The sequence below is a fragment of the Paenibacillus graminis genome (assembly GCF_000758705.1).
Lineage (GTDB): Bacteria > Bacillota > Bacilli > Paenibacillales > Paenibacillaceae > Paenibacillus_AQ > Paenibacillus_AQ graminis.
The window spans coordinates 5,758,755-6,220,127 of record NZ_CP009287.1; the positions used below are offsets into that span (position 1 = coordinate 5,758,755).

The 461,373-nt window shown below is 50.7% G+C and carries 384 protein-coding genes, 18 tRNA genes, 2 rRNA genes, 6 pseudogenes, 2 riboswitches and 1 other annotated feature (2 of these 413 running past the window's edge); of the genes and pseudogenes, 120 read left to right on the forward strand and 290 right to left on the reverse strand.

All coding sequences use genetic code 11. The features are described 5' to 3' along the window. The 3 genes from clpP to PGRAT_RS24895 form a co-directional block, all read right to left on the reverse strand. Nucleotides 1–81, reverse strand: the beginning of a protein-coding gene (gene clpP / locus PGRAT_RS24885; RefSeq protein ID WP_025708435.1) for an ATP-dependent Clp endopeptidase proteolytic subunit ClpP. Its footprint begins 510 nt before the window's first position; only the first 81 of its 591 coding nucleotides appear in the window; it begins with the start codon at nucleotides 79–81; its stop codon lies beyond the left edge, outside the window. 290 nt (nucleotides 82–371) lie between these two features. Then, nucleotides 372–1,712 (reverse strand): trigger factor, encoded by a 1,341-nt coding sequence (gene tig / locus PGRAT_RS24890; protein ID WP_025708434.1) that lies wholly within the window; start codon nucleotides 1,710–1,712, stop codon nucleotides 372–374. Nucleotides 1,713–1,810: 98 nt separating this feature from the next. Then, nucleotides 1,811–2,773 carry a hypothetical protein gene (locus PGRAT_RS24895; protein ID WP_174469034.1) on the reverse strand — a complete coding sequence of 321 codons (963 nt, stop codon included), beginning with the start codon at nucleotides 2,771–2,773 and terminating at the stop codon, nucleotides 1,811–1,813. A 112-nt stretch (nucleotides 2,774–2,885) separates the two neighbouring features. On the opposite strand from PGRAT_RS24895, the gene PGRAT_RS24900 reads away from it, so the two are divergent. Both PGRAT_RS24900 and PGRAT_RS34710 read left to right on the forward strand, forming a co-directional pair. After that, a tRNA-Arg gene (locus PGRAT_RS24900) sits at nucleotides 2,886–2,959 on the forward strand. A gap of 305 nt (nucleotides 2,960–3,264) precedes the next feature. Then, nucleotides 3,265–3,393, forward strand: a complete 129-nt coding sequence (locus PGRAT_RS34710; protein WP_280515247.1) for a hypothetical protein — start codon at nucleotides 3,265–3,267, stop codon at nucleotides 3,391–3,393. A gap of 9 nt (nucleotides 3,394–3,402) precedes the next feature. Here the strand turns inward: PGRAT_RS34710 and pstA are convergent, their stop codons facing one another. The 5 genes from pstA to PGRAT_RS24925 form a co-directional block, all read right to left on the reverse strand. Continuing rightward, nucleotides 3,403–4,278, reverse strand: a complete 876-nt coding sequence (pstA, locus tag PGRAT_RS24905; RefSeq protein WP_025708982.1) for a phosphate ABC transporter permease PstA — start codon at nucleotides 4,276–4,278, stop codon at nucleotides 3,403–3,405. Continuing rightward, nucleotides 4,275–5,225: a phosphate ABC transporter permease subunit PstC gene (pstC, locus tag PGRAT_RS24910; protein WP_025708981.1), complete on the reverse strand. Its 951-nt coding sequence runs from the start codon at nucleotides 5,223–5,225 to the stop codon at nucleotides 4,275–4,277. The genes pstA and pstC overlap by 4 nt, the downstream gene beginning before the upstream one ends. 91 nt (nucleotides 5,226–5,316) lie before the next feature. Beyond that, the gene (locus PGRAT_RS24915; RefSeq protein WP_025708980.1) at nucleotides 5,317–6,180 is read right to left on the reverse strand and encodes a phosphate ABC transporter substrate-binding protein; all 864 of its coding nucleotides are present in this window, start codon (nucleotides 6,178–6,180) and stop codon (nucleotides 5,317–5,319) included. Nucleotides 6,181–6,231: 51 nt separating this feature from the next. Beyond that, entirely contained in the window at nucleotides 6,232–7,659 is a 1,428-nt protein-coding gene (locus PGRAT_RS24920; RefSeq protein ID WP_025708979.1) for a TolB family protein, read from the reverse strand. A gap of 223 nt (nucleotides 7,660–7,882) precedes the next feature. Continuing rightward, on the reverse strand, nucleotides 7,883–8,326 hold the full coding sequence (locus tag PGRAT_RS24925; RefSeq protein WP_025708978.1) for a hypothetical protein: 444 nt from the start codon (nucleotides 8,324–8,326) through the stop codon (nucleotides 7,883–7,885). A gap of 392 nt (nucleotides 8,327–8,718) precedes the next feature. On the opposite strand from PGRAT_RS24925, the gene PGRAT_RS24930 reads away from it, so the two are divergent. The 5 genes from PGRAT_RS24930 to PGRAT_RS24950 all read left to right on the forward strand — a co-directional run bounded on the left by PGRAT_RS24930 (nucleotide 8,719) and on the right by PGRAT_RS24950 (nucleotide 18,964). Beyond that, the gene (locus PGRAT_RS24930) at nucleotides 8,719–9,450 is read left to right on the forward strand and encodes an ABC transporter ATP-binding protein (RefSeq protein WP_025708977.1); all 732 of its coding nucleotides are present in this window, start codon (nucleotides 8,719–8,721) and stop codon (nucleotides 9,448–9,450) included. Beyond that, nucleotides 9,447–10,481 carry an ABC transporter permease gene (locus PGRAT_RS24935; RefSeq protein ID WP_025708976.1) on the forward strand — a complete coding sequence of 345 codons (1,035 nt, stop codon included), beginning with the start codon at nucleotides 9,447–9,449 and terminating at the stop codon, nucleotides 10,479–10,481. The genes PGRAT_RS24930 and PGRAT_RS24935 overlap by 4 nt, the downstream gene beginning before the upstream one ends. A 57-nt stretch (nucleotides 10,482–10,538) precedes the next feature. After that, nucleotides 10,539–11,234, forward strand: coding sequence for a TetR/AcrR family transcriptional regulator (locus PGRAT_RS24940; protein ID WP_025708975.1), 696 nt, complete (start codon nucleotides 10,539–10,541; stop codon nucleotides 11,232–11,234). A 189-nt stretch (nucleotides 11,235–11,423) separates the two neighbouring features. Next, nucleotides 11,424–15,449 carry a cadherin-like beta sandwich domain-containing protein gene (locus PGRAT_RS31865; protein WP_052415730.1) on the forward strand — a complete coding sequence of 1,342 codons (4,026 nt, stop codon included), beginning with the start codon at nucleotides 11,424–11,426 and terminating at the stop codon, nucleotides 15,447–15,449. 161 nt (nucleotides 15,450–15,610) lie between these two features. Next, complete coding sequence (locus PGRAT_RS24950) at nucleotides 15,611–18,964, forward strand: DEAD/DEAH box helicase (RefSeq protein WP_025705152.1); 3,354 nt, start codon at nucleotides 15,611–15,613, stop codon at nucleotides 18,962–18,964. A 621-nt stretch (nucleotides 18,965–19,585) separates the two neighbouring features. Here the strand turns inward: PGRAT_RS24950 and PGRAT_RS34810 are convergent. The 3 genes from PGRAT_RS34810 to PGRAT_RS24965 form a co-directional block, all read right to left on the reverse strand. Continuing rightward, a complete protein-coding gene (locus PGRAT_RS34810; RefSeq protein WP_042267362.1) occupies nucleotides 19,586–20,125 on the reverse strand; it encodes an exosporium glycoprotein BclB-related protein in 540 nt (179 codons plus the stop codon). Between the two features lie 4 nt (nucleotides 20,126–20,129). After that, nucleotides 20,130–20,537, reverse strand: coding sequence for a hypothetical protein (locus PGRAT_RS34815; protein WP_042267365.1), 408 nt, complete (start codon nucleotides 20,535–20,537; stop codon nucleotides 20,130–20,132). A gap of 381 nt (nucleotides 20,538–20,918) precedes the next feature. Then, a complete protein-coding gene (locus tag PGRAT_RS24965) occupies nucleotides 20,919–21,278 on the reverse strand; it encodes a hypothetical protein (protein WP_025705151.1) in 360 nt (119 codons plus the stop codon). Between the two features lie 200 nt (nucleotides 21,279–21,478). Between PGRAT_RS24965 and PGRAT_RS24970 the strand changes: the two genes are divergently transcribed. Then, nucleotides 21,479–21,787 (forward strand): hypothetical protein, encoded by a 309-nt coding sequence (locus PGRAT_RS24970; protein ID WP_025705150.1) that lies wholly within the window; start codon nucleotides 21,479–21,481, stop codon nucleotides 21,785–21,787. A gap of 195 nt (nucleotides 21,788–21,982) precedes the next feature. Here PGRAT_RS24970 and PGRAT_RS32670 read toward each other — a convergent pair whose 3' ends face one another. Then, nucleotides 21,983–23,485, reverse strand: coding sequence for a collagen-like protein (locus PGRAT_RS32670; protein ID WP_179945395.1), 1,503 nt, complete (start codon nucleotides 23,483–23,485; stop codon nucleotides 21,983–21,985). A 189-nt stretch (nucleotides 23,486–23,674) separates the two neighbouring features. Beyond that, nucleotides 23,675–23,894, forward strand: a binding site (T-box leader). 74 nt (nucleotides 23,895–23,968) lie between these two features. On the opposite strand from PGRAT_RS32670, the gene PGRAT_RS24980 reads away from it, so the two are divergent. After that, nucleotides 23,969–25,831 carry an arginine--tRNA ligase gene (locus PGRAT_RS24980; RefSeq protein ID WP_042267367.1) on the forward strand — a complete coding sequence of 621 codons (1,863 nt, stop codon included), beginning with the start codon at nucleotides 23,969–23,971 and terminating at the stop codon, nucleotides 25,829–25,831. Nucleotides 25,832–26,088: 257 nt separating this feature from the next. Here PGRAT_RS24980 and PGRAT_RS35000 read toward each other — a convergent pair whose 3' ends face one another. After that, a complete protein-coding gene (locus PGRAT_RS35000) occupies nucleotides 26,089–26,178 on the reverse strand; it encodes a putative holin-like toxin (RefSeq protein ID WP_420329519.1) in 90 nt (29 codons plus the stop codon). A gap of 389 nt (nucleotides 26,179–26,567) precedes the next feature. Between PGRAT_RS35000 and PGRAT_RS32675 the strand changes: the two are divergent. Then, nucleotides 26,568–26,978 (forward strand): annotated as a pseudogene (locus PGRAT_RS32675) (transposase); the annotation flags it as partial. A gap of 357 nt (nucleotides 26,979–27,335) precedes the next feature. After that, nucleotides 27,336–28,103, forward strand: coding sequence for a carbohydrate-binding protein (locus PGRAT_RS24990; protein WP_025705989.1), 768 nt, complete (start codon nucleotides 27,336–27,338; stop codon nucleotides 28,101–28,103). A 656-nt stretch (nucleotides 28,104–28,759) separates the two neighbouring features. Here the strand turns inward: PGRAT_RS24990 and PGRAT_RS24995 are convergent. Both PGRAT_RS24995 and PGRAT_RS25000 read right to left on the reverse strand, forming a co-directional pair. Beyond that, a tRNA-Arg gene (locus PGRAT_RS24995) sits at nucleotides 28,760–28,833 on the reverse strand. A 221-nt stretch (nucleotides 28,834–29,054) separates the two neighbouring features. After that, nucleotides 29,055–29,411, reverse strand: coding sequence for a hypothetical protein (locus tag PGRAT_RS25000; protein WP_025705988.1), 357 nt, complete (start codon nucleotides 29,409–29,411; stop codon nucleotides 29,055–29,057). Between the two features lie 143 nt (nucleotides 29,412–29,554). Here PGRAT_RS25000 and asnB point away from each other — a divergent pair, with 143 nt between their 5' ends. Then, a complete protein-coding gene (asnB, locus tag PGRAT_RS25005) occupies nucleotides 29,555–31,399 on the forward strand; it encodes an asparagine synthase (glutamine-hydrolyzing) (protein ID WP_025705987.1) in 1,845 nt (614 codons plus the stop codon). A gap of 98 nt (nucleotides 31,400–31,497) precedes the next feature. On the opposite strand, the gene PGRAT_RS25010 is transcribed toward asnB, so the two are convergent. Next, complete coding sequence (locus PGRAT_RS25010) at nucleotides 31,498–32,334, reverse strand: aldo/keto reductase (protein ID WP_025705986.1); 837 nt, start codon at nucleotides 32,332–32,334, stop codon at nucleotides 31,498–31,500. 233 nt (nucleotides 32,335–32,567) lie between these two features. Between PGRAT_RS25010 and PGRAT_RS25015 the strand changes: the two genes are divergently transcribed. The 5 genes from PGRAT_RS25015 to PGRAT_RS33515 all read left to right on the forward strand — a co-directional run bounded on the left by PGRAT_RS25015 (nucleotide 32,568) and on the right by PGRAT_RS33515 (nucleotide 35,929). Further along, nucleotides 32,568–33,116 (forward strand): RNA polymerase sigma factor, encoded by a 549-nt coding sequence (locus PGRAT_RS25015; RefSeq protein ID WP_025705985.1) that lies wholly within the window; start codon nucleotides 32,568–32,570, stop codon nucleotides 33,114–33,116. After that, nucleotides 33,106–33,372 (forward strand): hypothetical protein, encoded by a 267-nt coding sequence (locus tag PGRAT_RS25020; RefSeq protein WP_025705984.1) that lies wholly within the window; start codon nucleotides 33,106–33,108, stop codon nucleotides 33,370–33,372. The genes PGRAT_RS25015 and PGRAT_RS25020 overlap by 11 nt, the downstream gene beginning before the upstream one ends. Nucleotides 33,373–33,385: 13 nt before the next feature. Continuing rightward, nucleotides 33,386–34,105 (forward strand): ABC transporter ATP-binding protein, encoded by a 720-nt coding sequence (locus tag PGRAT_RS25025; RefSeq protein ID WP_025705983.1) that lies wholly within the window; start codon nucleotides 33,386–33,388, stop codon nucleotides 34,103–34,105. Next, on the forward strand, nucleotides 34,102–35,358 hold the full coding sequence (locus PGRAT_RS25030) for an ABC transporter permease (RefSeq protein WP_025705982.1): 1,257 nt from the start codon (nucleotides 34,102–34,104) through the stop codon (nucleotides 35,356–35,358). Before PGRAT_RS25025 ends, PGRAT_RS25030 begins: the two co-directional genes overlap by 4 nt. Nucleotides 35,359–35,632: 274 nt before the next feature. Continuing rightward, nucleotides 35,633–35,929 (forward strand): hypothetical protein, encoded by a 297-nt coding sequence (locus PGRAT_RS33515; protein WP_155990410.1) that lies wholly within the window; start codon nucleotides 35,633–35,635, stop codon nucleotides 35,927–35,929. Between the two features lie 217 nt (nucleotides 35,930–36,146). Here the strand turns inward: PGRAT_RS33515 and PGRAT_RS25040 are convergent, their stop codons facing one another. The 15 genes from PGRAT_RS25040 to PGRAT_RS25110 all read right to left on the reverse strand — a co-directional run bounded on the left by PGRAT_RS25040 (nucleotide 36,147) and on the right by PGRAT_RS25110 (nucleotide 54,039). Continuing rightward, complete coding sequence (locus PGRAT_RS25040; RefSeq protein ID WP_042267370.1) at nucleotides 36,147–36,602, reverse strand: cupin domain-containing protein; 456 nt, start codon at nucleotides 36,600–36,602, stop codon at nucleotides 36,147–36,149. Nucleotides 36,603–36,668: 66 nt separating this feature from the next. Continuing rightward, a complete protein-coding gene (locus tag PGRAT_RS25045; RefSeq protein WP_025708499.1) occupies nucleotides 36,669–37,604 on the reverse strand; it encodes an SPFH domain-containing protein in 936 nt (311 codons plus the stop codon). Beyond that, entirely contained in the window at nucleotides 37,604–38,038 is a 435-nt protein-coding gene (locus tag PGRAT_RS25050; protein WP_025708498.1) for an NfeD family protein, read from the reverse strand. The genes PGRAT_RS25045 and PGRAT_RS25050 overlap by 1 nt, the downstream gene beginning before the upstream one ends. A gap of 264 nt (nucleotides 38,039–38,302) precedes the next feature. Further along, nucleotides 38,303–39,235, reverse strand: a complete 933-nt coding sequence (locus PGRAT_RS25055) for an ROK family protein (RefSeq protein WP_025708497.1) — start codon at nucleotides 39,233–39,235, stop codon at nucleotides 38,303–38,305. 31 nt (nucleotides 39,236–39,266) lie between these two features. Next, nucleotides 39,267–40,094 (reverse strand): MurR/RpiR family transcriptional regulator, encoded by an 828-nt coding sequence (locus tag PGRAT_RS25060; protein WP_025708496.1) that lies wholly within the window; start codon nucleotides 40,092–40,094, stop codon nucleotides 39,267–39,269. Further along, nucleotides 40,072–40,782 carry an N-acetylmannosamine-6-phosphate 2-epimerase gene (locus PGRAT_RS25065; protein ID WP_425311855.1) on the reverse strand — a complete coding sequence of 237 codons (711 nt, stop codon included), beginning with the start codon at nucleotides 40,780–40,782 and terminating at the stop codon, nucleotides 40,072–40,074. Before PGRAT_RS25065 ends, PGRAT_RS25060 begins: the two co-directional genes overlap by 23 nt. A gap of 24 nt (nucleotides 40,783–40,806) precedes the next feature. After that, nucleotides 40,807–42,354, reverse strand: coding sequence for a DUF4127 family protein (locus PGRAT_RS25070; RefSeq protein WP_025707766.1), 1,548 nt, complete (start codon nucleotides 42,352–42,354; stop codon nucleotides 40,807–40,809). A 51-nt stretch (nucleotides 42,355–42,405) separates the two neighbouring features. After that, complete coding sequence (locus PGRAT_RS25075; RefSeq protein WP_025707765.1) at nucleotides 42,406–43,254, reverse strand: carbohydrate ABC transporter permease; 849 nt, start codon at nucleotides 43,252–43,254, stop codon at nucleotides 42,406–42,408. Continuing rightward, the gene (locus PGRAT_RS25080; protein ID WP_025707764.1) at nucleotides 43,251–44,132 is read right to left on the reverse strand and encodes a carbohydrate ABC transporter permease; all 882 of its coding nucleotides are present in this window, start codon (nucleotides 44,130–44,132) and stop codon (nucleotides 43,251–43,253) included. The genes PGRAT_RS25075 and PGRAT_RS25080 overlap by 4 nt, the downstream gene beginning before the upstream one ends. Next, nucleotides 44,129–45,460 carry an ABC transporter substrate-binding protein gene (locus PGRAT_RS25085; RefSeq protein ID WP_025707763.1) on the reverse strand — a complete coding sequence of 444 codons (1,332 nt, stop codon included), beginning with the start codon at nucleotides 45,458–45,460 and terminating at the stop codon, nucleotides 44,129–44,131. Before PGRAT_RS25085 ends, PGRAT_RS25080 begins: the two co-directional genes overlap by 4 nt. Before the next feature lie 259 nt (nucleotides 45,461–45,719). After that, nucleotides 45,720–48,095 (reverse strand): glycosyl hydrolase family 18 protein, encoded by a 2,376-nt coding sequence (locus PGRAT_RS25090; protein WP_081954768.1) that lies wholly within the window; start codon nucleotides 48,093–48,095, stop codon nucleotides 45,720–45,722. Between the two features lie 148 nt (nucleotides 48,096–48,243). Then, nucleotides 48,244–50,148, reverse strand: a complete 1,905-nt coding sequence (locus PGRAT_RS25095) for a glycosyl hydrolase family 18 protein (protein ID WP_025704340.1) — start codon at nucleotides 50,146–50,148, stop codon at nucleotides 48,244–48,246. Between the two features lie 742 nt (nucleotides 50,149–50,890). Then, on the reverse strand, nucleotides 50,891–51,535 hold the full coding sequence (locus PGRAT_RS25100; RefSeq protein ID WP_025704339.1) for an XTP/dITP diphosphatase: 645 nt from the start codon (nucleotides 51,533–51,535) through the stop codon (nucleotides 50,891–50,893). A 1-nt stretch (nucleotide 51,536) separates the two neighbouring features. Next, entirely contained in the window at nucleotides 51,537–52,295 is a 759-nt protein-coding gene (gene rph, locus PGRAT_RS25105) for a ribonuclease PH (RefSeq protein ID WP_025704338.1), read from the reverse strand. A gap of 619 nt (nucleotides 52,296–52,914) precedes the next feature. Then, complete coding sequence (locus tag PGRAT_RS25110) at nucleotides 52,915–54,039, reverse strand: GerMN domain-containing protein (RefSeq protein ID WP_025704337.1); 1,125 nt, start codon at nucleotides 54,037–54,039, stop codon at nucleotides 52,915–52,917. Nucleotides 54,040–54,214: 175 nt separating this feature from the next. On the opposite strand from PGRAT_RS25110, the gene PGRAT_RS25115 reads away from it, so the two are divergent. From PGRAT_RS25115 to PGRAT_RS33520, 3 genes are all read left to right on the forward strand, one after another. Further along, nucleotides 54,215–54,820: a phosphatidylglycerophosphatase A family protein gene (locus tag PGRAT_RS25115; protein WP_025704336.1), complete on the forward strand. Its 606-nt coding sequence runs from the start codon at nucleotides 54,215–54,217 to the stop codon at nucleotides 54,818–54,820. Nucleotides 54,821–54,988: 168 nt separating this feature from the next. Further along, entirely contained in the window at nucleotides 54,989–55,894 is a 906-nt protein-coding gene (locus PGRAT_RS32680; RefSeq protein ID WP_025704335.1) for a hypothetical protein, read from the forward strand. A 13-nt stretch (nucleotides 55,895–55,907) separates the two neighbouring features. After that, a complete protein-coding gene (locus PGRAT_RS33520) occupies nucleotides 55,908–56,903 on the forward strand; it encodes a hypothetical protein (protein WP_156124078.1) in 996 nt (331 codons plus the stop codon). Between the two features lie 784 nt (nucleotides 56,904–57,687). Here PGRAT_RS33520 and PGRAT_RS25130 read toward each other — a convergent pair. The 16 genes from PGRAT_RS25130 to nifB form a co-directional block, all read right to left on the reverse strand. Further along, entirely contained in the window at nucleotides 57,688–58,683 is a 996-nt protein-coding gene (locus tag PGRAT_RS25130) for an MBL fold metallo-hydrolase (protein ID WP_042267377.1), read from the reverse strand. A gap of 42 nt (nucleotides 58,684–58,725) precedes the next feature. Further along, on the reverse strand, nucleotides 58,726–59,460 hold the full coding sequence (locus PGRAT_RS25135) for a class I SAM-dependent methyltransferase (protein WP_025706284.1): 735 nt from the start codon (nucleotides 59,458–59,460) through the stop codon (nucleotides 58,726–58,728). 484 nt (nucleotides 59,461–59,944) lie between these two features. Next, the gene (locus tag PGRAT_RS25140; RefSeq protein WP_025706285.1) at nucleotides 59,945–61,636 is read right to left on the reverse strand and encodes a glycoside hydrolase family 13 protein; all 1,692 of its coding nucleotides are present in this window, start codon (nucleotides 61,634–61,636) and stop codon (nucleotides 59,945–59,947) included. A 100-nt stretch (nucleotides 61,637–61,736) separates the two neighbouring features. Continuing rightward, nucleotides 61,737–62,195, reverse strand: coding sequence for a hypothetical protein (locus PGRAT_RS25145; protein ID WP_025706286.1), 459 nt, complete (start codon nucleotides 62,193–62,195; stop codon nucleotides 61,737–61,739). 185 nt (nucleotides 62,196–62,380) lie between these two features. Then, nucleotides 62,381–63,685 carry a BclA C-terminal domain-containing protein gene (locus PGRAT_RS25150; RefSeq protein ID WP_081954769.1) on the reverse strand — a complete coding sequence of 435 codons (1,305 nt, stop codon included), beginning with the start codon at nucleotides 63,683–63,685 and terminating at the stop codon, nucleotides 62,381–62,383. Nucleotides 63,686–64,086: 401 nt separating this feature from the next. Then, a complete protein-coding gene (locus PGRAT_RS25155; protein WP_025706179.1) occupies nucleotides 64,087–64,860 on the reverse strand; it encodes a Cof-type HAD-IIB family hydrolase in 774 nt (257 codons plus the stop codon). 235 nt (nucleotides 64,861–65,095) lie between these two features. Further along, nucleotides 65,096–66,238, reverse strand: coding sequence for a homocitrate synthase/isopropylmalate synthase family protein (locus PGRAT_RS25160; protein WP_025706180.1), 1,143 nt, complete (start codon nucleotides 66,236–66,238; stop codon nucleotides 65,096–65,098). Beyond that, complete coding sequence (locus tag PGRAT_RS25165) at nucleotides 66,235–66,987, reverse strand: HesA/MoeB/ThiF family protein (protein WP_025706181.1); 753 nt, start codon at nucleotides 66,985–66,987, stop codon at nucleotides 66,235–66,237. Before PGRAT_RS25165 ends, PGRAT_RS25160 begins: the two co-directional genes overlap by 4 nt. Before the next feature lie 38 nt (nucleotides 66,988–67,025). After that, a complete protein-coding gene (locus tag PGRAT_RS25170) occupies nucleotides 67,026–67,592 on the reverse strand; it encodes a DUF269 domain-containing protein (protein ID WP_025706182.1) in 567 nt (188 codons plus the stop codon). Continuing rightward, entirely contained in the window at nucleotides 67,576–67,986 is a 411-nt protein-coding gene (gene nifX, locus PGRAT_RS25175; RefSeq protein ID WP_042267379.1) for a nitrogen fixation protein NifX, read from the reverse strand. The genes PGRAT_RS25170 and nifX overlap by 17 nt, the downstream gene beginning before the upstream one ends. Further along, complete coding sequence (gene nifN, locus PGRAT_RS25180) at nucleotides 67,961–69,289, reverse strand: nitrogenase iron-molybdenum cofactor biosynthesis protein NifN (RefSeq protein ID WP_025703729.1); 1,329 nt, start codon at nucleotides 69,287–69,289, stop codon at nucleotides 67,961–67,963. Before nifN ends, nifX begins: the two co-directional genes overlap by 26 nt. Next, entirely contained in the window at nucleotides 69,279–70,790 is a 1,512-nt protein-coding gene (gene nifE / locus PGRAT_RS25185; RefSeq protein ID WP_238326738.1) for a nitrogenase iron-molybdenum cofactor biosynthesis protein NifE, read from the reverse strand. Before nifE ends, nifN begins: the two co-directional genes overlap by 11 nt. After that, a complete protein-coding gene (nifK, locus tag PGRAT_RS25190) occupies nucleotides 70,741–72,300 on the reverse strand; it encodes a nitrogenase molybdenum-iron protein subunit beta (RefSeq protein WP_025703731.1) in 1,560 nt (519 codons plus the stop codon). The genes nifE and nifK overlap by 50 nt, the downstream gene beginning before the upstream one ends. After that, nucleotides 72,297–73,754, reverse strand: a complete 1,458-nt coding sequence (nifD, locus tag PGRAT_RS25195; RefSeq protein ID WP_025703732.1) for a nitrogenase molybdenum-iron protein alpha chain — start codon at nucleotides 73,752–73,754, stop codon at nucleotides 72,297–72,299. The genes nifK and nifD overlap by 4 nt, the downstream gene beginning before the upstream one ends. Nucleotides 73,755–73,888: 134 nt before the next feature. Next, the gene (nifH, locus tag PGRAT_RS25200; protein WP_238326737.1) at nucleotides 73,889–74,758 is read right to left on the reverse strand and encodes a nitrogenase iron protein; all 870 of its coding nucleotides are present in this window, start codon (nucleotides 74,756–74,758) and stop codon (nucleotides 73,889–73,891) included. A 3-nt stretch (nucleotides 74,759–74,761) separates the two neighbouring features. Next, nucleotides 74,762–76,132 carry a nitrogenase cofactor biosynthesis protein NifB gene (nifB, locus tag PGRAT_RS25205; RefSeq protein ID WP_025703734.1) on the reverse strand — a complete coding sequence of 457 codons (1,371 nt, stop codon included), beginning with the start codon at nucleotides 76,130–76,132 and terminating at the stop codon, nucleotides 74,762–74,764. A gap of 577 nt (nucleotides 76,133–76,709) precedes the next feature. Here nifB and PGRAT_RS25210 point away from each other — a divergent pair. Further along, a complete protein-coding gene (locus tag PGRAT_RS25210; RefSeq protein ID WP_042267382.1) occupies nucleotides 76,710–77,537 on the forward strand; it encodes a TerC family protein in 828 nt (275 codons plus the stop codon). A 126-nt stretch (nucleotides 77,538–77,663) separates the two neighbouring features. On the opposite strand, the gene PGRAT_RS25215 is transcribed toward PGRAT_RS25210, so the two are convergent. The 10 genes from PGRAT_RS25215 to PGRAT_RS25260 form a co-directional block, all read right to left on the reverse strand. Further along, complete coding sequence (locus tag PGRAT_RS25215; RefSeq protein ID WP_081758935.1) at nucleotides 77,664–80,048, reverse strand: S-layer homology domain-containing protein; 2,385 nt, start codon at nucleotides 80,046–80,048, stop codon at nucleotides 77,664–77,666. A gap of 172 nt (nucleotides 80,049–80,220) precedes the next feature. Continuing rightward, a complete protein-coding gene (locus tag PGRAT_RS25220; protein WP_025707737.1) occupies nucleotides 80,221–81,561 on the reverse strand; it encodes a sensor histidine kinase in 1,341 nt (446 codons plus the stop codon). Next, nucleotides 81,554–82,285, reverse strand: coding sequence for a response regulator transcription factor (locus PGRAT_RS25225; protein ID WP_042267384.1), 732 nt, complete (start codon nucleotides 82,283–82,285; stop codon nucleotides 81,554–81,556). Before PGRAT_RS25225 ends, PGRAT_RS25220 begins: the two co-directional genes overlap by 8 nt. Before the next feature lie 48 nt (nucleotides 82,286–82,333). Continuing rightward, nucleotides 82,334–82,585: a hypothetical protein gene (locus PGRAT_RS25230; RefSeq protein ID WP_025707739.1), complete on the reverse strand. Its 252-nt coding sequence runs from the start codon at nucleotides 82,583–82,585 to the stop codon at nucleotides 82,334–82,336. 184 nt (nucleotides 82,586–82,769) lie between these two features. Beyond that, nucleotides 82,770–83,522, reverse strand: a complete 753-nt coding sequence (locus PGRAT_RS25235; protein WP_025707740.1) for an ABC transporter permease — start codon at nucleotides 83,520–83,522, stop codon at nucleotides 82,770–82,772. Further along, nucleotides 83,516–84,292 (reverse strand): ABC transporter ATP-binding protein, encoded by a 777-nt coding sequence (locus PGRAT_RS25240; protein ID WP_025707741.1) that lies wholly within the window; start codon nucleotides 84,290–84,292, stop codon nucleotides 83,516–83,518. The genes PGRAT_RS25235 and PGRAT_RS25240 overlap by 7 nt, the downstream gene beginning before the upstream one ends. Further along, nucleotides 84,273–85,286 (reverse strand): ABC transporter substrate-binding protein, encoded by a 1,014-nt coding sequence (locus tag PGRAT_RS25245; RefSeq protein ID WP_025707742.1) that lies wholly within the window; start codon nucleotides 85,284–85,286, stop codon nucleotides 84,273–84,275. Before PGRAT_RS25245 ends, PGRAT_RS25240 begins: the two co-directional genes overlap by 20 nt. 361 nt (nucleotides 85,287–85,647) lie before the next feature. Then, nucleotides 85,648–86,133, reverse strand: coding sequence for a nitroreductase family protein (locus PGRAT_RS33795; RefSeq protein WP_025707744.1), 486 nt, complete (start codon nucleotides 86,131–86,133; stop codon nucleotides 85,648–85,650). Between the two features lie 21 nt (nucleotides 86,134–86,154). After that, nucleotides 86,155–86,724, reverse strand: coding sequence for a nitroreductase family protein (locus tag PGRAT_RS33800; protein ID WP_025707745.1), 570 nt, complete (start codon nucleotides 86,722–86,724; stop codon nucleotides 86,155–86,157). 19 nt (nucleotides 86,725–86,743) lie between these two features. Further along, nucleotides 86,744–87,250, reverse strand: coding sequence for a MarR family transcriptional regulator (locus PGRAT_RS25260; protein WP_025707746.1), 507 nt, complete (start codon nucleotides 87,248–87,250; stop codon nucleotides 86,744–86,746). A 213-nt stretch (nucleotides 87,251–87,463) separates the two neighbouring features. On the opposite strand from PGRAT_RS25260, the gene PGRAT_RS25265 reads away from it, so the two are divergent. The 4 genes from PGRAT_RS25265 to PGRAT_RS25280 are packed head-to-tail and all read left to right on the forward strand — an operon-like array spanning nucleotide 87,464 to nucleotide 90,216. Continuing rightward, complete coding sequence (locus PGRAT_RS25265; RefSeq protein ID WP_020428594.1) at nucleotides 87,464–87,793, forward strand: PadR family transcriptional regulator; 330 nt, start codon at nucleotides 87,464–87,466, stop codon at nucleotides 87,791–87,793. Between the two features lie 14 nt (nucleotides 87,794–87,807). Beyond that, entirely contained in the window at nucleotides 87,808–88,671 is an 864-nt protein-coding gene (locus tag PGRAT_RS25270; protein WP_025707747.1) for a pentapeptide repeat-containing protein, read from the forward strand. Nucleotides 88,672–88,686: 15 nt separating this feature from the next. Next, nucleotides 88,687–89,448, forward strand: coding sequence for an ABC transporter ATP-binding protein (locus tag PGRAT_RS25275; protein WP_025707748.1), 762 nt, complete (start codon nucleotides 88,687–88,689; stop codon nucleotides 89,446–89,448). Further along, nucleotides 89,449–90,216: an ABC transporter permease gene (locus PGRAT_RS25280; RefSeq protein ID WP_025707749.1), complete on the forward strand. Its 768-nt coding sequence runs from the start codon at nucleotides 89,449–89,451 to the stop codon at nucleotides 90,214–90,216. Between the two features lie 85 nt (nucleotides 90,217–90,301). On the opposite strand, the gene PGRAT_RS25285 is transcribed toward PGRAT_RS25280, so the two are convergent. The 3 genes and pseudogenes from PGRAT_RS25285 to PGRAT_RS31290 form a co-directional block, all read right to left on the reverse strand. Beyond that, nucleotides 90,302–91,399 (reverse strand): Ger(x)C family spore germination protein, encoded by a 1,098-nt coding sequence (locus PGRAT_RS25285; RefSeq protein ID WP_025707750.1) that lies wholly within the window; start codon nucleotides 91,397–91,399, stop codon nucleotides 90,302–90,304. Further along, the gene (locus PGRAT_RS25290; RefSeq protein ID WP_025707751.1) at nucleotides 91,392–92,471 is read right to left on the reverse strand and encodes a GerAB/ArcD/ProY family transporter; all 1,080 of its coding nucleotides are present in this window, start codon (nucleotides 92,469–92,471) and stop codon (nucleotides 91,392–91,394) included. Before PGRAT_RS25290 ends, PGRAT_RS25285 begins: the two co-directional genes overlap by 8 nt. 14 nt (nucleotides 92,472–92,485) lie before the next feature. Then, nucleotides 92,486–93,893, reverse strand: a pseudogene (locus PGRAT_RS31290) (spore germination protein). A gap of 286 nt (nucleotides 93,894–94,179) precedes the next feature. Here PGRAT_RS31290 and PGRAT_RS25300 point away from each other — a divergent pair. Then, a complete protein-coding gene (locus tag PGRAT_RS25300; protein WP_025707752.1) occupies nucleotides 94,180–94,437 on the forward strand; it encodes a hypothetical protein in 258 nt (85 codons plus the stop codon). 322 nt (nucleotides 94,438–94,759) lie between these two features. After that, on the forward strand, nucleotides 94,760–94,945 hold the full coding sequence (locus PGRAT_RS25305; protein ID WP_025707753.1) for a hypothetical protein: 186 nt from the start codon (nucleotides 94,760–94,762) through the stop codon (nucleotides 94,943–94,945). Nucleotides 94,946–95,149: 204 nt separating this feature from the next. On the opposite strand, the gene PGRAT_RS25310 is transcribed toward PGRAT_RS25305, so the two are convergent. Then, on the reverse strand, nucleotides 95,150–95,374 hold the full coding sequence (locus PGRAT_RS25310; protein ID WP_019908812.1) for a helix-turn-helix domain-containing protein: 225 nt from the start codon (nucleotides 95,372–95,374) through the stop codon (nucleotides 95,150–95,152). A 404-nt stretch (nucleotides 95,375–95,778) separates the two neighbouring features. Here PGRAT_RS25310 and PGRAT_RS25315 point away from each other — a divergent pair, with 404 nt between their 5' ends. From PGRAT_RS25315 to nagA, 7 genes are all read left to right on the forward strand, one after another. Then, nucleotides 95,779–96,762, forward strand: a complete 984-nt coding sequence (locus tag PGRAT_RS25315) for a LacI family DNA-binding transcriptional regulator (RefSeq protein WP_025707754.1) — start codon at nucleotides 95,779–95,781, stop codon at nucleotides 96,760–96,762. 856 nt (nucleotides 96,763–97,618) lie between these two features. Next, nucleotides 97,619–98,512, forward strand: coding sequence for an iron uptake system protein EfeO (gene efeO, locus PGRAT_RS25320; protein ID WP_025707755.1), 894 nt, complete (start codon nucleotides 97,619–97,621; stop codon nucleotides 98,510–98,512). A 4-nt stretch (nucleotides 98,513–98,516) separates the two neighbouring features. Then, a complete protein-coding gene (efeB, locus tag PGRAT_RS25325; protein ID WP_025707756.1) occupies nucleotides 98,517–99,812 on the forward strand; it encodes an iron uptake transporter deferrochelatase/peroxidase subunit in 1,296 nt (431 codons plus the stop codon). A 224-nt stretch (nucleotides 99,813–100,036) separates the two neighbouring features. Further along, nucleotides 100,037–101,854, forward strand: coding sequence for an FTR1 family iron permease (locus tag PGRAT_RS25330; RefSeq protein WP_042268347.1), 1,818 nt, complete (start codon nucleotides 100,037–100,039; stop codon nucleotides 101,852–101,854). A 427-nt stretch (nucleotides 101,855–102,281) separates the two neighbouring features. Next, nucleotides 102,282–103,160, forward strand: coding sequence for a MurR/RpiR family transcriptional regulator (locus tag PGRAT_RS25335; RefSeq protein ID WP_025706613.1), 879 nt, complete (start codon nucleotides 102,282–102,284; stop codon nucleotides 103,158–103,160). Continuing rightward, nucleotides 103,160–103,888: a glucosamine-6-phosphate deaminase gene (gene nagB, locus PGRAT_RS25340; RefSeq protein ID WP_042268348.1), complete on the forward strand. Its 729-nt coding sequence runs from the start codon at nucleotides 103,160–103,162 to the stop codon at nucleotides 103,886–103,888. The genes PGRAT_RS25335 and nagB overlap by 1 nt, the downstream gene beginning before the upstream one ends. After that, nucleotides 103,876–105,078 (forward strand): N-acetylglucosamine-6-phosphate deacetylase, encoded by a 1,203-nt coding sequence (nagA, locus tag PGRAT_RS25345; protein WP_042267387.1) that lies wholly within the window; start codon nucleotides 103,876–103,878, stop codon nucleotides 105,076–105,078. Before nagB ends, nagA begins: the two co-directional genes overlap by 13 nt. Nucleotides 105,079–105,244: 166 nt before the next feature. Here the strand turns inward: nagA and PGRAT_RS25350 are convergent, their stop codons facing one another. Next, nucleotides 105,245–106,210 (reverse strand): YhcN/YlaJ family sporulation lipoprotein, encoded by a 966-nt coding sequence (locus tag PGRAT_RS25350; protein WP_162165096.1) that lies wholly within the window; start codon nucleotides 106,208–106,210, stop codon nucleotides 105,245–105,247. Between the two features lie 206 nt (nucleotides 106,211–106,416). Here PGRAT_RS25350 and PGRAT_RS25355 point away from each other — a divergent pair, with 206 nt between their 5' ends. Next, complete coding sequence (locus PGRAT_RS25355; RefSeq protein WP_036706120.1) at nucleotides 106,417–107,493, forward strand: glycosyltransferase family 4 protein; 1,077 nt, start codon at nucleotides 106,417–106,419, stop codon at nucleotides 107,491–107,493. Between the two features lie 70 nt (nucleotides 107,494–107,563). Here PGRAT_RS25355 and PGRAT_RS25360 read toward each other — a convergent pair whose 3' ends face one another. From PGRAT_RS25360 to wecB, 8 genes are read right to left on the reverse strand one after another with little or no spacing between them, the layout of a single operon-like run. Beyond that, nucleotides 107,564–108,601 (reverse strand): glycosyltransferase family 4 protein, encoded by a 1,038-nt coding sequence (locus tag PGRAT_RS25360; RefSeq protein ID WP_025707788.1) that lies wholly within the window; start codon nucleotides 108,599–108,601, stop codon nucleotides 107,564–107,566. Then, nucleotides 108,598–109,320 carry a glycosyltransferase family 2 protein gene (locus PGRAT_RS25365; RefSeq protein ID WP_025707789.1) on the reverse strand — a complete coding sequence of 241 codons (723 nt, stop codon included), beginning with the start codon at nucleotides 109,318–109,320 and terminating at the stop codon, nucleotides 108,598–108,600. The genes PGRAT_RS25360 and PGRAT_RS25365 overlap by 4 nt, the downstream gene beginning before the upstream one ends. A 24-nt stretch (nucleotides 109,321–109,344) precedes the next feature. Further along, a complete protein-coding gene (locus tag PGRAT_RS25370; protein ID WP_025707790.1) occupies nucleotides 109,345–109,923 on the reverse strand; it encodes a class I SAM-dependent methyltransferase in 579 nt (192 codons plus the stop codon). Between the two features lie 34 nt (nucleotides 109,924–109,957). Beyond that, nucleotides 109,958–110,674: a glycosyltransferase gene (locus tag PGRAT_RS25375; protein ID WP_025707791.1), complete on the reverse strand. Its 717-nt coding sequence runs from the start codon at nucleotides 110,672–110,674 to the stop codon at nucleotides 109,958–109,960. After that, the gene (locus PGRAT_RS25380) at nucleotides 110,671–111,672 is read right to left on the reverse strand and encodes an SDR family oxidoreductase (protein ID WP_036706122.1); all 1,002 of its coding nucleotides are present in this window, start codon (nucleotides 111,670–111,672) and stop codon (nucleotides 110,671–110,673) included. The genes PGRAT_RS25375 and PGRAT_RS25380 overlap by 4 nt, the downstream gene beginning before the upstream one ends. After that, a complete protein-coding gene (locus PGRAT_RS25385; protein WP_042267390.1) occupies nucleotides 111,669–112,508 on the reverse strand; it encodes a dTDP-4-dehydrorhamnose reductase family protein in 840 nt (279 codons plus the stop codon). The genes PGRAT_RS25380 and PGRAT_RS25385 overlap by 4 nt, the downstream gene beginning before the upstream one ends. After that, a complete protein-coding gene (locus tag PGRAT_RS25390; RefSeq protein ID WP_025703606.1) occupies nucleotides 112,505–113,491 on the reverse strand; it encodes a polysaccharide biosynthesis protein in 987 nt (328 codons plus the stop codon). The genes PGRAT_RS25385 and PGRAT_RS25390 overlap by 4 nt, the downstream gene beginning before the upstream one ends. After that, complete coding sequence (wecB, locus tag PGRAT_RS25395; RefSeq protein ID WP_025703607.1) at nucleotides 113,481–114,575, reverse strand: non-hydrolyzing UDP-N-acetylglucosamine 2-epimerase; 1,095 nt, start codon at nucleotides 114,573–114,575, stop codon at nucleotides 113,481–113,483. The genes PGRAT_RS25390 and wecB overlap by 11 nt, the downstream gene beginning before the upstream one ends. Nucleotides 114,576–114,877: 302 nt before the next feature. Here wecB and PGRAT_RS25400 point away from each other — a divergent pair, with 302 nt between their 5' ends. Next, a complete protein-coding gene (locus PGRAT_RS25400) occupies nucleotides 114,878–115,072 on the forward strand; it encodes a hypothetical protein (RefSeq protein WP_167337236.1) in 195 nt (64 codons plus the stop codon). A 340-nt stretch (nucleotides 115,073–115,412) separates the two neighbouring features. Here PGRAT_RS25400 and PGRAT_RS31295 read toward each other — a convergent pair whose 3' ends face one another. The 3 genes from PGRAT_RS31295 to PGRAT_RS25415 all read right to left on the reverse strand — a co-directional run bounded on the left by PGRAT_RS31295 (nucleotide 115,413) and on the right by PGRAT_RS25415 (nucleotide 119,566). After that, nucleotides 115,413–116,909, reverse strand: a complete 1,497-nt coding sequence (locus tag PGRAT_RS31295) for a glycosyltransferase (protein WP_052415732.1) — start codon at nucleotides 116,907–116,909, stop codon at nucleotides 115,413–115,415. A gap of 392 nt (nucleotides 116,910–117,301) precedes the next feature. Beyond that, nucleotides 117,302–118,435 (reverse strand): CgeB family protein, encoded by a 1,134-nt coding sequence (locus PGRAT_RS25410; protein ID WP_025703304.1) that lies wholly within the window; start codon nucleotides 118,433–118,435, stop codon nucleotides 117,302–117,304. Nucleotides 118,436–118,468: 33 nt separating this feature from the next. Beyond that, entirely contained in the window at nucleotides 118,469–119,566 is a 1,098-nt protein-coding gene (locus PGRAT_RS25415; protein WP_025703305.1) for a CgeB family protein, read from the reverse strand. Nucleotides 119,567–119,778: 212 nt separating this feature from the next. Here PGRAT_RS25415 and PGRAT_RS25420 point away from each other — a divergent pair, with 212 nt between their 5' ends. After that, nucleotides 119,779–120,561 (forward strand): AAA family ATPase, encoded by a 783-nt coding sequence (locus tag PGRAT_RS25420; RefSeq protein ID WP_025703306.1) that lies wholly within the window; start codon nucleotides 119,779–119,781, stop codon nucleotides 120,559–120,561. A gap of 41 nt (nucleotides 120,562–120,602) precedes the next feature. Here the strand turns inward: PGRAT_RS25420 and PGRAT_RS33525 are convergent, their stop codons facing one another. From PGRAT_RS33525 to PGRAT_RS25470, 11 genes are all read right to left on the reverse strand, one after another. After that, nucleotides 120,603–120,770 (reverse strand): hypothetical protein, encoded by a 168-nt coding sequence (locus PGRAT_RS33525; protein WP_155990293.1) that lies wholly within the window; start codon nucleotides 120,768–120,770, stop codon nucleotides 120,603–120,605. A 120-nt stretch (nucleotides 120,771–120,890) separates the two neighbouring features. After that, nucleotides 120,891–121,076: an aspartyl-phosphate phosphatase Spo0E family protein gene (locus PGRAT_RS25425; RefSeq protein WP_025703307.1), complete on the reverse strand. Its 186-nt coding sequence runs from the start codon at nucleotides 121,074–121,076 to the stop codon at nucleotides 120,891–120,893. Continuing rightward, nucleotides 121,066–122,511 carry a glycan biosynthesis hexose transferase WsfD gene (wsfD, locus tag PGRAT_RS25430; protein ID WP_025703308.1) on the reverse strand — a complete coding sequence of 482 codons (1,446 nt, stop codon included), beginning with the start codon at nucleotides 122,509–122,511 and terminating at the stop codon, nucleotides 121,066–121,068. The genes PGRAT_RS25425 and wsfD overlap by 11 nt, the downstream gene beginning before the upstream one ends. A 9-nt stretch (nucleotides 122,512–122,520) precedes the next feature. Beyond that, complete coding sequence (locus tag PGRAT_RS25435; protein ID WP_025703309.1) at nucleotides 122,521–124,419, reverse strand: LTA synthase family protein; 1,899 nt, start codon at nucleotides 124,417–124,419, stop codon at nucleotides 122,521–122,523. Nucleotides 124,420–124,743: 324 nt separating this feature from the next. Then, nucleotides 124,744–125,064 carry a hypothetical protein gene (locus PGRAT_RS25440; protein ID WP_025703310.1) on the reverse strand — a complete coding sequence of 107 codons (321 nt, stop codon included), beginning with the start codon at nucleotides 125,062–125,064 and terminating at the stop codon, nucleotides 124,744–124,746. Nucleotides 125,065–125,302: 238 nt separating this feature from the next. Next, nucleotides 125,303–126,640 carry a 5'-deoxyadenosine deaminase gene (locus tag PGRAT_RS25445; protein ID WP_025703311.1) on the reverse strand — a complete coding sequence of 446 codons (1,338 nt, stop codon included), beginning with the start codon at nucleotides 126,638–126,640 and terminating at the stop codon, nucleotides 125,303–125,305. A 63-nt stretch (nucleotides 126,641–126,703) separates the two neighbouring features. After that, a riboswitch (purine riboswitch) is annotated at nucleotides 126,704–126,802 on the reverse strand. Nucleotides 126,803–126,994: 192 nt separating this feature from the next. Further along, nucleotides 126,995–127,534, reverse strand: a complete 540-nt coding sequence (locus PGRAT_RS25450; protein ID WP_025703312.1) for a GNAT family N-acetyltransferase — start codon at nucleotides 127,532–127,534, stop codon at nucleotides 126,995–126,997. A 177-nt stretch (nucleotides 127,535–127,711) separates the two neighbouring features. Then, nucleotides 127,712–128,143, reverse strand: a complete 432-nt coding sequence (locus PGRAT_RS25455; protein ID WP_042267396.1) for a hypothetical protein — start codon at nucleotides 128,141–128,143, stop codon at nucleotides 127,712–127,714. Next, nucleotides 128,140–128,451, reverse strand: coding sequence for a hypothetical protein (locus tag PGRAT_RS25460; protein WP_025706966.1), 312 nt, complete (start codon nucleotides 128,449–128,451; stop codon nucleotides 128,140–128,142). The genes PGRAT_RS25455 and PGRAT_RS25460 overlap by 4 nt, the downstream gene beginning before the upstream one ends. Then, complete coding sequence (locus PGRAT_RS25465) at nucleotides 128,448–128,795, reverse strand: alpha-helical endospore appendage domain-containing protein (RefSeq protein ID WP_025706967.1); 348 nt, start codon at nucleotides 128,793–128,795, stop codon at nucleotides 128,448–128,450. The genes PGRAT_RS25460 and PGRAT_RS25465 overlap by 4 nt, the downstream gene beginning before the upstream one ends. Before the next feature lie 24 nt (nucleotides 128,796–128,819). Further along, nucleotides 128,820–129,113: a nucleoside-diphosphate sugar epimerase gene (locus PGRAT_RS25470; RefSeq protein ID WP_081758892.1), complete on the reverse strand. Its 294-nt coding sequence runs from the start codon at nucleotides 129,111–129,113 to the stop codon at nucleotides 128,820–128,822. 344 nt (nucleotides 129,114–129,457) lie between these two features. Here PGRAT_RS25470 and PGRAT_RS25475 point away from each other — a divergent pair, with 344 nt between their 5' ends. Then, a complete protein-coding gene (locus tag PGRAT_RS25475; RefSeq protein WP_025706969.1) occupies nucleotides 129,458–129,994 on the forward strand; it encodes a GNAT family N-acetyltransferase in 537 nt (178 codons plus the stop codon). A 714-nt stretch (nucleotides 129,995–130,708) separates the two neighbouring features. Here PGRAT_RS25475 and PGRAT_RS25485 read toward each other — a convergent pair. From PGRAT_RS25485 to PGRAT_RS31880, 5 genes are all read right to left on the reverse strand, one after another. Then, nucleotides 130,709–131,440, reverse strand: coding sequence for a sugar phosphate nucleotidyltransferase (locus PGRAT_RS25485; protein ID WP_025706972.1), 732 nt, complete (start codon nucleotides 131,438–131,440; stop codon nucleotides 130,709–130,711). Between the two features lie 46 nt (nucleotides 131,441–131,486). After that, nucleotides 131,487–132,224, reverse strand: coding sequence for a glycosyltransferase family 2 protein (locus PGRAT_RS25490; protein ID WP_025706973.1), 738 nt, complete (start codon nucleotides 132,222–132,224; stop codon nucleotides 131,487–131,489). Beyond that, a complete protein-coding gene (locus PGRAT_RS25495; RefSeq protein WP_244884038.1) occupies nucleotides 132,221–133,351 on the reverse strand; it encodes a glycosyltransferase family 2 protein in 1,131 nt (376 codons plus the stop codon). Before PGRAT_RS25495 ends, PGRAT_RS25490 begins: the two co-directional genes overlap by 4 nt. After that, a complete protein-coding gene (locus PGRAT_RS25505; RefSeq protein ID WP_036706262.1) occupies nucleotides 133,348–134,196 on the reverse strand; it encodes a glycosyltransferase family 2 protein in 849 nt (282 codons plus the stop codon). The genes PGRAT_RS25495 and PGRAT_RS25505 overlap by 4 nt, the downstream gene beginning before the upstream one ends. 200 nt (nucleotides 134,197–134,396) lie before the next feature. Continuing rightward, on the reverse strand, nucleotides 134,397–140,711 hold the full coding sequence (locus tag PGRAT_RS31880; RefSeq protein WP_052415733.1) for a WIAG-tail domain: 6,315 nt from the start codon (nucleotides 140,709–140,711) through the stop codon (nucleotides 134,397–134,399). Between the two features lie 250 nt (nucleotides 140,712–140,961). On the opposite strand from PGRAT_RS31880, the gene PGRAT_RS25515 reads away from it, so the two are divergent. Continuing rightward, the gene (locus tag PGRAT_RS25515; protein ID WP_042267404.1) at nucleotides 140,962–142,056 is read left to right on the forward strand and encodes a YheC/YheD family endospore coat-associated protein; all 1,095 of its coding nucleotides are present in this window, start codon (nucleotides 140,962–140,964) and stop codon (nucleotides 142,054–142,056) included. A gap of 87 nt (nucleotides 142,057–142,143) precedes the next feature. Next, on the forward strand, nucleotides 142,144–142,935 hold the full coding sequence (gene asd / locus PGRAT_RS25520; RefSeq protein ID WP_025707884.1) for an archaetidylserine decarboxylase: 792 nt from the start codon (nucleotides 142,144–142,146) through the stop codon (nucleotides 142,933–142,935). A 148-nt stretch (nucleotides 142,936–143,083) separates the two neighbouring features. Here the strand turns inward: asd and PGRAT_RS25525 are convergent, their stop codons facing one another. From PGRAT_RS25525 to PGRAT_RS32700, 5 genes are all read right to left on the reverse strand, one after another. Beyond that, nucleotides 143,084–143,599, reverse strand: a complete 516-nt coding sequence (locus tag PGRAT_RS25525; RefSeq protein ID WP_025707885.1) for a DUF2569 domain-containing protein — start codon at nucleotides 143,597–143,599, stop codon at nucleotides 143,084–143,086. Between the two features lie 244 nt (nucleotides 143,600–143,843). After that, nucleotides 143,844–144,593, reverse strand: coding sequence for a 2,3-diphosphoglycerate-dependent phosphoglycerate mutase (gene gpmA / locus PGRAT_RS25530; protein WP_025707886.1), 750 nt, complete (start codon nucleotides 144,591–144,593; stop codon nucleotides 143,844–143,846). A gap of 179 nt (nucleotides 144,594–144,772) precedes the next feature. Then, on the reverse strand, nucleotides 144,773–145,165 hold the full coding sequence (locus tag PGRAT_RS25535; protein ID WP_025707887.1) for a DUF488 domain-containing protein: 393 nt from the start codon (nucleotides 145,163–145,165) through the stop codon (nucleotides 144,773–144,775). A 613-nt stretch (nucleotides 145,166–145,778) separates the two neighbouring features. Further along, on the reverse strand, nucleotides 145,779–146,564 hold the full coding sequence (locus tag PGRAT_RS25540; protein ID WP_025707888.1) for a helix-turn-helix domain-containing protein: 786 nt from the start codon (nucleotides 146,562–146,564) through the stop codon (nucleotides 145,779–145,781). Between the two features lie 60 nt (nucleotides 146,565–146,624). Then, a complete protein-coding gene (locus PGRAT_RS32700; RefSeq protein WP_042267407.1) occupies nucleotides 146,625–148,412 on the reverse strand; it encodes an aminotransferase-like domain-containing protein in 1,788 nt (595 codons plus the stop codon). Between the two features lie 144 nt (nucleotides 148,413–148,556). On the opposite strand from PGRAT_RS32700, the gene PGRAT_RS25550 reads away from it, so the two are divergent. The 4 genes from PGRAT_RS25550 (at nucleotide 148,557) to PGRAT_RS34115 (ending at nucleotide 151,831) form a co-directional block, all read left to right on the forward strand. Beyond that, nucleotides 148,557–149,180, forward strand: a complete 624-nt coding sequence (locus tag PGRAT_RS25550) for a pyridoxamine 5'-phosphate oxidase family protein (protein ID WP_025704589.1) — start codon at nucleotides 148,557–148,559, stop codon at nucleotides 149,178–149,180. A gap of 252 nt (nucleotides 149,181–149,432) precedes the next feature. Next, nucleotides 149,433–149,771: a hypothetical protein gene (locus PGRAT_RS25555; RefSeq protein ID WP_042267410.1), complete on the forward strand. Its 339-nt coding sequence runs from the start codon at nucleotides 149,433–149,435 to the stop codon at nucleotides 149,769–149,771. A 493-nt stretch (nucleotides 149,772–150,264) separates the two neighbouring features. Further along, nucleotides 150,265–151,566, forward strand: a complete 1,302-nt coding sequence (locus PGRAT_RS25565; RefSeq protein WP_025704592.1) for an aminotransferase class I/II-fold pyridoxal phosphate-dependent enzyme — start codon at nucleotides 150,265–150,267, stop codon at nucleotides 151,564–151,566. Between the two features lie 154 nt (nucleotides 151,567–151,720). Next, nucleotides 151,721–151,831, forward strand: coding sequence for a hypothetical protein (locus PGRAT_RS34115; RefSeq protein ID WP_020429695.1), 111 nt, complete (start codon nucleotides 151,721–151,723; stop codon nucleotides 151,829–151,831). A gap of 190 nt (nucleotides 151,832–152,021) precedes the next feature. On the opposite strand, the gene PGRAT_RS25570 is transcribed toward PGRAT_RS34115, so the two are convergent. The 5 genes from PGRAT_RS25570 to PGRAT_RS25590 form a co-directional block, all read right to left on the reverse strand. Next, nucleotides 152,022–153,239, reverse strand: a complete 1,218-nt coding sequence (locus PGRAT_RS25570) for an ABC transporter permease (protein ID WP_025704593.1) — start codon at nucleotides 153,237–153,239, stop codon at nucleotides 152,022–152,024. A gap of 1 nt (nucleotide 153,240) precedes the next feature. After that, the gene (locus PGRAT_RS25575) at nucleotides 153,241–153,987 is read right to left on the reverse strand and encodes an ABC transporter ATP-binding protein (RefSeq protein ID WP_042267412.1); all 747 of its coding nucleotides are present in this window, start codon (nucleotides 153,985–153,987) and stop codon (nucleotides 153,241–153,243) included. Then, entirely contained in the window at nucleotides 153,984–155,471 is a 1,488-nt protein-coding gene (locus tag PGRAT_RS25580; RefSeq protein WP_042267413.1) for a DEAD/DEAH box helicase, read from the reverse strand. Before PGRAT_RS25580 ends, PGRAT_RS25575 begins: the two co-directional genes overlap by 4 nt. 129 nt (nucleotides 155,472–155,600) lie before the next feature. Next, on the reverse strand, nucleotides 155,601–156,377 hold the full coding sequence (locus PGRAT_RS25585) for an SDR family NAD(P)-dependent oxidoreductase (protein ID WP_025705378.1): 777 nt from the start codon (nucleotides 156,375–156,377) through the stop codon (nucleotides 155,601–155,603). A 28-nt stretch (nucleotides 156,378–156,405) separates the two neighbouring features. After that, nucleotides 156,406–156,861: a chemotaxis protein CheX gene (locus PGRAT_RS25590; RefSeq protein WP_020430411.1), complete on the reverse strand. Its 456-nt coding sequence runs from the start codon at nucleotides 156,859–156,861 to the stop codon at nucleotides 156,406–156,408. Between the two features lie 494 nt (nucleotides 156,862–157,355). Here PGRAT_RS25590 and PGRAT_RS25595 point away from each other — a divergent pair, with 494 nt between their 5' ends. Together PGRAT_RS25595 and PGRAT_RS25600 are read left to right on the forward strand one after the other, a co-directional pair. Then, nucleotides 157,356–158,258 (forward strand): LysR family transcriptional regulator, encoded by a 903-nt coding sequence (locus tag PGRAT_RS25595; protein ID WP_020430409.1) that lies wholly within the window; start codon nucleotides 157,356–157,358, stop codon nucleotides 158,256–158,258. Nucleotides 158,259–158,358: 100 nt separating this feature from the next. Further along, complete coding sequence (locus PGRAT_RS25600; RefSeq protein WP_025705379.1) at nucleotides 158,359–159,171, forward strand: histidinol-phosphatase; 813 nt, start codon at nucleotides 158,359–158,361, stop codon at nucleotides 159,169–159,171. 103 nt (nucleotides 159,172–159,274) lie between these two features. Here the strand turns inward: PGRAT_RS25600 and PGRAT_RS25605 are convergent, their stop codons facing one another. The 8 genes from PGRAT_RS25605 to PGRAT_RS25640 form a co-directional block, all read right to left on the reverse strand. After that, nucleotides 159,275–160,012: an NADPH-dependent oxidoreductase gene (locus PGRAT_RS25605; RefSeq protein ID WP_238326790.1), complete on the reverse strand. Its 738-nt coding sequence runs from the start codon at nucleotides 160,010–160,012 to the stop codon at nucleotides 159,275–159,277. A gap of 239 nt (nucleotides 160,013–160,251) precedes the next feature. Beyond that, nucleotides 160,252–160,794: a GNAT family N-acetyltransferase gene (locus PGRAT_RS31890; protein WP_025705381.1), complete on the reverse strand. Its 543-nt coding sequence runs from the start codon at nucleotides 160,792–160,794 to the stop codon at nucleotides 160,252–160,254. A 75-nt stretch (nucleotides 160,795–160,869) separates the two neighbouring features. Further along, entirely contained in the window at nucleotides 160,870–161,805 is a 936-nt protein-coding gene (locus PGRAT_RS25615) for a metallophosphoesterase (protein ID WP_042267416.1), read from the reverse strand. A 45-nt stretch (nucleotides 161,806–161,850) separates the two neighbouring features. After that, the gene (locus PGRAT_RS25620; protein WP_025705639.1) at nucleotides 161,851–162,591 is read right to left on the reverse strand and encodes a potassium channel family protein; all 741 of its coding nucleotides are present in this window, start codon (nucleotides 162,589–162,591) and stop codon (nucleotides 161,851–161,853) included. 41 nt (nucleotides 162,592–162,632) lie between these two features. Further along, on the reverse strand, nucleotides 162,633–163,421 hold the full coding sequence (locus PGRAT_RS25625) for a DUF3891 family protein (protein WP_025705640.1): 789 nt from the start codon (nucleotides 163,419–163,421) through the stop codon (nucleotides 162,633–162,635). A gap of 1,100 nt (nucleotides 163,422–164,521) precedes the next feature. Next, nucleotides 164,522–165,286: a succinate dehydrogenase iron-sulfur subunit gene (sdhB, locus tag PGRAT_RS25630; RefSeq protein WP_025705641.1), complete on the reverse strand. Its 765-nt coding sequence runs from the start codon at nucleotides 165,284–165,286 to the stop codon at nucleotides 164,522–164,524. A gap of 298 nt (nucleotides 165,287–165,584) precedes the next feature. Then, the gene (gene sdhA, locus PGRAT_RS25635) at nucleotides 165,585–167,327 is read right to left on the reverse strand and encodes a succinate dehydrogenase flavoprotein subunit (protein ID WP_025705642.1); all 1,743 of its coding nucleotides are present in this window, start codon (nucleotides 167,325–167,327) and stop codon (nucleotides 165,585–165,587) included. 87 nt (nucleotides 167,328–167,414) lie between these two features. Then, entirely contained in the window at nucleotides 167,415–168,080 is a 666-nt protein-coding gene (locus tag PGRAT_RS25640; RefSeq protein WP_025705643.1) for a succinate dehydrogenase cytochrome b558 subunit, read from the reverse strand. A gap of 407 nt (nucleotides 168,081–168,487) precedes the next feature. Between PGRAT_RS25640 and PGRAT_RS25645 the strand changes: the two genes are divergently transcribed. After that, nucleotides 168,488–169,387, forward strand: a complete 900-nt coding sequence (locus tag PGRAT_RS25645; RefSeq protein ID WP_025705644.1) for a LysR family transcriptional regulator — start codon at nucleotides 168,488–168,490, stop codon at nucleotides 169,385–169,387. Nucleotides 169,388–169,592: 205 nt separating this feature from the next. After that, nucleotides 169,593–170,120: a hypothetical protein gene (locus PGRAT_RS25650; protein ID WP_025705645.1), complete on the forward strand. Its 528-nt coding sequence runs from the start codon at nucleotides 169,593–169,595 to the stop codon at nucleotides 170,118–170,120. A gap of 66 nt (nucleotides 170,121–170,186) precedes the next feature. On the opposite strand, the gene PGRAT_RS25655 is transcribed toward PGRAT_RS25650, so the two are convergent. Continuing rightward, a complete protein-coding gene (locus PGRAT_RS25655; protein WP_025705646.1) occupies nucleotides 170,187–170,855 on the reverse strand; it encodes a potassium channel family protein in 669 nt (222 codons plus the stop codon). A gap of 15 nt (nucleotides 170,856–170,870) precedes the next feature. Continuing rightward, nucleotides 170,871–172,232, reverse strand: a complete 1,362-nt coding sequence (locus tag PGRAT_RS25660) for a TrkH family potassium uptake protein (protein ID WP_420329511.1) — start codon at nucleotides 172,230–172,232, stop codon at nucleotides 170,871–170,873. Between the two features lie 321 nt (nucleotides 172,233–172,553). Here PGRAT_RS25660 and PGRAT_RS25665 point away from each other — a divergent pair, with 321 nt between their 5' ends. Beyond that, nucleotides 172,554–174,248, forward strand: a complete 1,695-nt coding sequence (locus PGRAT_RS25665) for a CPBP family intramembrane glutamic endopeptidase (RefSeq protein WP_025705648.1) — start codon at nucleotides 172,554–172,556, stop codon at nucleotides 174,246–174,248. Nucleotides 174,249–174,546: 298 nt separating this feature from the next. Here the strand turns inward: PGRAT_RS25665 and PGRAT_RS33530 are convergent, their stop codons facing one another. From PGRAT_RS33530 to trxA, 3 genes are all read right to left on the reverse strand, one after another. Then, the gene (locus PGRAT_RS33530; protein ID WP_042267418.1) at nucleotides 174,547–174,867 is read right to left on the reverse strand and encodes a hypothetical protein; all 321 of its coding nucleotides are present in this window, start codon (nucleotides 174,865–174,867) and stop codon (nucleotides 174,547–174,549) included. A 193-nt stretch (nucleotides 174,868–175,060) separates the two neighbouring features. Next, nucleotides 175,061–177,124 carry an excinuclease ABC subunit UvrC gene (gene uvrC / locus PGRAT_RS25675; RefSeq protein WP_174469035.1) on the reverse strand — a complete coding sequence of 688 codons (2,064 nt, stop codon included), beginning with the start codon at nucleotides 177,122–177,124 and terminating at the stop codon, nucleotides 175,061–175,063. Nucleotides 177,125–177,345: 221 nt separating this feature from the next. Continuing rightward, complete coding sequence (trxA, locus tag PGRAT_RS25680) at nucleotides 177,346–177,663, reverse strand: thioredoxin (RefSeq protein ID WP_020430371.1); 318 nt, start codon at nucleotides 177,661–177,663, stop codon at nucleotides 177,346–177,348. Nucleotides 177,664–178,013: 350 nt separating this feature from the next. Between trxA and PGRAT_RS33535 the strand changes: the two genes are divergently transcribed. Next, on the forward strand, nucleotides 178,014–178,169 hold the full coding sequence (locus PGRAT_RS33535) for a YqzM family protein (RefSeq protein ID WP_143013460.1): 156 nt from the start codon (nucleotides 178,014–178,016) through the stop codon (nucleotides 178,167–178,169). Nucleotides 178,170–178,255: 86 nt separating this feature from the next. On the opposite strand, the gene dnaI is transcribed toward PGRAT_RS33535, so the two are convergent. The 3 genes from dnaI to PGRAT_RS25695 form a co-directional block, all read right to left on the reverse strand. Further along, the gene (gene dnaI / locus PGRAT_RS25685) at nucleotides 178,256–179,212 is read right to left on the reverse strand and encodes a primosomal protein DnaI (RefSeq protein WP_025707099.1); all 957 of its coding nucleotides are present in this window, start codon (nucleotides 179,210–179,212) and stop codon (nucleotides 178,256–178,258) included. 18 nt (nucleotides 179,213–179,230) lie between these two features. Continuing rightward, nucleotides 179,231–180,775 carry a replication initiation and membrane attachment family protein gene (locus PGRAT_RS25690; RefSeq protein WP_042267423.1) on the reverse strand — a complete coding sequence of 515 codons (1,545 nt, stop codon included), beginning with the start codon at nucleotides 180,773–180,775 and terminating at the stop codon, nucleotides 179,231–179,233. Between the two features lie 240 nt (nucleotides 180,776–181,015). Continuing rightward, nucleotides 181,016–181,312 (reverse strand): YuiB family protein, encoded by a 297-nt coding sequence (locus PGRAT_RS25695; RefSeq protein WP_025707684.1) that lies wholly within the window; start codon nucleotides 181,310–181,312, stop codon nucleotides 181,016–181,018. Nucleotides 181,313–181,535: 223 nt separating this feature from the next. On the opposite strand from PGRAT_RS25695, the gene hemQ reads away from it, so the two are divergent. Beyond that, complete coding sequence (gene hemQ, locus PGRAT_RS25700) at nucleotides 181,536–182,294, forward strand: hydrogen peroxide-dependent heme synthase (protein ID WP_025707685.1); 759 nt, start codon at nucleotides 181,536–181,538, stop codon at nucleotides 182,292–182,294. A 267-nt stretch (nucleotides 182,295–182,561) separates the two neighbouring features. Here hemQ and PGRAT_RS25705 read toward each other — a convergent pair whose 3' ends face one another. Together PGRAT_RS25705 and PGRAT_RS25710 are read right to left on the reverse strand one after the other, a co-directional pair. Then, nucleotides 182,562–182,837, reverse strand: a complete 276-nt coding sequence (locus tag PGRAT_RS25705; RefSeq protein ID WP_025707686.1) for a hypothetical protein — start codon at nucleotides 182,835–182,837, stop codon at nucleotides 182,562–182,564. A gap of 1 nt (nucleotide 182,838) precedes the next feature. Beyond that, nucleotides 182,839–184,032, reverse strand: a complete 1,194-nt coding sequence (locus tag PGRAT_RS25710; RefSeq protein WP_025707687.1) for an NAD(P)/FAD-dependent oxidoreductase — start codon at nucleotides 184,030–184,032, stop codon at nucleotides 182,839–182,841. A gap of 323 nt (nucleotides 184,033–184,355) precedes the next feature. On the opposite strand from PGRAT_RS25710, the gene PGRAT_RS25715 reads away from it, so the two are divergent. Beyond that, nucleotides 184,356–185,330, forward strand: a complete 975-nt coding sequence (locus tag PGRAT_RS25715) for an NAD(P)/FAD-dependent oxidoreductase (protein WP_036706100.1) — start codon at nucleotides 184,356–184,358, stop codon at nucleotides 185,328–185,330. A gap of 136 nt (nucleotides 185,331–185,466) precedes the next feature. On the opposite strand, the gene sda is transcribed toward PGRAT_RS25715, so the two are convergent. Both sda and PGRAT_RS25720 read right to left on the reverse strand, forming a co-directional pair. Next, nucleotides 185,467–185,610 (reverse strand): sporulation histidine kinase inhibitor Sda, encoded by a 144-nt coding sequence (gene sda / locus PGRAT_RS32710; protein WP_042217282.1) that lies wholly within the window; start codon nucleotides 185,608–185,610, stop codon nucleotides 185,467–185,469. A gap of 326 nt (nucleotides 185,611–185,936) precedes the next feature. Further along, complete coding sequence (locus PGRAT_RS25720) at nucleotides 185,937–186,599, reverse strand: YheC/YheD family protein (RefSeq protein WP_025707689.1); 663 nt, start codon at nucleotides 186,597–186,599, stop codon at nucleotides 185,937–185,939. 335 nt (nucleotides 186,600–186,934) lie between these two features. On the opposite strand from PGRAT_RS25720, the gene PGRAT_RS25725 reads away from it, so the two are divergent. Then, nucleotides 186,935–187,144: a hypothetical protein gene (locus tag PGRAT_RS25725; protein WP_025707690.1), complete on the forward strand. Its 210-nt coding sequence runs from the start codon at nucleotides 186,935–186,937 to the stop codon at nucleotides 187,142–187,144. A 154-nt stretch (nucleotides 187,145–187,298) separates the two neighbouring features. Here PGRAT_RS25725 and PGRAT_RS25730 read toward each other — a convergent pair whose 3' ends face one another. The 4 genes from PGRAT_RS25730 to PGRAT_RS25745 all read right to left on the reverse strand — a co-directional run bounded on the left by PGRAT_RS25730 (nucleotide 187,299) and on the right by PGRAT_RS25745 (nucleotide 190,582). Then, a complete protein-coding gene (locus PGRAT_RS25730; RefSeq protein ID WP_025707691.1) occupies nucleotides 187,299–188,639 on the reverse strand; it encodes an erythromycin esterase family protein in 1,341 nt (446 codons plus the stop codon). 196 nt (nucleotides 188,640–188,835) lie between these two features. Further along, the gene (locus PGRAT_RS25735) at nucleotides 188,836–189,390 is read right to left on the reverse strand and encodes a GNAT family N-acetyltransferase (RefSeq protein WP_025707692.1); all 555 of its coding nucleotides are present in this window, start codon (nucleotides 189,388–189,390) and stop codon (nucleotides 188,836–188,838) included. 69 nt (nucleotides 189,391–189,459) lie between these two features. Further along, nucleotides 189,460–189,954 (reverse strand): DUF6933 domain-containing protein, encoded by a 495-nt coding sequence (locus tag PGRAT_RS25740; protein ID WP_025707693.1) that lies wholly within the window; start codon nucleotides 189,952–189,954, stop codon nucleotides 189,460–189,462. Between the two features lie 268 nt (nucleotides 189,955–190,222). Beyond that, a complete protein-coding gene (locus PGRAT_RS25745; protein WP_025707694.1) occupies nucleotides 190,223–190,582 on the reverse strand; it encodes a HesB/IscA family protein in 360 nt (119 codons plus the stop codon). Between the two features lie 336 nt (nucleotides 190,583–190,918). On the opposite strand from PGRAT_RS25745, the gene mqnE reads away from it, so the two are divergent. Beyond that, the gene (gene mqnE / locus PGRAT_RS25750; RefSeq protein WP_025707695.1) at nucleotides 190,919–192,025 is read left to right on the forward strand and encodes an aminofutalosine synthase MqnE; all 1,107 of its coding nucleotides are present in this window, start codon (nucleotides 190,919–190,921) and stop codon (nucleotides 192,023–192,025) included. Between the two features lie 71 nt (nucleotides 192,026–192,096). Continuing rightward, nucleotides 192,097–193,158 (forward strand): NAD(P)/FAD-dependent oxidoreductase, encoded by a 1,062-nt coding sequence (locus tag PGRAT_RS25755; RefSeq protein WP_025707696.1) that lies wholly within the window; start codon nucleotides 192,097–192,099, stop codon nucleotides 193,156–193,158. Nucleotides 193,159–193,173: 15 nt separating this feature from the next. Here the strand turns inward: PGRAT_RS25755 and PGRAT_RS25760 are convergent, their stop codons facing one another. Next, complete coding sequence (locus tag PGRAT_RS25760; protein ID WP_020426352.1) at nucleotides 193,174–193,428, reverse strand: YuzB family protein; 255 nt, start codon at nucleotides 193,426–193,428, stop codon at nucleotides 193,174–193,176. Between the two features lie 81 nt (nucleotides 193,429–193,509). Here PGRAT_RS25760 and PGRAT_RS25765 point away from each other — a divergent pair, with 81 nt between their 5' ends. Next, complete coding sequence (locus PGRAT_RS25765; protein WP_025707697.1) at nucleotides 193,510–193,758, forward strand: NifU family protein; 249 nt, start codon at nucleotides 193,510–193,512, stop codon at nucleotides 193,756–193,758. 312 nt (nucleotides 193,759–194,070) lie between these two features. On the opposite strand, the gene PGRAT_RS25770 is transcribed toward PGRAT_RS25765, so the two are convergent. From PGRAT_RS25770 to PGRAT_RS25835, 14 genes are all read right to left on the reverse strand, one after another. Further along, nucleotides 194,071–194,949 carry a MetQ/NlpA family ABC transporter substrate-binding protein gene (locus tag PGRAT_RS25770; protein ID WP_025707698.1) on the reverse strand — a complete coding sequence of 293 codons (879 nt, stop codon included), beginning with the start codon at nucleotides 194,947–194,949 and terminating at the stop codon, nucleotides 194,071–194,073. A 60-nt stretch (nucleotides 194,950–195,009) separates the two neighbouring features. After that, the gene (locus PGRAT_RS25775; RefSeq protein ID WP_025707699.1) at nucleotides 195,010–195,678 is read right to left on the reverse strand and encodes a methionine ABC transporter permease; all 669 of its coding nucleotides are present in this window, start codon (nucleotides 195,676–195,678) and stop codon (nucleotides 195,010–195,012) included. Continuing rightward, nucleotides 195,678–196,694, reverse strand: a complete 1,017-nt coding sequence (locus tag PGRAT_RS25780) for a methionine ABC transporter ATP-binding protein (RefSeq protein WP_025707700.1) — start codon at nucleotides 196,692–196,694, stop codon at nucleotides 195,678–195,680. Before PGRAT_RS25780 ends, PGRAT_RS25775 begins: the two co-directional genes overlap by 1 nt. 99 nt (nucleotides 196,695–196,793) lie before the next feature. Continuing rightward, nucleotides 196,794–196,936: riboswitch (SAM riboswitch) on the reverse strand. 82 nt (nucleotides 196,937–197,018) lie between these two features. Beyond that, nucleotides 197,019–197,765 carry a Cthe_2314 family HEPN domain-containing protein gene (locus PGRAT_RS25785; protein WP_025707701.1) on the reverse strand — a complete coding sequence of 249 codons (747 nt, stop codon included), beginning with the start codon at nucleotides 197,763–197,765 and terminating at the stop codon, nucleotides 197,019–197,021. 12 nt (nucleotides 197,766–197,777) lie between these two features. Beyond that, nucleotides 197,778–199,547: a UbiD family decarboxylase gene (locus PGRAT_RS25790; RefSeq protein WP_042267428.1), complete on the reverse strand. Its 1,770-nt coding sequence runs from the start codon at nucleotides 199,545–199,547 to the stop codon at nucleotides 197,778–197,780. A gap of 54 nt (nucleotides 199,548–199,601) precedes the next feature. Then, the gene (locus PGRAT_RS25795; RefSeq protein WP_025707616.1) at nucleotides 199,602–200,528 is read right to left on the reverse strand and encodes a COX15/CtaA family protein; all 927 of its coding nucleotides are present in this window, start codon (nucleotides 200,526–200,528) and stop codon (nucleotides 199,602–199,604) included. Nucleotides 200,529–200,649: 121 nt separating this feature from the next. Beyond that, nucleotides 200,650–200,994: a thioredoxin family protein gene (locus PGRAT_RS25800; RefSeq protein ID WP_025707617.1), complete on the reverse strand. Its 345-nt coding sequence runs from the start codon at nucleotides 200,992–200,994 to the stop codon at nucleotides 200,650–200,652. A 117-nt stretch (nucleotides 200,995–201,111) separates the two neighbouring features. After that, entirely contained in the window at nucleotides 201,112–202,740 is a 1,629-nt protein-coding gene (locus tag PGRAT_RS25805; RefSeq protein WP_042267430.1) for a putative polysaccharide biosynthesis protein, read from the reverse strand. Between the two features lie 26 nt (nucleotides 202,741–202,766). Continuing rightward, the gene (locus PGRAT_RS25810; protein ID WP_025707619.1) at nucleotides 202,767–203,252 is read right to left on the reverse strand and encodes a DUF456 domain-containing protein; all 486 of its coding nucleotides are present in this window, start codon (nucleotides 203,250–203,252) and stop codon (nucleotides 202,767–202,769) included. An 84-nt stretch (nucleotides 203,253–203,336) separates the two neighbouring features. After that, nucleotides 203,337–204,113 carry a Cof-type HAD-IIB family hydrolase gene (locus PGRAT_RS25815; protein WP_025707620.1) on the reverse strand — a complete coding sequence of 259 codons (777 nt, stop codon included), beginning with the start codon at nucleotides 204,111–204,113 and terminating at the stop codon, nucleotides 203,337–203,339. 99 nt (nucleotides 204,114–204,212) lie between these two features. Beyond that, the gene (locus PGRAT_RS25820; RefSeq protein ID WP_025707621.1) at nucleotides 204,213–206,315 is read right to left on the reverse strand and encodes a peptidoglycan D,D-transpeptidase FtsI family protein; all 2,103 of its coding nucleotides are present in this window, start codon (nucleotides 206,313–206,315) and stop codon (nucleotides 204,213–204,215) included. 35 nt (nucleotides 206,316–206,350) lie between these two features. Further along, nucleotides 206,351–208,423, reverse strand: coding sequence for a peptidoglycan D,D-transpeptidase FtsI family protein (locus PGRAT_RS25825; protein WP_025707622.1), 2,073 nt, complete (start codon nucleotides 208,421–208,423; stop codon nucleotides 206,351–206,353). A 112-nt stretch (nucleotides 208,424–208,535) separates the two neighbouring features. Further along, on the reverse strand, nucleotides 208,536–209,681 hold the full coding sequence (locus PGRAT_RS25830; RefSeq protein ID WP_042267432.1) for a transglutaminase domain-containing protein: 1,146 nt from the start codon (nucleotides 209,679–209,681) through the stop codon (nucleotides 208,536–208,538). A gap of 60 nt (nucleotides 209,682–209,741) precedes the next feature. After that, the gene (locus PGRAT_RS25835) at nucleotides 209,742–210,179 is read right to left on the reverse strand and encodes a hypothetical protein (protein WP_025708408.1); all 438 of its coding nucleotides are present in this window, start codon (nucleotides 210,177–210,179) and stop codon (nucleotides 209,742–209,744) included. 365 nt (nucleotides 210,180–210,544) lie between these two features. Here PGRAT_RS25835 and PGRAT_RS25840 point away from each other — a divergent pair, with 365 nt between their 5' ends. The 3 genes from PGRAT_RS25840 to PGRAT_RS25845 all read left to right on the forward strand — a co-directional run bounded on the left by PGRAT_RS25840 (nucleotide 210,545) and on the right by PGRAT_RS25845 (nucleotide 212,492). Then, the gene (locus PGRAT_RS25840; protein WP_042267434.1) at nucleotides 210,545–211,711 is read left to right on the forward strand and encodes an MFS transporter; all 1,167 of its coding nucleotides are present in this window, start codon (nucleotides 210,545–210,547) and stop codon (nucleotides 211,709–211,711) included. A 113-nt stretch (nucleotides 211,712–211,824) separates the two neighbouring features. Continuing rightward, nucleotides 211,825–211,950, forward strand: a complete 126-nt coding sequence (locus tag PGRAT_RS35005; protein ID WP_420329530.1) for a YjcZ family sporulation protein — start codon at nucleotides 211,825–211,827, stop codon at nucleotides 211,948–211,950. A gap of 185 nt (nucleotides 211,951–212,135) precedes the next feature. Continuing rightward, nucleotides 212,136–212,492: a DNA primase gene (locus PGRAT_RS25845; RefSeq protein WP_025706834.1), complete on the forward strand. Its 357-nt coding sequence runs from the start codon at nucleotides 212,136–212,138 to the stop codon at nucleotides 212,490–212,492. A gap of 439 nt (nucleotides 212,493–212,931) precedes the next feature. On the opposite strand, the gene PGRAT_RS25850 is transcribed toward PGRAT_RS25845, so the two are convergent. Together PGRAT_RS25850 and cyoE are read right to left on the reverse strand one after the other, a co-directional pair. Further along, on the reverse strand, nucleotides 212,932–213,549 hold the full coding sequence (locus tag PGRAT_RS25850) for an SCO family protein (protein WP_036705822.1): 618 nt from the start codon (nucleotides 213,547–213,549) through the stop codon (nucleotides 212,932–212,934). Between the two features lie 15 nt (nucleotides 213,550–213,564). Further along, nucleotides 213,565–214,497: a heme o synthase gene (gene cyoE / locus PGRAT_RS25855; protein ID WP_042267436.1), complete on the reverse strand. Its 933-nt coding sequence runs from the start codon at nucleotides 214,495–214,497 to the stop codon at nucleotides 213,565–213,567. A gap of 259 nt (nucleotides 214,498–214,756) precedes the next feature. On the opposite strand from cyoE, the gene PGRAT_RS25860 reads away from it, so the two are divergent. Together PGRAT_RS25860 and PGRAT_RS25865 are read left to right on the forward strand one after the other, a co-directional pair. Further along, on the forward strand, nucleotides 214,757–215,761 hold the full coding sequence (locus PGRAT_RS25860) for a metal-dependent hydrolase (RefSeq protein WP_025707478.1): 1,005 nt from the start codon (nucleotides 214,757–214,759) through the stop codon (nucleotides 215,759–215,761). A 179-nt stretch (nucleotides 215,762–215,940) separates the two neighbouring features. After that, entirely contained in the window at nucleotides 215,941–216,135 is a 195-nt protein-coding gene (locus PGRAT_RS25865) for a DUF5325 family protein (protein ID WP_025707479.1), read from the forward strand. On the opposite strand, the gene trpS is transcribed toward PGRAT_RS25865, so the two are convergent. Further along, nucleotides 216,132–217,121, reverse strand: coding sequence for a tryptophan--tRNA ligase (gene trpS / locus PGRAT_RS25870; RefSeq protein WP_025707480.1), 990 nt, complete (start codon nucleotides 217,119–217,121; stop codon nucleotides 216,132–216,134). The two genes, PGRAT_RS25865 and trpS, sit on opposite strands and share 4 nt — an antisense overlap. Nucleotides 217,122–217,556: 435 nt before the next feature. On the opposite strand from trpS, the gene PGRAT_RS25875 reads away from it, so the two are divergent. Together PGRAT_RS25875 and PGRAT_RS25880 are read left to right on the forward strand one after the other, a co-directional pair. Beyond that, on the forward strand, nucleotides 217,557–218,531 hold the full coding sequence (locus PGRAT_RS25875; RefSeq protein ID WP_025707481.1) for an aldose 1-epimerase: 975 nt from the start codon (nucleotides 217,557–217,559) through the stop codon (nucleotides 218,529–218,531). Between the two features lie 101 nt (nucleotides 218,532–218,632). Further along, the gene (locus PGRAT_RS25880; protein ID WP_025707482.1) at nucleotides 218,633–218,869 is read left to right on the forward strand and encodes an alpha/beta-type small acid-soluble spore protein; all 237 of its coding nucleotides are present in this window, start codon (nucleotides 218,633–218,635) and stop codon (nucleotides 218,867–218,869) included. Nucleotides 218,870–218,989: 120 nt separating this feature from the next. Here the strand turns inward: PGRAT_RS25880 and PGRAT_RS25885 are convergent, their stop codons facing one another. Together PGRAT_RS25885 and PGRAT_RS25890 are read right to left on the reverse strand one after the other, a co-directional pair. Next, the gene (locus tag PGRAT_RS25885) at nucleotides 218,990–219,400 is read right to left on the reverse strand and encodes a hypothetical protein (RefSeq protein ID WP_025707483.1); all 411 of its coding nucleotides are present in this window, start codon (nucleotides 219,398–219,400) and stop codon (nucleotides 218,990–218,992) included. Nucleotides 219,401–219,777: 377 nt separating this feature from the next. After that, the gene (locus tag PGRAT_RS25890; RefSeq protein WP_025707484.1) at nucleotides 219,778–221,577 is read right to left on the reverse strand and encodes a M3 family oligoendopeptidase; all 1,800 of its coding nucleotides are present in this window, start codon (nucleotides 221,575–221,577) and stop codon (nucleotides 219,778–219,780) included. A 103-nt stretch (nucleotides 221,578–221,680) separates the two neighbouring features. Here PGRAT_RS25890 and PGRAT_RS25895 point away from each other — a divergent pair, with 103 nt between their 5' ends. Both PGRAT_RS25895 and PGRAT_RS25900 read left to right on the forward strand, forming a co-directional pair. Next, nucleotides 221,681–221,872, forward strand: a complete 192-nt coding sequence (locus tag PGRAT_RS25895; protein WP_025707485.1) for a YycC family protein — start codon at nucleotides 221,681–221,683, stop codon at nucleotides 221,870–221,872. Further along, nucleotides 221,869–222,099, forward strand: coding sequence for a hypothetical protein (locus tag PGRAT_RS25900; RefSeq protein ID WP_025707486.1), 231 nt, complete (start codon nucleotides 221,869–221,871; stop codon nucleotides 222,097–222,099). Before PGRAT_RS25895 ends, PGRAT_RS25900 begins: the two co-directional genes overlap by 4 nt. A gap of 82 nt (nucleotides 222,100–222,181) precedes the next feature. On the opposite strand, the gene PGRAT_RS25905 is transcribed toward PGRAT_RS25900, so the two are convergent. Beyond that, complete coding sequence (locus tag PGRAT_RS25905; RefSeq protein ID WP_042267440.1) at nucleotides 222,182–222,895, reverse strand: DUF2225 domain-containing protein; 714 nt, start codon at nucleotides 222,893–222,895, stop codon at nucleotides 222,182–222,184. Between the two features lie 21 nt (nucleotides 222,896–222,916). Continuing rightward, complete coding sequence (locus PGRAT_RS25910) at nucleotides 222,917–223,300, reverse strand: globin domain-containing protein (protein ID WP_025707015.1); 384 nt, start codon at nucleotides 223,298–223,300, stop codon at nucleotides 222,917–222,919. A gap of 404 nt (nucleotides 223,301–223,704) precedes the next feature. Between PGRAT_RS25910 and ylbJ the strand changes: the two genes are divergently transcribed. The 5 genes from ylbJ to PGRAT_RS33540 all read left to right on the forward strand — a co-directional run bounded on the left by ylbJ (nucleotide 223,705) and on the right by PGRAT_RS33540 (nucleotide 229,015). Continuing rightward, nucleotides 223,705–224,970 (forward strand): sporulation integral membrane protein YlbJ, encoded by a 1,266-nt coding sequence (gene ylbJ / locus PGRAT_RS25915; RefSeq protein ID WP_025707016.1) that lies wholly within the window; start codon nucleotides 223,705–223,707, stop codon nucleotides 224,968–224,970. Nucleotides 224,971–225,056: 86 nt separating this feature from the next. Next, nucleotides 225,057–225,860: an NAD kinase gene (locus tag PGRAT_RS25920; protein ID WP_025707017.1), complete on the forward strand. Its 804-nt coding sequence runs from the start codon at nucleotides 225,057–225,059 to the stop codon at nucleotides 225,858–225,860. A gap of 222 nt (nucleotides 225,861–226,082) precedes the next feature. Then, nucleotides 226,083–227,261, forward strand: coding sequence for a copper amine oxidase N-terminal domain-containing protein (locus PGRAT_RS31895; RefSeq protein WP_025707018.1), 1,179 nt, complete (start codon nucleotides 226,083–226,085; stop codon nucleotides 227,259–227,261). Nucleotides 227,262–227,298: 37 nt separating this feature from the next. Beyond that, entirely contained in the window at nucleotides 227,299–228,762 is a 1,464-nt protein-coding gene (locus PGRAT_RS25930) for a S41 family peptidase (RefSeq protein WP_025707019.1), read from the forward strand. Between the two features lie 37 nt (nucleotides 228,763–228,799). Then, the gene (locus tag PGRAT_RS33540) at nucleotides 228,800–229,015 is read left to right on the forward strand and encodes a hypothetical protein (RefSeq protein ID WP_156124080.1); all 216 of its coding nucleotides are present in this window, start codon (nucleotides 228,800–228,802) and stop codon (nucleotides 229,013–229,015) included. Here the strand turns inward: PGRAT_RS33540 and PGRAT_RS32715 are convergent. Together PGRAT_RS32715 and lipA are read right to left on the reverse strand one after the other, a co-directional pair. Beyond that, entirely contained in the window at nucleotides 229,012–229,608 is a 597-nt protein-coding gene (locus tag PGRAT_RS32715; protein ID WP_025707020.1) for a YutD family protein, read from the reverse strand. The genes PGRAT_RS33540 and PGRAT_RS32715 overlap by 4 nt on opposite strands. Nucleotides 229,609–229,878: 270 nt before the next feature. Next, nucleotides 229,879–230,784 (reverse strand): lipoyl synthase, encoded by a 906-nt coding sequence (gene lipA, locus PGRAT_RS25940; protein WP_036705898.1) that lies wholly within the window; start codon nucleotides 230,782–230,784, stop codon nucleotides 229,879–229,881. A gap of 232 nt (nucleotides 230,785–231,016) precedes the next feature. On the opposite strand from lipA, the gene PGRAT_RS25945 reads away from it, so the two are divergent. After that, nucleotides 231,017–232,081, forward strand: coding sequence for a M23 family metallopeptidase (locus PGRAT_RS25945; protein WP_025707022.1), 1,065 nt, complete (start codon nucleotides 231,017–231,019; stop codon nucleotides 232,079–232,081). A 78-nt stretch (nucleotides 232,082–232,159) separates the two neighbouring features. Here the strand turns inward: PGRAT_RS25945 and PGRAT_RS25950 are convergent, their stop codons facing one another. Beyond that, entirely contained in the window at nucleotides 232,160–233,857 is a 1,698-nt protein-coding gene (locus tag PGRAT_RS25950) for an alpha-glycosidase (RefSeq protein WP_025707023.1), read from the reverse strand. Between the two features lie 96 nt (nucleotides 233,858–233,953). On the opposite strand from PGRAT_RS25950, the gene PGRAT_RS25955 reads away from it, so the two are divergent. Beyond that, a complete protein-coding gene (locus PGRAT_RS25955; RefSeq protein ID WP_042267444.1) occupies nucleotides 233,954–234,973 on the forward strand; it encodes a LacI family DNA-binding transcriptional regulator in 1,020 nt (339 codons plus the stop codon). 141 nt (nucleotides 234,974–235,114) lie between these two features. Here the strand turns inward: PGRAT_RS25955 and PGRAT_RS25960 are convergent, their stop codons facing one another. After that, complete coding sequence (locus tag PGRAT_RS25960; protein WP_025707681.1) at nucleotides 235,115–235,792, reverse strand: alpha/beta hydrolase; 678 nt, start codon at nucleotides 235,790–235,792, stop codon at nucleotides 235,115–235,117. A 186-nt stretch (nucleotides 235,793–235,978) separates the two neighbouring features. Between PGRAT_RS25960 and PGRAT_RS25965 the strand changes: the two genes are divergently transcribed. Further along, nucleotides 235,979–236,401, forward strand: a complete 423-nt coding sequence (locus PGRAT_RS25965; protein WP_155990502.1) for a hypothetical protein — start codon at nucleotides 235,979–235,981, stop codon at nucleotides 236,399–236,401. 655 nt (nucleotides 236,402–237,056) lie between these two features. Here the strand turns inward: PGRAT_RS25965 and PGRAT_RS25970 are convergent. The 8 genes from PGRAT_RS25970 to PGRAT_RS26005 form a co-directional block, all read right to left on the reverse strand. After that, on the reverse strand, nucleotides 237,057–237,812 hold the full coding sequence (locus tag PGRAT_RS25970) for a glycosyltransferase (RefSeq protein ID WP_238326881.1): 756 nt from the start codon (nucleotides 237,810–237,812) through the stop codon (nucleotides 237,057–237,059). Beyond that, a complete protein-coding gene (locus PGRAT_RS25975) occupies nucleotides 237,809–239,125 on the reverse strand; it encodes a hypothetical protein (protein ID WP_042267448.1) in 1,317 nt (438 codons plus the stop codon). The genes PGRAT_RS25970 and PGRAT_RS25975 overlap by 4 nt, the downstream gene beginning before the upstream one ends. After that, nucleotides 239,122–240,618, reverse strand: a complete 1,497-nt coding sequence (locus tag PGRAT_RS25980; RefSeq protein WP_025708467.1) for a glycosyltransferase family protein — start codon at nucleotides 240,616–240,618, stop codon at nucleotides 239,122–239,124. Before PGRAT_RS25980 ends, PGRAT_RS25975 begins: the two co-directional genes overlap by 4 nt. A 183-nt stretch (nucleotides 240,619–240,801) precedes the next feature. Beyond that, nucleotides 240,802–242,016 carry a sporulation protein YunB gene (gene yunB / locus PGRAT_RS34530; RefSeq protein ID WP_025708468.1) on the reverse strand — a complete coding sequence of 405 codons (1,215 nt, stop codon included), beginning with the start codon at nucleotides 242,014–242,016 and terminating at the stop codon, nucleotides 240,802–240,804. A 182-nt stretch (nucleotides 242,017–242,198) separates the two neighbouring features. Then, nucleotides 242,199–242,810, reverse strand: a complete 612-nt coding sequence (locus PGRAT_RS25990; protein ID WP_025708469.1) for a TVP38/TMEM64 family protein — start codon at nucleotides 242,808–242,810, stop codon at nucleotides 242,199–242,201. 279 nt (nucleotides 242,811–243,089) lie between these two features. Continuing rightward, nucleotides 243,090–243,962 carry a glycine betaine ABC transporter substrate-binding protein gene (locus PGRAT_RS25995; protein ID WP_025708470.1) on the reverse strand — a complete coding sequence of 291 codons (873 nt, stop codon included), beginning with the start codon at nucleotides 243,960–243,962 and terminating at the stop codon, nucleotides 243,090–243,092. Between the two features lie 13 nt (nucleotides 243,963–243,975). Further along, nucleotides 243,976–244,809, reverse strand: coding sequence for an ABC transporter permease (locus PGRAT_RS26000; RefSeq protein ID WP_025708471.1), 834 nt, complete (start codon nucleotides 244,807–244,809; stop codon nucleotides 243,976–243,978). After that, nucleotides 244,806–246,005: a quaternary amine ABC transporter ATP-binding protein gene (locus PGRAT_RS26005; RefSeq protein WP_025708472.1), complete on the reverse strand. Its 1,200-nt coding sequence runs from the start codon at nucleotides 246,003–246,005 to the stop codon at nucleotides 244,806–244,808. Before PGRAT_RS26005 ends, PGRAT_RS26000 begins: the two co-directional genes overlap by 4 nt. A gap of 258 nt (nucleotides 246,006–246,263) precedes the next feature. On the opposite strand from PGRAT_RS26005, the gene PGRAT_RS26010 reads away from it, so the two are divergent. Then, a complete protein-coding gene (locus PGRAT_RS26010) occupies nucleotides 246,264–246,821 on the forward strand; it encodes a GbsR/MarR family transcriptional regulator (RefSeq protein ID WP_025708473.1) in 558 nt (185 codons plus the stop codon). 97 nt (nucleotides 246,822–246,918) lie between these two features. On the opposite strand, the gene PGRAT_RS31905 is transcribed toward PGRAT_RS26010, so the two are convergent. Beyond that, nucleotides 246,919–251,847 carry a carbohydrate binding domain-containing protein gene (locus PGRAT_RS31905; RefSeq protein ID WP_052415734.1) on the reverse strand — a complete coding sequence of 1,643 codons (4,929 nt, stop codon included), beginning with the start codon at nucleotides 251,845–251,847 and terminating at the stop codon, nucleotides 246,919–246,921. A gap of 242 nt (nucleotides 251,848–252,089) precedes the next feature. On the opposite strand from PGRAT_RS31905, the gene PGRAT_RS26020 reads away from it, so the two are divergent. Next, nucleotides 252,090–253,106 (forward strand): LacI family DNA-binding transcriptional regulator, encoded by a 1,017-nt coding sequence (locus PGRAT_RS26020; protein WP_025706442.1) that lies wholly within the window; start codon nucleotides 252,090–252,092, stop codon nucleotides 253,104–253,106. 65 nt (nucleotides 253,107–253,171) lie between these two features. On the opposite strand, the gene PGRAT_RS26025 is transcribed toward PGRAT_RS26020, so the two are convergent. The 9 genes and pseudogenes from PGRAT_RS26025 to ahlS all read right to left on the reverse strand — a co-directional run bounded on the left by PGRAT_RS26025 (nucleotide 253,172) and on the right by ahlS (nucleotide 262,389). Beyond that, nucleotides 253,172–253,372 (reverse strand): hypothetical protein, encoded by a 201-nt coding sequence (locus PGRAT_RS26025; RefSeq protein ID WP_025706441.1) that lies wholly within the window; start codon nucleotides 253,370–253,372, stop codon nucleotides 253,172–253,174. 166 nt (nucleotides 253,373–253,538) lie between these two features. Continuing rightward, a complete protein-coding gene (locus PGRAT_RS26030; RefSeq protein WP_081758868.1) occupies nucleotides 253,539–254,549 on the reverse strand; it encodes a ketoacyl-ACP synthase III in 1,011 nt (336 codons plus the stop codon). A gap of 1,187 nt (nucleotides 254,550–255,736) precedes the next feature. After that, nucleotides 255,737–256,408: a hypothetical protein gene (locus PGRAT_RS31910; protein WP_155990386.1), complete on the reverse strand. Its 672-nt coding sequence runs from the start codon at nucleotides 256,406–256,408 to the stop codon at nucleotides 255,737–255,739. Between the two features lie 1,179 nt (nucleotides 256,409–257,587). Next, nucleotides 257,588–258,196, reverse strand: a complete 609-nt coding sequence (locus tag PGRAT_RS26040; protein ID WP_025705560.1) for an RCC1 domain-containing protein — start codon at nucleotides 258,194–258,196, stop codon at nucleotides 257,588–257,590. Between the two features lie 50 nt (nucleotides 258,197–258,246). Then, nucleotides 258,247–258,603, reverse strand: a complete 357-nt coding sequence (locus PGRAT_RS34120) for a hypothetical protein (protein ID WP_081758815.1) — start codon at nucleotides 258,601–258,603, stop codon at nucleotides 258,247–258,249. A gap of 85 nt (nucleotides 258,604–258,688) precedes the next feature. Further along, the gene (locus tag PGRAT_RS26050; RefSeq protein WP_025705558.1) at nucleotides 258,689–259,336 is read right to left on the reverse strand and encodes a hypothetical protein; all 648 of its coding nucleotides are present in this window, start codon (nucleotides 259,334–259,336) and stop codon (nucleotides 258,689–258,691) included. Between the two features lie 332 nt (nucleotides 259,337–259,668). Continuing rightward, a complete protein-coding gene (locus tag PGRAT_RS26055) occupies nucleotides 259,669–259,857 on the reverse strand; it encodes a hypothetical protein (protein WP_025705557.1) in 189 nt (62 codons plus the stop codon). Between the two features lie 257 nt (nucleotides 259,858–260,114). Beyond that, nucleotides 260,115–261,009, reverse strand: a pseudogene (locus PGRAT_RS31300) (IS110 family transposase). A gap of 531 nt (nucleotides 261,010–261,540) precedes the next feature. Next, nucleotides 261,541–262,389: an AhlS family quorum-quenching N-acyl homoserine lactonase gene (ahlS, locus tag PGRAT_RS26065; RefSeq protein ID WP_025705555.1), complete on the reverse strand. Its 849-nt coding sequence runs from the start codon at nucleotides 262,387–262,389 to the stop codon at nucleotides 261,541–261,543. Nucleotides 262,390–262,620: 231 nt separating this feature from the next. Here ahlS and PGRAT_RS26070 point away from each other — a divergent pair, with 231 nt between their 5' ends. From PGRAT_RS26070 to PGRAT_RS26085, 5 genes and pseudogenes are all read left to right on the forward strand, one after another. Then, nucleotides 262,621–263,031: a winged helix-turn-helix transcriptional regulator gene (locus tag PGRAT_RS26070; protein ID WP_025705554.1), complete on the forward strand. Its 411-nt coding sequence runs from the start codon at nucleotides 262,621–262,623 to the stop codon at nucleotides 263,029–263,031. Nucleotides 263,032–263,591: 560 nt separating this feature from the next. Next, nucleotides 263,592–264,434 (forward strand): NmrA family NAD(P)-binding protein, encoded by an 843-nt coding sequence (locus PGRAT_RS26075; protein WP_025705553.1) that lies wholly within the window; start codon nucleotides 263,592–263,594, stop codon nucleotides 264,432–264,434. A gap of 48 nt (nucleotides 264,435–264,482) precedes the next feature. Beyond that, nucleotides 264,483–264,971 (forward strand): PadR family transcriptional regulator, encoded by a 489-nt coding sequence (locus PGRAT_RS26080; RefSeq protein ID WP_051424725.1) that lies wholly within the window; start codon nucleotides 264,483–264,485, stop codon nucleotides 264,969–264,971. Nucleotides 264,972–265,303: 332 nt separating this feature from the next. Beyond that, nucleotides 265,304–265,363: pseudogene (locus tag PGRAT_RS35010) on the forward strand (hypothetical protein); the annotation flags it as partial. Between the two features lie 19 nt (nucleotides 265,364–265,382). Then, nucleotides 265,383–265,808, forward strand: coding sequence for an IS5 family transposase (locus tag PGRAT_RS26085; protein WP_025705551.1), 426 nt, complete (start codon nucleotides 265,383–265,385; stop codon nucleotides 265,806–265,808). A 90-nt stretch (nucleotides 265,809–265,898) separates the two neighbouring features. On the opposite strand, the gene PGRAT_RS26090 is transcribed toward PGRAT_RS26085, so the two are convergent. After that, on the reverse strand, nucleotides 265,899–266,342 hold the full coding sequence (locus PGRAT_RS26090) for a hypothetical protein (RefSeq protein ID WP_025705550.1): 444 nt from the start codon (nucleotides 266,340–266,342) through the stop codon (nucleotides 265,899–265,901). Between the two features lie 354 nt (nucleotides 266,343–266,696). Here PGRAT_RS26090 and PGRAT_RS35015 point away from each other — a divergent pair. The 3 genes and pseudogenes from PGRAT_RS35015 to PGRAT_RS35020 form a co-directional block, all read left to right on the forward strand. Continuing rightward, nucleotides 266,697–266,901, forward strand: a pseudogene (locus PGRAT_RS35015) (YheC/YheD family protein); the annotation flags it as partial. Nucleotides 266,902–267,641: 740 nt separating this feature from the next. Next, complete coding sequence (locus PGRAT_RS31305) at nucleotides 267,642–268,319, forward strand: hypothetical protein (protein ID WP_238326930.1); 678 nt, start codon at nucleotides 267,642–267,644, stop codon at nucleotides 268,317–268,319. A 536-nt stretch (nucleotides 268,320–268,855) separates the two neighbouring features. Then, nucleotides 268,856–269,215 (forward strand): YheC/YheD family protein, encoded by a 360-nt coding sequence (locus PGRAT_RS35020; protein ID WP_052415735.1) that lies wholly within the window; start codon nucleotides 268,856–268,858, stop codon nucleotides 269,213–269,215. 921 nt (nucleotides 269,216–270,136) lie between these two features. Here the strand turns inward: PGRAT_RS35020 and PGRAT_RS34820 are convergent. Beyond that, nucleotides 270,137–270,301, reverse strand: coding sequence for an RCC1 domain-containing protein (locus tag PGRAT_RS34820; RefSeq protein ID WP_081758726.1), 165 nt, complete (start codon nucleotides 270,299–270,301; stop codon nucleotides 270,137–270,139). Here PGRAT_RS34820 and PGRAT_RS26110 point away from each other — a divergent pair. Beyond that, nucleotides 270,223–271,743 (forward strand): recombinase family protein, encoded by a 1,521-nt coding sequence (locus tag PGRAT_RS26110; protein ID WP_025704885.1) that lies wholly within the window; start codon nucleotides 270,223–270,225, stop codon nucleotides 271,741–271,743. The two genes, PGRAT_RS34820 and PGRAT_RS26110, sit on opposite strands and share 79 nt — an antisense overlap. Nucleotides 271,744–272,076: 333 nt before the next feature. Here PGRAT_RS26110 and PGRAT_RS26115 read toward each other — a convergent pair whose 3' ends face one another. From PGRAT_RS26115 to PGRAT_RS31925, 3 genes are read right to left on the reverse strand one after another with little or no spacing between them, the layout of a single operon-like run. After that, complete coding sequence (locus PGRAT_RS26115) at nucleotides 272,077–272,877, reverse strand: ABC transporter permease (RefSeq protein WP_025704886.1); 801 nt, start codon at nucleotides 272,875–272,877, stop codon at nucleotides 272,077–272,079. Next, entirely contained in the window at nucleotides 272,874–273,824 is a 951-nt protein-coding gene (locus PGRAT_RS26120) for an ABC transporter ATP-binding protein (RefSeq protein ID WP_025704887.1), read from the reverse strand. Before PGRAT_RS26120 ends, PGRAT_RS26115 begins: the two co-directional genes overlap by 4 nt. A gap of 19 nt (nucleotides 273,825–273,843) precedes the next feature. Continuing rightward, nucleotides 273,844–274,935, reverse strand: coding sequence for an ArsR/SmtB family transcription factor (locus tag PGRAT_RS31925; protein ID WP_051424711.1), 1,092 nt, complete (start codon nucleotides 274,933–274,935; stop codon nucleotides 273,844–273,846). 236 nt (nucleotides 274,936–275,171) lie between these two features. On the opposite strand from PGRAT_RS31925, the gene PGRAT_RS26130 reads away from it, so the two are divergent. Further along, nucleotides 275,172–276,245, forward strand: coding sequence for a glycosyltransferase (locus PGRAT_RS26130; protein WP_162165067.1), 1,074 nt, complete (start codon nucleotides 275,172–275,174; stop codon nucleotides 276,243–276,245). A 27-nt stretch (nucleotides 276,246–276,272) separates the two neighbouring features. On the opposite strand, the gene PGRAT_RS31930 is transcribed toward PGRAT_RS26130, so the two are convergent. The 12 genes from PGRAT_RS31930 to PGRAT_RS26190 form a co-directional block, all read right to left on the reverse strand. Continuing rightward, nucleotides 276,273–277,526 carry a macrolide family glycosyltransferase gene (locus PGRAT_RS31930; protein ID WP_025704891.1) on the reverse strand — a complete coding sequence of 418 codons (1,254 nt, stop codon included), beginning with the start codon at nucleotides 277,524–277,526 and terminating at the stop codon, nucleotides 276,273–276,275. A 46-nt stretch (nucleotides 277,527–277,572) separates the two neighbouring features. Further along, a complete protein-coding gene (locus PGRAT_RS31935) occupies nucleotides 277,573–278,829 on the reverse strand; it encodes a macrolide family glycosyltransferase (RefSeq protein WP_025704892.1) in 1,257 nt (418 codons plus the stop codon). 15 nt (nucleotides 278,830–278,844) lie between these two features. Continuing rightward, nucleotides 278,845–285,897 carry a non-ribosomal peptide synthetase gene (locus PGRAT_RS26145; RefSeq protein ID WP_025704893.1) on the reverse strand — a complete coding sequence of 2,351 codons (7,053 nt, stop codon included), beginning with the start codon at nucleotides 285,895–285,897 and terminating at the stop codon, nucleotides 278,845–278,847. A 38-nt stretch (nucleotides 285,898–285,935) separates the two neighbouring features. Then, nucleotides 285,936–297,971 carry a non-ribosomal peptide synthetase gene (locus PGRAT_RS26150; RefSeq protein ID WP_025704894.1) on the reverse strand — a complete coding sequence of 4,012 codons (12,036 nt, stop codon included), beginning with the start codon at nucleotides 297,969–297,971 and terminating at the stop codon, nucleotides 285,936–285,938. Between the two features lie 27 nt (nucleotides 297,972–297,998). Continuing rightward, the gene (locus PGRAT_RS26155; protein WP_025704895.1) at nucleotides 297,999–300,617 is read right to left on the reverse strand and encodes a non-ribosomal peptide synthetase; all 2,619 of its coding nucleotides are present in this window, start codon (nucleotides 300,615–300,617) and stop codon (nucleotides 297,999–298,001) included. Between the two features lie 533 nt (nucleotides 300,618–301,150). Next, entirely contained in the window at nucleotides 301,151–302,143 is a 993-nt protein-coding gene (locus tag PGRAT_RS26160) for a TolB family protein (protein ID WP_025704896.1), read from the reverse strand. Between the two features lie 149 nt (nucleotides 302,144–302,292). Next, nucleotides 302,293–302,697, reverse strand: a complete 405-nt coding sequence (locus tag PGRAT_RS26165; RefSeq protein ID WP_025704897.1) for a hypothetical protein — start codon at nucleotides 302,695–302,697, stop codon at nucleotides 302,293–302,295. A gap of 12 nt (nucleotides 302,698–302,709) precedes the next feature. Beyond that, the gene (locus tag PGRAT_RS26170; protein WP_025704898.1) at nucleotides 302,710–303,432 is read right to left on the reverse strand and encodes an AAA family ATPase; all 723 of its coding nucleotides are present in this window, start codon (nucleotides 303,430–303,432) and stop codon (nucleotides 302,710–302,712) included. A 173-nt stretch (nucleotides 303,433–303,605) separates the two neighbouring features. Next, nucleotides 303,606–305,435 carry an APC family permease gene (locus PGRAT_RS26175; protein WP_025704899.1) on the reverse strand — a complete coding sequence of 610 codons (1,830 nt, stop codon included), beginning with the start codon at nucleotides 305,433–305,435 and terminating at the stop codon, nucleotides 303,606–303,608. A gap of 147 nt (nucleotides 305,436–305,582) precedes the next feature. Then, entirely contained in the window at nucleotides 305,583–307,064 is a 1,482-nt protein-coding gene (locus PGRAT_RS26180; RefSeq protein ID WP_025704900.1) for an MDR family MFS transporter, read from the reverse strand. A gap of 138 nt (nucleotides 307,065–307,202) precedes the next feature. Continuing rightward, the gene (locus PGRAT_RS26185) at nucleotides 307,203–307,631 is read right to left on the reverse strand and encodes a MarR family winged helix-turn-helix transcriptional regulator (RefSeq protein ID WP_025704901.1); all 429 of its coding nucleotides are present in this window, start codon (nucleotides 307,629–307,631) and stop codon (nucleotides 307,203–307,205) included. Nucleotides 307,632–308,230: 599 nt separating this feature from the next. Beyond that, nucleotides 308,231–308,434 carry a sporulation protein Cse60 gene (locus tag PGRAT_RS26190; protein WP_025704902.1) on the reverse strand — a complete coding sequence of 68 codons (204 nt, stop codon included), beginning with the start codon at nucleotides 308,432–308,434 and terminating at the stop codon, nucleotides 308,231–308,233. A gap of 263 nt (nucleotides 308,435–308,697) precedes the next feature. Here PGRAT_RS26190 and PGRAT_RS26195 point away from each other — a divergent pair, with 263 nt between their 5' ends. From PGRAT_RS26195 to PGRAT_RS26205, 3 genes are read left to right on the forward strand one after another with little or no spacing between them, the layout of a single operon-like run. Then, entirely contained in the window at nucleotides 308,698–310,167 is a 1,470-nt protein-coding gene (locus tag PGRAT_RS26195) for an FG-GAP repeat domain-containing protein (protein WP_025704903.1), read from the forward strand. 15 nt (nucleotides 310,168–310,182) lie between these two features. Further along, on the forward strand, nucleotides 310,183–310,878 hold the full coding sequence (locus PGRAT_RS26200; protein WP_025704904.1) for a response regulator transcription factor: 696 nt from the start codon (nucleotides 310,183–310,185) through the stop codon (nucleotides 310,876–310,878). Continuing rightward, entirely contained in the window at nucleotides 310,872–312,269 is a 1,398-nt protein-coding gene (locus PGRAT_RS26205; protein WP_337588161.1) for a sensor histidine kinase, read from the forward strand. The genes PGRAT_RS26200 and PGRAT_RS26205 overlap by 7 nt, the downstream gene beginning before the upstream one ends. Before the next feature lie 127 nt (nucleotides 312,270–312,396). On the opposite strand, the gene PGRAT_RS26210 is transcribed toward PGRAT_RS26205, so the two are convergent. From PGRAT_RS26210 to PGRAT_RS34720, 12 genes are all read right to left on the reverse strand, one after another. Beyond that, nucleotides 312,397–314,454: an iron ABC transporter permease gene (locus PGRAT_RS26210; protein ID WP_042267452.1), complete on the reverse strand. Its 2,058-nt coding sequence runs from the start codon at nucleotides 314,452–314,454 to the stop codon at nucleotides 312,397–312,399. 8 nt (nucleotides 314,455–314,462) lie between these two features. After that, a complete protein-coding gene (locus PGRAT_RS26215) occupies nucleotides 314,463–315,500 on the reverse strand; it encodes an ABC transporter substrate-binding protein (RefSeq protein ID WP_025703987.1) in 1,038 nt (345 codons plus the stop codon). Nucleotides 315,501–315,726: 226 nt separating this feature from the next. Next, on the reverse strand, nucleotides 315,727–316,197 hold the full coding sequence (locus PGRAT_RS26220; RefSeq protein ID WP_025703988.1) for a C40 family peptidase: 471 nt from the start codon (nucleotides 316,195–316,197) through the stop codon (nucleotides 315,727–315,729). 657 nt (nucleotides 316,198–316,854) lie between these two features. After that, on the reverse strand, nucleotides 316,855–317,913 hold the full coding sequence (locus PGRAT_RS26230) for a DUF418 domain-containing protein (protein ID WP_155990313.1): 1,059 nt from the start codon (nucleotides 317,911–317,913) through the stop codon (nucleotides 316,855–316,857). Between the two features lie 126 nt (nucleotides 317,914–318,039). Continuing rightward, a complete protein-coding gene (locus PGRAT_RS26235) occupies nucleotides 318,040–320,802 on the reverse strand; it encodes a M14 family metallopeptidase (protein ID WP_025703991.1) in 2,763 nt (920 codons plus the stop codon). Beyond that, nucleotides 320,780–321,784 (reverse strand): LCP family protein, encoded by a 1,005-nt coding sequence (locus tag PGRAT_RS26240; protein WP_025703992.1) that lies wholly within the window; start codon nucleotides 321,782–321,784, stop codon nucleotides 320,780–320,782. Before PGRAT_RS26240 ends, PGRAT_RS26235 begins: the two co-directional genes overlap by 23 nt. A gap of 40 nt (nucleotides 321,785–321,824) precedes the next feature. Next, nucleotides 321,825–322,469 (reverse strand): SGNH/GDSL hydrolase family protein, encoded by a 645-nt coding sequence (locus tag PGRAT_RS26245; RefSeq protein ID WP_025703993.1) that lies wholly within the window; start codon nucleotides 322,467–322,469, stop codon nucleotides 321,825–321,827. A gap of 44 nt (nucleotides 322,470–322,513) precedes the next feature. Next, nucleotides 322,514–324,286, reverse strand: a complete 1,773-nt coding sequence (locus PGRAT_RS26250) for an acyltransferase family protein (RefSeq protein WP_025703994.1) — start codon at nucleotides 324,284–324,286, stop codon at nucleotides 322,514–322,516. 172 nt (nucleotides 324,287–324,458) lie between these two features. Further along, nucleotides 324,459–325,595: a hypothetical protein gene (locus PGRAT_RS26255; RefSeq protein ID WP_025703995.1), complete on the reverse strand. Its 1,137-nt coding sequence runs from the start codon at nucleotides 325,593–325,595 to the stop codon at nucleotides 324,459–324,461. A gap of 2 nt (nucleotides 325,596–325,597) precedes the next feature. Further along, complete coding sequence (locus PGRAT_RS26260; RefSeq protein ID WP_025703996.1) at nucleotides 325,598–327,055, reverse strand: sensor histidine kinase; 1,458 nt, start codon at nucleotides 327,053–327,055, stop codon at nucleotides 325,598–325,600. Then, nucleotides 327,045–327,755, reverse strand: coding sequence for a response regulator transcription factor (locus PGRAT_RS26265; protein ID WP_025703997.1), 711 nt, complete (start codon nucleotides 327,753–327,755; stop codon nucleotides 327,045–327,047). The genes PGRAT_RS26260 and PGRAT_RS26265 overlap by 11 nt, the downstream gene beginning before the upstream one ends. Nucleotides 327,756–328,094: 339 nt before the next feature. Next, nucleotides 328,095–328,691, reverse strand: a complete 597-nt coding sequence (locus PGRAT_RS34720; RefSeq protein ID WP_025703998.1) for a sugar O-acetyltransferase — start codon at nucleotides 328,689–328,691, stop codon at nucleotides 328,095–328,097. Between the two features lie 614 nt (nucleotides 328,692–329,305). On the opposite strand from PGRAT_RS34720, the gene PGRAT_RS26275 reads away from it, so the two are divergent. Further along, nucleotides 329,306–330,622, forward strand: coding sequence for an extracellular solute-binding protein (locus tag PGRAT_RS26275; protein WP_167337237.1), 1,317 nt, complete (start codon nucleotides 329,306–329,308; stop codon nucleotides 330,620–330,622). Nucleotides 330,623–330,693: 71 nt separating this feature from the next. Here PGRAT_RS26275 and PGRAT_RS26280 read toward each other — a convergent pair whose 3' ends face one another. The 10 genes from PGRAT_RS26280 to PGRAT_RS26325 all read right to left on the reverse strand — a co-directional run bounded on the left by PGRAT_RS26280 (nucleotide 330,694) and on the right by PGRAT_RS26325 (nucleotide 344,090). After that, nucleotides 330,694–332,298: a response regulator gene (locus PGRAT_RS26280; protein ID WP_025704000.1), complete on the reverse strand. Its 1,605-nt coding sequence runs from the start codon at nucleotides 332,296–332,298 to the stop codon at nucleotides 330,694–330,696. After that, the gene (locus tag PGRAT_RS31940; RefSeq protein ID WP_025704001.1) at nucleotides 332,291–334,081 is read right to left on the reverse strand and encodes a sensor histidine kinase; all 1,791 of its coding nucleotides are present in this window, start codon (nucleotides 334,079–334,081) and stop codon (nucleotides 332,291–332,293) included. The genes PGRAT_RS26280 and PGRAT_RS31940 overlap by 8 nt, the downstream gene beginning before the upstream one ends. A 198-nt stretch (nucleotides 334,082–334,279) precedes the next feature. After that, a complete protein-coding gene (locus PGRAT_RS26290) occupies nucleotides 334,280–335,221 on the reverse strand; it encodes an ABC transporter permease (RefSeq protein ID WP_244884040.1) in 942 nt (313 codons plus the stop codon). 2 nt (nucleotides 335,222–335,223) lie between these two features. After that, complete coding sequence (locus PGRAT_RS26295) at nucleotides 335,224–336,714, reverse strand: sugar ABC transporter ATP-binding protein (protein WP_025707119.1); 1,491 nt, start codon at nucleotides 336,712–336,714, stop codon at nucleotides 335,224–335,226. A gap of 35 nt (nucleotides 336,715–336,749) precedes the next feature. Then, nucleotides 336,750–337,712 carry an ABC transporter permease gene (locus PGRAT_RS26300; RefSeq protein WP_036705954.1) on the reverse strand — a complete coding sequence of 321 codons (963 nt, stop codon included), beginning with the start codon at nucleotides 337,710–337,712 and terminating at the stop codon, nucleotides 336,750–336,752. Nucleotides 337,713–337,791: 79 nt separating this feature from the next. Beyond that, the gene (locus PGRAT_RS26305; protein WP_042217512.1) at nucleotides 337,792–338,958 is read right to left on the reverse strand and encodes a M24 family metallopeptidase; all 1,167 of its coding nucleotides are present in this window, start codon (nucleotides 338,956–338,958) and stop codon (nucleotides 337,792–337,794) included. Between the two features lie 53 nt (nucleotides 338,959–339,011). Next, complete coding sequence (locus PGRAT_RS26310; RefSeq protein WP_162165103.1) at nucleotides 339,012–340,025, reverse strand: substrate-binding domain-containing protein; 1,014 nt, start codon at nucleotides 340,023–340,025, stop codon at nucleotides 339,012–339,014. 1,483 nt (nucleotides 340,026–341,508) lie between these two features. Beyond that, complete coding sequence (locus PGRAT_RS26315; protein WP_025708343.1) at nucleotides 341,509–342,246, reverse strand: IS3 family transposase; 738 nt, start codon at nucleotides 342,244–342,246, stop codon at nucleotides 341,509–341,511. A 327-nt stretch (nucleotides 342,247–342,573) separates the two neighbouring features. Then, nucleotides 342,574–343,371 carry a TrmH family RNA methyltransferase gene (locus tag PGRAT_RS26320; protein WP_042267457.1) on the reverse strand — a complete coding sequence of 266 codons (798 nt, stop codon included), beginning with the start codon at nucleotides 343,369–343,371 and terminating at the stop codon, nucleotides 342,574–342,576. Between the two features lie 29 nt (nucleotides 343,372–343,400). Next, nucleotides 343,401–344,090: a potassium channel family protein gene (locus PGRAT_RS26325; protein WP_326078276.1), complete on the reverse strand. Its 690-nt coding sequence runs from the start codon at nucleotides 344,088–344,090 to the stop codon at nucleotides 343,401–343,403. Nucleotides 344,091–344,248: 158 nt separating this feature from the next. Here PGRAT_RS26325 and PGRAT_RS26330 point away from each other — a divergent pair, with 158 nt between their 5' ends. Further along, nucleotides 344,249–344,485: a small acid-soluble spore protein SspI gene (locus tag PGRAT_RS26330; protein ID WP_025707383.1), complete on the forward strand. Its 237-nt coding sequence runs from the start codon at nucleotides 344,249–344,251 to the stop codon at nucleotides 344,483–344,485. Nucleotides 344,486–344,602: 117 nt separating this feature from the next. Here the strand turns inward: PGRAT_RS26330 and PGRAT_RS26335 are convergent, their stop codons facing one another. From PGRAT_RS26335 to PGRAT_RS26380, 11 genes are all read right to left on the reverse strand, one after another. Next, nucleotides 344,603–346,189 (reverse strand): peptide chain release factor 3, encoded by a 1,587-nt coding sequence (locus PGRAT_RS26335; protein WP_025707384.1) that lies wholly within the window; start codon nucleotides 346,187–346,189, stop codon nucleotides 344,603–344,605. Between the two features lie 363 nt (nucleotides 346,190–346,552). After that, nucleotides 346,553–346,690: a DUF6809 family protein gene (locus PGRAT_RS35025; protein WP_420329537.1), complete on the reverse strand. Its 138-nt coding sequence runs from the start codon at nucleotides 346,688–346,690 to the stop codon at nucleotides 346,553–346,555. Nucleotides 346,691–346,748: 58 nt separating this feature from the next. After that, on the reverse strand, nucleotides 346,749–348,299 hold the full coding sequence (gene zwf / locus PGRAT_RS26340; RefSeq protein WP_025707385.1) for a glucose-6-phosphate dehydrogenase: 1,551 nt from the start codon (nucleotides 348,297–348,299) through the stop codon (nucleotides 346,749–346,751). Between the two features lie 456 nt (nucleotides 348,300–348,755). Beyond that, nucleotides 348,756–349,589: a YwmB family TATA-box binding protein gene (locus PGRAT_RS26345; RefSeq protein WP_042267460.1), complete on the reverse strand. Its 834-nt coding sequence runs from the start codon at nucleotides 349,587–349,589 to the stop codon at nucleotides 348,756–348,758. Between the two features lie 75 nt (nucleotides 349,590–349,664). Next, nucleotides 349,665–350,321, reverse strand: coding sequence for a response regulator (locus PGRAT_RS26350; RefSeq protein WP_025703896.1), 657 nt, complete (start codon nucleotides 350,319–350,321; stop codon nucleotides 349,665–349,667). Nucleotides 350,322–350,341: 20 nt separating this feature from the next. Continuing rightward, the gene (locus tag PGRAT_RS26355; RefSeq protein ID WP_036703380.1) at nucleotides 350,342–351,376 is read right to left on the reverse strand and encodes a sensor histidine kinase; all 1,035 of its coding nucleotides are present in this window, start codon (nucleotides 351,374–351,376) and stop codon (nucleotides 350,342–350,344) included. Nucleotides 351,377–351,415: 39 nt separating this feature from the next. Next, a complete protein-coding gene (liaF, locus tag PGRAT_RS26360; RefSeq protein ID WP_025703897.1) occupies nucleotides 351,416–352,063 on the reverse strand; it encodes a cell wall-active antibiotics response protein LiaF in 648 nt (215 codons plus the stop codon). Nucleotides 352,064–352,519: 456 nt separating this feature from the next. Next, complete coding sequence (locus PGRAT_RS26365) at nucleotides 352,520–353,227, reverse strand: PspA/IM30 family protein (RefSeq protein WP_025703898.1); 708 nt, start codon at nucleotides 353,225–353,227, stop codon at nucleotides 352,520–352,522. 3 nt (nucleotides 353,228–353,230) lie between these two features. Next, nucleotides 353,231–353,716 (reverse strand): PspC domain-containing protein, encoded by a 486-nt coding sequence (locus tag PGRAT_RS26370; protein WP_025703899.1) that lies wholly within the window; start codon nucleotides 353,714–353,716, stop codon nucleotides 353,231–353,233. A 4-nt stretch (nucleotides 353,717–353,720) separates the two neighbouring features. Beyond that, nucleotides 353,721–354,398 carry a PspA/IM30 family protein gene (locus PGRAT_RS26375; RefSeq protein WP_025703900.1) on the reverse strand — a complete coding sequence of 226 codons (678 nt, stop codon included), beginning with the start codon at nucleotides 354,396–354,398 and terminating at the stop codon, nucleotides 353,721–353,723. 47 nt (nucleotides 354,399–354,445) lie between these two features. Next, the gene (locus tag PGRAT_RS26380; RefSeq protein WP_025703901.1) at nucleotides 354,446–354,748 is read right to left on the reverse strand and encodes a LiaF transmembrane domain-containing protein; all 303 of its coding nucleotides are present in this window, start codon (nucleotides 354,746–354,748) and stop codon (nucleotides 354,446–354,448) included. Between the two features lie 298 nt (nucleotides 354,749–355,046). On the opposite strand from PGRAT_RS26380, the gene PGRAT_RS26385 reads away from it, so the two are divergent. From PGRAT_RS26385 to PGRAT_RS26405, 7 genes are all read left to right on the forward strand, one after another. Next, on the forward strand, nucleotides 355,047–355,733 hold the full coding sequence (locus PGRAT_RS26385; RefSeq protein WP_025703902.1) for a response regulator transcription factor: 687 nt from the start codon (nucleotides 355,047–355,049) through the stop codon (nucleotides 355,731–355,733). Next, nucleotides 355,730–356,221 (forward strand): histidine kinase dimerization/phospho-acceptor domain-containing protein, encoded by a 492-nt coding sequence (locus PGRAT_RS34550; protein WP_051424686.1) that lies wholly within the window; start codon nucleotides 355,730–355,732, stop codon nucleotides 356,219–356,221. Before PGRAT_RS26385 ends, PGRAT_RS34550 begins: the two co-directional genes overlap by 4 nt. Nucleotides 356,222–356,298: 77 nt before the next feature. Continuing rightward, the gene (locus PGRAT_RS34555) at nucleotides 356,299–356,475 is read left to right on the forward strand and encodes a hypothetical protein (RefSeq protein ID WP_238326746.1); all 177 of its coding nucleotides are present in this window, start codon (nucleotides 356,299–356,301) and stop codon (nucleotides 356,473–356,475) included. After that, entirely contained in the window at nucleotides 356,442–356,666 is a 225-nt protein-coding gene (locus PGRAT_RS34560; protein ID WP_238326747.1) for a sensor histidine kinase, read from the forward strand. The genes PGRAT_RS34555 and PGRAT_RS34560 overlap by 34 nt, the downstream gene beginning before the upstream one ends. Nucleotides 356,667–356,757: 91 nt before the next feature. Then, nucleotides 356,758–357,459, forward strand: a complete 702-nt coding sequence (locus tag PGRAT_RS26395; RefSeq protein WP_025703903.1) for an ABC transporter ATP-binding protein — start codon at nucleotides 356,758–356,760, stop codon at nucleotides 357,457–357,459. Continuing rightward, on the forward strand, nucleotides 357,456–359,984 hold the full coding sequence (locus PGRAT_RS26400) for an ABC transporter permease (RefSeq protein ID WP_025703904.1): 2,529 nt from the start codon (nucleotides 357,456–357,458) through the stop codon (nucleotides 359,982–359,984). The genes PGRAT_RS26395 and PGRAT_RS26400 overlap by 4 nt, the downstream gene beginning before the upstream one ends. A gap of 148 nt (nucleotides 359,985–360,132) precedes the next feature. Beyond that, on the forward strand, nucleotides 360,133–362,328 hold the full coding sequence (locus PGRAT_RS26405; RefSeq protein ID WP_042267464.1) for an alpha-galactosidase: 2,196 nt from the start codon (nucleotides 360,133–360,135) through the stop codon (nucleotides 362,326–362,328). Between the two features lie 113 nt (nucleotides 362,329–362,441). Here the strand turns inward: PGRAT_RS26405 and PGRAT_RS31320 are convergent. The 4 genes and pseudogenes from PGRAT_RS31320 to PGRAT_RS26425 all read right to left on the reverse strand — a co-directional run bounded on the left by PGRAT_RS31320 (nucleotide 362,442) and on the right by PGRAT_RS26425 (nucleotide 366,251). Then, nucleotides 362,442–362,980, reverse strand: a pseudogene (locus tag PGRAT_RS31320) (NADPH-dependent FMN reductase). Between the two features lie 132 nt (nucleotides 362,981–363,112). Then, nucleotides 363,113–364,105 (reverse strand): drug/metabolite exporter YedA, encoded by a 993-nt coding sequence (yedA, locus tag PGRAT_RS26415; protein ID WP_042267466.1) that lies wholly within the window; start codon nucleotides 364,103–364,105, stop codon nucleotides 363,113–363,115. 278 nt (nucleotides 364,106–364,383) lie between these two features. Beyond that, a complete protein-coding gene (locus tag PGRAT_RS26420; RefSeq protein ID WP_025706351.1) occupies nucleotides 364,384–364,836 on the reverse strand; it encodes an Lrp/AsnC family transcriptional regulator in 453 nt (150 codons plus the stop codon). 848 nt (nucleotides 364,837–365,684) lie between these two features. Next, nucleotides 365,685–366,251 (reverse strand): GbsR/MarR family transcriptional regulator, encoded by a 567-nt coding sequence (locus tag PGRAT_RS26425; RefSeq protein WP_025706352.1) that lies wholly within the window; start codon nucleotides 366,249–366,251, stop codon nucleotides 365,685–365,687. Between the two features lie 220 nt (nucleotides 366,252–366,471). Between PGRAT_RS26425 and PGRAT_RS26430 the strand changes: the two genes are divergently transcribed. The 6 genes from PGRAT_RS26430 (at nucleotide 366,472) to PGRAT_RS26455 (ending at nucleotide 372,402) form a co-directional block, all read left to right on the forward strand. After that, nucleotides 366,472–367,353, forward strand: coding sequence for a carbohydrate ABC transporter permease (locus tag PGRAT_RS26430; RefSeq protein ID WP_025706353.1), 882 nt, complete (start codon nucleotides 366,472–366,474; stop codon nucleotides 367,351–367,353). A 32-nt stretch (nucleotides 367,354–367,385) separates the two neighbouring features. After that, entirely contained in the window at nucleotides 367,386–368,228 is an 843-nt protein-coding gene (locus tag PGRAT_RS26435; RefSeq protein WP_025706354.1) for a carbohydrate ABC transporter permease, read from the forward strand. A gap of 34 nt (nucleotides 368,229–368,262) precedes the next feature. Beyond that, a complete protein-coding gene (locus PGRAT_RS26440; protein WP_025706355.1) occupies nucleotides 368,263–369,609 on the forward strand; it encodes an ABC transporter substrate-binding protein in 1,347 nt (448 codons plus the stop codon). A gap of 214 nt (nucleotides 369,610–369,823) precedes the next feature. Then, entirely contained in the window at nucleotides 369,824–370,897 is a 1,074-nt protein-coding gene (locus tag PGRAT_RS31950; protein ID WP_052415736.1) for an HAD family hydrolase, read from the forward strand. Next, on the forward strand, nucleotides 370,894–371,235 hold the full coding sequence (locus PGRAT_RS26450; RefSeq protein ID WP_025706096.1) for a DMT family transporter: 342 nt from the start codon (nucleotides 370,894–370,896) through the stop codon (nucleotides 371,233–371,235). The genes PGRAT_RS31950 and PGRAT_RS26450 overlap by 4 nt, the downstream gene beginning before the upstream one ends. A 138-nt stretch (nucleotides 371,236–371,373) precedes the next feature. After that, the gene (locus tag PGRAT_RS26455) at nucleotides 371,374–372,402 is read left to right on the forward strand and encodes a metallophosphoesterase family protein (protein ID WP_025706097.1); all 1,029 of its coding nucleotides are present in this window, start codon (nucleotides 371,374–371,376) and stop codon (nucleotides 372,400–372,402) included. 94 nt (nucleotides 372,403–372,496) lie between these two features. Here the strand turns inward: PGRAT_RS26455 and PGRAT_RS26460 are convergent, their stop codons facing one another. The 7 genes from PGRAT_RS26460 to PGRAT_RS26485 all read right to left on the reverse strand — a co-directional run bounded on the left by PGRAT_RS26460 (nucleotide 372,497) and on the right by PGRAT_RS26485 (nucleotide 380,618). Beyond that, nucleotides 372,497–374,995, reverse strand: a complete 2,499-nt coding sequence (locus PGRAT_RS26460) for an ABC transporter permease (protein WP_025706098.1) — start codon at nucleotides 374,993–374,995, stop codon at nucleotides 372,497–372,499. Between the two features lie 44 nt (nucleotides 374,996–375,039). Beyond that, nucleotides 375,040–376,734 (reverse strand): ABC transporter ATP-binding protein, encoded by a 1,695-nt coding sequence (locus PGRAT_RS26465; protein WP_238326819.1) that lies wholly within the window; start codon nucleotides 376,732–376,734, stop codon nucleotides 375,040–375,042. Next, the gene (locus tag PGRAT_RS26470) at nucleotides 376,694–377,728 is read right to left on the reverse strand and encodes a S8 family serine peptidase (RefSeq protein ID WP_025706100.1); all 1,035 of its coding nucleotides are present in this window, start codon (nucleotides 377,726–377,728) and stop codon (nucleotides 376,694–376,696) included. Before PGRAT_RS26470 ends, PGRAT_RS26465 begins: the two co-directional genes overlap by 41 nt. Before the next feature lie 123 nt (nucleotides 377,729–377,851). Next, on the reverse strand, nucleotides 377,852–378,031 hold the full coding sequence (locus PGRAT_RS26475) for a hypothetical protein (RefSeq protein ID WP_025706102.1): 180 nt from the start codon (nucleotides 378,029–378,031) through the stop codon (nucleotides 377,852–377,854). 42 nt (nucleotides 378,032–378,073) lie between these two features. Continuing rightward, entirely contained in the window at nucleotides 378,074–378,253 is a 180-nt protein-coding gene (locus PGRAT_RS32740) for a hypothetical protein (protein ID WP_081758855.1), read from the reverse strand. 59 nt (nucleotides 378,254–378,312) lie between these two features. Continuing rightward, nucleotides 378,313–379,344: a radical SAM/SPASM domain-containing protein gene (locus PGRAT_RS26480; protein WP_025706103.1), complete on the reverse strand. Its 1,032-nt coding sequence runs from the start codon at nucleotides 379,342–379,344 to the stop codon at nucleotides 378,313–378,315. A gap of 29 nt (nucleotides 379,345–379,373) precedes the next feature. After that, entirely contained in the window at nucleotides 379,374–380,618 is a 1,245-nt protein-coding gene (locus PGRAT_RS26485) for a radical SAM/SPASM domain-containing protein (RefSeq protein WP_025706104.1), read from the reverse strand. Nucleotides 380,619–380,948: 330 nt separating this feature from the next. On the opposite strand from PGRAT_RS26485, the gene PGRAT_RS26490 reads away from it, so the two are divergent. The 4 genes from PGRAT_RS26490 (at nucleotide 380,949) to PGRAT_RS26505 (ending at nucleotide 385,996) form a co-directional block, all read left to right on the forward strand. Next, nucleotides 380,949–381,635: a response regulator transcription factor gene (locus tag PGRAT_RS26490; RefSeq protein ID WP_025706105.1), complete on the forward strand. Its 687-nt coding sequence runs from the start codon at nucleotides 380,949–380,951 to the stop codon at nucleotides 381,633–381,635. After that, on the forward strand, nucleotides 381,632–382,669 hold the full coding sequence (locus PGRAT_RS26495; protein WP_025706106.1) for a sensor histidine kinase: 1,038 nt from the start codon (nucleotides 381,632–381,634) through the stop codon (nucleotides 382,667–382,669). Before PGRAT_RS26490 ends, PGRAT_RS26495 begins: the two co-directional genes overlap by 4 nt. Before the next feature lie 97 nt (nucleotides 382,670–382,766). Further along, nucleotides 382,767–383,462: an ABC transporter ATP-binding protein gene (locus tag PGRAT_RS26500; RefSeq protein WP_025706107.1), complete on the forward strand. Its 696-nt coding sequence runs from the start codon at nucleotides 382,767–382,769 to the stop codon at nucleotides 383,460–383,462. After that, nucleotides 383,462–385,996 carry an ABC transporter permease gene (locus PGRAT_RS26505; protein WP_025706108.1) on the forward strand — a complete coding sequence of 845 codons (2,535 nt, stop codon included), beginning with the start codon at nucleotides 383,462–383,464 and terminating at the stop codon, nucleotides 385,994–385,996. The genes PGRAT_RS26500 and PGRAT_RS26505 overlap by 1 nt, the downstream gene beginning before the upstream one ends. Before the next feature lie 137 nt (nucleotides 385,997–386,133). Here PGRAT_RS26505 and PGRAT_RS26510 read toward each other — a convergent pair whose 3' ends face one another. From PGRAT_RS26510 to PGRAT_RS26550, 9 genes are all read right to left on the reverse strand, one after another. Continuing rightward, nucleotides 386,134–386,979 carry a MetQ/NlpA family ABC transporter substrate-binding protein gene (locus PGRAT_RS26510; RefSeq protein ID WP_025706109.1) on the reverse strand — a complete coding sequence of 282 codons (846 nt, stop codon included), beginning with the start codon at nucleotides 386,977–386,979 and terminating at the stop codon, nucleotides 386,134–386,136. Between the two features lie 69 nt (nucleotides 386,980–387,048). After that, a complete protein-coding gene (locus tag PGRAT_RS26515) occupies nucleotides 387,049–387,711 on the reverse strand; it encodes a methionine ABC transporter permease (protein WP_042267470.1) in 663 nt (220 codons plus the stop codon). Continuing rightward, nucleotides 387,704–388,465 (reverse strand): methionine ABC transporter ATP-binding protein, encoded by a 762-nt coding sequence (locus PGRAT_RS26520; RefSeq protein ID WP_025707794.1) that lies wholly within the window; start codon nucleotides 388,463–388,465, stop codon nucleotides 387,704–387,706. Before PGRAT_RS26520 ends, PGRAT_RS26515 begins: the two co-directional genes overlap by 8 nt. Nucleotides 388,466–389,449: 984 nt before the next feature. Beyond that, entirely contained in the window at nucleotides 389,450–390,862 is a 1,413-nt protein-coding gene (locus PGRAT_RS26525; RefSeq protein ID WP_042267472.1) for an ADP-ribosylglycohydrolase family protein, read from the reverse strand. Nucleotides 390,863–390,865: 3 nt separating this feature from the next. Further along, nucleotides 390,866–391,822, reverse strand: coding sequence for a nucleoside hydrolase (locus PGRAT_RS26530; protein ID WP_025708519.1), 957 nt, complete (start codon nucleotides 391,820–391,822; stop codon nucleotides 390,866–390,868). Nucleotides 391,823–392,202: 380 nt separating this feature from the next. Next, nucleotides 392,203–393,141 carry an ABC transporter permease gene (locus tag PGRAT_RS26535; RefSeq protein WP_025708520.1) on the reverse strand — a complete coding sequence of 313 codons (939 nt, stop codon included), beginning with the start codon at nucleotides 393,139–393,141 and terminating at the stop codon, nucleotides 392,203–392,205. Next, nucleotides 393,138–394,184, reverse strand: a complete 1,047-nt coding sequence (locus PGRAT_RS26540) for an ABC transporter permease (RefSeq protein ID WP_025708521.1) — start codon at nucleotides 394,182–394,184, stop codon at nucleotides 393,138–393,140. Before PGRAT_RS26540 ends, PGRAT_RS26535 begins: the two co-directional genes overlap by 4 nt. Beyond that, the gene (locus PGRAT_RS26545) at nucleotides 394,177–395,739 is read right to left on the reverse strand and encodes an ABC transporter ATP-binding protein (protein ID WP_025708522.1); all 1,563 of its coding nucleotides are present in this window, start codon (nucleotides 395,737–395,739) and stop codon (nucleotides 394,177–394,179) included. Before PGRAT_RS26545 ends, PGRAT_RS26540 begins: the two co-directional genes overlap by 8 nt. A 103-nt stretch (nucleotides 395,740–395,842) precedes the next feature. After that, nucleotides 395,843–396,979 (reverse strand): BMP family ABC transporter substrate-binding protein, encoded by a 1,137-nt coding sequence (locus tag PGRAT_RS26550; protein WP_025708523.1) that lies wholly within the window; start codon nucleotides 396,977–396,979, stop codon nucleotides 395,843–395,845. 327 nt (nucleotides 396,980–397,306) lie between these two features. Here PGRAT_RS26550 and PGRAT_RS26555 point away from each other — a divergent pair, with 327 nt between their 5' ends. The 4 genes from PGRAT_RS26555 to PGRAT_RS26570 all read left to right on the forward strand — a co-directional run bounded on the left by PGRAT_RS26555 (nucleotide 397,307) and on the right by PGRAT_RS26570 (nucleotide 402,629). Continuing rightward, on the forward strand, nucleotides 397,307–398,062 hold the full coding sequence (locus PGRAT_RS26555; protein ID WP_025708524.1) for an AraC family transcriptional regulator: 756 nt from the start codon (nucleotides 397,307–397,309) through the stop codon (nucleotides 398,060–398,062). A 173-nt stretch (nucleotides 398,063–398,235) separates the two neighbouring features. Beyond that, nucleotides 398,236–400,467, forward strand: coding sequence for a helix-turn-helix transcriptional regulator (locus PGRAT_RS26560; protein ID WP_025708525.1), 2,232 nt, complete (start codon nucleotides 398,236–398,238; stop codon nucleotides 400,465–400,467). 108 nt (nucleotides 400,468–400,575) lie between these two features. Beyond that, nucleotides 400,576–401,085 (forward strand): sigma-70 family RNA polymerase sigma factor, encoded by a 510-nt coding sequence (locus PGRAT_RS26565; RefSeq protein WP_081758997.1) that lies wholly within the window; start codon nucleotides 400,576–400,578, stop codon nucleotides 401,083–401,085. Between the two features lie 20 nt (nucleotides 401,086–401,105). Next, nucleotides 401,106–402,629 carry a DUF4179 domain-containing protein gene (locus PGRAT_RS26570; protein WP_025708527.1) on the forward strand — a complete coding sequence of 508 codons (1,524 nt, stop codon included), beginning with the start codon at nucleotides 401,106–401,108 and terminating at the stop codon, nucleotides 402,627–402,629. A gap of 399 nt (nucleotides 402,630–403,028) precedes the next feature. Here PGRAT_RS26570 and PGRAT_RS26575 read toward each other — a convergent pair whose 3' ends face one another. The 4 genes from PGRAT_RS26575 to PGRAT_RS26590 form a co-directional block, all read right to left on the reverse strand. Then, a complete protein-coding gene (locus PGRAT_RS26575; RefSeq protein WP_025703433.1) occupies nucleotides 403,029–404,633 on the reverse strand; it encodes an extracellular solute-binding protein in 1,605 nt (534 codons plus the stop codon). Between the two features lie 181 nt (nucleotides 404,634–404,814). Beyond that, nucleotides 404,815–405,708, reverse strand: a complete 894-nt coding sequence (locus PGRAT_RS26580; RefSeq protein WP_025703434.1) for a carbohydrate ABC transporter permease — start codon at nucleotides 405,706–405,708, stop codon at nucleotides 404,815–404,817. A 36-nt stretch (nucleotides 405,709–405,744) separates the two neighbouring features. Further along, a complete protein-coding gene (locus PGRAT_RS26585; protein ID WP_420329481.1) occupies nucleotides 405,745–406,611 on the reverse strand; it encodes an ABC transporter permease in 867 nt (288 codons plus the stop codon). A 450-nt stretch (nucleotides 406,612–407,061) separates the two neighbouring features. Then, nucleotides 407,062–407,448, reverse strand: a complete 387-nt coding sequence (locus PGRAT_RS26590; RefSeq protein ID WP_025703436.1) for a MerR family transcriptional regulator — start codon at nucleotides 407,446–407,448, stop codon at nucleotides 407,062–407,064. Nucleotides 407,449–407,610: 162 nt separating this feature from the next. Between PGRAT_RS26590 and PGRAT_RS26595 the strand changes: the two genes are divergently transcribed. The 3 genes from PGRAT_RS26595 to tsaA all read left to right on the forward strand — a co-directional run bounded on the left by PGRAT_RS26595 (nucleotide 407,611) and on the right by tsaA (nucleotide 410,048). Continuing rightward, nucleotides 407,611–408,531 carry an aldo/keto reductase gene (locus PGRAT_RS26595; protein WP_025703437.1) on the forward strand — a complete coding sequence of 307 codons (921 nt, stop codon included), beginning with the start codon at nucleotides 407,611–407,613 and terminating at the stop codon, nucleotides 408,529–408,531. Between the two features lie 125 nt (nucleotides 408,532–408,656). Continuing rightward, entirely contained in the window at nucleotides 408,657–409,472 is an 816-nt protein-coding gene (locus tag PGRAT_RS26600; RefSeq protein WP_025703438.1) for a MerR family transcriptional regulator, read from the forward strand. A 99-nt stretch (nucleotides 409,473–409,571) separates the two neighbouring features. Then, entirely contained in the window at nucleotides 409,572–410,048 is a 477-nt protein-coding gene (tsaA, locus tag PGRAT_RS26605) for a tRNA (N6-threonylcarbamoyladenosine(37)-N6)-methyltransferase TrmO (RefSeq protein ID WP_025703439.1), read from the forward strand. A gap of 175 nt (nucleotides 410,049–410,223) precedes the next feature. Here the strand turns inward: tsaA and PGRAT_RS26610 are convergent, their stop codons facing one another. From PGRAT_RS26610 to PGRAT_RS26640, 6 genes are all read right to left on the reverse strand, one after another. Beyond that, a complete protein-coding gene (locus PGRAT_RS26610; protein WP_036702954.1) occupies nucleotides 410,224–413,754 on the reverse strand; it encodes an alpha-amylase family glycosyl hydrolase in 3,531 nt (1,176 codons plus the stop codon). 586 nt (nucleotides 413,755–414,340) lie between these two features. Continuing rightward, nucleotides 414,341–415,504 carry an ABC transporter permease gene (locus PGRAT_RS26620; protein ID WP_025703442.1) on the reverse strand — a complete coding sequence of 388 codons (1,164 nt, stop codon included), beginning with the start codon at nucleotides 415,502–415,504 and terminating at the stop codon, nucleotides 414,341–414,343. Next, nucleotides 415,452–416,729, reverse strand: a complete 1,278-nt coding sequence (locus tag PGRAT_RS26625; RefSeq protein WP_025703443.1) for an ABC transporter permease — start codon at nucleotides 416,727–416,729, stop codon at nucleotides 415,452–415,454. The genes PGRAT_RS26620 and PGRAT_RS26625 overlap by 53 nt, the downstream gene beginning before the upstream one ends. A gap of 15 nt (nucleotides 416,730–416,744) precedes the next feature. Then, complete coding sequence (locus PGRAT_RS26630) at nucleotides 416,745–417,677, reverse strand: ABC transporter ATP-binding protein (protein ID WP_025703444.1); 933 nt, start codon at nucleotides 417,675–417,677, stop codon at nucleotides 416,745–416,747. 260 nt (nucleotides 417,678–417,937) lie between these two features. Next, nucleotides 417,938–418,582: a response regulator gene (locus tag PGRAT_RS26635; protein WP_025703445.1), complete on the reverse strand. Its 645-nt coding sequence runs from the start codon at nucleotides 418,580–418,582 to the stop codon at nucleotides 417,938–417,940. After that, entirely contained in the window at nucleotides 418,579–419,358 is a 780-nt protein-coding gene (locus PGRAT_RS26640) for a sensor histidine kinase (protein ID WP_238326730.1), read from the reverse strand. Before PGRAT_RS26640 ends, PGRAT_RS26635 begins: the two co-directional genes overlap by 4 nt. 676 nt (nucleotides 419,359–420,034) lie before the next feature. On the opposite strand from PGRAT_RS26640, the gene PGRAT_RS32745 reads away from it, so the two are divergent. Continuing rightward, on the forward strand, nucleotides 420,035–425,449 hold the full coding sequence (locus PGRAT_RS32745; RefSeq protein WP_025703447.1) for a CBM35 domain-containing protein: 5,415 nt from the start codon (nucleotides 420,035–420,037) through the stop codon (nucleotides 425,447–425,449). A gap of 488 nt (nucleotides 425,450–425,937) precedes the next feature. On the opposite strand, the gene PGRAT_RS26650 is transcribed toward PGRAT_RS32745, so the two are convergent. The 6 genes from PGRAT_RS26650 to PGRAT_RS26675 form a co-directional block, all read right to left on the reverse strand. After that, nucleotides 425,938–427,059, reverse strand: coding sequence for a DUF4432 family protein (locus PGRAT_RS26650; RefSeq protein WP_025703448.1), 1,122 nt, complete (start codon nucleotides 427,057–427,059; stop codon nucleotides 425,938–425,940). Continuing rightward, on the reverse strand, nucleotides 427,049–427,756 hold the full coding sequence (gene pgmB, locus PGRAT_RS26655; RefSeq protein WP_025703449.1) for a beta-phosphoglucomutase: 708 nt from the start codon (nucleotides 427,754–427,756) through the stop codon (nucleotides 427,049–427,051). The genes PGRAT_RS26650 and pgmB overlap by 11 nt, the downstream gene beginning before the upstream one ends. Beyond that, nucleotides 427,737–429,995 carry a glycoside hydrolase family 65 protein gene (locus PGRAT_RS26660; RefSeq protein ID WP_025703450.1) on the reverse strand — a complete coding sequence of 753 codons (2,259 nt, stop codon included), beginning with the start codon at nucleotides 429,993–429,995 and terminating at the stop codon, nucleotides 427,737–427,739. The genes pgmB and PGRAT_RS26660 overlap by 20 nt, the downstream gene beginning before the upstream one ends. 53 nt (nucleotides 429,996–430,048) lie before the next feature. After that, nucleotides 430,049–430,879: a carbohydrate ABC transporter permease gene (locus PGRAT_RS26665; protein ID WP_202903619.1), complete on the reverse strand. Its 831-nt coding sequence runs from the start codon at nucleotides 430,877–430,879 to the stop codon at nucleotides 430,049–430,051. Between the two features lie 14 nt (nucleotides 430,880–430,893). Beyond that, the gene (locus PGRAT_RS26670) at nucleotides 430,894–431,769 is read right to left on the reverse strand and encodes a carbohydrate ABC transporter permease (protein ID WP_025703452.1); all 876 of its coding nucleotides are present in this window, start codon (nucleotides 431,767–431,769) and stop codon (nucleotides 430,894–430,896) included. A gap of 91 nt (nucleotides 431,770–431,860) precedes the next feature. After that, complete coding sequence (locus PGRAT_RS26675) at nucleotides 431,861–433,222, reverse strand: ABC transporter substrate-binding protein (RefSeq protein ID WP_025703453.1); 1,362 nt, start codon at nucleotides 433,220–433,222, stop codon at nucleotides 431,861–431,863. Between the two features lie 332 nt (nucleotides 433,223–433,554). Here PGRAT_RS26675 and PGRAT_RS26680 point away from each other — a divergent pair, with 332 nt between their 5' ends. Both PGRAT_RS26680 and PGRAT_RS26685 read left to right on the forward strand, forming a co-directional pair. Next, nucleotides 433,555–435,381, forward strand: a complete 1,827-nt coding sequence (locus PGRAT_RS26680) for a sensor histidine kinase (RefSeq protein WP_025703454.1) — start codon at nucleotides 433,555–433,557, stop codon at nucleotides 435,379–435,381. Then, nucleotides 435,374–436,981: a response regulator gene (locus PGRAT_RS26685; protein WP_025703455.1), complete on the forward strand. Its 1,608-nt coding sequence runs from the start codon at nucleotides 435,374–435,376 to the stop codon at nucleotides 436,979–436,981. Before PGRAT_RS26680 ends, PGRAT_RS26685 begins: the two co-directional genes overlap by 8 nt. A 333-nt stretch (nucleotides 436,982–437,314) precedes the next feature. On the opposite strand, the gene PGRAT_RS26690 is transcribed toward PGRAT_RS26685, so the two are convergent. The 19 genes from PGRAT_RS26690 to PGRAT_RS33805 all read right to left on the reverse strand — a co-directional run bounded on the left by PGRAT_RS26690 (nucleotide 437,315) and on the right by PGRAT_RS33805 (nucleotide 445,242). Next, nucleotides 437,315–437,393: transfer RNA gene (locus tag PGRAT_RS26690), tRNA-Leu, on the reverse strand. Nucleotides 437,394–437,427: 34 nt separating this feature from the next. Then, nucleotides 437,428–437,501 (reverse strand) — tRNA-Cys (locus PGRAT_RS26695). A gap of 7 nt (nucleotides 437,502–437,508) precedes the next feature. Further along, nucleotides 437,509–437,583 (reverse strand) — tRNA-Gly (locus PGRAT_RS26700). Nucleotides 437,584–437,589: 6 nt separating this feature from the next. Continuing rightward, nucleotides 437,590–437,664: transfer RNA gene (locus tag PGRAT_RS26705), tRNA-Gln, on the reverse strand. A 19-nt stretch (nucleotides 437,665–437,683) separates the two neighbouring features. Continuing rightward, a tRNA-His gene (locus PGRAT_RS26710) sits at nucleotides 437,684–437,759 on the reverse strand. A 47-nt stretch (nucleotides 437,760–437,806) separates the two neighbouring features. Beyond that, a tRNA-His gene (locus PGRAT_RS26715) sits at nucleotides 437,807–437,882 on the reverse strand. 24 nt (nucleotides 437,883–437,906) lie between these two features. Further along, a tRNA-Trp gene (locus tag PGRAT_RS26720) sits at nucleotides 437,907–437,980 on the reverse strand. A gap of 5 nt (nucleotides 437,981–437,985) precedes the next feature. Next, a tRNA-Tyr gene (locus tag PGRAT_RS26725) sits at nucleotides 437,986–438,071 on the reverse strand. A gap of 4 nt (nucleotides 438,072–438,075) precedes the next feature. After that, nucleotides 438,076–438,151: transfer RNA gene (locus tag PGRAT_RS26730), tRNA-Thr, on the reverse strand. 20 nt (nucleotides 438,152–438,171) lie between these two features. Beyond that, nucleotides 438,172–438,247 (reverse strand) — tRNA-Phe (locus PGRAT_RS26735). A gap of 21 nt (nucleotides 438,248–438,268) precedes the next feature. Further along, nucleotides 438,269–438,346: transfer RNA gene (locus tag PGRAT_RS26740), tRNA-Asp, on the reverse strand. A 74-nt stretch (nucleotides 438,347–438,420) separates the two neighbouring features. Beyond that, a tRNA-Met gene (locus tag PGRAT_RS26745) sits at nucleotides 438,421–438,494 on the reverse strand. A 35-nt stretch (nucleotides 438,495–438,529) separates the two neighbouring features. Then, nucleotides 438,530–438,605 (reverse strand) — tRNA-Val (locus PGRAT_RS26750). A 55-nt stretch (nucleotides 438,606–438,660) separates the two neighbouring features. After that, a tRNA-Glu gene (locus PGRAT_RS26755) sits at nucleotides 438,661–438,735 on the reverse strand. Nucleotides 438,736–438,865: 130 nt separating this feature from the next. Beyond that, nucleotides 438,866–438,955: transfer RNA gene (locus PGRAT_RS26760), tRNA-Ser, on the reverse strand. A gap of 3 nt (nucleotides 438,956–438,958) precedes the next feature. Then, a tRNA-Asn gene (locus PGRAT_RS26765) sits at nucleotides 438,959–439,034 on the reverse strand. Between the two features lie 64 nt (nucleotides 439,035–439,098). Beyond that, nucleotides 439,099–442,025, reverse strand: a 23S ribosomal RNA gene (locus PGRAT_RS26770). Between the two features lie 324 nt (nucleotides 442,026–442,349). Then, nucleotides 442,350–443,908: ribosomal RNA gene (locus tag PGRAT_RS26775) — 16S ribosomal RNA — on the reverse strand. Together the 16S and 23S rRNA genes with 16 tRNA genes alongside form the textbook arrangement of a ribosomal RNA operon. A 458-nt stretch (nucleotides 443,909–444,366) precedes the next feature. Continuing rightward, nucleotides 444,367–445,242, reverse strand: a complete 876-nt coding sequence (locus PGRAT_RS33805) for a nucleotidyltransferase-like protein (RefSeq protein ID WP_025704527.1) — start codon at nucleotides 445,240–445,242, stop codon at nucleotides 444,367–444,369. Between the two features lie 128 nt (nucleotides 445,243–445,370). On the opposite strand from PGRAT_RS33805, the gene PGRAT_RS26785 reads away from it, so the two are divergent. Then, nucleotides 445,371–445,736, forward strand: a complete 366-nt coding sequence (locus PGRAT_RS26785; protein ID WP_025704528.1) for a DUF2614 family zinc ribbon-containing protein — start codon at nucleotides 445,371–445,373, stop codon at nucleotides 445,734–445,736. A 93-nt stretch (nucleotides 445,737–445,829) separates the two neighbouring features. Here PGRAT_RS26785 and PGRAT_RS26790 read toward each other — a convergent pair whose 3' ends face one another. The 18 genes from PGRAT_RS26790 to uptA form a co-directional block, all read right to left on the reverse strand. Then, entirely contained in the window at nucleotides 445,830–447,596 is a 1,767-nt protein-coding gene (locus PGRAT_RS26790) for a glycosyl hydrolase family 18 protein (RefSeq protein WP_081758670.1), read from the reverse strand. A 162-nt stretch (nucleotides 447,597–447,758) separates the two neighbouring features. Continuing rightward, nucleotides 447,759–448,190: a Fur family transcriptional regulator gene (locus PGRAT_RS26795; protein ID WP_025704530.1), complete on the reverse strand. Its 432-nt coding sequence runs from the start codon at nucleotides 448,188–448,190 to the stop codon at nucleotides 447,759–447,761. 125 nt (nucleotides 448,191–448,315) lie between these two features. Beyond that, a complete protein-coding gene (locus PGRAT_RS34565; protein ID WP_025704531.1) occupies nucleotides 448,316–450,241 on the reverse strand; it encodes a DUF4097 family beta strand repeat-containing protein in 1,926 nt (641 codons plus the stop codon). A 41-nt stretch (nucleotides 450,242–450,282) separates the two neighbouring features. Continuing rightward, nucleotides 450,283–450,753 (reverse strand): GNAT family N-acetyltransferase, encoded by a 471-nt coding sequence (locus PGRAT_RS26805; protein WP_036703958.1) that lies wholly within the window; start codon nucleotides 450,751–450,753, stop codon nucleotides 450,283–450,285. Nucleotides 450,754–450,850: 97 nt separating this feature from the next. Then, nucleotides 450,851–452,284, reverse strand: coding sequence for an Asp-tRNA(Asn)/Glu-tRNA(Gln) amidotransferase subunit GatB (gene gatB, locus PGRAT_RS26810; RefSeq protein ID WP_174469037.1), 1,434 nt, complete (start codon nucleotides 452,282–452,284; stop codon nucleotides 450,851–450,853). 100 nt (nucleotides 452,285–452,384) lie between these two features. Then, a complete protein-coding gene (gene gatA, locus PGRAT_RS26815) occupies nucleotides 452,385–453,842 on the reverse strand; it encodes an Asp-tRNA(Asn)/Glu-tRNA(Gln) amidotransferase subunit GatA (RefSeq protein WP_025704534.1) in 1,458 nt (485 codons plus the stop codon). A 21-nt stretch (nucleotides 453,843–453,863) separates the two neighbouring features. Next, complete coding sequence (gene gatC / locus PGRAT_RS26820) at nucleotides 453,864–454,151, reverse strand: Asp-tRNA(Asn)/Glu-tRNA(Gln) amidotransferase subunit GatC (protein WP_020426267.1); 288 nt, start codon at nucleotides 454,149–454,151, stop codon at nucleotides 453,864–453,866. Between the two features lie 600 nt (nucleotides 454,152–454,751). Beyond that, nucleotides 454,752–455,135: a hypothetical protein gene (locus tag PGRAT_RS26830; RefSeq protein WP_025704535.1), complete on the reverse strand. Its 384-nt coding sequence runs from the start codon at nucleotides 455,133–455,135 to the stop codon at nucleotides 454,752–454,754. 158 nt (nucleotides 455,136–455,293) lie between these two features. Continuing rightward, entirely contained in the window at nucleotides 455,294–456,064 is a 771-nt protein-coding gene (locus PGRAT_RS26835) for an ABC transporter permease subunit (protein WP_025704536.1), read from the reverse strand. Further along, nucleotides 456,061–456,972 carry an ABC transporter ATP-binding protein gene (locus PGRAT_RS26840; protein WP_025704537.1) on the reverse strand — a complete coding sequence of 304 codons (912 nt, stop codon included), beginning with the start codon at nucleotides 456,970–456,972 and terminating at the stop codon, nucleotides 456,061–456,063. Before PGRAT_RS26840 ends, PGRAT_RS26835 begins: the two co-directional genes overlap by 4 nt. Further along, the gene (locus PGRAT_RS26845) at nucleotides 456,972–457,163 is read right to left on the reverse strand and encodes a PLD nuclease N-terminal domain-containing protein (RefSeq protein WP_025704538.1); all 192 of its coding nucleotides are present in this window, start codon (nucleotides 457,161–457,163) and stop codon (nucleotides 456,972–456,974) included. Before PGRAT_RS26845 ends, PGRAT_RS26840 begins: the two co-directional genes overlap by 1 nt. 49 nt (nucleotides 457,164–457,212) lie before the next feature. Further along, nucleotides 457,213–457,434, reverse strand: coding sequence for a hypothetical protein (locus PGRAT_RS26850; RefSeq protein WP_025704539.1), 222 nt, complete (start codon nucleotides 457,432–457,434; stop codon nucleotides 457,213–457,215). Further along, on the reverse strand, nucleotides 457,431–457,760 hold the full coding sequence (locus PGRAT_RS26855; protein WP_155990337.1) for a YxlC family protein: 330 nt from the start codon (nucleotides 457,758–457,760) through the stop codon (nucleotides 457,431–457,433). Before PGRAT_RS26855 ends, PGRAT_RS26850 begins: the two co-directional genes overlap by 4 nt. Continuing rightward, nucleotides 457,741–458,280, reverse strand: a complete 540-nt coding sequence (gene sigY, locus PGRAT_RS26860; RefSeq protein ID WP_081758672.1) for an RNA polymerase sigma factor SigY — start codon at nucleotides 458,278–458,280, stop codon at nucleotides 457,741–457,743. Before sigY ends, PGRAT_RS26855 begins: the two co-directional genes overlap by 20 nt. A 58-nt stretch (nucleotides 458,281–458,338) precedes the next feature. Beyond that, nucleotides 458,339–458,515 (reverse strand): hypothetical protein, encoded by a 177-nt coding sequence (locus tag PGRAT_RS33545; RefSeq protein WP_155990338.1) that lies wholly within the window; start codon nucleotides 458,513–458,515, stop codon nucleotides 458,339–458,341. A 185-nt stretch (nucleotides 458,516–458,700) separates the two neighbouring features. After that, nucleotides 458,701–459,333: an MBL fold metallo-hydrolase gene (locus PGRAT_RS26865; RefSeq protein WP_025704542.1), complete on the reverse strand. Its 633-nt coding sequence runs from the start codon at nucleotides 459,331–459,333 to the stop codon at nucleotides 458,701–458,703. A 6-nt stretch (nucleotides 459,334–459,339) separates the two neighbouring features. Then, entirely contained in the window at nucleotides 459,340–459,906 is a 567-nt protein-coding gene (locus PGRAT_RS26870) for a thioredoxin family protein (protein ID WP_025704543.1), read from the reverse strand. Beyond that, entirely contained in the window at nucleotides 459,903–460,517 is a 615-nt protein-coding gene (uptA, locus tag PGRAT_RS26875) for an undecaprenyl phosphate transporter UptA (protein WP_025704544.1), read from the reverse strand. Before uptA ends, PGRAT_RS26870 begins: the two co-directional genes overlap by 4 nt. Nucleotides 460,518–460,814: 297 nt before the next feature. Between uptA and PGRAT_RS26880 the strand changes: the two genes are divergently transcribed. Both PGRAT_RS26880 and PGRAT_RS26885 read left to right on the forward strand, forming a co-directional pair. Then, the gene (locus PGRAT_RS26880) at nucleotides 460,815–461,147 is read left to right on the forward strand and encodes an autorepressor SdpR family transcription factor (protein WP_025704545.1); all 333 of its coding nucleotides are present in this window, start codon (nucleotides 460,815–460,817) and stop codon (nucleotides 461,145–461,147) included. A 1-nt stretch (nucleotide 461,148) separates the two neighbouring features. After that, nucleotides 461,149–461,373, forward strand: partial view of an SdpI family protein gene (locus PGRAT_RS26885; protein ID WP_025704546.1) — the beginning only. It continues 429 nt past the right edge of the window; 225 of the gene's 654 nt are visible here — the first part of the coding sequence; its start codon is at nucleotides 461,149–461,151; the stop codon falls past the right edge of the window.

Consider the following 461,373-nt stretch of genomic DNA (forward strand, 5'->3'; position numbering starts at 1 on the left):
ATCCTTGAGCAATCTGGAATAGATATCGTATGACCGTTCTCCCCGACTTGTTGATTCTACAACCATTGGTACCAGACTCATGCCACCAACCTCTTTTCTCTGTACAGATTAGTCTTTCCGTTTCAGAAATATTTTAACACGTTCAATGCGCGATGTCATTTTTTCACTTCTGCATCATATCGCATTATACATGTGCCTGCCATTATAGCGCAAATCCCATGATAATGCCAATCACTCCGGCTGTGACTATGTATCATAATATTTCTCCGTTGATAAAAAATAAGGCACGTAAAGAAATTACGTGCCTTATCTATGTTTATGGAGGCCGCCTTGCCCGGCCGTTCTAGATGGAGTCCAGCCTCCGAAAAGGATTATTCAGCGCTTGCTTCTTCTTGGGCAGCTTCTTCCGTTGCAGCTGGAGCTTCAACTTCTACACTGTTCTCCACGAGGAAATCAATGGTCTTGCGCAGCGAAATTTCATCGTTCAAGCTGCTCAGGGAACCGTTGGCTGCCAGAATACTGCGGATTTCTTCAGGAGAACGTTTGAAGGATTCAGCCATAGAAGCGAGTTCTGCAGTCACTTCATCTTCAGAAACCTCAATGTTCTCAGCCTTCGCAATAACTTCCAGAACCAGATTGTTGCGGACGCGTTTTTCAGCATCGCCCTTCATCTGAAGCTCCAGGTCTTCACGGGTCTGGCCGGAGAAGCTCAGGAACATATCCATGTTCATGCCCTGCTGGCGCAGACGGTTGTCGAAATCGCGAACCATGTTAGCTACTTCACTTGCGATCATGGCATCAGGAATTTCAACTTCGGCATTAGCTGCTGCTGCGTCAACTGCCGCAGTTTCACGAGCGCCTTTGAGTTCTTCCTGCTTGCGGGATTCGAGCTGTGCTTTTAGATCTGCTTTGTATTCTTCAAGCGTATCGAATTCACTTACATCCTTCGCGAATTCGTCGTCCAGCTCAGGAAGCTGCTTGCGTTTGATTTCGTGTACTTTTACTTTGAATACTGCCGCTTTACCGGCAAGGTTCTCAGCATGGTAAGCCTCTGGGAAAGTAACTTCAACATCCTTGAAGTCTCCAGTAGACATGCCAACTACTTGTTCTTCAAAGCCTGGAATGAAGGAATTGCTTCCCAGCTCCAGGGAGTGGCGTTCTGCCTGGCCGCCTTCGAATTGCACACCATCCACAGATCCGTCAAAGTCAATCACAGCGATGTCGCCGTTAGCAGCGGGCTCGTCTTCAACCACAACAAGCTCAGCATGACGCTCCTGAAGACGCTTCAATTCAGCGTTCAGCTCATCTTCCGAAACTTCAGCCTTCTGGACTGGAATTTCCAGGCCTTTGTACTGGCCCAGTGTCACTTCAGGCTTAACAGTAACCTTAGCTTTGAAGATGAACGGCTGGCCTTTGGCAAATTGTTCGATATCCACTTCAGGACGGTCTACAGGGAAGATGTCGGTTTCTTCAACCGCTTCACCGTAAGCTTCTGGAAGAAGAATGTCGATAGCATCCTGGTACAGGCTTTCCACACCGAAACGGGATTCAAAAATCGGCCGTGGCACTTTGCCTTTGCGGAAACCAGGCACATTGGCTTTCTTAACTACTTTATTAAAAGCTTTGTCGAGCGCTGCAGCTACGCGTTCTGCTTCTACTTCGACTTCAAGAACTCCAAGGTTCTTCTCTATTTTTTCCCAGGTTGCTTTCATATTATACTTTTCCCTCCAAAAATAGGTTACATGTTTTCTTTAAAAAGATTCACGCAATTCACGCACAGAATAACCATTATATTATATACAACATTACTTTATTTATCAAGTAGAGAACTCTTTACAAATCCTTTGAGAGAGCGGTAAGCCCCCTCAAATTGAAAGCGCATGCTGCCTGTGATTCCGTACATGGCCCGCGTTTCCTCTTCCTGCCGCTTTCCGCTCAGACTCTCGGACACCATCTGGTGCAGCGCGCCGGCCCAGATATCCAGCTGCGCATCCTCTCCCTCCAGAAGCTTGCGGTACTCCGCTGAGCCATAGACCGACATCATGAACTGCCCCCACAGCTCCTGGGCAAAATAATACAGCGTCGGCTCATGCACTTCCGCCTGTTCGGCCACCCGTTCCAGCACCTGGCCCACCTGCGGCGGAAACTCTTCATTCGTCAGCGGCACCGTTTCAATATCAACATATGCGACTTCCCCTCCGCGCATCAGCCCGATGGTACCCTGTGCTCCCCGGCGGCGGAGTGTCTGCAGCGTGCGGAACTGCAAAAGCGGATGAACCGCTGCCCCTGCCCGCTCCAGCCAGCCTACAAGCGCCTCGTCAACTTGTGCGCCTTCCAGGTAAGACAACTGCTCAAGCGCAAGTATCGTCGCCTCTGATAAAGGCTCGTTCATGACCTTCTTCAACAGCTTGTCGGGATAATCCGCATCCTCTTCAAGCTTCGATTTGGCCAGAATCCGGGCCATGTCTTCTTCCTTCAGGTCCTGCTCACTCCCGGAGGGTTCCCTGTCTCCCTCCCCGTCTCGGGATGCATAGGGGAAGGCAGCCTCCAGCCAATCCAGCAGCGACTGCCATTCCTGATAGTGCCGCTCGTCCTGGCCCTGGCATTGCAGCAAAAACCGCAGCAGTTCCATTGCTTCCCCGTAACGTTCACTCTCCAGCATTACCGTTAACTGGATCTGGTAATAATCCAGCGTCTTCGGAAACAGCACGATATTCTCTTTGGCGGGGGAATTCGAATGATTAATGAGGGCACCTCCTTTTCTCCGATCCATGATCAATTGTAGATTATAGCATATCCCGCTGCTGTTTCAAAAAAACAGGTTGAAAAAGTTATCTACATATGATAACATAATTTTTGCTTGCTTTTCAGTATGCTCCTCTTATGTCCCGGTAGCTCAGCTGGATAGAGCATGCGCCTTCTAAGCGCACGGTCGGGGGTTCGAATCCCTTCCGGGACGTCATCGAACAGCCTCCCTTCGGGAGGCTGTTCGTGCGTCCTGGGGATGAGAACCCTGTGCCGGGTTCGTTGGAGCATCCGCTTCGGGAGCATCCGCTTCGCAATCAGCCCCCTAGGGCTGTATCCCTTCCGGGACGTCATCGAACAGCCTCCCTTCGGGAGGCTGTTCGTGCGTCCTGGGGATGAGAACCCGGTGCCGGGTTCGTTGGAGCATCCGCTTCGGGAGCATCCGCTTCGCAATCAGCCCTCTAGGGCTGTATCCCTTCCGGGACGTCATCGAACAGCCTCCCTTCGGGGAGGCTGTTCGTGCGTCCGGGGGATGAGAATCCGGTGCCGGGTTCGTTGGAGCACGGTTCAGCTTATACAGCAGAAACGGGCGCCTTCCTTATGCAGGATGGCACCCGTTTGAACGAAAATAAAAAGAAGATAGAATAAAACATTCTCTCAGCGTCCCCGGCGGCGTCCGAGCCATAGCGGGAAGCGGAAAATGAAATTGATCAGCAGCACCACAAACACCAGCACAGCCGCAGACTTGTCGGCAATCTGCCGCGCATCCTCGACGATGGCCTCAGACTGCACATACCACAGATGTACTGCCAGCGTCTCGCCCGGCGAGAACAGATTGAAATCCCACATCTCGCCGGAGGTGCTGAGGCCCGCCGTCAGAATAATAACAGCCGACTCGCCGAAGGCTCGTCCGGCCACGAGACAGACACCGGTCACGATAGCCGGCATGGCTACCGGCAGCACTACCTTTCGGATGACATGGAACTTAGTCATCCCGAGCGCATAGCCGGCTTCACGGATCTCTCCGGGAACGGCGCGTACCGCTTCTTCCGTGACCCGGGCCAGCATCGGCAGATTGAGCAGCGCCAGACTGACTCCCCCGCCGAGAATGGTCAGTCCCACGTTGAAATATTCGGCGAAGATGGCGAGGCCAAGCAGACCGAATACAATGGAAGGAACCGAGGACAACGACTCTACGCAGATGCGCAGCGCGCCGGTAAACCGGTTGTCCGGTGCATATTCCGCCATATAAATTCCGGCACCGATACCGATTGGAATCGAAATCAGCAGCGAGATGAACAGAATATAGAAGGAGTTGAACAGCACCGGGCCAATGCCGCCTCCGGCATCAATTTCTTCCGGCTGCTTAATCAGGAAGTCCGGTCTCAGCGAAGGCAGGCCTTTGCTCAGAATGGTGAAGAGCAGCCAGAAAATCAGCAGCATCACCAAAGCACCCAGTGTATAGAAGGCGATGGTTGCTATCTTGTTGTTACGCTGTGAACGGGCCGTATGGCGGGTACGGGTGAAATTCATGCCGCATCCCTCCTGTTCCGGCCTAATATGCGGATAATGAGGATCAGCACAAACGAAATTAACAACAGCAGGAAGGCCATCATATGCAGCGCATAGTTCCAGGTGGAGTCAAATTCCACATTGGAGATTTGCATTACGATGTTGCTGGTCAGCACCGAAGACGGTGTGAAGAGTGTCTTGGCCAGCTGCGGTGTGTTGCCGATCACCATAACCACGGCCATCGTCTCACCGACGGCACGGGTCATGCCCAGAATGACTGCGGAGATAATGCCTCTGCTGGCCGCAGGCAGAACAACACGCATAATAACCTGCAGGCGGGTGGAGCCGAGGGCATAGGCTGCATCGCGGTATTTGCGCGGAACGGCAACAATGGCATCATCGCTGATCCGGCAAATGGTCGGCAGCACCATCAAGGCGAGCACAAGCGCAGCGGCAAGCAGGCCATCCCCCAGTCCCTCGCCGCTGACTCTGCGCAGAAAAGGCAATAACACGGTCAGCCCCAGATAACCGTAGACAATGGAAGGAATGCCGACCAGCAGATCGAGTACCGGACGGATAAAGCTCTTGATCCATGCCGGGGCGATCTCCGCACAAAGTACAGCCATTCCCACCGAGACAGGTACTGCGATGAGCAGTGTCAAGGCAGTCAGTGATAATGTATTTACAATAAAGGCAGCGGCGCCAAAGGCTTCCTCTTCCGGGCTCCAGTTGAAGGAGAAGAAGAAATCCAGCGGCGAGATGTTATTAAATAGAAGCAGCGCCGTTTTGCCGATGAATACAATGACAAGTCCAAGCACCAGACAAAGTGCAAGGATGCTGAACAGAAAATAATAACGAAACATAGTGTTGCTGAATAAGTGCCTGTTGTGGCGTTTGGCGCTTATGCCGCCTTCTGCAAGGCTGCTCTTCTGTGCCCGCGATGCCAGGTTCTGGACCGGTGCCCCCATACTTTCCCTCCTGTAAGCGGCCACCCCCGCATGATATCGGAGCTGGCCGCTGTTACCGTTCAATATGTTTATGACTCCCAGAGACTTACACTTAGCCCTTCATTGCAGCAATCGGAATGAATTTAAGCTTCTTCAAGGAACCATTCTGGAACTTTTTGCTCTGCACATAATCAATGAATTCCTTGGTTGCGCCAGTCGGCTGGCCTTTGGTCATGTAGTAGCCGTAAGCCCAAATCTTGTACGAACCGTTGATGACGTTATCTGTAGTTGCTGCCACACCGTTGAATTTTACAGCTTTGATGTCGCTGCCGCTTACATAGACAAGGTCAATGTAGCCGATCGCGTTAGGGGTTGTAGCAACGGCTGTTTTCATGTCACCGCTTGAGCCGGTTTCCTTGTAATTCTTCTCTTTCTTCACGATATCTCCGCCAGCCAGGGCCTTGGCCTGGTAGTTGACACGGGTACCGGAACCGAAGGCGCGGGTAACCACTACAATGTTGGCATCCGATCCGCCGACTTCTTTCCAGTTGGTGATTTTACCGGAGTAAATACCTTGCAGCTGCTCCGTGGTCAGGTTGTCTACACCTACATTTTTGTTGACGATGGTCGCAAAAGGAATAACGGCTACCTTGTTGGCCACCTGCCCGTCAAAGGCTTTGAAGCCGGGAACATCAATGCTGGCATCCCAGTCGCATGCGCCGATGTCGGCAATGCCCTTCTTCACGGCTTGCGGTCCGGTTACAGAGCCTTTACCGGAAGCCGCGATTTTGACTTTCGGGTGAAGCTTCTGGAATTCCTTGGCGGCCTGCAGGGTCAGCGGAAGCAGTGCAGTCGATCCGTTAACGGTAATTTTACCTTTTAGAGAGTCGGCTGCGGCCGCGATTCCGGCAAAAGATGCGGTTACCGCGATGACAGCGGTCAATGCTGAAACTGTTAATTTTTTGAAAACCTTCATGAATAATTTCTCCTCTCGGCGGTTGCGCCGTTATATTATGTGGGTGTTGCTTCAGTCGGTTGATTTGGAGAGCTGGAGGGCTTTGCCGTTCTGGATTGCAAGCACCTTGCCGTCGCTGATAACTGCGAGCTTGCTGCCGTCTTTCGATACCGCTGCTTCCGAAACATCTTCGGTGGTATGGAACAGCACGGTTTTGCCGCCGCTGCCGTCGATGGAATAGACAGATGTGCTGCCGTCGGCCGCGATACCCGAAACGATCAAGCCTGAGGCTACGCCAGCAGCCCATGTAGCTTCAACATCAAGTGCGATGTTGCTGATGGTGCCGTCAGTCCCGATGGATTTCAGCGTATTGGCTGCATTGCCGTCCGGATCAGCACTCAGGTACACCACGCTGCCATTTGCCAGAATTTCCGGATACAGCTTGTTGTCCAGGGCTGTGGTCAGGGCTGCAGGCTTCGCATCTTTGGTAACAAGATCCAGCTTATAGATCTGCTCTCCGGCTTTGCTGAAGTCTACGGTAAGCGAATCTTCGGTGCTGTCGGCATCATTTTTAGCCACGCCCGTTACATTCACAATGTAGACTGCACTTTTGGCATCGGAAGACAGGCGCAGTTCCGATTTGTTCTCTACTTTGTCTTCAAGCACAGCTTTGACGGCTCCGGTTTCTACAGAGATCTGAGCAATCTTCTCCTGCTTGTCCCCCTGGATGAAGTAGATCGTCTTGCCGTCCGCCGACCAGACCAGATCCGTTTTTACGCTGGTGTCTGTACCGAGGGAGGAGATGGCTCCACTGGCGAGATTGATCAGCTTGAGCTGGCCTGTCTCATCAGTGAACGCGCCCCATTTCTGATCGGCAGAAACCGCGAAATCCGATGCGCTGCTATTGGAAGAGAAAACTTCATAATCGCCAGGGTAAGCGTTGAATTTGATGAGCTGGGCGGTTTCGGAATCGCTTTTGTTCGCAATGATGCTTCCGTCTGCATTCCAATGAAGGGTATCGAACTGGCCTTCCGGACGGGCAAAGCTCAGAATGGTCTGGTCTTCAGCCTGGAGTTCCCCGCCAAGGGCAGTAACCAGCTTAGTCAGCTCTACGTAGGCCTTGCCCTTATAAATTACAGGAGCAACGGTGAATTGCTGAGCCGCACCATCCACTTGATATCCTTTCGCCCCTGTCTTAATGAGTACATTATGTAGTCCTTTGCTGTCGTTCAGTTCAAAACCGCTGCTGCTTATGATCAGCTTGGCTCCAAGCTCACCGGCCACCTGATTTAGCGAATACAGCTTGTACCCGCCGCTGTTAATGGTACTGAGTGCAACCGGCGTTCCGTTTACAGACCAGGTAGTGCTGCTTTCCTTGACTGCTGCGGTATTTACGGCAGCGGCATTAGCGCTGCTGCTTGTTGCCGCAATGCTTCCCGCTCCTCCTGCAACGAGAATTGCCGAGGCCAAAGCCGCGCTGAACCATTTACTGTTTCTCAATTAGACTCACCCTTTTCCTATAGGTAACTGCTAATGCTATTTTCATCTACAAGTATCAATTCTGTTCGAGAGGAATGTTAGGGAAATATTAACTGATGATGAATGGCGGGCAACCTGTAAATCCATATCATTAAAAAAGACCGCCCCTGAAATATCAGAGTCGGCCTAAAGGTAAAATGTAGATGAAGTGAGGACTAGAAATGTAGAAAACAGCGGCGGAATGTTAATTCTCAACCCATGTAACGATAATTTCAGCATTGTCCGGATTTGAATCCGAACGGGTGCCAATAATGGAATAGGAATAGGCGTTTGGAACTTTGCCGTTAATAATCATGTTATTCCTGTCCACAATCTGCGTCCCGCGTTTCAGGGCCTTGTCATTTACATACTTCTGATAGGCGCTGCCGAGTTCATCCATGCTCTCCGGCGTTTCATAGACCAGCATGGAGGATTTCTTTCCGTCCACCGCCTCTCCTTCCGTAAATGTAATTCCCGCACCGGCTGGAATCGGCAGATCCCCGGGAAGATATTGCGGCTTGTCCACGCTCTCTTCTGCCAAAGTGCGGAAATGCCCACCGCCCGCTTCACCTCCGGGATTGCCGCATGCACTAAGCCCAACGGCTGCCACAAGCACCAGCAGGGAGAGCGCAACCTTCTTGTCGGCCATTTTTCTAACTCCTCCTTCATGGTCTTTATTACGTCAGAACACTTACTTATACCCATAATTACCCTGCACTTCCACAGATTAAAACACAGTTTGCTAAAATTTTAAAAAAATCTTAATTCGGCTGAATGCGGCCGGATGGGGTGAATAAGCATGAATTAGATGTACAAAATCCCACTAAAACCTCCTGCAGCCTAGATTTAAGCGAATTAGTTTTACTTTTTTCCACTTAGCTTTAGTTCCTTAGGAACCTCATGGGGTACCCCCGAGCTTTCAAGTTCTTCAATTCAACTCAGATAGCAGTCATTACAGAAAAAGCGATTTACATCTGCAAGGAATTGATCTAATATAATGAGTGAGTACTCACTCATAAATATGGAATCGAGGAGATTGACATGAATCAGGGACATCCTGTGATTGCTGTAACCCATGTCCGCCGCGCATTTGGCACTAAGGAGGTATTGAAGGATATTTCGCTCCAGGTGGACCAGGCAGAGACTTTCGGCATTCTTGGCCCTTCCGGCTCGGGGAAAACTACGCTAGTAAAGCTGTTGACCGGCATTGATGAAGTGACCTCAGGCCAGGTAGAGGTGCTGGGTGTTCAAATGCCCAAGCTCTCCATGCTGCAGCAAATCGGCTATATGGCACAGTCGGATGCACTATACAGCGAGCTTAGCGCCAAAGAAAATCTCGAGTTTTTCGCGTCCCTGTATGGACTTAGAGGCGGAAACCGCACCCGGCGGATCGCTGATGTGATGGAGGTGGTAAACCTGCAGGAGCATCTGCGCAAGCGCGTGGACCAATATTCCGGCGGAATGAAGCGGCGTCTGTCGCTGGCCATCGCTCTCCTGCATGAACCTCCGCTGCTCATTCTTGACGAACCCACCGTTGGCATCGATCCGGTGCTGCGCAAGTCGATCTGGAAAGAGCTGCGGGCATTGAACGGCAAAGGGACCACCATCGTCCTCACTACCCACGTGATGGACGAAGCGGAGAAGTGCGACCGTCTGGCCATGATCCGGGACGGACAGCTGCTGGCAGTGGACACCCCTGCAGATCTGCTGCAGAACACCGGTGCAGCTTCGATGGAAGAGGCTTTTCTATATTATGGAGGTGCCCGGCGATGAGAGTACGCGCGATTACCCTGCGAATCCTGCAGCAATTCATACATGATAAAAGAACGATGGCGCTGATGTTCATTGCCCCGCTTCTTGTACTCAGCCTGATGAGTCTCGTGTTCAATGGAGATGCCTATGAGCCGAAGATCGGAGTCTCCGTCGGAGCCGTCCCCTTCACCCGTGCGCTTGAAGCGCAGAATGCTACTGTTATAGCTTACGAGTCCGAGGACCTGGGCAAAGCAGCCCTTCAGGAGAGTGATTTGGATGCGCTGATTACACTTAACGGAACGACTCCTGAAGTGATGCTTGAGGGCAGCAATCCGGCTGCCAACCGGGCGGTAATGCTGGCCTTGACTGCTGCAACCCGGAACCTGCAATCTGCTGCGGGAGAGGATCAGATCCAGCCAAAGTTCAGCTATCTATACGGTGCAGAGGATATGAAGACTATTGACCGCTTCGGACCGATTATGATCGGTGTGTTTGTCTTTTTCTTTGTTTTCCTGATTGCCGGTGTTTCCTTCTTGCGGGAGCGGACCACCGGAACCCTGGAGCGCCTGCTCTCCACCCCGCTGAAGCGCTGGGAGATTGTGCTCGGCTATGTCTGCGGCTTCGGAATATTCACCGTGTTTCAGGCGCTGCTGATTTCCTGGTTCTCCATTCAGGTGCTTGGGATTATGATGACCGGAAGCTTTGGCTATGTGCTGCTGATGACCCTGCTGCTCTCCATGTCGGCGCTGACTCTGGGCACGCTCCTCTCGGCGTATGCCGCCAATGAGCTGCAGATGATCCAGTTCATTCCGCTGATTATCGTGCCCCAGATTTTTTTGAGCGGGTTGTTCCCGATGGATACCCTTCCCTTGTGGCTGCAGCGTATCGGTCTGGCAACACCGATCTACTATGGCTCCGAAGCGCTGATGAATATTATGATCCGCGGCAAAGGCTGGAACGCCATCGCGCTGGATGTCTATGCGCTGATCGGCTTCTCTCTGCTGTTCATGCTGCTGAATGTGCTGGCCCTGCGCAAGCACCGTAAAATGTAAACATCAAGCTCCCTATGGTAGACTACATGGAAGGAAAAGATTTGGGAGGACAAGTCGATGGAGAAGAACAAAGCGGATGGGCAGCAGGGGCAAGAGGAATGGATCTCCGAACTGCTGGCCATCAGTGAAGAAGAAAAAATGACGCCCAAGCAGCTGGCCATTCTCCAGGCGGGAATTGAGGTTTTTTCCGAGAAGGGCTATGCTGCTGCCGCCACCAGTGAAATTGCCCAGAGGGCGGGAGTTGCCGAAGGTACGATATTCCGCTACTACAAAACCAAAAAGGATCTGCTGCTGTCGATTGTCAGCCCGGCGATGACCAAGATGATCGCACCTTTCGTGCTGCGCAATTTCGACGGGGTGCTGGATGTTCCTTTTGACAGCTATGAAGCGTTCATGCGGGCCTTTATGGTTAACCGTCTGGAATTCGCCCGCAAGAACTTCAAAATTCTGAGAATATTTGTACAGGAAATCCCCTTCCAGCCAGCGCTGCGGGAACAATTCATTGAAAATGTTATTAGCAAGGTGCTGGAGCGGGTAACGGGCATTATTGAGCATTTCAAAGCCAAGGGCGAGGTTATCGATGCGCCTACCCCTTCGATTATACGCTTCACCATTTCCTCCATAATCGGTTATCTGCTGGCGCGGCTGCTGCTGCTGCCGGACAAAGACTGGGACGATGAAACTGAAATTAACCTGACTCTAAACTTTATGCTGCATGGAATTGCTGGTCCGGCGCTGCGGCGGGAGGAATAAAGGGACAGCGGGAGTTTTGCATTTTCCTAAGGGAGAATGCGGGGCTGCCGCTGCTTTTATATTATGAAAGGAATAAGAATGGTGCCTGCACAGAAATTTTTGTAAAAAACCCAATCCTCTCAAAATCCCCTATGATATAATGATAAAAATCATAGCGGATTTCAATAATATACATACGGAGGGTTTTTAATGAAAATCATGAGACTGGCGGCAGCTTTATTTGCCACGGCCCTGCTGGTAGTTCTTCTGCCATGGATTGCCAGGGCGGATGTATCGAATTCAGATGCTGATCTGAATTCCTACTTTCAGGGAGCTGGGGTCCTTTCGCCTGCATTTTCCCGGGAAATTACAGAATACACAGTACATATGCGCAGTTCGGACCCCGGCTATTATACGGCAGCCACTCCGTCCAATGCTGACGCGGCTCTGGCCTATTCAATGAATGGAGGCCCCTGGATCTCCATCGGCCATTACACCTCGACCGGATATCTTCCAACCCAGCGCGGGAACAATACCTTCCAGTTCAAAGTGACCTCATCCGATAATTCCACAAGCAAAATCTATACCGTGCAGGTCTATTATCCGCATACGAATGATGCAAACCTTCGGGATTTGAGTGTAAGTTCGGGCAGTATTAGTCCTGATTTTAACCCTTCAACTACCGGATACACCCTAACTGTTCCTTATGCAACAAGCAGTCTGGAGGTAAACACATTAGCGGTTGACCCTGCAGCTTCCATCAGCATAAACGGAGTCAATGCCCTGAGCGGTGTTTCTTCTTCTGTGCCGCTTCATGTTGGAAGCAATATGGTATATGTCGAGGTCAAATCACAGGACACTTCTAACGCCAAGACCTATTCTCTTACGGTCACCCGTGCTTTGCCCTCAACCAATGCCAATTTAAGCGCCTTGTCTGTCCAAGGTCATAGCTTGACCCCTGCTTTCCAATCCGGTGTGACGGCTTACGCCTTACAGGATGCCGGTTATGACACCGGCACGATTGCTGTAATCCCCGCCGCTTCCGACCCCACAGCAGCAATAAGCATTCAAAACAGCCAAGGCGGCTACGATCCTATAACCAGCGGCTCTCTTAGCGCCCCCTTGGCGTTAAGCACGGGAGACAATACTATTGTAATTAAGGTAACCGCCCAGGACGGAATCACCGAGAAGCTCTACAGCCTGAGTGTGCACCGGAAAAGCAATAATGCGCTCCTGTCTCAGCTTGCTGTCCTGCCGGGCGGTCTGAAAGACGGTTTCACCAGCCATGTGTTCACCTATACACTGGAGGATATTACTACGGATAGTCTGACGGTAACACCAACACTGGCTGACACTAAGGGTCTGGTGCAGATCAGCGTTAATAACGGGAGTTATGCACCTGTATCTAATGGGCAAGGCGCCACTGTGCCGCTGACCGGCGGAACCCACACGATTCATGTAAAAGTATCCGCCGAAGACACAAGCTATATTAACGTATACAATCTTACGGTAAGAAGAGTAGTGGATAGCACTATAGCCCCCGTCTCGGGGAGCTTTGATAAATATGCCTCCAATACATCAGCAGGCCATTACCAGGATGTTGCAACCGTGCTTAGCCTGAACGGCAACCTGCTGAACGGCCTGAAGCTGGGGACGGCAGTCCTGGACAATGCCGCCTATACTCTCTCCGGCAGCACCTTGACTCTTCACAAAGAATACCTGTCCACTCTGGCGGCAGGAGAGCATGTATTTGAGCTGGTCATGGATGCGGGCAGCCATCCAATGTTCACGGTGGCGGTGAAGGACACGACACCGCCTGTCATGGCCGTGCCGGCCGCCGGAGATGCGGCGGTCACGCTGAAGTGGACCCCGGTCAGCGGCGCGGCCGGGTACAAGGTCTTCGCCAGCACGGTTCCGGGGACCTACGGAACCGCACTGGCGACCTTGGGCCCGGCTGCCAACAGCTATTCGGCAGCCGGGCTCACGAACGGGACGACGTATTACTTCGTCGTCAAGGCCGTAAACGGAGGCGGCGACAGCGCGGCCTCCGGCGAAGTCAGCGCCACCCCGCAGGCTCCTGCGCCGGGTGTGCCGGTTGTTCAAGCCGTGACCGCAGGCGATGGTCAGGTGCGCCTGGTATGGGATACGGTGAGCGGAGCCACCGGATATAACGTCTACACAAGCACAACCTCCGGCGAATACGGAGCCGCTGCCGGGACGGTTGCTGCTGCTGTGTACAGCTACGATGCTGTGGGCCTGACCAACGGGACGACCTATTATTTCGTCGTCAAGGCCGTGAACGGAGGCGGCAGCAGCGCGGCCTCTGCCGAAGTCAGCGCCACCCCGCAGGTCCCTGCACCCGGTGCACCGGTGCTGCAGGACGCTGTTCCCGGCAATGGAACAGTGAGCCTGAACTGGGAACCGGCAGCCGGTGCCTCGGGATATACCGTCTACCAAAGTACGGTGCCGGGAGACTACAATCAACCAGCCGGTACAGTTGCCGGATCGGTATATAGCTACAGCGCAATAGGCCTGACGAATGGAACCACGTACTATTTTGCCGTGAAGGCGGCTAATCCTGGCGGCGACAGCGCGTTGTCCAATGAAGTCAGCGGTACGCCGAGAACCGTTCCTGCCGCACCGGTTATTCTCAGCGCCACTGCGGGAGACGGTCAAGTGACCATTACCTTTGCGGCCCCTGCGGACAACGGCGGAAGTTCTGTTACCTCCTATGAGATTACAGCATCACCCGGAGGCAGTATTACCACGGGCTCTGCCAGTCCGGTTACAGTAACCGGGCTAGTGAACGGAACAGCCTATACTTTTACTGTAAAAGCCAAAAACGGAGCAGGTATCGGTCCCGCCTCCGGCCCTTCCAACGCGGTAATTCCGATGGCACCGGCCAGCGGAGATGGAAATCCGGCGGAATCCGCACCGCCAGTGACATCATGGGTCCCGGCGGTTCCAGCAAAAGAGGCCCCTGCCCCGGAAGTATTGACATATGTGAACGGCAAAATCGAAGATTTGAGCGTCTTATCAACGGTACGGACTGATAACAGACAGCACTCCATAGTCACACTGGATCAGGGCAAACTCGACCGGATATTGGCGGAACATCAACCCGGTGCCGAGATCTCGGTAGAATTCAATAACCGTCCGGAAGTGCAGACGGTCGAGCTTAACGGACTGCTGCTCCAACATTTACAGCAAAAGCAGACGACTATATCCGTTCATGCCGGCAAAGCCGCGTATAGCATTCCTTTGCAGTTAATCAGTTGGGATCGGATAGCCGGACTGCCCGGAGCAAATGCATCTGCAGCCGGTGTGCGCATTCAGATTGAAATTGCAGCTCCGGATGCAAGCCTGGCCAGCACCGCCCGCACCGCAGCGGCCAAAGGCAGCTTCACTTTCCTTGCCGAACCGCTCGATTTCTCGGTAAAGATCATTAACGGCAGCCAAACCTCCGGCCTGTCCGGCTTCAGCGCTTATGTGCAGCGGAGCTTCTCACTCCCAGCCGGAACTGATACAAGCCGTGCTACCGGTATTGTGATTGAACCCGACGGAACCGTGCGCCCTGTTCCCACCAGATTTGTGATGCAGGATGGTGGTTATGCTGCAATCATCAGCAGTCTTACCAATAGCACCTATGCTGTTGTCTCCCATCCTGTGGCGTTCAAGGATATGGCCGGACATTGGGCAAAAGCTGCCGTTAATGACCTGGGGACCAGGATGGTTGCAGGCGGAAGCGGGAACGGACTGTTCGCGCCCGACCGCGAGATCACCCGTGCCGAATTTGCAGCAATCCTGGTCCGTGGACTTGGCCTGCAGGCTGCTGGCGGCACTTCTCCATTCACGGATGTGAGCAGCTCTGACTGGTACAGCAGTGCAGTCCAAACCGCCTCCCGTTACCAGCTGGTCACCGGCTTTGAAGACGGCAGCTTCCGGCCCGGAGATTCCATTTCCCGGGAACAGGCGATGACCATGCTTGCACAGGCGATGCAGCTTACCGGACTGTCGGGGGAGAACACAGGCAGCAGCGCCGCTGAACTCCCGGGAGGCTTCACGGATGCAGACGAAGCTTCCGCCTGGGCGCTGGACAGCATTGCGGCCAGCCTGCAGGCAGGGATCATAACCGGCCGCAGCAGAACTCAGCTTGCCCCCCAGTCTCATGTGACAAGAGCCGAGGTGGCCGTCATGCTGCAAAGACTGCTGCAGAAATCCGGACTCATCCAATAAGAATTCTTCTTGCTCATCCCAATTACAGCCATTCTCCACCCGCAGGTATGCGGATTGGAAATGGCTTTTTAATTACGGCTTTGTAGGCGTACGCATGTTCTGCTAATATGGGAACTATACGAATTCAGGACTTAAGGAAATGTATAAGGAAGTGATCAGCGGTGAGTTTTTATGTGCCGGAACGGGTAATCCGGCTGCTGTGCGGCAAGGCTGCTTTTGAACGGGGCTCCGAGGTTTACGAAGCGGGAAAAGTCCGGCTGGCTGCGGTAGAAAATTATGAAGGATTGGAATATTCCAAATACAAGGCTACAGTCTACGGGCTGGAACCTTACGACATTACGCTTACCATAGACAGCGACGGGGATGTTAACGGGAAATGCTCCTGTCCGGCGTACCATCTCGGGGGACCGTTCTGTAAGCATATTGCCGCCGTTCTGGTGGCTATTCTTTACGAAGAAGACGGAGATGGGCCATTATCGCCACAAGAGACAACCGCTGGCCGAAACAAGCCTGAAGTCTTTACCGGAAAAACAGGCATGCTTTTCCCCCGCGATCTGCCGGACAGGAGCACGCCTGGCTCCGCTGACGGCCCAAGCGGCCGTCAGCTGGTAAGCAGCATGCTGGGGTTGTTCGGGAACCAGCGCCAACGCCCAAGCGGTGCAGGTGCTTATGTAGACATAAGAATGCCGCTGCAGGTGGAGATTATCTGCAAACCCTTTTCCTATAACTTCGGCAGCCGGCTGCTTGGAATTGAACTGAAGGTAGGCCTGAAACGCCTCTATATCGTCCAGAAAATAAGAGCGTTCCTGGAACGTGTCCACCGCGGGGAACCCTTTGAATTCTCCAGGCATTTTGTCTATGACCCTGCCCTTCACAGCTTCACGAAGGAAGACAATGCGGTGCTGCTGAAGCTGATTGAGATTCTTCTGAACGAACGGGTGTACCGCGACAATATCGGCCCCTACTCGTCGTATTCGGGAAGTATGGGCGGTGAGCGGCTGCTGGCTATTCCGCCTTTTTTCTGGGAGTCTCTTCTCCCTGCTCTCGCCGCATCCCCTTCTGTCTATTTACAGATTGGTGAAACGCTCACCCCAGGCATTCATATTGCTGACGAGCTGCTGCCGGTGAGTTTTCAGTTCGATCAGGCGGACAGTGACGGCTACCGCCTGGACATTCAGGGGCTGGCGCAGCTTACGGTCATGGAGGATTACGGGCTTGTGCTGTCTGAAGGCAAGCTGCTGAAGCTGCCGGCAGAAGAATGCAGACGTCTCTCTGAGCTGAAAAAGCTGCTGGCCGAATCCAGAACCAGCGGGATCGATATCACACCGGGGCAGATGGAGCCTTTTATGGATAAGGTAATGCCCGGCCTCAAAAAGCTGGGACAGGTTCATATCGCTGATTCAATCGCTGACCGGATTGTGCAGACGCAGCTGCAAGCCCGGCTCTATCTGGACCGGGTAAGGGACCGGCTGCTGGCCGGACTGGAATTCCAGTATGGGACTATTGTGATCAATCCGCTGGACGAGCAGGCGCGTGAACGCGGGCACGAAGTCATTCTGATGCGGGACGGGGAAGCCGAACGGCGGATTCTGGAGCTGATGGCGCATGAATCGTTTGCCAGAACGGAAAGCGGCTATATCATGACGGGCGAAGAAGGGGAATACGACTTCCTGTATCATACGATTCCATTGCTGGAGCCTTTGTTGCAGGTCTATGCGACCACTGCCGTCAAGGAAAGGCTGGTTACCGGCATGTATACTCCCAAAGCCAGCTTGACCTGGAATGAAAAAACCGACTGGCTTGATTTCAAATTTGCCATGGACGGCATCCCGGAGTCGGATATTGTGCTAGTGCTGAAGTCCTTGCAGGAAAAGCGCAAATACTACCGCCTGCCGGATGGAGCGCTGCTGCCGCTGGAAACCGCCGAGCTTCAGGAAATCATCGCTTTGATGAACGAGCTGGGCGTCCATGCTGTAGATATCAAAACCCCGGAATTCTCCCTGCCTTTGGCCCGGGGACTGCATTTGAATGCCGACGCTGTACAAGGGGGGACCGATGCTGTCAGCATTGGCCGTTCCTTCCGCCGCCTGCTGGCCAATATGCATAATCCGGAGAATCTGGATTTTCCCGTGCCGGAGACCCTCGTCCCCGTGCTGCGGGATTACCAGCAGTATGGCTTCCAGTGGATGAAAACCCTGGCCCATTACCGCTTCGGCGGCATCCTGGCCGATGATATGGGGCTGGGCAAAACGCTGCAAAGCATCACCTTTCTGCTCTCCGAGCTGGAGAATATCCGCCAGACCGGACAACCTGCGTTAATTGTTGCCCCCGCCTCCCTGCTCTACAATTGGCAGAATGAGCTCAAGCGCTTCGCTCCGCAGATCAAGGCGGCCATTGCCGACGGAAACCAGGCTGTGCGGAGCAAGACCGTGCGGAATGCCGCAGGCTGTGATGTCCTTATTACCTCTTATCCGCTGCTGCGCCGGGATGTGGAGCTGTATGTCAAGCGTTCTTTCCATACCCTCATTCTGGACGAAGCGCAGATGATCAAGAACCATGCCACCCAGACCGCGCAGGCGGTAAAAGCACTCCAGGCGCGCTACCGTTTTGCCCTTACCGGCACACCGGTGGAAAATGCGCTGGAAGACCTTTGGTCGATTTACGGCGTCGTCTTCCCCGGACTGTTTCCGGGCAAAAAAGCTTTCCATGACCTGCCCAGAGATACCGTGGCCAAACGGATCCGGCCGTTTCTGCTGCGCCGCCTGAAAAGCGATGTGCTTAAAGAGCTGCCGGATAAGATTGAGACTCTCCAGGCCTCTGAGCTGCTGCCGGAACAGAAAAAGCTGTATGTCGCCTATCTTGCGAGACTGCGGAAGGAAGCCCTCAAGCATCTGGACAGCGACGGATTCGGCAATGGACGAATTAAAGTGCTCGCCGGGCTTACCCGTCTGCGCCAGTTGTGCTGCCATCCTGCGCTTTTTGTGGACGGCTATGCCGGAGGCTCCGGCAAATTCGAGCAATTGCTGGAGATCATCGGGGAATGCCGCAGCTCCGGCAAACGGATGCTGATTTTCTCACAATTCACCGAGATGCTTGGCATGATTAGCCGCGAGCTGGGCATGCTGGCGGTTCCGCATTTCTATCTGGATGGACAGACTCCTTCCTCCAAACGGGTAGAGCTGTGCGGACGTTTCAATGAAGGGGAACGGGATCTGTTCCTGATCTCGCTCAAAGCCGGGGGAACGGGGCTGAATCTGACCGGAGCAGACACTGTTATCCTCTATGACCTATGGTGGAATCCAGCCGTTGAACAGCAAGCTGCCGACAGGGCACACCGGATTGGGCAAAAAAAGGTGGTTCAGGTGATCCGGCTCATTGCCCAAGGCACGGTAGAAGATAAGATGTACGAGCTGCAGCAGAAGAAAAAGAATCTGATTGATGAAGTCATAGAGCCGGGCCAGGAAGCCTTATCATCCTTAAGCGAACAGGATATCCGCGAAATTCTGATGATTTGACCCTGTGACTCATATACAAGAGGCAACAAAAGCCTATAAGCTTTTATGCATCGCCAATAGCCAATTTCAAACTACATGCTGCCACCACCTAAGCGGCTGTCACAGTCCTTCCCTGGACCGTGCAGCCGCTACAGGTGGTGATAAATTTCTAAGGCCCCGTGCCCGTTCTCGCAGGTGATACGCTCCTTCACCTTCCCCTCCCACCCCCACCCCCTACTCTGCTCGGTTGCATGCCCCAATTGGAAATAGTGGGAAAAAGTGAACTTAAATTCCCCAAATTGCCACTCCCCGCAAGTCTTAGGTGGAAAAAGGACAACTAATGGGACCGATTTGCCCTCATGTCTGCTAATTTGCCCAAATTAACTCTACTTTTTCCCACTACTCCCTCCCTATGGAGGATTTTTTATGAAATTAAGTATACTAATTCCACTATACTACCCAGCCGCTGCTCGCTCCTTCTTTTATTCCAAAGCCCGCCTGTAAGGAAGAATTCACAGGGTTTCAGCACGGTACATTGCTTTATTGCCCTATTGTAATCTAGAACAGCAAAACGAACAGGGAACTCGGGTCTAAGGCTGAAGAGTTCCCTGTTCTTTTCGATTGGTAAAAGTGAGAAGCCGATTAGGTAATGGAAAGGCCTCCACTGGCATACCCTGCAATGGTTGAAACTACATCAACCCCAGCCGTTACCGCCGCCGAGAAGACCAGAAGCAGTCTGTCCCCTGCAGCAATCGGAATATTCAATCCGGAAATCAAGCCGCTGCTGATTGAACCCAATGCCAAAACTCCTGTAAGTGCCGGAGCCAACGTTACAGAGGCACCTGGTACAGCGGTGAAAGTATTATTAGGTGTAGTTGAATGGAACAATTGAGCTGTGATAGTTACAGTTGAGCCAATCAAGCTAAGTGCAGCTGTTGTACTGAAATAAGCGGCTAATGACGTGATCGTCCCGGTACGTGGAGCAGAGAAGGCAAAATTGAGCAGAGTGCCTGGAGCCCCCGTAAGATCGATAACCTCTACTGCCACACTGATGCCTGTAGTACTGTTGCCAAAACCAACCACACTGGACGTATTCAAAAGTCCGCCAAGCACCGTAGTTAAAGAAATAGGCAGCCCCGATGCATACGGGATAATCGCTCCTGCGCCGGTTGCCCCCTTCACTCCGTCACCCCAGTCGCACCGGTTGCACCGGTGCGCCAGTGGCTCCGCTGCCGGAGATTTCACCGAGCAGTTCTGAAGAAACCAGACGGTGGGCTGTCACAAGCGCTCCTGTGCTATTTTTGCCCCAAAACGAAATCTGGATAGGGTCATTAGCCATGTCAGCTGTCGTAAAAGTAAATTCAAAGGCATCCAAATCGGCAAAATAGTTATTGGTTATCACTTGGTTCGGAGCCACATTGATAGACTCACTGACATACAGAGTTCTCAATCCGCCACTCATATAGAATCCTTGCAGTTGCACTGTTGAAACCAAAAGCTCATTGCGGTTATCAATTCTGACTGTGACCGTCTGCGTTGGTCTAACGCCGCCAACCAGATTGTTTTCTATGGGCCCTGTAGATAAAAAGCTCATCGCTCCAGCTTCTTTTTTCAGATTGAATAAAAAACACCATATATAGTTGAACTTGTAGTTGTGTTATTCCGGGATTGGCCCGTAACTTCTCTTAACCTATATAAGTTGAACTTAGTTTTACGTTGTGGGGGATAGACGTCACTGCGGGGAATGTTTGGACTTCCAGCCGCTGTTGTCGTAAGAATTTCTTGAATGGAACCGCCTTTAGCGGTTGACATCCGGTGACAGGGCATATCCTTACGAAGTCAGCTTTCCCGCGGAAAGCTCTCAGGCGGCGCATTCGCTCTGTAAGTATCCAAACTTTCCCTCCGCACTCCTGCCCTTTTTATGAATTTTTCAAGTTCAACTTATCTATAGCACTGCAATCCGCTTTTCATATTGTCAGGCATTCGGGTTAACGTTCTCTTGCTCCACCACCCGATGCGCATCCACCAGTTGACCCGATGATTGTTTGCCCCACACAGAGATTCCTACGGCTTCCGCGTCTGCAGAACCGGTTGTAAAGATAAATTCGAAGCCGTCCAAATCAGCAAAATAGTTCCTGGTCACTGCTTCATTCGGTCCGATATTAATCAATTCATTCACATACAGCATTCTTGTTGTGCCAAGCACATATCCCTGTATAGTCACGGCAACAGCATCCACAGTATTCCGGCAAACCGCTTTTACCGTTAACAGTTGTGTGGGTCTGACCCCAAGCACCGCATTGTTTTCTATGGGTCCCGTTGATAATATAGCCATCTTGTCCCATTCCTCCTTTTCTTCACCGATAGTTCCAATCTATCAAGCTCCGATTCTAGCTTGCGGCCCTTTGGCCGCACACTATACTAATATTCGAGCGCACCGTTAATGGTGTGGTCATAAGACAGGTTTCAATCACCAATATCAGCAGGAGCGCATAAAGTGTATTCATAGATTGTTTTACGGAAGAAGGGAGTTCCATGCCCCCTCCTGGTAAAGGAAAGAAAACCGGCGCAAGAAAAAAAACACCCAATTCTAATACACAGATCCCAAAAGGCCTGGAGTATACAGTAGCCGCTCTGTTGTTAACCGGCAAGCTGCGGGTTGATTCTGTCCAAATGTACAGAGATGCTTCCCTATTCATCAGTCTGGTTGGTAAATATAAATCTTTGAGCGATCTTAGTTCCAGCAGCAACGTGGATAAACTGGTCAGCTTTCTCGACGACAACAGCGACCTGACCTTGAACGAAATCATGACCGCCCTGAAGAAAAAAGCCGACAGTTCCTAAAAGCCCGAGAGAACAAATGAAAAGGGGGAGCGTTGACAGATGGACAGCTTTGACGGAGAGGATTTTGCCGGGGGAATTCTGCTCATAATCGTGATTGCCCTGCTGATTTACGGCTCAACGGATATTAAAAATCTGACTGGGGCACCAACCGCGGATTAATGGTTCCCCATGCAGATTTAACGCTGGACAGAGATACTAAGAGACAAGTGGTATCATTGGATCAGCTAGTTTATCTTTTGAATCAGGATGGAGGAATTGGCATTCGTCTGCGTTCCACCTGCCAAGTTCTGCAAGGTGATTGCCGCAGCACTTGAATGATTTCGTAGTGTAATAACATCTCCTGCCGCCGCAGTGATAATTACCATCCCCGGATTGGCCTGGGTACCCGCACCTGAGCCATATATCGCTCCAGCAATTGGCGAACCATTCTGGAACAATGAAAATTGATTGACCTCCACACCACTCGCATTGAACCAGACCTATCGTAATAATAGAGCTTCCGGGAGTATGAGTAATCGCACCGACAATTAATCCATTATGGCTATAAGTGACATCTGCCTCTAAAGGAACCGTCTGGGCCGCTAGATTATAAATGTATGCATACTCAGACAACCCTGCAGGACTTTCTCCCGTTGCTCCGGTTACTCCGGTTACTCCAGTCACTCCCGTCGACCCAGTTACTCCCGTCGACCCGGTTACCCCAGTCGCTCCTGTTACCCCAGTCGCTCCAGTCACTCCCGTCGACCCGGATACTCCCGTCGCTCCAGTTACTCCCGTCGACCCGGTTACCCCAGTTACTCCCGTCACGCCGGTTACTCCCGTCGACCCGGTTACCCCAGTTACTCCCGTCACGCCGGTTACTCCCGTCGACCCGGTTACCCCAGTTACTCCCGTCACGCCGGTTACCCCAGTCGCTCCGGTTACTCCCGTCGCTCCAGTCACTCCCGTCGCCCCGGTTACCCCCGTCGTTCCAGTCACTCCCGTCGCCCCTGTCGCTCCCGTCGACCCGGTTACTCCCGTCGCCCCGATTACCCCCGTCGCTCCAGTCACTCCCGTTGCTCCGATTACTCCTGTCGCCCCGGTTACTCCCGTCGCCCCGGTTACCCCCGTCGTTCCAGTCACTCCCGTTGCCCCGGTTACCCCCGTCGCCCCGGTTACTCCCGGCACGCCGGTTACTCCCGTCGCTCCAGTCACTCCCGTTGCCCCGGTTACTCCTGTCGCCCCGGTTACTCCCGGCACGCCGGTTACTCCCGTCGCTCCAGTCACTCCCGTTGCCCCGGTTACTCCTGTCGCCCCGGTTACTCCCGTCGCCCCCGTCACGCCTGTAACACCTATGTCCCCAGTTGTTGGCCCCAACAATTCAGCGGAAACCAGCCGATGGGCTGTGACCAGCTGACCTGTGTTGTTTTTTCCCCACACTGAGATCTGGATTGGTTCATTACCTTGGTCTGAAGTTATAAAAGTAAACTCGAGTGCATCCAGATTGGCAAAATACGTTCTCGTGACTACTTGATTAGGTGCCATATCCAGGGTTTCATCGACATATAGCGTCCGTGTTCCATCGAGATAGTAGCCCTGAATCATTACCGTAGAGGCCGTGTCATTGCTGCGGTTATCAATTTTGACCGTAAGCTGCTGAGTGGGCCTCAAACCGCCTGTCAAATTGTTTTCTATCGGGCCTGTAGATAAAAAACTCATATCTCCAATTCTCCCTTCCAAAATATTTAATCGTTTATTCAACATACTAATATTCAAGTGGGGAACCGGCCGTGTGGACAAAGCTCCTTTAATCCCATTCATTTAGAAAATGTATGTTTCAAAAAAATCGTTCCCAGCATATCCGCTATTGCTTTCTCCCCAAAATTCGCTATACTGATAAAAATCAATCTACATTCGATGAACGGGAAAGTAGTGACCTTGGACCCTAGTCACAGCGAGCCGGGAAAGTGTAAGCCGGTACAGATCCAGTCATGAAGCGCACCCGGGAGATGGACTTCTGAACTGGCAGTAGGAAGCCCCGGCTGAAGGCCGTTAACCTGTGAGGTGGCTGAACCTTGTGTTCGGCAACGAGAGTGGTACCGCGAGCGCATATGTCCTCGTCTCTTTTAGAGACGGGGTTTTTTGTGTTTTCCGGGACGCTTGGATTAGTGCTGTGCTGGATTTTTTAAGGAGGAGTTTATCATGTTTAGCCAATGGATCAGAAACCAGCTGGAACAAAGTGTAGATAATGTAGTCAACAGCCTCGGCGGAGCCTGTGCAGAACCCGCAGCGGTCTTACTAGAGCAGCCTCCGAATGCCGATTTCGGTGATTACTCCAGTAATATCGCGATGCAATTGGCCAAAACACTGCGCAAAGCCCCCATGGCCCTCGCCGGGCTGATCACCGCAGAGTTTCAGCGGATAGGAGCTGTAGGCGGGATTGTGCAGCGGATCGAAATTGCCAAGCCGGGGTTCATCAATCTGTATATCAATTGGCAGGAATGGGCTGGTCAGACCTTTGTACCGCCTCCAGGCAGCGGGGAAAAAGTCATCATCGAGCATACAAGTGTGAACCCTAACAAATCGCTTCACATCGGACATCTGAGAAACTCCTGCATCGGGGATGCGCTTGTGCGGATTTTGCGGAAAACAGGGTACAACGTTGAAGTCCACAATTATGTGGATGATCTCGGCAATCAGCTGGCGGATACGGTGGTCGGCCTGCTTCGTGTACCGCTGGCTGGGGAGCATGTCCGTTTCGGGGATTACTGCTGGGATATTTATGCCGCGGTTAACAGGGAATATGCGAAGCAGCCTGAGATGATCCATCAGCGGACAGAAATTCTCCATGAGCTGGAGGAGGGGTGCGGCAATACGGCCTGGCTCGGTCAACTGGCTGCTGAACGGATCGTTAGAGAGCATGTCGCGGAAATGAAAAGCTTCGGCATAGAGTACGATCTGCTGGTCTGGGAGAGCAATATTGTAAAAGAGGGGTTCTGGTCCTCTGCCTCCGCTCTGCTTCAAGAGACGGACATGTTTGTCCAGGAGACAGAGGGCAAGCTGGCAGGATGCTGGATTCTAAAACAACCGGCGGCGGAAGGGATGGAGAGCGGCTCTGAGGATCATCAGAAGGACAAGGTGCTGGTGCGTTCGAACGGGATTTTGACCTACACTGCCAAGGATATCGCCTACCATCTCTGGAAATTCGGGTTGCTGGACAAGGATTTCAACTACAGCGAATTCAACGCAGGCCTGTGGACCACCGGGTTAACCGGAGAACCGCTGTCCTTCGGCAAGGCCGACAAAGTCGTCAATGTTATCGATTACCGGCAGGAGTATCCGCAGGCCATGGTAAAGCAGGCATTGGAGGTCCTTGGTTTCACTGCGCAGGCAGAGAAGCTGCATCATGTCAGCTATGGTGTAGTTTCACTCAGTCCGGCTTCTGCCGCCGGGCTTGGCATTGATACCTCGGATGGCAAAAGCTCCTACGCTATGTCCGGCCGTCAGGGGATCGGCGTCAAGGTGGCGGATCTCGTCCAGCTTATGGAAGGCAGCATCGAAGCCACCCGCTCCGACAAAACCGGCCTCTCCAGCCGGCTCATCGCCGCCGCCGCAATCCGTTACTACCTGCTGCGCTTCAATCTGGGCACGGAGATCGTGTTCGACTTCAAGCAGGCCACAGAGATTTCCGGAAATACCGGGGTCTATCTGATGTATACCTACGCGCGTGCAGGCCGTGTGCTCAGCAAAGCGGAGGCCCCTGTCGGGCTAACAGCAGTCCCCCGGTTCCCGGCACAGCTGGACACCGCCGAGCTGGCTCTAATGAGACAGCTGAGCACCTGGGAGGATACCCTTTACACGGCGAGCCGGGAGCTGACACCAAATCTAATTTGCAGCTACGCTCATGCCCTGGCTTCGTTGTTCAATAACTTTTATTCCGCCTGTCCGATTCTCAAGGGAGAAGGGAGTTCTATCCGTTTCCGCCTCTGGCTCACCTCGCGTTTCCAGATCACCCTCGGTGAAGTCTTGGAAGTGCTCGGGCTGCCGAAGCCGGAGCGGATGTAGCTTGTTCTTATTACTTGTAAAGCGATACGGAAGCAGAGGCACAATCTGCTCTTGCGTGTAGAACTATTAATGCTTGCATAAATACTTTTATTTTTACTTTATTAAATAAAATGTGGTATATTTGAGTCAGAAAAGCCGTACAATGCATAAAGTGTCGTGCGACTAACACGACTCCCCTGCAATAGCCGCTTTTAAGGGCGGAGGCTCAGACAGGTACTACCCACAGAAATAGGCCGCAATCCTGGACAGAGGGCGGCCTATTTCTTTTTGTGGAAAGACAGGATTAATACAACCAGAGTCGCAAATGAAATCATTAGCGTCAATGCTTGGTATAATTCCACAGGCATCACCTCCCCTCCGGGAGATTAACCAGCCGCCCTTGCAAGCCTTCTATTGTTCAGTTATTTTATCATGGCGATGCCTATGCTCCAACGAACCCCTTCAGGGGCATCTCATCCTCCATACGCACAAACGGGGCTGTCCCAAAAACCTTGTAATGGCTGCTTGGGATAGCCCCTTGTTTTTAAGTAGGATCAACGTGAGCACTTGGGTGGTCGCTCCGCGAACGGACCGTTGTTCCAATCGCTGTGGTCTCCAGATTTTTTCCATTCCCCTTAGCGGTGAAAATCCGGAGACCAAGGCGAACGCTTCCGCTTTTCCACAATCGTTCCGTCCTCTCCGCTGCTTTTAAAGGAAAAAGTTTCTGTAATCCTTCTAAATCCACAAAAAAGAAATCGCCGCCGGACAAACGCTGCATTTCCGCAAAGAAAGCAAGGAAACGTTAGAGAGTGGATATGAAATCCGAAAACGTCATTACCGTAGCCAGAGCTGCGAGGGCTGCCCACTGAAGGAACGATGTACGAAAGCCGAAGGAAATCGAGAAGTGGTCATCAGTTTGGAACGACTGCGGTACCAGAGTCAGGCTCGGGAGATTCTACGGAGTGAAGAAGGTTACGCCTTGGCCGTGCGCCGGATGACGGAACCGGAAAGTGTATTTGGCCAACTGAAGAACAACCGGGGATTCCGGCGCTTCCTACTTCGAGGGACGGAGAAAGTGAAACTCGAGGTCGGTTGGCTTTCCCTTGCCCATAATCTATTAAAGCAAGCAGCCAATGACCAAAAACGCAAAGCAGCGATTCTCCAGTAACGGGAGATTCGCTGCTTTGCTCAATTTTTGTGGTTTTAAGAATGAAGAAAGCCATCACAGTCAAAGAAATCTACTTTTGGGACAGCCCCTTCTACATTTCTCCCATTTCCTCCGCTTCGCCCGCTGGTCATTAGGGATGAAGCTCTGTCCAGGAATAGCCTCCGTCCGCTGTGCTCCAGAGATATTCTTATGTTCAAAAGATTACACAAATGTGCAAACTCTTGCCGTCACGGGTTTTCCATGAAAACTAATCATATCCATTTAATCAAAAATTAACATAAAATATGTTTACTATTGGTATATTTTATGGTATATTTATCCTGAATTTCATACTAAAAAAAAAGGAGATGTCGTAAAATGTTCATCAAGATGAAGAGGAGTTTATCGATTTTGGTTTTGGCAGCTGTTTTTGTGCTAACGTTTGCACAATCTGTCTTTGCCAGTGACCAGCCTGTTCAACTGACTTCAGCCAATCTCTATGTTTACAAGTTTGGATACGTTGGATTCAGCGGCAATATCGAAGTAAGCAACCTGGGCAACCCAAAAACTGTAACTATTCACTATACTCCTGGAGACGGTCAGTGGTATGATACGAACGCCTCCTATCAAGGCCCAACGGACTCCACGCATGAAAAATGGAGTTTTATGGTTTCCACCGATAACATAAGCAATAATAATCCGCAGCTCACAAATGCCCAAACGATTCAATTTGCAATTAAGTATGAAGTCAATGGACAAACGTATTGGGACAATAACAACGGACAAAACTATTCCGTCAGCCGTTTTAATGAAAGTTCAACCATTCTTGGTAAACCGAACGTTTTTCGCGCTTACGATGATTTATATGAGAACACCTTCTCGGGAAGTGTATATGTCAAAAATTTAGTCTCCAGCAAAGAGGTTAAAATCAAATATACAACCGATAACTGGAATACAACCAAGGAAGGATACGCCAGCTACTCCATACCGGCGAACTCCGATGGCAGCGTAGAAATCTGGGGTTTCAGCTTTAATAATATTGACCCAAGTGTTACGCAAATTCAGTACGCTATCTCCTACACCGCAAATGGACAAACGTATTGGGATAATAATTACGGGAACAACTACACAGTAAACCGCCATTAATACAGAAATATATCCGTGAACGTAATACCCTTCCCCTTGTTTAAAACGGACCTTTGGGGCTGTCCCAAAAGCCATGAAATGGCTGCTTGGGACAGCCCCTTATTTGGGAGTAGGATCAACGTGAGCCCTTGGGTGGACGCTCCGCGAACGGACCGTTGTTCCAATCGCTGTTGTCCCCAGATTTTATTTATTCTCCTTAGCGGTGAAAATCCGTGGACAAAGGCGACCGTTCCCGCTTTTCCACAATCGTTCCGTCCTCTCCGCTGTTTAAGCGGAAAAAGTTTCTTCAAATCTTTCTAAAATCACAAAAAGAAACCGTCCTTTGGTAAAATGGAGTTACCACACAACCATAGAAGTCGGTTGGCTTTCGCTCGCCCATAATCTATTGAAGCAAGCTGCAATGGACCAAAAACAGAAAGCAGCGATTCTCCAGTAACGGGAGAATCGCTGCTCTGCTCACTTTTTGTGGTTTTAAGAATGAAGAGAACTGTCCCCCTTCATAGAAAATCTACTTTTGGGACAGCCCCTTCCGTGACGTCCCGGAAGGGCTGATTGCGAAGCGGGTCCTCCCGAAGCCCATGCTCCAACGAACCCTTCTTGGGCTTCTCATCCTCCGTACGCACAAACAGCCTTCCCGTAGGAAGGCTGTTCCGTGACGTCCCGGAAGGGATTCGAACCCCTGACCGTGCGCTTAGAAGGCGCATGCTCTATCCAGCTGAGCTACCGGGACACATGTGAAAATGGAAATCTTTTAAAGCATATGTATTAATGCAACGTTATTTATTATAACGTATTCGGCAAATTTTTCAAGGGGCTGCTCAAAAATTTGCCTGCCCGCTTCATTCCGGTATTTCTGCCCCCGGGGTGGAAATAGAGGAAGCCAGCCGCCTCTCTCCCTCCACATACCGTCGCCGGGGCAGATCCAGCGGCATGCCGCTTATTGCCTACTCGTTAGGGCAGCTTATGAAAATGCGCCTCCAGCTGTTTTTTCAAATCTCCAAAAATGAGCAGCTCCTGCTGGAACTTTGAACGTTCGTCCTCCGGAGTCATAATGGCGCTTCCCGTAAACGCGCTGACCGTCACATCCTGAAACGCATCATGCAAATTGTTGTCAAACCAGTCAGTTGCAGTATCGGCATCATTCGTCAGAATGCGCACAATTTCATAACCTTCCTCGCGCTGGTCCTCCACAATGTACACCAAAAGTGCAGAATCGCCCACAGCCCCGGGCAATACGCCAACTTCTGCACATGGTGCCCCGTCATATTCGGTCATTCTGCGGATTTTGGCGTCTTTAATGTAATACACTGGTCATCATCCCTCCTGGCAAATTTCCCTCTCCCTTAGTGTTCGGATAAGGACATACATTTTATGCCTTCCTTCGGCATATATCTGTATTACTTGGCAAAAAAGAAAGGACAACAATCGCACAAAAGAGAGGATGAAGCATCATGTGCGGAATAACCGGATTTATCCAGTGGCGCGGCGACCTCACACAGCACTCGCAACTGCTCGTAAAAATGACTGAAACCCTGGAGAACCGCGGACCGGATGCGGCTGGAACCTGGATCTCCGGCCCTTGCGCCTTCGGACACCGGAGACTTAGCGTCATCGATCCTGAGAACGGGGCACAGCCGATGATCGCCCGCCATGACGACAAGGTGTACGCAATTGTGTATAACGGTGAATTATATAATGCCCCTGAGCTCAAAATTGAACTCCAGCAGCGCGGGCATCATTTTCTCACGGAATGCGATACGGAGGTTCTGCTCCATGCCTATATCGAATGGGGACCGGATTGTACGGAAAAGCTGAACGGCATTTTTGCGTTTGCCGTCTGGGACAGTTTGCGCGATCAGGTGTTTTTGGCAAGGGACCGTCTTGGCGTGAAGCCGCTGTTCTACAGCCAGGTGGACGACGTATTTGTCTTTGGCTCTGAACCCAAAGCGCTGCTGCAGCATCCCAAGGTAAAGCCGAATGTGGGACCGGAAGGCCTGGCGGAAGTTTTCATCATCGGCCCGGCCCGTACACCGGGACATGGGGTATACAAAGATATATTCGAGCTTCGTCCAGGTCATGCCATGATTTATAGCCGGAATGGAATCCGCAAGTATGCTTACTGGGAACTAGAGAGCTATAATCACACCGACAACGTGGATGAAACGGCGGCCAAGGTCCGGGACCTGCTGCAGGATACACTGGAGCGCCAGCTGGTGTCGGATGTTCCGGTCTGCTCACTGCTCTCCGGGGGTTTGGATTCCAGTGCGCTGACCGCACTCGCTGTGGACTATTACAACCGTACCGGCCAAGGCCAAGTCGATACCTATTCCGTCGATTATGTCGATAATGACAAGCATTTCAAAAGCCATTCCTTCCAGCCCGGCGCAGACGGCCCCTGGATTAAGCGGATGGTCGATGAGCTCAAGACAAATCACCATTATGTGGCGTTCGATACTCCCGAGCTGGTAACGGCGCTGGATAACGCCCTCTACTCCCGCGACCTGCCGGGGATGACCGATGTGGATTCTTCGCTGTATTTATTTTGCCGGGAGATCAAAAAGAACGCAACTGTTGCTATTTCCGGCGAAGCGGCTGATGAGATTTTTGGCGGATATCCCTGGTTCCACCGTGAGGAAATGCTGACTTCCGGCACCTTCCCCTGGTCAGTCGCTCCCAAAATGCGCACAGAGTTGCTGTCCCCGGAAATCCGGGAATGGATTCGTCCGCTGGAGTATTTGGGGGACCGGTACAGCGATGCGGTGGCAGAGGTGCCGAAGCTTGACGGCGAGACCGGCAAACAGGCGCAAATGCGCGTGATGTCCTATCTGAACATTACCCGGTTCATGCCTACTCTGCTGGACCGCAAGGACCGGATGAGCATGGGTGTTGGCCTGGAGGTCCGCGTGCCTTACTGCGACCACCGGCTGGTGCAGTACGTATTCAACATTCCCTGGGAAATTAAAACCGTAGGCAACCGGGAAAAAGGCATCCTCCGTAAAGCGCTGGAAGGCATTCTCCCGGACGATGTGCTCTACCGCAAAAAAAGCCCGTATCCCAAAACGCATAACCCAGCCTACTTAAATGCAGTACGGGCACAGATGCTTAACATCCTGGATGATTCTTCATCGCCTATCCTTCCATTAATAGACGCCGCCAAAATCCGTGAGATCGCCGCATCCCCGGAATCCTCCAGCAACCTGCCCTGGTTCGGCCAGCTGATGTCCGGCCCGCAGCTGTTTGCTTATCTGAGCCAGGTTAATCTATGGCTGCGCAAATATAACGTTTCGATCGGGTAAAATAGCGGCTGAAAAAAGCTTAAGCCAAAGAGCAGGTCCCGCAGGGGAGACTTGTTCTTTGGCTTTCTGTAAACTGTCTAAGCCGTCCAGCAGCTATCTTAAAAGTCGAAATTATCCGGGTCCGGGCCGAAGCGGTGATTCTGATTCAGATCCTCCAGCACCTTGACGTCCTCATCGCTGAGCGTGAAATCGAAGAATCCGGCATTCTCCACAATACGTTCAGCATGCACGGATTTCGGAATCGTGATGACGCCCTGCTGCAGATCCCAACGGAGCACGATTTGCGCCGGGGTTTTGCCGTATTTACCAGCCATCTCCTGCAGCACCGGCAGATCCAGATTGCCCTGCATCAGAGGGCTCCAGGCTTCTACCTGAATGTCATGTGCCTTCGCATACTTCAGCAGCTCACGCTGGGTCAGCAGCGGGTGGAACTCGACCTGATCCACGGCTGGCACCACTCCGGTATCATCGATGATTTCCTGCAGATGATGCGGCTGGAAGTTGCTCACGCCAATGGACTTGACGAGCCCCTCCTTTTGCAGATGCACCAGTGCCTTCCAGGAATCGCGGTACTTGCCGGCCACAGGCCAATGGATCAGATACAGATCAAGAACATCGAGTCCAAGCTTCTTACGGCTGACCTCAAAAGCCTTCAGTGCCGATTCGTAGCCCTGGTCCCCATTCCACAGCTTAGTCGTAATGAACAATTCTTCCCGGGGCACACCGGATTCACGGATAGCTTGTCCGACACCCTCTTCATTCTTATATCCGGCAGCCGTATCAATACTGCGGTAGCCTGTCTCTAGTGCCGTCTTCACGGCATGGATCACTTCGTCGCCGTCCTTGGCCTGCCACACGCCAAGCCCCAGCCAAGGCATGGTTGCCCCATCATTTAACGTAGGTCCGCCTGAGAATGGTCCGTTCAATTGACTCATCGTTTCGCCTCCAAGCCATAAGTTAAATTCGTCACTCTTCCTTAACCGCAAAAGATGCTTAAGAAGCACATAACAATGCTTTTAATATAACAGAACATTGACAACTTACCAAAATTCTATAAAAGCGGGCATGAGCGGGTCTGTTAATCACAGTGCACCGGATTTTTTTGCTTTAAGGTGTAACTTATATCTTTATTTTTCGTGTAAGAAGGGCCTGAAGGAGGTGGAGAGGATTGTATGAAGACAATGAACTTATGGCTCGGGTGCAGGCCGGAGATAAAGGGGCGTACGAAAAACTTGTCCTGAAGCACAGACTTAAGGCTCTCGCATTTGCAAACAGTTTCGTGTGTGATCTATATGCCGCCGAGGATATTGTGCAGGAATGCTTCGTAAAAGTGTATATCCATAGAGCAACCTATCGGCCCAGCCATGCTTTTAATACGTATTTATTCACCATTATCCGCAACAGCTGCATTGATTACCTAAGGTCAAGACCAGCCTCGCGGTCATTTCCCCCAGAAGCAGTCCCTGAGCTCAGCGATCACACTACACCCGATGAAGTCCTGGCCAGCCGGGAGAACACCAAACTTATCTATGAGGTGCTGAACGATTTACAGATTGACTATAAAACAGCTTTGTATCTGTATGCTGTAGCTGATTTCAGCTATAAGGATATTGCCCGCATTATGAAAAAATCAGTACCCCAAATCAAAATTCTGCTCTACAGGGCACGCAAGAAATTCAAACTACAGTATAAGGAGCTGATCGTAAATGAAGAGTGAAGAGGATTTTTTGGCCGGTATGTGGACAAGCATTGAACTTCTGGAAGCAGAGCAGCAACAAAAGAATCTGGCCAGAGAACGGAATCGGAGATTGATGAAAAAAAATATCGTCATGTACACAACCATGCTTTTAACATTAGTGCTGATAATCCTCTGGGCCCCTTCAAACCTTGGATTTATAATGGGCATTTGCGGAGCCTATCTGCTGCTTGGTTACATCTTGGACGGCTTCTCGTTTAGAGCATTCATCAATTAAGGGAGGAACAACCTTGAAACCTGAAATTATCATAGACCATCTATCCAAAAATTTTGGAAAAAGAGAAGCATTGCGGAATATTTCTCTACATATACAGCCCGGCATGTTCGGACTTCTTGGCCGAAACGGCGCTGGAAAAACTACCTTGATGAGGGTACTTGCGACCCTGCTTCATAAATCAGGCGGATCGGTTACGGTATGCGGCATTCCCATCGAACAATCTAAGGAAGTCAGGAAGCTCATCGGATATTTGCCTCAGGATTTCTCCATCTATCCCGGTATGACTGTGTACGCAGCCATGGATTATCTGGGAATATTATCAGAGCTGCCCAAAGCGGCAAGGAAAGAGCGGATACCCGCTCTCTTAAAACGGGTCAACCTCGAAGATTGTCTGAACCTTAAGGTAAAGGCATTATCGGGAGGAATGAAACGCCGGCTTGGCATTGCACAGGCCATTCTGCATGATCCCCAAATCTTGATAGTGGATGAACCTACCGCCGGGCTTGACCCCGAAGAGCGAATACGGTTCCGCAATTTACTTTGTGAAATAGCAGAGAATAGAATCGTTATCCTGTCTACCCATATTGTAGAGGACATTGAAAAGACCTGTCAGAACATTGCTGTTCTGGACAAGGGCCAAATCATTTATCAGGGAGCGCTGCAGCATTTCATCGGAAATGAACGCGGCCTGGAGGAAGCTTATATGAAACAGATGGGAGAGTATCAACGATGAGGCTATTTCTCACAGAATGCGGACAAACGCTCAAAAGCATGCTCTACTTTGTGTTTATTGGCGTCATGCTCCTGTTCTACTTCACCCAGCTGAGTGATTTTGCAGGAAGCGATATCGCTGAAGTGCAGAACGCGTCCGGGTACAACATCCAAAATCCTCTAATGAAACCTCCGCCGGATGCTGACAATTACGGGTCTGTGGAAGCGGAAATTCCGGAACAGGTTATGCCTGCTGCTCTAAATCAATTGTTAAGCGAATATGCAAACAATGAATACACCACCTATCCTGCCGGCTTCTATAAGAATGTGAAGTTAAGCCAGAAGCAGCAGGAGAAAGTGGCTGCGATCGTAAAAGACATTACAGGACAACTTCCGGAAGCGCTGATGAATGAGCAGGGCAAGCTTCCCGTTCTGATCACTTACGAATCATTTACAGCCAAAATGGCAGAGCTCGATACCCTGCTGGGAGGTGGATCAAACTATGAAGAAGGCAGACTTAAGGAATATGGGAACCTCCCTGTTACTTACGAAGAAAAGCTGGCAGAATACCATGATTTCATTCAAGTTGACCAAGTGACTGGTGCCTACGCCCGGCTATTTTGTGATTATATGGGCATCGTGATCTCATTATTTTCTGTTTTTGTACCCGTGGCATTCCTAATCAGAGACCGAAAATCCGGAGTCAAGGAGCTGCTCTATTCCCGTAAATACAGTTCGGCAGGCTTTATTCTGGCGAGGTATTTTGCACTGGTAACGATGCTGCTGCTTCCCGTCCTGTTATTGTCGCTCCTCCCGCTGACCCAGCTGGCTCTGTATGGGAGCAAACACCATATCACAGTCGATTTATGGGCTTTTGCCAAATACATTTTGGCCTGGCTGCTCCCCACGCTGATGACAACCACAGCGGTTGCATTTGTACTGACTGCGCTGACCGACACGCCTATGGCCATAGCGGTACAACTATTCTGGAGTTATACGGATATACTCTCAGGCACCTCCTATATTTACGGCGGACACTACGGTACCCGGCTGGCTATCCGCCACAACACTTTGGGGAATTTGCAGGCCATGCAGGATGATTTACCCGCCCTCATATTGAACAGAAGCGCATATGTGCTATTTTCACTGCTTCTGGTAGGCGTGACCATTGTTCTGTATGAGCTTAAGAGAAGGGGGAAGCTGGATGTCTACGGCTATTTTCATCAAATATTCAGAAATCGCAAAAAACCAATTCAAGCTGACACTGTGGGCTAATTCTTTGCTGGCCTTGGCGCTTGCCCTGGGAACCCCCCTCCTGTTTGGCATACAGTATCTTGACAGCAGGGCCTCCAGCTTCATATTGGAACGTTTTCTCACGTTCACAGGAATTATTTTATGTACTCCCTTGTTTTTACCGGAACAAGACAATTCTGTAAAAGAATTAATCGGGTCTAAATACACTCCGTTTACAGGGGTAGTCCTGATTAGGCTTATGTTAGCTCTGACTGTCCTAATATGTCTCATAAGCAGCTTTATTGGAGTAATGCTGTTGAACCATTGCCAGTTCGCAGCCGGGCCGTTTATCCTTGGCACCTTTGCCACCGCCCTGTTTTTGGGCTCCCTCGGGTTCCTGGCCTATTCGTTGTCAGACAACCTGGTCGCGGGGTACATGCTGCCGGCAGTGTATTATATCCTGAATATGTTTTCGGGTGAGAAGCTGGGGAATTTCTACTTATTTTCGCTGTCCAAGGAGAGTATGAATGAGAAATATTGGCTTCTGGGCGGGGCTCTGGTCTTGTTTGCCGCCGGTACGGCCTACAGGGCCATTGTGAGACAAGTAAGATAGCTTAAGAGTAACATCATCTGGAACACTCTTGTGCTTAAGCATAGGGCTTTCATTGAAACCCGGTAATTAGTTGGAAGTTCTTCCATTACAAAAATCAGCTGGCTTTGTCAGCCTATGACCAAAAAACACAGAGCAGCGCTGCCCAGTAAACCGGAGTAGCGCTGCTCTGCTGTCTTCTTAGCGTTTTTTTATAAAACTTCTTCTGATCAGTGGCATCTTACTTCTCAATCAGCTTGAAATCATCAAAATGGAATTCCGGGGATACAATGCAGGAGACCAGCACGGGTTCCTCACCAAGCGGACGGGCGGCCTGCCATACCCCTGGGGGAATCACAACCTGCGGCTGCTGGCCAGCAGCCACATCCAGGCCGAGAATCACCTCGGTCACATTCTCCGGCTTGTCGCCGCTGCCCCCAAGGCTCAGGACAATCGGGCTGCCGGAATGCCACAGCCAGATTTCGGAAGAGAGCACCGTGTGCCACTCCGAGGCTTCATCTGCATGGAGCAAAAAATAAATGGAAGAGGCCGAGGCTCTTGGCCCGGAATAACTCTCCCCCAGCGTTTCCTGCGGAATTTCAAAGGGAGCGTTCCACAGCCGTTTGTACCAGCCGCCTTCCACGTGAGGCTGCAGCCCCAGCGCCTCTACCAGCGGGGAAATTTCTTTGTGCGTCACTTTCTTCTCTCCTTAAAGTTTTGCTTTTACTTTAACGGAATGTGCCGTAATTGTAAAATCCCCCGTTTACTTACTCTCCTTGCTGGCCTTAAATACCTCGGCAATGGCACCCAGCGTGCCCAGTGTTTCAACAGCGCTGGTAGGCAAGAATACCTTGTTGGCCGCGCCTTTGGAGATTTCGGTCAGCGCGTCGAAGGATTGGTATGCCAGCACTTTTTCATCCAGCCCGGCACTGCTGAGCAGTCCAATCCGCGATTTCTCGGCTTCCGCTACCGCCTGGATCGCTTTGGCCTGCCCAAGCGCTTCCAGCTCCTGAGCCTGCCGCAAGCCTTCGGCCTGCCGGATACGCGCTTCCTTATCCCCCTCCGCCTTCAGGATCTTGCTCTGCTTGTCACCTTCGGCTCGCAGGATCATATCCTGCTTGGCAGCTTCCGCCTCCAGCACAATGGCACGCTTGCTGCGTTCGGCCTTCATCTGCTTATCCATTGCTTCCTGGATATCAAGCGGCGGCTTGATATCAATAACCTCAACGCGCTCGATCCGCACGCCCCACTTCTCCGTCGCCTCGTCCAGCGCCAGACGGATATCCGAGGAGATTTTTTCGCGGCCGGACAAAGTTTCATCCAGCTCCAGCTTACCGATAATCTGCCGCATGGTAGCAGTGGAGATGTTGCGCACCCCGTATACATAATCGGAAATGCCGTAGGTTGCTTCTTCCGGTCCCACGACCTGATAAAAAATAATCGTATCAATCTGCACCTGCACATTATCCTTGGTAATCACGGTCTGCGGCGGCACATTCGCCTGCTGAATCCGCAAATCATGATACGTGCGCACCTGATCAATAATTGGAATAAGCACATTCAGACCCGGCTTGAGCAGCCGGTGGAATTTACCGAGACGCTCTACAACCCCTACCCGCTGCTGCGGTACGATCTTAACGGTCAGCGCTACAAATACGACAACAACAAAAATAATAATCCCAATAATAGCCCATTGCATCAGTACATATCCCCCCATCGTACTACTTCAATAATTGTGGAGCTTCTTCCGACCACTTTGACCACTTCATCCTTGCCCAGCGACTCGATTGAGGTCGCGCTCCAGGTATCGCCGCCTACCTTAACCTGGCCATACCGTCCGGGCTCAATCGGTTCTACGACCAAACCCTGCCTGCCGACAATGTCCGTTCCTGTATCCTGGAAGCCCCTAGAACTGCGGAATCTCGCTACCAGCGGCTTCGAGAAAACCGTCAGCCCCAGGGCAACCAGCGAGCCTGCCACAACCTGCAGCAATACCGCATCCGGCAGCAAAAGGGAAACCAGGCATGCCGCCAGAGCACCGATACTTAACCAGAGCAAATAAAACGTAAGCGTCATCATTTCAACGACAAACAGGACACCGGCTGCAATTAACCAAAATACCCAGACCACCATCGGTGAACCCACCACCTTCCGCTATATACTACTATAACGAAAAAAACGGCATGACGTTGCATAAGTTTTTTGGGAACTGGGACACAGGCAGGCACAGCCATTATATTTCAGCGGATGGAAGCCGCCGATAGTCATAGCCCTCAGAACGCTCTATGTCAAACTGCCGTCCGGCCCGGATTAAGCAGCGGATAATTTCTGGACGACAACGTAAGCGGATGATTCCGCAGGGGATGATCACATTACTTTGTCTTATGAATTCAAAAGTTATGCCGTGTCCTCCTTCTCTGATCCTGCGTGCAGTTGCCTGAAGCGTTCCAGCGCAAGCTTAGCCGCCCCAAAGCAACCGGCCCGGTTCCCGAGTTCAGCTGCGGCAAGGATATCCCATAGTGCTCCACCCTTCAGTTTATTCTTCAGCAGCGGCCACCATATTTCCCGTTCATGGATAATCCCTCCGCCAATGATGATGCGTGCCGGATCAAATGTGACGCCGATATTGCCCAGAACAACCGACAAATCTGCTGCAAAGCGTTCCAGAACCCGCAATGCGCCTGAATCTCCCATACGCGCATCGGCCATAAGCTCCGATCCGTGTTCGTAGGTTCGGCCTGTCAGCTCGAGCCCTAGCCGCAGCAGGGCGGAACCCGAGACATATTGCTCCACACAGCCCTGCTTGCCGCAATTGCAGGGGAGGCCGCCGGGAACCAGAACACTATGTCCGAATTCACCGCCGCTCCAGTGGAAACCGCGGCCAAGAGCACCGTGTATCATATAAGCCCCGCCTACTCCGGTGCCCAGTGTGAGCATGACGATATCCCGATGTCCGCGCCCGGCTCCCAGCCATGCTTCACCCAGCAGCGCGGCATTCGCATCATTGTCGGAGACAGCCTGGAGCCTAAAGGTATCGGCTGCCCACTTAGCCAGGTGAAGCCCCTGCCAGCCCTGCAGATTATCTGTGGCATACACCACCTGTCCGGTGTCCGTATTCACTCTTCCCGCAGAAGCTATGCCGATTTCCTGAACTAAGGGGCTGGCCTCCAGCAGCTCGCTGACCAGCGCTTCCAGCTTGCCCAATATTGCTTCCCTGCCCTGCCAGGCATCCGTATCGCGCCTTGCTTCTGCCCATACAGCTCCAGTTTCGTCAATGACCAGTCCTTTGACGGCCGTCCCCCCGATATCCACACCGATGACCTGCCTCATCCCTCTCCCTCCTTTACTTCCATCACATCCCTTAACAGATCCGGTCGATGACGGCCCTTGCCGTCAGTTCCTTCATGTTCTTCGTCTCATCCCCATGCCTCCGCTCCAGTCCTTTACAGATCAGTTCAATAATGAACAGCTGGGATATTTTCGCGCCCATGGACCCTCCTTCAAGAGGCGATTCCTTCCCGGCTGTCAAGAGAACGATATCTGCAATGGACGCTATAGGAGACTTGGCATAATTGGTCATGGCAATAACCCTTGCCCCGTTCTGCTTCGCTTTCATCAGCATATCATTTGTATCCAGTGTGCTTCCGGAGACACTGATGCCGAAGGCGACATCCCCTTTGCCCATGGTTACTGCCATCATCGATTGGATATGGCTGTCCGCGATAGCCTCAACCCGTCTTCCGATACGCAGGAAGCGGTTTTTGGCATCCAGTGCGGTAATGGCCGATGAGCCCACCCCAAAAAACTGGATGTAGCGCGCCGCATCCAGTTGATTAATGGACTCCTCCAGCTGCGCGCGGTCCAGCATACCGAGACTGGACTGGAGAATGTTGACCGCCGACTCGTAAAGATGTGCCGCATAATCCAAGTCCCCGCCATCCCATCCTGAAAAGGCTTGCTGCTTCGGCAGCCCTTGGGCAAGCATCAGCTTAAAATCCTGGTATCCCTTGAATCCGATTTTGCGGCAGAAGCGCATAACCGTAGTCTCTCCTGTACCGGCAAAGTCCGCGAGCTCCGTTACAGAAAGGTAGATCAGGTTATCCGGGTGCTCAAGGACACACTTGGCCACCTTCTGCTCCGATTTGGTCATGGAGGGATAATACGTATTAATCCGGTCCGTCATTTCCATGGTTAATTCCCTCCCTTCTCATTGCTGCCGCAAACCGCCCTGTAATCAACTGGGGTCTGGTTATGGCTGAACCCACCACTGCTGCATACGCCCCCAGATCCATGGCCTTCCGGACCTGGTCCGGCTCAGTCATTCTGCCTTCAGCGATAACAGGGATAGATAAGCGCTCAGCCGCTTTTTGCAGCAGCTCAAAGTTAGGACCCTCCTGCTGAAGGGAGTACGGTGTATAGCCCGAAAGTGTTGTCGAGACGCAGCTGACCCCCAGGGTTTCTGCATGGATGGCCTCATCCAAAATCGAAATATCGGCCATTGCAGCTATGCCGTTCCGGTTCAGAAAGGCGACCATTTGCTCCAGTGTGCAGTCCTCCGGTCTCTTTTGCCCAGTCGCATCAAACGCAATCATATCCGCTCCGGCTTCAAGCAGCTCTTCTATTTCTCTTAGTGTCGGGGTGATGTACACCGCCGAACCCGGATAATCCCTCTTCACAATGCCGATAACAGGCAGTGAAACAGCGTTTTTGATGGCGCGGACGTCCACCGAACCGTTAGCCCGGATGCCAACAGCGCCCCCTTCCTCAGCAGCGGCTGCCATACGTGCCATTATTTCGGCACCATACAGCGGTTCACCCGGAAGTGCCTGGCAGGATACGATCAGTCCATGCCGCAGCTTCTGCAATATCGTATTCAGGGTCCCCACCCTCTCTCCTGTAGTCTACTTTCCCTTCTGTTCTCCAGAAGGCTCAAAACGGACGGACAATCCCACCTCAAACATCCGGTTCCACGGCATGTAGCAGTCTGTAATCTCTACTTTTCCCTCCGGGCCGTCAATTCTAACCGCTAACTCCTGACGCAGCCGTTGTTCGACCATGACCGACACACTCCCGCGCTGCCCGTCGAGCAAATATTTGCCAAACCCCAGGTCTTGGACCGGACCGTTGCTAAGCTCGCCGCGGACAACCGAGCAGTAGCAGACATCTTCTGCATAACGGAGGCCGAGAAAATCCAAATGTTCCTGCGTACGTCCGTAATGCAGGTATACCATTGCCTGCGAAATGACCGTACCGAGCGTATTGGAGCTTGTATTCCAGGCGGCATATCCGGCCAGCTTAAACAACATATTCTTCTCCCGCAGCATTTTCACCAGCTTCCGGTCTCCTCCATTGGCGTATCCGACATCGGCTACGGCGACCGGCTTTCCCTTATAGTTCAAGATATAATCCCCGTATTCCACAATCTCCATCAGGTTCCGGTGCACATCATAGCCGAAATAGGAATCCTGCTGCGAAACCGCTTCTATCATTGTCTCCCCCGGCGTGTTGACCAGCAGTATGAGATCGGCTTCCCCGGCACTGGAGGCAATCAGGCCGCCCCCGGCTGTAATCTGGTACTTCAGCGTCTCATAGAAGAAACGGTCCTCGAACAGCGGGGTGACAAACGCCCCCTGCACCGATGACAGCCGCGGATAAATAAGCGGCACCGTTCCAGTGACCTTATTGATCATCCGTGCCAGCAGGGTGCAGCCCGCCTCGTCGGCACCAGGATACATATAAACTCTAAGCTCCAAGTCAAGCGCAGTAATCCGTGAACGTACCTTCTGCTGGTCTTTGGCCGTATGCCCAAAGGGGGCCGAGTCATCCTGCGGGAAGACCATGAACTCGATAATGCCTTCCTTCACCAGTTCCAGCACCAGCTTGTTCGCTTCGATATTGATGCTCCGCCGTCCCGTATAATCATCCAGTATTTCCTGCGGAAGGCGGTCTTCAATGCCTGCAAGCTCCTGAAGCTCCTCGTCCGTTGCGGCTCCCAGCTCCTTGCGGTGGCTGATGAAGCCTTTGCGGAAAATTTCCCGCCCCCAGTCGGCATAGTAATCCGGTTCCTCGTCCGAAAGCGAGTACTGCGGGCAGCGCATAATGAGCTGAAAGGCATAAATGACCAGCTTCGGGTGCCTGCGTTTGAGCGCACGCAGCTTATCCAGCCTTGCAGCAAGCTCCTCCAGCTTCAAGCTGTGCAATCTGGAAGGAATAATCCCTCCATACAGCAGCGTATCCAAAGCGGCCACGGCTCCATCCGCCTGACCGCAGGCTTCTTCGAACCACGTCCACAACCCCTCTGCATCCCCAGGGCGCTTTTTCAACCCCATCAGCTGTATCGGGGGACGAAGCACCTCAAATTCTGTACCCCTGGCTAGCAGAGGGGGGAACTCGTAATTGCAGGGCCGCTCATCCAGCGGCACAAAAGCGATTGTGTATGACCTTGACATATATACATACCATCCTTTCTGTCCTATTGTCCTGGATCGTAATAATCCCATCTAGCCTTTGATAGCGCCTGCGATTCCTTCCATATAATATCTCTGTGTAAACAGAAAAACGACAATAATGGGAGTAACCGAAACCATAGTTCCTGCGGCAATCCAGCCAAAGTTATACGAAAACTGGCCGTTCAGGTACGTGAGCGCTGCAGCCAGCGGATACTTTCCGGGGTCTTCGAGTACAACAATCGGCCACAGGAAGTTATTCCAGAACGCCATAACCTCAAGCAGCCCAATCACGGCAATCCCCGGCTTGACAAGCGGCAGGACTAACTGCCAGAAGATGCGAAGCTCTGAAGCGCCATCCATTTTTCCCGAATCACGGATATCGGACGGAACCCCCAGAAAGGTCTGGCGCATCAGAAAGATATTGAATACCGAGACGGCCGCGGGAAGCACTACGCCCAGAAATGAATTCCCCAGATGAAAGGCCTGGATGGTCAAATAATGCACAATCATCGCTGTCGAGGACGGAATAATCATAGTGGCTATCAATAGTGTGAAGACGATATTCCGGCCTTTGAAATGAAAAACAGCCAGCGGATATGCCGTCAGACTGGACAGTAGAATATTAAATACTACCCCAAGCGCTGTAATAATGACTGTGTTCGAGATATACCGCGGAAAGGACATGAACTGCCAGACCTGCACGTAGTTGTCAAAATCGATGAACGTCGGCAGGATGGCCGGCGGGCTTGAGAATACATTCCTTCCGGGCATCAGCGACACGCTGAGCAGCCAGAGAAAAGGTCCCATCATGAACAGGGCTAACAAAATTAACAGAATGTAGATGATGATATAGCGGACTCCTGTTTTCAGCTGTTTGGTTGATAAGCTGGTTGGGTTCAATATGAGTTCACCCCGCCTTTCCGGTTCAGCCGGAATACCAGAACGCTAAGCGCCCCTACAATAACACTGACTATCAGCCCGAGTGCCGACGCATATCCGAAGTTGAACTGTTCCAGCCCCTTTTGAAAAATGTACACGCTTGAAGTCAGGGTTGAGGTTCCCGGTCCGCCCTTTGTCAGAATGTACACCTCATCAAACACCCGGATCGCCCCCATAACCGAGATCAGCGTACAGAACAGGATATGGGGTCTAAGCAGTGGAATCGTCACATGAATCATAAGCTTCAGGAAGTTCGCCCCGTCCACTCTGGCCGCTTCATACAGATCTGAGGGAATGCCCTGAAGACCTGCCAAATACAGCATCATATAATAACCGAGGCCTTTCCACATGGTGATGAACATTAGAACATACAGGGCGGTGCTGCTGGTTGACAGCCACGATACCTGCCCGCTGATTATTCCCGCCTGCATAAGAAGATAATTAACCACCCCGTTATTGCCCAGCAGCCAGCTCCAAATCAAGGCTACCGCCACCATCGAAGTCACGACCGGAATGTAATAAGCGGTCCGGAACATCTTCACGCCCGGAATGCGGCTGTTTACGAGGATAGCCATAAGAATGGAAATCACCTGAATAACCGGTACAATCAGGACATAGACCAGCGAATTCCGTAACGAAATGATAAAATTATGATCCTGAAAGGCTCTGGAGAAATTCTCAAAGCCCACATAGTGCGTTTCTGTAACGACCGAGTAATCGGTTAATGAAAGCGGAATTCCGTAAATGACCGGCCAGAATGTAAAAGTGGCGAGAAACAAAAGACCCGGGATCATAAACGCCCAGGCGCTGAAAGACTCGGAACGAAACCAGCTCATCATTCCATACCCTGGCCTATGATTCTGTTCACTTCCTTCTCCATGGCATCCAGTGTCTGTTTGATGTCCGCCCCGTTTAGCAATATTTCCTGAAATCCGCGGGCAATGGCGGAGTTGATATCGGCTGCGCTTGGAACCCCGACCATATAATCGGTAGCTTTATCCAGGCTTTGCGAAGATACAACCTTCGCCTCGGCTTCAAGCGTGCCGTCGGATTCCGTGAAGAAAGGATCTTGGATCGACGCTTTAGAAGATGGCAGTGTGTTGGCAACCTTGGAGAAGGCAGTCTGATTATCCGCATTGGTCACGAACGCTGCGAATTCCACTGCCTGCTGCGGATTCTTGGATTTTTGCGGCACGACCAAGTCCATAGAATTAGAGAGGCGCAGGTTGGCTTTGCCTGTCGGAAGCTGAACCGCAATCGTATTTGCATACACATCGGGCGCCGAGGTCTTGATAAAATTGATAAAAGTTGGGCCTGACAGCTGGAAAGCTACCTGCTGGCCGGAGAAATACTGGATCTGCTTTTTGAAATCCGCATCCTCCTTCAGAACCACACCCTCTTTCATCAAGTCGCGCATTTGGGAGATCATCGCCTCAGCTTCCGGCGTATTGAAGGCCGCTGCCGTTTTGTCCTCATTCAGAATGGAGATTCCATCTATCGGAAACAGCTTGGATACGAGCTGCTGCGCGTAACCGGCCGCACCCGTTTTCCCGTGAATTTGACGGGCCCACTCGACCAGTTCTTCCCGGGTTTTCGGCGGATTGGCCGGATCTAGACCAGCCTTCTCCACGAGTTTTTTATTCATGAACAAGACTTCCGTACCTGTATACCATGGAAGAGAATAGGCTTTGCCGTCAAAAACGGTAGAGTTATAAATGCCTTCAAAGTAAGAATTTTTCTCTTCCTCCGTTAGATATTCCGCCAGATTCAGTAGAGCACCTTTGCTTCCCAATTGGCTGGCGAATTCTGTGTTGAGGTTTACTACATCGGGGCTTTTGCCGCTGGCAGTACTTGTCAGCAGCCTTTGTGAGATGGCATCATAGGGGTAGTCCTTCCATTTAACAGTTACACCAGGATGGCTTGCCTCGTACTTCGCAATCAGATCATTGAAATAATCATTAAAGGTAGGCTGCAGGGCAATCGTCCAAAATTCCAAGGTGACAGGCTCGGCCTGGGGGCTATCCGTCTGTCCAGCAGGTGCATCGGTGGCAGTTGCAGTGTTGGCCGGAGCAGCCGGATTTCCATTTCCTCCACATCCGGCAAGCAGCATAGACAACGCCATTACGACAAGCAGCGACAGAATAAAGAACGGTTTGTTTGTTCTCACACAAAGTCCCCCTTAATAGTGGTGTAAGACGAGAGTTCCCCCAATGTCAGGTTCTCTAACTTAATCCTCTCTTTCTTAGAAGTATGCAAGCTTTGTCATAAAAATGAAGAACTTTTCCTAAAATAAAATAAAAAAGAAATTTTTCTTTTTTTGAGGCAACAAAAAGCCTGCAGAGTAAAGGCGATGCCTTCCCTGCAAGCATTTGCCAAACAAACAGAATCTGTATATCATGATTCCAAAAAGTGTTGTTTGAGCGCTTTTAGTTCAGCTGCCAAAGGGCAGCCGTCGTGGCCGGTTCCCAACCTAGTAACGAGGTATGGGACTGCAGGCAGATGTACGTTTTGCCGCTGTAGCTTACTTTATCGCCTGCTGTATAGTCCACTCCCGCTGCCCAGTCAGTTAAGGAGGGCGTTGCCGTCGGGTTGACTGTAGCGGTCGGCACGGGTGTTGCCGTAGATGCTGGTGTTGCTGTCGGACTCACCGTAGCCGTCGGCCCCGGCGTGGTGTTGCCGCAGGTGCCGGTCACTTTCCAGGCCCCGGTGGTGCCGCTCAGATCCGGGCGTTCCCCCTGTGTCCACCACTGGGCTTCATACAGCACACCTCCATAGGAAGCCTTCTGGCCCTTGGTGTAGATAGTTATTGCGTTCCAGGCTGCCGCCGTACATTGCCCCGGTGTTGCCGTTGGCGTCGGGGTTGGAGTGACGGCCGGGGTCGCTGTCGGCTTCACGGTAGCCGTTGGGGTCGGTGTCACAGCGGGAGTTGGTGTTGGTGTCACGGCCGGTGTCGGCGTAGCCGATGGCTTTGCAGTGGCTGACGGTGTCGGGGTTGGGGTCACACCTCCATACAGCTTGTCGTATTCCATCTGCGACGAGCTTCCGTTCAGGGTAACCCGCTGAGGACCGCCGGAGAAATTCAGCTTCATCATGCCCTGCAGCTCAAGCTCCGCACCATTTGCTATGGCTTGCGATGCAGTTCCGGTAAGCCGGTAGCGGTTGAAGTCCCAGGCTGTCGAGATTTGCTCTACAGCTCCCGCCCCCCAGGCTGAGGTCAGCGCAGTTGTGGTCGGCAGATCAAATTCAAGCTTCCAGCCCCCGGGAATCTCCGCTCCTGTGTTGTTGGTTATTTTCAGCGAATAGGTGTAGTTCGGGTGATCGTAGGTGCCGCCGAAGGAAATGCTGAAATTTTTGGGTGAAGGCAATACTGGCTTGACGGGGCCGCCCGGCGGCGCAGCCGTTTTTAACTGTTCATAGGCATACTCGGTCAGCGAGCTGCCGTATGTGTACGTGCCGTCCGCCTGCTGGGAATAGTCTCCGGTCAGCTCCCAGAACATCATCCCGCCAAGGCCTTTTTCCTTAATGTAGTTCAGCTTGTAGCCCAGCGATTCCTTATCCTCATAAGTCAGGAACACCTTCTTGTCCGCGTTGTACAGATACGGTGTTTTGGTCACAGAGTCGAAGACCCGCTGATTGGCCGGATCTTTCAGCAGATTCAGGACATGCCAGATGGGATTGGCCCCGGAAGGCTGCTCCGGAGCAGGATCATTCCAGATGCCATAAATTCCGTCTGCTCCCCCGCCCGTAGCCGCGGCAGTGCCATAGAGGCCGGTGTTATTGATCCCGCCGCTGACATTTTTCCAGCCCCGTGAGTAGTAGGGAACCCCGATGACGATTTTTTCAGGCGGAAGTGTGCCGAGATAGTACCGGACTGCCCAGTCCGTATTCAGCACCGGCGTACCCAGTGCAGCCGTTTCCGTGTCGCGGGAATCCGGGTAGAGGGCGGAATGCGGCCCCACATATCCGTTCCAGGCACCGTGGAAATCATAGGTCATCAGATTCGCCCAATCCAAATAGGGATTCGCTTCACCAAGCTTCATTCCGCCGAGAATCCACGAAGAAGCAGTCGCAGCAATAGTCAGATCGTATTTCTGATTGTCCTGCGCACCCGCCAGATCCAGCTTTTCACGCAGCTTTTTCATCAGAAGCACATAGTTGTCATAATTGACCGCCCGTAGCGGTTCAGCCACGGAGAAGTCATTCGGGTTGCCGGAGAGGGGGGTACCGGACGGATATTCCCAATCAATATCTACCCCGTTGAACTGATACGTGCGCAGAAAATCCACCACACTGTCCGCAAAGGCCTCCCGTCCTGCCGCCGAATTCGCCATATTAAAAAAACCGCCTGAGCCGGACCAGCCGCCGACGGAAATCAGGGTACGCACATCCGGGTAGAGCCGTTTGTATTGGATCAGCTGATTAAAATGGCCTTTGAAAGGAACATCGGTAAGCTGGCCGGGATAATCTTTTTCAATCGCCGCTGTACGGTCCATGAAGTCAATTTTGTTCTGCGCATTCACTTTGGCAAAAGCATAGTTAATGTGCGTGATTTTGCCCCAAGGAATTTTACTCACCGTATAAAAGCCCTTATTCTCCTGATCCCCCCATTCAGGGAAATAGGCAACAATCTTCCGGGGATGGTCCGCAGCAGGCGGGGGTGCCTCGGGAGGAGCTCCGGCCGCAACAGCCACAAGCCCGCCACGGCTTCCCGACCATGGATAGAAGGGCAGAAGCAGGGTCAGACTCATCAATACCGCCAACAGAGAAGGTAACGTTACACGCCTTGACTCCAATCGTTTCATCTCGCATTCCTCCGCTTTCAGATCATGTCAATGCCATAAAATGCAGAAGCGGCGCTCCCTTGCGCAAATCCTGTACCGTCAAAAAAAAACCGGAAGGGAGGGTTGCTGCTGGAACGCCGTTGTTTAACTAGATGCCTGCACTAATGTTCTAGATCAGCTGCCATAGGGCCGGTGTTGTTGCCGGCTCCCAACCCTGCAGCGAGGTATGGGACTGCAGACAGATGTACGTGTTGCCGCTGTAGGTTACTTTCTCGCCTGCTGTATAAGCCACTCCTGCGGCCCAGGCAGATACGCCTGGCGTGGCCGTTGGGTTGACTGTAGCAGTTGGCACGGGTGTGGCTGTCTGTACAGGCGTTGGTGTTGGTTTCACCGTAGCCGTTGGCGCCGGTGTGGTGTTGCCGCAGGTTCCGATCACTTTCCAGGCTCCTGAGGAGCCGCTCAGGTCAGGGCGCTCTCCCTGCGTCCACCACTGGGCTTCATACAGCACACCTCCATAGGAGGCCTGCTGGCCCTTGGTATATATGGCCGTTGCATCCCAGGCCGCGCCCGTACATTGCCCCGGTGTTGCCGTTGGCGTTGTTGTCGGTTTCACTGTAGCTGTTGGGGTCGGAGTTGGTGTTGCCGTCGGCGTGGCTGTCGGTTTCACTGTGGCTGTTGGAGTCGGGGTTGCTGTCGGTGTCGGCGTTGGCACGACTCCGCTGCCCAGCTCGGTGTTCAGCTTGGTCTGCAGTGTTTTGTTACGGTCACCGCTGGTCTCCCAGAACATCGCTCCTGCGAGGCCTTTGGTTTTGATATAGCTGGCTTTATAGCCGATGGACTCCGCATCATCATAGCTGATGAACGTTTGTGTAGACGGATTATAGAGATATGGAACTTTAGAGGTGTTATTCCAATAGCGGGTATAGCCATTTTTGTTAATATAGTTGGCTTCGAGATCGTTGAAATCATAGTTTCCCTTTTCCCATGTGCCTGTGGACGAAATACCGGCTGACACCTGATATTGTCCGTTCCCTGTACCCGGCGCACCTCCCCATCCGCGTCCATAGAACGGCATCCCCAGCACGAGCTTATTCGCCGGGACTCCGTTTGCCAGGTAGCTTGTGACAGCCTTGTCGATATTGTAATTCGCCGGGTCGGTCAGACCTGATGCGGCTGCCGCCGGGTCATAGTAGAGCGGAGCATTGTGTCCGGTAGTCTTGTTCCAACTGCCGTTGAAGTCATAGGTCATGATGTTGATCCAGTCGACAACGGCAGATATGCTGCTAAGGTTGTTGTTCTGAACGTAGGCAGGGCTTGCACCGGAAGCAATGGTCAGCAGGTAGCTTTTACCGTCAGCGGTTCCGGCCGCATTCAGCTTTTCACGGATTTTCTGCAGCAGCAGCACGTAATTCTGCTTATCCTCCGGACGGTAGCTGTTGCCTGCCAGCCCCCCGCTAACCGGGTATTCCCAGTCCAGATCGACACCATCCATATGATATTTGCGGATAAAATCGACTGCGGAATTTGCGAAAACTTCACGGGTCGCAGCCGTAGCGGCAACATCCGAGAAACGGTTTGACCAGGTCCAGCCGCCGACGGATATCACCGTTTTGAGATTCGGGTTCTTTTCTTTCAGTTTCCAGAGCTGTTTCAGGTTGCCTTTAATCGGATCATCCCACTTGTCATCCCCGAAGCTTTTCTGCGCATCAATCCAGGGATCACCAAGTACAATTGTTCCGTTCGGGACACTGATCGTTTGGCCTTGCTCATTTTGGCAGGTCCAGGTGACCGGATTGGGTCCGGTCGGGTCGGGATTCCCGTGAATCCCGTTCCAGCATATATCGGCAAACGCGTAGTTGATCACATTCATTTTGCCGGGATCGATATCCGTTACGTTGAAGGCCCGTCCATAGGCAGCCCAGGAAGCATAATAACCGACGAGCTTGTAGCCCGCAGCCGCATTTGCAGTTCTAACACTGGAGCCTATCGTTGAAAAGAGTGCAATTACAAGAGCAACGGCCATGCCAAGCGCAAAGGTTTTACGAAATCTGCTGTTAGTCGACCTCATTTTCATTTACCTCCTCGGATCAATGCATAGCTTGCAGTCCTGCTTTACAGGCAAAGCTCCCCAAAGTCACCTCCCGGTTCGGATTCACCTTCATCCAGTGTCTCTATCATATTCACGAGATCAGGATGGTAGATTAAGCCACACAAAAAAGCGCACGAAAAATAATCATCTGTGTCCTTAATCTGGTATTGCTATTCATGGGCTGCAATCTCGGTAATGTTGTCCGGGCACCTGTTATGCCTGCAGAACGGTTGAGAGGGATGGTGTGCATGGAGTAGGAGGATTCATAACGCAAGAAGGATGAAGGCAATCTTATTGTCATATAAAGCACATAATTAAGCTAGGGAGAAATTTCCATAGTCAGGGGATAATATTATCTAATTTCCAGTTTCCCACCTCAAAAAAAAGGCTACGCCGTCCGTCATTGGGCAGCGTAGCCTTTTGGATTTTTAAGTTAGAGTTGCCTTGGGGGCAAGCCGGCGAGCCAAGTGGAAAAAGTGAACTTAAATCTTCTCCATCCCGCTTTCCGCAAGCGATAGGTGGAAAAAGGATATCTAATTCGGGCGTTTTTCACCTTTTCAGGTGCATTCGCTTAAACTAAGTTTACTTTTTCCCACTACTCCTTAAGCAGAAAGCTTTTGCGTCCATTTTAAGTATACTAATTCCACTTCACCTGCAGTTATACGCTGTCCTAGCCACTTGCCCTCAGGCTTAGACTCAGCAGCAACACCCGACTGACCTGCAGCTTTTACTGGCTCTGCTGATTCTGCTGCGCCGCAAGCTTCCCGGTTAAGAGCAAAAGCGCCTTGCCCCGGTGGCTGATCGCCTGCTTCTCTTCCAGCGTCAGCTCAGCCATGGTTTTTTCATACTCTGCCAGGTAAAAGAGGGGATCATAGCCGAAGCCGCCTGCCCCCGCCTGCTCGGAGGTAATCCAGCCTTCCACGGTTCCCTCAGCCGTCAGTTCTTTGCCTGTCACTGGATCGTACAAAGACAAAGCGCAGACGAAACGGGCCGTGCTAAGCAGCGGTTGCCCTGTGTCCTCACCCTGTTTCAGCTTCTCCAGCTCATTCAGCAGCTTCAGATTATTCTCCTCGTCGCCCGCACCCTCACCCGCATAACGGGCCGAGTAGACTCCCGGTTTTCCATCCAGGGCATCCACACAGAGTCCCGAGTCATCCGCAAGTACGGGCAAGCCGAGGGCGTCTCCCACCGCTTTTGACTTTTTCAGCGCATTCTCGGCAAAGGTCGTTCCATCCTCCGCCACATCAGGCAGTTCAGGATAATCGAACATGCTTTTTACGGTTAGGCCTAGCGGTGCAAAAGCATGCTGGAACTCGCGCACCTTGCCCTTATTCTTCGTCGCTACAATCAGAACACCGCCGCCGGTCTCCATGCTACACCTCTTGGCCAATCTGGCCTGCCGGAATTTTGAGCGCGATCTCTCCCAGCACTTTCTGCTGTTCAGCGATCAGCTCATAAATTCCTTTCTCGCCCAGGCCCAGCAGCTGGTCCAGCTCCTGGCGGGTGAATGGACGCTCTTCGCCGGTGCCCTGAACCTCAACAAAAGCCCCGCCGCCGGTCATCACCACATTCATATCGACTTTCGCCTTGGAATCCTCTTCATAGTTCAGATCGAGCAGTGTCTCATCGCCGACAACCCCCACGCTGATCGCTGCCAGATAATCTGTAATCGGAAACACGCTCAGCTTATGCTGCTGCGCAATTTTGTTAATCGCAAAGGCCATGGCTACAAAAGCGCCCGTAATCGAAGCCGTCCGGGTCCCGCCGTCTGCCTGGATGACATCACAGTCCAGCGTAATGCTGCGCTCGCCGAGAGCGTGCAGGTTCACTACGGAACGCAGTGCCCGGCCGATCAGCCGCTGTATCTCCATCGTCCGTCCGGTCAGCTTGCCGCGTGCCGCTTCCCGCTGGTTGCGCGTCTGTGTGGCCCGGGGAAGCATGGAGTACTCAGCCGTGACCCAGCCTTTACCCTGTCCCTTCAGGAACGGAGGAACCTTCTCGTCTACAGTTGCAGTACAAATGACCTTGGTGTCCCCCATTTCAATGATTACAGAACCTTCGGCGTATTTATTGGTTTGGGTGGTTATTGTCAGCGGTCTAAGCTGATCTGCATGGCGCCCGTTTGATCTCATCTTTTCTGCCTCCTACATCTTTAGCTCTAAGTTTGTGTGAATTCCGCCTGGCCTTATGCACGTATGTTCGCAAGATAATGAAGCCAGCTGCATCAACATCTCTCCCTCTTACATTCTACGCAGAAAGGGATGCCGTCCTCGAACAGCTCAGGACGGCATCACCAATGAATTCCATCTATAAGATTGGGAAGAGGTACGTTATCGCTCATATAAACTGAACTTGAGATTTTTCCGATTTTGAGATTAGCCGTGACTAGAGGGTAGGTTTGGACTTCCGGCCGCTGCCATCTGCAGATTTCTTGATTGTGTACCGCTGTTCGCGTTGGAAATCTGCAGACTGTCTATGCTTCCGATCCGAGCTTTCCTGCGGAATGCCTTCAGGCGGACGCTACCGCTCTGTAAGTATCCAAACTTCTCCTCCGCCGCTTTTCCCGTTATTCTTAATTTTTCAAGTTCAATCTATATAATGTCTTGTTCCCGCAGCACAGATACATGCAACGCTTACGGCAAACAGCCGGTTCAGGAGAGTTCTTTCTCCTTCAGGCAGCCGTTTCTTGTTAGCAAGCTTTATTCTACCAAAGAGCAGGCATAAAAGCATCTTTTGACCTTGCCTTGGATTCTACAGCGGGAGCACGTTCACATATTCCGGCGCCGAAACCGGCTGTCCGTAGTCTACATTATTGGTGCCGGTTACGGTCTTTTGCCCGTTCATCCGGATTTGCACCAGGGCATCGTCCGAGTTCTGTGCAACGGTAAGCACAACCGATTCCAGCATTTCCGCCGGTACGCCCTTGCCGTCAGCGAACATATCGTCATTGAGGGATACCGTGACCACTCCGTTCTGGCCCGCTTCCACGGAATCCAGCACCGTTTCCTGCGTCATCACCATCTCCAGCCCCTTCTCTGATTCCGGACCGGCGATCAGCTCATTCAGTGCCGCTTTCAGCGTATCCTGCCCTGCGGGTACAAAGCGGGTAACAGGTACATAATACTGATGAGTGCCGTCAGACGTTGCTGCGGAAAAATATACGGTAACCGCGCTTGAATTCATCAGCAGCGGGCCATGCTTCGGCAGGTTAATTCCTAGAGTGCGTGTTAAAGGGCGGTCCAGCGGTGTGCCCTGCAGCGGCATCTCCGAAAGCTTTTTGCCATCCACCCACAGCTGCACTCCCTGAATTCCGTCCTGGCCGGTCAGTGTCCACGTGATCGCTTCAAGGATTTTGCGCTCATCTGCAGGTTCGTAATCGTTAAACTTGGAGTTGAACTCAACCACAGCCAGCTTATCCTTGTCTACGGTGATGTTCTTCACCTCTGTTCCGGCAGGAAGCACACCCTTGAAGCCTTCCGGCAATGACGATGCATATGGCCCCTTGCTGACGAGCGCAGCAAGGGAATCCTTCAACATAGCGGTGTTATCGCCTTCCGGCAAGCTTAGGGATACCGGTGCGAGCAGGCCGTTGCCATCCTTCAGGAAGACGGTTGTCCGTTCCCCGGCTGCAGCCGCAGGCGCAGTATCCGTGCTCACCCCTGCCGCAAGACCGGCCTCATCCAGCGCTACAGGCCCAAGCACCCCTGTATCCAGCGTTCCCTCGCCGCTGACTTGCAGCATTTGCGCCTCTACCTCACTGGGGGGCGGGTCTACCGATGCCGACTCCGAGCCGAACAGGCCGCAGCCGGACAAGGTTAATGGAACAGCGAGCAGGCAAGCTGCGGACAGCCCGCGGATTGGTTTCATATGCTTCATGAATGATTACCCCTTTCAACGCTTGAGATCAGTTGTACTGCTATGTATACGAGCCCTCTGCTCAAAAAATAACAACAGCTTATCCTTAATTGCCGGTTTCTGGACAATTACGGCGCAGGCAGGGTACAATTTTCTAAACCAACCAAACTAAGACTCAATTACGGGGTGACTGATCATGGCCGATACTAATGCAAAAATACCTTACAGTCTAAACAGCAAAAAGGTCGCGGAAGCAACCAGATTCTGGCTGCATAAACGCGGAGTAACCTTGGAAGAAATCGCCGAGCTGGTGATGCTGCTGCAGAAGAAATACTATCCGAATCTGACCCTGGAAGAATGTGTGCATAACGTAGAGATGGTACTGAGCAAACGCGAGGTGCAGAATGCTGTGCTGACCGGCATCCAGCTGGACGTGCTGGCAGAAGAGGGCAAGCTGCTCTCCCCTCTCCAGGATATGATTGAAAACGATGAGAGTTTATACGGCGTGGATGAAATTCTGGCTTTTTCGATTGTGAACGTATACGGGAGCATCGGCTTCACCAACTATGGTTATGTGGACAAGCTGAAGCCTGGTGTGCTTGAGCGGCTGAACGACAAAAGCACCGGCCAAATCCATACCTTTTTGGACGATATTGTCGGGGCTGTAGCTGCGGCCGCCAGCTCCCGCATCGCACACCGGAAGCAGGCCGAGCGCGAACAGGAACTCGGTCAGCCGCATGCACCCGAGGATCTTGAGGCAGCCTCCGGGAAGACGGCAACGGACAAAGTACAACCCGAGTGAAGCCGGCAAGTTTCGCAGGATCGGTACATCTATTTCGGGCAGATCCGGACAGATCTCGACAGATTCCCTTTGACCGATCTGCCCCAAATAGGTTGCTTGTTCATGTACCCGAAGTTGTGGGAGCAAGAGCGCTTAGAATAATAGATTGGAAAGAAGGTGAGCACCAGGATGACTTATTCATTTGTAATCAGCCCGGTGTCAGTACAGGATTTTGAGAGCGAAGATGAGCTGATCGAGCGCTGCAAGGAATGGAATCTTTTATCCAGTACAGCTACCCGGGTCAAAACCTACCTCTACAAGCGGCAAGGGCTTACGCTGCCTTGTGAAATTGTAGGGTATGTTGATCCTCAGACCGTTGTGATCCAGTTCGGGAACAAACAGCAGCACTGCATTCATCCCGCTTATCTAAAAGAAATGCAAACTGCTGCCTTCGGCTCAAGAGCAGGCGCCGTTTCCGATGCAGTTAAGACGGAGGACTCCCAGACCTCTCCCGGAGAGATCATGGCGGAAGACAGGGATGGAGATGCCGTAGATGCAGCATCCGGAGCTGAAGGGGACGAAAACGCCCAGGCCGCAGCCGCGTTATCTGTTGACACTGGGGCAGACGCAGCAGAGACTGTTGTAGCTGGGGCGAAGGCTGAAAGGAGCGTGGCAGCTGGGACTAAGGCTGAAGAAACCGTGGTAGCTGGGATTGAGGCAGCAGTGGCCGGGGAAGTTGCAGCCGGTGAAACGCCAGAAGCTCCGAGGAAGCCGGCTAAATCCAAAAAGAAACCGGCCCTTGTCCTGCCGGATGAGAAGCTCCAGATGACAGCCACTGTCAAAGAGTTTACGACTGTCCCCAATCATTTCTCTGATAACGACGATGAGGTAATCATTTATGAGGGAGTAAGTGTGGAGGGGCAAGAGCTTACCCTTGAGGAAGTCTGGTCCAGCCATAGCGCCACGCTGAAAAAGCTGGAGCTGTCCGTTGGCGATATTCTCTCCTTCGAAGCAAAGGTCGTCGCCAAAAAGCTCACCCAGCATCCGGTCAAATACAAAATCAACAACCCGTCGAAGATCAAAAAGCTGGACTAGCCGTCTATATGCAGTGCAAACAGCCCCGGGGTTTCAACCAGCCCGGGGCTCTTCAACAACGGCATTTCTGCCGTTGTTGAGGAGCAAACCCGCCTGCGCGAGCTTCAGCAACGGCATTTCTGCCGTTGTTGAGGAGCAAATTCGCCATGGGAGCTTCAGCAACGGCACTTTTGCCGTTGTTAAGGAGCAAATTCGCCACGGGAGCTTCAACAACGGCACTTTTGCCGTTGTTGAGGAGCAAATTCGCCACGGGAGCTTCAACAACGGCACTTTTGCCGTTGTTTTGGAGCAAACCCGCCATGGGAGCTTCAGCAACGGCATTTCTGCCGTTGTTGAGGAGCAAATTCGCCACGGGAGCTTCAGCAACGGCATTTCTGCCGTTGTTGAGGAGCAAATTCGCCACGGGAGCTTCAGCAACGGCACTTTTGCCGTTGTTTTGGAGCAAACCCGCCATGGGAGCTTCAGCAACGGCATTTCTGCTGTTGTTGAGGAGCAAATTCGCCACGGGAGCTTCAGCAACGGCACTTTTGCCGTTGTTTTGGAGCAAACCCGCCATGGGAGCTTCAGCAACGGCATTTCTGCCGTTGTTGAGGAGCAAATTCGCCACTGGAGCTTCAGCAACGGCACTTTTGCCGTTGTTTTGGAGCAAACCCGCCATGGGAGCTTCAGCAACGGCATTTCTGCCGTTGTTGAGGAGCAAATTCGCCACGGGAGCTTCAGCAACGGCACTTTTGCCGTTGTTTTGGAGCAAACCCGCCATGGGAGCTTCAGCAACGGCATTTCTGCCGTTGTTGAGGAGCAAATTCGCCACGGGAGCTTCAACAACGGCACTTTTGCCGTTGTTGAGGAGCAAATTCGCCACGGGAGCTTCAACAACGGCACTTTTGCCGTTGTTGATATACACCGTCCCCACGAGCAGTGCAGCCGTCTTGGATTTCAGTCTAGCGTTACCTGGAGAACGACTCCCCATGAATCCTACGGCAACTCCAAGTGGAAAAAGGGACACTAATTTGCTTGCCCACCTCATTCTCCGCAGATGAAATGGAAAAAGGGGCACTAATTCAGCTCATTTCGCCATTGGACGAGGAATATGGCCACATTAAGTTTCCTTTTTCCATTTAATTCTCAGAATTGCTGAATTTCAGGAAAAATAAGCTCCTTTTTTCCAACTAGCGCTTGCGAAGAGACCGGTGAGCAAGCGCTAGTTGGTTAGTTGGAATGAAGAGATCAGACTGATCTCTCAACTTTATAGTTTACTAGATAAGAGCAAACTGGCCTTTGCCGCTTGAACAACGGTATTTTTGCCGTTGTTTCTGCACAAAACAGCCCTCGGGCTTTCAACAACAGTATTACGGCCGTTGTTGTCCAAAAAAGCCAGGCCGCGTATACACGGGTTCCCTCCCGATAAGCGGCCTGGCCCCTATACACGGGTTTCCTCCCTGTCTACGCGGCCTGGCCTCTATTCACGGGTTCCCTCCCGATAAGCGGCCTGGCCCCTATACACGGGTTCCCTCCCTGTCTACGCGGCCTAGCCTATTCACGGGTTCCCTCCCTGTCTACGCGGCCTAGCCTCTATTCACGGGTTTCCTCCCTGTATACGCGGCCTGGCCCCTATACACGGGTTCCCTCCCTGTCTACGCGGCCTAGCCTCTATTCACGGTTCCCTCCCCGTATACGCGGCCTAGCCTCTATTCACGGATTCCCTCCCTGTATACGCGGCCTGGCCTCTATTCACGGGTTCCCTCCCCGTATATACCCGGCCTCTATTCATCTGCTGCCGGGCGGGCAGCTGCTTACTTGACGGCCGCGAACATCGTCACTCCGCCGGGCTCCGGCCCGGTGACTTCCGCCCGCTCCCGGCGCACCAGCTCGGCCAGATGCGCCAGCGCCTCGCTCATAGCGAACCGCATCTGGTGCGCGCTGGACACGCGGCTGCGGAACAGCGCTTCGCATACCGCGAAGCCGCTGAGCGGGCCGCCCGCAAGCAGAGCGGCTGTCTGATCCAGCCGCTCTTCGTGATGGCGCAGCAGGCTGTCCGCCCGCTCCGTGAAGCCCGTGAACGGCTCCCGGTGTCCCGGGAACGCACGGGTCACCCGGAGGCTGCGCAGCTCGCGCAGCCCCTCCATGAAGGTGCGCAGCGGCTGTGGATCGCTGCCCGGCTGCAGGCTGACATTGGGCGAAATCTGCGGCAGCACAGCATCGCCGCAGAGAATCTGCCCGCTGCCGCCGTGGTAAAAGGATACATGCCCCGGCGCATGTCCGCCGGTTAGCAGCGGCTGCCATTTGCGGCTGCCCATGATGAACGGCTCCGCCGCGTTGATATAGGCCACCTCCGGCTGCGGAGTAACCTGGGGCAGGAAGCGCTCCAGATGCTCCCTGATCCCCTGCACCCAATCCTCCGGCATGCCGTAGCGGAGGAAGAACAGCGGCAGCGCTTCATTCAGAACCGCCTCCGCCCCCCAGGTCAGCCGGGCTTCGCCATGGGCCCGTTCCGACATCCAGACCTTGCCTCCGCTGCGGGACTGCAGCCAGCCGGCAAGGCCGTAATGGTCCGGATGATGATGCGTAACCACGATGTCACGAATGTTGCTCCAGGAACTGTGCAGCTCCTGAAGCACAACTTCCCACGCCGCTTCCGCCTCAGGCGTATGCGGCCCTGGGTCAACTACCGTAAGCTGTCCGTTCCGGTCAGGCAGAATATAGCTGTTCACCTGGCGCAGCGGCGGGTCCATCGGAACAGACACCTGAATGATGCCGCCTTCCCATGTAATCAGGTCTGCCTTTGACATAATACCGTCGCCCCCTCCCTTGAATCTTCTCCCCGATACCATTTAGGGACGCACGCCCATAAAGATCATCCGCCGCGAGACCTCGGCGTCATACTCATCCTCCTCATAGCTGCCGTGCACGGCCTCCAGTTGAAGACCTGCAGCGGCAATCATCTCGCGGAATTTCTCCAGCGGATACAGCTTGACCCGTTCATGATACTTCCGGGGGGCACCGCCTGACTTCGAGGTCAGGATGATATCCTTCTTAACATAGCCGTCCTCAATCCGCCGCGACTCATCAATCAGGTTGTCCCCGTCCTCACGGACTGAGTGCGGAACCAGGTGGCGGATTACATAGGCCGGATTCAAGAAATCAACAATGAATTTGCCGCCCGGCACCAGCATGCGGTGAATTTCCCGCAGTACCTTGACCTGCTCCTCATCCTCTTCAAAATATCCAAACGAAGTAAATAAATTTACCACAGCGGCAAAACCGCCTTCAAGCGGCAGCCTGCGCATATCCGAACGTATCCAGGTGACGGCTTCGGCCCCGGTCTGCGCCCGTGCTTCACGGAGCAGCGCTTCGGATAGATCCACACCCGTAACCTCATAGCCCGCTTCCGCAAGCGCCAGGGAATGGCGGCCCATACCGCAGCATAAATCCAGCACTTTAGCGCCTTGCGGCAGCTCCAGCCATCCAATCATTTTCTCCACCTCACGCCGTGCCCCGCCGAAATCCCTATGCCTGTATACAATTAAATAATCCTCGCCAAAGCTATCCTCATACCACTCGCCCATGTTCCTTCTCCTTCCGCAGCAGTGCCTGCACAAGCCTCTCTATGTATGTAACGCCTGTATCCAACCAGGCTCTCCCGATTTTCACGGCCATGCCCCTGCTATTTCTCTTACTGCCGGGTTTGAATATATCACCTAATGTAACGCAATTGTACCGCCTTTTATAGGTAAACTCAAAAAAGAGTCGTCATTTCGCCATACTTCCCGCGTCATGGCAACTCTTTAGCCGCTTCTATATAAGCTCTAAAACTTTAGCTTAACATTGGGTATAGTCGTCACTGCGGGGAATGATTGAATTACTAGCCACTGTTGTACCCGGGTTTCTTGAATAAACCGCTAATTGCGGTTGAAACCCGGTGACTGATTATGCTTCCAAATGCGAGCTTTCCTACGAAAAGCTTTCAGGCGACGCTTCCCCCTCCTACAGTTCCAACTTCCCCTCCGCACTTCCACCTTTTTATGTGTTTTTTATTTAAGTTCATCTTATCTAGCTCTGCCGCTGCAAATAGACTCTCGCTTCATAAGGCCGGAGCTTCAGACTCCATAAGTCTTCCACTTTATCCGGCGTGTAATTGGAAATCAGCAGCTCCAGCTTCTCCGGCTGAAAACCCTCCGGCAGCTCGAATACCGGCTCCCGCTCAAAAAAATTCAGGATTACCAGCAGCCGCTGTTCTTCCAGTGTGCGGGTGTACGCATAAATTTCCGGATGCTCTTCCAGCAGCAGGGTATAGTCGCCGTAGACAATGACCTGATGTTTTTTTCTCAGCTCAATCAGTTTCTTGTAGTAATGATAGATCGAATCCGGGTCTCTGACCGCGCTCGCTGCGTTGATCTCCCTGGAATTGGAGTTTACCCGAATCCAGGGCACACCTTCCGTAAATCCGCCGTTCTCTCCATCGTCCCACTGCATCGGTGTGCGGGCATTGTCCCGGCTTTTTTTGTGAATCGCGGCCATGATGTCGGCTTCGGGAACGCCATTCGTACGTTTTTCTTCATAATAATTCAGCGTCTCCACATCACGGTAATCATCAATCGACTCAAAACCCGCATTCGTCATCCCGAGCTCCTCACCCTGATAGATATAAGGGGTACCCTCCAGCATGTGAATGAAGGTTGCCAGCATTTTGGCCGAGGGGATGCGGTAATACAGATCGTTGCCGAACCGGGATACCGAGCGCGGCTGGTCATGGTTGCACAAATAGTTGGCATTCCAGCCTTTGCCATGAAGGACTGTCTGCCAATTGCTGATGATCTTCTTAAGATCCAGGAGGCTCCAGGGTACCGTGTCCCATTTACCTCCGCCGGGCGCCGCACAATCCAGATTCATATGCTCGAATTGAAAGGTCATATTCAGCTCGCGGCGTCCATCCCCGACATAATCCAGAGCCTGCTCCGGGCCCAGGCCCGAGGTTTCACCGACCGTCATGATATCGTAAAAGTAGAGCACTTGATCGTTCAGGTTGCGCAGCAGCGTGTGCACATGCTCCAGATTGGAGAACATATCATATGCCCGCACCGTTGCCGTTCCATGGGGATTCAAGGCGTCGGGATATCCGCCCTTCTTCACAATATGTGCGATTGCATCAAACCGGAAGCCGTCGACCCCTTTTTTCAGCCACCACTGCACCATTTCATGCAGCTTGTCGATCACGGCGGGGTTTTCCCAGTTCAGGTCCGGCTGGAATTTGGAATAGAGATGCAGATAATATTCATCCGTCTTGGGATCGAGCTCCCAGACTGAACCACTGAAATAGGATTCCCAGTTGTTCGGCGGACCGCCGTTTTTGCCTTTTCTCCAGATGTAATAATCCCGTTTGGGGTTATCCTTCGAGCTTCTGGATTCAATAAACCAGGGATGCTGATGGGAAGTATGGTTCAGCACCAGATCCATCATCAGCTTCATTCCGCGCGAGTGCAGCTCCCGCAGCAGCCGGTCAAAATCATCCATCGTCCCGAATTCCTTCATAATGTCGCAATAATCACTGATATCATAACCGTTGTCATGATTCGGAGATTTATAAATCGGACAGATCCAGATCACATCCACGCCCAGATCCTGCAAATAATCCAGTTTGGACATAATTCCGCGCAGATCTCCAATCCCGTCACCATTGCTATCCATAAAGCTGATCGGATAAATCTGGTATACGACACTTTCCTTCCACCATTTTGGGTTCACAAGGATTCCCTCCGCTTCTGCAATTCAGACATTTTAGTATATCTTAACCACACTGGAGGAAGAGAATAACAAATTTTGATAATTCATTGCTTCACAAGCGTTACTCCCCTGTGTCCTCCATGGATGAAAGAGCCTTGAGCGCCGCCGCCAGCCTGTCATGGATCTCATCGTCTGCCGGATGTATCCCATGGACATAGAACAGCAGCAGTGAACCCTCGTTTAATTGATTAAAAGGAATCAGGTCTGCCGTTGCCGTCCGCTTCCCAAATTCTACCCAGCCTTCCTCCCGGTCCTCCGCCGAAGCAAATTGGTACAGAATCACCTGCTTGCCATTCAGCGCAAAAACCTGGGGAGTGCGGCCGTTTAATTTCATCTCAAACACATTTTCCGCCTTAGGCTCACCCTTTTTCAAAGTCAATTCCTGTTCCGCAAAAACCGCAATGATCTTCTCCGCAGAGTGTAACTTCACTTCTCCCGTTGCCTTTTCCCCCGCCTGACTGCAGCCCGTGACCCACGCCCCAAAGCTCAAGCAAACGAATAATACAATCGTCCGAAGCATCGTAAGCCCTCCCTGGATGTGTTCTAATTTTTTACAGTTTCCATTTATCTAAACGAAGCCATGACCGGCAATGTTGCATATCGGCGTCACATACGCAACGTGGTTAGCATTTAAAACAAGGAAAAAGACGGGATCTCCTCTTATAGAAGAGCTCCCGTCCCGGCATGCATAGCTGCTCTCTGAGACTAGCTTAATTGCTTGATTACAATCGACGCATTGACGTTCGCCTGTGTCCCCCCGGCCAGCGTCTGCAGTGTGACAGCCGCAGCAGAGCTGTGGTTGCGCAGCGTCAGCACATCTCCCGATGACAAGGCCAAGATCGCCTGCCCGGTGTTTTGCTGAGTTCCTGCACCTGAGCCGTATACGGTACCCGGGACCAAGGCTCCATTGACGAACAATGCGAACTGGTTGGGTTCCACGCCGGATACCGAGAAATTAACCTCATAAATCCCCGCATTGGTGACTGAAATCGTCGTTGTGCCGGGAGCATGAGTAATTCCCGGAGTCAGCAGACCGTTTGTATCAAAAGACACGTCCGCTTCAATCGGCACCACCTGGGCGCCGAGGTTATACACATAACCGAAATTGGCAATTCCGCCAGCCGCTCCGGTTGCGCCCGTTGCTCCGGCAGGCCCTGCCGCTCCTGTTGCTCCAGCGGGTCCTGCTGCTCCGGCAGGTCCGGCAGGTCCGGCAGGTCCAGCCGCTCCTGTTGCTCCGGCAGGTCCTGCTGCTCCGGCGGGTCCAGCCGCTCCTGTTGCTCCGGCAGGTCCAGCCGCTCCTGTTGCTCCAGCGGGGCCCGCTGCACCCGTTGCTCCTGGTGCACCCGCTGGTCCTGCCGGACCTGTGGGTCCCGCGGGACCGCCAGCTCCGGCTGGCCCAGCCGGCCCGGCGGGTCCGGCAGGACCCACCAGTCCGCCGATTCCCGCCGGGCCTATGGCTCCGGCGGCTCCCAGCGCTCCAGCGGCTCCCAGTGCACCGGCAGCTCCCAGTGCACCCGTTGCCCCCGCTGCACCAAGCGCACCAACAGCTCCTGCGGCGCCGAGAAGCCCGGCGGCACCAATAGCACCCAAGCCGCCGGTTGCGCCACGCGCTCCTAACGCTCCAGCCACGCCTGCGGCGCCCAACGCTCCGGCGGCACCTACAGCCCCCAGAGCTCCAGCAGCACCCGTTGCACCTAAAGCTCCTGCTGCTCCGGCAGCACCCAAAGCTCCTGCTGCCCCGGCGGCTCCGGCGGCCCCCAGCGCTTCCACAGCACCGGCTGCACCAAGTGCTCCAGCAGCTCCCGCCGCACCCAATGCACCAAGTGGAATATTCACACGGACAATCTGCCTTTTGACGATGATTTCCTTGCAGCAGCACTTCTTGCCATCTTCATGTTTCCGTTTTACAGGCTTCCTTTTAGGCCGTTTCTTAGGCAACTTTGGCAAAGGACATTCAAGCAGCTCCTTTTCAGGATTGGGGCATTTTTTCTTATGCTCAAGACGTCTCATTTTCAGCACCTCCAATAGACTTGATGTATAGTACTCCATTTACCTATGGGGTGCATGGACATTCGTCTTGTAGGCTGCTACTTATTTTTTGAAAAACTGGATGTTCATACTGTCTGGACAAGCAGAAATCACCTGGGAATACAACAAACTGTTCACATGCCTGGACACATTCCCTCCACAGCGGGCATATACTATAGATTGGACAACCCGCCCAGCCCACTCAGGATTATTTGAGCATGCACCTTGGCCAGCACATTAAATCCAATCCCTCCAGTTCTGCTGCACAGAGCATAATAGATCTTCACCGCAGGCCAAAAAGGACCGATTCTGCTGCAAATTCGCAATAGAAGGGTCCCTTGCTTTCATTATGAATTTCTCTAAATCTTCTTCAATAGGCCTTTCTACAACAGCCCCACCATTCTCAGCCCTTCATAAATCCCGTTCTCGCTGACATGCTTGGTAACATATGACGCGGCTGCCTTCACTTCTTCCTCCGCATTACCCATCGCAACCCCATGACCGACAAAGCCCAGCATCTCCAGATCATTCAGGCCGTCACCAAACGCATATACATCTTCCTTCTGCACGCCAAGGATTGTCATCATCTGCTGAATGCCTCCTGCCTTCGAGCCATTCCCCGGCAGCACATCCATACACAGCGGGTGCCAGCGGATAAAATTCAGATGCGGATAGGTTTCTGCATACAGGTCCTGCTCTTTCTGCCGGCAAAAAATGAGCGCCTGGTAGATTTCATGCTGCAGAAAATACTCCGCATCATGTGTCGGAAATGCCAGCTTCAGCGAACCGATGCTAGTCTTGATATACTCATGCTCCGCAACATTTACTTTCATCCCTGCTGCATCAATATAGCCCACCGGATGATCATTTTTTTGGGCAAATAAGGTAAGTTCCTGCAATGAAGGAGTGTCCAGCGGGTTGCGGTAGATCACTTCTCCTTCATAAACAACATACTGCCCGTTGAGCGACACATACGAATGAATGTCCAGCTCTTTGCGCAAATCCTCGAACATGTACGCAGCTCTGCCCGTAGCAATTGCTACATTGTGGCCCCGTCTTTTCAGTTCGGCAATGGCTTCCTTCGTGGAAGCTGGAATTCGTTTTTCCTCGTCATAGAGCGTACCGTCAATATCAAAAAAGATTGTTTTTAGGGTCATAGCCTCTCCATTCTCCTTGTTCTCTCTGCTTATTATTCCTGCTCAAGATTGTAGATGCTTGTGGTATGCGATGCAAGCTGTCTTTTTCAGAAAATGGAGAAGTGCAGCATGATAACACAGCAAAAAAGCAAGCAGTACCTGCCTATCCTCCTTAAAGAAAGACAGCTGCTGCTTGCTTATCATTAAGACTTCAAATGTTCATGGTATCTTAGTCCCGGCAAGTTAAGCTTCATTCTTACACAGCATTCTGAGCCCGCTGCTGTTCTTCCATCAGCCACTGCACCAGCATATATTCGGGAACCGTGCCTTTGTGGGACCCGGCATATTCGCGGACCCGCACCAGAAGGCGCCCTGCGGTATCGGGTGTGATTGCCAGGCCCCACTGGTCCAGCACATGGGCCACACCGCCGGTACCGGAATGCTTGCCCAATACAAAACGGTGGCTCCGGCCTACTTCTGAGGGATCAAAGGTCTGATAGGTAGCCCTCTCCTTCATCAGTCCATCGACATGGATTCCCGACTCATGGGTAAAAGCCAGTTGTCCCACGATCGGCTTCGCATCGCCAACGCTGCGGCCGGAAGCGGCAATCACCTTGTCTGCCAAACCTTTGAGCAGATCGAATCTTACGCTGCTCTCCCCGCCGTACAGGTGGTGCCAGGCCATCGCTACTTCCTCCATGGCTGCGTTCCCGGTGCGTTCTCCAATCCCGGCAACCGTGGTGCTGGCCCAGGCAGCGCCTGCGGCAATGCCGCTCAGCGTATTCGCACAGGCCAGGCCGAAATCGTTATGGCAGTGCACCTCCAGCTCGACATCACCGGGAACTTCACCGAGCAGCGTACTTACACGCCCGGCAATCTGCCCCGGATGATGTGCCGACACTGTATCCGCATACCGGAACCTGCGGATGCCTTCCCTGTGCAGCGAATTCACCAGCTGGACCAGAAAACCCATGTCGGCCCTTGATGAATCCTCCATGCCCACCGACACCGTCATGCCCAGCGAAAGGGCATACTCCGCCGCACCCAGCAGTTTGTTCAGTCCTTCGCCCGTTGAGAGCCCCAGCTTGCCTTGCAGCTGAATCTCCGAGACAGGAATAGACACATGGCTCCAGTTGACTCCCGTTGCCCGCGCCTTGTCGATATCCCCCGGCAGCGAGCGGTTCCAGGTCATCAGCTTCATCGGGAGATTCAATTCGGCAATCGCCGCAATATCCTCCTGCTCCTGCGTACCCATGGCAGGAATCCCTACCTCTGCTTGCTCAACTCCGCATTCCGACAGCAACTTTGCGATTTCCAGCTTTTCCGCCCTCGTGAATGATACTCCAGCCGCCTGTTCGCCATCCCGCAGTGTCGTGTCACAAAGCTTGAGACTTTTCACGGTGTACCTCCTTCTCCGCAGCAAGCGCAATTCGGATTACGGGAAATATGGACGCTGTAACAGGCGAAGTCGAGTGAGCTGAAGCGATGCATTACGCCCGCATAAGTTGTCCCTACCCCTGTAATCCATTTTACGGCTTCCAGCGCAGCCAGACAACCCGCAATTCCGGAGGTGGCTCCCAGAACTGGAAATCCAAGCGGCTCCCACTGGGGTGTCACATCCGGGTACAGGCATTCCAGGCAGGGAGTTACACCGGGAATGACCGTCGTGAGGGAAATCTCAAAACCATACATCGCAGCTTCCACCATAGGCGTTCCGGTATCGACACACAGGCGGTTCAGAGCATACCTCTCCGGAAAGTCATAACGGGCGTCGATCACAATATCAGCGTCCTGCACCCAGGGTCTGGCAAGAGGAGATTCAATTCTGGCATTGTAGCCCTCAATCTCCACAAGCGGGTTCAGACGCTTCAACCGGGCAATCGCTGTACTCATGCGTTCCATCCCCAGATGATCCGTATCCATTAGAATTTGCCGGTTAAGATCCGGCGGGACAACGATCCCTTCATGGACCAGAATCAGCTTGCCGACACCGGCCGCAGCCAGATACAGCGCGGCTGTTCCTCCTAGCCCGCCAATTCCCGCAACCATCACCGTCGCTTCCTTCAACGCCCTTTGCCCCTCTTCTCCGAGCAGCTTAAGCTGCCGGGCATACCGTTCCAGCTCCAAATCTCCGGCAAGCTGCTCCATCCCTGTTCCCCCCTGTTACCGATCCTAAATTTGCAGCTTTATCCTTCAAGGCTGAACAAACCGTGGCCTGCCGTCAATTCCTTATACTTCTCCAAAAAAACCAGACCTTCCTCCACACACCCCACCCCATAACGGATGGTCTTCTCCTCCGAAGTGAACGGGAAAGGGGCACCGGCCCGCAGGGCCTTCAGCACCAGAATAACGCGCCCGGTATACAGCAGCCCCCGCCCAAAACCCTCCACATTAATCTCAGCAGTGCTCTGCACCATGGCTCCGCTCTTCTCTTCCATGACTCCGGCGATCGCCTGGAACAAAATCGGAACCTGCTGGCGGACCTTGGGAGATACGGCGCAGTTGAAGTCCGATTGATCCTTGTCCTCAGGGGATGCCAGAAACAGCTTGGCAATCTTCTCCTGCGGAGACAGCGAGGCATGCCGTCCGAAAAAGTCAGCCGTATCGAGCAGATGGCACAAACGGCGGACAAAGGCATCCGCCGTATCGGGGTCCAGCTCCTTTACAACCTTGCGGCGGCGGGGTTTCGCCGCCGCCCCCTCCCGGGAAAGCCCAGCCTGGACTGCTATCTTCCTGTTAGCCGACGATTCCATTGGCTTCCTCCCCTTCCCCAGTGCTTTCCTCTTCCGAACGCAGTACCTTGGCCAGCCACATTGGCGGCTTGCCCTGGAGCATATCAACCAGACGTTTCACCTGCTCGTCAATCGGGCTGCCGAACGGAACCTTAACCGGCATAATCTTGCGGCGTGTCACCCGCGCGGCAGCCGAGGCGCCGATTTGCATGATGAAGATCAGCGTGCAATCTTCTACCGCCTCCAGGCGGCTGTCAATTTTACCGGCTTCATCCTGATTCAGAAGAGCCGGCAGCTTGCGCAGTTCTAGCAGCTCACCGCCATTTTTGGTCACATTATATACGGCGAACATTGGACTTTGCCCGAAATGGGCATTGACCCGGCTTCCATCATCTGTGGCAAACGCTACCTTCACGGTGACCAGCCTCCCTCTGCATTAACAAATTCCCTGCTTTGTTACTCCACTCCATGGCGCCTCTGTATCCAACGGAGACAGACATATAAGCGCCCAGCTCATTCCATACCGGGAACCCGGCCGGCATAAATGCAGCATCAATCCGCTGCGCCCCGGCGATGCCGTGCGAATTGCTGATCCATAAATCAGCCCCTTTGCCCAGCACTTCGGCATCATCCAGATCCCCTACCCACACCCCGCACTCCATTCCTGCAATCAGCGGTGTTTCATAGGAGGCAATCAGCGCCTTCTGCTCCACCCCCAGCTCTTCAAGCCAGCCGGAGACCGAGAAGAGATGATCCGGCTCCAGTGCAGCGAGAGCAGACATCCCCGCAAACTGGAAGTGCGCGTCAAGCATGCTGTCGAGCAGATTCTCGCGCTGCCAGCAATAACGCATCGGCACCGGTTCTCCGCTGATCTGATGCAGAAAATGCAGCAGATCGTCAGAAGCCTTCAGCCCCATCGCGCGCGTAAATACCTTATAGGGGGTCCCCAGCGCATTATGAAGCCTTCTTGCCGGACGCTCCATGCTGCCGCCGATGGCGATCGTAAGCCCGGACTGCAGGCTCTGCAGCATGGAATCCAGCGGCACACCGCCACGGGTCAGCGGGGAGAACCCGGTCAGCAAATGTCCCGACAAGGAGGTCGAGATATCCGGCAGCGCAATCACCTCGAACCCGAAGGAAGAAATCATCTCCTTCAGCTCCATCACATCCGCAGGTGTCAAAAAAGATCCGGGCAGCAGCGTAATCTGCCGGGTATTCACACTTCTCGAACCCCGGTGGCCCACCTGCTGGATCATTTCATCGATCATCGATTCCACCGTTGCGCTGAAGCCCGATTCCAGCGAGCCCCGGAAATCCGGGAGCACCACGGAAAAGGCAAGCCCCCCGCGCAACTTCCGCTCCCGCTTATAGGACTTGAGCATGCTCTGGTAATCCACTCCGGCGACATCGGTCAATTCCGTTCCGATGATTCCTATGATATCGGGGCGGTGCTTGCTGAGCACCAGATTCATAGCCTCCTCCAGATTGCGGTTGGCATCGAAGATCACGTCCATCTCCTGGAGGGCGGAGGTCTGTACGGCAATGGGCTCGCGGAAGTGCCGGGTCAGGAGCGCCTTGGGAAAAGCGGAGCAGCCCTGCGAGCCGTGCATCAGGGGCATGGCGCGGTAGCAGCCCTGCAGTGCCAGCACGGCGCCGAGTGACTGGCCGATCTTGATCGGATTGACTGCAGCCGGTTTTTTTCTTCTGTTAACGGTCATAGGGAGGGACCTCCTTATCCCAGGGGGCCGGGCTGGCAGCCAGCTTCCAGATCGGATTGGCCAGCGAATAGGTGAGTTCCTTGGCCAGCCGCAGAAGCCCTTCATAGCCCGCGTACGCCTTATGCCGCTCCTGGTTGATATCAATGAACGGAATCTGTTCCTTCATCGCAACATACATATTGCGGCCGCCCGCAATCATCATATCCGCTTTGCGTTCCCGCACCGTCTTGAGGATGCGGCTGGCACCGCCCTCGGGAATATATTCGGTATCGTCACCTACACGGTCAGCGATCCGCCGGACATCATCCTCTGTGCTTTTGTTCGTTCCGACGCCCACCACCTGAACGCCCAGCTCCTTCAGAGCGGAAATGACCGACCAGCTTTTGACGCCGCCGGTATAGAGCACCGCTTTCTTTCCTTTCAGGATTTTGCGGTAAGGCCGCAAATCCTGGCTGAGCCGGGCTTCTTCACGCTCGGTTAGGCGGTCTACCCGGCGCTCCATATCACGGTCATTCATCAGATAGGCCATTTGCCGCAGCGAATAAGTCGTCTCCTTGGCCCCATAGAAAGAGCCTTCGAAATAAGGGATACCATATCTGGACTCCATTTCTCTGGCGAGTCCAAGCAAGGCCCGGCTGCAGACAACCATGTTCACCTTGGCGCGGTGCGCCCAGGTGATCTCCTTGTAGCGGGCATCTCCTGTTATCCGTGAGGTTACCGGAATACCCGCACTGTTCATCAGCTTCTCGATATCCCACATCTCGCCGGCAATATTGTATTCACCGATAAGGTTGATCCCCATAGACATATCAGGGGATGGCTCTCCAGTACCGATGACATACTGCAGCAGCGCATCGCCGGCCAGACGGTTGCCGAGATTTTTGCTCCCGACAAATCCGGGGCTGTTCACTGGGATGACCGGTATACCAAGCCGGTCTGCCGCCGCCTTGCAGACGGCATCCATGTCTTCACCGATCATGGCTGTCACACAGGTTGAATATACAAATATTGCCGGAGGCGCAAAGCGCTCGGCAATATAGTCAATACTGTCCTTCAGTTTCTTTTCTCCGCCAAAAATAATATCAGAATCGGTCAGATCCGTAGCAAAGCCGTATTGGGACAGGGAAGGCCCGCTGGACAGGGTTCCCCTGCTCTCCCAACTGTTCCCGGCACAAGCAATCGGACCATGGACAAGGTGCGCAGCGTCCATAATCGGCAGCAGTGTAATTTGGGCTCCGTCGAAGGAGCAGCCTCCAGCAGCCTCACCCGGTTTGGGCCGTGGGCAGGGCTTTACTTTCGGGGCCAGGCTCCCGCAAGCCTCGGAATCAAATTCGTCTTTTCGAACAGGGTCCATCGGCTCTTCATCTCCTTCGCTAAAGTTGCTTGCTTCACGCAAACCTCGCGCTGCTTCGGCGGCACACAATCCGGTCAACTGCTTGCTGCGGATATTTTTACCGTACCAAATCGTAGTTAAAGCCGGAGTTGTTGCGGTCAAGCTCATCAAGGATCGTATTCACTAGCAAGCTCAACAGGTTCAGCGTGCCCTGATAGCCGATAATCGGGTAACGGTGCATATGATGACGGTCCAGAATCGGGAAGCCTACGCGAACCAGGGGCACGCCCGCATCCTTGGCGGCAAATTTCAGATGCGAGCTGCCGATAGCCAGGTCAACCGGATCATTCATCAGCAGCGAACGCATATGCCAAAGGTCATTGCCAATGTACAGGGCAGCCTCGGAACCATAAGGACTGGAGGCCAGAAGCGCCTCTGCTTCGTCCTTGAATTTCACTTCATTGAAATCAACATCGCCATTGGAGCAGACGATATGAACCGGCTCCATACCAATCTCCAGGCAGAATCCGATGAGTCCGATCAACAGATCCGGATCGCCTACGAGTGCAACCCGTTTGCCGTGCAGATAAGGATGGCTGTCCGTCAGGGCATCCACTATGCGGCCTCGTTCCTCCATAAGGGAAGCCGGAATGGGAAGACCCGTCAATTCACTGATTGCATCCAGCAGCTTATCCGTGCCGGTAATCCCCAGCGGCGTTGACATTGCAGTGAGCTGCTGGTTCCAGGTGCTGCTGATGAAATCCTGTGTTTTCTTCAATGTGTATTTCTGCAGGGACAGTGTACCGAGAGCATTGGCTGCCAGAGGCACATCAGCGAGCTTTGTGCCGCCGTAGTAATATTCATACTCGCCTGTGGCCGGAGAGTCATAGTTGCCGCTGTGATCACCCAGGATCGTATATTTGGTATCGAAGGCATCGAGAATTTTGCGGAGTTCAGCAAAGTTGCCGGTATAAGGCTCAAACCCAAGCATGACATTCAGCTTCTCACCCGATTCCGCACCGCTGCCAGGGCTAGCCTTCATCCCGGAGCGTTCATACAGGTAGCTCAAAATGCCTTTCAGCATGGAATCATAACCTGTAATATGCGAACCGACAAAGCTTGGCGTGTTGCAGAAGGCTACCGGGAAATCTTCTGTAATGGCTCCCTTGATCCGGGCATTGCCGATAAAAGAGGACAGGTCATCGCCGATGACTTCGGCCATGCAGGTGGTACAGAGAGCAATCATCTCAGGCTTGTAAAGAGCGATGCTGTTCTCCAAGCCGTCGATCAGATTGTTCATCCCGCCGAATACCGCTGCGTCCTCGGTCATCGAAGAAGAGACGGCAGGCGTAGGCTCTTTGAAGTGGCGGCTGAGATGACTGCGGAAATAAGAGTTGCAGCCCTGTGAGCCATGAACGAAGGGCAGTGTTTTCTCGAAGCCAAGCGCAGCCATCACTGAACCCAGCGGCTGGCAGGCTTTATGAGGGTTGATGACCACAGCTTTGCGGTCAAAGTTTTTTTGCATATATTCTGCCGATTTGGAGTAGGCGAGTGCTTCCGCCGTATCCTGTTCGCTGCAGGGTGCTTCAAACTGCTTTTTGTTAGCCCGCTGCTGAACGTAGCGTTCTTCGGAGAATAGTGAGTTATAGTCTGGAATCTCCATTCTGTCCTTGCTCATACGCCCGCCCCCTCTTTCTGCGCTTTTTCCTTCTTGCGGATCAGATTCCATACCGGACTGTTAACGGTCATATCCATGTCCTTGGCGAAGATTTTGAACCCGTCAAACCCGTGATACGGACCGCTGTAGTCCCAGGAATGCATCTGGCGGAACGGTACACCCATCTTGTGGTACACATATTTTTCCTTGACGCCCGAGCCTACCAGATCGACATTTAATTTCTGAGCCAGTTCTTCCAGCTCATATGCAGTCGGGTCATCCATAATGATGGTTCCTTCCTTCATCATAGGAAAGGTCCTCTCATAGTCATCCTTATGGGCAAATTCATAACCGGAAGCTACAATATCCATGCCCAGATCCTCATAAGCACCGATCGTGTGGCGGGAACGCAAACCTCCGATCATCAGCAGCACCTTTTTATTTTCCAGACGCGGTTTGTATTTATTAATGATGGCATCCATTGCCGGTTTATGTTTCGCAATCATTTTCTCACAGTTCTCCTGGATCGTTGCATCGAACCGGGCTGCGATGGCACGCAGGCTCTCATAAGTCTTGGAAGGTCCGAAGAAATTGTATTCCATCCACGGTATGTCATAGGCCTTCTCCATATGATCCACCATGTAGTTCATGGAGCGGTGGCAGTGAATCAGATTCAGCTTGGCCTTATGGGCAATTTCCAGCTCGTTCAGGGTACCGTCGCCGGACCATTGGGCAATGACCCGAAGGCCCATTTCTTCCAGCAGAATACGGGAAGCCCATGCATCGCCGCCGATATTATAATCGCCGATAATATTGACATCGTAGGGGCCGGTTTCAGCCAGTTCAGCTTTGCCCAGCACGAAATCGCGGATGGCATCATTGGCAATGTGGTGGCCCAGCGACTGGCTGACGCCGCGGAATCCTTCGCAGCGTACAGGTACAATCGGCATATCCAGCTCTTTAGCCATTTTTTTGGATACCGCTTCAATGTCATCACCGATCAGGCCAACCGGACATTCGGATTGCACAGTGATCCCTTTGGCAAGAGGGAACATTTCCGTAATCTCGCGCATGATGACTTCCAGCTTCTTGTCACCGCCGAAAACGATGTCCGTTTCCTGGAAATCACTCGTAATCTGCATGGCTGTAAAATTGTCGATCCCCAGCGTGCCGTTGGCATAGTTGCGGCGTGTGCCCCAGCTGTATTGACCGCAGCCGATAGGACCGTGGCTGATATGAACCATGTCCTTAATCGGACCCCATACCACACCTTTGGAGCCTGCATAGGAGCAGCCGCGTGGCGTCATTACGCCGGGACGGGATTTTATATTAGACTTCAGGGCACAGGTGCCGCAGGATTGGGCTTCTTCAGTATTGATCTGAAAATGCTTTTCGCGGTCTTTTTTCGCTTTTTTGGGATATGCCTCCAGAACCTCTTCTACTAATTTCTTGTTCTCTTCGATATTCAGCCCCATTTATTGACCCTCCTTTTCGTGGTTCAGGACGCTTACGCCGCCTGCATGGCCGGTTAGCCACTGAAAGTTCATCCGGTGAAGGCCGTCTCTCCACTCCCGTTCACCGGATTATAGCTAACCGCGGTTATACCGTCTTATTGGCCGGAAGCCTTCAGCTTCTTGATCGCTGCTTCTTCATCTTCGATGATGCCGAATTCCATCAGCAGCTCTTCCAGCTCTTCCATGGAGATCGGAGTAGGGATAGTCAGCATTTTGTTGTTGAGGATTTTTTCAGCCAGGATTTCATATTCTTTGGCTTGTTGATGGGCAGGATTATATTGGGCGACCGTCATTCTGCGCAGCTCGGCATGTTGAACGATATTATCCCGGGGGACGAAGTGGATCATTTGCGTGTTCAGACGGCGGGCCAGCTCCATGATCAGCTCATCTTCACGGTCGGTGTTACGGCTGTTGCAGATCAGTCCGCCCAGTCTTACGCCGCCGCTGGTAGCATATTTCAGGATACCGCGTGCAATGTTGTTGGCTGCATACATGGCCATCATTTCTCCGGAACAGACAATATAAATCTCTTGTGCCTTGCCTTCACGGATAGGCATTGCGAACCCGCCGCATACAACGTCACCCAGTACGTCATAGGATACGAAGTCCAGATCCTGATAAGCCCCTTCCTGCTCCAGGAAGTTGATGGCAGTAATGATACCGCGCCCTGCACAGCCTACACCCGGTTCAGGCCCGCCGCACTCTACGTTGATGATGTCGCCAAAGCCGGTCTGAAGCACGTCTTCGAGTTCCAAATCCTCAACCGAGCCCAGTTCGGCTGCCAGCTCCAGTACCGAGTTCTGTGCTTTCGTGTTCAGAATCAGGCGTGTGGAGTCTGCCTTCGGGTCACAGCCAACGATCATAATTCTTTGTTTGAATTTGGTTGCGAGCTGGGCCAAAGTGTTCTGGGAAGTTGTGGATTTACCGATACCGCCTTTACCGTAGAAAGCTATTTGTCTCATCATTCATCATCCCTTCGAAATGTTTATATTTTCAAAATAAGAGCTGTACTTCACACTTTCGAGAATCGCTTCCTGTATTCCACCTTTGCGGACGAGTGGCAAGACTCCGATTTTGTTGAGGCTGGTACGGGGGCCCTCACCGATACCGGAGCAGAGAAGAATGCGGCAATCACTTAGAATGGATATAATTTCTTGCAGCGTGGCGGCTTTGTCGCCGTTGCAGTCTGCTTTGCCATGGCAGTAGGCCTGTATCTTGCGGACACCGAGCAGCTGAACCACCGCTCCATCGGTATCGTAAACCAGGAATTCCGTGGCATGCCCGAAATGCTGGTTGACCTTGTCGCCGCCTCTGGTAGCCACCGCGACCCTGATCTTCGGCGCATTCTCCTGAAGTAATCTCGCCCGCTTCGCTTGGACCCGCTCACGGATCTTCACATCCAGCTCGCCTTGGAACAATGCCCTGGCTTCCGCATTGATTGCCGGATCAGCCTCCATCGCTTCCAGCGGGAAGTCCTGATTGCGGTCCTGGCCCAGCAGCCCGATGGCGTCAGCCCGGCATTGCCGGCAATGGCGCATCACCTTCATGCCGCCCCGGCCCAGCAGCTCCTGCAGATTGTGCAGTTCCTTCGGTCGGGGCGCTTTGCGCCCGTCCTGCTCATACTGGCTGCCCGGCGCGATAATTAGCGGTGTTACATTGTGCAGTGTGGCCCCGAGCTCTTTTACTCTTTTGGACACTGCGGGTAAATGATGATCGTTGACCCCGGGAATCATAATCGAATTCACTTTGACGAGAATTCCCAGCTTCGCCAGCAGTTCAAGACCCGTCAGCTGGCGGCTGATCAGCAGCTCTGCGGCAGCTTTTCCTTCATAACGCACACCTTCGTCGAACACCCAGGGATAAATCGCTTGACCGACATCCGCGTCGATGGCGTTGATGGTGATAGTGACATGGCGGATGCCAAGCTCCACAATCTCATCGATATGCCGGTGCAGCGTCAACCCGTTGGTGCTGAGGCAAAGGGAGACATCAGGCACAACCTTTTTCACCCGGGCGAAGGTGTCGAACGTCTGCTCCGGATTTGCCAGCGGATCGCCTGGACCGGCGATGCCTACTACCGACAGCTGCATCAGTTGGGCGGCTACCCCTTTCACTTTGCGTTCGGCCTGTTCCGGGGTAAGCACCTCGCTGACCACACCAGGCCTGCTCTCATTCACGCAGTCGAACTTGCGGTTGCAGTAATGGCACTGGATGTTGCAGGCGGGAGCTACCGGGATGTGCATCCTGGCATAAAACCGATGGGCTTCCTCGCTGTAGCAAGGGTGGCGGCTGATCTCCTCCTCTGCTTCATTTGATATACACGGCGACGGCTGCATCATTTCCCACCTCCTAAAAGTAACCTGATTAATAGAGTTTATTTGCGCGGAACAATCAAATGAATGTCATATTTCCTAACAATAATTTGCTTGACCGCTTTAATTAGTCTCATCATATTTTCATTCCTGTACATCGTCAATTGCATTCCAGCTTAAAAAGCCCTTTATTTCCTTATGTTTGCAGTTTCGCCATATCGTACGTTAGATTATCTAACTTATAACTACCATGTTTCCGTTTCCATCCCAGTCATCTTCTATTGATATTTATTCTCACAGGCATTGACAACGGCTCTTAAGTCATATATGATACTTCTAAGTCAACCACGTAACCAATTAAATTTAATATATCCCGTAAAGGGGAGTAGCTGTTAGATAAAATCGTCAATACGAGAACGTGAGGATGTTCTCCGGTTTTATCGGCAATGAACTATTGTTAGCGAGACCTTTACCAATCAGGTTAGACCTTTATTCCAAAGGCTGATCTGCTTGGTAAAGGTCTTTTTTATATATATTTGGTAAAAATAATGGTACCGCAGGAATTTCATGGCGGTATTTACATCCAAATGAGGAGGAAGCAGCAATGGATTGGGGATTATTATTAGAATACGGATGGGTATTACTCGTTCTCGTAGCACTGGAAGGGTTGCTCGCCGCAGATAATGCACTGGTACTGGCAATCATGGTTAAACATCTTCCTGATGAGGAACGTAAAAAGGCATTGTTCTATGGTTTGGCCGGGGCGTTTGTGTTCCGTTTCGGTTCGCTTTTCGTCATCTCTTATCTGGTGGACATCTGGCAGGTACAAGCCATTGGCGCGATCTACCTTCTGTTCATCGCGGGGAATCACATCTTCCGGAAAGTGCTGTTTAAGAAGCCTGTTACTGAAGAGGCTGCGGAAAGCGGCACTGAGGAAGTTGTGCAAAAAAAGAAATCCAGCTTCTGGTTTACAGTTCTGAAGGTTGAAGTAGCGGATATTGCGTTTGCCGTTGACTCTATCCTTGCGGCTGTTGCGCTTGCCGTTGCGCTTCCGCCAAGCGGAATGGGCAAGATCGGCGGCCTTGACGGCGGCCAGTTCCTCGTTATCTTTGCCGGCGGCTTCATTGGACTGGTCATTATGCGGTTTGCAGCCTCCTTCTTCGTCAAGCTGCTCCACTCCCGTCCCGGCCTTGAGGTTGCCGCATTCTTCATCGTTGGCTGGGTCGGCGTTAAGCTGGCTGTCATCACCCTGGCTCATCCGTCACTGGGTGTCCTGTCCGAGGACTTCGCCCACAGCACCTGGTGGAAAGCTACCTTCTATGTCGTGCTTGTAATTATTGCAGCCACCGGCTGGTTCATGAGCAGCCATAAAATTGAAGAGAACGCCGGTGAAAACCCTGTCCGTGAAGTCGATAAGCAGCTGGGCAAATAAATAGCAGCTGTTCATAGCAAACACACAGAAGCCTGCTCCCCGCCTGATGGCGGGGGCAGGCTTTGCTATTTCTCACGATGCGGAGAAAGTGCTATGCATAACTTTTCGGGAACGCAGACCGCCTGGCTACATACGCTGCTGCTGGCCTATATTCTGGTCAACTTTGCCCTGCAGCTCTACCAGCTTCATCATCACAGTAGCAACATCGGCTTTGGTTACATTTTGCTGCGGATTGAATTTGCCGTTGTCTCCCTGCATAAGCCCCAGCTTCACAGCCAGCGCTACCGCACCTTTGTTTTTAATAGAGTCACTGTCACTAAAGCTGCTTACTGCCGTGTCATTTTCCAGGAAGGCAGAGATTTTACTGTATTGCAAAAAGGAGGCCAGCAGCACAGCAAGCTGTTCACGGCTAAGCTTATTGCCGGGCTGCAGCACAGTATCCTTGCTGATCCATTCGTGATTTGCGGCGAAGCTGACAGCCTTATAATATTCACTGTCCGGATTAACCCCGGCTACAGTCTTCTGTTCTGATCCATTCGTGTACCCTTGGTAGTTCGATGTGGATGCTGTGGCAATGAAGGTAAACCAGTCACCCACAGTGATTTCCTGATCCGGATTGACTTTGCCGTCAGCATTAGGGACAAGCACACCATACTTCACCAGCTCAGTTAATGCCTGCTCGGCTGGATGTCCTTTCAGGTCAACTGCCGCAGCGGTGCCCACATTCTGGCCGGAATAAGCGTACACTTTTACCCATTTCCCCGTAGCGGCATCCAGGACCTCGTTCTGATCTTGTTCGTTGACCGGCAGCGGGCTGTAGACCAGCTTAATCTGCGGTTCTACGTACATATAGTTGTTATATAACCCGCCTAGAAGGTTATATTGCAGCTTCATGGCATAGCGGTCTTTGTAGCTCTGCACTGCCTCGCTTTGGGATACAGCAGGGGTAGGCTGCTCCTTGACCGCTGATAAATCCGGGCTCACTGCAGAATAGCTTTCCAGCCTGCCGTAAATATCCATGGCCAGCGTTACTCCTGCATCACTTACCGGGATGCCGTTATAATAGCGCACAAATTGAAAACGGAAGCCCTTGCCGTCCGGAAGCACACTCCAGGTTCCACCATGCTCAGCCAGCTTAAGAACACTGCTGGCCTGATCATACAAACGGTTGACAAGTAATATGGCTTGCTGCTTAGCCTGGTCCTGGGTCAGCTTCTTCCCTCCGGCAGGTGCCGGCTGTGGCTTCACATCCTTGCTGCCTGCAAATTGCTCCAGCTGATACTGGTAGATTTGGCCGGTTACCGCATCCACCTCTGCATAAGAGCTGGCTGGAAATGAGGCCATGCGTGTGTTGCTGTTATCCCTCCAGGCCAGCCTCCAGACCTTTTGCTTCGTATTCGGATAGCCAGTGCCCAGCGTTTGATTGTCCGGCTTACGTTCTGCCGGAATGGCTACAATCTGCTGCACAAACTTGGCAGCTTCGGCAGCAGTAATCTCCTTGCCGGTACTGGCCGCCTGGAACCGTTCCTTAGTCTCCGGCACCGCCTCATCCTTCACCGGGAGGGCGGAAGCTTCACGGCCTTCGTTGTCTATATATTTACCAGTCTGGGCATCAACCGAGTACAATGTCTGTTCTTGTGGACGCCAGCCCAGTCCCCACCGCTCCACGACACCGTCCTTGTAAACCGGAATATAGTAGAGTTCTACGGCAAAGTTGTCCGTAAACTTCTTCTGCACTGACTCCAGAGAAACGGCAGGTTTGGCTGACGGGTACACCAGTCCAGGAGACGGCTTGTTGAACTGGAGGACGTTCCCGTTGCTGTCAACAGTGATCGAGAGTATGTCCGAAGCTGAAGGCAGGCCGTTCTTCAAGAGCTTGAAGTAGAAATTGTATTGTATCGATCCGAATAGGCTGCCCCCTGCAATATTCATGGCCTCGTTATCCGTCAGCTCAATGTCCCCAGGCCCCAGGGAAGGTGCTGCTTTGGCAATAAATTTCCGTGCTTGCTCCAGCGCCTCGGCACGCGTCAATTTGGGCGGATAATAGGAATCCTGCTGCAAAAATGGATACGAGATGTAAGTATTGACCAAATCCCCGGTAAGCGCGTCAATCCGGCTCGAAAACCCATAGCTTGTGCTGCCAACCTCGTAACTCCACGAAATATCCCAGATCATTTGATTGCCGCTGGGCGGCCAGGAATTGTCCCCACCCAGCCGCACACCGGATAAGGTTGCATCCTTCAGAACCGGAAACAGCTCTCGGGCCTTGGCTACGGCTTGATCCTCTGTGATTTTTGCCTTGGATGGGTCGGGGGCCACTGCGGCTTGTCCTCCGGCATCTATTACTGAAGGCACAGCAACAGCAGCAGAGGCAGACATTGAATCGGCCGCGGCCAGTCCGCCAGGCAGCAGCAGGGCGAGGGCCACAGTAGTAATCAGCACGGCCTTGGCCGTGTGATGAACGAATGGTGTACTATTATTGGAACTGTACTGTCTATCCAAAAAATTCATCCTCCTCAATATGATTCCAATATTCTCCTTAAGTATAAAGATGGATGCATATTTTTACCATATTTTATTTACGACAGGAAAATACAGCTGCATGCAAAAAAAGACCCCATCTGTCTAATCAGCAGAGAGGCCGGCGCTATGGCACAACGGATGAAACATCGGCAACAGAAATTTAATTAGGCAGATATACTTGGAATTCCGAGCCTGCCCCCAAATTGCTTGTAACTGTTATTTGTCCTCCATGGGCGTCGACAATGGCTTTTACGATCGCCAGGCCTATGCCTGCTCCTCCGGTTTTACGGCTGCGTGATTTCTCTCCACGGTAGAACCGTTCAAAAATAAAGGGCAATTCGTCCGCAGCAATTCCCGCCCCCGTATCGGCAATACTCACAGTAATCCCGCAAGGCTCTTCTATAAAACTGATTTCCACTTGCCCATCTTTGGTAAATTTCAGCGCGTTATTCAAAAGATTCACGAACACCTGGACCAGGCGCTCATAGTCCCCGCTGATCCAGTGCTCCTTGTACTCCTTCAGCGTCAAGACGACCTTCTCCAGCTCCGGTCTGCCGGCAACCGAATGAATGGAATCCCTGAGCACGTCACTCAGGCACAGCCGTTCATGGCGCAGCTGGATCATCGGGTTCTCCGCAGCATTCAGCTGCTCCAGATCACCGATAAGCTGCACCAGGCGCATAATTTGTGCATGGCAAATCTGAAGCCTGTCAGGCGTGGCTTCCCAGACTCCATCCTGAAATGCCTCAATATAGCTCTGCACTGTGGTCAGAGGTGTGCGCAATTCATGCGCTACATCTGCCGTAAGATTCTTTCTCAGCTTCTCCTGCTGCTGGAGGGTATCTGCGAGATAATTGAGGGCCTGGCCGACCTCATCGATTTCCGTTTGTGTTCTGGCCGGCAGCAGAACCCGTTCTGTCAAATCCCCTTCTCTCATCTTCATTGCTATTCCCTTGATGCGCGCGAGCGGCCGGCTGAGCCCCTTAGCCATATATCTGCTGTACAGATACGCTCCGCCCAGCACCAGCAGCAGCGCACCCCATGACAGCCTGTTGAACATCTGCAAAAAATCCCGGTTCTGCGCCTGCTCCGCTCCGCCATTCCCCCGGATTTCGAGTGTGCCGATATTCACGCCTTCCTTCTGCACCGCATAACGGGTCGCAGCCTCATCCGGATCAACCGCTACCATCGGCATACCCATGTTTCCCATATCCCAGACAGGCTTCCCTGCCGCATCAAAGAGGCGTATCGAATAATCCCGCAGCATAGCCTGATGGGCCACTCCCATCAACTTGTCCATATTCCACGAATCCGGGGAATCATAAGCCTGCTCCAGATCGGCCAGCAGGAACCCGGCCTCTGCCCGCTGACGGCTCTCGACATACCGCCCAAAGGAAAAGCTCATGACCAGATTCACCAGAAATAAGATGATCAGCAGGGAGCTTAGAGCAACCCCCAAATGGGACAACAGCAGTTTGGTTCTTAGTCCGCCTCTATTCATCCCTATTCACCAAAAATTTATAACCGACCCCGAACACAGTAGCAATATAACGGGGCTGCCTGGAATCATCGCCGATTTTTTGCCGCAGATTTTTGATATGCACATCAATCGTCCGCTCAAAGCCGTCGAAGTCATCCCCCTGGATCAGGTTTACCAGCTCATAACGGCTGTAAGCCCGTTTGGGATTCCCGCTCAGGCACTCCAGCAGCTTGAATTCAAGAGGCGTCAGGGCAACTAGTGCTCCTTCCACTTTGACCTCATGCCGCTCGGCATCTATGGACAGGCTGCCGCCTCCAAAGCTTCGTGCACTCCCCTGCTCCCAGTTTAGCTGGGGCCGCGTTCTCCGGAGCAGGCTGGTTATCCGGGCCAGCAGCTCCCGTGGACTGAAGGGTTTGGTAATATAATCATCTGCGCCTGTCAGCAGGCCGTTCACCAGATCATCCTCACTGCTTTTCGCGGTAAGCATAAGAATGGGAGTATTCGAGCTGCTGCGGATTATCCGGCAGATCTCTTCACCGGATATGTCCGGCAGCATAAGATCAAGCACCACCAGATCAGGCTTCAGCTGCTCAAAGAGCTGAAGTGCGCCGGTTCCCGTCTCGGCTTCGTATACGATATAATTGCTTTTCTCCAGATAAGCCCTGATCACCTGAAGAATATCCTTCTCATCGTCCACCAGCAAAATGGTTGAAGTGCCCACACATGACCATTCCCTTCTATACATAAAAAGACAGACCCCGTCCTTGTCCGGAGGTCCATCTTAATTTTCTTTTTAGAAATTCATCATACTTCCGCGTCCGGATGTGCTGTCCATCATTCCACCCTTGCCGGCGCCTTGCTTACTGTGGCAATTGTTCACCATATCTTTGACCTGGCTGTCCGTCAGATCCGGGTGCATTTTTTTGGCAAAAGGAAGCATGTGCTCGAACCAGCTTTGTCCCTTGTCCGCTTCCGCTGCATAAACGCTTGTGCCGATTCCCATAACCAATACCAATGTGATGATACCTAACCAGATTTTTTTCAATTTGTTCTCCTCCTTCTGATGTATACAGCATAACCCAAAGTTGTGAAGAACTTATTTGCTGTCATGGCAGGAGGATAAGAGATGTGCGGGAATCCCGGCTTAGTTCAACATGATGCCACAAGACGGCTCAATCCTGAGCCGCCTTGTCGCTCCGTGCTATTGCGGCAGCACTACAGCTCTTACTTCAACGCCGCCATTTCATAAATTTATAATCCAGTATATCCACCAGCAGGAACAGTACAAAACCGACCAGGCTGAACAGCATAATGCCCGCGTACATCTCCGGGTAATCCAGCCGCAGCCAGGCATCCATAATGAAGAAGCCCATGCCATGTTCTGTCCCGTAAATCTCGGTGAAAAACAAGACGGATATTGCAGTTCCGAGCGAAATGCGGATTGTGCTGAGAATGACCGACAATGCGCCGGGCAGCGTCACATTCCAGAATTTCTGCCCTGTGCTTGCACCGATGCTGGTCAAGACATCATACGTGCTCTCGGGGATCGCCTTGACCCCGTCGCGCACGGAGATGATGACCTGGAACAGCAGGATCAGCATAATCATCAGTACCTTAGAGGTTTCGCCAAGACCAAAGAACAGCATGACCACCGGCAGCAGCGCAATCTTCGGAATCGGATAAGTCAGGTAAACGACCGGGTCCAGCAGCCGGTTCCAGAGCGGGGAACGTCCCATTAAGAGACCAATCAGCAGGCCGATCAGCAGGGCCAGAAGTACGCCTTCGAAGATCCGCAGCAGGCTGTATCCGACGTTCAGCCCCACATCTCTGGCCCCCAGGTGGAACATCGCCTCATAGACCGCTCCGGGGCTGGGCAGAATCGGATGATTCATCAGCAGATAGGTTATGTACCAGACAATGTTCATGCACAAAAAGACAAACAACAGCCGCAGCAAGTGTGGAAGACGCCGTTTTTTCACCATTTCGCCAGCATTACCTTTCTGATCCGTTTGCTCTGCTCAAAAAATTCATCGCTGTTCCGTTTCTCCTCATGCTTCATAGCAAAGACAGATGCGTTGTCGAGAATTTCAGGGGTATCCTGCTTGGCTGATGGCATCACAACGATTTTCTGCCCGAGTAGAATTGCCTCTTCCACATCATGGGTGACAAACAACGCGGTTGCCGGATGCGCCAGCCAATTATCCAGGAAGATCTGCTGGAGCGTTTCACGGGTAATGGCATCCAGTGCGGAGAACGGCTCATCCAGCAGCAGGATCGTCGGCTGGATGGCAAAGGCCCGGGCGATCGCCACCCGCTGCTGCTGCCCTCCGCTCAGAGAGAGCGGGTAGCGGCCGGCAAGCTCAGCAATCCCCATTGACTGCAGCCAATGGGTAATTTCCGCTTCCAGGGCTTCCCTGCTCCCTCCAGCCGGACGGGTAATCTTCATAGCTACCCGGATGTTCTCGCGGACAGTTTTCCAGGGCAGCAGGCCGTAATTCTGCGGGACCAGCCCAATCAGCGTTTCTTGGTCATGCACGGACTTCCCGTTGAACAGCAGTTCACCCTCATAATCCGGCAGTAGACCTGCCACCGCGCGCAGCAGCGTGGATTTCCCGCTGCCGGATGACCCGATAACCGTATATATGCCATGCTCAGGCAAAGTTAAATCTACTTGCCCGAGAGCCTTTTGTCCGCTTTTATATTCCACTTGAAGCGCTTTGATGTTAAGTCCGCTATTTCTTAAACTGGACATCGGAGATCACTTCTTCAGCCGATATATTTTTGGTCAGCAGGCCTTTTTCCCTTGCCCAGGCAAATGCCGCTTCCACTTCCTTCACATCCACCTGATTCGCCGGCTGATACTCCGGTACTGTAATCTGATCCTTCAGCGTGTCCGGATATCCGACCTCCTTGATAATCAGATCAATATATTCCGATTGGTCATGCGATTTCATATAGGCTACCGCTTCATCATATGCGGCGTACATATCCTGAATGGCTTGTCCTTTGGCATCAATTGCGCTTTGCGGGAAGGCCAGCACAAACGGATTCACTCCGGCTGTTTTGGTAGAGCTGAGCACCCGCAGGCCTGCCGCTTTGCCCATAGTGACATAAGGCTCAGGCAAGACTGCCGCATCCGCTTTTTGGTTCTTCAGCAGTTCCAGACGGGTTGGAATTTGCGGCACCTCGGTCACCTTTATATCCTCTTCCGTCAGGCCTGCCTGCTTCAGCATCATTGCCACCGTATATTGGGTTGAAGTGTTTTTGGACAGGATCACCGTCTTGCCCTTAAGGTCCTTCACCCCCTGGACTCCGTCATTTCCGGTCAGCAGATCGAACTCGCCAGTGGTGGTACTGGTGATCTTGACATCCAGCCCCGCTTCGTTATAGATCGAAATTGCGACCAAATCCGCGCTGATTCCATCCACTTTACCGGCCTGAAAGGCCACATCACGGTCTTTGGCGCTCTTGAACGTCTGAATCTCCAAATTTACGTTATGCTCTTTGTCGAAGCCCTGCTCGTGGGCAATAATGAATGGAATCGCATCAATCGAAGGTAAAAGTCCCAGGGTCAGTACTGCCGTTTCAGACGGTGCATCACTTGCAGCCGGTGCGTCTCCAGCAGCATTTCCTGTAGCAGACGCGCCTGCATTATTCGTATTTGAGCCGCAGCCCACCGCTACTATACTAATCGCAGCGACCAGCATTAACAGCATCATCAGGTGTTTCCAGTTTTTTCTTTCCATGGTTCTCGAGTAGCCTCCATCTTCTTGTTGATTGGGTTCTGAGTTTCTTTTCTTCCTTGGGTCCGCCTGGCCATATACAATCTGCATATGCGAATTTATTCACATAAGGACATGCAGATAGAAACCTCCGCTCCGCCGTCCGGGAGCATCCGTTTCCTGCCTTCCTGACGAGATCCGTTCACTGCGGAATATATGTATTTGCCTGTCCCCCAAAAAGCTCAAGTAATGCAATTTTACACCCATTGCTCTATTTTGTATATTTATAAATTGAAATAATTTTCCGGATTTCTCCATGTCAAAAAGCTTTCCCCTACCCGTCCAGGTCTGGGAAAGCTGCAGATTCTCACTGCTGTTCCTGTATTTAGAGCAGCTCGAACTTCACCTCAGCCACCTTTGCCGAAGGTGTTGCTCCGGGATCTCCATCCCAAAAACCTATTTCAAGAACAGCGGTAATGCGTTCCTTGTCCTGCACACCAAAAACATTCATCTGCTTCCGGTCATATATCCAGTCCTTCATCGTCCGCCTTACCCCCAGCTTGCGTTCACAGGCCAGCAATTGGAAGTTCTGCATCAGGCAGCAGACCGCAGCGAAATCCTCATCCCGCTTATACGGGTCACTCTCTTCCTTCATGACGACAATAAGGTATGCCGGAGCAGGTTCCTGCAAGCCGGACAGCCTGGCGCTGCCGCCATTGTCGGCATAGATGAATCTCCAAGGCTCTCTTAGCCCGTCATTCGGCGCCCATACCGCATCATTCAGCAGCTCCAGCACTAGCTGCCGGGGTACAGGCTGTCCGGAAAAGGAGCCGGAGCTGCGCAGCTCCGGACCGAGATTGGATAATGTCATATGATCCCTCCTATTTTAGCTCTAGCTGCCTGCATAGACTGTCCATTTCTTCTCTGCCGATGTTCTTGCCCGCCCCCGCGGAGCCTTATTGTAGTACCCCAGATGAAGAACGCCTACAAACCTTTCATTCTCACGGATGCCAAGACGTTCATAAAAGTCCTCGCTCTGCATCATTGGTTCGGTATCCCATAGCATGCCTAGCTGGCGCTCCCAGCCCAGCAGCTGGAAATTCTGCAGGATACTGCAGACCGCCGCATAATTCCGGTCGCTTGCCTGCCGGTCAGGACCCGTGCCGGCAATAACGACCACATGGCCGGGAATACCGGTAAATCTTTTTTTGAACAGCTCGATCATCTTGCCCGGCATCCATTTGCCCAGCCTGCTCCCGGTCATATGCTCCATCATGTAGTCAGCCAGCCGCCCACGCGACTCGGGGGTACCGGCATAAATACAGCGCCAGACGGCATCTTCAGCTGAAGGATACAGACCTGCTGCTTGCTGCAGCAGTTCGGCCACCAGCTCCCGGGCGACAGGCGTCTGATTAAAGCTGCGGATCGTCCGCCGTCCTCTGATTAATTCAGCCAGGCTCATGATTGCCACTCTCCCCGGTTCATCTTTTTGCGGTTCCCCCGGATATTCTCAGTTCCATCTCCGCGCTGTAATCCTTAAGGAAACTGCCAATAATCTTCATTTCTACGGCCGAGTATTTGTCCAAAAAACGGTGAAGCCGCTCTGCTTCATTCGCATGAATCCGTTCATGGAGATCAAATATCTTTTTCCCCTGCGGGGTCAGCCGGAAATAACTTTCCTTTTTGTTATCATTCAATTGCATTCGCTCCACGAGTCCATCCGCGAGCAGTTTGCCGCCGATCTTGGTGATGCTGGCTTTGGACAACTCCATCTTCCCGGCAATAGCTGTGCTGTTGATGGGCTCATGGCGCCCGATACAATCGATCACATGCACCGCAGTAATATTGTGCGGAAAGTTCTCGATCCGCTCCCTTTCGGCAATGCTGAGAAAATGATCAATTTCTGTATCCGAAAAAGATTCATAGACGTGCAGAAATCGAATGAACTGTTCATACACATGCTGTTTTACCGCATCTGCAGATTCCATAGGTTATGGCGCTCCATTCACTAAGTAGGTTTTTTGTTAACCAGTAAACTATATTGACATTTTATCATCATTGATAATGATTATCAACTATAAACTTTTTGAAGAAGGGGCCTGTTACTGCCTGGATGTACAACTCAACAAAGTATTGTATTTAAAATACTACCTTGACAGTCACAGTAGTGTGTCGTATTATACAGATGCGGAGGTGATTATATGAGTGAGAACAAAATTACATCCGACCTGCTGCGCGGACATACCGATACGATGATTTTACGGCTGTTATCCGAAGCTGACCGCTATGGGTACGAGATTGTCAAACTGATTGCCGAGCGCTCGGACGGTGAGTATGAATTAAAGGAAGCCACGATGTACTCCAGCGTCCGGCGGCTTGAGGCGGACGGTGACATCGAATGGTACTGGGGTGATGAATCTCAGGGCGGACGCCGGAAATATTTTAGAATTACCGAAAAGGGTAAGGCGGCTTACGCCCGCAACAAAAGCAACTGGGAATACGCAAAGCGTGTACTTGAAAACTTACTATAAGGAGAGTTGATGTGATGAATGAGAAATTGACCAACTATTTGAATGGCGTTTTTGCACCTTATGATGAGGTGAAAAGCGTCACCGAACTAAAGGCCGATCTGCTCTCCGATTTGCAGGAGCGGTTTCGTGAACTCCAAGCCGAGGGCAAGGACGAGAAAACAGCTTTCGAGATGACCATCAGCAGCATCGGAGATATTGAGCAAACGGTACAGGAGGTCGCCAATCTCTCCCGTTCGCTGGAACGCCAAGTGGTGACAAACTTCAGTTCGAGTAACCTCGCAAAGAGCGACTTCGCAGGCGTTACCGCATATAAAGGAAAATTCGAAGGGAGCGCGCTGCACGGCTCCGACTTCTCGGGTGCGGACTTGACGGGCAGCTCGTTTAAATCCAGCGATGTGCGTGAAGCCCGTTTTGACGGCGCAAATCTGACGGACTGCACTTTTTTCGCGCTTGATCTGGCGGGTGCAAGCTTCCAACAATCCATCCTTGTGCGTACCAATTTCAGCAAGTCGTGGCTGGCCGGGGCCAAATTCATCGATGCAAAGCTGACCGACGTCAATCTAACCATGTGCGACCTGAGTAAAACGGTTTTTGAGAATTGTATTTTCGACGGCGTGGACTTTAAGTCTTCCAATCTGGCGGGTCTGTGCCTGGACGGGATGACCTTTCTCGGCGTCAAGTTTGACAAGGCGGGGCTGAACGAAGTTTCGTTTAAAGGCGCAACGCTTAAAAATGTGGCTTTTCCTATGTCGAACCTGTCCAAGAAGTATTACCGCGCCATCAAAACCGTCTGCTTTGACGGCGCTATGATGGATAAACTGACCTACGCCGCGCTCAAGGGCATGGAAGCAGACTTGTCAAAAGTCACAGTTATTTAAGGGAGGGGAAAGAAGATGCAGACCCAAGCAATTCAAGTAAAAGGACTGCAAAAGTCCTACAAGCAGCTTCATGTCCTTAAGGGTGTAGATTTCGAGGTGGAAAAGGGCAGTATTTTCGCCCTGCTCGGCTCCAACGGCGCAGGCAAGACAACAGTTGTCAAAATCCTCTCTACGCTGCTCAAACCAGACAGCGGAACCGCCAGTGTAAACGGATTCGACGTTGCAGCGAGTCCCGGCGATGTGCGGCAGGCGATCAGTTTGACCGGGCAGTTTGCTGCCGTGGATGAGGTTTTGACCGGGCGGGAAAATCTGGTCATGATTGCCAGGCTACGGCATCTTGATCATCCGCGTCAAGTTGCCGACGATTTGCTGAAACGCTTCGGCTTAACTGACGCCGCCGACCGAAAGGCATCTGTTTATTCGGGTGGTATGCGCCGCAGGCTTGACATCGCCATGAGCCTTGTAGGAAAACCGCAGCTTATTTTCCTCGATGAGCCAACCACCGGGCTTGACCCTGAGGCACGCATGGAGACTTGGAAGATTGTCAAAGAGCTGTCGGACGGTGGAACGACGGTATTCCTGACCACTCAGTATTTGGATGAGGCTGAACAGCTTGCCGATAGAATTGCCATTTTACATGAGGGCAGGATTATTGCGGGCGGCACGCTTGAGGAACTGAAAAAGCTGTTCCCGCCTGCCAAGGTGGAGTATGTTGAAAAACAACCGACACTGGAAGAAATTTTCCTCGCAATCATCAGCAAAAAGGAGGCTATTTAAATGGAAACGGCAAAAAACCATTTTTTCAGCGACATGAGCGTGATGCTTGGGCGTTCCATGCGCCATATTTTGCGGAGCATGGACACCATCATCACGGTCTGCATCACTCCGATTGCGATGATGCTGCTGTTCGTCTATGTGCTCGGCGGCGCAATCCGAACCGGTACGGATAACTATGTGAACTACCTGTTGCCCGGTATCCTGCTGATTGCGATCGCAAGCGGTATATCCTATACGGCTTACCGCCTGTTTCTGGATAAGCAGCGGGGTATCATTGAGCGGTTTCACTCCATGCCGATTGCGCGTTCGGCCGTGCTGTGGGGGCATGTGCTGACCTCGGTGGTATCCAACGTCATTTCTGTTGTCGTCATCATTCTCGTAGCGCTCATTATGGGCTTTCGCTCGCCGGCGGGAGTACTGCCTTGGCTTGCCGTAGCCGGTATACTCGTGCTGTTTACGCTGGCTTTGACTTGGGTCGCGGCAATTGCCGGACTGTCCGCAAAATCGGTGGAAGGGGCAAGCGCGTTTTCCTACCCGCTTATCTTCCTGCCCTTTATCAGCTCCGCCTTTGTACCGACCGATTCGATGCCGTCTGTCGTTCGCGCCTTTGCCGAAAACCAGCCGGTGACCTCGATCGTGGAAGCCATTCGTGCGCTGCTGTCAGGCCAGCCGGTGGGCAATGAGATATGGGTCGCACTTGCCTGGTGCGCCGGGATTTTGCTCGCAGCCTATTTCTTTGCTATGAGAGTGTATAAAAAGCGGGTGTAATCAGCCGGCAGATACGTTACTTGTTGATGGGTGCGTTGCAAGGTTACCGCGTGATGCACCCCGCCTTCCCGTTCCTTCTATCCGGCTACATATATTTACCATAGTCCTTGATTGTCACTTTAACACGGCACTCGACTTCAACCCCGGGATAAATCTTGCGCCAGTCGAGACTTTTCCATGCCTTATAGGTAAGGCTGTTTCTTACATATTGCCCGATGCCAATGCTGTCCACATTGTTCTGCTGCAGTTTCTTTACCATTTCCTGAGCCTTATCTCTGATATATTCAGCAGCATCCCTTTCCAATTTATGCCGCTTTTCACTCTGTGAAAGATCCTCATGTCCGGTATATTCAAGCACCGAGCCTTGAATGGAGGCAGCAATAATAAACTTGAAGCGGTTGTGTCCGAGATCCTCCACGCTTACCTTGCGCTTATTCAGCATAGAGCTGAACATTACCATCACTTTCCTGCCATTTCTTTCACCAAGATTAAGCGATAATTCGCCTTGTTTGATATCCCCCCGGAGCAGGGCAAAGATAATTCCATCTTTGGCCGGAATTTTCATCACCAAGCGGTCGTCCTGAAAAAAAGCAATCCCGGAAATGACCGCCCTGTCCCCTTCATCCTTTACAATAGGAGCAATCGGATCGATTCCATCATCGTGATATTCTCTGGTGAACTCATACAGTGTAGTTGGGGGTATAACGTTGGAAGAGCTCTCTTTCTCCAGCAAATGATTAACATATGTGCCTGTATCCTTATTGGGTTTAAATGTTTTGGACAGCAGTTCACCTGCATCTCCGTCCACTACGGTTATTTTGACCCCAAGAGCAATAGAAGGATCGCGTAAGAGCGTATCGATATGATCAGCAAGCCCTTCCTTAGCCAGATTTAATCCGAACAGAACACTTCTTAGCTGGCCGCTGACCAGGCGAAGATCAATTTGTTTGGATAACAGCACCCTCGCTTCTTTGAGGCTGTCGGTTACTGCGGCCAGCAGCTGCCTGCGTTCCGACGATTCTGGATCAATAACCGGGATGGAGATGGTAGATTTCAGTTGATCATTCTCTGCCAGGTCGTAACTGGCGGTTTGCACCATCCCCAGCTTTTCAAGGATTCTTTCATCGCTATTGCAGCCGGTCAGCAGCAGCAGCAGGAGAACAGCAGACAGCCGTTTATACACGGGATACCCTCCTTTCCTGAAAGAGCAGCAGAGCTATTAATAGTACAGGCAGACCGAAGGCAATGGCGATGGTAGCATATCCCAGATACAGAATCCAGTTATTCACCTGATCCAGGGTCTTCGGGATATAGGAGATGCAGTAGGAGATGAGCGTCAACAGAAAGACCTGGACCGGAATCTTTAACTTGGGAATCATTCTTCGCATTGCCTCCAGAGCCCCCCACCAGTACATCGCAACTGTGATCAGAATCAAAAAGAGGAAAAAGCCGTAGAGCATATTTTCCAGACGTTCCACAAATGGGAGCCTGATATAGGCCAGCAGATCCAAGAGCGGATACAGCAGCTGTTTCAACTGCCCAAAGCTGAAAAAACCAAAACAGATCAGGGACAAACAAATGTAAATCAGAGATAAATAAGCATTTCCTGCATAAATGGCAGCCAGCGATTTTTTGCTTTTGTCCATATAAGGAAACAGAAGGATAGACAATTCGTAGCCCAGGTAAGCGGTATATAGTTCCAGACTCCCTTTGAGCTGGTCATGGCCTCCCTTCAAAATGAAAGGTGTCAGGCGTACCCAACTGAAGGAAGGGAAAAACCAGAGTAAGAGAAAATACATCCAGAAGGTCATCCAAAAAAAGAAGGTCGCCGCTTTGGATATTGTAAAAATCCCTTTAATGACCAGCAGAAATAGCAGGACGTCCACAGCCAGCTTGAATAACATCGGATTAGTCGTAGGGAAAGCAAGCATTTGAAATAAAAGCACATATTTTTTCCCGATCATGCAGCCGAAGAGAAGCCAGACAGAAGACAGCCCCAGATAGACAGGATACAGTACAGCTTTGGGAATGGACCGTTCCATGATTTCAAAAATCGATTGCCCCTTTCCCAGCCGGTGGACCAGCGTGATCAAATAAATATTGAAAGACGTCAGCAGCAGACCCGGCAGCAGAACCAGCCAGCCGTTTGTACCGAAATAGTCAGCCAGCTGGCGCGGCAGGGCGAAGACAACGATACCGATTTGGCTCATATACACCAGGATGGCAACATGAAAGGGGCTGAGTTTCTCCATCATAAAATTTCCGACGCCTACTTTCTTTTGATCTGCCTGATTGGATTAGGCGATTGGGACTGGGAGGGCCGCCGGGTTAAAAAGCTAAACGGCGCACGGATAAAAACATCCTTCCAATCCTCTAACGCCATGGGCGCAACCGGGCTAATATAAGAGGAACCCAGGCTTGTAAGGCTGGAAACATGAGTTACAATCAGGACAATTCCCATGGCTATCCCTATATTTCCCCAGATACCAGCCAGTATGATAATGCTAAAGCGAACCAGCCGGATGGAGGCGCTCATCATATAGCTGGGAATGACAAAAGAGGCGATCGCGGAGGAGGCTACAGCAATAATTAAGACATTACTGGTCAATCCCGCCTGAACAGCGGCTTGTCCAATGACAATCCCCCCTACAATCCCGATGGTTTGTCCAATTTTGGTCGGAAGGCGGGCTCCTGCTTCACGCAGCAGTTCTATCATGGTTTCCATAAGCAGCGCCTCGTAAACCGGTGGAAAAGGCACTCTGCTCCGCGATAAGCAGTGCTTCAGGGATCATTTCGTAGTGAAAGGTAGTCACGGATACATAAAATGCTGTGAACGAAATCGTAATCACCAATGCGAGATATCTTAACAACCGGAGTGCCGTTCCCAAAGCCCAGCGCTGATAGTAATCATCCGGTGAGGAGAAGAATTCAAAAAAAGCGGAAGGTGCTGCTAATGCGGTCGGACTGTTGTCAATCAGTGTGATAATCCGGCCGGCTACCAGCTTGGATACAGCCACATCGGGCCTTTCTGTAGTCAGAAATTGCGGAAAAACCGAATTAGGCCTGTCCTCCAGAAACTGGGTGAGCATCCCCCCATCATTAATGGCATCGATTTCAATCCGTTTAATTCGTTTCTCCAGTTCCTCGACATACTTCATATTGGCAATATCCTTAATATAAAGGACATATACGCTGGTCTTGGTGATTTCCCCGACAGAATATTCCAGAATTTTCAGATGCGAGCTTTTGATTCTTTGGCGTATCAGCGAAATGTTAGTAATAGCGGATTCCACAAAAGCGTCATGGGGACCGGCAATAATGCTTTCGGTTTCGGATTGCTGGACACCTCGCGTTTCCGGGCCATAGACATTGAGTAAATAGACATTTTCTTCCTGAAAAATGGCGACGTTGCCCGCAAGGATTCCCGCAACCACTGTTTCAGATTCTGTTACCCGTGTAAATTGTGACTGTTGGAATAACTGCTCCACCTCATCAAGCTGAACCTGGGCAAAGGGCGCCAAAATCTTATCTGTTAACTGTTTTTGGTCCACAATGCTGGGAAAGTAGACAATGTCAGTCCGTATTTCCGGAAAGGACCGGAAGACCAAATCCGCGCATTGGTCAAATTCTCCAAGAATATGCCCCAGCATATGGGCACTCTGTGGGTTGGCATCCATAAGATTAGCCCGCCTTTACCATAAGTTTTTTGTAGTATTCCCACAATTCCCTTGTATATTAGCCGGAGACAGCCTTCCAGTCAGCAAAAAAGCCCGCTTTTCCCCGTGAAGGATGAAAGTAGGCTTTGGCTTTAGTTGATTTTCGGCGAGCTGCGAATTCATGATTTTAACAATTCTTGTCCAACATGATCTGTGCTATAATGAACCCAAATTACACCGATGAAGACTTCCCCTCCCACATCCATCATCCATCGATAATTTATTCAATAGCTGAGGAGCTGTGACGATGAGTGACCCTATTCTCCAGCAGATACTAACCGCGTTAACAGGCGTACAGAGTGATTTGAATGAGATGAAATCGAAAATCGCCAGCATCAAAGAGGATACCAAGCTGATTCCGTTGATCCAGCAAGCTGTATCGGAAGTGAACGCTGAGGTAATCGCAACCCGTGACACCATTGAGCGCATCGAGGAAACACTGCGGGGACATGACGTAACGCTTGATTTGCTGTCCAGAAGATCTATCGATCAGGAAGCCGCTTGAAGCGGATTAAATAACCTCTCTGCATATCTTATCCACGTGGTTGCCTTGATACGGCAGCCGCTTTTTTTTTGGGCCAAACCCGATCAGGCCACCTTCCCGGCGCTAATCTTGAACGGCTCTGCAGTGATTTCGAAACCGTCTCCTCCCAGGAGACATATATCTTCCGTCCAGGAACAATTCCCTTTATTTACGCAAATAATTCACATATTTCTGTCTTTTTCAGGCGGACACACCTTTTAAAATCATTTTATTGTGTTATAATGAAAGCGTAACCAAAGGAGCTGTGAACAATAGATTTCATCGCCCAAGGAGGATGGAAGAAATGCTGGCAGGACTGAAAGAACTTAAGAATTGGGTAGCGGGAATGTGGCAGCCATGGATGACCTCAGAGGAAGAGGACTACTGGAAAATCGAATATTCGGCAGAGCGCCATCTGCACACTCCGCCATCACCAAGCCCGCTTACCTACCAGGAAGAAGCACGCATCAAATCCGTGAAATACCACTAACCCACTACTAACGAGATATATTTACTCCTATAATGCCTTAAGCATAAAACCGCGTATGCCGGAGAAATTCCGGTCTATGCGGTTTTTTAATATAGATTGATAATGGATCGGGAACAGCCCCCAGGTGCACTGCAGCAACAAAAAACCTCCCTTCATCCCAAAGGATAAAAGAAGGCATAAACGCGTCGCTTCAGAAGCAAGGAGCTAGATCTTCAGCTCCCCAAGCTTAATCAGCTCGACAACCGCTTGCGAACGGCCTTTGACGTTTAGTTTTTGCATGACGTTGGAGATGTGGTTGCGGACGGTTTTTTCGCTGATGAATAACAATCCGGCAATATCCCGTGTTGTTTTGTCCTGCACAAGAAGCTCGAATACTTCGCGCTCACGGTGCGTCAAGAGAAATTTGCTGTGATGTTCGTTCCCTTTCAATGGTGTCACCCCTCCTTGCCCTGGGTTTGTTTGGTATAACAAGGTAAAGGGATACAGTCAAAACCATATTATGTATCGGGGGGATTAATGGTGCGATCACAGCCTTAAAATGGGCTGGTACGCTTTCCGAATGGGAAACAACCCTAGCTGTCTATGATCTCCAATCAGGAAACAAGCAGAAACGGCTGCGCCTCCCGTCACATCAGGATGCCCACCCGTTATAGATTTACATATACCGGTCCGTCACGCCCTTGCGGTCACGCCGGTTTGGTCCGGTAATGCTGTTGCAGCTTTAGTGTAATTTATGAAATGGATTCCATAGCAAGTTTTTTATTCGGAGGGCTGCAGGCGTGCAATATGCTAAAATAAAAACACTATATCTCTGAGCCCAGGAGGCAGCACTAATGGCCAACATCAAAGAAATCGCCCGCATTGCCGGGGTTTCCGTAACCACTGTATCCCGTGTGCTGAACAATCATCCTTATGTAAGCAAGGACAAAAGAACCGCTGTACTGGAAACCATAGAACAGTTGAACTATACACGCAATATGAACGCTGTCCATCTGATCACTGGCCGTACCGGGGCGGTAGCGGTGATTTTGCCGTTCATCAATTCTTTTTATTTCTCAGTGGTGATGGACGGGCTGGCTCAGGCAGCGCTGGCTGCACAGTACCGGCTGATTTTGTGCCAGACCAACTACGTCCCTGAAGAAGAGCTAAAGGTTCTGGACATGCTGCGCAACAAGGAAATTGACGGGGTAATCATTGTGTCCACTGCGCTGAAGCCGGAAGTCATCGAACCCTATACAATTTACGGACCGGTTGTAACCTGCCAGAATAGCGGGGAGCGCCGCTTCTCTTCTGTATATATAGAGCAATATGCTGCTTTTCGCCATGGTCTGGAGTATCTCTACGGCAAGGGACACCGCCGGATTGGTTATTGCGAGGGCCGTCAGAACGGCAGCAGCGCCTCCATCCGCCAGAACGCTTTCCGGGACTTTCTTGCTGAAAAAGGCCTGCTCTTTGATCCGGAATGGATGATCTTTGACTGTATACGTGAAGAGGATGGTGCGGCAGTAGCCCGGCGGCTGCTCGGTAAAACGGATAGGTCAAGCCGCCCGGAGGCGATGATTATTTCAGGAGATCATGTGGCCGCAGGCTTGATTATCGAAGCCCGCAAACACGGCCTGAATATCCCGGAGGACCTCGCGGTGATGGGCTTCGACAACCAGCCGATCGGACGGCTGCTCGGGATCACGACGATCGACAATCAGCTCTATCAGATGGGCGAAGCCGCCTTCGGGATTATTCATGAGCACATTAACGGCAGCAGCCTTCCGGTGACACGCAAGCTGGAGTACCGGATTATCGAGCGGTCCACGGTATAAGGGCGGAAGTCCTCAGGCTTGAGGCATCGCTGGCAGACTTTGAGTGACTATAGACAACTTCGAATGCTTTTTCTGCAACAGATCTGCTTCCAAACGGAGGATAATTACGCTTCTGCTGCACTATGTGCAATAGCTCTCGCCAAAAAGAATGATTTAAGACTACCGTATGCCAATCCTTTCAGGGCTGAGGTCCGGGAAAAAGACTAGACTGAGCTGGTTCTGACCTGGAGGAGATTCTGATTGTTGCAGCCAATCTGACGAATACATTGAATCCGTTGCATGGATATTCATTGATCGATTTTTCGTTTAAAACATCTTATGGGACAACATATAAGGACGAATTACGCTATGCGTTTAATGAATGGATACAGTCTGGTAATGAAAACATCCCGACTATTATTCAGGATAGGTTCAATAAGCGACCTAAAACATTATCTATGATCAATTTGTTTAATAGCTGAATGCACTGGTATGCGAGGCGAGTCTCCGCTCTGTTCGTGCTTAAACAGATCCGCTTCGCGTTTGCCGGCCTGCTTCCGCCCGAATTCCTGCTTGGCTTCCGGGCATCCGGTCAAATGACTCGCTCTACGCGCACTAGAACATCCACATTTCTCCACTCATTACAGTTTACTTTTTTCTCCCCCTTCCTCCGGTCTATCTCCCTTTTTCTTTTGCTTCTAGTCTAAGATTCCCTCCGCCTCTTTTATTTGGCCTATTCGTGTGAGATTTTTGTGGAATGAGATGTCAGTGATGTAAATCACATTTTTATATTGACAGTCTACGGGCGGGCAATTATGATAAATCCAGCAATAGTGATAACGATTATCATTTGCATATATAAAGAGGGGTGTTCTTAGTGAAGTTTAGTTATGCGTTTCCTGCGGGCCTGCTTGCAGCCTCCATTCTGTTCGCCGGCTGCGGCAATGACAATAACAGCAATAATAATGGAAATAATTCAGGAAATGAGTCAGCCGCCACTGCCGCTGCTGCAACGAATGCTCCTGCCGCTGCTGCTGCTTCAGCTGCCGACTTTACCTCTGCCATTGACCAATATCGCATTTATGTTATTGAACAATGCGACGAGTTTGTGAAGCAGACAGAAGCTTTTACCCATGCCGTCAAGACCGGCAAGCTTGAAGATGCCAAAGCTCTATACGCTCCAGCCCGCATGTATTACGAACGGATCGAACCAATCGCTGAGGCGCTTGGAGATCTGGACCCGAATATCGATGCCCGTGAGAATGATGTGGACCCGGCTGAATGGCGCGGCTTCCATAAGATTGAGCAAGCCCTCTGGCAGAACAGCACTACCGGCGGGATGGCCGGGGTTGCCGATCAGCTGCTCAAGGATGCCCAGCTGCTTCGCGCCAAGGTCGAAACCGTGGACATCGACGAAAGCCTGCTTGTTACCGGGGCCGTTGAGCTGTTGAACGAGGTTTCTTCTTCCAAGGTAACGGGTGAGGAAGAGCGTTACTCCCATACGGACCTGTATGATTTTGTGGCTAATGTGGAAGGGGCACAGAAGATTTACGAGCTGCTGAAACCTGAGTTGACTAAAAAAGATCCTTCACTTGCGCAAACGATCGGCGAACGGTTCGATGCGCTGCTGGCCGAGCTGGCTCCTTTTAAATCCGGCGACGGCTACGTTTCCTACGAAACGCTGAAGGAAGATGAAGTGCGTAAATTAAGCCAGAATTTGGATGCTTTAGCGGAGCCCCTGTCCAATATGGGTACTATTTTAGGAGTGTGACCGCATGAAATCTAAGAATAGCAAGGATGCCCAAGGGGCACCCCTCTTCGATAAAAAACTAAGCCGCCGCGAGATGCTGCGGCTTACCGGCGCCTCCGGGCTCGGACTGCTGCTGGGCGGCGGCAGCGTTGGCGGCATCTTGGCGGCACGTGAAGCTACCGGTCAGGCAGCACCCGCTCCGCTAGTCTCCAATGCAGAGGTCATCCCGTTCTACGGGAGCCGTCAGGCCGGAATTCTGACTCCTGCGCAGAACTTCCTGTGCTTTGCTGCGTTTGATCTGACGACCACCAAGCTGGCTGATGTCCAGAAGCTGTTCCAGTCCTGGACTGAAGCAGCTGCTGCCCTCACCTCCGGGAGCCTGATCGGCAGCGTCAATGACAACCCTAATCTGCCTCCTACCGATACCGGTGAGGCCGATGGGCTTACACCGTCCAAATGTACGCTTACTTTTGGGGTAGGACCTGCTATGTTCGACGGACGTTTCGGACTCGCGGCCAAACGCCCCTCCACGCTCGCCGATCTCCCTCCATTTGCGGGGGACAGCCTGGAACCGCAATGGTGCGGCGGTGATTTGTGCGTCCAGGCCTGCGCTGACGATATGCAGGTGGCATTCCACGCCATACGGAATCTCGCCCGCATTGCCAGAGGGACAGCGGTATTGCGCTGGACACAGGAAGGCTTTCAGCGCACAGGCAATGCCGACCCCAAAGGCGGCACTCCGCGCAATCTGCTTGGCTTCAAGGATGGTACAGGCAACCCTGATGTGACTAACGATTCCGAAATGCGCGAGGTGGTCTGGTGCGGCAGCGAAAGCCCCGCCTGGATGCAGGGCGGTACCTATATGGCTGTACGCCGTGTGCGCCTGCGCATTGAGGTGTGGGACCGTTCCACGTTAAGTGATCAGGAGGCTACCTTCGGCCGCCATCGCCAAACCGGCGCACCCATCGGAGCCACGGACGAATTTGCCAAGCTGAACCTCGATGCGGCGGACCCTGAAGGCAAACCCGTCATCCCGCCGGATTCCCACTCGGCACTTGCCCACGGAGACGGCACGGTCAAAATGCTGCGCCGCTCCTACTCCTTTTCCAGCGGAATGGATCTTACCACCGGGCAGTTAGATGCGGGTCTGCTGTTCATCAGCTTCCAGAAGGATTTGGTGAAGCAGTTCGTGAGCATCCAGAAGCGCCTCTCCAAAAGCGACCGGCTGAACGAATATATGGTGCATACCGGGAGTGCGGTTTTTGCCTGCTTCCCGGGTGTGCGCGAAGGCGGCTATATCGGGGAAACTCTGCTCGGCTGAGCGCAACAAAAACAGATAAACGGAGGTTCGTAGCAGTGAAGGAACGGGTACACACATCTATCGAAGCGCACAAGCCCTATTCCCGGCCTGCCCGGCTCAAATGGAAAGGGATGATTCCGATGCTGGCATCTACACAGGATATGGAAAGAACCGCCCGGGAAGTCCAACCGCGGGAAAACTGCCCAAGTCTGACTGCAACGGAAACCCGCAGGTTGGAAAAACAAGTGAGACGGCGCACGGATAAGCCGGGGAAGATCGGGTTAATACAGGCAGCCGTGTTGCTAGGCTGCCTGTTCCTGCTGCTGCTCGGCCAGCCGGCAGCGGCAGCCCCGGCGGCGGAACCGCCGCTGGACGAGCTGCTGCCGCCGGTCGGCAGCGCGCTCGTCGAAGCCGGCCAGAGCCGCTGGGACGCGGCCGCCGCCGATCTCGACACGTTCGCCGCGCTGTGGCGCAGCGCGAACGCAGAGACGCCGGACCCGGCACTTGCCGGTCCGGCTGCCGCCGTGGACGCCGCACTCAAGGAAGCGGCGGACGCCCTTGAGGCAGGCGGCGGCACGCCCGCCTCAAAGGCACTGTCCACGCTAGCCAGAAGCGTGGATGCCTATGTGAGCGCCGCCTCCGGCACGGGCGGCGCGGATGCGGGCGCCGCCGGCCGCGAGGCGGCGGCGAAGCTGCTGCCCGCTGCCGAGCGCGTGCGCGAGGCGGCGCGCAGCGGGGACTTTGCGGCGGCCGCAGAAGCGTACCGCGCAGTAGTCAACGGCTGGACGCCGGCGGAGCGCGGCATCCGGGCTGATAATCCAGCGGTCTACGGCCTGCTGGAGACGAAAATGAGCCTGATGCGCATCTCGCTGCAGGCCGAGCCGCTGCGCGAAGAAGCAGCGCTCAAGGAAGCGGAGGCGCTCTACACTCTGCTGGCTGACTATAGTGAAGGCAAAGCCGTTGACACCGGCGGAACCTCCGCAGAACCGGCATCCATTGAAGGACTGATCGGCTACCTGAAACAGGCTTCTGCTGCAGCAACCGCCGGCGACAGTGCCGGAGCAGCAGGCATTATGGAGCAGTTCATCGCGGCCTGGCCTTCAGCCGAAGGTAAAGTGCAGATCGCTTCGCCCAAAGTCTATGCCAATATTGAAAATGAGAGTGCAGCGGTCACCGGAGATCTGCTCTCCAATCCGCCCAAGCTGGAGCAGGCGCTGGCGGTTATGGACAACATGCTCTCGGAGCTGGCACCGCTGGCGGGAGAAACAAGCTATACCGCCTGGGATGCGGCATTGATTCTGCTCCGTGAGGGGCTGGAGGCTATTCTTGTGCTCGCCGCCCTCCTCTCCTATCTCAAACGGGACGGTACGCCCAGAACGCAGCGCTGGATCTGGTCCGGTGCCGCAACGGGACTTTTGGTAAGCATCCTGCTGGCGGTGATCTTAAGTCTAACCATCTCTAAAGCGGCTTCCGGGGGTGCACGCGAGCTGATCGAAGGCATTACCGGGCTGGTTGCAGTGATAATGATGCTAACGATCGGACGCTGGCTGCATGGCAAATCCAATACCGCTGCCTGGAACAATTATGTAGGAGTACAGGTTGACGGGGCACTCGCCAAAGGCAATCTATGGTCCTTGTTTCTGGTAGCAGCCCTGGCAATTTTGCGTGAAGGTGCGGAAACGGCCATTTTCTATGTAGGAATGGCTCCCTCCATTACCGTCACGCAGCTGCTGCTTGGTATTGGAGGCGCTCTGGCGGCGCTGATCATTCTCGGATATGCCATCATCGCCTTGAGCGCCAAATTGCCGATTGCCGCTTTCTTCCGCATAGCCACAGTGCTCATCTACTATCTGGTGTTCCGCTTCCTCGGTGAGAGCATACACTCTCTCCAGGTAGCAGGCAGAGTTCCGGCACATGCGGAGGACGGCTTGCCTTCCATCGGCTGGCTCGGTGTATATCCAACCTGGGAAACACTGGTGCCTCAGCTCATCATACTGGCCTTCATTCTCTGGGAGCTTCTGCGCAGCAGAACAGCTGCCGGCAAATCACGGACAGTGGAATAGCGGCTGTATTACTAAAAATGCCTTCCCTTCCTAAGCCCCCATTGTATTTGATACAGTTACACTTAGACAGTTAGATTAGCAGCTGGAAGATGAACTTTTCAGAATCCACTTCTCATATCCCCCTCCATGGAGCGGCAGCTGGCGGACAACAAATCCTCTGCCTGCGCTCCATGGAGGTTTTTTGCTAGTTCTGGCGGACACCAGCGCTGTAGTCGGGCTGAAGGTTCAACAGGCCACTTTACTAAGCAGATAAAGACGGCCCGAGGCTTGAATGCTGTACTCTAAATGGATATGGCATACTAGCAAGTCAAAATCCCTCTTGCAACCTTAGGGGTTTTGCCTTATTCTATTCATGAAAATAATTTTCTTATATTGTGCATTAATAATAAAAATAATTTCACAACGCTAAAGAAAAGAAGGTGGAGCGATGTCTCCTATTCTGTATGCTTTGGAGCATGAGAAATCCAAGCTGTCACAGATGGAGCGTAAGCTGGCGGAACGGATTCTGGCCTCTCCCGGAGAAATAGTCCATATGGGCATCACAGAGCTGGCAGAACAATGCGGTATCAGCCCTGCTACGATTACAAGGTTCTGCAAGGTTCTGCATTTCAAAGGATTCCCGGATTTCAAGGTCAAGCTGGCGGCGGAGATTGCCCACAACGATGGCTCTCCGGAAGGCAGCGGGTCCTCTTATCAGGATGTTGTCGCGGGCAATCCGCTTTCGGTGATTGTGGAAGCGATGCAGGCCAATCATCTGGCTTCCATCCGTGATACCACTTCCCTCCTTGACTTTGATCGGCTGCAGAGCGCTATAGATGTATTATGCCGGGCGCGGCGGGTGGATATGTACGGGATGGCTACCTCTTCGATCGTGGCCCAGGATTTCTATCAGAAGCTGATCCGCATTGGCGTGAACTGTACCGCTTTTGCTGATTCGCATATGCAGATTACGTCCGCTTCTTCGCTTCAGGAAGGTGATGTGGCGTTCGCAGTCTCCTATTCCGGGGAAACCCCGGAAACGATTGATGCCTTAAGCTGTGCCGCCGCGAGCGGGGCGGCTACGATCTCGCTTACCTCTTACGGCAGCAGTTCACTGGCTACTCTTGCCGACATCCCGTTGTTCTCTTCCTCACTTGAGCAAGGGATGCGGCGGGGCGACATGGCTTCACGGATCGCCCAGCTGCATATCATTGATATTTTGTTCACCGGAATGGTCAGCACACGGTTTGGAGATTTCATTCCCAAGCTGGAGCAGTCTTATTTGAATGTCCAACATTACCGTCACAAACGGGGAGGCCAATCTTAATGAATATTTTGAAATTTAAAAGTGATGAAGACTTCGCGGAAACCGGAGCCAATCTGATTGTCAGCCTGCTGCAGAGCAATCCCAAGGCTGTGCTGGGCCTTGCTACCGGAAGCTCGCCGGTTGGCGTCTATGCCAAGCTGGTGGAAATGCATGCCAAAGGCATCGTCAGCTTCGCCAAGGCGTCGTCCTACAATCTGGATGAATACGTTGGATTGCCTGTTGATCATCCGCAGAGCTACCGCAGCTTCATGAATGAGCATCTGTTCAATCACATTGATATTGACCCGGCCAAAACACATGTTCCGAATGGCAACGCGGCTGATCTTGAAGCGGAATGTCTTGCCTACGACAAGCTGCTGGAAGAAGGCGGTCCGGTGGATCTGCAAATTCTGGGAATCGGCAGCAATGGCCATATTGGCTTCAATGAGCCGGATGCCAGCCTTACCAGCGGCACGCATGTCGTTGACCTGCTGCCGGAGACACTGGAAGCCAATGCCCGCTTCTTCGACAGCCGGGAAGATGTTCCCCGGCAGGCGGTTACCATGGGGATTGGCGGTATTCTTAAGGCGCGGCAAATTGTTCTGCTGGTGCGCGGCGAAGAGAAAGCGGAGGCGGTAAAACATGCGCTTGAGGGGCCGATTACGACACAATGTCCGGCTTCCCTGCTACAGAGCCATCCCAATGTCGTTGTACTGCTCGATGAAGGGGCGGCAAAATGGCTGAAATAACAATCACTACAGGTCAACTGCTGTTTGGAAAAGTGCTGACACCGGCAGGGATCATCCAGGAGGGCGTGGTTGCTGTATCGGAGGAGGCCATTCATTATGCCGGGGAAGCCGCTTGGCTGCCGGAAGCTTATGCCGGATGGCCCGCCGGCAGCGACAAAACCGGCGGCAGCCTGTTGATTCCAGGATTTGTTGATGTGCATGTGCATGGCGGAGACGGCTGTGATTTCATGTACGCAGATGCAGAGGCTCTGAAGAAGATCACCCGGTATCATGCTTCACAGGGTACAACCACCATGCTGGCCACCACCATGACAGCGGGCAAAAAGGATATTGACCGGGTGCTTTCAGAGGTTCACAACTTCCGCTGCGCCCCAATGCCCTTTGCCCAGCTGGCAGGCGTTCATCTGGAAGGCCCGTTCATCAGCCCCAAGTGGTCAGGAGCGCAGAACCCCGAGCATATTGTTCCCGCCAATATTGAATGGCTGGAGCAGTGGGAAGCTTTGTATCCGGGATTAATCCGGCAGGTAACCATCGCTCCGGAAGGGGAAGGGGCGCTTAAGGCCATTACCTGGCTCCGGAAGCATGGAGTCACCGCAGCGCTTGGACATACGAACGCTTCCTTTGAAGAGGTTATCGCCGCCGCCGATGCCGGACTGAATCAGGCTGTGCATATGTTCAATGCGATGACCCCGCTCCATCACCGCAAGCCCGGAGCGGCGGGCGCCATTCTGTTCGATGCGCGCATCCGCGCAGAGATTATTGCCGACGGGATTCATGTGCATCCGGCAGCCATCGCTGTGCTCTCCCGGCTCAAGAAAGAAGGCAATCTGCTGCTGATTACAGATGCCATGTCGGCGACCGGCCTCAGTGACGGCGAATATACCATCGGGGATCTTCCTGTTCTGGTCCGTGACGGAGTCGCCAGACTCAAGGAGAATCCGGAAGCCCTCGCGGGCAGTACGCTGACCATGATCCGGGGGTTCCGCTACCTGGTACAGGAGGTCGGCCTGACTCTGGAGGAAGCCTCCAGAGCCGCCAGCCTGACCCCCGCTGAGGCCCTCGGCCTGGAGCGGTCCATCGGAACATTGGAAGCCGGAAAACGCGGCGATATCCTGCTGCTGGACAATGAGCTGAACCTGCATGGAGTCTGGATTAAGGGACATAAAATGGCTGATCCTCAACTGCCCTGATTCATCAAGACAGCCCCGCGCCCGGTGTTAGATGCCGGAGGGGGCTGTTTTTCTGATATTTGTATTTATAGTCCGGAATAATCTGTCCCTTAAATAAGAATACTTAACAGAAGCTCAGCAATTGGCAATCATAGTATCCTTCCTGGAACAGACCTTTGGATGAAAATCAATATCCGCTGCGGGTCGGGAAGATACGTTCCACCATTGTGCCAAATTCTTTCGCAAAGCCTTTTAACGGATGGCCTGCACGGAATTCCTGGGCGTAAAAGTTAGCCCGGTCCACGAAATCCGGATTGGCGGATACATAGACATTATTAATGTTTTTATCGTACTTTCTGACCTCGGCGGCAATTTTGTCCTTCATGTCCCGGGTGACGGTATCATTGGCAAGCATATTCATGCCGTTATTCATACCATTAGTGCCGTTCATTCCATTCGTACCATTCGTGCTGTACGGGGTGATTGTGCGTGTTCCTGCCGCCGTTCCCATACCTCTATCGATATCCCGCTTCATGACCCGGCCGTCAGTCATGTTGGTTCCCGACATGATTCCGTTGCCTCCATTCCCTGTAAAAGCCCCCGGATTGGTCATGCCGGTTCCACCTACAGTCCCTCTGCCGGTGGACAGGCTTCCCGGAATACCCGTCATCGAACCGCCTACGCCTGTCATTCCAAGCACGCCGTTTCTAGAACCCCGCGTGTCGTCCATGCCTGTGATTCCTGTAGTGGTACGTCCCAAAGTTCTTCCGCTGCCGGCTGGGCCACCCGTTCCGTTGTAGCTGTTAATTCGCGTGGTATTTCCATTTCTTTGGGCATGAACCCCGCCTGATGCCTCATCCAAAACTACGGCAACATATGCACTTTTACCTGCCACAACCACATTCGCCGAGCGAACCTCCGGCATAGCTGCAATCCGGCTGGCCAGCTCCTCGCTGACTTCCATTTTATCGAAGGCATTGTTCCGCACTCCCTGTGTGGAGTTAACCCCCAGCCGTCCGTTTTGGTTCCCGCGCACACTGTTGGAATGAACATTATTATCGCTTGCCGTATTATTGGTGCCGCAGCCTGTAATGCTTACCATGCCCAATAGGAGCGCAGCCGAAACCGACATGCTGATCTTCGATCGCAACATGAATTCATCCTCCATCTCTGAAATTATTAGTTGTTGCAGCTTAACATGCATTAGGATGGCCTCCATCCGGCCAGGCTATCCTGAAAGGATTTGGCATGTTGCCCTTTCATCGTCACGTGTAAGGGAAGTCCGGCGTATCTTATAAACAGCAGGCCCTGCTTCGGCAAAGGGCGCCAGTGGTTCTCCGCAAGGTAAAGTCAGGAGGGATGACCTTGAAGGTTTTGTTTACATTTTATGTGCCCAGCGGCGGAGTCGAGACATTGAACAAGCTGCGGTGCGAAAGTCTGCAGCGCAATGGCATCGAGTGTCATGTGCTGTATTTGATGTCGGGGTCAATCAGTCAGAGCCCGGCAAGCTTTCCTGTATTTATCGCCCCTACGGATGAAGATATCAAAGCGGTGCTGGACACCCATAACTATGATGCCATTATTGTAACCTCGGATTATCTGCTGCTGGAGCGCCTGCGCCGTCTGGGATACAGCCGAATCCTGATCTACGAATCCCAAGGCCTGGGAACACGCACGGATGCGAGGCTTCTGATCACGGAGGCAGTACCCTTTTTACGTTCATACTGTAATGCTGTATTGATACCGCCCACAGATCACCTGCTGGAGCTGTTCATTTCGATCTGCCCGTGGCTGCAGCGGTATGTCATTCCCAATATTGTGGATGTCCAGTCCTTCCGTCATATTCCCGGTGAAGCACCGTGTGATCCGGTTATCGCCTGGGTGGGGCGCCTGGAGACGAATAAGAATTGGAGCGAATACCTGAAAATTGCCCATATCATCCGCCGCAGCAAGCCAGGTCTGCATCTATGGATGTTTCATGATCCGAATCTTGCCACTGACGAACAGAAGCAGCTGTTTCATGAAGAGCTCCATGCCCTCGAATTGCATGACCGGCTGAATGTATTCACCAATATTCCCAATCATGTCATGCCGGTGTATTACTCCTCCATAGCCGCTTCAGGCGGATTCCTGCTATCTTCCTCAATTACCGAGGGCTTTGGGTATGCGGTAGCCGAGGCTGTCTGCTGTACCTGCCCGGTGCTGAGCACGGATTCCGACGGGGTGCGTTCTTTCATCATCCATAATGTGACCGGAAAATTTTATCCGCTGGGCAATGTAGAAGCCGCCGTCAATGAAGGGCTGGAGCTTATGGATAATTTGCCGCTTCGAAACTTCATCCGCGAGCAGGGGCGTCTCCATATGGTCTCCAGATTCGGTTCCGAGAAATACGCCCAATCCTTTCGGGAAATGATGAACTCCTTCGCCATTTTTTAAACACAAAAGAACCCTCAATCCCACACGGTCACGTGGATTGAAGGTTCTTTGGGCTGGGTGGAACGCTGCTTCAACCCTGCTTGGATACAATATCATACATCTCTTCCTGAAAAATATTAAAACTCTTCTCCCAGGTAAAACGCAGTGAGCTGGCTGCCCCATTAATAGCCAGACGTTCACGCTGCTCCTTATTCCGGATGAGCGTTAGCACATCTTCGGCCAGCCGGTTTTCATACCGGTACGACATCAGGCAATTGACGCCATTGACACAATATTCGAGGTTGCCCCCGGAATAGACCGTAACGAGTGCCGCCCCGCAGCGCATCGCCTCAAGACCAGGGAGTGAACCACTGTCATAGGTGCTGGAGCTGACAAAAATATCACTTTCATTATAGTGGTAACAAAGCTCTTCATCACTCAAAGGGGTCCGCAGGCGGTAATGCCCGTCTTCAAAAAGGGACTGCAGCCATGACGACTCCTCATATTCACGCGGTGGAGTGATTAGACAGATTTCGACCTCCGGTTGCTGCTCTTTAATCCTATCCAGCTGCTGCAGCAGATACTCCTGTTCCCGATGCCCCGAAAAACCGCCCTCCGGCTTGCGGACAATGGCAGACACTATAAGCTTTCTGTTTGCTTCGCGGATATGCATATTATAAAAGTCAGAGCTGAGGCCAACCGGCACAATTCTGCCTTTGATTCCATGATTAATGCGGACGATCCCCTGCTGCCAGCGGGAAAGCACCAGCAAATTCGGTGCAAGATGATAGGAAGCAAACGACAGATTGTTATCTGGCAGGAACGTGGGCTCATAGCAGAGTGCGAGCCTGATGTGTATCCCCTTGCCTTGTTCGCTGGCCCGCTGCGATACAGGGACAGTCGTGAAGTAGTTGGAGACAATGACATCGCCCGCCGGGAAATCATCCTCCGAAATCCGGGTATCGCCGGCAAAAATAACCGGACATTGCATCGGGTATTCCACAATGCCATGGGAGGGCATCAGAACGGTCACTTCATGCCCTGCATCCGCAAGGCGGTTGGCCAGCTCGGCCAGCATCCTCTGCGCCCCCCCTCTGGTCAGCGTCAAAATGGGGAAGGTTATTCTCATCTTCCTCTCTCCTTTCGGAGCAGCCGTACAAGCGACTTGTGATGCAGTTCCTGTACTTGCTTAATCTCCCGCTTCTGCGCCTCACTATGGATAATAGAGCCCATTTCCTGATGCACCCGGTAATCCAGCAGCGGCTCTTCAATATAGGACCAGTCATAATAAGCCAAAATACGCAGCCATAGATCATAGTCCTGGGTATACAGCAATTTCTCATTAAATAGTCCGACCTTCTTGAAAACGTTCATATCCAGCATGACCGTGCTCCCATTTACCGGACAGCCCGTCATCAGGGTCTCGATCAGCTCAGCTTTGCCGTGAAACGGCATGCTGATTTTTCCGGAGAAACGCTCTCCCAGCTCATTGATATAGTAATAAGCCGTATGATTAAAGGAGGTCTGTGTAGCATGCATAACTGCGATTTGCCGGCCGATTTTATCGGGATGGAAACAGTCATCGGCGCTTAACCAGGCGAAATAGGCCCCGCTGGCCGAAGAAATTCCCAGGTTAAGGGCTGAAGCAGTGCCGCCGTTTGTTTTGCGGAGCACTTTGATACGCCCGCCGTAAGGCGCGAGCTTCTCCGTGTGAAGGGTCGACCCGTCGTCCACAACAATAATCTCTATATCCGGGTAGCTCTGCGCAAGCACGCTTTCGATGGCAAGATGCACGTATGAACAATTGTAAAAAGGGATAATCACCGAAACCCTGGTTCCATAGTTCATGCGCTCACCTCCTTCCCGGATGGATTAGTATAAGGTTTTGCAGGCCAGCAAGGCGTCCAGTGGCGCATGGTTCGGTCCGAACGCTTCCCGAAAGGAAGGATTCTCCGCGTGATGATAGCCTTTTAACACAGTTACAGCATATCCCAGCCCCAAAAAATCTTCCGGTTCCCAGCCGCTCCGGTGTTTTTGATAGTACTCTCCATGCAGATGGTAATGATCCGTTCCTTCTTGGGGAAAAAAACCGCGTGGAGTAAAAACAACCACGCGGCCCGCCGCGATAACCTCCGCTTTCCGCAAAAGCTCCTTGCCCTCGCTCATGGTGAAATGCTCCAAAGAGTCAATCAGCGTCACTGCCGAGAAGGTGCCCGGCAGAAACAGCTTATCGATATGACCCGCATCGGCATGCACCGGAATGATATGGGGCGCTGTATACTTGCGGTGCAGCAGATAGGGCCTGTGAATATCCAGGCCAATTACAACCGATGCCTCATAGCGTTCAAGCAACGTACCGGTTCCGCTGCCCACATCGAGTATCGTTTCTGCGAATTTCAGCTGCTCGAGCAGAACCGGAAGGAAGTCCTTTACTTTAATTTCCCGGTACATAGATTCTAGCCTCCCACCACTACCAGATTAGTGCTCAGCCGCCCATGGAGGCAATTAAACTGCGGAGCATGGGGTTGTAACGGGCATTGGTCGCTGCAGCCTCAGCCATAATGGCATCATAATGCTTGAGTGTCCCCATTCCGTCATGCCGCCGGTAGGCAGTCAGGGACTGATTCAGCATCACAGGCGGATATCCGTTCAGAATCGCCCGGAACCACAGGTCATAATCATGGGTATAGGGCAACGACTCATCGAACAGCCCAATAGCGCCGAACAGCTCCCGCTTGAACATTACGGTACAGCCATTAATCGGATTGCCCTGCAGGAAACAGCGCAAATAGTCAAGATGACTTGGAAATACCGCTGCCGCATTGAGCTCAATCAGCTGTGTGCTTTCATTAATATAATTGAAGTTGGTGTAAGTGATCAGCAGGCGGTTCTGATCCATGAACAGCACTTGATTGTTAATCTTGTCACGGTAAAACATATCATCCGAGCTGAGCCAGACAATATAGTCTCCTGATGCATGACGGATCCCGTGATTCAGTGCGGAGGCAGTCCCTCCATTCGCCTTGCCCAGGTAGTGGATATTGGGAAGATATGGTGTAATCCGGTCTGTGTGCATGGTGGAGCCGTCGTCGACAACGATGATCTCATGAGGCTGCCAGGATTGGTTCAAGGCACTTTGCAGTGCCTGCTCGATATAAGGGCAATTGTAAAAAGGAATCACCACGGATACCCTCGGTTTCATGAAGCACCTCCTTCTCTGCTCGCCCGGTAATAGTCCACAATATCCGCAAGTGAACGGGACAGCTCAATCAGCGGGCTCCAGCCGAGCCTGGCGGCATTGTCCTCGGGGGATGCGGATAATTCTTCTTGATTAACTAATGCGCTGGACAACACAGCCGGAACGGCAGCTGCGGATGGAGCAGGCTCCTGTTCGTCACCCGCGTCAACCGGACCCCAATCCATCGCCACCGGAGCAGCCGCATGTGCCAGCAATTGCCCGGCAACCGCGCCAAGTCCCCGCTGGGTGCCGGAATCAATGCGGTAGATCTTCCCCGGCTCGCCACTGCGCAGAATATAGTCATAGGCTCTGACCGCATCCCTCACATCAAGAAAGTCCCTGAGGGCAAACCGTGAGGAAAGCCTAAACGGCGGAAGCGTTTCAGAAGTGCCTGCAGCGGCCTCACTGCGTACAATATGCTGCGCCAGCAAAGAGCAGAATCCTGTAGAAGGGCCGGGCCCGATCAGATTGCAGGGTTCCGCAAGCAGCACCGGCTGTTTGAACAGTGTGCACCAGGCCAGAGATACCAGCTCCTCCAGGGTTTTGCTCAGACTGTATGGATGAGGCGGTCCCCCCGCTAAGCCCGGCTTGAACTTAAGCCGGGAGCCGGCCACCAGAATGCGGCGGGCCGGCCGGGTGCGCAATCCCTCAAGCAAATAGAGCGTAGACATGACGTTCGTTTCCATATAGAGCAGCGGGTCCTGCCAGGATTCCGGGACTGAGTTTTTGCCGGCGAGGTGCAGTACTTCTTCCGGCTCTACCTCCTCAATCATCGAATTTACCGCCCGGCGGTCGCTCAAATCACAGATCTGCCGCTTCACACCTGCGGGAAAAATGCCGGAAGCTGCTGCAGCACTCCGAATCACAGCGGTCACTTCCGCTCCTGCTGCATGAAAGTAAGCTACGGCATGCCTTCCGGTAAAGCCGGAAGCTCCGGTAATCAGAATTCTCCGCGCCCTCATGTCGACATCGCCGGCTGTTTCATCCAGGCCGCCAGTTCTGCCAGCATCACTGGGTACGGCGGCAGCTGCACCTGCACATCCGCTCTCGTGCTGACCAATGTGCGGTCCTGAATATGCGCAGACTCGGGAATAATTTCAACATCCTCTTTGTTGAAGGCTTCCTGCATGTGCCGGAGCAGCTCATATTTGCTGACCGGCTGCGGATGGGCCAGATGAATCAGCCCGGAGATCTCCGGTTCCAGCAGGGCATCTACAGCTTTGGCCAGCTCCAGTGTAGTGACCCCGTTCCACATCACCCGCCGGTATCCGGACACCGGCCCCCGCTGGGCCAGGAACCATTCCATCAGCCCGATGCCCGAAGAGCGGATTTCCGGGCCAATGATTGAGGTTCGGATCGTCAGGTGCCCGGGCTCCCGCACTTCTCCAAGACTTTTGGTGATTGCATACACGGATGTGCCGTCAGGCGTATCGTCTTCTGTATAACCGCCGCGTGTTCCTTCGAACACGCAGTCGGTACTGATATGGATGAGCCGGGCATGAACACCGTCCGCCGCGCGGCGGAGACGGTGAGGCAGGAACCCGTTCACATGGTAGGCACCGATCCGGTCCCGTTCGGCAAATTGATTCAGCACGCCCAGCGCATTGATGATGCAATGGGGAGAGACAATTTCGACCAGCTTTTCAACTCCGGCAATATCATCAGCATCTATATACAGCCCGCCAAGATCACTCTTATCCCGGGTTGTATGGAAGACGTGATGCTTGCCTTGACGGCGGAAATAATCCGCCAGCATATGACCCGCCATACCGTTTCCACCGAGGATAAGCAGCTTCACTCTAGGAACCCTCCCCGGATCAGGATGTCCTTGATCTCCTCCTGGTCCATCAGGTTGTTCTCGGAGCTGAAGCTGTTGAAGGAAACATGCGGATATCTGCTGTAATGGGCTTTGAGTTCAGGCATATCCAATGTGGGCAGAATGACCAGATACTGCTCATCGTAGACAACCGTCGTCTGGCTTTCGAAATCACTCATCAGAATCTCATGAATTTTTTCGCCAGGGCGGATACCCGCTTCAATCATGCTCACATCCCGTCTGCCGGAAGCTTCAATCAGTACTTCAGCGAGATCCACGATCCGGCAGGTTGGCATGGTCATTACAAAGATTTCACCACCGAGACTGACTTCGGAGGCTTTGAACAGCAGGGTGATGGCATCGCGCAGGGTGAAGAAGAAGCGGGTCATTTTCATATCCGTAATCCGCACCTGTCCCTTGTCCTTAATCTGCTTCATGAACAGATGAACCACACTGCCGTTAGTTCCCAGCACATTGCCGCCGCGCACTGTCACGAACCGGGTTTGCGAGCCCAGCAGGTTGGCGTAGACGAACAGCTTTTCTCCGATCGCTTTGGTCATTCCATAGAAATTAGAGGGATTGGCAGCTTTGTCGGTAGAGATGTAAATCGCTTTTTCCACATTGCTGGCAATGGCTGCCTCAATGACGTTCTGGGTTCCGACCACGTTGGTCTTGAGCGCTTCATACGGCTGGTCTTCGCAGACGGGAACATGCTTGAGGGCCGCCAGATGAAAGACATAATCGATGCCCCGGCAAGCCGCCACCAAAGCGTCCTTGTCACGGATATCGCCGATGATGAAGCTGAGGCGGGAATCCTCATATTCGCGGCTCATGGCCACTTGAGCAGACTCGCTGCGTGAGAATATGACAATCTCTTTCGGGTTCTGCGGCAAAAGCTGCCGGATGAGTTCATGCCCCCAGGAACCGGTTCCGCCTGTAACCAAAATCCTTTTATTATTGAACATGCAGGTTCCCTCCAAGCAAAAATTTGACTACCTTAACAGAGACATCCGGAGTCATATAGCCTTCCGGCGCCTCCCATTCGGGACTCATTGACGTCATCAGACGGGTACAGCGCAATATGCTCTCCTGCTCCACCCCTGAAACTACGTTGCTTCCACAGTCCACCGTTTCCGGACGTTCTGTGGTCCGGCGGATGGTTACTGTCGGCACCCCCATCAGGCAGCATTCCTCCTGAACGGTTCCGCTGTCAGTGATCGCGCACAGGGCATACTGCTCCAAATGGACAAAATCAAAAAATCCAAAAGGCTCATGAAACTCCACCAGCGGGTTCATCTCAAGCTTGAATTGCTCCGCCAGCTTGGAACGCGTACGGGGATGGATGCTGCAGATCAGGCGGAGGCCAAAATGCTCTGCCACCAGGTTCAGTCCGGACATAATCTGCAGCAGCGAACCGGGATCATCCACATTTTCGGCCCGGTGGGCTGTAACCAGAAAGTACTGTCCTGCCAGAAGGTTCAGCCGGTCCAGAATATCGCTGGCTCCGATCTGCCGGTTATAATGCTTGATTACTTCATGAATCGGATTTCCGGTTAAAACAATGCGCTGGCTAGGGAATCCTTCGCTGAGCAGATGCCGCTTGCTCTGCTGGGTATAGGGCATATTTATGGTGGAAACAGCGTCTATGACACGGCGGTTTTTCTCCTCCGGCACTTTCAAATCGTAGCAGCGGTTTCCCGCTTCCATATGCACCACAGGTATGCCCATCCGCTCGGCAAGGATTGCGCACAGCGCGCTGTTCGTATCTCCCAGAAGCAGAATCCGGTCCGGCCGCTCTTTGAGCAGAATGCTCTCCAGACTCCCGAACATGGCGGCAAGCTGCCCGCCAAGCCCGGCCTGCTTATCCTGAAGCACATAATCCGGTGCCCTCAACCCCAGCTCGGCAAAGAAAATCCCGCTGAGGCTGGCGGTGAAGTTCTGTCCCGTATGCACCAGCACATGCTGCTCCGCATGCTCATCGAGCAGCGGAATAATGACACTTAGGCGGATGATCTCGGGCCGTGTGCCCAAAATCGTCATGATCTTCATGGGTTCACTCCCCTTTGGGTGTTGGCCTGCCGCAGGATTGTGCAGCGGGCTGGTGTTAAGCCACGGCGCGCCCGGGTTAGCCCGTCATTGGATGCGACTGGCATGCCGGTGGCCCGATTGAGCGGCATTTGCCGGTGTTAGCACGAAGACTGGTGCGTTGATCGGCGGATTAACGGCATTTGCCGGTGTTAGGTGCGATGACTGGTGCGTTGGCGGCGGAATTTAACAGCTTTTGCCGGTGTTAGGTGCGATGACTGGTGCGTTGGTGCGGATTTAACGGCATTTTGCCGGTGTTGGGTGCGATGGCTGGTGCGTTGGCGGCGGATTTAACGGCATTTTTGCCGGTGTTGGGTGCGATGACTGGTGCGTTGGCGGCGAATTTAACGGCATTTTTGCTTGTGTTAGGTGCGATGACTGGTGCGTACGCGGCGGATTTAACGGCATTTTTGCCGGTAATTCCATTACGTGTGGTAAAAAGTGAAGTTATTTCTCCCTGAAATAATCAATCGTGAGATTTAGGTGGAAAAAGTAAACTTAATTCGGCCGTATTTGTCCATTAGGAGTAAAATGAGCCAAAATAGCAATACTTTTTCCACTTAGTTTGCGTAACATCATGGTTTTCGGCAAATTAGTGGTACTTTTTCCACTTCACTCAGCCAAGGAGCACCGAGAAGATACGTACGTTCCTTACGCAAACTCCGAGCCTGATCCTTCGCACAGGTAGGCGGAATCAACAGCCTTCAGTCGGTGCTGGTGCGTCTGCGCGCGGGGCGGGCAGCTGCGCATTCGCCGCCGCGCAGCACTCGCAGGGCACGCCTTCCCCGGCGGCGTGCAGGCCTAGGCCGCTTTGCGCCGCCGCTTCGCCTGGCGGCGGGCATGGCCCGTGCGGCGGTGCTTGCCGCCGCTGCTCCTCCGGCGCGCGCTCCGTGCGGCGCGCCGCTTACGGCCGGGGCGCGGACGGCTGCGCGCCCGGGATGTGGCGCGGCGGAGCTTGCCGCGCCGGAGCCTGCCGCGCCGCAGCCGTGCTGCGCGGCTTGCCGGGCTTTGCCGCGCCGGCTCCGGCTGCGGCGGCGGGACAGGCTCGCTGCTGTCCGAAGCTTCGGCAGCAGCGGGGAGCTCCGGTGCGCCGGCAGGCTCCGGCAGCGCGGGGCAATAGCGGAGATTCCATCTCTCCGCAAGGCCTTGCAGCCGTACGCGGTAGGCCGCCGGTCCATAGACGGCGTCGACGCGCTCCCGCGCCAGGCTGCCGACGACGGCTGCCAGCCCCGGCACCGCCAGCATGCTGTTCACCCGCTGTGCGAGCTGGTCGATGTCTCCCACAGGGGCGAGCAGTTCGCCGCATCCGGCAGCATGGAGAATTTCGTATAAGCCGCCGGATGCATAAGCCACTACCGGCTTGCCAAAGGCCAGGCCTTCCAGCGCAGTCATGCCGAAACCCTCGCGGATCAGGCTGGGAACCACCAGCATATCCATGGCGCAATAGACTTCCGGAAGACTTTCTTCATAGCCTAAGAATTTGAAATGTGAGGTCAGGCCTTCCAGCTTTACCTTGCGGACGCAGCGCTCATAGTAGCTTTTATCCCCCGGTGTCCCGACGACCATGAATTTTGCCTCAGGATGATGCTTCGATACAAGAACAGCCATTTTTACGAAATGCTCCAGACCCTTTTCTTTATTAATAAATGAAGAAATATAACCGATAAGCGGCTCTTTGGGGGCAACCCGTAATTCACGGCGGCGTTCGCTCCGCAGCTTGCTCCAGGCTTCGAACATCATCTCCGAATCATTCCACGACGGGGGAAGCTGCGTTACCTTCTCCTCGCGGATATCCTCGGGAAAGCAAGACGCTGCCGTATGGGAAATGGCCAGAATCTCATCGCTGTTCTTGTGGATCAATTCCGTGCTGATTGATGTGAAATCGTTGTCTGTGATGGTCTCCGAGATCTTCCACACCACGGGGATGCCCAGTGATTTCGCCGCCATCGCCGGCAAAGCATGAACACAGGTGCTGGAGATAATAAACGCCGGGCGCAGTGCGCCGAGCCACTCTACCAGCTCGCAATACTCACGTTTCTCCTGGAATTTGCGGATATCCGGCTCCAGCCCGGCATAGGGTGTGTACATCCCGTAGACCAGAGGAATGGTCAGCAGCTGTACATTCAATCCATTTTTACGCGCCTGCCGGGTCAGCTTGCCTTCCTGGGGTGCCACGAGAATGCAGTTGAAGTAGGGGGACAGCTCCCGGCTGAAGAACAGCAGCAGCTTCTCCGCTCCTGTAATGCTGCGTGTATTGGATACATGGGAAAAGAGCACGATTGTCGCTTTGTCGGCCATGGTGTGTCGGCGCTCCTTGACAGGGCTGTGGAGCAGCCATTCACCTCCCTAAAAGTTTTACGGAGCATTGCAACTTGAATTAACTTCGCAGTAAAACTCGCTTCGGAAGCATACGCTTAGTTTTACGGAGCATTGCAACTTGAATTAACTTCGCAGTAAAAACTTGCTTCGGAAGCATCCGCTTAGTTTTACGGAGCTAATTTTACCGTTCATGTCTTGCTGTAAAACTTGCACTGCTTGTGTTGGACTGTTGGGCACCGCGGCGGCCAAAGCAGGTATTCTGCCGCCAAACGCCATTGCCCGGTACTCCAGTAGTATATTGAGAGGGAACAGATGCCGGCACGACACCTGTCCCCCGGATATACGCACATTTCCCATGCGCTCCGTACTGCCTAGCCATAAATTAAAGTCAACAGCTTATGCAGGCGTCTGGTATACGTGTGGTCCTTAAGCGTACGCTCAAAAGCGCGCAGAGCCATCGCGCGGCGTTCCTCTTCATGTGTCAGGTAATAGCGGATTTTATCCATCATTTCGCGCGGGCTGGCGAACGTATCGATCTCTTCACCTATGGTATAAAAGGAGCCCATGTCATCTCTTGCGTCACACAGCTGCAGGGTTCCGCTGGCCGCAATTTCAAAGGTGCGCGGATTCGGTGAAACGGCAGGAATCAATAAAGTGTTGTTATTCGCTGCCTCGTCGATGTGGGAGCGGTGGAGATTAATGACGATTTTGGAGCCGCTATAGGTGACTGCTGTCTCCTGCGGCGTCATCCATTTGCCGATCTCTATGCGCTCCCCATAGAGCGGCGCCTCCGGCAGCCGATCCCACCAAATGCCGTTGATGACTGTGTTATAGCTCATCAGCTCCGGCATAATTTCACGGAAGAAGTGAACTCTGTTCCAATACGCCGAACCAATAAAGCTGATATCCCGGCTGACCGGTGAACGTCCGGTTGTCGGGCGGTAATGCTCCCTGTGGGCAGCAAAGGGCAGATAATGCACCTCCGGGCATCCCAAGCCGCGGTAGAATTCCACACAATTCTTTTCCAGCGTGAACACATAATCGTAGTGGGCTACAATTTTTACTGTGAAGTCCGTATAGTAAGGATCATCTGTAAGCCAAATGGCTGTCTTGATGCCTTTGCCGCGCAGGACGGCCACTTGGTCAAGCGGCAGATCCATTCCATCCAAAACCAGCACAAGATCAGGGCGCTGCGCATCCGCAAGCTCCACCAGATTCTGCCGCACATCGGTAATCGTGACCTGAGTGGTCAATTTTTGCAGCGCATAGAGGACCGCATCATCGAGCGGCGAGTACGGATAACCTTTACCTGATGCCACGTACATCACATGAATATTGCGAACCGGAAGCGGCTCCTCCGGGCGGCCATCCAGGATGGTGAGTCTTCCCCGCAGGTAGCCTTCATCGTATCCTATCTTGAAGCCGGACAGGCGGCCCCGGAGCTTCTCTTCTTCCGCCGGTGTTCGCGGCAGCGGCGGTGCAGGCATGATAAAATTATTATTCATAGATTATTCGCTCCTTTAATCCGTATTTGGATATCATACTTGTGCTGTCAGAACATTCAGCAAGTGAGGCAGCCGGGAAGTAAAGGTATGATGGCGCAGGGTCGTCCGCAGTCCCTGAAGTGCGATCTGCTGGCGTTCCTTCTCATGCTTCAGATAGTAGTCGATTTTGTACTTCAGCTCGTCGGGGTTTTCAAAGGTATCCAAATCCCTGCCCGGACGGTAATAATTGCCCAGATCCTCGCGGACATCGGTCAGCTGCATGGTCCCGCAGGCACTGATTTCATAGGTTCGCGGATTAATGGAACGGGAGGGAAGCTGGAAAGAGTTCCGGTTGTCCTGCCCGCCCTCCCACGGACGGTGAATATTAATGACCAGCTTGGCACCGCTGTAATAATTTGCGGTCTCCTCGGGAGGAATGAAGCCGTCTTTGATAAAAGGTGACAGCTCCTCATAGGCGGACAGCCGTTCCCAGAACCCTCCGGCGATCAGCACCTTCTTGCCTTGGAGAAACGGAGCCAGCCCGTCAAACAGCACTGTCCGGTTGCGGAAGGCATTGCCGATAAAAACAACATCATATTGATACTGCGGACCGGTGCGGCGCGGGTAGAACATCTGCGGATTCACACAGAGCGGAAGGTAATGTACAGAACTCACTCCGAGGTCATGGTAGAACTCCACACAAGCCAATTCATGTGTAAAGACATGATCATAATGCCGGCAAATCACCGATGTATCCTCCGTAAAATAAGGATCATCCACGAACCAGATAGCTGTAGGGATTCCCAGTTTCCGAATTTCCGTGATCTGATCCAGATGATTCTCGGGGAACACATGCAGTCCATTCATGACCAGCACAGCTCCCGGCGACTCGCGGGCGGCTACCTCCAGCATGGTCTCCGGTGAGCTGATGACCAGTTCGCTGACAAGCTGCCCCAGCGCTTCCGTTATTCCCGTATCAATCGCTTGAAATCCCTGCGGCACATACATCAGCTTGAGCGGCCGGCATGCCCCCACCTCCGGAAGATTCAGGCGTTTCACGGCTTCACACAGGCCGAGGCGGTAGCCTTCCTGATAACCGTCGCGGTAATCCCGTGGATGCACTTTTCTCTTTTCTGATTTCACGGCTTTCACCCTGCCCCGTTATATTCTCAAGACAGTATAACTATATGCGGAGTCAGCATCCGCCTCATGGACATCTGTCTGTATCCCGCTGAAATTGGCATATGCCCCCTGTCTATTGCCCAAGTTGCCCGAACCTTTGCAGATTGGTTCCACTCGGGCTACAATTATGGAAGCAAATGAGAGTCTATTAAAGAGATTGGGAGAGTGGGACAATGTATGCAATGGATAACGCCATGCTCTACATCCGCCATGCGGAGCTGACGCGTGAACGGGTCCCTTCTTTTCAGGCCTATCCGTTTGATTTGCCGGTGATCCGCAGCTTTAACCGGCTGGCTTTTCAGAAGCGGGTTACGTTTCTTGCGGGTGAGAACGGGACGGGGAAATCAACACTGCTGGAAGGTATTGCTGCAGCCTGGGGCTTTAACCCCGAAGGCGGAACGCTGAACTTCTCATTCAACACCCGCTCCTCACATTCCAGCCTGCATAAGTATCTGCGGCTTGCCAAAGGGGTGAGACGCCCAAGGGACGGCTTCTTTCTGCGTGCGGAGAGCTACTATAATGTGGCATCCTATATTGACCAGTTGGATGAAGAGCCTGTAGAGCCGGGAGAACCGGTAAAGAGCCCTTTGATCAAAAATTCCTACGGGGGCAAGTCACTGCATGAGCAGTCTCACGGCGAATCGTTTTTTTCCGCCTTTGTCCACCGCTTTGGCGGACAAGGCCTCTATATACTCGACGAGCCGGAAGCAGCCCTCTCCCCGCTGCGGCAGATGTCGCTGCTGGTGCGCATGCACGAGCTGGCAGAGCAGCAATCACAGTTCATCATCGCCACTCACTCGCCGATTCTGATGTCCTACCCCGGGGCAGATATATACCTGCTGGAGGGCGAGGGTATCCGGCCTGTCACTTTGGAGGAAACGGAGCACTACACCGTAACCAAAGCATTCATGAACGACCGTGCGGGAATGCTGCGCGAGCTGTTGGGAGACGGCGGAAAAGGATAACGGAACAACTCCCCCCAACTGCCTGAAAAGTGGTACAGAATTTAGCATTTCATGCGCTGCTGCGGCTCAGGCGGCGGATTGCTGCACGAAATGCTGCTTTTCTTGCACTGCTGCCGCTCCAGACGCCAGCTTGTTGTTTTTCGTGCAGCATTTCTCATACCTACGTCTTTTCCGGAAGCCAGATTATTGTAGAACGTACCGCATTTCATCCCCCACATCCCTCAACTTTTTCAGGTGTCAGCCCGCTCTCGCTCAGTACACAAAAAGACACCTGCACAGGTTGTTCCCTTCCCTGTACAAGTGTCTTTTGACATTTCCGAAATAATACTCTAGTGACCTCTCCTGGAGAACTCCCCGTCATCATCAGCCTGACAATCAATATACTCGTTGATCAGCACGTCCAGCTTCACCGATTGGCTGAGCACCCTGGGATGCTGGATGCCTAGCTCCAAGGCCAACGCATGCAGTTCTTTTCTGGCTTGCTCAATTCGTGCCTGATACTGTTTATCTCCCATAACGGCCGCTTTTCCCGGCAACGGATTGTACCAGCCGCACAAGCTTGTGGACTACCCAGCCGAATATCACCACAGCCATCATATCGAAGCTGACGTTGAACAGAAACAAGTGCTTCCCGATGTCTGCCCTGCCATCCCCCATAATCGGTACCAGGAAAGAAAATAGTCCAATCAGGCCCAGCAGCATCAGCAGCTCGCCTGCAATCCGTCCACGCAGATCCCGGCTGCGGAAATACTCGAACAGAACTCCGGCATAATAGAGAAGATAGAAAACAGCTAGAAAGCCAAGCGAATGCGGCAGCACTTCTCTTTTGAACTGGCTCCAGGTGCTGTACGTATAGGATAATGCCTGTTCCGGCCGGCCTTCAGACTTCTCATAGTTTCCCAAGTAATAGGGACGCAGGTCCATGCTGTTCTGTGCAGCATATTTCATGCCCTCTGCCAGCCGCGAGGGATGTTTGATATAGAAGAAGAGCACATCCTTATGGGACACCCGGTTATAGAAATCCGCCTGAAGCGACGGATCATCCTGCTTGATCGCCGTACCCGACTGGAAATAGTTCGTGCCTGCCAGCACTTCCAGCTTCTCCGGCAAACCCAGCTCGCGCAAGTCCCCCCTCACATCCGGCGACCCGTTCAAAATTCCGAAGAACACCGTCTGATACAGGTTGATATGCTTCAGCTCTTTGGGTGCAGCCACATACATAATCACCGAGACAAGACATACCGCGACCGCGAACCGCATGGCCAGCTTGCGCCAGCTCCCCGTTCCGTTCAGCGTCATCAGCCGCAGGAAGATCAGAGAAAAGGCAATGCCCACCGGGGCATTCTGGATTTTGGAGCAGACCAGAAACAATACAGCGATAAAAAACAGGGTCAGCCCTTTGGTTGTCGGCCGCTCCTGTCCTGCCAGCCTGAGTCCCAGTGCAAAAGTAAGCAGCATGGACACCATCGATACCGGCTCGCCAAACAGTGAATTGAAGTAGGCCAGATACCCGATGTCGTAAAACACGATAAGCATTCCAGCACCGAGCAGCAGTCCCGTAATATAGGAGCAGCTGCCGCCCAGCTTGACGATCATCCAGGTCGCCGCGAGCAGCAATAGCGCATACACTGCCGCCAGCAGGCGGATATCAAAATAACTGCCGTGCACCAGCCCGGCCAGCAGTCTCGGCACCAGCACCAGCAGAATTTGCGAGGACGGATAGAAGCCCTGGAACAAATTTTCATAGGCAAATCTCGAATGGCTGAAGCTGAAAAAGCGGTCGGCATAACTTTCCGCGGCATTATAGTAATCCAGTCCTACTGTGTTCATCATCCGTTCGAAGTCACCATTATCGGCAACACCGACGAACGGCTGCACAAACAGCAAATAGATGATCAGGCCACAGCCCGCAAGAGCAATGAGAATTTCTGCTTTGAATATTCTTTTCATAGTTTCTCCCTACCGCTGCGGAAGCAGCTTCACATATTCATCCGATAAGCCCATCAGCTTCAGAATATATTCATAGTCGCTCTGATATTTATGGATATCCGCTACCGGCTGGAGCGTATCCAGCGACACCGCCTCGCCGTCTGCGAAGCCCTTGCCAGGCACGAACATAATCTCATTGTTGAAGAAAGAGCCTGTTGGTGAATAATAGCGCATGCCAACCACATTGCGGTCAATATTAAGCAGATCATGCCCAAAGGCCGTGAACCCTTCCTGCTTCAGCGATACCCCCAGCAGATTGGCGAGGGTCGGCAAAATATCCAACTGCCCCCCTGTCTGCTTGACAACCTGGCCCTGGGCCAAGCCCGGCACATGGATAATCAGCGGTATATTGAAGCGGCTGATCCGTGAATCGTAAGGGATTCCAAGCGCTTCCTCCACCTGTTCCGGGGGAACATCCTTGGGCTGCAGCCCGAAATGATCGCCGTACAGCACCAGGACCGTATGGTCCCAGAGTCCATTCTGCTTCAGCCCGTCAATTAAGGTGCCGATAGCGTAGTCCGTATAGTTGATAGCGGTCAGATAGTCACCGAGCATCGTATTCTGCAAAGAGTCCGGCAGGGTGATTCTTTTGAAGGCATTGGGGATCTTGAAGGGATGATGGCTCGAAGCCGTCACCAGCTGGGCATAAAATGGCGTCCCCTTGGACTGAAGTACTGCCAGCTTCTCCACAGCCGTCTTATACAGCTGCTCATCGGAAGCGCCGAAGGCGTTGAAATGATCATTTTTGAAATCGCCCTTTTCATAGTAGCCATTGAAACCCAGCGCCGGATACAGCTCATTGCGGTTCCAGAAGCCCACCTTGTTCACATGAAAAGTGTACGCCTCATAGCCTTTATCCCGCAAAAGGCGCGGCAGACTTGGCAGCACCCGGTCTCCGAAGCCTGTGGACATCGCCAGCGTTGCAATCGGATAAATGGAGGTATTGCTCATAAATTCCGCATCCGAGGTGTTGCCCGCTCCGATCTGCTGATAGACATGCGGGAAATAAAACCCCTCGCCGGCCAAGCGGTTCAGCACCGGTGTCAGCTCCTGGCCATCCAGTGACTGATGCAGCGGAAAGTTCTGAAAAGCCTCCATCTGGATCACAATTACATTTTTGTTCTTTTGCGAACCGAAATATTCCGGCACTGTCCCTGCAGGCTTGCTGCTGTAAGGATAAGCAGCCTCCAGCGCGTCAACCTTCGCAATCGTCTCCCGGATGTCCCCGGTGCCGATGAGGCCGTTGTCCTCCTGGGATTTCATCGCCGCGAACACCTCATAGTTCAGAAACCCGGCGCTCTCCGCCTGCACCAGCTCATTGGTAACACCGCGGGCCGCATGAACCGAGTAGGCCGATAGTGCACCGCCGCCGATAATGGACACAAGGATGACGATCCACTGCACTCTCCGCGCTCCAGGTGATACATAGCGGCGCAGCGGAAGGGCCGGCCCTCTTTTCCATCTGCGGAACAGCCTGTAGAAGCCTGCAATCACCAGATCCGCAAAAAACAGATAATCAATGCTCTGGATTGTAGATTCTACACTTTCTTTCACCTGAAACACCTGATTCAACTCATAAAAGGCCAGGTAGGTTGGAACGGAGCCGAAATGGTTGAAATAGACGCTTGCCGCAAACAGCAGCAGCGACAGCAGGCCGTTAAAAGCCCAATAGACCCCAGTCTTCATCCGCGCCGGAATGACCAGTGCCAGGATTCCCATCAGCAGCAGCACGGGCGCCAAATCCGCGGCAATCCATTCCCAGGCAATCCGGTCAAAAAACAGCCCCCGCAGCAGCAGCAGCTTCAGCCAGACCAGCCCTGCCACGATATAGAAATGCCCCCCTACCCGCACAGGTTTGTTCTCGTTCATAACTTCTCCTCTGTAACTTGTAGTTGATTTGTTAACCCAATTCTCTTTTTCTGTAAAATCTCAGATTTCTTTAGTATAACAAATCAATCCTGAATCACAAGTTTGAACGGCTTTTGGGCGGCCTATAAGCCCTAATACTCTAAAAAAGAGGAGGCATAATTCCCATGTCTATAATTTAGTATGAGTTCATCCTTGCCTCCGGCAATTTGCCGTGTCACTTGCGCCAGCTTTCCTGCATGGTCTTCTTAGCTGCCAGTATAAGATCTTTATCCGTCTCTGCGGGGAGAAGGGAAGCATTCATGTTCATCCGCAATACCGCTCCTGTTACCGTGCTACCCCTATTCTAAAAATAACGGAGGCCTGCTCCGCTTCTTGCAGCCGCTCCAAACTCACAAAAGGAAGCTTCTTTCCAAGCTGCTCCTGCATGATGCGCTCGGCTGTCTTGCGGAGTCCGGCGCCGGTGAGGTCTGGGGTCTTCACCTCCTGGTAGAACACGCCGGCCTGTCTGCCTTCCCCCAGAAGTCCTTTCTGCTGCAGGTACGCTCCGGCTCCGGCCAGCAGCAGAATGATCGCAGCCGCTATGAAGCTTAGCCGCAGCTTATGGCCTGCCCGTTCCGGTACCGGTGCGCCGCTTCGCACTTGCATAATGACTTTATCAGCGGCCGCTTCCGTGAACCTTGATTCCCGGAAACGGTTCCCGGAACCGCAAAAAAAAGCAGAGGGCCTATCCCCTCTGCTGGTTACATTATTTCATTAGTTGTTATCCTGCGCTGCATCCGCGTGACCGGGAAATTCCATCTGCAAATTATAACGGCAGCCTTGCAAGCGGTCAAAGCCATGAGTATGCGGTGTGTACACCTGTAGTTTTTCATACGACTAAGGATTAAGCAAGCGATGTGCGCGCCAGCAGCCTTTTGATGGAGCGGTTGGCTTCATGCAGCACAGTGTCCTTGTCTACCGTCTTCAGCAGCCCTTTATCCATGAGGATTTCACCGTCAATGACCGTTGTTTCCACATCGGCCCGCGTTGCGGAATAGACAATACGGGAGATCGGGTCTACATCGAAGGATGGGAAGGTGTGGAAGTTGTAGAGATTCAGAATGGCCAGGTCCGCTTTTTTGCCTGCCTCGATGCTGCCGATCTGATCCTCCATGCCCACAGCCTTAGCTCCGCCGATGGTTGCCATCCGGAAGACACTTCTCGCATCCATCGTGGTCGGTCCATGCAGCGGCTTCTGAATTATGGCGGCCAGCCGCATTTCATTGAACATATCCAGGTTGTTGTTGCACGGCGCCCCGTCTGCGCCCAGGCTGAGATGAATGTGGTCATGCAGCATGCCGGGTGTATCCGCGATGCCGGAAGCCAGCTTCAGATTGGAGCCCGGGCAATGGCTGACATGAACCCCGCGGTCACGCAAAATGCGCCGTTCCTCATCATCCAGCCAGACACAATGCGCCAGAATCAGACGTTCGTTCGCCAGCCCCAGATGATCCAGGTAGACAATGTTGCGCATGCCGGTCATGGCCTGAACGATCTCAATTTCCCCCAGGTTCTCGGAAGCATGGGTGTGCACCTTGACCCCATAGCGTTCGGACAGGTCACGCACTTCCCGCAGCAGCGGCTCGGTGCAGGAGATGACAAAACGCGGCGAGAACGCATATTGAATCCGGCCGTTGCCGTACCCGTTCCATTTTTCCAGCAAATCCACGCTCTCCTGGAGCGAAGCAGCCGTCTCCTCCTGCAGGGCCGCTGGCGCATCCGCATTCTTCTGGTCCATCATCACCTTGCCGGACAAGGCGCGGATGCCGCTCCCCGCGAGCGCCTGAAACGCAAAATCCGTATGATGTACTGTCTCCATATCCACAATTGTCGTTGTACCGCTGGAAATCAGCTCTCCGATACCCAGCATGGCGGAATAATACAGCGACTCCTCGTCATGCGCTGCTTCAAGCGGCCAAATCCGCTTGCGCAGCCAGTCCATCAGCTCCAGATCATCCCCCTTGCCCCGGAAGAGCGTCTGGCAGAGATGGATATGTGTCTGTACAAAACCGGGAATGACGGTACGGTTTTTGGCGTCAATCACCCGCTCATCCCCCTGCTCCACAAGGCCGCTGCCGATCTCGGCAATCAGGTTGTCCCTGATGCGGATATCTCCATAGATGATTTCCTCCTGCTTGTTCATAGTGATAATCTCTGCGTTCCGGATCAGGATATTTGCCATCTTCATCGTCCCCCTTGTCTTGTACAATCCATAACCGCCCTTAACACAAAAAGGCCACAAAAATATGCCTGGGCATATTTTCGTAGCCAGAAATTTACGGTTCCCGGTAGAGACCCTTAAACCAATTATTAAGGATATACGAAAAAAAGGATTATTCAATTGCTTGCTGAATAACCCTATCATAAATTAAAGACAGCTTTAATGTCAATGTACGTTATATAAAATAACATAAAATTAATATTAGATATATTTTGATGAAAAACCAAGATTTTTACCGATTATACGTCATGTTATATTACATTTATTTTCGAGCAACATTCTCTGCTGATCTCATAAGGGAACTCCCGTTAACGGTTAATTGGCTTGTCCATTATTTCCGCTGGCTGTGAGCACTTTCTCGAATACAGAAAAGTCCGCTGTGCGCCCGGGAAAATCCACTACACCTCTGTGTTCATAGCCGAGCGAGGGATACAGCGCCAGCGCTTTTGCATTCTTGGCGTAGGTATCCAGCCGGATGCTGGTATAGCCGCTGCTCCGGGCATGTTCTTCGGCAAAAGCAATCAGCTTGCGCGCAATCCCTTTGCCCTGCACCTCAGGATGAACTGCCAGCCGGTGCATAATCAGGTGCGGCCCCTGCCCCTGAGCCCAGTCAATGGCATCGTACTGCTCCGCCTGTTCCTCGTCCAGCACAATAATACCGGCAATGGCTCCCTGCTCTTCGCAGACATACAGCGTGCCTTTGTCTACATCCTCCGAGATGACCTCTTTGTTCGGGTAGCTCTCATTCCACTGGTCGCTTCCGCCGGCCTGCATGACCTGTACACATTTGGCAATCAGCTCCATGATCGCTCCAATCTCATCTCTGCGTGCATTACGTATCTTCTCCCCACTCATGTACATCCCTGCTTCCTATCGGCATTTGAACCTGGTAAAGATTCTGTTAAGAAGTCTACCATATCCGGGAGCAGTATCGAAAGTGTGGATGCCATCCGCGCCAAGCTCTATAGAGGCGGGTGCGGTATACGGCATGCCACCTCTATAGAGCACCCTTATCCTGTTACTCCAGGCCTCTTAGCCCAGCTCCAGCTTATGCCCGTCCTCGAAGCCCTTGGCGAAACCCGCGTCGAACCCCACGTTGTATGCTTCGGTGTAGCCCTGCTGAAAGGCGTCTCCCGGGGGCGTTTCCGGAGGGACGCCCAGATCCGGGGGGAGCGGCACCACCTGCGCCACGGGCGGAACCTCGACCGCCGCCACTACTTCTACCGGCGGCTGAACGACCTGCACCGGCGGTTGAATGACCTGCACTCTGCGGACAAGCCGGCGGCGAAGTCTTCTTTTTCTCCGCAGCAAGAGGCCTCTCTTGGTCTTGCCGGTCCGGAGCGCCAGTCCTCTGCCCGTTTTGCGTGAAAGACCTCTGCGGATTCTGGCTTTGCGCGACAACAGCAGTGTGCGTCTGCGGGTTCTGCTGCCCGGGCGCACCTTTCCCAGCTTCTTTCTCTTCATCCTTCTACTCCTCCTGTACTCCATGTACTTCTCGCGGTACCGCCTGCGCAAGCTGGACTCAGCCATGGCGCAGCAGGATTTCCCCGTTTCGGCCGATGCAGCGAAATACCGGACATCATCCGGCACATCGCGCTCTGATATTGGCTCAGAATCCGGATATTGTCGCTGAGCTTGCGGGCTGTCAGCTCCGATTGCCCCGTAACCTCGGCGATACTCTCCAAGATGGCCGCAAGCGCAGCCTGGCTGCGGGCAATGGAGCGGATCATCTCCAGCTTGACGGCGTGTTCAGAGAGCAGCCCGCTGGTCATTTGCTGTCTTCTCCGAAATCGAAGCCCTCGCCGGACATGCCGCCAAAACCTTCTCCGCCGTCTCCGCCTTCTTCACCGCTGCCCAGCACCGCTTTTAAATTGCTGTACAACCCATTTTCCAGCTTGGTCAGCCCTTCAACCATTTCCACGATTACTTCGTGAATAGAGATCGTTTCCTTAAGCTGTTCTTCATGGGAGTCGAACGCTCTAGCGTGGATATGATGCTGCGTCCACTGCTTCACTTTTTCCGCTTCCACCGCCTTGGCCTCAAGAATCATTGCGATGTTCCACTGGATAGTAGCGGACGACTCCAGCATTTGCAGATAAGCTTTTTCTCTGCTCATCTTCCACCTCCTGCTCTGTAAGCGCTACTCTTCTTCCTGGCCGTTCAATTCCTTGATCACCCTGCCCACCCCTTCAGCCATTGCCTCTTCCAGATCAGCAATCGCGTTCAGGTAGGCAATAATATTTTTGTTGACCTGACCCGTGCTTTCCACCAGTCCGCTGAATCCGCCAAAATCAGGCTCTACATCCGGCAGATCATGGACAATTTGCGACATACGGACGGCTACGTGGCGTTCGGCGTCGAGAATCCGTGCCATCTGTTCGTGCGTATGGGCCATGTGCTGCAGGACTTTCGTTATTTTACTCTGCACCTTCATGTCTCCTTTGCTCAAACGCCCTGCTACAGTATATGCGGCAGAAGCCCTTACGGTGCTGGGCTTTGCAGGAAGTTGCCGGGAGGCACCGGGTTAAATTGCAGATTTTAGATAAAAGAGCGGAACCGGAACCGGCCAGATTTCCATGCAGGATGCCATGCATCAGAATAGACTTGTAGCAGGGATTGGCAGAGCAGTCATAGACATTAACCTTATGTGGTGCAACCGCAGAGGGGCGGCTATGAAGGATTGACAAGGTGGAGATGCCAAGATTATGCTGGGGATGGATTGTACTTTTTTCCATATTACTATTTGAAGCCGTTACTGCCGGATTGGGGGATACTCTATTGAAACTCAAGAGCACCCGCCTGGATCTGCGGCCTTTAACACTGGCCCAGCTATCCTTGGCGGAGTTGAATTACGCCGGACTGGAGCGGGATTTTGACCTGAACGCCAGTGGAACCGTATTGGATGATGAAATGCTGTATGCTATGCAAGTCAGACACTCCAGGGTGCTTCAGGATCCGCTGAACTACCCATGGCTGACCAACTGGGCGGTCATTCAGCGGGAAGAACAGAGGCTGATCGGCTTTATCATCCTCAAGGGCTGCCCGAATGATCAGGGCGAAGTTATTGTAGGTTACACAATCAACGAGAGCCACCGCAGACAAGGATATGCTACAGAGGCACTACAATGCATCTGCGGCTGGATTTTCAGCGATCCACGGGCCCTCTGGGTCATCGCCGATACCGAAAAAGACAATGCCGCCTCGCACAAAGTCCTTAGGCACCTCGGCGCACAAAAGCACCGGGAGGCCGAAGAGCTGATCTGGTGGCGGATTGCGAGGCCCGGCACCCAGGCTCCGGCAGAAATCGGGGTCTAATACGCGCTGAGCCAGATGCATAGTGAACCGCGTGAGCCGCAGGGGATACAATGATAGTGAGGTGCAAACCGGCGCCTCACTTGCCTGCGGGGAGCGGCGGCTATTGCCCTTAACAACGGTAGTCCTTCCGTTGTTGAGGGGCCGTGGGGAGATCAGAGGTATTTCTACCTCTCATTTCGCCAACTACCCCACTTACCGCCAGATCAGAGGTATTTCTACCTCTCATCTCGCCAACTACCCCACTTACCACTAGATCAGAGGTATTTTTACCTCTCATTATGCAAACTACCCCACTTACCGCCAGATCAGAGGTATTTTTACTTCTCATTATGCAAACTACCCCACTTACCGCCAGATCAGAGGTATTTTTACCTCTCATTATGCAAACTACCCCACTTACCGCCAGATCAGAGGTATTTCTACCTCTCATTTCGCCAACTACCCCACTTACCGCCAGATCAGAGGTATTTCTACCTCTCATTTCGCCAACTACCCCACTTACCGCCAGATCAGAGGTATTTATACCTCTCATTATGCAAACTAGCCCGTTTACCGCCAGATTAGAGCTTTTATCACCTCTCGTTTCATCCAATAACCTGTTTACGGGATGGCCGGATTCCCCCTCAATAACGGCACTTCTGCCGTTGTCTGAGGAGCCGCGGGCGTGTGCCGTGCCGCTGATGGTACCCGCGCACACACTAAAAAACACGCGCCTCACGGCAGCGTGTTTTTCAGCTTTTCTCCAGCTTCATGCAGTGATTGAAAGGTTCCGGCGTCGCTCCACCATTCCTTGAGCACATCATAGCTAAGCCTACGGTTTGAGGCGTAGATGTTGTTCACATCAGTGATCTCAAGCTCGCCTCTCTTGGAAGGCGATACGCGCCGGATAATATCGAATACAGCCTCATCGTACATATAAATGCCGGTTACGCAATATTTGGTTTTTGGATGCTCAGGCTTCTCCTCGATGTAGGCAATCAGGCCGGTATCCTGGCTGTCGAACACGGGAACACCGTATCTCCGCGCATCTTCCACCGGTTTCAGCAAGACTTTAGCTGTCCCCGGAGGCTGCTGCAGATACTTTTTCACATAAGGCGCCAGATCATCCATAAAAAGATTGTCACCAAGCAGTACGACAAACCGCTCACCCGGGAGAATGAATCCTTTCGCCAGCTCCAGTGCTTCCGCAATGCCTCCGGCGGCCTCCTGAATTTTGTAAGTCAGAGAAACGCCAAACTCTGCCCCGCTGCCTAAAAAATCCGTATACTGCCCCGCGGACTGCTTGCTGATGACCAGGAGAATATCGGTTATACCCCCCCGGCGCAACCGGTCTATACCGTAACACACCATAGGATATTTGCCGACCGGAAGCAAATGTTTGTTCATAAGCCGGGTCAGCGGATATAGTCTTGATCCTGTTCCGCCCGCCAGTATGACTCCTTTCACTTACTTTCCTCCTTTTTATCTGTGTCTTAAGCCTTGGGTCAACCTTTCAGATGAACTCTGCCGGATCCGCATGCCATTTATCCATAAAAATCCTGCGATTGCGTTCCACCAGCTCCTGCAGCCGTGAGGAGTAAACCTCCTTGAAGCTGGCACTCCCTTCATGATGCACCAGGCAATTCCCGGCAATAAGCAGACGGTAGCCCCGCAGCCGGGCGCGGTAGCAGTAGTCATCGTCTTCATAGTGTCCCGGGGAGTACCGCTCATCCAGAAGGCCGATGGTGTCCATCAGCTCTCTTTTAAATAAAAAGCACAAGCCGACCAGCCGCCGGGTTCCGATCCATTCAGACGGCCCCCGGAGACTCAGCCTCTCCGCTTCGGCGTGAAATCCCGAAATATCCGTATACGGCACCTTTATCTGCTGACGCCCGCTGGCATAGTTCGTTACAGGTCCTACAATGCCGACGTCGGGTGCACTGTACAAGGCGTTTTTCAAATGGGCAAGCCAGCCTCGCGATACAATAACGTCATTGTTCAGCAGCAGCAGTTCATCGCCCGAGGCCAGTTGCATACCCAGATTACAGGCCGCCGGGAACCCCCTGTTCTCGGGAAGAGAAATAAAGGTCAGCTTGTTCTCACGGCAATAAGCGTCTGTTCCATCGGTTGAAGCGTTGTCGATCACAATAATTTCATAGGGTAATCCAGTGTGTGCCCTGACCGCTTCCACACAGGAGCGGAGCAAGCCAAGCCTGTTATAGGTCGGAATAATAATACTGGTCATTGTCATACGCCGTTCCTCCAGGCTGCCAATTGCCGCCGCTGCTCCTGCAGGTTTTTAGCAGAGATTATCCCGCTGGCGTTACGGTGCATAAGCACCCTAAGCAGCGCTTCCGCATGATCCCCAACAATCAGTTGCTCCATAGCATTGCCTGCTCCGGTGTTTCCCTGGCGGAGCCGGTTATGCTTAATAACGTTCACCTTCCCCGCTTTCTCCACTCTCAGATGTTCTATGATCGAGAGTGCCTGCGCTTTGGGCGGAACCGTCAGCTCACGGTAGCCGATCCGCTCCAGGGCCCGCCGCGACAGGGCATGGGGGACAGCAGTCATCGAGCTGACCCCCAGGTCGCTTCTGCCCAGAACACTATTCAGATATAGTTTGCAGCGTGTGACATCATCGCTTAAGGCGAACGAAGGCAGCAGCGCATCCAGGTCATTCAGCGCGACATCCACGCCTCCGTCCACAGCCCATGCAAAAACAGCCAGCTGTGGAGCCGGAATGACCATATCTCCATCCAGGAACAGCAGGATGTCGCCCCGGCTGAGCTTGGCCCCAAGCGCCCGCCCTACATCATGCCCGGCGGATTCCGGGCAATGCACCACTGTGGCCTGCTTGAACATCCGGGCAAGGCCATAGCTGTTATCGGTGCAGCCGTTCAGTACAACAATGATCTCAGCCGGATTTAGGCGTTGTACCTGCTTTAGCAGTGCCGGCAGCGTTCGCTCCTCATTGCGCGCCGAGATAATCACCGACAGCGAGCCGCGCAGATTCGGCAGCAAAAGCTCTGCTTCGCGTGAGGCAGAGCCAGAAGTCCCCCCCGCCGGGCGCGTGGCCTTTCCTGCCGCTTGCCGGGCGGCAGTACTGCCGGCGGCGCTCCGCCGGACCGCGGTTCGGGCGGCCGCACCAGCTTGGGCCGCCCTGCGCTTGCCAGCAGTGCCGCCTGCCCCCGTCCGGCGGGCAGGCGCAGCTCCCGCCGTCTGGAACATGGCGGCGGCAGATCTGGCAAGGCCCCGTGCGGCTGCTCCCTTACGGGAGACAAGTGAAGCCCGCCGGGCTTTGGGTTCAGGGCGGCGGATGAAAGATGCATAAGCCTTTTGCCGGGAGCCGGACGCAGGATCAAGCATAGCTGATGTCATCTCACCATCTCCCTTCGCCGGTTTCCATCATTGAAGCCCGCTCTTTCGCCTTTTCGCTGAAGCACCATGCCTGCCGCGTCCAGATGGTCCGTGAGGATCACCTCACGCAAGGGATCCGCTCCCGCCTGTTTGGGACGGACAGCATTCAGCCTGCCTACAGGCACCTTGTGCACTGCCTTCACAAGCAGGCCGTCAAGCACAGCCTGTGCGTGTGCGAGCGGCGGTCTGGACAGCAGGCCGCTTCCGAGCGCGGCGAGCGCTTTGCGGCTGAGCGCATGGGGCACTGCCGTCAGCGAGCAGCCTTTTAGATCAGAGCGGCCAAGCATAATGTTGAGTGCATGCTTGGAGAGCACTACCGGATGCGGGAATTTTCCGCGGACCGGGCCGGAATAATCATTAAGAGCCACATCTGTACCATGACTGACTGCGGTCACAAAGGGTCGCAGCTGTGAAGCGGGAATCACAAGATCCCCGTCGGTGAAGAGCAAAACCTGTCCTTTAGCCGCTTCTGCTCCGATACTGCGTCCCACATCATGTCCGAGCGGCTGCTCGAAGAGAATGACATGAGCCCCCTGTGACAACGCAATGTCTGCTGTATTATCGAGAGAGCCGTTAACCACAACAATAACCTCACAGCGGGGATGAACTCCCCTTGCTCCGGCAATCGCCTTGGCAATCGTCCCCGCTTCATTCATGGCCGGAATGATTACCGACACGTAAGGCTCGGGGTGATTGGCCGCAGGGCGCGGCGCGGCAGGGCGCACCGGCCGGGAGATCCTCCGCGTTGGTCGCAAAGCCCGCCGCCCTGTGCGGCGGGCAGATGTACGTCTATGCTTCAAGCTCATCCACCTTCCTTGCAGGGCATGGTCTCCGGGCTGAGGGTTACATCACAGTCTATGTAATCCGCTGGACCGGGTAACGGCAAATGTCTCCCTCCGCACACAAATTTGGACAAAAGCCCGCTGGCCGCCTCCGCAAAACAAAGAGCGCAGCCGTCGGCTGCGCCCTGTTAAAAAATTTCACATTATTTTTCCTGCCTCCGCTCTCAATCAAACGCCCGATGATCCTTGGCTGGCTTCACCAAAGGGGAGCCGAGGGCAATCCATGATAACACTCCATAGAAATGCGAGGTCTCGCGCAGCCTCACCACTTCAATGACCGCTTCTCCACCCGCCCTGTTCTTCAGCGAGGCATGGAAGAACGGCTGATTGGTCATGGCGACAAGCACATAGCCGGTATGGCCGAAGCTTTCATCAAAAGCCACTGTAACCTCTACACTCTCCGCGTCTCCGTTGAACATGAACGCTGTCATGCCGAACTGCTGCAGAACCTGCCGGTTGCCTGAACTCTGTACCGGACTGAACGACAGGTGCTCCGCATTTACCGATCCGGGCGACAGATGATCACCGATTATTGCACCAGGAGCAATATGATAGCTCTGTACGCTGTCTTCTTCCAGGTGACGGGATTGAATGGCAAATGAAGTGATTTTGGAGGCGTCCACCGCTTCATCCTGAAGCTCTATGTTCCCAACTGCACTTTCAGCCAGCTGCCTGGTTCCTACACTGCCGAACGCTAGCTTCTCCCCGGTAATGCTGCCATCCGGCAGCAGGTCTGCACAGCGGGTTTCCTCAGCCAGATGCTCAAGCTTAATCATACCGGGACTCAAATGACGCTCTTCCAGCGCTTCATCCGCGAGGTGACCGCCCTGGATGCTCTGCGGCTGCAGGTGCTGCGGGCCCACCGAGCTTACCGCCAGCTTCTCACCGCCAACGCTGCCATCCGGCAGCAGGTCTGCACAGCGGGTCCCCTCTGCCAGATGCTCAAGCTTAACGATACCGGGGCTCAAATGACGCTCCTCCAGTGTTCCATCCGCGAGATGCCCGCCGTGGACGCTCTGCATCTGCAGGTGCTGCGAGCCTACTGCGCCTGCTGCCAGCTTGGCATCGCTGATGCTGCCATCCGGCAGCAGCCCGGAGGTCAGCGCACTCTCAGCCAGATGCGCAAATTGGATGCTGCCAGAGCGGATATGACGTCCTTCCACCGCCCCCGGAGCCAAATGGCCTCCGTATACACTGCCCGGGGCCAGTTGATAGGACCCTACTGCCTCTGCCGCCAGCTTGCTTCCGCCGATACTGCCGTCCGGCAGCAGTTCTGGAGTCAGCGTATCCTCGGACAGATGTTCAAGCCGGATACTGCCAGAGCGGATATGGCGGCCGTCCACCGCTTCCGGAGTCAGATGTCCGCCATATATACTGCCGGGAGCCAGATGCTGCGGGCCCACCGCACCTGCCGCCAGCTTGCTGCCGCCAATACCGCCATCCGGCAGCAGCTCCGTAGTCAGTGTGTCCCCGGACAGATGCTCCAGATGAATGCTGCCGGGGCGGATATGACAGCTGTCCACTGCTTCAGGAGCCAGGTGGCCGCCGTATACACTGCCAGAGGCCAGATGCTCTGAGCCCACTGCCCCTGCCGCCAGCTTGCTGCTGCCGATACTGCCGTCCGGCAGCAGCTCCGCGCTGCGGACTTCCTCCGCCAGATGCGTAAGCCGGATCATGCCCGGGCCCAAATGCCGTTCCTCCAGCGTTCCATCTGCCAGATGCCCGCCCTGGATGCTCTGCGGCTGCAGATGCTCTGAACCCACTGCCCCTGCTGCCAGCTTGCTTCCGCCAATGCTGCCGTCCGGCAGCAGCTCCGCGCTGCGGACTTCCTCCGCCAGATGCGTAAGCCGGATCATGCCCGGGCCCAAATGCCGTTCCTCCAGCGTTCCATCTGCCAGATGCCCGCCCTGGATGCTCTGCGGCTGCAGATGCTCTGAACCCACTGCCCCTGCTGCCAGCTTGCTTCCGCCAATGCTGCCGTCCGGCAGCAGCTCCGGAGTCAGCGTGTTCTCGGACAGATGCTCTAGATGAATACTGCCAGGGCGGATATGGCAGCTGTTCACTGCTTCAGGAGCCAAGTGGCCGCCATGTATACTGCTGGGAACCAGATGCTGGGAGCCCACTGCCCCTGCCGCCAGCTTGCTTCCGCCGATGCTGCCGTCCGGCAGCAGCTCCGCGCTGCGGACTTCCTCCGCCAGATGCGTAAGCCGGATCATGCCCGGGCCCAAATGCCGTTCCTCCAGCGTTCCGTCTGCCAGATGCCCGCCCTGGATGCTCTGCGGCTGCAGATGCTCTGAGCCCACTGCCCCTGCCGCCAGCTTGCTTCCGCCGATACTGCCGTCCGGCAGCAGCTCCGCGCTGCGGACTTCCTCCGCCAGATGCGTAAGACGGATCATGCCGGGGCCCAAATGGCGTTCCTCCAGCGTTCCGTCTGCCAGATGCCCGCCCTGGATGCTCTGCGGCTGCAGATGCTCTGAACCCACTGCCCCTGCCGCCAGCTTGCTTCCGCCGATGCTGCCGTCCGGCAGCAGCTCCGCGCTGCGGACTTCCTCCGCCAGATGCGTAAGCCGGATCATGCCCGGGCCCAAATGCCGTTCCTCCAGCGTTCCGTCTGCCAGATGCCCGCCCTGGATGCTCTGCGGCTGCAGATGCTCTGAGCCCACTGCCCCTGCCGCCAGCTTGCTTCCGCCGATACTGCCGTCCGGCAGCAGCTCCGCGCTGCGGACTTCCTCCGCCAGATGCGTAAGCCGGATCATGCCGGGGCCCAAATGGCGATCTTCCAGCGTTTTATCTGCGAGATGCCTGCCGTAAATGATCTGCGGCTGCAGGTGATGCGAACCCACCACACCAGCCGCCAGCTTGCTTGCTCCTATGCTGCCATCCGGCAGCAGCTCGGCACTGTGGACCTCCTCCGCCAGATGTGCAAGCTTGATGATACCGGAGCTGAAATGACGCTCCTTAAGCGTTCCATCCGCAAGATGGCCGCCACGGATACTTCGCGCTTGCAGATGCTGTGAACCCACAGCTCCTTCAGCCAGCTTGCTTCCGCCAATGCTGCCGTCCGGCAGCAGCTCCGCGCTGTGGACCTCCTCTGCCAGATGCTCAAGCTTGATGATACCGGAGCTGAGATGACGCTCCTCCAGCGTTTCATCCGCGAGATGTCCGCCGTGGATGCTTTGCGCTTGCAGATGCTGCGGACCCACAGCACCTTCAGCCAGCTTGCTTCCGCCAATGCTGCCGTCCGGCAGCAGCTCCGGGCTGTGGACCTCCTCCGCCAGATGTGCAAGCTTGATCATACCAGGGCTCAAATGACGTTCCTCCAGCGTTCCATCCGTAAGATGTCTGCCCTGGATACTTTGCGCTTGCAAATGCTGCGGGCCCACAGCACCTTCGGCCAGCTTGCTTCCTTCGATGCTGCCGTCCGGCAGCAGCTCCGCGCTTTTCGTCCCGGCAGCCAGATGGCTCAACTGGATGCTGCCGGTACGGATATGGCGGCTGTCCACCGCATCCGCTGCCAAATGTCCTCCATATACGCTGCCCGAAGCCAGCTGAAAAGAACCTACCGCACCAGCCGCCAGCTTGCTGCCTCCAACGCTGCCATCCGGAAGCAGCGCTGCGCTGCGGGCTTCATCTGCCAGATGCTCAAGCTTGATCATACCGGGACGTAAATGCCGTTCCTGCAGTATTCCGTCTACAAGGTGTTCACCATAAACGCTTTCTTGCTGCAGATGGAGCGAGCTCACCGCGCCTGCCGCCAGTTTCCCGCCGCCGATACTGCCATCCGGCAGCAAATCCGAGGTCAGCGTATCCTTGGCCAGATGATCAAACCGGATGCTGCCGGAGCGGATATGGCGGCTGTCTACCGCATCCGTTGTCAAATGGTCTGCATACACGCTGCCGGTGGCCAACTGGAACGGCCCAACCGAGCCCTCGGCCAGCTTTGTGCTTCCAATGCTTCCATCCGGCAGGATGTCTGCACTGCGCGTCTCTTCCGCCAGATGTGCCAAAGTAATCTGGCCGGCACGGATATGCCGTCCCTCCACCGCTTCCTGCGCCAGATGCCCGGCCTCTACACTGCCGGAAGTCAGATGCGAGGATTCCACAGCACCTGGAGCCAGCTTCTCTGCGCCAATACTGCCGTCCGGCAGAATTTGGCCGCTGCGGACTTCTTCGGCCAGATGGGACAGGGTAATACTTCCCTGCCCGATATGCCGCCCATCCACCGAAGCTTCAGCCAAGTGGCTGTTGTCTACACTTCCCGGTGCAAGGTGGCGCGAGGAGACAGCTCCTTCAATCAGCTTGGCTCCGCTGATGCTGCCATCCTGAATCTGAATGGAAGAGACCGAACTTGGGTTAATATGTCCATTGCCGATGGACATGGGCCGAATATGTGCCCCGCCAACACTTCCCGGCGCAAGATGCCTGCCCTGCACAGCAGCATCGATGATCGAACCAGGCCCGACCGAACCCGCTGCCAAATGTTCAGCTTGAACTGACGATGCTGCCAGTTTGGCGGCTTCCACACTTCCATCCGCCAGCTTTGCCGTCGTAACCGACAAGTCGCCCAGCTTATCGGTGGACACACTTTCCGGCGACAGCTTTAATGAAGTAACTGCATAATCAGACAGATGATGCGGCTGCACAATGGCGGCGGACAGATGAATCTCCTTCACAGCACCTGTAGCCAGCTTTTCACCCACTACCGAACCGGGCTGCAGCGCAGAAGAGGTAACACTGTTGTCTCCAAGATGCCTGCGTTCCACAGCACCCGGTGCCAAATGCTCGGCATCCACCACTGCGCGCTGCAATACACGCCCGCTGACGCTGGCATCCGCCAGATTCTTCTCCTCAACCGTACAAAAGGCAATATGCTCACCGCTAACCGCTTCCCGCGCAATAGCATTGGCACTAACCGCACCGGGAGCCAGCTTTGCGGCACTAATGCTGCCATCCGCCAATTTATCCGGGGTAATACTTTGCGGACGAAGATGCTCTCCTGCCACTGAGGCGCTTGCCAACTGTTCACCCGTAACAGCTCCGCTGGCCAGATGGGTTGTAAGCACTGCCTCCTCCTGCAATTGGATAGAACCGACCGATTTCGCTGCCAAATGGGAATGTTCAACAGACTCGCGCTGCAGGTGGACGGAGGTAACGGCCTGCATGGCAATCTGCGGCCCCCTCACAGCAGATTTGGCGATATGCCGTGTCGTAACGGCTTCATCAGCGAGCTTATGCGAGAGAATGCTTTGATCGGCAATTTTGGAGGAGGTGACCGCCTGCTCCACAAGCTGGGCTGTCCCTACCGCGCCTTCCGCAAGCTTTACAAAAGAAATGCTGCGGTCCGCCAAATGGCGGCTGGCAATTTCACCGTCAGCAATATGGCCGCCGTTCACACTCTCCGGGCTTAAGTGCTGCCCCCGTATCACCTCTTTGCCAATCTGGCGTGAACCTACCGCACCGTCGGCAAGATGCCCGCTTTCGATAACACCAAGCTGAAGCTGCTCTTTGCCAATCAGCCGGCCTGCCAGCTGTTCCGGTCCAATCGCACCAGGAGCCAGATGCGCTGCCGTAACTGCGCCGCTGCTGATATGCCGGCTCTCGATCACGGCTTCCCCCAGCTTGGCGCCGCTGATTTCACCGTCGGCAATTTTATCGCCCGATACCGCTTCGTCAGCCAGCTTGGAACGGTCAATACTTCCATTCGCCAGATGCCGGCTGACGATGCTGCTGCTCAGAATCTTCTCGCCTGTCACCGCACCATCCTCCAGCAGCTCCGCTGTGATGATGCAGTCGCTGAGGTGGCGGCTGGTAATGGCCTGGTCGGCAATTTGGCCTCCACCAATGATCCGGTCAGCCAGCTTCTCCGGACCGATGCTGCCGTTCTTCAGCTTTTCACCGCTAATGGAATGGTCCAGCAGCTTGCCGCCGCTGATACTTCCTTCTGCCAAATGCTCGCCCGTTACGGATTCCGGGGCCAGTTTGGAGGATGTTACTGCCTTGTCCGCGATATTAATGCTTTGCACAGCGTAGTCCTGCAGCCAGGGCGTGCCGATGATGCCGAATTTCAGCTTGGACCCGTCAATGGTCCGGGGCGCAATTTTGCTTCCGGTAACGGCAGCGTCGGACAAATCGTCCGTATATACAGGCTGGAGGCGTTCCTTCTCCACCACTGGCGGTACTATCTCAGGGGCTCGCGGCAACGGCTCAGCTTCTATAACGGCTGCTTCCTCCTCCTGTTCCTGAGGCTCTTGCTGATCGGGTACGACAGATTCTACAAATTCCGCCGCTTCAAGCATTTCCACCCCGCTTACCTTCAGAGTTGTACTCCCGGCATCCGGCGTTTCGCTGCCGGAGGTGTCGGCCACCTCCTGTACCTTGGGACTGCTTCCCAGCATACTGAGTTCCTTCATATTCGGATTATCCACAATATAGAGCGGTTTTTTGGAACTGCGGTGCTGATTTCTTCTGGAGCCCTTCACAAGCAGTCTCCTCCTTCCATCTATTGTTTCTCCTAGGCATCATATGCAGCGCACTGGGCGGATGACACCCTTTTGCGCGCCAAGCCTGACAATTCTGCTTCTGCTTCCGGAGGAAGCGGAATATCGGTTTTTTTCAAAAAAAGGGCATCTGCCACCGCGCATTCGTCCAACCCTAAAGGGCAAGTACACACATACAATGACACAGGAAGAGGAGCAGCCGGAACAATAGAAGATAACAGGAGGAACGAACATGGGGCAAAAGCTCGTGGGAATACTGTTAAATGCCGCTATGCACCGGGGCGTTCCCCGGCTAAAAACGGGACAGGAATCACTGGAGAGCTATGAGGAAGCCGCCGCGGCATACGGATTAACCCCCTGCTTCCTGAAGCTGTCCGACATCGATACGGGATCCGGCTACAGCATTGCCTATGTTAAAGGGCCCAATGGCTACAGGAGTGCCGTAATACCGACACCCGACGCCATTCACAACCGGGCCATCTACGACCCGGGGAGCCAAGGAGTTGAAAGAATCCTTCGCAGCGGCGTTCAGGTATATAATACATGCAACCGCTATGGCAAAGATCAGATTCATGGGTTGCTTGAGCAGAATGAAGGGCTGCGCGGTCTTCTGCCAGCCACCTCAGCCGGTCTCGCCGGGCTGAAGGAAATGATGGACAGCTATTCCGATCTTATCCTGAAGCCTTGCCGGGGGAGTATCGGGCAGGGCGTTATGCGCCTCTCGCGGAACAGTCCCGGGCACTGGACCTGGAGTTATCTGCCTGGCGGCTCCAACAGCTGGGCCAGTACAGCCGTACACCAGGATGCCCTGCCCAGGGCCCTGCGGGCGCGTCTGGCATCTGCTCCTTACCTGGTCCAGGAACGTATCCCGCTGGCCGAGCTTGGGGGCCGGCCGTTTGATCTTCGCGTCACCGTACAGCGGGGCTGGGGCGGAGAATGGCAGGTCACCGGACTGTTCGCCAAACGGGCAGCACCGGGCGGGTTCGTCTCCAACATTGCCCGCGGCGGGGAAGCGCTTGACTCCATCTTTGTATTGGAGCAGGCATTCTCCGGTCCAGCTGCGGCGGGTATCCGCATGTCCGTTCTCGCGCACAGCCTCAGTATTGCACGTGAACTGGAGAAAAACCTCCCCGGCCTGGCAGACATCGGTTTGGATATGGGCATCACCGGAAAAGGCCGCATCTATTTCATCGAGTGCAACGGACGCGATCAGCGCTACGGCTTCCGTAAGGCCGGACTGGCCGGCACCTGGAAGGAAAGCTACCGGAAACCTATGGCATATGCAAGATACCTGCTTGACCATCCTGCACAGCATAACAGTTATTGATTTGTCTCTTATTCTATGTCAATATAATGCAGAGCGGGCGGTCCTGGACACGGGACCGTGCTGCTGCATGATGGAAGGGAGATAATCATGGTAAAACAATTGCTGCGGCTGATGACCGAGCTGTCCTCGCACAGATGGCTTTCCCGGTTAATGGGGGCTTTTTCCCATAGCAGACTCAGCCGTTTTTTAATCCCGGCATTTATTCGGATTTATCATATTCCCGCTTCTGAGGCGGAGAAGCATTCCGGGGAATACCTTACACTCAATGAATTTTTCAGCCGCCGCCTGAAACCCGGCATGCGCCCCGTCGCTGCCCACGAGAATGCGGTAGCCAGTCCGGTGGATGCGCTGATTACCGCCATGGGCGAGATTCATTCCGGAACGATAATGAATGTAAAGGGACAGGACTATGAACTGGAAGACCTTTTGAACCACTCGCCGCACCTGGAGCTGTACAAAAAAGGCTTTTTCTTCGTGCTGTACTTAAGCCCAACGGATTACCACCGGATTCACTCCCCGCTTACCGGGCGCAAGGTCGAGAGTGAGCATATCCGCGGACGGGCCTATCCGGTCAACGAGTTCGGCATGCGACACATGAAAGGTGTGCTGAGCCGTAATGAACGGCTCATTACTTATATCGCCGGACCTAGCGGTGAAGCCGCTGTGGTAAAAGTCGGCGCAATGAATGTCAGCAGCATCCATTACGCGGATGAAGAGGCTGAGGCCTGGCAGATCGGTGACGATCTTGCTTACTTCGAATTTGGTTCCACCGTAGTACTGCTCCTGGAGAACGGCAGCTTCACCGCCCGGCCGGGGCTGACCAGCGGCACCAAAGTGAAGATGGGCGAGCTGCTGGGCACGCTGCAGCGGCCTATTTAAAATACTGGGTAAGAAGCCTGCCTTGAAGATGAAATAGACAAAGATTTCCTCAAAAATGGAATCCCCGCACAAAGGCACGTTTCTGATGCCTTTGGCGGGGATTTGGTTTTTACCAAGAATATTTTTCCTTAATATGTATGGTTTGCGTTTACTGCACGAATGTGTTGGCTACCCGCTCCGATTTCCGGAAATAAGCCACCCAAATGATGCAGGTAAAGAGTGACCTCAGAAGATCACGGATGCCGTTTACTCCACCCATCTCATTTATAAGCGGTATGTTCAGTGACAAAGTATAATCAATAACGCTTATCAGCAGATTAATGCAATATAACAGAATGATCATTCGGGGCAATAGAGCCTTTTTCTGATAGAACAACACCAAGGTAAAGACACAGAGCAGCAGCAACAGCACATTCGAAGCGGCCTCAAATATAATCAGCGGTGCCCACAGCGGATGGTATAGCTCGCCTTCTTTGGATGTAAGTATATCCCAGTACTCCGGGTTGAAGCTCGGGAGGTTGTAGTTCAGAAGCTGTAACGCTACCAAAAAGAGAGTTGCGATCAATCCGATCTGCACAAGCACCAGCCAGCCCCCGAGGCCCGATGGGCCATGCGGAATATATACTTTGGACTCCTGTTGCTCCTGTTGAACCTTAACTTCCAATTTTCTCTTCCTCCTTCATCATAATACTCCAATATAGATTCTCCCCCCCCTGAAATTTTACTTTGCAAGAATAACCTCTTAAAAGAAATTCCTCAACCGCTATTTTTGTATTATTATGCTATATAATGTCGAATTTTCAGTTTTTTATTAAATGCGGTCACACAAACGCCAAAAAGCCCTGCAGAGCAAATCTGCAAAGCTGATGTTTTTGCTGTATGGGCTACGCACAATAGGAGCTGGCTGGCTATTCTGTCACCTTGCTCTGATTCGCCACCTCGCGCGCCTTCTCCTGCACCTCTGCCGGTTCCCCGAGATAGAAGCGGCTGATCGGCTTCACATCATCATCCAGCTTATAGACCAGAGGGACGCCGGTCGGCACATTCAGATCCAGCAGCGCCTTCTCGTCGATGTCCTCCATGAATTTGATCAGCGCCCGCAGCGTGTTGCCATGCGCCGAGATCAGCACCCGCTCCTTCTTGCGGATCAGCGGCACGATGCGTTTGCCCCAGAAATCGCCGACACGGTGTACGGTATCCTCCAGGCTCTCGCCGCGCGGAATATCGCCGGGACGGACCTCCTTGTAGCGGATATCGTTCCTGGCATAACGCGGATCATCCGGCTCCAGCATCGGAGGCCGGACGGACAGGCTGCGCCGCCAGATATGCAGCTGCTCTTCGCCGTATTTTACCGCAGTCTCACTCTTGCTCAGTCCCTGCAGCGCTCCGTAATGACGCTCGTTCAGCTTCCAGGATTTCTGTACGGGAATCCACAGCAGGTCCATCTCATCCAGCACATAATTTAATGTCTTGATTGAACGCTTCAGCACTGAAGCAAAAGCCAGATCAAAAGTATAGCCAGCCTCCCTCAGCAGCTTGCCTGCCGCTTTGGCTTCCTCTACCCCCTTCTCTGTCAGATCGGGGTCACTCCAGCCTGTGAACAGATTTTGGCGGTTGTACTCGCTCTCTCCATGGCGTATCAATACGATTTCGTACATACTCTCTCTCCTCCTGCCCATAGTTTCATGATCTCTATTATATCCTACACCCATCATAGGCTTGTTGACTGGGTTCTTCAAGGCCTTGCTTCGGCGGCCCTCCGGTTCCGTTACCGGATCAAAATATTATCCTCCAGCCCCCCGCTTTTACCCGCTTCTGCAACATGTTGCCGCTACCGCTACGATCCGTGTGCTGACAGCCGCCGCAGCACCGCATCCCGCAGCACCCGCGCATGATTATGCTGCTCATCCTTAGCTGCATACAGCAGTGTCACCGTGCTTTCGCTGGCCCAGGCACACAGCCGCTCCATTTCGCCCGCCGCCGGCTCCGATTGCAGCTCTTCCTCATAAAGCACCGCAAACTCCGCAAATCTGTCGGGCTTATGGGCGAACCACTTCCGCAATTCGGGTGACGGTGCGGCCTTCCGCATCCAGCCGTCGAGCTGTGCCGCTTCCTTGGACACACCGCGCGGCCACAGGCGGTCAACCAGCACCCTTATACCGTCCGCCGCCTCCGGCGGGGCGTAGATGCGTTTGATCCGGAGCGCATCCTTACCTGCATCTGATCGCATTGCCCCTGAGCCTGTACTTGTCATTTCATCCGAGCCTGCACCTGTCTTTGCCGCCCCAGGACCCGCCTCTACCGCATCTGATTCGATATTTGACATAAAAGCCCGCCCCCTCTCCCGTCCTTCAGCGCATATGCCGCGCAGCCGTATACTGGAGCTGATTAAGCCGGTGGCCCAAACTGACCTTCAATCCACTTCCGCCCAATCGGCTATATTTCACTGGATAATCCTCCTCGTGTTTAGAGAACGCCTACTTTCATTATAAATAAGTTGCTATCCAATTTGTAGGGAAGTGCTAAACCGATCAGGTGCCGCAGATATATCAAAAAACCGGAAGCCCTGCAAGCCCCGGTCTCTTCTTATATCCATTTGATCAGTCCCGTGGTCCAGCCTCCTGAATCCGCTCAGGACCAATGATCCGTAGTCACACGCCGCTGTGCATCAAGCGTCTCCTACGGTTGCGGAAAATCCCGCTCCTCCGCCTTTACAGCGGTATTGCAGGTCCGCCGTCTTATTATTGTTGTTCATTTCCCCCTTCCAAGCGGCAGTTCACATCGCAGGAAAACAGGTTGCAGCGTAATTACCCCGGCTGGAAAAAACGGAAACAACCGGAGAATCAGCGGATCTCGGACGGACTTTTCCCGGTGTGCTGCTTAAATTGGCGGCTGAAAAAGAAAATATCGCGGTAGCCCAGCGCATCCGCCACCTCGGTCACGTTCATTCCGGCGTACAGCAGCAGATGCTGTGCCCGCTCAATCCGGGTGCGGATCACATAGGACTGAACGGAAGATCCGGTAATCTCCTTGAATTTGATTGAAAAATAACGCGGCGACAGCCCCGCACGTGCCGCCAGATCCTCCACCCGGTGCATCGCTCCGGGATGCTGGCTGACATAGTTGGCTACCTCATGGATGACCTCCGCCAGCTGGTTGCTTACATGGCGTTCCACCGGCATCATCTGATCCTCACGCAGCAGATGAATCATCAGCTGTTTCAGAATGAGCTGGCCTTCCTCCTGTGCCGCGAAGGTCTTCACCAGGAACAGGCGGACATACCGGGCCAGCAGATGCTCGAACTCCACCGTTTCCGACAGCACGCGGTAAGGCTCGGGAATGTCTGTCACATCCTCAGCCACATCGAAATGAATATATGTAAGCACAAGCGGCTTTTGCGGATTATGGGTCGCACTCGTATGATCTCCGGGACGGAACAGGAAGCAGCTCCCTTGGCCCACCTGATAAGGCACCCCTCTGCGCACAACCGTGCCTTCCCCGCTCCAGACATAGAACAAATCATAATTTTGCAGCGGCTTCTCTCTTTTTTGCCATTTCCAGCCCGGTTCGCAGACAATCTTCGCCAGGGCCGGCAGAATCACAAAAGAGGACGGCGATGCATGCAGCATAATGTTCCCCCCTAAAAGTTTTGCGGAAATTCTACGTTCCATACTTCTCATAATACCTTGTCATGTCCTATTTTGCACATCCTCCCAAGCCAGCAGGAGACGATTGACCCCAATTTCCAACTGCCCGCTATCTAAATGGGCGAAAGAAAAGCAGGCTGCCGGCCTGCCCGGCACGACCCGGTACAGCGCTGCGTCCCGGAAATCCGTGCCGCGCTTAAGCGCCGCCGCCCGGAAGGCGGCGAATTCCTCCCTGCTGCGCCGCCAGTGCGCGTAGATATGCAGGCCTGCATCGCCGGGCAGCGGCTCAAACAGCAGACCGAGCCGCTCCGACAGCAGGGAGCGGAAGATGCGGCCACGCTCGCCATAGATGCGCGTCATCCGCCGCAGATGGCGGCTGTAGCCGCCGGTATGCATGAAACGCGCCAGCGCGCGCTGCTCCAATTGTCCTCCAGGCAGCGGCTCATACAGCGCCTTGGCGGCGGTTACCGGCTTGATCAGCAAGGGCGGCAGCACTGCATAGCCCAGCCTTAAGCCGGAGAACATGCTGTTCGAGAAGGAGCCGATGTAGACGACCCGCTCCTCGCGGTCAAGTGCCTTCAGCGGCTCTATGGGCCGCCCGCCCCAGCGGAACTCGCTGTCGTAATCATCCTCTACGATCAGCGCTTCCTGCCGGCGTGCCCATTCCAACAGACGGCGCCGCCGGTCCAGCGGCAGCACCGCGCCAGTGGGAAACTGGCGGCTTGGCGTAACAAACAGCAGCCGGGCCGCCCAATCCTGCGGGACCAGCCCGCTTTCGTCTACCTTGCCCAGCAGCAGCTCTCCCCCGGAAATCTCCACCGCTCTGCGGATGCCGTGAAATCCGGGGTCCTCGACAACAGCAGGGCTTCCGGGCTCCAGCAGCAGCTGCGCCAGAAGGACAATGCCCTGCATGGAGCCGCTGAACAGCACGATGTGCTCCGCTTCCGCCCGGATGCCCCGGGTCACCCGGAGGTGGGCAGCAATGGCCCGCCGCAGGCTTTCTTCCCCTTGGGGCGGGCAATGCCCCTCCAGCAGCCCGCCGCTTTTGCCTCCGGCGTATTTCAGCGCACTCCGCCACTCGGCGTAAGGAAAGTGCTCCATCCGCATTCCCCGGCTCCGAAAGCTGACGAATGCCCCATCCGCTGGTTCATATACGGAGATATGCCGGTTCATAAGCCGGTCTCCCCAGCTGGAGAGCCGTATCCCGGAGTGAGACGCTCCCGGTAAAGAAACAGGGGATGCCGCATCCGAAGCGTTGGAAGCGTCACAAGAAACAGGTATGTTAACACTACCTATGATTCCAGCCTGAACCGCATAATAACCGGCTTCATCAGAATCGGCAGATTCTTGGACCGGCAGGGTCCCCACAGCCTGTGGATCACCGGCTCTATCCGCCGGAGCCCCGGCCATCCCCGCCTCTGCACAGTCAGCACTATCCGCCGGCTCCGTCATCCCCGCTTCAGTAAAGGCTGCATCAGCAGCCGTCTCTGCAGAAGCGGACTCTTTTGTCATAACCGCTTTACCTTCGCCTTCAGCCTCTTGGCCTGCCTCCTTCCGCTCCCCCTCTGCCGGATAAAAACTGCCATCCGCAACATAGGTGCCCCGGCCGGTCTCTGTCCGGATGTAGCCGTCAGCGAGCAGCATATCGTAAACCTGGGATGCCGAACCCCGCGACATCGTGTACAGCTCCGCCAGCTTCCGTGTCGACGGCAATCTTGTACCGCCCGGCAGCGTCCCGTCAAGGATCGCTGCGCGCAGCGCATGGTACAACGCCAGATATTTATAGCGGTGCACCGCCAAGTACCGGTCATATGGCAATGTAAAATTCATGTCCCTACCTCTTCACATTTAAAGTGGACTATAAAAATTAATGTAAACCGGTCCTTTTTTATTGTCAATTCTTCCTCTATTCTTAGGAAACCGTTTGACCCGGAGCATAGGACTCCGCAACTCATGAGAAAAGGAAGTGCCGTTATGCGCAGAAAAGAATTCAAGGTAGAGCAGGAAGAGGAGCTGATCGAGTTTCTGGGCGGAATGAGCTTTGGTTTTCTCGGTACCAGCGATGAGCAGGGGCTGCCGCGTGTGACGCCGCTGAATTTTGTATATATGGAGGGAAACTTCTATTTCCACGGCAGCCATGCCGGAGGCAAAATGAAAAGCATCCGCCGGAATCAGCAGGTATGCTTCACCGTTGCCGACGAATATGCGCTCATTCCCTCCTATTTCAGCGATCCCGAGCTTGCCTGCCCCGCCACCGCCTATTTCAAAAGCGTAACCGCTTATGGACAAGCTGAGCTTGTAGAAGACGCTGCTGAAAAAGCTGCCGTATTTACCCTTTTCATGCAAAAACTTCAGCCGGAAGGCGGTTATGCCCCGATAGATGCCGAAGACCCCAGATACCGTTCACGGTTGAAGGGTGTCGCAGTAGTGCGAATCGTTCCCGAAGAGATTACAGCCAAGTTCAAATTCGGCCAGAATCTGAAGGAAGAAGAACGGACCGCAATTGCACAGGGACTGAAGGACCGAAACGGAGCACGTGACGCCGAAACCATTGCCATGATGGAAAAATACTGCCCCTACCACTCCAATTTAGATTAAACTTGAAAAATTAAGAATACGGGGAAAACACATCTGGAGGAGCGGGTGTGGAGGAGCAATACTCTCCAGATGGGCAGCGGCCGGAAATCCAAACATTCTCTATAGCCACGCTCATTCCCAAACCCGATAAATCGCACGTTCAGCTAATATACTGATAAAAACACCACTAAATCCAGCCCATTCCGCTATGGAGCAGCCTATGTTGGAAAAAGTACCACTAATCCAGCCCATTCCGCTTATATAGAGCAGCCTATGTTGGAAAAAGTACCACTAATCCAGCCCATTCCGCTTATAGAGCAGCCTATGTTGGAAAAAGTACCACTAATTCAGCCCATTCCGCTTATAGAGCAGCCTATGTTGGAAAAAGTACCACTAATCCAGCCCATTCCGCTTATAGAGCAGCCTATGTTGGAAAAAGTACCACTAATCCAGCCCATTCTGCTTATAGAGCAGCCTATGTTGGAAAAAGTACCACTAATTCAGCCCATTCCGCTTATAGAGCAGCCTATGTTGGAAAAAGTACCACTAATTCGGCTGAAAATGGCCATTTGGGATGAATACGCACGAATTAGGTGTACAAATTCCAACTAAACCCTCCTGTATTCCGGATTTCAGCTCATTAGTTTTACTTTTTCCACTTAATAGCTTTAGTTCCTAATAAGCCTTATTAGTTTTAGTTCCAGATGAGCTGTATGGTATTCCCCAAGCTTTCAAGTTCTCCAATTCAACTCATAAAGGTGCTAAAATATACCTATACTACTAGAGAGCGGCGGGATGAACAATGGAGTACCTTTACCGCTATTATGATGAATCTGCAGGACCGTTTCAGAATTTATCCGCTCTGGCGCCAGCGGAAGCTCAGCGTGCTTGATGGCATCCGCCAACAGAGCAAGGGATTTGCCAGCCGGCGGGACCCATGGACCGGAGAGATACACCCGAGGTTCAAGTGTGGGAGAAACCGCCGCAATTTTTCTAAAAGGTTCAGCAAAAAACGTCTTTCACCAGTGACGGCGGAGTATCCCGGTGATATAATGTTAGGCAATGTTAACGTATATCCCAGAAGAATACCGGAAGGATGAAACTGATGAATCCATTGGCTGGACAATTGAATGACAGCATCAAGGCAGGCAATGAACATGTGTACGATATGCTCTCCAATCTGGGCAAAGCGCTTTATTATCCCAAAGAGGGCATTCTGAGCCAATCCGCCGAAGCGGCTGCTCACGCCAAGAAATACAACGCAACCATCGGTATTGCCACCGAAAATGGTGTACCTATGCACCTCGGTGTTATTCAGGATAAGCTCTCCGCTTACAGCCCCAAGGATTTGTACGGCTACGCTCCGCCGGCAGGCAAGCCGGAGCTGCGCACCGTGTGGCGGGAGAAAATGCTTCGTGAGACGCCGTCGCTTGAAGGTAAGTCCTTCGGCACTCCTATCGCTACCAACGCCCTGACCCATGGGCTAAGCATCGTTGCCGACCTGTTCGCCGATCAGGGTGATGCCGTCATCTATCCGGACAAAAACTGGGAGAATTACGAGCTGACCTTCGGCGTCCGCCGTCTCAGCGATACCGTGAACTATCCGCTCTTCACGGAAGATATGAGCTTCAACAGCGAAGGGCTGCTGGATGCCCTGCTGGCCCAGAAGGACCGCGGCAAAGCCATCGTGCTGCTTAACTTCCCGAATAACCCTACGGGCTATACCCCTGGCATCCAGGAAGGCGAAGCGATCGTTGCCGCTATTCTGCGCGCAGCGGAAGAAGGCATCAATGTTGTGGTGGTCAGCGACGATGCTTATTTCGGACTCTTTTTCGAGGATTCACTGAAAGAATCCCTGTTTGGCCGTCTGGCCAACCTGCACCCGCGCGTGCTTGCCGTGAAGATTGACGGAGCGACCAAAGAAGAGTTCGTTTGGGGCTTCCGCGTCGGCTTCATCACCTATGCTTCCGACAGCAAGGAAGTGCTGGCTGCCCTGGAGCAGAAGACAATGGGGATTATCCGCGCTACCATCTCCAGCGGACCGCATCCCTCGCAGACCTTCGTGCTTGATGCGCTCAAATCGCCGGAATTTGCAGAACAGAAGGAAGAGAAGTTTCAGATTATGAAGGGCCGTGCCAACAAAGTGAAGGCACTGCTGGACAGCGGCAAATACGGCGATGAGGTATGGACCTATTATCCGTTCAACTCCGGGTATTTCATGTGTCTGAAGCTGCACACCGTTTCGGCTGACGCCCTGCGTCTGCACCTGATTCATAACTACGGCCTGGGCACCATTGCCCTGGGTGAGACCGACCTGCGCGTGGCCTTCTCCTGTATTGAAGAAGATCAGCTAGAGGATCTGTTCGATATGGTCTATGCAGGAATCCGCGATCTGGAAAAAGCCTGAAGAACAAGCCTTAGACATAGAAGTCAGCTCCCTCACAGCAGGGGCTGACTTTTTTTGCAGGCGGTTATGGCATTGGCCTATACACGTTGTTCCCTCCGCACATAGAATACGGTGTACTCAAGTACAATAACTCACATGCGAAAGGGGAATGAACATGAGCGAAGAAGTTAGAGGCGGATATGGATACCCCGGGTTTACAAGCACTGGCGCGATTCTGGTTCTCTTTATCCTGCTGGTTATCATCAGCCGTTCACTCTTTGTCTAACCGGGAATGAACATCCCGGGAGGGAGCTCCGGCTCTCTCCCACTCACCCGCGTTTTACAGCATTCCCTGTTTCTTGCCTTTGGTCCAAAAAGGAATTTCTTCAATTCCGGAAATAGGTTTAAATATGCTTCAACTATTGAAAAAAGACGCCTTGATGGAGCTGTGTGTGCTCCACTTAAGGCGTCTTTTTTTAGATATCGTCGTCGTCCTGCGCAGATTTGCGGGAAGTCCTGCTTTTGAAGAGGTAGGCCAGCAGCGCACCGGCCAGAAAGGTCCCGATGACCGGCAGAGGCCGCTCGGCTATCCCGGTCAGAAAAGGCAGAGCGGTTAGCACAGCCAGCAGCAAGTGCGCCCGGAAGATGAACTGAATCGTACTGCTTGCCTTGCTGCCCTCCGGCAGCGGATAGACAGTCAGCCAGAACGATTCGCTATGCAGCTTGCGCAGCGCCGATAGCTGTACGCCCATGACCAGCACGAAGAACAAATAGATGCCGGAGCCGGTGTAGCTCTCCCGGTTCCACCAGACCAGCAGCAGCGCCAGAAGGAAGATCCGGATCACGATGCCGAAGATGTCGCCCCGGGCGAAGCTTTTGGTCAGCAGGAAGCGGTAGGCGGTGCTGCGCTTCCAGGCGATGCCCGCGCCCCATTTGGACAAGTAGCGGCGGGTATAGACCCGCTGCTCCCGTCCGGGCACATCCACGAACCAGCCAAGGATCATCAGCGCTCTTGCACCTTGATTGCGCTCGGTGGCTATCAGCCGTTCCCAGGGAACGGTGAGCCGGCCTGGAACAGCCAGCGCCGCCACATAGGCTGCTGCCAGAATAACGATGAAGATCAGCGCCCGGAGCGGAGGCTGCCAGAGCCATGCGGCAATCATCAGGCCGGAAACGGCCCAGCGGAGCAGACTGTAGCCCGCGGAAGCCGGACGGGACAGCATGGCAAGCTCCCGCCACAGGCCGAAGCTTGCCAATATCTTCACCAGAATCAGCACAGCAAACGTGGCAAGCAGCATTTGATGAGAATTATCCGTCCGTATGTACAGAGGCCAGAGTGTAATCAGCACGAAGGCCAGCCGCAGAATTTTCCACACATTCCCGGCCGTCCAGGCGGGAGCGAAATATTCCTTCATCCGGTGGCCCTGCGGAAGCAGAAAGATCGTATCCGGGCTCTGCAGATAGGTCCGGAAGCTGCTATGCGCGGCTGCAGGCAGCAGCAGAACCAGCATGATCCAGCGGATGGGAATGCCCTCAGGGACATCGCGGAGCAGCGAAGTATACCAGGCCGAGAAGATAATCAGCACCAGCAGGAAAACCATCGCTATACCGCTCTGAATGATATAACCAACATAAGGAATGAGGCCTCCCATGAACCGGCTGCGCCGCTGCCGGCGCAGCTCCTTCAAATCCATATCATTTCCCTCCTTGCACCAGTTCGTAGAACAGCTGCTCCAGATTCAATCCCTGCAGCCCGGCAGCCGCAGTCATCTCGGCCAGCGTACCCTGCGCGATCACCTTCCCGCGGTGCAGGACAATGAATCTGTCACAGTAATTCTCAATGGTGGAGAGAATATGGGAGCTTAACAGAATAGAAGCTCCGGTATTCTTCAGCTCCAGCATGAAATCAAGCAGAGAGCGGATGCCCAAAGGGTCCAGCCCCAAAAATGGCTCGTCGATCACATACAGCGCCGGACGAGCCACAAAGGCGCACATAATCATGACCTTCTGCTTCATCCCTTTGGATAAATGAGAGGACAGTGTATCCATTTTATCATCCATATTAAAAAGTGCGGCCAGCCGGCTGCTGCGGGATTCATAATCACTCTGCTCCACGCCGTAAGCCCTGGCGGTAAATTCCACATGCTCGCGTACCGTCATTTCCTCATACAGCAGCGGGGACTCCGGCACAAAGGACAGCGCTCCGTGATAGGCTTCCGGGTCGCTGCTCCGGGTTTTGCCCTGGACAGTGATCTCGCCTTTATGCGGCGACATCAGGCCCAGAATATGCTTCATGGTCGTGCTTTTGCCTGCTCCGTTCAATCCGATCAGCCCGACCATTTCTCCAGGCTGTACCTGAAGGCCGATATCGTGAAGTACCGGCTTGTTCAGGCTGTAACCTCCGCTTAAGCCCGTAATTTGCAATACGGGGGCAGTACTCATTGACCTTCACCTCTCGGGGTTTTGTCTTTCAACCATTTTGGCGCTCCTTTGTTCTTGCGGTTCTTCTCGCGTTCCGCACTGCTGGTGCGCGCTTTGCCTGCAGGAGCACTGCCGCGTGATCCTGCGGCGGGAACCGGGCTGCGGCGCTGCTGGTCGCGCCGCGCATCGAAGCCCGCAGCCGTGCCCGGCTGCGCTGCAGAAGCCCCGGCCGGGGAGGCTGGGCCTCCCGCTGCCGGGGTCCGCGCCTGCAGCTTACCGCTGCGCGCCGCAGGCAAGCCTTCACGCCCGCCGCTGCCGTCACGGCGGCCCGAACCGCTCCCGCCGCGATATTCGCCGCTGCGGGCCTCTTCGGCGGTCAGGGCCTTCCCGCCGACCATTTCCCTCTCCTCCAGCCGGATGTCCAGCTCCTTGGCGAACTTGCGCATGATGAACGTCTGCTGTTCCGTGACCATCGTCACCGACAGCCCGCGTCGTCCCATGCGCCCTGTACGTCCGGCCCGGTGCACATAATGCTCCGAGTCGAAAGCCGGATCGAAGCTGACGACCAGCGTCAGATTCTCGATATCGAGACCCCGGGCTGCCACATCACTGGCCACCAGCACGCGGAAGCGGCCGTCGCGGAAACGGGCCAGCACATTGCTGCGCGTCACCTTATCGGCATCGCCATAGAGCGCTGCTGCCGTAAGCCCCAGATGGTTCAGCTTGGCGGTCACCTCAGCGATATCGTCGGTAGCATTGACGAACACAATGGCCCGCTCCGGATTGTAATGACGGATCACCCGGCGCAGCATATCTATCTTATTCCGTTCCTCGGTCACCACGTAGTGATGCTCAAGGCTCTGGGCAGTCATGATCCCCGGATCAATGCCGACCTCTGCCGGATTCTTCATCTCGCGTGCTGCAAGCGCCTTCGTCTCCGGCCCGATGGTTGCCGACAGCATGACCAATTGACGCGTGCGCAGCGCACTGCTGACGATCTTCGCCACCTCGCCCGCACCGCTGAGCTGGAACATCTGGTCCGCTTCATCGATGACAATCGTGGTCACTTCATGCATCTTCAGCTTGCGCAGCCCGATCAGCTCCCGGATGCGGCCGGGAGTGCCCACTACAAGCTGCGGATGCTCGCGCAGCTTATCGATCTGCCGCTTGATCGCCGCGCCGCCGATCAGGCCCATCGCTTTGATGCCGCGGTGGGCTCCATAACGCTCCGCCTCGCGGAGAATCTGCATCGCCAGCTCTTGCGTAGGGGCCAGCACCAGCTTCTGCACCACTTTCTGCTCTGGATTGATCCCCTGGAGCAGCGGCAGCAGATAAGCCAGCGTCTTGCCGGTTCCTGTCTGGGATGCGGCAAGCACGTCTCTTCCCGCCAGCAGCAGCGGAATCGTCTCCTCCTGAACAGGGGATGGATCTTGAATGCCGAATTCCGACAATCGGGCAACGAAGTCTTCCTGAATGCCGATAGCCGCAAAAGAAGCTTTATTCATAATTGTAGTTCATCCTTTTCCCTTAAGATAATATGTTCATTATATGCCAAAAAGGCCTCTCCACCAAATGGAAGGCCGCTTGATCGTGTTACGCAGTGATATAATGATGCTTTGTCCTTGATCTGCCGGCTATTTCCGGTTCATCATGTTATAGGTGAGCTTATCCGCGAGCCGGGGGAACAGGCCATAGAGGCGGATGCCAATCGCTGCGAAGCCCGGAAGATCCATCTCCTCTTTGCCCTTATCGATCAGCTTCACAATTTTCTTGGATACATGCTCAGGCGTCATCATCATTCGGGCTACACTCTTTTCATAGCTGCCGGAGGGGTCGGCCGTACGGAAAAATTCCGTCGCAATCGGTCCAGGATTGACTGCCGAGACAATGATCCCCTGTTTGCGCAGCTCCTGGCGCAGCGCATTCGTGAAGCCCAGCACAGCATGTTTGGTTGCGGTATAAGCAACGGAACGGGCCGTGCCGATTTTGCCGGCCATAGAAGCCACATTAACAATCTGCCCGCTTCCCCGTTCCAGCATATGCGGGACTACGGCCTTTGTACACCGGACCGTGCCCATGTAGTTCACGTCCATCATGTCATCGAACTCTTGGGGCTCCATGTCGGTAAAAGCGGCAAACTTTCCATATCCGGCGTTATTCAGTAGAATATCAATTCTGCCGTATACACTAAAAATGTCCGCAAAGGTTCTCTGGACCTGGTCTTCATCGGTAACATCGCAGGCATACAGTCCAAAAACGCCCGGAATACCGGCCGCGGTTTCTTTCAGCTTGTCCTCTGAACGGGCCAGCAGAATAGGGATAGCCCCACGCTTGCCGAGCATTTGTGCTGTCAGCGCGCCAATCCCGCTTGAGGCTCCAGTAATTACAACAACTTTGCCTTGTAGTGCCATGAATTCATTCTCAGCTCCCGATGTCCGCCTAAGAGATCATTACCTGAATATCGAGCTCTCCGATACCTTCCATTAAAAGCGGAATGCTCAGCGCTTTGCGCGGCAGGACCGCCATCCCCTCTGTCTTCACCAGCTTGGGCGGAGTAATGTCCACCGATACCCCCTGATTGGACAAAATGGTGCTGGCGTTGCCGCTGATCATGTTGCCCAGCTCCGAAATTGCGCTCTGGCCCATCTCATCCATCTCCGTAATCACATAGCCACCCATCATGGCCGATACGATCTTTAGCGCTACCTGTTCAGCAATCCCGAAGATAATATCCCCGCTCAGTTGACCAGTCATCCCCACTTGTATCCATATATGACTATCAATCAGTTCGATATCCTTAATCCCCAAATTACCGGTGGATGGCGAGACCTGTATCACCTGTTCAATTACAATTCTTGCAGATTCTAAAAACGGATTAATTACTTCTGCTTTCATGAAAGTGCTGTCCCCCCTCTACCAGGCTTTAGTCTTGCACCAAAAGTCCCAAGCAATAATGATTTATTATACTTCATATATCGGCATTATTCATCAAAAATTAATGGTCTTTCCGAAGGAATTCTGAAGATAGTTGCAGGGGTAACATTGCCCTGCCGGATCTTATCTCCTATAATTTAATCAAATGCCAACATCCGGCGTAAGATAGATGTAGACACCGATGCATCATCCCTAGCAAAAACCGGCCCTGGCGCGGGTGTTATTCAGTGAATTTGCAGGAACCCCGAACCACCCGAATGTCCTTATTAGTTTCCAGGCCCCACATCGTGGAGCATTACTTCCCAGCTTATCCCGAACACTCAGCAGTCACCGGGGACACAACTTAATTCCCTAGTCGGAGGTAGACTCCTGAGTCTGTGACGAGCATGTTTTTTTTAAATAATCCTAAACACCAATCGGCGGCATCCAGCAGCAGGCCAAAAGGGGGTAAGTCCATGAATATCAGTCAGCTTGAAACGCTGATTACCATCTCCAAAACGATGAGCTTCCGCAAGGCGGGCGAACTGCTCAACCTGACCCAGCCGGCGGTTTCGGCCCAGATCAAAAGCCTCGAGGAGGAGTTCAAAACACAGCTTGTTGACCGCAACCAGCCGGTGACACTGACGGACAGGGGACAGGTATTCCTGACGCATGCTGAACAGATTGTAGGTCTTGTCGAAGAGCTTAAGCAGCGCCTTGCGGATTTGGATGAAAATCCGCAGGGGCATATTATTCTCGGGACGACTACCTCAATCGCCATTCAGATTCTGCCGCGAATCCTTTCTTATTTTCAGGACCAGTTCCCGCATATCAAAACTTCGATTTCTTCCATGTCTTCGTCCCAAATTTATCAGCATGTGGAGAATGGCCTGGTCGATGTCGGCATCGGTTACTTAATCGGACGCAGTCCGGGAATGACTACATCAGTGCTCTATTATGACACCTTCGAATTGGTGGTTTCTCCCCGCCATCCCCTTGCACAGGTCAAATCTGCCGGAATTGAAGCGCTGCGCAATACCCCGCTTATCCTGCTCTCGCCGGACACGGTCGGCCGGAGATTCGCTGATGAGGTGTTCGCGAAGCATGGCATCCAGCCGCAGGTAATCATGGAGCTGACCAGCAGCGAGGAAGTGAAGCGGATGGTGGAACTGGATCTCGGTGCGGCGGTGATTTCCAAGCAGTCGGTGACCGCCGAGGTGCGCAGCGGCACCCTTAAGATCGTCCCGATTATCGAGCTTGAGGTCACACATCCTGTAGGTGTCATTACGAAATCAGGCAAATACGTCAACTCTGCCATGCGGCAGTTTCTAAGCGACCTCAAAGGCATGCCGGAAACCCACTTCATCGGTTCAGAATAAACAATCTCACACAGTGACAATTATCCGCTGAAGCTTATTCCGGATACTTTCAGGGGATAATACAAGTTCCGCTATTTTGGGCTAAGGAGATGTTCTATCCATGAAATTCGACCTGCATACCCATCATTTCCGCTGCGGCCATGCTGACGGAACGATCAGGGACTATATTGAAGCCGGCATTGCTGCCGGTCTTTCAGTCATCGGTATTTCCGACCATACGCCATACTTCGGAAGTGAGTCCGAGCAGGCTTTTCCCCGTATTGCCATGGCCAAATCCGAGCTTGCCAACTATGTGGAGGAAGTACTGGCCCTGCAAAAAGAATACGAGGGCACCATCGATGTGCTGCTGGGGATCGAATCAGACTACTTCCCCGAATATGCAGAGCTGTACCGCCGGACATTATCGGCCTATCCGTTTGATTACATCATCGGCTCGGTACATAATGTGGGCGGTGTGAGCATCTTCAATAAAAGCCGCTGGAAAAATCTTAACCTCCAGGGGAAGATCGCCGGCAAAGCCGAGTATTACCGGCTGATTACCGCTTCCGCACGCAGCGGCATGTTCCAGATCCTCGGCCACATTGATGCCATGAAGGGCAATTATCCGCAGTTCTCGGATATCCCGGCCACAGCCGAAATCGACGAATGTCTGCGCGTTATCGGAGAGTGCGGCATTGCAATCGAAATCAACACTTCCGGAGGCACCAAGCTCTGCGGAGGCTGGTATCCTTCGGATGACATCCTGGAGCGGGCGCTGCATTATGGGGTGGTGGTCACCTTCGGCTCTGATGCCCATCTCCCTTCCCGGGTCGCCGACCAGCGGGACGCTGTAGCGGCACGCCTGAAGGAAATCGGATTTATCCGCTGGGTCTACTTCAAGCAGGCCCAGCAAATCTCCGTGCCGATAGAGTAGCACAGCAAGGCGACCTATCATCCGCAAGGAGAAAAATGCACCCCAGCCTTCACGGTTACGGACAATTGGTTCCGTCACCGTGAGTCACTGGGGTGCATTTTGGTTATTTTTTCAGATTATCGCAGGTAAAACCCTGCCGCTTCAGTGTATGCTGAGCGTCTCCGTACTGCGGATTGAGTGTATAAAAATGGGCGATGGTGCTGCTCCAGTCCCGCTCCGTCAGGCCTTGCTCCTTCAGGGAAGCCCGATGCGCCAGATTGTAAGCTTCAATCAGGCCCTTCACCTCCGGATTATACTGCTCCTCATTCAGGACAGCCTCCAAGGGAAGCCTTGGCTTCTTCGGCAGCTCCACGGCAGGGTATCCGACGCATAACCCCACAACCGGGAATACATACTCCGGCAGCTCCAGAAGCTCGATGACCTCCGCCGTATGGCGGCGCACTCCGCCAATCGGGATGATGCCCAGCCCCAGCGACTCCGCAGCAGCGATGGCATTGGATAAGGCAATCCCGACATCTGTCGCGCCGACGAGCAGCGCATCGACATCCTTCGCGGCCTCAAAAGGCTGCCCCTCCAGTTCACATGCCACTTTGGCCCGGTAAAAATCCATGCAGAATACCAGAAATAACGGCGCTTCCGCCACATGCTTCTGATTTCCACTCAACACCGAAAGCCGCTGCCGGCGTTCTTCGCTGCGTACGGCGATAACCGATACCTGCTGTCCATTCACCCAGGACGGCGCGGCTTGGGCCGCTTCAATAATAGTCTTCAGCTTCTCCGGCTCCACGGGTTCACGGCGGTATTGCCGGAAGGAGCGGTGATTCATTAATGTACGGATCACTTCGTTCAACGAATGATAACCTCCTGACCGCTGTCTTGTAATACAACCATCATATCCTAACTGCCTGCTAAGCCGCCAGTCCCAGCCAGACAGCACTACAAGCTCAAGCCGGATGCAATAATGGATCGGCACAAAAAAATGGACCCGAAGCATCGGGTCCCAACAGCAGTTATATTTTTAAAAGGGGGTCATGTACTTAGTTTAACCGGACACTGTTAGAGTTTCATAACGGCATTATTTCATTTGTGTAACAATGTGAATACTTTCATTACATCGGCCGGGCTGCCCGGCATGGGGAGGATCCGCTCCAGGGTGAGCCCGTTTTTGATCATGACCCGTTCAGACCTGAGATTGTCACCGCGGCAGCGTCCCTCGGCCCTGAGAAGACCCAGCTCCTGAAAGCTGTAATCCAGCAGCAGTCCGACAGCTTCCGTAGCCAGTCCCCGCCCCCACCATAGCGGGTTCAGCAGATATCCCAGCACAGCCTTGTTCTCATAGCGGTTCCAATTCTGCAAGGAGACTGTTCCGATCAGTTCCTGTTGTCCCAAAACATAAATTCCGGCATGGAGTGCGCAGGGATCGAAAGCATGAAGCATCCGGGCTACCAGCTTATCCAGATAAGCATGTGGTGAGCTCGCACCCTGACGTAGCAAAATATGCGGCTGCACCAGCGGATGGATGAGCAGCGTCTTGAGCACTCCAGCCTCGGTGGCCGGCATCGTTCTGAGTTCAACCTTTTCGCCTTGCCGTGCCATGGATAATACCGTATCGTAAGTGCTCATACGCTTCTCCTTCTCTTTGGAGATAGATATTGGAATCCCCCGTCTGCCAGCCAGCCCATAACAGGATCACCGTTACTATGCCCGTCGCAGGGTAAAAATGGTCAGTTCAGGCCTGCACATAAACCGGAATGGCATATAGGTTTCGCCGAACCCCCTGTTGACATACACCGGCATCCTCTTTTTGTCCGTATAATACAACCCGCTTATGTATTTATTCGATCCATATGGAGTGTATGCCGCGCCCACAAAGGGCAGGCGGATCTGCCCGCCATGACTATGCCCGGAGAGCTGCAGATGGAAGGGATACGCTTCTACCGTGTCGGCATAATCCGGCTCATGCATCATCAGCAGCGTGAACATTCCCTCAGGAACATCCTTCAGAGCCGCCTGGGGATTAGGCTTGCCGTGCAGCATGTCTTCGAGTCCCGCCACTGCGATGGAGGCCCCCCCCTGCTTCACCAGATAAGACTGGTTCCGCAGCACGCGGAATCCGGCTTCATTCAGCAGCCGGGTGAGCAGCTCCGTATTCTTGTAATCATGGTTGCCCAGGATCGCGTATTTGCCAAGCGGTGCACTCAGCTCTGCCAGAACCGGTACGGACTCCGTCAGATCCTCGGCATAGCTGTCCACAATATCTCCGGTGAAGCAGATGATGTCCGGCTGGGCCTCCTTGATATGCCCGACCAGCCGCTTCAAATCGTGAACATCCTTGTTGAAGCCCAGATGCACATCGCTGAAATGTACCAGCCGGGTACCTGCAAAGGCGGATGGAAGCTCCTTGAAGGACAGCTCCAGCCGGGTAATGTCCAGCCAGTTCGGCTCACCCTTCCAGGCGTAGCCGCTGGTGAGCAGCCCTGCGCCGAATAATGTAGCCGCCCCCCGGGTCAGGAATTGGCGGCGGGTGATTTTGCGGCCGCCGCCGGTCTGCGCGGGCGGAGTACTGTACCGGGTGCTGCCTTCTGCGGCAGCTGCCGGGAGATCGGGAGAAGCCCCGGACGATTTTTTATTCATAGGGAGGTTCTCCTTTCTTACAGGATTGTTACGGGGGAATGAAAGCTAGTCGGATGGCTTGGGTGAACCGGAGCGTTCTGCACACTTTTCCGGCTGCAACTCATCCTTCGCTTCTTCTACCTTCTCATCAACCTCAGTTTCGATATTTACATCAATCTCGGCTTCAATCTCCTCTTCCGAGCCGGGGCCCAGAATCTTGCGGAACAAACCCAGCATGGATAATGCATAGGCGACGGTAATGAAGCTGAAGCTGATCTGCATGATAACCACAAGACGAGAGGTGTTGTCCACCGGGGCTACATCCCCGTACCCGACTGTTGTAAAGGTAGCCACGCTGAAGTAGAGGAAGGTAATCAACTGGCTGAGCAAATCATCGCCGAGCCCTTTTCCATCGAAGGAGGACTGTCCAAACAGCTTATATATGGATGTATATACAATCGTAAAAAAAATAATGCAGGAGAAGGCCGCAATACTGATGCGCACCAGCGTCTGCTGCAGCCTGACCTCCTTGCTGTTCGATTCCTTGATTTCATGAAAGATAAACAGCACATAGAACAGCATCGAAGCCAGAGCAAAAATGAGAATAAGTCCGCGCAGCCCCTTGTCTCCTGGCAAAATGGCACCGAGATCAATCCAGTTCAGCAGATCTTCGACCGAAACCAGGGCATAGATCAGAATGGGAGCAAGGAGCACCCCTTTTCCCATCCAGCTCAGCTTTATCCGGTACAGCCACAACGAGAACAGCACAATTACAGCTATATTAAGGGTCCACATCCACCAAGTCATGGGCAATCCTCTCCTGTTCCCTGGTTCCGCTCAACTACGGTCTATTCGGACCGGCTTGCTACAGTAATGTGGCATTCCTCTTCCGGCGTGCCGCTGTAGGCGCGGGCGATGCCTTGGCTCTCTACATCCTTCTTAAGGACCCGGCGCAGCTTAAAGGCCACCCTGACGTTCTCGGTGAACGGAAAAGGATCAAGCAGCAGTGTAGACTCATCCTGCCATTCCGCCATAATCAGACGGCCGGAAGTGAAGCTGAAATCCTCACTTCCCGAGAAGCCGTCACGGAACCAGGGATGCTCTTCCGATTTTGGGCTTCCCGGCTCACTTAAGCCCAGGTACAGCGAGAGATCGTCGCAGAACTGCAGCAATCTCGCATCATAATACAATTCACCCTCTGCGAGCGGTTTGCTGTTCTCCAGATGACGGTGGATACGGGCCCGGCGGTCCTCCTCATGCTTCAGGTAGGCAGTAAGCTCCGGACAATCCTCGCCGGATATCTCAATCAGCCGCTCATAATGCGAACTGCAGAGCAGGGCGCCATACGGCGTGTCCGCCTCAATCTCATCCAGCCCGCGTCTGTAGAAGGTCAGCTTCGGTACAAGCGGAAAGTCTATAAAAGTATATGGCGCCCTTTCCGCATCATTCCAGAATGGAGTCTCATCAAGATCAATCCAGCCCCGGTCATGATGGCTGATCGCCCGCAGCACCTCTGCCTGGCGTCCTTCTGCCGGAACATGCTGCTCCTTGAACCATTCGGCAAATTTACCAGCCAATAGCCCGTGCTCATGCTGCCTCATCATTATTAAATATCCGTCCTGTTCACGACAAATCACAATTATTCCCCCCTGATATATCCACAGCCTGGATATGCATCGGCTATGAAGATTATAACATATGCACCCATATTTGTTGGAATCTTGACGTCTTGCCGTCATTGTATGTAAAGCTGTTCCCTCCTGAATGGACTGTTTTAACATGTACCCGTTTTTCCGTTGGAAAGAAACAGTCTGCGTAGAGGTAAGTACAGGTAAGTACAGGTAAGTACAGGTAAGTACAGGTAAGTACAGGTAAGTACAGGTAAGTACAGATAAGTGCAGTTACATAGAGGTACATAGGGGTATGTTACGTAGCACGTAGCACGTAGTACGTAGCACGTAGGCACGTAGTACGTAACACATAGTACGTAGGTATACAAGTACGAGATACGTAGACGCTTACTGTGTTGAAGTAGTCAATGCAAGTGTAGTGTAGAATTAGGTCAATGCAAGTACTGCTGCAAGCCCGAGTGGAAAAAGTGAACTTAAATCCTCCCCGTCCCGCTTCCCGCAAGCATTAGATGGAAAAAGGATATCTAATTGAGCCGATTTCTACCCTTTCGGATGATTTCGTTTAAATTAAGTTCACTTTTTCCCACTATTCCCTCTGCAGAAGGCTTTCCAGCCGATTTAAGTGCACTAATTCCACTTCGCTCTCTGCACCACCTACACCTCTGTACCACCCGTACTCTCCCTGTACCTCGCACCCCCCGTACTCTTCCTATACCTCGCACCGCCCACACTCTCCTGTACCTCCGCCCGTACGCTTTGTAATCCTGCAACGCTTCAACTCCCACCTCCATTACTCCCTGCAACGTTTCCTCCGCTCCCTAAACTTCCTGGACCCTCTGTCTCCTACCGTTACCGCGATCCCCCCTTCCGTCTTATGTACTGGAGTAGCCCATAGAAGGATAAATAACGGACTGTCGAACAATCCCCCTTCCAGCGCTTTTGCCTCCCTGAGAAGTTATCACTACCTCCCCCCCAAGTTCCCCCTCTGCTCCTACTAAACTCCTCAAGTGTAAAAGAAAAGCCACCTCACCTTCCCCAGAAAGGCACAAAAGCCCTGCCGGCAGCGGCAGGGCTTTCCTTTTTACTAATTGGTTCTTGGTTGGCTGCTATACACCCAGCCAGCGTTTGAACATATGCTTGGTGGTCTGTTTGTTGATCTCGGCAATGGACGTGGTGAGCGGGATGCCTTTCGGGCAGGCGCGCACGCAGTTCTGCGAGTTGCCGCAGCCGTCAATGCCTCCGTCTTCCATCAGCGCATCCAGACGCTCATCCGCATTCATCTCGCCTGTCGGATGGGCGTTGAACAGACGGACCTGTGAAATGGCCGCCGGGCCGATGAAATTAGTTTTTTCATTGACGTTAGGACAGGCTTCCAGGCAGACGCCGCAGGTCATGCACTTGGACAGCTCATACGCCCATTGGCGCTTCTTCTCCGGCATACGCGGGCCAGGACCGAGATCATAGGTGCCGTCGATCGGAATCCACGCCTTGACCCGTTTAAGCGCGCCAAACATCCGGCTGCGGTCAATCACCAGGTCACGCACCACCGGGAAGGTCTTCATCGGCTCGATGCGCACCGGCTGCTCCAGATTATCGATCAGAGCGGCGCAGGCCTGGCGGGGCTTGCCGTTGATTACCATGGAGCAGGCCCCGCACACCTCCTCCAGACAGTTGGACTCCCAGCAGACCGGAACCGTGCTGTCCCCCTTGGCGTTGACCGGGTTGCGCTGAATCTCCATCAACGCGCTGATCACATTCATCCCCGGACGGTACGCAAGCTCGAACTCTTCCGTATAAGGGGCCGTCTCCGGTTCGTCCTGGCGGGTAATCACAAATTTTACGTTTTTGGGAGCTGCAGCAGTTTCCGCCATATCTGTTACCTCCTAAAAGTTTTATGGTACACTGACCGAACATTTTATTGTACTTTGTACAGCTAAAACAGCTGATTTTTGCTCATTTCAACATATAGTTGCAATTTATGCAGTTACATTTCGGGAAACACTCCCTAAACGAACAATTCTCCAAAATAATGGTACAAAATACAGCTAACTCTCTTTAAGAGCGCTTGGAAGTCCGTCTAATTCATGAAATACAATTAGCATTGGCAGCCCGTTTACTGACCGATGTTCCTCTATAGTTCTTATCGTACACTGCCTCACCGTTCCACGGTCAATCCTTCGAGTAATCCCGTACCCGTGGAGGAATCAGCGATACATCCACTTCTTCGTAAGAGATTTGCGGGCCGTCCGCCGTCCATGCGGCCTTGGTGGTCTTCAGGAATTCCTCGTCATTGCGTGTCGGGAATTCCGGCTTATAGTGCGCGCCGCGGCTCTCGTTGCGCAGCAGCGCCCCGAGGGTCATGGCTTCGGACAGCTCCAGCATGTTCCACAGCTGGCGGGTGAAGGCTACGCCCTGGTTGTTCCAACGCGAGGTATCGTTCATGTTGATCCGGCGGTAGCGCTCCTTCAGCTCTTTGATTTTGCCGATGGTGGCAGTAAGCTTGGTATTCTCGCGCACAACCGTCATATTGGCGGTCATCCATTCGCCCAGCTCTTTATGAATGACATAGGCGTTCTCAGTGCCCGACATCGCCAGCAAAGACTCATATTTATCAGTTTGTGTCTTATGGAAGCTGTCAAAGACGGCAGAGGAAATGTCCTGTACCGATTTCTTCAGTCCTTTAATATATTCAACAGCCTTCGGCCCCGAGACCATACCGCCGTAGATCGCCGATACGAGCGAGTTCGCGCCGAGCCGGTTTGCACCGTGATATTGGTATTCACATTCCCCTGCCGCGAACAGCCCGGGAATATTGGTCATCTGGTTATAGTCGACCCACATGCCGCCCATGGAGTAATGCACAGCCGGGAATATTTTCATCGGAATTTTGCGGGGATCATCGCCCATGAATTTTTCATAGATTTCGATAATGCCGCCCAGCTTAACGTCCAGCTCCTTCGGGTCCTTGTGGGAAAGATCCAGGTAGACCATATTTTCACCGTTAATGCCCAGCCCCTGGTCCACACACACATTAAAAATCTCCCGGGTTGCAATATCGCGCGGCACCAGATTCCCGTAGGAAGGATATTTCTCCTCCAGGAAGTACCACGGCTTACCGTCCTTGTAGGTCCAGATGCGTCCGCCTTCACCGCGCGCCGATTCCGACATCAGCCGCAGCTTGTCATCGCCGGGAATCGCGGTCGGATGGATCTGAATGAATTCGCCGTTGGCGTAATGCACACCCTGCTGGTATACAGCGCTGGCAGCTGTTCCCGTGTTGATGACCGAGTTCGTTGTTTTGCCAAAAATAATACCGGGACCGCCGCTCGCCAGAATCACCGCATCCGCCGGGAAGGTCTGAATCTCCATCGTCTTGAGATTCTGGGCACTGATGCCGCGGCATACGCGTTCATCATCCAAGATCACCGAGAGGAATTCCCAGTTCTCGCTTTTGGTGACCAGGCCTTCGGCTTCCCAGCGGCGCACCTGCTCATCCAGCGCATACAGCAGCTGCTGGCCGGTCGTCGCACCTGCAAAAGCTGTCCGGTGGCGCTTCGTGCCGCCGAACCGGCGGAAATCGAGCAGCCCCTCCGGCGTGCGGTTGAACATGACACCCATCCGGTCCATCAGATGGATGATCCCCGGTGCAGCCTCACACATCGCCTTGACCGGAGGCTGGTTGGCAAGAAAATCGCCGCCGTATACAGTGTCGTCGAAATGCTCCCAAGGCGAGTCTCCCTCACCTTTGGTGTTCACCGCTCCGTTGATGCCGCCTTGCGCGCAGACCGAATGCGATCTTTTGACAGGAACAAGGGAGAATAAATGCACATGTGCGCCGGATTCTGCAGCCTTGATGGTAGCCATCAGGCCGGCCAGCCCCCCGCCCACGATAATGATATCGGCTGATGCCATGATTTGTTCCCTCCTAAATTGTTTTGCAGATTGACCACTTGTATATTGCATCATAAGTTCGTCCGAGGTTGGACGCTTTCTGGTTTGTTAAATCAGATTGCGAAGCGACTGTACAGCCGAAGCCGTAGCCTGGAATTCATTGTCACGGAAAGTAACCAGCGAGAACAGGAACATGAAGCTGACAATTACGAACAGGCCCAGACAGATGACGGAGGATACTCTTTGGGAACGGGGCCCCACGGTAATTCCCCAGCTGATCAGAAACGACCAGAGACCGTTCGCAAAGTGGAAGCAGGCTGCCAGAATACCGATGATATACACAGTCAGCAGCAGCGGCTGGGTTACAATGTTATGCATAACACCGCCAAGCTCTTCGTGCTCCACATTGCCGAGCGCCACCTGAACACGGGTATCGTACAGATGCCAGACAATGAAGATAAAGGTGATCACTCCGCTGATCCGCTGCAGCGTGTACCGCCAGTTCCGTTCAAGATTGTAGCGGTTCAGGTTTGGCTTGGCCTGGTAGGCAATATACAGCCCGTAGACCCCGTGATACAGCAGCGGAAGCCATATGCCGAACAATTCCAGGAAGAAGACGAGCGGCAGGCTGTTCAGCCACAGCACACTGTCCGTAAAACCGGAAGCGCCTCCCTCTACTGCCGAGAAATTCGTCAGCATGTGCTCTAGGAAAAAGAACCCGAGCGGGATCACGCCAAGCAAGGAATGAATCTTTCTGGAATAAAATCCTCTCATGCAAAGTGTCCCCTTTCCGATATAAAACAGCGTTTTCATTAATGAGCATACACCGCCGGGAGTACAGTTGAAACAGGGGGCAAGGGGCTTAGGGAAGCCCGCAAAATGTCTATTTTCACCGCTATTCATTGTTTTCCCGGACTTTGCTGCAACATTCACAATATGTGAATATCTTGTGTCACTTTTCATGTTACTCCTTTTTCACTTATAAGGGAATTGCAATCTAATTATTAAACGTTATACAATAAACGCATAAGAATATTTTTAATATGATAATAATTCTCATTTAGAGGGCGAAAATAAGGATTAATACTCTGTTTATCCTTGCTGGCAAAGGATGCAGCCTGATAACGGCTATGCTATTTATCACTTTATCGAATATGGTATCACTTAAAGGAGGAAGGCTTATGTTTGATGATTTGGATATTTTTGCTGCTGTCGTGGAACACTCCAGCCTGAACCGGGCTTCGCGCCAGCTTAATTTGTCCCAGCCTGCCCTCTCCCGCAAAATCTCCAAGCTGGAGGAGCGGCTCGGCGTTGCACTGTTCAACCGGTTCGGCAAGCGGCTGGAGCTGACGGAGGTGGGCCGTCTTACTTATACCTATGCGCTGGAGCAGCGGCAGCAGCGTTCCAAGTTTCTGGAAGCGCTGTCGAAGTTCAAGGAAGGGGAACCGCAGCTTGTAACCCTCGGGGCCAGCCTGACCACGCTTCAGACTACTCTGCCGCCGCTTGTGAATGCCTACATGGAGAAATATCCGGCAGCCGAGCTGAAGCTGATTACCGGCAAGACGCATGAGATTGTCTCTTCCGTCAGCGAAGGCAGGGCCGATCTTGGGATTATCGCATCCGCTACTCAGGAGCCGGGTCTGCGCTGCATCCCGCTGTTCGAGGATCAGCTGCGGCTGGTGGTTTCCGAGCACCACCCTCTGACCCTGTCACCGAAGCTGACGATGAGCGACCTCTCCCGGCTGCCGATGATCCTCTTCTCCAAGGGCACCTGGTACCGCCGTATGACCGATGAAGTATTTCAGCGCAGCGGAGTCGATCCCGATGTGCGGATGGAGATCGACTCCTTCGAGGCCATCGTCCGGCTGCTGCCGACGATCAAAGCTGCAGCGCTGCTTCCGAAGTCTTACCTCCGCCCTGAGCTGCTGAACGGGGGCGGCCTGGTCTCGCTGCATATTAAGGAGCTGGAGCAGACCCAGCGGACGACCTGTCTGATCTACCCTAGCAGTGGCGGCCTAAGCACAGCTGCACGCTGCCTGGTGCAGGTCACAGAGGAAGTGTTCCTGCCGGGACGGGAATAACTGGTATGCTTGGCATGAACAGGACTGGCAAGGACCGGGAGGTCTGGACAAAGGATACAGGCGACTGAACAGTTTAACGGCAAATCTGCCGTTGCAGGGCTCCCCATTTAGGAAAGGTAATCTTTACCTGTTTGTCAGCAAATAGTATGATGAGTGGAGTATTCCATATCAATCGGCAGGTTGTTGGCTGAAGGAGCGGTACCAAATGTTCAGATACATATTCCCAGGTGCTCTGCTCATCCTGATGATCATGATGTTAACAGGCTGTGCCTCAAATTCTGTCGACACCCCGCTCTATGATGGACAGTCCTTGGAGATTGGGGTCATAGGCGATGCGCCGGCTATCCGGGAGCGGAATATCAGCTTTACAGAGATGAGCTTCGATGACCTAAAAGAATGCTCGGTGTTCCCCAATACAGTAGATGCCGTTTTTATCGGGAAAGATTATTTATCCGAAGCGGCAGAGCCTGAGTATGCACAGGTCTATAAGAATGCAGGGGTTCCTTTTTTCTTCATCGAATCCATGAAGTCTTATATCCCCTTTGTATACAAGGATCTCTCTTATGAGGAAGTTCCTGATATGGAATCAGGAACGTATATCACAGGCTACTATCAGTCTGGCGGCAAAATGCAATATTGGGGCTACGGACTATATAATGACAAGGTAAATTCCGTCAATATCAAAGATGCCTATTCGCGGATATTCGCCACCATCGCCTCGCTCTCACCATAATAAAGGCCCGGATGGCATCCGGGCCTTATTTGCGTTATATTTTCCCGCCTGCCCTGCAGACGCCGGCTACTCCACATTCACCGCTTCATCCTCGAACTCCACAATGCTCTCATTGGAACCGATAACCACCATAATATCGCCTTGATGCACATGGTCATGCGCGGTGGGGGCAACAATTACGCCGTCCTCGCGGTTCAGGGCAATGATGCTGCAGCCGTATTTGGCCCGTGTGTTGAGCTCAGAGAGGCTTTTGCCGTCCATACAGGCGGGCACGGTCAGCTCGACCACCTTGTAATCTTTGGAAAGCTCGATATAATCCAGCAGATTGGGCGTGGTCAGCTGATGAGCCACACGAATGCCCATATCCCGTTCAGGAAAAATCACACGGTCCACACCAAGCTTGGAAAGCGCCCGTCCATGAAGGATAGAGATCGCTTTAGCCACCACCTGTTTCACACCCAGCTCTTTCAAAAGAATTGCCGCCAGGATGCTGCGCTCCATGTTGTCTCCGATTGCAACTATGCCGCAATCAAAGTTGCGCACGCCCAGTGAGCGCATGATTCCCTCATCCGTGGCATCCGCCATGACCGTATGTGTCAGCTGGCCGCTCATTTCCTCCACCCGTTCCTCAACATGGTCAATGCCAAGCACTTCATAGCCCATGGCCATCAGTTCCAGGGCAAGACTTGAGCCAAAGCGGCCGAGTCCGATGATGACAAACTGCTGTGCTTTCATAATATCCATAACCCCTTATCCAATTATCATTTTACCTTCCGGATATTTATATAATTGCTTACCCTGTTTCGGGCCGATTGCATACGCCAGGGTGAGCAGCCCAAGCCGTCCGGCGAACATCGTCAGACAGATCAGGATTTTGCCGGCCTGGCTCAGTTCCGGCGTAAGTCCCATACTGAGGCCCACCGTAGCGAAGGCCGAGGTCGTCTCGAACAGAATCATCAGAAACGCCCGGTCCTCCGTGGTGGACAGCACCATGGACACGGTCACAATCAGCAGCAGCGCCAGCAGGGTAACGGTCAACGCCTTGAATACGCGTTCCTGGGCAAGACGGTAACGGAACAAGACGATATCCTCGCGTCCACGGAGCATCGAGATAACCGCACCGATCATCAGGGTAAAGGTTGTAGTCTTGATGCCGCCGCCAGTTGAGCCGGGCGAAGCCCCGATAAACATCAGAATTACTATAAAAAATTGCGAGGCCTGGCGGAGTCCGGCAATATCCAGAGTATTTGCCCCGGCTGTACGCGGAGTGACAGATTGAAAGAATGCGGCCCAGATTTTGCCGCCAAAGTTCAGCGGACCCAGCGTGCGGGAGTTGGTGAATTCGAAAACAAAAATAACAACCGTTCCGATTACTATCAGCGCCGCTGTCATCGACAGAACCACCTTGCTGTGCAGTGACAATCTGCGCGTACGGCGGCGGTAGTCTACGAGATCCGACATAACAATGAAGCCAATCCCCCCGGAAACAATCAGAAACATGACCACGATGTTGACAATAGGGTCGCTGACATATTCCGTCAGGCTGCGAAAGTCCCCAAAGATATCAAAACCGGCGTTGTTGAACATTGATACCGCATGAAAAATACCAAAATAGACCGCACGCCCAAGCGGCATATCAAATGCCCAGCGCATCGAGAGGATAACTGCAGCCCCAGCTTCAATGACGAGTGAATAAATCAGCACCTTGCGGATCAGCCGCACAATGCCTTCCATTGAGCCCTGATTCATGGCTTCCTGGAGAATCAGCCGGTCACGCAGGGAGATCCTGCGTTTCAGTACAAGCGCAAACAGAGTTGCCATCGTCATGAAGCCCAGGCCGCCAACTTGAATAAGTACCATAATCACAATTTGTCCGAACACTGTGAAATACGTCCCTGTATCCACCACGACAAGCCCGGTGACGCAAGTTGCAGAAGTTGCAGTAAACAGCGCATCGATAAATTGGAGTGATTCTCCCGACGTGCTTGACACCGGAAGCATCAGAAGCAGGGTTCCGATCAGAATAACGGCAGCAAAGCCCAGCACCAGAATCTGCGGCGGAGACAGCTTCAAAAATCTGAAATTGTTAATCTTGGGTAACGGTGAGGCCAATCTTCTCATCCTCTCGCTGGTTGCGTTAGAAACATACAAATTATAATCGTTATTCCCTTACTTCACAAAGGTTCATTTTGTTGCAGCTGATTCCCGTTTTTGATTGAACTTTAATTGGCCGGCCTTTTGCGGTATGCTGTATTTCTGCAGGCCGAATATTCCCAACCCGCCTTGGTACAAAAGAATGAAGCCGTAAGGACAAAATAAGCATAAGCCCGGCCATTTCCACGTAAAAGGATAATACGGCATTTTTTTGTAACCGGCCTGCTGCTAATATTATAATGGAAAGAACAGGCTTATTACATAACAAGGAGGCGTTACATGAATTCCGTCGGCCAGCCCCTACAGCAGCGGCCCCTTTCAACCAGGCTCATTCTAGCGGGCATCATCGGTCTTATTGTGTTCATTATGTTCCAGATCGCACCCCAGCTCTTAGGGGGCCCGGGTGATTCTGACACCACACCTATCAGCAAAAATGAGGCCCGTGAGCAAGCCGCCGCATTCGCAGCCCAGCAGCTTGGCCATCCAGATTCCCCAGGGGAAAATTGGGCTGTAAGCTACCGTACAGACTCCTCCTTCTACGGCTACATGTCCCGGGAGAAGCTTCTGGATCAATATTCCAAAGCGAAGCTGGATCAGCGTTATCCGTTCGATGTCTTTCATGCCGTACTGCACGGTTCCGGTGAAGCGAATCCGATTCTATCGGTTGACCTGAATATGTACACCGGGAAGGTTGTTGGATTCGGCCGCGGGGAAGACGTAAGTTCTAGCGCAGAAACAGGGAACACTGGCAGCTCTGCCCTTCCGGATACTGTAAACACAGCCAGTGAACCGGAGCTTTCGCTTGAACAGAAAAAGGAACTTGCCCGGCCTTGGCTTCAATTATGGGAAGTAAATCCCGCCAAACTGCAGATTCAGTCAGGCACAGACCCTTACAGCCTGGTCTATACAGACAGCTCCGTCAAGATTGGAGAGTCGCAGCTGCAGTACAAATTCAAATTTCAGCAGGAACAGGTCTCGTATTTCCGGGCAGGGTTCACCGCCCCGGCCTGGCATACCAGCTATGTCGAGGATCAGACCGCACTGGCCCGGTGGCTGACCGGGGTCGGCTACGGCGTGCCGACGCTGGCGCTGGGCATTCTCGCCCTGATCTACAGCATTCTGCGCAGAGGCCATACCTCGTTTAAGCGCGGCATCTTCCTCAGCTCCGCCCATTTTGTAATTATGATGGTCAGTACCTACAACATGCTGCCGGAGGCCAGCGGGGACAGCCTGGAGAGCCGCATCACAAGTCTCGTCATGCTCCTATTCTATCTTTTTTACAGTCTGCTGATGTCGCTGATGCTCTACTTCTCACTTGTTGGAGGCAATGGCCTGTGGCGCAAGGAAGAAGGCCTGAACCCCTGGCCGCGCGCCAAGGAGCCGGGTTACGGGCGTTATGTGCTGGACAGTATGCGTGCCGGGTATGTCTGGGCCTTTATTTTGCTCGGCGTACAGACCTTAATGTTCATCATCCTGTCGTACACCCTGCATAACTGGTCCACCACGGATGCCAGCCAGTCACCGTACAATATGAGATATGCCTGGCTGCTGCCCATTGTCGCCTGGCTTGCCGGGTTGTCCGAGGAAGCCGTATACCGCCTGTTCGGCATCCGGATGGTCAAGAAGATCGTCCGCAGCACCTTCCTGGCCTCGCTGATCACCACCCTGATCTGGGCGTTCGGACATACGCTGTACCCGATCTATCCCATCAGCTCGCGTCCGATTGAGCTGACGGTGATCGGCTTGCTGTTCAGCTATATTTTCCTGCGCTACGGCTTTATTGCCGTCATGTTCAGCCACGTGGTGTTTGACAGCATCCTGATGGGCACCACTCTGATCTTCATGAAGGAGTCCGTGAATGTCGGTGCAGGCATTGTCACCATTGTCCTGCCGTTCATCGTGGGCTATATCGTGTACCGGTTCAATCCCCCGCGCAAAATAGAGCCGGCAGAGCCTGTCAGCCCCATCGCCTAACTGAAGACCGGCCGCAAACGGCTGAGCGCCTTTCCATGGGCGGCTCAGCCGTTTGCGCATGTAGTGCCTTGCAGGTTCTAATAGCCCTCCATCGCATGATGAGTCTTGCAGTAATTAAAATGACTCGGATCAGCATCATCACCAAAGTTATAATGCACTTCATCACATGTCATATGATATGTGATATATATGTGTAATGATTAATTATTTCATTTAGGGAACATCAGCGAAGCTTTTTTTTCCCTAAAAATCCGTTTGTTAGATGGGGATTAGAGTTATTTATCGGGTGGCGAAAGAATCACCTGTTTGTTATTCCACCTCCCGATCCGCCATTTAGCCCGCTTTTGCCGTTGTTATTGGACAAGCTTCCCTTCAGCGCTTCAACAACATCATTTCTGCCGTTGTTATGGGATAAACTTCCCTCCAGCGCTTCAACAACAGCATTTCTGCCGTTGTTACCGGACAAACTTCCCTTCAGCGCTTCAACAACAGCATTTCTGCCGTTGTTTCCGGACAAACTTCCCTCCAGCACTTCAACAACAGCATTTCTGCCGTTGTTTCCGGACAAACTTCCCTTCAGCGCTTCAACAACAGCATTTCTGCCGTTGTTTTCGGACAAACTTCCCTTCAGCGCTTCAACAACAGCATTTCTGCCGTTGTTTCTGGTCCATATTTGTCCTTTAGACGAATTGAACTAAAAGATTCTTATCTCCATTTTAATACACGCCTTATCGCAACAGGAAAATCTTAATTTCTTTAAATCACAAGAAGAGACTGGCCTAAAGGCCAGTCTCTGACGTGTAATAATTACTTTATAATGACGTTTCCTCGTCCTTCAGGGCATTCAGAATCTGCGCAGCCAGCTTGTCGCCGATCGACAGCGGACGGAAGTCCTCGATGCTGGCCTCCTTGATTTTTTTGAGCGAGCCAAAATGCTTCAGAAGCAGCTTCCGGCGTTTGTCGCCGATGCCCGGAATGGAGTCGAGCTTTGAGGTAACCATCGATTTGCCGCGCTGCTCGCGGTGGAATGTAATCGCAAACCGGTGAACCTCATCCTGGATGCGCTGCAGCAGATAAAACTCCTGGCTGTCCCGGGCAAGCTGGACCGGCTCGGCCGAATCCCCGACCAGCAGCTGAGCCGTTCTGTGCTTGTCGTCCTTCACCAGGCCGCAGACCGGGATGTACAGCCCCAGCTCATTCTGCAGAATATCAATGGCGGAAGAAATTTGCCCTTTCCCTCCATCGACCACAATCAGATCAGGCTGCGGCAGGTTCTCCTTCAGCACGCGTTCATAGCGGCGGCGGATCACCTCGCGCATCGTTTCGTAGTCATCCGGCCCCTGTACCGAGCGGACCTTATATTTGCGGTATTCCTTGCGGGCAGGCTTGCCGTCAATGAACACAACCATCGCGGATACCGGATTGGTTCCCTGGATATTCGAGTTGTCAAATGCTTCAATCCGGCTAAGGGATTCCAGGCCCAGGCTCTGGCCCAGGCTGCTGGCTGCGCCGGAGGTTCGCTCCTCGTCCCGCTCGATTAGGCGGAACTTCTCGTCCAGCGCCACCCGGCCGTTCTGGCAGGCCATCCCGACCATCTGCTTCTTCAGCCCGCGCTGCGGCACCAGCACCTTGATGCCCAGCCATTCCTGCAGGGCAGCCGCGCCGCCGGCCGCGTCCACGGTGCCTTCAGCGGCAGCCTCAGCCTCAGCCTCAGCGGCTTCACCCGCATCCGTTTGCGCTGCAGCCTCCAGCGCCGCTTCCTCCGACTCTGCCCGCATGGCAGCGGCTTCGGTTACCCCGCCGTCTGCCGCGCTTCCCACAGCCTTACCGGCATCCTCTGCGGCCAGCTCAGCCACTGCCGCATCATCAGCGCCAGACTGTTCCGTCTCACCGCTGACCGCCAGCTGCGGCTTGCCTGATTTATCCGTGCCCTCAAGCACGGTATCCGGCAGCAGAATTTCCTGCGGCAGGGCCGGGTTCTCGCTGTAGTACTGCGTCACATAGGAGATGAAATCGCTGTACGCCTCCCCGTAGAAAGGGAACACGGAGGAGTGCCGCTGGATCATTTTCCCCTGCCGCATGTACAGAATCTGCACACACATCCAGCCCTTATCCACGGCATAGCCAAATACATCGCGGTCCTTGGTATCCGCCGTGTTAATTTTCTGTTTCTCCATCAGGGCATCGATGTGGATAATCTGGTCACGCAGCTCCTTGGCCCGCTCGAAATACAGCTCCTCTGCGGCCTCCTGCATCTTTTGCTGCAGATCCTTCTTGACTGCCTCATGGCCGCCTCCGAGAAAACCGGCAATACTCTGCGTAATTTCCTCATAAGCGTTCTTGGGCACTTCCTTTTCGCAGGGCGCCAGACACTGGCCCATATGATAATACAGGCACACTTCCTTCGGCATCACGCCGCATTTGCGCAGCGGATACATTCGGTCAAGCAGCTTCTTGGTCTGATGCGCCGCATAAGCGTTCGGATATGGACCGAAATACTTCGCTTTATCCTTAATCACCCGGCGCGTAACTTCCAGGCGCGGATGAGCTTCATTCGTGATTTTCAAATACGGAAACGTCTTGTCGTCCTTCAAAAGCACATTATAACGCGGCATATGCTTTTTAATCAGGTTGCACTCCAGAATGAGCGCCTCCATGTTACTGGACGTGACGATATATTCAAAGTCGGCAATATTGGCGACGAGTCTCTGGGTCTTACCGTTATGGCTGCCCGTAAAATAAGAGCGGACCCGGTTCTTCAGCACCTTGGCCTTCCCCACATAAATAATAGTGCCCTCTTCATTCTTCATCAGATAGCACCCGGGCAGGTCGGGCAGCAATGCCAGTTTGTTGCGGATATTATCCATATAATCCATGAGTTCTCCCCCACCTGTAAACATCACCGTGATAACTTAATTTTAAATATAAAAAGCTATAGGTTCAACCCCATAGCATACAAAAATAGAGTTCTGTTGGCTAAAAACGTTCATTCTTCCAAAAGGCGCAGCAGCTTCCGCCTGACACACAAAGCGCCCTCGGATAAACCGAAGGCGCTTTGTGTGTCAGGGCGTAGGCCCCGGATACTACAGCATCAATTTTACTGATGTTTAGCTACAATATTCTTAAGGGAATCCTTGGAGTTCAGTCCTACAACTTTGTCCACAGGCTGGCCGTCTTTAAAGAAGATCAGGGTAGGAATGCTCATGACCCCAAAACGGGAAGCTGTTTCCGGATTTTCATCAACGTTCAGCTTGGCAATTTTCACATCGTCTCCCAGTTCAGTGGACAGTTCCTCCAGAATTGGGGCCAGCATTTTGCAAGGGCCGCACCAAGGTGCCCAGAAATCTACAACAACAGTACCTTGACCTTCAACTTCACCCACAAAGGATTGGTCAGACACGTTCACGATAGCCATGATATAGTTCCTCCTTTAAGTTGTACGAAACTTTCATCCGCTTCTATAACCCTTAAGCCTAGTGTGGCGAATTCACTCCGAAATTATAACGGGATAAATGTTTCATGTAATATGATAACCAGATTACCATTTACCGACACATCCATAGTATAACATATTTATAGTGACTTTGTGTAATGTTTTATGAAATTAAATTGCATAAAATCAATTATTCCCTTCGCAGTCTCTTCTTTACAACGCTCCAGGGAGTTCGTATACTTGAGGAAAGCGCATTAATTGTCAATGACTTCTCTCACACGTCTAACTGTAACCCACTAATTGCAGTCATGCAACTGCAAGGAGGAAAAAAGATGGATGTCAACGCGCAAGCACGCGACCCGCGGGAGCATGTCAACGAGGAGCCGCGCAATGACCTTGGCGATTTGCTCGCCGGCTTTTTCGGCATGACGGGCTTTATGACCGTCGTTTTTTTCGGCATGGTGATTATCAAGTTTTTGTCCGAGTAACTCTTCACACATGCTTTTCAGCTGGACAACAGCAAAATCCGGTTCTTCCCTTAAGGAAGAAGCCGGATTTTGCTGCTTTAGCACTTTTAACGGACCGTACCCCGCTGGTTCTCCCCATGAAGCGGAATGACATCCACAAACGGAGCAATCCGGTCCATCAGCCGCTGGCCTTTGTAGATTTCTTCGCCGTCCTTGCTGGTGATGCTCAGATGCTTCTCCAGACCGTCCAGTGGATAATTCGAGGTGTAGAAGGTCGGCTTGCGGTTCATCCGGTGGTTCAGGATCGCTCCCAGCACATGGTCGCGGGCCCACGGATTCAGGTTCTCCGCCCCGATATCGTCAAAGATCAGCAGATCACAGTTCTTCATCGTGTCCACCATTTCTTTCAGCTTCTGATTGTCCATCATGATTAGCTTAAGTTCCTCGATGAAATCAGGCATGTAGACGATGACCCCGCTGTACCCGGCAATCGCCAGTTCATGCAGCATATAGCACATCAAAAAGGTTTTGCCTGTTCCAAAAGAGCCCTGCAGGTATATCCCCCGCGAGGTCAGTCCGTTCTCCTTCACCCCTGCAATATAATCAAATATACGATTCACGGCTGAGACCCGGCGGGGGTCCTTGCCCATAATGTCAATTTCATCGTAGCCGCCATTCAGGACACGCTCATCCACATAAAAGCTGCGGATGCGCTTGCGGATGCTGTCCTGATTATCCTGGGCAATCTTAAGATTGCAGGCCGTCTTCCGCTCATACAGATCTGCCGTACCCCCTACAGTCTCTACGGTAAGCTTGCTGTAGTGGCCCTGGAAATCGTTCGGGCACTTCTCCAGCCCCGGACAATTGGCGCAGTGGCGGCTTTCTTCCACATATTGATACAGCCGGCTTAAATGAAGCCGCAGCCGCGACTCGTCCAGCTCGGGATGCTCGGCCTGAAGCTGCTTCACCAGAGGATGGTTCAGCAGGTTATGCTCAAGATCGCGGGAACGCTGGCGCAGCGCGGAATTGTTCATCGAACGCAGCACTTCGCCCATAGACTCCATAGCCGCACCTCGCTTTCTTTATGGCGTCTTGGATACGCCTTTCTTCTTGCTGGCCTTGATTTCAGCGGCCTTCTTCATCATCGCCGCGAACTCTTCTTCCGACACGGTTCCGGCGCTGCCGTCATCCAGTACAATCGGGATCTCCGCTTTGCCGGAACGGCCGCCGGTTTTACTGTAGCTGCGCTGGCGCGCGCCGGTGGAGCCTGATGTCCCTGTCGCTGCACCTTTGCCTTTGACCTTGGTCTGGTCCCGGATATAACGCACAGCTTTCTCGTACGTATTCACCTGCTTCACCAGCATGTTCGAGGCAATGGCCTCCACGAAGTTGCGGTTCATCCGCTGATCGCCTGCGGAAGCTACCATAGTCATCAGATAATGAATGAGCACATTAATGACTTCGCCGCTCAGCTTATAATTGAGATCAATCTTCTCAAAAGTATCCATCAGCTGCGTGGGCACTGCCCCCGGAAAAAAGGTCTGCAGCAGCCGTGTATAAGGCTCGTTGCGCAGCATCATATTATATTGGTGAATGTCGCATTTGGACAAAAATTGCGGAGGCACTTCCACGTAATATTCCATTTCAACCGGCTGCTCCATTGGCGGTGTGGAATCGTCACCTTCCACGGAGGCTGCAGAGCGCAGGGCTACCACTTTTGCCGCCGCAATCTCCCGCTTCTCCTGGCGTTTCAGATCCTGCCGGAAATGCTGGCTCGCTTTGTACTGCAGCGCATCCAGAATCACTTCGCCTTCCGGTGTGAACACCCCGTCTTCATCCAGCAGACGGGACATATCCTGCGGACTGAGTTCATACTTATGGGCTACATAATTGATCATCCCCATCTGGGCATGGTCAAAGCGCAGCTTCTCGACATGGGTACGGTTGACGGATTCACGCGGAAAGCGCAGGATAATATCACTATAGCCGATCGCCGGTTCCCCGGTTTCCCGCATGCCGGGCTGCTTGACTGTTGCCACCTCAGCCAGAGCCTGCTCCAGCTCATAGTCAATCACATGGGTATTGAGTTGAAAAATATCATAAAAGGGCAGGGAAATATTCTCTTTGCCGATCGACCGGCGGCTCCATTCCTCCGGTTCACGGTTCCAGAACTGCTCACGCAGCGACAGCACGGCGAACTTGCCGATCTTGTCACGCAGCAGCAGCGTCAAATGCTGGGTTGCAAAAAAATCAGCCGGCGACAGCGGCGGCAGCAGTTCGTATTCGTACATATAATCATCGGTTTCCGCTACAAAGATCCGGCAGGTCTGCAGCAGCCCCACCGCCTCCAGCAGGGAAGCCTGATCTACTATATATTTGCGGCCTTTCTCATTCGGCTCCACGCCCAGCGTCATGAACAGACGCCGCTGCTGCTCCACCGGAGAATAGCCGATTGCTTCAGCCGGAATATGCTCGAACAGCAGCCGGTACAGGCTGATGGCAAAAGCGCCCACCATCGGCTGATAGACCGAGCCCAGCATACGTGCATCTACACTGCTTAGACCGAATTCGCGGGAAACGCAGTACCGATGATGTTCGGTGAAATGATGCAGGTTACTCATACGCATCTGCGGATTACCTCCCTCTTTTTCTACACGAATCCATTTAGATTTCTATTCTATCACAAAACCTCCGCCCGGAAATGTAAAAAAAAGTCCAAATTCAGCGTTTATCCCCTGGATATCGACAGCTTGTTCACCCTTGCTGACGCTAGCGGAAAATCCGAAAAACCTCTTCGATTCCAAGAAAAAACGGCCTCGCCAGCCCTGAATAAGGGCAGCAGCCGTTCGTATGCGCGAAACTCTTCATTAGAACATTTTGTAGCCGCCGAGCCGCAGCTTCTGGATCGTCCAGCCGCTGAGCACCGCTCCGGCGAGACCGGCAATACCGGTGAGATAATCCACAATATGAAAGGTCGACAGATGCTCCCACAGACTCATGGCGCTCCGGTCCCAGATCGAATAGACGACCACTGGCAGAATCACAATAACGAACAGATAGGCAGGGAACCAGGTGGTCTTCATTAACATGTTAAGGATAAAGCCAATGCCAAACATCATGACAAAGAACAAAACAGCCAAAACAAACACAGGAATAAACCCCATCGTACTGCCATCCCCTCTCTCTATAAAGAACCGCACAGCAAACCTTAATTAATAGTAAGTTTACTAGAAAAAATGTAGCGAAGCAATGAACATTATCGCGGTTCCAGGGGATCTGCCCCATAAGACCAAGGGGCTGCGTTTGCTCTTGCCTGCCTGCATGCGATACAATGCAAATAGATCAAACGGATTGTACATATAACTATATGCTGAGGAGTGAGAATACATGAACGAAGCCGCGTTGACACTGGAGGGCTGGTATGCCCTGCACGATTTCCGTTCCCTGAACTGGACAGCCTGGACGGCAGCCGATGATGAAGAACGCGCTGTCGCCCTGGAAGAATTGCATGCCTTTATGCAGGAATGGGGTCCGGTAGAGGAAGCCAAGGAAGGAAGCACTGCAGTGTACTCCATTGTCGGCCAGAAGGCTGATTTCGTGATGATGTTTCTGCGGGAAAGCCTGGAAGCGCTGAACCAGCTTGAAACCGCCTTTAACAAAATCGCCTTTGCCCAATATACAACTAAGTCCTATTCTTATGTCAGCATCGTTGAACTCAGCAACTATGCGGCTGGCGGGAACGCCGGAGACGGCAGTGACCCTATGCAAAATCCGCACGTAGCCGCCCGCTTGAAGCCTGTTCTCCCGCAGACGAAGCATATTTGCTTCTATCCGATGAACAAGAAACGCGAGTTAGCGGACAACTGGTATATGCTCGATATGGAGAAGCGCCGGGAATTAATGTATTCCCACGGGTTAATCGGACGCGGATATGCCGGCAAAGTGAAGCAGATCATCACCGGCTCTGTCGGCTTCGATGACTGGGAGTGGGGCGTCACCCTCTTTGCCGAGGATGCGCTCCAATTCAAGAAGCTGGTGTACGAGATGCGCTTTGATGAGGTTAGTGCCCGCTACGGCGAATTTGGCCCGTTCTATGTCGGGAATCTGCTGACACCGGACACCTTTGAAGAACTGCTGAAGCTGTAGCAGCCGAAGATACCGATAAAGCATAAGGGAAGGCTCCCTGTCTGGGGGCCTTCCCTTTATTTGAGTTTATGTTATAAATAGACCGCCCTGGTCAAAAGAGACGGTCTATTTCCTGACTACTTTTCCGAAAGCCGCTTGCCCTTAAAAGCGGCTATTGCAAACAGGGAGCCGTGTTGGCAGCACGGCTCTCTTTGCATTGTACGTCTTATCTACCTTTACTATACCGCAAGTGGATTGAGTAAATAAATATATCCCACTCCAAATCACTCATGCTGACGGGTCCTTGCCGTCATCCTCTCCGTCTTCGTCATCTTCACGCAAGCTCTCCAGGTATTCCGCCGTCGCCCGGTCGCGGGCCCGGCCCTTATCCTTCAGGCGCTCAATTGCCGGCAAAATGAGGATGTCGATTTCTTTCTGGACATTGTAGGCGAGATCGTAACGGCTCTGATCCTCCAGATAAGAACCGACCTCAATCAGTCCATTATATCGGTCCAGCTCCTCCCTCGTCAGCAGCCCGCGAACTTGAACGCTGCAGTGGCGCATCCTAGAGGAATCTTCCTTTCTTCAGTACCAGCGGAATGCCGCCGATGATGAACAGATAACGCATGTCTACAACCTTCTTCAGCTGGGCCGCTGTCCAGCCTTTATACTTCTTCTCTCCCACTACAGCGATGCCTTGTCCTTTGCCCAGCGAAGCTACAGTGCCCTTGTTGCTGAAAGCGAACTTCTTCGGCTGCTGGCTGCGAATCGCGGCCACCAGATTATGGGCACAGCATTCTCCCTGCTGCATGGCAATTTGTGCCGTCGGGGGATATGGGCGTCCTTCCGGATTAATCATCAGGGAGCCGTCACCGATAATAAAAATATTCTCGTGTCCCGGGGCGCGCAGATATTCATCTACCTTCACCCGTCCGCGCATGGCTTCAAAACCCGCTGCTTCAATCAGACGGTTGCCGCGGATGCCGCCGGTCCAAACAATGGTGGAAGCCTTGATCTCTTCACCTGTCGCAAGGATAACTCCGCCCGGCAGACATTCCTTGATCGCTACACCGATCTTGAAGGTCACACCCTTCTTCGTCAGCACAGTCATTGCATGCTCTACCAATTCAGGGGCGAAGCCCGGCAGTGCCGTCGGAGCAGCCTCCACGTTGTAGATATTGACCATGCTTGGGTCCACATCGAATTCCTTGCACAGTGCCGGAATACGGTCTGCCAGCTCCGCCACAAATTCAATGCCGCTGAAGCCTGCACCTCCGACAACAAAATTAATATGTTCCTGTGCATTATTTTCATTCTTGTATTTGGCAAATTGATACTCGATATGCTCACGGATCAGCCGTACGGAATTAATGCTGCGGATCGTCAGCGCGTATTTGTCCAGTCCCGGAATCCCGAAGGTTTCAGGTTCGCCGCCCAGGGCGATTACAAGATAGTCATAAGACAGCGTGCCGTCTTCCAAAATTACCTTTTTCTGCTGGGTCCGAATTTCCTGCACGGAAGACTTTACGAGATCAATTTTGAATTCATCAATTAATTTTGAAATAGATACGCGGGTATGCTCGATGCTGTCTGTACCTGCAGCAGGCATATGCAGATGGGTTGTGAAATAGTGATACTCATGGCGGTTAACCAGTGTCACATCCGCTTCATTGTAGTTCAAAGCTTTCTGCAGCCGCTGCGCGGTCAAAATACCTCCATATCCCGCGCCTAGGATGACGATTTTGGGAATACTGCTCATGTTCCGGCTCCTTCCAACAGGTGAATCTGTCTATGTGTTATTTTTTGTCAAAAAATTCGGTTTCTTTTGTGAATTTATACACTTAAATTCAGAAGAATTTCCAATTAAACTTAAAGGATTTCTAAAATAACCATATCTATTGTAAACCTTAGTATCGTTTTAATCAAATATTATCATGCAACAAAATGTCACAATTTTCTGCGGAAATCAAGCCTTTGCAGGTCGGCTCCACAATGTTTATAATGTTAGTTAAGCCAGTATGGCAATTTGAAACTATCAACTCGGAGGTGTAATATTACGTGACACTAGAGCAATCCGTTCCTATGAGCGATCTGCTGATCATAGGAGGCGGTCCGGCCGGGATGTTTGCCGCTTTTTACGGCGGGATGCGCCAGGCATCGGTAACCCTTATTGAAAGTATGCCCCAACTCGGAGGGCAGCTTGCTGCTCTTTATCCTGAAAAATATATTTACGACGTGGCCGGATTTCCGAAAGTCACCGGTCAGGAGCTGGTAGATAACCTTTCCCGCCAAATGGAGCTGTTCCAGTCCGATATCCGGCTGGAGGAGAAGGTCGTTTCGCTAAAAAAACAGGACGAACGCCATTTCGTCATTACTACCGATAAAGCGGAATATCACAGCAAAGCCGTGATCATTACCGCAGGCGTAGGCGCTTTTGAACCCCGCCGTCTGGAGCTGCCCGAAGCAGCGCGTTTCGAGAAAGCCAATCTGCACTATTTCGTCAGCGATCTTAATGCGTTCAAAGGCAAAAAGGTGCTGATCAGCGGCGGCGGCGACTCTGCCGTGGATTGGGCACTGATGCTTGAACCGATTGCTGAGCAGGTTACCCTGATACACCGCAGGGATAAATTCCGCGCACATGAGCACAGTGTGGAGAACCTGATGGCATCCAAGGTCAATGTCATTACGCCATCGGAGATTACCGGGCTTCACGGCGAAGAATTCATTACCAAAGTCACTTTGTCCCATATCAAAACCAAGGAAACCCAGGAGCTGGAAGTGGACAGCGTTATCGTTAACTTTGGCTTCGTATCCTCGCTGGGACCGATTGCCGAATGGGGCATCGATATTGACAGCAATTCGATCGTGGTCGACTCCCGTATGGAGACCAGCATTCCGGGGATCTTCGCCGCCGGTGATATTACCACGTATCCGGGTAAGCTGAAGCTGATTGCTGTTGGATTCGGAGAAGCGCCTACTGCAGTGAACAACGCCAAGGTCTATATTGATCCCGAAGCCAAACTGTCACCTGGACACAGCAGCAATCTCAAGCTGTAGCCGAACGTTCACCTCTGTTATTCAGCAAATAAAAGGGTATCCTTTCAGGTTGATTGCACTTCAACTTGAAAAGATACCCTATTTGTGCCGCTTGCGGTTAAATGATTGATCTGCTGCAAAGGTATGCTCTGGGCTTCTAGTGCAGAACCGCATGAACTGGAGAGTGTAAGTTCCGTTTGCGAATTTCAGCGAGCAGAAGAGCGATGAAATCATGCTCTAATTGCAGTTCTATTGCTCTATGGTAAGAGTCCAAGAGCATCTCATCCGACAATTCAACCATAACGTTCACCTACCTTTCCTTTATTTGAATCTGAATCTATCATAGCAAACTATCATTTTTCGAACAAGCGTTCCCACTATCCACAAGCAACTGTGGAAATCCTGTGCATAATATGTTAGTAAAGGTCTAAAAGTCATTCACCGCACAGTGGACTATGGGGATAACAGTTATACACAGGATGAATCCAGCGGTATTTTGTCTGAAATATTTTTACATTGTTCATAATTCCGTGGAATTTTTTATCATATATTACCTCAAGGATTACACAACTAAACGCAATTCTATCGTATTATTATATTTATCGTCAATTCTTAAAAATTTTTTAATCACTTCGGGCGTGTATTAACCTCCAAAATCCAGATCTTCCCCCGGAGGTCCACAGCATAATCAAAGCCTAGCTCACCAATGCCCGGAAAATGCCGTTCCAGCAGTTCTATGCAGATTAGGGTCAAGCGCCGCATCTCTGCTTTTTTGGCAGAAGTCCTGACCCGCGGCAATGATCTTCTCAGTCCCTCACGGCAGCTCAGCATCGTTCCGCCTTTGCAGAGATTTGTCACAAACAGTCCCGGACGCGCCACTCTTCCCACCATCGAACGAAATTCCCAATGTGTTCCGTTCTTCACCACCTTGACCCGGTAATCTATCGGGCGTCCGTCAATCCGGGCCAGGGAGATCCCCTGCTGCATTAGATATTTCCGTTTGACCTTAAATAAGTCGAGTGAGCGCTTCATGGAGGAGAAATTCCGGTACATTCTTGTACTGTGCATATGTGTGAAGCCGTATCCCCGGCTGTTCCGGAACACTTTGATCACCCCAAAACCGCCACCGCCAACAATAGGTTTTATAACAACCGTTCCGTATTTCCCCAGCATCCGTAACAACCCAGCAGCGCTATATTCCATCGTTCCCGGAATGTAACCGGCAATCCGCGGATCGCTGAGCAGCGCCTCGGTTTTCAGCCACTTGCTGGCCAGTTGTCTTCCCGCCATTGTTCTCCCTCTCCTTTCACATTCCTAGCCTACCCTATACTTTACTCAGAAAAGGCCGCGCCCTCCTGTATGATTGTCCGTATGATAGGGAGCGCACAGCAAAAAAGGGCATATGGCCGCCAGGCCTTATGTCCTATCTATCCTATAAGGATGGCAGCGGGGCTGCTGCAAATTCTGACAAGTCTCTTCTGCGGCAATCGACAGCAACCGCCGGGTATGGGAACCGCCCGCAGAGTCTGTCGGATTCTCTGGTCATGCGGCGTTGCCCGCCAGCCACTTTTTGCTGGAAAATCCTTAAAATTCATTGTATTATGACCTGGAGGGGAGGACTCTTCATGGCAGAGCTCTTTGAAGTGCTGTACTGGGTGGCAATGGTTGCGATGACCGTCGTTCTGGCAGGAATCACGGTTCTTGTCTGCGCACTAGGCTTCAAATTTATCAAAGACCAGCGCCGGGTCCTCGGTACAGGCTGCATCGCCTTTTCTCTGGGTGCCGCCGCACTGGTCGTATTTATGATTAATTTCAAGTTTGTTATTCCTGCTTGATACTATTTCCAGTGCCCTGTTACAGAGGTTTTCTGTACAGGGTTTTTATTATACTCTATGAAAAAGGGAGCCGGTGGCTTGTGCAGATAGACAGCTTGATTCGCTGATATTGTCTTGATTTAACAGGAAATATATCAGTTCTTTAATTAAGATTTTATCGATTCAGTTGAGATGGATTCACTTTCTGAATTTGCACAATGATGTCAAATGTTTTACCCAATGATACATCAACAGTTTTGGGGATGTCTGGTCCTTCGGTAGTTATTCCAGCGTAAATGGGATGTTGCTCGTTTAGCCAAGTTTTTGTCACTCCGCTTGCCTTACGCAAATCAACAAAAAACTGGTCGTAATTGACTTGTCCAAAATTATAGTTATAACTATTCGGGTCATCTGATTTTAATGTTCCATAGGGCCCAAATTCTTGGTTACTGTTATACACATTGTAACGTCCCTCATAGACAGATGTTCCAATGGATACATACCGTTTCCCGTAATGTTCTGCTAAATACTGCCCAGCTACTTTAGGGTATACGAAAGGGATCATATTCGTTTTCGAAACGTGTCCGTTATGGCCCCACACGATTGTTTTGCCTACGTGTTCTTCTGTCCACTTCGCATTTTCATACATGGCTATATCATGTTTCAGATAAAAGTCCTTCGGGCTATCAGGGTATGAAGCTGCCATTGTCGTAAATTGCTCAATAATACGGGCATTTTGTCTGATCCATGCAAACTCTTGGGATTTTCCATTCAGCTTACTTTTATTTTGTTCTAATATAATGCTGATTTGTTTCGCATCTGAAACATATTGTTTTTTCTTTTCTTTCTTAAGGCTGCCAAAGGTATCTATATCCTTTGTTACAGGAATAAGGCCTTCCATCTTTTTTTCAAGAAGAGTTGCAAGTTTTGGATTATGTTTCTTTACATACTCTATGATATTGTTATAAACATTCTCGTTGACGGTTTGTATATCCATCCCGATGATCCGTATTTTGGATTTATGTTTTAGATCAGCATTATATTGGCGTATCCATTGAAGTAGATCTATGATTTCTTTCGTGTTAAATGCAGGCGATAGATATTGGCTCGGGTCCCCTTTACCCGTAAGAACATAGCGATCAAGTCCCAATGCTCTGTCCCATCCCTCTTCTAACACTAAGGCCTTAAAGCCCATTCCAAGGACCAAATAATTCACAATGCGGTGTTTCATCGTAAAAACCTCATGAGCTCCATGCATCGCTTCGCCTAATCCAACAATTGTAGCTGATCCTATCATATCCTTAAGCGGACCTAAATCATTAAGAGATGCTGTTGGATCCGTTGTTTTTAATGGCATTGCATGCTCTTCTAACCATTTTATCTGTTCGGCTATTTGATATGTGTTGTATGGAGCTGTAGCAGAAACTTTTGCTGTCGAAGCTGCATAAGCACCTCCTGTAAAACTAGTTAGAGTGATCATAGAAGCAACAATTGCGATACCCATTTTCTTTTTCATAAAATCCTCCTGATATCCTGTATAAATTAGTTTGTTAAGATAAATATATTTTAGCTTCTAAAATTCTCTTATTTCTTACTGGATTCTTAAGTAAACCTTACGATGCTTATGGATATACAAAAAAACAAAGCAGCTGCAATCCTTATCGTTAAAGGATCACAACTGCCTCATCCAGTTGTATGACTACTGCATCGCATTATAGAGTTCGTTCCAGCCTTTTTACCCGCTCATATTCCGGCTTCAAAATCGAATACTGGTAAGAATCATGCCATCTTCCCTTATGCCACATATGCTCCCGCAAATGCCCTTCGTAGACCATGCCGAGCTTTTGCATGACTTTGGCTGAGCCCACGTTCTCCGGTCGGCAGGTCGCGTATATGCGGTGTAGATTCAATTCCTCAAATCCGAATTCAAGCAATGAGGCAGCAGCCTCTGAGGTATATCCCTGTCTCCAAAACAGCGGATTGAAGCAATAGCCGATTTCTCCTTGCCCCGGTTCACTGATGTGAATGCCACAGCCGCCGATCAGTTGATCCGTCTCTTTCAGAACTACGGCAAACTCAAAATCCTTCCGCGGAATCTGGCTCTGCCATTCCAAGGTCAGACCGATATAACTTCTTGTTTCCTCTTTCGAGTTCGGCCCCCATATCATATACTTGGCTACCAGAGGGTCAGAAGCATATGCATGCACAGCATCCATATCTTCATAAGTAAACTCTCGAATGATTAGGCGCGCTGTTTGAAGCTGCATGATTACCCCTGCTTTCTAATTTATGAAAATCCCGTTTCTCTTGATGAACTCAACGCTGGCTTCGTCCTTCTATTGCAGACCCAATGCCTCTTTCATCAATTGTTCGGGGTAGCTATTTAATTTTACCAAGGGAGAATGATTGTTTTTTTGATTAAGCACTATACTATTCATGGTTTGAGTGGGATAATGTAACACCAGAATTCCTGTCATCTTGACCATATCTGTCATTGAACCCAGGACACTCCGGTTACTGGTTTTGGTGAATTTGATTTCATTTGATTGACTCACGTATTCCGTAATTTTTGAATCCGGAATATTATCGGCTTGCAGGTTTTCAATTAGAGAATTGACGAAAAGCTGGTTAATATTTCTGAAATGCAGCTTTTTTACGCCAAATAAAATAAAGCTATACCGCGTCTGATTGTTCATAAAAATCACATTATTCTTGTTGGACATTCGAAAGACATTAGCATGCCACTTATATAATTCATCCTCTGCATCGTCCTGTTCTTCTACCAAAGCGCTAAGTTCAAACAGTTTCTTCGTCAAGGCTATAGTAATCAAGTGTCATATCCGCTCCTCATGAATGTTCCTTTCCATTAATTGTACTCATTCATTATACCAGTCCGACTATATACTGGAAACAGAATCTCCAGCTTGCCTCAGCGTGCAAAAAAAGCCTCCAGGTACGTTCACCTGAAGACTTCGGTACAGCAGCATGTAGTGTTAGCTTCAGCGCCTCAATATTGGCAGCACGAATCGTTAGCTTATATGCGCGTGGATCAATTCCCGGCTGCAGCCTAGAGCAGCTGCGATTCCACTTCAGCCGGGGTCAGCATGGCTCAGCCGCAGGCTTGCCCGCATCTTCCTTCGTACGGAACGACGATCCGCAGCCGCAGGTGGCGGTGGCGTTCGGGTTGTTGATGGTGAAGCCGCCGGTCATGCCGGATTCCTCGAAGTCGATCTCCAGACCGTTCAGGTAACGGATATCATCCTTGCTAACGACAACCTTCATACCCTGCACATCCATATAGACGTCCTGGTCCGTCTCATTGTCGTCGAAGCCCATGGCGTAGGAGAAGCCGCTGCAGCCGCCCTCAGTTACACCAAGACGAAGGAACATGTTCGGGATTTCCTGTTCAGCCAGCATGGTCTTGAGTTGTCCTGCTGCTGCTTCACTGATTGTAATCATAATCTTAACCTCCCAAAAAGATATTCTGTATTCTACAGCCTGCCCGGCCAAAAGTAACTGTCTATATAAAAATAAGTATACTCCACTATCCCCCTGCCCTCAAGTCCAAACTGCACCTGTGCGGCACAGATAAACATACGAATCCATCTTCTCTCAGCGGTTGCTCGCCCCCTGTGAGAGGTTTATAATAGGTAAAGCAATATGCGAAAATTCGGAAAATTGTCACGCAGTCAGCTGACATCGCAGCTTTTTGTAATGGACGGCCACTCCCTAAGTTTGTTTTGGGAATGATTCTGCGATGCGCTTGCTTCGCCAAAACCTTCAGGAGGAAATCATATGTCTACTCTTATAACACCCCAGACCGATGCCAGAATGGCGAACATTATCGACAAGGTTCGCGGCGGAGAAAGATTAAATTTGGAAGATGGCGTTTATTTATATGGAAGCAACGATTTGCTTACCATCGGCCAGCTGGCCAATGAGGTTAACCAGCGGAAGAACGGCAACAAGGTATATTTTATCGAAAATATGAGCCTATATTTCACCAATGTCTGCGAAGCACACTGCGCATTCTGCAATTTCCGCAAGGATGACGGTGAAGAAGGCGCCTATACCCTTTCCGGTCAGGAAATGGTGGATTATGTCAAACAGCATATCCATCCCGGGGTACGCGAGTTCCATATTGTCGGCGGCCATAATGATAAGGTGCCCTTTCAATATTATGTTGATTCGCTCAAAGCCTTGAACGAAGCGTTCCCGCAGGTGACCTTGAAGGCATATACAGCCGCAGAGATTGATTTCTTCACACGAATCAGCGGACTCAGCATCCGCGAGGTGCTGGAGGAACTGCGTGCTGCCGGACTTCAGTCTCTTACGGGCGGCGGAGCAGAGATTCTGTCCGACCAATACCGCAAAAAAATGCGTGTTAACAAAGCCAATGTAGAGGAATATCTGGAGGTTCACCGGACCGCACACCAGCTCGGGATGAAGACTCATACCACGATGCTGTACGGATCGATTGAATCGCATGAGGACCGCGTGCGCCATATGCTGCAGATCCGCGACCTGCAGGATGAAACAAACGGTTTCATGGTGTTCATCCCTTTGTCTATGCAGCCCAAGAATAAGAATGCCGGCATTATGCGCCGCAACTCGGCTTATGAGGACCTCAAGACGATTGCAATCAGCCGGTTAATGCTGGATAACTTCGACCATATCAAGGCTTACTTCATTAATATCGGGGCACAGCTCACCCAGGTCGCACTCAGCTTTGGTGCTTCGGATGTGCACGGGACAATTCTGAAGGAACGCATCAGCCATGCAGCCGGAGCCTTGACTCCAGAGGGATTGACCCGTGAAGAGCTGATCTGGCTGGTAAAAGGTGCCGGGAAAGTTCCGGTAGAGCGGGACACTTTCTATAATGAAATTAAGGTATACGAATAACTGCAAACCGGAGTTTATCCGGCAGCTGCTGCAATAACCATAACCTGAGCCATATTCGAAAGGAAGATGTCATGAGAACATTACTCGTCTTGGGCGGCGGCTACGGCGGCCTTGCCCTCATTCAGAAATTACTCGACAACCATCTCCCCCATGATGTGGAAATTGTTTTGATTGACCGGATGCCTTACCAGGGAATCAAGACGGAATACTACGCCCTGGCTGCGGGTACCGTCACCGATTTCCATTTGCGCATCCAGTTCCCGTTACATCCCCGTCTCACGGTACGTTATGGCGAAGTAGGTTCCATAGATCTGGAGAGCCGGATGATATTTCTGAATACGGGAGAACCGATATCTTACGACATTTTGGCTATTGCACTGGGCTGCACAGATAATTATCACAATATTCCAGGCGCAGAAGAGCATACCTGCAGCATTCAGAGCTTCTCGGGTACACGCGAGACTTACCGGCGTCTGAATGATGTGAAGCCTTACGGAACCGTTAACATTGTGGGCGGGGGACTTAGCGGAGTGGAGATTGCTGCAGAGCTGCGGGAAAGCCGGCCGGATCTCAATATCTCTATTCTGGACCGTGGGGAACGTGTACTTTCCTCATTTCCGGCGAAGCTGTCGCAGTATGTGGAGGAGTGGTTCAGTGAGCACCACGTGGAGACGCTGGGGCATATTTCCGTATCTCATGTCGAAAAGGATGCCATCTTCAATGGCACCCAGGCTATTCCAGGTGATGTAACCGTATGGACCGCAGGCATCCAGCCGGTGCAGGTCGTGCAGCAGCTTGAACTGCCGAAAGACCGGAGCGGACGAATTATTGTAGGGCCTTACTATAATGTGGCCGATTATCCGGAGGTCTATGTGATTGGTGACTGTGCCAGCCTACCTTTCGCGCCAAGCGCACAGGCGGCCGGGGCGCAGGGTGAACAGGTGGCGCAGGTCATTCAAGCCCTGTGGCGTGATGAAACACCAAAGCTGCACAAGATCAAGCTGAAGGGCACCCTTGGCTCTCTAGGCAAAAATGCCGGTTTTGGCTTGATGGGCCGCCGCTCTGTCATGGGGCGGGTTCCCCGCCTGCTGAAAAGCGGTGTGCTCTGGATGTCCAAACGGCATTTTGGCTAGAATAAGTGCCTGGGGTTAGTCGATCTCAAGGTTGTCCCAGGCTTCTTGTTCTTTTATTGCAGCCTCTATAGCCGCTTCAAGCTCCTCCGGTGTTTCGGCTTCAATGATCTCACCGTCAAGCATGGCGAACGGCTGCAGATAGCATTGTCCGCAATTGTTCAGGCAGCCATATTCAATGACATCATATTCGGGATTGAGTTCCAGCTTGCGCTTGAGCGGTTCAGTACCGTGTCCGATATTGCTGGCACAAAATTCAATAAGTGGTCTCATGATGTCCTCCTTATTCAGTGTAACCATTTTATTTTTTAACTTTTTGTACTATAATAAGCATACGAAAGGAGTGATTGAGAAATGAGTGAGAATGCACAAAGCACCACCATGTATGATGAAGTACTGGAAGTGCTCGATAAGCTTCGTCCGTTCCTGCAGCGCGATGGCGGCGACGTTGAACTGATCGATGTTGAAGACGGCATTGTTAAGCTGAAGCTTATGGGTGCCTGCGGCAGCTGCCCAAGCTCCACGATCACGCTCAAAGCCGGGATCGAACGCGCCCTCCTTGAAGAAGTAGAAGGCGTGGAAGAAGTTATTCAAGTATTCTAATCCCGTTTCATAACAATCCCGGCCTCCGATGAGAAGGCCGGGATTTTTTTAAATATAAGAATTTATATGCTTCACGCTATAAATTATCCTTCTTTTTCCCGCTGGAAGCAAATCCCGTCCTTTTATGAACAGCGTAGCCTTTGCTACTTGATTATAGTGGATTTCGCATTTGGGATCAACCTAAAGTGCCGGTGCTGGAGCAGCCGCCAGCGAAACCTGATTCCGCAAAAAGACCAGGGGTACTCCGCAGCCTTCACGGCTATCGGATCACCTCTGGTCTTTTTTTATAGATGTTCTGATCAAGAAATCAACTTAAAATGCCGGAATGATCGAGCCTTGGTATTCCTTTTCAATAAAGGCTTTGGCTTCCGGGGAAGTCAGAGCTGCAGCCAGCTTCTGAATGGCATCGGAGTCCTTATTGTCAGGACGCGCTACCAGCAGATTGGCGTAAGGAGAATCGGTTCCTTCGATGAACAGAGCGTCCTTGGTTGGAACCAGCTTCGCTTCCAGGGCATAGTTGGTATTGATCAGGGCAAGATCTACTTCATCCAGCTGGCGGGGCAGCATGGCGGCTTCAAGCTCTACAATTTTGAGATTCTTAGGGTTCTCAGTAATATCGGCTGTAGTAGAGGTAATATTTGTATCGTCCTTAAGCTTAATCAGGCCATTTTTGGCCAGCAGGATCAGCGCACGGCCGCCGTTGGTGGCATCGTTCGGAATCGCTACTTTTGCACCGTCAGCCAGTTCGTCGATCGATTTGATTTTTTTGGAGTAAGCACCGAAAGGTTCTACGTGAACTGCCGTTACAGGTACCAGCTCCGTGCCATTCTGTTTATTCTGATCATCCAGATAAGGCTTGTGCTGGAAGAAGTTCGCATCCAGCTCTTTCTCAGCCAGCTGCGTGTTTGGCAGAATGTAGTCAGTAAATTCCTTGATTTCCAGCTTGATGCCCTGTTTCTCCAGAAGCGGAGCAATCGCCTTCAGAATTTCCGCATGCGGTTTTGGCGACGCGCCAACCACCAGAGTTACCGGTTCTGCAGCAGGTTCGGTTGTGGGCTCTGCGGAGGTATCCGCAGCCGGAGCGTTGGTAGCCGCAGAATTCGCAGCGTTATTTGTTTTATTGTTGTTGCCGCAAGCTGCCAGCACCAATACCAAGGTTAAACTGAAGAATGTGAGCAATACTTTTTTCATTTGTAAATCCCCCTCTATCTCATTATTGGTTGTATGAATAAGGCTCTCTATGGAACTACCTTATTTCCGGGTAAAATGTTGTACCAGCCGGTCGCCGGCCATTTGCAGCAGCTGCACCAGAATAACCATCAGTGCCACTGCGATAATCATAACTTCCTTCTGATAACGGTAATAGCCGTACCGGATCGCCAGATCTCCCAAGCCTCCGCCGCCGATCATTCCTGACATCGCTGTATAAGAGACCAAGGTAACAATCGTAATCGTCACTCCGGCCAGTAAACCTGGACGGGCCTCGGGCAAAAGCACACGCCAGACGATTTGGCCAGTGGAGGCTCCCATTCCTTGTGCCGCTTCGATCACGCCCCGGTCAACCTCGCGCAGTGCCGTCTCCACTAATCTGGCAAAAAACGGAGCCGCGCCGATAACCAGCGCCGGAATCGTCCCCAATACGCCAATTGAAGTCCCCATAATGGACTTGCTCAGAGGAATCAAGGCGACCATCAGGATAATAAAAGGCACAGACCGCAGGATATTTACAACGAACGATAATACCGAGTAAATTGACCTGATTAAGAAATTATTTGATCTGCCCCATAAATATAACACAATTCCGAGTGGTAAACCAAGAATAATTGTATAAATTCCGGAATAAGCCAACATTCGAAGCGTAGCTATGCCCGCATCCAGCATTTCTTCCCAGTTAATCTCGTTAAAGTTCAATCCGCCCATTAGGCAAACACCTCCACATCAAGACCTTGTGCCGCCAGTTCGGCAAGGGTCGCTTCGACTGCTTGGGTACTTCCTTCAAAGCGTACAAGCAGCTGGCCGTAAGGCACATCTTTGATCGTTGAAATCGTTCCCTGGAGGATGGCAAAGTCTACACCTGTTCCACGAACCACATGGGATAGAGTAGATTCATATGTCTTTTGTCCAAGAAAGGTAATTTTGACGGATTTGCTGTACTTATCATGTACTGCCTCCAGTGCAGCACGGAGTGGCCCTTCATGCTGATTTTCACTGCGGATGAAATCCTTCGTCACTTCATGCTGAGGCTTCAGGAAAACATCTGCCACTTCCCCTTGCTCCACGATGCCCCCGCCATGTATCACCGCTACCCGGTCGCAAATGCTCTGAATCACATGCATTTCGTGGGTAATGAGCACAATGGTCAGATGAAACTCCCGGTTAATGTCCAGCAGCAGCCTGAGAATGGAATCGGTTGTCTGCGGGTCCAGCGCCGAGGTAGCTTCATCGCAGAGCAGCACATCGGGATCGCTGGCCAGCGCCCGGGCTACACCCACACGCTGCTTCTGGCCGCCGGAAAGCTGTGCCGGATATTTGCGGCTGTGCTCTTCCAGCCCTACAAGCGCCAGCAGCTCCAGCACCTTGCGTTCAATCTGCGCCTTTGGCATGCCAGCCAGCCTTAGCGGAAAAGCAATATTATCGTAGACCGTCGCAGAAGACAACAAATTAAAATGCTGAAAGATCATGCCGATCTTGCGGCGCTGCTCCTGCAGCTGCCCCTGGCTCAGTGAGGTTAATTCCACTCCATCGACCCAGACCTCGCCTTCCGTAGGGCGTTCCAGCAGATTAATACAACGGATTAGTGTGCTTTTGCCGGCGCCGGAGTGGCCAATCACCCCAAAGATCTCGCCCTTTTTAATCGACAGGTTAAGACCGGAGAGCGCCATTGCAGCTTTGCTGCCTTTTCCGTATACTTTGGTCAAACCTTTCAGCTCTATCAAACTAGTAATCCTCCCCCATGTAACCCTTATGAAAACCAAAAAGACCCCTGACGATCGATTGCAGATCGCAAGAGGCCCCGTGATTGTATTAACCCTGCCTTCTCATCTGCCAACGACCGTAAACTGCACGGCATTGTAGGAATTAGCACCATGACATTTGTGCAGAATACCATGTAACGCATTCTATACAAATCGGTTGCCGGGCTTCATCGGGCCTATCCCTCCGCCACTCTCGATAAGAGTTTGTTATGAAATTAGCTGCATGTTAGATGCTAAGCAAGCTCAAGTATAGTAATTTTCAGGTTTTTTGTCAAAGGGAACTTTTTACTGAGGATGATGGCCGGATCTTATGTTTGCAGCAATTTTGCTCTTGTGCCACTGCTCATTGCTGTACCTGAATGAAGCTGCCAAGGATTTGCAGACCATTTCCAGACTCTGCTTCAGATCCTCCAGATGACTGTCCAGATCCTCAAGCCTAATTTTGTCATGGAGGCCCTGATGCCGCTGCCACAGATCATCCTGCATTTCGGCGTTCATGTAATGAATCTCGGCGTTGCGGCGCTTGCGCAGATTTTCGAGCGGTTCACGGTAGGAGTTCTTAATCATCTCCAGTTCGCCGGCGAGGGCTGTATGCTTCTCAAGAAGCTGAAACTGGCGCAATACAGTGAAATAGGAGAAATGGACTTTGACTTTGCTGGTATTCAGGTCATACAGACTGTTAAGAACCGTACCCAGCTTGTCCAGCAGTGAGAATACACGAATGAAGCCATTTTTATAAAAATAAACATAACGCGCGTATTCACCCTGCTCCTTAGGAGACATATCATCCATATAGCCCGCTACAACGGATTTGCGGAAGAAGGCAGCCGCAAACCAGCTTTGCTCCAGCTCGTCCAAGGAAGAGATCAGCCCGCGGGTCCAGATTTCCAGCTTGCGGTATTCATGATCAAGGTCTTCATGGGTATTCATCTCCCTGCGCAGCATGGATGCCACCTTCGCCATATTATCTATGGCTTCAGCCAGCACACCACTGTTCTCGCGGGGCGGTTCTCCGAGTAATATCCGCAGCATCCTGCATCCTCCTTAGTGTGGAAAATAGCTGTTCCAGTTGCGGTCGACCCGCTGGACAATATCCTCGCGCGGAACCAGTTCCTCGGGGTAATCCCGCTTCATCCGGGCATCGATCACAAGGGGCAGCTTATAGCCGATATGATGGCTTTTGATCTCGTATTCGGCGTAGATATCACTGGCCGGATCGAACCTCGTGAACACCGTCCACAGGAATGAAGTTTGCGTGCGCACTGTATCCAGGGCATTATCCACTACAAACACCAGCGGCCAGGCCGTTTCCTGTGCATGCAGAGCGGCGATTAGCCGGGAAGGAAGCTCAGGATCTTCTTCATAGGATGCACCGGAAACAGCTAAACATCCCCGGCAGTAAGGAATTGCCTCTGTAATACCTGGGAGAAGACCTTCCGTGTAATCAGAAGGCAGCTCACGCACCGGACTTCCCACACCAAGCATGATGGCTTTGCTGCCATGGTTCATCGCATTGGGCGAATGGTCTTGCTCGTCCGGGGCGGCATTTCCGTACACCAGGAAATCCGAGGCGGGATTGAAGCGCTCCAGCACACTTTCCAGCAGCTTGGGGAACTCTGCCAGCTCCACGGGTTCATTGGTCAGCAGCAGGAATTTGGTCAGTGACAGCTGGCCTTCCCCCAGAATGCGATAAGCTGACACCACCGCTTCTCTGGGATAACTCTCCCTTACTACAGCAGATACCAGTGAATGAGGACCGCATTCGGAGTACTCCCACAGCGCTTTAACGGAAGGCATCAAAAGCGGGTATGCGGGGGCCAGCAGCCGTTGTATGTATTCCCTTAGATAATAATCCTCCTGGCGCGGTTTGCCGATGATCGTCGCCGGATAGATAGCATCTTTGCGGTGCCAGATACGCTGCACATGCATAACAGGGAATTGGCGTGGTGTGGAATAAAATCCATAGTGATCCCCGAACGGCCCTTCCGTTCGCCGCTCATGGGGCGCAATCAGTCCCCGGATGGCAAATTCCGCTTCTGCGGGAATCCGGTGCCCGCCCATCGGGTCCTTGACCATCTGCAGCTTGCCGCCCAGCACAAGAGATGCCAGCAGAAGCTCGGGCAGACGTTCCTGCACAGGAGCTGCAGCAGCGGCTATCAATGCCGGAGGCCCGCCGAGAAAAACGGACACCGGCAGCGGCTCCCCAAGCTGCTCCGCCTCCCGGTGATGAAAGCCGCCTCCCTTATGCTTCTGCCAATGGACTCCCGCCTTGCTGTCATCATAAATCGGAACACGGTATATCCCAAGATTATGGTTCTGCGGATGAGTAATGCTCTCGGTATAGACCAGCGGCAAGGTCAAAGAAGGTCCTCCTTCCCCCTGCCAGCTGGTGATGCGCGGCAGCTCCTTCAGCGGTTCAGTGCTGCGGCAGACGCCAAGCACAGGCGCTTCACCCTGCGGCACATTTCGGGTCCCAACCTTGAGCAGGTCCAGCACCAGCCGTTTCTCCTTCCAGATCCCGGACGCAGTTGGAGGCAGCAATGTTTCCATTGCACCCATCAGGGTCTTCACCAGCTGCTCGGGACGGGTTCCGAAGGCCTGGTTGGCCCGGCGGACCGTTCCGAACAGATTCGTCGCCACCGGAAACGGCGTGTCTTTTACATTCGTGAAGAGCAGGGCCGGCCCCTCCTCCCGCACCACACGCCGATGAATCTCCGCTAGCTCCAAATAAGGATCCACCGGAACATCAACCACGGCAAGATCCTTATCCTTGCGGAGCTGTTCAATCCATTGACGCAAATTACCGTATCCCAATATCGTTCCTCCTCAAACAGGGCACTATCCCACAAAAGTTTGATGAGCGCTGACCTATTTATTCGCTCTTTCCAGCTGCCATACACGCACACTCATATAACACAGAACACCGAAAAGCCCGGCGATCAGGAGAATATGCGCCAGTGCGGCAAAGATGTACAGCCTTTCGTTATACAGGGTATGAACAACAGCCGCACCGCTAAGTACTTGAAGCAGACATAGCACAACTGCTGCAATGCCAAGTGCTCTCAGCTCAGGTTGCGCTTTATGCTTCCAGAAGGCCAAATGTCCAAGACACGCAATCAGGAGAAACAGCAGCGCCGCTGCAACCCTGTGCATAAAGACAATTGTCACGCCACCAGACAGTTCAGGGAACCATTCCCCGTTACAGAGCGGCCACCCGGAGCAGCCTCCCTGGGAGTCTGTATGGCTGACATAGGCTCCAATATAAACCACTATATAAGAATATAACGCAGCGGCCCACGTTAAGTTGCGCAAGCCCCTCCCTACCCCATGGCCCGCCACAGGAAGATCTTCCCCCCATGCATGTCTGCGTTTCGTCCCTAGGGCAAGCATCAGCGAGCTGGCGAAAGCGATCAGAGAGAAGCCCATATGCAGCGCCATCACCGCAGCCGACTGCGGCCGGATCACAGCGAGCGCTCCCATTCCTCCCTGCACCACCACAAATAAAAGCGTCAGCAGTGCAAACACCAGCAGATCTCTCCGCTCATGCGCATAACGCCAAAAGGCAAACATTGAAGCAAGTGACAGCAGACCGGCAAGTCCGCTGAACAGTCGATGGGTGTACTCAATGAGGGAACCTATCGTATAGGCAGGAATAAGTTTTCCGTGACACAACGGCCATTCATTGCCGCATTCCAGCCCGGAACCTGTCTTGGTGACCACGGCTCCACCGAACAGAGCCATAAACATGATTAGACAAGTGATGTAGCTGAGCCATTTCAATTGATTCATCGTCAATGAGATCACCCGCATTTTTCATAGGAATGAATGGGAAATAGTGCTGATTGAAAGCCTTTGCAGCACCCGATTTAGAAAAACACCGCTTCTGCTCGGGTAGGGCGAAAGCGGTGCAGCGTGATTACTTGTGTATGGTCAGATAAACTTCGAGCGCTCTATCCAGAAACCCCTCGATTTCTTCACGGGATTTACGCAGCTTGTTCACGAATCTCACGAGCTCGCGGCCGTCGCTATACGCAACAAAGCTGGGAATACCGAGAATGTTCTGTTCCTGGCTGACATCGCCTACAGCGTCAACATCCACTTCAACCAGTGTGAGTCGGTCATTATATTTCTGCTCCACATCCGGCATGAACGGGTCAATGAACTTGCAGTCGGAGCACCAGTCGGCTTTGAATACAGCCACGGTCAGACGGGGCGATTGAATCGCCACCTGAAAGTCCGCAGGTGAAGTGATTTTATCCATAAATTGAACAGTCCCTTCTGAATTAAGAGTAAGCTGTCTGTTGGTTTTTCTTTAAGTGAATCAAATTGTCAGGAATAAGTCAAATAAAAAAGACAGGATAAGACAATGATCACAGATTTATTGCTCGGAACGGATACGTTCAGGCTGCAGCTTCATGAGCGGACCCAGCAGCTTCTGCAGCGGACGTGGATAACCGGCGATTTCCTGGCGGCTCAGCACCCCCAGAACAATCAGCAGCACGAGATAGACGATAACTACTGCTGCCCCTACAACGAGGCAAGTGATCAGGAATGCCAGGCGGTCAGGCATCATACGGGTAAGAAGCTGTCCGGCCTCGTTCAATCCGTAGCCGATCCCTCCGGCGGCCAATACGGCAACAGCGAAGCCGCCCCAGCGTTTGCCGAGGATCTCGAAGGGAACGACAGTTTTGAGCATTCTCAAGTTAAGCAGTGTAATCACAATGAAGCACAGCGCCGTGGCCGCAATAATGCCGTAAATTCCGAACAAGCGGCTTAGCAGGAAGTTGGAGCCGAATTTGACCAGCAGACCCGCCAGCACATAATACATGGATATCCGCGCTTTGCCCATCCCGAGCAGAATGGAGTTGGTCGTCATCATCGTAATCTGGAAAATCGTCCCGAGGGTCAGCATGGCTACAATGCCGCTGCCATCCAGGCTGCTGAACAGCAGGCCGTTTACGGAATATGCCGCTACTACGAGCGATAGAACAATAGGTGTTCCCGTCAAAATCGAAATCCGCAGCGCCAGTGTAATCTGCCGCTTCAGGTGCGCCTCTTCGCGTCTTGCATAAGCAGCCGATATAATCGGAATCAGCGAGGTGCTGAGTGCGATGGACAACACTGGCGGAATTCCGGCTACACTCTGCGCCCGGCTGCCAAAGATCCCCAAGGCCTGAGTAGCGGCTTCCCGCCCGATTTGCCCGCTGAGCAGCGGAACGATGAATGAGGTATCGATGAAATTCACGACTGGAACCGTAACGGATGAGAGCACAATCGGTATGGAGAGCTTAAAGATATCCTTGTAGATCTTCAGCAGCGGAATCCGCGCTTGACTGGATTCGTACAGAGCTTTCTGCTCCTCGCTGCGGCGGAGCTTCACCGCATAATACAGCATCACACCAAAAGCCCCAATGCTGCCAAGCACGCTCCCGAAGGAGGCGCCGGCAGCCATCCAGGTATTGCTGTAGCCCTGGCGCAGCAGAATAAAGGCAAGCAGGATCGCCGTGGATACCCGGGCAATCTGCTCAATAATCTGTGAGATGCCGCCAGCCATCATATTATTGCGTCCCTGGAAATAACCGCGCATCATGGCGATCATCGGAAAGAGCAGCAGCGCCGGGGCAATCGCCCGGATCGCCAGCGTGCTCTCAGGCACCTTGCTGTACTCTGCATAGTAGGGAGCCGCTATGTACAAGATTGTACTCATCAGCACACCAACCACCGCAGCAAAAATAAGCGCCGCGCGGTATACCTGCTGCGCCTCATGCGGCCGGTTCAGTGCATAACGCTCAGACACCATCTTGCTGAGCGTACTCGGAATACCTGCTGTAGCCAGCGGCAGCAGCATCAAATACACGTTGTTCGCCTGTGTAAATGATGCATTGCCGATGTCATTGAACAAATGCTCCAGCGGCACCCGCTGGGCAAGACCAAGCACGCGGGCCACGAGCGCCGCCGCGGCCAGAATAAGCGTGCCTTTGACAAAAGACTCTTTCTTGGTGGACAAACTGTTTCGCCTTCTTCGCTGTTAAATTAATACCGCCCAATCCAGATAAAGAAGAGGACGACCATGGCAATTTGCAGCACGACCTTGACGACCGTGCTGCTGAATAAGCCAAGCAATGAGCCAAAGCTTACCTTCAAGGCTTTGCCGGGCTTGGAGCCGGCGATCAGCTCACCGGCAAATGCGCCAACAAACGGGCCGATAAGCAGGCCAAACGCCGGGATAAGGAACGGGCCCAGAATCAGGCCAATCGTGCTGCCGATTACCGAAGCGCGGGAGCCGCCGAACTTCTTGACGCCCCAGGCCCCGACCACATAATCCGCCACAAACAGCACAACCACGATCAGCGTCTGGGTGATCCAGAATCCCGCACCAAACGGATCAAAGGAAAAGAACCAGCCGTAAACGAAAAAAGCCAGATAAATCGCCAGTGCGCCCGGCAGTATGGGATACACTGCTCCGGCAAGCCCCACGGCGAACAAAGCAATAATCAGAACCCACCCCAGAATCGCCAATTCCTTCAACTCCCAAAGTTTGATAGCATAGACTTCTAAGGACTACTCTGCAAAACTTGCTTCGAAAGTATACGCAAAACTCTATTATTTCTCGGATGCTCTTCCGGCCCGGGCTTCGACTTCGGCCAGAATATACTTTTGGATGACTTCCGCAATGCCGTCGTTATTGTTCGTGGCAACAACGGCGTCCGCTTCCTGCTTCACAACCTCCTGGGCGTTGCCCATGGCTACACCGAAGCCGGATTGCTGAATCGCGGCCAGATCGTTCAGACTGTCCCCTACGGCGACAACCTGGGACATCTCTAAGCCGAGCAGCTTGCAGACCTCCCGGATACCTGAAGCCTTGTTAATACCCAGCGGATTAATCTCCAGATTAGATGGTGAGGAATTTGTAATTTCGAGTCCGCCCAGATCCTGAAGCTGCATCAGCAGCTTATGGCGGATATCAGGGTCCTCCGTGGAATACCCGAATTTGAGCCACTCCCGGCCTTCAATATCGCCATCCCAGTTTTCGCGGTTGTAGACTCCGTCCACTGAACATGCCCAGAACCAAGTCCCGTATTCTTCAGCGATTTCATGCATTTTCTTGACCAGCGCAACATCCATCAGGGAGCGGCGGTACAGTTCATCCGGTGTACGCCACACTTCACTGCCGTTGACCATAATCATCGGAGTATCAAGCCCCAGCTGCTCAACATAGGGCATTGCACCACGGGAGGTGCGTCCGGTGGACAGGCAGACATGTACGCCTGCATCCATTGCTTTTTTAATCCATTCCACCGTTTTGGGGGTAATCTGTTGTTCATCATTTAGCAGGGTTCCATCCATATCCAATGCTAGCAGGCGGTATTTGGCAATCATTTGCCACCCCTCCATTCTTGTTGGCTCTCTCTCAGCAAGAGTAGCTGTGTATTTGTGTTATCGATTTCTCCGGCTTTTTCCGTCTTCTCGGTTATGATATCAGTTGTTTGTTGCGGCTGTATTTTGGGAACCCGCCCCATCGGCAGCACCCTCTTTGGTATCATCTTTCTTCAAGCTTTTTTTAGGCACGCCATCCAGGCCGTACTCCCAATCGTAAGCGTCAAAAATCTTCCGGGCAACCGGCGCGGCACTGCTGGAGCCAAATCCCCCTTCAGGGATAACCACGGCTACAGCCAGCTTCGGATTCTCACGCGGGGCAAAGGCAATGAAGACCCCGTTATCGCGCAGGTCGCCTTTGGCCGATTGCTGTGATGTCCCTGTCTTGCGGGCAAAATCATACGGAAAATCCGAAAATGCAGTTACATCACTGCTCATACCTTTTTTGATTTCCCTCCAGAAGGACGGGTCAAAGTTCGTGACTTCATCAATAACCTCACGTCCAAATGTCTTAACAACCTTACCGTCGGAATCTGTGATTTTGCTGACCAGCTGCGGTTTGATCCGTACACCTTCATTGGCAAGGGTGGAGGCATACTGCGCAAGCTGCAGCGTAGTATAGCTTCCCTGCTGTCCGAACGATGCATAGACCAGCGCCGCCTGGGCACTCCCGGCTGCTTTTGTATTCGTATAGTTGATTTGTCCCAGGAACTCTCTCGGAAGTCCGCTTTGCGTTGACACGCCGAGGCCAAATTCCTTCATATATTTATCCCAGACTCCAATACCTTTGTCTCCATATTTCTCGTACAGCCTCTTGCCGACCATATCCACCATGAAGACGTTGGATGATTTCTCAATCGCCCTGGAGGGGTCCATGGAACCGTACACGTGCCCGGAGGCATTGCGGACTGAGGATTTATCATTTTTCCCGAAATAGGCGATCCCCTTGTCCGTGTAAGTATAGGAAGTGGAGAAGAATCCTTCTTTCAGTCCGATAAGCACACTCAAAGGTTTGATGGTTGAACCCAATAACAGCACCGATTGAAGTCCATGGCCCGACACCCCGGAGGATATCGGATTGATGGTTCCGTTCTGGTAGTTACTCATAATGCTCTTCCAGACATCGGTAGGCAGTGAGCCTTTCGTCCAGACATTTGTATCATAGTCAGGCATGCTGGCCATAGCGACGACATTCCCTGTGTCAACTTCCATCGCTACAGCGTAACCCGTTACGGCATCAGGATGTGTTTTCCCCTGCACCGAATGCGAATGCAGCCAGCTGATCTGTTCTGTAATAGCCTGTTCTGTCTTAAGCTGGATGTTTTTATTGATGGTCATCCAGATATCATTCCCCTTTACAGGAGGAACCACATCCTCGACTTTTTCGGCCATATTCTGCGGATTAACGGAGATCACCTGATAGCCGTTTTTGCCGCGGAGTTCACGCTGATACTGCAGCTCCAGACCGTCGAAGCCGACAAACTCATCATCCTTGTAGGTCAATCCAGGGTCATTATCGATATTTTTCATTGCATTTTGAATGTTTTTGTAAATATCCAGACTGCCTGAGGACTTGAAAGGCTTGATATAACCTACAGTCTGCACCGCGACCGTATCCTTATTATAATGGCGGTTGCTCTCCTCGACGACTTCAAGGCCCGGATACTCCTCTTTATGCTCCATGAAATAAGCCACTTCCTTGGGGGTGAGGCCAGCTTTGATCCGCCGGGCCATAAAGCCGGAATATTTCCTGAAATTGAGGTCGAGGGAAACGACTACATCATTGGATGTAAGCTTTTCACCATTCGGATCACCATATTTATTGAAATTTTCCACCAGCTTGTTGGCAAGTGTGTAGGCGTTTGCCCTGGAAACTGATGAAAGTGACCCATCCTTTTCTTTTTTGGTATAGTCGCTTGTCAATGTGATATAGAGGGATTGCACAGAGCTGGAATAAGCGATTTCCTCGCCTCCGGCGGCGCGGATTGATCCCCGTATGGCTGCAAGCGGCACATTTTTGGTATCACGGCTGGTCTCTACCTCTTTTAAGTTAGGACCTTCCACAAACTGAACAACGGCAAGACGGATAATGATAACGCAGAAAATAATAAACGTGCTGAAGAAAAACACGTTGAGGCGCAGACCAAGCGAGCTCTTGCTGTCCTTCCCGTCCTGGGGAGAGGCCTGCTTACGGAAAACACTCACAGTTTTTCACTCCTCTACATCTTAAAATAAACCTTTTATTCCAGTGTTGACTCCGCAGCAGGGGATACGTTCTTGCGGGGTACTCCGGTCAGCCCGTATTCCCAGTCATAGACGTCAAAAATTTTGCGGGCTACCGGGGCGGCACTGTTCGATCCAAAACCGCCCTCCGGAATCACTACAGCTACAGCCAGCTTGGGATGCTCACGCGGAGCGAAAGCGATAAACACACCGTTGTCACGCGTCACTCCGTACGCATCCATTTCCGAAGTGCCGGTCTTGCGGGCAAAATCATAAGGGAACCCGTCAAATGCCTTGACGGAAGTGTTCATCCCTTTTTTGATCTCCTTCCAATAGGAAGGATCGAACGAAATTGTGCTTAGCACCTCACGGTGAAACGCTTTGACGGTCTTGCCTTCCGCATCGGTAATTCTGCTGACCAGCTGCGGCTTGATCCGCTCCCCCTCATTGGCGAGAGTTGCTGTGTACTGGGCCAGCTGCAGCGCTGTATATTTGCCTTTTTGGCCGAAGGAGGCGTAGACCATGGCTGCCTGGGTGCTGCCGGCCGCCTGGGTATCCTTATAATCACCCAGTCCGGCACTTTCATTAGGCAGGCCGCTTTGAGTGGATACGCCCAGCCCAAAAGCCTTCAAATATTGATCCCAAACCTCCGGTGCCTTGCTCTTATATTTCTTGTACAGGGGATCACCGACCATATCGACCATGAACGCGTTGGATGATTCCTGAATTGCCTTAGCCGGACCCAGCGGTCCCAGCACATGGCCAGAGGAATTTTTTACTGAAGCCTTGTCGTCTTTGCCGAAATAAGCGATCCCTGTATCGTTATAAGTATCGCCGGTAGAGAACAAGCCTTCATTTAATCCAATCAACACACTTAACGGTTTGACCGTGGACCCCAAATAAATCACTGACTTCAAGCCATTCCCGGAAACTCCGGAGGTAGTATCTTTGATTGTTCCATTTAAGTAGTTGTTTTCGATTGTAGCAAACAGCTCTGGCTCTACCCTATCCGCTGTCCAGATATTGGTGTCATAATCAGGCATACTGGCCATAGCCACCACGTTTCCAGTATCCACTTCCATGGCAACAGCGTAGCCGGTCAGGGCATCGGGGTGAAGCTTTCCCAACACCGGATGGGTGTGCAGCCAGCGGATCTGATCCATAATCGCCTGCTCGGTCTTCATCTGTATGTTCTTGTTGATCGTCATCCAGATGTCGTTCCCCTTGACCGGAGGTACTGATTCAATGATTTCTTCGGCCATATTCTGCGGATTTATGGAAAGGGTCTGGTAGCCGTTTTTCCCGCGCAGCTCCCGCTGGTATTGCTGTTCGAGGCCATAAGCACCTACATATTCATCCTCTTTATACGCTAAGCCGGGATCGGCATTATTTTTTTTCATTGCCCTGCGGATATTCTTATAAAGGTCTAAACTGTCTAAGGATTTAAAAGGCCGGATATAACCCACCGTCTGCACAGCCACCGTGTCCTTGTCATAATGGCGTGCAGCCTCTTCCACAATCGAAAGGCCGGGATACTGCTCTTTATGCTCCAGAAAATAAGCCACTTCCTTAGGCGTAAGTCCTGCCTTGATTTTGCGTGGATAGTAGCCCAGCGTTTTTTTGAAATGGAGATCAAGCAGTGCTGTTATTTCCTCTGCTGTCAGCTTTTTGCCGGACGGATCGCCATATTGCTTGAAGACAGACTCCAGCCTTGCTGCCAGGGAAGCGGTGTTCGCTTTGGCCTTGCCGGTAAATTCGTACTCATTGGTTGCCTTATTTCTATAGGTCTCGGTATAGTCCTTAGTTAACGTGATGTACAGGGATTGGACAGAAGTGTTGTACGCGATGTTCTCCCCGCCGGCAGCATAAATCATCCCCCGGACCGCGGAGAGCGGGACCGTCTTCGTCTCCTGATTCTCTTCAATTTCTGTCAAAGCCTCAGCTTCGACGAACTGCAGTGACGCAAGACGGACAATAATGACACAAAAAATAAAAAAAGTGCCGAAGAAAAACAAATTGATGCGCAGACTGGATGTGCTTCGGCCATGACCTGAATCCGGGCTTCCGCCCGGGAAACCAAACCACTTCACGGCGAATTCTCTCCTTAGCTAAAGCAAATATTGCCTGGTCGGAACGTATTCTTCAAGGCTGCTGAGCGTGCCCTGTTATTGTACCATATATCCGGAGGCCGGCGCTTCCTTCTCAGAGCACATCTTCTTTTATATGGGTTTTCTCAAAATCTTTGCTGTCAAACCAATCCCCGCTGCTGGCCCATGTCGAATCCAGCGGTATCCAGGCCTGTCTGTCCGGGAGGTACACCTCATTCCAGGCATGAGGCCCATGCCCGCCTTGGCCATCGTAGCCCTGGCCCGTCACTACGCGCACCTGAAGTCCCTGCGAACGGGCCATCACGGCATAGAGGCGGGCATAATCTATACATACGCCAAGCCGGGTATCGAAGGTATCCTGGGGCGTCTGCTCATGCCAGATCCGGTTCTGCTCATAGTTCTCTGCTTTGCCGTAATCATAGGCAATCCGCGAGCCTATCCAGTCGTACAGCCGTTTGGCTTTGTCCTCTTCCCCTTTGGCTTGTCCCGCGATATCGGCAGCGGCCCCCACAATATCGGGCGAAATCTCATGATCAATCACTTCATATTTCCGCCGCAAAATATCGTTCATCTCATCAGCCACCGCTTGGGTTAGTACCGGCAGCTTGCTGCGCACATCCTCACCGGCAAGCGGCTCGAACACTGCAGCCGCGCTCTGGCTGTAGATGGGAGAGGACTCCACATACCGGCTGAAGCCGCTGTCCGGGTTCAGTCCGACGCCAATGTACAGGGCAAGAACCAGAACAAGCCCGCGCACAAGTCCAATCACACCGCCGATGAGCGCACCGCTGAGACGGCTGGCCGGCGTCAGCTTCCGGTCCGTTGCCCTGGCCCGAAAGCGTGGCAGCCGGAACGGCAGGAGCATGAACAACAGTCCGAGCAGAAGCCGGATCAGGCTGTAAGAGATCAACAGCAGCAGCAGAAAACGCACAAAGGGCGATCCCGCTAAAAAGGAGACGGCAGTGTAATACAATTGCTGCCAGCCGCTGAGCGTAGTGTCCGGCATTACAATTTCTGTAGCCCAGGCTCCTGCAATGGGCGACAGATACATCGCCGCTGGAATGGCCATGGCGAGCGCCAGAATGGTAAGCACCCCGTTCCCGAGCATCCCGAATAATCCCCCTGCCGCTCTTGTGAAGCCTCTGCTCCAGCCCTGAAGCAGCGAGAAAAGGACAACCACCACCAGCAGGATGGAGATGATATTGGCATTACTGAGGCTGTCTAACCATCCATTAAGCATGTTTGTCCCCCTTTCCTGTGTTTGAAGATTCAAATGGGCTGCATATATCCGCACCGGGAGCTACTGATTTTTCCGGGCTTCGTCTATAAAAGTTTTGGTCGTGTCCGTAATGCTCCATTTCCCGAGGCTCACCCCGCGGAAAGTCACTTCAACCTTGTCCTCTCCAGCCGCACCCTTCACCTCAAGATTAGGTGTTGTAATCGTAAAGGAGCCGTCTCCCCCGGAGGTGTATGTGGCTTCCTTAGCTTCCTTCAGCATGACTTCCTGCGCTTCCTTCTTCAGCGTACTTACCGTTCCGTCCGCTACCTTATTCACAGCGTTGCCAATTTGATCAATCGTAACCCCGCTGTAGATGAACAAGCCCACAACAATAACAATGACAATCGCCCATTTCAGCACCGTCTTAACCAGGTTAATTACCGCAAACAGCAGGACAAGCGCAATAACGATAACCAGCCAATTCTCTCTAATAAATTGTGACCACACTGCCGGATCCATCAATTTCACAACACCCCTATCGCCAATTTTCGTCACTACAGGGCGCATGTCCCCGGGACATTTTATGATTAATAATTATTATACATGAATGGCCTTTATAATTCATGGCCCGAGTGTCCTCCTGCAAGCCCCACCCAATAAAATGGTATAAGCCTGCCTGACCCCACGTAAAGTACAAGTAGGTCATTATCGGGAGCAACGGATAAAAAGAGCCGGGTTAACCTTCATTTTCATATGCGGCAGCCGGTTCAGCGAGATCCGAAGAATTGTTTATGACATGAACCTTTAATTGCTTTACTTGTGTAAAAAAAGTGCCTGTGTGCGCCTTACCGGTGCAATCCCAGGCCCCTGTGGAGGTGTTTTCCTTGAAAACCGCGCTGTGGCTGTATCTGTTCCTCTTTCTGGCCTTCTTCGACCTGCATGCCCAGTACCCTATCCTAACGCCTTTTGCCATCTCTCTGGGCGCGGGGCCGGCCTTCATCGGGTGGATGATGGGCATGTACTCGCTGACACATCTTCCCGGAAATCTGCTGGCCGGGGTGCTGGTCGACCGCAATGGCAGCCGCCGCTATATTGTCTTTGCGCTCACGGCGGCCGGAGCCATTCTGCTGCTGCAGGCTCATGCACAGCTTCCCTGGCATCTGCTGCTGCTGCGCGCAGCCAGCGGATTTGCGCTGGCCTTTCTCTCCCCGGCCTGCATGACACTGCTGGCCTCGCTCTCCTCCGATCCAGCGACCCAGGGCAAATATATGTCCGGGCACGGGATCATCCATACGCTGGCCTCTGTCGTTTCTCCGGCGGCCGGTGCCTTTATCGTGGCGAAAGCCGGCTACTCCGGCACCTTCACCACACTTGGCTGGCTGCTGATCTTCACAGGGGTGATGGCATTATTCAGTGTGCCGAAGCAGGTGCAGAGCATGTCAGCTGCCAAGCCGGCACTGCCGCTGCACTCGCCTGCACAAGCGGACCGGGAGGAACTCCGGGTTTCCCGCCGCTATTACCTTCTGCCCTTCTTCGTGTCCTGCTCTCAGGGCGTGCTGTTCTTTGAACTGCCTCTGTCACAGGGCAGCGATGGAATGATCTCAACCGGTATCCTGCTGTCACTGCTCAGCTTGGGGGCGCTAGTGACGCTCAGCCTCTTTTTTCTGAACGGGCTGGCTCCGGGAATAAGAATCGCTGCCGCGCTCCTCGCCATGGCACTTTGCTTTTTCACCCTGGCCGCTTTCCGCCATATTCCTGCCGGAGTGGTCCTCTTCCTGCTTGGCGCTGCCAAAGGGGTGCTGTTTCCAGCAATGGCTTCTCTCTTCATCAGTCTTGGAGGCCCCGGGCGCATGGGCCGCACTTTCTCGCTGCAATCGATTGCCATGTCTCTGGGCGCCTTTGCCGGTCCCGTAGCAGCAGGACAGCTGCGGGATTTCGTCTCTCCGTATTTCATCGCATTTGTGCTGCTCATGACCGCCATTCTGCTGCTCCCGCCCAGAGGCGCGGGCAAGCCTGCTTACCGCCCGGAATGGAACAGCCCGGCAGCCTGAGCGTTCACTGTACGCTGTGGAGGAGGAGAATAGGCAGGCATACAAACTATTTAATGCAAATGACATAATATACATTGTAACCACCCCAATGTCGAAAGCGTGGTGAATCCTTGATGGGCGAATATTGCGGTCCGGGCCCGAACCCCGCTCCCGTTGCTACTCCACTTTGGACTTCTACAGGTACTATTCTGGTGCTCTTCATTCTGCTGGTCATCATCCTCAGTGCCGGAATATTCTAAGTTTTGTCCGCATTTGCCGAATTGGCAAATCCCCAGCAATCACCCGGTTCAGCAGCCGGGTGATTGTTTCTTTTTACGACATTTCCCGGGGAATGAAAATTCATTATGTCCTTTCGCTATTAAATATGACGACTCTTAGGTAAAATATCGACATAGACACCTTACACCGGGGAGGCTCACAGATAATGTCCATAACCATCATTGTGGAAGGAAAAAACGACCGCAGCAGATTACGGCGAATTCTTGCTCCAGAGGTCGACATCCAGTGTACGTTCGGCACATTGAATACGCTGAAGCTGGAGACACTGCGGCGCAAAATAGGAGATGGGGAAGTCTACCTCTACATGGATAATGACAGCTCGGGCAAAAAAATCCGCGGCATTCTGCGCGATGCTTTTCCGGATGCCGTCCATATTTATACCCGGAAAGGTTATGCCGGAGTAGAAGGCACCCCGGATGAATACAGCATCACCCAGCTGGAGAAAGCCGGGCTGGAGGAGTTCATTATTTATCCTGAGCCTTTACCTTACTTGGAGCCGTAGCGAAAGCTGGACGACGAGCAGAAAGATGAAATCCGGCTTCAACTGGGCCAGTATCTAATCCATGTGAAAAAAAGTGAACTTAAATCACTCCATTCCGCTTCCCTGCATGCGTCAACTGGAAAAAGGACAACTAATCTGCCCCATTCGTACACTTACCCGTGAATTTGTTCATTTTAAGTTTACTTTTTCCACTATTGCCTCAGCAAGAGGCTTCTTTGTTTCATTTAAGTATACTAATTCCACTTCACCTTCCCTTTACAACAAGCAGAAACAACGGCTGCACCGTCTTAAAAGGACGGGAGCCGTTTCTGCGAGAAATATAAAGATAAAGTGTAGTGTAAAACTTATACATTCATATATTTCAACAAAAAAACGCCTATTCCGTCCCCCGCGTTTCAGACGCAAGAGTTCGAACAAGGCGTTATTTCCTTCTATTTTATTACTCGCGGGCCAATTTTTTCAGCGCACCGGCCAAAAATTCAGGCGTCACGTTTTCTGTATCTCCGGCATCATATAATCCCCGCAGCCGGTTGTCCCGGTCCACCAGACCGATCAGGTTGGCATGGGCAAAGTTATCCTTGTTGTCCCCATAAATCAATACCTTGAAGGATTCAGCTGCCAGCGTGCGGACCTGCTCCTGATCCCCCCGCAAAAAATACCAGCCGCTGTAATCGGCGTGAAAGCGGTCTGCAAACGCTTTAATCGCTTCACGCGTATCATTCAAGGGGTCAAAAGAAATGGAGACGAACTCCACATCCTTGCCGAAGCTTCCGTCCTTCGTTAGCAGATCCTGTGTCTGCGACAGCATATAGGTAGTGATGGGACACACATCCGGACATTCCGTGAAGAAGAAATAGACGAGTCTGGGCTTCCCTTCCGTATCCGCCAGTGTGATTTGCTTGCCATCCACATTTTCCAATGAGAAGTCCTGTACTTCACCGATTACCGGCAATTTGTCATTTCCTTTGTTCCAAAAACCAACTGCCAGATAAACCGCCAAGCCTACGGCGACCAGCAGCATCAGCCAGGTCCATTTGTAGCGTTTCAAGGTCTGCACAGGACAATCTCCCCTTTAACCGTGAATCGTATTCAGTACAAGCACAATCAGACTGACTGTCAGGTAATTAATGGAGAAAAAGAAATTCTGTTTCGCCCAAGCATCGTCATCCTTCGCTTTGAATCCCTTTAAGGTCAGGTACAGCCAGGCCAGCGACAATCCCGTAGAAATGACCAGGTAAAAGATTCCTGCGTAATCGTAAACATACATTAATACCGGAATGGGCAGCAGCAACGCTACATAAGGAATCATTTGAAACTTCGTGCGCCTCGTGCCTTTGACTACCGGCAGCAGAGGGAAACCCGCTGCGCGGTACTCTTCCTTGCGGCGGATGCCAAGCGCCCAGAAATGCGGCGGCTGCCACAGAAACAACATCGCAAACAGCAGCCAGGCCCCTAAGTCCACTGACCCGCTAACAGCCACATAACCGATAACCGGAGGCATCGCACCTGAAATTGCTCCTACCGATGTACTCCATGTAGATGTTCTTTTGAGCCAAAGGGTGTACACTACTACATATACAAACATGCCGACGATGCCGAAGATTCCGGCAAGCATGCCGCAAAATGTAAAAAGCACGGCAAGGCCGGCTATGCCAAGGCCTATGGCGTAGATCAGTACCGTTTTCGGCTTCAGTCTACCCGTTGGCAGACCGCGTTCACGTGTTCTTTCCATTTTCATATCCAGATCACGGTCGAAATAGTTATTGAATACACAGGCAGAAGCCATCACCAGCATGGTGCCGAGCAGGGTCAGAATAAGCCGCCCGTACTGCACATCCCAGCCTGAAGCCACCCAGTATCCCGCAAAAGCAGCGATCAGATTCGAGCGGATAATGCCGGGCTTCGTCACGGTAATGAAATCCCGCCAGCCGGCGCCTTCCTTGGGCGATTTGGCAGACAGCGCTGCGGAATCTGAAGAAGCTTGATATCTCAATTGATTGTCCACGATTGGTGTTCCTCCTTCTAAGGGACTTCTACGTTCCGCCGGAGCATAAAATCGGAATTAACGTTCTCAGTTGAGAATATTATTCACTCTGCTGTTAACTTTATCATATCAAACCGGAAAAGAGTTTGACAATCATGGACCAAGATGTTCATCAATTTGACAATTGCGTGACAATATTTATTTTGCCCCCCCTAAATAACTGGACGTCAAATTGGGTAGTTATTAATAGAGAACTTCCGTACAAAGGAGATCTGACCAAATGGATACCGCTACACATTTCGTTATGGGCCTGGGACTTGCTGGACTGTCCTTCGTCGATCCCGTCGTTGCCTCCCAGCCAACCTTAGCCGGGGCTGTCATGGTCGCTACCGTACTGGCCTCTCAAGCACCCGACGCTGATACCGCGCTGCGTCTGAAGGGAAACGCGCTGTACATCCGCAACCATCGGGGAATCACACATTCACTGCCGTTTTTACTGCTGTGGCCTGCCCTGATCACTTTGGTTATAGGACCGATCTTCGGGTTCACAGATCTTCATTATCTAAGCCATATCGCCCTGTGGAGCTTCATCGGCGTAGCTGTTCATGTATTCACCGATCTGTTCAATACTTACGGTACGCAGGCTGCACGTCCCTTTACGGAGAAGTGGATCGCCTGGAACATTATCCACATCTTTGATCCGTTTATATTTGGCAGCCATGCAGCGGCCATTATTCTCTGGGTCAGCGGGATCATTCCGCCAGCTCCGTTATTCATTACCTTGTATGCCTGCATCGCGCTTTATTATATTTGGCGGACAATGGTGCACGCGCGGCTGACAAGGAAACTTAAGACCAAGGATATCCACCACAGCGCCGGTGAACGCTATTTTGTAATTCCGACCATATCGCCCACGCGCTGGAATGTGGTTAAGGCCAAAACAGACGGCAGCTATACTATCGGTCTGCTGAACAGCGGACGGCTTGAATGGTTTAAGCATGCGGTGTGCTCCACTCACCCCGCAGTTGAACATTCCAAAAGCCATCCGGATATCAAGGCCTTTCTGTACTTTACCTCCTACGCGGTAGCCGAGGTCGAGGAACTTCCCTCTGGTTATATTGTACGCTGGGGGGATGTGCGTTATTTACACCGCAAGCAATTCCCGTTTGTTGCAGTACTGGTTATGGATAACCAATATCATCCGCTTAACACCTATGTTGGCTGGTTAAGCAGCGAGAAGCTGGATGAACGGTTCGCCATGGACCCGGGTTCCATGAAGCTTTAGGTTTTGAAGGTGTGGTTGAATACTCGTCCCTTGACGCCTGCCAGCGCTTAGGGCACAATCACCATAAAACGTTTTCACTATCCTTAAATTTAAAAATCCCGCTGTGCGGAAAATGCACAGCGGGAAATTCAAGATCGTTCAGTACATCAATTACCGCAAAGGAAAGAAGGCTGACATTTATGGGTAAAGGCTTATCCCTCTGGTTCGCGGTTTCTTCCATTCTCCTCCTGACTGCAGCCTCCATCTCCATCAGTTCTAATATTTGGCTGGCGCTGCTGTTGGGAGTCTTATGCATTTTGAATATTGGCTGGGGCTTTATCCTCAAAGCCAGACTGAGACGCAAGGCAGAGACCGAGGCACACCAGTCTTCCTAGCGCAGCGGCAGGAATCCCATCTTCTCTTTGACACCAGCAAGCGTCTTGGCAGCGACTCCACGGGCACGTTCTGCTCCTTCAGCGAGAATATCGCTCAGGGCGCCGGAGCTGCGGATCTCCCGGTATTTCTGCTGGAGAGGCTCTAGAGTAGCCACCAGAACCTCGCCCAGATCCTTTTTGAAGCCCCCGTACATTTGGCCCTCATACCGGTCGGCAATCTGCTGCAGGGTCATTCCCGAGCATTCAGCATAGATGCTCATCAGGTTGCTGATCTCAGGCTTGTTCGCCGGATCAAAGATAACCTCACGGCCCGAGTCGGTTGTGGCACGGGCTATTTTTTTGCGGATCACATCGGGCGGGTCCAGCAGTGCGATATAGCTGCCAGGATTCGGGTTGCTTTTACTCATCTTTTTGGTTCCGTCATCCAAGGACATAATACGCGCACCGACTTCAGGAATGTAAGGCTCGGGAACGGTGAAGAATTCGCCAAAGCGGTGGTTGAAACGCCCAGCCAAATCACGTGTCAGCTCCAGATGCTGCTTCTGGTCTTCCCCAACCGGAACCAGGTCTGCATTGTAGATCAGAATATCAGCGGCCATCAGCGAAGGATATACGAACAAACCTGCACCGACAGAATCTTTGCCTGAAGATTTGTCCTTGAACTGGGTCATCCGCTCCAGCTCGCCCATCGCTGTAAGGGTGGTCATAATCCAGCCCAGTTCAGCATGCTGTTGTACGTGCGACTGCATATAGACATTGGAGATTTGGGGATTGATTCCGGCTGCAAGATACAGCGCCGCTACAGATTCGGAATTTTCACGCAGCGCGGCAGGGTCCTGTGAGACTGTGATGGCATGCAGATCGACGACCATAAAGTAACATTCATGCTCCTCCTGCAGTTTGACAAAATTTTTGATCGCACCGATATAGTTCCCCAAGGTCAGTGAACCGCTCGGCTGAATGCCGGACAATACTTTTTTAGCCATAATATTCCCTCCGATTTATGTTTTCATTTGAGCCGCAGCACGCAAAAAGGCCCCACATCCGCAAGGGACGTGAGACCGTGGTGCCACCCTTATTCGCTGTATGAAGCCCTTCTCAGAGAACAGTTACATACAGCCTTGACTTCCGTTAACGGGGAAGAGCCGGCCGGTCTACAAAAGCTCTGCAGCCTGTTCGAACACGGCGCTCATGGGTCCATTCAGCCTGGAGTGATCCACCGGTTCGCATCAACCACCGGCTTTCTGAAGGTGCTGCTCCCGCCTACTTGTCCCTGTCATCGCATTGTCATTTTCATGAATGCATCCATCATAGTGCGAACCGGGGAAGTTGTCAAATGACTAACCACAAGTACATAAATCTGGTATGATAAGGGTATCCGTGTCTATCCGATTACAGCTAATCAAAGGAGCATACTTCTCATGAAACAGGTGACCAAAGGGCAGTGGGGCGGTTATGATACATATATTTTGCATAGCCGTGAGCTGGAAGTCACGCTTTTGCCGCGACTGGGTAACAACGTCATTTCTTTGTGGGACCATAAGCAAAACCGTGAAATTCTTCGCAAGCCGGAAGAGAACGACCTCTCCTATTACCTTCAGAAGCCTTATCATTTCGGCATGCCGCTCCTGATTCCGCCCGGACGCATCCGCCAGGGGCAATTCCAGTTCGAAGGCAAAGCCTATCAGTTCGAGCAGAATGCTGCGGGAGGCCACCATATTCACGGCCTGCACCGGACACAATCCTGGTGCGTCAGTGATATTGAAGAAGACGAAGAAGGCTGCGCGGTGACAACTGAATTCAATACCGCGGATGATCCCCGCTGGATGGAGCAATTCCCCGTCCCTCTGAAGCTTGAGATGACGTTCCGATTGCAGGATAACCGTTTCAGGCAAACCCTAAAAGTAAGCCATCAGGGAACCGCCCGTGTCCCTTTTGGAATCGGCTATCATACCTGGTTTATGATTGATGGCGAGCCAGGCCGCTGGAAGCTTAAGCTTCCAGCCGAAAATGTCTATGAATTGAATGATGAACTGCTGACAAGCGGCAATCTGCTGCCTCTCGGTGAGCTTGAAGCCCTGAATCAAGGCTTAGGACTTCAGGGGATCAAGCTGGACACTGTGCTGCGCATAGGAGACCAGCAGCCCGCTGAGGCAGTGCTGACAAGGGATGACGGCTACGTCCTGCGCTATACTGCAGACCAGGAATTCTTCCGCCATTGGGTAGTGTACACCAATGGGACGGCAGACCAATTTCTGTGCATTGAGCCCTATACCTGGCTTCCTGATGGGCCAAACCTCGGGAAGAATGCTGCTTTTACAGGCATCATTACCTTGGAGCCCCGGCAGACTATTGCGGTTTCAAGCAGTCTAGAAGTAGTCAGTCCCGAACTATAAATTTCATATAATTACCACCCTTAAAAACTTCTGAACCCGTGCATGAATTCCTCTCCCAGCGCTCATACTATCTTCACAACGGGCGAAGGAGGTGAACAAACATGGGTCAAGCAGGTCAACAAGGTCGTGGTAGCCGTTCCAATAACCTGGTCGTTCCTCAAGCGAATGCAGCGCTGCAGCAGTTGAAATATGAAGCAGCACAGGAGCTTGGAGTAACTATCCCAGCTGACGGTTATTATGGGAACTATACTTCCCGCGAAACCGGTTCTTTGGGAGGATACATCACCAAACGTCTGGTGCAACTGGCAGAGCAGCAACTGTCTGGTCGTTCGCAGTAACAGCCTTATCATAAGTATTCCGCCAGGCTGAATGCCTGATGCGGACCCGTTTAACAGCCCTCCTGCACTTCTCTCCGAAGTGCAGGAGGGCTTTTGCTTGCGCACATCTATATGTATAACTCAACCGTAAAATTGATCGGGCTTGTCGGATTGGACATTGCGCGGATATCGGATCATCAAATTAGCCATATTGTAATTAGATTCCAGTGTGGCGTCCACGACCACCATTCCCTGGCGGACTGCAAATTCATAGCTGATTTCACCGTGCGTCCAGCGCCGCTTATATTTCAGGCTCTCCAGTGCCATAAGCCGGAAAGAAGATTGCTGTACGGTATTCAGCCCCTCCTGATCTGCAGCGAACGTTCCGCTCCGGCCGGCCAGGGGATTATGGCGTATTCCGAACTTTCCTATGACGTTATTCCTGATTTGTACAAAGAGCGTGCCAGAAGACAATCCTGACAGTTCCTCCTGCAGTTCCTTAAATACTAAGTCAATCTGTCTTGCCAGTGAAAGTTGTTCCGTTCTTAGCATGTGTATCCTCCTAAAATTTAGAAAAATAGGTTAAGAAAAATTTGTTTCATACGCATCACATTAGTAGGTGAGTCAAAACTCCTTGGTTCTTTTTCCTACAAAATCTGCTTCCTTACAGCCTTTATATAAGGCTTTAGGCTCATTATAGGCCACTAAGTACAAGCCTTCAACATTATTCACCATAAATGGGTGTTTATCCCTATATGTGCGTGATTTTCGTTATTTTATTGTATATAACCTTCTAACAATCGTCTTATTTCGACAGCATTCCAGCATAAAAAAAGACCCCTAAACAGGGGTCTTGCGCGTTAATACAAGGTTTCCAAGCCTTTGCAGTTGCCTGGGGAAACATGAACTGTCTTTGTTCTGACAAACTTTTAGGCCGAATGCTCCGTCAATTTCAAAAATTCGTTGATATCGGCGATAATCAAATCTGCTGCGCCCTGCCAGAAATCCGGCTGAGTCAGATCCACGCCAAGGTGCCTCTGGACCAGCTCCTCCAGCGTCATGATGCCGGTGTCACGCAGCAGGCTGTCATACTTATCGGCAAAGGATGTTCCTTCCTGCAGCGCAATCCGGTATAGCCCTGTACTGAACATGTAACCAACGGTATACGGGAAGTTATAGAACGGGACATCTGTAATATAAAAATGCAGCTTGGACGCCCAGAAATGCGGATGGTATTCGGATAGAACCCCGCAGAAAGCTTCCTTCTGCGCTTCAACCATCAGCGCTGACAGTTCTTCGGCATTTACAAGGCCCTGCTTCCGCTTCTCATAAAAACGGGTTTCAAACAAAAAGCGGGCATGGATATTCATGAAGAAGGCTACACTATTCTGGATTTTCGCCTCAAGCAGGGCAATCTTCTCCTCGTTACTTGCGGCAGCCTTCACCTGGGCATCGGCCACAATGACCTCTGCGAAGGTTGAAGCGGTCTCCGCGACATTCATAGCATAGTTCTGATTGAATACCGGAAGATCCTCCAGCAGGTAGGAGTGATAAGCATGTCCAAGCTCATGTGCCAGTGTCGACACATTGGATGGAGTGCCGCTGTAAGTCATAAAAATACGTGATTCCTTGCTCTCCGGAAAGGATACGCAGAATCCGCCGGGGCGTTTGCCTGGACGGTCTTCGACTTCGATCCAATTGCTGTCGAAAGCACGCTCGGCAAAATCCGCCAGCTTCGGACTAAAATTACGGAATTGTGCCACAATATCTTTTGCTGCCGTATCATAGGGGATTTTGCCGGTGGACTTGCCTACCGGAGCTTCCACATCCACCCAGGCCAGGGATTCCAGTCCGAGCAGCTTGGCTTTACGGCTCAAGTAGGAGACCAGTGCAGGCTTGGCTTTGGTAATGACATCCCACATTGTGTCCAGCGAAGCGCGGGACATGCGGTTAATGGCCAGCGGCTCCTTCACTACATCCTCCCAGCCACGGCCTTTGTACAGATTCAGACGGAATCCCGCCAAATGATTGAGGGTATCCGCACAATAATCCGCAGCGCTGCCCCAGGCCTCTTCCCATTTGTGGAACATCGCCTCCCGGACCTTCGGATCAGGGTCGTCCAGCTTGTTGAAGGCTTGTCCGGCAGACAGCATTCTGGTTCCCTCTTCATCCTCACAGGGGATCTGTATGGACCCAACAATGGTTTCATAATGCTCGCTCCAGCCATGGTAGCCGTCAACAGCCAGCGTAAGCGCAAATGACTCCAGCTCAGGACTCATCTTTTCACGGGCCAGATCACGGCTCTCGCTAAGCACGAACTTCAGAGGGGCAATTTCTGGACGGGCCATCCACTCCTGCCATACCTCATCAGAAGTTTGGCGCAGCACATCATCGAACTTGGAGCTGACTCCTTCGAAACCTGCGCGCAGGCCTGCAACCTTGGAGGATAACCGTACGGCACCCTTGTCCTGCTGGTTCTGGGCACCCAGACATCCGGCGAACTCGGATGCCTGTACCAGCCGCCCGGAACAGCTCTGCAGCAGCGCTATTACATCATCCAGTTGCTTGGTGGACTCGATATTTGCCGGTGAAGCCGTTGCAGCAACCTGCTGATCCAATACCCCAATGTCAGTCTCCAGCTGTTTCAAAAAATGCTCGAATTCCGCCGAGGCTGATCCTCCCGGAAATATAGAATCCAGATCCCAGGTCAATGATAAAGGCTGTTTCATCGTATCTCACCTTTCTTTTGTTTACATTTGGTTTTTGTGTTTGGTCTGCGGCCATGGTAAAGTGAATTACAAAAGAGCTGCACATTTATAAGGAGGGCATCCCATGAAGCCACTGCAAATCTCGCCGGAGACGGCGGTTACCCTAGCCAAGCAACTCGGCGTTCCGCTGGAACACTTGATGCATATGCCTCAACATATCTTGCTGCAAAAGATTGCAGAATTATCCAAAAAACAGAGTGAAGGCACCACCGGCAGCGAACCAGAGTCTCAAGCGCCCGAGAAGGGCGAGCAATGATTCCATTCAGCCACACCTGGCCTTATGACATTTTATTGGAAGACCTGTATGTGCAGTATTGTCCGTTCTGCGACAAGGAGAACGTTATTCTGCCTATGAAACCGAAAGAACTGCAGACCGTCCGCGAAGGTAAAAAAAAGCTGCTGGTCTTCCCCTGCTGCAAAACGAGTCTGACGGTAATCGACACGGATACAGACTACCTGCTGTTTGACCGGGCTGTACGCTGAAATTGTGGCACAGGCTCTGCATTTTGTTCCGCTATGGCACGTCTTATAAGCACACCAGGATAAAGATCCTGGTGTGCTTTTTCTATGTACCTGAAGGAAGCCCGTCTTCCTCCGGCTCGCCTCCGTTCATCTGTTCCCGCAAAAGCGCCCACTGTTCCCGGGCTGCCCGGATCATTGCGGCATCCATGATCTTCTGATCATTGATGAGGCGCGAGAACCACTTTACTGCGTTGGAAAATTCACCAATCCGGCGGTATAACTCACCGATCAGATACATTAGACGGGCGTCGTTTCCGCCAATGCCATCGTTTTCGAAGACCTTGATGTACATGCCAAGCGAATAGCGCAGGAAACGCTGCTCCTGTTCCACATCCCCTTGATACCGGTACATCCAGGCAATATGATGCAGAAGACTGGCGATGATCCGGTCCTTGTCCTTGATACTCTGGGCACAGAGCAGTGCTAGCTTGTAGGTCTCAAGTGCAATCTCCCAGCTGCGCTTATCTCCGAAATCCCGGCGGACCCAGCGGCTTCCCACCTGCTCGCGGAATGCCTTACGCTGCCAGTCCGCCAGCTTGTCCGCAGAATTCTCGGTGGAGGCGAAGCCACAGTCCGGGCAGACGCGCACGACATAATAATCGGGATTCTCATCCTTGTAATAGGAGCAGAAGTCCGCATCGCGCCGAACAGCCTTTTTGAGGCTGGGACGGACTCTTGAGGTTGTAAATTCATGTTCACAATTACAGCAGATCACCTTAATAGTGTATAGCGGTATTAATTCCGGCAATGCCCTCATCCTTTCACGATCAACTACGCGTTACTCCTGGGGCATGTTGACAAAATGATGCGCAGGACCCGCAAGGCGGCTTAACACAAATGTACGCAGCGGCTCCTCCACACCCGTTTCCTCCAGCGCCTCTTTCATGCACTCCAGCCATTCCTCCGCACGTTCAGGCGTAATGGGGATATGCATATGTCTTGCTCTCATCATCGGATGTCCATGCAGCTCTGAGTAGAGTGCCGGTCCGCCAAAAAATTGACTCAGGAATTGATACTGTTTCTCCAATACAGGAGTAATATCTGCTGGAAACAGGGGGCCGAGCCGCGGATGAAGCTGCACCTTGGCGTAAAAGGACTCAACCAGCCGGTGAACCCCTTCCGCGCCTCCCAGATTGTCGAAAATGCTGTCGTTTGGATTCATCGGTGATTACCAGCTTTCCTCCGTATTAATGTAACGTCCTTTTTATTATACCAAAATATAAGCTTCACGGTTATCCTGCTTCAGGCACCTTAATGCAACGGATATGTGCAGAAAAAAGACGCTAAACCATTGTTCAGCGCCTTGAGTATTTAATAGGTCCGAAATTCCTCATCACCAGGGGGGACGAGGGAGACCCGGATCACATAGACAAAAGCACAAACCAGAACTCCGGCAACTACACTCATCACCATCACTCCATCCCTTATTAGGTGTGCATTAATTAATTTTATAATACCATAATTTCAGTCAAAAAGCACAGTTAAATGTAACCGCTTTCTCACTTTTTTTGTGCTGTTTGTCCCTGTTTTTGCATACATCTATCCATATACCGGGAGGCGTTGACCATGATTCTGAAAAAAAATTACAGCCCGCTGCTGGGTGTTCTTCTTGCCGGATGTATGCTGCTGATGATGATGAACCCGGCTAGTTCTCTGGATGCAGCCCTCCGCGGGTTATCCGTCTGGTGGGACGTGCTGTTCCCTTCACTGTTTCCGTTCTTTGTGATTTCGGAGATGATGCTGGGTTTCGGGGTAGTCCATCTGTTCGGCGCCCTGCTTGATCCGCTGATGCGTCCGCTTTTTAACATTCCCGGCAGCGGAGGTTTTGTGGCGGCTATGGGTTATGTCTCAGGATACCCCGTCGGCGCCAGATTAACCGCAAAGCTGCGGGAGCAAGGGCTGCTGAGCCGGGTAGAAGGCGAACGTCTCGTGGCCTTCACCACATCATCTGATCCGATCTTCCTGCTCGGCGCGGTCTCAGTAGGTTTTTTTCACGATGCTTCTCTGGGGCTGATTCTTGCGCTCGCCCATTACGGTGGAGGGCTCATTGTAGGACTGCTGATGTCGTTTCACGGCAGACCAAAGAATTCGCCATCCGGACCGCCCCAGTCTGTCCCGCATATAGTTCCACAGCTGCCTAAAGGTGCTGAAGGCGCAGGCAGGCTCCGCTTGGCCCTGCGTTCCATGGCGGAAGCCAGACAGCGGGACGGACGAGGTGTAGGCGAACTCCTGAAGGGAGCGATCCAGTCTTCGCTGCAGCTCATTATTGTTGTGGGCGGGCTCGTTGTCTTCTTCAATGTGCTGATGGAGCTGATGGACCGGGCCGGAATTATGTCCGCACTATTCAGCTTTACAGGAGGGCTGCTCTCGCTGGCGGGATTCCCTGCAGAGCTGTCCACAGCGCTCGTCAGCGGACTTTTTGAGGTAACGCTGGGCACCCGCTCAGCCGGTGCTGCTGCCGCCCCGGTGCCCCTGCAGTTCAAAGTAGCCGCAGCCGCTTGGGTCCTCTCCTGGGGCGGTTTATCCGTGCACGCACAGGTAGCCAGCATTCTGAACGGAACAGGACTCCGCTATCTGCCCTTTTTGGCTGCCAGGCTGGTCCATGCATTCCTGTCGGCAGGACTTGTGCTCCTGCTGTGGAAGCCCATTGCAGGCTCCGGGTCCGGTCTGGACCACAGCTCGGCAACCGCCGCTGCCGGCTTTTCCGCCGCCCCGCTGTCCGGGTTTGCCGCCAGCCTAAGCTGGCTTGGTCTGCTGCTCGGTACAGCTCTGCTGCTCTCGCTGCTGGTGATGCTGCTTCACCGCATCCCGCGTCCAGGACGGCGGCAATGACTTTTTACCACTTCAAATATTGTGTTCCTGGTCCAGATTGATTATGATCGGTGTATGACTGAAACATACAAAGGAGCCTATACATCTTGAGATATTATGTTCTGGACCGCGGTGACGAACTGTCCATCAAACTTGCGGAGCAATTTCACAAGCTGGCAGCGGAGCGGAATCTGGAGCTGGATGCCAAATCTCCGGAAATCGTCATCTCCATTGGCGGAGACGGTACCATGCTGCACGCTTTTCACACGTTTATCGACCAGATTCCCAATCTGGCTTTTGTGGGTGTCCATACCGGGCATCTGGGATTCTATGCGGACTGGAAGGCAGACGAGCTGCCTGCCCTGGCTGATTACATGTGTGGAGCCGGCAGCGCCGAACCGCATAAGCCGCGTATCGTCAAATACCCGCTGCTCGAATTGGAAATCCACAAGAAATCCGGCTCCAGCTCTCATATTGCCCTAAATGAGTTCACACTCAAGGGTGTGGACGGAACAGTGGTGATTCAGGTAGACATCAATGATGTGACCTTCGAGATGTTCCGGGGCGACGGCCTCTGTGTGTCCACACCGTCAGGCAGCACCGCCTACAACAAAAGCCTTGGCGGGGCCATGGTGCACCCCACTATTGAAGCCCTGCAGATTGCCGAGATTGCTTCTATTAACAACCGTGTTTTCCGCACGATGGGCTCGCCGCTGCTGCTGCCCAAGCACCATCATTGCGATATATTTTCACGCAAGGACCAGCGCCTGCTGTTAACGATAGACCATAACAACATACCCGTTGATGATCTGATCTCCGTGCGCTGCCAGGTATCCGACAAAAAAATTAGCTTTGCCAGATACCGCCCGTTTCCCTTCTGGAACCGGGTCCGTGAAGCATTCCTGATCTAGCAGGTTCCATCCAAAATCATATAAGGTGAGGCGGCTCTTAGAGAACCGCCCACCACAGGGAGTAAAGCCGGGGATGCGGACCATCTCCGGCTTTCTCATGCATTTTCAGATATTTTCATTTTATCTGCGCAAGCTTACATGAATGGATAGACAGCAAGAAAATTTCGATGGTATAATGAACCTATTTTACAAAGAGTTGTTATTTAAAGGAGAGAACCATTGTTGAAGAAATTATTGTCGCTCATGGGCATAAGTCTGCTGGCTTTCATGCTGGCGGTTCCCGCTTTTGCCGCAGACAAACCGATCAAAGTCTACATTAATGGAAGCAATGTTGCTTTCACCGCCGGTTCTCCGTATCTGAAGAACAATACTGTTCTTGTTCCTTTTCGTGTCATCTTCGAAAAAATGGGATTGAACGTGCTCTGGGATGCCAAGACAGGAACCGTCACCGGAACAAGCGCCAGCCTTACAATCAGCCTAAAAATCGGCAGCAGCCGGGCAACGGTTAACAATCTGGTCAAGAAGCTGGCCACCGCTCCAAGCTCCATCAGCGGCACCACATACATACCCTTGCGTTTCGTGGCCGAGGCTACCGGAGGTACAGCTGTCTGGGATGCGGCCAGCAGAAGCGTAAAGATTGATACCCCCAAAGCCCAAGATAACAGTGAACAGCAAATTACAGACCTTATGCATTTATCCAATGAATATTTCAATTCCGAGAATGCATCAGGCTACTATTCGCTCGTCGCCTTCAATTCAGTCCCTGCCGGTTCGGTTGACAATTTGAAGGAATACTTCAAAAGGTATGATATGGTCAACACCATCGAAAGCCTCGATATCCTGACCCTTCAAGGCAATGAAGCCGTTGTGCATACCGTGGAGAAATCTGTGCGCAAGGGAGGAGATTACCTGCCTGATGAGCGGTATGAGTACCTGCATACCCTCGTCCGCAAGAATGGAGTATGGAAAATCGAAAGCTCCGAGCTACAGGACAGCTCTGTTTTGCTTACACCTGAACAAGGGAAAACGGCCGCCGTGGTTCCACAAAGCGACGATTCCGCTATTAAAGACAGCCTCAGCAAGTATTACGCAGCCAGAAACGCCAAAAATATGGACGGCACCCTTGCCCAGCTTACCTACTACGGGGAAGAATATGAAGCTTCCATGAAAGATGCCCTAACCGAGTATTTTGATGGCTATAATCTTACTGACACGCCCAATAGCTCCAATATCTTCTATTATACTCCGGATGAGGCTGCCCTATATGTGGAGTCTTCTGTCAAGGATGCTGATTCAGGTAAGGACTATACGCAATCTTCTATTTTTATTTTCTCCAAATCCAGCAGTGGTCAATGGACCATCGATGATTCTTACATAGTTTCCTATTCCGATAAAAAGTAATTCCTAATAAATCATATAAAAAAGGGTGTATGCAATCATGAAATCAGGCAAGGTAATCACTGCGGCCCTCAGCGGCTGTCTGGCTGTATCGCTTATTCTGGCTCCCGCTGCTCTGGCAGCGGACAGTTCTCAGGCGGCGTCCGGCACAGACCAGGCACAAGCGGCTGCCTCCACGGATCAGATTAACGAAATTATGCAGTATCTGGAGCAATATAATGTGGAGGGAATCGATCAGGACACACTGATCCGCGGAGCGATTGACGGCATGGTGAACACCCTCAACGATCCCTACAGCCAGTACTTCGACAAGGATGAGGCTGCTGAGTTCAGCCATGCGGTCGATCTTGAATATGTCGGCATCGGCATCCGGATGGTCTACACCGCCAAAGAACTGTATATTGAAGAAGTTGTGGCCGGTTCTCCGGCAGAACAAGCCGGCCTTAAGCGCGGCGATACCATTCTCAAAATTAACGGTGTAAAAATCGAAAACACCAAAGGCGATGAGCTGAGCGGTACAGCGGGCACCAAGGTATCCCTGCTCGTCAGCAGAAAAGGGATGTTGAAAACTTTCAGCGTCAAACGCAGCGAGATGGCCTCCACCTCAGTAACCAGCAAAATGCTTGGACAGAATATAGCTTATATCTCAATTGGGGGCTTCACGCAAAATGCGGATGAGGAGTTCACAACAGCACTAGATAAAATGCGTGCCGGCGGCATGAAATCCCTGGTGCTCGACCTGCGGGACAATACGGGCGGCTACATGGATTCCGCCTATAACATTGCTGCCAAATTTATGGACAAGGGCATTATGATGTACACCTCCGACCAGAGCGGAGTCTTAACCCCGGTAACCATTACCGATGGCAGCAAAATTGGAGTGCCGGTTGTAGTGCTGACTAATGAATACACCGCCAGTGCTTCCGAGGCGCTTACCGGTGCCCTTCACGACAATAAGCTGGCAACGGTAGTGGGCACACGTTCCTTCGGCAAAGCACGGATTCAGAGTCTGATTCCGGTATCGGATGGGGCCGAACTAAAGCTGACGACACAGAAATATCTGACGCCAAGCAAAGAGGACTTCAACCATATCGGGTTGGCCCCGGACATTGAAGTCCAAGGCAAAACGGCACAATTGATCACCGCCCTGCAAATTGCCGGAATGAACAGAATGACAGCTTCGGGCGACAATCATATTCTTGATGTGAACGGCAGTCCTTTTGCCGGAAATGTCGGACTGATCAAACAAGGAAATACGATCTACGCTTCCTCGCGCGTGCTGGCTGCCCTGTTGGAGAGCGAAGTCTCCTGGGATGCCAAGAACAAAAAAGTGCTCGTCACAAACGGCACAGGCAAGGTATCCGGGTTCGCCCTGGCTTCCAAAGAGGCCCTGTCACAGAACAATGAGACGTTCATTGATGTAAAAGCCTTTCAGCAAAAGTTCCCATCTCTGGTATGGAGCTACAACGCATCGCAGAATCAACTAAAGCTAAGTGTAAAGTAACAGAGTGCTAAACGGCTGCACCGTCCATTTAAGGAGGGTGCAGCCGTTTTTTGGCGGGACACCGGCAACACCCGGCGGTGCTCCAACAACGGTAGTTCTGCCGTTGTTTTCTTGCCTGCCGCCCGGCGGTGCTCCAACAACGGCACTTAAGGAATTTCATAATTTCCTTAATCATAAAAAAGGTGTCCCGGAAGCCAGCAAACTGGCTGCCCAGACACCTTTTTTTAGATTACCAGCCTTTTTAAGGCCTTAATTCAAAGGATTCTGCGGCTGGTTTTGCGGTGGTCTGCCTTGGGAATCCTTGTTGTTTCTTCTGCCCTGATTCTCTTTATTGCGGTGATTCCGGCTTTGATGTTCGCGGACAGGTCTATCCTTTGCCCCATTCTCTTTGGCTGTGGCCCCCGCATTTTTGTCACGGGCTGCCGGATTTGAATTAGAGGGCCTGGAAGATGGGTCCCGCTGCACCTTGGCTGTTACCACCGGTTCTGCGGAGGCCTGCTCCATTTCATCGTCTGTTCCGGGCTCAGGGACTTCTTTGGTTAAAATATCCTTGAAGCTGCCTTCTTTCGGCGTTTCCTTCAATTTATGAAGTACAAAATAAGCACAGCCAAAATTGCAGTATTCATTAATGTAATCCACCATGCCAGAAATTGCTGTGTCCCGGTTCACCTTCGGGTGATTATCCCGGTAAAAGCCTTTCAGGCGCAATTGGCTGTAGCCCCAGTCACCGATAATGTAATCGTACCGGTCCAGCACTTCACTGTATCTTCCGCGAAACGCCTCCGGGTTCCAGCCGTCTTTGTGATCCAATACGAGCTCGTAGCCCTTTCCACCTATAACGATCAAGCGTTTGTCGCCTGCCTTTCAATATGATGAGAGAGGGTGGCGTAAGATAACCCGTCATTCTGCGGGTTTTGGATCTCCGGCCGCTGTTGTTGTCTGATTTCTTCAATTGATACGCTAGACGGTTGAAATCAGATAACAAAGGCGGACGCTGACGCTCCTCCAATTCCAAAATCCCTCTCCATGACCCCCTCAACGCGGGAGGACTAAACCTAAAGACTAAACCCTACTGTGACTCCGTCACGGGACAAATTTATACCTTGAATTTGCAGCTTACAAAGAAACGCTGCGTTCCTCGCGGGCAGCCGTAGCCGACTTCACCTGCTCATGCGCATGATAGGAGCTGCGCACCAGAGGACCGGACTCCACATGGCTGAACCCGCGCTTCAGTCCCTCTTCCTTGAGCAGGGCAAATTCCTCAGGGGTATAGAATTTCTCAACATTCAGGTGCTTGGGTGAGGGCTGCAAGTACTGGCCTAATGTCAATATATCACAATCCACCGCACGCAAGTCATCCATCGCCTGCAGAATCTCATCCCATTCCTCACCTACGCCAAGCATAATACTGGATTTGGTCGGAATCTCCGGCTTGATCTCCTTTGCTCTGCCTAGCAACTCCAGGGAACGGCGGTATTTGGCCCGGGCCCGCACGCGGTCGGACATCCGCTCCACCGTCTCAATGTTGTGGTTCAGGATATCCGGTTTGCTATTCATTACAATTTCCAGACTGTCCCGTTCCCCAAGGAAGTCTGGAATCAGCACCTCTACGCTGCACAGCGGAAGCCGCTTACGGATTGCAGCCACGGTCTCGGCAAAAATCCTTGCGCCGCCATCCTTCAGATCATCCCGGGCCACACTGGTTACAACACAATGCTTAAGCTTCATATTTTCGGCAGCCTCGGCCACACGCTCCGGCTCCTGAAGATCAAGCTCGGTAGGCAGGCCGGTGTTCACGGCACAGAACCGGCAGGCCCGGGTGCAAATGTCACCCAGAATCATAAAAGTAGCTGTGCGGTTGGCCCAGCATTCATAGATATTCGGGCAGCGCGCTTCCTCACATACGGTATGCAGGGTTTTGGAACGCATCATGCCTTTAATTTCCTGATAATTATCACCAGTCGTTAATTTGATTTTGATCCAGTCTGGCTTGGGTTGTTTGGCTGTTCGATTATTAGTCAAAGTGGAGAACCCCGCTTTCGCCTGAATAGTAGTCGCACCCTTAAAAGTTTGCTGCCTCATATTATAGCATGTGCAAGGGCCATTTGCCCGCTTTTGTGAACCTTTAAGCAAGAACGGATAAAAAGAGGCCTTTTGCTTCAATCTAAAAGAAAAGCACCCGTCCGGGGTGCCCTTCGATAAAGAACTTCATCATTTATAAAAAATCAGCACACGGACCAAGGAGGTTGTTAACATGCTGGCCCTATTCAGAATTGCTGCAATACGCAAAACAGTGCTCTGCTTGTCGGCCGCCGCCATGCTCTGGGGCGATAGCGATGCTGTGGCCGCCGCCGCAGGGAATAACCTGCCTGCAGTCAGCGGTGAAGCTTCAGGCAAGGGGAATCTCACTGCCAGCCGTAAGGAGCTTTATGATCAAATGAGCGCGGCTACCGGCATTGCCTGGTTCCGTTTCGCCGCTATCGACCAGTATGAGCGGACGATTGCCAAGAAGAAAAGCGGGACTGAAGACCAAGCCAAATCACGCCTTACCGGAATCAGCTTTCCCCCGCCAGTGTGGTGCGGGCCGCTGAATCCGGATCAGGCAGACCAGTCGCCGGAATCCATCAGCTTTTTTGGCGGATTTGGAAAAGACGGCTCCGGCGACGGCTTAGCCGATCCCGAGAATGATGCCGATGTGCTCTACAGTATGGCAAGTCATCTGATGAAATACGGCGACTCCTCCAGCGATTTCAATATTGGTGTATGGGAATATTACCATAACGGCCGGGCCACGCTGCGGATAGAGCAGTTCGCCAAGCTGTATGAGCATTTCGGACGTCTTGATTTATCGGGCAGTGCTTTTCCGCTGCCGGTCGGGAAGACTTATTCCTACAGAAGCACCTGGGGGACAGGCAGAAGCTGGGGCGGAGCACGTATCCATGAAGGGACGGATCTGTTCACACCTCATGGCATGACTGTGCGCAGCACCTGCTTCGGCATCGTTGAAACCAAGGGCTGGAACCGCTATGGCGGTTGGCGGATCGGTATCCGCGATATCGAAAACCGCTACCATTATTACGCCCACCTGGCCGGATTCGAAAAATCCCTCTCCCGGGGTGATATAGTGGCTCCAGGCCAGACGATCGGCTGGGTCGGCAGTTCCGGCTACGGCAAACCCGGCACTCAAGGCAAATTCCCGCCTCACCTGCATTATGGCATCTACCGTGACCGCGGGATTACCGAATGGGCCTTCGATCCCTATCCATTGCTTAAGCAGTGGGAAACCCAGGAATACCGGGCCTTGAGGAAAAAGAAATAGCAGCAGTTTGCCTTCACCGCAAAAGAATCTCCCCGCCCCTAACGGGTGCTTTATCCGCCCGAAGGGGTTGAAGTTATTCTAATTAAGCATCAGGCAGCCAAAGGGTTCAATCTCCACCAGAAGACGTCCGGTGCCGGGAAAGGTTGCTCCGGTCAGCAGGTCAGTCAGAACGCTGGCGTCAGAACGGAAACGGCTAAGCTCCAGCTGGTAGCGGTTAGGGGAATTATTGATCAACAGCCCCATTTGGTCCTGACCGCTGCACCGGATATAGCCGAGAACATTACGGGCTTCATCCGTGAACCAGGGACGGAAAGCGCCTTTTCGCAGCACCTCATACTGTTTCCGGAATGAAATCAGCCGGGTATACCAGGCATGAAGCGCCGTGTTCTGCTCCTGCTCCTCCCACACCATCGGCATTCTGCAGTGCGGATCTGTTGCTCCCTCCATGCCCACTTCATCTCCGTAATAAATCATCGGCATCCCGATATAGGTCATTTGGAAAAACACCGCCAGCCGCATCCGCTGAATGGCTGTGTTCTCATGATCCCAGCCCCGTCCCCCCTGCTTGCAGGCCGTCAGAAAACGCAGCGTATCATGGCTGCCAAGCAGCTGGAACATGGCTGAATTTGCCTGATCATTACATAACGCCTCCTGATGTAACACCTGTTCCATAAAGCGCACTGGTCCTGCATATTGCTCTGCAAAAAACTCCAGCACTGCGTCGCGCAGCACATAATTCATGCCCCCGTCGAACTGGTCGCCCCTCAGCCAAGGGCCGGAATCATGCATGATCTCACCGATCAGCAGCAGTTCGGGAAATTCGGCCTTCAGCTCCCGGCGGAACCGCGTCCAGAACCTTGGGGATACCTCATTGGCCACATCCAGACGCCAGCCGTCGATCCCCGCTTCCCGCACCCAATGCTTGGAGACCTCCATCATATAATCAGCCACTTCGGGGTTATCCATATTCAGCTTGGGCATATGCGCTTCCGCTTTGGCGAAGGTCTCATAGTTCGGGGAAGGCGTCTGCACTACCGGAAAGGAATGAATTACAAACCAGTCTTTGTACCGGGAATTCTCTCCGTGCTCAAGCACATCCTTGAAGGCAAAAAAATTATCTCCGGAATGGTTGAACACAGCATCCAGCAGCACTCTGATCCCGTGGCGGTGGGCTTCATCCACCAATGCCTTTAAATCCTCCGTGCTGCCAAATGCAGGATCAACCTTGTAATAATCCGAGGTATTGTATTTGTGCGCGGAGGGGGAATCAAAAATCGGCGTCATGTACATGGCCGTAATCCCCAACTGGTGCAGATAGGGGATTTTTTCTGTTATTCCTTTCAGGGTTCCTCCGTTATAGCTGCTGGGAAAAATCTGATAGACAACCGCATCGGAGCTCCAGGAGGGCAGCTTAACCGCTTCCGGCCGGTGCATGTAAGCATACTGAAAAGAGCCTGCGTGCTCCCTGTTCTCAGACAGCCCCCGCTCCCCGTACCATACATATTCACCGGCAGGGTTCTCGACATGGAATAAATATCTGCATTTGCCGGTTTCCGACTGAATAACAGCCTCGTGGATTTCATAAGCTCCGGCAGAGCCGATCCGTTCCATCGGAAGCGGAATTTCGTTCCCCGGCGAGTCATAGCGGTCGGAGTGAATCACAGTGCAGGACAGCTGCTGGCCATTTTGCACAAAGAGGCGCAGCTTCAAAGTGCCGGAACCAACCGGAAAGGCAAAGGGATCTTCAGCAGTATGGTATAGAAACCAACGAATCATATTATACAAGCTCCTTTTATTGTATGATGGGATTATATCTTGATTAACGAATATTAATCATTCAAAAAAAACCGTCAGGACCGTGAGGGAAAACATATGAAGGTAACGATTAAGGATATCGCCATTGCGGCGGGGGTAGCCAAATCCACTGTATCTAAGGTGCTGAATGATTCACCAAAAATTTCGCAGGAAACCAAACAAAAGGTCAGAGAAATTATGAAACAGATGAATTACACACCCAGCAGCATCGCCACAGGCTTGGCCCGGCAGAGCAGCAGCAATATTGGACTGTTAATCGATATGTCCAAGTCCAGCGAATTCCTGAACCAGTTCTTCTACAACATTATCGGCGGAATTGAGAGTGTAATCGGCTCCTTGAAATATGAGCTGACCATTGCCAATGTCGAGCACAATCACCCTCATGGCCATTTCCTGCACAGGCTTGTCAGAAGCAAAAAGGTGGATGGCCTTATCGCCAACACCTCGGTCCTGACAGAGGAGCTGTGCACCCAGCTTAACCATCTTGAGTTTCCTTATATCTCGCTGGGAGAGATTTCAGCATCCGGATGCTGGGTCGACTTCGACAACGAAGCCGGCGGCAGAATGCTCACCAGCCATCTGCTAGAGGAGGGCTATTCTGCGGTGGCTTTTATTGGCGGATGCGAGGGAGACCCGCTCTTCATCCGGCGGCTGAACGGCTACCGGCAGGTGCTTGGGCAGGCTGGCAAGCCGCTCCGCGAAGAATGGATTATTAATGGCGAAGCAGAAGAGGCGTTTGGCTATCAAGCGGCAAAGCAGCTGCTGTTAAGCGAGACAACGCCGGACTCGGTAATCTGTATGAGCAATTTTGCAGCTTATGGGGTGCTGCTGGCTGCCAGAGAGCTTGGGGTGCAGGTTCCAGCAGAGCTTGGGATTGCAACCTTTGATGATTATCCCTTGTCCCGCTATACCACACCTCCGTTAACCTCGCTTAATCTGGATACCTTCCATCTCGGCGTATCTGCCGGAGAACTGTTAATGGAACGGATTGGCGGCAAAAATGAATCTGTTCAGAAGCTGCTGCTGGCGCCGGAACTCCTTCCGCGGGAATCCACATGCAGAATTTCAAGAGCATAGACACCGATAGGGAAACCGGTTTCCCTAAATAGAAACTATCACACCGATTAAGGGATGTCAACGGAATATGACACGCTAAAAAACCTCCTCCACGCTTGTTGTGAAGGAGGTTTTGCCGTGTACAGGCATTTCTGACGGAGTTCAATTCAGTCCAGCACGGCCGGAGGTCTGTATGAACTGCAGCACTTCATTCATCATCTGCCCGCTGTGTTCAGCGTGGCACAGCATATGTCCGCTTCGCTCTACCATTAATACCCGCTTGCTTCCTGAGGGGATTGTCCGCTGCAGATAAGCCGCGCTTTTGGCTCTCACGAGATGATCTCTCCGGCCCTGGACAATCAGAGTCGGGATCTCAATCTGCGGATAAATATTGAAGCTCTCCCGCACCAGACGCAAGAATTCCTTGGTGGCCTTCGCCGGGGTCGCTCCGAATTTGCTAAGGTAGTTTCTAACCATAACCGGGCTGCCCAGGGTTCTTGCAATCTCCAGCAGATTCAAAGGAAAGACAGGTGTGGACAGCAGGGTAAGCGACTTGATGCGGCCTTGATATTGTACCGACAAATGGGAAGCGATCAGGGCTCCGGTCGAAAAACCGATCAGATGCACTCCCCCACCGCCAAGGAGCAGATCCTGCAGCTGATCTTCGGCGCTTTGCCGCCATTCATGCCTGTCGGATTGCAGCAGATCGTTCCGGCTGCCCCCATGCCCCTTGAGTGTAAACGTTCTGGCATGGCAATCATGCCGCTCCAGAAATTGCGCGAGCGGCGAGATTTCATACTCACCCCCCGTAAAGCCATGGATGAACAGACACCTCTCCATATTTGACCTCTTTTCACTGAATGATTGAGCCTGAAGGTATTATGTAGCATGCCCTTATTTATCCTATTTTAAGAAAAATAAACCTCAACAGTCAATTCTGCAACTAAGGATGCGGATACCAAACGCCGTCTGTGTATGATTGCAGCCATTTGCCGTTGGCAGGATAACAGGCCGCAGGCAGAGCGCTTGCAATTTGCAGACGCACCGGAATCCTTGCGCTCTGCGCTGCTGTTTGTCCATGAACAGTTGACACAGCATAATACGGCTCTAGCCATGCCGGGCGAGGCCGGGAACCTGCCCCAGATTATCGCGGAGCTGGTCCGGCAGGCGGTGAAGCTGCGCTGCTTCGGGCTGGCTGCCGAGCTGGCCGGTCTTTTTCCGGAACACCGGACGGATTGGGCAGAAGCCTTATATGAATCGGGACCGTTGAAAGAAGCAGGGGAACTTTTAATTACCCTGGCTGCCGATCAGCAAGCGGGGGAAAGGTTTCCTTTTATCTGGCGGAGATGCTGTTTGATAAAGGCCACTATGGCGAAGCTGCTGAATGGTTCAAGCATATGCTTGCCGGTACGCCAGGGCATGAACCCTCCCGCATCGGGCTGCCGCTAAGCTATCTCCACCTTGCCAGGCTGGAGCTGGATAGGGCCGCAGCCTCCGAGACGGCTTTTAAAATACGGAAATGAGAGGTATGCGAGAGTACGAAAAGTGTGAGAAGCAGTAGGGGTTAAGGGGCAGGAAATGCGGTAACAGCTTAAGGAGTACAACCGATTCCCAGTTCAGGCACCCTTAGATTGCAGAATGTGAAATAGACACCCATGCGCTGTGCGCCACCTTAGAGGATGCAAATATAAAAGTGAAATGAATATGTAGGATAGACTGCCAGCAAAACAGCTCCGTGGTAGCAAGCCATAGTGGAAAAAGGGAGCTTAAATTCCTCAGAAACTAACAATCTCGAGGTTAAAATGGAAAAAGGAAACTTAATTCAGCAATTTTCCCTTATCTGGAGTAAAACAGCTCAATTAGTGTACCTTTTTCCACTTCACCTGCCAGGTTGCTTGATGCTCAAGCAAATTAGCGATACTTTCTCCACCTAACCAGCTGGAGCAATAGAGCCCGATGGTTTGGTTCGTGCATTGAGTTGAGGCTGAAGCAGATGGAGTGATCAAGTACCTATAACCCAATAGCGTCCGCTCAAGTTATTGAACAAGATTACTTCATCCGGGAATAAAATATTATCTCGTCCCCTGCCACTGAAATCCAACCGCTATTCCGGTCTGCCGAGCCCCCGCCGCTCCTGCCATTCCACGAGACGGGGATTCTCATCCAAAATGGAGGCGTACTGTTCCAGGCTGCCCCATTTCCCTTCGGGGTCCAGCTCCATGTAGCGGTCATATTTCTCACGGAGGGCTTCGGGCGGGAGTGCCCAGCCGTAGTGCTTCACGCGCAGCTCGGTCAGGAACCCCGGCAGAACGGCGTAGGATAGCGGCAGACGGGGAACATGATGATCCATTTGAGGTGTAAAATAATAATACTGCGGCAGATAACGGACCAGCGTCCGGGTATGTTTGGTATGGATATTCCAGTGTTCGTCTTCCCGATAATGCGTAGTGCCGCCCCAGAAGTCATACAGCCGGAAGGCCACCCAGTCGTACACATCCTGATCTATCAGGCGGCGCATTTCCTGTTTGGCCTCTTCTTCGTAGAATTCGTCGGCATCCACGGACAGCAGCCAGTCCGGTTCCGTCGACACCGCCAGTTCCCACAAGGTCCGCCGCAGCTCCCACTCCCGGTTGAACCGTGACTCTCCCAGCGTCACCAGCTTTGTAACTTTGGCAAAAGACTCGCACAGACGCGCCGTGCCATCCGTGCTGGCGTCATCCACGATGACGATATCGTCCACAAAACCGCTTAGCTCCTCCAGCACCTGTTCCAAATAGCGGCCGTTTTCATTGCGCACCTGCATCATGGCGGTCAGGCGGTTCCCGGAGGTTTTGCGCAGCGGTCTCCCCTTGTTCATCATCGGTCCTCCCCCTTTAACCGGCCTACCGCTTCCTCCAGGTCAGCCATCTCTGCGAATAATGTGCGGGCTTCCCCGCCTGCTCCTGCCACCCGCAGGAAGCTGCGGATTGCCGCATGTCTTCTGCCATGCAGCAGATGCAGCGTACCTTCAATGACTGGCAGCTGAATGCCGCCGTATACAGGAATTTCCGTCCCGGCCAGCAGCACCGCGCTTGCGGGATGCACCGCACTGCCTGGAAGCACTGCGCCATCCGGCAGTGGAATATTTCCCGCCTCGCCGCCGTTGAGCCCCGATTCACGCTGGATCTGCAGCGCTTTGTCCCACTGAAAGGAGGTGATGTAATTTTGCAGCAGCAGCGGCTGCGCTTCGGGGCAGGACAAGTTCTCCAGAATCCGGACAGCCTCAGCGATGTCCTCGTTCACACGGTAAATTTCAGCCTGAAGCAGTTCGAATTGCCCGTTGTCCAGCCACTGCCGCATCTGCACGGCTGTCTTTCTCTCTTCCTCGGTAAACGCTGTGATCTCATACTGGGCGACAGCAAGGTCCAGATTGCCCTTCTTCGCTTCAATTGCCGAAAAAAAACGGTAATGGGAGTGCAGGCAATCGGTATAATCATGAAGCAGCATGAGTTCAAAAGATCTTGCCAGATAACGCCCGGCGGCTTCATCTCCCAGCAAATACAAATACGTGGCAGCCAGATAATGCACCGTCGGCTGGGCAGGCAGCTTTCCGCACGTGGATACGTAGAAATCCGCTCTCAGGCGGTGCTGTGTGAATAGCCATCCCCCTGCCCCGGGAGAAGCAGGCTGCCACAATTCTGTAAGCGCCCGGGTCCAGATGGCTTCATAGTCAGTCAAAAAAAACAGCCGGTCCCCCCGCCGGATCAGACCGCAGGACAACGGATGATCCCCGCCGAGATAAACCACCTTTGGTCTGTACAGATTCTGCTCCAGATATAACCGTTCCGAAGCTGTACCCACCAGATCTGCCCTGGCGGCGAGCAGGGCGCTGTATTTATCCCACATCGCGTTATCCTCGCCTTCGGGACACGGCTCCAGCAGTGCCACTATATATCCCGGCTTCAGAGCCAGCACATCCTGCAGCCAATAGGGCGAAGAGACAAGTATGGTATACCCCTTGCCATCCAGAGTTTTTAATTCCGCCAGGGACACCGGGCGGACCCCGCTGCCAGCCTGCTGATCGGAGGTCATCCCGCCGGCAAAACAGACCTCTGCCCGTTCCGGCAGAAGATCCAGCAGTCTTTTATAGGGATAATCCTCCCAAGGGACATGGCTGAGAATCAAGTAATTCATAACCGGACCTCCCCGCCAGAACGCCGGGGGAGGATGTTCGCTTCAGGCGGACCGCCTATATATCCAATCGCCAGGGAGGGCTGCGGCTCCAGTTGTAGGCCGTGACCGGATACCTTCTGTCTGGTGATACGGCCCGGGACGATTCCACTCCTGTGGGCAATCCGCTCCAGGGGCAGCTTCAGCGGGAGCAGGGGAGACAACCCCTGATGTGGTGCAGGCTCCTCCATTGCAGAAGCCGCCCGGCTGACCACGAGGTCGGCTGAACCATGCAGGACAGCTTCGGCAATCCGCTTCACATAATGACTGTCGTAATCTGCAGAAGCAGAGAGATATACTACGATCTCGCTGCCATATAAGGCGGCGACATTCTCCAGAGCATGCAGCCAGGAGTCCTCGCCTTGAACTGCAATGACCGCATCCTGCTCCCGTACCGGAAATTCCGGGAGGGCATCCCTGCGGCTGTCCCTGATCCATACCCAGCGGATGTTGCCGTAGCTCTGCTGCCCTTGCAGCCTCTTCTGGGATTCACAGGACTCTTCCGGCGTAAGCATAAGCCGCCTCTCAGAATAGACAACCGCCGTGACAAGCGGAACCGGTGCTGCTGCTGTTTTTTCCAGCGCTATCCCTGGCCTCGGCGGCAGAACTGAAACATCTGAAGGGATCGGAAGAATCCCTTCCTCCACGTTCACAGCACTGTGGTCCAGACCCCATTTGGCCAGATACGCTTGAACTCCATCCTGTATAGCGTCATGTTCAGCTTTTGCATGGGCTTCCGGAAGCGGCTGCAGGGAGTGAACGTACATAGCATCGCTCAGCACCAGACGGGCACCCCGCTGACGGGCCCGCAGGCACCAGTCGGCCACCATCAGCTGCCGCTTGACAAGCGTGGAATCGAACCCGCCGATACGCTGCAGCAGTTCCCGCGTGAAGACCAGACAGGAGCCGCACAGTACGGCGGCCTCATGCCATTCGCCCTGCCGCCGTCCCAGCGAATGGGTGACATAAGCAGACAATTCCTGTTCAGTGCCGAAATGCAGCTGCTCCCTGGCTTCACCCAGTTCAGTTGAAGAGCGGGGAGCAACCGCCTGGACGGAAGGGTCATCGACAAACGGCCACAGCAGATTGCCAACCCAGCCCGGAGTCACCATCACACTGTCCTCAATCAGCGCGACAAAAGAGGTCCCGGCATAAGCCAACGCCTCGTTCACCCCATATTTTCCGGGTTCATAAGGAATAAAGGTTGCCCCGGGAAAAGCCTCCGCCAACGGCTTCAGCGGAAAATCCGTATCCATGGCAACCCCAATCAACGAAATCGAAGCACCGGAGTGCTGCTGCAGAAGGTTCAGACATTCCCCGGCCCACGCGGCATAACGCAGCTCCACCACCACGGTTATGCCATCCTGCACCGGCAGCGGAAGCAATCCTTCCCGCTCCAGGTAGCTGTATCTGCCTGCCAGACGCTCGTTCCTGACAGAATGCTTAGAATCTGACATTAGGGCTCACTCTCCATTAGGTAAAAATAATGCTACCTAAAGTGTATGAGCGGTTTGCCGCAGGTATCCCTGCCCTGTGAGATAATCTCGGCACCACTCTTTATCAGGGGATTTCCAGTCAGGAATGGTTGCAGCAGCGCCCGCTGTTCATATCCAATAAGCGGAACGAACTTGTATAAGCTTTCACTCGCCCCCCGCTTCAGGGGAAGAGCTGCCTGTTTCCTCCTCCGTATGGCCAGTATCCGCTGCACCTGAATCCGGAGAAGGGGTAGCCTCTCCCGGAGAATTGCCAGTTTCGGCGTTGCTGCTGTCAGGCACCGTTGTCCCCGCCTTATTCCCGTCTACGGAAGGTGCAGGAATGGCAATTCCCGGCGCGCTGCTGCCGTTGTCTCCGACAGGCTGGCCCTGGTTATCATAGTAGTACATAGGAACATCACCGACCACCATCAGATAGGAAACGGGAATTTCGGTATCCACTACCTGCGGTTCCATATCGAACGGGATAATGACGGCTACCTCGGTGACAATATGAATGTATACCTCCACCAGAATCATATTAATTCCGGCATCCTTCTGGCGGGTATTCAGCTCCACCTTGACCGCACCCTGTGGTTCAATCTTAATCGGCACATCCGGACCAAAGGAAGCAATCAGCGAACTTCCCAGCGCTTGACCAAGCGGAATACGCTCCGTCTGGTTATGCAGCTCCTGCAGTGTGGACTGGATCACTTCTGCCGCCTGTGACGTAATGCGCATATGCTCCTTATAATTGAGCATGAAGCCCGATATTTTGCCTTCCTTGTCCGTTTTCCAGTCAATCAGCGCTTCAGCGTTCCCTGTATCGGCCACCTGGGTGGTGATCGCCTTGTTGATCGATTCGGTAGCAATCTGCTTGACACGGATTTGTGCCAAATGAAGAATAGGCGGCTTCAAATGCTTCTCCACATAACGAAGGCTCTGCAGCACTGCCAGAACGAGCACCAGGCTGAGAATGAGCCAGAACCTGCCCCGTCTGCGCGGCTTCTGGCTCCGTACTGAAGAACCAGCTCCAGCCTTCTCCCCTTCACCACTGCCCGGCAGGCGCAAAAATCTCCTGCCCTTCGGCTTTCCATACCGTAAGCCCTGACCGGACAAGCGGCTGCCCGCTTTGGAAGGCTTGGCCTTGAACACCGGACTGCGTCCAGCAGGTCCCAGAATTCCTTCCTTGGATGGTTTGGCCCTGAATGCCGGGCTGCGTCCAGCAAGTACAGGGATTCCTTCCTTAGATGGTTTGGCCTTGAATGCCGGGCTGCGTCCTGCTGCTCCCGGAATGCCCCCCCAACCCAGCCTGGGCAGCCGCAGCCGTCCCAGATTGGGGACCTTTGCGCTCCGGCTCCCCCATTTTTTGATTCTGCCCATGCCCTCTGTCCCTCCCGACCTTCACGGAGGTCTAGCCGCCTCCGGTTACTATAGGCTATTCGGGACACGCACAAAATAACCCCCTAAAGTGGGGACCAGACTGCAGCAAAAGCAAAAAGAACGCAACCTCCAGCGAATGGCAGGAGGCAACGTCCTTTTTGTAGATAAGGACACAACATCCGCTATTCCATCCGGCTGCGCTTATCCTCCTGCAGATGTCCCCAGTGGAGACGGATGAAGATTCCGATAAGAATTACAACAAACACTCCGTACCAGAGAAGGAAGCCGTTCCATTCCTCTCTGGAGACAATCAGTGTCGAGCCGATCGTTCCGAACAGCCAGATGTATGAAAGATTGCCAAGAACCGTCCCCCAAATAAATGCCGGGACCTTCATCGGCGAAACCGCCGACATGAAATTGATGATGTTGCTGGGCATGATCGGGACCGTGCGCAGCAGCACCAGTGTCCAGATGCCGTAGCGGTCCAGGTAACGCTGCCATTTGTCATAACGCTTCAGCTTGGAACGCCATTTCCGGTCGAACCAGTCAAAAAGAAAGCGGCGGAACAGAAAATAGCTGAGCATCGCCCCAATATTACAGGCCAGCCAGCTGACAAGCATCCCTCCAATTACATTAAATACAGATACATGCAGAACAATTAATACCGCCAAAGGGAAAAATCCGAACAGACTCTGCAGCACCGTAAGCGGGATGGTGACCAGCAGAATATACGGTCCGCTGAGTCCAAATAACTGCAGCAGCCAGTCGATCCAGGCATTGATGGTCTCTGTCATGGAGCAGCCTCCTTTCTTCTTCCGAAAACCACCGTCAATGCCTATTACATCCTTTTGCACATAAGAAGTGACAGCCCAGGCGAAAAAATTACAAATTCTTTATATTTCCAAGAAAAACACCCCTCACGGGGTGTTTATAGAATAGATCTGCTTATAAGATGTGTGTATGAAAGGAACATGATAATCAGCGTACAGGTTACAGAATTGTAGCCTTATGTTCCTTCATCATAGCACACATTTTCAGCTGCTGCAAAACTCTGCAGCTCACGCAGAGTGATTTTATTTTATTCCGGCGAGCCAGGTGTTCACTTGATCCTCGTGTTCCGAAACCCAGTCTTTCGCTGCATCTTCAGGGGATTTGCCGCCTTGGATTTCGACCATTACCTGTTCCATATCCTCCGGCGTCCACTGGAATTGATCCAGGAAACGGTATACATCCGGCATATCCTCCTTCAGGCCTTTGCGTACCATGGTGTGGATCTGCTCCGCCCCGCCATAGACGCCTTTGGGATCATCCAGGTACTTCAGATCCATATTGGCAAACATCCAATGTGGCGTCCACCCGGTAACGACAATCGGCTTATTGTCTGTATAAGCTTTTTGCAGCTCCTGTGCCATCGCCGCCGAAGAGCTCTCCAGCAGTGTGTAATCGCTTAGTCCATAAGCATCGATGGCCTTCTGGCTGGCAGTCATGATGCCGGCACCCGGCTCAATTCCGATAATTTGATTGTTCAGGGACTTCGCCACACCGGCATTCTTGAGATCCTCAATGGAGCTTACATTCATATAGGAAGGGACGGCAAGCCCGGTCTTGGTCCCTTCAAGGTTGGCCCCCAGGTCCTCTATATCCTGTCCGTACTTCTCCAGATAAGAAGCATGTGTGCTCGGCAGCCAGGCGGCTGCCATGCCATCGGCACTGCCGTCGGCAATCCCGGCCCACATCGGGCCGGCATCCACCTGCAGCATTTCTACAGTAGCACCCAGCTTCGATTCAAGCACCTCTTTGACTACATTAGTGCTGGCAATTTCCGAATCCCAGGCCACATAGGCCAGCTTCACCGTTTGGTTGGCCTTGGACGAGCTGGATGAACATCCGGCGGCTACCGCTGTGAGCAATATCAGCATTAGTATTCCCCATGATTTTTTCTTCATATCAATAACACTCCTATCCTTTTTTTGGTTTCACCAGTTTCTGAGTCAGGCGGTCAAGCAGTATCGCGATAATGACAATTGCGATCCCCGCTTCAAAGCCCGCGCCGGTCTTGGCTTGCGACACTGCCCGGTATACATAGGCGCCAACGCCCTGCGCCCCGATCATCGACGAGATGACGACCATGGACAGGGAGAGCATAATCGTCTGGTTAACGCCGGCCATGATTGTCGGCAGGGCAATCGGCAGCTGCAGCTTGAACAGCTTCTGGCCCGAAGTGGAGCCGAACGCATCAGCCGCTTCCACCAGCTCCGGGGATACCTGGCGGATACCCAGATTGGTCAGGCGGATGGTAGGTGGAATAGCAAAAATAATTGAAGCAATGACACCCGGAACGACCCCGAGTGAAAAGAATGACACTGCGGGCAGCAGATAGACAAATGCCGGCATGGTCTGCATAAAGTCCAGAATCGGTGTCACTGTATTCTGGACCCCGGTGCTCTGCGCGCAGAGCACCCCAAGCGGAACGCCAATCAGCACAGCCAGCACCGAGGCCGTCAATACTAGCGCAAGTGACTGCATCGATGGACCCCATAGACCCAGATTGTCAATCAGCAGCAGCCCGGCGAGCGCGAAGAGTGCCATACGCCATTTGCCGATCCAGTATGCCAAAGCGGTTATAATTATAATCAACACAAGGGCTGGAAGAATAGTGAGCGCTGTTTCGATGCCGTTCACCATTCCGCCGATGACCGCATGAATGAAGTCGAATAACGGACCCAGGTAGGTGGTTAACCAGTTCTCCAGCCATTCGACTGCCTTGCCAAGCGGCAGCTTAGGAATATTCATCGTATGCCCTCTCCTTCCGGAACCGCATTGCCTGCCAGGGCAGACAGCACGGCCCCTTTGATAACAATGCCCTTCAGTTTGTCCGCCTCATCCACAACTGCAACAGGCAGATGCGTCCCTGACATGAGTTCAAAGAGATCATTCAGCAGTGTATCCGGAGATACACGGGGAATCTCTCTGCGCATGACCTCAAGAATCGTCCGGTTCTCCTTGAGCGCCTGCGCCGCATCCTCCGCAGTAACCACTCCCTGCAGCTTCATTTCTTTATCAGCAACATACAGACTGGAGACGCCGCTGTCCCGCATCAATTGCAGCGCAACGCGCGGTCCGCGCTCCGGCCGGATCATTTCCGGCTGGCGCATCACATGTGCTGCGGTCAGTACCTTGGACAGATCAACATCTTCGACAAACCGTTCCACATATTTATTGGCAGGCTGGATCAGAATCTCTTCCGGCGTGCCGATCTGTACAATTACGCCATCCTTCATCAAGGCGATCCGGTCGCCGATGCGCAGGGCCTCATCCAGATCATGCGTGATGAATACAATCGTCTTCTTCATTTTGGACTGCAGTTCCAGCAGCTCCTGCTGCATATCCTTGCGGATCAGCGGGTCCAGCGCACTGAAAGCCTCATCCATCAGCAGAATATCCGGGTTATTGGCAAGGCCGCGTGCCAGGCCCACCCGCTGCTGCATGCCTCCGCTGAGCTGATCGGGACGGTGATGCTCCCAGCCTTTAAGGCCTACGAGTTCCAGAGCCTCCATGGCAAGCCGGGTTCTTTCCTTTTTCTCTACCCCCTGCACTTCAAGACCATATTCGGCATTGGCCAGCACCGATCGGTGCGGGAACAACGCAAACTTCTGGAAGACCATTCCGATATTTTTGCGGCGGAACTGGCGGAGCTGTTCGGGATTCATTTTGACGACATCCTTGTCTTTAAAAAGCACCTGTCCCCCCGTAGGCTCTATCAAACGGTTCAATAACCGGACCAGAGTGGACTTGCCGCTTCCCGACAGCCCCATAATGACAAAGATTTCTCCTTCTTCGATGCGGAAGTCCGCCCTGTTGACTCCAACCGTCAGCTTGGCTTCCCGGGCAATTTTCTCTTTGGACCATCCTTGCGCAAGTAATGGAAGAGCCCGTACCGCATCATGACCAAATACCTTGGTAAGCTGCTTCACCTCAATAATTGCCATGGTGACCTCCTTCTTCCGTATAACAGATTTTCGTCTTGCTTCACTCAAACTAGTGTAACGGACATGTGAAATACGACGCAAAGTTCATATACGCTTAAAAATTAGTGTACAGTTTTAACTTTACGTACTTTATGTATAGAATACTCCGTTTAACGGCAAATCCCGTTCCAGATGAATTCTTTACTTCTGCACAGGGATTTGATTACAATACACAATAGAGGTTTGCAGTCATTAGCCTACACCTCAGGAGGGACCTTTATGAATGATTTAGAAGGGCTTGCGCCCGAACAAGTGGAGAGAATCAGCAAAGCCCGGGAGCGCGTCATCGATTCCATCGGCAAAAATATGGATTTGTACGGAATAACACTGTCCATTGGGCATTTATACGGTTATATGTACTTTAATCAGGGGCCTGTAACGCTGGACGAGCTGAGCCGGACTATGGGAATGAGCAAGACTTCCATGAGTACAGGGGTGCGCACCCTGCTGGATCTGAAGATGATTGACAAGGTATGGGGAAAAGGCACCCGGAAGGATTTGTTCGAGGTGGTTCCCGATTGGCATCAGAACTTCAGTGATTACTTCTCCATTAAATGGAGAAAAGCCGTTGAAGGAAATATGGCCGCGCTCAGCAAATCACTGAACGAAATCAAACAAATGAAAAGTGAGTATGCGGATGAACCGGGAATGGAACAGCTGCTAAGTACCGATGAAGTCAAAATTGAGGAAGCGATTAAATACTACCGCTGGCTCCTGAAGCTGATCGAAGCACTGGAAACCGGTAAAATCTTCGAACTGATTCCTAAAGAATCCTAGGGTTACTGCATCGAGTTTTCATATCCCCGTATAAAAAACAGCCGAGATCCTGGAGTTAGGATTTCGGCTGTTTGGTGTCTATGGGGTGCTTCGGCCCTTACGAAACCTCTGTCAAACTCACATTATCGATGAAAATATGATTGCCTGCCTGAATCGCGCTGTTCGTACCTTCGCTGTTGCCCGCAATCAGACCCATGGTGTAATCCCCGCTTTTATGCTCCACAGCCACTTCAATCAAACGGTCTACATCAGACCGGGCTTCAAAAGTCAGCGTGTACGTCTTGCCCTGCACAAGCTTCAAATTGGCATAATCCACCTGTGCGCTGTAGCTGGCGGTTCCCGTACCTGTCAGTGATACGGCAAGTTCCCCATCCTGCGGGGCGGCAGAGCCGGTTCCATCAAAATATTGCGACCAGCCTGTTAATCCCTTTGCCGGATCGAAGGTTCCATTATCCAGCTTACCGCTGGCCGGTTCTACTGGTGTGCCGCCCCCGCCTTGCACCTCCGTCACCCTAATGTCGTCAAAAGAGAGCGTATGCGGTGTTCCATTCGCCGTCTTATCAGCGCCCATCGCTGCACCGATCAGATAGTTCAGCTTCAGCGGGTTACTGTTATCCACGGTAAACTGGGCACTGTAGGTTGCCCAAGTTGCGGTAACCTCGAACTTCGCCTGTGCTGCTGCGGCCGAGGTGCCGCTGTATTCTACGATAATCTGCCTTGGAACGGTCGATTTGGCTTTGAAGCTCAGCTCATACGTCTTTCCAGCCTCCAGCGGGATGCCCTCCTGGAAAAACTGCGTATGCCAGGCTGCCGTACCGGCAACGTCAATTCTAATCTCCGCCACACCTTCATTCACGTTAAAAGAAGACACACCGCCTTCCCCGGACCACGTGGACCAGCCCGTTGTACCGCTGGCGAACGAACCGTTGACAACCAGATTGTTGTCATTTGCCAGAATGGTCTGGGTTACCGCAGCGCTGACATATCCTTCGGCTTCCACAGTTATCATGTAGCTGCCTTCAGCAGGGAAAGCGGCTGCTTCTATTGTAATTTTGCCCGCTTGGACGGTATATTGCCCTCCGGCAAGTGCTGTACCGTTGACCTTAACGGCTGTAATGCTGCTGCGCCACGCCGCATTCTCGGTGAACGTCAGTTCTACCGGCTGCGATACCCGGTTGTTCGTACTGTCGGCAAGCAGCTCCTGCGGTTTGGCGGGGGCATTTTTGATCTCAAACCTCACATTGTCAATTACAAGCTCATGCGCCTGCGGAATACTCGCACCATCGACCTTGCCCAGCAGGAACTTCAGCGCCAGGGTATCATTCACACCTTGCCGGAATTCGAATCTGTAATGGGTGGTTTCCGGTGTAATCTTTATGATTTGCCCAAAAGAAGGCTGATACGAAGCATTCTCCGCATTGACGCTGATGCTGCGGGCAACACTTGCGCTAGCGTCGAATTCGATAATATAGTCCATCCCCCCGGCAACCTTCAGCCCATTCTGGAACAGCATGACCGAATAGGGCTGATTGCCGGTATTGGCAATGTTGAATGTGGCTGCTCCCCCCGCAACCGCAGCGGTGGCCGCACCGCCTTGCTCCGTCAGCAGCCGCTCCCAGCTATTGAAGCCAAAGCTGAAATCCCCGTTCAACAACGGATAATAGACCAGCGAAGGATCATAATAGAAGCTGGTCCGCAGCAGCAGGAAGTTATCCAACTGGACGCTCCCCGCTGCCTTGCCGAGATGGAGCACAAATCGTCCCAGCGTGTCAGTTGCTCCGGCAAGATCGGGGAATACCGCCTCCACCTTCTGGGCTCCTGCCTTCAGCAGGACCGTTTCTGAAGCGTAGACGGTACCGTCCCTGCCCTGAAGCTCGATTACCGCCGTGCGCGGAGAAGGGACATCAACGTCAAAGACAAGCTTGTAATCCTGGCCCTGGACCAGGAAGATGCCTGTCTGCAGCAGACGGACATCCGCGCCATCGCCGCCAGTCCCGCTGATCTGCAGATTTAACTTGCCTGTATCGCCAACACTTGGGCTGACCTCTGCACCTCCGGCGGCTTCGGCATGCCAGTAGCTGAGCCGGTCCGGCTCACCCAGATCAAAGGTGCCGTTATAGAGGTGGTTGCCGCTGCCCAGCGGCGTTTTGGCGCTGTCATGGTCAAACGGAATGCTGCCGATCTCTTCGAGACGTGCATTCCCGATCCATACCGGTGAAGCGTTCGTGCCCAAGTTGAATTCTACCCGGGCCGCAATATCCGAGTTCTCCTTCATCTGGAACATCGTTTCGTAATGCTTCAGTGATGAGGTCAAATCCGCCTTGAGCGACGGGGAATAGGCCTGATACCTGCGGGATTCTCCGCCCGTGAGCCGGACGCTGATGTTCCGCGAGATGTCTGTCTTTGCATCGAAGCTCAGCTTGTAGAATCTTCCCTTAGCCAGCGGCACAATGGCCTGCGGCTGGATGGAGTACGAGTTCCCCCCAGGGCTGCTGATATTCACCTTGAGGTAGTTCCGTCCGCCGATTTCGTCCAGCGATACCGCCGCATCCGCCCCCGCTTCCTTATACAGCACCCAATGGGCTGTATTCGGGATGCCCATTCCGGCATCGCCTTCCTTTTGCTCGGTGAAACCGTTGTTGTAGATCAGGTTGCCGTCTGCAAGCGGCGGCAGTGAGCCTTCAAGGTAAGGCTCCTTCGTAAGTGTTACCGGCACCGGCTGGCGGTAAGGCCGCCCTGTCAGCTCATAGACTCTGACGTAATCGATTTCCATCGATTGCGGGAACACAGTCTCCGCCGTTGGATTACCGTCGAAATTACCGCCGACCGCCAGATTCATCAGCAGATGAAATTCCTGGTTGAACGGTGCCGGATAAGCGTTGTTCGCCGGCTGTCCATTGCTCCGGCTGTACCAGTCATTTTTAGTCGAATATTGCACGCCGTCCACATACCAGCGGATTTCCCCCGGTTCCCATTCAATCGAATAGGTGTGGAACTGTTCAATCGTGGAATTGCCCGGCAGCACATATTCCTTGCCGGAATACACATTATCCGGCCACTGGGAACCGTAATGGATTGTGCCTGCAACCGTGCCTGGACGGCTGCCCCAGCCTTCCATAATGTCAATCTCCCCTGATGCGGCCCATGAACCGTAGACATAGTCCTCAGGCAGCATCCAGATGGCCGGCCAATAGCCTTTGCCTACAGGCGCTTTGGCCCGGATTTCGAATTTACCGTACTTCTTGCTGAACAAATCTTTGGTTTTGATCCGCGAGGAGGTGTATTCCTTGCCGCCCTGCGCCTCTTTGCGCGCAGTAATGATCAGCTTCCCGTCCGCTTCCTTCACATTTTTCTCCTCATTCGTGTACCATTCCAGCTCATTGTTGCCCCAGCCCGGATTCCCGACTGCCGTGCCGTCTCCCAGGTCATAGGTCCACTTTGCCGGGTCAATGGCACCGTCATTGAACTCATCCCTCCACACCAGCGTCCAAGGATCAGCCGGAGGCGTTGGCGTGGCCGTTGGCGTCGCCGTGGCCGTTGGCGTCGCTGTGGTCGCCGGCGTCGCTGTGGTCGCCGGCGTCGCTGTGGCCGTTGGCGTCGCCGCCGGGGAAGTGCCGGAGCCGCCGGCCGGAGCCTGGGTGGCGGCCGGCGGTACGGCAACCGGCCCGCTGCGGCCCGGCTTCAGCGGAACGCCGCTGACGGTGACGCCTTCGGCGTTATTCTGGGCGGTGCCAAAACTGCCGCTGCCCTGAATGGCCGTGCCTTTGGCAGCCGCGGCAAGCAGCAGCTCTGCGACTTGCGCATGATCTGCAAGCACAACCTGGCTGGGACTGCCCAGGGTAAGCTTGCCGAACTTGCCGGCGAGCGTCAGCTTAACGCTGCCTGTGGCGGATGAAGCTGTGGAGACAGCGGTGATGTTCCCTTTTAGCACTGCTGCTTTTACGGCAGTTGAGACTTCGACATCCGTGAAGCCCTCTCCAGTCAGCCCGTTCTCTTCCAGAGTGGCGCCGGAATTCAGCAGCACCGTTCCAACCGAGGTTGTGCCGCTGGCATACATACGGATATTTCCATCCCGTTTGGCGGCCTGTACTCTGCCAATCACACTGTTCTGGAGGCCCGTGCCTTGCTCTCCGCCGCCGAGAATGAACGTAGTACCCGTAACTTTTACTCCTTCAAGTATTATTTTGCCTTCACCAATACCCTCCGAGAGATAGAGATTGCCCTCAACTACAGTATCCTTAAGGGTGATATCGGCATGGCTCAGCACCACGTTTCCTTGCACCTCTCCGAGGGTAATCTCCCCTTTCGAGCGCACCAGACCCGGCACCATCCGGTCCACCATTTGGGCGAGCTCTGCGCGGGTAATCCGCCCCTGCGGCTTGAATGAACCGTCTGGGTAGCCTTTTAAATACCCCGCATCCGAAAGCGCTGCCGCAGCATCCTTAACCTCATTGTCTGTCCCGGCCAGATCGCTATAAGCCGCCTGTCCCCCGAGGTCCAGCCGAAAAATCTTCTGCAAAGCCACAGCCGCCTCCGCACGCGTCAACGGAGCAGACGCTTCAATGCGGCCGTCTTTGCCTGCAATTAAATAACCTGCGGCGATGCCCTTGGCAATATCACTGCTGAACCAAGCAGCCGCGGGCACATCGCCAGGGAGGGCGGCCGCTTCCGCGCTGTAATTAAAAATACGGTTAATAATTACGGCAAACTCCGCCTTTGACACGGGAGCGCCCGGCCGGAACGTGCCGTCCCCGTAGCCTCCGACAATTCCATTTTCAATCCAGCGCTGCACAGCACGGGCTGCCCAACTATTCGCAGGCACATCAGAAAACGCTTTCAACCCATTGTAACCGGAAGACCTGCCCTCTGCTGCCGCTACGCTGCTTGTCTGGACAGCTGAATCCGCAACTTCAACAGGCTGACCCGAAGCAGCCCCGGCAATATGCCCGCCGCCGCCGCCCAGCGGGGATAGTAACCCTGAGAGCAGAGCCATGGCGGTAAGCAGACCGGATACCTTTTTTTTCATTCTGTTCATTCCTCCTCGAAATCCTACGGTTCTTTCCAGTTCCACAAAACGAAATCGGTTTCGTAAATATTTGCGCCAACACCGCTTTTCCCATTTCAACACACCACAATTAACACAGCTAGCCTGCAAAACCGTTTGACTTGCTCCGGCAAGTTGAATAGACTTAAATCCATGAATAAACGCGGTGCGGCAGTCTTTTTGGACTAAGTGCACTGATTAGCGGAGGGTGGATTTCTATGCAAATGAATATTAAAAAAATCGCGGAAATGGCGGGAGTCTCCGTCTCCACAGTTTCGAAAATCATGAACAATTACAGCGATGTTTCCGAAAAAACAAAAAAACGGGTCATGGAAATTATCGAACAGACCGGATATTCCCCCTCCAATTCTGCCAAGACACTAGCCACCAAAAAGTCCAACCTGATCGGGGTGATTTTTGCCGGCGAGCTGAATGTGGAGTTTACACACCCTTTTTTTGTTGAGGTGCTGAATTCCTTCAAGAAGCAGATGGGTGTGCTGGGCTACGATCTGATCTTCTTTTCCAACGAGAAATTCATCAGCAGCGGGGATTATTACTCCCGTTGTCTGCATTTTAATGTCGACGGCTGTGTCATTATCTCCGGACAAAAAATGGAGCCGGCGATCCGCGACCTGGATATGAGCAGCATTCCCTGCATCGGGGTAGACCTGGAGCTGACGGGTAAAAAGTCCGGATATGTGATGTCGGATAATTTCCAGATCGCCTCTAAGGTGGTGGAGCATTTCTACCTGCTGGGCCACAGGGAGCTTGGTTTTATCGGCAGCACAGCCGACTCGGATATTTCCAACCTGCGGGAGGCCGGGTTCGTCAAAGCGATTGAAAGCTTTGGCCTCACGCTGAACCGCAAATGGTTCGTACATGGGGACGATTTTTTCGAATCCAGCGGCTACGCGGCCATGCGCCAGTTGCTAGAGAACGGGAGTAGGCCAAAAGCAGTCTTCGCCGCCTCCGATCTGCTTGCCCTTGGCGCAATCCGCGCTTTGAAGGAGCAGGGCCTGCGTATCCCGGAGGATGTTGCCATCATCGGCTGCGATGACATCGAGGCCTGCAAATACACCAGCCCCACACTAACCACGATCCGCCAGAACAAAGAGCGCCTGGGCGTCCTCGCGGCACATATGCTCTTCGACCTCATTAACAATCAATCGGACGGCGGTTCCTTTGTCGTCGAACCGGCGCTGATCGTCCGCGAATCCTGCGGCAGCAGGTTGACCGGCTAGCCCGGGGTGCGGCTTAAGGTAAAATTCAACCATGAGATTCAAGTGTGAAATTTTTATTGTAATGTTCAATTGTCAGATTCAACCCGGCCGCTCCAAAAAGTGCCCATTGCCGCAAAAAGGGGGAATTCTAGAATTTCTATTGCACAAAGTGCAGTTAAAACGAATTCCACCCCGATTTTGAGCAGTTTTACTGTACAAATAGTTACTTCTTCAAGCGCTGCTCCGGTTGCTCCTTCAGATACTGCTTTCTTATAAGCAACCTTCACTTACCTGGGCGTACTCCAATTCACCTTTATTAAACATCCCCCTCTCCAGCGAAAATTCACTTTCCGTAACAGCCAATACTAATCGAAATACTTTCGATAATATAATCCCCCATTTGATGGAAGGGTTCAAGGCGCTGTTTTTCTGGTTTTGGGTGTCATTTTTCGGTTATAGCGGAGTAGGCGGCGAAACCTCGGGAGCCAGCTCCAGCTTCACCAATTGACCGGCATGCGTCAGCCCGGCACCGAAGCCATACAGCAGGATCTGCTGTCCGTTCAGGACTTTGCCTCCGCGGATACCAAGATCCAGAGCAAGCGGAATGCTGGCGGCAGAGGTGTTGCCGAAATACTCCAGGCTGTATAAAGCCTGTTCCAACGGATAGTTCAGCCGCTCACAGATGGGCTCAATCATCCGCAAGTTAGCGCTGTGCGGAATGAACCAGTCCACCTGATCCAAGCTGATTCCAGCGTTGTTCAGCACCTGCTGCACACCCTGCGGTACAGTCCGCACCGCCCAGCGGAACACTTCGCGGCCATTTTGCACCAGCTTCCCCGTATCTACCAGCTCAACCTCATTCACACTGCGCGACAGGCCTGTGCGGTATACATGATGCGCCCCGCTGCCGTCGCTGCCCAGATGGAATCCGGCAAAGCCGTCCAGTTGTTCATCACTCTCCACCAGCACGGCCCCCGCCCCGTCACCAAAAAGAATGCAGGTGCTGCGATCGGTATAGTCGGTGATTTTGGACAAGGCATCCGCGCCTAGAACCAGTACCTTGCGGTGCAGACCGGAAGCGACGTAGGCATGTGCCGTATGGAGCGCATAGACAAACCCGGCGCAGGCAGCACTCATGTCTATGGCTCCGGCGGTAGAGGGAATACCGAGACGGTTCTGCAGGATGGACGCAACCGAAGGAAATGGGAAGTCCGGTGTGCTGGTGGCGACGAGAATCATATCGACATCCTGAATGCTTTTGCCATAACGCTTCATCAGATCCAGCACGGCGGCTGTACACAAATCACTGGTATATTCATCCTCGCGGCTGATTCGGCGCTCACGGATTCCGGTCCGCTGGACAATCCACTCATCATTGGTATCCACCATCTGCTCCAGGTCGCTGTTCGTAAGTCTCCGGGCCGGAACATAGGACCCGATTGCGGTAATTTTGGCACCTTTCAAGAATATCACCTCATATTTTATGATTTAGTATCTAGTATTAGCACTTGGTACTAATTATAACTTCATGTTGCACGTTTTGCAAAATAAAATCATGGAAACAGGCGATGCATCAGCAGTCCTCTTTAACTTAATAAGGAGTATTCTAAGCAAACTTCATGACCCAATAAAAAGAGCCATGGTCTCCTAAACGGACTACGGCTCCATCTGCTTCTTACACTAATTTCATGACGCTGCCGAGGGCGCTCCTACAGTGGCACTTTTGCCATTGTTCCGCCCACTTCCCGCCGGTGGCACTCTCGCCTAGCCTAACGGCTCTAGCTGCTTCCGGCAGAGAGCTGCGCCAACCGGCATCCCCACGGATGCCGATTCTCCCCGCGGCAACCCTTTAGTCCTCAGCCTCAGCCTCGCTATACAAAGACTGCATCTAGGCAATCGGCAACGGTGTAGTAGATGGCTGACGGTGGACGGCTGGTGGTTGGCTGGTGGACAGCAGGCGGACGGCAGGTGGGACGGCTGAGAGACGCTACCAGCAACGACAGACGGCAGTCCTGCTGTAAAACAGATACAAGCCGTACTTTCTGGATCTATCCAGAGGATACGGCTTGTTCGGGGTCACAATAAGTTGCAATTTGCTTGCTAAATCCCGCGACTTAGCCCATTTAGTACATTTAGTGGGAATTAGTATAGTTAATTCATGGAAACTGCGCTGCATCAACATTTAGTGGGAATTAGTATACTTAAATTAGCGATAAACAAGGTCTGGCGTTACTTAGGACTAAATTAAGTATACTTTTTCCCACTCGCGGTGCTAGAGGAGAGAAATTGCTCAATTTAAGTTTCCTTTTTCCACTTAAGTGGCGCACAAGTAGTACTCATTCGCAGACTCCAGCTGCTGCACAAGTAGTAAGCTTTCGCAGATTCACAGCTATATAGATTGAACTTGTGATTTTCTATTTTGGGATTTGGACGTGACTCCGGGGAATGTTTGGACTTCCGGCCGCTGTGGACTGCAGATTTCTTAGATTTGTACCGCTGTTCGCGGTGGAAATCCGCAGACAAAGGCGGGTGCTAACGCTCCTACAGTTCCAAACTTACTTCCCCCCACCATTTTATCCCTTTTTCTAATTTTCAAGTTCAATCTATATAACAAGCTTCACAATCGCCAGCCCAAGTGACCCTCGCCGCAATCACTTCTCGAAACCCTTAGGTTTGAGCGATTTTCTTTTTCTAATGAATAGAGTGACCGCAAGGGCCAAGAGCAGAATAACAGCGCCGCCGGCGATGGCGATATTCCAGATATTCGGTACATACACCACAAGGCGCAGCGGTTCGGAATCAGCCATCGTAATATGCCAGGTCAGCGTATTCCCGTCCTGTTCAGCAGCATTGTTTGGCCCGTACAGATCATAGGGCAGTGTTAATTTAAAATCCAGCGCCAGATTCTGCATCAGCAGCCGGACCAGCGGCTTCGGTACACTCAGCGTTCCAAGACCGTCTATAATCTCATCCGAATAGGCATTCAGCTTGGGCTGAACCGCTGCATCATACCGGGTATACAGCCATTTGCCCTCTGTCTTGACTTCAGTGTCGACGAACTCCAGGCTTCCTGCATTCTGCATATCCTGTATGGAGTCATAGGATTTAAGGAATTGGTACACCGTGGATTTGCCGTTTTTTGTTTTGTGCAGTTCGATTCCGGCGGCCTGCAGCCTGCTGGTAAGCAGTTCCTCTACTTTGCCGCCGGCCAGCGATTCCGCGCGCGAGTCCAACTGGAGGCTGAAGGCAATATCTATGCCTCCATCCTTCTTCACCGTGACATGCGCTGTCCCATTGGCGCGTTGAGGTTGTAAGTCATGCATTTTCTTTAATGGATTGGGCTCTATGCCCCCTGCAATATCGGTTTGCTCATTTTGATAGGGAATCACTTTGAAATTGAAAGCGACCAAACAAATAAGAAAATATACAGAACACTGCTTTATAAAACTCAAAGGAAAATTAACTGACTTCTCCATTATGCACCTACTTTTTATATGTATTTACGTTATATCATTCAGTATACTATGTAAATCACCCTCTATCACTTGAGGATAACCTTCTTAAGCTGCTGCTTATTTTAATTTAATATGAGATATGTTATGCCTTGGAAATACTCGTTTTTATCGAGGATTGGAAAATGGATAATCATAACACATTTACAGGTAAGCCTACAATGACCTCACTGTGATTAAGCTGATCATTAAATTAAATCATTGAAAATCGTGAGTTTGCTTAATATCAAGCCACCCTATCGTTTAGAAGAAACCCTTTCACAGCAAGCTGAGGTACTATTGCCGGAAGCCTCGGTTATCTTTACCTAATCGGTGATGTCGTTTCTGCTTTCTCCACAGAGAACTAGGATAGTCTGCTTCGATCACGTTTGATTTCGGTACTAATGGCCCTCTTCACTTGATTCTAGCTTACTGCCTTTTTGAGAACCTTCGCCGTACATGTTACCATCTACCATGCAAGATTCGGTACAGGCCCGCTAACTAAGCTATGCCCCTTCAACCTTTCAGGTTTATAGAGCGTATCTTTACGGCATTCTAAAATAATTCCTCCATGCAGAGGATGTTCTCCCCAATCCACTACATTTTCTTTCAATCCATGCCGTTCCCGATACGCTAGAGAGCTCTTGACTAATGCTCCAAGGTATTATTCAGGTTCCATGGCATTCGTCTAGCCCGCGAGACTTCACTTCCTCTGTCTCCACTTGCCAGGTCTTTTTGACGACGCAGCAGGATTCACTTGATGTTGCAGTCTGGCTTGTCTCTTACGTAATCACGTTAATGAGCCTTTGCACCACCTTTCACCGCACGCAGCCTCCCAGCTAGGTGCGAACTTGATCCTTCCTGGACCGGACTTTCATCGACTAGAAATTATGTGCTTACCGGGGCATGTCAACACAAAAATACCTTCAAGATTCCTACATATCATTCGATATGTTTTCTGTCTCTTGAAGGTATTATGTTTCTTCCTTCCAACGGTACAGGAAGACTTTACTATTTAATGATCAAATAACAATTTTCCGACCATTCCGACCATAATGTACCATCAAATACTTTAACCTTTACCATTAACAGCTTGTAAGTCGGAAGATTATCTGTGACCGTCCAACCGGCCGTATTGCTGGTCGTATTCTGGACCACGGTCCTCGAATCCAGCACGACTTCTCCCGCTTCATCTAGAATCTGTACCTGGAATCCGGTAAATATGGTCCCTGCACTGTCGTTTTGTGTCCACCCCATACTTGGGGTGGTTATCCCCACCACTGTCGGTACTTCCTGGCTTTCCGACGGTGTGGTCAGGGTCACCTTTGGCGCTCCATTGGTCTGTACCAATACTGGCACCAAACGGTTGGTCAGGCTTCCGTCTCCCAACTGGCCGTATCCATTGCTCCCCCACGACCATACACTTCCGTCGCTGCCCTTGGCCAGACTGTGGGTTCTTCCTGCCGACACTTCCCGGATGCCGCTCAGTCCCGTCACTTGGATCGGTTCCCAACGGTCCGTCTGGGTACCATCTCCCAATTGACCCCCGTTGTTATACCCCCAGGCCCATACGCTTCCATCACTCTTGACGGCCAAACTGTAGGACTCTCCACCTGCCATTCCAATGACTCCATTTATTCCTGGTACCTGCTGCACTCTTTCCGAGTAGCTTACACTTGTCGTTCCATCCTCCAGTTCTCCATATCTATTGGATTCCCCATGCCCAGAGTGTCCCGTCTTTCTTCAAGGCTAACTGGTGTAATGCTCCGGAGGCGATCTGTTTGAACGCCCGATAGATTGTCTACTTTGGCAAAGGTTGAATTCACCACTTTCCACACAGTTCCATCGTTTTTCAGCGCCAAAACTTTTGTTTTAGCTACAATTGCCGTTATTCCGCTCAGACCTACCGCCTTGACCGGCGTTAACCGTTGGGTATTTGTTCCATCCCCCAACTGATTATTGGAGTTATTTCCCCAGCCCCAAACGGTTCCGTCACTCTTCAAGGCCAGGCTATACCCACTGCCGATGCTATGGCGATGACTCCGCTAAGTCCTTATCAAATTACAAATCCTCTTCATATAGTTCCATATCGTCTGATCAAGTTATAATTGATTATTTTATCTCTAATCCTAAATCTCCGCATACTTTATAAGGGTCACAGAAACTAATACTTTTATCTATGTCTATTACAAAATCTATCAGTAATCTTTCATTACTTTTATTAAAAACTTTTAACCTGACATCTTCTCCATATGTTAAACCGAGTAACCCGTCGACATCGTTTTTCTTAATCTCCTCATTAGTAGTTTTATTCAATACAACAACGTTAACATTTCTTATCTCCTTGAACCTTTCCCTACTTTTATCAATATTCACTCGATATGGTAGGTGTTCTTGTTCTATTAAAACATCTACTTTTTCCATAAACTTTTCATGGTTCGAGAAACTAATATTAGAAAGTTTTTGATTTAATGACGATTTTGATTCAATGAGCCAAGGTGTAAGAAAAAAAAAGAGAATAGTTGTAGCGACACAGATAAGAAGCAAAAGTTGCATTTTTTTTTCTAATAGGTGTCTTGCAAAAAAAAGATAGATTACGATACACAATAAAAAAATGGTAATATTAAAAAATAAAGAATCATAGTGGGTTACTTTGAATAAATCACCACCACCAATAGAAAAGATTATTCCTATAACTAAAAACCACATGCCTACTCCAATTGCTGCGCTTAACGCAATAAAAAATATACTCATTTTCATTTTTTTATTCTCCTTTGACTAGGTGCCAGGTTCCCCATCATCAAAACAATTAGAATAAGTGTACAATTTTATATCTTCCATTCTCTTCATCAGCAGACTAAAAATCGAAAGTTGTGAACTCAACAATACATCCAAAAACCATTTAACCCCTTTTATGTAATCATCGGTAAGTTAAAGAATAAAATGAATAGTAACCCTATGCTTTACAACACTCTATTTCAGTTCACTTTAAGTCGTCTGTGCCTACCTTCAAATCATGGGTAATAGGAGGAAAAAATTAATAATCTATTATAGTGTAGAAAAGTCCAGAAAAGCTCATTTGAGTGCTGTGATTAACCATTGGCGCGTTGAGGTTGTAAGTCATGCATTTTCTTTAATGGATTAGGCTCTATGCCCCCAGCAATATCGGTTTGCTCGTTTTGATAGGGAATCGCTCTGAAATTGAAAGCGACCAAACAAACAAGAAAATATATAAAACACTGCTTTGCAAAACTCAAAGGATAATTAACTGACTTCTCCATTATGCACCTCACTTTTTATATGTATTTACGTTATATCATTCAGACTAATATGTAAATTCCCCTTCAATACTTGAGCATAGTCTGTTATCTTCAAGTTTTTCACCCATAGCATAGTAACACCTCCAAATCAATAATACTGCCAGTAATCTGTATTGCTCGGTCCACCTGTCCTCCAGTACCGCTATACGCCTATCTGTGGGCATCGTTTGATGGGTATCTCTTTCCCAACCCTATAAATGTCCAAAGAAAATAAAGTCTTATAAATTTGCGCAGGCCACGAGTGCCACCTTGTGTGGTTTTCCTTCAGCTCGTTTACGGTCGTAAAACTCTTTGAGCCGAGTGTTACGAGAACGAATCAGCCCGCACTGGACAGCCATAACCAGCGCATAACGAAGCTGCCTGGAGCCACGTTTGGTGATTCGATTGCGGGTTGCCGTGAACTTGCCTGAAGCGAAGACAGTGGGGTCGATGCCTGCGAAGGCAACCAGTTTTTTAGGGTGATCAAATCGCTCGATTTCTCCTAATTCCGATAAAATTGTTGCAGCAATTTTATGGCCAATGCCGGGAATCGACCCGTTTGGAGTACCATATATGAGGTAGGGAACTCATTTAAGAATCGAAGTGGGATGCTTGAATACATGGCCCCAAAGACACCTTTGTACGCAGGGAAAACTTGATCCAGAACAGCTTGGAACTGCAATTTAGTCTGCACGCACATCTTGGAAAGAGACTCGTACTATCGCGTTAGATAGCGCAGATTAAGTAGTTGCATCCCCTTTTTTTGAAGGGCTCAAACTCTTCTTTGTAATACAACTCACCCAGAAGATAAGCATCTGCAGCATCCGTCTTCACTTTACGAAGGGTGGACTTCCTAAGCCGATTTGAGATGAGCGGATTAATGACAATGTACAGAAAGTGATGCTCCTCCAAGAATTGAGCAACGGAGCTTTGGTAATGCCCAGTTGCTTCTAGAATAAGCATAGTTCGTTGACAAGACACGTGCTCGACATCCTGAATAACTTGAAGCAGCTTCGCCAACCCTTCCCGAGTATGCTCGAAATGGAACGTTCCTCTGTAAGATTTTCCATGCTCTAAAAAAGCTTGTCCATGACTTTCTTCTTTAGAAATATCTAGGCCGATAACAGGATTCATATAATTTCTCCTTAATATAGATTTGCCGGCAACCCTATGTTCTTCTTTTCGCTCCATAGCATCGCTTGTTATACGGGATCTCACGTCCCAACCAGCCTCAATCATGGTCATGACAAGTAGGGGTGAACATTATAGCGCTATGGATCTAGTCCCACGGGCAGGTACGTTCGACCGGGCTAACTCAATCTTGAAAGCAAATAAAAAAAAAGGATCAACCAGTAAAAACTGGCTGACCTCATAATACGAACGGGCAGGATAGTTACAGCATCGTCTCCCGTTAACATCAATGTCTACGTATTTTGTCTCCGTATTTATTTTAGTTCTAACTCCCATAAACATATCTGCTCTTACATAGGGTAGGGGCTCGATCTGCTCGAAAGGAACGGTGCTTTAATAAAACCGATTTGTAAAGATGAACGGCATTAGGTAGCTGTAGCTTGGTGCTACTGCCCAAAAAGAGCGATGTTGCGCGAAGCCAGCGTACGGTTAATGGTGGCATGGATGATTTTCCGTCCGTATGAGAAAGTTGAGTTATTCATAATATCCTTCAGTAGATTTTCTCAAAGTTTTGAATTGATCCATATCATGCCCGAACCACACTTGGGAATTCGTGCGGGCAGCCAAAGTGCGAATTTTCTCTACTGCGTTTCGATAGCCGATCAAATCATAAATAATACCAGGCGGCTTGACCGGAGGACCAAAACTTTCCGCAGTATAAATGGCATCGGAAGCTAAAATGATTCCGCCGGTTTCTGGCATTTCGATCTGAAGACCTAACATTCCCCATGCATGACCGCTTCCGAAATTCAAGATTTTGATACCATCCACCAGATCCAAATTGTCTTCTCCCGTTTTGATCATTTTCCATTGCAGCTGGTTTTTGATCCATGCGTCAATATCAGCCCACACATAGGCTCCTTCTTTTTCATTGCGGGCGTAGGTCTGCAGTGCTCCATTAAACTCATCCTCATGGACAATAATGGTCGCGTTCGTGAACAATTCGAGGCATCCTGCATGGTCCAGATGCAAGTGGGAGACAACAACATACTTGATTTCCTCAGGTCTAACCTTAAGCTGCTCCAATCGGTTATGCAGGTAACATTCCTCGCTTGCCACCCATGGAGACGACAGTTGGGTCGATTGTGCCCAGCGCCCTTGAGCGCCCATTGAGTTTGGGTTGCAGGCTGTATCAAACAAGATTTTCCCCTCAGGATGGTCAATCAACACCGTATAAATTGGAAACTCCATGAATTGTGTCTGGGCATTCGGATTATTAATTGTTGCTGGATTATGCATGGAGATGATCCAATTTTTATCCATGCTCATTCGACCGTTATCCAATACATATAGCTTGGGATGCATTTTTATAATATTTGTCATGTTTATTACCCACCCATCAAAGTAATCCAGTACAAGGTAACCCCTTTTGGGAGCGCATCTTCTTGCTCTTGGAACACCCGGATTCGCCCTTAAGCGGTGTCTTTGCTATGGCAGATTTAGCTTAAGCTGCTCAGTACTGGTATAGACATACAGTAATGCAAAAAATAAAATGATATAAGTAGGCACTTTAAAGTGTCCTGGGAACTTCATAGTGCATAGGAGGGGAACTGTTTGGCACATTCATCAACAACTAAACAATCTAATATTTCGTTATCCAATTGCGGCTATAGCAAAGTTCTTGATATTATCTCTAACAAGTGGACTGCACTTGTTATATATGCCATGGAAAACGGTAAAATCAGATATGGAGAAATGCTACGGAGGGTTGAGGGGATATCTAAAAAAATGTTTACCCAGACGGTACGCAAACTGGAACGTGATGGATTGGTTCAACGACACATTATTCCTACAGTACCTCTAAGTGTCGAGTATTCACTAACAACATTAGGGGAAACATTGCTTCAGCCGATGAAAGAGTTAAGGCAGTGGGGAAGAGAAAATTACACTCAAGTTGTAGAGGCGCGAGTTAAGTATGACTCTGCTTATACTCCTGGTTCACATGAAGCCGGCAGCATAAATTGATGAACTTTACAGTACATGAAATATTACGTCGTAATAGTGCAGTCTTGGATATCCGCTAGGCCTTGGAAGACTCTTTGAAGAGGCTGAAAACGGACTATTTCAATTTGCCTAACGAGCACCGCTTTATCCGGGAATGCCGACGAATTACCGATTAGATAAGTATCTAACTGGGCTTCCGTGCAATTTCATTAAGTGAACGGGCAGGTTAGTTGAATAAATGGTACAGGATCAAAAAAAGTGAAAAAGGTGTAATAAATGAGGTTTGAAGAATTTTATGTTGGACAAATTTAAAACTAGTACCTTGGCCCGTGCTTTTGCCTCCGGCTTCCTTCAGATCCACCTCACGGTGGACACCCTTGCCCTTGGCTAACGGTAGGCGCTCGCCAGCCCTCGTTCAGGACTTTCACCCTAGAGATGACGCCCATGCTGGGCGTACTATCAGAACACAGTCCCCTGGGGCTGTGTTCTTTGTATAATATTCCTTGCTATATTAGTCTAATTAGACTATATTATGATTCATGGTCTAATTAGACTAATTTATTGGAAAAGAGGTCCTTATAATGTTATTTATTACTGGAGCAACTGGAACCGTTGGAAATCGGGTTGTAAATTACCTCAAGCTTAAGGATGTCAAATTTAAAGCCCTCACCCGAACACCTGAGAGGCTGTTAACAGATCGGACAGATCATATGATTGTTGTCACCGGCGATATCAAGGATTGCAGCGCCTGGTCAGACAGCCTGCGTGGCGTTGAGACCTTATTCCTGATCCTGCTGGATGATGCCGAAGAGATTCTGCAGGCTGCTCGGGCTAAGGGCGTCCGGAACATTGTGTTCTTATCCTCAGCTTCCATTAACCGGTCGGATGCCGGTTACAACGAGAATGCCCTTAAACATAAAAAGGTCGAGGATCAAATTCAGGCGTATGGCTTTCAGTATGTTTTTATCCGGGCCGAGGCCTTCATGCACAACACCATTTACTGGAGGGACCTTTTTAGATACAATAAGGGAAAGATCCGGTTACCGGCCCTTGAGGCTAAGCTGGCCAGTGTGCATGAAACAGATATTGCCGAAGTTATCAGTGTGGTTCTAACCGATTTTGGCAAATTCTCCGGGCAGGTCTTGACGCTTACAGGGGCGAATATTCTTAGCCAGAGGAACATATTGACAGAAATCTCTAAGCAACTGGGACAATCGCTTGAACTGGAAGAGCAGACGATCGGGGACTTCCGTTCGTATATGAAGAACTACATTGCTGAAGAGTATATTAACCTTAGAGTCCAGGATTGGGAGTATACAGTCAAGCATCAGCTCGGCGTGACCGACACGGTGCTGACGATTCTTGGCCGGGAGCCTTATACGTTCAGAGAATGGATCGCTGAGCATCTCCGTGATTTTCAATAATCGATAGAAAGAGGAATTATCATTATACCCTTATTAATACTGGGTCTGTTGAAGGATTGCGGACAATCCAGCGCTTATGAATTGTTGAATGTCTTCAAGGAACGGGATTACAGGTATCTTGTTCATATGACGAAGGGATCGCTGTATTACAACCTGCAGAAGTTAGCGGGGGAAGGCTTGGTCCAGCTGGTTGAAGTCGTTAGCGTTAACAACTATCCCGAACAGTACATCTACGAGATTACACCGCAGGGCAACGAGCATTTCACATCGCTGATGGCCAAATATTCGCTGCAGACAGACGATATTACGTTAGCCTTTTATATGACCACGCTGTTTGCCCACCAATATGATCCTGGGCAATTCAAGTCGGCCGTAGCGGTGCAGATGGAGCAGACACGGCGCAAAATTGCTGAAATTGATCATGTGCTGGATGCCAAGCAAGACAGGATCTACGATACTGCAAAGTCGATGATGAATAATGTCAGAGCGCACCATGAATTGAACCTGAAATGGTTTCAGGTGCTGCTGGAACAGTAGGGCAGCGCACTCCCGGGGAAGAGGAATTGAATATTGGTATATGAAGCGCAAACCCCCTTGTATCTGTTGAATGCCGCAGATACAAGGGGGTTTTTTGCGTAAAAAATCTGATATTTTTTTGATACAAATAGATTACTGGAACAATGAAAAGAACTACCGGAAAAAAGACGGCGTTGAATCGTGCGGTGCTTACGGCTTGGAATGATTGAGTTCGCTTGCTTCTCTTCCATGCAGTGCGATAATTTTATCGGTATCGTATTCCCGGTCGGCCATGACGTTTTTGCCTTCGGCGTCCATTTTTCTTCAGGATTTCAAAATTAAGTGAACGAACCATGTTTAACGCTTTTCTATGGATCGCTCGAAGTGGTGCTGCTTGGCGCGAGTTACCGGAGGAACGCTATAGGACACGAAGTGAATCAGCACATCGGCGTCAGTCGTGGCGGAAAGACAACCAAACTTCATACCGTCGTCGATGGATTAGGAAATCCCCTCGCTTTTCTTCTGACGGGTGGTCAAGTCTACGATTCTGTTCCAGCGATCGATTTACTTCAGAAGCTTGATATTACAGGAAGTCATATTCTTGGCGACAAAGCCTATGGCTCCGAAGCGATTCGAAATTGGATTACAGCTAAGCAGGCATCCTACACCATCCCGCCTAAAGCAAATAGTCAAAACCCGTGGAAAGTCGATTGGTATCGGTACAAAGAACGCCACTTAGTGGAGTGCTTTTTCAATAAAATCAAACACTTTCGCCGTGTGGCTACTCGTTACGACAAGTTGGCCAAGTCATTCTTGGCGTTTGTATTCGTAGCTGCCATCTTCAAATTGGCTCAATGAGGAGTTTTCAGACACGACCTAAATAAAGAAACGAAAATTGTAATAATTATACTGATCGAAAAAATCCTTTTCATAGTACTAATCTCCCCTCTATACTTTCGAACGATTGACTTCTTTTCTTATTTTTATGAGATAATATATAGTCAAAATAAACTGGATTACTAAAATGCTCCCAGGGAGCAGAATAAACATTTCAGCATAATATTTTGGGAAAAATTCAATAGAAACAACAACCCCATACTCACTATCTCCAACATCTTGTATTGCTTTGAAAAATAAAATGAGTAAACAGCTTGGGATCGTAGTTACCAAAAACCAGTTGACATGGTATTTTAACCTCTTAGTCCTTATGAATAAAAAAGAATTAATAAAACATAATAATAGCGGTACAAAGTATACCTTAAATGAGTATTTTAATAACTCTGTTCCCCATCCCTCTATCCTTATTTTTAAGAAATAGATTAAGATCAGATGTAGTCCAACAGCCAATAGTACATAAAGAATGGCTTGAAGTACTGTCTTTATCGATTTCATCTTTCGCCCCCCCTTTTTTGCTACTCTTTTACTTAATACTCGTTTGATATTCATCATCTTTCACCGAGTTTATTTTCCCTACCTCACAAGCCCTGATACTACGCTTGAATTTCCATGTAATTTGAACATAAATACTAAATACCCTTTTAATGCAATCATCGGGAATTTGAAGGCGAAAATGAATAGTAACCCCTATCACCCGAGTCAAAATTAGAATTTTTTTGAACTGATTTAAAGTTTATGAGCCTAGAACAAAGTAGAACCTCTTTATTGGACCTTTTGAGTTCAGATTACACAAATAAATTCCAAGAAATGCTGTACAGATCGTAAAGCTTAAAGTATGACCTCGACCTCCGGATTCAGCGCAGCAAGCGGTTCAAGCAGCTGCTGCGCTTCCGCGCGCGGTACGGCCACCTGACCTTCCTGAACCGTCCGCTGCGCAATAAATGGACCGTGTACCAGACCTTCTCGGTAGCATATGCCGGAAACCTTGTTATATCAGTCTTCCGCCAATCTGCACCGGATACTGAAATCCAGTCCGGTCGTCTATGTCAAGCCAGCCAGCTGTCCTAAAATAATAAAAAAGTGTTAGACTCGGAAAATAAAGTTGTAGACTGAGAAAATAAAGTATTAGACTGGCGGGCGCTTCATTAAGCTTATGGGCAGTTTAGTGAAACCACACAGTTTAACGAACGTAATCATTATTAAATTTTCCAATATGCACATCCGGAGGTGAACTTGACTGGAGCATTTTTATGACTTGGTTCAATTGGCATTCTCGATTATTCTCATCTCTTCCTTAGTGTTACTTCCTTTCACCCACATTTCTTTACAAAAGGTACACCGGGGTCATGAAATTGCTGCAGTCGATTCAACTTGGTTTGTGGCCGTCAGGCTGTCGCAACCGAGCAGCATTCAGCGGTGGATAGTGCGTATCGCCAGACGAAGAGAAGCACCTGATGAAGAGGACAATGGTCTTTCCCCACATTGAATTCCATACTTTCAATTAGGGAGGACTATGATGAAAAGGTTTTTGTTGCTCCAAAAATGGGCCAAGCCCATTCTCGTCTTGTTGATTGTGTTCTGTGAAAATAAAGTGTTAGACTGAAAAATAAAGCATTAGACCTTGAAAATAAAGTTGTAGACTGGAAGCCGGCATTAGCCAACGGGCAGGATAACGCAACCATTAGATGAACTTATGGTTCTCATATGATAAAATCGAGCGGAGATTCACTTCGCAGACAACTGGTGGCACTACGCGCCGAATGGAACTTGGTACTAAAAGGAGGGGCAGGACACATGCGAGATGAACAGGAAATATTCGCGGGCAAAGGATATAACAGGTCGTACGCAATTGCTACGGGTCTGCCGATTTTGAATATTAGGGGTAGTATATCGCATGAAAGTACCGGCCAACTACCGTTTCCTTGGGTGCCGACGGGCATCAAGATTGATAAAGAACATATGTTGGATACCGTAATGAAGCAGAAGTCACTCGAGGATTTGTTCAATATGCAATTCAGTAAGGAGGAAATGACCGACCGCAAATTGGTTGTAGGCTGTTATGAATACAAGAATCCGAAGGACAAGGATCAAATAACGCTATATGCCCTGGTTGGGTTGAAGGAATTTCTCGCGAGATACGGCGATGAGCGGGCATTGGAGATTCAGATGCGGGTTGGCTGCGCATACGGGAAGATTATGGAGGAATGCGATGAAGCCATTGAAGAACACTATGCAGTGTTGCGCCATGCACAGCATTTGAAGAATCTGAGGGACAAATATGACGTTGTTTACGAATGGGTTGAAGAGGAAGGGCAAAATACGTACATTATCAGATACACCAAGTCGGGGTATAAGAAGATTGAAGCTAAATCACTCGTAGAGTTGAACAAACTCTACGATGAGCAACGGAAGAAGGATGCAAAGAAGACGTTCTCGACTCTGGAGCCGTTAGAAGCATTCATGCAAGCATAAGAAAACCGCCCCTGGGCGGTTTTTCAACATTTCATCGAACGAAGATTCGAGGAATATCCAGCGATAGAGAGGATTCTCGGCAAGTCGCATCGGAAAGTGCTGACCCGTACGCCAGAGTGGTCGAATTAACAGAGAACGTTAGTTCAATAAACCAGCGGCAGTCTAGGACTTTATTTTCAGATCCTTGACTGCCGCTGGTTTTATATATTTAGGTCAGTCTAAAACTTATTATTCCAAGTCTGACGATTTAGCAATTCAGAATCAGCTTAGGACCAACAAATCCGGTCTAGATCTTTATTTTCATCGGACACCAGCGGAACAGGCGGGCGCGGCATCCTACGGATTGAGCGGCTGAAGGAAGGCAAGTCTCTCTACGATATTCAGGGACGCCGCCAGAGCCGGGAGATCATCGCTCCCCGCAAAGTCACGCTCACCCGCCTTGAGTCCATTGTGCGCCAGTGGTGCCTCGGCGGACGGTTCCTGGTACAGCAGGCATCCCGCTGCGCCTGCCCAGCGGACACTACCACGACTACCGTATGCTTGTGCAAAAAAACGGCCAGGGCGTGTGGGAGCTGACCGGCATGGCCGGCCGCGTAGGCGCCGCCCGCAGCGTCACCTCTAATCTGCACGGCGGCGGCCACGCCATCCGCGCTGAGATTCTTCTGAAGCAATGGCTCGGCAGTCAGGAAAAGGCCGAAAAAGCGATGAAGACCGCCGAGAAGCTGGGCCTCGACGCCGCAGCTTATCTTGAGGACAGCTTCGGTACCCTCTGCGAGCTGGCCCTGGCCCTCGCCATTAACCGCGAGGGCCAGATCTACGTGCTGGAGGTCAACCCCAAGCCGCCCGCGAGGTCTTCGCCCGCTCCGGCGACAGTAGCACCTACCGCAAGGCGCTGATGCGCCCGCTGGAGTATGCGATGTGGGTGTATAAGAACAAGAATACACCGAGTGCTGTGAAGGTGGTTGAGGAGTAGAGAGTTGGTACGCGAAATAAACAACCGCCCCTCTGCATATAGAGGGGCGGTTATTGCGTCGATAGTTTTGCTCGGCGTCAATCTATGACAGCTTTAAAGAAATTTTAAATTAACCATCTTAATAAATGATCATAATGGTAAGCAACCATTTGTATAGGTGCTTATAATCGGCGTGTGAAATAATAAAACATCATCAATAGGGAGAACTTCAATCTCTACTGACTTTAAGCTGTTTTTAAGATCAACAATTTCAATGGACAACTTCTGTTTACCTGGCACAGTAAAAGTTAATGGAATTTCTGCAATGCCGTCATGAAATTGATCATCAATTACCGTTGTGCCAGTGTAGCTGAGAGTTCTACATCTCCGAATCTTCCGGAAGATACAGTATCCGATACTCCATACCCGGACAATTTCACTTTTGCAATTCCATTTAGTAAATCATTGTCAACACCATCAACGCCATAGACATTACCATAAACGCTTAATTTAACAGTCGTAGGCTCACCGGCTTTAATAGTTGATTGGCTTAATCAATAGAATTAGTCAATGAACTTTTAAACTTAAACGAAAACATACTAGAAATTTACATCAAACCTGTATTTGACCATTCTGACCAAAAACTTTCATCTTTTACCCTTACCTTTACCTGCAGGGGCTCAAATGTTGGGAGTTTCACACTAGAAAACCATGTTCCTGCTGTTGTTGTTAGACTAGTTTTAACTTCCCTCGAATCAGACACTATGCCCCCGACTCATCAAGTACCTGTACTTGGTATGCCGTGAACTTGGTTAGCTCCGCATCCTTCTGATTCCATGAAATCGATGGATTGCTTACATTGGTCTCAGATGGATTCTCTTGCGTACCCAGTAGGTAGGTCAGGGTCCACCGGTGCCCGATTCTCTTGCACCTGTACTGGAACCAGTCGCTGTGCTGTGGTTCCATCCCCTAGCTGTCCCTCATCGTTACCTCCCCATGTCCAAACACTTCCATCGGTTTTCGAGGCTATCCCAACCTTCTCTCCCCCTGCTACAGAACTCGCCCCACTTAACCCCGTCCAATGTGGGAGTAACTGGGTATGACATCTATCTTGGAACTAAGCTAATAGACACTACTACTTTAAATGAATACACGTATACCGGTGCTCGCGGTGATACCTTAGATCAAGGATTTGTCGCTCAAGCATTTAAATATAGTGGAACAAGGATTATCACTCCAGTTAAAGTCTATGATCCTGACAATGAATTTGATGAAGAGTACTTTGAATTCGGCTTATTTATGAGCCGCCGTGAGTATAAAACTATTAATCGCAGGCAACAGGCCGGAAGATTACAGTCAGTTAAAGCAGGGAATTTCATTGGAAATACTCCTCCTTATGGATACATAAAGATACGCTTGGAGGATCAGTCCTGTAGTCTGAAACCTCACATGGATCAATCTCCTGTCGTTAAAATGATTTATGATATGTACACTACTCAAAACTTGGGCATGAAAAGTATTGCAACAAAGCTTAACTTGCTGGGTGTACCTACACAGCAAGGTTCTTTGTGGACTAGACCGACAATAAGTAACATATTGCAGAATCCTATTTATGTTGGGGATATTGTTTGGAACCGTCGCCCCGTGAAAAAAACTCGTAAAAATGGTAAAATTATCAAAACTCGCCCTGGATTATCTGAAGATCAGTGGACTAGAGTCTCTGGAAAGCACGAGGCCCTCATATCTACACAGACCTGGGAAAAAGCGCGACAGATTTTAAAAAGAAGATATCATGTCCCGGCACCTTCAGGAATTATAACCAGTTCCTTGGCTGTCCTTGTTAAATGTGGCCAATGTGGCCGGGCAATGATACGACGCCCTTATTCTAAAACTGAGCCATTTCTTGTTTGTAATACGCCGATGTGTAAACAAGTCACCTCACAATTCTCCCTTGTAGAAGATCGTATTTTGGAAGGACTTCGAATATGGATCAACCAGTATAAGGCAAAATGGATTGAGAACATCCCTGTTCGGACTGGAGAGGCTGAAGAAATAATCATGGCAAAGCAACAAATGGTCAATGAGCTAACTAAAAAGGTTAGTGAACCGAGGCAACAATCCAGTGCACTTCATGATCTGTTAGAGCGCAGAGTTTATAGTATTGAAGTGTTTTTGGAACAATCTCAGAATCTGTCTGAACGCATTGCTGAAGCTGAGAGAGGATTACTCTCTGCGCAGCATGATTTAAAAATAGAGGAACATCGTAAAGAGGCAGAGGTAGGGATAATCCCACAAGTGGAGCATGTGCTTGATGTTTACAACAAAATAGATGATGCAGCGAAACGGAACGCCCTTCTTAAGTCGGTGCTGCAAGTTGCTGTTTACAATAAAGAGAAGCGTGGCCATTGGACGAAACCAGAAACATTGAAGAAATTCGACCTCAAATTGTATCCAAAATTGCCGGAAGTTTGAGGTAGTAATCATAACTTACAACCTCAATGCGCTGTCCCATTGGCACAGCCCGTAACCAGAACAAGCATCAGAATGATAAGTCCCAGGATGCTGAATTGTCTCCACTTCAATGCCGTTATCCCATTCTCTAGCACAAAGCTTTTGCTTAAATGCAAGTATTACCTTCACAGATTGATATACCGAGTGTACCATATGCCGACGCTGTCCGTAATTAAAGGGATGAAATCATAATAACTTAAGGCATCATCCTTTGAAGGGTCCTGCTCAAAATAAAAACCTACAGATGTAATTATCTGTAGGCGTCCGTCCTGAGAGAAATGCAATTGACCAGATTTATTTGTTTACCCGCCAGCTGACCAGCCTGTTTACGACAATCAGTGAAATCATGCTGAAGACCAGCATGACGGCACAATCCAGCATAACCCCTTTGGACCAGCCGACCGTCAGAATGGAACGCATGGCATCCGCAGCGTAGGTTGTCGGCAGCACATAAGATATCCATTGCAGCGGCACAGGAAGCTGATCAATGCTCACCATGACCGGAGACAGAAAAGAGATGATCATCATCAAGGCCTGGCAGAGCATGTTGGTGAATTGGAATGTGGGCGACCAGAATCCAAGAAGTATTCCAATGCCTACAACACTGGTCAGGCTTAGGATGACGACGACGGGTAGCCCCGGCGAATAATGAAGCTGAACACCGTACATCCACTGGCCGAGCGATCCCAAAATAAGAAAGGAGGGTAGTGTGTTCATAAGCCCCCGCAGCATGTTGGCGAGTACAAAGTTATTTTTGGATATGGGGAGAGACGCATAAAAGGTAAAATGATCCTGATGCTTCTGCAAGGCAATTTCCTGCCCCAGTCCATTCATCCCCATCACGATAATTCCGAACACCAGATTTCCTGCAATAATCTGCACAACCATTTCATCAGTCGGGTTTACCGTATAAAACCGCATGAAAAGCAGGGTCGTAAGCGGGTACAGCGTCGCCATCAGGATGACCCATGCCCAACTGTCCCTGACAATCGCGAACTGAATCCGGAACAAAATGGAGATTTCCGTCCACCAGCGTTCCCATCGGCCCCTCTTTCTCAGCGGCTGCAGCCCGATCGGATTCATAAAGGTGCTCATGCCCCCATCACCTCTTTGGCCGCTTGATCGATATGGAAATATACATCCTCCAGACTTGGAGGCAGGACGGCATATTCCTCTATTTTCAGGTCGCGGCGTGAGATGATTCTGTCCAGAACATTGCCCGCCTGGGCTTTGTCCACCAGCAGGCAGATCCGGTTTTCACCGCTTCTCTGGAGAATCCCCCATTCAGCCAATTCCTTTTCAACCTCTTCCCTCTGGCCGAATGCCGTCTGGATTTCAAATTTCAGCCGCTGATCCACGCGCTGCTTCAGATTAACCACACTATCAATCGCCAGCAGCTTTCCGTGATTGATCACCGCGACCCGGTCAACCACATGCTCTGCTTCGAGAACATTATGGGTAACCAGGATGACAGTAGCGCCATTACGGTTATGCTCCTGGATGAGATCCCACACCAATCTCCGCTTTGTCGGATCAAGCTCATTGGTGGGTTCATCCAGGATCAGCACCGGCGAGTGGCCGATCAGCGCCGTGCCGATGCCAACCATCCGCTTCTGTCCGCCGGAGAGCCGTTTTAGTGATTTGTTCCGGAGTTCTGTCATTTCGAACCGCTCCAACAATTCCGCAGCTTCCCGCTCTGCCGATTTCTTCTGCATCCCGCGAAGCTGCCCTGTAAATACAAGCGCTTCCATCGCAGTTAATGCAGATAACGCATGAGGCTCCTGCGCGTAGTAAGACACCTCGCTTGCTACCACACGTGTTTGTTTGTACACATCTAGCCCATTGTATAACACTTGCCCTTCGGTCGGCTTCAGATGTCCCACCAATTGTTTAATCAATGTCGATTTGCCCGCTCCGTTTGGTCCCAGCACCCCTAGGATTTCTCCCCTTTGAATGAGAAAAGAAATATCATCGTTGGCTTTGATTTTGCCCTTTTTGTAGACCATATTGACGCACTCCACCTCGTAGATCCAGCTATCCATTTCTCCCCATCTCCTTCACTTATCGCAAAAGCAAGCTTTTGGTCTGATCCATCAACGCAGCCAGCCGCTCAGTGTCGAGCACATAGTAGATCCGGCTGTCCATTCTGGTGATTCGGATTAAATTCAGGTCAATCAGCAGGTTCGTATGGTAGTTGATCGCTGCCGGTGTCAGCATTAATAGCTGCGCCAACTCGCCCGCATACCGATTGCTCTGTTTCAGCAGCTCGATAATTTCCAGCCTCCGTTTGTCGGAGATTACCTTCAGGAACTGTTCAATCGCTTCCTTCTCTTCACGCTGACTGGCCAAAGCATCATTTCGGTATCCGAGAACCATCCAATCCAGCCGGGACACACCCTCAAAATGCCGGAAATCCACGCGGACCTGTGAGATATAACTGATGTGAACCCGGGTGTCCTTAACGATTAGCTCTTTACCGGAATTGGCAATCTCTCCAAAAGCCTTCTCCGGATGTTCGTGAAAATAGACGTCATAACGCGCCGCCCCTTCCTCTCCAAGCTCCCTTAACCGCTTCCTCAGGACTAGAAATCCGTGACGAAAAAAAGAATCGAGCAACATCTGAGTTCGCTGCTTGAACTCCCCGGGAAACCTTGCATGGTCCATAAGTTCAGCGTGAAGCTCTCCATCCGGCAACGGAACAGCGGCAACCAGCCGGTACAGTAGAGCGGAATCCTGACAAACCTCCTCAAAAGAAAAGCCGCCTCGCCAATCCGGGCCGGAGCTTGCATACACAGCCTCAACCAGCATCGCTGCCAGTTCCCCGGGTTGACGCTTGTTATAGCATTCCATCCAGGCCTCTACGGTCTCCACTTTGTCATCGTCGTAAAACACCTGGGAAAGAACGGCATCCAGACGGTCATACGTCAGGGTTCTTCCGAAAAAACGGGCCAGTTCCTCTTTGACATGCCGGGATAGCCGGCTTATGACGTCTTCCAGCATCTCTGTGAATTGAGGCTCTGGTGGAAACTTTAGCTCCTGCGCAAGCTCGTTCATGGACTCAACCTTGGCGGCCATCGTCAGTGCGGCAATGAATTCCAGCGGCTCACAATAGTCAAACTTCATCAGTTTCACAATTTTATCCGGGTTAATCATTCCTTCCCCCTTTGATTTAAGTTTTCACTTAACTAATATTACTTTTTGTTAAACGTTCATTAAACAAATCATAACAAGCTAATTCTTCCATGTCAATATTCCTTAACTTATATAAAAAAAGTAAATACATTTGCCTGTCCTGCTTGGAGGAAAATCCTTTTTATGTGTCGAAATGTAAATTGATTTGTTTTTTTGCTCTGCATGTCCAAATCCATATGATGAAGGCAGGTAATTCGATGAGAATCTCCATTGTTTGCAGGGAACTGTCCGGCAGAGGCGGGATGGAAACGGTATTTAAAAATGTAATCACACACTTGATTCAGAAGGGGGATGAGGTTGAACTCATTATATTTGGGGGATCGCATGATAAAAAGTGGCTGGAGTCTATTCCGCATCACATTATTGAAATGCCCCGATCCAATCTGATAAAAATTTATTATAATTCGCTGGTTGTATATTCCAGGCTGCTGCGCAATTTCAATCCTGAGGTCATCCTGGTGACTGATCCCTACTTTATCTATCAAACAAAATTGGTGACTTCCCGGATGAAAAGAAAACCAGCCATTGGGTCCTGGGTTCACTTTGAGCTGTCTGCGTTAATAAAGGTCCAGCAGCTGGCCTCGGCCCACTTCCATTTGGCCATTAGCAAAGGAATTGGCAGGCAAATTGAGGAAGTGAACGGGGGCAGAAGCGATAATATCCATATCATCTATAATCCTGTGGCCATTTCTGAAATGACCGTGCCTCGACCGGATATCGCTACTTTTTTGTATGTAGGCCGGCTGGAGGATGAGTATAAAAAAATAAGTGATTTCTTAAAGGCCCTCTCTCAATTAAAGGGAGAGTTCAAAACCATTATGATTGGCGACGGGCCGGATCATGAACCATTAGTTGCCTTGTCCCGGCAATTGGGGATCAATGACAGGGTTGAATGGAGAGGCTGGCAATATAACCCCTGGGATCAAATCCCTCCCGTTTCCTGTTTAGTATTAACATCACGGCTGGAAGGATTTGGGCTGGTGCTTGTTGAGGCTATGTCCAAAGGCATACCATGCATCAGCACAGATTGCCCATCAGGTCCATCCGAGATTATCCGCGGAGGCGAGAACGGATGGTTAGTCCCCCCCGGTGATGTCGGGGCCATTTCCTCCATGCTGCAAAATGTCATTGATCAACCGGAAATACTGCCGTCACAGGAGGCGGTTCGGGAATCTGTAAAGCATTTTGATACCAGCCTCCTGATGAATAAGCTGCGGGATGTGCTTCAGACGGAAATTAACAAAACAGATAAAAATATCCTTTCTGTTTGATTGCTTATATTAACAAGCGCTGTTCTGCTAAATTCCTTTTTGTCTTAGGAATGAGAATATAGAATCGACCGCAAGCCTGACTCCTCCGGACATTTGGAACGAGCGGTTCAGCTTGTCTCCGTTCTCTTTGTACTTTTTATCCTGATAAATTTTGTAAGCCGTTTCACGCAGCTCCCTAGGGCTAATCTCAGAATTCCTTACATAAATCCCAGCCTCCATGTCATCCAAATGGCTGGATATGGTGAACTGGTCGGCTCCCTGTGGAAACATGATCATGGGTACATTATTGTAAACAGCCTCGCACACACTATTATATCCCCCATGTGTGATGAAGACGTCTGCTCTTTCCAAGACATCCATCTGGGGGTGAAAGGCACTCAAATAAAAATTATCAGGGACGGGGATATCGCCAATATCCACAAGACTGCCAATGGACATTACAATTTGCCATTCGGTATCCCTGAACGCATCAAAGCACTTTTGATAAAAGCCGGGGCGGTTCGTATAGATTGAGCCTAACGAAATATAGATAAACGGCTTGCCGGACATCTCTTCGATACGGGAATCTACACCTGTCCGATCCTGACGGATGTTAGGTCCGATGAATGCATAGCTTTCATCAAAGGTATCCGCAAACGGCTGAAACTCTTTTGTGGTGTATACAATATTAAGCTCCTCCCGTCCTGTAAATGCATCAAGCGCATCAAAGTCCTTGATTCCATGAGCCATAGCGATTTGCTTGGACATTACGTCCAATTCTTCGCTTAAACGGCTCTTCCAGATGGAATCCAGGTACTCCTGTCCTTTGTCAGGGGGAATGCGAAATACATTTTCCAGGAAGTACAATGGAGCAGCATCGATCATGGTTTTGTTAATGGCAAAGGTAAGCACGTAGCACAAGACCGGGACATCAAGGACACTGGCTAGTTGTTTTCCCCAAAAGGCATCACAGTCCCGGATGATATAATCCGGGTTATCGGCCATAACCTCCGGCAAGATGGCGTTGATGATCTTTTTGCTTTTTTCGATGACCCCCGGCACGAGATAGTTTAGCAGTACTTTGGGATGTTCGACCTCAATAGTAGTGGCGCTGTTGTCGAACATCCCTCTTGCGTGCCCATAGCTTCGGAACGTCACCCCCATTGCCTCAATGGTTTCCCTGAAACTCTCGTTGGAATAATAAATAACCTCTTCGCCCCGTGACACCAACTCCCTCACCAAAGTAAGGGTTGGCATCACGTGGCTGTAAAAAGGAAAGCTCAAAAACACGATTTTGGACACTGTATGACATCCTTTCGCCCAGAAAATAACCGCCTGCACAGAGGAGCTAAACGACTATGGCTTCTGAGATAAAAGCCAGAATAGCGTCTGCCCCCAGCTTTGCTCCGCCGGATAACCGGAAGGAGTCTGCCAATTGCCTACAATTATGTCGATATTCACTATTCTGATAAACACCCTCCACGATTTCCAGCAATTCCACAGGAGATATCTCCCGGTTTCTCACATAAACACCTGCACCGGTTTCTTCTATACGGCTGGAGGTAGCCACTTGGTCGGCACCCTGCGGAAACAAGACCAGCGGCACATGATTATCGATCGCTTCACTTAAACTGTTGTAGCCCCCGTGTGACAGGAACACATCTACCTGCGGCATCAACTCTACCTGCGGAACCTGATTTACCACTACAAAGTTTGCCGGAACATCGCCCAGCAATGAAATATCCACCTTCTTTCCAACGGACATAATGACTGAAAATCCGGTGTCTCTGAACGCTTCCATGCATCTTTTATAAAGCTCCAGCGTGTTATTAAAAATATTCCCGAAGGCGATGAGCAGCACGGGCCTATCCGCCTCTTTTTGAAACGGAAAATCCGTTTTTTCTTTGCTTGCCCGCACGCTCGGACCGATAAAAACGTAGTTGTCGCCAAATGTTTCCGCGTAGGGCTGAAACTCCCTGGAGGTATACACAATGTTGAATTCATCACCGCCTGCCAGCGCGTCCAGTACAGTATATCCCTCTACACCTTGTTCCTTGGCGATCCCTGCTGTAATATGATCCAGAACCTGGCTGACACTTTCCTTCTCCGCAACCGGCAGCGAATCCGCGGACATGCTGAATACAGATTCCATAAAACCTTCCTTGTTGATATCCATCATCCTGTTATTTAATGCAATGGTAGTGATATAACAAACGACCGGCACATCCAATATATTACCGAGCAGCCTTCCCCAATAAGCCTCGCAATCTCTTACGATATAATCAGGGTTATCGGCCAGTACACGGTTGACTATTCTTTGCACCACTTTTTTGGACTTCAAAATTTTACTTGGCACGAGCGAGTATAAAATATCAACGGGTGTCGGATACCCGGCATAATTAATCTGATCGGTCGCCGCTTCCAGTAGCCTAATGATGTCTCCATAATCTCTGAAGACCGCTCCTGACTCTTCTACGGCATCCTTGTACGCCTCAACCGAGTAGTAAATCACCTCCTCTCCCCGGTCAAGCAGTTCACGAACTAACGCCAAGGATGGAATGACGTGGCTAAAGAAAGGGTAGCTCAGAAAAATCACCTTTGACATGTTTGCACATTCCTCCTAATCTCGTTGCGTAACAATGGGCTGGATGTTTCCTGCGGCCTCCTGCAGGACAAATAAAAGGTCATCTCTATCTTCTTCAAATGGCAGGATGATTTTTAGCTTCAAATAGTCTTCCCCCTGCCAGACATAGAACCCGATCTTCCCGTTGCTGTCTTCCGCCCGCTCACCATATTCTGCGCTGACCGCAATTTCTTGCAATGTGAGATCCTTGCTGCAGGATTGTAAGACACCATAGTAGTTGAACATGATCGACGCACCTGAATATAGCTTTTCAAGAAGCCTGGAGGTCTCCGCAAAAGGATAAGCCGTCCCTCCATTCAGCATCAGATTGACAAAGCTGATGTTGCCCTTGACACATTCATTAACCTGATGCTGAATCCATTTTTCGAGGGAATCCGTTTGGTTATTTCCCGCCAGCACTGGTATAACATCTGCAAAGTCTCCGACGATATCGTAATAGAGATTCTCTTCATAACGTCTTCCGTTATTCACCAGCCAAAAGGGTACCTCGCGGATTCCAAACATTTTGCCGCAAAGGGGAATCATTACCTCTAAAGCGAGCTGCCAATGCGATTTCTCCTTGTTCCCCAGCCTCAGGGGGATAACCAGATCTAGCATTGTAGATTTATGCCTGTTTTTGGAGTTGATGTACTTCTCCAATTCTCTGGCCTGCGCTGCAAATTCGGCCAACCGGAACATCTCGCACAATTTCTGCTCGCTTAGATTTTGGGGTCCCTTTTGCATTTGGTCCGCATAATCCCAATAGTTCTGATGATGCTTTAGGGAGTGAACAGGCAGTGAAGAGTCGCCGGCAAAGTAAGCAGCCAATTGATCCGTGATAATCCCCAGGCTTAATCCATCAGAAACGGCGTGATCGGCAGAATACAGCAGCATATAATCTTCAGGAGCGGTTTGGACCAGAACTAAACGGTATAATAATCCATTGTCCCGTTCAAATGGAAGTTTGTTGAAATGATCTTGCAAATAAGCCAGACATTCACTTCTCCGTGCTGCATCAAAACCGGACAGATCAATCAATATAAACGGAAGATTATATACAGAGCCATGTTCGTAAAAATACGTATTTTCTCCATCATTTACGATTACAGATCTCAACAGCACCTGTTCGTTTACGAGCCGCAAAATAGCTTTTTGAATCTTGCCAATATCGCCGCAGCTCCGAAATGGAATGGAAGTATGAACCTTTTCGGCATTCATCAGATGGTATTTCTGAACAGCCGCCGGCAAATGTTTCCCAACCAACGGGGCATTTCGGATACTTTCCGTATGCTTTAGCTCTTGATCCTTTATCTCAGCCAGCCATATGCTGCATAATACTTCTATAGAAGCATCCCCTTCAGTGCCAGATGAATCGATTCTTCCAACAGGGTTCTCCAGGATTGGATTATTCCGCAGATCCCGGACACATTCTGAGAGCTCGGCAATCTTCTGGCGATGAAACAGATCCTTGATTTCCATATGCAGCCGGTGCTTACCCAGTATTGCAGCCACTTGCATTGCCTTCAGAGAATCTCCGCCAACCTCAAAGAAATTATCTTCGATTCCCACCTTTTCCAGCCGCAGCACTTCTTCCCAGACTTCCGTCAGCATCAGCTCGATTTCGTTCCTAGGGGCGATGTATCCGGAATGGCGCTGCATATTATTCTCCGGCACAGGCAATAATTTCTGATCAATCTTGCCGTTAGAGGTCAACGGGAAGGCCTCCATTCGGACAAAATACGCAGGAATCATAAATTCAGGCAATTTGCTCAGGAGCTGCTTCCTTAATTCGGTCACTGAATAATCCATTGCGGAAATGTAGTAAGCACAAATGCTGGCATGCTGAAGCTGATTTTTCCGGTGTGTTACGATTACATCTTTAATGCCTTCGATCTTAAGCAATTCCGCTTTAATTTCTTGAGGCTCAACCCTGAAGCCCCTTATTTTGACCTGCTCGTCCATCCGGCCCAAATACTCCAGATTCCCATCCGGCAGCCATCTAGCCAAGTCGCCTGTCCGGTACACTTTTCCGATTCTGGAATCGGCAGCAGTAATTATTTTATCCGCGGTCATCTCAGGCCGCTTCCAGTACCCCCTGGTCAAGCCTATACCGCCAATACACAATTCTCCCGGAATTCCCACCGGTTGAAGATTGCGATATTTATCCAGGATATACATTTGAGTATTCAGTATCGGCTTGCCTATCGGAACGGGGTCATCCATTTCACCTTGCTCATTGGCGATCCAAACCGAAGAATATACGGTCGTTTCCGTCGGTCCATAGGCATTGATGTACTCGCATTTCTTTTTCCATTCATTGACCAGTCCGGATGAAATCGCTGAGCCGATCGTAATCATCTTGTCAACCGTATGAATGTTATTCGGATTCAAATTGGCCAAATAAGTCGGCGGCAGGATTGCTGCCGTAATCCTGTTGGAATTTAGAAATGCTTCGAAGCAGCTGTTGTCATTCAGGATCTCCTTGGTCGTGAGACATAAAGTACCGCCCAGCAAGATGGACATGGAAATATCCATTAATGATACGTCAAAGGAAATGCTGGAAAATTGAACAACCCGCTCGCGGTCCTGAATTTTAAGCTGCTCCTTGTTGGAGGCGGTCAGGTTCACGATCCCTTTGTGCTCCAGTAAAGTTCCCTTAGGCTTTCCGGTTGTGCCGGAAGTATAGATCATATAAGCCAAGTCGCTTGACCGGTTTATTACAGTGAGGTTAGAGCCATCCACATTGTTCAGTCCGGCGCTATTCAGATCTATAACTTCCCCGTCGAAATCCAGCCAGTTATAAGGAATGTTCTGGGTCAGCACTAATTGTATGCCGCTGTCTTCAATCATGAATTTGATTCTTTCATCCGGATAGGCCGGGTCGATAGGTAAATACGCGCCTCCAGACTTAAGAATGCCCAGCCAACCGATCATCATTTCAAAAGAACGCTCAAACATGAGGCCCACTACTGAACCGGCGGTGACGCCTTTCTCTCTCAGCAATCGCGCCAACTGATTTGCTCTCTTATTCAGCTCACCGTAGCTCATGGTTTGATCAAGAAACTCCAGGGCAGGCTCATCACCGCGGCGTTTCGCCTGTTCTTCGAACAATCCATGAATGGTTTGACCGGCCGGCAAGTCGAACGAAGTCTGGTTGAAAGCCAATATCTGCTGGACAGCATTCTCTGAAACCATGCAGATATCGGATATTCTAATCTCCCGGTCCACAATGACCTGGCTGACTATTGCTTTGAGATAATCGATCATGGTCTCCACGGTTTCGCGTTTGAATAATCTGGTGCAGTATTCGAAGCTGCAGTGCAGCAATCCATCCAGTCCTTCCAGACAATGAAGGGTAATATCGAACCTTGAAATGTTGTGCTCGTGTTCATAGAAAGATACCTTCATCTCTCCGAACTGAAACTGATTGACGGCGATATTCTGCAGAATAAGCATGGCATCAAAAAGAGGATTCCGTCCCGTGTCCCTCACGATGTCCAGTTTTGAAATTATTTCTTCAAATTGATAATCCTGGTTGTCAAAGGCACTCAGTGCACTGCTTTTGACCTCATTTAAGAAATCCTTGAATCGTTTATTCCCTGCGGGGAAATTTCTCATCGCCAAAGTGTTCGAGAACATGCCCATGACACTTTCCAGTTCAACCTGCCTTCTGCGTGTGACAGGGGAACCCACTATAATGTCTTCCTGGTTCGTGATTTTGGACAGCATAATATTAAAAAGGGCTAAAAGAAGCATATACAGCGTCGCGCCATTGTCGCCCGCAAGCTCTTTGAGCTCGCAAGTAGTTTCTTTATCGAGAGTAAAAGGAATTTTGCTTCCTTCATAACTCTTGTGAACCGGTCTCTTGTAATCAACGGGCAATTCCAGCAGCGGAACTTCGCCCTTGAACATATTCAGCCAGAACTCTTCCTGCTGCTTGAAATCTCCGTTCTCAGCGGATTCCTTCTCCCATACAGAAAAATCCTTAAACTGAATTTCCGGCTCCGGCAGTACGGCATTCCCATAAAGCAGGGCCAGTTCTTTAATGAACAACCCAATCGAAATCCCGTCAGATATAATATGATGCATATCGAACATAAAAAGATAACGGCGGCTGGCGATTTTGATGACCTTCACCCTGAACAGCGGGGATGTGTCTAAATCAAAAGGCTGAATGAACCTGTCTGCCTCTAAGCGGATATCGTCTATTTTCTCTTCTGTATAATCGATTGAAAAATCAATAGTGTCATGCACAACCTGAACCGGCTCATGATGTATCATATGGAATGAGGTTCTTAATATTTCATGGCGGGAGATCATTTGCCTAAGGACGCTTTCCACCTGACCAACATCCAGTTCTCCCTCCATCACCATCACTTCCGGCATATTATAGCTCGTAGATTCCCCTTCCATATGGTATAGGGCGTACATTCTTTTTTGTGCTGAGGACATGGGGTAATAATCCCGTTTTTCTGTTGGCAGAATAGAAGAGTACGTGCCGGGACGTTTACTTTTAATCAAGGCCGCGAGGTTGCATATCGTTTGCTTTTCAAATATTTCATCCAATTCGATTTCCACCTGGAATTCCTTATGAAGCCTAGACAAAAGCATGGTTGCCTTCAGAGAATGGCCGCCCAGCATAAAAAAATTATCATGAATCGAGACTTTGTCGACCTCCAGTACATTTTTCCAGATTTCCACCAGTCTGCTTTCAATTTCATTCGTCGGATGCTGGAACCGGGCCCCAAGTTCCTTAAGGTCCTGATTCCGCAAGGCATTCCTGTCCATTTTTCCTGTCGGCGTCATGGGGAACTGTTCCAGTTGAAAAAAGTGGGTTGGCAGCATATACTCCGGCAGAGACTTCGACAACGATTCCCTTAGCTCCAGCGCCGATAACACTCTGTCGCACACAATATAAGCATAAATTCTGGAGTTATCGTTTTGATCCTCCCATAGTGCAACTGCCGCTTCCGTGATTCCGTTATATTCCAGCAAACGGTTTTCGATTTCTCCCAGCTCAATCCGGTAGCCTCTGAGCTTAACCTGTGTATCTGCCCTTCCGATAATTTCTATTTCCCCGCCCGTTGTCCAACGTGCAAGGTCTCCTGTCCGGTACATTCTTTCGTTGGCCTCAAATGGATTGCTGACGAACTTATCACGGGTAAGCTCTTCATTATGCAAATATCCTCTCGCCAGACCGGCGCCTGAAATGCACAGCTCCCCGACCATACCCGCCGCTTTTAATTCCAGATTGTCGCCTACGATATAAACTCTGGTATTTCCGATAGGTTTTCCGATCGTCAGCTCTGTGTCATCCGATTTCAGATCCCTTTTGAGGGTTGCCAGCACACTGCTTTCTGTTGGTCCGTATTCATTCACGATTTCCAATCCGGGATGCAGTTGCTTGCTAGCCATGAGTAAATTGGGCGTTACTTTCTCACCTGCTAAGGTAACGATGCGGAGGCTTTGGGCCTCCTCGGGCTTCATGTTCCGCAACAATGCGCTGTATAAGGTGGGTACGGCGATAAAATGAGTGATTTTATTCAATGTGATCAATCGAATAATGGCTAAAGGATCTCTCGCTTCCGTTTCGTCCAAAAATACTACCGTGGCACCGGATACGATAGGCGTAAAAAAGCTGGTAAGGAATCCGTCGAAAATATAGGAAAACAACTGAAGCATACGGTCATTTGCATCAAAGCTGTATTCGCTTTTTCTCCACTGGATAGTGTTCGAAATGCTGCGGTGTTCGATAATAACACCTTTAGGCAGTCCCGTAGTACCCGATGTATAAATAACATAGGCGGGATGATCTAAAGCTCTGCTTAGAATTAAGTCCAGATCGCTTTCGTTCTCCAATAAGACATCATCATCCAGCCGAATGACTGTCAAACCGTCCCGCTTCAGCTTCTCTTCGGTCTGCTTGTTAGAGACGGCAACTTCGATCCCAGCATCTTCGATTAGAAATTGCAGTCTTTCCTCTGGGCTTTTTATATCCAGCGGCAAATAAGCCGCACCTGACTTCAAGATTCCCAATATGCCCACAGCCATATCGATTGACCGCTCGACAAGCAGCCCCACGATCTGGTTGGCCCCGACGCCTTGATTTCTGAGCACTCTGGCGAGCTTGTTGGCTTTGGCATTCAAATCTCTGTACGTTATGGATTGGTCGTTGAACTTGACTGCCACGTGATCCGGAGTCTGGCGAACCTGTTCCTCGAACAGTTCATAGAGCGTCATGTCTTCCATGTTCTGATAGGTTCGCGTTTGCTCCTTTAAAAGCTCCAGCGATTCCTCCGCCGACAGCAAACTCATAGAACCAAGCTTGATGCTTACATTCTCCGCTGTCCCCTTAAGAATTTGGAAATATTGTTCGGCTAGCTGCATTACAAAATTTCCGGTGAAATATTTGAGGTTATATATTAAGTTCAGACTAATTCCAGCGTCATCCCGGGTAAAGCCAAAGACAATATTGCTGCTTACATCGGGAATGACCGCATCATTATGGATATTGGTCAGCAAACAAAGCACATGACGGACAAAAGAAAAATCACGATCGCTGATTGCCTGTACATCTTCGATGATTTTATCGAACGGATAATCCTGATGATCGTACGCTCCCAAGGCGGTTTCCCTGACTTGAAGCAGGCTTTCCCTGAACGTCATGCCGGCGGTAAACGTGTCAATAATCGGGACATAATGATTGTACGCCTCGCTGGTGCTGTTCTCGTCTATATGTACAGGTGATGCGACAGTGATTATGCTGCTTTCGGTATGCTTTACAATCAGCCACTTCAACGCCGTCAGAAGTATATAGTAAAGAGAATCGTCGGACCGGTTGCTTAAATGCTGAAGCTGCTGGAACAGTCCATCAGGAATATCCATCCGCAGGCTTTCTTTGCCCTCTATGCCGAGAGCAGATTTGTGAGGGTCAGCCAGAATCCGGCTGTCTGTCTCGCTTCCAACAACCCTGTTTAACCAGTACTTTTTCTTCTTTTTCATTTCGGAAGTCGATAACAGAACGTTTATATTGGCATTTTGAATGGACATAATCTCGTTCAACCCCTATTCACATGCAGGATGATAGATCAAAAATTGAAATCGGCGGCTTCTCTTCTGTTCGGCTTATTAAAGACATTCATCAGCTTCAGCTTCTCTTCTTGGCTTAATACTTCAACATCCCCGGCCTCAATTTGCGGGCACGCTGTTACTTGGCCGATTATAGCCAGCAGATAACTTTCCAGAATGCTGATCGTCTCCTTGTCATAAGCCAGCGCATTATACACAATGCGTATAATAAAATCCTCCCCCGGCTCGATGATGATACTGAAGTCATAATTGGTATGCTCAAGGATTTCGCACCCGGCAATTTGAAATCCGTATTCCATCTGCTGCCCGTCCATGTCCCTTATTTCCCGGTCCAGAGGATAATTCTCGAACACCATCACATGATTGATCAAATCCCGGTGCGACCAAGCCTGGATATCGGATAAAGGAACATAACCATATTGCTCAGACGAGATGAAGCTGCTCTGAATTTCGCCAGCAAGCTCGTGGAATGTCTTGCCGCTTAATCTGACACGTACAGGAATGGTATTTATAAACAGGCCTACCATCCTTTCGATGCCTTCAATTTCCGGAGACCTGCCTGAAATGACTGCTCCAAAGACTACATCCTCCGCATTGTCGTATTTAGACAATAAAATCCCCCACACAGCTTGGAAGAAGCTGTTTATCGTGATCCCGCTGCTGGAGGCAACATGGGTGACGGCTATCCTGACTTTCTCCTCCAGCTTGATATCCAGTACTGCCAAGCGGAATTCTTTGGACGTCCCTTCCTTGGGTAACAATTCTTTATATTTATAGTCCTCAAGGTACCGCATCCAGTAAACTTTGGCTTCTTCCTTGTTCTTGCCCGCCAACCAATCCAGATACAAACGGTACTGATGAGTTTCCAAGCTGGGCCGAGACCCGGCGTTGAGCTGTTTGTAATGCTCCAACATATCTTTCAATACAATCCCGATACACCATCCATCCATCAGAATATGATGAAAGCTCCATAGCATTTGATAAACACTGTCACCGGTCTTCAGCAAGATGGCTCTCATCAGCGGGCCTTGTACCAAATCAAACCTTTTCTCCCGGTCCAGCGCCTTTAATCTCTCCACGTGTTCCATCTTTTCACTGGACTCCATGTGCGTGATATCCTCGAATTCGAGGCGGAAATCGCTACTCCCCAGAACAATCTGCAGGGGTCTATGAAGTTTTTTGTAGACAAAGCGGGTTCGCAAAATATCATACTTACCCACGATCAGTTTGAAGCTTTCGTTCAATAACTCCGTAATAATGTCACCCTTTAGATCTAAGATACATTGTTCGTAATAAGCGCCGGAGCGCTTGTTCTTAAGCGCATGAAACAGCATGCTTTCCTGCATCGGAGTCATGGTGTATACATCCGTTATGCCTCCGGGATAAAGCCGGTTTAAATCATCCAGCTCCTCAAAGGTCAACTTCTTGTAAGTCAGATCGGAGGGTGAGCGCTGAATCCGTTCTTGCCCGGTACAATGCGAGATAATTAGCTTCAGAGAATTCAACAGCAATTCCGCAAACCGTGACATCGTTGTCTCATTGAACTGTCCGGGATTGTAATCAACCCTAATTTCGACACGATTTCCCACGATCATAGCGTTAATGTCTATGGCATAAGGCCTGTGGGATTCCGGGCTTTCCGTTGACTCCATGAAAGTGTTATAAATCTCAAACGTACCATACGATGCCTCATTTCCAAATTGGCCCAGGTAGTTAAAGCTAATCTCCGGCATCACATTAAAGTCCACCGCTGCTCTGAGCTCGGGAGAGGTCAAATATTTGAGAACCTGATACCCCATGCCCTTATTCGGCGTTTGCCTGATCGTTTCTTTTGTGGTCTTAATATGAAGAGGCAGCTCATGGGAATTAGCAAGCTCTAATACAAGCGGGTAGGTCGAAGTGAACCAGCCCACCGTTCTAGTAATGTCCAGATCCTGAATCAGTGTTTCCCTTCCGTGCCCTTCCATATTGATGCGGACACGATCGACATTCGCCCACCCCTTTATGGCGGCCCCCAAAGCTGCAAGCAGCAAATCAAGCGTTTCTGTTTGGTAGGCATCACCCGCATGCCGCAACAAATTCGTCGTTTCTTTCTCCGAAAGAACGATCTTTGTCTGATAGCGGTCCTTTATTTTTCCGTTGCCGGCTTCAGAATCTTTGGGCAGTGCCGGAACGGCAATCCGGTTGACGTCCGTCCAATAGGCTAATTCCTGCAGCAGCATTGGTGAGTTGGCATAAACCTCAAGCGCTTCGGCCCACTTCTGATAGGAGTCCGCTTTTTCAATTAGTCCGGCTTCCTCACCGTTATCCAAGCTCAGGTAGCAGCTCGCAAAATCATCCAGAATAATTCTCCATGACACGCCATCAACAACAAGATGATGAATAACAATTGCCAAATAATCACCGTTTGTGGTTTGATATAGCCCCAGCTTGAGCAGCGGTCCTTTTTCCAGGTCGATACCCTCTTGAATCGTTTTTATGCCGGCATGCATCAGATCCGTATGATCATCGCACGCAGTCAAATCCGTGACCTCCAATGAGAAGAGTTCCCCTGCCAGCCCCCTGTTGCTTTGTTCAACTCCAGCCTGGCCTGTATGCCTGTAAACCATTCTAAGAGCGTCATGATGCTCTGTGATCCTTTCGAAGGCCTGCCTGATAAACTGCGCGTCAAACCTTTCATTGTGCAATAAAATGGATTGATTCCAATGATGCATTTCCGCAAAATTTTGCTCAAAAAACCATTTTTGAATGGCGGTCAGCTTCACGGGGCCTTCAATGGTTCCCTGATTATGGCGCTTAATATTTTGCTTTACGAACGGGCTGATCCCCTTGATATTCTGATGCAGAAAGAGCTCTTTCACCTCAAGGCTTAACCCGTACTTCTTCAGCCGTGACACGATCTGGATGGCTTTAATGGAGTCCCCGCCCAATTTAATAAAACTGTTGCCGGTGCCCACCCTATTTATCCCAAGCACCTCTTCCCACACCAACGCCAGCTTTTCTTCAATGAAATTCTGCGGAGCTGAATACGCTTCTTCCATCTGGAACGACTCGAATGAATCGGGAAGCTTTTTTCGGTCTACTTTGCCGCTCGCCGTTAAAGGAATGCTCTCCATCTGCACAAAAAATGAAGGTACCATATGCCTGGGCAGCAGTCTAGAGAGGCTTTCCCTTAATAATTCGGAATTCATTGGAAAGTCCGCGGTATAGTAGGCACATAGATATCGGCTGTCCGTTGGGCCTGTTCTAATAATGACTGCCGCTTTATTGACGCCTGGCTGCTTTACCAGTTGGTTTTCGATTTCACCAAGCTCAATCCGGTGGCCTCTAATTTTCACCTGATCGTCCATTCTGCCCAGGAATTCAACATTTCCATCCTGCAGCATCCGTACTAAGTCACCCGTTCTATACATCATTCCGCTTGTCCGGAACGGATCGGGAACAAATTTTTCACGCGTCAGTTCCTCACGGTTCAAATAGCCGCGGGAGACGCCGTCCCCTGCTATGCACAGCTCGCCTGGAATACCAATCCCCTGTAATTTTCCATTCTGATCCACGACATACAAATGGACATTGAAGATTGGCCTCCCTATGGGTACCGGATTTCGCAGATCTTTATCCGGGTAGTAACGGTAAAATGTGCAGGCAACCGTTGTTTCGGTCGGGCCGTAAACATTGTAAACTTCCACATCCTCCGCCAGCCGGGAGAAGAACTTTTTGGCGTAAAATGGATCAAACGCTTCTCCGCCAATGATAAATTTTCTGATTTTAAGCCGGCTCAGGTCATATTCACCCAGAATTTTTAAATGTGAAGGGGTCAGCATAATAAAATCGACCTGATTATCGATTACTACAGCTTCAAGCAGCGATTCATAACTTACACCGGAATAAATAAATACCTTGTTGCCGGAGATAAGCGGGATATAGATCAGGGTAACTGACAGATCAAAGGCAATGGAGGAATAGAGCGGAAAATCAACCGCTTCCCCGTGTACATACGTTTTGTCTCCCCACCATACATAGTTCGTCAGGCCCTGGTGTCTGGTCATGACCCCCTTCGGGAAGCCGGTTGATCCGGATGTATAGATGATATAAGCCAGATCATCCGGTGAATTCACAGATACTGGATTGCTGTCGTCCCCGCAATACCATTTACTGGATGCAGCATCGATGACCACCCCCTGAAATTGGCATTTTTCCGCCAATCCCTTATGGGTCAGCATGATTTCCAGATTGCTGTCCTTGATGATAAAGTTAATTCTCTCCGATGGATAAGTCGGATCAATGGGGACATAAGCGCCCCCCGCTTTCATAACCGCGAACAAGGAAATAATCAGCTCAAACGAATGCTCCATTAGAATTCCTACTGTCGTATCGGGTTTTACTCCATTACTTCTTAACATCCAGGCCATTTGATTCGCCTTGCGGTTAAAGTGTTCGTAGGTGATGCTTTCGCCTTGGTGAACAAGCGCCACAGCACCGGGTGTTCTTGCCGCTTGCTCTTCGAACAACTGATACACAGTTTTGCCGCCGGGGTAAGCTGTTGCTGTATCGTTAAATGTATAGATGAGCCGGTCAGTTTCCTCCTTCGGAAGTAAATCGATGTCGGACAGCAGAACATTGCAATTCTCCACAACCGTTGTCAAAATACGGAGGAATCTTTCCGACATCCTGATGATCGTGGATTCCTCAAACAATTTGGCGCAATATTCAAAATTAAGCGTCAAATTCTCACTGTTCTCTATTACCTCTAGAATGAGATCGAACTTTGCAACATCGTTTTTGAATTCGTAACCATTCAGCCTGATATCATCCAGATGTACATCCGGAACAGCTAAATCCAGGCTCTGCAGAACAAACATGACATCGAACACGGGATTTCTGCTTATGTCTCTTTCGATGCCCAATTTGGATATGAGTTCCTCAAAAGGATAGTCCTGATTCTCAAAAGCCTTTAACGTATTTTCCTTTACCTCCAATAAAAACTCCTGAAAGGTCTTGTGCTTGGCCGGTTGATTTCTCATCGCCAGTGTATTTACAAACATCCCTACCATGTTATTGGTCGAATAGTTAAATCTGCCGGCAACGGGTGACCCGATAACGATATCTTCCTGGTTGGAGTACTTGGACAGCAAAATGTTATATGAAGCCAGCAGCAAGGTATATAGCGTCGTTTTCAACCGGTTCGAGAGCACTTTTAAACGCCGGGTTAAGTCCGAATCCAATGTAACTGAATAACAAGCTCCATCAAAGCTTTGCACGGCAGGGCGGGGAAAATCCAGAGGCAGGGTTAAAGACGGGACATCGTCCGATAACAGCTGCTGCCAGTATTCCCCTTGCAGCCTAATCCTTTCATTGTTCAGCATTTCGTTGTGCAGTGCCGTATAATCCTTGTATTGAACCTCTAGTCCAGGAAGATTCTCCCCGCTATACAAGGAAATTAAGTCATTACATAGAATATTGGCCGATATTCCATCGGCAATAATATGGTGCATATCCATAATGACAATATGTTCATGATCAGATCTGGATACAATATGGACTCTGAACAGAGGTGCTTGATTTAATGAAAAGGGCAATATAAACTGCTTAACCAATTCCGGTTCATCCTCATCCTCCGCAATACCGTAGGAGATGCTGAACGGGATATCATCATGAATGACCTGAACAGGCTCATCATGCACAAGCTCGAACGATGTCCTTAGCGGCTCATGCCTTGTAACAAGCCGTTGAAAGGCTTCCTCCATCCGTCCAGGATCAAGCTTCCCCTCTACATGTAGGACGCCAGTAATGTTGTATGCAATCCCGGTCTCTCCCATTTGTTCAATCGCAAACAACCTTTTCTGGGAAGAGGATTGCGGATACCAATCCTTTTTCCCAAGTGGCGTGATCTCAGGGAGACATGATTTCCCCGCACCGTTAATCGCTTTCGCAAGTCCTTTCACGGTCGGATGCTCAAACAACATTCTCAGCGAAATGTCAGTACTAAATTCCTTCTGTATGCTGAAAGCCAGCAGAGAGGCTTTTAACGAATTCCCCCCAAGCTCGAAAAAATCGTCATTGGTGTTGACCGGTTCAACGTCAAGCACATTTCGCCAGATTTCCGCCAGCCTTTTTTCGGTCTCATTTTCAGGAAGCATGATCTCTTCCCGCAAGGCCTTATTCTCATCAAAAGCCGGCAGCAGCCTTTCGTTGATTCCCCCCTCTGAATTCAGCGGCATTTCATCTAAGACCATGAAAGCGGTAGGAATGAAATTCCCCGGGATTCTGGAGAGCAAAAACTTCTTCATTTCCCTAACCTTCGGAATGGAAGTCCCCCGTGGTGTGATGTAGGCCAGTATTTTTTGGTCCTGCTGAAAAGTACCGGAAGGTTTAACCGTTACTGCAGCATGTCCGATTAGTGGATGAAGCCCCAATTGTTCCTGTATGGTATCCAAATTAATCATCCGGCCATTTTGGGACATGAGGCGGGAATGATGCCCGATGACCTTTATTTCAAAATCTGCTGTATACATAGCCATAATCCCTGTACTCGTGCATGGTTGCTCCGCAAGAAGCGACGGTTCGGTTAGCCTTGCCAAATACACCTCACCCGGCACGCCTACAGGCGAAGGGTGCATATCCTTATCCAAGATTGCGAAGAAATCAGCCTTATCCCATGCAACCCCATATTTATCCAGATCAGCCCGCAATGCCGCCGCTTGTTCAGTTCCCCTTGTCCGAAGAATCTTCTCTTCTTCCAATGAAAGCAGAGAGATTTCCTGTAATTTCTGGTCAGGTTGGAGAACCGCCAGCAGAATTCGGTTGAAATAATTAGCCCAACCCGTGATTATCTGTGTATCGAACAAATTTGGGTCATATTCAAAATCAATCATAAGCTCATGATCAAGCTCGACAATATTCATACTCAGGTCATATTTCGAGTAACTAACAGGCGATTGAAGAAGCTCGACGTCCATCCCCGTGAAATCAGGCGTTTCTAACGACTTATCCATATTAAACATCGTATTGATCTGCGGAGGATGAACGGAGCCGTCCATGGAATGCAATTCCTTCATAAGTGATGCATAAGAGTAATCCTGATACTCATAGAGTTCCAATAATTCTTCCATCATGTAGGAAAGATACTCCCGGAAGGTCATTTCAGGATTGATTGTAGTAGAGAAAGGAAGAATATTCAGGCAATAGCCGACTAAGTGCTTTTGCCCCATTTGCATCTGCCCTGCAGTAGGAATCCCGACAACCAGTTCCTTATGATTGGAAATCCGATACAACAGCACCTTGTATGCGCTCAATAAGACTGTAAAAAGTGACACTTTCATGCTTTGGCTAACCGCCTTCAGCTTTGCGGTCAACGGGATATCAAGTACATACCGGTGTCTGCTGCCTTTTCGTACTCCGGCGGCATCCCTGATCCTGAATGAATGCAGCTCAAATGCGGGGGTTTGTACAGAAAACTTGTTTTTCCAATAGGCTGCTGCCTTTTCTTTTGGTTGGGACTCCAACATTCGCTTTTGCCAAATGGCGTAATCGGAGAAGGGTGTGGGAGTCGGCAGCAGAGAGCGCGTGCCCGTACATTCGGTTGAGTACAATGCAGCAAGCTCCTGCAAGAAAACAATCAATGACCAGCCGTCTGCGATGATATGATGGGCGGACAGCGCCAGCAAATACTCATGTCTGGCTGTAGCCAGCACCCGAAGCCTGATTAACGGCCCCATTACAGAATCAAAAGCAGCTGCGTTTTCCTTCAAAAGCGCTTGATTAATCGCTTCATCACCCAAGGCGCTATAGTCTGCCAAAATGTCAGCAAAAAAAATGTCTGCATTTGCATGACTTGCAACTATTTGCTCATTCCCGTCTGCGCTTATGGTTGAGCGCAAGCTTTCGTGACGGTTCAACACTTTATGATAGGCAGTTTCAAGCGCAGCCTTATTCAGCTCTCCCCGCAAATATAAACCAACGGTCTCATGGTGTACGACACCATGGGTGTCATTTGAATGAATGACCAGGCTGATTTGCTGCTGCTCTTCGGTTAATTTGAGAACTTGGGGTGCCCTGGTCAAGCTCTCCCGGGGAGGTCCGGAGGGCAGCGGCTTTGGCTGATACCCGCCCCTTGGCCGGTTATCCGGACCCGGGAGGAAACCCGCCGCCTGCATTTCCCCGATGCTTTGCTTAACGGCATCAACGATATATTGAATATCCTCGTCCGTGTGGGCTGTGGAGATAAAGCAATTTCTTCCTTCCCAGATGTAAAGGCCTTTGTTAAGCAATAAATAATAAAAGAGCTCCAGATCCCCGCGCAATACGAACCTGAACAGCGATCCAAAATGAACAACATCCACAGGTACATTCTGCTCCCTGAAATAGGTGTTCAATTGATCGGCAAGCCGGGCAGTACGAAAATTGAGATTGGCCTGCAGCTCCGGCCCCATTCTTTCGAGATGGGTCAGCACAGCCAATGCTGCGTTCATGGCAAGGGGATGCTGGCAGAAGGTTCCCGCAACAAACGTTCTGCGTTCTTCATGAGCCGGCTGTGAATCATCGTAAAATTTCCAGGCACCTCCATCAATACCATTCATAAACCGGTCTGTTCCGGCAACTACACCGATTGGCAGCCCGCCGCCGATGACTTTGCCATAGGTAGCCAGATCAGCCTTAATATCAAACAGAGCCTGTGCTCCTCCAGGGTGCATCCGAAACCCTGTAATGACTTCGTCAAAAATGAGCGCAGTTCCTGACATAGAGGTTATTTCTCTGATCTTTTTCAGAAATTCTACCGGCTGAAGATCAGGTCTGCGGCTCTGCACAGGTTCCACCAAGACTGCCGCCAGCTCATTTGCATGAGCTTTAATGATTTCTAATGCCACAGCGGTTCCATAATTAAGCACTATGATGTCTTCGACCATGTTGTGATTGATACCGGGAGCAATAGGCTGTGCACCTGCATTCACAGATCCTCCCATTGCCAACACGCCGTCGAATGTACCATGATACGACCCGGAGAACAGGACCACCTTGGAACGTCCTGTCGCAGCGCGGGCCAGCCTTAGTGCCACCATAACGGCTTCAGTTCCCGAGTTGAAGAATGCGGTTCTGTCTGTCCCTGTAAATTTACAAATCAGAGCAGCGACCTCTCCGGCAGTTTGGGATATGGGACCAACAGCCATGCCTCTTTCCAATTCCCGTTGAATCCCATCATTGATAAAAGGCACATTATGCCCGAACAGATTCACTCCGAATCCCATTGTCAGATCAACATATTCGTTCCCGTCAATGTCCCAAATCCTTGATCCGGAAGAATGATCCACAACTATTTGGTAGACGATATCTTTCCAGTATGGACGAAATCCCGCTACATTTCGATTATTGGCCAGAACATATCGGTAATCATCGGTATGCTTCTGAGAACCTGCTGTTTTGTGAGTATAAGCGGATATAAAGGAATCCAAGAACTGCTGCTGTATTGCCGAAAAGTTAGTGGAGGCCTTCAACGGGATGTGCTGGTAAGGAACAAACGCTCTTTTAGTCTCATTAGCAGCTTCCGGATCGGGGCTATGGCCTTTGCTTCCAGTGCCGGCCTGAAGTGGTTGTACTGCCTTTAGTCTGCCTGCCGGCCCCACAGTGGACGGCTCCTCTTCCGGAGTTCCTAATGCGTGTAAAAGCTCCAGTTGCTGGGACATCACCTGCAACTGCTTCTCCATTACGCTTTCTACAGCAGACAAATTAGCAGGACTCTTATAGCTGGACTCTTCACGTTGGCTTGCCTGCCTGTCCATAAGTGGCATTTGAATTGCCGCTGCTTGCTCTTGAAGACCAACGGCTGCCGCCGCCTCCTGATAACCGGATGGTTCCGGCCCGGCATTTAGGGGAATCAGACTTACAAGATAATCCCCAATAGAATCGATGGAGGACAACTCTTCAAAAAACATTCTCATCGGCACATCAATATCAAACTGCTCTTTAATGGCATGCCTGGAGCTGGTCAGCAGGATGGAATCAAGCCCCATCTCCAGCAGATTTGTATGTATGTTAATATCGCCCGGCTCCAGTCCGGACACCTCACTAAATATATTCTTTAAACTATTAATCACATGGCGTTTATTCTCGTTATGATACATGTCGGCCAGGGTCTCCTTTCGATTGAAATTGAGAGCCATTGCGGGTTCTTCATGGTGTTTTTGACGTGTATCCGGGAGCCTGATCCAGCAGCGCTTTCTCTCAAAGGGATAGGTGGGAAGCGGTACGATCCGTCTTCGTTCGCCCGTGTACACAACAGTCCAATCAGTGCCTTCCCCGTTGGCATATGAGCTGCACAATGAATGCAGGAATTCCGAACCCGGTTCCGGCATCCCGGAACCGGATTGTTCCCAGGCTCCTGAATTCGCCAAAGAAGAGTGGGAGTAGATTCCACCTTTACCGATTTCGAAATTGTCCGGTGAAAGACTCACTCTGTTAAGTTTAGTGATCAAATCTTCCAGATTCTCGGCAATTATCGCCAAACGGTAACTGTAATGCCCCCTTCCAATATTGGATGTATAGCAAATATCCCGAAATTCCGCCGCATCAGCACCGGCCAAATAATTGATATAGTCCCCGATTATTTTCTCCAGAGATAGAGGGTTCTGGGCTGAGAGGGTAAGTGCAGCCGGACGCTGGTCTGCCTTAATCGGACTATCTTTCCGCAACGGCGCTTCCTCCAGCACCACATGGCAGTTCGTTCCGCTCATCCCAAAAGAGCTGACACCACATCTTCTTGCAAAACCTGCCGGATTCCAGTCGGCCAACCCGGTATTGGGGTATACGGGAGAATCTATAAAGTTAATATTTTGGTTGGGTTTCTCAAAATGAAGGGTCCCGGGTATTTTTTTGTTGTGCAGGGATAATGCCGCTTTGATCAAACTGATAATTCCTGCTGCGTAGTAGAGGTGTCCAATATTTGTTTTTACCGAGCCAATTGCACAAAATTGCTTTTTATCCGTATATCTGGAAAAAGCCCGCTGAATTCCGTCAACCTCGATCGGGTCGCCAATTTTGGTCCCTGTACCGTGGGTTTCAATATAGGTGATGGATTCCGGTTCAATCCGGGCCTGTTTCCACGCATTCAAAATCAGGGATTCCTGTGCAATGACATTCGGCGATGTAATGCCAATCGATTTCCCATCTTGGTTGGCAGAGCTTCCCTTAATTGTGGCATAGATATGATCGCCGTCCTGCAGCGCTTTCGCAAGAGGCTTCAGCACAACGGCACCAACACCTTCTCCCTTGACCGTCCCATCTGCGCGGTCATCAAATGTCTTTACTTTGAAAGTTGGTGATTCAATTCCTACTTTTGGCTGATCCTGCAAGGGGAACAGGTCCAATTGTATGCCCCCGGCTATTGCCATTTCACAATCATTATTCATAATGGATTGACACGCCAAATGAACGGCAACCAATGAAGAGGAACACGCCGTATCCACCATGAGACTCGGACCTTTAAGATCAAGCATATAGGATATTCTGCTGGCGGTGACGGGGGACAAATTCCCGGCGACCGAGGGAACGAAAGAATCGGGATCGGCTTTTTCAATCATTTGCCGGTATTCATGCTCGCCGCCGGAGCCTACGTAGACTCCCGTCCTGCTACCGGTCAGACGCTCTCCGCCATATCCGGAATTTTCAATCGCAGTCCATGCGGTTTCAAGAAAAAGCCTCTGGTAAGGGTCCATCAGGCTTGCTTCCTTTGGAGTAATCCGGAAAAACGAGTAATCGAACTTATCGATTTCCTCCAAATAGCCGCCTTGTATAAATCCCGGACTTTCTGCAGCACCACAAAATTTCAGGTATTGCTCAACGTCGCTTCTTCTTTTTTCCGGAAACTCTGAAATATGGTCTCTTCCGGCGCAAAGGTTGTCCCAAAACTGATCTATATTTTCAGCTGAAGGCAGCTTTACCGCAATTCCAATAATAGCGATATCATTATTGCAAGCGCTTTCCACTTGTACCAAAAGATTTATCGCCTTCTCCTCAGGGATATCCAGCAATTTTTTGATCACAACAGGGTCCTCCTTAAGCTGTCTTTCTTACATAACACCCAGTGGTTTATGATCCTTCGCAAACCGGTTAACAACTCCATACAACGCTTGAGCGTACCGCTGGATAAAGTTAAGCATGGGCTCGCTGCGAACCTCATTTGAATTGAATTCGCACACAAAATGAATTCCGTTATGATCCTCATTGAATTTCAGTACTAAATCATACACGTCAAGCAAATTTCCGGCCGATAGATTCAAGTGCTCCTTACAGATAAAAGGAACTACGCTGTTCTTTTTATGGATAAAAAATCTGCTTACATCCTGGATATGATAGATTTCCCTAGTTCCGGGTTTGACGGTTTCGTTAGCCAATGTAAATAAGTCCTCCAACCGGTCGATTTGAGCGAAGTCAGCCGTAAACGGCACTACCCAGCCGCTTCCATCCATCATTGTTTGAACCTCTATCCGGGCAGACGGAGACAGCTCATACAACAGATAAACGAACATCGACAGAAGAATCGATTCGTGTTTCAGATGCTCCGCAGCAGCGATGTGCTTCAACTGACTAGTGAATTCATGATCAACTGAAAAGCTGAGTGTCCTGCTCAAACCGTCTTCCTCTTCCGCATGAGAGCCGTTCTTGAAAAATTCCTCCGGCAATTCCAAGGCTCTGATGTGAACGCTTGCATTAATGTCACTGCCGTCCTGCAGGATCAATCCGGCCAATTTACTGATGGAAGGATATCCGAATAAGTCAGTTAAAGTGATCTTGCCAGGATATTCACGATCAACCTGTTCAAACATTTGAGCCAGCAAAGTCGAAGTTCCGCCAATTTCAAAAAAGTTATCTTTAACACCAAGCCTGTCATTGCCGAGTACGTTAGCCCATATGCTCAGCAGTGTCGCTTCCACCGTATCCTTCGGCTGATCTGCATCGATTCTGGAGGTTATTGTATTCGTGACCTTCTCCATTTCAGCCAGCAATCCTGTAAATTGTCCCTCCAGGAACAAGCTTTTCATTTTATATCTCTGCACTTTTCCGCTGGTCGTTTTTAGTATCTTTTTGACAGGGATGATATGCCGGACATGTATGCCGACTTTAAGATTCAGCTGTTTTCTCAATTCTATCGCCAGAGGTACAAAAGTTTCTGGTTTGTCTTTATAGTTCACAAACAGAATCACTTCCTCCGTTGCCAGCTGCTCGTTATAAACACCGCACGCTGCAGTAACCCCGATTCTGGTTCCGGTAAATTCCTCTGCCACCCTTTCAATATCCTGCGGATAAAAATTCTGGCCATTAATAAAAATAATGTCCTTCTCTCTGCCGGTTACAATAAGGCTGCCGTCCTTCATAAATCCCAGATCGCCTGTCCTGAGCCACCCATCCTTGGTAAATACCTTCCGGGTAGCTTCCTCGTTATTGTAATAACCGTTCGTGACATTGTTGCCCTTGATTTGGACATGCCCTACCACGCATTCATCCAATACCCGGTCTTCTTCATCACACACCCTTACGAAGCAATTCTCAATAGGGTTACCCAAATCTACCAAGGAGACAATATATTCCTTATCCTTGTGGTTTTCTTCAACAATTTGGACACGGCTACCTGTATTGATAGAGCTTCTTACGATGTTATAAGACGTAAATTCATGTCCGGGCTTGTAAAGAGTTACAGCAGCCGTCGCTTCCGCCAAGCCGTATCCGGGAAGGAGCGATGTTCTAGGCAGGCTGAACTTATCCATAACCTCAAGAAACTCGTTGCATAGCTTGGCGTCAATGGGTTCGGCTGCGTCAAGCAACACCCGGACATTTGATAAATCCCATTCGTAGCTGCATTGTGAACGGTAGAAAAAGGTCAAAAAGTACTTCATTCCAAAATTGGGGGACGCGATGACCGTGGATTTTAAATCACTCGCTTTTTTGATCCAAAGTGTCGGCCGTCTGATAAAGACCCATGTTGGCAATAAGGATTGTCTGCCTCCGCAAGTCAGCGGGAGCAGGTGGAAAACGATCATCCCCATATCATGGGTAAGCGGCATCCAGCTTAAGAACGAGTCGTTTGCCGAGTAATTTCTGCTCTTCTTGAGATCATAGAGATTTGTAAGCAAATTATCATGGGTCAATGTGACCCCTTTGGGGTCTCCCGTTGTTCCGGAAGAAAATTGGATAAATGCAATATCATGAGATTCAGGGCTGCAGAGTACGACATCTTCCGCCCCGGAATATTCGAGGGTTTCCGTATGTATTGTGCGATTGGCAATGGACGAGGCGAAACGGTAAAAATCCGTTTGGTGTGCGGTTAAATCCGGTTTGAGCAATGATTTTGAATCCGTTATCAAAAATGGGCGATGAAGAACATTCCAAATTTTTATCAGCTTATGCTTATGCTCGTCATTATTCCCCACATTGACAGGTACAGGGATCATGCCTCCCAATATACACGCCCAAAACGCGAGAATAAAGGTTTCATTATTTTCAATTTGAAAGATGACTTCATCTCCGGACTGAATCCCTTTGCTTCTCAAGAATCGTAAAGCTCCGGTGGCTCTTGTATACATCTCCTTGTACGAATAATAGTTGTGTTCGTTATCCCCATTGATGAAAGTAATCCCTTTGTGAGCATCCTTTGACCGGGCTATAAGCATTTCAACTAAACTCTTATACATTACTAGCCTCCTAATAATTATCATTTATGTAAGAGATCAAATGTATGTGTTGAATAATTTATCACATGAGTTGTATTTGTTCAACAGAATTATACAAAATAATACATCCATTTGATATATTTGTGAAATCGGCATTTTAGGTGCAAGATTACAGCAAATCAAATTGTATATTTAAACAGCAAGTGTTAACATATCTTTAATCATCGGAACGAACAGAGCCGCAGAAGCAAGGGAGGCGTCCCAGTTGCAAACATAAACACAACGGATCAAATCGTTATTTCCGGACATGCTCAAGCTCGGGAACAGGCATGCCAAAATTTGACACCAAAAAAATGATAACGTATTCATAATCATGTTAAAGGTCAGTGGAACCTTTCTCAGCCCGCTAATGGATAATGCAAATACTCAGACAGCATTTGGTGAAACCCATATTCCATCCTTACAATTAAACCAACGTCCCCCGTTAACTCAACAATTTTTCACAAAAAAAAAATGGCGCCCAATCCGGTCGCCACTTCAAAATGATATTCATTTTAAGTGCAGATGTTCTCCGGAATCCTTCTGACGCGAGGTGACCATTGCAGGGCGGTAATCCGGCCGCCGCTGAGGACGTTCACCGGAACCGGCTCCCTGATATCGGCAATCCAGAGCTGGCTTGCGCTTTCTGCACCTGCACATCCCGATAAATACGCGATTTGGTCACCTTCCGGCGACCAGCTGACAGGAGTGGCGAAACAGCCGGAAGCCGCCAATGTCCTTTGATTCTGACCGGTTCGGCTGTCGGTTTGGATGAGAGAATAGTAATCCGGCTCTTTATAGACGGTCGCGCTGTAGGCGATGCTCCGGGAGTCAGGGGCCCATGCCGGAAAATAATTTTTGGCAAGGGGGCCGCCCTCCAGTGTATAGATGGTGCCGGTGGCCAAATCCACCGTCGAAATGATAGAAATGCTCGCACCGGGGAACGTATACAGCGCGAACGTTCCGTCCGGGGAAATCCGCACGTCATGGAGCGGTCCGTCCGTATTGTGCGTGATTTGCCTCCGGTCTGTGCCATCGGCCCGGATGCGGAAGAGCTGAGTGAGGCCGGTGGAATCCGGAGCCGCGAACAGAAGTTCCTTGCCAGAAGGGAACCACTGGACATCGCTGGCTCCCGGCTCCGGGATGGCATAGCTGCGATGTGAGAACGTATCATAGACGACAATTCGCCCGTTTTTGACGTACGTTAGAAACCGGCTGTCCGGGGACCAGTCCAGCAGCGTGTAAGGTTCGATTTGGTCGATCCTGGCCACGGCGAGTGTGGCAGTATCCAGCAGATAGACCACATTGCCAATGCCGATGAAGGTGATTCTCCTGCTGTCCGGCGACCAATAGGGAATGGAAAATTCCGCACCAAGCCCCTTTGTAAGTTGAAAATTAAGACCTTCTTGCGGCCGGTACAGCCAAATATCGAACGCTCCTCCGCGGTCCGAAGTGTAGGCAATCCACCCTCGATTGTGATCATAAGGAACAGCTTGCACGGCCAACATCCTCTCCTGAATCATCTTATATATCAGAAGTATTCAGCGGAGGGCGGTCAGGCGACAGTCCCGGACTTCCATTATCCAATGTACTTGTACAATAAAGGCTTCCTGAAGATTTGCCCTATCTGACGGCTAGACCACCGGCATATTTAGCGTTAATAGCAATCTTGCTCCAGCGCCGTATCGTCATTGCCAATCGTCAATTCCGAGCTCCCGGATACCGACTCCGTATATCCACAGACGATAACTTCCTTCGTCTCCTTCCGGGAATCGGTATATTTCAGATAGATGGCCCCTTCGCCAATGAAGCTCAAATCGGGGGTGATTTTTACCGTCTTCCCGCTGGGGATCTCTTGGGTAAACGTATCCCTGGTGTCCCCGCTTCGAATCCCCGTTTCTACCGAAACAATATCATAGTCGGACTGATTATGTACCGTTACTGTGAAGCTGCTCATAAAATTGAACAGGTCTGGCAGTGCCTTTAGCACAGGCCAGCCCGCCCAAATACCGGTCAGCAACGTACAGGCGGCGGCCAGCGGAATCACGGTCCGTTTGTTCATTTTTATAACCACCTAATCGATTAGTTCTCTCAGTATTCCTTGCGGATTGTTCAAAAAAGCTTTCGTCAGCAAATAATGCTCGGTAGATTCATAAGGTGTTTGGGTCAGCCCCTCTTCACTGAGCACATAAATGTCTGCTCCCGGATAGGCAAGAAGAATCGGTGAATGGGTGGCAATAATGAACTGGGAATTTTGTTTGACCAGCTGATCCATTCTTGCAATCAGGGAAAATTGCCTGGAGGGAGACAAGGCCGCTTCGGGTTCATCCAGAATATAAAATCCATCCCCCCAAAAGCGGTGCAGCAGCAGCGACATAAAGCTCTCGCCATGCGACTGCGCATGCAGCGACTTCCCCCCATAGCTCTGCGCTGCAGCCAGCTGATCCACTTCGGTAGCAACATTATAGAAGCTCTCTGCCCGTAGGAAAAATCCGTCCTTTGGACGCCTTGCTCCCTTAACCAACGTCATATATTCATAGAGTTCGGAGTGGGACGCCTGTGTAGAAAAGTTGAAATTTCTGGAACCGCCTTCCAGATTGAAGCCGAAGTTTGCAGCAATCGCTTCCAGCAGGGTGGACTTGCCTGTTCCGTTTTCCCCCACAAAAAAAGTAACCTTGCTCTTAAAATCAATCTGATGAATATGGCGGATGACGGGCAGGCTGAACGGATAACGGCGGGGCTTCGGGATGCTGCTTTGATTGATTCTGGCTTGCCTTACATACAGATCGGAGATCATGTGTTCCACTCCCTTCAATCAAACATCCCCTTTATCATACCGGGTTCGCCCCGCCTTATCAATTTTAGATGCAATCCGGAAGGATCTTGAAATTAGGATAAAAAAAAGAGCAGCCCAGCGGCCGTTTCATTCACGGCTGTAGGATACCCTTTTTCCCGGTTATGCGGAACAAGCTATTTCTTCAGGTGATAAGGCACCGTAGTAATAATCACATTCCGCCGGTACAGCAGATGTGCACGGAGCAGCAGACTGGATTGGTTATGCAGAATATTGTGCCAGCCTTTCTTCGGAATGAACTGCGGCACGACCACGGTTACCTGGTAATCGGATTCCCCCGCCTTGCGCTGGACCGTATCGATGAACTTGGTCAGCGGTTGAATGATGCTGCGGTATGGCGAATACAGCGTCACCAGCCGGATTTCAGGGTGGAAGTTTTTCCATTTTTCTTCGAATATGGCATCGTCCTCTCGCTCGAACGGGACATGCACGGCAATAATCTGCTCGGCGCCGAGCGATTTGGCATAACGGAGTGAATTTTCCACCACATGGGTAATCCCTGCAACCGGCAGAATGATGATATTCCCCTCAATCGCCAGCGGCGGCTCCTCACAGGTGGAGATCCGGAGCTGATCCGCAACAGCCTCATAATGCTTGTGAATCCGGTAGAACAACAGAATGATGAGCGGTAAAAAGACCAGTACCGGCCAGACCTGCGGAAATTTGGTCAAGAAGAACATCATTGTAACGATGAAACTGATCAGCGCACCCGCAGTGTTGATAATGAACTTGGTGATCCACCCTTGAGGCTTCTGTCTGATCCATTTGACCATCATCCCGCTCTGGGAGAGGGTGAACGGAATGAACACGCCAACCGCATACAGCGGAATCAAGTGCTCAGTCCGGCCTTCAAAAGCAATAATCAGGAGAATCGACAGCAGTCCCAGGATAAGAATCCCGTTGGAATAGCCCAGCCTGTCCCCCCGGACCGTGAACATGCGCGGAATGAACTTATCCTTGGCCAGATTCACCGCCAGCAGCGGAAATGCGGAATAGCCGGTATTGGCCGCCAGCACCAGAATCAGCGCAGTCGTTCCCTGTACAAAGTAATACATGAAATTCCGGCCAAACACCTGCTCGGCAATAATGGAAACCACCGTGGCATCTTCCCGGGGAGTAACCCCATAGTAATAAGCCATAAATACAATACCGGTGAATAACACGGCCAGCAGTGTACCCATAGCCGCCAGTGTTTTGGCAGCGTTATTCGGTGCGGGCGCCTTGAAGTTAGGAATCGCATTGGATATGGCCTCCACCCCTGTCAGCGCCGAGCTGCCCGAGGAAAATGCCTTCAGCAGCAGGAACAGGCTGATGCCCGCGACCGGTGTACCGATCGGCGTATGCAAATCGGCAGGAACGCTGCCGGTAAGGACCCGGAACACGCCGACACCAATCAGGACAAATAAAGCGAGCACAAATAAATAGACCGGATAAGCGAGGAATGACGCCGATTCCGTTACCCCGCGCAAATTCAGGGTTGTAATAATCAGAACAAAGAGAATGGCAATAAACACATTATACGGATGCAGGCTTGGAAAAGCCGATGTAATCGCGTCCGTCCCGGCCGAGACACTAACTGCTACCGTTAATATATAGTCCACCAACAGTGAACCGCCGGCCACAAGTCCCGGATACTTCCCAAGATTTTCTTTCGATACCACATAGGCTCCGCCGCCGTGGGGATAGGCAAATATAATTTGCCGGTAGGATAAAATCAAGGCCAGCAGCAGAACCAGCACCCCTGCAGCAATAGGGATAGAATACCAGAACGCTGCAGCGCTGAGCGTAACCAGCACCAGCAGGATTTGCTCAGGACCATATGCGACCGAGGATAAAGCATCTGAGGAAAGAATCGCCAGAGCTTTGGTTTTGTTCAGTTTCTGCTCGCCAAGCTGATCTGATTTCAGCGGCCGCCCAATTAAAAATCTTTTTACCGAAGACATCATCAGCCTCACCCGTCACTTTTTTAAAGTTATATTACCCTTTGAATTAAATAATAATCTCAGTTCCTTATTATACACTTCCCGGGCAATTACGGCTGATCTTCTTTTCTGTTCATATTTCTCCAAAAAGCGGCGTTTGGGGCCGTTGCATCAAAATCCAAGCCCGCTTTTGTCCTGGAGCTTAAAATTCCTTTTGCCGTCTCTCGGAATCACGCTCTGCCGGACAAAAAATCCGGCAATAAGGCCAATCAGAGTAATGGCTGCCGCCAGAATAAATGCATTATGCACGCCGGCCGACAGACTGTTTGCTGCAAGCTCCTGAGCTGCGGCGCCAGTGTGAGTACGCAGATACTCTTTCTGCCCAGAGGTCATCACACTTACAATCAGGGCTGTACCAACTGCACTGGCGAGCTGCTGGAGCGTGTTCATAATGGCCGTTCCATGCGGATGAAGCTCCCGCGGCAGCTGGTTCAGACCATTGGTCTGGGCCGGCATCAGGGTGAGTGCAATCCCCACGGTCATGCAGCAATGCAGCAGCACAATCCGGTAGACAGGAGTATCCATACTGATTCCTGTGAACATCCACATCGCTGCAGCCAGGATAATCACACCGGGGATGACAAGTACCCGCGGCCCTGCTTTATCAAAGCTGCGCCCGATAATTGGGGATAAGATCGCATTGATCAACCCCGCAGGCAGCATCAGCAGACCCGCATACAGTGCAGACAATGCCAGTGAACCCTGCATAAAGATCGGCAGCAGATACGAGGTGGAGAAGATGGTAAGGAAGCCGATAACAATAAATAATGTGCCTGCCGTAAACATCGGATACTTGAAGGCACGCAGATTCATGACCGGCTGCTTCATCGTCAGCTGGCGCAAAATAAAAAATACAAGTGCAACGATCCCGGCACTGAGCGACAGCACAACTACCGGGCTGCCCCAGCCTCCTTCACCTTCACCCACACTGCTCAGCCCGTATACGATCCCCCCAAAAGCAATCGTCGACAGAAGGAGCGACAGGATATCAATTTTGGGCTTGGTGATCTGGCCGACATTCTCGATATTGAGCAGTCCGACCGTCAGATCGATAATCAGAAACGGAATGAGTCCCCAGAACATCCATTGCCAGCTCAGCTTATCTACAATCAGTCCTGACACAGTAGGGCCAAGCGCAGGCGCGACCATCATGACAAGTCCCACCATCCCCATGGCAGTCCCTCTTTTGGCTGGCGGGATGATCGTTAATACAGTATTGAAAATCACCGGCATCAGGATCGCGGTCCCCGCTGCCTGGATCAGACGGCCCGCCAGCAGAATCTCAAATCCAGGCGCAAAACCAGCGGCCAGTGTCCCTGCAATGAACAGCGTAATCGCTGTCGTGAACAGCTGGCGGGTCGTAAACCACTGCAGCAGCAGTGCCGAGACCGGCATAATAATGCTGACCACCAGGATATAGCCTGTCGTGATCCACTGAGCGGTAGATGCTGTCAGATCCCATTTCTCCATCAGCACCGGCAGTGCCACGTTCATCATCGTCTCACTGAGCAGACCTATGAATCCCCCCAGCAGCAGCGATACGAGCACGGGGATAATTTTGTATTTGACCTTAATTTGTGATGCTTCATTCATGAATAAACGGGCTCCTCTCAATTTCCTAATCCATATTTCTTTTATTTAATACGTTCACTTATTATATGTTCACTTACTGAATGGAGTCAAGCCATTCCGCTTGGCTTCTATCATCATTCCCTCCTGTATTTGCAGGAATCATCGCATCAGCAGCCTCAATTGTTTGATGAATCCTTCCAGCTCCGGCTCCAGCTTCGAAAAAAACGTTTTGTCCGCCTCCAGCACGATTTGGTTTGCCCGTTCCATCACATTTGCCCCCGACTCCGTAAGGCGGATCAGCTTCGCCCGGGTATCCTGAGGATGCGGCACACGGTTGACATACCCCTTCTTCTCCAGTGTCCGCAGGACTTCCGAGGCCATCATCGGGTCCATGAACGAATCGTGGGCAATCTGAATCTGTGTGGCTCCAGGGGAACCGCCCCGTTCGTTAAGGGAATGGCAGGAGCGCAGCAAAGCAAACTGAACATGCGTCAGATCCACCTCCTGAAGCTCCTGCTTCATCAGCTTTTGCCAATTATTTGTCACTCTCCACATAATATAGCCTAATTCCTCATTATAGATATCCATTTATAGCCCCCTTGTCCGCTCTGCTGATCTAGGCCTTAATTATAAACAGCCCGTAAAGCTTCGTCAAAAATAGGGGACTTTATCCATAGGGTATGAACCTGCTCCTGTCTTCCTGGAGGACCTTTCATGACTCCAGCGGCAATTCGAGGTGGAAAAAGGATCACTAATTGGCCCCAGCACACGGATCTCCGAGCCTAAGTTGGAAAAAGGATCACTAATTCAGCCCATTTCGCCCCTGAGTAATAAAATCAGCCAATTAAGTTTCCCTTTTTCCACTTAAATCTCCCATTTGTTGATTTGCAGGGGAAATAAGTTCCCTTTTTCCAACTATTGATTATTCACCTGCTTCTTCGCCAGCTAACCGGAACAACTATCGGATCGGGCTGGCGTCGTTTCCGGGCAACCCCGCCTTCGGCGCTTAATAACGGAACTTCTGCCGTTGCTTCCAGGCAACCGCTATGCTCTAGATGAACCAACCAGACCAAAGCTCCTTTTATCTCCTTACACTTATCCACGGCTGAAAAAACACATAATTTCCTGTACAATAAATAAGCCTCCAGAGTTATTCATAGCTCTGGAGGCTTTTCTTAGGATACCGCTTATTTTGTAAAGATAACCATTGCTGTGTATTTGGTATCAGAGGGACCCTTGTGTGCTGTATTTGTTGATACAGTGGTAGGAACAGCCTGATATTTGATATCTATAAGCTGTCCTTGCTTCATTGCCGATATGAGTTCATCTATCATATCACTAAGCTCCGTGATGTCGTGAGCTTCAAATGTTTCAACCGCATAATATGCCATTTCAATCACCTCCTGAATATCAAAATTCGACGCCAGGAATTATTTTCCTCCTTTTACTTTATTATTTTTTCATTATAAGGAACGCAATCCTTCATATTACATCAAATTCTATTTTGTGGGATTGGCTGTGAACTACCGGCGGGAGTATAGTGGAGGGTAACTGTTTTGGGAGGGATGCCTTGAATCCTTTACCGTTTTGATACTACTTTGCGGATCGACCTGGGATATACTAGCCACAGACCTAACAAAGGAGATTATACTTTATGAATAAATCAGCGCTAAGCGCTCTTCTTGGATTAACTGTCCTCGTGACAGGCTGCAGTACGATGAAAACCCCCAGCGATTTGCTTAAGGCTCCGTCTCAGGGAAGCGCGGATGGAACGATAACAAGCATTGTTCAGCCTTTCCTGTCTGCAGGTGCCCACCTGACGGTGCCTGTACAATCGGAGTCCAGCAGTGCCATCCAATTGCAGGATCTTGATAAGGACGGGCAGGATGAAATCCTGGCCTTCTATAAAACAGATAAAACCGACTATGAAATCAATGCGCTTGTACTGTCCAAAACCGGCGGTGAATGGAAAAAGCTGATCAACATTACCGGAGTCGGCAGTGAGCTGGACTATGTAAAGTATGCTGATGTCACTGGGGATGGAGCGGCGGATGTGCTGCTGGGATTCAGCGGCGGTGAAGGCCTGGGCAGGGAGCTGTCAGTATACAGCCTCAGCGGCGGCCAATTATCGGAGATTCTGAAGCAGCCTTATGATTATCTGGCGGTCGGGGATATGACGAACGAAGGAAAAACAGACATCGCTTTGATCCATTCAACAGTCGATGGCGATAACCAGCCTGAGTCCCACCTCCAGCTGCTGAGGCTTCACGGCGGCAAGCTGCAGAGCTTATCCGACCAGAACATTAGCGGCATGGTCATGCAAGCGATGTATGCCAAGGTGGCCCCAGCGAAAAGCGCACTGATTATCGACGCAGCCATTGGCGCGCATTCTTCCTATACCTCACTGCTGACCTGGGCTAAGGGTTCTTTTACTGATATACTTGCAGCAGAGGATTATCAGCATCCGGCGCTGGCAGAGAGCAAGAATCTGGTGCTAAAGCCGCTTGCTCCTGAACCGGACGGCTTGCTGGGCGAACACAGCTTGGCAATTAAGGACTATCCGCTGTACAGCGAGGACGTGAATGGAGATGGAATCGTTGAGATCGGCTTTCTTGTTCCTCCTGCCGGTTCACAGAGCTTCGCGCCTCTGGCCACCCCTTTTATTACTAAATATTATCAATGGGACGGCCAGACAGGACTGAAGCTGGTGCAGGAGCAGTTCGACCGGTGGGGATTCAATTTTCATATCCCGGCGTCCTGGATAGGCAAATACCAATTGGATCTTACAGGGGAATCCCCTGCTCCATGGGAGCATATAAGCTTCAGCTACAAGGATGCAAATTCCGGTGAAAAAGCCCAGCTGCTGGAACTGCGCCTGCTGACAAAAAAAGATTGGCAGGCAGTTGAAGCACAGCTGATTGCAGCTAAGGTTTCCTACAAACTGCTCTACGAATTGCAGAACACAAGTGATGAAACGGCGCCAACCGTGCTCGTTGCCGCGCTGCCCGCCGCAAATGCCGGCAGCAAGCTCACGGGGTCCGCAGCCCGGGAGTATGAGCAGCTGAAGCTGACGCTGGAGGAAGTCCAGCAGCTGGCCGGCACACCGCAGAAGCCCCGGCCATAACAAGGAGTTGGAATCATGAAGGTGCTGATACTGGAAGATGAAAAGCCCATACGCGATCTTCTGCGCATTAATCTGAAGCGTGCAGGCTTTGACGTTGTCGAAGCCGCCACGGGAGAAAGTGCCCTGGCCATTGCCGGGAAGGATAGGGATTTCGATATTGCAATTATAGACCTGATGCTTCCCGGAATCAGCGGTTTTCAGGTATGCGCTGAGCTGCGCAGACAGTACCCCCGGCTTGGCATCATCATGCTGACTGCCAAAAGTCAGGAGGTCGACAAAGTCATGGGACTGGAATCCGGGGCAGATGACTATGTCGTGAAGCCGTTCAGTCCTGTGGAACTCACAGCCAGGGTTAGAGCCCTGTACCGGCGGATGTATCCGGAGGAGGCTCCCCCGCCCCAGAACAGCATCCAGTTGGCCCCGTTCACGCTCCTGCTGGATGAACGCAAATTATTGAAGAACACCATCGATGTCCCCCTCACCCCGACGGAATACTCAATTGTGAAGCTGCTCATGGAGCAGCCGGGCAAAGCGGTTAGCCGTGATGACATACTGACCTCCGTCTGGGGTCAGTATTTTATGGGTGAGCTTAAGATTGTAGACGTCAATGTCAGCCGGATCCGGCAAAAAATCGGACAGGAATCTTCCGGACCCCAATACCTGGAAACGGTATGGGGATTCGGCTATTTATGGAGGACGCAATCGTGCTGAAGGGAATCAGAGCCCGGCTCATTGTCTATATTACCCTTGTTCTGCTCCTGATTGTCCTGCTGCTGGAGGGGGTATTTATTACAGCTGTCCATTACTACTATCTGGGCAGCGCCATGGAGACGCTGACCTCGCGGGCCGCGACGTCTGCTACCTTTTTCAATAAATATCTGGAGGGTTACTCCATCAATGAACGGGCCAGATATATACTGGAGAACCTCTCCCCTGACGAGAGCAGCAAAGTGGAGGTGCTGAGTCCGGAGGGAAAAGTGATTATCAACTCCTTCGGCTTCGCAAGCTCTGAGCGGATTGATACTCCCGATGTCAAGGCAGCTCTGTCCAGCGGCAAAGGGACTTATCAGAGCCTTACGCCCGGTAAAGAGGAACGGATTCTGGCTGTATCCATTGCCTTGAAAGAATCCGGGACAAGTATAGGTGTGCTGCGCTATTCCGTCTCGGCAGAACCTTTATACAGCGTGATTGTAAAAATCCTCATTAACGCTGCCTGGGTAGGACTGCTGGTCATTGCCTTCGGATTCCTGCTGAGTGTTATTATCGCCAAACGGATTGTAGAGCCGATCCAGCAGCTCACCGGTGTTGCCAAAGAAATGGCCACCGGTAATTTTGCCGTCAGAGCCAAGAAGCGGCACGACGATGAAGTCGGCACCCTGGCCGTCACACTCAATTACATGGCAGAGGAAATGGTTAAAAGTGAAAAAATCAAATATGACTTCATTTCCTCCGTCACGCATGAGCTGCGCACCCCGCTTACCTCCATCAAAGGCTGGGGTGAAACGCTGCTTGTGGGTGATTTGTCGGATACAGAAGAGACACTGATGGGGCTTGAGGTCATGACCGGCGAAACGGACCGCCTGATTGGATTAGTGGAGGACCTGCTGGATTTCTCCAAATTTCAGGCGGGTGAGCTGACGCTTGAACTGGAGCCTTATGATCTGCGGGGACTGCTTGAGGATTTGCTGCTGCAGTTCAGGTACCGGGGGTCCACCAAGCAGATCCGCCTGTATGCCGATATCCCGGATGAGCCCCTGCCTGTGGACGGGGATTTCAACCGCTTGAAGCAGGTTTTTGTCAACCTGCTGGACAATGCCTTCAAATTCACCCCGGCCCAGGGGGAGATCAGGCTCTCGGCAGTTTTGGGCGATACCCAAATAAGCATTACCGTTGCGGATAACGGAGAGGGTATTGAAGAAAGCGATCTGGAGAAGCTGGGCACCAAATTTTTCAAAGGCAAGTCCCGCCAATCCGGCAGTGGGCTTGGCCTTGCCATCTGCAAAGAAATTGTCGAGATGCATGGCGGAAGACTGCGGGTCGAGAGCGAGTTCACCAAAGGCACTTCAGTCATTGTAGAGCTGCCGCGTTACCGGATACAGTAAATATCCGGTACGCGTGCGGCTCATTTTGGCTAAAGCACTCCGCAGCAAATTCAAAAAGGGCACTATCCCAAAGTCATCCTAACTAGACTTAAGGATAGCGCCTGAATTACATTCAAACACCCTGCATTTACGCCCCGCGCACAAGCGAGCGGTACATCAGAAACAGGAAATATGGCGCTCCCAGCAGCATAATGATCAGGCCTGACGGAATCTCTGTCGGCGCTATGACCGTTCTTCCGGCCGTATCGGCAATGACAAGCAGCAGGCCGCCAAGCAGACCTGACAAGATAATGGAGCGTCTTGTGTGATGCCCGATCATCATCCGCACCGCATGCGGAGCCATGAGCCCGAGAAAACCAATCGTCCCCACGCTTGCAACAGCCCCCGCCGCAAGCACAACGCCGATAATCATCGCCCATAACCTCGTTCCGCGGACCGGCAGGCCAAAACCTGTTGAGCTTTCGTCGCCAAATGCCAGCAAATCAAATCTTCTGCCCAAATAGTACGCCACTGGGAGAAGCACCAGCAGAAATGCAAACAGGCTGTAAAATTGCTCCCAGCTCCGCCCATACGTCGAACCTGTCAGCCAAATAAATGCCGTGCTGTTCCAAAGACTTGCTTTGACGATCATGGCCTGGATGCCAGCCGAGCCGATGGCCGAAACCGCGATTCCGAGCAGGATCAGGACAGACGGATTCAAAGCTCTGCGCCAGGCCAGCGTAAATACAAAAGCCGCCGCGATCACTCCACCCACTATGGCGGCAGCCGGAAGGGCTAATACCGGCAATCCCGGCCACACGACCAGCACGGCCAGTGCTCCAAACCCGGCGCCTGAGGTTACGCCGATAATAGAGGCGTCTGCGAGCGGGTTTCGCACAGCGCTTTGAATCAACACACCGCTGATGGCCAGCGCAATACCGCCGCAAGCTGCTACAAGCGTACGCGGAAGCCGTAAATTCAGCAGAACTGAATACGCCCCATCTCCCCCGCCGGCCAGACTTTCCAACAAATCGGCTATCGGGATTCTTGTTCCCCCAAGCGACATACTTACAAGAATGACCCCAATCAGGAGAACGGTCATGAATATCGCTGTCGGAGCAAAACGCATACGCAGCATCGCTCCCCCTATACTCATTGAGGACTGTCCCGTGCCTGAACCGGAGATATTTTTCATCTTGGTGAGCACAAGCCAAATCAGCCAAGGCGCTCCAATTATCGCCATCACCGCTCCGACAGGCATTTCCCCCAGATTGCTCCGCACCATACGGGCAAGCGTATCTGCCAATGTAATCAGCAGTGCTCCCCAAAGCGCGCTTGCGGGTATGAGCAGACGATGCTTGCGGATTCCGCTAAGCCGGACCAGATGGGGAGCGACCAGACCGACGAAGCCAATGGGTCCAACCACGCTGACCACAATCGCAGCCATAAGCACCGATATGCCGAGTCCCGCCGCCCGGGTTAAACCCACGCGCTGTCCAAGGGAGCGGGCAGTCGACTCATCCAGCTCCAGCGCATCAAACTGCCTGCCTCCGAGCAGCGAAATTCCCAGCAGGACTATGACAAAAGGCCAGGCATACTGAACACCGCTCCAGTCCAGTTGAATCAAAGAACCTGAACCCCACAAAAACAGATTTTGTGTTTCAGTTTGAAAAAAAATATGAAGGGCTGAAGTGAACGCTCCGAGCACCATGGATACGATCATACCCGATAAAGCCAGGCGGACAGGTGTAGCCTTCCGTCCTCCGCTCAGGACATAGGCCGCAAGGGCCGCAAGCAATCCCCCGGCCGCAGCCAGCACTAAGGGATACTGCTGCTGCATAGCCGGAAAAGCGACCATCCCCAGAACAACCATAAAGTAAGCTCCGGCATTGATCCCCAGCGTATCTGAGGAAGCGAGCGGATTTTTCGTTATCGTCTGCAATAAAGCGCCTGCCGCAGCAAGAGCGGCCCCGGCCAAAATGCCAATCACTGTACGCGGCATCCGGATATCCCAGAGCAGATTATGCTCCATCACATCCTGGCGGTGCAATAGTCCGTTCCATACCGCAGCAGCCGGAATTTGGGCCTCCCCAAAGCAGAGGCTTAGCAGGGATACAACGAAAAGGGCGGCCAGGCCGCCCCCAAATATTCCTATCAGCCGCCAGGTCATCCCGGGTGAGGTTTCTTTGCCCGTGTTGATGTTCATATAGGTGCTCATTTCGTTAATGTATTTACAACTTCATCAACGAGGACTTTGGAGGAAACCGGGCCGCCAAATACCCAAGTTGTGCTGGCCAGTCCGAAGGTACGCTTCTCTTTTACAAAGGTAAGGCCGTTCCATACGGAATTGTCCTTCAGTTCATTTGAGAAAATATCATCATCTTTTTGGACGATATAGAGCAGATTCGTGTCCTTAACGGCAGGCAAGGCTTCAACTGTGGAGGTGGTGAACCCGTACATCTCGAATTTCTCCGGCTTCCAGTCGTTCTTCAGACCAATCCGATCCAGCGTTTGTACGGCCAGCGAGTTGTCCGTAAATAGACGCATGGTCGCTGCATTCTGATAGCTGTAGGCCTGCGTCAGCACATAATTCAGGCCTTCCTTGCCTGCTGCAGCCAGCTTAGTCTTGGCATCCGCATAATGTGCATCCAGATCAGCAAGGACCTTGTCACCTTCTGCTGTTTTGCCGACAGCCGCTGCAATGGTTTTGAAGATATTCTCCATCTCCGTATACTGGTCGCCTTGCCCCTCAGGCGGATACAGGCCCAAAATCAGTGTTGGCGCAATCGCCTTCAATTGATCATAAATTGCTTCATGATTGTCGGTATTGGCAATAATCAGATCCGGCTTCAAGGAGGCAATCGTCTCCAGATTCGGCTCGGAGCGGGTTCCCACATCCGTCACACCTGCATCGAGTGGTGCTTCAGACGTTACATACAGCTTATAATTTTCGTTATCCGCATTCCCCACCGGCTGCACACCAAGCGCAATAACATCTTCTGTAAAAGTCCACTCCAGGACTACGACCTTTTGCGCAGGTTTGTCCAGCTTCACTTCGCCTTTAGCGTCTTTTAATACAATAGGACCAGTAGCGGTTTCATCGCCCTTGCTCGTAGCAGCTGCGTTTGTAGCGGCTGCATTGTTAGTTGCGCCTCCGTCCGCTGCTGAATTATTTGTGTTCTTAGATCCACATCCTGCTGCAACCAATACGACAATGATAAGCATCGTTAAGCTCAATAACCTTTTGTTCACTTTGCAAATCCCCCTGTATGTATAAAATTAAATTACGTTCCGTGATAATTGTTATCATTTCATTGATAATGATTATCATTTATTAGTTATATTATATGGGATTCCGATGAAAGTCAAAGTTAAAATTAAAAATAAAATTAAATAGCCCCGCCTTGTATTCAATATTCCGAATACAAGGCGGGGCTATAAAAATAGAATCTGTTAACAATCTTCTATCTTAGAAGCTTTATTCACCGGTCATCTGACGATAGCTGGTATCGCTTACTACACGGCGGGCTGTAACGTAACGGTCACGGTAATAGGATTCCGAGAGCTTGCTTATTCTTACGCCTCTACTGCTTGAGGAATGTGCAAACTGGCCATCACCGATATAAATGCCTGCATGGGAGACACCGGTACCCAAAGTATTAAAAAAGACCAAATCCCCCAGCCGCAAATCATCCTTGGACACCGCTGTGCCAGCCTTGGCTTGAGACCCTGTGGTACGGGGCAGATCTCCTGCATTAAACTTCTCCATAATATATAAAATGAAACCTGAACAATCAAAACCAGCTGAAGTAGTTCCTCCCCATACATAAGGAGTCCCCAAAACCCCGTTCACTTCATTCTCAAGACTTATTTCACTTGCGTATGTACTCGCTGGCATAGCTGTGAATAATAGCGCAGATCCTATAATCGATATAATAAACTTTTTCAGAACCTTTTGCTCCCTTCAATGCCTACGGAGTTTGAAATCCGGCAACAAATAATTAATTTTTTGTAACTATTTCTATAGTATTTTATCTAGTATCAATCTGTCAATCCTATTGCTATTTTTAGCGTATTAATTGTCCAATCAGATTCGGTAAACAAATTGTATTGTATTTTAGAGACATTTTGTTTACATGTTGATCAAACTTTAGCCACATGTGCCCTAGAGTGGAAAACAATAACAAAAAAAGAGCAGACCTACTCTGCTCTTAAGAGGAGGAATACCCTATTGTCAATCATTCACCCGCCACAAAACGATTCCAGCCATGTCAAGAATGGACCAGGTAATTTGCGAACCGCACTTTCGCTCGCGGGCAGCGGACTTGTCATGGTCGTCACCGGAAAAATAAACTGGTTTTCGGTCCCCATCTGTACATTTTTTGTGTTTTTAAAGAGGGAAATCCGTATTCCGCTTAAACAGCGGAGAGGACGGACTGATTGTGGAAAAGCGACAGCGTTCGCCTTGGTCTCCGGATTTTCTCCGCTATGGGGAATGAAAAAAATCTGGAGAGCACAGCGATTGGAACAACGGTCCGTTCACGCAGCGTCGATCAGAAGGAACCTACTGAACTATAGACGAATCAAATTTACCCTCTTCTTTCAGTTATGAAATATTGCTGGACTGGACTGGCACTGGGCCAGCAGCTGGTTGAAATCCGCTAAATAACCGGTCGAAGCGCCGCATCATTGTCTCAAGCGGACTAATCGAGAAGCGCACAAGCAGCCCACCTGCAATAAGTGTTATCAGTACGACAATAACGCCACCAAATGGAATTTCTCCAATATTATAGTTCATGCCAGCAATTATGAGCACCCACGCAAGAACAAACTGAGCAGCATATAGCGTCAACGCTACTTGTCCGACTGCGGCAAAAGGTTTAAGTATAGCAGCTCCCTTCTTCGCTATAAGACATGTCAGTCCCAGCACTAGAAGAGAAGTACCCAGCCCAATCAGGAGTTGAAATGTTGACCCGCTCTGCGGACCTGAGGTCAGAAGCATTTGCCACAGGGGCGGTGCTACATTGTGTGGCCAGATTGCATATGGATCCGGTTGAGTAGTGGCGATATTCGTATAGTCTAAAAGCCACTTCTCAAAAGACTGGCTCAGCCCAGGAAGTACCGAGGTGGAAAATAGCTTAGAGATGACAAGCATAATTATACCGGTGACTGTAAGCCACGTTGCATTACGCATACTATGAAGGTTAAGCCGCCCGATCACCATGCCAGCAACGAAAACCGGAGCGACCCCAAGCGCAGATAATGGACCGCCAGCTATGTCTCCTAGGAAGTAGGCTTCTGACAACACACTGCCACCTACAATCATCAGTGGAGGTCCAGCCACAAGCAGTACTACTGATATTGTAAAAAGTGTACGCCTAGAGCAACGAACCAACACTAAAGCCAATACGAATAATGTAGCATAGGCAGGTAAAATAACCGAAAAAGGACCATTTAACATAATAAGAAGATAACCAATAAGATCAATGAATATTGCCCGTGCCAGCATCTGTGCCCTGAATGCAGCCATCTCCTCTCCTTTTTCAATCATGCGCTGTGTCATGATCGAGTAGGAGATGCCGGAACAAAGTATGAATAGTATCATTGTGTTCCCTGAGACAATAGAAGCAATAACATTGTTTGAAGTAAAGTGCTGCAAAAACATTCCTATTACTGCTAGCCCACGTGCTGCGTCGAGTGCAACTAGACGCCGTGTACCCTGCGAATTTATACGGCTTGACAACTAAATTCCCCCTAAAAGATATTAAATCAGCTATAGAACTATGTTTGGTTAATAGGTTTCAACCGGCCGCCCGGCAGCTGCACTGAATATGGAATTCGCCAGCAAACGGTATTGATGCTGTGAATGAGCGTTATTTGTCAAGTCGTTAGCGAATACCATAAGATTTTTATTGTTTTCTTTGTATGTGAAGGCCATGATCTGGCCCTTGGCGGCAGCGTGTCCCGGCCACCAGCCCGCTTTGTAAAAATCGTTTTCATTGCTTATGTTAGCAAGTACTTTTGCCGTTTTCGGCACAGCTGTAATATATGAACCCGTGACAGTATAAAAATTCTCCTGTTCTTTGTAAGGTGCAGTGATGACGTTATCTTGGCTAACATCTGCCCTGAATACCCCTTCATAACGCTCCCACTCCGGCCCGGCAAAGGTGAACCCGGGAATAAAGTCCTGGATATTCTTCATCCCCATATTTCCGTATGCGATATAAGGTATTCCGTTCTTTACCAGCTCAGCAGAATCAAACGTATTTACGAGGATATCAGCCTTTTTCTGGTCTGCTGTCACAGCAAAGCCCAAATTCTCCAACACAAACTCAGGTTCACCCAGCGCGGCTACAGTCAGGCGTTTAAGTTGTTGTCCAACTGGCTTATTTTCCCCAAATGCATCCACGTCAAGAACATATTTCGAGGCCAGCGGTTTCAGGTCTGTATTGGAAACTACAAAATCTCCTGCTTCGTACCCCTCTTTACTTGCTGTAAGCATCGTCACTGCTTTTCCTGATGAAAGCAGCTTATTGACTGCTTTAATTGCATCGTTATTCGTGTTGCGAATGAGAATATAACCGGCGTTGTCCGGCAGCGTCGTTTCTGGGACTACTATGGATGTTACAGTCTTCGTTTTGCCCGCAAATACGCGTGGCTCCCGGATCACATAACGATCGAACCCGCGCAGATCAGGGAAATTCTGAACAATCTCTCCGGCAACCGATTTATAGTCCGATACATCAATTCCGTCATACAACACAAGATTAGCCATGCCTCTCATCGCCTGGTGCATATTCACAACATATGATCCTGCAGGGTATGTCTTACCGTCCACGGATACTGATTCTGTTGAACACTCAACCTGAACCCCGTTACGCAGGAAATATTCAACCATACGATAAACTTCAAGCGCATTTTTTTGAACGCTTTTATCGATTGGCAGTACGTAATACTCCGGAAAGAAATTTGCATTTCCTTGACGCGGGCGGCCGATTTCTGCATTCTTGGCATTGACCAAATACTTATCGACTGCACGATTATCAATATTATCCACACCGCGTTCATAGACTTTGAGTTGATTCAGGAACAACTTTTTCTGATTATTCATGACATAGGATGTTGCTGCTGCCGCGCTATAGTATAGTGCTTTCGTCGACTCTTCATTATTCTCCGGAATTTCGAGCGTGTGTCCGAGCGCCCCATGATGCATGGCAAATACGGCGGTATACGCCGGAGAAGCATCATCCCATCCCGAAGTAATGCCTTTGGACACATACTTCGTATCTTTCACAGATTTCCGGTGTTCCTCGTAGGGAATATGATAATAATCATACTTGGTGTTGGCGATGCCGGCTTCGCCCATGGCTTTTGCTTGCTCCACCATACTGTCAATGAGCAGGTCGTATTCGATGTTCGGATCATGCGGCGGCGTGGCCGGTTCAATCAGGAAGCCTTTATCAAATCCATGCAAATCAAGAAAAGAAAGCGGGGACCATTTCGTAATTTGTTCTGTTACGCTGCGCGTCTCCGGCTGTGTCTGATAAGAGTTGTCCCGGTTCAAATCAAAATAATTGGCATTGCCCCGTTCCGTATGAACGCGCCCATCCGGGTTATCCGTATAAAACATCAGGAAGAACACATGCTTTAACGCATCATCTACCTTAAAGTTGACCTTGCTTGCTTTGCCATCGGACAGCGTGGTGTTATACGTAATCCGATCGTCCAATGCCATAGACTTAAAATAATTAAAAATGGCATCGACCCCCGGCGATTCATTCGGGTGAATATTATTCAGCCAGATGGGCACCGCATAGTCGCCGAACACTCCCAATTTAATATCGGCTTGCAGCTGCTTGGGATTATTGATCATGGCAGGATGCGTGTTATTCTGGTATTTGTCGACCGCCGCCTTGTCCCTGGCAACAATCGTGAGGTAGATATCCCTTCCTTCGACCGACTTCCCAATGGATTCAGTATGAATGTACCGTTTGTTTTTGATTGCCGCCTGCTTGGTAACAGCATCAATCTTCGGCTTCAACTCCTCGTAAGTCAGGAAGCTGTCATATGGCGCTAATTTCACTGGAGCCTGGGCAATAACATGTCCGTCAGCTTTTGCCGCCAGTTCATAGGTTCCCATCAGTGAAGCGAATAACGGCTGCTGCAGGCGCGGTTCAGCCAGGTTGTTCGTACCGTAAGGCAGGTCAAAGGTAATGCTTGCCGTGAATATACCTCCTTTTGTCTTTACATGGCTAACTGTGATAAAAGACGGTCCGGTGTATTTACGTTGTTCAAATGTATATTTCCTCCATTCAGATAAAGGTTTACCGCCATAGGTCCAGCTGATTTTTTGGGAATCTACACCTTTCGGCAGATTGAAACGGACTTGAAATGTTTTCTTTTCCGTCATGGATGCCACATTGTGATCCATTTTTAAGACTTGGACAGGTTTATTTTCAACCGGAGACTTTGCACCGTGAGCCGTCGTGCCGGTCAGCAGCGACAGTGAAATCAATAACGCCAGTGTGCCTTTATTTAATAGCTTCTTCAACATTCGGTTTCCCCTCTTCTGACTGTCCAGGTGCATCAGTTTCGATGATATTCCGGATATATTCTTTCAATTCTTTGGGGTTAGAGACGGCCAGGACCGCTGCTCTTCCCATACGGGTTTCTTTGACCAGCTCCATGGGAGGGATTTGCTCACTTGCCTCCATTTTGCTTTGGTATCCCACCGATGCCAGCTTCCACATATCGTTTACAGACAGGTTTGTATCAATATAGGGACTGACCTCCTCAAGTATGGAGGGGAGTTTCATGATGGATGTGGTGCTTTTCATTTTTTGGGCAATGGCATTGGTGAAATCCCGCTGGCGTTTCGTCCGGGAGTAATCGGACATGGCATCATGACGAAAGCGAACGTACTGCAGCGCGGTTATCCCGTCTAAATGCTGCTGCCCCTCTTTTAGGTCAATATCATATTCATGCTTATCGGCTATACTCTCATAGTTCATATCCTTTTCAACATAGAAATCGACTCCGCCGACAGCATCCACTAGCTTAATAAAGCCCTGAAAGTCTGTGTATACGTAAAATTGAATCGGAATTCCCAGCAAATTGCCCACCGCGCTCATCGCCGTATTGGGTCCATGCGTGATCGCCGTATTGATACGGTTCTTGCCGTGCTCCGGAATTTCGGTATAGGTGTCCCGGAGAATGGAAAACACATGAATACGATCACGGACTGGGTCGAGCGTCACCACCATCATGCTGTCGGATCTGGGAATCTCTCCTTTATTGGTTCCGCGGGCATCCACTCCCATCAATAATATATTGACCGGTTCCTTACCGGTCCATTTCGGAGGTTCTACACTCTTCTCATCGATTGCTTTCACCTCATAAAAAGGTGAGTGATCCGCAGTTTTACTTAAACCTTCCAGACCTTTATAGATAGAAGCAACATAATAAAACACAAACGCAACAACCCCAACGAGAAAAACGGATGCCAATATTACAAATCTTTTCTTTTTCCGCTTCATGTCGATACCTCTCTTCTTTCTATTGCCCCCTTCATCAGCCTTACTGTTCTTGCAAAGCCTGCAGTAGAAGAGAAGCGTAATATCTGCTGCCATCCGGCTTAAGATGCACTCCGTCTTTATAGAAGTAATTCTCTTTCCCCTCGCTTGCTGCGTACCAATCCACTACTTTGGCATTCTCGAACTCAGGAACTGCAGCTTTTATAGTTGAATTCACGGTATCCTGCCATCCTTTTGGAACCCGTGCAGTTACTACAAGTACCTGTTTGACATCGGACAGTGAAGTTAACAGCGTGCGGAGTTGATCCTTATTGAATGGACCATTGGTTCCAAGTTCTATAATGACGTGATCGCCCAGTGCCCCTTTTGCTTTTAATTCGGCAATTACTTTCTTCGCTTGTGACATCTGTCTGCCCACCTTCCCGTCAACCGTGATTTTAGGAAGCAGTTCTTTCAGGTAGGGTTCAACCCCCACAATAACCGAATCGCCAATGACGGTAACCTCTTCTCCAGTAATCTTTTTTGCTTTAGAAGTATGTTTTGAAACTTGCTGACTTGGTACAATGGGTTGATTGGCCACTTGTTCTTTACCTGATTCCGAGGAAGCTTCCCGATGTACCCCCAGATATCCCAAAGCGCTAATCAGAATAATAAGACACCAAATTATCCCTGTTTTTTTAAATTTCATCTGCAGTTCATCCTTTCGGGCGTCTCCCGCCTCATCATGTGTTGTTAACTTTGATCTTGTTTCATATGTTGGGCCAGGAGAGAAGCATAATATTGGGAGCCCTCCGGTGTTAAGTGGACACCATCCTGAGCAAATAAACCGTTTTTGTTAGCACTCGCAGAATACCAATCGATGATGTTCACATGTTGGAACTCACCGGCAACCTCTTTCAAATCCTCATTTACAGAATCCTGCCAATTCTCCGGAACCCGGGTGGTTACAAGGTACACCTGCTTGGCGTCTTTTAAAGATCCCAACAGCAGCCGGAGCTTAGTTTTGTTAAAAGACCCGTTGGTCCCCAGTTCCAATATGATGCGATTCCCCAGTTTTCCGTTTGCCCGCAGTTTATTTACGACATCCTGGGCACGGGACATCTGCCTTCCCACTTCGCCGTCAATGATGATACCGGGAAGCATAGCTTCCAAAGCTGGAGCGACATTCAAAATTAATGAGTCCCCGATGGCGGTAACTCCCTCTCCTTGTTCAGGAGGTTCTCCCCCTGCATCCTTGCTGCTGGAGTCTTGACTGTCATCCAGAGTGATCTTCTCAGCAATCACAGGGTTAGATAATCCAGGCTGAACCTCGGCTGAGGCCGTTATCCAAGAAACAAACCGAAAATAGATTAGAACCGTCAAGACTAAACCGATAATGGGCCTGAACGAATAATTATGCTTGATGGAATGCAGTTGAGCGCGAAATTTGCCCCTGCGGACCGGCTCTTCAATGTACTTGTAGGAGAAGACGGACAACATCAAAATGACTGTGATTTGCAGCAAAGTCCGTGTAAAATCCGGTTCTTTGTTAGCAGCATCCGTATTCATTAGAATAATAACGGGATAATGCCAAATATAGAGACTATAGGAGCGTTTACCGATCCAGGCTAGCGGCCGGCATCCCAAAATTCCGCCCAGGCGGCTGGCCGGGTGCGCCAGCACTGCGATAATAACAGCAGAGACCACAGACAAGTAAAGAAATCCGAGCGGGTATAAAAAATCATCGTATTTATTGGTTCGATACATAAGGGTAAGGAGCACGAGCAATCCCAATCCGCCGGTAATATCTAGCAAAGACCGCCCGGTAGATGAAATCCTCTCATCCAGCTTCCAGCTTGGCCAGCCGACTGCCAAGGCCGCCCCGATCAGGATGGCGAATGCCCGGGTGTCTGTTCCGTAATATACCCGGCTTGGATCGGTTCCGGGGACATATAATGCAGCCATGGCCATCGCTGATAGGAAGATTAAAACCAGGATATACAGCATTAACTTCCCCCGGCGCGGTGCGAACCTTAAGCCAATGAACAGGGTAATGGGCCAAACCATATAGAACTGCTCCTCAATGGAAAGCGACCACAGATGCCCGATCGGTGAAGCCGGACCAAAACTTTCAAAATAGGAAACTTCATGAAAGATTAGATACCAGTTATTCATGTAGAAAATGGAGGAAAGCATATCTCCTTGTAGTGAAAGCAGCCTGGAAGGGTCCGTAAATATAAGCCATAGTGCAACAGAAATCAGCATGAATACCATGGCAGGCACCAGCCTGCGAAATCTTCTCATCCAGAAATTCCAGATAGAATGGCTATTCCTCTTCCATTCCAGAAGAATTTGATCCGTAATCAGGTATCCCGATAGCACGAAAAATACTCCCACCCCCAACAATCCGCCTTGCGCCCACTTCAAATTGAAATGATACGCAATGACTGCCAACACAGAAATAGCTCTGAGGCCGTCTATTCCCGGCATATAACGCTTCATAAGATGATTCTGTTTCCCGTTCATTCCTGTTCAGTCCTTGTTTGTTATTGGGCGTTTCTCCTCTTTAATCACTATAGAGGCAGGATGTCGCCAAAGTTCGATCAAGATGTAAACAAGTTGTCACAGCCATACCGGCTTTGCTGGACAAAAAAAACCTTATTGCGGCTATCCGCAATAAGGTTTTTGGATGTGTACCTTACTCAAGCTCAATAATAAACGATGGTCCTTTTGCGGAATCGTTTTGTCCGGCAAAAGAATTGGTGTACGGCGTGGCTCCCTGAAGCAGCAGCTTCGTATGATCTTTATTCCAGTACATATCCGAAGGCTCAATCCCATGGTACACAGGCTCCCTGTATACAACATTTCTGCCCTGCATTTTGCCGGCATATACAGCATCTTCACCCTTCAAGGAGTAGGCAATGAATTTTTTGTCGTCGGAAAATTTAAATGCGGATACGTTTTCGAGAATCACGGAAAGCTCGCTGTTTCTCTGATCATATTCATACAGCGTTCCATCCGGTCCGAGAAATGCAAATTGATCGTTGCTGATCCATGTATATTGTTCCTGCCCGATTTCGCGTTTATAGACGATCTCAATGTCAGAATCTGACACCCTTCCGAACATAATAACGGTTTTTCCCGGCCGTCTGGATTCAGACAAGGTAAACAAGGCACTGCGGCCGTCATCCGAAATATTAACGCTGAGCAGAGTATCCCTCTTTCCAAAATTCTTCAATTCATACCGTATGGAAGTATGAGTCTGCATATCGTATAGGTGTACACTGTTTTTGTCACTTTCATAGACATTCACTACTAAATAACTTAGATATCGGCTATTCCCGGACCACGATATATCCTGCAGAAACTCTTGACCGCCGTCCCTGAACGCATCGATCTCCGTTTCTTTCCCATCCTTCAATGAGACCACCTTCAAGCTGGTCCTCGTATTGGAGCCGGTTATGTCAGCAGCGTATTTCCCGTCCGGAGAAAGCTCCATTCGAGCACTGCTATTGATCACTTTCATATTCTCACTGTGTTCATAGGGATAGGTTAACCGCTTCAGGTTAAATTGTTCAGGTATGCCTGCAGTCTTGAATGAACCGATAATTGAATCAGACGAGGTCCAGCCCAGCCAGTATCCCTCATTTGTATATTCATCCGGCAGCCGGTAGATGGCTTTAATCCGGATTGAGCTTGAACTCTGAGGGGTATGACCGGTTTCCCCGTTGTCCGGTATAATTACGGTTTCGCTTTGAACTCCTGCCCTGCAGCCGGATAACAGAATCATTAGAAGGAGAGTGCCGAACACCCAGCCCGAATATTTCCTGGTCATAGTCAGCTCCCCTCCTCTGCCGCTTTCAGTCTATCGAATTCTACAGTAACAACCGTACGGTTGTTGTGGCTGATGACGGAAATAGCGCCCTCTTGTTCATCAACAATGGATTTGACGATGCTTAGTCCAAGCCCGACGCTCCCCTGTTCTGAGTCCTTGGAATGAGCCAAATAGAAGGGTTCGAAAAGTTTGGATAGCTGCTCGCTGCTGATTGCATCACTCGGGTTATCAAGGACAAACCGGACTTTGCCGTCAGCGTGAAGGCCTTTCACTTCTATTTCCGAGAATGCCCAGCTGTATTTAATGGCGTTATCAATCAAATTGATGAAAAGCTGGCGTATCCGGCTGGTCTGGCCCATGATCCATAAGTCGCTTTCTATGTCAGCCCGGATCTTTTTTTTGTATCGCTGCGCCCGCATCGCCATGGAATCACAGACATCCCGAAGAACAGCGCCAGCATCCACTGCCTCTAAGTCATCGCCCTTCACCTGACGGGAGACTTCAAGCAGCTTCAGCACCATCGTATGCAGCCGTTTACTTTCTTCTATGATGTGATTCATGCCTTTTTCAAAAAAGCCCCGGTCCCGTTCCCCGTTAAGCTTGATCATCTCCGCATATCCCAGAATTGAGGTTAACGGAGTTTTCAGTTCATGGGTGATATTATCGAAAAAACGTTTTTCCTGTTGGTGAAGCTCTTTGAGATGGTCGCGGTCGTTGCTGATAATGCTGATTTGTCGGCTGATTTGCTCGATCATATCATTAAAATTTTCCGCCAGCCGGCCGATTTCATCCTTGCGTTTAAACCGGATGCGGACGTCTAGATTTCCGTTTTTCACTTGGGAAGAGGCATGGGCAAGCTTGCCGAGCGGAAGTGTAATATGCCGGGACAAAATGTAGGAAAACAGAAAGGCGGCCGAGAAAATCGCCAGGGTGATATAGAGCGTTATATCCAGAATTCGGTTACTCTGCTGATAAAGCTGGGAGAAATCTTTAAAATACCGCAAAATGCCGACTTTAGCCCCGTCAATGACCACGGGATAAGAAAACATAACAGAGGTTTGATTCTCAGAATATCGGATGCTGTATGCGGTCTTGCCGGCTACCGCTTCCTGCAGATCTTTGCTTTCCTTCTGCTGGAAGACGGATTTATCCGAAGTATACAGCGGTTCACCGTTAACCGTGTATACGCCTACGCTGTTTCCTGTCGCATGATTCAGGCTGTTCCCCAACTCCTCGGCCATTTCGCCGAAATATAATTCATTGTTGGAATAATGATTGATCAGGAACGCTTGGCGGACATACACATTACTGTTATTTTTAAGCCCCACCAACTCCGAAGTAATCAGATCCTGGTTGCTTGTTCGAATGAAGGCTTGTACCGTTTGGCTCAGCACCATAAAAGAAATGAGAAAAATAAACAGTAATCCGAGCAGAAACTTAAGGCTGATTTTACGTATCATGCTGAAGCACCTGTTTTTTAAACTTGTATCCGATTCCGAACACCGTTGTAATGTATTCCGGCGCATCCAGTTTTTTGCGAAGCCGCTGGATATGCGTATCCACGGTGCGGGTATCCCCTGCAAAATGATATCCCCATACGATGTCAAGCAATTCGGAACGGGTGAAGGTTCTTCCGGGATTTCTGACCAGCGTCATCAGCAAATCATACTCCTTCGGAGTCAGTTCAATATCGTGGCTGCTTTTTTTTACGAGCCGTTCTTCAGCAAGAATTTCGATATCATGAAAACTATATACTTCTGTATTTGCTTCTTCTTTATGTCCAGTGTTGGCTTGCTCAACTCTGCGAAGAATTGTCCTGACCCGGGCAATCACTTCGCGCAGATCGAAGGGTTTGGTAATGTAATCGTCTGCTCCAAATTCGAGACCCAGCACTTTATCGGTAATATCCGATTTGGCAGTAATCATAAGGATGGGAATGTTATACTCGGAGGTTACCTTCTTGCATATTTCCAGCCCGCTTTGATCAGGAAGCATCCAGTCCAGAAGCAGCAGATCCGGTTGAAATAACTGTATTGCACTCATTCCCGAGGCGCCGCTTGCTGCAATGCGTGTCTGAAACCCCTCCATAGAGAGCCCGTATGACAGCAAGTCAGCAATGGGTGAGTCATCTTCAATGATAAGTATTTTTGCATTATTCATTAGGAACCCCGTCTCTTTGCTTACTCATGCCAGATATACATTCATGACATTAAATCTTATGTTAACGATTTGCAGGGCAATAATCAATTTCAAACTAAAATTACGTTACCGGCCTATACCCGTATTTCCACTTGTCGGCCCGATTGTTGCTAAAATTTCTCACTCTAACATTGGAGTTTTACCGTTGATTATAAACCTGAGAACGTGAAGCCAGACTTAAAATAAAAAAAGCATACGAAAGAATTCTTCGCATGCGAAATTGCATATATAACTTGATACCGCTAACCGGTTGTGTTATTACGCTTCGCGGCCAACGGGTCATAGTCCTTAAAGTTAGACTTATTCCCTTGCCCTTCTCCATGGATTATCAGAACATTGGATAGGTCTAATGACTTTACAAGGAACTCCTGCAGCAATAGTATTTGCCGGAATATCTTTTGTAACTACACTTCCTGCTCCAATAATACTATTTTCACCAATGGTCACACCTTGTGTAATCTTAACATCACCGCCAAGCCATACATTGTCCTGTATGATTATGGGGGCAGAATAGACGCCTTTCTCTGCTCTTTCAAAAGGATCCTCCGCATGATTAGCTGCGTATAGTCCCGCTCTGGGACCAATAAACACATTGTTGCCAATTTTCACTTCGTTACAATCAAGAATGATCATGTCATGGTTAATATATACCTCATTACCAATAGAAATATTAAAACCGAACTCACACCGGAAATTGGACTCAATATATACATTTTCCCCGACTTCTGCAAATAAACCCTTTAGAATGGACATATCGTATTCATCATTTGTATTTACTTTGTAATTGTACTTCCTGCAAATAGATATTGCCTGCGTTCTAAGTGCAGAAATATCTTTGGCAGCATCATCATACATTTTTCCTGAATTTATCATCTGTTTAATTTCTGATATATTCATATGGCCTCCTGATCAAAATAAATTAGCAGACTTATTCACCAGTTCTTATGTTCCTTACGGTTTTATTCTCTAGTGCAAAATTAGAGTAAATCCTATCGCCACCATTTCCAGTAGGAGCTTCATCATCTGATAATCGATTGGTTGCTACGCTTACAATTTCATGGGTTTCTCGAACCGAATGCTGCTTTTATTAAGCAAATAAAGTTCTCAAAATCTATTGGACCCATTGGAATTCCCTCCAGCTTCTTTACAAAATATGTACACAGTATGATGATATCATCAAAGATAATTTTGTGAAGGAATAATTTTAACAAATTATAGCATAATATTCTCATACTTGAGTTGTCCTAAATCACTAAGACCCACTTACGATAATTTTTTCGGGTTCGTTGGAGCTCACGAGTCGTTCAGACAGCATCGCACCTGCGAACTTAAATTATGTTTCCCCCGGTTTCTTCTGCCGATTTTCTTTTCAATGTCCTGCAGCATGGCAGTTTGGAAAAAAACATTTCTGTCGATTTAATCAAATAATCCCACTATACAATTAAAATAATCCCACTATACTATTAGAGGAAGATAACCCGACTTTGCTTTGGGGGTGAATGGACAAGTCTATGCCCAGATCCAAGCTTTTTTATTATCTGTTATTACTTTCACTTCTGACCCTGGCAGCCATCTTCATCTTCAGCACCCGTTCGAATGAACGTGGATCCGGAAATGAAGCAGCCCAATCAACGTCTCCGGCCTCCGGCCGTCCTGACCAGATCAGCATTCTGATCGAAAACTCCTATCTGCCATATATCAGGCAAATTGCCGCGCGGTATGAAGAGCAATACGGGATCAAAGCCGATATCCGCTCCACCGATATCAACTCGCTGCATGACCAGATAGAAGACAGCATCCTGCGGGGAGGCACAGATCTGGATATTATTCTGGTCGATACGGTCTGGACCACCGGATTCGCCAGATCCGGCTTGCTTGAGCCTCTGCGGAACTATGTCACAGGAAGCGTAATTGATAAATTGGTACCCATTGCTTATAACCAGCGGGTCATCAGCAATGACTTGTATGCGCTTCCCGATTTATATGCCTTCCCGGTCATCATGGAAGAGAAGTTCCTCTACTATAATGAATCGATGCTGAGAAGCGCCGGCATTTATGCTCCTCCCGCCACCTGGGAGGAACTGAAGGACATGGCGAAGTACATTCAGGATAAGGGACTTGCCAAGTACGGCCTGATCTGGAGCTGGAAGCCGGGTGAAGGCCTGATCACCGATTACACGCTGCTGGCCAACGCCCTTGGCGTGCAGGCGAAGGATGCCAACGGCCGCTGGGTATTCAATGAGGGCGGCGGCGTGCAGGCGCTGGAATTCATGGTGAACACCCTGCGGAGCAGCGGTTTATCCGATCCCGCTTCCCTGACTGCAGGCGATATGTCGGCTATTGAGACCTTCGCGGAGGGCAAAACGCCCTTTTTGATCAGCTGGGCTTATGCCGATCCGATCCTCAGCCGCAAACCCGGCTTTAAAATGGCGCTCGTGCCCGGTTTTCAGGGATATCAAAGAAGCTCCACCGTTACCGGGGGCGGCGCACTCGGCATTACCCGAACTTCACGTCATAAAGACTGGGCCTGGAAATTTATTGATTTGACGATCAGCATGAGGAATGAAGCGTCCGCCAAGGACCAAATTGGAGGCCTTTCAGTCTGGAACGAGCAGATCGACCAGTTCGAGAATGAGGAAAAATACCTGAACCGGAACCTGATGACCGAACAATTCGAATATGCGATCAACAGGCCGAGCATGTCATCTTATGTGGAGTGGTCGGGTGTGCTGCAGGATGCCATCACCTCGGCGCTCACTGGCAGGAAGTCAGCCAGGCAGGCGCTGGATGAAGCCAAGGCGGAAATCGAAAAGCAGGGCATCAAATAAAAAATCTCTATCCCCGCTTGTTTTGCCAAACCGGCCGGGGAGAGAGATTTTTGCTGTGCGCCCTCCTGGCGTTATAACGCATTGCACCGGGGGCCGAATAAGGTTTCTTTATATTCCGAGGGCGTCATTCCATAATATTTTTTGTACACCTGCCCGAAGTATTTGCCGTCCGCGAACCCGACCCGGTGGGCAACTTCCAGTACGGTCAAACGCCGGCTGCCGGTGAGTAATTGCTTGGCCTTTTCCACCCGTTTGAACGACAGGTATTCGTTAAAGTTAGTCCCCAGCTCTTTTTTAAAAATTCTGCTGAGATGGCTGGCGCTCACATGGAACAAGTCTGCAACCAATTGAAGATTCAGCTCGGCTTCGGCATAATGATCATCCACATACCGGGCGATCCGCTCCGCCAGGCTTCTTCCCATCGCTTCTTCCTTCCTCCATAACGCCTCCTCGCAGGCCTGGGCCGTAATCCGGCTTAACAGGTACGTATATTCTTCGAAGGTCCGCAGTCCGGTGATTCCCGCAATGGCTTCCGTGATTTGGTCCTTTATCTTCCACTCCGGCACATGCTTGGACAGACCGAGCAGGAAGTCAAGGCAGCTGTTCAGGGCGATACTTTTATTCCTGCCGGCTCTAATGCCGGCCGTGAATTCGTCCAAATACCGTTTCGCTTTCCGCTCGTCGCCGTCACAGATCGCCTCAAACCATTCCGCATCCATGCGGCCCAAGAGCGGCTTGCTTGAGCTGCACTGAAGTGCATCCTGCAGCTTTGGCATCAGACTTCCCCAGAACAATTGGGTCTCGAGCAGCTTAAGCGCATGCTGGAAGGAGCTGTACAACTCGCTGATCTCCCGGAAGTTGGTGCCGATGCCGACGCTGATTTGCTTTTTTAAATACATTTCGATGTTCTCCAGACATTCGGTTGTCGCTTCCACCACTCTTTTGCGGATAATCACCTGCTGCAAGGCGGGATCAGACTTGACGACGACAACGCTCTTCCCTTCTATATCCACGATGGAAGTCGCCATTTGGAAGCGGAGGTACGTTTCATTCACTATATTGTTGACGGCATACTGGTACAGGGAGGCATACTCTTCATAAGAAAGATCCGAGGGATTATACATCTCAAACACCACGACCACACCGCAGCCGAGCTGGATGCCGTAATCCTTCAGCTTTGTACGCATAGCGGCAATATCCTTATTGCCGTTCACAATCACATTCATGAGGATGCCTGCCTCCACGATGTCCGCGTTCTCCCGCTTGGAGTCACTGGCCGCCTGCAGCAGAGAAGCCCTCTTGCCGTTGATCCTGTCCACCGCCTTAAGAATGCAGGCATTCAGGTCCGGAATCTTGATCGGTTTGAGCAGATAATCGAATACTTGATGCCTCACTGCGGTACGGGCATAGTCGAATTCACTGTATCCGCTGAGGAGAATCGTGATCATCCCCGGATAATGACGCTTGATATGCTCGGCCAGCTCCAGCCCGTTCATCCCGGGCATCTTGATGTCGGTAATGACGATATCCGGCTTAAAGCGTTCAATAACTTCCATGCCTTCCAGTCCGTTGGCGGCCGTCCCGCACACTGTGCAGTTCAGCTTGCTCCAGTCTACCTTCTCGCTCAGCCCCCGGCTTACGATGTCTTCATCATCCACAATCACGATTTTATACAATATTCTTCCCACCTTCATCCGCAGTATTGGGAGGCGCAGTCACATTCTCCATTACAGGCACTATAATCTCGACAATGGTACCGCTGCCCGGCATGCCGTTGATCGTCAGACCGTAGCTTTCGCCGAACAGCATTTGAATCCGTTTGTGTACGTTTCTCATTCCGTTGCCCGTCCCTTTGGCGCTGCCGAGGTCCACCTCGCCCGTGAATTCCAGCAGCCGGTCCCGCTTCTGTTCCTCGATCCCGGCACCGTCATCAATCACCCGGAATCTTACGCTCCCTCCATCCATGATCCCGATTATGCTCAGGTTGCCCGGACCGACTTTATTCTCCAGCCCGTGCACGAACGAATTCTCCACAATCGGCTGCAAAATAAACCTGGGAATCCATAGCTCCGCAATGTCGTCGTCCATGTGGATTGAAACCGTGATCCGGCTCTCAAAACGGGTCTTCTGAATAGCCAAATAAGCATTGATATATTCCAGCTCCGAGCGGACCGGCACCATTTCCCGGTGATCGGCCAGGTTGGCCTTCAACAGCTGCGCCAGGGAGATGGTCACATTCTCGATCTTGTCATTCTCACCGTACATGGACAGCCAGCGGATCGTATCCAGCGTATTGTACAGAAAATGGGGATTAATCTGGGCCTTAAGCGCCCGGTATTCGGACTCACGCTGGGCCAGCTCCTTCTGGTAGACCTCGGAGATCAAATAATTGATCTTGCCCATCATCTGGTTGAAGCTGCGCCCGAGCCGCCCGAACTCATCCCTCCGGTTGATTCTGACCTGCTGATCGAAACGGTCTGTCTCCACCTGATCCATAACCTGCTTAAGCGCGTGGAGCGGAGCGATTAAGCGGCTGGTCGTGAACCAGGTCAAGAGGATGCCCAGCAGCACGCCGATCACTCCGATCGCGGTGATCCAGCGTCCGATCAGTTCCGTGCCTTTGGAGATTTCCTTAAGCGGCACAAGCGAGACTACTCTCCACCCTTCCTGGGCGGATACGAAGGTTGTGAACAGCATTTTTCCGTACGGCTCCATATTCAATACAGAAGGCCCCTCGGCGGACTGCAATTTCGCGCGGCGGAGCAGATCCTCCACGTGGATATCGGAAACCTCGCTGCTGCTGACAACGATACGATCTTGCTCATCAAACACATAGCTGTAGCGGTAAGGCTCGGATTGAAGGCGCTGCTTTAAATAATCGTCCTTGAGCGAAATGGTTATATAACCGAGCATCTTGAGCGAATCCCGTTCCCGGATGGCTCTTTCGATATAAATAACCCCTTTGTTGACCCTCCAGGTGATTCTTCCCACCGTGTCATAACGCTGTTTCTTCAGCTCGGACTGCACATCGTCCTTATTATTCACACTCCCGGAAGTGTTATAGTTCAGCTTGACCAGGAACTGCTGCGTATTGAAGAGATAGACGGTTTCCAGCTTATCGGTGGAGTACAGGATTTTGGAAACGACCAGCTGTTCCAGCGCGCTTAACTTCTCATAGGTAAGCTGGTTCGTCTGCAGCAGCATAGACTGGATTTCTGAATCTTCGGTAATGCTGTCCATCAGCTTGCCCATATACGAAATGGCATCATCCATATTCTCGCTGATAAATTGCACCTTCTGGGTATCATTTGCCTTGGCGTCGTTCAGATGAAAATTAATGGAAACGGCGTAAGTGACAATCTCGATGATAGCGATTACAAGAATCAGCATGACTACAACCATCAGAATCATCTTGCGCTTTACGCTGGAAGACAGGTAGGTTAGCAGTGCGCGCTTCAATATCCAGCAGCTCCTTCAAACATTGGTTATACCTATACTACCAAGAATCCTTTTACATGTTAATAAACAAAATTAACCTGCCTGCCGCGTATCCAACATGGAACGCCTTTATTCTCCACATAGTGAAAACAGCCGAACGCCCCATGATGCGGACCGTCCGGCCTTTACTCTTTTGCACATTCGCTATGCGTCTTTCGCTCACGAAGCTTCCGCAGCTGCGGATTTCGATTTTACCATCCGGGAAATCGCCAGGGCGGCCAGGATAATGATCAGTCCCCGCACGATCGGTTGGACAAAGGATGAGATGTTCAGCAGATTCATGATGTTCATGACAACAGCGAAAATGAGCAGTCCGATGAAGCTTCCGCCGATCGTGCCGCGGCCTCCGGTAAGGCTGGTTCCCCCGACAATCACGACGGCGATGGCCACCAGCTCAAATTGAAAACCAGAGCGCGGTTCACCCATGCCGATCCGGGAAGTAATCAGCAGCCCGGCCAGGGCGGCAAGAACGCCGCTGATGATATATACGATCACCTTGACGCGCTCAACCTTGATCCCGAACAACCGGGATGTCTCTTCCCCGCCGCCGACAGCCAGCACATGTCTGCCAAACGGCGTACGATTCAGAACGAAATATCCGAGGATGAACACCACTACGACATAGACGGCGGGAAGCGGAATGCCCAGCAAACTTCCGTTCGCTATATTCGAAAACGCAGGTGTCACCGTTCCGATAATTGGCCCGCCGTTCGTGTACCAGAGAGCAACGGCCCGGAAGATCGCCATCGTAGCCAGCGTCGCCATAAAAGGCTCGACCCGGAATTTCGTCAGCACGACTCCGTTGAGCGCACCGACAAGAGCGCCGATCAGGATCACCACCGCCAGAATGCCCCACACGCCCAAATGCTGCGTATTGGCGCTGACGACCGCCGTTAAAGCCACAACGGATCCGACAGAAAGATCGATCCCTCCCGTAAGAATTACAAGTGTCATACCAACGGCAATGAGCGCACTTTCCGCACTGTATTGCAGCAAATTCATCAGATTGGCGTACGTCAGGAACTTATCGGACAGCAGTGAACCTAGGATCATTAACAGGAAGAGGGTTGCCAGCGGAAGATAGCTTCTCCATTTCGCCATGTTCATTTCACCTCCTGCAGTGCGTATTCCATAATTTTCTCTTCGGATGCTTCGTCCCGCTGCAGCTCGCCGGTAATGGTTCCGCCGGAGAAGACAAGAATCCGGTCACACATTCCCAGAAGCTCGGGAAGCTCGGAGGAGACCATGATCAGGGACAGGCCCTGGCTCAGCAGCTTGTTGATTTCCTGGTAAATTTCCATCTTGGCCCCGACATCCACACCCCGGGTAGGCTCTTCGAGAATAAGAATTTTATACTTGTCCAGGAGCCAGCGTCCGATAAGCGCCTTCTGCTGGTTGCCTCCGCTGAGAGAGCGGATCGGCGCCTTAATGTTCTTCGGTCTCACCGACAGCTGCTGCACCAATTCATTGGCCTGCCTGCTTTCCTTCGGCTCACTGATCAGACCGAACGTTCTGAACTTGCGCAGCGAAGTAATGGACATATTGCTCCGCACACTTAAATTCAGAAATAACCCTTGCGTCTTACGGTCCTCCGGCACAAATGCAATCCCGTCCGCAATGCACTGCCGCGGATTTCTCGGAGCGAACGGCTTGCCGTCCAGCACCATCTTACCCGAGTAGCCTTTGACCAGCCCGAACAGCACTTTAGTCAAAATATTTCCGCCGGAGCCCGCTAATCCGGCAATGCCGAGAATTTCGCGTTTGTTCAGGCTTAAGCTCACATTATGCAGCAGCTCCGGCACATTCAAATCAGAAATCTCCAGCACTTTGGCACCGATCTGTTCCGTGTTCACAGGATAATATTCATTCAGCTCCCGCCCGATCATCAGCTGGACGAGCCGCGCTTCATCCGTATCCTTAATATCCATTGTTTTTACATGCTGTCCGTCCCTCAGAACGGTAACCCGGTCAGCCATGGCGAAGATTTCCCGCAGCCGGTGCGAAATATAGATGATCGTTACCTTTCTTTTTCTGAGCTCGGCAATCGTCTTGAACAGCACAGCCAGCTCGTCTTCGTTCAGGTTCGCGGAAGGTTCATCCATAATCAGCAGCTCCGCGTTGAACGAGACGGCTCTGGCGATCTCGACCATCTTCCGTTCCGAGATGCTCAGCTCTTCCATTTTCTTATAAGGGTCAATCTTGATGTCGAGATTGTTCAGCAGCTCTCCCGCTTCCTTATACAGCGTCTTCCACTGCAGCAGGGAACCCTTTTGCGGTTCTCTCCCCAGAAAAATATTCTCCGCCACCGACAGCGCGGGAATCTCCTGAATTTCCTGAAACAACGTGCTGACCCCGCTCTTCTGCGCCATATAAGGCGACAGGAACTTGACGGACTGACCTTTAAAATGAACGTTGCCTTCCGAAGGCAAATGAACGCCGGATAATATTTTGATTAGGGTTGATTTGCCGGCCCCGTTCTCGCCGACAATCGCATGGAACTCCCCTTCGCTAATGTTCACGTTAATGTCTTTCAGCGCATAATGATTGCCGAACTGCTTGGAGATTCCGTCTAATTTAAGGATGACATTATCCATATCGTTCCCTCTTTGTCATATACATGGATTTGTAGTTACTTGCGGTTCTTGGAAGCGGAAAAGACGACGGCAGCCAGAATGATGATGCCCAGAATGAATTGCTGAATATAAGGATTCATGTTCAGGAATACGAGCAGATTAAACAGCAGCCCGGCGAGCAGAGCACCTAAAAATGCTCCCCAGATTGTGCCTTTTCCGCCGGATAAGCTGGCTCCGCCCACCACGACGGCGGCGATGGCGCTCAGCTCCATGCCTGTTGCTCCGCTGTTGCCGGACATCGGCTGATAAGCGCCGGTTCTGGAGGCAATCAGCAGGCCCGCTATCGCGGCGAACAATCCGGACAGCGCATAAACGCTCAGCTGTACTTTTTTAACGTTGATGCCCGAGTTATAAGCAGCCACCCGGTTGGACCCTACACTGTAGATCTGCCGCCCAAAGATCGTTTTGTTCAGCATAATGAACCCGATGATGTATAATACCAGCATGATAATGACGGGATTGGGAATAGCCCCGATGTACCCCCCGCCAATGGAAAGAAAGCTGTCGCTCGCGTCTCCGCTGATGCCTTTGCCTTTTGTCATAAACAGCGTGGTTCCATCGATAATTACCTTGGTCCCGAGCGTTACGATGAATGGCTGCAGCTTCCCGAAGGTAATCAGCATGCCGTTAATGAGACCGAGGAACAAACCCAGTGCCAGGACAACAATCACGATTACGCCGGTTGGCGCCTGCAGCTGAACGAGCATAATGGCCGTTAAACTTACCGCCTGCATCACAGAACCCACCGACAGGTCAATGCCGCCGATCAGTACCGTCAGCAGCATCCCGATCGACACGATGGCCGGATAGGAGATCTGCCGCAGCAGATTTGAGAAGTTATAGGAAGTGAAGAACTCCGGTGAGAAGATCGGAGAGATTAATGTGACGATTACGATAAACAGCAGCAGCAGCGTCTCTTCCTGTTTCAAGAGCGTACGGGCTTTCTGAATGGTTTCCATCTGCCTGATTCCCCTTTATTTAATGGGACAATGATGGCTTTGCACACTGAGGCAAAGCCATCATTGCTAATCTCAAATTTTAATCCTGGTACCAGTTGCAGACATACGGATGATTGGTCAGCGACTCCGGTCCGTCTTTGCGGATCACAACCGTATCTTCTACACGGGTACCGGCATATCCTGGAATGAGCAGAGTAATTTCAAAAGCGATCGTCTGGTTCTCAACCAGAATATCCTGGCTGTCCGGGCCTACTACCGGAATTTCCTCCTCCGGATCCATGCCTGTGGAGTGGGCGCAGCCGCGGCCTTCACCGGCCATATGCGGATATCCTTCGCGCTTCAACACTTCGTTGGCGGCCACATCTGCCTCCGCGCCGGTCATGCCCGGTCTCAGAGCAGACATTCCCGCTCTCCATGCTTCCAGGCAGGTGTCGAGCAGGCGCTGTTTCTCCGCATCCACCTTGCCGTAAGCTACACCACGCGCCATATCGGACGAATATCCGTTATAACGGCAGCCGATATCGATGAGGATCGTATCGCCTTTGACAATTTCGCGGTCACGCGGGCGGGCCAGGAAGAAGTCCCCGGAGTTCGGTCCCGACTGGACCATCATATCGAACGAGACGGTGTCCGCACCGCTTGCGAACATGTGCGCCATCGCTTGACGCGTCACTTCTCTCTCGGTCAGGCGTTCGGTGGCGAGCAACTCGTGGATTTTTTCGATCCCCATGTCCGCCAGTCGGCCGGCTACTTTCATATTACGGATTTCCGTTTCGCTCTTAATCGATTTCAGGTACTCGATAATATTGGTCTTCTGCAACACCGAGGTTGGATTCAGGCTGTCGCGGATCGTCTCATAGAATTCAAGCGCGCAGTATTTCGAGCCGCTGAGGCCGATTTTGGCGGAATTTCTGCCTTTCTGGAAATCCTTCAGCACATTGCCGAGCTCCTGGCGGATGCCTCTTACATCGGAGAACCATGTCTCGTCGGCGGCATAGGATACCAGACTGCCTTCCGCGAACAGCGTAGGTTCGCCGTCAAGCGGGATAAACACCATAGCCGGATACGGGAATACCCCGTCAAATGCGCGATAGTTGGCTAACCAGCGGACATTGCTCATACGGTACGAGTCTGAATAAACCAGCAGCCCGTCCAGGCCTTCCGCTTCCATTTTCACTCTTGCCTTCTGCAAACGTTCCTTGTACTCGGTTACCGGAATTTCCTGCAATACGTCTTCAAAGCCCATGATGAATTCCTCCTGAATTTATAATTGGATTGGTGTTGGCGGATATGTTTCTTTTAGAACGTTGAATTCGGATCGTAGAAGTCATCGACATTCGACTTGTCGATTACAGGAGAGTCCAGAATCACTCTCTTCTGAATCTCTTTGCCGTTCGCCGCATCGATCGCCAGCTTCACAGCCGTCTCGAAGCTCCATTCATTTTTCACGGACATCATCAGCTCATCCGTGTTCTTGATCTTCTCCAGCGCTTCCTTCTGGGAGTCCATGCTAACCACCTTGATCTCGCTCATCCGGTTTGCTTTCTTAATGGCTTCAATCGCGCCGAGCGCCATCTCGTCATTCTGGGCGAACACGAAGTCAATCTTGCTGTTGGCCTGCAAAATATTCGTCATCACCTGCATCGCCGGCAGCCGCAGCCATTCTCCGGATTGCTCCGCCACGATCTTGATATCCGGATACTTTTGGATCTCCGGCATGAATCCCTTCGTACGAAGCTGGGAGTTAGTCGACTCGACGACACCGTTGAGGATGACCAGATTGCCCTTTTGGCCCATCTTGTCGGCAATGTACTTCGCCGCCTGCTGGCCCATCGTCACCTCATCCGAAGCAACGAATGTCGTATAGGGAATGCTGTCATCGTCCGGTACGCCGGAGGCCGCGATAATCAGCGGGATGCCCGCTCTTTCCGCTTCCTTGTATGCGGGGTAGATCGCGTTGCCCGACAGGCTGCTCACGATAAGAGCATCGACATTGCGGGCGATCAGGCTCTCGATGTTGGCGATTTCCTTGTTTGCGTCCCCTTGTCCATCTGTCACAATAATCTCAACCCCGAGATCGGCGGCTGACTTCTTTGCTGTATCTACGTTGGCAATCCGGAACGGGTGATTCATGACCGTCTGCGAGAAACCGATTACAACTTTTCCGTCTCCCGATTTCCCGGATGAATTGGAGCCTTCGGATGTACTGACCGCTCCTGTCGTGCCTGCATTACCAGCCCCTCCACCGCATCCTGTAACCGCTATCAAGAGCACTAAAAAAAATGCCAATACCGAAGTTTTTTTCTTCATCATTATTCCCCCTGTCATTAGTGTTGACCTAGCCGCTGTCCTCCTTCCAGTGTTGCCTTGAATTGATTATATAATTAATCGCCGCCCGATTAAGGTTAAAAAAAATGACATCAGGGTTGAAAGTTTTGATGCCGGAGAGTAAAAAGAGCAAAGCCCAAGCCTTGTTCCGGCTTGGGCATTACCTTTTTGAAACGATATGCTAGCCAACTTAAGAAGTGAAATTTAAATACTGTCAAACATGAAAAAGGTATTGGGAAGGCAATTTGTCCCGATCCTGAGAATTAAAGAATAGACTATCGGTTCAGATTGAATTAATGATTCCCGTTAGAATTCCTGTAAGCTAAATAGTTTGAACTTTATATGAAAAGTGCTCCTTTGTAACATGGAAGTTGGATTCGAGTCTACAGCACTTATAAGCGCCTCCGCACACGATTTGTGCCAACAATCGTTCCAAACCTGTGCCAAACTACGTTCCATACGGTGTCAAAGTGAAATACAACTCACCTCACATATGGGTTGTATTTCACTTTGACACTAAAAGGCCTTATTTCGGCGATTCTGTAACATAGTTTTGACATAACTTGTAACGATCTTCGGCATAAATCGTTGTTTTTGTACTGTTGCTTGACACATATCGGCAAGTATCATAAATTACCTTCAATTTATTTCGGTAAGTCCAATAGGTCGAAATAGAGTTTTCATGTTATTATCCCTTCAACTGTGAATATGGTGTTTTCTTGAATAAAAATAGTAAGTGTTTGTTTTCGTTCATCCTCTTAATAAATTTAACGATTCCCCGAATAATAAATATTGATAAAATGATAATAATGAATGGAATTATTTCTAAAAGAAAAACAGGAGCTAATGCTGATAATGAAACGAAAATCTCGTAAAGAAAAAAATAATCAACTATTCCAACAACCACAAAAGACATTACAATCAATTGAAATTTCTGATAATAACAATAAAGCTTATAATAGGCTCTTCTTAAGTAATCACAAGCCTTTATGCTTCACCTCATTGTGATTATTTAAAGCAGATCATCCCGTAATTCACTTTTAGTAAATAGAGCAGCAGAAGCCACATCCATTGCGTAATATCCGAATCCCGATAATCCAAAGTCAATGAATGAGATTCCCGATGATGTGCTAATTAGGTTGCTATAGTGAAATGTCGGCATGGATGAATCCCCATGTTTCAGAACTCTTTTTAACAAGATATCTCATTCCTTTAAATTGATTTTGGAATAAATGTTTGGTGAAAATAAAGTGTTAGACTGAAGTCGTAGAATTACCGCAGGTTTTAAAGAGAAGAATCGTCAGCTATTAAAATATAAGTTTTAGACAGATCCATTAAAAGAAGCAGCGGCAGGCCAAGACTTGAAAAATAAAGTCTGATATGCTCCCAATACGGTAGACAGGCGAAATAATAAAAGCCTGCTACTGTGAGGGGAGTTAAGTCAATAGAGTGGACACGGTAAAAAGGGTCAGTTCGCTTGTTTTAGATTGCTGTAATACAACGACTCAAAGCGATCCGGTGAGAGATGGCCAAGTTTACTGTGGATTCGTTTTCGGTTGTAGAAGAACTCAATATATCGGAACAACTGGTTTTCGGCTTCTTTTTGAGTCTGGAAGGTTCTCCCTCCGTAAATCAGTTCTCGTTTGAGGATGCTGTGGAACGATTCAATGCACGCATTGTCGTAGCAGTTTCCCCTGCGGCTCATGCTGCGAATCATATGGTACTCTTTCAGCTTCTTCCGGTAATCTGCAGAGGCGTACTGGCTCCCGCGGTCAGAATGGTGGATGAGTCCTTTATCCGGCTTCTGTGCCTCGTAAGCCTTGTCGAGAGCACTAGAAACCAATGCTACTCTCATTCGGTTTCCGAGCTGCCAGCCCACAATTTTACGCGTGAATAAATCGAGAACGCTCGCTAAATAGACTGTATTTTGGCGTGTTCGGATGTAGGTAATGTCGTTGACCCATACTTGGTTGGGCTTTGTACACACATCGAAATGTTGGTTTAGCCAATTTGGAGCAAGGGGGAAGTCATGGTTCGAATCGGTCGTCTGTACTTTAAATTTCCCCATCGCCTGGGAGCGGAGATGGTGTGCCCGCATGAGCTGGCCTACGGTTTTTTCACCCACCCTAAACCCTTCTTCATGCAGTTTTCTAGTGATTTTGGGACTGCCGTAGATCGCATTATTGTCATGAAAGTTTTTGCTCATGATTCTCCGTTTAGTGATCCAGCAAAATGCTTGCCGTCTATTTCCCTATCTAGTTCATTCTATTCTGAATGAATTGCTGAATCATCATACCCAGCCTGTTTCTTTACATAAAATCTCATTTATAATTGTAATTTTCGCATGTTTATTTTCATTCTTCGTTGAACTAACCTTAACAAAGTACAAATACTTTAAGTAAATAAAAAACCAGTAATAGCAAGGCTTTCGCTACTACTGGTTTTAATATCAGTCTCAAACATATACCCTAAAAAGTCTCATTTATCGATCAAATAAGTCTCAAGTATAGCCGTTACTCACAAGAATTGCGGGTTATTTCCGATGGATATCCCGCTGCCGCATCCCCTCAAACAGCAGGATGGTCGCCGCCATAGCGGCGTTGAGCGATTCGGCCCGTCCGGCCATCGGGATGATAATGCTCTTGTCGACGAAGGCCGCCGTCTGCGGTGAGATGCCCTGGCCTTCACTGCCGATCAGCAGCCACTGGCTGCCGTGAAAATCATGGGTGTAGCAGGAGTCCACCCCCGTCAGCGAAGTGCTTACCAAAAGGGCACCGCGTTCCCGGGCATGCGGCAGAATGTCGCTTAGGTCCCCCTCCACTACCGGGAGATGGAACATAGAGCCCATCGTGGAACGGATGGTCTTGGGGTTGTACAGATCGGCGCAGCCTTTGCCGAGGATTACTCCGTCCGCACCTGCGGCATCCGCACTGCGGATGATCGTCCCCACGTTACCGGGGTCCTGGACCCCGTCCAGCACCATAACCCAGCTATCCGGCTTCCCAAGGATGGCTTCCAGTCCCTGCTGCTCCTTGCGCACAATGGCAAACACCGGCTGCGGTGTGCCCGTGCTGCTGCATTTGGCGATGACTGCCGCCGAAACGCCGATCACCTCCATACCCTGCACAGACTGAAGCAGCGTCTTCAGCTCAGCAGGCATGCCTTTATCCAGATCATAGGCCAGGCATGCCACATCGGCTTCAGCCAGCAAAGCCTCCTGCACAAGATGGATACCCTCAATGATATACTTGTTCGCTTTGTCGCGGTGCTTTTTCTCCTGCAGTCCGGCCCATTCTTTTACCCGCGTATTTTGGGGTGACATAATCTCCATGAAGTCCTACCTTTCTGTTCCTGCCCTGCCTATTGATACGCCATTTCCAGCTTGGTCAGATTGTCCTTCCGGCCTACGATAACCAGTACATCCCCTTCGATGAGCCGGTCCTCGGCTCTGGGGGAGATATTCATTTCCTCACCCCGGCGGATTGCCATGACATTACAGCCGTATTTGGCGCGAATGTTCAGCTCCTGCAGATTTTTGCCCAGCATCGTTCCGGAGACCTTCATATCCAGGATGCTATAATCTGGCGACAGCTCGATATAATCAAGAATATTGGGCGAAGCCAGGTGGTGTGCCACCCGCATGCCCATATCCCGTTCAGGATAGATCACTTTGTCTGCGCCAATTTTGCTGAGCACCTTCCCGTGCAGCTCGCTTTTGGCCTTGACCAGAATTGCCGGTACGCCCAGGTCCTTCAGAATCAGCGTCGTTAAAATGCTGGCTTGAATATCTTCCCCAATCGCCACCACAACCACATCAAAGTTGCGGATGCCCAGTGCGCGCAGCGCCTCTTCATCGGTGGAGTCTGCGGATACGGCATGGGTTACAATGCCCGAGATTTCCTGCGTGCGCTGCTCGTCAGCATCGATTGCCAGCACATCGAACCCCATACCGCTGAGTGCTTTGGCAACACTTGAGCCGAAACGCCCCATTCCGATAACGGCGTATTGTTTTTTTGCAGCCATATCTGTACCTCCCGTAGCAATTTGCATCTCACACAGTATAGCATAAGCTCACCCAAACTTGAATTTCCCCTGCACTTTCAGGGCACATTATAACGAGGCAATAGAAGCTGATCTTTAAGAATTTAATCTGAGCGGCCAGCAGCCTCTCCGGATGAATAACCACTATATTGAAGGAGGCACGACTCATGCCGGTTACCATTGATTTGCGCCAGGCGATTATCCATAAGGTGCACGGACAGTCCGAAGGCGATCTGCGGGAGATGATTGAAGGCTCAGTGGACGGGCCGGAAACGGCGCTCCCTGGACTTGGCGCTGTATTCGAAATGATGTGGAAGGACCTGGATCACGCCAAGCAGGATGCGCTGGTCTCGATGCTGCACAGACATTTGGAGAAAATCACCCCCGGGTCCATTACCTCCTAAGGAAGCGGGACGCATGGAGCCAGAAAACCTCCGCTGTCTACGGTGCTGCACCGTAGGGCGGAGGTTTTTTCGCAAAGCTTATTTCTTATTCGCGTTTGCGGCGAGATGTCCGGTCACTCAAGGAGCAGTTTCCAGGAACTTCGCGGTCGGGTTCTTCTCCATAGCGGTACGCATCGCGTATTCGTTCTCGAAGAGTACCACATAATTGCCTTTCTTGTCCGTAACGAGTGTGGAATTGATGCGGAACTTGCTTGGGTCCGGCTTGTTCTCATCCACAATCCAACGCGCGAACTGATAGCTCATCCGCTGCAGCTGCACCTCCACGCCATACTCGCCTTTCATGCGGTATTCGAAGACCTCGAACTGCAGTTGTCCGACTACGCCCAGAAGAATATCGTCGAAATTGACCGTGCGGAACACCTGAATCATGCCCTCCTCGGTCAGCTGGTCGATCCCCTTCTGGAACTGCTTCGATTTCAGCGCGTTTTTGATGCTTACTTTGGAAAAAATCTCAGGCGAGAACGTCGGCAGTTCGTCGAACTCAATATCACCGGCCTGGCTCAGCGTATCCCCAATGCGGAAAATACCGGGATCGAACAGCCCGATAATATCCCCCGGAAAAGCCTCTTCGACAATATCCCGGTCCTGGGCCAGGAATTGCTGCGGCTGGGACAGCTTAATATCCTTGCCCGCACGCACATGCTTCACACTCATTCCGCGCTCGAATTTGCCGGATACAATCCGCAGGAAGGCGATCCGGTCACGATGGGCCGGGTTCATGTTTGCCTGGATTTTGAACACATAGCCGGTAAATTTCTCGTTCGTCGGTTCTACGGAACCGGCAGTACTGCGGCGCGGCTCCGGCTTCGGTGCCAGTTCCAGGAAGTTGTCCAGGAAAGTCTGTACGCCAAAATTATTAATCGCACTGCCGAAGAATACCGGTGTCAGCTCACCGCGCAGCACCTTTTCATAGTCAAAAGCATCTCCGGCCACGTCAAGCAGCTCCAGATCCTGGCACAGCTGGTCATGCAGGTATTCTCCGGCCATCTCGCGGATAATCGGGTCATTATAGCTTTCTACCTTTTGAACCTTAATTACAGAGTGGTCGTCGCCTTGGAACAGCTCTACTTGATTTTTCATCCGGTCATATACGCCGCACAGCTCGCGTCCGCCCCCGATCGGCCAGTTCATCGGTACGGAGCGGATGCCCAGCACATTCTCCAGCTCTTCCATCAGCTCGAACGGACTTTGGCCTTCACGGTCAAGCTTGTTGATAAATGTAAAAATCGGGATGCCCCGTTTGGCGCAGACCTGGAACAGCTTAATCGTCTGGGCTTCCACACCCTTTGCGACGTCGATCAGCATGACCGCACTGTCCGCAGCCGTTAAGGTACGGTAGGTGTCCTCACTGAAATCCTGGTGACCCGGAGTATCCAGAATGTTCACCCGGTGACCCATGTAGTCAAATTGCATCACGGAGGAGGTTACCGAGATTCCGCGCTGCTTCTCAATTTCCATCCAGTCACTTGTCGCATGCTTGCTCGCTTTACGGGCCTTAACCGACCCCGCCAAGCGGATCGCACCCCCGAACAGCAGCAGCTTCTCCGTCAATGTTGTTTTCCCCGCATCCGGGTGGGAAATGATCGCAAACGTTCTGCGTTTGTCCACTTCCTGTTGCAGCTTCTGATCCAGTGCCTTATTCATTGCACATATCCCTTCATATATAAATTCATGCTTCTCTTCCATTGCCGGTTACCCATCAAATCGGTGCTCTGCTCATTTGTACAAATCCCTTCATCGGTGAATTGCCGTTGCCACAGTACCTTTATCGTTACATTTCCGCTTCTGTTGAAAGCATCCTTTTCAGTATAACAAAATCCGGGGAAGATTATCTACATCTAAGCGGGGGAAGGTAAATTATCTTGAATAAAGTGGACTTAAGTTTGATTAAAATAGGCTGAGGCCGTAACTTCGGTGAATAGTTGGATTTTCGGCGCCACTTCTGCCATTTTGAAATGCTGCTCTAGTTTGCAGGGGATCCGATTGAGCACATAGGTAAAGCAAATCTTACAACTCTTCAAATTCCTGCTCCATAAGCCTCGTTGTCCAATTCCCGGCTGCTTCGGTTATTTTTCGATTTAATGGACGGTACTCCGGATCTGTGGAGATAACCTTTACATCTGGAGAGATATTTCCGTTTAAAATCCCCCTGCAGCCTCTGCAGGGGGATTTTCTTCACACCATATATCATTTACAGAATGAACTAGCTGTTAGCCTGCCACACCACGTTGTCCTCATCCTGTCCGTTGACCGGCCACCAGTGGAAGCCTTCACGGGCCAGCAGCTGATCAGCTTCAACCGGTCCCCAGGAGCCAGCCGGATAGGAGGCCAGATCGCCGGTGCCTTCCCTCCAAGCCTGGGCAATACGGTCCACAAAGGACCAGGCCGACGACACTTCATCCCAACGGGTGAAGTAGGTCGAATCGCCGCGTGCCGCATCATGCAGCAGGCGCTCGTAGGCTTCCGGTGAGTTGATGCCCACCATGCAGCTCTGGCAGAAGTCCATGGCGAGCGGCTGGATTTCCGACTCCGAGCCCGGCTTCTTGGCGTTGATCTTCACGTATATGCCTTCCATCGGATTCACGCGAATGACGAGGAGGTTTGGTTCGAGCTTATGCTTTTGGCCCAAATAGACGTTGGTCGGCATACCCTTGAACTCCACTACCACTTCTGTTGTCTTCACGGGCAGTCGTTTGCCGGTGCGGATGTAGAACGGTACACCCGCCCAGCGGAAGTTATCCACAAATACACGGGCTGCAAAATAGGTCTCCGTATTCGACTCCGGATCAACCTTGTCTTCCTGGCGGTAAGCCGGGAGGGTCTTGCCTTTGTAGAGGCCTTGCGTATATTGTCCGCGCACCACATTCTCATGGACTTCCCCGGAGGAAGCGTAAGGCCGCAGGGAACGGAGCACTTTGACCTTCTCATCACGGATATCTTCAGCCAAGAGACGGCTCGGCGGTTCCATCGCGATCATCGTCAGCAGCTGCAGCATATGGTTCTGGCCCATATCGCGCAACGCACCGGCATGGTCATAATATCCGCCGCGTTCTTCCACACCGACGGTTTCACCGAGGGTAATCTGGATATTGGCAATATGCTTATTGTTCCAGAGCGGTTCGAAGAAAGCATTGGCAAACCGGATGACTTCAATGTTCTGCACCATTTCTTTGCCCAGGTAATGGTCAATCCGGTAAATTTCCTCTTCCTTGAACACCTGGCGGATCTGCTCGTTCAGCTGTTCTGCAGATTCCAGATTGTAGCCGAACGGCTTCTCGATGACGAGACGGTTCCAGCCCCGGGTCTGCAGCATGCCGCCAGCCTTGAGGTTGAACGAGACACTGCCGAACAGCTCGGGAGCGAGGGCGAGATAGAACATCCGGTTGCCCGGAATCCGGAACTTCTCTTCCAGCGCTTCAGTCTGCGCGTTCAGCTCACGGAAGCCTTCAATATTGTTGATGTCCAGAGACTTGTATTCAAAATGCTGTACGAACTCATTCCATTCGGCTGCATCTCCCGCTTGGTAGCGGCAGAATTCCTGAATCGATTCCTTCACATCTTCACGGAATTCTTCTTGGGTACGGGGACGCCGAGCCACGCCAATGACCGCGAAATCATGGGTTAGCTTGCCTTCACGGTACAAACTGTAAATCGCCGGGAAAAGCTTGCGGCGGGCCAGATCTCCGGTTGCCCCAAAGATAAAGAATACAGCACCGGGTGTATGCAGTGCATCAAGGGTTTGATTTTCAGCCATGGCTCCTCATCTCTCTGTATGTAATATAGTTGACAATCATTCTCAACGCCGGACAGTTCATAAAAACGCGACGGCGTGATGTAATTTTATCATATTCGCTCTAAGGATGCTATCACATTCCTGACAGTTTTTCTCGGGATTTCGCAAATTTCCATTACTCTTTCTTATCTGTTTATGCGCTCCCGCTTATAGGACCATGAAGCCTGCCACTCACACACATATTATAACCTCATGCCAAAGGCTCCGCAACGCAGAGCCCGCGTGTAGAGTTTTCCACCGGGATGCCCTCTCTAACATCTAAAATATCACATTAGAGTATCCCTAAAACTTTCACCAATCGCACTGCAAGCACAACTAAAGCCGTCCACAGGATATGATATCCGCGCAACGGCTTATCTGGTAGTTAAAGTCTGGCATACCCTCAAACGAGAACCCGGCCGCTTGTGATTTACAAGCTTAATATTCAATCGTGATCAAAGGCAAACCTATCGTTACCCGGTTGGTATTATTGTTCCCGTTCGTATGAACCGCAAGCTGGAGAGCAAGGGCATGCCTCCCGCTGCGGACGGTGCGTTCAAGCCCTGGCACACTGTAGGAGCGGCTGTATGTAGTGTTATCTTCATAGCTTTCTTCCGGGTTCATACCGGGGAGCTGTTCCTGGAGCGATTGCTCTATGGAAAATAGTGCATCCCCCGCGCCGCCCTGCTCCTTCGCGGCACCCTGCAGCGAGGCGTTCCACTCCGCCGCAATTCCGGCTTGCAGCAGCTTCTGCCCGGCAGACGCCGCAGCGGCCGGAAGCTCCGGCGTCTGCCGCAGATCTGCCGTCTCGAAGGTTACGATCACATAGCTGCGTCCGCCTCCCAGCTCGCTCCAGAACAACGAAACCTTCGCTCCGGCAAGAGCGGCAGCTGCGCGAGAGGTCACATGCCCGTCTTCGTCAGACACGCTGACCTTCCCAAGCCCGAGCTTCCCGGCAAGGCGCTCTGCCGCATCTGCAGCGGATGCACCCGATGCGCCGCTGGTTTCACCTTGCCACTTCAATACGAGCCGGAGCGGGGAATCCGGCAGAGTGGCTGCACTGCCAAGAGTAGTTAGCATTGAGAGTGAGCCGGCAAGGCCTTTATCATCGGCGCCCGCTGCATGTCCATCAACTGCTGGCGAAGACAGAGGTACGGATGAACCGGCTCCCTCCGGGCTGCGGAACCCTGCCATAAGCACCGCCGCTATGCCGAGCCCTATCAGCAGTATTGCTCCTTTGCCTGCACCTCTGCTTGTTCCTCTGTTCCCCATCTTCCATCTTCCTCTCCATCCGGTCTAGTAATCTACTAAACAGGATAACCAGGAAGAAAGATTATATACCTGCAGCTATTCTGCAAGTCCGTTCTTATAGGCATAAATGGCCGCCTGGGTGCGATCCTCCACACCCAGCTTGGCAAGAATATTCGTCACATGGAATTTCACAGTCTTAATGCCAATGATTAGCTGGTCGGCAATATCCTGATTGGATCTGCCCTGAGCCAGCAGCTTGAGCACTTCCATCTCGCGTTCGGTAAGCTCCTTGTAAGCTGGCGATTCGCTGCCTTTGGCATTGGAGCGGAACCGGTTCATCATTTTGGAAGCGACCTGCGACTCCAGCACCGACTGGCCTCTTGCGGCTGCGCGGATCGCATCTGCTACTTCACTTGCCCGCGAGGTCTTCAGCAGGTAGCTGAATGCACCGGCTTCAATTACCGGATACATTTTCTCGTCATCCAGATAACTGGTCAGCACAATGACTTTACAATCCGGGTACAGCTTCAGCAGTTGTCTTGTCGTTTCAATCCCGTCCATGCCATCCATTACCAGATCCATCAGGACCACGTCAGGGTTGTACTCCTGAGCAAGCCGGATGCCTTCTTCTCCGCTTCCGGCCTCGCCCACCACTTCTATTCCATCCTCGGTGCCAAGCACCGCAGCAAGTCCAATCCGGACCATTTCGTGATCGTCCACAAGCAGTACTTTAATCGCTTCCGCTTCCTCCATCTCCATGGCACCCTTGCCTCCTATTCATTGACTAATGGTACAGTAATCTCGATCCGCATGCCTTTACCCGGGGCGGTAATGAACTGGATCGAGCCCCCGGTTTCGTTAATCCGCTCCTGCATATTGGACAGGCCGTAGGATGTCTGCTTGCTCTCATCCATCTCGAAGCCGACCCCGTCATCCCGCAGGGTGAGCCGGACGGTATCGCCCCGGCGGTGCAGCCGGATCTCCATCTTTTCTGCCTTGGCGTGGCGGAGTGTGTTGGAGATCGCTTCCTGCACGATGCGGAACAAGTGATTCTCCACACCCTTCATCAGCTGCACATCCGGGTCCATCTCGAATACGATGTCAATCGGAACCTTGATCTCCAACTCCTTGATCAGCTCTTGAAGCCCCTCCCGCAATCCTTTGCCCTCCAGATAGACCGGACGCAGGTGCAGCAGCAGCGCGCGCATCTCGGACTGGGCAACGGCCGACATCTCTTCAATCAGCGCAATTTGCCGCTGCGCCTTGTCAAAGTCTTTTTCCAGCGTCCGCCCTACTGCCGTTGCCGTCATGGAGATGGCGAACAGCTGCTGGGACACAGCATCATGCAGTTCCCGGGCCAGCCGCTGCCGTTCTTCCATAATCGCGGATACGCGGGCCTGCTCGGCAAGCTTGGCATTGTTGGTAGAGAGCCGCTGCAGCGTGTTCACCTGGTTCTCCCATTTGCCGCTGATCCGGCTGAGCTGTCCGCTGAGCCTGCCCAGTTCATCATTGCCGAGATCCGGCATGGCCGGAGTCAAATTCCCTTTTTCCCAGGCTACCAGGGTAGCCCGCAGCCGCTCCAGCTTCCGTTTGGTGCGAAATCCTTGGTAGAAGCCAAAAACAATGCCGAACACCACAGGCAATAGAATCAGCGTGACCGCTGTTCTTACTCCGATTCTCCAATCCTCAAACGGCTGCAAATATCCATATGTATACATAATGTACAGGATAACGAGCAGCATGACCAAAGAGAACAGAGCCCCCTCACCCATGCTGCGCGTAACCATATTGCTGCTTTTTTTGCCCATGCCGGGAAGCTCTCCTTCTTGGTTTAGTGTCAGGGATGCTCAGTCTGCCCGTACATCCAGGTCACCCATTAGATAAGAAATATTGAATTTCACTTTCTGCGCACAGCTGTCATAGTTAGCCGATTTCCAGTTCAACCGGTTCAACATGCCCGTATCGCGGTGGCTCCCGAACTCAATAGAGCCGAACAGCACAAAGGCTTCGATCTCCACCCCGTAATCCTCGGACAGATGAATATCCGTGTCGCCAAAAATCCCCTGGAACAGCATCACTGTCTCCGGGTCCTCCGCCATAGCCAGCGACAAATCAATATCCGCCTCCCCCAGCACATGCCAGGCACTCAGGCTGCGCATGACCCAAGGTGACAGATCCCAGTCAAACCTGGACGAGAAGCTTTGCTTCTGCATAAACCCGCCCCTGCGCTGCATCCGTCTGGATTTCACAAAAAACATCCCCAGAGAGATCAGGCAAATTCCGAGTACCAGTAGCAGATGATCCAGCATCAGCAGCACGGCCCCAACCCCCAGGAGCTTATACCCCTGCTTGACCTTGCCCGACGTTGTCCGGTAAACCCCGAGCAGCAGGAACAGAAGCGCGACAATGGAGAAAAATCCGAGCCATCTGCCAAATATCATCAAGCAGCCGACGCCGATCAGTCCAATGGCAATCATACGGTTCCGTTTATCCATTTCGCACCTCCTATAAGTTTTGCGGAGCAAAACTCTCTTCGTAAGCATGTTTTAACTGTACTTCCTACAATTAAAAGCCTCAAATTTGTTCAAAAGCCAAGCTAATTGTACTCTCTACACTTAAAAAGACTGCAATGCTATAAATAAGCGATTTTAGCCAATTTTAACTGCACAAATTATATTTAAGTTAAAAGCACGGGGTTCCCACCCTTTTAACTGCAGAAAATACAATTCGCTAGGATGTCTAAAAGCTAGCTGGGGTTTATCTGTGGTTCAACAAATCAGGCATAAGGATTAGTACACGATGTCGACGCTTTTAATTGAATTGCAGGGTTCATAAGGTTCTGCAGCGTTGCCCGCATCCCGCTACAAAAGCCATACCGGTATGGGAGATCCATACCGTATGGCTTTACCTTGATCAGCATATCATATCTGCCTATTGTTTAGGAACAGGCTTTATTTTTCTTTTTTATCCAATGAAGGAGAAGATGGAGTAGTGTTCAGCTTGCTCTTCAGTGCAGCGAGCTGTTCTTCCACTTTCAGCTGCTTTTCGGCATCAACCGGTTTGCTGTATGCTGTTGCCGAAGGGCTGTAAGGCGCACGCAGCACATCTGCCTCTGCTTCAAGCTGCATGATTTTTTCTTCCATACGGTGGAAGCCCAGGGACGCGCTGCCGCTCTCGATGGCATGAACACTGCTGATCTGCGACATTTGCTTTTTGGCCTTAGCCATTTGCGCACGGGAGACCAGTTCATTGCGTTTGTTGCGCAGCTTGTAGAATTCATCCTTCATATCATGAAGCTGCTGCACCAGTTCCTTGGCTTGAACCTCTGCCTGAGCGTGAAGCTCGCTGTATTCGGCATGCTTCTGGTCGAAGTAGATTTTTTCCTCCAGCAGCTTGCGGGTAACTTCTTCCTGGCCATTTTTCAGTGCCAGTTCAGCTTGAGCCGCACGTTGTCCGGATACTTTTGCTGCTTCCTCAACACGCTGCTTCATGCGGCGCTCATTGGCCATCTGCTTCGCTACGGTAACCTCAGCTTCGTGAATTTCAGCCTCCATATCACGCAGATATTGGTTCAGCATTACGATTGGGTCCTCTACCTTATCCAGCAAGTCATTTACCGACGCCTTTGTCATATCCTTAATCCGTTGAAATACTCCCATAATTTACACTTCTCCCTTCTCATATTTAGAAAGTTTTTGTTTGAGTTCTTCTACTTCTTTTTGCAATGCCTTCTTCTCAATGTCTTTCATCATGGCATCAATACCGGAGTCTTGTGCCGAATAAGCGCCTGCTTTGTCATAACCGGGGTTGTAGCCCGGCTGGCTGCCGTAAGGGCCGTATCCGCCTTGTCCCTGAGGACCATAAGATCCTTGCGGTCCCCGTCCATGTTCAGGTCTGCCTGCGTATGGGCCGCCATAGGCCCCCCCCGGTGCGCCGGGTCCAGGTCCGAAAGGATTATACTGGGTCGGCTCTTTGGGAATAATAAACGCTGCGATGAAGTACACCAGAATGGTGGTTCCGCCGGTAAAAGGAATGCTGACCAGCAGCAGAATCCGGAACAGTGTGGAGTCGATGCCGAGCGTCTCGGACAATCCACCTGCCAGTCCTGTCATCACCTTGTCACGGGTTGAACGATACAATCGGGTCATAGAACTACTCCTTTCCATCGTTGTTCAGCTTCTCCTTCAGGCGGGCCATCTCTCTTTCGAGTACGGTCGCCACGGTTTCTCCTGCCTGAATGGCGTATTCCTGCCCCATCCGGCGCAGATCACGCAGGCTCTTCGCCTCCAGCTCCCAATCGCTCATCCGGTCTTCCAGCCGGCCGAACATCTTGGGAACATCACTGCCGTTGCCATAAGCTGTGGCTCTCTGGTTCATGCGCTGCTGCAGGCGCAGCGACTCCATCCGTGCTGCATAATACTGACGTTTGCTGTATACCGTCTGATACTCCATTTTCAGCTCGTTCAATTGGCTCTCAAGCTCAAACAGTGATTGCTGGCTCTGCTCCAGCAGACCGCTGTACTGCTCCAGCTTTTCCTCGTGGATGATCTTCTCCTGCAGCGCCAGCTTGGCCAGATGATCCTCGCCCGCCTTCAGTGCCAGCAGTGCCTGCTCTTCACGTTTGTTCCTCATGGCTGTTGCCTGATTAACCTGCAGCTGCAGTTGCTTCGTATGAGCTGCATATTGCTGGTACAGTCTCTCAGCTTCGGTGATTTCCTCACGGGTCGAATGTAGAAATTGATCGATCAGCTTCACCGGGTCCTGGCTCTGTTCCAGCCGTTCATTCAAGTTAGCTACGGTAATATCTCTCATGCGGCGAAAAACACTCATGATTTCCTGCTCCCTCCCTGCTTCTTAATTAAGTAATCTTCAGTTGCTTAGTATGTTCCGTTTCTTCTGCCCTTCAGCACCGAGATGCCCCAAACCACCAGCGCGATACCGAGCAGCGGTCCGATGATCCAGGAAAGCTTAGCGATCAGGGACATGACACCGATGAACATTACCACCCAGCCGATAATCTTGCGTCCGCTTTTAATTCCGTAATACCCGAGAACAACCAGCAATACCGGGAACAAAATTCTGAACATTCCATGGATTAGCGGAAGGGCAATCCCCATCAGCATAATCGCTCCAAGCACGATCAGAACAACCGCAAGTCCATTACCTTGTCTTCTTTGCATTTTTTCTCACCGCCTTTCGTTAACCTTGAACCTTATAGCCTTATTCTAGAGCAAACCGCAGACTTCTAAAACAGACCGGGGACGGTTTTGTGTACTGGACCTTAGTCGGGGAGGCTATGGGACTGCAGGCTACCGGGCTTACGTTAGACAGGATTTCCACATTACTCTCCATACCGTGAGCTTTCAGTTTGCGTAATACTTTACCGTTGTACATAATATGGAAGTAAAGTGGTCCCATCTTGAAACAACCCTTAATCGGGCTGCTAGCAGCATGCGGCTGAACAAAGGAGCATGACCTATGAAAACACTATTGATCGTTGAGGATGACCGGGGCCTGAATAAAGGCATCGCCCTGACTCTTGCCCAAAATGATCTGGCTATACAGCAAGCCTATGATATAACCTCAGCGGAGCAAATTCTTTCTTCTAATAAGATAGATATTATCATCCTGGATATCCATCTTCCCGATGGAAGCGGATTGGACTACTGTGAGAAGATCCGGAGAACCTCCCAGGTGCCGATTATCTTTTTGACTGCGAATGATATGGAACCGGATATCGTTACAGGGTTTGAGCTTGGGGGAGATGACTACATCACGAAACCTTTCAGTCTAATGATCCTGCGGGCCAGAGTCATGGCCGTTCTCAAACGGACCGCCTCCCGCGGCGAGGACAAAATAACATTGGGGCCCTTAAGCTTTGATTTTGGAAAGCTGGAATTTTATAAGAATACGGAACAACTCATCCTTAGCAAAACTGAATTGAAGCTGCTGAAAATTCTGGTTGCGAACCCCGGTACGATTTTAACCAGAGAACAATTAATCGACAGGATCTGGACGCAGGAGGCCGAGTTTGTGGATGAGAACGCACTGACAGTTGCCGTCAAACGGCTGCGTGCCAAGATTGAAGACGACCCTGCGGCTCCAAAATACATAAAAACAGTCTACGGCCTGGGGTATATGTGGGCGGAGAGGCCAAATCCATGACCAGCAGTAAATATGTTCGCAGTTCCAAACGGTGCAGCCTCATTTTTTCAGCAATCTTTTTGCTTCTGGTATTGGGTTACGCCGGAATAGCCGCCTTTCTGGAAGGGGGGCACCCGGCACTCATGGAACTGACAGTCCTCTTCGTATCCTGTATGCTGCTCTTGGGAGGCGTATGGAACTGGACGCTGCGGCGGCAAATTACAAGATTCATGGATTCTGTTGATGAAATGGTAGACCGGGCGATTCATGGACGGGAGAAGATGACCCATTTTGACGAGACCAGCCTCTCTTCCCTGGAGCATAAGTTATGGCGCTACATTGAGATCAACAAAGCGAATGAGCAGAATCTGGAAGCTGAAAAGAACACGATCAAAGAGCTGATCTCCGATATCTCCCATCAGACCAAAACTCCCCTATCCAATATTATGCTGTACAGCCAACTGCTTGCGGAAACGCCGGAACTTGGGGCAATACCCGGCTTCTGCTGAACCAGATAGAATCGCAATCAGAAAAGCTCGAATGGCTGATTACCTCACTGGTCAAACTGTCGAGACTGGAAACGGGCATGATTACGCTGCAAAGCACTGTAAGTCCTGTGATTGAGACGATTACCCGAGCCGTATCGCATATTTACACCCGTGCAGAGAACAAAGGGATCGATATTCAAATTCAATGCGATCGGCAGACGAAAGCCCGCCACGATCATAAGTGGACCAGCGAAGCACTGTTCAACCTGCTTTAGGGATTCAGAGGGAGGAGCTTGAGCACATCTTCAAGCGGTTTTACCGGGGATGTAGCGCCAGGGATTACGAAGGCATCGGGATCGGGCTTTATTTAACGCAGAAAATTATCAGCCTCCAGGGAGGTTTTATTACAGCGGCATCCGAGGTGGGTAAAGGAACGAAGCTCGCGGTCTTCCTCCCCCAAATCTAATTGTGTCAATACTGACAGATTTCAGACACACCCCGGTTAGATTGGTCTGATATCTTAAGGAGCAACCAAAGATGATGGAGGAAGACATAACATGCCCATTTTGAGAATTGAACATCTGAAGAAATACTATGGAAAGGATCCGCAGACGACGGTAAAAGCGCTGGACGATGTCTCCCTATCTGTGGAGAAAGGGGAATTTCTGGCGATTGTCGGCACCAGCGGCAGCGGAAAAAGCACACTGCTGCATATGCTGGGCGGCCTGGACCGGGCTACGGCAGGCAAGGTTATAGTAGACGGGAATGATATTTTTGCGATGAGCGATGAGAAATTGACGATTTTCCGACGCCGGTCGGTCGGATTTATCTTTCAGAGCTATAATCTTGTCCCGATCCTGAATGTGCTCGAAAATATATTGCTTCCTATAGAGCTCGACGGCGGCAGAATCGATCAGGCGTATCTGGACGAGGTGATCCGGGCCTTGGGCCTTCAGGAGAAAATCCACAATCTCCCCTCCAATCTCTCAGGCGGCCAGCAGCAGCGCGTGGCAATTGCCAGAGCGTTGGCTACCAAACCTTCTATTATTCTGGCAGACGAGCCTACAGGCAATCTCGACAGCAAAACCAGCCAGGAAGTGCTGATTCTGCTGAAGCAGTTGAGTGAGAAATTCAATCAGACCATTGTTATGATCACCCACAACGAGGCCATCGCCCAAACCGCCGACCGCATTATCCGCATTGAAGACGGACACATTGTCTCAGGCCACACTGACTACAGCGGAGCAAACCCGTTATGATCAGCACAAACAACCGTAAAATTGTGACCCGCCTCTCTCTGAAGAGCTTGAAAGCCAATCCGATGCGCAATTTGGCTGTGATCTGTGCTGTCATCCTGACGACCCTGCTTATCACCTCTATTTTCACAATGGTTCTAAGCCTCAACAAATCCATGGAATTGACCCAGATGAAAACCTCAGGCACTGATTTTCACGGAGGCTTCAAATATCTTACCCCGGCACAGGTAGAAACACTGAAGAAACATTCCTCCATACGGGAATACGGCGTTTCACTGCATGCAGGCGAATTACGGAATGAGGTGTTCAAAAACACCCGGGTAGAGGTTAACCAGACTGACAAATCCTCCGCCAGGCACAGCTTTGTTCACTTTATCGAAGGCGGGCTGCCTGTCGCAGAGAATGAGGTTGTGCTGAATACCTGGGTGATGGATAAGCTCGGCATCAAGCATGCGCTGGGCCAAAAGGCCACTCTGGACATTGATATCGGGGAGCGTGTGGTACAGCAGGATTTTATTGTATCAGGGTACTATGAGGCGGACAAAAATTTGTCGATGGCAGGACTGGCTTTCGTCTCTGAGGCTTGGGTGCAGAAGAATCTGTCCTCTATTGATCCGGTCAAGTCCAAAGCCAGCGGTTCCTATGTGAATACCGCAGAGCTGAGCGTAATGTTCAGCAATGCTGTGGATATTGAAAAGAAGCTGAACAAAGTGCTCGCGGATACCGGTCTGGATGTGCCAATCGGGATCAACTGGGCCTACACCACTTCGTCTCTCTCGGACAATATCATCAAAATGGTCCCTTATCTGGCTGTCATCCTGATCATTATGCTGAGCGGGTATCTGCTGATTTATAATATTTTTTATATCTCGGTCGTGCGGGATGTTAAATTTTACGGCCTGCTAAAGGCCATCGGAACCACCCCGAGACAGCTCAAGAAAATCATCACCATCCAGTCTCAACTGCTGTATCTGACCGGGCTTCCCTTCGGCCTCGCTTCCGGTTACGGGATTGGCCTTGCCCTGACTCCGCTTCTGGGTACCATTTCAGGCGAGCCTGTTGAAACTTCCTATTCCGCCAGTCCGTGGATATTTATCGGGGCGGCTGTTTTCGCCTACCTGACGGTTTGGATCGCCGCAAGCAAGCCGGGCCGGATGGCCGCGCGGATCGCCCCTGTGGAGGCCGTACGGTTCGCAGGCGTAAGCGCAAAGCGCAAGATGAACAAACGTTCGAAACGCGGTGCAAAGCTGTACGGTATGGCCTTCGCTAACCTCTTCCGCAATAAAAAGAAGCTGTTTCTCATGCTAACCTCGCTCTCCTTAAGCATGATCTTGTTCAGCGCTATTTTCACCGTCATCTCTTCGCTGGATGTCAATAAGTACCTGAGTTCGTATATAGCCGGGGACGTTGTTATCCGCAACAGAGCTATCGTGCAGTCGGCAGGCGAGCAGCCCGGTGATCCCTATAAGCTTTCGGGGCCGTTCATAGGCGCGCTGGGGAAGATTGACGGAGTCAAAAGGGTGGACAGTGTCTATTATAAATTTGAAAACTACACTATGGACGATACGATACGCGCAGCACTGAAGCCTCTGGCAGAGACTGCTTCACCTGAACCGGCTCTTACATGGGTTCTTAAGAATAACTTCATTCAGCTCGATCTGTACGGCATTGATGCCGGGTGGTATGACCTGGTGCAGAAAGATGTCATTGAAGGCAGCTTCGATCCGCAGAAATTTGCCTCTGGAAATTATGTGCTGGTGACTGAACCCTTAATGGGAGAGGATAATCATCAATCGTATTACCATCCGGGTGGCCGCATCGAGTATAAAGGTCTGGGAAAGAGCTATGAGGTCATGGCCGTTTTAAATTCTAATGCTCTTTATGCCGCAACTACTCATGTTTTTTCACCTTATGGCTATAATGCTTTCTTCCCCTCATCAGAATTAACAAGAAAACTGCCTGCGGGAAGCAAGCCCCCTATGGCTCTGTCAGCAACGCTTCACGTTGACCCGGCCAAGCTGGACAGTGCTATGCAGACCGCCAAATCCCTTGCAGCTTCAACTGACGAACTGGTCTACAAATCAAGGGAAGATTACAGGCAGGAGCTTGGCGGATTTATCCGCATTTTTCAGACGGTAGGCTACGGCCTCAGCTTTATCATTGCGCTGATCGGCGTCCTTAATTACATCAACACCGTTATTACCGGAGTCATTACGCGAAAGAATGAATTTGCACTGCTCGAGAGCATCGGGATGACCAAGCGGCAGCTCAAAAAGGTTCTGGTGTATGAAGGGCTGTTCAATGTTCTTTTAACAGTGTCTATTACCTCCACCATAGGCGTATTTCTGACTTACAGTATTTCCAAAAGTATCACGGACAGCATGGCTTTTACCGTTTTCCATATGGGCTGGCTGCCTTTCATTCTGGCCGTTCCGGTCCTGGCTGCTATTGCGTATACAGTCACCTTATCCTCCTATAGAATGCTGAGCAAGGACACGATTGTGGAAAGATTGCGGCAAACGGAATAACCAATAGCTTCTCCATCATCTTTCAAAATTAACGACATTCGTCCATATGGACTCTGCTTTTCTCCATACGCTTGGCCGCAAAACGGACTTATAATGAAGCTGTCTCTCCATTTTACGCTATCACTGCATATTCTAGGAGGTTGTTTCCTTGTCCATTATTTATGATGCCGAGCAACAGATTTTTCATCTGCAAACGACAAATACAAGCTATGTATTCGGCCTTGCCCGCAGCTCCTATCCCGTGCACCTGCACTGGGGCCGGAGAATCCGCAGCTCTGCCATATCCGACCTGTACAATCCCGGGGCCATGGGCTTCAGCAGTACTGTTGATCCCAAGGAACCCGCGTTCTCCCTGGATACACTTCCCCAGGAATATCCGGGGTACGGCTCGGGGGACTTCCGGGAGCCTGCTTATGAAGCCGAGCTGGTAAACGGCACTTCAGTTACAGAGCTTGTCTATGTCTCCCATAGTATTCTCAAGGGTAAACCCGCACTGGAAGGGCTCCCGGCTGTATATGCCGAAAGCGGCGATGAAGCCGAAACCCTGCAGCTGGTGCTGGAGGATGCCGCAGCAGGCCTGCACGCCGTGCTGTCCTACACCGTAATGAGCGGTTTCGACGCTATTATCCGCTCTGCGCGGCTGACCAATACGGGCAGCGGCCCGCTGAAGCTGAACCGTGCCTTATCGGCTGCACTTGACTTTCCGCATGCCAACTACGAGCTGATTCAGCTGTCCGGGTCCTGGGCCCGCGAACGCCATCTCGTGCGCGCTCCCCTGCACAATGGACGGCAGGGCATTGACAGCAAGCGGGGCGCAAGCAGCCATCAGCAGAATCCGTTCCTGGCCCTGCTGTCCCCGCAGACCGTGGAAGACAGCGGAGACGCTTACGGCTTCAGCCTGGTCTACAGCGGCAGCTTCTGTGCGAATGCCGATGTGGACCAATACGGAACTACCCGCGTAACAATGGGCATCAACCCGTTCGGCTTCCGCTGGCTGCTTGCGCCCGGCGAGAGCTTCCAGACCCCCGAAGCGGTGCTGGTCTACTCGGACCAAGGCATGGGCGGCATGTCACGGATCTACCACCGGCTATACCGGACCCGGCTGGCAAGAGGATTATACCGTGACGAGCCCCGCCCGGTGCTGATCAACAACTGGGAAGCTACCTACTTCAACTTCGATGCTGACAAAATCGAAGATATCGCCCGCGCCGGCAAGGCGCTGGGCATTGAGCTGTTCGTGCTTGACGACGGCTGGTTCGGCCGCCGCGATGACGATACCACTTCGCTGGGCGACTGGTTCGTGGATACCCGCAAGCTGCCGCAGGGTCTGCCTGACCTGGTGGAACGGGTCAGACGGCTCGGCATGCAGTTCGGCCTCTGGTTCGAACCGGAGATGGTGTCGCCGGACAGCGAACTGTACCGCGCCCATCCTGACTGGTGCCTGCATGTGCCGGACCGCCGACGCAGCCAGGCCCGTAACCAGCTGATTCTGGATCTGTCGCGCCCGGAGGTATGCGACTATATCATCGATTCGGTCAGCAGCGTCCTGGCATCGGCTCCGATTACTTATGTCAAATGGGATATGAACCGGCATATGACTGAGATTGGTTCTGCTGCCCTGCCGCCGGAGCGCCAGGGAGAAACGGCTCACCGCTACATGCTGGGGTTGTACCGGGTCATGGAAGAAATCACCTCCAAATTCCCGCATGTGCTGTTCGAAAGCTGCTCCGGCGGCGGAGGCAGATTCGATCCCGGCATTCTTCATTATATGCCGCAGACCTGGACCAGCGATGATACCGATGCCGTGGAACGCCTCAAAATCCAGTACGGCACCAGCATCGTCTATCCGGCAAGCAGCATGGGCTCCCATATCTCCGCAGTGCCGAACCATCAGGTGCACCGCAGTACTTCGCTCTCCATGCGCGGCGACGTGGCCATGTCCGGCAACTTCGGCTACGAGCTGGATCTGACCCTCTTCACACCGGAGGAACAGGCGGAAGCGGCTGCCCAGGTGGCCTTCTACAAGGAAATCCGTTCCCTCGTCCAGCAGGGTGACATGTACCGCCTGCTCTCGCCGTTTGAAGGCAATGAAACGGCCTGGATGTTCGTCGATGCAGCCCGTTCCGAGGCACTCACCGGCTATTTCCGCGTGCTGGCCGGACCGAATACAAGCCGCCCGCGCCTCCGCCTTCAGGGGCTGGACCCGGAGAAGGACTACGTCCTGAAGGAAACCGGAGCGGTATACGGCGGCGACCGGCTGATGTACGCTGGACTGCTCCTGCCGGAGCTGCACGGTGACTTTCAGAGCAAGCTGCTGCATTTTGTGGCGGTGGATAGAGAGTAGGCTTACGTTTAGATTCCTGTAGATAGAAATTCCGCTGATGCCAAACACCCCTTACTCCAGGACTGCCCGGAATGAGGGGTGTTTGCGTTGTTTGCATTTATTACACAAGTGCTTCAGCGAAGTGTCTTCAGCGCACCGCTCCAGGCAACCACTTGATCCAGCATGCCATTTACGTTCGTAAGGTGAAGCTCCGCCGGTTTGAAGGTCTGGCCGTTCTCGAAATCAGTGAACAGGGATAACGCCGGATGTATACGGACATCCGCGACAGACAGCTCACCCAGAATGCCGCGCAGATGTTCAGCCGCGCGGGCGCCTCCGACGGAGCCATAGCTTACAAACCCTGCAGCTTTATTGTTCCATGCGTCCCGGGCATAATCCAGAGCGTTCTTCAGCGCAGCTGTAATGCTGTGATTGTACTCCGCTACAATAAATACGAAGCCATCCAGTGCATTCAGCTTGTCATTCCAACGCCCGGCCTGTTCGAAGCATCCGCTTCGCCCTATAATGGCAGCTTGAAATCCGCGATATCCACAATTTCATAATTGGCGTCGCCGCGCTGGTCGGCAATCCCCTTCACCCATTCACCCACCTGCGGACTTAAACGGCCTTGACGCGTACTTCCCAGAATAATTCCAATATTCAATGCAGACATGATTGATCCTCCTCCAAAATAATGATTTTCTATTCTTGCTTCCATTATTTACTTCGAAGGATCAATTTATCCAGATAAAACGGCACCACCTCCCCGCAAGCGCCAGAGAAAAAAAGAACTTTATGGGATTGTTTATTTTGGCAGGGAACGGCGCAGCGGGCTTTTATTCTTAACGTTCACTTGCTCTGCTCCCTGTTCCTTGCTGACCGGTACCGCCCGGCTGCGGAAAATAGTCACCAGCACCACGGCAGCAATAATAATCACAGCAGCGGTCAATGTGTTGACAGAGAGCTGCTCGCCTGCGAGCAGCCAGCCTAAGAATACGGCGACCACCGGATTCACGAACGCATAGGTTGAAACCAGGGCAGCATCGGCATTTTTGAGCAGCCAGATGTAGGCGGTGTAGCCTATTATCGAGCCGAAGACGATTAGATAACCCAGAGCGGCATACGAACGGGGGGAAATGGCCGGTATGTCCATTTTGGACCAGTCTCCGGTAAAATAGGAGAAAACCAGCAGCAGCACGCCACCTGTCAGCATTTGTGCAGCCGTTGACATCAGCGGAGAATCCGGCATCCGGGCGCTGCGCGAGTACATGGACCCTGCCGCCCAACTGAGTGAAGCTGCCAGCAGAGTAATAATGCCGATCAGGTCTGTTGCGGTGCCATCGTCCCTCTGCCCCGGCTGAAAGACCAGAACAGCTATGCCCAGCAGTCCAAGCACAATTCCGGCGATAACGCCGGTATGTGGACGTTTCCCGCTGCGGCTAAGCCAGCCGAACAGCATCATCCAGACGGGAACAGCGGCAACAATCAGGGAAGCAATCGATGAAGAGACTCTTTGCTCCGACCATGCCACCAGGCCATTCCCGCCAAGCAGCAGCAGTGCGCCGACGATGGCCGAAGACCGCCACTCGCTTCCTGCCGGGCGCTTAGCCCCGCTGAATCTGGCAATGACATAGAGTACAGCTCCGGCGGCAAAAAAACGGATTCCGGCCATCAGAAAGGGCGGCACCGTCTCAATGGCAATCTTCATGCCGACATAAGTGCCTCCCCAAAACAAATAAACGCACAATAACGCTATGCCAACCAAATACACCGGATTCGCCTTGGCCTTGTGCTTCATGCACACTCACCCTCTCTGTAAATAAATATGTACCTGCACAAGATGCTAGATAAGTTGAACTTAAAGAATTCATAAAAGGGTAGAAGTGCGGAGGGGAAGTTTGGATACTTACAGAGCGGTAGCGTCCGCCTTTGTCACCGGATTTCAACCGCTAAAGGCGGTTCCAATCAAAAAATCCTTACGACAACAGCGGCTGGAAGTCCAAACATTCCCCGCAGTGACGATCATCCCCCACAATGTAAAACAAAAGTTCAACTGATATAGATCCGTTAGAACTCCTATATCCCCCTAATTCCATCTTCATATATAGTAGATAAAATAAAGGTCGTCGAGGTTTCCCTAATGTCGGGAATCCGGAGAATTTCATCCAGCAAAAGGGTAAGCTGCTCCGGTGAAGCCACTCTCACTTTTAGCAGCATGCACCATTCCCCCGCCATCCGCTGGCATTCTAGAATGCTCACCCCAGGGATTTCAATTCCGATGATTTGATCTGCCGCTTCCCGGAAGCTCTGGCTCACAACCTTCACAGAGATCATGACCTTGATCTTCTGATCCAGCTTGCTCCAGTCCACAATGCCCCTGTACCCTTTGATCACACCGCTTTTCTCGAGCTTGCTGACCCGTTGATGCACCGAAGGCCGTGAGATATGCAGCAGCTTGCCAATCTCTTCGTGGGACAGCCTTCCATTCCCTTCAAGCAGCTTCAGAATTTTGATATCCAGTTCATCCATAGGAACGCCTCCTGGGCAAAATTATAGCATGATTCCTCTCCTTGATGACTAATCGTTAGAGTTAATACTTACAATCGAACGGATCGTTATTAGTCCAAGTATTTATTTTCTCTATCGTTAATTAAAGAGCCGTAACAGGGCCAGGAAATGACGATTCGTCAAGCTGTTTTCACACGCAAAAAACCTCAGTACAGCTCAGCTGGCGTAAGCAATTCCCGCTTAGCAGCAGCCTGTGAGAAGAGGTGGGTAGGGACAATTGTATAAAATGCTTGCGGAGAAGAAGCAGGTGAGCAGGGCTAGTTGGAAAAAGTGAACTTATTCCTTCAAAAAATCAGTAATTGTGCGATTGAAGTGGAAAAAGGAAACTTAATCAGGCTACATTTCCTCTCCAGGACCGAAATGAGCTGTAATAGTTATCCTTTTTCCACTTCACCTGCGGAAAATTCGGTAGAACGAGCAAATTAGTTACCCTTTTTCCACTTGGAATTGCCGCAGGATTACCGGAGACTCCTCCAGGCAACATTAAGCTAAAATTCAAAACGGCTCCGTTGTCCATTAAAGGGAAGCATAGCCACTTTGTACCGAACAACGCAACGGCGGGATTGCTTGGAAACAACGGCAGGATTGCCGTTGTTGAGCGTTCGCGGGCCGCTTTGGCCACAAACAACGGCAGATACGCCGTTGTTCAGCCCCCGCGGGCCGCTTTGGCCGGTTTGTTCAGCGCACGCAGGCTGATTACTCACAAAGCTCAACCTTATATGGCTCACTTACCACAGAGTTGTCGCAGTGCTGCCGCACAGTTTCCCGCTTACCCGCAGCATAACTGCCGCACAGTTCCGGCTCAGCCTTTACTCCCTGCCGGGCAGCCCGGCCCCGCCGAAGAACTCCCCTTCCTCCAGTCCCGACACAAACCGCTGCAGCCAGGCATAATATTCAACCGCATGCTGGAGCTTGTCCAGATCCCGCAGGCAGGCCTGCCGCTCCTCTTCGGGTGTGTCTGCCGCCCGGGACAGCGCCTGAAGCTCAGGCATCACCGTGCCCATCGCCTCCTGCATGACATCGATTTCCCGCTGAAGCTTAAGGGTGAAGAAGTTTTTGAATGCCTGAAAAAAATCCGTTTCAGCAACATACAGCTCTTTCCGCTCGCGTTTCTCTTCCAGCCTGGTCACCATCCGGGAAGCGATCAGGGAGCGGACACCGTAGCTCATATTGCTTTTACTCATATTCATGACCTGCTTCATCTCCTCCAGCGTCATCGGCTGGTCCTCAAAGAACATAATCCCGTAGAGCTGCCCAAAGGAATAATTGGCCCCATACAGATCCATCGTCTGCGCTATCGCGTCAATCATCGGACGCAGCAGCTGCTCCCTTGGTGATAAATGCTGGTTGTCCCCGCCAAATGTGGCCTGTTTCATTCGCTGCACCTTCACTCTTTTTTAGAATCGTTCCCTCTACATTACACAATACTGAAGCTTCGTTGCAGCTTTTCTGCAAATTTTACACAATTTCCGAACGATGTTTACCTCCGCTTGACCATAGAGCCGTGGCATGAGTGTACAATTTTTTTTGAACAGAGAGCTTTCCTCTGCATTATACCGCAAAACAAAGCTGATGGAATGGGGTATCGGAACAAAAATGACACGCTCAAAGGTTATTAGCGGTTTGAAGCCCGTGCTGTTCACGCTGCCGGCGATGGTACCGTTCGTTCTGTTCTGGCTGGCGCCGCTGTTGTATGTGCTGTATCTCAGCTTCACGGAATGGGATTTTATGAGTCCGGAGAAAACTTTTGTCGGATTACAAAATTATGCTGACCTCTTCAGCAATCCGGCCTTTTACAAATCACTGAAAGTAACCGTGCTTTTCTGTGCGGGCAGTGTGCTGCCGATCATCCTGCTGGGGCTTGGGCTTGCGCTCCTGATGAACCGCAAGCTGAAAGGCTCCGCAATCTATCAGGTGCTGCTGTTCTCGCCATGGGTCACGCCAACCGTCGCTGTATCCATTGTCTGGTCGTGGATCTATGAGCCTGAGGTCGGCCTTGCCAATACCGTGCTTGATGTCCTCGGACTCGAAAGAATCGGCTGGCTGCAGGACCCCAAATGGGCGCTTGCGGGAGTCCTTCTGGTGACCATCTGGAAATCCGTGGGCTGGGCGATGATCTTTTATCTGGTGGCGCTGCGGAATGTGCCTTCAGATCTGCTTGAAGCGGGGGACCTTGATGGCGCAAGCGCGGTGCAGAAGTTCTTTCGCATCACCCTGCCGCTGATCTCGCCAACCACCCTGTTTCTGTTCGTGGTCCAGCTTATCCAGGCGCTTCAGGCCTACGATCAGATCAATGTGCTGACCCAAGGGGGCCCCTCCGGCTCCACCCGCACGCTGCTGTATCTGTATTATCAGTCCGCCTTCGAATCCTTTCAGATCGGAGAGGCTTCCAGTGTAGCTGTCGTTCTTGTCATCCTCTGCATGCTGCTGTCCGTATTCTCCTTCGGCGTCAGCAAGCGGACTACGCATTATCAATAATCCTTACATTTTGCAAAAGGAGGTCTCACCGCTTGCGTATACTCACAAGGCTGGGCGGCCCGGTCCGCCATCTATTTTTTGCCGCGCTTGCCCTGCTGATGGCTTTTCCTTTCTATTGGATGGTCACCAGCGCGCTGAAAACCAATGATGAAATCTGGCGCTCCCCGCCCACGCTCTGGCCTGAAGTGCCGCTCTGGGGCAATTTTGCCGCAGCCTGGAATGAGGCCCCGTTCGCAAGATACATGGGCAACAGTATTTTCGTCGCCACTTCCATCGTCATTCTGCAGATCATCAATTCCGGCATGATGGCTTATGCGCTGACACATATGAAATTCCGCCTGAAGGGCCTTTTTGCCGGAGTCATTCTATTTGGATATATGGTTCCGGCTACGGCAGTTTACCTGCCCGGCTATCTTGTGCTGTCCGAGCTGCATCTGCTGAATTCCTATGCCGGCCTGATTCTCTCCAACTGTGTAAGCATCTTTGCGATCTTTCTGATCAGGCAAGCGTTCCTGCAGGTCTCGCATGAGCTGGTGGAGGCTGGTGAAGTGGACGGCGCCTCACACATGCGGATTCTGTGGACGGTGCTGGTGCCGGTTACGAGGTCATCCTTTGCCGTGCTGGCGCTGATTACCTTCATTGATCAGTACAACAATTATTTCTGGCCGATGCTGATTACCAAGAATCCTGACCTACAGTTAGTCTCGGCCGGCCTGCGCAGCTTTTTCGTGGAAGGGGGTGCATACGGATTACAATGGCCGCTAATCATGGCCGCCAGCGCCTTCACCATCGCCCCGCTGCTGCTTGTCTTCCTGCTGGCGCAGAAAACGATTATGCAAAGTGTCAATATGACGGCAGGTTCAAGTAAAGGCTGAAATCTTACATTTATGAACAAAGAGGAGAATGATGATGAACGTATTAAAAAGGTTGCCTCTGGTATCCATGATTGCCGGACTCACACTGCTCACAGCTTGCGGCGGAAATTCCGCTTCTGACAACGTTACGGCGGGAGGCGGTGCCTCCGCAGCTCCTGCGGCAGACGCCGCTCCAGCACAAGACAAACCGGTAACGATTGAATTCTGGTATGGACTCGGCGGCAAGCTAGGCGAAAATATGGAATCGCTCATCCAAAAATTCAACGCCTCGCAGCAGGAGGTCATCGTCAAAGGTATTGTGCAGGCCGACTACAGTGAAACCGAACAGAAGCTTCAGGCGGCCATTGCTACAGGACAGGTTCCTGCAGCCGTGCTCTCCTCCAATATGGACTGGGCGCGCAAGGGGTATTTTGCTCCGATGGATGAGCTGATTGCCCAGCAGCCGGATTTTAATAAAGAGGATTTTGTCCAGACCTTCCTGAAGCAGGGCCAGGTTGACGGCAAGCAGTATTTCCTTCCGATGTACGGAACGACCCAGGTTATGTATTACCGTAAGGACGCTTTTGAGAAAAACGGGATTGATGCCAGCCAGCTGAAGACTTGGGAGGACCTCGCCGCAGCCGCTAAGAAAATGACCGTCCAAAACGGCGGCAAAACAACCTTCTTCGGCTGGGAGCCGATGTGGGGCTCCGGCAACATGATTGATGCTGTGATGAGCAAGGGCGGCAGCATTCTTAGCGAGGATGGAACGAAAGTAACCATTGACTCTCCTGAGTGGGTAGAGACCTGGGACCTGTTCCGCAAATGGATTCATGAGGACAAGATCATGCGCATTCACTCCGGCGGACAAGGCTGGGAGTACTGGTACAAAACCATTGATGATGTGATGAAAGGCCAGGCGGCAGGCTACACCGGCTCCAGCGGCGACCAGGGTGATCTGGATTTCAGCATCGTCTCCGCGATGGAGCAGCCGGGCTGGGCTGGAACGGGTGAAGGGAAACCGGTGGCAGAAGCGCTTATGGCCGGCATTCCGGCCAAGGCCGGAGATGCCGAGAAGCAGGCTGCTATGAAGTGGCTGGCCTACTTCACGAATTCCGAGAACACCGCCTTCTGGTCGATTAACACGGGATATATTTCTGTCCGCCAATCTGCGCTGAAAGATCCGGCATTCGTCTCGTTCAGCGAGACCAATCCGCAGATCAAAGTTCCGTTGATGCAGGCATCCCACGCCTCCGCCCCGTTCCAGGACCCTACCGGGGGCAAAATCAGCGATGCGCTGAAAATCGCTGCCGACAAGGTGCAGATTGAGAATACCCCGGCGGCAGAAGCGCTTAAGGAAGCACAGCAAACGGCCCAGGCTGCGCTGGATAAGGTGAAATAAGCGGCAAACTTCGTATCAAGTGAACCGGCTTCGCCGTCCTTTAAAGGACGGTAGCCGTTTCAGCGAGAAATAGAAGGATAATTTATAGCGTGAAGCATATAAATTTTTATATTTTCAGAAAAGGGAAGCTTTGCTGTCCTGCCTTAAGGACGCGGCTTCCCTAACTACACAAATAATTCATGACGTGAATTATTCAATCGAAGGGGGCGGCAGCATGCCTGAGCTCATCACACCGCAAGGGAAGCATTCCATATCTGCAATCCTGTTCGACAAGGACGGCACGCTGCTTCAGTTCATCTCCCTCTGGGGAAGCTGGAGCGAGTGTTTCCTGGAACAGTTCACCTGTCAGCTGGCAGGGCGCGGCCTTGAATTCCCGGTTCAGCACCGGGCCTCCTTACTGGGGACCGTTCACGATGCCGGGGGAAGAATTACCGGCTATGACCGGAATGGCCCCTTGGCCATGGGAACGATGAGCGACCTGTACGCTATCCTGTCCTGGCAGGGCTACCTGCTCGGCTTGTCCTGGGCCGAATCCATGGAACTGGTGGAGCTCTGCCGCCAGGAAGCGGATGCGCTGCTGGAGCGGAGCCGGCCAGTGCTCCCCCTTCCCGGTCTGCTCCGCTTCCTGGACCAATGTGCAGCCAGTGGTGTAGCCCTCGCCGTAGTAACCGCCGATGAAACGGCAGCGGCGGAGAATCACCTCCGCTGGCTTGGCATCCGCGGGTATTTCTCCGCCGTTATTGGCACGGATCAGGTTGAACGGGGCAAGCCATTCCCCGATATGGCGCTGCTGGCCTGTGAGCAGCTGGGCGTACAGCCTGCCGAGGCCGCCGTAATTGGGGATACGAACGGCGATATGCGAATGGCCAAAGCTGCCGGGGCGGCTGTGGCCGTTGGGATTGCCGGCACGGCTAGCGTCGCTGCAGCTGACCGTGGAATTTCCGGCGTGACGGGTACAGTGGTGGATACCGGAGTTACCGGTGCGGCGGACCCTGTGACGGGGATTACTAACGCGGCGGGTACAGGCGCGTATGGCGTGATTACAGACGCGGTGAACACGGCTGGGTATGGCACGATTATGGACACGGTGGACACAGCGGCGAATGGCGGGATTATGGACACGGTGGACACAGCGGTGAATGGCGGGATTATGGACACGTTGGACACAGCGGCGAATGATGGGATTACTAACGCGGGGAACGCAGTAGCGGCACGCTATCTTTTGCCCGATGCTGATTGTATTGTGAAGTCCTATGCAGAGCTAAGCATCGGAAGGAATGCAAGATGAGGGCCGAAGGCGTGTGGGCCTGGATTTTTCTGGCACTGGCGATTCTGTTCGAGCTGTCCGGAACCATCTCTATGAAAATATCCCATGGCTTCACCCGGCTCTGGCCCTCTTTACTGATGTTCCTGTTCTACGGGATCAGCTTCACCTCACTGAATGTGGCGCTCACCTCCATCAAGGTCGGGGTAGCTTATGCGGTATGGTCAGGCGCGGGAATCATCCTGATTTCCCTGGTGGGTGCGGTATACTTCGGGGAGCGGCTGACCCTGTCCTCCCTCTTGTGGGTAACCGTAATCGTGGCCGGAATTGTAGGCCTGAACATTAGTGCCAAGGGGCATTAATAAAGTTAACAGGATAACGGCGCCCCTCTCCAACCGATCTGCTCCCTGAACCGGGCCATTCAAGACGAAATGGCTGAAAATGTAACAGAGTCGCTTTTTATTCAGTTGATCATGTAATCCAAGGAGGCTTTTTCGCGAATGAGTACAAACGAATCCGGCGGACAACAGCCGCTGCTCACCTTCCAAATCATCACAGATACCCATGTCACCGCCGATCCATCGCATGAGTATAATCTGAATTTTGAGCGGGCGCTGCACGATCTGGCTCTTCATGCCCAGGGCAGCAGCGGAATTATGCATATTGGGGACATTACGGATCATGGATTTCCGGAAGAATACGAGGAAGTCCAGCGCATTCTGCAGCTGCATCAGGCAGCACTCCCGGAGATCCGTTACACCTTAGGGAATCATGACGTGGGCCTCGGCCACTGGGAATCCCGCCTGGCGATGTACACTTCCCGCATGGGAATGCCCGGCCCCTATCATGACCACTGGATCGGCGGGTATCATTTTATTTTCCTTGGAACAGAGGAAGGTTTGCCGACGTTCTGTAATCTGTCAGTCGAGCAGCTCCGGTGGCTGGACCGGAAGCTTGGAGAGCGGGCGGCGGCCGATCGGGAGCTTGGCTGGCAGGTCGCGAATCCTCCTGAGCTTGCCGGGCAGACGGTGGTTGAGCACGGGTCTGGAAAGCGGCCAGTGAGCAGTCAGGCATTTGACTACAATGCAGCGCAAGAACAGCCCGTATTTTTGTTCCTGCACCAGCCGCTGAAGGATACAGTAGCAGGTTCGCTCGAATCACAGGAGTGGTACGGGGTGACACAGGATAAGGAACTGCGGGCCATCCTGTCCAAGTATCCGCAGACGCTTCTCTTCACCGGCCATACCCATTGGGAGCTTGAGGTCGGCAACACTATGTATCCCGGCAACGGAGAGACGGCAACTATGTTTAATGCCGCTTCTGTCGCTTATCTTTGGACTAACGCGGATGAGCACAAGACCGGCAGCCAAGGGTATTATGTGGAAGTCTACAGCGATAAAGTGCTCGTCCGGGGACGGGACTTCACTACGGGGAGCTGGATTGAATCGGCGCAGTATGAGGTGGTTACGCTTGAATGTACACGCCATCACTCCAAGCCTAAATGTACGCATATTCATGCCGGTCTGTAAGAATAGCCTTATTTTCTTTCTCCCATAATTACTATAACAGGCGCAACCAAGCAGCGATCCCCTGTGACCAGTGGAATGGCTGCTTGGTTATCTACTATCCGGCTTCCCTTAGCTGCTCTACAATGCTTTCATGAGAACGAAGTCTGTATAGTAAGCGGGGAAGTGCACCGCAGAGCAGAAAAATAATTACTTCGCACAGCAGCAGTGGAAGTACAGGATAAGAAAATACACCATACTCCATATTCTCTCGGAAGGTACTGAAACTCAGATAGTTGATTCCGCTCCCGACTGTTAGAGTTAGCGCAAGGCTCAGTAACGCGTACCATATTCCCTCATAAGTAATTAGCTGTTTTATTTGCCTTTTGGTGGCGCCGACGGATTCAAGGATAGCCAATTCCTGTTTCCTGGACATAACACTAACCAGCATAGTATTTGCAAAATTCAAAATCCCAATACTACCTAGAATGATGATAACTATTATAGAAAAATTTGAAAATGAGTGTTTCAAGTCGTCAAATGCTTTAGCCTGTTCAATTTTCGAGGTGCGGGAGATACTATTATCACCGCTTGTAAGCAATGTAACTGCATCCAAAACATCCTTCTCTTTCCCTTTTTGTGCATCGATTTTCAGAGAGTATATTACAGAATTTGGATGATAGTTATTGATAACATTATTCGATACAATTAACCATGGAGCAGCTCCACTATTCATTGCATCCCGCTCGAATGTTATCTGACCACCAATCTTCACTTCAAAGGTCTTATCCTGGTCAATCAAAGTAAATGGTATTTTTGATCCTATTGAAATTCCATTACCATTTAGATCTGTTACCAGTGCTATTTCCCCTTTCGAAAAAGCCTCTAAGTCGATGGGATTATCTGTTGTCTGGTTGTATTCTTCCAGCTTTTTATCATCAATACCAATCAACAATCCCCAGAATTGTGTTTTTGCATTCTTCTCATAGAGTGTTTTATCTCTTAACTCTTCATTCATACTCTTACGAAAATCATTAGAAATACGTAGCCACTCGCTATAATTTTTATCTGAGTAGTGTTGGTATATCGAGACCACTGTTGTCTTTTCGGTTTTGCGAATACCATCAACAGCTGAAATTTTTGTCAACAGTTCAGGTGTAAGGTGTTGTTCTTCAGTTGGGGAAAAAGATGCCCTCGTCATGTGATTATAAAGTGCGATGTCATATTTAACTTCTGCATTAATATATTCCTCTACGCTAAAGGATTTCAGGAATGTCGTAAGTACCAAAAGCATAGTACTGCTCAGGAAAAGCGTCAAAACGACGATAAACACTCTTTTTTTATTGCGCAGTATATTTTTTAATGCCATATAAGGAATTTTCGCACCCTGTCTGCTCCTTGAATTATAGTTTCCATGTTCCAACGGGGTGAATTTCAATGCCTCAATCGGTGATATATTCCCCGCTTTTCTAGCAGGTGCTCTGTAACTTATAAATAGCGTCATTGACGAAGTAGCAAAAGCAGCCAACAATATCCATGAATTGAATTGAGCATCAATGGAGGAGACCCTGCTAAATGAAGACAAAGCAAGCGGAACAATGTATGCTGACAAACCCCACCCGAACAATATTCCCACAGGTATTGCAACTGATGCTGTTTTAAGTGCGTTGAAATACACAATCCTTTTTATCTGTTTAGAGGTTGTTCCAAGCGTTTTTAGCATTCCATAAAACCGAACATCCTGCGTAATAGATATATTAGCAACGTTGTAAATAATCAAGTATCCATCGAACATAAAAAATATGACAGCAAAAAATGCAATGAAAAAGTCCTTTATACTCATGTTTAATTTACCATCATAGGATGGTATCAAATTTTGACTTTTATCCAAATGAATCAAAGACCGAACTTGATTTACTTTATCCTGGTAATGGCTGGTATTTTTAAAATGTAGTCCGATTAAGTTAGGGGTTTCTTGAGGATATTCATCAATAAATGTTTCAGAAAAATAAACAATTCTCTTGTTTTCGGAACTGATGTTTGCCGTATCCTCATAAAAACCGGCGAGTATATAGGGTTGCGTCTGAACTTCAGCATCGCCGCCTATTTTGATATCTTTTATGGCGACTGACAGACGTATCTCCATTCCAACCTTTGGTTTCGGATATCCCAGTCTGCTAAGTAACCAGGTGGACATCATGATTTCGTCTTTCCCCTCTGGATAGGTGCCCCACATATGGTCCATTAGTGGTTTGCTAAATTTCCCCCAATTGGTTACAGAGAGCATATCTACATTGATACCTGCTTGTCCTTGATTCCCAACAAGTGACCCCAAAACATATTGAATGTTCATTTTGGGCTGCAAAATATCCATGTTCTCGAGAAGGGTTATCTGTTCTTGTGTAGGACGGCTTATAATAACATTAGCGTTTGTTCCTATTTCTTTCAAATCCTGATTTGTAGATATTTGTTGATAATTATACAATGTGCTGCAAGCAATCGTAATCAAAACCGTAGAAAGAATGATGGCACATGCCAACACAATGTTTCTGGTTCGGTTTGCTCTATAATATCTTTTCGATACTTTGTCAATGACCGCTGTCTGATTAATTCGCACCCTATCATCCCCTAGTCAGTTCTAATCTCTCTTGAGTCCCACTATTATGTTGTGTATAACTTATAATAAAACTCTTCCTCTTTCATTAACTGTTGATGGGTCCCTTGCTCTATTATTTTGCCTCCCTTTAGGACAGAAATGATATCGGCATGTTTAATTGTAGACAAACGATGAGCAATCATTATTATTGTTTTCCCGCTGAAGAGCGATAATATTTGCTGTGTAATTTCATTTTCTGTATTATTATCCAGCATGGAAGTTGCTTCATCAAATATCATAATGGGTGAATCTTTGAATATTGCTCTTGCTATAGCTAAACGCTGCTTTTCTCCTCCTGATAAACGAATGCCATTTTCCCCTATGATTGTATTCCATCCATCCTTGAAACTATTAACTAAATCAAATATATTTGCTCCTTTTAACGCTCTTATTACTTGTTGATCAGTGACATTCGCTTTGTCTAAAACGATATTGTTATAAATACTGTCATTAAGAAGAAAAATATTTTGACTTACAATACTAATCTGATCTCTCAGACTTTCAATTCTATATTCAGAAATTTGTCGGCCGTCGATTGTAATCTTCCCTGAATTTGCATCCCATAGTCTAAATATAAGGTTTATAACAGTAGTCTTCCCTGCTCCACTTGGACCAACAATCGCATGGGTTGTTCCTCTGGTAATTGTAAATGAAGCATCAGATAAAATTTCAGTTTGATGGTAACCAAAGTTCACATTTTCAAACTTTATTTCTCTAGAAAATTCACAACTAAATTTGCCATCATCTTTAATAGAATTCTCCTGTGTTAGAAGGGTATTTATTCTGTTCCAAGATACAAAACTCGATGCGAGCTCTGTACTTATATTGGATAAATTTATTACGGGTGAGACTAATCTTTGAGTATAAATCTGAAAACTAAAAAGCTCCCCAATAGTCATCAATCCTCTGATAACATTGAATCCACCCCATCCAACAATAGTAACCATTATGATCGAACTTATAAAATTCATTAGTGAATGATACTTGACCATCGCCAATGATGTATTTATTTTAGCAGTTGTGAAACTATCTTCATTTCGCTTGATTTTTTTGTTTTGAAACTGCACAAGACCATTATTTATAAAATTCATTAAATTAATAATAAATTCTTGCAGGGAACCCTGTAACTGTATAACAGAATTCCTACTATCTATTGTAGCTAATTCTATTTTTTTATTGGATATTCTCTGTTGAAAAACTACCAGTATGATTATTCCAATTACGACTATAGACATCATGATTTGTAATCTCAAAATAAGAAAGAGTACTCCAATTATCTTGATTAAATTATGGGCTGTTGTTAATATTTGTCTCGATAATATATCTGATATACTTTCAACATCTTGAACAACAAGAGTTAGTAAATCACTACTTCCCGCAGTAGTATAAAATTCACCTGATTGTTTACTAATGGAGTTTAAACATTCCCCTCGCAATTTTAAGGTGATTCTTCTTTCCAACTTTACAGTTAATTTCTGTGAAACTATCATGCTAATACTCCCTATAATACACATGAGTACTATTATTATTATAAAGTAGCATAGGGACTTGAAATCCTTATCAGGTATTGAGTCATCGATGATTTGCGAGATAAAATATGGGGTTAAAAGAGATTCCAGCGTGTTAATTAATAGACATACACCTATTGGAAGATAGTAACTACGTGACCCTTCCGTGTATTTCCATATATTCAATATCATTCTTAACTGTCTTATTTCTAACACCCCTTAGTGTGTTATAAATAGAATTAATTGATTGCAACATAAATGGCTTTATTTGATGCAATTCTATTCTTGTTCCAAACTCTTGTTCCAATTCCAGCAATAATGGAATAACAATTTCGGGCAGCATTATCCCCATTTCAAATAGATTATCCGATGCATTCAAGGAATTTTCTTCTATAGTTCTACCTACACTTATACTTGCTAAAGCAATCGCTTCATAAATTTTTTGGTAATGAGTGTTCCATTCAATATTGCCGTTATTTGTTTTATTGCCATACGAAAATATTGCTGAGTCTATATCTTCTTCCAACCACGAGGTTTTTGTGCAGTTTGTTGAAAGATTATTATAAATATCATTTATATCTAAAATTTCTTTTGACGAGATAGCTTTAGCTACTAGGCCTGAGCCTACAGCAGCAGCTTTGCTATTACCCGAGAACATAAAATATTTCCCGAGTTCTGGGTTTGTAAAAACAGGTGTCAAATCTGTTATAAGTTGTATCGATTCATTGGCATTAAACCAAAATTCATTGGGTGAAGAGAATAATGTTCCTCTAACCCCTATAACGGAGTTAAAAATGGCCGGTTCGCTTCTCTCATAACGATTTCTTACTGCAGAAATCACAATTTTATTCTGCTTTAATAGTTTTTTACACACTTCTTCAATTTCAAAATTCTCATTATCCAGCAACGAAAGGCTTAAATTGATAATATTACAATTAATTGTAAGACAATATTCAAGTGCATTTCTTAATATATCTGAACTAGTAAATCCCTCGGAATCTAAAACAGAAATGGAAATCAATCTTATGTTAGTGCAAATGGATTTAATCACCAAAGCGCATGCTGTTCCATGTCCTAAACTATCGCTTTCCTTACCATCCTTTTGAAAAGAAATAAAGTCTATCAGACAATCTCCAAAGAGGTCTGCCCTGATACCAGAATCAATGATTACTACAATAGGTTCCATTAAGCGTAGACTCCTATGCTTAGATATTTTCAAACCACCACTTTTCCAATTAATGAATAGGAAAGGTGGTGGTTTTATATAATAAAATAAATCCCACGTGTTAATCAAAAGAATTAGTACAATTTAACGAAACCAATTACCCTTTGGGGTATAAATAGTGTCATAAATCACACATCCTGATGTGTTCGCATCGGTTTTGCCGACCAATTTATTATGTTCGGTGCAATCATCGTCACAACCTTGCCCTTGAACATTTAACTGATTGATTTTAATTGGATTCTTAATTTTTTGTACAGTTAGCATTTTTAGAATTCTCCTTCCTATTAAGTTTATTGTTTTAAATCATCAGTGCCACGGATTCCAACGAGGGGTTGGTTGGATTGTAGACCAACAACCCCCTGCATTACCTTCAGATGCTGTTTTTCCAGCCCAAACTTTTACATCACAATCTTCCTTGCATCCTGCCCCTTGTGCTTCTACATTTGAAGAAATCGAAATTTTGTTTAGAATTTTATTAACTTTCATCGATGATAATCCTCCTCTCAATTTTAAATAGTTTACGTGGGATTTACTCTACTAACATTTTAAAAAGCTTTTATTACCTCTTCAGAATATAATGCTGATTGGACAAATATATGCTCTATACAACACTGAGTCCCAGAAGGTAAATTAAAATCTCCTGTTTTTACCTTATTAATAATTTTACATCTGGTTGTAGTACAGTAATGATATCTTTCACAACCGATACACTCTTCAATTTCTTGATGATCTTCAGCATGTATCATTTTCAATTTTTTCTCATCAATTCCATCTAATACGCTGCCAATACAAAATTCCTTTATTCCATTTACAATGATGCATGGATAAATATCTCCATTGACGTCAATCGTTAAAGTCTCTATGCCGCCATCACAAACAGAATTTCTAGTCTTCATTGGAGCATCATTTATAAATCCAACATCGGGCATACTGTGTAAATCTTTATTACTATATAAATAAGCAGTTATGCGTTTACACTGAGTCAAAAATATTTCAAGTGATTGTTCATTCCATTTTGAATCAAATTCATCAGGAGTTGGCATTATATTGGTGAACCCCATTTCAATAAGTTCCATTACTCCTTGATACAAGTCTGAAACATTTGAACTGTTCACAGTCATTCTTGCGACTGTATCCGGTCTTTTGTCTAACAACCTCAATGCATTCTTTTTGACTAATTCAAATGATCCAAGCTGGTTTTTATAGACTCTATTTTTATCATGTGCCTCTTTTGTACCATCAATACTGATAGAAATATTATCGTACTCTTCCGATAGGAGCTCTAAAATACTATCGTTCATTATCGTCCCATTGGTGGTGATAGAGAACTTTGTCTGAGGGATTTTTTCTTTGATTTGTTTTATAAATGATTGGATTTTGGTGTGAACCAATAATGGTTCTCCTCCGTGAGTCACTATGGTTAGGTCATGATCCCCCACTTTTCTCATATGCTCTGACACAAAGCAACTGATTCTATCAAGTGTCTCATGGGAAATCTCACTTGTATTTTTTTCCCCCTCATAACAATAACTACATCTCAAGTTACAATCTCTTGTAAAAAAAATGGTCACATTCATTTAGATCACCTCCTCTAAATCTTTCACTCCTATGCCCATACCGACTGTAAATAGCGCTTCATGCCCGCACACCGTTGGTCAAAATCTTCTTGGGACTCAAAATCCACCATCTGATGAATACAACTCCAACAAAAATAGTTAACGTTACAGGTTTTACACTTTTCCATGTTATCAGGCTCGTATTTTAGAAGGCTCTTGCTCAAAAAATCCTTATTATCTAATACCAAACATTCTTCCAAAGACTCTATTCCCATAATGTTTCCAAGTCTGTGTTCAGGTTCAATGAATAAATTGCACGGAAATATACTTCCATCACTTTCAATTGTCAGTGTTTTACAACCTGCAGCACAAGAACAAGTGTAGAAATTCCGATTTCCTTTTTCATTCTTATACGCCAAGGGTACAACCTCTTCTTGTTGTTCAGAGAATGAAGTTGTAAGCAGCCTTTTGTTTTTTTCAGCTTGTCCAACAAAACTCAGTGCTCTTAGAATCCCCTTACAGCCGAGTCTTTCATTGAGTTCAAAAAAATCATCTACATAATTTTGATTATTAGCGCTTACTATCATTGATGTCGTTATTTGATCAAACTTATTTTCTTTTAGAAGATTTATAGCAGATACAACTTTTTTAAAAACACCTTTTCCTCTAACTATTGAACAAGTTTCTTCGTTAACCCCGTCTAAGCTAATATCTATACTATTTACTGAAGGGAGGATATATTTAATATTTTTTTCATTTATTAATGTTCCATTGGTCATTAAAGAAACATGACCGGCGTAATTACCTCTTAAATATGTGATTATTTCTTTGAAATCCGTTCTGACTAGTGCTTCACCGCCCGTAATTGTTATACCTTCTGGATTTGCAGCGATGATCTTATCCAGAGCAGAGATAATTTCCTCTGTTGTGAAATTTTCTTTTGAAGAGCAAGTATCAACATTGACCATACAATGCTTACAATGCAGGTTACATCGATTTGAAATTGCAAAGCTAACATCATGCAGCCGCTGACGTGGCATCTGAAAACCCAATACTTCCATATCAACTAAAGATTGAACCACTTCTGACATATAGCTACGATCTTCATCATCGGCCATCGCATCCATTAACGTACCAAAACTATATTTATGTTGATTACATTCTTCCAGCGTTTCTTGACATACTCTCGGAACCTTTATCCATTTGCGATTTAACCTGTTAAAAATAATAGAAAATTCACCATTAAATAGAAATTTTGCATTTGGGGAAAAGCTTATTTTTTCTTGTCTTTCCAAAATTCCTCACTCCTTTACAGATGTTTTGAAGCTTGAATAAACCCTTAGAACTAGGAAACAGAAAAAAATATATACGTTGATTCTCTCTTAAAGGAACTGACACATATGACATTATAACAACGGGAATATATTGCATCCTTCTTTCATCACCCATAATAATCCAAATAAATACTTTTTTATGTAAAATAAATCGTTTACATTTACATTTTTTGTTGATATATTAAATAATCTTCGATATATATATTTAATGGAATTAATTTCACACTAGAATTTTCTTTAAAATAAATGTTTGAAGAGTATAATTATTCCATCAAAGTGAGGAGGCATTACATGAAAAGCATACTTATCATTGAAGATGACCACAGCCTTAATAAAGGGATTGCCCTTACCCTTGCACAGAATAATTTCACAATTAAACAAGCTTGGGATCTGGGCACAGCAAAGCAGATTATGGCTAATCATAAAATTGATCTTATTATTCTGGATATCAACCTGCCAGATGGAAGTGGACTTGATTATTGTGAACAAGTTAGAAAAAATTCACGAGTACCTGTTATTTTTCTGACCGCAAACGATATGGAGTCTGACATTGTAACAGGTTTCCAACTGGGAGCAGATGATTATATCACTAAACCTTTTAGCTTAATGGTTCTACGGGCCAGGGTAATAGCCGTTCTGAAAAGAACAGATCCTTTTAGCGAAGACACGTTCGTAATCGATTCTTTATTCTTCAATTTTGGTAAAATGGAATATTACAAACGTGAACGTCCATTATTACTTAGTAAGAGTGAGCAAAAACTGCTGAAGATTTTAGTAGCTAACACGGGCATTATATTAACCAGGGAGCAGTTAATCGACAATATCTGGTCTAAGGAAGCTGAGTTTGTCGACGAAAATGCACTAAGCGTAGCAATCAAACGGCTGAGGGCCAAAATTGAGGATGAACCCACCGCACCAAAGTATATTAAAACAGTATATGGTTTGGGGTATATGTGGGCGGGAGGACACCAACCATGAAGAAGAGAAATAAAAATCCCTCCCGTCTGAATCCGGTTAACATTATATTTGCAATCCTCTTTGTTCTTCTAGTTTCCGCCTATACTATTAGAATTATGTATTTGACGGGACTCAATTTCATAATATTCACCCCCTCTTTCTTCTTTGTAGTAAGCATGTTACTACTTGGTACTGCTTGGATAAGGATATGGAATAGCCGCTTAGCGAAATACATGCAGACTTTGGATGCTGCAATTGAAGCAGCTATTCATGAACAGAGACCACTCAGCATTTTTGAAGAGACGGCAATGTCCTCCATGGAATATAAACTTCTGCGGTACATTAGCATGGTTAAAGCAAATGAACAAAAAATTGAAAGGGAGAAAAATACGATAAAAGAACTGATTTCAGATATTTCCCATCAGACTAAAACTCCAATTTCCAATATAATTATCTACACCCAATTGCTAGAAGAAGTTGTAGAGATGGACGAGAATTCGCTGAATTATGTGAGACATATTAAGACACAATCGGATAAACTGGATTGGCTGATCCGGTCTCTGATCAAACTATCGCGATTGGAAACAGGAATAATTTCTCTGCAAATTGAAACAAAGCCGGTCATGCACACGATCACCAAGGCACTCTCCCAAGTGTATGCTCAGGCTGAAAGCAAACATATCGAAATTCAAATTGACTGCGGACCTAATGTCACCGCCTGTCACGATGTTAAGTGGACAAGCGAAGCGCTATTCAACTTGTTGGAGAATGCTGTGAAATACACAAGACCGTCAGGCTGCATACATATTACTGTTGAAAAGTATGAGATGTTCACATGCCTGAATATTTCAGATACCGGAATTGGGATCAACAAGGAGGAACTTCCCCATATTTTCAAGCGGTTTTATCGCGGACAACAGGCACGTGAAGCTGAAGGAGTCGGTATTGGACTGTTTTTGGCACGGGAAATCATTATCGCACAAGGTGGCCATATCAAAGTACTTTCAGAGGCTGGAAGAGGAACTGTTTTCTCGCTCTTCTTACCCCACCTGTGAATCTGTCAAAACTGTTAGATTTCAGACACTGCCCTGTAAGATTAATTTGATACTTTTATAGAGCGGATAAAAAGATCCTAATGGAGGAGAGAAAGATATGCATATATTACATATAGAAAATTTAAAGAAACATTATGGAAAAGGCGGAACCATTGTTAAGGCGTTGGATGGTGTCTCAATGACGGTGGAGCAGGGGGAGTTTGTAGCCATCGTCGGAACCAGCGGAAGTGGAAAAAGTACTCTTCTGCACATGCTGGGTGGTCTAGACCGAGCAACAGAAGGTAAAGTTTACGTGGATGGAAATGATATCTTTACGATGGATGATGAAAAATTGACTATTTTCCGGCGAAGATCGGTTGGCTTTGTCTTCCAGAACTACAATCTGGTGCCCATCCTGAATGTGCTTGAGAATATTGTATTGCCCATTGAACTAGACGGTGGGGAAATAGACAAAGATTATCTCGATCTGGTCATACGTACTTTGGGATTGCAGGAAAAGCTGAACAACCTGCCCTCCAATCTGTCCGGCGGTCAGCAGCAGAGGGTGGCGATTGCCAGAGCTTTAGCCACCAAACCATCAATCATTCTGGCGGATGAGCCTACTGGCAACCTTGATAGCAAAACCAGTCAGGAAGTTCTCATTCTTCTTAAGCAGATGAGTGAGAAGTTTAACCAGACGATTGTGATGATAACGCATAATGAGCAAATTGCCCAGACAGCGGATAGAATCATCCGAATTGAAGATGGGATCATCGTTTCCGGCAATTCCCGCAATCCCGGGGTGAACCATTAATGCTCAGCACAAACAATCGTAAGACAATCTCCTTTTTAGCTAAAAAAAGCCTAAAATCGAATTTATCACGTAATTTGGCTGTCATCAGTGCAATTGTGCTTACAACACTTCTGATTACTGCCGTATTAACCATGACCCTCAGTATCAATAAATCCATAGAGCTTGCAGCGATGAAAACCAGTGGTAGTGATTATCATGGGAGTTTTAAATACTTAAACTCAACCGAACTCAAGAAACTACAAAGCCACCCTTCCATCAAAGAATACGGAAGCTCTCTTACTGTGGGAGAAATATCCACCCCTGTATTCAAGAACAATCGTGTAGAGGTTCTACGTATTGACAAAAATAATGCCAAACATTCATTTATCCAATTTATAGAGGGTGGTCTACCCATCAAAGAGAATGAAATTGTCTTGAACACTTGGGCACTTGAAAAGCTTGGAGCACAGCATAAATTGGGTCAAGTTGTGAAGTTGGACATTGATACCGGGGAAAAGACGATTACACAAGATTTCATAATCTCAGGATATTATGAAGCGGACAAAAACTTGGCAATGTCGGGATTGGCTTTTGTCTCAGAAGCATTTACTAAAAAATACATTTCTCAAATTAACCCAGAGATATCCAAAGAAAAGGGCTCATATGTGAACACCTCACAGTTGAATATAATGTTTGACAACTCATTTAATATTGAGAAGAAACTAAATAAAATTTTGACGGATACCGGACTGAATGTGCCCTACGGTGTAAATCCTGCATATACCAGTGCAAGTCTATTCGAAGACCTGATGAATATCATTCCTTTTGCAGTCGTCATTCTGATCACAATGCTCAGCGGTTATTTGCTCATTTACAATATCTTTTATATTTCTGTCGTACGGGATGTGAAATTCTACGGATTGCTAAAGACCATTGGTACTACCCCTAGGCAGTTGAAAAGACTTATATCCATTCAGGCCCGCTGGCTCTATATAATTGCCCTGCCATTTGGGATGGCGCTTGGCTTTTTACTAGGTCTCTTGGTTGTCCCTATGATTAGTTCGCTTTCAAGCGCTCCCTCGAATATTGCTTATTCCAACAGTCCTTGGATTTTCATAGGGGCAGCCATCTTCTCGTATATAACCGTATGGATTGCATCCAACAAGCCGGGCCGAATGGCCTCACAGATTTCACCAGTAGAGGCTGTCAAATTTTCGGAAGTCAGCGGCTTAGGTAAGAAAAAATCCAAGAAATCGAAACACGGAGCGAAGCTTGCTACCATGGCATTTTCCAATGTATTCAGAAATAAGAAAAAACTGATTCTAATGCTCTCTTCACTTTCTCTTAGTGTGGTTTTATTCAGTACAATTTTTACAATTATTTCTTCTTTAGATGTTAATAAATATCTAGGTTCTTTTATTGCCGGTGATCTGATGGTTCAAAATGAAGTTCTGGTCAGTATCTCAGGAGAACGTGCCGGTGATCCATACAAACTTTCAGAGGAACTATCAAACACTCTAAGTAAGATTGACGGAGTAAAGAGTGCAGATAAGGTTTACTATAGATATGAATTAAAACCATTTGATGATCCTATCCGGTCAATTCTTACTCCATTAGCCCTTGGTGCTTCCGGGGACTCTGATATCGCCTCCACTATGAACAGGGGAGTTATCCCCATCGATCTGTATGGAGTAGATTCCGGATGGTATAGCCTAGTGAACAAAGATATTACCGAAGGGAAATTTAACAAGGAGCAGTTTGATTCCGGAAAATATATTTTAGTCTCAAATGCCTATTTCCGCGATGATTCGAAAAAAAACACTTATTATCACCCAGGAGACAACATATCATTTCCTGATTTGGGGAAAAGTTTTGAAGTGATGGCTCTGGTAAATTCAGATGCTTTGTATGCTGCAACAACAAAACATTATTCTTTATTTGGCTTCAACGCCTTCCTTCCCGCTTCGGAGTTGCAGAAGGAACTACCCGTAGGCAGCGATCCAGCCAAGATCGTTTCCGTCACATTGGACACCGATCCAACTAAACTGGATTCTGTCGAGAAAACGGCCAAGACTTTGACAGATGCTACCGATGAGCTAACTTTAAAATCAAGAGATGATTACAAAGCGGAACTCCGCGGATTTATACATATTTTTCAAAACATAGGATATGGCCTTAGCTTAGTCATTGCTCTTATCGGCGTGCTCAATTACATTAACACTGTGCTAACTGGGGTCATCTCACGCAGAAATGAATTTGCTGTGCTGGAAAGTATCGGCATGACTAAAAAACAGCTAAAACTCATGTTGGTATATGAAGGACTTTACAATGTTCTACTCACTCTCCTAATTACTTCAACATTAGGTGTATTGGTAACTTATAATATTTCTAAAAGTATCTCAGCCGTCATAGAATTTACTGTATTTCATATGAAGTGGCAACCGTTTGTTATCATTATCCCCATTCTGGCAGGTACTGTGTGTATAGTGACCATGTATGCTTACAGATTCTTGGCCAAATCAACCATCGTCGAACGGCTAAGACAATTGGAATAATGCTCCTGTGAAATCAGAAGATGAATTACGAACAAAAAAGACGACTTTCATTTTTTATTCCCAAATGAAGTATCGTCTTTTTGTTTTCCTTTTTACTTGACGTATGCCAATTTAGCCTCGTTCCCTAATAACTACTGTTAAAACGCAGGCAGCGCAATCTCCGCATAGTTGTCCTCAAGGAACTTCTTCACTTCCGGGCCGCTGATGCGCTTCGCCAGCTTTTGGATGGCGTCGGAATCCTTGTTGTCCTCGCGGGCTACCAGGCTGATGGTGAATTCGGAGTCGTTCCCTTCGGTGATCAGCGCGTCCTTCTTCGGTGTCAGCCCAAGCGGGCTGGCATACGCCGGAGTCATTGCCACCAGGTCGGCGTCATCCAGCATGCGGGCCAGCATCAGCAGGTCAACTTCCTGGAACTTGAACTTTTTGGCGTTCTCGGTGATGTCGGCCTGGGTCGCTTGAATACCTGCGCCTTCCTTCAGCTTAATCAGTCCGGCCTTGGCGAACATTTGCAGCGAGCGTCCGATATTAGAGGGATCATTCGCCATGACCAGCGTCGCACCTTCCGGCAGATCGGCGATTGCCTTATAACGTTTGGAATAACCGCCGTAGATCGCATCATATACAGGCTGCACCTCTACCAGCTTGGAGCCCTTGCTGGCATTGAACTGCTCCATGTAAGGAACGTGCTGGAAAAAGTTCGCGTCCACTTCCTTATTAGCCAGCGCCTCGTTGGGCTGGACATTATCAGACAGAATGACGACATCCATGTCCACGCCGTCTTCCTTGAGCAGCGGCTTCACGATTTCAAGGATATCGGTCATCGGCGGAATGAGCGAGGCTACTTTAATTTTGACTGGTTCGGTGGCGTTTGCTGCCGGTGCAGCAGCTTCCGGTGTGCTTTCGGCCTCCTTGTTGTTTCCGCAGCCTGCGGCAATCATGACCAAAACGAGCAGCATAAGTGTATATTTCAACGATTTTTTCATTTGTGCAGTGAACCCCCATTTTTATATTGTTGTTGTTCTCTTGCTCATAAGCCTAAGACTCCCCGGTCACTAGCGTTTATCCAGCAGCCTTGCCAAGGTGCTTCCGGCAAACTGGATGATTTGCACCAGCAGTATCATTACGAGAATCGCGTAGACCATGACTTCAGTCTCAAAACGCTGATACCCGTAACGGATGGCGAAATCGCCAACCCCTCCCCCGCCGACTACACCCATCACTGTTGAAAAGGAAATGAAGCTGATGGCCGAAGCCGTCAGTCCAAGCACCAGGCCCGAACGTGCCTCCACATACAGAAACTTGAAGACCAGTCCAGCCTTTGAGGCTCCCATAGACAGTGCAGCTTCAATGGTACCTTTTGGGACCTCCAGTAAGGACTGCTCCACCAGCCGTGAGTAATAAGCGATAGCGACAATGGACAGCGGCACGGCAGCCGCCATAGTCCCGATGGCCGTACCCACCAGGAAGCGTGTGAAGGGAATCAATGCAACCACCAGCAGCAGGAAGGGAAAAGACCGGACCACGTTGACAATGCTGTTCAGTACAAGCGACAGCGTCTTGTTCTCATAGAGCTGGCCCTTGCGGCAAAAATACAAAACAGTCCCCAGCGGAAGCCCGAGCAGCACTGCCGCGCCTATCGAAATGCCGACCATGACAAAAGTTTCCCCGATGGCCTGCCACATCTGATCCTGGTATTTCAGCATGCTCTCAAACATGGGCCTTCCCCGCTTTGCCTGTAATCCGCTCACGATAGCTCCCCGCATGGCCTTCCGGTGCCAGAAAACCGCCGTCTCCGCGGGAAAAGGAATCGACAATCCGTCCGCCTTCCATGACAGATACATCGGTGCAGATCTTCCGCACAACATCCAGCTCATGCGTTACGATGACTACTGTTACCCCCAGCGCATCATTAATATGCTGGAGCACACCAAGGATATCGGCCGTTGTCCCAGGGTCAAGCGCGGAGGTTGGTTCGTCGCACAGCAGCAGCTTTGGGCTGTTCGCCAGTGCCCGGGCTATGGCCACCCGCTGCCGCTGTCCCCCGCTGAGCTGGGCGGGATATTGGTCTGCTTTGCCCTCCAGCCCGACAAACTGCAGGCATTCCCGGACCCGCTCCATCCGTCCGCTGCGCGGCGCTCCGGCCAGCTCCAGCGGAATGGCCACATTCCGGCTGACGGTGGCATTGCCCACCAGATTGAACTGCTGAAAGATCATACCGATCTTCTGCCGTTCCTTGCGCAGCAGCTTCTCCGGCATTCCCGTCAGCAGTCTGCCGTCTAGTGTCACGGTGCCTGCGTCCGGACGTTCCAGCAGATTGATCAGCCGCAGCATTGTAGATTTCCCCGCGCCGCTGGCTCCGATAATCCCGTGAATGGCACCTGCACGAACGTTGAGAGATACATTGTTAACCGCGCAATACCGGCCTTCTTTCAGGTTGAAGCTTTTGCTTACTCCACTCAGTGCCAGAATATGAAGCCCCCCTTCCAGACTGCCTGGACTTCCCCAGACTGCAGCACTTAGATTCGCAGCAAAGTGTATTACAATTATTTAAAAACTGTTTTATTAAAAATCTCTTTAAATAATAAGGTATTTTTTTGGCTGTGTCATCATTTTTCTGAAAATGATATATCAAGGTTGTGGAAGCATTGTCCGTAAAAGAGCAGCCTTCTTTCCCAGAATGATTCACAAAGCTGTTCCCATACATACATTGCCTAAGCCATCTTTGTAAAAATGATTCCTCAGAACTTCAGCCCGCCAGCAAAAACACTAATTCGCAGCTTTAGCAGCACTGCAGCAGGACTATAGCAGGACACAAGCAGAACCGGCTTTGCCGTCCATTAAAAGGACGTTAACAGTTCAGCGGGTAATATAAGGATGATTTGTGGTGTGAAACATATAAATCCTTATATTTTGAACAAAACGGCACGCCGTCCTTGACTGAATAAGGTAGCCGTTATGGTTTTAGTTAGCGTCGCCTGGAGAACCCTGCTGGAGAACCCTGTTTCAAACCTTTAGCAATTCCAAGTGGAAAAAGGGTCACTAATTCAGCTCATTTCGCTCCTGACGAAGGAATATGGCCCAATTAAGTTTCCTTTTTCCACCTAACTCTCATAATTGTGGATTTTGGGGAGAAATAAGTGCCCTTTTTCCAACTAGCACTGCTAACCTGCTTCTTCGCAAACACCCGTTGGAAAAAGGGGATCGAATCCGGCTGCTTTCCAGCCTTCTGAGTGAATCCGCTCGGGGAAGCATAATTTCCTAAGCATGTACAAAACACACTGCTGACCAAGATCAGCGGTGTATTCTTTAAATCCCCGAATTCAGCCTGCACAGCCGTTCAAAAGCAGCCTTCGGCCGGTATCCTAACGTACTAACAGAGAAGTCCGCAGCCGTGAATCAGGCTGCGGACTTCTCTGTTGTACTAAAGATGCTTCGTGCTGTTATGATCTGCTTCTACTTCCGTTGAGACGAATTCCCGTTCTCAAGCTCCGCGCGAATCTTCAGGAACACCTGATAGCTCCGCTCGGCGACCTCTGAAATCGCAATCGGATGGTACCCGGGCAGGTCGGCATACAGCGTGTCATTCAGCGGCGCCGTCCAGCCGGCCGGCAGCTGTGCAGCCCCCAGCTTCGCTCCCATGATGGAGCCGACGGTAGCACCGTTGCAGTCCGTATCCATTCCGGCAGATACCGAAGCCACCACAACCTTCTCAAAATCATCGCCTCCGTACACCAGGGAGGCGGCGACAATGGCGGCATTGTTATTGGTATGCACCGGATCATAATGGCTGAACCGGTCCCACAGCCTGCTGACAAGCTCCCGTTCACTGCCTGCCTTTTGCGCGATTGCAATCCCCTGCAGCACATCACGGGCCAGTCTGCTTGTCTGCGGAATCTCACTCAGTCCGATTTCCACAATGCGCTCGTTATCCAGCCCGGCGAACGCGGCGGAGATCATCGCGGCATAGAACATCTCCCCGTAGATTCCGTTCTTCACATGGGAAAAGGAAGCATCCCGCCAGCCCAGCTCGGCGGCCAGCTCGGGGTAGCCTGCCGCTCCGTAGGCCAGCCCGTCCGCGCGGATGGCTGCGCCAATCCACTCCCGGTACGGGTTGAGGTGCATCCGCACCCGCTCCTGCCGCAGCGGCCAATCTTCCGGCTTCTCGCCGTGCAGGTGGGAGGTTTCGCGGGCAAAATTCATGTAGGCCTGCGTTTCCGCCGTGCATACCTGGCTATACGTCAGATGCCCGTGCCACAGCTTGCCGATATCCCATGAATCCCAGTCCAGCCCCTTCTGCTCCAGCAGCATCAGGCCTAAGACGGTATAGCGGATATCGTCGTCACTCTCCATATAACTGATCTTCTCTCGGGTACTCGTGAACGACCAGCCGCTTAAGCCCAGACCATATTCAGCCTCCGCCCGTGAATGTTCCGGAGTATAGCCGGTAATCGGCCAGGCATCCGCCCCGCGGAACCACAGCTCAATATTTTCCCAGCCCGGACGTCCGTCCTTACCGTATAGATAATCCCAATACTCCAGCGGCTTGCCCAATGCACAGCCCACACTTCTGCCCAGCCAGGCCCCGTAGAAGCGGTCCCTCCACTGCTTGGGAGTCCACTCCACCGCCAGCTTGCGCGGCCCATCCGGACGCAAACGCCGGATCGCCGCGAGATCCGACGGCTCCTCATAAGGGAAGTCTTCAGCCTCGGTGAGTGCCATCAACTCCCGGTACACTTCCATAAGCTTGCCTTCCTCACTTCCAGCAGCAGCAAGCTTCTCTGCCAGGCTGCCGGTCCGGCAGCCTTCCTCTTCACGCTGCAGCAGCTCCAGCCGCACCGTCTCCTGAAGCCGTTCCCAGCCCGCCATCCGCTATTTCTCTCCCGCCGCAAGCCCATGCTCCCGGTCAAGTCTGTCCAGCGAATCAAACAGCAGCTTCATGAAGGCTTCGCGGTCCACTCCGAGCAGTACCTGTGTATTAGCGGCACGGTCCGGCTTCTTTCTCCGGTCGGCTACCGTCATTCCTCTGGTCAGCCGGCCTTCCGTTTCTACCGTAACATGCAGATGCTCCGATTCAAACAGCTCCGGCTGCAGCAGCCAGGCCACTGCACATGGATCATGCAGCGCGCTGCCGATATAGCCCATTTTTTTGCCATAGATCGAATAGAAATCCAGCAGTTCGCCCACCATCACGGACACAGGCCCCCGGGATTTCAGCTCCAGAATTTCCTTTTCAAAAATAGCCGCTTTATCCGTCACATCCAGTCCGCTCATTACAATAGGAATCCCGGATTCAAAGACAATACGCGCCGCTTCGGGGTCCACATAAATATTGAACTCTGCCGTTGCAGTCACATTTCCGTAAGCCAAACCGCCGCCCATTAGCGAAATCTTCTCGATCTTTTCTTTTACTTCGGGATAAGCTGTAATTAAAAGGGCAATATTCGTAAGCGGCGCCGTCGGCACCAGAGTAATTTTCTCTTCCGATGACCGGATGATCTCCAGCATGAATTCTACCGCGCCCTGTTCCACCGGCTTGAACCTGCTGGCCGGAAGCGCAGGGCCGTCCATGCCGGATTCACCGTGCGCTTGTTCTCCGGTTACCAGCTTTCCGAGCAGGGGTGCTGCCGCTCCTTTGGCTACGGGGATGTCGGCATTGACAAAGCTGAGCACTTTGAGCGCATTATCCGTTATTTTATCGAGAATCTGGTTGCCGCCAACCGTGGTAATCCCCCGGATCTCCAGCTGCTCCGGATGAGCCAGCGCAAGCAGAATGGCAATCGCGTCATCATGCCCCGGATCGCAGTCAATAATGATAGGTGTTGGCATCGTTGTCGCTCCCTTGTAGGTTTATCTTTAAAATAAAATGAAATTGAAGCTGCTCCAATTGTGGTGGATCGTCACTGCTTGTCTTTGTATCTATATAAGTTGAACTTTTGTTTTACATTGCGGGGGATGGTCGTCACTGCGGGGAATGCTTGGACTTCCGGCCGCTGTTGTCCCCAGATGTTTCAGAATTGTACACATATAGCGATAACATCCGGAGACAAAGCATAGGCTTACGAAGCCAGCTTTCCTGTGGAAAGCTCCTAGGCGGACGCTGCCGCTCTTCCAGTTCCTAACTTCCCCTCCGCACTTCTACCCTTTTATGAATTCTTTAAGTTCAACTTATATAGTTCGTTATATATAGGTAGCCCTGATAGATCTAACTATTTGGTAGCAGTAGTCTTCAGCTTCTTGTTCTTCTTCCGCGTTTCGGATACGGCGTAAATGATCAGACCGATGACTGTCGCCACATATGGAAGTGTAGCGATCAGCTCCGCCGGAATCTTCAATACCTGGAGGGCATTGGAGAGGGCGTCGGCTGCTCCGAATAAAAGTGAGGTTAACGCCGTACCCACTGTCGTGCTCCGGCCCATCGATTCGGCGGCAATCGCAATCCAGCCCCGTCCGGCCACCATATCGCGGGTGAACAGTGACAGATAGCCCATCGACATGTAGGCTCCGCCCAAGCTGGCGAAGAACCCGCTGAGCAGGAGCGCGGTATACTGGATTTTGATCACACTGACTCCGACCGACTGGGCCGCATGCGGATTTTCGCCTACCGAGCGGATACGCAGCCCAAGCGGCGTGCGGTTCAGCAGATAATAAACCACAAGCACAGACAGAATCGAGAGATAGGTCAAAATATGATGGCCTGACAAAATCGGGCCCAGCACCGGAATATCCTTCAGCAGCGGAATCTGCACACTCGGCAGCACCTTGCTCGCTAAGGAAGTGGATGAGCCCTTATCTCCGCTAAGCAGATACAGAATGAATACCGTACCGCCTGATGCGAACATATTGATCGCCACACCGCCGAGAATGATATGGGTCTTAAATTTCAAGGTGAAAAAAGCCAATATCCCCGCAATAAGCGTTCCCGATAATACCGCTCCCAGCAGTCCGACCCAGGCGCTGTGCGTATAGGCGCTCACAATGACACCGGTCAGAGCGGAGACGAGCATGATCCCCTCCATCCCGATGTTGATGATGCCCGCGCGGTTCGAGATCAGCGCACCCAGCGCAGCGAACAGAATCGGCGTCGTCACACGCAGCACCGAGAAGGCAAAATCCGTCGTCAGAATGACGTTCAGCAGACTGTTCATGCTTCCTTGGCCTCCTTCAGCAGCATCCGGTTTTTCCAGAACTTGAGGAATTGCTCAGCGGAAATCAGCAGAATAATAACGGCTTGAATAATGGAGATCATCTCGGACGGCACATCGGACAGCCGCGCCATCAGATCGGCGCCAATCCGGATATAGGCCAGAAACAGCGCAGAGGCGATAACGGACAGCGGGTTGTTTTTGGCCAGCATCGCTACCAGTGCACCATCCAGGCCATATCCCGGCAATGAGGTCCACTGGAACCTGCTGTACATCCCTAGCACTTCCACCGAGCCGCCCATACCGGCAATAAAACCGGCGATCAGGTGGACCAGGATAATCACCTTGGCCGTCTTCATTCCCGAATAACGGGCGAATTCGCGGTTAGCCCCTGTCATCCGCAGTTCGTACCCCCACTTGGTCCGGTAGAGAAACAGATGGGCCAGCACAATCAGCACCAGCACAATAATCAGTCCGGTATGAATCCGCGTGCCTGCAAATAGCTTGCTCAGCTGCGCGGTCTTCTCGAATTTAAAGGAAACGTTGGCAAAAGCTTTGGCATCCCGCAGATGGTAATTCAACAGGTACAGCCCCACGCCAAACAAAATATTATTGAACATCAGCGAGGTCACCAGTTCATTGGCGTTCCATTTGGCTTTGAGAATGCCAGGGATTGCCGACAGCAGAGCGCCCACGATGGAGCCTGCGGCAATCGCCGCCAGCGGATGCAGCCATCCGCCCAGACTGAGGTGAATCGCCAGTACAGAAGCAACGACACCGGAGAAATAAAAGATTCCCTCCGCCCCCAGGTTGAACATATTGGCCCGGAACAGGAGCGAGACGGCCAGCCCTGTGAACATCAGCGGTATCGCCATCTCAATGACGTTGCCGATATGCCCCTTGGTCGATAACGGCTCCAGCAGGAAAATGCCGATTGTCTTCACCGGCTGGTCGCTGACGAGCGAGATGATCAGAAAGGCAATAATCAGCGCTATCACGATAACCGCCGCCGTCCGGACGGCCTCGAAGTATTTGACTTTAAACATGGTTTACGGCCCTCCCGGTCTGCTCTTTATCCTGCCGGTGGATTCCCAGCATATACAGTCCCAATTCCTCCTCGCTTACCGCAGAAGGTTTATCAAAAAAGGCGACAATTTGACCTTCATACATGACAAGGAGGCTGTCGCTAAGCTCCAGAATTTCATTCAAATCCGCCGATACCAGCACAATGGCGCAATGATCCGAGCGCAGCTCCAACAGCTTCTGATGAATGAATTGCGCAGCGCCAATGTCCACTCCCCGGGTCGGCTGCTCGGCAATGAGCAGCTGCGGATTCGTAGAGCATTCCCTGGCGACAACCACCTTCTGCATGTTGCCCCCGGACAGCATGCCTATCGGCTGCTGCGGGCCGGAGCAGCGCACCTTGAACTCTTCTACCAGCGATGCAGCCAGATTGGCAATCTTGGAACCATTGAGGAAAGGCCCCTTATTCATATCCTTCGAACGATACCGTGTAGAAATCAGGTTGTCGGCAATGCTGGCCTCTCCAGCGGAGCCCTGGCGCATCCGGTCCTCGGGGATATAAGACACCCCCAGTGCGCGGATGTCCAGGATATCCGAATCACGGATATCCTTCCCTTTTACACTCACTGATCCGCTGGCGGATACGCTGCGAAGACCGCCGGTCAGCGCCTCGATCAGCTGCGTCTGCCCGTTTCCCTCGACACCGGCGATACCGACAATCTGTCCTTCGCAGACCGAGAAGCTGACCTCGGACAAGAGCGCTTTTCCCAGACTGTCTGTGACTCCCAGCCGATCCACCGCAAGCACCGGCTTGCCGGGGGAGGTCTTGTCCTTCTCATACTTCAGCACCACATCCCGGCCAACCATCAGCCGCGAGATTTCCTGCTCGCTTACTTCGCTGGTCTGAAAGACGCCTTCACTTCTGCCGCCGCGCATAATGGTAATTCGGTCGCAGATCGCTTTGACTTCCTTCAGCTTGTGCGAGATAAATACGATCGTGTGGCCCTGTTCCTTAAGCTGCTGCAGTTCATGGAACAGCTCCTCCGTTTCCTGCGGGGTCAGCACGGCCGTCGGCTCGTCGAGGATGAGGATTTGGGCGCCGCGCACCAGCGCCTTCAGAATCTCCACCTTCTGCTTCATGCCGACGGTCAGGTCCTCCACCTTCGCTTTGGGATTTACCGCGAGGTTGTATTTGCGCGCCGTCTCCTCCGTCAGGCGCACTGCTTCGCTATAATCGAAGCCTACGCCTTTTCGCGGCTCCATGCCCAGCACCATATTTTCCGCCACGGTAAACGAAGGCACCAGCATGAAATGCTGATGGACCATGCCGATGCCGCGGTCAATCGCATCCTGCGGGGACTGCAGCTTCACTTTGTCTCCCCGGATATAGATCTCGCCGTCGCTTGGCTCTTCCATCCCGAACATAATCTTCATCAGAGTGGATTTGCCGGCACCGTTCTCTCCTGCAATCGCATGAATTTCTCCTTCACGCAAAGAAAATTCAACATTCTTGTTCGCAACAACGCCGTTCGGATACACTTTGGTGATTCCCCGCATTTCCAGCAGAGCATTTGCCATGGGTCATCAACGCCTTTCAACTTGGGTAGTCTGCAAAAAATAGGCAGCTGGAACTCTTCGTAAGGAAGAGATTCCAACTGCGGGAGCGGCTTACCGGTGTGGCTTAAGGTTTAACGGCATTACGGATGGCTTCAACTTCTGAGGTTTCCATGCCCATCGCGTTGTCGACCTTAATTTCCTTGCTGATCAGCTTCTGCTTCACTTCTTCCACTTTGGCCTGAAGGTCTGCCGGAAATACATTCTTGTAAATGTCGTTTTCAGCGATGCCTACGCCATCTTCCACAAAGCCCAGCACATCGCGTTTGCCCATCTCCAGCGTGCCGTCCTGCAGTTTTTTCACTGCGCCGAGAATGGCCATGTCGATCTTTTTAATCGCAGAGGTGACAATCAGATTGGCTTTTTCACTATCCGTGTCCTTGAGCAGCATCGCCTGGTCGGAATCAACGCCGATCGCATATTTGGTCTTCTCTTTCGCTGCATCAAAAATCCCAAGCCCCGTACCGCCCGCGACGTTGAAGATCACATCCACGCCCGAGTTGTACTGGATCAGCGACAATTCCTTGCCCTTCGCCGGGTTCACAAAGTCGCCCGCATACGATACTGCCACCTTCACTTCGGGATCAACATACTGCGCTCCCTGAATGTAGCCGACGAGAAATGCGTTGATACCGGGAATATCCATTCCGCCTACGAATCCGATCACGTTCTCCTTGTTGGCGTTTGGCATATTGGACTGTGTAGCAAGCGCCGCTACCGCACCTGCCAGAAAAGAAACCTCATTGGTCGAGTAGGACATGTTATACATATTCTCCGGTGCTTCCTCGATGTCGGTATCGTAGTTGATGAATTTTTTGTCCGGGTTTGCTTCCGCTGCCGCATTGAACATTTCGGTAATTTCCGATCCGCCCGAGATCACAACATCCCAGTCTTCAGCAGCAATATCGTTAAAAGTCGGCTCCCATTTGGTCTTGTCTGCGCCCATTTCCACGACTTTCGTCTCTGCGCCAAGCTCGTCCTTTACCTTTTGCAGGCCGCTGTTGGCGGCATCAAAAAACGACTTATCCCCCAGCGTCCCCGGAATCAGCAGCACAACCTTCAGCTTGTCCCCTGCGGCAGCTTCTCCGCCCTCCGCATTCGTTCCCGGATTGGCAGCATTTCCATTGCCGGACGAATTGTTTCCGCATGCTGTAACCAGTACCATTACCGCCAGAAACAATAAAGCGAGCACATTCTTTTTCATTGTCTAAGTTCACACCCCTGTTTGTAATGGATTAACGCTGAACAAATAGCATAATGTCCCAATTGCACGTTTTGTTAACCGGGCAGTAAGGAGCAGTTTTCATGAAATACGGTTGGAATTCTGAAAATAAGCAAATTACTATGAAAAACAAACAATCCATGTTACATTTCGACGCTAAACCGGGTAAATTCCGAACAAGATGGCCAGTCCAGTTGTGAATCTTCGGTTTAATTGATAAGATCATAACAAATGAAAGCATAAATATTTATATATTTTCGGTCAACTTTTTGTACGATTCGGCTAAAAGGCTATAAACGGAGGTTCATCATGGATCGGGTCCTATATATTGTAAATGCAGAGCATGAAGCGAACACTTATATTCCGCCGCATCAGCATGAATGTTTTGAACTGGTCTATTATATTCACGGTCATGGGACTACGAGTATTGGACCGCGCAGCTTTCACTTCCGCCCCTTCACCTTTGCCCTGATCCCGCCCAATTTCAAGCATGACGAAAATCATCAGCCCAGCCCGGAAGTCCTTTTCGTTGGCTTCCACTGCGGAAATCCGATTATCAACACACTGTCCGGTGTCTACGATGACGACAAAGAACATACCGTACTGCAGACACTGCTGCGGATGAACGAGGAATTCAAGCGTAAGCGCGACGGGTTCGCCGAGCTGCTGAATCTGCAGATGAGCGAAATCACAGTGTATCTCCAGCGGCTGCTTGCCGCGTCGGATTTTCATTCTCCGGCAGAAGATCAAATGCAGTATGTGCTGAATTATATGAACGAGCATTACCGCCACAAGCTTTCCATCACTTCACTGGCTGAAATGTCCGGCTACAGCTATGACCGGTTCCGGCATCTATTCAAGGAAAGATTTGGCCATTCCCCGCACCGTTATCTTTTACTGAAGCGTCTGGATTATGCCAAGTCCCTGCTGCTGCACACCCAAATGCACATCTCCGGGGTATCTGCGGCTGCCGGGTTCGTGAACGATGCCCAATTCTGCAATATGTTCAAAAGAGAGATCGGCCTCTCCCCGCGCACTTTCCGCATCCGGAGCAAGGTCAATTAGTAGCTTTTGTACAGAAATATTGGATTTGTTCACTCCCTTGAACTCCGTCCTGTGCACTATTCTCATTTTGCTCCACTGTTCTGTTCACGGTGTGAAGCTTATACTGATACTGTGAACAATAGAAAAAAGCTGTGTTCGTACATCCGCGTACACAGTGAATTAGGGGGATGCTTATGAGACTGAACAAGATTGGCAACAAAAGAGCGCTGTACAGCAGAATATTGGTCAGTATGACGTTATGTGTGTCCTTAACCTTCCTTGCCTCCACCATCATTTATTACAACTATTATATTGGCGTAGAAAAAACGCAGGCATTCCGCTCCGACCTCGGCAATCTTACGCAAACAAGCAAAGAAGTGGTCAACATGACCGATGCAGCGCAATCGCTTTCATTCCAGATCTACCGCAACAGCACCGTTTCCAAAATTGTGTTCTACGACAAGCCGGATATCTATGATGTCACGGCCGCCATGTCCGAACTGGGGAATTACCTCAGCTCCATGCCTTATATTGAATCCATCTATGTCTACAATCCCAAAAGCGCCAAGCTGTACATCGCCTCCTCCCACGGCCAGAACGGTGTCTTTACCGAGCAGGAGCTGGTGGACAGAAATATTCTGGATATTCTGAACCACTACCAGGAATACAAGCCGTTCACGCCCATTCCACGCGTGTATTCCAATGGTGCCGCGGAGAACGGTCAGGTCCGGGCTTATACCTTCCTGTGCTATGATGCGATTGGCTGGGATAGAGCCATTAATTCAGCCGTAATTGTCAACATTTCCGCTCCCTGGATTAACAAAGAAATCACCAGTCCTGTGGACTCCAAGAGCGACACTTTTATTCTTGCGGATCAGGGCAAGCTGCTGTCCGTCGGCAGTCTGGAACCACACGGCTTGTCTCCGCTGGAAGCAGCCTGGGTTGAGCAGCGGATCCAAGGGAGGGAGGCCGGTTATTTTATCGGCCAATTCGGCGGGGTCAACTCGCTGATCTCTTATACGGCACCGGATGATCTAAGCTGGCAGTATGTGCGCATCACACCCTATGACATCATCACCAAACAGACCAACAGCATCCGCAACGCCACCCTGCTGATTGCTGCGCTGATTTTCGTAGGGGGCCTTGCCTTTTCCTGGCTCATGTCGCGCAGAGTGTATCTGCCGATTGACCGGATTGTCCGGGAGATGAATATTCTTGAAGGCGAAAAACGCGACAGCATGTTCACCATCCGGCAAAATACGCTGCGCGATCTGATCCTCGGCCTCAAGCCGCTGCAGTCTATCCAGCAGGTCGAGAAGCTGCGGCAGCTCGGCATTCATTTTACCTTTAACGATGATTACCGCCTGATTCTGCTGCGGATTGACAATTACCAGGAGTTCAGAGAGTCCCGCTCCTCGTATCTGCTTGCCTATAAGTTCGCCATTATGAACATCGCTTCAGAGATTTGCGGCCAGACCTACCGTGTAGAAACCGTAGATATGAATGATGACGGCATCCTGGTGCTTCTGAATATTGTCGATCCCAAGGAATACACGGACACAGAACTGATTGAGACGCTGCTCCGCCAGATTCAGCAGGCCTGCTCTGATTATTTGAAGGTCAGCCTTACGCTTGCCTACAGCCATATTGACCGCAATCCGGTACAGCTGCGCCAGCTCTACAAGCAGGTTAGAGAAGCATCGGACCACAGGCTGTTCTACGGCCATGGCTGCATTATCAGCGCCCAGTCCATCTGTGCCCTTCAAGCTAACCTCTATCACTATCCTACCGAAAAAGAGAAAAAGCTCACCGACGCGCTGATGAGCGGCAAAATAGACGAGGCCCGGGAGCAGTTCAGCAGCATTATCCGGGAGACGGCAGACTACCCGTTTCCATCGGTGCAGCTGGCTGTATCCAGACTAAGTGTGACGATCAAAGAGATCATCATCAATATCCAAAAACGTAACCGTTTACAAAGTGAAGGGACGGCTGAACTGCCCACTTTGGATTCGGTAGAAACCGTTGATGCGCTGGAGCAAGCCTTTTTTGCACTCTTTAGTGAAATGCACGAACAGCTGGCCGAGAAAAAAAACTCCAAACAGCATGATATGGTCCGCCAAATTAATCAAAAGATCAACGATGCTTATATGGAGCCCAGTCTAAGCCTGAACCAGATTGCTGATGAACTGGATATGTCTCCAATCTACATCAGCCGCCTCTATAAGCAGCAGACGCTGACCAGTATCGTGGATGTCATTCTGGAGGTACGAATGCGCGAGGTCTGCAGCCTGCTGGAGAATACCGACCTGCCTGTGACCACCATCGCTGAACGCTGCGGCTTCACCAGCAGTTCCTATCTGCACCGGATGTTCAAGCGCAGCTTCGGCACCACCCCTACCGACTACCGGCGTTCCAGGCAGGCATAGTTAGTAAAAATCAATCGTTTTTCCGGTCAGCTCCGTCTTACTTGTGAAAACATATTTCGAGGCGACTTCTTCCATAGACCGACACAAACAAGGAAGAGGGGATGGTGAATGGTGGAGAAGACAATGAACAAGGCCAATACAGCGGATATTACGCTGATGGATGAAGAGGTATTTTTTCAACGGCTTGCGGGCGAGCACCGTAAACTGTATGCGATCGCGTACAGCTATCTGCGTTCCGAAGCGGATGCCCTGGAAGCGGTGCAGGAAGCCTCGTGCCGGGCCTGGATGAAGCACAAAAAGCTCAAAAACGAGCAGGCCTTCACACCGTGGCTAATCCGGATTACCATCAACTGCTGCATGGATGAGCTGCGGCGCAAAAAACGCGTCATTCCGGCGGAGAAGCTGAAGGAGAAGGAAGCCCAGGAGATGAGGTGCAGCGATCGTCTCGATCTGGAGCGGGCGATGAACCGGATGAAGCCGAAATACCGGCATGCCGTGATGCTCAAGTATTACCAGGATATGACGGCCGCCGAAATTGCCAAGGTACTGAATAAGCCCGAAGGCACGATCAAAACCTGGCTGCGTGAAGGACTCAAGCAGTTGCGGAACTATTTGTGAGCATGTGGGAGGTGGCTGAGATGTTGGAAAAAGAAGAACGTATCCTGAAACAGGATGCCCAGGAGGTCAATCTAAATGCGGAGACGATTCGGGAAATGAAAATTTATAATGCAATGCGCAGCGGAATGGCACAAGGAAAAAAACGCAGCAAACGGCGTTTCTATTCCTATGGGGCGGGGGCCGTATTAGCCACGGCCGCAGCCATTGTTCTGATTTTCTTCTCCATCGGCCTGCCAGCCGGAGGTACAGACGATTCTGACCCCGGCGGTTCCGTGCAGGCGGCCAGCACCAAAAGCTGGAATGATTTTGCGGCCTATCGCAAACAGCCATTAAAGAATCGACTGGTTGCCGACATACTGGAACGAAATCTGGTCATACCGGTCCGTCAAAGCGCAACAAACAAAGGATACCGCATGGATGTGGATGGCGCCGTCACGGATGGCCGTAAAGTGTATATCCTGTTCAGCGTGCAAAACGATACGGATAAAGAAGTTGTTCCTGCGGATACGAAAATTCAATTCGGGGATTTCGAGGTTCCATATCCGCATCGGGGCGCAGCCCTGGAAATGGCGTACGATAGTAACTCCCGGATTCAGCCCGGCCAAAGCAAGGATTTTATTTATTCCACCAACTATCCGACTTCCATCACCTATTCCAAGGATGTGAAGTTCACTCTGATTCTCACCGGAACGTCCGGCCAGGCGCTCGCTTCCAGCAGCAACAAGTATCGGACCGGCCTGGAGGTATCGTTCGAGCTTGATCCGGACAGATTCAAAGACCAGGAGGAGCATACGCTGCCTGTGGATCGCACGTTTACGGTGGACGGTCAAAAGATCAAAGTGCGCCAAGTACAATATACTCCGCTCAGTACCTATGTCGATCTGGAGTATGACAAGGCGAACACCAAACGGATTTTCAGCCTGCTTAACCCCGTTCTGATCGCAACAACAGGGAGTCAGACCGATAAATTGGTTTATCCGGGCAGAATCACAGCCGATAATTCCGAGGTATACAAAGACCACTCGCAGGTAACGCTGGTGTTCAGGTATACCAAGCTTAACCAGCCGGACTCCTCCACGCTGAAGATTTCCGGTATCTCAGCTCTGGAGCCAGACCGCATGAAATTTGTGGTCGATCTGAACAAGCAGCAAGTTATTGAAGCTCCGACAAAGGATTTTGAAATTGTCACATCTAAGCAAGAATATAATGCAACAGAGGCAGAGATTCTGCTGCGGCGCAAGGTGACCAACCTGTTTTATTATACCGATTCGCAAGGGGCGGTGCAGGCGGAGGACATCGGCGCAGGACTGGCCGACAAATTTACCGATGCGAACGGCCAGGTGCATGAAAGAACGAATCGAGAAACTGCACTACACAATTTCAGCGGCACCACGATCTCTAGTGATGGTACGGGAATAGATGAGATGAGTTTATTTTTTGGCAGTCAGGCTGCAGATTACCCGCAGCCGCTTACCCAATCGGTTGAACGCATTTGGAATCCAATTTTGGAGACGCAAAGTATCGAGCTGTTCTCAAAGAAATAGAAGCTTAGCCAGATATCGCAAAAGCGTGTATCCCTTGGAACAGATAGGCGTATCTCGGGATACTCGGACTCGGAGACACACTCTTCCCTTACCTCCCCCTTTGTCCCGAAAGATGACAAAGGGGCTCTTTGCCTTGTCCTGATGAACTTAGGAATTACCATAAAGGTGTATAGTAACGGAGGGGAAGTTTGGAACTGTAGGAGCGAACGCGTCCGCCTTTATGTTTGGATTTCTACCGCAATCGCGGTATGAATGAGGAAATCCAAACATAACAGCGGCCGGAAGTCCAAACATTCCCTGGAGTTACGGCTAGCACCAATTATGACAGCTCCTATGTTCATCAGGACTTCAGCCAACAACAAGAAGCCCCGCCAGCCAACAGCTTGCGGGGCAACTCTCTTACTTAATTCCTTTTTCAGCAGTATAAGCGTTCCACTGCTTCGTCCATTCGGCCTGAATCTTGTCCAGGCCCGCCTGCTTGGCTTTCTGCATGAACGTTTCCAGGCCCTTGTCCACATCCGCTACCAGTCCTGCTTCCAGCGGGAACAGGTACTGCTTCTCTACCTGCTCCAGGGCGGCTTTCTCTGCCTGGTACGAACTGTAATCCTCCGCAAAGCCCAGGAACAGATCCGGCTTCTGAATCTTGTCCAGCTCATCGAAAATCGCCTTTACCCCGTCAAATCCCTTGTCGAACAGCATGAACTCCGGATTTCTCCACGCCCAGCCATTCATGCCCTCGCGGGTGAAGCCATTGGAGGTGCTCGTGCCGACCAGTTTGTAATAGCCGTCCTCCACCGTGTAGTTCTTGCCTTCAATTCCGTATTGCGTCAACTGGTTGTACCGTTTGTCCAGGACCAGCTTCTGATAGAATGCGAGTGCCCGTTCCGGATTTTTGCTGCTTTTCGGAATCGCAAAACCATTGTGTATAGGATGTACTGGTGTAGCATAACCTGTGGTTTTGCCGAATGGATAATAGGCCAGCTCCCAATCGGGATGTGTGGTGCTGATCTTCATCTTCATGTCATTATAGCGCGTCGGATTATCCCCGAACATGCTGGCCGCTTTGCCGGAAGTAATCGGATCCTGCATCGTATCCTTAATATTCAGCACGTTCTTGGGAATGAACCCTTTGTCTGCCCAGCGCTTCATGGTTTTCAGCTCTTCTTTTTGCTCATCGGAGCCCCAGTAGGAGTACACTGTAGTTGGTGATTCATACTTCACGCCCATACCATACGGCAGAGCGCCGACCATTTTATTCAGCTCGGTATAAATGTAATGAAGATTGTTTCCGACATCACTGTTTAGGGACATAGGCATCAAATCCGGCTCATTCTTGGCAATGCCGTCCATATAGGCCTCATAGCTGGCCAGATCCGTTGGGGCTGGAAGATTATATTTCTTGCGCAGATCCTCACGGTATACAAAACCGTTGGTCACGTATTCTTTATAGGTTGCCGGAACCGTGTAGATTTTGCCGTCCACCTTCACGTCTTCCCACATGGTTTCAGGAACAAATTTCTGCAGCTCGGGTGCGGCTTTTGGCAGCAGATCATCGATAGCCAGGAACGCGCCGCGTTTGGCATAGGATTGATATTGGGTCCAGTCCGCTGTAAAAATCAGATCAATCGCCTGGCCCGAAGACAGCAGCAGCTTGTATTTCTGATCCCAATCCGTCCAGCTCGTATAGTTGAACTTCACGGTAGCATTCAAATCTTCCTGAGCCATTTTATTGATCTCGTCCTGAATGGCAGGCAGATCCTTCGGAGCGTCGCCAAGCATGTAGAACTGCAGCTCGACCTTCTTAGAGGTGTCGATTCCAGGTTCAGCTGCCGTTGCGGCGTTGCCCTCTGTTTTCACGGCAGTCTTGCTCTGGCCCTCTGTCCCCGCGCTGTCTTTGTTCCCGTTGCTGTTACTGTTGTTGCCGCCGCATCCCGCAAGAAGCGAAAAGGCCAGCGCAGTCGTTGTAAGCGTTACCAGAGTTTTTCTGCCTGTTGTCTTTTTCATATGAACCCTCCTAAAAGTTTTGTGAGTATAGCTCCCAGAGTTCATTCGTACAAGATTGACCTCGGAAGCTTACGCTAAATTTTGCAGCATACTCCCTTTGATTAATACGACTACCCCATCTAGTAACTCTATGTTAGCCGAATAACAGAAGCGCGGTAATGGTACTTTCTGCCATTCGGTTCTAACCTTTTACAGCCCCGATTGTCAGGCCCTTCACAAAATAGCGCTGGATGAACGGGTATAAAAACAGAATGGGTCCGGTAACAACGATAGCCATCGCCATCTTGGTCGATTCAGTGGGCAAATCGCTGCCCAGGCTGACACCGGTACCTGCACCCATATTGGCAATGAAAGCCGCCGAATTGATGACATTGTACAGATGGAACTGCAGCTGGTACTTGTGCGGGTCATTGATGAACAGTGAAGATGAGAACCAGTCGTTCCAGTAGGCCAGAGCGAGGAAGAGGCCAACCGTGGCGATGCCGGGCATCGACAGCTGGAGCACAATCCTCCAATAGATTTTGAAATCACCGGCCCCGTCGATCTTAGCGGATTCGAACAGCTCCTCAGGAACAGCGGATCGGATGAAGTTCTTCATCAGAATAATCAGGAACGGCGTCATCAGCCCCGGAAAGATCAGCGCCCCATACGAATCGGTGAGATGCAGATATTTGGTCATCATAATGTACCAGGGCACCAGTCCCCCCCCGAACAGGGTGGTGAAGTAAATATAGAACGAGAAGGTATTGCGGTATTTGAAATCCTTGCGGGCCAGCACATAACCGGCCATCGTCATAAAAAACAGCCCCAGTGTCGTGCCCGTCACCGTTGTGAACAGCGTAACGCCATAGGCCCGCAGCACCTCGTCCGGGAAGGTGAACACCGTTTTGTACCCCTCCAGCGAGAATTGAGCCGGTATCAGATGATACCCGTCTTTAATGATCGAGTCATTGGCCGTCAGGGAGGCCGAAATAATCAGCAGGAACGGAACCAGACAGGCCAGCGAGCCGAGAATGATAACTGTGTAAGCAAGCCCCTGCAGCAGCCTTGTATAATGATCGTCTTTGATATGCATGCTCTTTTTCTCCTTCCGTATCGTGTCCGGCATCACCTAGAACAAAGCGTAATCATCATTTATTTTGCGGATAATGTAGTTGACCGTCATGATCAGAATGAAGCCGAACAGCGATTGATACACCCCGGCTGCCGTAGCCATTCCAATGTCAAAAGTAACCTTGAGCGAGCGGAACACATACGTATCCAGAATATCCGTAGTATTATAGAGCACCCCGTTGTTGCCGATCAGCTGGTAAAAGAGGTCAAACTGCCCCTTCATGATGCTTCCCAGCGAGAAGAGCAGCAGCACAATAAAGGTTGATTTCAGCATCGGCACCGTGATATACCAGATCCGCTGGAAGATATGCGCACCGTCGATTTTGGCCGCTTCATAATATTCGTCGCTGATTCCCGTAATAGAGGCCAGGTAAATGACCATGCTGTAGCCGAGATTTTTCCAGAGATAGAATACGATAATCAGGAAGATCCAGACTACCGGTTTGTTGTAGACATCCACAGGACCGGCTCCGAACCGGGCCAGCAGCGTATTCAGGAAACCGTTATCATAATTGAACACATTGTATACGATAACACTCAGAATCACGAAGGAGACGAAATACGGCAGGAACATGATCGATTGGGTCAGCTTTTTGAACCATTTGACACGAAGCTCACTGAGCAGAATCGCACAGACGATGGCCAGCACATTCCCCAGCAGAATAAACGCCAGGTTGTAGCCGATGGTATTGAGCGTAAGCTTCACCAGTGTGCCGGACTTCCAGAGAAATTCGAAGTTCTTGAGCCCCACAAAAGGAGCATCGAGCAATCCGGAATTGAAATCAAATTGGGTAAATGCGTAATACACGCCAACCATCGGGAAATACGAATTGACCAGAAAAAACAGCAATGTAGGCAGCAGCATCAGAAAAAGAACCCGGTTATGGACCAGCTCATGCAGAAACCCTTTTTTCCTCTTCTTCCCTGTCCTTACCCCCGTCTCTGACGGCAGCTGCCCCGCCCCCTTAATAGGAAGCTCTATGGCGAGCGCTGTTCCGGTCTTGCGTTTACGGTGTCTCAAAGCCTTCACCCTCCTGTTACTTCTTTATCATTCATTGCGGCGGCATACGCCTTCCCGCCATCGCTTGGACGCCTGAAGCTGTACCCGGCAGCTCCGTCCAATGTATGTTCTGAGTATAGAAGACACCTCTGCAGGGTGAACAGTGTAGCTTGAGGGTATTCCTGTATTATGTGGAGTATCGGCTGGTGCACTTTTCTGACTTTTGTGGAGAAAATAAAGAATGTACCGCAAAAAGCCCCGCAAGCGCTCCTGTTTCAGGATAGCTCCGGGGCCTTTTCCCACATATTTAAACCATCACTTCTTTGCAGCCTGCTCTTGGGCCTCTCTCTCCAACGATGCAAAATAGGCAATCTTATGCTCTATCTTCTGCGCAAAGCTCTGAAAAAACTTAATCTTCTCATCAATTTGCAGCTTATGTGCCTGAAGGAGCTTCCGCTGGTCCGGCAGCGCTTCCACCCCTTCACGGGATAACGCGATGAACTGCTTGATCTCAGCAATCGGCATTCCCGTATCCTTCAGGCAGCAGATCAGTGAGATCAGCTCCAAATCCTCATCATGAAAACAACGGTTGCCATGTTCATCCCGTGCTACAACCGGCAGAACTCCCTCCCTTTCATAATAACGCAGTGTATATTGGCTAAGTCCGCTCTTTTGTGCTATGGTTTTGATGCTGTAACCCATATGTCAGCCCCATTCCGCCGCGTAAGCCCCGGCAAGTTGAATTACCTTTAAATTAACACTAATACGATTCTATGAAAAGTCCGCCAGGAAATCTATTGACTTACACCTAACTCTAAGGTCTAAAATTTACAGCGTACCTTACATTTAAGGAGTGAATAATTAATGGTAAAAACAATTAACGTGGGTAACGGTACGTTAAAGGTTGCCGAGATTTCATTAGGCTGTATGCGAATTGCCGATTTGTCGGCCAAAGAAGCTGACGTTCATATTCACAGTGCTCTGGAAGCAGGCATTGATTTTTTTGACCATGCAGACATCTATGCCGCCGGCAAGGCCGAAGAAGTCTTTGGCGACGTTGTTGCCAGCAGCCCAGGGATGCGCGAGCAGATGATGATTCAGACGAAATGCGGTATCCGCCAAGGCTTTTTTGACTTCTCCAAGGAGCATATTGTGTCCTCCGTAGAGAACAGCCTCAAACGCCTGAAGACCGACTATGTGGATGTGCTTCTGCTGCACCGTCCTGACACCTTAATGGAGCCGGAGGAAGTCGCTGAAGCCTTCGATTACCTGGAACAGAAAGGCATGGTCAAGCACTTCGGTGTCAGCAACCTGAACCCGCTGCAAATTGAGCTGCTCAAAAAAAATGTCAAACAAAAGCTGCTCTTCAATCAGCTGCAGCTGAGCATTATGGTTTCCGGCATGATTGACTCCGGCTTCAATGTGAATATGACGAACTCCGCTTCCGTTGTGCATGACGGCGGCATTCTGGAGTACAGCCGTCTGCATGATATGACTATTCAGCCTTGGTCCCCGTTCCAATACGGCTTTTTTGAAGGCGTATTCCTGGGCAATGACAAGTTCCCCGAAGTGAATCAGGTCATTAAACGTTTGGCAGACGAAAAAGGGGTTGCCGACACGGCTATCGCTATCGCCTGGCTTCTAAGACACCCGGCCAAGATGCAGCCGATTGTAGGCACTACCAACACCAAGCGCCTGCTCGACATTGCCAAAGCTTCGGATATCACGCTCTCCCGGGAAGAGTGGTATGAGATCTACCGGGCGGCGGGCAACAAGCTTCCTTAACCGGCTTACACATACTGATAACGGTCAGATGTTTATCACAAACTGCCTTTTCCTCTTGGGAAAGGCATGTTTTGATAAGCCTGCTGCCTTCAACAATGCGATTATAGATGATAGTTGGTGATAAGATGTTCAAAATAGGAGAATTTTCAAAATTGACACAAATTTCAATTCGAATGCTCCGATACTATGATGAAGCAGGACTTTTGAAGCCAGCAGAAATCGACAATTGGACAGGATACCGTATGTATTCGGTCGAGCAAATACCTATTCTTAATAAAATTATTTATCTTCGGGATAGTGGATTTAATGTTTCGGAAATTGCGGCAGCCCTTGACAAAATGGATGACATATCGCTTATAGAACAGCTTGACTCCAAATATGCGGAAATAGAAATGACCATTCAAAATAACATAGAGAAATTAAGGAAAATTGAATTCGCTAAACAGGAACTTTTGGGGCAAAAAAATGAAATTCACTATAACATCTCCATTAAATCCATTCCGGGTTATCAAGTCCTATCCCTGCGCAGAATCATTCGGGACTATTACGCCGAGGGCGAACTATGGCAAGAGTTATCTACGTTTGCCGCAGAAAATCAGATACATATATCCAGCAATACTTTTTCTATTTATCATGATATCGAATACAAAGAAACTCATGTTGATGTTGAGCTATGCCTTCCAGTAAAAAAGCAGGGGAAAAGTGCAAATGGTTTTACCTATCGAAATACCAAGCCTATACCGACGATGGCTTGCACAATGGTATATGGCGATTTTTCTAATATAGCAGGAGCATATATAGCTTTTGCCGAATGGCTGCAAAAGAATAGCCAATATAAGATGTCCGGGCAAACGCGGCAAATCGTACACCGTGGCCCGTGGAATGAGAATAATCCAGAACAATACTTAATAGAACTTCAAATACCGTTGGAGATTATATAAGAACGTCTTGCATTTTGCAGGACGTTTTTCTTATCCTCTTGACTCTCACATGATGTGAGGGCTTACGCTGTACCTACATCGAATTGAGGAGGATAGGATATGAGTAATTTAGAAGTGCATTCCATTGGTACGGTTCGCAACAACCAGAGCGGTACATACATTACGTTGGAAAAAAACTTCATTCCAGCTTTACAAGCATTAGAGGGTTTTAGCCATATCAATGTACTTTGGTGGTTCAGCGATTATGACGACGAGCATTCACGCTCCGTACTGCAAACCGAGTCACCCTACAAAGGCTCTCCCGAAGTCATGGGGATTTTTGCTACAAGGTCACCTATGCGTCCTAATCCGATAGCGTTGACCGCAGTGGAAATTATTCAAACCGACTTTGAAAAAGGTATAATTCAAGTGTCATTTATGGATGCGTACGACAATACTCCCGTTCTTGACATCAAGCCCTACACGCCCAGCCTGGACAGGGTTGAAACCCCCGGTGTCCCGGCATGGTGCAGCAGTTGGCCAAAAAGCACCGAAGAATCCGGCTCCTTTAATTGGGCAGAAGTTTTTAATTTTTAGGCCAAAGGGCAACGATCCGGCACAGATAGCAAAATTTTAACAGATCGAATGATTCAGGCGGGATAGCATTTTGTAAATGCTATCCCGCCACCCCATATCTTAAAAACATTCCTATCGCAGCCCAGTTAAATCAAGGTTTTACGGATTTCATTTCCCTATATCCTGTACGTTTGTTTTACTTCAGATAAGGTCCAGTCTCTCCAATTCCGCCTTTGCCGTTCAGGACATAGACCCTTGCATTTCCTTTGCCGGAGCATGTCAGGGTAATCGTACCGTTGGTAACGGTTTTGGCATCGCCAGTCACCGCATCCACATAGGTTCCGTTCGGAATGCCGGTAAAGGTAGCATTTCCCGAAATCGTAACCAAGGCAAAGCTGTCAATGCCTTTGGCGCTGTCGGTGTATCTTCTCTTAAATGCCAGGTTCCCTGATACATTCTCTGTGGAATACTGCCCTTTTTGCAGGGCGGGAACCGCTCTTCTGATTAAATTCAGCTGTCTGATATGCTTCGCCAACGGATAATTCAGCGATTCGGCAAGTGTGCCGGTTGCATTCGTATATCTGCCGAAATCCTGGGCCGTAACACTGCCTTCTATGTGATCGCCATAGTAAGCACGGCCGGTTGTGCTGAGCGGTGCGTTTGGACCTACATCGAGGGCTGCCCCCTTCTTGAATTCGATTTCCGAGCCATAGAAGATGGCGGGAATTCCCCGGAAGGTGAACATCAGCGCGAGATTTTCAGCCCAAGTGTCCTGCGTACCCGCAAATCGCTGATTTTCCGGAGCCTGGTCTGGTGCATAGTCATGAGAGTCGATATAAGTAACATTCCAGGTTGCATCATTATAGAATTGGTCGCCGCTCCTCATACTGAATGCTTCCTGTGCTGTCTTGAAGGCCCAATGCATCGGAAAATCAATCACATCCATACCTGATTTCATCGAATAGTCAGGCGCATGATAGGTATTGCCGTTTAGGAAAGCATTGTTCGAGGTAGGCTGTCCTGCTGTTGTAGAGTTGTCTGCCCACTCCTGTTCAACCGAAGCTTTATTGGAAGCGTAATCATTTGTGGTATCGCCCGGATACGATTTCGAAGATTTCCAGGTATAAAATGGCGTCGAAATTGCCGGAATCCCGCTGTTCCATACATCTCTGTAACGGGTGGCCACTTCACCAAACATAAAGAAGTCCGAGCCTCCTCTTGCCTTCCAGGCAGGAATAAAGTATTTATTGAAAATATACCGGCTTACATGCTTCACTGTATCGAGCCGGAAAGCATCAACACCCATATCAATATATTGGTTATAGGAGTCTATCAGATATTGGTCGACGGCAGGATTTTCTGTGTTGAGGTCAACGCAGTCTCCGGCAATCTGTCCTGTCTGAACGGTGTAAGATTCCCAGGAAAGGCTTTTCTCCGTATGGTAGATGTTATTGTTCGCCTCCGCTGTCTTCATTAAGGCGATTCTTGCCTGATATTGCTGATCGGGTGTCATGGAGTCATAGTTGGACGGCAGCTTATCCGTTATTTTGAGCATGTTGCTGACCGTATCCGGCTTGGTCTCATCTTTCTTGAACATGGGGAACAAATTCTCTTCACCGAAGTTACCGGTATGGTTGACAACGACATCCTGAATAATTTTCAGCCCTTTTGCATGCGCTGCATTGATCAAATCTTGATAGGAAGCCCCTGCAGATTCATACCTTGGGTCCACTTTGGCAAAATTGAGCGCGTGGTATCCATGATAATCATAACCGCTCGCATTCTGCACAACAGGTGTAATCCAGATGGCACTGAATCCGAGGGCTTTGATGTAATCCAGCTTTTGAATCAGTCCCTTGAAATCCCCTCTCCAAGCCGGGTCGGAGTCCGGATTATTCGCCTTGGCATCTTCCCATGCGTGCTCGTTGTTGCCCGGATCGCCATCATAGAACCGCGAAGTGATAACGAAATAAATACTGTCTTCGCGGAAATCTCCCGACTTTCCAATGTTGTAGACAAAGCTTTGTGTGGTTTGATTTCCGGCGCCGTCTATTACAAGAAACTTCAAAGTAGTGGTTTTGGAGATAAGAATGGATGGTCCCGTCAAACCGGCCATTGCATTGCCAGAAATATAGGCTTTAGAACCTGCAGTTGGTTCCGTACCATCATCGGTATAATATGCCCTTGTGGTTGCTGCCTTGTTATCTTTGATGTTAAAGGAAACGGTAACCGCGGAATCAGAATGCCCCACAGGCAAATTCGCAGTGATGGCTGGAGCCTGTAAATCGGCATTTAAGTCAATGACATAAGCGAAAGAAGCCACATTTCCTGTCTGACCGGTTGAGTTCACACCAAAAGCCTTGATGGTCATAGAGGAAGCCACCTGAATGGGCGATGTATACAAGGCCGATGCCGTCGTAGGTGTTGAACCGTTGGTTGTATAGTAAATTTTATCCCCGCTATTGGTGCTGGAAAGCTTCACCGTCTGGGCAGAATCGTATGTTTTGGGTGCAGGCGAGACTGAAATTACAGGAATTTTAGGGAGTTCCGGGTTGACTTCATACCACATGTTATCCGTGTAAAACCAGGACTCCTTCACACTGCGGGACAAATCGCCCGACTGTTTACCGCTGCCGTCATTAAAAATAAGACTGGCACTAGTGGTTCCGGCAATCGTATAACTGTACCAGTCATTTCCATCAGAATTCATCAGAATTCCCGGCCATGCTCCGCTTGTCGGAACAGTTGCAGGGCTCAGATTCCAATAATGGATCCGCATTGAATTCCAGCTTGAAGGTTTCTTCACGTGAACGGTTAATCCGGCTGCGGTTGCTGTGGGTGCCGGTGTTACGGTTGCTGTAGGTGTTACTGTAGATGTTGCTGTAGGTGTTGCTGTAGGTGTTACAGTGGGTGTCGGTGTTGCAGTAGCTGTAGGCGTCGCCGTTGCTGTAGGCGTCGCCGTTGCTGTAGGCGTTGCCGTTGCAGTTGCGGTAGGCGATGGAGTAGCTCCAGGCGAGATAGTCACATAGTCTATATTAATATTTCCGCTGTCAGTAGAATCATATTTGTATGCAATCGTATTATTCCCTGCCAGTAAGGAGAGTGTTTCGGTTTGATCCCCCCAGGTGTTCCAGTTTGCCAGACTTGCCAAGGTTGTCTGTTTAACTTTGCTTCCGTTGACGTATATGGAAACTGTCTTTGTACTTCCGCTTGCATTAGCGTAGTGGAGAGCGGCATTATAAGTGCCTGCTGCTGAAGCCTGAACGGTAAAAGTTGCAGCTGCTCCGGGAACGTTGTACCCATCCACAAACCCGGTCCCGGAATATCCAGTGTGATCGGTATTTACCTTTGCCCCTCCAGACAAATCTGCGCTTTCGGCTTCATGCTTCCCCTCATCGGGTATAACTACCGTCCAGTTCTTCCCCCCGTTACTATCCCAATAATCCGTAGGCGCCGTAATGTGATAGCAATAAATTAGTGTAGCACCTTCCGGCACACCAATGTTTGCAGTAAATGTAGTCCCGCTTTTGGACATAACCGTGTCCGTAGAATTTGTCCAGTTATTTACCGTCCAACGCAATGTCACAGCAGTTGCCGTAGAATTCGTATAGGTTACTGTATAATCGGTATTGCTTGCAGAAGCCCCGCCGGATAACCCGAACAAGCTAAAACAAAGTGCAAAAATGACTAACCATGAAACATAAGACCTGGTTTTTTTTCTCAACACGGACAAACCTCCTAATAAATTTAATCGATGCGCAAACGTTTGCATTAAAGTGAAAAAAAATACGCGCTACAATTTTTCATCAACCGCCCCCTGTTAGACACATAGAAAAGCACTCATGTACGCGCTTACAAATACTATTGAGAAATAAGCCAAGAAGAAATGCAAACTCCGCATACAATGAATTTTTCCTTTTCTGATTATAATCCCCAGATTTTTCCTGGTCAATGATAATTTGAACGTTCATGAAAGCGCATGCATCAAATCTTCAGACAAAACTCAACCCGCTCGCGCCAATCGGCTATCGGCACATGCGGGCTGCTTAGCTTCTTTCATCTGTCTGCTGGATAGGGTGTGACTATTGTTGCCTTTTATCAGACATGAAAAGCTCTTGAAATCCCATTAATAATAAGGAAGACCCCAATGACTCTCAATATGACTCTGGAGGTTCTATCATCTTTTCTGAAAATGGCCTGACCAAGGGTGCCAATAAATATATTAATGAGAATCCCCGCAATGAGTTCTACGATCCCGATTAATTCCATTATAGCCAACTTAACCACTTCCCGATTCATATTTTGAGCACCCTTTAGCCTCTCAATGCCTTAAGTTCTCTGTTCATAAATAAGAGGCCGGCTGCGAAGCCTGCAACCCCAACCCCTGCGAATATAACCAGCGGAACCCATTCTGAAGTCATGGGCTGATGGTCAAAAATAACGGCCGATAACGATTGGATTGCCCACGATTCTGGCGTGAACTTGGATATGATCCGCATGAACCTTGGAGCCATTTCCATGGAGAAAAAGGAACCGCCAAGCATTCCGGTTACCGCTATGATTATTGAAGCAGAAGACGTGAACTGCTTCTGATTCCGCATAAATGGTATAACCATCATAGTAATGCTGGTTAGGGCAAATAAATAAGCAGCGAATAGAATGCCGACCGCAAGCGCATGGTCTGCGATACTAATCTTAAGCAAGTACTTACCGGCTACCAAAATGACTAGGACATGAACAGTTCCAAACAGATAGGTCGCCGTCATCTTTGCAAGCAGATATTTCTTGTAATCAACAGGCGTGCTTAACAACCTGCTTAAGGTATTGTTTTCTCTTTCATCAATTAAGGTCCGTAAACCCTGAATGACGACGAACCAAATGAACATGACCAGAAAACCGATTAACCTCGCTGTGGCATTGTCATGGGTCTTCTCTCCATTACTTAAAGTCTGATCATCTATCGTTAGATTCGAGGCCTCATGGATGCCCTTAAATACGCTGGCTGCAATGCCTGAGCCATCTGCATTCAGTTCCGTAGAGATCACTTGTGAGTCATGAATAACTTTTTGGAGTGTGCTTACTTCACTGGTAATAATCTCTTCCAGAATTGTCCCATCGCCGTTTTCATAATTTTGCACAAAATAAATAGATAAATCTTCACCGGATGACAGTTGGCTGCCAAACCCCTGCTTCACTACTAAACCAAAGGGAATATCCTGGTCATCAACCTTTTTTTTGATCGTAGCTTCATCGGAATGGACAATCTTTACCTGCTTATGTCCCTGGATCATATCCATAAGTTGATTCGAATACACACTATGGTCGGCATCAGCTACATATAAGCTTTCCTGACTGCTCCCCTGGGAAAAGGAAAACAAGAAGGTCAGGATTAAGGGAACTGCAATTGTTGCAAATACCGCAGTCCTATTTCGAAACATCAGCTTCAGCTGGTTTTTTACCATGACTATAAATTGCACTTTTATTCCACCTTTTTCCGCTGTATACCATAATGTTAAAGATAATAAATATCAGTCCTATACCTATAAGCTCCAACAAATCAATATACATGCCGCCGAGACCTACCCCTTGGCATACCTTTAAATATGAATTTATTGCTTTACCATTAGGGATAATCTCCTGAATGACGCGCAGGCTATCCGGCAATCCGCTTTTAGTGATAAAGCTCCCGCCCAAAAAGCTGAAAATGTACAGCACAGGAGAAGCTAAGCTGGAAACAGTCACATGATCTTTCGCGATAAATCCCCATAGCAGAATAATGCTGCCGATGGCAAAAGCATAAACAATGGTAATCACAAGAAGCTCTAAAGGGTTTCCCCATTTCATCTGAAATACAACCCGGCTAATAATGATCACAACGGTCATTTGGATAACAACAGATAAAATAATCCCGAACAGTTTGCCAAGCACATACTGTATATTCAAGGTAGGTGTGGATTTGATTCGAAACAGGGTGTGGTTCTGCTTCTCGTCCACTATGCTGTGAACCAGCACAAATGCCGTCATTATGGAGAACATAACTACCATTGCGATCGAATAATACTGCATAGCATCTATGGGCACGGCTGCTTTATTGGTTGGCACCTCCGGTATTTTAAGACTGAGCTGCTTATTTCCTGAAATTAGGCTCATAACCTTTTCTATTTTGTCTTTAGGCACACTGTCTTTACTGCTTATGGTCTGGAGAATGGTCCTTTGTTCAACATTCATTGTCTTGACGCTTGCATTGAACCGGTCCAGAATAGTCGCAACTACGTCTTTATCCAAAGGCTTATCGTTGTCGCCCATCAGGACGATATCCGTTTTTTCATTATTCATGGCGGTCTTGGTGAAGGTTTCCGGTACGTATACAAATACTGCAGCCTTACCGTCTTGGAGTAATTGCTTGCCTTGCTTATAGCTGGTGGTTTCTTTCAAATTTATGATCTTTTTCAGGTCCTCTTGCTTGAATACGTTATCCCTTAAGACGTTTCCCAAGGATACGAAATGTGCTCCCTCCGAAGAGCCCTTATCAGCATTATAAAAAGCTACATTAAAGCTTTTGATTTGGGAACTAGAATCACTAAATACCGTACCTAAAATGAGTATTAGAATGGATGGAAACAGAATCAGCTTCAAATAAAATGTTTTATTTTTAGTCAGCAGCCGCAGATCCAATAGAAATAAACGTAATAGCTTTTTCACAATACCACCCCCTCACTACCCCCTTAAGGCCTTACCTGTTATCTGCAGGAAAATACTTTCCAGGTTAACTTCCTCATATTTAAAACTGGTAAGTTTAATTCCTAATTTTTTGATCTCATCCACAATCTCAATCACATTCTTGTCATTCGTGGAAACCAGCATGCTGATTTGATTGCCCTCTATATTAACCTTGGATATACCGGGAATCCGGTTTAACTGTTTAAGTGCGCCTTCACTCGCCTCGCTAAAATTCACTGTCAACGTGTCACACGCCGCCAGGCTTTGCTTTAATTCTTCTTTTGTTCCCAGCGCGATTAAGGAACCGTGGTCAATGATGGCAACGTTCTTGCATAAGTACTCCACTTCCTCCATGTAGTGACTTGTATAAATCACCGTCATTCCTCTGTCTTGATTGAGTTTTTTCACAGTCTCCAGGATATGATTCCGGGATTGAGGATCAATGCCTACTGTGGGTTCATCCAGGATCAACAGCTTGGGATCATTCATAAGCGCAACCCCTATATTGACCCGGCGTTTCATCCCTCCGGACAACTCAGCCACATCCTGGTTTTTCTTATCCTGTAATTCGATGATCTCCAATACTTCGTTGGTTCTGTTCTTCAGCTTTTTCCCGGAAAGTCCATACAAGCTGCCGAAAAACTCCAGGTTCTCCTTGGCGCTTAAGGCTTGGTACAGCGCTAAATCCTGCGGCACAATGCCCATAATTTTTTTGATCTCTATAGGCTTTTCCCTAAGGGACTTGTTATCGATGGTTATACTTCCGCTGGTTGGCGTAAGCACTGTACTTATCATGGATACGGTCGTCGACTTTCCGGCTCCGTTAGGACCTAACAAACCAAAAATCTCACCGCGTTTCACATTTAGCGTAATATTGTTAACTACAGTGATATCATTGTATTTTTTGGTCAAATTTGTTAGTTGAAGCATCTGTAATACACCCCGCGTTCAGTTCTTGTTCTGTTATTATTCTACCTCTCCCTTCAATTGCAAAATATTTACTATAGTACTCAATCTGAGTATTACTTTAGTTACCAGTTAGGTTATTCCTTTAGTCATATGGGGAAGAAGACACGACAAAAAAGGCCGTTCTTACCCTAGTCCGTCTGTAGATCAGACAGATTACGGTAAAAACGGCCTACCGGAAACAAACTGGCAGCAGTTCGATGCGGACTAGCCAAGCACCAGAGTTACAGCGATTTTTGCAGGCATAGAGTTAACTCCGTTCTATTCCTCAGTTCAAGTTTCTCCAGCATTCGTGAGACATAATTTTTGACAGTACCTTCAGTAATAAATAAGTCACTGCTGATCTCTTTATTGCTCTTGCCTTCCATAATGCCTTTGGCAACTTCAAGCTCACGCGGCGTAAGCAGCTGCAGAATATGCTCATTCCGCAGGTTCTCTATTCCTGTATTTTTTACAGAATTCAGCGCATTTACTACTTCCCGTGTAATCTTGGGATTTAACAGGATATTCCCCTCACAAGCAGTCTTAATAGCATACATGATTTCCTGAGAACCCGAATCTTTTAGAATATACCCGTCCGCCCCATTTTTAAGACCTGTAAAAATATACTCACTATCATTAAACGTGGTAAGAATGATCACTTTGATGTCGGGGTATTTAGCTTTCACCCATTTTGTAGCTTCAATTCCGTTCATTACCGGCATTTTAATATCCATTAGAATAACTTCAGGGGAAGTGTAGGTGAGAAGCTCCAATGCTTCTTCTCCGTTAGAGGCTTCACCGATAACATTGATTTCCTCGTGCAGGCTAAGAATCATCTTCAAGCCTTCCCGGACAATCTCCTGATCGTCCACGATAATAATATTCACCATGAATGTGCCTCCTGGTTACCCTCGAAATTAACAGCAATTTTGGGAATACTGGCCTCAACACTAAATCCTGAAGATTCACCCGAGTAAAAAACAACTTTTCCGCCCAGGGCGACAATCCTCTTCTCTATCCCAAGAATCCCCTTCGATTTAATGATCTCTTTGCAATCTGCTCCATTATTATGAATGAATAAGGAGATCTGATCAGGATATTTATGAATTTCAATAGAAAAGTGTGTGGCCTTCCCATGCTTAATGCCATTGGTGATAGACTCCTGTACGGTTTTGTAAATACAATGTTTGATATCAGAATCCACATATTCAATATCCTGATCCATATCCAGTTCAAATTGAATCGTATTCGTTTCCAGAAAGTTGTCGAAGATCTCGTGAAGGGACTGCAAGAGCTCTTTAGAAGCTCTCTCTTCACCCAGGAGCACCACCGTTTGCCGGAGGTTGACGATGCACTCCTTGGAAAGCTGCTGCGACTTGTGAATCGCCAGTTTGGCCTTATCTGTCTCCACATCCATGATTGTACCGGCATATTCAAGATTCATATTTAAGGCTATCAGATAGTGCCCCAGTGAATCATGAAGCTCTTGGGCAATCCTCGTTCTTTCCTGGGAGATGGTCAGCTCTTGTATCTTGTTCGAGTACTCCTGCAGTGTAGAGTTGGCAACTTGCAGTTCCTGATTTAGCTCTTGGGTTCTTGCTTTTTCAATCAGAACATTTCGGAACAGGTAGACAATGGAGATGATAACTAAATAGGAAGACAAAATATCCTTGAGGGTAGTATGATCTGCTATCAGGGAAGCTGTAAAAATAGAAAAATGCAAGCACAATATATATACAGGAATTTTGTGTGTGCTCACAATGATTTCAACAAGCAAAATAATAATGTAGATTTGTGTCCCTATGCAGTAAACCTTAAACAATAAAAAGCCAGCCCATATATTGCTTAGGATAAAAGATACATACCAGAGGGCCTTAGTCTGGTTCTGAAACCTGATTCTAGTGAAATCATTCACGAGCAATATTACAGCAATAAGGGTAAGAAACAGAATGGATTGTGTGTCCCCTGGATACTCTTGAAGAATCGTAGTAAATATCGAAAACAAAGAAAACCCTTTAAACATTTTTTGCACAAGCATTCTGCTGCCTACTGTATATAGGTCTTTCATGATCGATACCCTCTTACTGAAGTTGGAGTTTTAACCAAAGCAAGCTTTATCTATACTACAACAAACAAGTAAAAATAACATAAAAAAGCTAAAAAAAAAGCAAGAAAACCGAGTTTTTATTCGCGGCTCCTCTCCTGCCAATATAATCCCTCAAAATATCGCAAAACATGATGCCGAAAAACAGTTCCGCTTTTATTTTATAATGAATGCGTAGCGCTACAGAATAAAATGCAAGCGGTTCCAAAAAAAATAATTAGACAAGGAGATTACCATGAGGAAAAAAAGTTTATTTATCTTCCCCTTTGCGATATTGCTTTCATTATTGCTGACAGGCATCTCTAGTGCTGAGGTAACCTCTAATTATGTTAACCCGCTTATGGGGGGTGCCGATCCTACTATTGCCAGGGCTGCAGACGGCTATTACTATTCAGCTTTTTCTGGCGATAATAACATCACTTTAAAAAGGCATGAAACCATTCTCGGAGTATCCACTGCAAAAAGCAAAATAGTCTGGAAGAAGCCGAGTAATTTTGGGTTTGTGTGGGGTCCATACGTATATAGACTGGATGGCAAATGGTATCTATATTTCTCTTCAGGTCCAGAGGAGAGCTTCGGATATGGACATCCAAGCTCCTACGTCCTGGAGAACTCATCCCCCGATCCTTTTGAAGGCACCTGGGAGCTCAAGGGGGAATCCGCTAATGCGGACAAAGATGGGCAGGTTACGGTCAAGAAGGGACTTCTGAATACGCAGGGCTATGGTTTGGCCTGCGGCGTTATATCCATTAAAGGCGAAACATACTTCACCTATACAAAATACTACTATTACCCTGATCCTAAAGATCCTGCAAAGACGAAATTTGACGAGAGCCCTACGATTGTCAAAATGAAGAACCCGTGGACATTGGAAGGTACAGAAGCTACTGTGGCAAGGCCGCAATATGACTGGGAAAAGCATCACGACAATATCAATGAAGGTGCTGCTGTAGTTGAAAGAAACGGCAAGATCTATTTCGCCTATTCTGCAAGCAGCTTTATGAATGATAACTATTCTGTAGGTGTATCCGTAGCTGATGCAGCATCTGATGTGATGAAAGCCGAATCATGGAAGAAACATCCTGAGCCTGTAATGAAAAGATCGGATGAAAACAGCTCATATGGCCCGGGATCCCCATTGTTCCTTAAGTCTGAGGATAATTCAGAGGATTGGATCATGTACCATGGAATACCAACCCACGGACAAGGCGGCGGAAACAGAGGAATAAGAGCTCAGCGTATACATTGGGACGATAATGACTTCATCAATCTAGGAATCCCTTCCAATCCCGGCACTGTCCTGAACAGACCCTCAGGAGAGGAAAAAAGCGAAATTTATGAAGCCGAGGATGCCAAGCTCTCAGGAGTTTCCAAAGTCGTTGGGAAAAGTGCTTATGCTTCGGGCGCCCTATATGAAAAATACAATAACAGCAGCGCCAATGACTATGTGGAGTTTACAGTAAACACGAATGCTGCAGGAACCTACTCACTGGATTTCAGATACAACAACAATACGGCAAATGCTATTAACATGAAATTAGGAGTCAACCAAGAGGCAGCCCGGGATATTTCATTTGCATCCAATGCCGGATTTGATGCAAACTTCGATATTCAATCAGCTTATAATATTAACCTTAATGCCGGAAGCAACAAGATCCGTCTTTCGGGCAAGAGCACTTTAGCCCTGGACGCCATGATTATCAAAAAAAGCACATTGTATGAAGCAGAAAATGCCGAGTTGTCGGGAAATGCAAAGGTAGATACTGACCATCCGGGTTACAGCGGAACCGGTTTTGCCGGAGGATTATGGATTTCAAATTCTGCGGTCACCTTCAAGGTAAATGCTGCCAATGCAGGCAGCTATTCGGTTAATCTGGGCTACAGCCTAGGGTTTAATGATGACAGGACCCTGAGTATGTATGTAAACGGGCAAAAAATGAAGCAGGTAGATTTCTTTAGCTTAAAGAGCTGGAACAGCTGGGCCGACCGCTATGACAATGTTTTCCTTAAACAAGGTGAAAATACCATCATGTATAAATATGATGGTGGCGACACCGGCAACGTCAATCTTGACTATATAACAGTTACCGAAGCAACAACCTGGCATTATGGAGCTGAAGATGCAACAATCACAGGCTCGAATGATGCTGCAGTCGTCTACGCAAAAGACGGCAATATGGGTAGCGGTTATGTAACCGGGCTATCCAAAGCGAACTCATCCGTGGAGTTTGCTGTAAATGTTGAGAATGCGGCGTCTTATGATGTGAAGCTGAGATATGCAAAAGAAGCTGCAGGTAAAACCTTAGGTTTATATTTGAATGGCACTAAGATTAAAAACGTCACCCTCCCTCCTACTGGCGGACTTACTGTCTGGAAGGAACAGCTTGAGACGTTAAACCTGAAGGCGGGTAAAAACACGATCACTTATAAAAATGAAACAGACAACTCCGGCATTATAAATATGGACAGTATTCATCTTAATAAGCGGACTCCCTGGAGGTATCAGGCAGAAGATGCAACCAGAGCAGGCAGCCTGAAGATTGCCAGAGATCATTTATGGTATGAAGGCAACGGCTTTATAGGCGGCTTTGAGCAAACAGGCGATGCGCTCAAGTTTGAAGTAAATGTCCCCAATACGGCTGCCTATACATCAACATTGCGGTATTCCGGCGCACAGAGCTCGAATATAACAATGACGATGTATATTAACGGACAGAGAATCAAACAAGTGTCCTTGCCTCCGACAGCGAACTGGGATACCTGGAATAACAGTACGGAGTCAGTGAACTTGAAAGCCGGAAAAAATGTAATTGAATTCATCCGTGAACAAGGAGATACCGGAAGATTCAATATCGACAGTCTTACCATTGATAAGACCAGCGGCGGATTTATGAGTTCAACTGCCAAGAAAATCATTCCCGAAAAGATGGTCAAAATTCAGCCAAAGCACAGCGGAAAAGCATTGGATGTGGACAGAGTTTCAAGTGATCCGCTGGCGGTAATTAACCAATGGTCCAACGGGGACGGCAATAATCAGCTGTGGAGATTCCTTGATCTCGGTACAGGATATTACCAGATCCAGTCGGTTCAAAGCGGACATGTCCTCGACATTCTTCCCGGTTCAGCCATACAGCAGCTCTGTCAGAATACAAGAGCTTCCGGATCCATACCGGATACTCAGCAGTGGAAGCTGGTAAAAGACGGTGATTACTATAAAATAGTTAACAAAAGTAATAATAAAGTAATCACTGTAGAAGGAGCTTCCAGGAATGACGGTGCAACAGTGAGGTTAGCTGATGACCAGGCGAAAGATAATCAGCGCATGAAAATTGAAATCCGCAACCTCAGCAATAGTGAAATCAGCGCATTGACCGAGCTGGGAGGTCGCTATGATATCACTTTTAACGCCGATGGCGGAAGTCCGGCACAGACGGTTGTTCAGGCTGTGTACGGCGAACCGTTGGTTGCTCCGGCTGTAACGAAGGAAGGCTATGAGCTGGAGGGCTGGTACAACGATGCTGCGAAATGGGATTTTGCAGCCCAGACGGTGCCTGGTGCATTGACACTGACTGCGAAGTGGACTCTTAAGGCTCCGGAGGTGAAGATTGTCAGTGAAGGCTCGCTGCGTGCGGGATCAGCCGGAATACTCCGCGCTGCCGGAACAGGGGCAGGAACACTGTCCTACACCTGGTATGTAGACAAGGGAGAAGGCTACGGCGAACCGGTCGGATCGGGCGATATGCTGACGCTTCTGGATTTGTCGGAAGCGATGAGCGGCTACCGGTACAAGGCCGTCGTGACTGGAGAAGGCGGCTTAACCGGAGAGCAGGAATACATCCTGAAGGTCCTTCCAGCCGATGCGGAATGGATCGCACCTGCCTTCGCGCTGGATCTGCCGCCTGCGCTGGAAACTGTTGAGGGTGACCCTTTAACGCTTCTAGTTGATACGTCAGGAGACATTGAGTCTATCGGGTGGGAAGTGAAGCGGACCGGCAGCAGTGATTGGCTGCCGATCCCAAGTGTTACCGGTGCGGTATACCGCTTCACCCCGGGAATAGAACAGGACGGGACGGAGTACCGCGTGGTGCTGACCGGCAAAGCGGAGGTGAACCCGGTCCGTATCACCGGAACGGAGCTTAGGCTCAAGGTGTATCCGGCACATGAACTCCCGTCGGTCCAATCATTCAAGGCGACCGTGAATCCGGTAGTGGAGGGGGATCCCGTTACCTTTACCGTTGTGGCCAACTCGGTTTATGGAGAATTGAGCTACCGCTGGCTGAAGAATGACCTTGCACTGGACAGTGCACATGCCAGCAGCCTTACTGTTGAGAAGGCCGACGCTTCCGATGCCGGTGCATACAAGGTAGAGGTAATTAATACCCGTACCATCGGGAACCGTACGTATGTGGATGTGGCCCATACGGAGACTATCGGTCTGACCGTCAACCGTCAACCGGTAACGCCTACGGAGCCACCAGTAACGCCGACAGATCCTCCGGTGACGCCGACAAGCCCGCCGTTATCAACGGTAGGACCTACGGCAACACCACAGCATGCCGCATCGCCACTGCCTTCGGCGGCTATCATTTCAGCTGCTCAGCTGAGCAGGCCTGCGGTGAACGGAGTGGTTACAGTGCAGGTAGGGCAAGCGGCTGCGCTGGAACTTCCGGTGAATGCCGGGGAGCTGCTGGGAACAAACTCGCTGCGTTTGCAGGGAGACGGAATAGAGCTTGTCCTGGCGCCGGAGCTGCTGAAGCAGTTGGCCGAAGCCGTGCCTGCGGCCGGGCGCAGCGGTGCCAAGATCCTGCTGAAGGCAGAGCTGAAGGCGCTGGAAGAAGTCAAGCCGAAGACAGAAGCTGGTGTAACGCTGAAAGGCAAGCTGATAGCTTATGATCTAAGTCTGTCCGGAGCAGATGGAACGGTCCGCCGTCTGGACGGTTATCCGGCTCCGGTAGGCCTCAGCTGGCCGGCCGCTGGACTTGATCCGGGGCTGCTTGGCCTGTACCGTGTGGAGAGTGACGGTAGTCTCACCTATCTGGGCGGAACAGCTGCGGACGGCGGGTTGAAGGCGCTTCTTGATGGCAGCGGCACATACGCGCTGCTGGAGTATTCCAAGCAATTCAACGATGTTCCCGCCTCGCACTGGGCATTTGAAGCCTTGCGTGAGCTGTCTGCGAAGCATCTGATCCAAGGGATATCGGAGCAGGCTTATCAGCCTGGCCGAAACATTACGAGAGCTGAATTCGTGCAGCTGATCGCCAACACGCTGCAATTGAACGGCAGCGGTGCCACTTCCTTCGCCGATGTCCCGGAAGGCGCCTGGTACCGGAACGCTCTCTCCGGCATGGTGCAGGCCGGCCTGATTGCCGGCCGGACTCCGGAATCCTTCCAGCCGAATGCAGAGATCAGCCGTGAAGAGATGACCGTCATTCTGATGCGGGCGTACCGGCTCCGGCATGGTGCAATTCCGGCCGCTCCGGCCGGCCCTCCCCTTAAGGATGCTGCGGGTATCTCCGGCTGGGCAGCGGAACAAGTGGCTGAGGCAGCTGCGCTCGGCCTCGTCAAAGGGCGGGCTGACGGTACCTTCGCTCCCAAAGCTCCGGCCACCCGTGCAGAAGCTGCGCAGATTCTGATGAATTATTTGAGATAAGCCTTGCGAGAAACGGATCTTACCGGTTATGCAAGGCATAAATAAGGCGCTCCCCCCCCTCGATTAGAGTAAGGGGGGAGCGCTTCTTGTTGTACAGGATATGATCTGTGAGGTGTAGCGGAATGAGGGCTTGGCCCAGCAGCACCACCTTTTTATTGGAACATCGATTTTGGCTTATTACATCGGGCACCGTTTGGACTACTCGCTATTTCCTGAGGAGCCCGTCCACATTCCCTTACCAGATCAATGATTTACTATGCAGCAATTTCTAAACCAAATACTTGCGCTCACCGTCAACATTGTTGACAGCTCCATACCTGCCGCACAGCATCGCAGTCCAGTGACTGTAAAAGCCCCTTGATGAAAACCCGGCAGAAAACTAAAAGTGAAATAACCAGACGCCGGATATTCATCGGTGACTGGTTATTTAGTTTGGCTGTTATTTCGACAATTCGGGCTTTTTATTTAAGCTGCGTTCCTAACCTGTATCACCTTGCTGCACTTCGGATCAAATAGGTAAGGGTGTCAATTTCCTGCCGGTCACGTGTCGCCCCCAAGATGATCCAGCCGGTACACTGGCCACGGGGGCCGACATAGACCACTTCACCGTCTATCGTTTTTTGCTTAATAGAATTGGGTCTGGTCTTACACGGCTCCAGAGCATACATGCAGTCTATGGTGGCTCTTTTAGCCAGCAGTGAACGGGGATAGCATTGCAGGGAACGAATTACATAGGCTGCGGCATCATTGCCTGTGTTCACCAGCATTTCGGCCGTCAGCTCCTGACCCCCTGCGTCAGTGCAGTAATCGCGAACCTGCGGCAGATCGGACAGCCCCTCCACCGGCTCAGGAATGTATTGGTAACAGCGGATCGGGTCCAGTCTGGCCCCGGCATCGTAGACAGCAAACGGGTCTGTTTCGTGAGGAGCAGAATCGCGGAGCAGCAGTTTTTTTGCCGTAACCGGCAGGACATAACATCCGCCTCCCGACATAAAGGTCCCCGACAGTTGGATATGGTAACCGTCATCTACAGGCTGGGCTGTATCTGTTAAATTCCGCACTGTATCTTCCCGGAACAACGCAGCTGCCCCGTAATTCGTTACAATCCGGATAGTTTTTTCATAAACAGGCACGGTTCCATATCCTCTCACTGGTACAGTGCCCTCCAAGCAGATCTGCTGCTCATCCCAGACCAGACGTATGGATTCCAGCGACGCAGGAGAATATGACCCCGTCCCATGGACCGTTCTCATCTCATCCGGGGTGCCGAAGATTTCAGGACCGATAGCGGCAACAGCCGCATAGAAGCCCGAATCCCAGCCTGAATGCTCATTGTCGGACAGATCCACGTGTTCCGGATGCAGCAGATACCGCTCATCGCGCTCCCAGCTGATCTTCTCAGACTCCAGCCAGATTTCCCCAATGTCCATCCCCCGTTCAAGAATCACGCTAAAGACAAGCCTGCCATTGGATACAGTCAACAGATGCAGCTGTGAGCCCAAGCGGTCTGTAACAAGCTTCAGGGTGGCAAAGCTGCCTTCCGGCAGCGCAAGCGGAAGGTCCGGCTGCATTTGCGTCAGCATCCATACGTTTATTTGCTTATTGTTCATACGGGAGGTCTCCCCATCCGGTGTAATCGGCTGCGCCGATATGGCTCATCAGAAAAACGGGCTCAAGCTGCTCAAAGCTGGTGATGGTAAGATGAGAGCGGGCAAGCAATGGCCCGTCCCCAATGCCGACAACGCGCATGCCTGCCCGGAGCGCCCCTTCCACACCGGCCGCCGCATCTTCAAATACAAAACATGCCCCCGGTGCCACACCGAGCAGCTTGGCTGCTTGCAGGAACACCTCCGGGTCCGGCTTTGCCCTGACAATGCTGTTCCCGTCCACCACTACGTCAAACAGCCTACTGATGTTCACTTTATCTATAATGAGAGGAGCATTTTTACTGGCCGATGCAATCCCCGTCTGGATTCCGCGTGAGCGCAATAGGCCAAGAAAGCTGCGTACACCAGGCAATACATCAGCAGGTGTGAGCGCTGCGAGGAGCTCCTTGTACCACTCATTTTTCCGCGAAGCCAGCGCCTCCCTCCGTTCCGGCGGTACATCCGTTATCCCTCCGCACCGCAGCAGAAGATCAAGAGAGTCCATGCGGCTGACCCCCTTCAACTGCTCATTCTCTCTTTCGCTGAAAGCGAACCCCAGCTCCCCGGCAAGGCGTTTCCAGGCTTTATAGTGAAATTGTGCAGTATCGACAATGACGCCATCGAGATCAAAGATGGCCGCCTCAAATGGTTGTGCCCGCAACTGCGTCCCCCCCGTTCAGCTTCTGTACTTCATAAGCACCTGGGCTAACAATTATCCGGTAGTGCTCCCCCCGCCAAACAATCCGGAAGCTCAGCTCCTCCCAGCCCTCAGGCAGACGGGGCTGCAGTTGAATGGTTTCGCTCCACATCGCACTCGTCAAACCGGCAAATCCGTACACGATAAGCTGCCACAGGCCGCCGCAATTAGCGATGTGAATCCCCTCGGCGGCCCCCTTTTTCTCCAGGGAAAAATCGATAGCCATCACCCGCTGCAGAAAAGCTGCTGCTTCCTCCTTATGGTTCAGCCAGGATGCCACAATACCGTGAACCGCCACTGACAAAGAGGAATCATGAGTCGTAATCGGCTCATAATACGCATAAGCCGCCCTCAGCTGCTCCTCGGAGAATTCCTGTGGAAACAGCAGCATCAATTCTAGAACATCCGCCTGCTTCAACGCCTTGGAGCGATAGTTGCGCTCTTGGGAAATGAAATGGCCAAATGGCCTGGAGCGGTCTGTCCAGAGACTTTCAAATTCCACATCGGCATAGTCGGCGAAATCATCGGATTGCGGAACAATTTCCATCTGGCTGTCGTAAGGCAGCCTCAGCTTCTCGGCCGTGTGCCGGAAGAGCTCCCGTTCATCCGGACGGAGATCCAGCCGCTCTGCCGCAGCCGCATAGCTATCCGGCCTACCGTTTTGCAGGCTGTCCAGACAAGCAACGGTTTGCTCCAGACTGAATTTGACCATGCGGTTGGTAAAGGCATTGTTTCGGGTGAACGGCAAATATTCATCCGGCCCCATAACGCCGAGCAGCTCGCCATACCCCTCCCCGTTCCAATCCACCCGATCACACCAATAACGGGCTGTCTCCACCAGAATATCAATACCGTAGCGCTCCAGAAAATCGTCGTCTCCTGTAGCATTTACGTAGTGAAACAGAGCATAAACTACATCCCCTGTTATATGAATTTCATGGTCTGCGTACTGCCAATTCGCACATTGCTCTTCCCCGCTTAACGAGGACTCCCAGGCATACCGTGCTCCCCGGTATCCATATTTCTTCGCATTGCGCCTGGCTCCCTCAAGCGTATTGTAGCGGAAAAGAAGCAGACTGCGGGCAGCCAACGGGTTGGTGTGCAGAAAGAAGGGCAGCAGGTTGATCTCCGTATCCCAGAAATACCTGCCAAAATAGGCCTCGCCGGCATAACCCTTGGCACAGATTGCCACTCTCGCATCCTGTTCCGCATTGGAGCGGATCAAATGGTAGAGGGAAGCGCGGACGTTCACTTGCGCCGCATCATCACCCTTGATGCAGATATCGGCATGCTGCCACTTGCTCTTCCACTTGGCAGCATGGCGGTTATACAGCTGTTCCCAGCCCAAATTGCGGGCGTGGCTGAGATGCGCAAACGCCCTGTCGCGGGCTGTTCCCTCCTCCATGTCCCGATCCGTTGTCACCGCATTCAGCTTGCGGACCGTCAACCGTTCCCCTGTCTGCAGTCTGCACTCCCCTCGAAGCGCAGCCATCAGCCGGGTATTTTCTTCATTCCAGACAATCGCTTCAGAGGCTTCCAGCGCAGACAGCATGAAGATTTGATTGCCCTCCTCCGTAACCGTTTCGAGCGACAGACAGCCCTCTGAGTCCGCCGAGGGAACAATCCGGGCAAAATGATCCATTCCATTGGTCCGCACATCAGCCCGGAGGGTGGCCTTCACCTCCAGGCTGCCTTCGCCTGACAGCACCTCAAGCTCAACCTGCTGAATGCAAAGATGGATATCCGCCATGCTGATGTATCGGGTAAATGTACAATGAAGTTTCATGCCCTCTGCCGTCTCCCATACAACTGAACGATGAAGGCTTCCGTCCCGCAGATCCAGCCGGCGCTGGTAGCCGCTGATCCGGCACCGGTCCATATCCAGACGTTCACCGGCAAACAGAAATTCAAGCCCCAGAACATAAGGCAGATTTACAATCTCTTCCTTCAGCAGCGGATGCCGGCCGACGATCCCCGGGATGAAGGTTCCCTGCTTGGACTTGGGATGCCGCGGCTTCTCAAGTGTTACATTATCGGGAAAGCGCAAATATTCTTCGTCCTGGGGCGCATCGCTGCACCCCTCCTCAAAGCTTCCCCGGACATGCATGTAGCCATTTCCTTGGGTAAAGAGTCCTTCATAATGCTTGTGCAGTCCAGGGTTATATCCGTTTTCTTTCAGGCACCACAGGTTTTCTTCGTTCATCTGCAACCCCTCTGTTTCTCCGGTGTTTTTCCCTATTGGCATCTTCCGGTCCATCATCCCTTCACCGCTCCCGCTGCAAGTCCGGATACAACTTGCTTCTGCAGCAGGATATAGACCAGGATGCTAGGGATGATGACAACCATCGTCGCCGCAAACATGACGCCGTAATCGCTGGCAAACTGGCTTTTGAAATAGTAGAGTGCAAGCGGCAGTGTACGGCTCTGATTACCCGTCGTCAGAATAATAGCGAATTGGAATTCATTCCAGCAGAGCAGAAACTGCATCACACCTGCCGTGCCGAAACCCGGTTTCGATATGGGCAGAATAATTCTGAAGAACGTCTGGATGAAGCTGGCACCGTCCAGATAAGCCGATTCCTCCATCTCCTTGGGAATCGTCAGGAAATAGCTTGATAGAATATACAGCGAGACCGGCAAGCCAAAGCCGGCATACACGATAATAAGTCCAACCACCTTGTCATACAGCCCCAATGTATTAACCGTCAAATATAGCGGCTGCAGCATGGCAGCGCCTGGAATCAGCAGAGAAAGAGAGAACGCTCCCATCAGCAGGTTTTTGAAGCGGAATTGAAAGCGGGCCAGCACATAGCCCGACATACCGAGCAATAGTAAATTTAATAATGTTCCGAAGATACCCACGATTACACTGTTGATGTAAAACCGCGAAAGCGGCGCAATCTTGAAGGCCATAACGTAATTGGAAAAGCGGAAGCTTTTCGGCCAGCCGAGCGAATTGTTCAAAATCTCGGCATTTGTTTTGAATGAAGCCATCAGCACCCACAGAAACGGGCCAAGAGATAACAGTATAATCAGGAGCACAAACCCATACTTGAGCACAACCAAACCTTTTTTCAATATTCTCACCCCAGTCGCTCCATTCAGTTTTGGGAGCTGCCTATTCTGAACAGATTTCGGCACAGCAGGACAAAGGCCAAGCCAAAGCCGATTAGGAAGACACCCACCGAATTGGAATAACCGAAGTTGTTCTCCATGAGTGCGGTCTTGTAAATATAAATGGGCAGATTCATTGTTTCATTGCCGGGTCCGCCGCCCGTCGTCATCATAATAATATCCATCTTCTGCAGCATACTTGTTCCGGCTAGAATCACGCAGGTGCCAATGATATTACGAAGCATAGGCAGGATGATATAGAAATTGATCTTCAACTCGCTGGCCCCATCGATACGCGCCGATTCAAACAGGCTTTCTGGAATCGCCGCAATCTCGGCCAGAATCAGAATCGTGACGACAGCCGCATAGGGCAGCCAGGTCATTGTGACGGAGAAGAAGGCGGTTGTGTAATCCATAAACCAGTTCTGAGCATAATCGGCATTGCCGAATAAGCGGACAATACTGTTCACCGCACCAAAATCAGGATTGAGCATGCACAAAAACAACATGCCAACGGCTGCGCCCGAGATGATATTGGGAAACATGTAAACCGTTCGCGCAAACTTCCAGTAGAATTCCTTCATATTGAGAATAATGGCGAACACGGTACCGATGGCGACATGAATCGTGGACTGGAGCAAAACCCAGACACCCGTATTTAGAAAACTCTGACGAAAATCGGAATCATCCGTAAACAGTTGAATATAGTTGGCCAGCCCGATAAAAATCGGTTTTCGCCCGGATGACCATTCCGTAAAGGATGTACCGAACAGAATGACAATCGATACGGCATAGACAACAATAAATAGTACAACCGTCGGCAACAGAAACAGCGTAATATATCCTTTGTTTTTCCTAACCATTCATAGGGTCCTCCCTAATCAAATTTTCCCGGAAAGCAGACCTGCCGGAAAATCCGATCATAACTCGTACTCCTGCTTATCAGAATGCTGGTTATTTATGTTTGGCTGCAATTTTTGTCAGCTCTTTGGCAATTTCCTCTGCTGTAGATTGGCCGAATACCAGCTTCGGATAAAGGCTCTTCCAGGCATCGGTTATGTTGGGGTAGACAATAGAGTCAAAGGATTGATAATGAACCTGTGTCTGTTGGGCCAGTTTTATGGATTCAACAAAAAGCGGATATTTCTGCTTCAGTACATCCGAAGGCTGAATCTTATCGGATACCGGCATAACATTTCCATATTCAAGCGCGATGGTCTGCCCTTCTATCCCCGTCTTGAAGCGAATAAATTTCTCGGCGGCGTCGCGGGTTTCCGGTGTTTTGGCTCCGATCATATAGCCAACCTCATAGGTGGAGATCAGGCTATTGTTCGGATAAGCGGCGACACCCACCTTTTTATCGAAGCCTGCACTGGATTTGGTCGGGTCGCTAAAGTCTCCAATCATCCAGGGACCGTTGGCAATCATAGCTGCCTTGTTCTGGGAAAAGGCGTTCGCTGCATTGGCATAACCGGCACCAAGGGCATCCTTGGTCGTGTACTTCTCCAGCATCGTCTTCATCATATTAAGCGCCTGAATCATTTCAGGCGTATTAAAGTCGGTGGGATGCAGCGTGTTCATGAACTTATTGCCTGCATCCCCGTTCGTACCGACAAGGGCAGCCAGAATCAGGTTGGTCGTCCAGGCATTCTCCCCTGTCATCAACGCAAGCGGAACAAAGCCTGCCGCTTTGAGCTTCTCATTATTGCTCATGAATTCATCCCAGGTTTGCGCCGGCTTGATTCCCGCCTGTTCAAACATTTCCTTGTTGTAAAAGTAACCGATATTCTGCTTCTGGTCGCTTATGGACCAGACCTTTCCGTCCCGGGTATTGGCAGCGATCGCCGCTTCCCCAACCGCTGCTTTCCATTCCGGGTCCTTGTCGAGATAATCATTGAAAGGGGTTACAAGATTTCCTTTAATCAGGATGTCATTGATTCCGTTCTTGCCCATGACGACATCCGGAACATCCCCGGAGACTGCCAGAATCTTCAACTTGTCCTCATATGCGGAGTCACTTGGAATTTCTTCAACCACAACCTCCACTTCTTTGCCATACTTGGCATTAAACTGCTTGATCTGTTCTTCCTCCAGCTTGGCTGACGCATGAGTACCTACCCGGAAGGTGAGATAGGAAATTTTCACCGGTGCCTTGGCAGCGGGAGCGTCACTCGCCTGACCCGAAGCGGTTGGTGCAGCAGTTGCCGCCGCCCCGCTGTTCCCCGAAGAATTCTGCGATCCGCAGGCCGAAATGGACAAGGCCAGAATCAGAGTGCTTGTTAAGGTGAAGCTTGTTTTGAACAATGGCTTTCTCAAGTCAAATCCCCCTTTAAATGATGACAGCTTGTTGTAAGGGCTTAAGCCCTGCAGCCTATTGTGGCTTCGTTACAGCCCTAATTGTAGAGCAAGGAATACGAAGAATGAATTCGTATTTCGGCATGATCTTTTCTGATATCTTGAGTAAATAAAGCCGAAGCAGCCATACAGAAGAAAGGGGGTTTAGCATTCTTCCGATTTCTTTAACTCTTTGTTGTTTTCTTTACCACATTGCCGGAAAAGGCTGTATTTCCTTCTGTTCAGCTATTCGCCACAAATAAAAGATTGTATAATAACTTTACTATAGCATCATCAACCAAGGAGCAGACTGCATGTCCAATGAACAGATCATGCGGCGACTCAGCCTTCGCCCAATCCGTGGATTGCTCTCCCGCATTCCGGTAAGGAACAAAATTGTGATTACAATCTTTCTTCTGATTCTTCTGCCGATGACGTTCGCCGGCTGCTATTTCTATTGGAACATCTCCCAGATTCTGACGAGAAATGCCAATGATAATCTGTCCCTTCTGATCCGCCAGACCAATGACAATATCGAGAAATCCTTTCAGATTATCGATAATACCTCTCTGCATTTCCTGGCCAATAAAACGATTAGAACCTGGTCAATCGAAGATGTGTCTCTGGGAGACGACTACTACAAAAATTTTCTCAATAAAAGTGAAATGGAAGAAGACCTGAAATACAGCCTCATGTTCAATAACGCCTGGAATATCAGCCTGCTGTCAACGGCTTATGTATTTTTTGATAAGAACAACTACATATCCGTTCTAAAGTCACAGCCCAACATTGAACAAATTAACAAGAACAATCTCGCTGTCTATCATTCGGTTAATGGCCTGGTCCGGGGCAAGGAAATTGTCACGCCAAGCTCCGGGGACCGTACCCTCTACTTCACACGAATTGTGTCCAATATCAACCTTCCCCAGCAGCGCCTTGTGCTGATTTTTGGCATTGATGAGGCAGATTTAGCAGAAAAATATTCCGGGCTGCTCGCCTTTCCGGGTGCTATGGCTTACATCATTGATAACAAGGGAGCCATCTATTCCAGTGCTGATAAGCAACAGTTGGGATCTGTCGTTTCTCCCGCTGTATTTGCGCTGAAAGATCATACCGAAGTAAGTGAAGTGAAGCTGCACCAGCAAAGCTACCTGGCTGTATCCCGCAGTATCGGCACAACCGGGCTTACCTTTATTGCAGGCATCCCTAAAAAGCAGGTACTCTCCAAGTTGTCCGAGAGCATGCGCAATTACATTTGGATCATCGCCATGATTGCTTTCGTATCCCTCGCAGCAGGCGTTCTGTTATCACTCCGCTTTACCCGGGTCATCCGTGATCTGCTGCGGAGCATCCATAAGGTAAAGAAAGGGGATTACAACACAAGGATGCCGGCCTATAAAGATGTGGAACTTAATCAGTTGAGCAGCACCTTCAACAGAATGACGGAAGAAATCAATTATCTCATCAAGGAAGTTTACGAGAAGCACCTGCTGATCAAAGAGTCGGAGATCAAATTTTTGCAAGCCCAGATTAATCCACACTTTCTGTTCAACACGTTAATTACCATTGGTTATAAAGCCAAATTGTCCAAAGATGAGACCGTTTACAAAATGGTAACGTCCCTTACGGAACTGCTGCAGGCAAGTATTTATTCCAATAGTCAGGCCAAGGTCCCGATTCGGCAGGAACTGGATGTTATCCAATTTTATCTTTATCTGCAGAAAGAAAGGTTCGAAGATAAAATTGAGTATACGATCCACATTGAGGACGAGGCCATAATGGATCTGCTGCTTCCCCGACTGAGTGTGGAACCCTTGGTGGAAAATGCTGTGGTTCACGGTGTGGAAAAGAAACTGGGCAAAGGAAACATTCACATCCGCATTTACCGCAGAAACGATTCGATCTATTTCGAGATCACAGACAATGGCAATGGATTTGAATATGTTCCCCGAAATTGGAGTAATTTCGAAAACCTCACTATGCGCAAACAAGGCCACAACAATATTGGCCTGATCAACACGCATAAACGAGTCAAGCTGATTTACGGCGAGCCTTATGGAATTGATGTCGAGAGCGAATATGGGGCAGGAGCCAAAGTTACCCTTCACATACCTGCAGATCAGGGGGAACCGCATGTATAATGTCATGATCGTAGATGATGAGCCTGTGATCAAAAAGGGGCTGCAATGTTTTATTGCTTGGGGAACTCTTCAATGTGAAGTAATTTGTGAAGCATCCAACGGGATAGAAGCTGTGGAGATGCTCGGCCTTTATGATATCGATATTATCGTAACCGATATCCGCATGCCGGGGATGGACGGTCTGGCTTTATCGGATTATGTACACCAAAACTTTCCGCAGATCAAGGTCATCATCCTTACAGCCTTCGCTGACTTCTCTTATGCTCAAACTGCTATTCAGTATGAAGTAGTAGATTTTGTGGTCAAGACCAATCCCACAGAGAAGATTCCCGGGGCCATTATAAAAGCAACGCGGCTGCTGGAAAAGGAGAAAGAGCAGCAGCAGAAATTGAGACAGCTGGAGAGCAAGATCAACGACAATCTTTCCGAAATCAGTGAGAAATTTCTGAAGGAGGCCGCCCACGGCCTAATCAGCGATGCAGCAAGTTTGTTCAGCCGCTCAAGAGAGCTGGGTTTGCAATTGGAGAATTATTTCGGAGTCTATCTGGAGGTCGAGGATACACTTGGCCCTCCCCCAACGGATGAATATCACCGGTTCTTGGCTTCCATTCGCCAATTTCTTGCCCTGGCCTTCGAGGATCGCCCCACTTATATCATGGCAATGGAAAAAAACACCCTGCTGGCTATTGTCTCCATAGGCGACAGCAATGCAGCAGTCTCGACGCAAGCCTTGCTCACGATTTGTAATGAAATTCTCGCCATGGCAGAGAACTTTAGACAATACCATCTCAATATCGGCATCAGTCTGATGCACCGGGATGTGCAGACGCTGTCCATGGCTTACCGCGAGGCAAAAGAAGCGCTGCAAGGCAGCTTTTATAGCGATAATTATGTAGCTGTTTATATGCCTCATTCCAACCAGACACTCACTCCCGGAGCTCCTCCCCATCATACCGCAGAGCGGATTGCCGAATATCTGCAGCAAGGACAAACCGATCTGGCAATCGACCAGCTGGAGCGTTTACTTGAGAGCTACAGAAATATCAAAGAGCCCATTGAAAATGTAAAGGTGGCTTGTTTGCTTATGGGTTCTTACTGTTTCCGTTTGCTGAGCACCAGCCACCCCTTCGCCCCCGAGTTGGATGAAAGCCAATCCACGGTGTATAAGCAGATCCAGGAGAGCAAGAGCATTCAACGGTTGGCCGATATCCTAAAACGTTTGATTCGAAGCTGCTCAAGGGCAGTGGCGTTTAATGACAAACAGCCTAATTACATCGTTATAGAATGTCAGAAATATATAAAAGAGCATTATAACCAAAGCCTGAATCTGCAGATTATTGCAGATCATATCCATATCAACAGCAGCTACCTTAGCCGCCTTTACAAAAAAGTGACCAGTGAGTCCATCATCGACGCGATCAACAAATACCGGATTGAGATGGCCAAGAAATTACTCAGGAATCCGGCGAGTAAAGTATTTGAAGTCGCAGAAGCAGTCGGTATTGAGACACCTGCTTATTTCACCCATGTGTTCTCCAAATACACAGGGATGAGTCCCAAGGAATACAAGCAGAATTATTCACAGACTGAATTGGGGTAAAAGCAGCTGCTGCTCATTATCATCCTCCTGCTTTCCAGTCATTCACTGGTGTACCTACTAGTGATGATTCCCATTGCCCTGCCAGACGCACAAAGGGCCAAGCACCTCATCGCGGCTTGGCTCATCAATTTATATTTTTAAACGTTTGTACTTATCCGGCACAATTCATACGGCCTTAGCGGTTAAAATTTGTGGCCACGTTGGCGCACTATAGACGAAAATCCGACAATTCCCCCTGTATTGTAGCTTATTTCGGAATCGGCCCAGACAATCAAAATATAAAAAAGCCCATGATATTGTACGTTCGTACAATCCCATGAACTCTTGGTTTGATACCGGCGAGAGGACTCGAACCTCCACGGTTTCCCACTCGATTTTGAGTCGAGCGCGTCTGCCATTCCGCCACGCCGGCACAAGCAAATATAAATTAGTTCTAAACATGAAAATGGAGGCGCCACCCAGACTCGAACTGGGGATAAAGCTTTTGCAGAGCTTTGCCTTACCACTTGGCTATGGCGCCATAAAAATGGAGCGGACGACGGGAATCGAACCCGCGACCCTCGCCTTGGCAAGGCGATGCTCTACCGCTGAGCCACGTCCGCATATAATGGCTGGGGATATAGGAATCGAACCTATGAATGACGGAGTCAAAGTCCGTTGCCTTACCGCTTGGCTAATCCCCAATATTCATTTGTAAAGTAATGGGGCGGCTGATGGGTCTCGAACCCACGAATGCCGGAACCACAATCCGGTGCGTTAACCCCTTCGCCACAGCCGCCATATGAAACTGTTACATCCTAGGTAAATTAATAATTCTAAAAGAAATGGGGCGGCCGATGGGTCTCGAACCCACGAATGCCGGAACCACAATCCGGTGCGTTAACCCCTTCGCCACGGCCGCCATATTAAGCTTTTAAAATTTGTGTGGCAGGGGCAGCAGGAATTGAACCCACACCAACGGTTTTGGAGACCGTTGTTCTACCTTTAAACTATGCCCCTAAAAATGGTGGAGGCTGATGGATTCGAACCACCGAACACGTACGTGAGCAGATTTACAGTCTGATGCGTTTGGCCACTTCGCTAAGCCTCCACAATGGTGCCGGCGAGAAGACTTGAACTCCCAACCTACTGATTACAAGTCAGTTGCTCTACCAATTGAGCTACACCGGCATATTAAGTTGTAATAAAAATGGTGGCGCGGGACGGAATCGAACCGCCGACACAAGGATTTTCAGTCCTTTGCTCTACCGACTGAGCTACCGAGCCATATAAGTTAAATCAAGTAAATGGCGGAACCGACGGGATTCGAACCCGCGATCTCCTGCGTGACAGGCAGGCATGTTAGGCCAACTACACCACGGTTCCAAATTAGGTACTATAGGGCCCCGGAAAGCAAACGGAATACGCTACATAGCATATCTTCACTTTTAGGGGATAAATTGCGGGGGCAGGATTTGAACCTGCGGCCTTCGGGTTATGAGCCCGACGAGCTACCGGGCTGCTCCACCCCGCGTCAGTACTAAAAAGTATTCTTTTGAAAGGATACTATGGTGGAGGCTGAGGGGTTCGAACCCCCGACCCTCTGCTTGTAAGGCAGATGCTCTCCCAGCTGAGCTAAGCCTCCATAAATCAACAAAACTTATTGTATCAAATCACTATAATAAAAATCAAGTGATAATTGGTGACCCGTATGGGATTCGAACCCATGTTACCTCCGTGAAAGGGAGGTGTCTTAACCCCTTGACCAACGGGCCATACCTTAAAAAAGTGGCGGAGAGAGAGGGATACTCTCACTACGTTCGAGACTGCGAAGCAAACCCTAACGAAGCTTATGCTCCAACGAACCGCTGAGGGTTCTCATCCCTATTCAGGGAAGTAATGCAACGGAGAGAGAGGGATTCGAACCCTCGAGACGCTTGTGGCGCCTACACGATTTCCAATCGTGCTCCTTCGGCCAAACTCGGACACCTCTCCAGATGGCTCCCCGAACAGGACTCGAACCTGTGACAACTCGATTAACAGTCGAGTGCTCTACCAACTGAGCTATCAGGGAATATGCATATCAGACGTTTGATCGCCTGAAAACTGAATCCGAAACGAAATCTGCGTTTTATTTTTTGGATAAGCCCTCGACCGATTAGTATTGGTCAGCTCCATGCATTGCTGCACTTCCACCTCCAACCTATCTACCTCGTCGTCTTCAAGGGGTCTTACTAATTGGGAAATCTCATCTTGAGGGGGGCTTCACGCTTAGATGCTTTCAGCGCTTATCCCGTCCGTACGTAGCTACCCAGCCATGCTCCTGGCGGAACAACTGGTGCACCAGCGGTACGTCCATCCCGGTCCTCTCGTACTAAGGACAGCTCCTCTCAAATTTCCTGCGCCCACGACAGATAGGGACCGAACTGTCTCACGACGTTCTGAACCCAGCTCGCGTACCGCTTTAATGGGCGAACAGCCCAACCCTTGGGACCTACTTCAGCCCCAGGATGCGATGAGCCGACATCGAGGTGCCAAACCTCCCCGTCGATGTGGACTCTTGGGGGAGATAAGCCTGTTATCCCCAGGGTAGCTTTTATCCGTTGAGCGATGGCCCTTCCATGCGGTACCACCGGATCACTAAGTCCGACTTTCGTCCCTGCTCGACTTGTAGGTCTCGCAGTCAAGCTCCCTTCTGCCTTTGCACTCTTCGAATGATTTCCAACCATTCTGAGGGAACCTTTGAACGCCTCCGTTACTCTTTAGGAGGCGACCGCCCCAGTCAAACTGCCCGCCTGACACGGTCCCCGTACCCGCTTAGGGTACCAGGTTAGAACCTAGATACGATCAGGGTGGTATCCCAACGGCGCCTCCACCGAAGCTTGCGCTCCGGTTTCTACGGCTCCCACCTATCCTGTACAGATCGTACCCAAATTCAATATCAAGCTGCAGTAAAGCTCCATGGGGTCTTTCCGTCTTGTCGCGGGTAACCTGCATCTTCACAGGTATTAAAATTTCACCGGATCTCTCGTTGAGACAGCGCCCAAGTCGTTACGCCATTCGTGCGGGTCAGAATTTACCTGACAAGGAATTTCGCTACCTTAGGACCGTTATAGTTACGGCCGCCGTTTACTGGGGCTTCGGTTCACAGCTTCGGGTTGCCCCTAACCGCTCCCCTTAACCTTCCAGCACCGGGCAGGCGTCAGCCCGTATACTTCGCCTTGCGGCTTCGCACAGACCTGTGTTTTTGCTAAACAGTCGCTTGGGCCTTTTCACTGCGGCCCCCTCGGGCTATTCACCCTACCGAGGCACCCCTTCTCCCGAAGTTACGGGGTCATTTTGCCGAGTTCCTTAACGAGAGTTCTTCCGCGCGCCTTAGAATTCTCTTCTCGCCTACCTGTGTCGGTTTGCGGTACGGGCACCTTCTCCTGGCTAGAGGCTTTTCTTGGCAGTGTGAGATCATGACCTTCGCTACTGTAATTTTCGCTCCCCATCACAGCCCAGCCTTACGGTGTGCGGATTTGCCTGCACACCAGCCTCACTGCTTAGACGGACATCCATCAGTCCGCGTCACTACCCTCCTGCGTCACCCCATCGCTCATAGCGGATTACGGTGGTACAGTAATTTCAAACTGTTGTCCTTCGACTACGCCTGTCGGCCTCGCCTTAGGTCCCGACTTACCCTGAGCGGACGAGCCTTCCTCAGGAAACCTTGGGCTTTCGGCGGATCAGATTCTCACTGATCTTTTCGTTACTCATACCGGCATTCTCACTTGTGTATTCTCCAGCGCTCCTTACGGTACACCTTCAACGTATACACAACGCTCCCCTACCCCAGATACATACGTATCTAGCCATAGCTTCGGTGGTGTGTTTAGCCCCGTTACATTTTCGGCGCAGAGTCACTCGACCAGTGAGCTATTACGCACTCTTTCAATGGTGGCTGCTTCTAAGCCAACATCCTGGTTGTCTGTGCAACTCCACATCCTTTCCCACTTAACACACACTTGGGGACCTTAGCTGATGGTCTGGGCTGTTTCCCTTTTGACAATGGATCTTAGCACTCACTGTCTGACTCCCGGCAAGAAGTCCATGGCATTCGGAGTTTGACTGAGCTTGGTAACCCTTGCGGGCCCCGCACCCAATCAGTGCTCTACCTCCACGACTCCATTCACCGAGGCTAGCCCTAAAGCTATTTCGGGGAGAACCAGCTATCTCCGAGTTCGATTGGAATTTCTCCGCTACCCCCACCTCATCCCCGCATTTTTCAACATACGTGGGTTCGGGCCTCCAGTGCGTGTTACCGCACCTTCACCCTGGACAGGGGTAGATCACACGGTTTCGGGTCTACGTCCACATACTTAGTCGCCCTATTCAGACTCGCTTTCGCTGCGGCTCCGGCTTCTCACCTTAACCTTGCATGTTAAACGTAACTCGCCGGTTCATTCTACAAAAGGCACGCCATCACCCATAGATCGGGCTCTGACTTTTTGTAAGCACACGGTTTCAGGTTCTATTTCACTCCCCTTCCGGGGTGCTTTTCACCTTTCCCTCACGGTACTGTTTCACTATCGGTCGCCAGGTAGTATTTAGCCTTAGCAGATGGTCCTGCCGGATTCATACGGGGTTTCACGTGCCCCGCACTACTCGGGATCCGTCTCGGAGGGAACAGGGTTTAGGGTACAGGGCTCTTACCTCTATCGCGGGCCTTTCCAGACCTCTTCGCCTACCCGGTTCCTTTGTAACTCCATGTGAGACGTCCCACAACCCCAAGGGGCAAGCCCCTTGGTTTAGGCTGTTCCGCGTTCGCTCGCCGCTACTGACGGAATCACTATTGTTTTCTCTTCCTCAGGGTACTTAGATGTTTCAGTTCCCCTGGTCTGCCTCTGCATACCCTATGTATTCAGGTATGAGTAACTGTGAATTACCACAGCTGGGTTTCCCCATTCGGACACCCCCGGATCAAAGCTTGCTTACAGCTCCCCGAGGCAGTTTCGTTGTTCGCCACGTCCTTCGTCGGCTCCTGGCGCCTAGGCATCCTCCGTGTGCTCTTATTAGCTTAACCATGCGTTTTCCCGTAGGGAAAACCGCTGTATCAACTAATAACTATTTCAACTTGCTTACACAAGTTTCAGCTAAAAGATGTTCTAAAACGCATTTTCGTTTCGGTATCCAGTTTTCAAGGATCAAGGTGTTCCGGATTAACTCCGGAAGAAGATCATATCATGTTTCAGACTCGCTTGGCTACAAGCAAGTTCTGGAAACAAACATGCCTCTGAGAGCTTGGACTCTCAAAACTGAGCAACGAGTGAGTGTTCGAACCCAAGGGTTCTAATGGAAGCAAAGCTTCCGTTTGAATGTTTCCGTTGCAGGAAACGATTCTCCATAGAAAGGAGGTGATCCAGCCGCACCTTCCGATACGGCTACCTTGTTACGACTTCACCCCAATCATCTACCCCACCTTCGGCGGCTGGCCCCCTTGCGGGTTACCCCACCGACTTCGGGTGTTGTAAACTCTCGTGGTGTGACGGGCGGTGTGTACAAGACCCGGGAACGTATTCACCGCGGCATGCTGATCCGCGATTACTAGCAATTCCGACTTCATGCAGGCGAGTTGCAGCCTGCAATCCGAACTGAGACCGGCTTTGCTGGGATTGGCTCCACCTCGCGGCTTCGCTTCCCGTTGTACCGGCCATTGTAGTACGTGTGTAGCCCAGGTCATAAGGGGCATGATGATTTGACGTCATCCCCACCTTCCTCCGGTTTGTCACCGGCAGTCACTCTAGAGTGCCCAGCCTTACCTGCTGGCAACTAAAGTCAAGGGTTGCGCTCGTTGCGGGACTTAACCCAACATCTCACGACACGAGCTGACGACAACCATGCACCACCTGTCTCAACTTTCCCCGAAGGGCACCTAATGCATCTCTGCTTCGTTAGTTGGATGTCAAGACCTGGTAAGGTTCTTCGCGTTGCTTCGAATTAAACCACATACTCCACTGCTTGTGCGGGTCCCCGTCAATTCCTTTGAGTTTCAGTCTTGCGACCGTACTCCCCAGGCGGAGTGCTTACTGTGTTAACTTCGGCACCAAGGGTATCGAAACCCCTAACACCTAGCACTCATCGTTTACGGCGTGGACTACCAGGGTATCTAATCCTGTTTGCTCCCCACGCTTTCGCGCCTCAGCGTCAGTTACAGCCCAGAAAGTCGCCTTCGCCACTGGTGTTCCTCCACATCTCTACGCATTTCACCGCTACACGTGGAATTCCACTTTCCTCTTCTGTACTCAAGCCACCCAGTTTCCAGTGCGACCCCAGGTTGAGCCCAAGGTTTAAACACCAGACTTAAATAGCCGCCTGCGCGCGCTTTACGCCCAATAATTCCGGACAACGCTTGCCCCCTACGTATTACCGCGGCTGCTGGCACGTAGTTAGCCGGGGCTTTCTTCTCAGGTACCGTCACTCCGGCAGCAGTTACTCTACCGGACGTTCTTCCCTGGCAACAGAGCTTTACGATCCGAAAACCTTCATCACTCACGCGGCGTTGCTCCGTCAGGCTTTCGCCCATTGCGGAAGATTCCCTACTGCTGCCTCCCGTAGGAGTCTGGGCCGTGTCTCAGTCCCAGTGTGGCCGTTCACCCTCTCAGGTCGGCTACGCATCGTCGCCTTGGTAGGCCGTTACCCCACCAACTAGCTAATGCGCCGCAGGCCCATCCTCTAGCAGCAGATTGCTCCGCCTTTCATCCCAGGCCCAGGTGGGCCAGGGAATTATCCGGTATTAGCTACCGTTTCCGGTAGTTATCCCAGTCTAGAGGGTAGGTTGCCTACGTGTTACTCACCCGTCCGCCGCTAACCTACTGGAGTGCAAGCACTCCAGTAAATCCGCTCGACTTGCATGTATTAGGCACGCCGCCAGCGTTCGTCCTGAGCCAGGATCAAACTCTCCAAATTGGTTTTTTCGAGCGGTTACCTCACCCGAATTACTCCGAGAAAATAACCATCCGAAAAAGATATTGAAAAGAGCGATTGCTCATTTTGAAACATCTGACGAGAATAAAATATTCTCTAATTTTGGATCTCACTTGCGTGAAATCCCACTCACTCGTTGTTCAGTTTTCAAAGATCAAGTTCTCATTTTCTTGCATCATTGCTTGTCAGCAGCGACCTTTATAATATATCACAGCGCCCTCGTTTTAGTCAACCTTTTTTTTGATTCTTTTTTTCGGTTGTCTTCCGCTTGCTTTGCAGCAACTTAACCGCGTCAGAGGAACGAGTTATAATTTAACACAACATTAACACAAGAGTCAACTATAAATATTCCCTCAAATCATTTTCTTATGTGAAAAAAAGTCAATAAAAAAAGAGAGTATATTCTCCTCTCCTTATCCATTCGTGATTATCATTTATATTCACAAGGTATAGCGTACAGCATGACCATCTCCGGCATCCTCCACCCACGAAGCAATCTCTCTTATTTGTGAACGGGATACCAGCTTGCGCAGTACCAGCGGCAGTTCAGCGCCAAGTTGGTTAAGTCCGGAGTGCTGGAGCAGTTCTTTTATACTCCAGGGTTCCTTGCGGCTGCCCAGTATATTCAACAGTATGTTACAGCAATCTGACATCTTGGACATAATGGAAAACTCACAGGCCAGCAGAACAAGCTCCACTCTCTGATCCAATGTCTCCGTACTAACGGTCAACTCCTCATACAGTTTATGAACGGATGAATTCAGGCCTTTGATTTGCTCCCAGACCGCCGGATCAGGAAAACAACCTGCCTCGCTTACTTCTATACGCGCCCAGTGATACAGAGCGATCAATACACAGTTGTAAGCATCCATAGTGCAGCCAGCTTCCATATACCGTTTAGATTTCACATACATATGCAGAAATCTGGAGAATTCCATAAACAGTATTCGTTCCTTAATCGGCCCCTGAAACTGGATGATCTCCCGGCGCATTTCACCCAGGATTCCCTTGGGGTCCCAAATGACTTCACCCGCAATCAGACTGGTGAGGAGTTCATTGTTATCCCCTGCCATTACCGCTCTCTCCAGAGCGGAAAGACCTACATGGACCGACTGTGTGCGCCGTTCACCGGCCATGGTATGAGTAATAATGCGTTCCTTCTCCTGCTCCTCATGCAGCATCAGTACCACCATATCAAAATCATGGAGAAGCGCACTCTGAAACGGAGCATTGCCGGTCTGATGCAGGGCTACAGCTCCCAGCACACTCTCGTCAAACGTCTCTCCACTAAACAGGGTCAAATTGGACAGTTCCATACTTCCCTCCATCAAATTTGGCGAATTTGCGTCTGTCAGTTATAATTCTCTTAAACATTAATATTCTACATATTCATGGCAGTTCCTCCTGGACAACCGAACTATATTTCAGTTAGGAGCAAATACTCATGAAGTTTAAATCGGCTAAAATCAATGCTTTTCGCACTTGGGGCCTGCTGCTTACCATGCTGGGAATGGGCCTGATGATCTTGGGAACGGCAGGCATCGTATTCTGGGGTTCGGCCGGAAAGGTTGTTGCTGCAATCGGGCTTGTCATCGGCTTGGTTTCTATGATTGCCAGTCTTGCGATCTATTTTTGGGCCGGTATGCTCTCAACAAGCGCCGTGCAGGTAGAATGTCCGGAATGCCACAAGCTGACCAAAATGCTGGGAAAAACGGACCGCTGTATGTTCTGCCATACCATTCTTACGATGGACCCCGCACAGGCAACGGTCACTGCAGAGCAGCTTGAAGGACAACAATTGAAGCATTAGCTTACCGCATTTGCTGCATAAAGTATGTTATACAAAAAAACAGGGGTTCCCTTAAGGGAGCCCCTGTGCTGTGCCTGCATTAATTATTACTGTCTATTCGCTAATCTGCTGCAAGGTCTCCCAAGCCTCTGGAACGGCAAAGCTGCGGTTCCAGGAGCCAATGCCTCCTAGCCCGAAAGATTTGGCCAACTCTACCCTGGCTTTTAACGAAACCTTATCTTCTATCCAAATCTTGCGAAGGACACCGTCCTCCGTATACTCTACGTAATTCTGACCTGAATCCTTATCCAGTACAGGCTTCAATTTCTTTTCAGCCAGTATTTCCTGAACGGCATTCATGCTGACGGCTTTGGAACTGACTTTGGTTTTTCCGTCTTTTGTAGTTTCCGACCAAATGCGGGTATACAGCGGGATACCGAGTATCAGCTTTTCTGCAGGAACGTCATCCTCTTCAAGGATACGGCTTACGGATTTCTCCACCCATGGCAGCGAAGCCACAGAACCTGCGGTAGGGCTGGACGCCCAATGCTCATCGTAAGCCATAACAATTAGAAAATCTGTAACTGCGCCAAGTGCCCGGCGGTCCAGAAAGAGCGACCACATCTCGCTGTTCGATTTTGGAGTCACGTCCATCGAGACAATGAGGTTTTTGGCTTGGGCCATCGGCTTCAGCTCCCGCATGAACTGCGTAACATTCTCTCCGTCCTTGGTGTAGACATTTTCAAAATCGATATTTATTCCATCGAGACCGTATAGATCAGCATATTCCAGCATCTGCACGATGGCATTCATCCGCTTCTCATAACTTGACAACGCCTGGGTGGTAAGGTCGGCATTGAAGCTGTTGGTCAGAAGCCCCCAAACCTCCATCCCTTGCTGATGGGCCCACTGTACGTAGGCACTGTCAGCCTTGCTGCGGACATTTCCGTTTATATCGACGATCTCAAACCAGGTAGGGCTGACCACGTTAACCCCTGGAAGAGAGCCAAATTTTGCAGGGTTAGGCTTACGTTCATATACCGCTTCCCAGTAAAGATTCACAGGCTTGCCTTTCCAGCTTCGCTCTGCGCGGGAGGGAGTGGCCGGCTTCGCATCGACCGCCTTCTCTCCGCCTTTGATGATATCGTTTGCTTTGACGTAGCCAGTGAAGCCGCTGTCCATCTGTACATACAGCCAGTCCTCATTGTCGGCGTTCCAAATCCTCACCACCGTTCCAGGAGACATATCGGCCACAATAGGTGCATGGATGGTCGCTTCACTGCGCAGAGGTTGTGTTTTGCCATCTTCTTCGCCCTTAACTTTGCCTAGCGGGACCGTTTCTCCAGCGGTCATCAGCAGAACAGCTCCGGTGTCCTTGTTCTCTTCCACCTCAAAGCCGTACAAATTTTCAAGTGTGTCTGCGGGCAGGTAGGTCACCCCGTTTTTTTCTTCTGGCGCCAGACGGAGCTGGAGCGGTGTATTATTCAGACTGGCTGTTTTAGTATCTTCTTGCATATATAAAAGCTCATTGTCTGTCGATAAGATTACAGACTTGGTATCTTCTTCATAACGGATGGATGAGTCTACATATTTCTGGAGCAGCGGAAGCGGTAAAAGCAGCGCGTCCCCGGTACCTGAAGCGGAATAGCCCGTCAGCTCTCCTTTGACAAAAACAGGCTGTTCTAACCCTTTCCAATCAGGATCGGTATGCAGACGGTTCGGCAATACATAAAAAACAACCCAGTAGGCTGCAGCAGCTATAATGACAAGTCCTAATAAACGGCGAAAAAGACCTCCGCGTTTCTTGACGCGTCTCTGTCTCTGTCTTCTATTCAAAATGTACCTCCAGATCAATAATAGAATTATACTGCGGGGAACCATTCTTACAGTATACGCTATCTCCAGCGCTCTGGTTGCGCAAATCTGCTGGAAGAGTTGGGCTTAATTGATAGGGCGGCCTAAAAAAATCATAAAAAATTCAAAAAACGTGAGGTCTCCGTTTCCGGATTCCACACGTTTATAATGACTATCACTATTCAGATCTTACTGTGTCTTCTCTATGCAGCATTTGCAGATTCCGTACAGCTCCATCCGCAAGCCATGGATTTTGAACCCTGTCGCCTGCTCGGCGCGCTGTTCCACCTCATGGAGCGATGAATAGCTGAAATCCTCAATCCGGCCGCATTCCTGGCAGATAACATGATAATGATCAGATACATTGGCATCAAATCGGCTGGAATTGTCGCCGTAGGTCAGCTCGCGGACCATCCCCGCTTCCATGAACATTTTGAGGTTGTTGTACACTGTTGCCACACTCATGCTTGGAAACTGCGGCTCAAGCGCACGGTAAATATCATCTGCTGTAGGATGATTCATCGCTTCCATCAAATACGATAGAATCGCATGACGCTGGGGCGTAATACGGACACCGGTTGTCTTCAGTTGTTCCAATGCATGCTGTACGCCACTACCCATCAATGCCACCGCCTTTTAATAAAAAACATAATAATAACTATAATGTAATTGTAAGACCGGGCTTTCAATGTTGTCAACGAAGTCATTACATTATATTGATTATTATATAATAAAAATTACTTAATTCAATATTTCCTCACATTTAGGTTGCTGTTGCCTTCCACATGCAGCTTAAATTCGCCTGTGCCTACTTCGCCGGAGATATTTTTTTTGTCAATGGTCAGCTCCGGAATATCAGAAACGATATTGCCATAACCACTGGAGCCGTCCACGGTGTAATTTCCCGCTGCGGGCAGGTACAGGTCAATATCACCTACCGCGCTGTAAATATCCCAGTTGCCTCCGAAGTCAGCAGAGCGGACATGGATTTTACCATTGAGGGATTCAGCCTGCACTTTCGATCTGGCCCCGTTAATCTCCAAGTTGCCATTCTTGCTGGACAGCTCCATCTGATCTCCGCTCCCCACAGCCGAAATATTGCCAACCGCGGTCGAAAGCTTAAGGGCCCCCGTTACATCCCAGGCCCCCATATCCCCGCCGCTTGTCGCCAAATCCACACTGCCCTGAACCGTTCTGGCTCGAACGGCCCCGTTCAGTGTTTTCCCTTTGACATTGCCAAAAATACGGTGGAGGATCAATTCCCCATTTCCGGTTTCCAAATTAATATCCTCTATGGCCTCCACATTCTGCAAGGTAATGCCTCCGTTCATCGTCCGCACCTCCAGATTAAAACGGCGGTCTTCAGGCAATGAAATCTCAAGGTCCATCCGCGGCTGGCGTTTACCGGAGTCTCCATAGGCCTTGCTTCTGGGGATGATTTTGATCGTATTCCCTTCAGTTACATCTACAAAAGACTGCTCCGAGATCGCCTCCGCAACCGCACCCTCCAACTGATCCACCCATACGGTTGTTGCGACTTCAATATCCTCGACAGGTGCACGATGAATCAGAATATCACCATTGATGCCGTCTACAGTAATTTTGGAGGTCCCCAGTTCAACCGGAATAACGATTGGAGCCTTCTGGAATTTACTTCCCTTGGCTTCGCCATAATCCACAGCCGCTGCGGTCAGATTTAGACTGACCCTATTCCAAAGATGGAGATAGTGTTCCTGTTCGGAAACAATAAACACACTGGCCGCGAGCACGACCGCAGACAGCAGGCCCCGCAAATCCATACGTGAACGGGATCGGCCTCTCCCCCGGTCCAGGCGCCGTGAAAAAAAGTAAATCAACAGATACTCCAATCCCCAGAGCACAGCTATAATCGGCCACCATTTCAATAAGATCAGCATATGGTCGGTTCCGTTTCTCCAGTCCAGATACAAGAGGATACCAACGGCTATGAGCAGTATAGAAGCTGTGTATCTGCCTACCCGGCGGCTGCGCCGTTCATTGCCGTTCTGCCAGGAGAGCACTTTTACGATCTCGCGGACAGCAAGCAATACTCCGCAAGCTGCCAATACTGCAGCAACCGTCACACCGGCATAATGCTCGATGAAATATTGCAGCCAGACCGGCTTTTGCTGAAAAAGAAATAGCAGCGCACCACCGAGAAGCAGCATAAGTCCAAATGAAATCCCCGGTTCACTGACCAGACGGCGCCGTTGTCCATGCGGTTTCGGAACTGGCGGGAACTCAGGGTCCAGCTCTCCAGGCAGACGCAGAAGCCGGTCGGCCGACTGCAGCACATCGAACACATTGTAGAAATATAGTACCGGAATCATGAGAGCCAGCAAAATGAGCAGCGGCACATTAACCTGCATGCCAATCGACGAGAAGTAGAGCAGTGCAGCAATATCAAGCAGAATGATAAAAATAAAAGAGATTCCTTTACGAAGCAGCCCGAAGTAGATATGCCCCGTGCCCGGAATGAGCGCTGCCAAAAGTCCGGCAATGAATTTGCGTTTGCGGCGGGGACGCCGCTTCAGGCGCGGAGGAATTAAAGGCAGTTTTTGCTGCTGATCAGCGTCTCCTGCTTGCACAGCAGGGCCATACTCTCCTTCTTCCTGCACTGGAATCATGGCAGAATCATTAGGCTCGGGACTCATTTCGGGACTCCTCCTGTCATCATAACGTTCATACTTGATATTCAAAGCCGGCCGATCCGGTGAAATTCAATCAATTCGACACCGGGAGCAACTTCTTCAATTCCGGCAGGCACAAATCCATGTTTGGTATACAGTGCAACAGCCGGCTCGTTAAGTTTCCCTGTAGATACGATGAACTGGTCCATACCCGGATATTGCTCGAAAATATATTCCAAAAGCCTCCCTGCCACCCCCTGGCGGAAAAAATCCGAATTAACCATCATTCGGGTGACAGTAAGCCTGCCGGGTGATTCTTCCTGGACGGCAACAGCGCCCATTAGTTCTCCACTGTCGTCGAAAACGCCATAGAAACACTCTTCTGAGCGGCTCAGCATGTCCCTGGTCTCCAGCAGCGGTGGAATCTCATGAAAGCCTATCATCTCGGCCTCCAGCCTGTACGCCTTATGCTGAAGGCTCCAGAGCTCGCTTAGGATATCGCCATTTTGCAAATCCAGCTTGATTATTATGCTCATCCGCAAATTCCCCTTATATGCCGCGAAAGGCCTGCCGTTAACCGACAAGCCCTACCGCTTATGTTCTACTGTATATTAACCAAAAAGCGGGTAAGGTCTAGCTGTTCAGCACTTCTGTGAGCAGCGTATTCACAAGCCCTGGATTGGCTTTGCCTTTGCTCTCCTTCATAACCTGTCCCACGAGGAAGCCAATCGCCTTTTGCTTGCCTGCCTTATAATCCTCAACAGACTGTGGATTGGCAGCCACAACCGCTTCAACAATCTGCTTGATCGCCCCTTCATCGCTGATTTGCACGAGGCCCTTTTCTTCAACGATTGCCGCCGGAAGCTTGCCGCTCTCCAGCATCTCCTTAAAGACGGTTTTGGCGATTTTACTGCTGATGGTTCCGCCTGCGATCAGACCAATCATTTCTCCTAATCCTTGCGGGGTGATCTTCACCTGGGACAATTCCAGCCCCCCGCTGTTCAGGTACCCCAGCAAATCGCCCATCATCCAGTTGGCAACGGCTTTGGCATCCTTCGTATAAGCCAGACTGCCCTCGAAGAAATCCGCGAGCGGCTTGGAGGAAGTCAATACACCGGCATCGTAGGTGGTAAGTCCATATTCCGTGCTGTAACGGCTCTTCCGCGCATCCGGCAGCTCCGGAATGCTTGCCCGGATCGATTCCTTCCAGGCATCATCGATATGCAGCACAATCAGGTCAGGGTCCGGGAAGTAACGGTAGTCATGCGCCTCTTCCTTACCGCGCATGGACAGCGTCTTGCCCTGGGCTTCGTCCCAGCGGCGGGTCTCCTGAACGACAACACCGCCGTCGTCGAGAATCTCACCTTGGCGGAACTGCTCGTATTCAAGTCCGCGCAGCACACCGCGGAAAGAGTTCATGTTCTTAAGCTCCGCACGGATGCCGAATTCGGCCTGGCCTTCCGGCCGCAAACTGATGTTGGCATCACAGCGCATCGAACCCTCTTCCATCTTCACATCGGATACGTCGCAATACTGCATAATAGCACGGATCTTCTCCAGATAGGCGCGCGCCTCCTCCGGAGAACGCAAATCAGGCTCGGAGACGATTTCAATCAGCGGTGTTCCCACACGGTTGAAGTCGACCAGTGAAGCAAAGCCGCCGTCCACGTGGGTCAGTTTGCCGGCGTCCTCCTCCAGGTGCAGACGGGTGATGCCGATCCGCTTGGTCTCTCCGTCCACCTCAATATCAATCCAGCCATTCAGACCGATAGGCTGATCGTATTGGGAGATTTGGTAGGCCTTTGGCGAATCAGGATAAAAGTAATTTTTGCGGTCAAATTTGCTGACGTCGCCGATTGTGCAGTTTAGTGCCATCGCTGCTTTCATGGCATATTCAACGGCCTGCCGGTTCAATACCGGCAAGACGCCTGGATGCCCCAGACAGACAGGACAGGTATGTGTATTAGGCGGAGCGCCGAATTCCGTGGAGCAGCCGCAGAAGATTTTGGACTTGGTATGAAGCTCCACATGAACTTCCAGTCCGATGACCGTTTCGTATTTAGCCATATCTATTCTCATTCCCTTAAAAGTTTTGTGAGCCTATACTCCTGCTTGAGTATCTTCGTGAAAACCTGCTCCGAAGCTCGGACATCCCGGACTGCTGCAATTACAGCTGCGGGAGCTGCTGGTGATGGTCCGTATGCTGTTCAAAGGCATGCGCAACGCGTAAAACTGTGCTCTCATCAAATTCTTTGCCGATAATCTGCAGACCTACAGGCAACCCTTCTGCAAAGCCGCAAGGAATGCTGACCGCAGGAATGCCGGCAAGACTGACAGGAATCGTCAAAATATCATTCAAATACATGGTCAATGGATCTTCGATCTGTGATCCGAGCTTAAAGGCTGTAGTAGGCGCAGTAGGTCCGATGACCACATCATACTTTTGGAATACTTCGTCAAAGTCCTGCTTAATCAAAGTCCGCACCTTCTGCGCTTTCAAATAATAGGCGTCATAATAGCCGGAGCTTAGGGCGTAAGTACCCAGCATAATCCGCCGCTTAACCTCGGCTCCAAAGCCCTGGCTGCGGGAATTATGATACAGATCAAGCAAACCTCCACCGTCATCGGCTCTTACCCCGTAGCGGACACCGTCAAAGCGGGCCAGGTTGGAGGAGGCTTCCGAAGAAGAAAGCAAATAATAGGCTGCTACTGCATATTCGGTATGCGGCAAAGAAACCTCTTCCCAGACCGCGCCAAGGCTTTCGAGCACTTTCAGTGCGGACAGCACGCTGTCGCGGACAGAAGCATCCACGCCTTCACCGATGTATTCCTTCGGCACTGCGATCCGCAGGCCGGAGATATCACCTGTGAGGGAACTGAGATAATCCGGAATATCCACTTTTGCTGAAGTTGAATCCTGGGCATCGTAACCTGCAATGGCCTGCAGCACATAAGCTGAATCCTCGACATTCCGTGTAATCGGGCCAATCTGATCCAGGGAAGAAGCAAACGCGACAAGCCCATAACGTGAAACCAGGCCATAGGTCGGCTTAAGGCCCACTACTCCGCAATAGGACGCAGGCTGGCGGATAGAGCCACCAGTGTCGGAGCCAAGCGTGAACAATACTTCACCAGCAGCCACTGCTGCTGCAGATCCACCGCTGGAACCGCCGGGAACACGTTCCACATCCCAAGGGTTGCAGACGGGGCCGAACGACGAGTTCTCATTGGAGCCGCCCATGGCGAACTCGTCCATATTCAGCTTACCGATCGTAACGGCATCCGCCTGACGCAGCTTGGAGACGACAGTCGCATCATATATAGGCTGGAAATTGGAGAGGAATTGACTGGCGCATGTAGTGCGCAATCCTTTGGTAACAATATTGTCCTTAATACCGGCCGGAAGGCCAAAGAGCAGTCCACGCTCTGCTCCGGAGGCCAGTTTATCGTCCAGCGCACGCGCAGAAGCACGGGCCCCCTCTTCATTTAAAGTCAAAAATGCATGCACCTTGCCGTCGCGCTCCGCAACGGCAGCCAGAGATTCCTCTGTCAGTTCGCCAACCGAAATCTCTTTGCTCCGCAGCATGTTATGTAATTCAGGCAATCGATATTGAAACAGGCTCAATATTCTTCCTCCTTCGTATAGTTATTCCAGAACCGCAGGAACCTTGAAATGCCCGTCTTCATCTTCTGGCGCGTTAAGCAGAGCTTCTTCTTGGGACAAGCTCTCCTTGACCACATCATCGCGCATGACATTGCTGACCTGCAGCACATGGGTTGTCGGCTTGACGTTCTCGGTGTCGAGCTCATTCAGTTTCTCTGCATATTGTAAAATAGCATTCATCTGTTCAGTTAGTTTCGCCTCTTCTTCCGGGCTTAAATGCAGGCGGGCCAGCTTGGCCACATGCTGCACATCATGGACTGTAATGCTCATACAGAATATCCCTCCTGTTTAAAGGGCTAAAGCGCCCGGATAACGTGTTTAATTATATTGTAGAAGCCTCTACAATTCAATGCGCTTGTGGTTTCAAGGCCGTTCCAATCTGAAAAGCCCCACAAAAGTGGGGCTTAAAACGCGGTACAGTATTCAAGTCTTAACCCGGCAGAGGCACAAAAAAAGGAAACTGCTGCAGCCACCTTGCAGAAATGGAGTAGCCCTTACAAAAAATTAGAAAGCACTTTATTGCTCGCAGTGTACAGCATCCTACATAAATCCGCTCCAACAAAGGCATTTCTGCCGTTGTTTCCAGACAAACCGGCCTTCAGCGCTCCAACAAAGGCATTTCTGCCGTTGTTTCGAGACAAACCGGCCTTCAGCGCTCCAACAAAGGCATTTCTGCCGTTGTTTCCAGACAAACTGGCCTTCAACGCTCTAACAACGGCATTTCTACCGTTGTTTCGGTGCAAAATCCGTCCTGCAAACGCTGCAAACCATAAGCTACTTATCGCCAACTTTATACACTCTTATCCGCAACAGAAGAAAATCATCAATTTCCTGCAACAACAAAAAAAAGCCGGCGTAAGCCGGCTTTCCTTAAATCCAAGCACGAAGATTCACCTGTTTGATGAAATCCGCCTGGGACAGACTTTCCTTAGTGGTTGTCTCTGTCTCTACTGCTTCCACATCTTCGCCATTCATCAAGTGATGAAACAGCTTCTCGTTGTGCGTGGACAAAGCATAATCAATCAACGCTTCATGCGTGGCACTTTCAGCCTGAGCTGCCAGCAACTGCTCTTCCGTTTCGACATCCTCAGCTGTAACATAGAAATTTCTGTTCGCCTGCGGAACACGGATGACGTAATCAAACGCATTGTCAGGATTACGGTCATAAGCAATTAGGTAGCCATAGTCTCCAATAGGAAGACCCTGCTCAAATGCGTCCGCGACAATGACAATCTTCTCACCTAAACGCAGCATCGCCCTACCTCCTGACCTGGAATCTATCATAGTCTTACTTGTTCCCACAGTCTACTAAAAAAAGATAGAGCTGTCCAGCACCAGCAGTTGGTTTACATGAGATTTAGCAGAAAATATTCTGAAAAACGTTGAAAATCTCCAAAATTCGCATTTTTACATTATTCCGGTAATTGATTCCTGCGAATGAATAGCGAAGCGGAGGCAACACATACAACAATCAGGATTCCGGCAGAAAAGATTGGGCCCCATGCCAATCCCTTCCCTTTAGTCATCATTTCTGCAGAAATTGCGGTAAGCGCCGCAGGCGTCCAGTCCAGCAGCGAAGGCAAGAGGCTATGGGCTAGCGACATTGCCGCTGCGGCAAGCAGTCCTAGAAAAGCAGCGGCAGGCCCGCGCAGCCATGCGCTGAACAGCAATGTAAGCGAAACTGCGCACAGCAGCCACAGCCCATACAGTCCGGCCGCAGCCGCCAGATTGCTCCAGGAAAGCGGGCCCATCAGCTGCTCTGTATAGTAGGCCGCCCCTGCTGCGCCAAGTCCAAGAGCCATAAGAAGAACGGTCAGCTGTGCAGCCCATTTGGCTGACACAATAGCCGCCGGGGCCACCGGCTTGGCCATCAGCATCTCTATTGTTCCGCTGCTCCGCTCACCTGCCAGGCTGTTCATTACACCCAGCACAAGTATCAGCATGCCGATGGTACCGTATTGTCCAAGTGCCTGGGCCATTACCACAGCAGAACCAGGCATCTCATACCCCTCCAGCATGCCTGGAGGAACATTTCCCGAAGCTTTGAGGATTTCGGGCATGTAGTAAGTCGTGAGCGGCTGCATAATTCCGAGAATGATAAACACCACTGGCACCCAGATCAGCTTATAGCTGCGCAGGGATTCCAGCATTTCTTTATGATAGAGCGTCCAAATATTTCTCATGCTCCCACCACCTTCATAAACAAATCCTCCAAAGTGGAAGAGCCGGCCTCGAATTGCAGCAATGGGATATCAAGGCTTCCGGCTTCCTGAAGAATGATCTGCCGGACAAGCTCCACATTCTTCACATTTAGCGTAGCGGAACCTGGAGAGACCGCCGACTGCTCAACAAACGATCTGTGCGCAAGATCCTCAAGCCACCTCTGTGCCTTCTCTTCTCTCTCTGTAGTTAGCCGGATGACCGGAATGCTATACTGTGAGCGGAGGCGGGACAACGCCCCATGCTCTGCTATTAACCCATGATTCATCAGAATAATATCATCACATATTTCTTCGGCGTCATGCAGAACATGAGTAGAAAAAATGACGGTGGTCTCCTCTCGGATTCCCCGCAGCAGTTCCATAACTTCCCGGCGTCCGATGGGATCAAGTGCGGACACCGGCTCATCCAGGAGCAGCAGCCGGGGACGGTGAATCAGCGCCTGGGCCAGTCCAAGCCGCTGCTTCATCCCGCCGGAATATCCGGCGATCTTTCGCCTAGCCGCATCCCTCAGGCCTACTTGCTCCAGAACATCCGCTGCAAGTCCCGCTGCTTCCTTCGAAGCTATACCGCACAGCTTCGCAGCAAAAACAACATATTCCTGTCCGCTCATCCAGTTATAAAACGCCGGAGATTGCGGCAAATAACCAATCCGCTTGCGGTAATCCCCACCGGGACTCCCATCAAAGGAAATCTCACCCGAGGTAGGCTTAAGCAACCCCGCAAGCATGCGCAGGGTAGTCGTCTTTCCCGCACCATTGGGCCCCAGCAGTGCCACACACTTCCCTGCTTCAATATCAAAGGAGATTCCGTCCACCGGTGTATGCCCGCCATAAACCTTGCGTAAGTTTGCAACTGTCAGCAGCGGCATCAGTTATCTTTCCTTCCTACTGTAAAATAAGCGACACTGCCCAGAAGATTGCCAAAAATCAAGATAATGACCCATAGCCACTTGGGCCCCCGGGTCCGCTCAGCCTTGCTCAGAGAAATCAGGCCGATAACGGCCAGCAGCACCTGTAATGCCAGCAGCGGCCCAATCAAACCCCATTTGATTTCATCCATGACTGCCACCCACCTTTTGAATTCTTCACCGGAGTTAGGCTCCGGTTGATCAAAGCTTCCTGTCCGCTCTCTTCCGGTCAGGAAGGACCACGAACAGCAGATAACAAATGAGGGGTGTAGGCATTCCGGTCAGCCCCCATATCCCCCAAAACCAGGCCCATTTGCCCCGGCCGCGCTTCTGGGCATTATGAAATATCAATGTCCCTTGCAGCAGCAGCGCTACAGCCAGACAACCCCACAACCAATAAGGCACGTCCTGAAGCTCTTTCACTCTTCTGCATCCTCCCGCCGCAGCCTAAGCCGGATAACCGCCAGGCAACCAAGCGCAGCGATTGGAACAGCCGCCTGCAATATCCAGTAAGTCACTGGCGCAAATCCCAAGCCAAACAAGACTATACTCACCATGAATAAAGCGACAAGCAAAAACCTCTGGAGCTCTCTGCGGCTCTGAAGCTGCCTGCGGTGGGCTTCCTCGGCAATCAGCCGTTCAAGTCCGGGCAAAGCTGGTGGCGAAATGTCGTCATACTGCGCATCCAGACGCTCAAGATCCGCTGACAGCATCCGCAGCAATTCTTCATCATTCTCTGTGTTCATCATCACTCAGCTCCTTTCGCAGTTGATTCAATCCTGCCGCCACCCGCGACTTGGCAGTGCCGGAAGGGATCTGCAGAATATCCGCAATCTCTTCATACCCGTAACCATAATAGTGCTTAAGCAGCACTGCCATTCGCTGGACAGAACTCAGCCGTGAGAGCGCATCAAGCACTTCGCTCCACTCCAGATTCCGGCTCTCGAAACGCCAACGGATGGAACGAATGCCCTCTTCCTGACGTTTCCACTTCATTTCAAGCTTCCATCGGCGCTTCCTGTCAATATACAACCGGGTAGCAATGGTAATCAGCCAAGAGGAAAAAGACGAAGCTCCGTTATAGGCTCCGATCTTTTCCATGCACCTGACCATGGTATCCTGGGCAAGTTCTTCTGCGAGTAAAGGGTCCATGGTTGCCTTAACCAGGTATTTGTAAAGAAAGGAATAATGTTCCTGCAGCAGTACAGCCAGCGCGGAAGCATCGCCTTGCTGCGCTCTGATGATCCGTTCGTGCGTCCCGTCGCTCATCTGCTCCTCCATCTGTAGCTTTCATTCACTTGTAATACGGTTATGTATGGCGAATCGTTCATTCGCGGTCTGAATTATTTTGCAGCTCCCATAATCTGCGCCGCCAAGGTTGAATGGCCCCTTTGCCGTGCGGGAAGCTCCAGAAGAGACATTCCTTCTTATCCCGTACATCCGTAGTGGAAGCTGGCGCTGCATGCGCCTCATCTTCAAACACTTCCTCTTCAGTATCTTTCATTCATTCCGCCCCCTAAACCCCTTATCCCGAAAAAAAGACAAAAAAAGAACGCAAACCGGGATTATTCCACAGTCTGCGTGCTTCGCGAGGTTAAATGTTACATTTAATTAACATTATTTTATCAACTTTGTAGTCTCTTGTCCATTAATTTTTTGTACTAAAATGTCGATTCCGAGAGAAACGGATCATAACATAGGAACGTAAGGGTTACGTTGCCGCTCAAAACCGATCGTTGTCCGCGGCCCATGGCCAGGAAATACTCTGACTTCTTCATCCAGCCGGTACAATTTGTTCCGTATGGAATCAATGAGGTCCCGTTCCCGCCCGCCAGGCAAATCAGTCCGTCCGACACCCAGTTTAAAGAGCACATCTCCGGAGAAGAGATCATTGCCGCAAAGGAAGCTGACGCTGCCCGGAGAATGCCCCGGCGTATGCATCACACGAAAGGTAAGCCCCAGCAGCTTAAGCACCTGTCCATCTGCCAAATCATACTCGGCAGGTTCTGTGGTGATGGCCGGTGTGGCATCGGGCCACATCAATGAGCCATTCAGCTTGGGGTTCTCCAGCCATTCGCTCTCCAGAGTGTGCAAGTACACGGGGCATTTCTTGGCCCGGCGGATCTCGTCAAGCCCGGCAATATGATCGAAGTGGGCATGGGTCAGCAGAACAGCCTCAATCTCCATTCCCTGGGCAGCGCGCAGAAGAGCCGCAGGATTCGCACCGGGATCAATGATGACGCCGCGTCCGGGATCCGCCCCGGTAAGCAGATAGGCATTCGTCTGAAGGGGGCCCAGATTATAGGAACGAATATTTAGCATCGCTTTTTAGAATCCGGAGATCAGGCTGCGCAGCTCTTTGGCAATCACTGCGTGCGACTCCGTTCCTTCCCCGTAAGCTTGGCCCATCGCCTTGCGGACTTCGGCGATTTTGCTCTCATAGTCAGGAGCCTCACGGTCGGGATTCTCCCGCTTAAACTCCCTCATCAGCGATTGCACATGCTCCGGACGGGGACCCCAGTGGCCCAGCACATAACCGCCTGTATCGGTAAAAATAACAATCGGCACAGCTCTTCCGCCCATAGTCAGGAAATCATCCATTACGTCCTGATTTTCTTCCAGAATCAGCACCTCGGTTTTGATCCCTGCCGTTTCCAGAATGCGGAACACCACCGGCACATTGCGCACAACATCACCGCACCAATCGGCAGCTAATATCAGCACGCGCAGATCGTCACGGTGGTTCAGACTTTCAAAATACGCACGGTCATCCTGATCTTCCCAGGCGAATTTTTCGTACCACGATTCAAAAGCCTGCTGGTTCTTCGTCATACCTTCCACGAACTGGCGCGGAGTAAGGCCCTGACCAAACTTATGAGCTACATTCTGCTTCATACTGCACTACCTTTCTTCTTGGATTTGTACCATTTGAACAGGAAGTATATAACAATAATAGCAATGGCCGCAAGAAGCAGCTCATGGGTATACTGTGCGGCTACTTCGTCAATCGTTTCCCATTTGTCGCCGAGCGAATAGCCCAAATAGACAAACAGCGCACTCCACGGAATTACAGCAAGGGTAGTCAGCAAAGTGAACTTACCCAGCGGCATGCGCGAGATTCCGGCAGGAACCGATATGGCATGACGCACAATTGGAATGAACCGGGCAGTGAATATGACGCCTGTACCATACTTATTGAACCATTCTTCGGAATGGTCAATATGCTTTTTCTTGATAAAAATGTACTTTCCGTATTTCTCCAGCACGGGCCTGCCCCCATAACGGCCAATCCAATACACAAATATCTGGGCGATAACTCCGCCAAGCGTACCGAAAAGAACTGCGCCAAAATAATTAATATGCCCCTGCGAGACCAGATAACCGCCATAGGCCAGAACAATTTCACTTGGGATAACCTCAATCATAAGCCCGATCATAATCCCGAAATACCCAAGACTCTGAATCCATTCAAACAATTGCGAGATCAGATCAGAAATAAAGTGCAAATGCAGCTCCTCCTCCCGTTTTTTTCGCCGAATTCGCTTACGCCCTATAAGGCTCTTGGCGATTCCGCTCTATGTACCCAGCTTCTCCTAGCCTATTCTAGCATATGCGAGCTTACGACTTCTACTTAAGGGAAACTGAAAATCTCACAGGCGAGCAGCAAGGGTGGCGCATTTCCTTAAATAAGAACGGTGCCGTTCAAGCAAAAATTTAATGGAAATTTGACGATTGACATAACTGATCCGGAATACTTATTATATATTTAGATAATTATTTAAATGTCGAAAGGCCGGATGAACATGAATGAATCCTTCAAGGCGCTTGCAGATCCGACCCGGAGGCAGATCCTGAGGCTTCTAAGGGAAAAGGATCGTACCGCCGGGGAGATCGCCGATTATTTTAATATGTCCAAACCCAGCATCTCGCATCATCTGAATGCTCTGAAGCATGCGGGACTGGTGCAGGACGAACGTCAGGGTCAATTTATTCTGTATTCGCTCGATACGACCGTGCTTGAAGAGGTACTCGGCTGGTTCCTTGAGTTCACAGGTACTGGAAAAGAGGGCGAAACGCATAGACGCACAGAGTCCAAACCCAAACAGAATCAGGATAAAAACAAGGAGGTTGATTGAAATGAAAAACTTCATTTGGAAATGGCAGGATACGGTGATTGTCATTCTGGGTCTTCTCTCGCTAGGCTATGCGCTGGTCAATTACGGCAGGCTGCCCGACCAGCTTCCTGCTCAATTCAGCATCAGCGGTCAGGTCAACACGTACTGGAGCAAAGGCTCCATTATCGCTTTTATGGGCTTTATGGGACTGGTTTTTCCGCTGGCGATGCAGTTCATCAAGAGCTTC

Bases quoted from the DNA above. Each gene is read 5' to 3' on its own strand.
- tig (WP_025708434.1), bottom strand. From the start codon at position 1,712: ATGAAAGCAACCTGGGAAAAAATAGAGAAGAACCTTGGAGTTCTTGAA.
- PGRAT_RS24895 (WP_174469034.1), bottom strand. From the start codon at position 2,773: ATGGATCGGAGAAAAGGAGGTGCCCTCATTAATCATTCGAATTCCCCC.
- pstA (WP_025708982.1), bottom strand. From the start codon at position 4,278: ATGAATTTCACCCGTACCCGCCATACGGCCCGTTCACAGCGTAACAAC.
- pstC (WP_025708981.1), bottom strand. From the start codon at position 5,225: ATGGGGGCACCGGTCCAGAACCTGGCATCGCGGGCACAGAAGAGCAGC.
- PGRAT_RS24915 (WP_025708980.1), bottom strand. From the start codon at position 6,180: ATGAAGGTTTTCAAAAAATTAACAGTTTCAGCATTGACCGCTGTCATC.
- PGRAT_RS24925 (WP_025708978.1), bottom strand. From the start codon at position 8,326: ATGGCCGACAAGAAGGTTGCGCTCTCCCTGCTGGTGCTTGTGGCAGCC.
- PGRAT_RS24930 (WP_025708977.1), top strand. From the start codon at position 8,719: ATGAATCAGGGACATCCTGTGATTGCTGTAACCCATGTCCGCCGCGCA.
- PGRAT_RS24935 (WP_025708976.1), top strand. From the start codon at position 9,447: ATGAGAGTACGCGCGATTACCCTGCGAATCCTGCAGCAATTCATACAT.
- PGRAT_RS24940 (WP_025708975.1), top strand. From the start codon at position 10,539: ATGGAGAAGAACAAAGCGGATGGGCAGCAGGGGCAAGAGGAATGGATC.
- PGRAT_RS31865 (WP_052415730.1), top strand. From the start codon at position 11,424: ATGAAAATCATGAGACTGGCGGCAGCTTTATTTGCCACGGCCCTGCTG.
- PGRAT_RS34815 (WP_042267365.1), bottom strand. From the start codon at position 20,537: ATGAGCTTTTTATCTACAGGGCCCATAGAAAACAATCTGGTTGGCGGC.
- PGRAT_RS24965 (WP_025705151.1), bottom strand. From the start codon at position 21,278: ATGGCTATATTATCAACGGGACCCATAGAAAACAATGCGGTGCTTGGG.
- PGRAT_RS24970 (WP_025705150.1), top strand. From the start codon at position 21,479: ATGCCCCCTCCTGGTAAAGGAAAGAAAACCGGCGCAAGAAAAAAAACA.
- PGRAT_RS32670 (WP_179945395.1), bottom strand. From the start codon at position 23,485: ATGAGTTTTTTATCTACAGGCCCGATAGAAAACAATTTGACAGGCGGT.
- PGRAT_RS24980 (WP_042267367.1), top strand. From the start codon at position 23,969: ATGTTTAGCCAATGGATCAGAAACCAGCTGGAACAAAGTGTAGATAAT.
- PGRAT_RS35000 (WP_420329519.1), bottom strand. From the start codon at position 26,178: ATGCCTGTGGAATTATACCAAGCATTGACGCTAATGATTTCATTTGCG.
- PGRAT_RS24990 (WP_025705989.1), top strand. From the start codon at position 27,336: ATGTTCATCAAGATGAAGAGGAGTTTATCGATTTTGGTTTTGGCAGCT.
- asnB (WP_025705987.1), top strand. From the start codon at position 29,555: ATGTGCGGAATAACCGGATTTATCCAGTGGCGCGGCGACCTCACACAG.
- PGRAT_RS25010 (WP_025705986.1), bottom strand. From the start codon at position 32,334: ATGAGTCAATTGAACGGACCATTCTCAGGCGGACCTACGTTAAATGAT.
- PGRAT_RS25020 (WP_025705984.1), top strand. From the start codon at position 33,106: ATGAAGAGTGAAGAGGATTTTTTGGCCGGTATGTGGACAAGCATTGAA.
- PGRAT_RS25030 (WP_025705982.1), top strand. From the start codon at position 34,102: ATGAGGCTATTTCTCACAGAATGCGGACAAACGCTCAAAAGCATGCTC.
- PGRAT_RS25045 (WP_025708499.1), bottom strand. From the start codon at position 37,604: ATGCAATGGGCTATTATTGGGATTATTATTTTTGTTGTTGTCGTATTT.
- PGRAT_RS25050 (WP_025708498.1), bottom strand. From the start codon at position 38,038: ATGGTGGTCTGGGTATTTTGGTTAATTGCAGCCGGTGTCCTGTTTGTC.
- PGRAT_RS25055 (WP_025708497.1), bottom strand. From the start codon at position 39,235: ATGAGGCAGGTCATCGGTGTGGATATCGGGGGGACGGCCGTCAAAGGA.
- PGRAT_RS25060 (WP_025708496.1), bottom strand. From the start codon at position 40,094: ATGGAAATGACGGACCGGATTAATACGTATTATCCCTCCATGACCAAA.
- PGRAT_RS25070 (WP_025707766.1), bottom strand. From the start codon at position 42,354: ATGTCAAGGTCATACACAATCGCTTTTGTGCCGCTGGATGAGCGGCCC.
- PGRAT_RS25080 (WP_025707764.1), bottom strand. From the start codon at position 44,132: ATGATGAGCTGGTTTCGTTCCGAGTCTTTCAGCGCCTGGGCGTTTATG.
- PGRAT_RS25090 (WP_081954768.1), bottom strand. From the start codon at position 48,095: ATGAAACGATTGGAGTCAAGGCGTGTAACGTTACCTTCTCTGTTGGCG.
- PGRAT_RS25095 (WP_025704340.1), bottom strand. From the start codon at position 50,148: ATGAAAATGAGGTCGACTAACAGCAGATTTCGTAAAACCTTTGCGCTT.
- PGRAT_RS25100 (WP_025704339.1), bottom strand. From the start codon at position 51,535: ATGGAGACCGGCGGCGGTGTTCTGATTGTAGCGACGAAGAATAAGGGC.
- rph (WP_025704338.1), bottom strand. From the start codon at position 52,295: ATGAGATCAAACGGGCGCCATGCAGATCAGCTTAGACCGCTGACAATA.
- PGRAT_RS25110 (WP_025704337.1), bottom strand. From the start codon at position 54,039: ATGAAGCATATGAAACCAATCCGCGGGCTGTCCGCAGCTTGCCTGCTC.
- PGRAT_RS25115 (WP_025704336.1), top strand. From the start codon at position 54,215: ATGGCCGATACTAATGCAAAAATACCTTACAGTCTAAACAGCAAAAAG.
- PGRAT_RS32680 (WP_025704335.1), top strand. From the start codon at position 54,989: ATGACTTATTCATTTGTAATCAGCCCGGTGTCAGTACAGGATTTTGAG.
- PGRAT_RS25130 (WP_042267377.1), bottom strand. From the start codon at position 58,683: ATGTCAAAGGCAGACCTGATTACATGGGAAGGCGGCATCATTCAGGTG.
- PGRAT_RS25135 (WP_025706284.1), bottom strand. From the start codon at position 59,460: ATGGGCGAGTGGTATGAGGATAGCTTTGGCGAGGATTATTTAATTGTA.
- PGRAT_RS25145 (WP_025706286.1), bottom strand. From the start codon at position 62,195: ATGCTTCGGACGATTGTATTATTCGTTTGCTTGAGCTTTGGGGCGTGG.
- PGRAT_RS25150 (WP_081954769.1), bottom strand. From the start codon at position 63,685: ATGAGACGTCTTGAGCATAAGAAAAAATGCCCCAATCCTGAAAAGGAG.
- PGRAT_RS25155 (WP_025706179.1), bottom strand. From the start codon at position 64,860: ATGACCCTAAAAACAATCTTTTTTGATATTGACGGTACGCTCTATGAC.
- PGRAT_RS25165 (WP_025706181.1), bottom strand. From the start codon at position 66,987: ATGGAGCAGCTTGCCGGAGATTTGGAGCTGGAACGGTATGCCCGGCAG.
- PGRAT_RS25170 (WP_025706182.1), bottom strand. From the start codon at position 67,592: ATGGAATCGTCGGCTAACAGGAAGATAGCAGTCCAGGCTGGGCTTTCC.
- nifN (WP_025703729.1), bottom strand. From the start codon at position 69,289: ATGACCGTTAACAGAAGAAAAAAACCGGCTGCAGTCAATCCGATCAAG.
- nifE (WP_238326738.1), bottom strand. From the start codon at position 70,790: ATGAGCTTGACCGCAACAACTCCGGCTTTAACTACGATTTGGTACGGT.
- nifK (WP_025703731.1), bottom strand. From the start codon at position 72,300: ATGAGCAAGGACAGAATGGAGATTCCAGACTATAACTCACTATTCTCC.
- nifD (WP_025703732.1), bottom strand. From the start codon at position 73,754: ATGGGGCTGAATATCGAAGAGAACAAGAAATTAGTAGAAGAGGTTCTG.
- nifH (WP_238326737.1), bottom strand. From the start codon at position 74,758: ATGATGAGACAAATAGCTTTCTACGGTAAAGGCGGTATCGGTAAATCC.
- nifB (WP_025703734.1), bottom strand. From the start codon at position 76,132: ATGATGCAGCCGTCGCCGTGTATATCAAATGAAGCAGAGGAGGAGATC.
- PGRAT_RS25210 (WP_042267382.1), top strand. From the start codon at position 76,710: ATGGATTGGGGATTATTATTAGAATACGGATGGGTATTACTCGTTCTC.
- PGRAT_RS25215 (WP_081758935.1), bottom strand. From the start codon at position 80,048: ATGAATTTTTTGGATAGACAGTACAGTTCCAATAATAGTACACCATTC.
- PGRAT_RS25220 (WP_025707737.1), bottom strand. From the start codon at position 81,561: ATGAATAGAGGCGGACTAAGAACCAAACTGCTGTTGTCCCATTTGGGG.
- PGRAT_RS25225 (WP_042267384.1), bottom strand. From the start codon at position 82,285: ATGTATAGAAGGGAATGGTCATGTGTGGGCACTTCAACCATTTTGCTG.
- PGRAT_RS25235 (WP_025707740.1), bottom strand. From the start codon at position 83,522: ATGGTGAAAAAACGGCGTCTTCCACACTTGCTGCGGCTGTTGTTTGTC.
- PGRAT_RS25240 (WP_025707741.1), bottom strand. From the start codon at position 84,292: ATGTCCAGTTTAAGAAATAGCGGACTTAACATCAAAGCGCTTCAAGTG.
- PGRAT_RS25245 (WP_025707742.1), bottom strand. From the start codon at position 85,286: ATGGAAAGAAAAAACTGGAAACACCTGATGATGCTGTTAATGCTGGTC.
- PGRAT_RS33795 (WP_025707744.1), bottom strand. From the start codon at position 86,133: ATGACATTATCCAATCTCGGTCCGGAGCTGCGCAGCTCCGGCTCCTTT.
- PGRAT_RS33800 (WP_025707745.1), bottom strand. From the start codon at position 86,724: ATGAGCCTGGCTGAATTAATCAGAGGACGGCGGACGATCCGCAGCTTT.
- PGRAT_RS25260 (WP_025707746.1), bottom strand. From the start codon at position 87,250: ATGGAATCTGCAGATGCGGTAAAACAGCATGTGTATGAACAGTTCATT.
- PGRAT_RS25265 (WP_020428594.1), top strand. From the start codon at position 87,464: ATGAGTGAGAACAAAATTACATCCGACCTGCTGCGCGGACATACCGAT.
- PGRAT_RS25270 (WP_025707747.1), top strand. From the start codon at position 87,808: ATGAATGAGAAATTGACCAACTATTTGAATGGCGTTTTTGCACCTTAT.
- PGRAT_RS25275 (WP_025707748.1), top strand. From the start codon at position 88,687: ATGCAGACCCAAGCAATTCAAGTAAAAGGACTGCAAAAGTCCTACAAG.
- PGRAT_RS25280 (WP_025707749.1), top strand. From the start codon at position 89,449: ATGGAAACGGCAAAAAACCATTTTTTCAGCGACATGAGCGTGATGCTT.
- PGRAT_RS25290 (WP_025707751.1), bottom strand. From the start codon at position 92,471: ATGATGGAGAAACTCAGCCCCTTTCATGTTGCCATCCTGGTGTATATG.
- PGRAT_RS25300 (WP_025707752.1), top strand. From the start codon at position 94,180: ATGAGTGACCCTATTCTCCAGCAGATACTAACCGCGTTAACAGGCGTA.
- PGRAT_RS25305 (WP_025707753.1), top strand. From the start codon at position 94,760: ATGCTGGCAGGACTGAAAGAACTTAAGAATTGGGTAGCGGGAATGTGG.
- PGRAT_RS25315 (WP_025707754.1), top strand. From the start codon at position 95,779: ATGGCCAACATCAAAGAAATCGCCCGCATTGCCGGGGTTTCCGTAACC.
- efeB (WP_025707756.1), top strand. From the start codon at position 98,517: ATGAAATCTAAGAATAGCAAGGATGCCCAAGGGGCACCCCTCTTCGAT.
- PGRAT_RS25335 (WP_025706613.1), top strand. From the start codon at position 102,282: ATGTCTCCTATTCTGTATGCTTTGGAGCATGAGAAATCCAAGCTGTCA.
- nagB (WP_042268348.1), top strand. From the start codon at position 103,160: ATGAATATTTTGAAATTTAAAAGTGATGAAGACTTCGCGGAAACCGGA.
- nagA (WP_042267387.1), top strand. From the start codon at position 103,876: ATGGCTGAAATAACAATCACTACAGGTCAACTGCTGTTTGGAAAAGTG.
- PGRAT_RS25350 (WP_162165096.1), bottom strand. From the start codon at position 106,210: ATGTTGCGATCGAAGATCAGCATGTCGGTTTCGGCTGCGCTCCTATTG.
- PGRAT_RS25355 (WP_036706120.1), top strand. From the start codon at position 106,417: ATGACCTTGAAGGTTTTGTTTACATTTTATGTGCCCAGCGGCGGAGTC.
- PGRAT_RS25360 (WP_025707788.1), bottom strand. From the start codon at position 108,601: ATGAGAATAACCTTCCCCATTTTGACGCTGACCAGAGGGGGGGCGCAG.
- PGRAT_RS25365 (WP_025707789.1), bottom strand. From the start codon at position 109,320: ATGAACTATGGAACCAGGGTTTCGGTGATTATCCCTTTTTACAATTGT.
- PGRAT_RS25370 (WP_025707790.1), bottom strand. From the start codon at position 109,923: ATGTACCGGGAAATTAAAGTAAAGGACTTCCTTCCGGTTCTGCTCGAG.
- PGRAT_RS25375 (WP_025707791.1), bottom strand. From the start codon at position 110,674: ATGAAACCGAGGGTATCCGTGGTGATTCCTTTTTACAATTGCCCTTAT.
- PGRAT_RS25380 (WP_036706122.1), bottom strand. From the start codon at position 111,672: ATGAGGGCGCGGAGAATTCTGATTACCGGAGCTTCCGGCTTTACCGGA.
- PGRAT_RS25390 (WP_025703606.1), bottom strand. From the start codon at position 113,491: ATGTTCAATAATAAAAGGATTTTGGTTACAGGCGGAACCGGTTCCTGG.
- wecB (WP_025703607.1), bottom strand. From the start codon at position 114,575: ATGAAGATCATGACGATTTTGGGCACACGGCCCGAGATCATCCGCCTA.
- PGRAT_RS25400 (WP_167337236.1), top strand. From the start codon at position 114,878: ATGGCTGGTGCGTTGGCGGCGGATTTAACGGCATTTTTGCCGGTGTTG.
- PGRAT_RS31295 (WP_052415732.1), bottom strand. From the start codon at position 116,909: ATGGCCGACAAAGCGACAATCGTGCTCTTTTCCCATGTATCCAATACA.
- PGRAT_RS25410 (WP_025703304.1), bottom strand. From the start codon at position 118,435: ATGAATAATAATTTTATCATGCCTGCACCGCCGCTGCCGCGAACACCG.
- PGRAT_RS25420 (WP_025703306.1), top strand. From the start codon at position 119,779: ATGGATAACGCCATGCTCTACATCCGCCATGCGGAGCTGACGCGTGAA.
- PGRAT_RS33525 (WP_155990293.1), bottom strand. From the start codon at position 120,770: ATGAAATGCGGTACGTTCTACAATAATCTGGCTTCCGGAAAAGACGTA.
- PGRAT_RS25425 (WP_025703307.1), bottom strand. From the start codon at position 121,076: ATGGGAGATAAACAGTATCAGGCACGAATTGAGCAAGCCAGAAAAGAA.
- wsfD (WP_025703308.1), bottom strand. From the start codon at position 122,511: ATGAAAAGAATATTCAAAGCAGAAATTCTCATTGCTCTTGCGGGCTGT.
- PGRAT_RS25435 (WP_025703309.1), bottom strand. From the start codon at position 124,419: ATGAACGAGAACAAACCTGTGCGGGTAGGGGGGCATTTCTATATCGTG.
- PGRAT_RS25440 (WP_025703310.1), bottom strand. From the start codon at position 125,064: ATGCAAGTGCGAAGCGGCGCACCGGTACCGGAACGGGCAGGCCATAAG.
- PGRAT_RS25445 (WP_025703311.1), bottom strand. From the start codon at position 126,640: ATGGCAAATATCCTGATCCGGAACGCAGAGATTATCACTATGAACAAG.
- PGRAT_RS25450 (WP_025703312.1), bottom strand. From the start codon at position 127,534: ATGAGTGGGGAGAAGATACGTAATGCACGCAGAGATGAGATTGGAGCG.
- PGRAT_RS25455 (WP_042267396.1), bottom strand. From the start codon at position 128,143: ATGAAGAGAAAGAAGCTGGGAAAGGTGCGCCCGGGCAGCAGAACCCGC.
- PGRAT_RS25460 (WP_025706966.1), bottom strand. From the start codon at position 128,451: ATGACCAGCGGGCTGCTCTCTGAACACGCCGTCAAGCTGGAGATGATC.
- PGRAT_RS25465 (WP_025706967.1), bottom strand. From the start codon at position 128,795: ATGAGCAGAGAAAAAGCTTATCTGCAAATGCTGGAGTCGTCCGCTACT.
- PGRAT_RS25470 (WP_081758892.1), bottom strand. From the start codon at position 129,113: ATGAAGGTGCAGAGTAAAATAACGAAAGTCCTGCAGCACATGGCCCAT.
- PGRAT_RS25490 (WP_025706973.1), bottom strand. From the start codon at position 132,224: ATGACAATGACCAGTATTATTATTCCGACCTATAACAGGCTTGGCTTG.
- PGRAT_RS25495 (WP_244884038.1), bottom strand. From the start codon at position 133,351: ATGACATCAGCTATGCTTGATCCTGCGTCCGGCTCCCGGCAAAAGGCT.
- PGRAT_RS25505 (WP_036706262.1), bottom strand. From the start codon at position 134,196: ATGAGCTTGAAGCATAGACGTACATCTGCCCGCCGCACAGGGCGGCGG.
- PGRAT_RS25515 (WP_042267404.1), top strand. From the start codon at position 140,962: ATGGGGCAAAAGCTCGTGGGAATACTGTTAAATGCCGCTATGCACCGG.
- asd (WP_025707884.1), top strand. From the start codon at position 142,144: ATGGTAAAACAATTGCTGCGGCTGATGACCGAGCTGTCCTCGCACAGA.
- gpmA (WP_025707886.1), bottom strand. From the start codon at position 144,593: ATGTACGAAATCGTATTGATACGCCATGGAGAGAGCGAGTACAACCGC.
- PGRAT_RS25535 (WP_025707887.1), bottom strand. From the start codon at position 145,165: ATGCGATCAGATGCAGGTAAGGATGCGCTCCGGATCAAACGCATCTAC.
- PGRAT_RS25540 (WP_025707888.1), bottom strand. From the start codon at position 146,564: ATGCTGCATGCATCGCCGTCCTCTTTTGTGATTCTGCCGGCCCTGGCG.
- PGRAT_RS32700 (WP_042267407.1), bottom strand. From the start codon at position 148,412: ATGAATTTTACATTGCCATATGACCGGTACTTGGCGGTGCACCGCTAT.
- PGRAT_RS25550 (WP_025704589.1), top strand. From the start codon at position 148,557: ATGCGCAGAAAAGAATTCAAGGTAGAGCAGGAAGAGGAGCTGATCGAG.
- PGRAT_RS25555 (WP_042267410.1), top strand. From the start codon at position 149,433: ATGTTGGAAAAAGTACCACTAATCCAGCCCATTCCGCTTATAGAGCAG.
- PGRAT_RS25565 (WP_025704592.1), top strand. From the start codon at position 150,265: ATGAATCCATTGGCTGGACAATTGAATGACAGCATCAAGGCAGGCAAT.
- PGRAT_RS34115 (WP_020429695.1), top strand. From the start codon at position 151,721: ATGAGCGAAGAAGTTAGAGGCGGATATGGATACCCCGGGTTTACAAGC.
- PGRAT_RS25570 (WP_025704593.1), bottom strand. From the start codon at position 153,239: ATGGATTTGAAGGAGCTGCGCCGGCAGCGGCGCAGCCGGTTCATGGGA.
- PGRAT_RS25575 (WP_042267412.1), bottom strand. From the start codon at position 153,987: ATGAGTACTGCCCCCGTATTGCAAATTACGGGCTTAAGCGGAGGTTAC.
- PGRAT_RS25580 (WP_042267413.1), bottom strand. From the start codon at position 155,471: ATGAATAAAGCTTCTTTTGCGGCTATCGGCATTCAGGAAGACTTCGTT.
- PGRAT_RS25585 (WP_025705378.1), bottom strand. From the start codon at position 156,377: ATGGCACTACAAGGCAAAGTTGTTGTAATTACTGGAGCCTCAAGCGGG.
- PGRAT_RS25590 (WP_020430411.1), bottom strand. From the start codon at position 156,861: ATGAAAGCAGAAGTAATTAATCCGTTTTTAGAATCTGCAAGAATTGTA.
- PGRAT_RS25595 (WP_020430409.1), top strand. From the start codon at position 157,356: ATGAATATCAGTCAGCTTGAAACGCTGATTACCATCTCCAAAACGATG.
- PGRAT_RS25600 (WP_025705379.1), top strand. From the start codon at position 158,359: ATGAAATTCGACCTGCATACCCATCATTTCCGCTGCGGCCATGCTGAC.
- PGRAT_RS31890 (WP_025705381.1), bottom strand. From the start codon at position 160,794: ATGAGCACTTACGATACGGTATTATCCATGGCACGGCAAGGCGAAAAG.
- PGRAT_RS25615 (WP_042267416.1), bottom strand. From the start codon at position 161,805: ATGAATAAAAAATCGTCCGGGGCTTCTCCCGATCTCCCGGCAGCTGCC.
- PGRAT_RS25620 (WP_025705639.1), bottom strand. From the start codon at position 162,591: ATGACTTGGTGGATGTGGACCCTTAATATAGCTGTAATTGTGCTGTTC.
- sdhB (WP_025705641.1), bottom strand. From the start codon at position 165,286: ATGGCGGAAACTGCTGCAGCTCCCAAAAACGTAAAATTTGTGATTACC.
- sdhA (WP_025705642.1), bottom strand. From the start codon at position 167,327: ATGGCATCAGCCGATATCATTATCGTGGGCGGGGGGCTGGCCGGCCTG.
- PGRAT_RS25640 (WP_025705643.1), bottom strand. From the start codon at position 168,080: ATGAGAGGATTTTATTCCAGAAAGATTCATTCCTTGCTTGGCGTGATC.
- PGRAT_RS25645 (WP_025705644.1), top strand. From the start codon at position 168,488: ATGTTTGATGATTTGGATATTTTTGCTGCTGTCGTGGAACACTCCAGC.
- PGRAT_RS25650 (WP_025705645.1), top strand. From the start codon at position 169,593: ATGTTCAGATACATATTCCCAGGTGCTCTGCTCATCCTGATGATCATG.
- PGRAT_RS25655 (WP_025705646.1), bottom strand. From the start codon at position 170,855: ATGAAAGCACAGCAGTTTGTCATCATCGGACTCGGCCGCTTTGGCTCA.
- PGRAT_RS25665 (WP_025705648.1), top strand. From the start codon at position 172,554: ATGAATTCCGTCGGCCAGCCCCTACAGCAGCGGCCCCTTTCAACCAGG.
- uvrC (WP_174469035.1), bottom strand. From the start codon at position 177,124: ATGGATTATATGGATAATATCCGCAACAAACTGGCATTGCTGCCCGAC.
- trxA (WP_020430371.1), bottom strand. From the start codon at position 177,663: ATGGCTATCGTGAACGTGTCTGACCAATCCTTTGTGGGTGAAGTTGAA.
- PGRAT_RS33535 (WP_143013460.1), top strand. From the start codon at position 178,014: ATGGATGTCAACGCGCAAGCACGCGACCCGCGGGAGCATGTCAACGAG.
- dnaI (WP_025707099.1), bottom strand. From the start codon at position 179,212: ATGGAGTCTATGGGCGAAGTGCTGCGTTCGATGAACAATTCCGCGCTG.
- PGRAT_RS25690 (WP_042267423.1), bottom strand. From the start codon at position 180,775: ATGCGTATGAGTAACCTGCATCATTTCACCGAACATCATCGGTACTGC.
- PGRAT_RS25695 (WP_025707684.1), bottom strand. From the start codon at position 181,312: ATGGGGTTTATTCCTGTGTTTGTTTTGGCTGTTTTGTTCTTTGTCATG.
- hemQ (WP_025707685.1), top strand. From the start codon at position 181,536: ATGAACGAAGCCGCGTTGACACTGGAGGGCTGGTATGCCCTGCACGAT.
- PGRAT_RS25705 (WP_025707686.1), bottom strand. From the start codon at position 182,837: ATGCGCCACTGCAGCGTTCAAGTTCGCGGGCTGCTGACGAGGGAGGAG.
- PGRAT_RS25710 (WP_025707687.1), bottom strand. From the start codon at position 184,032: ATGAGCAGTATTCCCAAAATCGTCATCCTAGGCGCGGGATATGGAGGT.
- PGRAT_RS25715 (WP_036706100.1), top strand. From the start codon at position 184,356: ATGAGCGATCTGCTGATCATAGGAGGCGGTCCGGCCGGGATGTTTGCC.
- sda (WP_042217282.1), bottom strand. From the start codon at position 185,610: ATGGTTGAATTGTCGGATGAGATGCTCTTGGACTCTTACCATAGAGCA.
- PGRAT_RS25720 (WP_025707689.1), bottom strand. From the start codon at position 186,599: ATGGCGGGAAGACAACTGGCCAGCAAGTGGCTGAAAACCGAGGCGCTG.
- PGRAT_RS25725 (WP_025707690.1), top strand. From the start codon at position 186,935: ATGGCAGAGCTCTTTGAAGTGCTGTACTGGGTGGCAATGGTTGCGATG.
- PGRAT_RS25730 (WP_025707691.1), bottom strand. From the start codon at position 188,639: ATGAAAAAGAAAATGGGTATCGCAATTGTTGCTTCTATGATCACTCTA.
- PGRAT_RS25735 (WP_025707692.1), bottom strand. From the start codon at position 189,390: ATGCAGCTTCAAACAGCGCGCCTAATCATTCGAGAGTTTACTTATGAA.
- PGRAT_RS25745 (WP_025707694.1), bottom strand. From the start codon at position 190,582: ATGATTACAATCAGTGAAGCAGCAGCAGGACAACTCAAGACCATGCTG.
- mqnE (WP_025707695.1), top strand. From the start codon at position 190,919: ATGTCTACTCTTATAACACCCCAGACCGATGCCAGAATGGCGAACATT.
- PGRAT_RS25755 (WP_025707696.1), top strand. From the start codon at position 192,097: ATGAGAACATTACTCGTCTTGGGCGGCGGCTACGGCGGCCTTGCCCTC.
- PGRAT_RS25760 (WP_020426352.1), bottom strand. From the start codon at position 193,428: ATGAGACCACTTATTGAATTTTGTGCCAGCAATATCGGACACGGTACT.
- PGRAT_RS25765 (WP_025707697.1), top strand. From the start codon at position 193,510: ATGAGTGAGAATGCACAAAGCACCACCATGTATGATGAAGTACTGGAA.
- PGRAT_RS25770 (WP_025707698.1), bottom strand. From the start codon at position 194,949: ATGAAAAAAGTATTGCTCACATTCTTCAGTTTAACCTTGGTATTGGTG.
- PGRAT_RS25775 (WP_025707699.1), bottom strand. From the start codon at position 195,678: ATGGGCGGATTGAACTTTAACGAGATTAACTGGGAAGAAATGCTGGAT.
- PGRAT_RS25785 (WP_025707701.1), bottom strand. From the start codon at position 197,765: ATGCTGCGGATATTACTCGGAGAACCGCCCCGCGAGAACAGTGGTGTG.
- PGRAT_RS25800 (WP_025707617.1), bottom strand. From the start codon at position 200,994: ATGGATAAAATCACTTCACCTGCGGACTTTCAGGTGGCGATTCAATCG.
- PGRAT_RS25815 (WP_025707620.1), bottom strand. From the start codon at position 204,113: ATGATTGCCAAATACCGCCTGCTAGCATTGGATATGGATGGAACCCTG.
- PGRAT_RS25830 (WP_042267432.1), bottom strand. From the start codon at position 209,681: ATGCTTAATGGATGGTTAGACAGCCTCAGTAATGCCAATATCATCTCC.
- PGRAT_RS25835 (WP_025708408.1), bottom strand. From the start codon at position 210,179: ATGGATCCGGCAGTGTGGTCACAATTTATTAGAGAGAATTGGCTGGTT.
- PGRAT_RS35005 (WP_420329530.1), top strand. From the start codon at position 211,825: ATGGGCGAATATTGCGGTCCGGGCCCGAACCCCGCTCCCGTTGCTACT.
- PGRAT_RS25845 (WP_025706834.1), top strand. From the start codon at position 212,136: ATGTCCATAACCATCATTGTGGAAGGAAAAAACGACCGCAGCAGATTA.
- PGRAT_RS25860 (WP_025707478.1), top strand. From the start codon at position 214,757: ATGGATACCGCTACACATTTCGTTATGGGCCTGGGACTTGCTGGACTG.
- PGRAT_RS25865 (WP_025707479.1), top strand. From the start codon at position 215,941: ATGGGTAAAGGCTTATCCCTCTGGTTCGCGGTTTCTTCCATTCTCCTC.
- trpS (WP_025707480.1), bottom strand. From the start codon at position 217,121: ATGGCTAAAAAAGTATTGTCCGGCATTCAGCCGAGCGGTTCACTGACC.
- PGRAT_RS25875 (WP_025707481.1), top strand. From the start codon at position 217,557: ATGAAACAGGTGACCAAAGGGCAGTGGGGCGGTTATGATACATATATT.
- PGRAT_RS25880 (WP_025707482.1), top strand. From the start codon at position 218,633: ATGGGTCAAGCAGGTCAACAAGGTCGTGGTAGCCGTTCCAATAACCTG.
- PGRAT_RS25885 (WP_025707483.1), bottom strand. From the start codon at position 219,400: ATGCTAAGAACGGAACAACTTTCACTGGCAAGACAGATTGACTTAGTA.
- PGRAT_RS25890 (WP_025707484.1), bottom strand. From the start codon at position 221,577: ATGAAACAGCCTTTATCATTGACCTGGGATCTGGATTCTATATTTCCG.
- PGRAT_RS25895 (WP_025707485.1), top strand. From the start codon at position 221,681: ATGAAGCCACTGCAAATCTCGCCGGAGACGGCGGTTACCCTAGCCAAG.
- PGRAT_RS25900 (WP_025707486.1), top strand. From the start codon at position 221,869: ATGATTCCATTCAGCCACACCTGGCCTTATGACATTTTATTGGAAGAC.
- PGRAT_RS25905 (WP_042267440.1), bottom strand. From the start codon at position 222,895: ATGAGGGCATTGCCGGAATTAATACCGCTATACACTATTAAGGTGATC.
- PGRAT_RS25910 (WP_025707015.1), bottom strand. From the start codon at position 223,300: ATGAATCCAAACGACAGCATTTTCGACAATCTGGGAGGCGCGGAAGGG.
- ylbJ (WP_025707016.1), top strand. From the start codon at position 223,705: ATGATTCTGAAAAAAAATTACAGCCCGCTGCTGGGTGTTCTTCTTGCC.
- PGRAT_RS25930 (WP_025707019.1), top strand. From the start codon at position 227,299: ATGAAATCAGGCAAGGTAATCACTGCGGCCCTCAGCGGCTGTCTGGCT.
- PGRAT_RS25945 (WP_025707022.1), top strand. From the start codon at position 231,017: ATGCTGGCCCTATTCAGAATTGCTGCAATACGCAAAACAGTGCTCTGC.
- PGRAT_RS25950 (WP_025707023.1), bottom strand. From the start codon at position 233,857: ATGATTCGTTGGTTTCTATACCATACTGCTGAAGATCCCTTTGCCTTT.
- PGRAT_RS25955 (WP_042267444.1), top strand. From the start codon at position 233,954: ATGAAGGTAACGATTAAGGATATCGCCATTGCGGCGGGGGTAGCCAAA.
- PGRAT_RS25960 (WP_025707681.1), bottom strand. From the start codon at position 235,792: ATGGAGAGGTGTCTGTTCATCCATGGCTTTACGGGGGGTGAGTATGAA.
- PGRAT_RS25970 (WP_238326881.1), bottom strand. From the start codon at position 237,812: ATGATGAACAAGGGGAGACCGCTGCGCAAAACCTCCGGGAACCGCCTG.
- PGRAT_RS25975 (WP_042267448.1), bottom strand. From the start codon at position 239,125: ATGAATTACTTGATTCTCAGCCATGTCCCTTGGGAGGATTATCCCTAT.
- PGRAT_RS25980 (WP_025708467.1), bottom strand. From the start codon at position 240,618: ATGTCAGATTCTAAGCATTCTGTCAGGAACGAGCGTCTGGCAGGCAGA.
- yunB (WP_025708468.1), bottom strand. From the start codon at position 242,016: ATGGGCAGAATCAAAAAATGGGGGAGCCGGAGCGCAAAGGTCCCCAAT.
- PGRAT_RS25990 (WP_025708469.1), bottom strand. From the start codon at position 242,810: ATGACAGAGACCATCAATGCCTGGATCGACTGGCTGCTGCAGTTATTT.
- PGRAT_RS25995 (WP_025708470.1), bottom strand. From the start codon at position 243,962: ATGAAGAAAAAATCATGGGGAATACTAATGCTGATATTGCTCACAGCG.
- PGRAT_RS26000 (WP_025708471.1), bottom strand. From the start codon at position 244,809: ATGAATATTCCTAAGCTGCCGCTTGGCAAGGCAGTCGAATGGCTGGAG.
- PGRAT_RS26005 (WP_025708472.1), bottom strand. From the start codon at position 246,005: ATGGCAATTATTGAGGTGAAGCAGCTTACCAAGGTATTTGGTCATGAT.
- PGRAT_RS26010 (WP_025708473.1), top strand. From the start codon at position 246,264: ATGAATGATTTAGAAGGGCTTGCGCCCGAACAAGTGGAGAGAATCAGC.
- PGRAT_RS31905 (WP_052415734.1), bottom strand. From the start codon at position 251,847: ATGAAAAAAAAGGTATCCGGTCTGCTTACCGCCATGGCTCTGCTCTCA.
- PGRAT_RS26020 (WP_025706442.1), top strand. From the start codon at position 252,090: ATGAATATTAAAAAAATCGCGGAAATGGCGGGAGTCTCCGTCTCCACA.
- PGRAT_RS31910 (WP_155990386.1), bottom strand. From the start codon at position 256,408: ATGCATGACTTACAACCTCAACGCGCCAATGGGACAGCGCATGTCACG.
- PGRAT_RS26040 (WP_025705560.1), bottom strand. From the start codon at position 258,196: ATGGCAGGTGGAGAGTCCTACAGTTTGGCCGTCAAGAGTGATGGAAGC.
- PGRAT_RS26050 (WP_025705558.1), bottom strand. From the start codon at position 259,336: ATGAAAATGAGTATATTTTTTATTGCGTTAAGCGCAGCAATTGGAGTA.
- PGRAT_RS26055 (WP_025705557.1), bottom strand. From the start codon at position 259,857: ATGGAGAAGTCAGTTAATTATCCTTTGAGTTTTGCAAAGCAGTGTTTT.
- ahlS (WP_025705555.1), bottom strand. From the start codon at position 262,389: ATGACAAATATTATAAAAATGCATCCCAAGCTATATGTATTGGATAAC.
- PGRAT_RS26075 (WP_025705553.1), top strand. From the start codon at position 263,592: ATGTTATTTATTACTGGAGCAACTGGAACCGTTGGAAATCGGGTTGTA.
- PGRAT_RS26090 (WP_025705550.1), bottom strand. From the start codon at position 266,342: ATGAAATCGATAAAGACAGTACTTCAAGCCATTCTTTATGTACTATTG.
- PGRAT_RS31305 (WP_238326930.1), top strand. From the start codon at position 267,642: ATGCGAGATGAACAGGAAATATTCGCGGGCAAAGGATATAACAGGTCG.
- PGRAT_RS35020 (WP_052415735.1), top strand. From the start codon at position 268,856: ATGCTTGTGCAAAAAAACGGCCAGGGCGTGTGGGAGCTGACCGGCATG.
- PGRAT_RS26115 (WP_025704886.1), bottom strand. From the start codon at position 272,877: ATGAGCACCTTTATGAATCCGATCGGGCTGCAGCCGCTGAGAAAGAGG.
- PGRAT_RS26120 (WP_025704887.1), bottom strand. From the start codon at position 273,824: ATGGATAGCTGGATCTACGAGGTGGAGTGCGTCAATATGGTCTACAAA.
- PGRAT_RS31925 (WP_051424711.1), bottom strand. From the start codon at position 274,935: ATGATTAACCCGGATAAAATTGTGAAACTGATGAAGTTTGACTATTGT.
- PGRAT_RS26130 (WP_162165067.1), top strand. From the start codon at position 275,172: ATGAGAATCTCCATTGTTTGCAGGGAACTGTCCGGCAGAGGCGGGATG.
- PGRAT_RS31935 (WP_025704892.1), bottom strand. From the start codon at position 278,829: ATGTCAAAGGTGATTTTTCTGAGCTACCCTTTCTTTAGCCACGTCATT.
- PGRAT_RS26145 (WP_025704893.1), bottom strand. From the start codon at position 285,897: ATGTCCATTCAAAATGCCAATATAAACGTTCTGTTATCGACTTCCGAA.
- PGRAT_RS26155 (WP_025704895.1), bottom strand. From the start codon at position 300,617: ATGTATAAGAGTTTAGTTGAAATGCTTATAGCCCGGTCAAAGGATGCT.
- PGRAT_RS26160 (WP_025704896.1), bottom strand. From the start codon at position 302,143: ATGTTGGCCGTGCAAGCTGTTCCTTATGATCACAATCGAGGGTGGATT.
- PGRAT_RS26165 (WP_025704897.1), bottom strand. From the start codon at position 302,697: ATGAACAAACGGACCGTGATTCCGCTGGCCGCCGCCTGTACGTTGCTG.
- PGRAT_RS26170 (WP_025704898.1), bottom strand. From the start codon at position 303,432: ATGATCTCCGATCTGTATGTAAGGCAAGCCAGAATCAATCAAAGCAGC.
- PGRAT_RS26175 (WP_025704899.1), bottom strand. From the start codon at position 305,435: ATGATGTCTTCGGTAAAAAGATTTTTAATTGGGCGGCCGCTGAAATCA.
- PGRAT_RS26180 (WP_025704900.1), bottom strand. From the start codon at position 307,064: ATGAATGAAGCATCACAAATTAAGGTCAAATACAAAATTATCCCCGTG.
- PGRAT_RS26185 (WP_025704901.1), bottom strand. From the start codon at position 307,631: ATGGATATCTATAATGAGGAATTAGGCTATATTATGTGGAGAGTGACA.
- PGRAT_RS26190 (WP_025704902.1), bottom strand. From the start codon at position 308,434: ATGGCATATTATGCGGTTGAAACATTTGAAGCTCACGACATCACGGAG.
- PGRAT_RS26195 (WP_025704903.1), top strand. From the start codon at position 308,698: ATGAATAAATCAGCGCTAAGCGCTCTTCTTGGATTAACTGTCCTCGTG.
- PGRAT_RS26200 (WP_025704904.1), top strand. From the start codon at position 310,183: ATGAAGGTGCTGATACTGGAAGATGAAAAGCCCATACGCGATCTTCTG.
- PGRAT_RS26210 (WP_042267452.1), bottom strand. From the start codon at position 314,454: ATGAACATCAACACGGGCAAAGAAACCTCACCCGGGATGACCTGGCGG.
- PGRAT_RS26230 (WP_155990313.1), bottom strand. From the start codon at position 317,913: ATGTTTTTGCAGCACTTTACTTCAAACAATGTTATTGCTTCTATTGTC.
- PGRAT_RS26235 (WP_025703991.1), bottom strand. From the start codon at position 320,802: ATGTTGAAGAAGCTATTAAATAAAGGCACACTGGCGTTATTGATTTCA.
- PGRAT_RS26240 (WP_025703992.1), bottom strand. From the start codon at position 321,784: ATGAAGCGGAAAAAGAAAAGATTTGTAATATTGGCATCCGTTTTTCTC.
- PGRAT_RS26245 (WP_025703993.1), bottom strand. From the start codon at position 322,469: ATGAAATTTAAAAAAACAGGGATAATTTGGTGTCTTATTATTCTGATT.
- PGRAT_RS26250 (WP_025703994.1), bottom strand. From the start codon at position 324,286: ATGAACGGGAAACAGAATCATCTTATGAAGCGTTATATGCCGGGAATA.
- PGRAT_RS26255 (WP_025703995.1), bottom strand. From the start codon at position 325,595: ATGACCAGGAAATATTCGGGCTGGGTGTTCGGCACTCTCCTTCTAATG.
- PGRAT_RS26260 (WP_025703996.1), bottom strand. From the start codon at position 327,055: ATGATACGTAAAATCAGCCTTAAGTTTCTGCTCGGATTACTGTTTATT.
- PGRAT_RS26265 (WP_025703997.1), bottom strand. From the start codon at position 327,755: ATGAATAATGCAAAAATACTTATCATTGAAGATGACTCACCCATTGCT.
- PGRAT_RS34720 (WP_025703998.1), bottom strand. From the start codon at position 328,691: ATGAATATATCAGAAATTAAACAGATGATAAATTCAGGAAAAATGTAT.
- PGRAT_RS26275 (WP_167337237.1), top strand. From the start codon at position 329,306: ATGCCCAGATCCAAGCTTTTTTATTATCTGTTATTACTTTCACTTCTG.
- PGRAT_RS26290 (WP_244884040.1), bottom strand. From the start codon at position 335,221: ATGGCGAAATGGAGAAGCTATCTTCCGCTGGCAACCCTCTTCCTGTTA.
- PGRAT_RS26295 (WP_025707119.1), bottom strand. From the start codon at position 336,714: ATGGATAATGTCATCCTTAAATTAGACGGAATCTCCAAGCAGTTCGGC.
- PGRAT_RS26300 (WP_036705954.1), bottom strand. From the start codon at position 337,712: ATGGAAACCATTCAGAAAGCCCGTACGCTCTTGAAACAGGAAGAGACG.
- PGRAT_RS26305 (WP_042217512.1), bottom strand. From the start codon at position 338,958: ATGGGCTTTGAAGACGTATTGCAGGAAATTCCGGTAACCGAGTACAAG.
- PGRAT_RS26310 (WP_162165103.1), bottom strand. From the start codon at position 340,025: ATGATGAAGAAAAAAACTTCGGTATTGGCATTTTTTTTAGTGCTCTTG.
- PGRAT_RS26315 (WP_025708343.1), bottom strand. From the start codon at position 342,246: ATGAGCAAAAACTTTCATGACAATAATGCGATCTACGGCAGTCCCAAA.
- PGRAT_RS26320 (WP_042267457.1), bottom strand. From the start codon at position 343,371: ATGGAGATTATGTCACCCCAAAATACGCGGGTAAAAGAATGGGCCGGA.
- PGRAT_RS26325 (WP_326078276.1), bottom strand. From the start codon at position 344,090: ATGCAAATTGCTACGGGAGGTACAGATATGGCTGCAAAAAAACAATAC.
- PGRAT_RS26330 (WP_025707383.1), top strand. From the start codon at position 344,249: ATGCCGGTTACCATTGATTTGCGCCAGGCGATTATCCATAAGGTGCAC.
- PGRAT_RS26335 (WP_025707384.1), bottom strand. From the start codon at position 346,189: ATGAATAAGGCACTGGATCAGAAGCTGCAACAGGAAGTGGACAAACGC.
- zwf (WP_025707385.1), bottom strand. From the start codon at position 348,299: ATGGCTGAAAATCAAACCCTTGATGCACTGCATACACCCGGTGCTGTA.
- PGRAT_RS26345 (WP_042267460.1), bottom strand. From the start codon at position 349,589: ATGGGGAACAGAGGAACAAGCAGAGGTGCAGGCAAAGGAGCAATACTG.
- PGRAT_RS26350 (WP_025703896.1), bottom strand. From the start codon at position 350,321: ATGGAGGAAGCGGAAGCGATTAAAGTACTGCTTGTGGACGATCACGAA.
- PGRAT_RS26355 (WP_036703380.1), bottom strand. From the start codon at position 351,376: ATGGGCAAAAAAAGCAGCAATATGGTTACGCGCAGCATGGGTGAGGGG.
- liaF (WP_025703897.1), bottom strand. From the start codon at position 352,063: ATGGATAAACGGAACCGTATGATTGCCATTGGACTGATCGGCGTCGGC.
- PGRAT_RS26365 (WP_025703898.1), bottom strand. From the start codon at position 353,227: ATGGGAGTATTTCAACGGATTAAGGATATGACAAAGGCGTCGGTAAAT.
- PGRAT_RS26370 (WP_025703899.1), bottom strand. From the start codon at position 353,716: ATGACCCGATTGTATCGTTCAACCCGTGACAAGGTGATGACAGGACTG.
- PGRAT_RS26375 (WP_025703900.1), bottom strand. From the start codon at position 354,398: ATGAGTGTTTTTCGCCGCATGAGAGATATTACCGTAGCTAACTTGAAT.
- PGRAT_RS26380 (WP_025703901.1), bottom strand. From the start codon at position 354,748: ATGCAAAGAAGACAAGGTAATGGACTTGCGGTTGTTCTGATCGTGCTT.
- PGRAT_RS26385 (WP_025703902.1), top strand. From the start codon at position 355,047: ATGAAAACACTATTGATCGTTGAGGATGACCGGGGCCTGAATAAAGGC.
- PGRAT_RS34550 (WP_051424686.1), top strand. From the start codon at position 355,730: ATGACCAGCAGTAAATATGTTCGCAGTTCCAAACGGTGCAGCCTCATT.
- PGRAT_RS34555 (WP_238326746.1), top strand. From the start codon at position 356,299: ATGATTACGCTGCAAAGCACTGTAAGTCCTGTGATTGAGACGATTACC.
- PGRAT_RS26395 (WP_025703903.1), top strand. From the start codon at position 356,758: ATGCCCATTTTGAGAATTGAACATCTGAAGAAATACTATGGAAAGGAT.
- PGRAT_RS26400 (WP_025703904.1), top strand. From the start codon at position 357,456: ATGATCAGCACAAACAACCGTAAAATTGTGACCCGCCTCTCTCTGAAG.
- yedA (WP_042267466.1), bottom strand. From the start codon at position 364,105: ATGAAGCACAAGGCCAAGGCGAATCCGGTGTATTTGGTTGGCATAGCG.
- PGRAT_RS26420 (WP_025706351.1), bottom strand. From the start codon at position 364,836: ATGGATGAACTGGATATCAAAATTCTGAAGCTGCTTGAAGGGAATGGA.
- PGRAT_RS26425 (WP_025706352.1), bottom strand. From the start codon at position 366,251: ATGAAACAGGCCACATTTGGCGGGGACAACCAGCATTTATCACCAAGG.
- PGRAT_RS26430 (WP_025706353.1), top strand. From the start codon at position 366,472: ATGACACGCTCAAAGGTTATTAGCGGTTTGAAGCCCGTGCTGTTCACG.
- PGRAT_RS26440 (WP_025706355.1), top strand. From the start codon at position 368,263: ATGAACGTATTAAAAAGGTTGCCTCTGGTATCCATGATTGCCGGACTC.
- PGRAT_RS31950 (WP_052415736.1), top strand. From the start codon at position 369,824: ATGCCTGAGCTCATCACACCGCAAGGGAAGCATTCCATATCTGCAATC.
- PGRAT_RS26450 (WP_025706096.1), top strand. From the start codon at position 370,894: ATGAGGGCCGAAGGCGTGTGGGCCTGGATTTTTCTGGCACTGGCGATT.
- PGRAT_RS26455 (WP_025706097.1), top strand. From the start codon at position 371,374: ATGAGTACAAACGAATCCGGCGGACAACAGCCGCTGCTCACCTTCCAA.
- PGRAT_RS26465 (WP_238326819.1), bottom strand. From the start codon at position 376,734: ATGATATTGAATATATGGAAATACACGGAAGGGTCACGTAGTTACTAT.
- PGRAT_RS26470 (WP_025706100.1), bottom strand. From the start codon at position 377,728: ATGGAACCTATTGTAGTAATCATTGATTCTGGTATCAGGGCAGACCTC.
- PGRAT_RS26475 (WP_025706102.1), bottom strand. From the start codon at position 378,031: ATGCTAACTGTACAAAAAATTAAGAATCCAATTAAAATCAATCAGTTA.
- PGRAT_RS32740 (WP_081758855.1), bottom strand. From the start codon at position 378,253: ATGAAAGTTAATAAAATTCTAAACAAAATTTCGATTTCTTCAAATGTA.
- PGRAT_RS26480 (WP_025706103.1), bottom strand. From the start codon at position 379,344: ATGAATGTGACCATTTTTTTTACAAGAGATTGTAACTTGAGATGTAGT.
- PGRAT_RS26490 (WP_025706105.1), top strand. From the start codon at position 380,949: ATGAAAAGCATACTTATCATTGAAGATGACCACAGCCTTAATAAAGGG.
- PGRAT_RS26495 (WP_025706106.1), top strand. From the start codon at position 381,632: ATGAAGAAGAGAAATAAAAATCCCTCCCGTCTGAATCCGGTTAACATT.
- PGRAT_RS26500 (WP_025706107.1), top strand. From the start codon at position 382,767: ATGCATATATTACATATAGAAAATTTAAAGAAACATTATGGAAAAGGC.
- PGRAT_RS26505 (WP_025706108.1), top strand. From the start codon at position 383,462: ATGCTCAGCACAAACAATCGTAAGACAATCTCCTTTTTAGCTAAAAAA.
- PGRAT_RS26510 (WP_025706109.1), bottom strand. From the start codon at position 386,979: ATGAAAAAATCGTTGAAATATACACTTATGCTGCTCGTTTTGGTCATG.
- PGRAT_RS26515 (WP_042267470.1), bottom strand. From the start codon at position 387,711: ATGTTTGAGAGCATGCTGAAATACCAGGATCAGATGTGGCAGGCCATC.
- PGRAT_RS26525 (WP_042267472.1), bottom strand. From the start codon at position 390,862: ATGGCGGGCTGGGAACGGCTTCAGGAGACGGTGCGGCTGGAGCTGCTG.
- PGRAT_RS26530 (WP_025708519.1), bottom strand. From the start codon at position 391,822: ATGCCAACACCTATCATTATTGACTGCGATCCGGGGCATGATGACGCG.
- PGRAT_RS26535 (WP_025708520.1), bottom strand. From the start codon at position 393,141: ATGAACAGTCTGCTGAACGTCATTCTGACGACGGATTTTGCCTTCTCG.
- PGRAT_RS26540 (WP_025708521.1), bottom strand. From the start codon at position 394,184: ATGTTTAAAGTCAAATACTTCGAGGCCGTCCGGACGGCGGCGGTTATC.
- PGRAT_RS26545 (WP_025708522.1), bottom strand. From the start codon at position 395,739: ATGGCAAATGCTCTGCTGGAAATGCGGGGAATCACCAAAGTGTATCCG.
- PGRAT_RS26550 (WP_025708523.1), bottom strand. From the start codon at position 396,979: ATGAAAAAGAATGTGCTCGCTTTATTGTTTCTGGCGGTAATGGTACTG.
- PGRAT_RS26555 (WP_025708524.1), top strand. From the start codon at position 397,307: ATGGATCGGGTCCTATATATTGTAAATGCAGAGCATGAAGCGAACACT.
- PGRAT_RS26560 (WP_025708525.1), top strand. From the start codon at position 398,236: ATGAGACTGAACAAGATTGGCAACAAAAGAGCGCTGTACAGCAGAATA.
- PGRAT_RS26565 (WP_081758997.1), top strand. From the start codon at position 400,576: ATGGTGGAGAAGACAATGAACAAGGCCAATACAGCGGATATTACGCTG.
- PGRAT_RS26570 (WP_025708527.1), top strand. From the start codon at position 401,106: ATGTTGGAAAAAGAAGAACGTATCCTGAAACAGGATGCCCAGGAGGTC.
- PGRAT_RS26575 (WP_025703433.1), bottom strand. From the start codon at position 404,633: ATGAAAAAGACAACAGGCAGAAAAACTCTGGTAACGCTTACAACGACT.
- PGRAT_RS26580 (WP_025703434.1), bottom strand. From the start codon at position 405,708: ATGCATATCAAAGACGATCATTATACAAGGCTGCTGCAGGGGCTTGCT.
- PGRAT_RS26585 (WP_420329481.1), bottom strand. From the start codon at position 406,611: ATGCTGCTGCCTACATTGCTGTTTTTTCTGGTCAATTCGTATTTCCCG.
- PGRAT_RS26590 (WP_025703436.1), bottom strand. From the start codon at position 407,448: ATGGGTTACAGCATCAAAACCATAGCACAAAAGAGCGGACTTAGCCAA.
- PGRAT_RS26595 (WP_025703437.1), top strand. From the start codon at position 407,611: ATGGTAAAAACAATTAACGTGGGTAACGGTACGTTAAAGGTTGCCGAG.
- PGRAT_RS26600 (WP_025703438.1), top strand. From the start codon at position 408,657: ATGTTCAAAATAGGAGAATTTTCAAAATTGACACAAATTTCAATTCGA.
- tsaA (WP_025703439.1), top strand. From the start codon at position 409,572: ATGAGTAATTTAGAAGTGCATTCCATTGGTACGGTTCGCAACAACCAG.
- PGRAT_RS26630 (WP_025703444.1), bottom strand. From the start codon at position 417,677: ATGCTTCAACTAACAAATTTGACCAAAAAATACAATGATATCACTGTA.
- PGRAT_RS32745 (WP_025703447.1), top strand. From the start codon at position 420,035: ATGAGGAAAAAAAGTTTATTTATCTTCCCCTTTGCGATATTGCTTTCA.
- PGRAT_RS26650 (WP_025703448.1), bottom strand. From the start codon at position 427,059: ATGAACAATAAGCAAATAAACGTATGGATGCTGACGCAAATGCAGCCG.
- PGRAT_RS26660 (WP_025703450.1), bottom strand. From the start codon at position 429,995: ATGAACGAAGAAAACCTGTGGTGCCTGAAAGAAAACGGATATAACCCT.
- PGRAT_RS26670 (WP_025703452.1), bottom strand. From the start codon at position 431,769: ATGGTTAGGAAAAACAAAGGATATATTACGCTGTTTCTGTTGCCGACG.
- PGRAT_RS26680 (WP_025703454.1), top strand. From the start codon at position 433,555: ATGTCCAATGAACAGATCATGCGGCGACTCAGCCTTCGCCCAATCCGT.
- PGRAT_RS26685 (WP_025703455.1), top strand. From the start codon at position 435,374: ATGTATAATGTCATGATCGTAGATGATGAGCCTGTGATCAAAAAGGGG.
- PGRAT_RS33805 (WP_025704527.1), bottom strand. From the start codon at position 445,242: ATGGAACTGTCCAATTTGACCCTGTTTAGTGGAGAGACGTTTGACGAG.
- PGRAT_RS26785 (WP_025704528.1), top strand. From the start codon at position 445,371: ATGAAGTTTAAATCGGCTAAAATCAATGCTTTTCGCACTTGGGGCCTG.
- PGRAT_RS26790 (WP_081758670.1), bottom strand. From the start codon at position 447,596: ATGGTTCCCCGCAGTATAATTCTATTATTGATCTGGAGGTACATTTTG.
- PGRAT_RS26795 (WP_025704530.1), bottom strand. From the start codon at position 448,190: ATGGGTAGTGGCGTACAGCATGCATTGGAACAACTGAAGACAACCGGT.
- PGRAT_RS34565 (WP_025704531.1), bottom strand. From the start codon at position 450,241: ATGAGTCCCGAGCCTAATGATTCTGCCATGATTCCAGTGCAGGAAGAA.
- PGRAT_RS26805 (WP_036703958.1), bottom strand. From the start codon at position 450,753: ATGAGCATAATAATCAAGCTGGATTTGCAAAATGGCGATATCCTAAGC.
- gatB (WP_174469037.1), bottom strand. From the start codon at position 452,284: ATGGCTAAATACGAAACGGTCATCGGACTGGAAGTTCATGTGGAGCTT.
- gatC (WP_020426267.1), bottom strand. From the start codon at position 454,151: ATGAGCATTACAGTCCATGATGTGCAGCATGTGGCCAAGCTGGCCCGC.
- PGRAT_RS26830 (WP_025704535.1), bottom strand. From the start codon at position 455,135: ATGCTGCGTTTAGGTGAGAAGATTGTCATTGTCGCGGACGCATTTGAG.
- PGRAT_RS26835 (WP_025704536.1), bottom strand. From the start codon at position 456,064: ATGAGAAATATTTGGACGCTCTATCATAAAGAAATGCTGGAATCCCTG.
- PGRAT_RS26840 (WP_025704537.1), bottom strand. From the start codon at position 456,972: ATGCCGCTGCTGACAGTTGCAAACTTACGCAAGGTTTATGGCGGGCAT.
- PGRAT_RS26845 (WP_025704538.1), bottom strand. From the start codon at position 457,163: ATGGATGAAATCAAATGGGGTTTGATTGGGCCGCTGCTGGCATTACAG.
- PGRAT_RS26855 (WP_155990337.1), bottom strand. From the start codon at position 457,760: ATGATGAACACAGAGAATGATGAAGAATTGCTGCGGATGCTGTCAGCG.
- sigY (WP_081758672.1), bottom strand. From the start codon at position 458,280: ATGAGCGACGGGACGCACGAACGGATCATCAGAGCGCAGCAAGGCGAT.
- PGRAT_RS33545 (WP_155990338.1), bottom strand. From the start codon at position 458,515: ATGAAAGATACTGAAGAGGAAGTGTTTGAAGATGAGGCGCATGCAGCG.
- PGRAT_RS26865 (WP_025704542.1), bottom strand. From the start codon at position 459,333: ATGCTAAATATTCGTTCCTATAATCTGGGCCCCCTTCAGACGAATGCC.
- PGRAT_RS26870 (WP_025704543.1), bottom strand. From the start codon at position 459,906: ATGAAGCAGAATGTAGCTCATAAGTTTGGTCAGGGCCTTACTCCGCGC.
- PGRAT_RS26880 (WP_025704545.1), top strand. From the start codon at position 460,815: ATGAATGAATCCTTCAAGGCGCTTGCAGATCCGACCCGGAGGCAGATC.